Annotated in this window: 412 protein-coding genes, 4 tRNA genes, 4 pseudogenes and 1 riboswitch (1 of these 421 cut by a window edge); of the genes and pseudogenes, 192 read left to right on the forward strand and 228 right to left on the reverse strand. The window is 65.4% G+C overall.

Annotated features, from left to right (window positions below; all coding sequences use genetic code 11):
* Nucleotides 1–1,370: 1,370 nt before the first annotated feature.
* From FG93_RS01100 to FG93_RS01110, 3 genes are all read right to left on the reverse strand, one after another.
* A tRNA-His gene (locus tag FG93_RS01100) sits at nt 1,371–1,447 on the reverse strand.
* A 150-nt stretch (nt 1,448–1,597) separates the two neighbouring features.
* Complete coding sequence (locus FG93_RS30950) at nt 1,598–2,593, reverse strand: hypothetical protein (RefSeq protein WP_152579245.1); 996 nt, start codon at nt 2,591–2,593, stop codon at nt 1,598–1,600.
* Between the two features lie 100 nt (nt 2,594–2,693).
* The gene (locus FG93_RS01110; protein ID WP_052513166.1) at nt 2,694–3,089 is read right to left on the reverse strand and encodes a phasin; all 396 of its coding nucleotides are present in this window, start codon (nt 3,087–3,089) and stop codon (nt 2,694–2,696) included.
* A 216-nt stretch (nt 3,090–3,305) separates the two neighbouring features.
* Between FG93_RS01110 and FG93_RS01115 the strand changes: the two genes are divergently transcribed.
* Complete coding sequence (locus tag FG93_RS01115; RefSeq protein ID WP_052513167.1) at nt 3,306–6,224, forward strand: ATP-binding protein; 2,919 nt, start codon at nt 3,306–3,308, stop codon at nt 6,222–6,224.
* A gap of 591 nt (nt 6,225–6,815) precedes the next feature.
* The gene (locus FG93_RS01120; protein ID WP_161783753.1) at nt 6,816–8,567 is read left to right on the forward strand and encodes a M23 family metallopeptidase; all 1,752 of its coding nucleotides are present in this window, start codon (nt 6,816–6,818) and stop codon (nt 8,565–8,567) included.
* Nucleotides 8,568–8,695: 128 nt separating this feature from the next.
* Here the strand turns inward: FG93_RS01120 and mgtE are convergent, their stop codons facing one another.
* A complete protein-coding gene (gene mgtE / locus FG93_RS01125; RefSeq protein WP_043230958.1) occupies nt 8,696–10,069 on the reverse strand; it encodes a magnesium transporter in 1,374 nt (457 codons plus the stop codon).
* A gap of 323 nt (nt 10,070–10,392) precedes the next feature.
* Between mgtE and FG93_RS01130 the strand changes: the two genes are divergently transcribed.
* From FG93_RS01130 to FG93_RS01170, 9 genes are all read left to right on the forward strand, one after another.
* On the forward strand, nt 10,393–11,550 hold the full coding sequence (locus FG93_RS01130; protein ID WP_043230959.1) for an acyl-CoA dehydrogenase family protein: 1,158 nt from the start codon (nt 10,393–10,395) through the stop codon (nt 11,548–11,550).
* A 27-nt stretch (nt 11,551–11,577) separates the two neighbouring features.
* A complete protein-coding gene (locus FG93_RS01135; RefSeq protein ID WP_043230960.1) occupies nt 11,578–12,240 on the forward strand; it encodes a glutathione S-transferase family protein in 663 nt (220 codons plus the stop codon).
* 83 nt (nt 12,241–12,323) lie between these two features.
* The gene (locus tag FG93_RS01140) at nt 12,324–13,268 is read left to right on the forward strand and encodes a DMT family transporter (protein WP_081881226.1); all 945 of its coding nucleotides are present in this window, start codon (nt 12,324–12,326) and stop codon (nt 13,266–13,268) included.
* A gap of 134 nt (nt 13,269–13,402) precedes the next feature.
* A complete protein-coding gene (locus tag FG93_RS01145) occupies nt 13,403–14,392 on the forward strand; it encodes a LysR family transcriptional regulator (RefSeq protein WP_052513169.1) in 990 nt (329 codons plus the stop codon).
* Entirely contained in the window at nt 14,392–14,910 is a 519-nt protein-coding gene (locus tag FG93_RS01150) for a tripartite tricarboxylate transporter TctB family protein (RefSeq protein WP_043230963.1), read from the forward strand. Before FG93_RS01145 ends, FG93_RS01150 begins: the two co-directional genes overlap by 1 nt.
* 4 nt (nt 14,911–14,914) lie before the next feature.
* Nucleotides 14,915–16,417: a tripartite tricarboxylate transporter permease gene (locus FG93_RS01155; RefSeq protein ID WP_043230966.1), complete on the forward strand. Its 1,503-nt coding sequence runs from the start codon at nt 14,915–14,917 to the stop codon at nt 16,415–16,417.
* A gap of 61 nt (nt 16,418–16,478) precedes the next feature.
* On the forward strand, nt 16,479–17,453 hold the full coding sequence (locus FG93_RS01160) for a tripartite tricarboxylate transporter substrate-binding protein (protein ID WP_043230968.1): 975 nt from the start codon (nt 16,479–16,481) through the stop codon (nt 17,451–17,453).
* A gap of 81 nt (nt 17,454–17,534) precedes the next feature.
* Nucleotides 17,535–18,062 carry an ureidoglycolate lyase gene (locus FG93_RS01165; protein ID WP_052513170.1) on the forward strand — a complete coding sequence of 176 codons (528 nt, stop codon included), beginning with the start codon at nt 17,535–17,537 and terminating at the stop codon, nt 18,060–18,062.
* Between the two features lie 122 nt (nt 18,063–18,184).
* On the forward strand, nt 18,185–18,616 hold the full coding sequence (locus tag FG93_RS01170) for a DUF1236 domain-containing protein (protein ID WP_043230971.1): 432 nt from the start codon (nt 18,185–18,187) through the stop codon (nt 18,614–18,616).
* Nucleotides 18,617–18,840: 224 nt separating this feature from the next.
* On the opposite strand, the gene upp is transcribed toward FG93_RS01170, so the two are convergent.
* The 6 genes from upp to FG93_RS01195 form a co-directional block, all read right to left on the reverse strand.
* Nucleotides 18,841–19,476: a uracil phosphoribosyltransferase gene (gene upp, locus FG93_RS01175; RefSeq protein WP_152579285.1), complete on the reverse strand. Its 636-nt coding sequence runs from the start codon at nt 19,474–19,476 to the stop codon at nt 18,841–18,843.
* A 78-nt stretch (nt 19,477–19,554) separates the two neighbouring features.
* Nucleotides 19,555–20,772 carry a URC4/urg3 family protein gene (locus FG93_RS01180; protein WP_043230978.1) on the reverse strand — a complete coding sequence of 406 codons (1,218 nt, stop codon included), beginning with the start codon at nt 20,770–20,772 and terminating at the stop codon, nt 19,555–19,557.
* 15 nt (nt 20,773–20,787) lie between these two features.
* Complete coding sequence (locus FG93_RS01185; protein ID WP_043230981.1) at nt 20,788–22,050, reverse strand: GTP cyclohydrolase II; 1,263 nt, start codon at nt 22,048–22,050, stop codon at nt 20,788–20,790.
* 110 nt (nt 22,051–22,160) lie between these two features.
* Complete coding sequence (locus FG93_RS33195; RefSeq protein ID WP_162835438.1) at nt 22,161–22,322, reverse strand: Thivi_2564 family membrane protein; 162 nt, start codon at nt 22,320–22,322, stop codon at nt 22,161–22,163.
* A 255-nt stretch (nt 22,323–22,577) separates the two neighbouring features.
* Nucleotides 22,578–24,896: a glycine--tRNA ligase subunit beta gene (glyS, locus tag FG93_RS01190; RefSeq protein ID WP_043230983.1), complete on the reverse strand. Its 2,319-nt coding sequence runs from the start codon at nt 24,894–24,896 to the stop codon at nt 22,578–22,580.
* A complete protein-coding gene (locus FG93_RS01195; RefSeq protein WP_043230986.1) occupies nt 24,896–25,813 on the reverse strand; it encodes a glycine--tRNA ligase subunit alpha in 918 nt (305 codons plus the stop codon). Before FG93_RS01195 ends, glyS begins: the two co-directional genes overlap by 1 nt.
* A 238-nt stretch (nt 25,814–26,051) precedes the next feature.
* Here FG93_RS01195 and FG93_RS01200 point away from each other — a divergent pair, with 238 nt between their 5' ends.
* Together FG93_RS01200 and FG93_RS01205 are read left to right on the forward strand one after the other, a co-directional pair.
* Nucleotides 26,052–26,342 carry a hypothetical protein gene (locus FG93_RS01200; RefSeq protein ID WP_052513171.1) on the forward strand — a complete coding sequence of 97 codons (291 nt, stop codon included), beginning with the start codon at nt 26,052–26,054 and terminating at the stop codon, nt 26,340–26,342.
* 158 nt (nt 26,343–26,500) lie between these two features.
* On the forward strand, nt 26,501–26,803 hold the full coding sequence (locus FG93_RS01205) for a hypothetical protein (protein ID WP_043230989.1): 303 nt from the start codon (nt 26,501–26,503) through the stop codon (nt 26,801–26,803).
* Nucleotides 26,804–26,810: 7 nt separating this feature from the next.
* Here the strand turns inward: FG93_RS01205 and FG93_RS01210 are convergent, their stop codons facing one another.
* Nucleotides 26,811–27,566, reverse strand: a complete 756-nt coding sequence (locus tag FG93_RS01210; protein WP_052513174.1) for a tRNA1(Val) (adenine(37)-N6)-methyltransferase — start codon at nt 27,564–27,566, stop codon at nt 26,811–26,813.
* Complete coding sequence (locus tag FG93_RS31590; RefSeq protein ID WP_081881227.1) at nt 27,559–27,783, reverse strand: DUF2007 domain-containing protein; 225 nt, start codon at nt 27,781–27,783, stop codon at nt 27,559–27,561. The genes FG93_RS01210 and FG93_RS31590 overlap by 8 nt, the downstream gene beginning before the upstream one ends.
* A gap of 150 nt (nt 27,784–27,933) precedes the next feature.
* Between FG93_RS31590 and FG93_RS01215 the strand changes: the two genes are divergently transcribed.
* Entirely contained in the window at nt 27,934–28,950 is a 1,017-nt protein-coding gene (locus tag FG93_RS01215; RefSeq protein ID WP_043231695.1) for a polyprenyl synthetase family protein, read from the forward strand.
* A gap of 14 nt (nt 28,951–28,964) precedes the next feature.
* Here FG93_RS01215 and FG93_RS01220 read toward each other — a convergent pair whose 3' ends face one another.
* The 3 genes from FG93_RS01220 to FG93_RS01230 all read right to left on the reverse strand — a co-directional run bounded on the left by FG93_RS01220 (nt 28,965) and on the right by FG93_RS01230 (nt 33,761).
* On the reverse strand, nt 28,965–29,849 hold the full coding sequence (locus FG93_RS01220) for a 4-(cytidine 5'-diphospho)-2-C-methyl-D-erythritol kinase (RefSeq protein WP_043230992.1): 885 nt from the start codon (nt 29,847–29,849) through the stop codon (nt 28,965–28,967).
* Between the two features lie 32 nt (nt 29,850–29,881).
* Nucleotides 29,882–31,660 (reverse strand): tetratricopeptide repeat protein, encoded by a 1,779-nt coding sequence (locus FG93_RS01225; protein WP_244448462.1) that lies wholly within the window; start codon nt 31,658–31,660, stop codon nt 29,882–29,884.
* A gap of 421 nt (nt 31,661–32,081) precedes the next feature.
* Nucleotides 32,082–33,761, reverse strand: coding sequence for an electron transfer flavoprotein-ubiquinone oxidoreductase (locus FG93_RS01230; protein ID WP_043231697.1), 1,680 nt, complete (start codon nt 33,759–33,761; stop codon nt 32,082–32,084).
* A gap of 219 nt (nt 33,762–33,980) precedes the next feature.
* On the opposite strand from FG93_RS01230, the gene FG93_RS01235 reads away from it, so the two are divergent.
* The 4 genes from FG93_RS01235 to FG93_RS01250 all read left to right on the forward strand — a co-directional run bounded on the left by FG93_RS01235 (nt 33,981) and on the right by FG93_RS01250 (nt 38,474).
* On the forward strand, nt 33,981–34,793 hold the full coding sequence (locus tag FG93_RS01235) for a uracil-DNA glycosylase family protein (protein ID WP_043230994.1): 813 nt from the start codon (nt 33,981–33,983) through the stop codon (nt 34,791–34,793).
* Nucleotides 34,794–34,943: 150 nt separating this feature from the next.
* The gene (locus FG93_RS01240; RefSeq protein WP_043231700.1) at nt 34,944–36,374 is read left to right on the forward strand and encodes a cytochrome ubiquinol oxidase subunit I; all 1,431 of its coding nucleotides are present in this window, start codon (nt 34,944–34,946) and stop codon (nt 36,372–36,374) included.
* Between the two features lie 13 nt (nt 36,375–36,387).
* Entirely contained in the window at nt 36,388–37,392 is a 1,005-nt protein-coding gene (gene cydB / locus FG93_RS01245; RefSeq protein ID WP_043230997.1) for a cytochrome d ubiquinol oxidase subunit II, read from the forward strand.
* 200 nt (nt 37,393–37,592) lie between these two features.
* Nucleotides 37,593–38,474, forward strand: a complete 882-nt coding sequence (locus tag FG93_RS01250; RefSeq protein ID WP_043231000.1) for a neutral zinc metallopeptidase — start codon at nt 37,593–37,595, stop codon at nt 38,472–38,474.
* Nucleotides 38,475–38,542: 68 nt separating this feature from the next.
* On the opposite strand, the gene FG93_RS01255 is transcribed toward FG93_RS01250, so the two are convergent.
* A complete protein-coding gene (locus FG93_RS01255) occupies nt 38,543–39,031 on the reverse strand; it encodes a glycosyltransferase family A protein (RefSeq protein ID WP_043231003.1) in 489 nt (162 codons plus the stop codon).
* Nucleotides 39,032–39,158: 127 nt separating this feature from the next.
* Between FG93_RS01255 and FG93_RS01260 the strand changes: the two genes are divergently transcribed.
* The 3 genes from FG93_RS01260 to FG93_RS01270 all read left to right on the forward strand — a co-directional run bounded on the left by FG93_RS01260 (nt 39,159) and on the right by FG93_RS01270 (nt 42,388).
* Nucleotides 39,159–40,349: a PA0069 family radical SAM protein gene (locus tag FG93_RS01260; protein WP_081881228.1), complete on the forward strand. Its 1,191-nt coding sequence runs from the start codon at nt 39,159–39,161 to the stop codon at nt 40,347–40,349.
* Nucleotides 40,350–40,400: 51 nt separating this feature from the next.
* Nucleotides 40,401–41,012, forward strand: coding sequence for a ribonuclease HII (gene rnhB, locus FG93_RS01265; protein WP_052513179.1), 612 nt, complete (start codon nt 40,401–40,403; stop codon nt 41,010–41,012).
* A gap of 275 nt (nt 41,013–41,287) precedes the next feature.
* Entirely contained in the window at nt 41,288–42,388 is a 1,101-nt protein-coding gene (locus FG93_RS01270) for a site-specific DNA-methyltransferase (protein ID WP_043231006.1), read from the forward strand.
* Here FG93_RS01270 and mutY read toward each other — a convergent pair.
* On the reverse strand, nt 42,363–43,439 hold the full coding sequence (mutY, locus tag FG93_RS01275; RefSeq protein ID WP_081881274.1) for an A/G-specific adenine glycosylase: 1,077 nt from the start codon (nt 43,437–43,439) through the stop codon (nt 42,363–42,365). The two genes, FG93_RS01270 and mutY, sit on opposite strands and share 26 nt — an antisense overlap.
* Before the next feature lie 77 nt (nt 43,440–43,516).
* Here mutY and FG93_RS01280 point away from each other — a divergent pair, with 77 nt between their 5' ends.
* The 11 genes from FG93_RS01280 to FG93_RS01330 all read left to right on the forward strand — a co-directional run bounded on the left by FG93_RS01280 (nt 43,517) and on the right by FG93_RS01330 (nt 53,201).
* Nucleotides 43,517–44,113 (forward strand): demethoxyubiquinone hydroxylase family protein, encoded by a 597-nt coding sequence (locus FG93_RS01280; RefSeq protein WP_043231009.1) that lies wholly within the window; start codon nt 43,517–43,519, stop codon nt 44,111–44,113.
* A gap of 12 nt (nt 44,114–44,125) precedes the next feature.
* A complete protein-coding gene (locus tag FG93_RS01285) occupies nt 44,126–44,689 on the forward strand; it encodes a GNAT family N-acetyltransferase (protein ID WP_043231011.1) in 564 nt (187 codons plus the stop codon).
* A 48-nt stretch (nt 44,690–44,737) separates the two neighbouring features.
* Entirely contained in the window at nt 44,738–45,220 is a 483-nt protein-coding gene (locus tag FG93_RS01290) for a DUF721 domain-containing protein (RefSeq protein ID WP_043231014.1), read from the forward strand.
* Between the two features lie 107 nt (nt 45,221–45,327).
* Nucleotides 45,328–45,957, forward strand: a complete 630-nt coding sequence (locus FG93_RS01295; RefSeq protein ID WP_043231016.1) for a DsbA family protein — start codon at nt 45,328–45,330, stop codon at nt 45,955–45,957.
* A 42-nt stretch (nt 45,958–45,999) separates the two neighbouring features.
* On the forward strand, nt 46,000–49,455 hold the full coding sequence (gene smc, locus FG93_RS01300; protein ID WP_043231019.1) for a chromosome segregation protein SMC: 3,456 nt from the start codon (nt 46,000–46,002) through the stop codon (nt 49,453–49,455).
* A 219-nt stretch (nt 49,456–49,674) separates the two neighbouring features.
* Nucleotides 49,675–50,022, forward strand: a complete 348-nt coding sequence (locus FG93_RS01305; protein ID WP_052513183.1) for an AtpZ/AtpI family protein — start codon at nt 49,675–49,677, stop codon at nt 50,020–50,022.
* 44 nt (nt 50,023–50,066) lie between these two features.
* The gene (locus FG93_RS01310) at nt 50,067–50,825 is read left to right on the forward strand and encodes a F0F1 ATP synthase subunit A (RefSeq protein ID WP_043231021.1); all 759 of its coding nucleotides are present in this window, start codon (nt 50,067–50,069) and stop codon (nt 50,823–50,825) included.
* A gap of 64 nt (nt 50,826–50,889) precedes the next feature.
* Complete coding sequence (locus FG93_RS01315; protein WP_043231023.1) at nt 50,890–51,117, forward strand: F0F1 ATP synthase subunit C; 228 nt, start codon at nt 50,890–50,892, stop codon at nt 51,115–51,117.
* 80 nt (nt 51,118–51,197) lie between these two features.
* Nucleotides 51,198–51,782, forward strand: coding sequence for a hypothetical protein (locus FG93_RS01320; protein WP_081881229.1), 585 nt, complete (start codon nt 51,198–51,200; stop codon nt 51,780–51,782).
* 12 nt (nt 51,783–51,794) lie between these two features.
* Complete coding sequence (locus FG93_RS01325; protein ID WP_043231029.1) at nt 51,795–52,271, forward strand: ATP F0F1 synthase subunit B; 477 nt, start codon at nt 51,795–51,797, stop codon at nt 52,269–52,271.
* Between the two features lie 75 nt (nt 52,272–52,346).
* Nucleotides 52,347–53,201, forward strand: a complete 855-nt coding sequence (locus FG93_RS01330) for a dienelactone hydrolase family protein (protein WP_152579247.1) — start codon at nt 52,347–52,349, stop codon at nt 53,199–53,201.
* A 6-nt stretch (nt 53,202–53,207) separates the two neighbouring features.
* On the opposite strand, the gene FG93_RS01335 is transcribed toward FG93_RS01330, so the two are convergent.
* The 7 genes from FG93_RS01335 to FG93_RS01365 form a co-directional block, all read right to left on the reverse strand.
* The gene (locus FG93_RS01335) at nt 53,208–54,485 is read right to left on the reverse strand and encodes a murein L,D-transpeptidase (RefSeq protein ID WP_052513187.1); all 1,278 of its coding nucleotides are present in this window, start codon (nt 54,483–54,485) and stop codon (nt 53,208–53,210) included.
* A gap of 127 nt (nt 54,486–54,612) precedes the next feature.
* Nucleotides 54,613–56,187, reverse strand: a complete 1,575-nt coding sequence (gene gcvPB / locus FG93_RS01340; protein WP_043231032.1) for an aminomethyl-transferring glycine dehydrogenase subunit GcvPB — start codon at nt 56,185–56,187, stop codon at nt 54,613–54,615.
* On the reverse strand, nt 56,187–57,527 hold the full coding sequence (gene gcvPA / locus FG93_RS01345; RefSeq protein ID WP_043231714.1) for an aminomethyl-transferring glycine dehydrogenase subunit GcvPA: 1,341 nt from the start codon (nt 57,525–57,527) through the stop codon (nt 56,187–56,189). The genes gcvPB and gcvPA overlap by 1 nt, the downstream gene beginning before the upstream one ends.
* A gap of 82 nt (nt 57,528–57,609) precedes the next feature.
* A complete protein-coding gene (gene gcvH / locus FG93_RS01350; protein ID WP_043231035.1) occupies nt 57,610–57,984 on the reverse strand; it encodes a glycine cleavage system protein GcvH in 375 nt (124 codons plus the stop codon).
* Between the two features lie 32 nt (nt 57,985–58,016).
* A complete protein-coding gene (gcvT, locus tag FG93_RS01355) occupies nt 58,017–59,174 on the reverse strand; it encodes a glycine cleavage system aminomethyltransferase GcvT (protein ID WP_052513321.1) in 1,158 nt (385 codons plus the stop codon).
* 159 nt (nt 59,175–59,333) lie between these two features.
* Nucleotides 59,334–59,433, reverse strand: a riboswitch (glycine riboswitch).
* A 94-nt stretch (nt 59,434–59,527) separates the two neighbouring features.
* Nucleotides 59,528–60,139: a hypothetical protein gene (locus tag FG93_RS01360; protein ID WP_152579248.1), complete on the reverse strand. Its 612-nt coding sequence runs from the start codon at nt 60,137–60,139 to the stop codon at nt 59,528–59,530.
* Nucleotides 60,136–60,648, reverse strand: coding sequence for an invasion associated locus B family protein (locus FG93_RS01365; RefSeq protein WP_043231038.1), 513 nt, complete (start codon nt 60,646–60,648; stop codon nt 60,136–60,138). The genes FG93_RS01360 and FG93_RS01365 overlap by 4 nt, the downstream gene beginning before the upstream one ends.
* A gap of 545 nt (nt 60,649–61,193) precedes the next feature.
* Here FG93_RS01365 and coxB point away from each other — a divergent pair.
* From coxB to FG93_RS01425, 12 genes are all read left to right on the forward strand, one after another.
* Nucleotides 61,194–61,979 (forward strand): cytochrome c oxidase subunit II, encoded by a 786-nt coding sequence (coxB, locus tag FG93_RS01370; protein ID WP_244448476.1) that lies wholly within the window; start codon nt 61,194–61,196, stop codon nt 61,977–61,979.
* A 56-nt stretch (nt 61,980–62,035) separates the two neighbouring features.
* A complete protein-coding gene (gene ctaD / locus FG93_RS01375) occupies nt 62,036–63,670 on the forward strand; it encodes a cytochrome c oxidase subunit I (protein WP_043231045.1) in 1,635 nt (544 codons plus the stop codon).
* Between the two features lie 144 nt (nt 63,671–63,814).
* Nucleotides 63,815–64,768 carry a heme o synthase gene (locus FG93_RS01380; protein ID WP_043231048.1) on the forward strand — a complete coding sequence of 318 codons (954 nt, stop codon included), beginning with the start codon at nt 63,815–63,817 and terminating at the stop codon, nt 64,766–64,768.
* Nucleotides 64,765–64,935, forward strand: coding sequence for a hypothetical protein (locus FG93_RS32770; RefSeq protein ID WP_043231051.1), 171 nt, complete (start codon nt 64,765–64,767; stop codon nt 64,933–64,935). Before FG93_RS01380 ends, FG93_RS32770 begins: the two co-directional genes overlap by 4 nt.
* Nucleotides 64,935–65,531 carry a cytochrome c oxidase assembly protein gene (locus FG93_RS01390; protein ID WP_043231054.1) on the forward strand — a complete coding sequence of 199 codons (597 nt, stop codon included), beginning with the start codon at nt 64,935–64,937 and terminating at the stop codon, nt 65,529–65,531. The genes FG93_RS32770 and FG93_RS01390 overlap by 1 nt, the downstream gene beginning before the upstream one ends.
* Nucleotides 65,532–65,587: 56 nt before the next feature.
* The gene (locus FG93_RS01395; protein ID WP_043231057.1) at nt 65,588–66,451 is read left to right on the forward strand and encodes a cytochrome c oxidase subunit 3; all 864 of its coding nucleotides are present in this window, start codon (nt 65,588–65,590) and stop codon (nt 66,449–66,451) included.
* A gap of 63 nt (nt 66,452–66,514) precedes the next feature.
* Entirely contained in the window at nt 66,515–66,892 is a 378-nt protein-coding gene (locus tag FG93_RS01400; protein ID WP_152579250.1) for a DUF983 domain-containing protein, read from the forward strand.
* Nucleotides 66,889–67,656: an SURF1 family protein gene (locus FG93_RS01405; protein ID WP_152579251.1), complete on the forward strand. Its 768-nt coding sequence runs from the start codon at nt 66,889–66,891 to the stop codon at nt 67,654–67,656. Before FG93_RS01400 ends, FG93_RS01405 begins: the two co-directional genes overlap by 4 nt.
* A 93-nt stretch (nt 67,657–67,749) precedes the next feature.
* Nucleotides 67,750–69,165, forward strand: a complete 1,416-nt coding sequence (gene thrC / locus FG93_RS01410; protein ID WP_043231063.1) for a threonine synthase — start codon at nt 67,750–67,752, stop codon at nt 69,163–69,165.
* The gene (locus tag FG93_RS01415; protein ID WP_081881232.1) at nt 69,162–70,505 is read left to right on the forward strand and encodes a pitrilysin family protein; all 1,344 of its coding nucleotides are present in this window, start codon (nt 69,162–69,164) and stop codon (nt 70,503–70,505) included. Before thrC ends, FG93_RS01415 begins: the two co-directional genes overlap by 4 nt.
* Before the next feature lie 6 nt (nt 70,506–70,511).
* The gene (locus FG93_RS01420) at nt 70,512–71,126 is read left to right on the forward strand and encodes a GNAT family N-acetyltransferase (protein ID WP_043231065.1); all 615 of its coding nucleotides are present in this window, start codon (nt 70,512–70,514) and stop codon (nt 71,124–71,126) included.
* A gap of 101 nt (nt 71,127–71,227) precedes the next feature.
* Nucleotides 71,228–74,137 (forward strand): EAL domain-containing protein, encoded by a 2,910-nt coding sequence (locus FG93_RS01425; RefSeq protein WP_052513193.1) that lies wholly within the window; start codon nt 71,228–71,230, stop codon nt 74,135–74,137.
* Between the two features lie 34 nt (nt 74,138–74,171).
* Here the strand turns inward: FG93_RS01425 and FG93_RS01430 are convergent, their stop codons facing one another.
* A complete protein-coding gene (locus tag FG93_RS01430) occupies nt 74,172–74,783 on the reverse strand; it encodes a YqgE/AlgH family protein (RefSeq protein WP_043231068.1) in 612 nt (203 codons plus the stop codon).
* 177 nt (nt 74,784–74,960) lie between these two features.
* On the opposite strand from FG93_RS01430, the gene FG93_RS30955 reads away from it, so the two are divergent.
* The 3 genes from FG93_RS30955 (at nt 74,961) to FG93_RS01445 (ending at nt 77,044) form a co-directional block, all read left to right on the forward strand.
* Entirely contained in the window at nt 74,961–75,812 is an 852-nt protein-coding gene (locus tag FG93_RS30955) for a protein-disulfide reductase DsbD domain-containing protein (protein ID WP_152579252.1), read from the forward strand.
* Nucleotides 75,813–75,858: 46 nt separating this feature from the next.
* A complete protein-coding gene (locus FG93_RS01440) occupies nt 75,859–76,344 on the forward strand; it encodes a peroxiredoxin (protein ID WP_043231071.1) in 486 nt (161 codons plus the stop codon).
* 250 nt (nt 76,345–76,594) lie between these two features.
* Nucleotides 76,595–77,044 (forward strand): GNAT family N-acetyltransferase, encoded by a 450-nt coding sequence (locus FG93_RS01445; RefSeq protein ID WP_043231073.1) that lies wholly within the window; start codon nt 76,595–76,597, stop codon nt 77,042–77,044.
* A gap of 15 nt (nt 77,045–77,059) precedes the next feature.
* Here the strand turns inward: FG93_RS01445 and rnhA are convergent, their stop codons facing one another.
* Genes rnhA through ispH form a run of 3 tightly spaced genes read right to left on the reverse strand, consistent with a single transcriptional unit; the run spans nt 77,060 to nt 79,446 of the window.
* Nucleotides 77,060–77,506, reverse strand: a complete 447-nt coding sequence (gene rnhA, locus FG93_RS01450; RefSeq protein WP_043231076.1) for a ribonuclease HI — start codon at nt 77,504–77,506, stop codon at nt 77,060–77,062.
* The gene (locus FG93_RS01455) at nt 77,503–78,468 is read right to left on the reverse strand and encodes a homoserine kinase (RefSeq protein ID WP_043231078.1); all 966 of its coding nucleotides are present in this window, start codon (nt 78,466–78,468) and stop codon (nt 77,503–77,505) included. The genes rnhA and FG93_RS01455 overlap by 4 nt, the downstream gene beginning before the upstream one ends.
* Before the next feature lie 6 nt (nt 78,469–78,474).
* Nucleotides 78,475–79,446 (reverse strand): 4-hydroxy-3-methylbut-2-enyl diphosphate reductase, encoded by a 972-nt coding sequence (ispH, locus tag FG93_RS01460; protein WP_052513196.1) that lies wholly within the window; start codon nt 79,444–79,446, stop codon nt 78,475–78,477.
* 196 nt (nt 79,447–79,642) lie between these two features.
* Here ispH and FG93_RS01465 point away from each other — a divergent pair, with 196 nt between their 5' ends.
* The 3 genes from FG93_RS01465 to FG93_RS01475 all read left to right on the forward strand — a co-directional run bounded on the left by FG93_RS01465 (nt 79,643) and on the right by FG93_RS01475 (nt 83,940).
* A complete protein-coding gene (locus tag FG93_RS01465) occupies nt 79,643–81,502 on the forward strand; it encodes a monovalent cation:proton antiporter-2 (CPA2) family protein (protein WP_043231081.1) in 1,860 nt (619 codons plus the stop codon).
* Nucleotides 81,499–82,854 carry an MATE family efflux transporter gene (locus FG93_RS01470; protein ID WP_043231083.1) on the forward strand — a complete coding sequence of 452 codons (1,356 nt, stop codon included), beginning with the start codon at nt 81,499–81,501 and terminating at the stop codon, nt 82,852–82,854. The genes FG93_RS01465 and FG93_RS01470 overlap by 4 nt, the downstream gene beginning before the upstream one ends.
* Nucleotides 82,855–82,986: 132 nt before the next feature.
* Nucleotides 82,987–83,940 carry a DUF937 domain-containing protein gene (locus tag FG93_RS01475; protein WP_043231085.1) on the forward strand — a complete coding sequence of 318 codons (954 nt, stop codon included), beginning with the start codon at nt 82,987–82,989 and terminating at the stop codon, nt 83,938–83,940.
* A 131-nt stretch (nt 83,941–84,071) separates the two neighbouring features.
* Here the strand turns inward: FG93_RS01475 and FG93_RS30960 are convergent, their stop codons facing one another.
* Together FG93_RS30960 and FG93_RS01485 are read right to left on the reverse strand one after the other, a co-directional pair.
* Nucleotides 84,072–85,976, reverse strand: a complete 1,905-nt coding sequence (locus tag FG93_RS30960) for a methyl-accepting chemotaxis protein (RefSeq protein WP_161783754.1) — start codon at nt 85,974–85,976, stop codon at nt 84,072–84,074.
* Between the two features lie 209 nt (nt 85,977–86,185).
* Nucleotides 86,186–86,572 carry a DUF1127 domain-containing protein gene (locus tag FG93_RS01485; RefSeq protein WP_052513202.1) on the reverse strand — a complete coding sequence of 129 codons (387 nt, stop codon included), beginning with the start codon at nt 86,570–86,572 and terminating at the stop codon, nt 86,186–86,188.
* Between the two features lie 175 nt (nt 86,573–86,747).
* On the opposite strand from FG93_RS01485, the gene FG93_RS01490 reads away from it, so the two are divergent.
* A complete protein-coding gene (locus FG93_RS01490) occupies nt 86,748–87,629 on the forward strand; it encodes a LysR substrate-binding domain-containing protein (protein ID WP_043231087.1) in 882 nt (293 codons plus the stop codon).
* A 43-nt stretch (nt 87,630–87,672) separates the two neighbouring features.
* Here FG93_RS01490 and FG93_RS31595 read toward each other — a convergent pair whose 3' ends face one another.
* From FG93_RS31595 to FG93_RS01505, 4 genes are all read right to left on the reverse strand, one after another.
* Complete coding sequence (locus FG93_RS31595; protein ID WP_152579286.1) at nt 87,673–87,840, reverse strand: Flp family type IVb pilin; 168 nt, start codon at nt 87,838–87,840, stop codon at nt 87,673–87,675.
* Nucleotides 87,841–87,951: 111 nt separating this feature from the next.
* A complete protein-coding gene (locus FG93_RS01495; RefSeq protein ID WP_043231089.1) occupies nt 87,952–89,331 on the reverse strand; it encodes a glutamate--cysteine ligase in 1,380 nt (459 codons plus the stop codon).
* 192 nt (nt 89,332–89,523) lie between these two features.
* Nucleotides 89,524–90,696 (reverse strand): carboxylate-amine ligase, encoded by a 1,173-nt coding sequence (locus FG93_RS01500; RefSeq protein WP_052513204.1) that lies wholly within the window; start codon nt 90,694–90,696, stop codon nt 89,524–89,526.
* 151 nt (nt 90,697–90,847) lie between these two features.
* Nucleotides 90,848–91,594 carry a 16S rRNA (uracil(1498)-N(3))-methyltransferase gene (locus tag FG93_RS01505; RefSeq protein ID WP_152579287.1) on the reverse strand — a complete coding sequence of 249 codons (747 nt, stop codon included), beginning with the start codon at nt 91,592–91,594 and terminating at the stop codon, nt 90,848–90,850.
* Between the two features lie 207 nt (nt 91,595–91,801).
* On the opposite strand from FG93_RS01505, the gene FG93_RS01510 reads away from it, so the two are divergent.
* Nucleotides 91,802–92,278: a hypothetical protein gene (locus FG93_RS01510; RefSeq protein WP_052513206.1), complete on the forward strand. Its 477-nt coding sequence runs from the start codon at nt 91,802–91,804 to the stop codon at nt 92,276–92,278.
* 7 nt (nt 92,279–92,285) lie between these two features.
* Nucleotides 92,286–93,251, forward strand: coding sequence for a 4-hydroxybenzoate octaprenyltransferase (ubiA, locus tag FG93_RS01515; protein WP_052513208.1), 966 nt, complete (start codon nt 92,286–92,288; stop codon nt 93,249–93,251).
* 19 nt (nt 93,252–93,270) lie between these two features.
* Here the strand turns inward: ubiA and FG93_RS33120 are convergent, their stop codons facing one another.
* Nucleotides 93,271–93,792, reverse strand: a complete 522-nt coding sequence (locus tag FG93_RS33120; RefSeq protein ID WP_052513210.1) for a DUF6101 family protein — start codon at nt 93,790–93,792, stop codon at nt 93,271–93,273.
* 246 nt (nt 93,793–94,038) lie between these two features.
* Here FG93_RS33120 and FG93_RS01525 point away from each other — a divergent pair, with 246 nt between their 5' ends.
* From FG93_RS01525 to lpxK, 5 genes are all read left to right on the forward strand, one after another.
* On the forward strand, nt 94,039–94,866 hold the full coding sequence (locus FG93_RS01525) for a 3'(2'),5'-bisphosphate nucleotidase CysQ (RefSeq protein WP_043231734.1): 828 nt from the start codon (nt 94,039–94,041) through the stop codon (nt 94,864–94,866).
* Nucleotides 94,867–94,975: 109 nt separating this feature from the next.
* Nucleotides 94,976–95,218 carry a DUF4170 domain-containing protein gene (locus FG93_RS01530; protein WP_043231092.1) on the forward strand — a complete coding sequence of 81 codons (243 nt, stop codon included), beginning with the start codon at nt 94,976–94,978 and terminating at the stop codon, nt 95,216–95,218.
* A gap of 39 nt (nt 95,219–95,257) precedes the next feature.
* Nucleotides 95,258–95,989, forward strand: a complete 732-nt coding sequence (locus FG93_RS01535) for a lysophospholipid acyltransferase family protein (protein WP_043231095.1) — start codon at nt 95,258–95,260, stop codon at nt 95,987–95,989.
* Nucleotides 95,986–97,290 (forward strand): 3-deoxy-D-manno-octulosonic acid transferase, encoded by a 1,305-nt coding sequence (locus FG93_RS01540; RefSeq protein WP_043231097.1) that lies wholly within the window; start codon nt 95,986–95,988, stop codon nt 97,288–97,290. The genes FG93_RS01535 and FG93_RS01540 overlap by 4 nt, the downstream gene beginning before the upstream one ends.
* Complete coding sequence (lpxK, locus tag FG93_RS01545; protein WP_043231101.1) at nt 97,290–98,342, forward strand: tetraacyldisaccharide 4'-kinase; 1,053 nt, start codon at nt 97,290–97,292, stop codon at nt 98,340–98,342. Before FG93_RS01540 ends, lpxK begins: the two co-directional genes overlap by 1 nt.
* On the opposite strand, the gene FG93_RS31600 is transcribed toward lpxK, so the two are convergent.
* Nucleotides 98,288–98,509, reverse strand: a complete 222-nt coding sequence (locus FG93_RS31600) for a DUF2093 domain-containing protein (RefSeq protein WP_081881236.1) — start codon at nt 98,507–98,509, stop codon at nt 98,288–98,290. The genes lpxK and FG93_RS31600 overlap by 55 nt on opposite strands.
* A 99-nt stretch (nt 98,510–98,608) precedes the next feature.
* Here FG93_RS31600 and FG93_RS01550 point away from each other — a divergent pair, with 99 nt between their 5' ends.
* Entirely contained in the window at nt 98,609–99,430 is an 822-nt protein-coding gene (locus FG93_RS01550; RefSeq protein WP_043231103.1) for a dienelactone hydrolase family protein, read from the forward strand.
* 23 nt (nt 99,431–99,453) lie between these two features.
* Here FG93_RS01550 and xseA read toward each other — a convergent pair whose 3' ends face one another.
* Nucleotides 99,454–100,983, reverse strand: a complete 1,530-nt coding sequence (gene xseA / locus FG93_RS01555; protein WP_052513211.1) for an exodeoxyribonuclease VII large subunit — start codon at nt 100,981–100,983, stop codon at nt 99,454–99,456.
* A gap of 92 nt (nt 100,984–101,075) precedes the next feature.
* On the opposite strand from xseA, the gene purD reads away from it, so the two are divergent.
* The 3 genes from purD to FG93_RS01570 all read left to right on the forward strand — a co-directional run bounded on the left by purD (nt 101,076) and on the right by FG93_RS01570 (nt 104,348).
* Entirely contained in the window at nt 101,076–102,356 is a 1,281-nt protein-coding gene (gene purD, locus FG93_RS01560; protein ID WP_043231104.1) for a phosphoribosylamine--glycine ligase, read from the forward strand.
* Between the two features lie 177 nt (nt 102,357–102,533).
* Nucleotides 102,534–103,448, forward strand: coding sequence for an alpha/beta fold hydrolase (locus FG93_RS01565; RefSeq protein ID WP_043231106.1), 915 nt, complete (start codon nt 102,534–102,536; stop codon nt 103,446–103,448).
* A gap of 27 nt (nt 103,449–103,475) precedes the next feature.
* Nucleotides 103,476–104,348: a patatin-like phospholipase family protein gene (locus tag FG93_RS01570; RefSeq protein WP_052513213.1), complete on the forward strand. Its 873-nt coding sequence runs from the start codon at nt 103,476–103,478 to the stop codon at nt 104,346–104,348.
* On the opposite strand, the gene FG93_RS01575 is transcribed toward FG93_RS01570, so the two are convergent.
* Nucleotides 104,308–105,054: a helix-turn-helix transcriptional regulator gene (locus tag FG93_RS01575; RefSeq protein WP_081881237.1), complete on the reverse strand. Its 747-nt coding sequence runs from the start codon at nt 105,052–105,054 to the stop codon at nt 104,308–104,310. The genes FG93_RS01570 and FG93_RS01575 overlap by 41 nt on opposite strands.
* Nucleotides 105,055–105,160: 106 nt before the next feature.
* On the opposite strand from FG93_RS01575, the gene FG93_RS01580 reads away from it, so the two are divergent.
* A complete protein-coding gene (locus FG93_RS01580) occupies nt 105,161–105,904 on the forward strand; it encodes a sulfite exporter TauE/SafE family protein (RefSeq protein WP_043231112.1) in 744 nt (247 codons plus the stop codon).
* Nucleotides 105,905–105,959: 55 nt separating this feature from the next.
* Here the strand turns inward: FG93_RS01580 and FG93_RS01585 are convergent, their stop codons facing one another.
* On the reverse strand, nt 105,960–107,114 hold the full coding sequence (locus FG93_RS01585) for an NADH:flavin oxidoreductase (RefSeq protein WP_052513214.1): 1,155 nt from the start codon (nt 107,112–107,114) through the stop codon (nt 105,960–105,962).
* Nucleotide 107,115: 1 nt separating this feature from the next.
* Nucleotides 107,116–107,511, reverse strand: coding sequence for a RidA family protein (locus FG93_RS01590; RefSeq protein ID WP_043231115.1), 396 nt, complete (start codon nt 107,509–107,511; stop codon nt 107,116–107,118).
* Between the two features lie 189 nt (nt 107,512–107,700).
* Here FG93_RS01590 and gcvA point away from each other — a divergent pair, with 189 nt between their 5' ends.
* On the forward strand, nt 107,701–108,579 hold the full coding sequence (gcvA, locus tag FG93_RS01595; RefSeq protein WP_043231117.1) for a transcriptional regulator GcvA: 879 nt from the start codon (nt 107,701–107,703) through the stop codon (nt 108,577–108,579).
* Nucleotides 108,580–108,701: 122 nt separating this feature from the next.
* Here the strand turns inward: gcvA and FG93_RS01600 are convergent, their stop codons facing one another.
* Together FG93_RS01600 and FG93_RS01605 are read right to left on the reverse strand one after the other, a co-directional pair.
* Complete coding sequence (locus FG93_RS01600) at nt 108,702–108,929, reverse strand: DUF4287 domain-containing protein (RefSeq protein WP_043231119.1); 228 nt, start codon at nt 108,927–108,929, stop codon at nt 108,702–108,704.
* 159 nt (nt 108,930–109,088) lie between these two features.
* Nucleotides 109,089–109,517 carry a nucleoside deaminase gene (locus tag FG93_RS01605; protein WP_052513324.1) on the reverse strand — a complete coding sequence of 143 codons (429 nt, stop codon included), beginning with the start codon at nt 109,515–109,517 and terminating at the stop codon, nt 109,089–109,091.
* Between the two features lie 103 nt (nt 109,518–109,620).
* Here FG93_RS01605 and FG93_RS32225 point away from each other — a divergent pair, with 103 nt between their 5' ends.
* Complete coding sequence (locus FG93_RS32225) at nt 109,621–111,981, forward strand: pseudouridine synthase (protein WP_152579253.1); 2,361 nt, start codon at nt 109,621–109,623, stop codon at nt 111,979–111,981.
* Nucleotides 111,982–111,993: 12 nt separating this feature from the next.
* Nucleotides 111,994–112,554: an RsmD family RNA methyltransferase gene (locus tag FG93_RS01615; protein ID WP_043231740.1), complete on the forward strand. Its 561-nt coding sequence runs from the start codon at nt 111,994–111,996 to the stop codon at nt 112,552–112,554.
* 5 nt (nt 112,555–112,559) lie between these two features.
* Here FG93_RS01615 and mutL read toward each other — a convergent pair whose 3' ends face one another.
* The 9 genes from mutL to FG93_RS01660 all read right to left on the reverse strand — a co-directional run bounded on the left by mutL (nt 112,560) and on the right by FG93_RS01660 (nt 124,497).
* Nucleotides 112,560–114,362, reverse strand: a complete 1,803-nt coding sequence (gene mutL / locus FG93_RS01620) for a DNA mismatch repair endonuclease MutL (RefSeq protein ID WP_043231125.1) — start codon at nt 114,360–114,362, stop codon at nt 112,560–112,562.
* 43 nt (nt 114,363–114,405) lie between these two features.
* Nucleotides 114,406–115,728 (reverse strand): glucose-6-phosphate isomerase, encoded by a 1,323-nt coding sequence (locus tag FG93_RS01625; RefSeq protein WP_043231127.1) that lies wholly within the window; start codon nt 115,726–115,728, stop codon nt 114,406–114,408.
* A gap of 52 nt (nt 115,729–115,780) precedes the next feature.
* Nucleotides 115,781–117,076, reverse strand: a complete 1,296-nt coding sequence (locus tag FG93_RS01630) for a pitrilysin family protein (RefSeq protein WP_043231129.1) — start codon at nt 117,074–117,076, stop codon at nt 115,781–115,783.
* Nucleotides 117,077–117,134: 58 nt separating this feature from the next.
* The gene (locus FG93_RS01635) at nt 117,135–118,427 is read right to left on the reverse strand and encodes a pitrilysin family protein (protein ID WP_081881240.1); all 1,293 of its coding nucleotides are present in this window, start codon (nt 118,425–118,427) and stop codon (nt 117,135–117,137) included.
* A gap of 101 nt (nt 118,428–118,528) precedes the next feature.
* The gene (locus FG93_RS01640; RefSeq protein ID WP_043231131.1) at nt 118,529–119,191 is read right to left on the reverse strand and encodes a hypothetical protein; all 663 of its coding nucleotides are present in this window, start codon (nt 119,189–119,191) and stop codon (nt 118,529–118,531) included.
* An 86-nt stretch (nt 119,192–119,277) separates the two neighbouring features.
* On the reverse strand, nt 119,278–119,766 hold the full coding sequence (gene lspA, locus FG93_RS01645) for a signal peptidase II (RefSeq protein ID WP_043231133.1): 489 nt from the start codon (nt 119,764–119,766) through the stop codon (nt 119,278–119,280).
* Entirely contained in the window at nt 119,763–122,762 is a 3,000-nt protein-coding gene (ileS, locus tag FG93_RS01650) for an isoleucine--tRNA ligase (RefSeq protein ID WP_043231135.1), read from the reverse strand. The genes lspA and ileS overlap by 4 nt, the downstream gene beginning before the upstream one ends.
* Nucleotides 122,763–122,970: 208 nt before the next feature.
* Nucleotides 122,971–123,954, reverse strand: a complete 984-nt coding sequence (locus tag FG93_RS01655) for a bifunctional riboflavin kinase/FAD synthetase (protein ID WP_043231138.1) — start codon at nt 123,952–123,954, stop codon at nt 122,971–122,973.
* A 99-nt stretch (nt 123,955–124,053) separates the two neighbouring features.
* Nucleotides 124,054–124,497 carry a MaoC family dehydratase gene (locus FG93_RS01660; RefSeq protein WP_043231141.1) on the reverse strand — a complete coding sequence of 148 codons (444 nt, stop codon included), beginning with the start codon at nt 124,495–124,497 and terminating at the stop codon, nt 124,054–124,056.
* A 254-nt stretch (nt 124,498–124,751) separates the two neighbouring features.
* Between FG93_RS01660 and FG93_RS01665 the strand changes: the two genes are divergently transcribed.
* Nucleotides 124,752–125,135, forward strand: coding sequence for a response regulator (locus FG93_RS01665; RefSeq protein WP_043231142.1), 384 nt, complete (start codon nt 124,752–124,754; stop codon nt 125,133–125,135).
* Nucleotides 125,136–125,148: 13 nt separating this feature from the next.
* Here FG93_RS01665 and FG93_RS01670 read toward each other — a convergent pair whose 3' ends face one another.
* The 8 genes from FG93_RS01670 to FG93_RS01705 form a co-directional block, all read right to left on the reverse strand.
* Nucleotides 125,149–126,018 (reverse strand): TIGR01459 family HAD-type hydrolase, encoded by an 870-nt coding sequence (locus FG93_RS01670; RefSeq protein ID WP_043231144.1) that lies wholly within the window; start codon nt 126,016–126,018, stop codon nt 125,149–125,151.
* A gap of 100 nt (nt 126,019–126,118) precedes the next feature.
* Nucleotides 126,119–127,609, reverse strand: coding sequence for an EAL domain-containing protein (locus FG93_RS01675; protein ID WP_152579255.1), 1,491 nt, complete (start codon nt 127,607–127,609; stop codon nt 126,119–126,121).
* A 128-nt stretch (nt 127,610–127,737) separates the two neighbouring features.
* Nucleotides 127,738–129,528 (reverse strand): hypothetical protein, encoded by a 1,791-nt coding sequence (locus tag FG93_RS01680; RefSeq protein WP_043231148.1) that lies wholly within the window; start codon nt 129,526–129,528, stop codon nt 127,738–127,740.
* A gap of 918 nt (nt 129,529–130,446) precedes the next feature.
* Nucleotides 130,447–130,983: a peptide deformylase gene (locus FG93_RS01685; RefSeq protein ID WP_348270463.1), complete on the reverse strand. Its 537-nt coding sequence runs from the start codon at nt 130,981–130,983 to the stop codon at nt 130,447–130,449.
* Nucleotides 130,958–133,162: a 3-hydroxyacyl-CoA dehydrogenase NAD-binding domain-containing protein gene (locus FG93_RS01690; RefSeq protein WP_043231152.1), complete on the reverse strand. Its 2,205-nt coding sequence runs from the start codon at nt 133,160–133,162 to the stop codon at nt 130,958–130,960. The genes FG93_RS01685 and FG93_RS01690 overlap by 26 nt, the downstream gene beginning before the upstream one ends.
* Before the next feature lie 23 nt (nt 133,163–133,185).
* Nucleotides 133,186–134,394 (reverse strand): acetyl-CoA C-acetyltransferase, encoded by a 1,209-nt coding sequence (locus tag FG93_RS01695; protein WP_043231153.1) that lies wholly within the window; start codon nt 134,392–134,394, stop codon nt 133,186–133,188.
* A 141-nt stretch (nt 134,395–134,535) separates the two neighbouring features.
* Nucleotides 134,536–136,332: an acyl-CoA dehydrogenase C-terminal domain-containing protein gene (locus FG93_RS01700; RefSeq protein WP_043231154.1), complete on the reverse strand. Its 1,797-nt coding sequence runs from the start codon at nt 136,330–136,332 to the stop codon at nt 134,536–134,538.
* A 247-nt stretch (nt 136,333–136,579) separates the two neighbouring features.
* The gene (locus FG93_RS01705; RefSeq protein ID WP_244448465.1) at nt 136,580–137,047 is read right to left on the reverse strand and encodes a MerR family DNA-binding transcriptional regulator; all 468 of its coding nucleotides are present in this window, start codon (nt 137,045–137,047) and stop codon (nt 136,580–136,582) included.
* A gap of 363 nt (nt 137,048–137,410) precedes the next feature.
* Here FG93_RS01705 and FG93_RS01715 point away from each other — a divergent pair, with 363 nt between their 5' ends.
* The 3 genes from FG93_RS01715 (at nt 137,411) to FG93_RS01725 (ending at nt 142,832) form a co-directional block, all read left to right on the forward strand.
* Nucleotides 137,411–140,938, forward strand: a complete 3,528-nt coding sequence (locus FG93_RS01715; protein ID WP_043231161.1) for an SEL1-like repeat protein — start codon at nt 137,411–137,413, stop codon at nt 140,936–140,938.
* Nucleotides 140,939–141,132: 194 nt separating this feature from the next.
* Entirely contained in the window at nt 141,133–142,062 is a 930-nt protein-coding gene (locus FG93_RS01720; RefSeq protein ID WP_043231744.1) for a sulfite exporter TauE/SafE family protein, read from the forward strand.
* Complete coding sequence (locus tag FG93_RS01725) at nt 142,059–142,832, forward strand: TIGR02186 family protein (RefSeq protein WP_043231163.1); 774 nt, start codon at nt 142,059–142,061, stop codon at nt 142,830–142,832. Before FG93_RS01720 ends, FG93_RS01725 begins: the two co-directional genes overlap by 4 nt.
* Nucleotides 142,833–143,064: 232 nt before the next feature.
* On the opposite strand, the gene glp is transcribed toward FG93_RS01725, so the two are convergent.
* Nucleotides 143,065–144,321 (reverse strand): gephyrin-like molybdotransferase Glp, encoded by a 1,257-nt coding sequence (gene glp, locus FG93_RS01730; protein ID WP_043231165.1) that lies wholly within the window; start codon nt 144,319–144,321, stop codon nt 143,065–143,067.
* Nucleotides 144,322–144,328: 7 nt separating this feature from the next.
* On the reverse strand, nt 144,329–144,859 hold the full coding sequence (gene mobB, locus FG93_RS01735; RefSeq protein WP_043231168.1) for a molybdopterin-guanine dinucleotide biosynthesis protein B: 531 nt from the start codon (nt 144,857–144,859) through the stop codon (nt 144,329–144,331).
* Nucleotides 144,860–145,100: 241 nt separating this feature from the next.
* Here mobB and FG93_RS01740 point away from each other — a divergent pair, with 241 nt between their 5' ends.
* The 3 genes from FG93_RS01740 to FG93_RS01750 all read left to right on the forward strand — a co-directional run bounded on the left by FG93_RS01740 (nt 145,101) and on the right by FG93_RS01750 (nt 147,124).
* Nucleotides 145,101–145,331 carry a sulfurtransferase TusA family protein gene (locus FG93_RS01740; RefSeq protein ID WP_043231170.1) on the forward strand — a complete coding sequence of 77 codons (231 nt, stop codon included), beginning with the start codon at nt 145,101–145,103 and terminating at the stop codon, nt 145,329–145,331.
* 26 nt (nt 145,332–145,357) lie between these two features.
* On the forward strand, nt 145,358–146,491 hold the full coding sequence (locus FG93_RS01745) for an Mrp/NBP35 family ATP-binding protein (protein WP_043231173.1): 1,134 nt from the start codon (nt 145,358–145,360) through the stop codon (nt 146,489–146,491).
* A 231-nt stretch (nt 146,492–146,722) separates the two neighbouring features.
* Nucleotides 146,723–147,124 carry a polyketide cyclase gene (locus tag FG93_RS01750; protein ID WP_043231175.1) on the forward strand — a complete coding sequence of 134 codons (402 nt, stop codon included), beginning with the start codon at nt 146,723–146,725 and terminating at the stop codon, nt 147,122–147,124.
* 104 nt (nt 147,125–147,228) lie between these two features.
* On the opposite strand, the gene mobA is transcribed toward FG93_RS01750, so the two are convergent.
* Both mobA and FG93_RS01760 read right to left on the reverse strand, forming a co-directional pair.
* Nucleotides 147,229–147,855: a molybdenum cofactor guanylyltransferase MobA gene (gene mobA, locus FG93_RS01755; protein WP_043231746.1), complete on the reverse strand. Its 627-nt coding sequence runs from the start codon at nt 147,853–147,855 to the stop codon at nt 147,229–147,231.
* 70 nt (nt 147,856–147,925) lie between these two features.
* On the reverse strand, nt 147,926–148,444 hold the full coding sequence (locus FG93_RS01760; RefSeq protein ID WP_081881242.1) for a DUF2478 domain-containing protein: 519 nt from the start codon (nt 148,442–148,444) through the stop codon (nt 147,926–147,928).
* A 195-nt stretch (nt 148,445–148,639) separates the two neighbouring features.
* Here FG93_RS01760 and FG93_RS01765 point away from each other — a divergent pair, with 195 nt between their 5' ends.
* Nucleotides 148,640–149,884 carry a hypothetical protein gene (locus FG93_RS01765; protein WP_043231178.1) on the forward strand — a complete coding sequence of 415 codons (1,245 nt, stop codon included), beginning with the start codon at nt 148,640–148,642 and terminating at the stop codon, nt 149,882–149,884.
* Between the two features lie 21 nt (nt 149,885–149,905).
* Here the strand turns inward: FG93_RS01765 and FG93_RS01770 are convergent, their stop codons facing one another.
* The 6 genes from FG93_RS01770 to argE form a co-directional block, all read right to left on the reverse strand.
* Nucleotides 149,906–150,907, reverse strand: coding sequence for an ABC transporter ATP-binding protein (locus FG93_RS01770; protein ID WP_052513327.1), 1,002 nt, complete (start codon nt 150,905–150,907; stop codon nt 149,906–149,908).
* Nucleotides 150,908–150,912: 5 nt separating this feature from the next.
* The gene (locus FG93_RS01775) at nt 150,913–151,899 is read right to left on the reverse strand and encodes an ABC transporter ATP-binding protein (protein ID WP_043231180.1); all 987 of its coding nucleotides are present in this window, start codon (nt 151,897–151,899) and stop codon (nt 150,913–150,915) included.
* Nucleotides 151,900–151,903: 4 nt separating this feature from the next.
* The gene (locus FG93_RS01780) at nt 151,904–152,851 is read right to left on the reverse strand and encodes an ABC transporter permease (protein ID WP_043231753.1); all 948 of its coding nucleotides are present in this window, start codon (nt 152,849–152,851) and stop codon (nt 151,904–151,906) included.
* 26 nt (nt 152,852–152,877) lie between these two features.
* On the reverse strand, nt 152,878–153,858 hold the full coding sequence (locus FG93_RS01785; RefSeq protein ID WP_043231755.1) for an ABC transporter permease: 981 nt from the start codon (nt 153,856–153,858) through the stop codon (nt 152,878–152,880).
* A gap of 193 nt (nt 153,859–154,051) precedes the next feature.
* Nucleotides 154,052–155,593, reverse strand: coding sequence for an ABC transporter substrate-binding protein (locus tag FG93_RS01790; RefSeq protein WP_244448478.1), 1,542 nt, complete (start codon nt 155,591–155,593; stop codon nt 154,052–154,054).
* 285 nt (nt 155,594–155,878) lie between these two features.
* A complete protein-coding gene (gene argE / locus FG93_RS01795) occupies nt 155,879–157,030 on the reverse strand; it encodes an acetylornithine deacetylase (RefSeq protein ID WP_244448466.1) in 1,152 nt (383 codons plus the stop codon).
* Nucleotides 157,031–157,197: 167 nt separating this feature from the next.
* On the opposite strand from argE, the gene FG93_RS01800 reads away from it, so the two are divergent.
* The 3 genes from FG93_RS01800 (at nt 157,198) to FG93_RS01810 (ending at nt 160,126) form a co-directional block, all read left to right on the forward strand.
* Nucleotides 157,198–158,166 (forward strand): threonine/serine dehydratase, encoded by a 969-nt coding sequence (locus FG93_RS01800; protein WP_043231187.1) that lies wholly within the window; start codon nt 157,198–157,200, stop codon nt 158,164–158,166.
* Nucleotides 158,167–158,288: 122 nt separating this feature from the next.
* A complete protein-coding gene (locus tag FG93_RS01805; RefSeq protein ID WP_043231189.1) occupies nt 158,289–158,750 on the forward strand; it encodes a membrane protein in 462 nt (153 codons plus the stop codon).
* The gene (locus tag FG93_RS01810; RefSeq protein WP_043231191.1) at nt 158,747–160,126 is read left to right on the forward strand and encodes an FAD-containing oxidoreductase; all 1,380 of its coding nucleotides are present in this window, start codon (nt 158,747–158,749) and stop codon (nt 160,124–160,126) included. Before FG93_RS01805 ends, FG93_RS01810 begins: the two co-directional genes overlap by 4 nt.
* Before the next feature lie 93 nt (nt 160,127–160,219).
* Here the strand turns inward: FG93_RS01810 and FG93_RS01815 are convergent, their stop codons facing one another.
* Nucleotides 160,220–161,161 (reverse strand): phosphoribosylaminoimidazolesuccinocarboxamide synthase, encoded by a 942-nt coding sequence (locus FG93_RS01815; protein ID WP_043231758.1) that lies wholly within the window; start codon nt 161,159–161,161, stop codon nt 160,220–160,222.
* A gap of 175 nt (nt 161,162–161,336) precedes the next feature.
* Here FG93_RS01815 and FG93_RS01820 point away from each other — a divergent pair, with 175 nt between their 5' ends.
* On the forward strand, nt 161,337–161,825 hold the full coding sequence (locus FG93_RS01820; protein ID WP_043231192.1) for a GAF domain-containing protein: 489 nt from the start codon (nt 161,337–161,339) through the stop codon (nt 161,823–161,825).
* A gap of 153 nt (nt 161,826–161,978) precedes the next feature.
* Here FG93_RS01820 and FG93_RS01825 read toward each other — a convergent pair whose 3' ends face one another.
* Nucleotides 161,979–162,716, reverse strand: coding sequence for a DUF2161 domain-containing phosphodiesterase (locus tag FG93_RS01825; protein ID WP_081881243.1), 738 nt, complete (start codon nt 162,714–162,716; stop codon nt 161,979–161,981).
* A gap of 250 nt (nt 162,717–162,966) precedes the next feature.
* Nucleotides 162,967–163,665: a phosphatase PAP2 family protein gene (locus FG93_RS01830; RefSeq protein ID WP_043231193.1), complete on the reverse strand. Its 699-nt coding sequence runs from the start codon at nt 163,663–163,665 to the stop codon at nt 162,967–162,969.
* Between the two features lie 582 nt (nt 163,666–164,247).
* Between FG93_RS01830 and FG93_RS01835 the strand changes: the two genes are divergently transcribed.
* Nucleotides 164,248–165,423, forward strand: coding sequence for a M20 aminoacylase family protein (locus FG93_RS01835; protein ID WP_043231763.1), 1,176 nt, complete (start codon nt 164,248–164,250; stop codon nt 165,421–165,423).
* A gap of 13 nt (nt 165,424–165,436) precedes the next feature.
* Entirely contained in the window at nt 165,437–166,543 is a 1,107-nt protein-coding gene (locus FG93_RS01840) for an NAD(P)/FAD-dependent oxidoreductase (RefSeq protein ID WP_043231194.1), read from the forward strand.
* 241 nt (nt 166,544–166,784) lie between these two features.
* On the opposite strand, the gene eda is transcribed toward FG93_RS01840, so the two are convergent.
* The 8 genes from eda to FG93_RS01880 form a co-directional block, all read right to left on the reverse strand.
* Nucleotides 166,785–167,429, reverse strand: coding sequence for a bifunctional 4-hydroxy-2-oxoglutarate aldolase/2-dehydro-3-deoxy-phosphogluconate aldolase (eda, locus tag FG93_RS01845; RefSeq protein WP_052513220.1), 645 nt, complete (start codon nt 167,427–167,429; stop codon nt 166,785–166,787).
* 29 nt (nt 167,430–167,458) lie between these two features.
* Entirely contained in the window at nt 167,459–168,148 is a 690-nt protein-coding gene (gene pgl, locus FG93_RS01850; RefSeq protein WP_043231198.1) for a 6-phosphogluconolactonase, read from the reverse strand.
* Nucleotides 168,145–169,653: a glucose-6-phosphate dehydrogenase gene (gene zwf, locus FG93_RS01855; protein ID WP_244448467.1), complete on the reverse strand. Its 1,509-nt coding sequence runs from the start codon at nt 169,651–169,653 to the stop codon at nt 168,145–168,147. Before zwf ends, pgl begins: the two co-directional genes overlap by 4 nt.
* Nucleotides 169,654–169,764: 111 nt before the next feature.
* Entirely contained in the window at nt 169,765–170,523 is a 759-nt protein-coding gene (locus tag FG93_RS01860; protein WP_043231767.1) for an ABC transporter ATP-binding protein, read from the reverse strand.
* On the reverse strand, nt 170,520–171,395 hold the full coding sequence (locus tag FG93_RS01865; RefSeq protein ID WP_200878052.1) for an ABC transporter ATP-binding protein: 876 nt from the start codon (nt 171,393–171,395) through the stop codon (nt 170,520–170,522). Before FG93_RS01865 ends, FG93_RS01860 begins: the two co-directional genes overlap by 4 nt.
* A gap of 1 nt (nt 171,396) precedes the next feature.
* Nucleotides 171,397–172,308, reverse strand: coding sequence for a nickel transporter permease (gene nikC, locus FG93_RS01870; RefSeq protein WP_052513328.1), 912 nt, complete (start codon nt 172,306–172,308; stop codon nt 171,397–171,399).
* Nucleotides 172,309–172,312: 4 nt separating this feature from the next.
* Nucleotides 172,313–173,272 (reverse strand): ABC transporter permease, encoded by a 960-nt coding sequence (locus tag FG93_RS01875; protein ID WP_244448479.1) that lies wholly within the window; start codon nt 173,270–173,272, stop codon nt 172,313–172,315.
* A gap of 243 nt (nt 173,273–173,515) precedes the next feature.
* A complete protein-coding gene (locus tag FG93_RS01880; RefSeq protein WP_081881244.1) occupies nt 173,516–175,105 on the reverse strand; it encodes an ABC transporter substrate-binding protein in 1,590 nt (529 codons plus the stop codon).
* Nucleotides 175,106–175,356: 251 nt separating this feature from the next.
* Here FG93_RS01880 and FG93_RS01885 point away from each other — a divergent pair, with 251 nt between their 5' ends.
* The 5 genes from FG93_RS01885 to pobA all read left to right on the forward strand — a co-directional run bounded on the left by FG93_RS01885 (nt 175,357) and on the right by pobA (nt 184,082).
* Entirely contained in the window at nt 175,357–178,734 is a 3,378-nt protein-coding gene (locus FG93_RS01885) for a DUF2126 domain-containing protein (RefSeq protein ID WP_043231774.1), read from the forward strand.
* A gap of 8 nt (nt 178,735–178,742) precedes the next feature.
* On the forward strand, nt 178,743–181,262 hold the full coding sequence (locus tag FG93_RS01890) for a circularly permuted type 2 ATP-grasp protein (protein WP_043231202.1): 2,520 nt from the start codon (nt 178,743–178,745) through the stop codon (nt 181,260–181,262).
* Complete coding sequence (locus tag FG93_RS01895) at nt 181,259–182,143, forward strand: transglutaminase family protein (RefSeq protein WP_043231203.1); 885 nt, start codon at nt 181,259–181,261, stop codon at nt 182,141–182,143. Before FG93_RS01890 ends, FG93_RS01895 begins: the two co-directional genes overlap by 4 nt.
* Before the next feature lie 2 nt (nt 182,144–182,145).
* Complete coding sequence (locus FG93_RS01900) at nt 182,146–182,847, forward strand: HAD family hydrolase (protein WP_043231205.1); 702 nt, start codon at nt 182,146–182,148, stop codon at nt 182,845–182,847.
* Nucleotides 182,848–182,909: 62 nt separating this feature from the next.
* Nucleotides 182,910–184,082 carry a 4-hydroxybenzoate 3-monooxygenase gene (pobA, locus tag FG93_RS01905; protein WP_043231776.1) on the forward strand — a complete coding sequence of 391 codons (1,173 nt, stop codon included), beginning with the start codon at nt 182,910–182,912 and terminating at the stop codon, nt 184,080–184,082.
* A 3-nt stretch (nt 184,083–184,085) separates the two neighbouring features.
* Here pobA and FG93_RS01910 read toward each other — a convergent pair whose 3' ends face one another.
* Nucleotides 184,086–184,445, reverse strand: a complete 360-nt coding sequence (locus FG93_RS01910) for a helix-turn-helix domain-containing protein (protein ID WP_043231207.1) — start codon at nt 184,443–184,445, stop codon at nt 184,086–184,088.
* Between the two features lie 100 nt (nt 184,446–184,545).
* Here FG93_RS01910 and FG93_RS01915 point away from each other — a divergent pair, with 100 nt between their 5' ends.
* Complete coding sequence (locus FG93_RS01915) at nt 184,546–185,559, forward strand: zinc-binding alcohol dehydrogenase family protein (protein ID WP_043231208.1); 1,014 nt, start codon at nt 184,546–184,548, stop codon at nt 185,557–185,559.
* Nucleotides 185,560–185,617: 58 nt separating this feature from the next.
* Here the strand turns inward: FG93_RS01915 and FG93_RS01920 are convergent, their stop codons facing one another.
* Both FG93_RS01920 and FG93_RS33200 read right to left on the reverse strand, forming a co-directional pair.
* Complete coding sequence (locus tag FG93_RS01920) at nt 185,618–187,063, reverse strand: aldehyde dehydrogenase family protein (RefSeq protein ID WP_043231210.1); 1,446 nt, start codon at nt 187,061–187,063, stop codon at nt 185,618–185,620.
* A gap of 181 nt (nt 187,064–187,244) precedes the next feature.
* The gene (locus FG93_RS33200) at nt 187,245–187,397 is read right to left on the reverse strand and encodes a hypothetical protein (protein WP_162835439.1); all 153 of its coding nucleotides are present in this window, start codon (nt 187,395–187,397) and stop codon (nt 187,245–187,247) included.
* 204 nt (nt 187,398–187,601) lie between these two features.
* Between FG93_RS33200 and FG93_RS30965 the strand changes: the two genes are divergently transcribed.
* Nucleotides 187,602–188,090, forward strand: coding sequence for a pyridoxamine 5'-phosphate oxidase family protein (locus FG93_RS30965; protein WP_052513222.1), 489 nt, complete (start codon nt 187,602–187,604; stop codon nt 188,088–188,090).
* Nucleotides 188,091–188,099: 9 nt separating this feature from the next.
* Here the strand turns inward: FG93_RS30965 and FG93_RS01935 are convergent, their stop codons facing one another.
* From FG93_RS01935 to FG93_RS01950, 4 genes are all read right to left on the reverse strand, one after another.
* Entirely contained in the window at nt 188,100–188,777 is a 678-nt protein-coding gene (locus FG93_RS01935) for a phosphatase PAP2 family protein (protein WP_052513225.1), read from the reverse strand.
* Nucleotides 188,778–188,922: 145 nt separating this feature from the next.
* A complete protein-coding gene (locus tag FG93_RS01940; protein ID WP_043231215.1) occupies nt 188,923–189,834 on the reverse strand; it encodes a diacylglycerol kinase family protein in 912 nt (303 codons plus the stop codon).
* Between the two features lie 51 nt (nt 189,835–189,885).
* The gene (locus tag FG93_RS01945; protein WP_052513227.1) at nt 189,886–190,779 is read right to left on the reverse strand and encodes a transglutaminase family protein; all 894 of its coding nucleotides are present in this window, start codon (nt 190,777–190,779) and stop codon (nt 189,886–189,888) included.
* Between the two features lie 211 nt (nt 190,780–190,990).
* Nucleotides 190,991–191,362, reverse strand: a complete 372-nt coding sequence (locus FG93_RS01950) for a PRC-barrel domain-containing protein (RefSeq protein ID WP_043231217.1) — start codon at nt 191,360–191,362, stop codon at nt 190,991–190,993.
* 314 nt (nt 191,363–191,676) lie between these two features.
* Here FG93_RS01950 and FG93_RS01955 point away from each other — a divergent pair, with 314 nt between their 5' ends.
* Nucleotides 191,677–191,940 carry a glycine zipper domain-containing protein gene (locus FG93_RS01955; protein ID WP_043231219.1) on the forward strand — a complete coding sequence of 88 codons (264 nt, stop codon included), beginning with the start codon at nt 191,677–191,679 and terminating at the stop codon, nt 191,938–191,940.
* 60 nt (nt 191,941–192,000) lie between these two features.
* On the opposite strand, the gene FG93_RS01960 is transcribed toward FG93_RS01955, so the two are convergent.
* Nucleotides 192,001–192,750, reverse strand: a complete 750-nt coding sequence (locus FG93_RS01960) for a UTRA domain-containing protein (RefSeq protein WP_052513231.1) — start codon at nt 192,748–192,750, stop codon at nt 192,001–192,003.
* A gap of 17 nt (nt 192,751–192,767) precedes the next feature.
* The gene (locus FG93_RS01965) at nt 192,768–194,135 is read right to left on the reverse strand and encodes a formimidoylglutamate deiminase (RefSeq protein ID WP_244448468.1); all 1,368 of its coding nucleotides are present in this window, start codon (nt 194,133–194,135) and stop codon (nt 192,768–192,770) included.
* Between the two features lie 100 nt (nt 194,136–194,235).
* On the opposite strand from FG93_RS01965, the gene hutI reads away from it, so the two are divergent.
* From hutI to FG93_RS01990, 5 genes are all read left to right on the forward strand, one after another.
* On the forward strand, nt 194,236–195,459 hold the full coding sequence (gene hutI, locus FG93_RS01970) for an imidazolonepropionase (RefSeq protein ID WP_043231222.1): 1,224 nt from the start codon (nt 194,236–194,238) through the stop codon (nt 195,457–195,459).
* A complete protein-coding gene (gene hutH, locus FG93_RS01975; protein ID WP_043231224.1) occupies nt 195,456–196,991 on the forward strand; it encodes a histidine ammonia-lyase in 1,536 nt (511 codons plus the stop codon). Before hutI ends, hutH begins: the two co-directional genes overlap by 4 nt.
* Nucleotides 196,991–197,800: an N-formylglutamate deformylase gene (hutG, locus tag FG93_RS01980; RefSeq protein ID WP_043231226.1), complete on the forward strand. Its 810-nt coding sequence runs from the start codon at nt 196,991–196,993 to the stop codon at nt 197,798–197,800. The genes hutH and hutG overlap by 1 nt, the downstream gene beginning before the upstream one ends.
* A gap of 61 nt (nt 197,801–197,861) precedes the next feature.
* Nucleotides 197,862–199,529 (forward strand): urocanate hydratase, encoded by a 1,668-nt coding sequence (hutU, locus tag FG93_RS01985; protein ID WP_043231228.1) that lies wholly within the window; start codon nt 197,862–197,864, stop codon nt 199,527–199,529.
* A 2-nt stretch (nt 199,530–199,531) separates the two neighbouring features.
* Complete coding sequence (locus FG93_RS01990; protein ID WP_043231230.1) at nt 199,532–200,122, forward strand: HutD family protein; 591 nt, start codon at nt 199,532–199,534, stop codon at nt 200,120–200,122.
* A 20-nt stretch (nt 200,123–200,142) separates the two neighbouring features.
* On the opposite strand, the gene FG93_RS01995 is transcribed toward FG93_RS01990, so the two are convergent.
* The 5 genes from FG93_RS01995 to FG93_RS02015 all read right to left on the reverse strand — a co-directional run bounded on the left by FG93_RS01995 (nt 200,143) and on the right by FG93_RS02015 (nt 205,323).
* On the reverse strand, nt 200,143–201,330 hold the full coding sequence (locus FG93_RS01995; RefSeq protein ID WP_052513237.1) for a cyclopropane-fatty-acyl-phospholipid synthase family protein: 1,188 nt from the start codon (nt 201,328–201,330) through the stop codon (nt 200,143–200,145).
* Between the two features lie 141 nt (nt 201,331–201,471).
* Entirely contained in the window at nt 201,472–202,878 is a 1,407-nt protein-coding gene (locus tag FG93_RS02000) for a TRAP transporter large permease (RefSeq protein WP_043231232.1), read from the reverse strand.
* Nucleotides 202,879–202,881: 3 nt separating this feature from the next.
* Nucleotides 202,882–203,466, reverse strand: coding sequence for a TRAP transporter small permease (locus tag FG93_RS02005; RefSeq protein ID WP_043231234.1), 585 nt, complete (start codon nt 203,464–203,466; stop codon nt 202,882–202,884).
* Between the two features lie 69 nt (nt 203,467–203,535).
* Nucleotides 203,536–204,510 carry a sialic acid TRAP transporter substrate-binding protein SiaP gene (locus FG93_RS02010; protein ID WP_043231235.1) on the reverse strand — a complete coding sequence of 325 codons (975 nt, stop codon included), beginning with the start codon at nt 204,508–204,510 and terminating at the stop codon, nt 203,536–203,538.
* A 57-nt stretch (nt 204,511–204,567) separates the two neighbouring features.
* On the reverse strand, nt 204,568–205,323 hold the full coding sequence (locus FG93_RS02015) for a FadR/GntR family transcriptional regulator (RefSeq protein WP_043231237.1): 756 nt from the start codon (nt 205,321–205,323) through the stop codon (nt 204,568–204,570).
* Between the two features lie 343 nt (nt 205,324–205,666).
* On the opposite strand from FG93_RS02015, the gene FG93_RS02020 reads away from it, so the two are divergent.
* Complete coding sequence (locus FG93_RS02020) at nt 205,667–208,078, forward strand: multicopper oxidase family protein (protein WP_043231239.1); 2,412 nt, start codon at nt 205,667–205,669, stop codon at nt 208,076–208,078.
* 50 nt (nt 208,079–208,128) lie between these two features.
* On the opposite strand, the gene FG93_RS02025 is transcribed toward FG93_RS02020, so the two are convergent.
* Genes FG93_RS02025 through FG93_RS02040 form a run of 4 tightly spaced genes read right to left on the reverse strand, consistent with a single transcriptional unit; the run spans nt 208,129 to nt 211,152 of the window.
* Nucleotides 208,129–208,908, reverse strand: coding sequence for an ABC transporter ATP-binding protein (locus FG93_RS02025; protein ID WP_043231243.1), 780 nt, complete (start codon nt 208,906–208,908; stop codon nt 208,129–208,131).
* A complete protein-coding gene (locus FG93_RS02030; RefSeq protein ID WP_043231245.1) occupies nt 208,905–209,678 on the reverse strand; it encodes an ABC transporter permease in 774 nt (257 codons plus the stop codon). Before FG93_RS02030 ends, FG93_RS02025 begins: the two co-directional genes overlap by 4 nt.
* 2 nt (nt 209,679–209,680) lie before the next feature.
* Nucleotides 209,681–210,187, reverse strand: a complete 507-nt coding sequence (locus FG93_RS02035) for a mismatch-specific DNA-glycosylase (protein WP_043231247.1) — start codon at nt 210,185–210,187, stop codon at nt 209,681–209,683.
* Nucleotides 210,184–211,152 (reverse strand): ABC transporter substrate-binding protein, encoded by a 969-nt coding sequence (locus FG93_RS02040; RefSeq protein WP_152579256.1) that lies wholly within the window; start codon nt 211,150–211,152, stop codon nt 210,184–210,186. The genes FG93_RS02035 and FG93_RS02040 overlap by 4 nt, the downstream gene beginning before the upstream one ends.
* 239 nt (nt 211,153–211,391) lie before the next feature.
* Here FG93_RS02040 and FG93_RS02045 point away from each other — a divergent pair, with 239 nt between their 5' ends.
* Nucleotides 211,392–212,948 (forward strand): acetolactate synthase large subunit, encoded by a 1,557-nt coding sequence (locus FG93_RS02045; protein WP_043231248.1) that lies wholly within the window; start codon nt 211,392–211,394, stop codon nt 212,946–212,948.
* A 115-nt stretch (nt 212,949–213,063) separates the two neighbouring features.
* Here the strand turns inward: FG93_RS02045 and FG93_RS02050 are convergent, their stop codons facing one another.
* The 4 genes from FG93_RS02050 to FG93_RS02065 all read right to left on the reverse strand — a co-directional run bounded on the left by FG93_RS02050 (nt 213,064) and on the right by FG93_RS02065 (nt 218,411).
* On the reverse strand, nt 213,064–214,107 hold the full coding sequence (locus FG93_RS02050; RefSeq protein ID WP_043231251.1) for a histone deacetylase family protein: 1,044 nt from the start codon (nt 214,105–214,107) through the stop codon (nt 213,064–213,066).
* 91 nt (nt 214,108–214,198) lie between these two features.
* Entirely contained in the window at nt 214,199–216,535 is a 2,337-nt protein-coding gene (locus tag FG93_RS02055) for a bifunctional diguanylate cyclase/phosphodiesterase (RefSeq protein ID WP_052513240.1), read from the reverse strand.
* A gap of 68 nt (nt 216,536–216,603) precedes the next feature.
* Entirely contained in the window at nt 216,604–217,227 is a 624-nt protein-coding gene (locus FG93_RS33780) for a TetR/AcrR family transcriptional regulator (protein ID WP_052513242.1), read from the reverse strand.
* On the reverse strand, nt 217,224–218,411 hold the full coding sequence (locus tag FG93_RS02065) for an acyl-CoA dehydrogenase family protein (RefSeq protein ID WP_081881246.1): 1,188 nt from the start codon (nt 218,409–218,411) through the stop codon (nt 217,224–217,226). The genes FG93_RS33780 and FG93_RS02065 overlap by 4 nt, the downstream gene beginning before the upstream one ends.
* Before the next feature lie 105 nt (nt 218,412–218,516).
* On the opposite strand from FG93_RS02065, the gene FG93_RS02070 reads away from it, so the two are divergent.
* Together FG93_RS02070 and FG93_RS02075 are read left to right on the forward strand one after the other, a co-directional pair.
* Complete coding sequence (locus tag FG93_RS02070) at nt 218,517–220,100, forward strand: acyl-CoA carboxylase subunit beta (RefSeq protein WP_052513244.1); 1,584 nt, start codon at nt 218,517–218,519, stop codon at nt 220,098–220,100.
* An 8-nt stretch (nt 220,101–220,108) separates the two neighbouring features.
* Nucleotides 220,109–222,100 (forward strand): biotin carboxylase N-terminal domain-containing protein, encoded by a 1,992-nt coding sequence (locus tag FG93_RS02075; protein WP_043231255.1) that lies wholly within the window; start codon nt 220,109–220,111, stop codon nt 222,098–222,100.
* A 123-nt stretch (nt 222,101–222,223) separates the two neighbouring features.
* Here the strand turns inward: FG93_RS02075 and FG93_RS02080 are convergent, their stop codons facing one another.
* Complete coding sequence (locus FG93_RS02080) at nt 222,224–222,805, reverse strand: hypothetical protein (RefSeq protein ID WP_043231257.1); 582 nt, start codon at nt 222,803–222,805, stop codon at nt 222,224–222,226.
* Between the two features lie 266 nt (nt 222,806–223,071).
* Here FG93_RS02080 and FG93_RS02085 point away from each other — a divergent pair, with 266 nt between their 5' ends.
* The 7 genes from FG93_RS02085 to fabI (FG93_RS02115) are packed head-to-tail and all read left to right on the forward strand — an operon-like array spanning nt 223,072 to nt 233,379.
* Nucleotides 223,072–225,372, forward strand: coding sequence for a DUF3141 domain-containing protein (locus tag FG93_RS02085; RefSeq protein WP_081881247.1), 2,301 nt, complete (start codon nt 223,072–223,074; stop codon nt 225,370–225,372).
* Nucleotides 225,373–225,380: 8 nt separating this feature from the next.
* Nucleotides 225,381–226,355 carry a phosphate acetyltransferase gene (locus FG93_RS02090; protein ID WP_052513246.1) on the forward strand — a complete coding sequence of 325 codons (975 nt, stop codon included), beginning with the start codon at nt 225,381–225,383 and terminating at the stop codon, nt 226,353–226,355.
* Between the two features lie 3 nt (nt 226,356–226,358).
* Nucleotides 226,359–227,573 carry an acetate/propionate family kinase gene (locus tag FG93_RS02095; protein WP_043231259.1) on the forward strand — a complete coding sequence of 405 codons (1,215 nt, stop codon included), beginning with the start codon at nt 226,359–226,361 and terminating at the stop codon, nt 227,571–227,573.
* Between the two features lie 60 nt (nt 227,574–227,633).
* Nucleotides 227,634–228,680, forward strand: coding sequence for an HlyD family secretion protein (locus FG93_RS02100; RefSeq protein WP_152579257.1), 1,047 nt, complete (start codon nt 227,634–227,636; stop codon nt 228,678–228,680).
* A complete protein-coding gene (gene rbbA / locus FG93_RS02105) occupies nt 228,680–231,418 on the forward strand; it encodes a ribosome-associated ATPase/putative transporter RbbA (RefSeq protein ID WP_043231260.1) in 2,739 nt (912 codons plus the stop codon). The genes FG93_RS02100 and rbbA overlap by 1 nt, the downstream gene beginning before the upstream one ends.
* Before the next feature lies 1 nt (nt 231,419).
* On the forward strand, nt 231,420–232,598 hold the full coding sequence (locus tag FG93_RS02110) for an ABC transporter permease (protein ID WP_043231263.1): 1,179 nt from the start codon (nt 231,420–231,422) through the stop codon (nt 232,596–232,598).
* Nucleotides 232,599–232,602: 4 nt separating this feature from the next.
* Nucleotides 232,603–233,379, forward strand: a complete 777-nt coding sequence (gene fabI / locus FG93_RS02115; protein ID WP_043231266.1) for an enoyl-ACP reductase FabI — start codon at nt 232,603–232,605, stop codon at nt 233,377–233,379.
* A gap of 68 nt (nt 233,380–233,447) precedes the next feature.
* On the opposite strand, the gene FG93_RS02120 is transcribed toward fabI (FG93_RS02115), so the two are convergent.
* Nucleotides 233,448–234,686, reverse strand: a complete 1,239-nt coding sequence (locus FG93_RS02120; RefSeq protein WP_043231268.1) for an MFS transporter — start codon at nt 234,684–234,686, stop codon at nt 233,448–233,450.
* A 195-nt stretch (nt 234,687–234,881) separates the two neighbouring features.
* Complete coding sequence (locus FG93_RS32775) at nt 234,882–235,040, reverse strand: hypothetical protein (protein ID WP_161783755.1); 159 nt, start codon at nt 235,038–235,040, stop codon at nt 234,882–234,884.
* Nucleotides 235,041–235,233: 193 nt separating this feature from the next.
* On the opposite strand from FG93_RS32775, the gene FG93_RS02130 reads away from it, so the two are divergent.
* On the forward strand, nt 235,234–236,484 hold the full coding sequence (locus FG93_RS02130; protein ID WP_043231802.1) for an MgtC/SapB family protein: 1,251 nt from the start codon (nt 235,234–235,236) through the stop codon (nt 236,482–236,484).
* 804 nt (nt 236,485–237,288) lie between these two features.
* On the opposite strand, the gene FG93_RS02135 is transcribed toward FG93_RS02130, so the two are convergent.
* A complete protein-coding gene (locus FG93_RS02135; protein ID WP_152579258.1) occupies nt 237,289–237,486 on the reverse strand; it encodes a hypothetical protein in 198 nt (65 codons plus the stop codon).
* A 314-nt stretch (nt 237,487–237,800) separates the two neighbouring features.
* On the opposite strand from FG93_RS02135, the gene FG93_RS32230 reads away from it, so the two are divergent.
* The gene (locus FG93_RS32230) at nt 237,801–238,013 is read left to right on the forward strand and encodes a hypothetical protein (protein WP_152579259.1); all 213 of its coding nucleotides are present in this window, start codon (nt 237,801–237,803) and stop codon (nt 238,011–238,013) included.
* An 89-nt stretch (nt 238,014–238,102) separates the two neighbouring features.
* Here FG93_RS32230 and FG93_RS02145 read toward each other — a convergent pair whose 3' ends face one another.
* Nucleotides 238,103–238,387 carry a hypothetical protein gene (locus tag FG93_RS02145; RefSeq protein WP_043231274.1) on the reverse strand — a complete coding sequence of 95 codons (285 nt, stop codon included), beginning with the start codon at nt 238,385–238,387 and terminating at the stop codon, nt 238,103–238,105.
* 499 nt (nt 238,388–238,886) lie between these two features.
* Nucleotides 238,887–239,288 carry a hypothetical protein gene (locus tag FG93_RS02150; protein ID WP_043231275.1) on the reverse strand — a complete coding sequence of 134 codons (402 nt, stop codon included), beginning with the start codon at nt 239,286–239,288 and terminating at the stop codon, nt 238,887–238,889.
* 70 nt (nt 239,289–239,358) lie between these two features.
* On the opposite strand from FG93_RS02150, the gene FG93_RS02155 reads away from it, so the two are divergent.
* Nucleotides 239,359–240,036, forward strand: a complete 678-nt coding sequence (locus FG93_RS02155) for a response regulator transcription factor (RefSeq protein ID WP_043231276.1) — start codon at nt 239,359–239,361, stop codon at nt 240,034–240,036.
* Nucleotides 240,033–241,433 carry a HAMP domain-containing sensor histidine kinase gene (locus FG93_RS30970; RefSeq protein WP_052513248.1) on the forward strand — a complete coding sequence of 467 codons (1,401 nt, stop codon included), beginning with the start codon at nt 240,033–240,035 and terminating at the stop codon, nt 241,431–241,433. Before FG93_RS02155 ends, FG93_RS30970 begins: the two co-directional genes overlap by 4 nt.
* A 360-nt stretch (nt 241,434–241,793) precedes the next feature.
* Here FG93_RS30970 and FG93_RS02165 read toward each other — a convergent pair.
* From FG93_RS02165 to FG93_RS02180, 4 genes are all read right to left on the reverse strand, one after another.
* Nucleotides 241,794–241,869 (reverse strand) — tRNA-Thr (locus FG93_RS02165).
* 69 nt (nt 241,870–241,938) lie between these two features.
* Nucleotides 241,939–242,886, reverse strand: a complete 948-nt coding sequence (locus tag FG93_RS02170; protein WP_052513250.1) for a prephenate/arogenate dehydrogenase family protein — start codon at nt 242,884–242,886, stop codon at nt 241,939–241,941.
* Entirely contained in the window at nt 242,883–243,992 is a 1,110-nt protein-coding gene (locus FG93_RS02175; protein ID WP_043231278.1) for a histidinol-phosphate transaminase, read from the reverse strand. Before FG93_RS02175 ends, FG93_RS02170 begins: the two co-directional genes overlap by 4 nt.
* Nucleotides 243,993–244,026: 34 nt before the next feature.
* Nucleotides 244,027–244,860: a chorismate mutase gene (locus tag FG93_RS02180; protein WP_043231280.1), complete on the reverse strand. Its 834-nt coding sequence runs from the start codon at nt 244,858–244,860 to the stop codon at nt 244,027–244,029.
* A gap of 179 nt (nt 244,861–245,039) precedes the next feature.
* Between FG93_RS02180 and FG93_RS02185 the strand changes: the two genes are divergently transcribed.
* Together FG93_RS02185 and metW are read left to right on the forward strand one after the other, a co-directional pair.
* On the forward strand, nt 245,040–246,209 hold the full coding sequence (locus FG93_RS02185) for a homoserine O-acetyltransferase (RefSeq protein WP_052513252.1): 1,170 nt from the start codon (nt 245,040–245,042) through the stop codon (nt 246,207–246,209).
* Between the two features lie 4 nt (nt 246,210–246,213).
* Nucleotides 246,214–246,837 (forward strand): methionine biosynthesis protein MetW, encoded by a 624-nt coding sequence (gene metW, locus FG93_RS02190; RefSeq protein ID WP_244448469.1) that lies wholly within the window; start codon nt 246,214–246,216, stop codon nt 246,835–246,837.
* 159 nt (nt 246,838–246,996) lie between these two features.
* On the opposite strand, the gene clpB is transcribed toward metW, so the two are convergent.
* Nucleotides 246,997–249,618, reverse strand: a complete 2,622-nt coding sequence (gene clpB / locus FG93_RS02195) for an ATP-dependent chaperone ClpB (RefSeq protein WP_043231282.1) — start codon at nt 249,616–249,618, stop codon at nt 246,997–246,999.
* A gap of 173 nt (nt 249,619–249,791) precedes the next feature.
* On the opposite strand from clpB, the gene FG93_RS02200 reads away from it, so the two are divergent.
* Both FG93_RS02200 and FG93_RS02205 read left to right on the forward strand, forming a co-directional pair.
* Nucleotides 249,792–250,115: a DUF2293 domain-containing protein gene (locus FG93_RS02200; protein ID WP_043231812.1), complete on the forward strand. Its 324-nt coding sequence runs from the start codon at nt 249,792–249,794 to the stop codon at nt 250,113–250,115.
* Between the two features lie 98 nt (nt 250,116–250,213).
* Complete coding sequence (locus FG93_RS02205; protein ID WP_052513254.1) at nt 250,214–251,005, forward strand: MOSC domain-containing protein; 792 nt, start codon at nt 250,214–250,216, stop codon at nt 251,003–251,005.
* A 55-nt stretch (nt 251,006–251,060) separates the two neighbouring features.
* Here FG93_RS02205 and FG93_RS02210 read toward each other — a convergent pair whose 3' ends face one another.
* The 6 genes from FG93_RS02210 to otsA all read right to left on the reverse strand — a co-directional run bounded on the left by FG93_RS02210 (nt 251,061) and on the right by otsA (nt 258,821).
* Nucleotides 251,061–252,077: a DUF4167 domain-containing protein gene (locus FG93_RS02210; RefSeq protein ID WP_052513256.1), complete on the reverse strand. Its 1,017-nt coding sequence runs from the start codon at nt 252,075–252,077 to the stop codon at nt 251,061–251,063.
* A 402-nt stretch (nt 252,078–252,479) separates the two neighbouring features.
* Nucleotides 252,480–253,376 carry a peptide chain release factor N(5)-glutamine methyltransferase gene (prmC, locus tag FG93_RS02215; RefSeq protein ID WP_244448470.1) on the reverse strand — a complete coding sequence of 299 codons (897 nt, stop codon included), beginning with the start codon at nt 253,374–253,376 and terminating at the stop codon, nt 252,480–252,482.
* Nucleotides 253,377–253,398: 22 nt separating this feature from the next.
* A complete protein-coding gene (locus FG93_RS02220; RefSeq protein ID WP_043231284.1) occupies nt 253,399–253,647 on the reverse strand; it encodes a hypothetical protein in 249 nt (82 codons plus the stop codon).
* A 60-nt stretch (nt 253,648–253,707) separates the two neighbouring features.
* On the reverse strand, nt 253,708–254,793 hold the full coding sequence (gene prfA, locus FG93_RS02225) for a peptide chain release factor 1 (RefSeq protein ID WP_043231286.1): 1,086 nt from the start codon (nt 254,791–254,793) through the stop codon (nt 253,708–253,710).
* 51 nt (nt 254,794–254,844) lie between these two features.
* Complete coding sequence (gene ptsP / locus FG93_RS02230) at nt 254,845–257,112, reverse strand: phosphoenolpyruvate--protein phosphotransferase (RefSeq protein ID WP_043231288.1); 2,268 nt, start codon at nt 257,110–257,112, stop codon at nt 254,845–254,847.
* Nucleotides 257,113–257,261: 149 nt separating this feature from the next.
* On the reverse strand, nt 257,262–258,821 hold the full coding sequence (gene otsA, locus FG93_RS02235; RefSeq protein ID WP_081881249.1) for an alpha,alpha-trehalose-phosphate synthase (UDP-forming): 1,560 nt from the start codon (nt 258,819–258,821) through the stop codon (nt 257,262–257,264).
* A 283-nt stretch (nt 258,822–259,104) separates the two neighbouring features.
* Here otsA and otsB point away from each other — a divergent pair, with 283 nt between their 5' ends.
* Entirely contained in the window at nt 259,105–259,899 is a 795-nt protein-coding gene (otsB, locus tag FG93_RS02240) for a trehalose-phosphatase (protein ID WP_052513330.1), read from the forward strand.
* A 2-nt stretch (nt 259,900–259,901) separates the two neighbouring features.
* Nucleotides 259,902–261,743, forward strand: a complete 1,842-nt coding sequence (locus FG93_RS02245) for a glycoside hydrolase family 15 protein (RefSeq protein ID WP_043231290.1) — start codon at nt 259,902–259,904, stop codon at nt 261,741–261,743.
* A gap of 152 nt (nt 261,744–261,895) precedes the next feature.
* Here the strand turns inward: FG93_RS02245 and FG93_RS02250 are convergent, their stop codons facing one another.
* The 3 genes from FG93_RS02250 to FG93_RS02260 all read right to left on the reverse strand — a co-directional run bounded on the left by FG93_RS02250 (nt 261,896) and on the right by FG93_RS02260 (nt 265,275).
* Nucleotides 261,896–263,104, reverse strand: a complete 1,209-nt coding sequence (locus FG93_RS02250) for a M20 family metallopeptidase (RefSeq protein WP_043231292.1) — start codon at nt 263,102–263,104, stop codon at nt 261,896–261,898.
* A gap of 260 nt (nt 263,105–263,364) precedes the next feature.
* On the reverse strand, nt 263,365–264,540 hold the full coding sequence (locus tag FG93_RS02255) for an alanine--glyoxylate aminotransferase family protein (RefSeq protein ID WP_043231295.1): 1,176 nt from the start codon (nt 264,538–264,540) through the stop codon (nt 263,365–263,367).
* Nucleotides 264,541–264,642: 102 nt separating this feature from the next.
* The gene (locus tag FG93_RS02260; protein WP_043231298.1) at nt 264,643–265,275 is read right to left on the reverse strand and encodes a LysE family translocator; all 633 of its coding nucleotides are present in this window, start codon (nt 265,273–265,275) and stop codon (nt 264,643–264,645) included.
* Between the two features lie 132 nt (nt 265,276–265,407).
* Between FG93_RS02260 and FG93_RS02265 the strand changes: the two genes are divergently transcribed.
* Complete coding sequence (locus FG93_RS02265) at nt 265,408–265,926, forward strand: hypothetical protein (RefSeq protein WP_052513257.1); 519 nt, start codon at nt 265,408–265,410, stop codon at nt 265,924–265,926.
* Between the two features lie 13 nt (nt 265,927–265,939).
* Here the strand turns inward: FG93_RS02265 and FG93_RS02270 are convergent, their stop codons facing one another.
* From FG93_RS02270 to FG93_RS02280, 3 genes are all read right to left on the reverse strand, one after another.
* Nucleotides 265,940–266,446, reverse strand: a complete 507-nt coding sequence (locus FG93_RS02270) for a DinB family protein (protein WP_043231300.1) — start codon at nt 266,444–266,446, stop codon at nt 265,940–265,942.
* Between the two features lie 10 nt (nt 266,447–266,456).
* On the reverse strand, nt 266,457–267,677 hold the full coding sequence (locus FG93_RS02275; RefSeq protein WP_043231302.1) for an FAD-binding oxidoreductase: 1,221 nt from the start codon (nt 267,675–267,677) through the stop codon (nt 266,457–266,459).
* Nucleotides 267,678–267,770: 93 nt separating this feature from the next.
* Nucleotides 267,771–268,685, reverse strand: a complete 915-nt coding sequence (locus FG93_RS02280) for a LysR family transcriptional regulator (RefSeq protein ID WP_043231304.1) — start codon at nt 268,683–268,685, stop codon at nt 267,771–267,773.
* Between the two features lie 136 nt (nt 268,686–268,821).
* Here FG93_RS02280 and FG93_RS02285 point away from each other — a divergent pair, with 136 nt between their 5' ends.
* The 4 genes from FG93_RS02285 to FG93_RS02300 all read left to right on the forward strand — a co-directional run bounded on the left by FG93_RS02285 (nt 268,822) and on the right by FG93_RS02300 (nt 274,540).
* A complete protein-coding gene (locus FG93_RS02285; RefSeq protein ID WP_043231306.1) occupies nt 268,822–270,342 on the forward strand; it encodes an aldehyde dehydrogenase family protein in 1,521 nt (506 codons plus the stop codon).
* Nucleotides 270,343–270,360: 18 nt separating this feature from the next.
* Entirely contained in the window at nt 270,361–271,578 is a 1,218-nt protein-coding gene (locus FG93_RS02290) for an acyl-CoA dehydrogenase (protein ID WP_043231307.1), read from the forward strand.
* A gap of 111 nt (nt 271,579–271,689) precedes the next feature.
* Nucleotides 271,690–272,877: a CaiB/BaiF CoA-transferase family protein gene (locus FG93_RS02295; protein ID WP_043231308.1), complete on the forward strand. Its 1,188-nt coding sequence runs from the start codon at nt 271,690–271,692 to the stop codon at nt 272,875–272,877.
* Nucleotides 272,870–274,540, forward strand: a complete 1,671-nt coding sequence (locus tag FG93_RS02300) for a thiamine pyrophosphate-binding protein (protein ID WP_043231309.1) — start codon at nt 272,870–272,872, stop codon at nt 274,538–274,540. Before FG93_RS02295 ends, FG93_RS02300 begins: the two co-directional genes overlap by 8 nt.
* On the opposite strand, the gene FG93_RS02305 is transcribed toward FG93_RS02300, so the two are convergent.
* From FG93_RS02305 to FG93_RS02345, 9 genes are all read right to left on the reverse strand, one after another.
* The gene (locus FG93_RS02305) at nt 274,531–275,115 is read right to left on the reverse strand and encodes a cytochrome b (protein WP_043231311.1); all 585 of its coding nucleotides are present in this window, start codon (nt 275,113–275,115) and stop codon (nt 274,531–274,533) included. The two genes, FG93_RS02300 and FG93_RS02305, sit on opposite strands and share 10 nt — an antisense overlap.
* The gene (locus FG93_RS30975) at nt 275,112–275,672 is read right to left on the reverse strand and encodes a YceI family protein (protein ID WP_052513258.1); all 561 of its coding nucleotides are present in this window, start codon (nt 275,670–275,672) and stop codon (nt 275,112–275,114) included. Before FG93_RS30975 ends, FG93_RS02305 begins: the two co-directional genes overlap by 4 nt.
* A 184-nt stretch (nt 275,673–275,856) precedes the next feature.
* Entirely contained in the window at nt 275,857–276,468 is a 612-nt protein-coding gene (locus FG93_RS02315; RefSeq protein WP_161783756.1) for an HdeD family acid-resistance protein, read from the reverse strand.
* Between the two features lie 92 nt (nt 276,469–276,560).
* On the reverse strand, nt 276,561–277,271 hold the full coding sequence (locus FG93_RS02320) for an SDR family NAD(P)-dependent oxidoreductase (RefSeq protein WP_043231313.1): 711 nt from the start codon (nt 277,269–277,271) through the stop codon (nt 276,561–276,563).
* Entirely contained in the window at nt 277,272–277,823 is a 552-nt protein-coding gene (locus tag FG93_RS02325) for a cysteine hydrolase family protein (protein WP_244448471.1), read from the reverse strand.
* Nucleotides 277,823–278,797 carry a transaldolase gene (tal, locus tag FG93_RS02330; RefSeq protein WP_043231318.1) on the reverse strand — a complete coding sequence of 325 codons (975 nt, stop codon included), beginning with the start codon at nt 278,795–278,797 and terminating at the stop codon, nt 277,823–277,825. The genes FG93_RS02325 and tal overlap by 1 nt, the downstream gene beginning before the upstream one ends.
* Nucleotides 278,798–278,907: 110 nt before the next feature.
* Nucleotides 278,908–279,744, reverse strand: a complete 837-nt coding sequence (locus tag FG93_RS02335; protein ID WP_043231320.1) for a carbohydrate ABC transporter permease — start codon at nt 279,742–279,744, stop codon at nt 278,908–278,910.
* Nucleotides 279,744–280,616 carry a carbohydrate ABC transporter permease gene (locus FG93_RS02340; RefSeq protein ID WP_200878059.1) on the reverse strand — a complete coding sequence of 291 codons (873 nt, stop codon included), beginning with the start codon at nt 280,614–280,616 and terminating at the stop codon, nt 279,744–279,746. The genes FG93_RS02335 and FG93_RS02340 overlap by 1 nt, the downstream gene beginning before the upstream one ends.
* A gap of 114 nt (nt 280,617–280,730) precedes the next feature.
* Nucleotides 280,731–282,104: an ABC transporter substrate-binding protein gene (locus FG93_RS02345; RefSeq protein ID WP_043231833.1), complete on the reverse strand. Its 1,374-nt coding sequence runs from the start codon at nt 282,102–282,104 to the stop codon at nt 280,731–280,733.
* A 276-nt stretch (nt 282,105–282,380) separates the two neighbouring features.
* Between FG93_RS02345 and FG93_RS02350 the strand changes: the two genes are divergently transcribed.
* Both FG93_RS02350 and FG93_RS02355 read left to right on the forward strand, forming a co-directional pair.
* Nucleotides 282,381–283,367 (forward strand): ABC transporter substrate-binding protein, encoded by a 987-nt coding sequence (locus FG93_RS02350; RefSeq protein ID WP_081881253.1) that lies wholly within the window; start codon nt 282,381–282,383, stop codon nt 283,365–283,367.
* Between the two features lie 23 nt (nt 283,368–283,390).
* Entirely contained in the window at nt 283,391–285,133 is a 1,743-nt protein-coding gene (locus FG93_RS02355; protein WP_081881254.1) for an iron ABC transporter permease, read from the forward strand.
* Between the two features lie 3 nt (nt 285,134–285,136).
* On the opposite strand, the gene FG93_RS02360 is transcribed toward FG93_RS02355, so the two are convergent.
* Complete coding sequence (locus FG93_RS02360; protein WP_081881255.1) at nt 285,137–286,063, reverse strand: LysR family transcriptional regulator; 927 nt, start codon at nt 286,061–286,063, stop codon at nt 285,137–285,139.
* Nucleotides 286,064–286,187: 124 nt separating this feature from the next.
* On the opposite strand from FG93_RS02360, the gene FG93_RS02365 reads away from it, so the two are divergent.
* From FG93_RS02365 to nudC, 4 genes are all read left to right on the forward strand, one after another.
* On the forward strand, nt 286,188–287,684 hold the full coding sequence (locus tag FG93_RS02365; protein WP_043231324.1) for a CoA-acylating methylmalonate-semialdehyde dehydrogenase: 1,497 nt from the start codon (nt 286,188–286,190) through the stop codon (nt 287,682–287,684).
* 25 nt (nt 287,685–287,709) lie between these two features.
* On the forward strand, nt 287,710–288,858 hold the full coding sequence (locus FG93_RS02370) for an isobutyryl-CoA dehydrogenase (RefSeq protein ID WP_043231326.1): 1,149 nt from the start codon (nt 287,710–287,712) through the stop codon (nt 288,856–288,858).
* Between the two features lie 59 nt (nt 288,859–288,917).
* Nucleotides 288,918–289,805: a 3-hydroxyisobutyrate dehydrogenase gene (gene mmsB, locus FG93_RS02375; protein ID WP_043231328.1), complete on the forward strand. Its 888-nt coding sequence runs from the start codon at nt 288,918–288,920 to the stop codon at nt 289,803–289,805.
* Between the two features lie 189 nt (nt 289,806–289,994).
* The gene (nudC, locus tag FG93_RS02380; protein ID WP_043231330.1) at nt 289,995–290,951 is read left to right on the forward strand and encodes an NAD(+) diphosphatase; all 957 of its coding nucleotides are present in this window, start codon (nt 289,995–289,997) and stop codon (nt 290,949–290,951) included.
* Between the two features lie 52 nt (nt 290,952–291,003).
* On the opposite strand, the gene FG93_RS02385 is transcribed toward nudC, so the two are convergent.
* On the reverse strand, nt 291,004–291,858 hold the full coding sequence (locus FG93_RS02385) for a prephenate dehydratase (RefSeq protein ID WP_043231332.1): 855 nt from the start codon (nt 291,856–291,858) through the stop codon (nt 291,004–291,006).
* A 3-nt stretch (nt 291,859–291,861) separates the two neighbouring features.
* Nucleotides 291,862–292,605, reverse strand: coding sequence for a 3-deoxy-manno-octulosonate cytidylyltransferase (locus tag FG93_RS02390; RefSeq protein ID WP_043231333.1), 744 nt, complete (start codon nt 292,603–292,605; stop codon nt 291,862–291,864).
* Between the two features lie 197 nt (nt 292,606–292,802).
* Between FG93_RS02390 and FG93_RS02395 the strand changes: the two genes are divergently transcribed.
* From FG93_RS02395 to FG93_RS02425, 7 genes are all read left to right on the forward strand, one after another.
* The gene (locus FG93_RS02395) at nt 292,803–293,345 is read left to right on the forward strand and encodes a cytochrome c family protein (RefSeq protein ID WP_043231840.1); all 543 of its coding nucleotides are present in this window, start codon (nt 292,803–292,805) and stop codon (nt 293,343–293,345) included.
* A gap of 178 nt (nt 293,346–293,523) precedes the next feature.
* Nucleotides 293,524–295,392, forward strand: coding sequence for an extracellular solute-binding protein (locus FG93_RS02400; RefSeq protein WP_200878054.1), 1,869 nt, complete (start codon nt 293,524–293,526; stop codon nt 295,390–295,392).
* 2 nt (nt 295,393–295,394) lie between these two features.
* Nucleotides 295,395–295,796: a DUF4260 domain-containing protein gene (locus tag FG93_RS02405; protein WP_043231335.1), complete on the forward strand. Its 402-nt coding sequence runs from the start codon at nt 295,395–295,397 to the stop codon at nt 295,794–295,796.
* A gap of 4 nt (nt 295,797–295,800) precedes the next feature.
* Entirely contained in the window at nt 295,801–296,892 is a 1,092-nt protein-coding gene (locus tag FG93_RS02410; RefSeq protein WP_043231337.1) for a microcin C ABC transporter permease YejB, read from the forward strand.
* A 49-nt stretch (nt 296,893–296,941) separates the two neighbouring features.
* Nucleotides 296,942–298,063: an ABC transporter permease gene (locus FG93_RS02415; RefSeq protein ID WP_244448481.1), complete on the forward strand. Its 1,122-nt coding sequence runs from the start codon at nt 296,942–296,944 to the stop codon at nt 298,061–298,063.
* Entirely contained in the window at nt 298,060–299,688 is a 1,629-nt protein-coding gene (locus tag FG93_RS02420) for an ABC transporter ATP-binding protein (protein ID WP_043231341.1), read from the forward strand. Before FG93_RS02415 ends, FG93_RS02420 begins: the two co-directional genes overlap by 4 nt.
* Nucleotide 299,689: 1 nt before the next feature.
* Nucleotides 299,690–300,907: a phosphopentomutase gene (locus tag FG93_RS02425; protein ID WP_043231343.1), complete on the forward strand. Its 1,218-nt coding sequence runs from the start codon at nt 299,690–299,692 to the stop codon at nt 300,905–300,907.
* A 15-nt stretch (nt 300,908–300,922) separates the two neighbouring features.
* Here FG93_RS02425 and FG93_RS02430 read toward each other — a convergent pair whose 3' ends face one another.
* Both FG93_RS02430 and FG93_RS02435 read right to left on the reverse strand, forming a co-directional pair.
* Nucleotides 300,923–302,380 (reverse strand): methyl-accepting chemotaxis protein, encoded by a 1,458-nt coding sequence (locus FG93_RS02430; RefSeq protein WP_043231345.1) that lies wholly within the window; start codon nt 302,378–302,380, stop codon nt 300,923–300,925.
* Nucleotides 302,377–302,757: a hypothetical protein gene (locus FG93_RS02435; protein WP_152579262.1), complete on the reverse strand. Its 381-nt coding sequence runs from the start codon at nt 302,755–302,757 to the stop codon at nt 302,377–302,379. Before FG93_RS02435 ends, FG93_RS02430 begins: the two co-directional genes overlap by 4 nt.
* Nucleotides 302,758–302,944: 187 nt before the next feature.
* Between FG93_RS02435 and FG93_RS02440 the strand changes: the two genes are divergently transcribed.
* Entirely contained in the window at nt 302,945–303,373 is a 429-nt protein-coding gene (locus tag FG93_RS02440) for a TadE/TadG family type IV pilus assembly protein (RefSeq protein ID WP_043231349.1), read from the forward strand.
* Nucleotides 303,374–303,409: 36 nt separating this feature from the next.
* A complete protein-coding gene (locus tag FG93_RS02445; protein WP_043231351.1) occupies nt 303,410–305,131 on the forward strand; it encodes a pilus assembly protein TadG-related protein in 1,722 nt (573 codons plus the stop codon).
* A gap of 9 nt (nt 305,132–305,140) precedes the next feature.
* Here the strand turns inward: FG93_RS02445 and FG93_RS02450 are convergent, their stop codons facing one another.
* From FG93_RS02450 to murA (FG93_RS02470), 5 genes are read right to left on the reverse strand one after another with little or no spacing between them, the layout of a single operon-like run.
* Nucleotides 305,141–305,545 (reverse strand): ArsC family transcriptional regulator, encoded by a 405-nt coding sequence (locus FG93_RS02450; RefSeq protein WP_052513331.1) that lies wholly within the window; start codon nt 305,543–305,545, stop codon nt 305,141–305,143.
* Nucleotides 305,546–305,592: 47 nt separating this feature from the next.
* On the reverse strand, nt 305,593–306,066 hold the full coding sequence (locus FG93_RS02455; RefSeq protein WP_043231354.1) for a UPF0262 family protein: 474 nt from the start codon (nt 306,064–306,066) through the stop codon (nt 305,593–305,595).
* A gap of 29 nt (nt 306,067–306,095) precedes the next feature.
* Entirely contained in the window at nt 306,096–307,388 is a 1,293-nt protein-coding gene (hisD, locus tag FG93_RS02460; protein ID WP_043231356.1) for a histidinol dehydrogenase, read from the reverse strand.
* 27 nt (nt 307,389–307,415) lie between these two features.
* Nucleotides 307,416–307,862 carry a DUF2948 family protein gene (locus tag FG93_RS02465; RefSeq protein ID WP_043231357.1) on the reverse strand — a complete coding sequence of 149 codons (447 nt, stop codon included), beginning with the start codon at nt 307,860–307,862 and terminating at the stop codon, nt 307,416–307,418.
* Nucleotides 307,863–307,893: 31 nt separating this feature from the next.
* A complete protein-coding gene (gene murA, locus FG93_RS02470; RefSeq protein WP_043231359.1) occupies nt 307,894–309,183 on the reverse strand; it encodes a UDP-N-acetylglucosamine 1-carboxyvinyltransferase in 1,290 nt (429 codons plus the stop codon).
* 734 nt (nt 309,184–309,917) lie between these two features.
* Here murA (FG93_RS02470) and FG93_RS02475 point away from each other — a divergent pair.
* The 4 genes from FG93_RS02475 to FG93_RS02490 all read left to right on the forward strand — a co-directional run bounded on the left by FG93_RS02475 (nt 309,918) and on the right by FG93_RS02490 (nt 316,539).
* Complete coding sequence (locus tag FG93_RS02475) at nt 309,918–310,880, forward strand: enoyl-CoA hydratase-related protein (RefSeq protein WP_043231360.1); 963 nt, start codon at nt 309,918–309,920, stop codon at nt 310,878–310,880.
* A 148-nt stretch (nt 310,881–311,028) separates the two neighbouring features.
* Nucleotides 311,029–313,356, forward strand: a complete 2,328-nt coding sequence (locus tag FG93_RS02480; RefSeq protein ID WP_052513261.1) for a bifunctional diguanylate cyclase/phosphodiesterase — start codon at nt 311,029–311,031, stop codon at nt 313,354–313,356.
* A 261-nt stretch (nt 313,357–313,617) separates the two neighbouring features.
* Nucleotides 313,618–315,078: an NAD(P)/FAD-dependent oxidoreductase gene (locus FG93_RS02485; RefSeq protein ID WP_052513263.1), complete on the forward strand. Its 1,461-nt coding sequence runs from the start codon at nt 313,618–313,620 to the stop codon at nt 315,076–315,078.
* Nucleotides 315,079–315,087: 9 nt separating this feature from the next.
* Complete coding sequence (locus FG93_RS02490) at nt 315,088–316,539, forward strand: HAMP domain-containing sensor histidine kinase (protein ID WP_052513265.1); 1,452 nt, start codon at nt 315,088–315,090, stop codon at nt 316,537–316,539.
* Here the strand turns inward: FG93_RS02490 and FG93_RS02495 are convergent.
* Nucleotides 316,523–317,124 (reverse strand): annotated as a pseudogene (locus FG93_RS02495) (helix-turn-helix transcriptional regulator). The gene FG93_RS02490 and the pseudogene FG93_RS02495 sit on opposite strands and share 17 nt — an antisense overlap.
* A gap of 167 nt (nt 317,125–317,291) precedes the next feature.
* Here FG93_RS02495 and FG93_RS02500 point away from each other — a divergent pair.
* A complete protein-coding gene (locus FG93_RS02500; RefSeq protein WP_043231852.1) occupies nt 317,292–317,636 on the forward strand; it encodes a DUF952 domain-containing protein in 345 nt (114 codons plus the stop codon).
* A complete protein-coding gene (locus tag FG93_RS02505) occupies nt 317,633–318,724 on the forward strand; it encodes a quinone-dependent dihydroorotate dehydrogenase (RefSeq protein ID WP_043231362.1) in 1,092 nt (363 codons plus the stop codon). The genes FG93_RS02500 and FG93_RS02505 overlap by 4 nt, the downstream gene beginning before the upstream one ends.
* 15 nt (nt 318,725–318,739) lie before the next feature.
* Here the strand turns inward: FG93_RS02505 and FG93_RS02510 are convergent, their stop codons facing one another.
* The 4 genes from FG93_RS02510 to FG93_RS02525 form a co-directional block, all read right to left on the reverse strand.
* Nucleotides 318,740–319,264, reverse strand: a complete 525-nt coding sequence (locus tag FG93_RS02510) for a trans-aconitate 2-methyltransferase (protein ID WP_043231364.1) — start codon at nt 319,262–319,264, stop codon at nt 318,740–318,742.
* Between the two features lie 222 nt (nt 319,265–319,486).
* Nucleotides 319,487–319,756, reverse strand: a complete 270-nt coding sequence (locus FG93_RS02515) for a DUF6460 domain-containing protein (protein WP_043231366.1) — start codon at nt 319,754–319,756, stop codon at nt 319,487–319,489.
* 85 nt (nt 319,757–319,841) lie between these two features.
* Nucleotides 319,842–320,522, reverse strand: coding sequence for a response regulator transcription factor (locus tag FG93_RS02520; protein ID WP_043231368.1), 681 nt, complete (start codon nt 320,520–320,522; stop codon nt 319,842–319,844).
* Nucleotides 320,523–320,711: 189 nt separating this feature from the next.
* Nucleotides 320,712–322,346: a cisplatin damage response ATP-dependent DNA ligase gene (locus FG93_RS02525; RefSeq protein ID WP_043231370.1), complete on the reverse strand. Its 1,635-nt coding sequence runs from the start codon at nt 322,344–322,346 to the stop codon at nt 320,712–320,714.
* A 155-nt stretch (nt 322,347–322,501) separates the two neighbouring features.
* On the opposite strand from FG93_RS02525, the gene FG93_RS02530 reads away from it, so the two are divergent.
* Nucleotides 322,502–323,284, forward strand: a complete 783-nt coding sequence (locus FG93_RS02530) for an SGNH/GDSL hydrolase family protein (protein WP_052513267.1) — start codon at nt 322,502–322,504, stop codon at nt 323,282–323,284.
* Nucleotides 323,285–323,300: 16 nt separating this feature from the next.
* Here the strand turns inward: FG93_RS02530 and FG93_RS02535 are convergent, their stop codons facing one another.
* Nucleotides 323,301–324,344, reverse strand: a complete 1,044-nt coding sequence (locus tag FG93_RS02535; RefSeq protein WP_043231372.1) for a ligase-associated DNA damage response exonuclease — start codon at nt 324,342–324,344, stop codon at nt 323,301–323,303.
* 42 nt (nt 324,345–324,386) lie between these two features.
* On the opposite strand from FG93_RS02535, the gene FG93_RS02540 reads away from it, so the two are divergent.
* From FG93_RS02540 to FG93_RS02555, 4 genes are all read left to right on the forward strand, one after another.
* On the forward strand, nt 324,387–325,343 hold the full coding sequence (locus tag FG93_RS02540) for a class I SAM-dependent methyltransferase (protein WP_043231374.1): 957 nt from the start codon (nt 324,387–324,389) through the stop codon (nt 325,341–325,343).
* 81 nt (nt 325,344–325,424) lie between these two features.
* A complete protein-coding gene (locus FG93_RS02545) occupies nt 325,425–327,914 on the forward strand; it encodes a ligase-associated DNA damage response DEXH box helicase (protein ID WP_043231376.1) in 2,490 nt (829 codons plus the stop codon).
* A gap of 47 nt (nt 327,915–327,961) precedes the next feature.
* Nucleotides 327,962–328,624 carry a ligase-associated DNA damage response endonuclease PdeM gene (pdeM, locus tag FG93_RS02550; protein ID WP_052513333.1) on the forward strand — a complete coding sequence of 221 codons (663 nt, stop codon included), beginning with the start codon at nt 327,962–327,964 and terminating at the stop codon, nt 328,622–328,624.
* 264 nt (nt 328,625–328,888) lie between these two features.
* Nucleotides 328,889–328,963 (forward strand) — tRNA-Thr (locus FG93_RS02555).
* A gap of 343 nt (nt 328,964–329,306) precedes the next feature.
* Here the strand turns inward: FG93_RS02555 and FG93_RS02560 are convergent.
* The 3 genes from FG93_RS02560 to FG93_RS02570 all read right to left on the reverse strand — a co-directional run bounded on the left by FG93_RS02560 (nt 329,307) and on the right by FG93_RS02570 (nt 331,612).
* Nucleotides 329,307–330,305, reverse strand: a complete 999-nt coding sequence (locus tag FG93_RS02560) for an HAD family phosphatase (RefSeq protein WP_244448482.1) — start codon at nt 330,303–330,305, stop codon at nt 329,307–329,309.
* A 267-nt stretch (nt 330,306–330,572) separates the two neighbouring features.
* Nucleotides 330,573–330,836, reverse strand: a complete 264-nt coding sequence (locus FG93_RS02565; protein WP_043231380.1) for a hypothetical protein — start codon at nt 330,834–330,836, stop codon at nt 330,573–330,575.
* An 8-nt stretch (nt 330,837–330,844) separates the two neighbouring features.
* Entirely contained in the window at nt 330,845–331,612 is a 768-nt protein-coding gene (locus FG93_RS02570) for a DUF899 domain-containing protein (protein ID WP_043231382.1), read from the reverse strand.
* 130 nt (nt 331,613–331,742) lie between these two features.
* Between FG93_RS02570 and FG93_RS02575 the strand changes: the two genes are divergently transcribed.
* Nucleotides 331,743–332,963: a hypothetical protein gene (locus FG93_RS02575; protein WP_043231384.1), complete on the forward strand. Its 1,221-nt coding sequence runs from the start codon at nt 331,743–331,745 to the stop codon at nt 332,961–332,963.
* Nucleotides 332,964–332,971: 8 nt separating this feature from the next.
* Nucleotides 332,972–333,613, forward strand: coding sequence for a PQQ-binding-like beta-propeller repeat protein (locus FG93_RS02580; protein ID WP_043231386.1), 642 nt, complete (start codon nt 332,972–332,974; stop codon nt 333,611–333,613).
* Between the two features lie 41 nt (nt 333,614–333,654).
* On the opposite strand, the gene FG93_RS02585 is transcribed toward FG93_RS02580, so the two are convergent.
* A complete protein-coding gene (locus FG93_RS02585) occupies nt 333,655–334,200 on the reverse strand; it encodes a cysteine dioxygenase family protein (RefSeq protein ID WP_244448483.1) in 546 nt (181 codons plus the stop codon).
* A 169-nt stretch (nt 334,201–334,369) separates the two neighbouring features.
* On the opposite strand from FG93_RS02585, the gene FG93_RS02590 reads away from it, so the two are divergent.
* On the forward strand, nt 334,370–334,840 hold the full coding sequence (locus tag FG93_RS02590; RefSeq protein WP_200878060.1) for an Lrp/AsnC family transcriptional regulator: 471 nt from the start codon (nt 334,370–334,372) through the stop codon (nt 334,838–334,840).
* 120 nt (nt 334,841–334,960) lie between these two features.
* Here the strand turns inward: FG93_RS02590 and FG93_RS02595 are convergent, their stop codons facing one another.
* A complete protein-coding gene (locus FG93_RS02595; protein WP_043231858.1) occupies nt 334,961–335,377 on the reverse strand; it encodes a helix-turn-helix domain-containing protein in 417 nt (138 codons plus the stop codon).
* 103 nt (nt 335,378–335,480) lie between these two features.
* Here FG93_RS02595 and FG93_RS02600 point away from each other — a divergent pair, with 103 nt between their 5' ends.
* The 4 genes from FG93_RS02600 to FG93_RS02615 all read left to right on the forward strand — a co-directional run bounded on the left by FG93_RS02600 (nt 335,481) and on the right by FG93_RS02615 (nt 340,121).
* Entirely contained in the window at nt 335,481–337,832 is a 2,352-nt protein-coding gene (locus FG93_RS02600; protein WP_043231393.1) for a heavy metal translocating P-type ATPase, read from the forward strand.
* A 22-nt stretch (nt 337,833–337,854) separates the two neighbouring features.
* Nucleotides 337,855–338,664, forward strand: coding sequence for an isoprenylcysteine carboxylmethyltransferase family protein (locus FG93_RS30980; RefSeq protein ID WP_161783757.1), 810 nt, complete (start codon nt 337,855–337,857; stop codon nt 338,662–338,664).
* On the forward strand, nt 338,640–339,284 hold the full coding sequence (locus FG93_RS02610; protein ID WP_043231396.1) for an outer membrane protein: 645 nt from the start codon (nt 338,640–338,642) through the stop codon (nt 339,282–339,284). The genes FG93_RS30980 and FG93_RS02610 overlap by 25 nt, the downstream gene beginning before the upstream one ends.
* Nucleotides 339,285–339,437: 153 nt before the next feature.
* Nucleotides 339,438–340,121, forward strand: coding sequence for a response regulator transcription factor (locus FG93_RS02615; protein ID WP_043231861.1), 684 nt, complete (start codon nt 339,438–339,440; stop codon nt 340,119–340,121).
* Between the two features lie 145 nt (nt 340,122–340,266).
* Here the strand turns inward: FG93_RS02615 and FG93_RS02620 are convergent, their stop codons facing one another.
* Nucleotides 340,267–341,604: a cell wall metabolism sensor histidine kinase WalK gene (locus FG93_RS02620; RefSeq protein ID WP_152579265.1), complete on the reverse strand. Its 1,338-nt coding sequence runs from the start codon at nt 341,602–341,604 to the stop codon at nt 340,267–340,269.
* Nucleotides 341,605–341,823: 219 nt separating this feature from the next.
* Between FG93_RS02620 and FG93_RS02625 the strand changes: the two genes are divergently transcribed.
* Entirely contained in the window at nt 341,824–342,489 is a 666-nt protein-coding gene (locus FG93_RS02625; RefSeq protein ID WP_161783758.1) for an EipA family protein, read from the forward strand.
* Nucleotides 342,490–342,604: 115 nt separating this feature from the next.
* On the opposite strand, the gene FG93_RS02630 is transcribed toward FG93_RS02625, so the two are convergent.
* A complete protein-coding gene (locus tag FG93_RS02630; protein ID WP_052513273.1) occupies nt 342,605–343,288 on the reverse strand; it encodes a lysophospholipid acyltransferase family protein in 684 nt (227 codons plus the stop codon).
* A 170-nt stretch (nt 343,289–343,458) separates the two neighbouring features.
* Between FG93_RS02630 and FG93_RS02635 the strand changes: the two genes are divergently transcribed.
* Nucleotides 343,459–345,099 (forward strand): DCC1-like thiol-disulfide oxidoreductase family protein, encoded by a 1,641-nt coding sequence (locus tag FG93_RS02635; RefSeq protein ID WP_161783759.1) that lies wholly within the window; start codon nt 343,459–343,461, stop codon nt 345,097–345,099.
* Entirely contained in the window at nt 345,096–346,784 is a 1,689-nt protein-coding gene (locus FG93_RS02640) for an SDR family oxidoreductase (protein WP_244448472.1), read from the forward strand. Before FG93_RS02635 ends, FG93_RS02640 begins: the two co-directional genes overlap by 4 nt.
* Nucleotides 346,785–346,824: 40 nt before the next feature.
* Here FG93_RS02640 and FG93_RS02645 read toward each other — a convergent pair whose 3' ends face one another.
* The 3 genes from FG93_RS02645 to FG93_RS02655 form a co-directional block, all read right to left on the reverse strand.
* Nucleotides 346,825–350,001 (reverse strand): efflux RND transporter permease subunit, encoded by a 3,177-nt coding sequence (locus FG93_RS02645; protein ID WP_043231400.1) that lies wholly within the window; start codon nt 349,999–350,001, stop codon nt 346,825–346,827.
* Nucleotides 350,002–350,088: 87 nt separating this feature from the next.
* Nucleotides 350,089–351,234, reverse strand: a complete 1,146-nt coding sequence (locus tag FG93_RS02650) for an efflux RND transporter periplasmic adaptor subunit (RefSeq protein WP_244448485.1) — start codon at nt 351,232–351,234, stop codon at nt 350,089–350,091.
* Between the two features lie 134 nt (nt 351,235–351,368).
* On the reverse strand, nt 351,369–352,202 hold the full coding sequence (locus tag FG93_RS02655) for an alpha/beta hydrolase fold domain-containing protein (RefSeq protein WP_043231402.1): 834 nt from the start codon (nt 352,200–352,202) through the stop codon (nt 351,369–351,371).
* Nucleotides 352,203–352,333: 131 nt separating this feature from the next.
* Between FG93_RS02655 and FG93_RS02660 the strand changes: the two genes are divergently transcribed.
* Nucleotides 352,334–353,269 carry a LysR family transcriptional regulator gene (locus tag FG93_RS02660; RefSeq protein ID WP_043231404.1) on the forward strand — a complete coding sequence of 312 codons (936 nt, stop codon included), beginning with the start codon at nt 352,334–352,336 and terminating at the stop codon, nt 353,267–353,269.
* A gap of 254 nt (nt 353,270–353,523) precedes the next feature.
* Here FG93_RS02660 and FG93_RS02665 read toward each other — a convergent pair whose 3' ends face one another.
* Nucleotides 353,524–354,963, reverse strand: coding sequence for an FAD-binding oxidoreductase (locus FG93_RS02665; protein ID WP_043231406.1), 1,440 nt, complete (start codon nt 354,961–354,963; stop codon nt 353,524–353,526).
* A 235-nt stretch (nt 354,964–355,198) separates the two neighbouring features.
* A complete protein-coding gene (locus tag FG93_RS02670; protein ID WP_043231408.1) occupies nt 355,199–355,894 on the reverse strand; it encodes a CerR family C-terminal domain-containing protein in 696 nt (231 codons plus the stop codon).
* An 89-nt stretch (nt 355,895–355,983) separates the two neighbouring features.
* Between FG93_RS02670 and FG93_RS02675 the strand changes: the two genes are divergently transcribed.
* The 4 genes from FG93_RS02675 to FG93_RS02690 are packed head-to-tail and all read left to right on the forward strand — an operon-like array spanning nt 355,984 to nt 361,061.
* A complete protein-coding gene (locus FG93_RS02675; RefSeq protein WP_052513278.1) occupies nt 355,984–357,024 on the forward strand; it encodes an HlyD family efflux transporter periplasmic adaptor subunit in 1,041 nt (346 codons plus the stop codon).
* Entirely contained in the window at nt 357,021–358,793 is a 1,773-nt protein-coding gene (locus tag FG93_RS02680) for an ATP-binding cassette domain-containing protein (RefSeq protein ID WP_043231410.1), read from the forward strand. Before FG93_RS02675 ends, FG93_RS02680 begins: the two co-directional genes overlap by 4 nt.
* Entirely contained in the window at nt 358,790–359,935 is a 1,146-nt protein-coding gene (locus tag FG93_RS02685; protein WP_043231412.1) for an ABC transporter permease, read from the forward strand. The genes FG93_RS02680 and FG93_RS02685 overlap by 4 nt, the downstream gene beginning before the upstream one ends.
* 7 nt (nt 359,936–359,942) lie before the next feature.
* Nucleotides 359,943–361,061 (forward strand): ABC transporter permease, encoded by a 1,119-nt coding sequence (locus FG93_RS02690; protein ID WP_043231414.1) that lies wholly within the window; start codon nt 359,943–359,945, stop codon nt 361,059–361,061.
* Between the two features lie 20 nt (nt 361,062–361,081).
* Here FG93_RS02690 and nagA read toward each other — a convergent pair whose 3' ends face one another.
* From nagA to FG93_RS02715, 5 genes are all read right to left on the reverse strand, one after another.
* Nucleotides 361,082–362,194: an N-acetylglucosamine-6-phosphate deacetylase gene (gene nagA, locus FG93_RS02695; protein WP_043231416.1), complete on the reverse strand. Its 1,113-nt coding sequence runs from the start codon at nt 362,192–362,194 to the stop codon at nt 361,082–361,084.
* Complete coding sequence (locus FG93_RS02700) at nt 362,194–363,225, reverse strand: SIS domain-containing protein (RefSeq protein WP_348270464.1); 1,032 nt, start codon at nt 363,223–363,225, stop codon at nt 362,194–362,196. The genes nagA and FG93_RS02700 overlap by 1 nt, the downstream gene beginning before the upstream one ends.
* Nucleotides 363,222–364,055 carry a GntR family transcriptional regulator gene (locus tag FG93_RS02705; RefSeq protein ID WP_200878055.1) on the reverse strand — a complete coding sequence of 278 codons (834 nt, stop codon included), beginning with the start codon at nt 364,053–364,055 and terminating at the stop codon, nt 363,222–363,224. The genes FG93_RS02700 and FG93_RS02705 overlap by 4 nt, the downstream gene beginning before the upstream one ends.
* Nucleotides 364,052–364,978, reverse strand: coding sequence for an N-acetylmuramic acid 6-phosphate etherase (locus tag FG93_RS02710; RefSeq protein ID WP_043231420.1), 927 nt, complete (start codon nt 364,976–364,978; stop codon nt 364,052–364,054). Before FG93_RS02710 ends, FG93_RS02705 begins: the two co-directional genes overlap by 4 nt.
* 332 nt (nt 364,979–365,310) lie before the next feature.
* Entirely contained in the window at nt 365,311–366,420 is a 1,110-nt protein-coding gene (locus FG93_RS02715; protein ID WP_043231422.1) for an anhydro-N-acetylmuramic acid kinase, read from the reverse strand.
* Nucleotides 366,421–366,573: 153 nt separating this feature from the next.
* On the opposite strand from FG93_RS02715, the gene FG93_RS02720 reads away from it, so the two are divergent.
* Genes FG93_RS02720 through FG93_RS02745 form a run of 6 tightly spaced genes read left to right on the forward strand, consistent with a single transcriptional unit; the run spans nt 366,574 to nt 372,472 of the window.
* A complete protein-coding gene (locus FG93_RS02720; protein WP_244448473.1) occupies nt 366,574–368,103 on the forward strand; it encodes an ABC transporter substrate-binding protein in 1,530 nt (509 codons plus the stop codon).
* 17 nt (nt 368,104–368,120) lie between these two features.
* Nucleotides 368,121–369,071, forward strand: coding sequence for an ABC transporter permease (locus tag FG93_RS02725; RefSeq protein WP_043231426.1), 951 nt, complete (start codon nt 368,121–368,123; stop codon nt 369,069–369,071).
* Nucleotides 369,071–369,889 carry an ABC transporter permease gene (locus FG93_RS02730; protein WP_043231428.1) on the forward strand — a complete coding sequence of 273 codons (819 nt, stop codon included), beginning with the start codon at nt 369,071–369,073 and terminating at the stop codon, nt 369,887–369,889. Before FG93_RS02725 ends, FG93_RS02730 begins: the two co-directional genes overlap by 1 nt.
* Nucleotides 369,886–370,335, forward strand: coding sequence for an N-acetyltransferase (locus FG93_RS02735; RefSeq protein WP_043231430.1), 450 nt, complete (start codon nt 369,886–369,888; stop codon nt 370,333–370,335). Before FG93_RS02730 ends, FG93_RS02735 begins: the two co-directional genes overlap by 4 nt.
* Nucleotides 370,335–371,594, forward strand: coding sequence for a UDP-N-acetylglucosamine 1-carboxyvinyltransferase (murA, locus tag FG93_RS02740; protein WP_043231432.1), 1,260 nt, complete (start codon nt 370,335–370,337; stop codon nt 371,592–371,594). Before FG93_RS02735 ends, murA (FG93_RS02740) begins: the two co-directional genes overlap by 1 nt.
* Nucleotides 371,591–372,472 (forward strand): BadF/BadG/BcrA/BcrD ATPase family protein, encoded by an 882-nt coding sequence (locus tag FG93_RS02745; protein WP_043231434.1) that lies wholly within the window; start codon nt 371,591–371,593, stop codon nt 372,470–372,472. Before murA (FG93_RS02740) ends, FG93_RS02745 begins: the two co-directional genes overlap by 4 nt.
* Here FG93_RS02745 and FG93_RS02750 read toward each other — a convergent pair.
* From FG93_RS02750 to epmA, 8 genes are all read right to left on the reverse strand, one after another.
* The gene (locus FG93_RS02750; RefSeq protein ID WP_043231437.1) at nt 372,457–372,765 is read right to left on the reverse strand and encodes a DUF1330 domain-containing protein; all 309 of its coding nucleotides are present in this window, start codon (nt 372,763–372,765) and stop codon (nt 372,457–372,459) included. The genes FG93_RS02745 and FG93_RS02750 overlap by 16 nt on opposite strands.
* Before the next feature lie 4 nt (nt 372,766–372,769).
* A complete protein-coding gene (locus FG93_RS02755; RefSeq protein ID WP_043231439.1) occupies nt 372,770–373,057 on the reverse strand; it encodes a DUF1330 domain-containing protein in 288 nt (95 codons plus the stop codon).
* A gap of 41 nt (nt 373,058–373,098) precedes the next feature.
* Nucleotides 373,099–373,806, reverse strand: a complete 708-nt coding sequence (gene pyrF / locus FG93_RS02760; protein WP_043231441.1) for an orotidine-5'-phosphate decarboxylase — start codon at nt 373,804–373,806, stop codon at nt 373,099–373,101.
* Nucleotides 373,803–374,387 (reverse strand): histidine phosphatase family protein, encoded by a 585-nt coding sequence (locus tag FG93_RS02765; protein ID WP_043231443.1) that lies wholly within the window; start codon nt 374,385–374,387, stop codon nt 373,803–373,805. Before FG93_RS02765 ends, pyrF begins: the two co-directional genes overlap by 4 nt.
* A 25-nt stretch (nt 374,388–374,412) precedes the next feature.
* A complete protein-coding gene (locus FG93_RS02770) occupies nt 374,413–375,171 on the reverse strand; it encodes a hypothetical protein (protein ID WP_152579266.1) in 759 nt (252 codons plus the stop codon).
* Nucleotides 375,172–375,241: 70 nt separating this feature from the next.
* Complete coding sequence (locus FG93_RS02775; protein WP_081881259.1) at nt 375,242–375,886, reverse strand: DsbA family oxidoreductase; 645 nt, start codon at nt 375,884–375,886, stop codon at nt 375,242–375,244.
* A 32-nt stretch (nt 375,887–375,918) separates the two neighbouring features.
* Nucleotides 375,919–376,971: a lysine-2,3-aminomutase-like protein gene (locus FG93_RS02780; RefSeq protein WP_043231449.1), complete on the reverse strand. Its 1,053-nt coding sequence runs from the start codon at nt 376,969–376,971 to the stop codon at nt 375,919–375,921.
* Nucleotides 376,968–378,032 carry an EF-P lysine aminoacylase EpmA gene (gene epmA / locus FG93_RS02785; RefSeq protein ID WP_043231877.1) on the reverse strand — a complete coding sequence of 355 codons (1,065 nt, stop codon included), beginning with the start codon at nt 378,030–378,032 and terminating at the stop codon, nt 376,968–376,970. Before epmA ends, FG93_RS02780 begins: the two co-directional genes overlap by 4 nt.
* A 91-nt stretch (nt 378,033–378,123) precedes the next feature.
* On the opposite strand from epmA, the gene efp reads away from it, so the two are divergent.
* The 3 genes from efp (at nt 378,124) to FG93_RS02800 (ending at nt 379,823) form a co-directional block, all read left to right on the forward strand.
* Nucleotides 378,124–378,717 carry an elongation factor P gene (efp, locus tag FG93_RS02790; RefSeq protein WP_043231452.1) on the forward strand — a complete coding sequence of 198 codons (594 nt, stop codon included), beginning with the start codon at nt 378,124–378,126 and terminating at the stop codon, nt 378,715–378,717.
* A gap of 94 nt (nt 378,718–378,811) precedes the next feature.
* Nucleotides 378,812–379,330 carry a DUF1993 family protein gene (locus tag FG93_RS02795; protein ID WP_043231454.1) on the forward strand — a complete coding sequence of 173 codons (519 nt, stop codon included), beginning with the start codon at nt 378,812–378,814 and terminating at the stop codon, nt 379,328–379,330.
* Between the two features lie 7 nt (nt 379,331–379,337).
* Nucleotides 379,338–379,823, forward strand: a complete 486-nt coding sequence (locus FG93_RS02800; protein ID WP_200878056.1) for a GNAT family N-acetyltransferase — start codon at nt 379,338–379,340, stop codon at nt 379,821–379,823.
* Nucleotides 379,824–380,005: 182 nt separating this feature from the next.
* Here FG93_RS02800 and FG93_RS02805 read toward each other — a convergent pair whose 3' ends face one another.
* The 11 genes from FG93_RS02805 to FG93_RS02855 form a co-directional block, all read right to left on the reverse strand.
* Nucleotides 380,006–380,617, reverse strand: a complete 612-nt coding sequence (locus FG93_RS02805) for a LysE family translocator (RefSeq protein ID WP_043231456.1) — start codon at nt 380,615–380,617, stop codon at nt 380,006–380,008.
* A 112-nt stretch (nt 380,618–380,729) separates the two neighbouring features.
* The gene (locus FG93_RS02810) at nt 380,730–381,386 is read right to left on the reverse strand and encodes an MBL fold metallo-hydrolase (RefSeq protein WP_043231458.1); all 657 of its coding nucleotides are present in this window, start codon (nt 381,384–381,386) and stop codon (nt 380,730–380,732) included.
* 37 nt (nt 381,387–381,423) lie between these two features.
* Nucleotides 381,424–381,762, reverse strand: coding sequence for a hypothetical protein (locus tag FG93_RS02815; protein ID WP_043231459.1), 339 nt, complete (start codon nt 381,760–381,762; stop codon nt 381,424–381,426).
* The gene (locus FG93_RS02820) at nt 381,759–383,375 is read right to left on the reverse strand and encodes a fumarate hydratase (protein WP_043231460.1); all 1,617 of its coding nucleotides are present in this window, start codon (nt 383,373–383,375) and stop codon (nt 381,759–381,761) included. The genes FG93_RS02815 and FG93_RS02820 overlap by 4 nt, the downstream gene beginning before the upstream one ends.
* Nucleotides 383,376–383,488: 113 nt before the next feature.
* A complete protein-coding gene (ptsN, locus tag FG93_RS02825) occupies nt 383,489–383,950 on the reverse strand; it encodes a PTS IIA-like nitrogen regulatory protein PtsN (RefSeq protein WP_043231882.1) in 462 nt (153 codons plus the stop codon).
* Nucleotides 383,951–384,035: 85 nt separating this feature from the next.
* Nucleotides 384,036–384,623: a ribosome-associated translation inhibitor RaiA gene (raiA, locus tag FG93_RS02830; protein WP_043231461.1), complete on the reverse strand. Its 588-nt coding sequence runs from the start codon at nt 384,621–384,623 to the stop codon at nt 384,036–384,038.
* Nucleotides 384,624–384,790: 167 nt separating this feature from the next.
* Nucleotides 384,791–386,320, reverse strand: a complete 1,530-nt coding sequence (rpoN, locus tag FG93_RS02835; protein ID WP_043231463.1) for an RNA polymerase factor sigma-54 — start codon at nt 386,318–386,320, stop codon at nt 384,791–384,793.
* A 165-nt stretch (nt 386,321–386,485) separates the two neighbouring features.
* Nucleotides 386,486–387,298: an LPS export ABC transporter ATP-binding protein gene (gene lptB, locus FG93_RS02840; protein WP_152579289.1), complete on the reverse strand. Its 813-nt coding sequence runs from the start codon at nt 387,296–387,298 to the stop codon at nt 386,486–386,488.
* 144 nt (nt 387,299–387,442) lie between these two features.
* Entirely contained in the window at nt 387,443–388,195 is a 753-nt protein-coding gene (locus FG93_RS02845; RefSeq protein ID WP_081881279.1) for an LptA/OstA family protein, read from the reverse strand.
* Nucleotides 388,196–388,235: 40 nt separating this feature from the next.
* Nucleotides 388,236–388,952: an LPS export ABC transporter periplasmic protein LptC gene (lptC, locus tag FG93_RS02850; RefSeq protein ID WP_052513283.1), complete on the reverse strand. Its 717-nt coding sequence runs from the start codon at nt 388,950–388,952 to the stop codon at nt 388,236–388,238.
* A 208-nt stretch (nt 388,953–389,160) separates the two neighbouring features.
* On the reverse strand, nt 389,161–389,775 hold the full coding sequence (locus tag FG93_RS02855; protein WP_043231467.1) for a ribonuclease D: 615 nt from the start codon (nt 389,773–389,775) through the stop codon (nt 389,161–389,163).
* A gap of 188 nt (nt 389,776–389,963) precedes the next feature.
* Here FG93_RS02855 and FG93_RS02860 point away from each other — a divergent pair, with 188 nt between their 5' ends.
* The 3 genes from FG93_RS02860 to FG93_RS02870 all read left to right on the forward strand — a co-directional run bounded on the left by FG93_RS02860 (nt 389,964) and on the right by FG93_RS02870 (nt 392,245).
* Entirely contained in the window at nt 389,964–390,389 is a 426-nt protein-coding gene (locus FG93_RS02860) for a DUF805 domain-containing protein (protein WP_043231470.1), read from the forward strand.
* Nucleotides 390,386–391,588, forward strand: a complete 1,203-nt coding sequence (dapE, locus tag FG93_RS02865; protein WP_043231472.1) for a succinyl-diaminopimelate desuccinylase — start codon at nt 390,386–390,388, stop codon at nt 391,586–391,588. Before FG93_RS02860 ends, dapE begins: the two co-directional genes overlap by 4 nt.
* A gap of 69 nt (nt 391,589–391,657) precedes the next feature.
* Nucleotides 391,658–392,245: a hypothetical protein gene (locus FG93_RS02870; protein ID WP_043231474.1), complete on the forward strand. Its 588-nt coding sequence runs from the start codon at nt 391,658–391,660 to the stop codon at nt 392,243–392,245.
* Between the two features lie 7 nt (nt 392,246–392,252).
* On the opposite strand, the gene truA is transcribed toward FG93_RS02870, so the two are convergent.
* The 3 genes from truA to FG93_RS02885 are packed head-to-tail and all read right to left on the reverse strand — an operon-like array spanning nt 392,253 to nt 394,530.
* Nucleotides 392,253–392,990, reverse strand: coding sequence for a tRNA pseudouridine(38-40) synthase TruA (truA, locus tag FG93_RS02875; protein ID WP_043231476.1), 738 nt, complete (start codon nt 392,988–392,990; stop codon nt 392,253–392,255).
* A gap of 56 nt (nt 392,991–393,046) precedes the next feature.
* The gene (fmt, locus tag FG93_RS02880) at nt 393,047–393,976 is read right to left on the reverse strand and encodes a methionyl-tRNA formyltransferase (protein WP_043231478.1); all 930 of its coding nucleotides are present in this window, start codon (nt 393,974–393,976) and stop codon (nt 393,047–393,049) included.
* Nucleotides 393,977–394,011: 35 nt separating this feature from the next.
* Entirely contained in the window at nt 394,012–394,530 is a 519-nt protein-coding gene (locus tag FG93_RS02885) for a peptide deformylase (RefSeq protein ID WP_043231480.1), read from the reverse strand.
* A 115-nt stretch (nt 394,531–394,645) separates the two neighbouring features.
* Between FG93_RS02885 and FG93_RS02890 the strand changes: the two genes are divergently transcribed.
* The gene (locus FG93_RS02890) at nt 394,646–395,830 is read left to right on the forward strand and encodes a DNA recombination protein RmuC (RefSeq protein ID WP_043231482.1); all 1,185 of its coding nucleotides are present in this window, start codon (nt 394,646–394,648) and stop codon (nt 395,828–395,830) included.
* Here FG93_RS02890 and FG93_RS02895 read toward each other — a convergent pair whose 3' ends face one another.
* From FG93_RS02895 to FG93_RS02910, 4 genes are all read right to left on the reverse strand, one after another.
* Entirely contained in the window at nt 395,831–396,340 is a 510-nt protein-coding gene (locus tag FG93_RS02895; RefSeq protein WP_043231484.1) for an OsmC family protein, read from the reverse strand.
* Between the two features lie 97 nt (nt 396,341–396,437).
* On the reverse strand, nt 396,438–397,220 hold the full coding sequence (locus tag FG93_RS02900; RefSeq protein ID WP_043231486.1) for an ABC transporter ATP-binding protein: 783 nt from the start codon (nt 397,218–397,220) through the stop codon (nt 396,438–396,440).
* 12 nt (nt 397,221–397,232) lie between these two features.
* Nucleotides 397,233–398,060: an ABC transporter permease gene (locus FG93_RS02905; RefSeq protein WP_052513285.1), complete on the reverse strand. Its 828-nt coding sequence runs from the start codon at nt 398,058–398,060 to the stop codon at nt 397,233–397,235.
* A 29-nt stretch (nt 398,061–398,089) separates the two neighbouring features.
* On the reverse strand, nt 398,090–399,064 hold the full coding sequence (locus FG93_RS02910) for an aliphatic sulfonate ABC transporter substrate-binding protein (protein ID WP_043231891.1): 975 nt from the start codon (nt 399,062–399,064) through the stop codon (nt 398,090–398,092).
* A gap of 289 nt (nt 399,065–399,353) precedes the next feature.
* Here FG93_RS02910 and FG93_RS02915 point away from each other — a divergent pair, with 289 nt between their 5' ends.
* The 3 genes from FG93_RS02915 (at nt 399,354) to FG93_RS02925 (ending at nt 403,506) form a co-directional block, all read left to right on the forward strand.
* Nucleotides 399,354–402,173 (forward strand): [protein-PII] uridylyltransferase, encoded by a 2,820-nt coding sequence (locus FG93_RS02915; RefSeq protein WP_052513287.1) that lies wholly within the window; start codon nt 399,354–399,356, stop codon nt 402,171–402,173.
* Between the two features lie 88 nt (nt 402,174–402,261).
* Nucleotides 402,262–402,882, forward strand: a complete 621-nt coding sequence (grpE, locus tag FG93_RS02920) for a nucleotide exchange factor GrpE (protein WP_043231895.1) — start codon at nt 402,262–402,264, stop codon at nt 402,880–402,882.
* Between the two features lie 3 nt (nt 402,883–402,885).
* Nucleotides 402,886–403,506, forward strand: coding sequence for a trimeric intracellular cation channel family protein (locus FG93_RS02925; RefSeq protein ID WP_043231487.1), 621 nt, complete (start codon nt 402,886–402,888; stop codon nt 403,504–403,506).
* Here the strand turns inward: FG93_RS02925 and FG93_RS02930 are convergent, their stop codons facing one another.
* From FG93_RS02930 to FG93_RS02940, 3 genes are all read right to left on the reverse strand, one after another.
* Nucleotides 403,507–404,130 carry an alpha-ketoglutarate-dependent dioxygenase AlkB gene (locus FG93_RS02930; protein WP_043231489.1) on the reverse strand — a complete coding sequence of 208 codons (624 nt, stop codon included), beginning with the start codon at nt 404,128–404,130 and terminating at the stop codon, nt 403,507–403,509. It abuts the gene before it with no gap.
* A 10-nt stretch (nt 404,131–404,140) separates the two neighbouring features.
* A complete protein-coding gene (dapB, locus tag FG93_RS02935; protein WP_043231896.1) occupies nt 404,141–404,947 on the reverse strand; it encodes a 4-hydroxy-tetrahydrodipicolinate reductase in 807 nt (268 codons plus the stop codon).
* A 216-nt stretch (nt 404,948–405,163) separates the two neighbouring features.
* Nucleotides 405,164–406,150: a TIM44-like domain-containing protein gene (locus FG93_RS02940; protein WP_043231491.1), complete on the reverse strand. Its 987-nt coding sequence runs from the start codon at nt 406,148–406,150 to the stop codon at nt 405,164–405,166.
* A 188-nt stretch (nt 406,151–406,338) separates the two neighbouring features.
* Here FG93_RS02940 and FG93_RS02945 point away from each other — a divergent pair, with 188 nt between their 5' ends.
* A complete protein-coding gene (locus tag FG93_RS02945) occupies nt 406,339–406,647 on the forward strand; it encodes a hypothetical protein (protein ID WP_152579271.1) in 309 nt (102 codons plus the stop codon).
* Nucleotides 406,648–406,978: 331 nt separating this feature from the next.
* Here FG93_RS02945 and FG93_RS02950 read toward each other — a convergent pair whose 3' ends face one another.
* A complete protein-coding gene (locus FG93_RS02950) occupies nt 406,979–408,223 on the reverse strand; it encodes an amidase (RefSeq protein ID WP_043231494.1) in 1,245 nt (414 codons plus the stop codon).
* A 329-nt stretch (nt 408,224–408,552) separates the two neighbouring features.
* Here FG93_RS02950 and FG93_RS30985 point away from each other — a divergent pair, with 329 nt between their 5' ends.
* Nucleotides 408,553–409,680, forward strand: coding sequence for an extensin family protein (locus FG93_RS30985; protein ID WP_052513289.1), 1,128 nt, complete (start codon nt 408,553–408,555; stop codon nt 409,678–409,680).
* Nucleotides 409,681–409,688: 8 nt separating this feature from the next.
* Here the strand turns inward: FG93_RS30985 and mepA are convergent, their stop codons facing one another.
* On the reverse strand, nt 409,689–410,636 hold the full coding sequence (mepA, locus tag FG93_RS02960; RefSeq protein ID WP_043231495.1) for a penicillin-insensitive murein endopeptidase: 948 nt from the start codon (nt 410,634–410,636) through the stop codon (nt 409,689–409,691).
* Between the two features lie 160 nt (nt 410,637–410,796).
* Between mepA and FG93_RS02965 the strand changes: the two genes are divergently transcribed.
* Both FG93_RS02965 and FG93_RS31610 read left to right on the forward strand, forming a co-directional pair.
* The gene (locus tag FG93_RS02965) at nt 410,797–411,783 is read left to right on the forward strand and encodes a tripartite tricarboxylate transporter substrate binding protein (RefSeq protein WP_052513334.1); all 987 of its coding nucleotides are present in this window, start codon (nt 410,797–410,799) and stop codon (nt 411,781–411,783) included.
* Between the two features lie 170 nt (nt 411,784–411,953).
* A complete protein-coding gene (locus tag FG93_RS31610; RefSeq protein WP_081881261.1) occupies nt 411,954–412,127 on the forward strand; it encodes a DUF3309 family protein in 174 nt (57 codons plus the stop codon).
* A gap of 6 nt (nt 412,128–412,133) precedes the next feature.
* On the opposite strand, the gene FG93_RS02970 is transcribed toward FG93_RS31610, so the two are convergent.
* The 7 genes and pseudogenes from FG93_RS02970 to FG93_RS03000 all read right to left on the reverse strand — a co-directional run bounded on the left by FG93_RS02970 (nt 412,134) and on the right by FG93_RS03000 (nt 418,760).
* Nucleotides 412,134–413,084, reverse strand: coding sequence for an ornithine cyclodeaminase family protein (locus FG93_RS02970; RefSeq protein ID WP_043231499.1), 951 nt, complete (start codon nt 413,082–413,084; stop codon nt 412,134–412,136).
* Between the two features lie 13 nt (nt 413,085–413,097).
* Nucleotides 413,098–413,436: a LapA family protein gene (locus tag FG93_RS02975; protein WP_043231501.1), complete on the reverse strand. Its 339-nt coding sequence runs from the start codon at nt 413,434–413,436 to the stop codon at nt 413,098–413,100.
* Nucleotides 413,437–413,485: 49 nt separating this feature from the next.
* Nucleotides 413,486–413,770: an integration host factor subunit beta gene (ihfB, locus tag FG93_RS02980; RefSeq protein WP_043231503.1), complete on the reverse strand. Its 285-nt coding sequence runs from the start codon at nt 413,768–413,770 to the stop codon at nt 413,486–413,488.
* A 28-nt stretch (nt 413,771–413,798) separates the two neighbouring features.
* Nucleotides 413,799–414,767, reverse strand: a complete 969-nt coding sequence (gene sppA, locus FG93_RS02985; RefSeq protein WP_043231505.1) for a signal peptide peptidase SppA — start codon at nt 414,765–414,767, stop codon at nt 413,799–413,801.
* A gap of 85 nt (nt 414,768–414,852) precedes the next feature.
* Nucleotides 414,853–416,142, reverse strand: a complete 1,290-nt coding sequence (locus FG93_RS02990) for an Hsp70 family protein (protein ID WP_043231507.1) — start codon at nt 416,140–416,142, stop codon at nt 414,853–414,855.
* Between the two features lie 88 nt (nt 416,143–416,230).
* A pseudogene (rpsA, locus tag FG93_RS02995) lies at nt 416,231–417,943 on the reverse strand (30S ribosomal protein S1); the annotation flags it as partial.
* A 271-nt stretch (nt 417,944–418,214) separates the two neighbouring features.
* The gene (locus FG93_RS03000; RefSeq protein WP_043231511.1) at nt 418,215–418,760 is read right to left on the reverse strand and encodes a GNAT family N-acetyltransferase; all 546 of its coding nucleotides are present in this window, start codon (nt 418,758–418,760) and stop codon (nt 418,215–418,217) included.
* 220 nt (nt 418,761–418,980) lie between these two features.
* Here FG93_RS03000 and FG93_RS03005 point away from each other — a divergent pair.
* The 3 genes and pseudogenes from FG93_RS03005 to FG93_RS03015 form a co-directional block, all read left to right on the forward strand.
* Nucleotides 418,981–419,292: pseudogene (locus tag FG93_RS03005) on the forward strand (GFA family protein); the annotation flags it as partial.
* 91 nt (nt 419,293–419,383) lie between these two features.
* A complete protein-coding gene (locus FG93_RS03010) occupies nt 419,384–419,941 on the forward strand; it encodes a LemA family protein (protein WP_043231901.1) in 558 nt (185 codons plus the stop codon).
* Between the two features lie 30 nt (nt 419,942–419,971).
* Complete coding sequence (locus FG93_RS03015) at nt 419,972–421,024, forward strand: M48 family metallopeptidase (protein WP_052513291.1); 1,053 nt, start codon at nt 419,972–419,974, stop codon at nt 421,022–421,024.
* A 40-nt stretch (nt 421,025–421,064) separates the two neighbouring features.
* Here the strand turns inward: FG93_RS03015 and FG93_RS03020 are convergent, their stop codons facing one another.
* Nucleotides 421,065–421,673, reverse strand: a complete 609-nt coding sequence (locus tag FG93_RS03020; RefSeq protein ID WP_043231513.1) for a 2-hydroxychromene-2-carboxylate isomerase — start codon at nt 421,671–421,673, stop codon at nt 421,065–421,067.
* Between the two features lie 263 nt (nt 421,674–421,936).
* Between FG93_RS03020 and FG93_RS03025 the strand changes: the two genes are divergently transcribed.
* Entirely contained in the window at nt 421,937–423,169 is a 1,233-nt protein-coding gene (locus FG93_RS03025; protein WP_043231515.1) for an argininosuccinate synthase, read from the forward strand.
* Nucleotides 423,170–423,329: 160 nt separating this feature from the next.
* On the opposite strand, the gene FG93_RS03030 is transcribed toward FG93_RS03025, so the two are convergent.
* From FG93_RS03030 to FG93_RS03060, 7 genes and pseudogenes are all read right to left on the reverse strand, one after another.
* Entirely contained in the window at nt 423,330–423,953 is a 624-nt protein-coding gene (locus tag FG93_RS03030; protein WP_043231518.1) for a Rieske (2Fe-2S) protein, read from the reverse strand.
* Nucleotides 423,954–424,173: 220 nt separating this feature from the next.
* Nucleotides 424,174–424,380, reverse strand: a pseudogene (locus FG93_RS33470) (DUF2188 domain-containing protein); the annotation flags it as partial.
* 105 nt (nt 424,381–424,485) lie between these two features.
* Nucleotides 424,486–425,319 carry an enoyl-ACP reductase FabI gene (gene fabI, locus FG93_RS03040; RefSeq protein ID WP_043231520.1) on the reverse strand — a complete coding sequence of 278 codons (834 nt, stop codon included), beginning with the start codon at nt 425,317–425,319 and terminating at the stop codon, nt 424,486–424,488.
* Nucleotides 425,320–425,396: 77 nt separating this feature from the next.
* A complete protein-coding gene (locus tag FG93_RS03045) occupies nt 425,397–425,669 on the reverse strand; it encodes a DUF3303 domain-containing protein (protein ID WP_043231522.1) in 273 nt (90 codons plus the stop codon).
* 6 nt (nt 425,670–425,675) lie between these two features.
* On the reverse strand, nt 425,676–426,902 hold the full coding sequence (fabB, locus tag FG93_RS03050; RefSeq protein ID WP_043231907.1) for a beta-ketoacyl-ACP synthase I: 1,227 nt from the start codon (nt 426,900–426,902) through the stop codon (nt 425,676–425,678).
* A 118-nt stretch (nt 426,903–427,020) separates the two neighbouring features.
* Nucleotides 427,021–427,533 (reverse strand): 3-hydroxyacyl-[acyl-carrier-protein] dehydratase FabA, encoded by a 513-nt coding sequence (gene fabA / locus FG93_RS03055; protein WP_043231524.1) that lies wholly within the window; start codon nt 427,531–427,533, stop codon nt 427,021–427,023.
* Between the two features lie 141 nt (nt 427,534–427,674).
* Nucleotides 427,675–428,310: a LysE family translocator gene (locus FG93_RS03060; protein WP_043231910.1), complete on the reverse strand. Its 636-nt coding sequence runs from the start codon at nt 428,308–428,310 to the stop codon at nt 427,675–427,677.
* 171 nt (nt 428,311–428,481) lie between these two features.
* Here FG93_RS03060 and irrA point away from each other — a divergent pair, with 171 nt between their 5' ends.
* Both irrA and FG93_RS03070 read left to right on the forward strand, forming a co-directional pair.
* Nucleotides 428,482–428,946, forward strand: coding sequence for an iron response transcriptional regulator IrrA (gene irrA / locus FG93_RS03065; RefSeq protein WP_043231526.1), 465 nt, complete (start codon nt 428,482–428,484; stop codon nt 428,944–428,946).
* An 84-nt stretch (nt 428,947–429,030) separates the two neighbouring features.
* Nucleotides 429,031–429,807 (forward strand): YbaY family lipoprotein, encoded by a 777-nt coding sequence (locus FG93_RS03070; protein ID WP_052513293.1) that lies wholly within the window; start codon nt 429,031–429,033, stop codon nt 429,805–429,807.
* A gap of 12 nt (nt 429,808–429,819) precedes the next feature.
* Here FG93_RS03070 and FG93_RS03075 read toward each other — a convergent pair whose 3' ends face one another.
* Nucleotides 429,820–430,314, reverse strand: coding sequence for an SH3 domain-containing protein (locus FG93_RS03075; protein ID WP_141740334.1), 495 nt, complete (start codon nt 430,312–430,314; stop codon nt 429,820–429,822).
* Nucleotides 430,315–430,555: 241 nt separating this feature from the next.
* Here FG93_RS03075 and FG93_RS03080 point away from each other — a divergent pair, with 241 nt between their 5' ends.
* Nucleotides 430,556–431,551: a D-glycerate dehydrogenase gene (locus FG93_RS03080; RefSeq protein ID WP_043231528.1), complete on the forward strand. Its 996-nt coding sequence runs from the start codon at nt 430,556–430,558 to the stop codon at nt 431,549–431,551.
* A gap of 66 nt (nt 431,552–431,617) precedes the next feature.
* On the opposite strand, the gene FG93_RS03085 is transcribed toward FG93_RS03080, so the two are convergent.
* Entirely contained in the window at nt 431,618–432,004 is a 387-nt protein-coding gene (locus FG93_RS03085) for a helix-turn-helix domain-containing protein (RefSeq protein WP_043231917.1), read from the reverse strand.
* 100 nt (nt 432,005–432,104) lie between these two features.
* Between FG93_RS03085 and FG93_RS03090 the strand changes: the two genes are divergently transcribed.
* Nucleotides 432,105–433,094 carry a zinc-binding dehydrogenase gene (locus tag FG93_RS03090; RefSeq protein ID WP_043231531.1) on the forward strand — a complete coding sequence of 330 codons (990 nt, stop codon included), beginning with the start codon at nt 432,105–432,107 and terminating at the stop codon, nt 433,092–433,094.
* A 125-nt stretch (nt 433,095–433,219) separates the two neighbouring features.
* On the opposite strand, the gene FG93_RS03095 is transcribed toward FG93_RS03090, so the two are convergent.
* The gene (locus tag FG93_RS03095) at nt 433,220–434,224 is read right to left on the reverse strand and encodes a complex I NDUFA9 subunit family protein (protein ID WP_052513336.1); all 1,005 of its coding nucleotides are present in this window, start codon (nt 434,222–434,224) and stop codon (nt 433,220–433,222) included.
* A 143-nt stretch (nt 434,225–434,367) separates the two neighbouring features.
* On the opposite strand from FG93_RS03095, the gene FG93_RS03100 reads away from it, so the two are divergent.
* The 3 genes from FG93_RS03100 (at nt 434,368) to FG93_RS32780 (ending at nt 436,458) form a co-directional block, all read left to right on the forward strand.
* Nucleotides 434,368–434,454, forward strand: a tRNA-Leu gene (locus tag FG93_RS03100).
* A gap of 86 nt (nt 434,455–434,540) precedes the next feature.
* A complete protein-coding gene (locus tag FG93_RS03105; RefSeq protein ID WP_052513294.1) occupies nt 434,541–436,241 on the forward strand; it encodes a tyrosine-type recombinase/integrase in 1,701 nt (566 codons plus the stop codon).
* 49 nt (nt 436,242–436,290) lie between these two features.
* Nucleotides 436,291–436,458, forward strand: coding sequence for a hypothetical protein (locus FG93_RS32780; RefSeq protein ID WP_161783760.1), 168 nt, complete (start codon nt 436,291–436,293; stop codon nt 436,456–436,458).
* Nucleotides 436,459–436,724: 266 nt separating this feature from the next.
* Here FG93_RS32780 and FG93_RS33205 read toward each other — a convergent pair whose 3' ends face one another.
* The 6 genes from FG93_RS33205 to FG93_RS03140 all read right to left on the reverse strand — a co-directional run bounded on the left by FG93_RS33205 (nt 436,725) and on the right by FG93_RS03140 (nt 445,098).
* Complete coding sequence (locus FG93_RS33205; RefSeq protein WP_162835440.1) at nt 436,725–436,898, reverse strand: hypothetical protein; 174 nt, start codon at nt 436,896–436,898, stop codon at nt 436,725–436,727.
* Between the two features lie 368 nt (nt 436,899–437,266).
* Nucleotides 437,267–438,508, reverse strand: a complete 1,242-nt coding sequence (locus tag FG93_RS03110; protein ID WP_052513295.1) for a hypothetical protein — start codon at nt 438,506–438,508, stop codon at nt 437,267–437,269.
* Between the two features lie 164 nt (nt 438,509–438,672).
* Complete coding sequence (locus FG93_RS33475) at nt 438,673–439,416, reverse strand: hypothetical protein (RefSeq protein ID WP_244448474.1); 744 nt, start codon at nt 439,414–439,416, stop codon at nt 438,673–438,675.
* Between the two features lie 29 nt (nt 439,417–439,445).
* A complete protein-coding gene (locus tag FG93_RS03120) occupies nt 439,446–439,790 on the reverse strand; it encodes a hypothetical protein (RefSeq protein ID WP_152579272.1) in 345 nt (114 codons plus the stop codon).
* Nucleotides 439,791–440,617: 827 nt separating this feature from the next.
* Entirely contained in the window at nt 440,618–441,400 is a 783-nt protein-coding gene (locus FG93_RS03125) for a recombinase family protein (RefSeq protein WP_081881265.1), read from the reverse strand.
* Between the two features lie 3,047 nt (nt 441,401–444,447).
* On the reverse strand, nt 444,448–445,098 hold the full coding sequence (locus tag FG93_RS03140; RefSeq protein WP_043231537.1) for a hypothetical protein: 651 nt from the start codon (nt 445,096–445,098) through the stop codon (nt 444,448–444,450).
* An 809-nt stretch (nt 445,099–445,907) separates the two neighbouring features.
* On the opposite strand from FG93_RS03140, the gene FG93_RS03145 reads away from it, so the two are divergent.
* The gene (locus tag FG93_RS03145) at nt 445,908–446,876 is read left to right on the forward strand and encodes a transporter (RefSeq protein WP_043231540.1); all 969 of its coding nucleotides are present in this window, start codon (nt 445,908–445,910) and stop codon (nt 446,874–446,876) included.
* Between the two features lie 306 nt (nt 446,877–447,182).
* Here FG93_RS03145 and FG93_RS03150 read toward each other — a convergent pair whose 3' ends face one another.
* The 6 genes from FG93_RS03150 to FG93_RS03175 form a co-directional block, all read right to left on the reverse strand.
* Entirely contained in the window at nt 447,183–448,232 is a 1,050-nt protein-coding gene (locus FG93_RS03150; RefSeq protein WP_052513297.1) for a linear amide C-N hydrolase, read from the reverse strand.
* Nucleotides 448,233–448,507: 275 nt separating this feature from the next.
* On the reverse strand, nt 448,508–450,202 hold the full coding sequence (locus FG93_RS03155; protein ID WP_043231546.1) for a hypothetical protein: 1,695 nt from the start codon (nt 450,200–450,202) through the stop codon (nt 448,508–448,510).
* A gap of 59 nt (nt 450,203–450,261) precedes the next feature.
* A complete protein-coding gene (locus FG93_RS03160) occupies nt 450,262–451,368 on the reverse strand; it encodes a chemotaxis response regulator protein-glutamate methylesterase (RefSeq protein ID WP_043231548.1) in 1,107 nt (368 codons plus the stop codon).
* Nucleotides 451,365–452,237 carry a protein-glutamate O-methyltransferase CheR gene (locus FG93_RS03165; RefSeq protein ID WP_052513299.1) on the reverse strand — a complete coding sequence of 291 codons (873 nt, stop codon included), beginning with the start codon at nt 452,235–452,237 and terminating at the stop codon, nt 451,365–451,367. The genes FG93_RS03160 and FG93_RS03165 overlap by 4 nt, the downstream gene beginning before the upstream one ends.
* 13 nt (nt 452,238–452,250) lie before the next feature.
* Nucleotides 452,251–452,733, reverse strand: coding sequence for a chemotaxis protein CheW (locus tag FG93_RS03170; protein WP_043231550.1), 483 nt, complete (start codon nt 452,731–452,733; stop codon nt 452,251–452,253).
* A gap of 84 nt (nt 452,734–452,817) precedes the next feature.
* Nucleotides 452,818–454,828, reverse strand: partial view of a methyl-accepting chemotaxis protein gene (locus tag FG93_RS03175; RefSeq protein ID WP_043231552.1) — the 3' portion only. 191 nt of this gene lie beyond the right edge of the window; only the last 2,011 of its 2,202 coding nucleotides appear in the window; its start codon lies beyond the right edge, outside the window; its stop codon occupies nt 452,818–452,820.

The following is a 454,828-nucleotide window of genomic DNA, read 5'->3' on the forward strand; positions in this document are numbered from 1 at the left end:
GCAAGCTCAAGGAGTTCAAACGCATCGCCATGCGGGCGGAGAAAACCGACCAGAGCTTCAAAGCCATGATCTACCTCGCAGCAGCCGTCATCAATTCACGATGATCCCCCACAAGCCTTAGACCGCCGATCGCTCGTCAGCAGGTTTTCTCGAGTTCAGTATCCGCCAATCCTTATTCTTTCGTGGCTCAGATGAGTGCAAAAGCCGCTTGTTGTCGTGCCTGCGAGCGAGCCGGAGATGTCGCTCATTTTGGCATGTACGAGCGGCTCAACAACATTGGCCTGACCTACTTCAGTCGCACAAGCCGCATTCTGGACGAAGCGAACTTTAAGTCCGGCATCCAAGGCGGGGACATCCAATCTTGGCCTATCCCGTTTCAATCTGGAATCGAGGAAGGAACTCTGTGCCCCCCGGGCGCCGCCACGTCTCCCCTCCCATTCGATTGCCCATCTTGAGCAAAACAACGCGCCCTTCGGCCCTCCGCCGCGGCGGCGCACGAGCACGGCGTTCCCCGGTCGTCGAGCGGCAGCAAGACACTCAAGAACGCGTGGCGGCACAACGATCAGGGAAAGCTGAGATGGTCCGTGGCGGCAGAATCAAGCGCTATCGGCGAACGCCGACCCTGTTGACACCACCATTGCGATTTCCCGGACGAGGCGCCGTAACGGCACCGACCCCGACGGGCCGAGCCACGAGACGCACGCCGGGCCGCGCGACGCACCCGGCGGGATAACCGATATAGCTGCAGTAAATGACAGCATTTGCGGTTTCCGTTGTCGCAGCAAGACCAATGAAGCCGATTCCGACCGTCGCCATTGTGAAAATCGCAAGTTTAACTTTTGCCATTTCAGGCCCCCAGGACTTTGAAGATAACAAGCGCTCGGAATGGTAACATTGCATCTACTAGGGCGAAAGGGCCGATAACAGCGCCAGGCACACCGGCAGGCGAGTCAAAAGCGCCGTGCTCCGGAATGGTGCCAACGCAATCTGGTGCCAGCGGCTGCACGTCGACATGCGTTTTGCATTGCGCGAACGACGGCTCAGTTGCCAAGTCACTCGCTGGCGGTCGCGGCAATGCGGATGGCGACGAGGCGATTGGCGGCGCGCCGGTCTCGACCCGGGACCGCTGCCTAGCCCATCGCAGGAGCCGACAGCTGCGTCAGGTCGCTCCGGCGATGCAGCGGATTTCGTCGCACCATGGCAAAGACGCTGCTCTGCATCGCGGCAAGGTTGGGAGGGAACCAGGAAGCCTGTGCTTCCTCTTGTTGGAAGCCGCCTGGAGCGGAAAATCTCAACCCCAGGGGACAGGCGAGGCCAGCTCGACCGGTCTCGTTCCCGACAACGCTCTACAATTACAACGAGGGGGAGAATGGTACAGCCACCCCGGCTTGAACGGGGGACCTCTAGATCCACAATCTAGCGCTCTAACCAACTGAGCTATGGCTGCACGACACTCTCGGCGCCTTTTGGGCGCCCTGTCCGACGGCGCAAGAATGCGAACTGGCCGGCGGCGCGGAACCTAGTGCCGTCGCGGCGCGATTGCAACCGCCGAAATGCACCGCACCACACGAAATCCAGCGCGCCGTCGTCCGCCTCTTCAATCCTGCCGCAAAACGGCCTGCGCAGTGCGTGCCAGGTCCGTCACATGGGCGGAATAGGCCTCATAGCCGCGGCGCAGCGCCTTGGCGTGGATCACCACGGCGTCGGCGGGATTGTCGGTCCTGGCGAGAGTCTCCGCCTCATTCAGCGCCGCCTTCAGCTCGGCACAGGCATGGTCGAGAACCTTTGCCTGCAGCGCGCCAACCACGCGTGCGGCGGCGAGCGTCTGAGCCAGCCAGGTCGAGGCTGTCAGCGTTGCGAATTCCGGCGGTCGCGAAAGCGACGGCACTGCGGTCGCCACGGGCTGGACCGCACTGGCAAGCTTGCGAACATCCGCGGAAACGGTGGCCGTTGCCTTCCTGACAGCTTCCGTGCCGGTCTTCACGGCGGCAGCGCTGACCTCTGCGGCCGATTTAAGGATAGCGGCCGGTCCGCTGGTGGCCGCGGTCGAAACCGCCTTGGCAGCGGCAGCTGGCTTTCTGGTCGCCTGCTTTGCGACGCGAACCTTGGTCGGCGGCTTGGCCTTGGCCGCGGCCGCCGCGGGCTGGCGCACCGCCTCGGGCTTCGCAGCGGTCGCCACTGAAGCCATGGCGGGGACAGCCGGGGCCTTGGCAGGAGGCGCGGCACTGGCGGCCTGGGCCGGCGCAACCGGAGGCTTGACGGCGCCCTTGGGCGCTTCAACCGGCTTCGCCGCGACTGCAGCCGCCGTCTGGGTGATGATGGGCGCAGGTGCCGGCTTGACCGGCGCAACCGCGACGGGTTCGGCAGGCGCAGGCGCGGGATCGGCATTCCCGGACACCGGGGCAGAGGCAACGGCAGCGGAGGGAACGGCAGCGAAGGAAACGGCAGGAGGCGCGCCTACCACCGGGCCGGTCGCGGCCGGGGCTGCCGGCACGACCTTCGACTCGGTCGGCGCTTCGCCCGAGAGAGCCTTGACGGGAGCGAGACTGATCGGCGCTTTGGACCCGATCTTTGGCGGAACAGGCTTAGCCATCGTCATTCTCCTTCAGCGAGCTAACGGTTGGAGCCGAGCCCTGGCCCAGCGCCGACGGCCTCTGTGGCGCGGGGCGGCGCAATGCAGCGCCGCCGGCGGCTCACTTCATCTTGGTCGCCTTGGCTGCGGTCTCGGCAGCCTTGGCCGCAACCTCCTGGGCGGCAACGCCCAGATCCTTGAGCTGGCTCTGGAGAGCCGCAACCTGCGACTTCACGAACTCGGACTGATGCTGCAGGACCTCGGTCAGGTCCTTCGACTTGACCAGCTTCTGGGCGAGGTCGAAGGCGGCGGCGACGTTGGTCTCGGCATAGGTCATGGCCTTGCGGGTCACGTCCTGCGCGTTGACGCGTGCGGATTCGGCCGAACCATGCGCACCGTCCACGGCCTTGTGGGCTGCGTCGATGAAGCCATCGAAGGCCTTGCGGGCCTGCTCGACGCTGCGCTCGGCGAACTCGCGCATTTCGGTCGGCACTTCATAAGGCGTCTTGCCGGTCATGGGTGATCCTCCTGGCTGTGGATGGCTTGGTTTGCCACTCGATTGTGCACTGCAATATCATTATTGCAACGCGATGACAATCGCGTGACCCCGCCACGTTAACGCTGTTTCGATCAGACGCGGGAGAGCCTTGATCAGTTCCATGGATTTGCAGTCACTTGCCCGCTATTAAGGCTTTGTTAGCCATATCGGCGCAGACCGAACGAGCGGATGGGAATGAGCGAACCCGGGCAGGATTGGGCGATGCAGGGAACAGACGCAGCGAAAGACGCAGCGCTGGCGCCCTTCATTGCGGACGGCGCCTTGATGCTCTGGGACCAGAAGACCTCGCGGGTCGGCTTTGTCAACGCGGGCGCCGAGGCACTGCTCGGTCAGCATGTCGATGGCCCATCGCTGCCCGCGCCGACGCGCAGCAGGCTGGCGCTGCTCGCCGGCGGGCTCGCGCCTCGGGATCATTTGCGTCTTGAACGCCTCCGGCTGACGGCGGGCTTCACCGCCACGCTGGTGACATGCGGCTGCAAGTTGTTGACGGGAGCAGACGGTCAACAGATTCTCGCGATCGCCATCGCTCCGTCGGAGCTGCGCCGACTCGGCATTACCGTCCCCCCGGCACCGATTGCCGTGCCGCCAGCTATCCCTGCCGCAACCGTTGCTTCTCCCGCTCCGGCGCGGGCAATCGCCGCATCGAAGCGCGCGACCGTGCGTTTCGTCTGGCAAAGCGATGCCGACGGCCGCTTCACGAGTCTCTCGCCCGATATCGCCGAGATCGTCGGGGCCGATGCCGCCGCCAGCCTGATCGGCCGCAGCTGGCTGGAGCTGATCGATTGCGATCTCCTCGACCGAGAGGGCAGCCTGATCCAGCGGCTGGCCTCCGCCGCTACCTGGAGCGGACACCCGGTCCTCTGGCGGACTGCTGGCCTCGCAGAAGGGGTTCGGGTCGAGCTTTCCGGTGTGCCTGTCCTCGATGCGAAGCGTGATCTTGCGGGTTTCCGTGGTTTTGGTCTCGCCCGCATGATCGAGCGCGAACCATTCCCGCTGCCGACCAGTGCGTCGGACGGTCCCATGGCTCCCGCCTCAGCATCGGTGCCCCCTGCCCCAACCACCAACGACGTTGATTCCGCGCCCCTCATCGCAGAGTCCTCGGACAGCGCCGGCGAAGGCGAAGCCCCCGAGATCGGTGTCGACGTTCCGGCCACCGAGCCGACACCGGCGGCTCGCAGCGAAACTCCGCCTCCGAACGAGGCCGGCGCGAATGTCGTACCGCTTCGGAACGGCCATCTCACAGCGGTCAGACCGGTGCTCGAACCCTCGAAGGCGCTTCTGACATCCGCCGAGCGCAACGCTTTCCGCGAGATCGCCAAGGCGCTCGGCGCCCGCATCGCCGGAGACGACGAAGGCGAGCCACGGCTGCCACCTGCGGCCCCGTTGCGCCTGAGCGACGAAGTCAGCCGCTCCGACCGGCCGGCGCCCGAGCCGGCGAAGCCGAACGACACCACGGCAGCGGAATCCAAGCCGCCTGCAGCTGACGTTTCCTCCGTTTCCGAACCCGCACCATCGGCCGACACGCCCTCCGCACCTGCGGGGCGGCAGCGCCTGCCGAATTCGCATGCCGATGTGCTCGATCGCCTGCCCGTTGCAGTCCTGGTCAATCGCGGTGACGAACCACTCTATGCCAATCGCACGCTTCTCGACTTGCTCGACTATGCCGATCTCGCCGACCTGACGTCCGGCGGCGGTATCAGCCGCATGATCAAGGGCGCGGCCCGGGCCGATGGCGGCACCATGATCCTGGTCGACCGGACGGGCCATCTCGTCAGCGTCGATGCCCGCCTGTCGAGCGTCTCGTGGCAGGGCGAGCCGGCAACACTGATGGCCTTCCGTCACCCTGATGGCGGCGGCGAGGTCAAGGCACTGACCGAGGAAGAGGCTGAGGAAGCGGAACTCGCAGCCGAATTCGAGGCCGAGGAGGCCGAGATTGCGGCGCGCGTCGACGCGTTGCGACTCGACATCGATGCCCGTGAAGCCCGGATCAGCGAGATGATTGCGGTCCTTGATACCGCAACCGACGGCGTCGTCACCGTCGACGAGCGCGGCCGCATTCTCTCGCTCAACAAGACCGCGGAGGCCCTGTTCGGTTACGACCAGCGCGAGGTCTCAGGCGAATTGTTCACACTGCTCTTCGCTCCGGAGAGCCACGCTCCTGCCCTCGATTATCTCGAAGGACTCAAGGGCGGCGGCGTCGCCTCGGTGATGAATGACGGGCGCGAGGTCATGGCGCGCGTGCGTCAGGGCGGCCGCATTCCGCTGTTCATGACCATGGGCCAGATCGCCGATGGCGCAGAGCGACGCTTCTGCGCGGTCCTGCGCGACATCACTGCCTGGAAGAAGACCGAAGGCGAACTGGTCGAGGCCCGCAAGGCGGCCGAGAAGGCCAGCGCCCAGAAGTCGGACGTGCTTGCCAAGATCAGCCATGAGATCCGCACGCCGCTGAACGCGATCATTGGCTTCGCCGAGGTCATGGCCGAAGAGCGCTTCGGGCCGATCGCCAATGAACGCTACAAGGAATACCTGCGCGACATCCACCAGTCGGGCGGCTATGTCATCAGCCTCGTCAATGACTTGCTCGACCTCGCCAAAATCGAGGCCGGCAAGCTCGATCTCGACTTCGTCAGCGTCAATCTGAACGAAATCGCGCTGTCCGTCGTCAATCTGCTGCAGCCCGAGGCTCAACGCGGGCGCGTGGTGCTGCGCTCCGGGCTCTCGCCCAAGCTGCCGCCGGTCGTGGCCGATCAGCGTTCGATCCGCCAGATCGTGATCAACCTGCTCTCCAATGCGGTGAAGTTTACCGATGCCGGCGGGCAGGTCATCGTCTCGACGGCCCTTGGTGATCAGGGCGAGGCGATCCTGCGGGTCCGCGATACCGGCATCGGCATGGACGACAGCGAAATCGCAATGGCGCTGGAACCGTTCCGGCAGGTGCCAACGACGCGGCGTGCGGGAGGCACAGGCCTTGGCCTGCCGCTGACCAAGGCGTTGGTCGAAGCCAACCGCGCGGCGATGACCATCACCAGCGTCAAGAAGGAAGGCACCCTGGTCGAGATCACCTTCCCACCGCAGCGCGTCCTCGCGGGCTGAGGCCCGCGCGCTTTCGGCTTGCCTCTCGGGGCGCGCCGCCTTGTCGCAGCGGAAGCTGCCCGGCAGCCCTTTACTTTACTGTCGCCTTGCGCGCGCGGCCGCCGATCGCGCGCGCAATGTCGCCAAGGCCGCCGGACGCAATCGTGTCGAGGAAGACCGAGAGAGCTCCTGATCCAGGCTCATGCCGTCCCGCTTCTGGACGATGCGCACCAGATTCCCACCGAAATCGCGACAATCCTCAATCGACCTCGCAGGCGCCTGTGCTGACGGGCCGCGGGCGGAAGCGCCTGCCCGTCATAGTTTCGCCCTTTCCCACCGCACATAGGAGGCACCCCGATCTCGCAGGCAGAGTCGCGAAAAGTTCCGACCGACGGAGTCGTGTTGCGCCCGTTCTATGACGAAAACGTCGATGCGCTGATCGATCCGTTTGCGCCTCGCCCCAGACCCATGCCGCTGCGAGATCACGCCGCCTTCTCGGGACGGTGGCTTTCGGCCAGCCTGCTTCTGGGACTCGTCGGAGCCGGACTTCTCACCTCATCGCTCCTGGTTTCCGAGGCCGACAGTCCCGCCACGCGAAGCCCCGAAAGGGCCATGACGGCCTCGCCGCGTGGCGCCAACGCAAACGGCGCGGCCCGCAAGGGCGACCTGCTCGTGCAGCGCGGATTCTCGATTGGCACGACACGTCATTTCCGTGCGCCGCTCACCGAAACGGTCGGCGCGCGCGAGATCACCAAAGTCCACGCACTCGTCCACGTCGCGGCCGAGCTTTCGCCGCTGGCCATAGCTGCTCCCAACATGCCAAGCCTCGAATCGCTCGGCCCTCCGCCCGGCGCAGGCCGGGAGGCCCCTCAGCAGGCGGCAGCTGATCCCGCCGATGCCGATGTGTCGGTCGTCAGGCGCGATCTGGCCGATCACGCAGCGACGAGCACGGAGCCCGGCCTCTCGGATACCGCGGCCGCCGAGCAGGTTGCCGAGTTGCTCCGCCTCTCCGGATCGGAACCGCAACTGCCGCTGGAGTATTCGAACCAGCGCATCCTCTCGCGCACCCTTCGCCTGGCCGGGGAAGCGGAGGCGGAGCAGCCATCCCCCCTCGGCTCACCGGCCTTCGGCTCTCTGGATGTCAGAATCATCCCCGAGAACGTCACCAACATCCCTGTGCGCACGGGCTCCCAGGGGCCGTTCGAAGAGCGCGACGTCATGCTCGGCCATGGCGACACCCTGGCTTCCATCCTCCAGAACAATGGGGCCGACGATCAGCGGGTTGCGGCCATCGTCGCCGCGCTCGGAAAGCGCGCAAAGGCAGAGCTTCCGGAAGGCCAGCATCTGCGCCTCCTGATCGCCCCCGAAGGCAGCAGGCAAACCATCCAGCGCGTCACTCTCTTCAACGAAACCGGCCCGGAAGAGATCGCCGCGGCCGATGATGGCGGCCGCTTCGTCTCAGTGGCCAAGAATGTCTCAGTGGCCAAGGATGACGCGCATCACGGCCCAGCCGAAGACAGCAGCGATGACGACGACGATGACAGCGGCGAGCGCGCCACCCTCTTCCAGAGCGTCTATGCAAGTGCGGTGAAGAGCCAGGTGCCGCGTGAGCTTATCGATGAGTTCGTCGGCATCTTCGCGTCGAATCTCGACCTCAAGCAGCGAACCAATGTCGGCGATCGCCTCGAGATGATCTTCAATGACGATGAAACGGCTCCGGCCGGCCGCCGCGAGTTGCTCTTCGCCGCCCTGACGGCGGAGGGAGAGACCCACCGCGTCTATCGCTATGCCTCGCCCGAGACCGGGGATGTCGACTATCTCGACGAAGAAGGGCTTTCACTGCGAAAACTCCTGCTGCGCCGGCCGGTCCAGATCGGACGCATAAGTTCGCCCTTCGGCATGCGCCGTCACCCGATCCTGCGCTATTCACGCCTTCACAGCGGCGTCGACTGGGCCTCGCCCCGCGGCACACCGATCATGGCGGCAGGCGACGGCAAGGTGGTGGCCGCCGGCCCGCACGCCGGCTACGGCAACCGTGTCGAGATCGAGCACGCGAATGGTTACGCCACCGCTTACAACCACATGGCCAGTATCGGCTCGCAGATCAGACCGGGGGCCACTGTCCGCATGGGCGAGATCATCGGCACCGTCGGCACGACGGGCCTCTCGACCGGGCCTCATGTCCATTATGAGGTGACGATCAACAACCACTTCGTCGATCCGATGAAGGTCAAGCTGCCGAGCAACCATAGCCTGAGCGGCGCGGCGCTGACCGAGTTCAAGGATCACCAACGCCAGATCGAGAAGCTGCGGCAGCCCGGACCTGCCACCACGGTGGCGGTGCAGAACGGGCGCGCAGGCTAGATCATCGAACCGGATAGCGTATCCGGTCCGATGATCTAGCTTTTTGTGTTTGCATCGGCTTTCCCGCAAAACCGCAATCCACTTTTCAGGCCAATGCTTTAGCCGCACCCCGTTCTGCAGGGCGGAGTTCAAAGTAATGTGCCGCCCAGGATCATCGCGGCCACGCCGAAATAGATCATCAGGCCGGTTACATCGACCAATGTCGCGACAAAGGGTGCCGAAGCACTCGCCGGGTCGAAGCCCAGGCGCTTGAGGATGAAAGGCAGCATCGAGCCGGTCAGCGAGCCGAAGGCGACGATACCGAGCAGAGCGACGCCGACGGTTGCCGCAATCAGGGCCCAGTGCTCGCCATAGTCGTACAGACCGAGCTTCTGCCAGGCGATGACGCGCACGACACCGATCGCGCCGAGGATGGCGCCGAGTGTCAGGCCAGTTGGAATCTCACGCAGCGCCACCCGCCACCAGTCAGCGAGCTTGATCTCGCGCAACGCCAGCGCACGGATCAGGAGCGAGGTGGCCTGCGATCCGGAATTGCCACCCGAGCTCATGATGAGCGGGATGAACAGGGTCAGCACGATCGCCTTCTCGAGCTGGCCCTCGAAGTGCTGCATCACCGAGGCCGTCAGCATCTCGCCGACGAGCAGGATGCTGAGCCAGCCGGCGCGCTTGCGGATCATCCGGCCAAAGCTGATCTCGGTGTAGGGCTCGTCGAGCGCCTCCATGCCGCCCAGCTTCTGCACGTCTTCCGTGGTCTCCGCGATCATCGCGTCGATGACGTCGTCGACCGTGACGATGCCGATGACGCGCTCGGCCGCATCGATGACGGGAACGGCAAGGAGGTCGTATTTCGTGATCAACCGCGCGACATCCTCCCGGTCCACCTCCGGCGTCACGCTGATCGGCTTCATCTCGGGCACGACGGAGGCGACGAGAGCCCCCGGATCGCCGCTGATCAGCCGGCGCAGCGAAACGGCCCGGACCAGCTTCCCGGTCGCGGGATCGAGGACATAGATCGCGTAGATCGTCTCGCGCGTACGCTCGACATGCCGGATGTAGTCGAGCGTGCGAGCGACAGTCCAGTCGGCCGGCACGCTGACGAATTCCGTCGTCATGATCGAGCCCGCGCTTTGCTCGGGATAGGCAAGCAGCCGGTTCAGCGTCGCGCGCGTGTCGTGGTCGACGCGACCGAGCAGGCGCAGGCGCAGCGGCTCGTCGAATTCCGGGACCACGTCAGCGACGCGGTCCGCCGACATGGCGGAAAGGAACTGCGCGGCACGCACCTCCGGCATCCGACCGAGCGCTTCGGAGGCTGCCGTCAGTTCATGCTGGTCCAGGACCTCGACGGCGCGTTCGAACGGCAGGGCAAGGAGCACGGCGGCAACCGTTTCCACGTCCTGCTCGGTCAAGGCCTCGACAATATCGGCGATATGGTCCCGCGCCAGCGTCTGGGCGAGAGTGACAGCGAGAAGATCCCGCTCCGGTGCGGTGGCAACGGCGTTCATAGCTCATATCCTTTGATCGGCCGTCATGGCCGATCGCAGGCGAGCCGGATTCCCCGGTCAGGCGCGCGAAACGGCGTCAGACGGCATCGACTGTCGACTGGGACTGTCGGTTGGCATTGGGTCGGGGTTCCTGTGAAACTGCCGCCGGAAGGCTTGCAGCGAGGCCGAGATGCACCTGAAGCCTCATCGCGTCAACCCCCATCTCCGCGAGTGGACCGCATGTGCGGGAACGCCCGTCCAGCTTCGCAAGGACGAGCCGGTCACGCCGGTTGGCGGTTCGTCGCAGGCCCTCTAAGGTCGGCGAACGAAACGACGAGGGCAGCATGGAATTCGCGCTGAGCGACGAGGAAGGGCTGATCCGGGAAGCCGCGCGAAAGATCGCGTCCGACCGGCTGGCGCCGCTGGCCGAGGCTCTCGATCGCGGTGAAGGCCGCAGCGAATTCCTGGCCAATCTGAAGACCCTCGCCGAAAACGGCTTCATGGCGCTCAATGTCCGTGGCGAGTTCGGCGGCAGTGAAGCCGGCACGGTCGCCTTCGCGTTGACACTGGAGGAACTCGCGGCAGCCTGCGCCTCGACCGCGGTCACGACCTCGGTGACCAACATGGTCGGAGAGGTCATCCAGGCGGTTGGCTCGGCCGAGCACAAGACGACCTATTTGCCAAGGCTCGCGGATGGCACCTATGCCGCCGGAGCCTTCTGCCTGACAGAAGCCGGAGCCGGCTCGGACCCTGCGGGCATGCGGATGCGGGCGCGCCGCGACGGCGACGGCTATGTGCTCGACGGCCAGAAGATTTTCATCACCAGCGGAGAATATGCCGGCCTCTTCGTGGTCTGGGCCGTGACCGACCCGGACGCGCCGAAGGGCAAGGGCATCTCGGTCTTCCTGGTTCCGGCCGATACGCCCGGCGTCAGCGTCGGCAAGGCCGAGAAGAAGATGGGCCAGACCGGCTCCGCCACGAATACCATCCATTTCGAGGGCGCGCGCATCCCGGCTTCGAACCTGATGGGCCGGGAGAATGACGGCTTCCGGGTCGCGGTCGGCGAGTTGGCCGGCGGGCGCATCGGCGTCGCCGCTGTTTCGCTCGGCATCGCGCGCGCGGCCATGGAGGCCGCGAAGTCCTACGCGAAGGAGCGGCAGCAATTCGGCCAGGCGCTCAGCGACTTCCAGGGCCTGCAATGGATGATCGCCGACCGCGAGCTCGATCTGCACGCTTCGCGGCTGCTGATCCTCGACGCTGCCGCCCGCAAGGATCGCGGCGAGCCCTTCGCCCGGGAAGCTTCGATGGCCAAGCTCTTCGCCTCGGAAGCGGCGCATCGCTGCACCGACACGGCAATCCAGATCCATGGCGGCGCTGGCTATTGCCGCGACTTCCCCGTCGAACGCTACGCCCGCGATGCCCGCATCACCCGAATCTATGAGGGCACCTCCGAAATCCAGCGCCTGATCATCGCCCGCGAGACCTTGCGCCAGACCGTCTGACCACCCCCAAACCTGAAAGCCTGCCTCATGACCCTGACGATCTACGGGTGCTATCGTTCGCGCGCGACGCGCAATATCTGGCTCGCCAACGAGCTCGGCCTCGCCTTCAAGCATGAACCAGTGATCCAGGCTGGCCGAGTGCCTGATCCAAAGGCGGCGGATGCGCCGGTCCATACCCGCAGCGCCGAATTCCTGAAGGTGAACCCCAACGGGCATATTCCGTCGATCGACGACGATGGCTTCGTGCTGCACGAATCGCTCGCAATCAACCTCTATCTCGCCCGGAAGCATGGCGGCCCGCTGGCACCGAAGGACGTCCAGGAAGAGGGACTGGCAGCGATGTGGTCGCTCTGGGCCGCAACCGAATGCGAGACCAACGCGCTCAACACCCTCTATCACCGCGTCGCCAAACCGCTGGCGGAACGCGACGGCAAACTGGCCGACGCCGCGGCCGAGGCCCTGCGCGCGCCGCTGGCTGTGCTCAACGATGCCCTCGCCAAGGACGGCTATCTCGTCGGCGGTCGCTTCACCGTCGTCGACATCAATGTCTCCGAAGTCATCCGCTATGCCCAGACCGGCGCGCCCGAGCTGTTTGCCGCCGTTCCGCTTGTGAAGGCCTGGCTCGAAGCCTGTCAGGCCCGCCCTGCCTTCAAGGCGATGTGGCAGGCGCGGGACGCCGAGGCGGCCTGATCAGAAAGCGGGTGGCGGCTCGCCCGCCTTCGTCTTAGCGATCCTGCAACAGCGTTCCAGGATCGCGTCAAGGACCGAGCCCCATGGCCTCTTCCCCCGCCTCCCCGCCCACCGCGATGGGCACGCGCGAGTGGCTTCTGCTGCTCGTGCTTTCGCTGCTCTGGGGCGGCTCGTTCTTCTTCGCCAAGATCGCGGTGACGGAATGGCCGCCGCTCGCAGTGGTGCTAGCGCGGGTCGCCCTTGCCGCAGCCGTCCTCCATGTCGCCGTGCGCGCGCTTGGCCTGACGATGGCGGTGGGCGGCCGGATGTGGCTCGCCTTCTTCGGCATGGGCCTGCTCAACAATCTCATCCCCTTCGGCCTGATCTTCTGGGGGCAGACGCAGATCGGCGCAGGTCTCGCCGCGATCCTGAATGCGACCACCCCGGTCTTCGGCGTGGTGGTCGCTCATTTTTTCGGCAGCAACGAGAAGGCCACGCCACTGAAGATCACCGGCGTTCTGGCCGGTGTCGTCGGCGTCGCCATCCTGATGGGCCCGGATGTGATCAGTGGTCTGGGCAATGCGCTGCTTCCGCAGCTCGCCTGCCTGGCGGCCGCGCTCTCCTATGGCTTTGCCGGCCTCTATGGCCGCCGGTTCCGGGAGCTCCCACCCTTGGTGACGGCAACCGGCCAGCTCAGCGCCACCACGGTCATGACCGTGCCACTGGTCCTGCTCCTCGCGCCGCCATGGCTCCTGCCGTTCCCATCCAGGGCCGCGATCGGCGCCCTGGTCGGGCTCGCCCTGCTCTCGACTGCACTCGCCTATGTCATCTTCTTCCAGATCATGAGGCGCGCCGGCGGCAGCAACGCCATGCTGGTGACCTTCCTCGTGCCGGTCAGCGCCATCCTGCTCGGCGTCGGGCTGCTTGGGGAAGCGCTGCTGCCACGGCATTTCCTCGGCATGGCGGCGATCTTCCTCGGCCTCGCCCTGATCGATGGACGGCTCTTCCGGCGCCGCAAAGGCGCTCATCCTCAGGAAAGCCGCATCTAGCCCACGGCTTTGTTGCCAAAAAATTATGAATTGCTCTACGGTCGCTTTCACGGCGCTAGCCGCTAAAGGCCATAACCGCGAAGGCTGGAAGATATCGCAAAAAGCGATACGCCAGAGGGGAGCAGACGATCGTCATGGATGTTCGGCAACTGCGATGCTTCATCGCGGTGGCGGAGGAACTGCATTTCGGCCGCGCGGCTGAAAGGCTTGGCCTCGCACCACCAGCACTTTCGCGCCAGATCAGCACGTTGGAAGACGAGCTCGGCGTCAGCCTGCTCACGCGCACGACGCGTCAGGTCGCGCTGACCCGCGCCGGACTGCTCATGCTCGAGGAAGCCAAGGGCATCCTCGTCAAGATGGAACACGCGTCGCGCGCCGTGCGCGAAGCCTCGCTCGCCTCCAGCAAGGTGCTGCGGGTCGGAGCGATCGATGCCGCCTCCTCCAGCTTCGTCCCACAAGCTCTCGTCGCCTTCCGCGAGCGCCACCCCGGCATCGAGATCAAATTTGTCGAAGCGATGACCGCGGCACTGATCCAGATGCTGGAAGCCGGCAAGCTCGACATCGCGCTCGTGCGTCCGCCGCGCAAGCCGACAGACTGCGCCTTCGAGATTTTGCGTGTCGAACGGCCGATCGTGGTGCTCAACGAGACCCATCCGCTCGCCGCCCGCGAGAGCCTGACGATGAACGACCTGATCGGCGAACCGTTCGTCGTTCCGTCCAAGCGGATCCGGCCCTTCGCCTATGATCTTGTGATGGCCTATTTCGAAAGCGTTGGCTCGGTGCCGAACGTGACGATCGAGGCCACCGAAAAGCCTGCCATGATGTCCGCCGTCGCGGCCGGGCTCGGCATGGCGCTCGCCCCCGACTGGGTCTCGCGGCTGACCTTTCCCGGCGTGACAATGCGCCGCCTGCGTGGCGCGTTGCTCGATCCGCCGCCGCCTGGCGCCCTTGTCGGCGTCGCCTGGCGCCCGCATCAGAAACTCGCGGCGCGCGACGACTTTCTGAACATTCTTCGCGAAAGCGTGACGCTGATCGACGAGAAGAACGTCCTGCCATTCACCATGCCTGTCAAAAAACTGAAGCGTGCGGCCCAGATCGCCAGACCGCAGACTGGAGGAGCCTGATGAGCTTGAACAAGATCGAACGCGCGCAGGGCCTGCGTGTCCGTTCGCAACAGGATCTGGCCGCCGGGCTGTTCATGATCCTTCTCGCGATCGTGGCGCTGGTCCTCGCCAGGGATCTGCCGATGGGGTCGCTCCGACAGATCGGGCCGGGCATGTTGCCGAAGGCCTTTGCCGTCATCTGTGCCGGCCTCGGAGTGCTCCTGGCCTTGAGCTCGCTGCGCTACCACGGCGAGAAGCTCTCGGGCTGGTCCTGGCGCGGAGTGATCTTCGTGCTGGGCGGCGCCGTTGTCTTCGGCCTCACCATTCGCGGCTTCGATCTGGGGCCGATCAAGATTCCGCAGCTCGGTCTCGTCGTTGCCGGCCCCCTGGTCGTGCTGATCGCCGGCCTGGCGGCGGATGACCGCAAGATCAAGGAACTGGTGATCTTCGCGCTCGTCATGACGACCTTCTGCGCGCTGCTGTTCAAATATGCATTGGGCCTGCCGATCCCCCTGGCGCCCTGGCTGTTGGGGATCTGATTCAATGAGTGAAATGATTGCACATCTGCAGCTCGGCTTCGGCGTCGCGCTCTCGCTGCAGAATATCGCGCTCGCTTTCGCCGGCTGCCTCGTCGGCACACTGATCGGCGTACTGCCCGGCGTCGGGCCGATCGCCACCATCGCCATGCTGCTGCCGATCACCTTCGGGCTCGATCCTGTCGGCGCGCTGATCATGCTGGCCGGCATCTATTACGGGGCCCAGTACGGCGGCTCGACCACAGCGATCCTGGTCAACATCCCCGGCGAGGCGACGGCGGTCGTCACCACCCTCGACGGTCACCAGATGGCCAAGCAGGGCCGCGCCGGCGTTGCGCTCGGAACGGCAGCGCTCGGCTCCTTCTTCGCCGGCTGCGTCGCCACGTTGGTTATCGCCGCGCTCGGCGCACCGTTGACCAAGCTCGCGCTGCTGTTCGGTCCGGCCGAGTATTTCTCGCTGATGGTCATGGGTCTTTGCTTCGCGGTCGTGCTTGCGCGCGGCTCGATCCTCAAGGCCTTCTGCATGATCATGCTCGGCCTTCTGCTCTCGACGGTCGGCACCGATCTCGAGACCGGCCAGGAGCGCATGACCTTCGGCTTCCCACCTTTGTCCGACGGCATCGACTTCGCCGTGCTCGCAATGGGCGTGTTCGGTTTCGCCGAGGTGCTGCGGAACCTCGAGAACCCAGAGACCCGCGACGTCGTGCGCGCCAAGATCGGCCGCCTGCTGCCGGACTGGAACGACATCAAGCAGTCGATCGCCCCCGTCTTGCGCGGCACGGCGATCGGCGGCACGCTCGGCATCCTGCCTGGCAATGGTGCGGTACTGGGCCCCTTCGCGAGCTACACGGTCGAGAAGAAACTGGCCAAGGACCCATCCCGCTTCGGTCGCGGCGCGATCGAAGGCGTCGCCGGTCCTGAATCGGCCAACAATGCCGGCGCGCAGACCGCCTTCATCCCGCTGCTCACGCTGGGCATCCCGCCGAATGCGGTGATGGCGCTGATGGTCGGCGCGATGACGATCCACGGCATCATTCCCGGCCCACAGGTCATGACCAAGAACCCGGAGCTGTTCTGGGGCATGATCGCGTCGATGTGGATCGGCAACCTGATGCTGCTCATCATCAACCTGCCGCTGGTCGGTCTCTGGGTGAAGCTGCTGCAGGTGCCTTACCGCCTGATGTTCCCGGCGATCTTGATCTTCTGCTGCATCGGCATTTACTCGGTGAACAACCAGCCGGTCGATGTCGCGTTCACGGCGCTGTTCGGGCTGTTCGGCTACATCCTGATCAAGCTCGGCTTCGAGCCCGCTCCGATGCTGCTCGGCTTCGTGCTCGGCAAGCTGATGGAGGAGAAGCTGCGTCAGGCGCTGATCATCTCGCGCGGCTCGTTCATGACCTTCATCGAGCGGCCGATCTCCGGCGGCCTGCTGGCTGTCGCCGTGATCATCCTGGTGATCGCGCTGCTGCCCTCGATCTCGAAGAAGCGCGACGAGGTGTTCACCGAATGACGGGGTTGCTCCGCCATCAGCTTCCCCGCCACGCTGTCCCATCGATTTCAGGGAGGATTCCATGAAGAAACTTGCAATTGGCCTCGCGGCCACCTTCGCGCTGGCCCTTGCCGGCGGTGCGCAGGCGCAATCGAAATACCCGGAGAAGCCGATCACCATGATCGTGCCCTTCGCGGCCGGCGGCCCGACCGACATCATCGCCCGCATCGTCGGGGAGAACATGTCGAAGACACTCGGCCAGCAGATCGTGATCGAGAACGTGGCGGGTGCCGGCGGCACGACCGGCATCACCCGCGCTCTGACCGCAACGCCTGACGGCTACACCATCGCGATGGGTCATCTCGGCACATTCTCGGCTGCGCCGGCGACCTATCCCGGCCTGAAATACGACCCGATCAACGGCATGCAGCCGATCGGTCTCGCCGGCGGCACGCCGATCCTGATCGTCGCCCGCAAGAATTTCGAGCCGAAGGACCTGAAGGAGTTCGTCGCCTATGTGAAGGCGAACGCCGACAAGGTGAACGAGGCCCATGCCGGCGTTGGATCGGTCTCCTGGACAACCTGCACCCTTTTGAAGGGCCAGCTTGGCGTGCCGAAGCTGAACGCCGTCGCCTATCGCGGCACGGGCCCTGCCCTCAACGATCTCGTCTCCGGCCAGATCGATTTCATGTGCGACCAGATCGTCAGCGTCGCCGAGCAGGTCAAGGCCGATACGATCAAGGCCTATGCGGTTGCTTCGGCGGAGCGTTCACCTGCCCTGCCGAACGTGCCGACCACCAAGGAAGCTGGCCTGCCCGAGTATCAGATCGAGGCCTGGAACGGCATCGCCGCGCCTAAGGGCACGCCGAAGGAGGTCGTCGACCGGCTCGTCGCCGCGCTCGACAAGGCGCTGAAGGACGAAGGCGTCAAGAAGCGCCTGCTCGATCTCGGCACCGTTCTGCCGAGTGCCGAGGAGCGCACGCCAGCCGGCTTCGGCGCGTTGATCAAGCGCGATGCCGACAAGCTCAGCCCGACCCTGGCGGCGGCGCCGAAGTAAGCGCCCTCCCTCTCGGGTTCCGTGACGGCGGGCCCAGCGGCCCGCCGTTTTCTTTTGGCTCCGAACCGGTAGCATCGCGGCATGATCGAGAACATCACCCTCACCGTCGAGCCTCTCACCGCCGAGACCTTCGCGCCCTATGGCCGGCTGCTGGCGCCCGAGGGGCCCCGCGACGCCGGGCGTGAGGGATACGACATCTGGATCAAACCCTTTGGCGCCGAGAGCCAGGCCCGGCTCCAGATCGTGCGCTATCACGCCCGCCCCTTCCTCGTGCGGGTCATGGAACGGCATCTTCATGTCACTGAAACCCGGATGCCGCTGGGGGGACCAGCCGCCATCCTCGTGGTCGCTCCTCCCGAAGCAGATCGCCCGACAGGGGCCAACCTGCGTGCCTTCCGCCTCGAGCGAACCGGCATCCTCCTGCATCGCGGCACCTGGCATTCGATCGACGCCTATCCCGAGTCAGGCCCGCATGCCGATTTTCTCTTCCTCTCGGAGGAGGCGACCGTGAGCGAACTTTTCGACACGCCAGACCTTCCCCCTCAGAGGACCGAAGTCGTGAACCTCATCAAGCGCGACATTCACGCCGTGATCGACGTTAGTCGTTGATATCGCGGGCAGATCACGAGCTCTTTCGTGATCAGTCACATCTCGTTACCTCGAAGGCCCGGAACCTAACCTGCGATACATCGTTCTCCTCCCAGTTTCCCGAGTTTCGAAGGAGAACGAAAATGATCAAGAAGCTCCTTATTGCTGCGGTCCTCGCTGCAACGCCTGCCGTAGCCCTTGCCCAAACTGATACCGCACCGAAGGGAGGCGCCATCGGTGGCGCAACCAGCGGGGCGGTGAGCGGCGCCGTGGGTGGCGCGGTCGTCGGTGGACCGGTCGGCGCTGTTGTCGGCGGCGTCGGCGGCGCAGTGGTCGGTGCGATCATCGGCGACACGACGACGCCGCGCTTCCGCCAATATGTCGTCGAGCAGCAGGTCCCGTCCTACACCTATGCCGAGCCGGTCGTCGTCGGCACGGTCCTGCCGGAGCAGGGCGTCGTCTACCGTCAGGTACCGGCGGAGTACGGCGCGCCGAACTATCGCTATACGGTCATCAACAACCGCGCCGTGCTGGTCGAGCCGCAGACGCGCCGCATCGTGCAGGTGATCGAATAATCAAAGCGGCATCGCCGCGATGAAACGATCCGAAGGGCTGCCTCGTATCGAGACCCGGCCGTCCTTCGGATCGGGCCCGCTCCAGCAATGGGGCGGGCCTCGATCTCAGGGTCAGAGCATGCTGCGAAAACGTGGCAACGGTTTTTCGCATAAAGCATGCTCTAAATTATCAGACTCGATCACGTTTTCTGCGTTTGGACGATTTCGTCCAAACGCAGCGTGATCTAGCGCGTGCCGAACATCCGGTCGCCCGCATCGCCGAGACCCGGCACGATATAGCCGTGCTCGTTCAGGCGCTCGTCGATCGCGGCTGTCCAGATCCGCACATCCGGGTGAGCGGCGCGCAGGCGCGCAACGCCCTCCGGCGACGCCAGCAGGCAGACGAAGCGAAGGTCCTTGGCGCCGCGTTCCTTCAGCCGATCCATCGCCGCCACGGCCGAGTTTGCCGTGGCCAGCATCGGGTCCATGACCACGATCATGCGGTCGGCTATGTCGGAAGGGGCCTTGAAGTAATACTCGACCGCCTGGAGCGTATCGGGATCGCGATAGAGCCCGATATGGGCGACGCGCGCGGCCGGAACCAGTTCCAGCATGCCATCGAGGAAGCCGACGCCGGCCCGCAGGATCGGCGCGAAGACCAGCTTCTTGCCGGCGATGATCGGCTGCATGCTCCTGGTCAGCGGCGTCTCGATCTCGATCAGTTCAGTCGGCAGGTCGCGCGTGACCTCGTAGCAGAGCAGCATGCCGATCTCGTTCAGGAGCTGCCGGAAGCTCTTGGTCGAGCGATCCTTCTCCCGCATCAGCGTCAGCTTGTGCTGGACCAGCGGATGGTCGACCACGGTGACGCCGTCGGAATGCATGGTCATACGCTCTACCCCTCATCGTTCTCGTGAGCCTTCGCTGCGAAGGCGAAGGCTGATGCTCGTGTCAGCACGGTCTCAGAATACCGTGCCATCGCTGACGATGGTCAAGGGCGGCCCGCCATCCCCGCGTTTTTCTCGCGCGATGCGCCGCCCGGCCGCCCAGGTCCCGCCCTCGAGAACCTTGGCGAGCGGGAGTTCGTCCCGCGAGCGATCAAGCCGCTCCCGAATGAGCGCGCCCAACTCGTCGAGCAGAGCAACGGTGAGTGCCCGCCATTCGACCACGAGCGGCGACGCGACCTCGTGGCTGCGCGCCGCATCGGCCGCATGCTTGAGCGTGATGACCCCCAGATCCAGAAACAGCCCACCATTGCGATATTCGGGCAAGCCGGTGAGGTCATCGATGTCCAAGACGGTGATGCCGGCCCATTGCAGCGGTTCGATCAGCGAATAGGAGAGCCATTGCGAGAGCTTGTGGAACGGCACGAGCCCCGCCGTGGAGGCTCCCACGGCGATCAGCGGATGACGCCAGGTATCGCCCAAGGCAATTCCCGCAATCGTCAGGCGTGACGGCCAGATGCCGCCAAAAGTGCCGAGAACCTCGGCCAGGATGTGGGCGGCGCGGATTGAACCGCCCGACGCCGTTTCGATGAAGCGATCGAAGAGATCGCCCGGCCGTGTCAGGCCCTGACGTTCGAGCTCCTCGCCGAGGCGGTTCAGCAGGGCGGCCCTCCCTTCGAGCGCAAGCAGGGGATTGGCCGGGCCAACCTGGAAACCGGTGGCCAAGGCCTCGGCATCGAGCCGTTTCAGCGCCTCGGCATCGGCCCGCAACGGGTCCGTCGCGTCGCTCGAGAACAGTCCCGCAGCGAACATGTCGAGCGAGGCGAGTGCCAGCCCCTCAGATCGGCCGATCGGCTTGCCCGTCACCCGGTCGTGATAACTCCAGGCAGGCCCCGCTCCGGCGTCCAGCAGAACGCTGACGACCGCGAGGTCGTAGGCCGCGCGACCGCGCGCTCCGGCATCCGGGAAATGCGTCCCGCGCTCAAGCATGGTCCAGCGATCCATGCCGCCGACCACGAAATGGCGCCAGCGCGCGTGGAAGGGAATGTCGAGCCTCGGATAATTCGCCCGGATCGTGTCGAGGACATAGTCGGCGCAGGCCGCCAGCCGCTCGGGATGCACGGAGAAATGCAGCAGCCGGCCCTCGCGACCGAGCTGGAGCATTTCCTGCGCCCGCTCACGGATTGCAGCGGGCTTGAGGAGCCGGCGGACGGCCTCGGGGTCGCGGTCGGGCATGGGCGGCGGATGCTCTCAGAACTTGTCGAGGTCGCGACCGACGGTCGCCTTCAGCGTGTTGTCGCCCGGCGTGCCCTCCGGCGAATAGTAGCCGGCCGCCTTCTTGGCCTCGATCTCGACCGAGGCATCGGGCGGGATCAGCTCCGGCGGAATGGCAACACGCTCGCCGATCTCGATGCCCGACTGCACCATGGCGTCGAATTTCATGTTCGACATCGACATCAACCGGTCGATGCGCGTGACACCGAGCCAATGCAGCACATCCGGCATCAATTGCTGGAAGCGGGCATCCTGCACGCCGGCGACGCATTCGGTGCGCTCGAAATAGGTCGCAGCGGAATCGCCGCCCTCCTGGCGCTTGCGGGCATTGTAGACGAGGAACTTGGTGACCTCGCCAAGGGCCCTGCCCTCCTTGCGGTTGTAGACGATGAGGCCGACACCGCCGCTCTGCGCTTCCTTCACGGCCTCCTCGATGCCATGCACGAGATAGGGCCGGCAGGTACAGATATCGGAGCCGAAGACGTCAGAGCCGTTGCATTCGTCGTGGACCCGGCAGGCAACCCTGCGCTTCGGATCGGTGATCGCCGCGAGATCGCCGATGACGTAGCAGGTGATCGAGCCGATCGGCGGCAGGAAGACGTGCAGATCGGGCCGGGTGACGAGTTCGGGGTACATGCCGCCGGTCTGCTCGAACAGGGTGCGGCGCAGTTCCTGCTCCGACGTGCCGAAGCGCTCGGCAATGCCCGGCAGGTGCCAGACCGGGTCGATCGCGATCTTGGTGACGCTGATATCGCCGGATTTGTGCAGGATGCCCTCGTCGGCCGCGAGCCTGTGGCCAGCCATCGCCGCGAGAATCTCCGGCAGGTTCAGCCGTGCCCTGGTGATGGCGATGGTGGGCCGGATATCGACGCCCTCGGCGATCAGCCGCCCGAAATCCTGCGCGACCCGATGGCCGTAAGGATCGAGCGAGACGATCTTGCCGGGCTCGGCCCATTGCGGCTGCGGCAGGATGTCGGTGGTCGGCTGTGTGTTCGTCAGGTCCGGGCGCTGCGACGGGTTCATCGCGCGCGCCGAGATCGCGAGCGCACGATAGACCGAATAGGAGCCGCCATGGGCGCCTATGACGTTGCGGTCGGCCGGGTTGGTGGTCGAGGCAATGACCGGGCCGCGCTCGGTGGCGGTTTCCCCACCCCAGTGGATCGGGAAGCGCATGGCGGCGCTGCCAGGCTCGGGATGCGAAGTCAGGCGGATATGGGTGGTGCGGTTCTGCGAATTCATCGCGACGCTCTCGAATCGGAAAAGGGCCCATGACGGAGTCGTCCGGGCCCTTTTGACCGAAGGGAGAGTGGATCAGTGCTCAGCGCACGTCAATCGATCCGCGCGGGCGCTCAGAAGACCGCGAGATAGCGCAGCAGCGCGATGATGCCGATGATGATGACGATGATCTGGACGATGTTCTTGATCTGGGCATCGAGCGGCAGCATGCGCACGAGATAAAGCACCAGACCGATCACCAGAATCGTGATCAGAAGCGAAATCAGAAGTCCCATAGCCCACATCCTTTGTCGCGGCCGCTCGCCGGCCCCCCGGAGGCCGCGCGCGAGGCGTTCGCGACACGGATTCTCTGCGAGACAGAACGTCGCAGGGTGGGAATTGGTTCCGTTTCAGGGGCCGAGCGCCGGCTTTCCCCGAGTTAGAACGCCATTTCCGGCCTGGCCGGGCTTGGTCCGACCAGGCGTGTCTTCGCCTTATCCGCGTCGCAGGGTGTGGATGCTCGCCACCAGGGCGAGCCAGGATGGCGCGCGTTAGCCTGCGATCCGCGAGAAATCCGCCACGGCGCGCGTCGCCTCGCGCAGCTGGTTGAGCAGCTTGAGACGGTTGGCGCGCAGGCCCGGATCAGGGTCGTTGACCGTGACCTTGTCGAAGAAGGCGTCAACCGCCGGGCGAAGCTCGGCGAGCGCGGCCATCGCCCCCTCGAAATCCTCCTTGGCAACCGCGGCCCCGGCCTTCGGCGTCGCCTGGGCGAGCGCAACGGCGAGCCCCTTCTCCTCGATCAGGCCGGCATCGGCGATGAGCTGGAGATCGGCTGCGCCGGCAAAAGTGCCCTCGCCGTCCTTCTTCTCCTCGGCCTTGAGGATATTGGCGGCGCGGCGATATCCGGTCAGCAGGTTCGCACCGTCGACCGTATCGAGGAAGCGGCTGAGTGCATCGACGCGACGGACAATGAGGAGGAGGTCGTCGTTGTTCGACGTGCTCTCGCCGAGCACTGCGTCAACGAGATCATAGCGTGCGCCCTGGTCACGGAGCACAACCTTCAAGCGGTCGTGGAAGAAGGCGAGGAGGTCGGCAAGCAAGGGGGCTTCATCGGCCTGAGCCGCGGCTCCAAACCTCAATCTCGACCCAAGCTCCGTCGCTTCCTTACTCAGCGCCGCATAGCGTGGCCCTGTCACGGGATTTTGCTTAGCAGCAGCAGTCGAAAGGATACGCTGTTCCGCAACATTTGCGTGGACACGCGAGAAGCGGAGAGGGTGAACAAGCCTATTCAGCAGGCCCAACCTCACCCCATTCTCAACCACAAGCCGGATCACGCCCAGCGCCGCCCTTCGCAGCGCGTAAGGATCCTTGCTCCCGGTCGGCTTCTCGTCGATAGCCCAGAAGCCGACCAGCGTGTCGAGCTTGTCGGCCAGTGCGACGGCAACCGAGACGGGATCTGTCGGCACGCGATCGGACGGGCCGAGCGGCTTGTAATGCTCCTCGATCGCTGCCGCGACCGACGGATTCTCGCCCTGCAGCTCGGCATATTTCCGACCCATCAGCCCCTGCAATTCGGGGAACTCGCCAACCATCTCGGTCGGCAAATCGGCCTTGGCGAGCTTTGCCGCGCGCTCGGCAAGATCGGGGGCGGCACCGACGATCGGTGCAAGCTCACGGGCGAGCGCCGCGATGCGCTGGACGCGCTCACTCTGCGTGCCGAGCTTGGCGTGGAAGACGACGCCGAGCTTGTCGAGCTTGGCCATGCGCTGGTCGAGCGGCTTGGCGAGATCGAGGCCGAGCTTTCCGGCGCTGTCCCTGAACGTGTCGAGATCGGGCAGCGAGCCCTTGTCGGTCGCGAAGAAATAGGCTGCGTCCGAGAGGCGCGCCCGCACGACGCGGCCATTGCCGGCGACGATCGCGCTGCCGCCATCGCTGGCATTCAGGTTCGACACCAGGATGAATTTGTTGGCGAGAGCACCGGTCGCCGGGTCGCGCAGCACGAAGCATTTCTGGTTGGCGCGGATCGTGGCGCGGATCGCCTCGCCCGGGATTTCCAGGAAGCGCTCCTCGAACGCGCCCATCAGCACGACCGGCCATTCGACGAGGCCGGCGACCTCCTCGAGCAGGCCCTCGTCCTCGACGAGGTCCAGCCCCTGCGCGAAGGCGAGGTTCCGGGCGTCGGTGAGGATGATTTCCTTGCGCCGGTCGGGATCGAGCACGACCTTGGCCTTCTCGAGATGCGCGACATAATCGTCGAAGCGCCTGACCGTGATGGCCTGAGGCGCGTGGAAGCGGTGGCCATAGGTGGTGCTGCCAGAGGCAATGCCGTCGACCTCGAAGCGCACCACCTCGGGCTCCTCGGTCTCCGGCCCGAAGGTGCAGAGGATCGAGTGAAGCGGGCGCACCCAGCGCAGGCTCGCGCCGGCGGCGGAGGCCTGGCCCCAGCGCATCGATTTCGGCCACGGGAAGCTGCGAATCACCTGCGGCACGATCTCGGCAATGGCCGCGACCGTCTCCTGCCCCGGCTTCTCGATGATGGCGACGTAGGAGTCGCCCTTCTTCGGATCGCTGACGATGGTCGCCTGGTCGAGCGAGGCAAGCCCTGCCGCCTTGAGGAAGCCCTGGACGGCGGCGTCGGGCGCGCCGACGCGCGGGCCCTTGCGCTCCTCGCGGATCACGCGGCCGCGCACCGGCAGTTCAGCGATGTGCAAGGCGAGGCGGCGAGGCGTCGCAAAAGCCCTGGCGCCCTCATAGACGAGGCCGCGTTCGACCAGCGCATCGGTGACGAGCTTCTTGAGATCGTCCGCCGCCTTGCGCTGCATACGGGCGGGGATCTCTTCAGAGAAGAGTTCGAGCAGGAGATCGGGCATCAGTTCGCTCCCCCGCCGGCGGTCTTCAGCCAGGCTGCACCGCAGGCCTTGGACAGTTCGCGCACGCGCAGGATGTAGCTCTGGCGCTCGGTGACCGAGATCACGCCGCGCGCATCGAGCAGGTTGAACATGTGGCTGGCCTTGATGCACTGGTCATAGGCCGGCAGCGCCAGCGAGTGGCGCGCATCATTGGCCCCCTCTCCGGCTTCGCCGGCGGCGAGCAGCGCCCTGCACTCGGCCTCGGCGTCGTTGAAGTGGCGGAACAGCATCGCCGTGTCGGCGTGCTCGAAATTGTAGCGCGAGAATTCCTGCTCGGCCTGGAGGAAGACATCGCCGTAGCTGACGCGATCCTCGCCCTCGAGCCCGTTGAAATTCAGGTCCATGATGCGGTCGACGCCCTGCAGATAGCAGGCGAGGCGTTCGAGCCCGTAGGTCAGCTCACCGGCGACAGGAGCGCATTCGACACCGGCGACCTGCTGGAAATAGGTGAACTGGCTCACCTCCATGCCGTCGCACCAGCACTCCCAGCCGAGCCCCCAGGCGCCCAGCGTCGGGCTCTCCCAATCGTCTTCGACGAAGCGGATATCGTGGAGCCCCATGTCGACGCCGATGGCCTGGAGCGAGTCGAGATAGAGCTGCTGCAGGTCCGGCGGCGATGGCTTCAGGATGACCTGGAACTGGTAATAATGCTGCAGGCGATTGGGGTTCTCGCCATAGCGGCCGTCCTTCGGCCGGCGCGAAGGCTGGATATAGGCAGCCTTCCAGGACTTGGGTCCGAGTGCGCGCAGCGTCGTCGCCGGGTGGAAGGTACCGGCGCCGACTTCCATGTCGTAGGGCTGCAGGACGACGCAACCGCGCTCCGCCCAGAAGCGCTGCAAGGTCAGCAGCAGGCCCTGGAACGAGCGGGTCGGGTTCATCGGATCGGAGACGGGAGCACCGGCCAAGAGCTTGAGCCTTCCAGACAATCTAAGAATAGCGGCGTGCTTAGGGGCAGCCACGGCGCGCGGTCAAGCATTCAACGCATGACCAGAGAACCGATGCGGACAGCATTCGTTCATGATCAGCGGGATAATCTCCGCAGCAACCGTACAGTCCGCGGCGTTCGGGGCGAGCGCTTGAGACGGGCCGGCGGCGTCAGCCAGCAGGAGTAGCTTAATGCTGTCATCACGTTTCATTGCCGCGCTCTTCGGAGCGCTCACCCTCATGTTCGCGGCCTTCACCGTCGCCCCCGCAACGGCCGCACCGGTCAGCACCGGCACGATGCAGACGACGCAGGCCCCGACCGACCTGGTCCAGCAGGCGCAGTACTACGGCCCGCGTCGCTACTATGGCCCGCGCCGCCCCTATTACGGTCGCCCGGTCTATCGTCCGCGCTGCTACTACAGCAATCGCCGCGTCTGGAACGGCTATCGCTGGGTTGTGCGTTCGGTGCGCGTCTGCCGCTGATCGCGGCGTGAATCGTGGCTGCCATGCGGCGGCCTGATGAAGGATAGCTGAACGGCGCGGTGTCGCGCCGTTCAGTTTCGAGGGGCTAGGATTCTCCTGGAATTGGCGTTGGACCGCGCGGCAAGGGCCGCCGGCGCCGGGCAGAGAGGAAACTCGCCATGCTTCGCAAAATGCTTCTCGGAGTCGCGGCGGCTGCCACCCTCGGTGGCGCGGTTGCCGTCAGCGCGCCCGCTTCCGCCCAGTCGGTGACCTTCAGCTTCGGCTCGCCCGGCTATTACGGCTACGGCCATCGCCCGGTGCAGTATGGCTGGGGCGGCGGCTATTATGGCCGCCCCCATTACGGACCCCGCTCCGATTACGGCTATGGCCGGCCATACTACGGTCCGCGCTGCTATGTCCGCCCGATGCGCTACTGGGATGGCTGGGGCTGGGCAGTGGAACACCGGCGCATCTGCCGCTGAGCGCCGGCTAGGATAGCAGTGCTCTGCCGCGGTGAATCGCTTCGCTGACATCAGTGAAGCGACCATCCGGGCCGTTGAGGACGAAAGCCGGCAGCAGCTCTGCCGGCTTTTTGCTGTTCAACGTGGCCGTCACGATGACGCGGATCGCCGGCCGATCGGCCGAGGCGTGCACGGGGCGGATGGCGACGCCGCCGAAGCCGGTCTCCAGCCCGTTCAGGATAACCCCCAGCGCCTCGGAGCGATGAATGATCGCGACGCGCCCGCGCGGCCTGAGCAGCCGGCGCGCTGCCTTCAGCCAGGCTTCGAGCGGCTGGTCGGCGACATGCGCCGTTCGCCGATTGCCGACTGGCGATGCCCTCACCGTGTCATCGGCAAAGAAGGGCGGGTTCATCGCGACGCAGCCGAAACCTGCTGGCGCAAGGCCGGCCTCGCCGGAGCCCCCGACGTCAGCCGCAACGATCCTGACCCGAGCGCCCAAGCCGTTCAGGACAATGTTCCGCTCGGCCAGCGCCGCAAGGCCGGGATGCCGCTCGATCAGAGTGACCGTCAGCTCCGGCCGAAGCATCGCCGCTGCAAGACCGACCGTTCCGACACCAGCGCCGAAATCAGCCAGCGGGCCGACCTCATCTTCCGATAGAGCCGCGGCGAGCAGGATCGCATCTGTGCCGGCACGATGCCCCTTCTTCGGCTGGCGCAGGATCAGTCGGCCACCGAGCAGACGGTCCTCGACGATGTCGCCGAGCTCCGTCTCCGAATCACTCATCGCGCAGCTCCCCGCCGAACCCCGCCTCGATCAAAAGCGCTCGAGCTCTTCGGCGATCCGCTTCGCGCACGAGCAGGCGCCTCTGGAAGGCTCCGGTCATGCCTTCGAGCGCGCTCATATGCTGGTCGGCGATCAGACAATCGAGATCGGCGGAGGCGAGCAGCGCCTCAATGGCGCCGAGCAGGACAAGGTCATTGGTGCGGACGAGTTCGTGCATTGTGTCATGGAGACGAAGGCAGGGTCCGTGCGCAAGCCATTTTCGGCCCTGGACTCGCGGGTGCGGCGTCAAAGTGCAATTGCGGGGGCTGGCCACCCATGCAACGGTTGTGGCAATGCAACAAAGCTGAAATCGGCCGGAGTGAGCAGCGTGGGCGTCGTCGTACCCTTCGAGGACAAGGAACAGGCACAGGCCAGCATCGATGGTCTCGTCGGCCTGACACGCACCGACATGGAGCGCGTCAATGCGATGATCCTGTCGCGCACCGGCTCGGACGTCACCATGATCCCCGAAGTCGCCAACCACCTGATCTCGTCGGGTGGCAAGCGCCTGCGGCCGATGCTGACGCTCGCGACGGCTGCGCTCTGCGGCTATCGCGGCGACGGTCATGTCAAGCTCGCGGCCAGCGTCGAGTTCATGCACACCGCAACGCTGCTCCACGACGATGTCGTCGATGAGAGTGACATGCGCCGCGGCAAGCTCGCGGCCCGCATGGTCTGGGGCAATGAGGCGAGCGTGCTGGTCGGCGACTTCCTGCTCGGCCAAGCCTTCAAGATGATGGTCGAGGTCGGCTCTCTCCGCGCGCTTGATATTCTCTCCACTGCAGCCGCCGTCATCGCCGAAGGCGAGGTGATGCAGCTCGCCGCGGCCAAGAACACCGCAACGACCGAGGACGAGTACCTCGCCGTCATCCGCGGCAAGACGGCGGAGCTGTTTGCGGCGGCCTGCGAAGTCGGACCGGTGATCGCGGAATCCCCCAAGGCCGATGCTGCCGCCTGCCGCAGCTTCGGGCTCAATCTCGGCATCGCCTTCCAGCTCATCGACGACGCGCTCGATTATGGCGGCGTCGCGAACAAGCTCGGCAAGAACACCGGCGACGATTTCCGCGAGGGCAAGATCACCCTGCCGGTCGTGCTCTCCTTCCGACGCGGTGACGAGGCTGAGCGCGCCTTCTGGCGCCGCACGCTGCAGGATGGCGAGATCAAGGACGGCGATCTCGAGGAGGCGCAAGCGATCATGCGCCGCCACCGCGCCCTCGACGATACGATCGAGCGGGCTCAGCACTACGCCAAGATGGCGAAGGATGCGCTCGGCCTCTTCCCGGCCTCGCCGATGAAGCAGGCGCTGAACGAGGCGGTCGATTTCTGCGTGGCGCGGGCGCACTGAGCGTCCCGCAGACCTCACCTCAGCAAGGTCGGCTTGATCCACCAATCCGGCCGCTCAACCGCCAGCAGCTTCGCAGCGGCAGCGCTCTGGCGGCAATCGTCGAACAGGGCAAAGCAGGTCGCGCCCGAGCCTGACATTCTGGCGAGCCGGTAGCCCGGCAGCCGGGACAGCCGCTCCAGGACCTCGGTGATGACCGGTGCGACCTGGGCCGCCGGTGCTTCGAGATCGTTGCCGGTGCGCTGCAGCGCGGCAAGCAATTCCGGAGCAGCCGCAAAGCTCTCGTCCGCGCCGAAGCCCGCTTCCGCGGCGGCTGGGCAAGACTGCCCCCACGCGAGTCCGAGCGCACGGAAGACGTCTGCGGTGCCGATGGCGACATTCGGGTTGACCAGAAGGGCGAAGAGCGGCGGCAGGCAGAGCGTGGGGCCGAGACGCTCGCCAATCCCGGCCATGATGCGTGCGCGCGACTCGAGGCAGACCAGGACATCGGCGCCAACCTTGACGGCGGCGCGCTGTAGCTCGGGCGAGGCAGGCGGGAGACCGTTCAGCCTCGCCAGCAGGCGCAAGGCTGCTGCCGCGTCGGCTGAGCCTCCGCCAATACCGGAGGCGACCGGCAGACGTTTGACGAGGTGGAAATGTCCGGCTCGCAGTCCCGGAAGCTCGTCCGCCAGCGCCTGCACGGCACGGAGAACCAGATTGCCGTCATCCGCGACAAGACCGGTGCCTTGCGGACCGCTGATCGTCAGGTCGAGGGCCGAAGCCGGCTCAAGCGCCAGCGAATCACCGACGCTGGCGAAGGCGACGAGGCTTTTCAGCTCGTGATACCCGTCGGCGCGACGGCCGAGGATTTTCAGATCGAGATTGACCTTGGCGCGAGCGCGGGTCGTCAGCGCAACAGGCACGCGAGGTCCGTCACGGCGTCACAACGCATCGGTCAGCCACCATCCGCCTTCGGCTCGGCGGCATTGGCGGACGGGGGCTCCTCGAGCCCTTTCTCGATCTTGTGCTTGATCTTGGCCAGATCCTCGGGCTCCGGGCTGAGGTCACGTGCGGCGTTCCACTGGAACACCGCCTCCAGCTTGCGGCCGACGCGCCAATAGACATCGCCGAGATGATCGTTGATCACGGGGTCCGAGGGCCGCAGCTCCATGGCGCGCTCGAGTTCGCGCGCCGCCTCGGTAAAGCGGCCGAGCCGATAATAGGCCCAGCCGAGCGAATCGGTGATGTAGCCGTCACGCGGGCGCAGCTCGACAGCCCGGCGCAGCATGCCCAGCGCTTCATCGAGCTTGAGATGCTGGTCGACCAGCGAGTAGCCGAGATAATTGAGCACCAGCGCCCGCTCGCGCCCCAGCGCCTCTGGCATCAGCTCGAGGGCCTTGCGCAGATCCTCCTCTGCCTCCGCCCAACGCTTGATGCGCTCGCGGGCAATGCCACGGAAGTAATAGAGGTCCCAGTTCGAGCGGCCCGGCGAAGCGAGTTTCGCGATCGCCTTGTCATAGGTGTCGGCTGCCTCGGCGAAGCGCTTGCGAGAGCGGTAGACATTGCCGAGCGCCGAGAGCGCATCGACATCATCAGGACGCGCTGTGATCAGCGTTTCGAGATGCTTCACCGCCTCGTCCGACTTGCCAAGCGCTTCCAGCGCCAGACCGGACTGGATCTCGGCATTGGCAGCCAGCGGCGAACCCGACGGCATGCGGTTGTAGACCGTCACCGCATCGTCGAGCTGCTTGGCCCGCTCGAGGATGTCGCCGAGCGTCAGGACAGCGAGATCGTGATTGGGGTCGAGATACAGCGCCAGCCTGAGATAGAGCAGCGCCGCCGCCTCATCCCCCTGGCGATTCCCGGCACTGGCGAGACCATAGAGCACTTCGGCTGCGCCCTGCTGCGCCGTGGCGACCGTACGGGCAAGCGGCTCCTTGGCGGCAACCCGGGTCAATCCGTCACGCACGATGGGGTGATTCGGCAGAAGCCTGTCGAAGGCGCCATAGGTTGCCGCGGCTCCGTCGAAATCGCCGGAGCGGGCCTGGAAGCGAGCCCAGAGATCGACGAGGCGCAGCGTCGTCTTCTCGGCCTCATAGGCCGCCTTGAGCCGGCGCTCGGAATCAGCTTTGCGGCCGGCGATGTCGAGGATCAGGCCGGCATGATAGTCGCGGAAAAGGTTGTAGGAGGGCTCACCCTTGAGCCGCTCCAGCGTCTCGATCGCGCGGTTGGTCTGGCCGGAGCCGGCATAGGACCAGGCGGAGAGCAGTGTCGCCGTGATGTCGGCGGAACGCCCGCGCCCACCGCGCTGCAAGTGATTGCGCGCCGTCTGATACTGCTTTTGCTTGATGGCGCGAATGCCGATCGCGAGTTGCGCCAACCCGTTGCTCGGGTCGCGCTGCACCAGCTTCTCGGCGGCGCGGAACGCGTCATCCATGGAGCCATCGGCCAGGAAAGCGACGAAACCGCGCTCAAGCAGATCGTTGTTCTTCGGATCGCCCTTGATCGCCTCCCGCAGGTAGACCGAGGCCGCACCAAGGTCTCGGCCGGCACCGGCCACGATCGCAGCCAGATAATTGCCTTCAAGGCTTTCGGCAGGCTCAAGCGGCTCGGTGGTGCGGGTCGGCGCATTGGCTTGAGTGGTGGCCTGCGCAGCGGCCCCGGCATGAAGCGCGACAAACATGGCCAAGGCCAATGTCACGCCGGCCCCGCGGCCGTTCATTCGAAACGTCACGACTGCTATTCTCCCTCGGTCCGCTGCCTCGTGTGGCACAGGGGCTGGGTCCATTCAGCGCGACCGTGACCGCTTCGCATAGGCGCGCAAGATGGCCGTTTCCAGGCGCCCCGGCAAGCCGCAAAGCCGGCGGCAGATCGCCTCCGTAGCAAGGATGCAACAGGCACTGCAATCATTTCGTGCGGCGCACAAATGCAGGAATTCCACGCTGCAAATCGGCACGCCATCACCGTAGCAGCTGCATCGTTCGGATCTGTGGCGGCGTTTCGTCCAGGAGCATCCAAGAGGGAAGATCGTTCGCTCAAGTCGCCGCCGTCATCGACCGCGCCTCGCAGGGGCCAAGCGACCATTGCGGCAGGAAAGACCGCCGCCCTGGCAGGGGCGCGGCCTCCTTATTGCACCGGTCGCCGTCGCCGCCTCATCACATGTTCGAGTAACCCGGGCCACCGCCGCCCTCGGGCACGACCCAGGTGATGTTCTGGGCAGGATCCTTGATGTCGCATGTCTTGCAGTGCACGCAATTCTGCGCGTTGATGACGAAACGCGGATCGCTCTTCGCCTCGTTATCGCTGTAGACGACCTCGTAGACGCCGGCCGGGCAATAAAGCGGAGCGGGCTCGCCATAGAGCGGCAGGTTCTTCGCCACCGGAATAGACGGGTCGGTCAGCTTCAGATGGGCGGGCTGATCTTCCTCGTGATTGGTCGAGGACAGGAACACCGACGACAGCTTGTCGAAGGAGAGCTTGCCGTCCGGCTTGGGATAGGTGATCGGCGTCACGTCGCTCAGCGGCTTCAGCGTCGCGTAATCGGGTTTGCCATGCTTGAGCGTGCCGAAAGGCGACCAGCCGAAGAGCTGGTTCAGCCACATGTCGATGCCGCCGAGCAGAACACCGCCAATCGTCCCGAACTTCGACCAGAGCGGCTTGACGTTGCGGACCGGCTTGAGGTCGCGGCCAATCGGGGATGAGCGCCAGCTGGTTTCGATCTCGCTGACTTCATCATGGGCGCGTCCCGCTGCCAGCGCCGGCACGAGATGCTCGGCCGCCAGCATGCCGGACAGGATCGCGTTGTGGCTGCCCTTGATGCGCGGCACGTTGACGAAGCCGGCCGCGCAGCCGACCAAGGCCCCTCCCGGGAAGCTCAGCTTCGGCACGGACTGCCAGCCACCTTCGGTGATGGCGCGCGCGCCATAGGACAGGCGCTTGCCGCCCTCGAAGACCTCCCGGATCATCGGGTGCGTCTTGAAGCGCTGAAACTCGTCGAAAGGCGAGAGCGTCGGATTCTCGTAGTTGAGATGCACGACGAAGCCGACCGTGACGAGATTGTCGTCGAAATGATAGAGGAACGAGCCACCACCGGTCTTGCCGTCGAGCGGCCAGCCGAAGGAGTGCTGCACCCGGCCCTTGTGGAACTTCTCCGGCTTGACCTGCCAGATTTCCTTGAGGCCGATGCCGTATTTCTGAGGCTCACGATCCTTGTCGAGGCCAAAGCGCTGGATCGCGATCTTGGAAAGCGAGCCGCGCGCACCTTCGCCGAGCAGCGTGTAGCGCCCGCGCAGTTCCATGCCGCGGGTGAAGCGTTCGGAGACCGTGCCGTCCTTGGCGATCCCCATGTCACCCGTGGCGACACCGGTGACGGCGCCCTTTTCATCGAAGAGAAGCTCAGCGGCGGCGAAGCCGGGATAGATCTCGACGCCGAGCGCTTCGGCGCGGGCCGCGAGATATCGCGTCACCAGCCCGAGCGAGCCGACGAAATTGCCGTGATTGTTCATCAGCTTCGGCATGCCGAAATTCGGCAGCCGCAGCCCGTTCGGCTCGGTCAGGAAATAGAAGATATCCTCGCTGACTTCCGTGGTCAGCGGGCGAGCCTCGTCCGCGCGCCAGTCGGGCAGCAGGGTGTCGAGGCCAATCGGATCGATCACCGCGCCAGAGAGGATATGGGCGCCGACCTCGGCCCCCTTCTCGACCACGACCACCGAGATGGCCTCGTCGAGCTGCTTGAGGCGAATGGCGGCTGCAAGACCGGCGGGACCTGCGCCGACGATGACGACGTCATAGTCCATGCTCTCGCGCGGGGTGCTTTGCGCTTCCTCGAGTTCCATCCTGCCCTCCGCCAGCAACTTTCGCCTCGACAGCGATAGTTTATATATGAACGATCATGCCCTCTGGCTCAAGCCAAACCGAAACCAGATTGGAACCCCTCTATCCGAGCCCACGTTCCAATTTGCAACCGCGATCGACGGGCCGGCAAGCACGCGAGCGCCGGGACAGCAGCCCAAGAGGTGTCGCGGAGCCGCGCCGGACCGTGCTAAGACGCCGGGATGATCCCTGCTGGCCACGATCCCGTCGAACTCATTGCCTGGTACGCCGAGATGGGCGTCACCGAGATGCTCGACGAGACGCCGCATGATCATTTCGCCGAATCCGCACAGGCTGCCGAAGCAGCCGCCACGCAAACTGCAGCCCGCCGCAATCCTCTGCGTGCGGTTCCCGCCGCACGCGTCATCGCTGCCGACGGCACGGCGCCTGACGAAGCGATGCAGAGCGCGCGCCTGCTCGCCGGGCAGGCCAAGACCCTCGACGAATTGAAGGCGGCGCTGGCCAGCTTCGAGGGTTGCGCGCTCAAGGCGACGGCGAAGAATCTCGTCTTCGCCGACGGCAATCCGGAGGGGCGGGTGATGTTCGTCGGCGAGGCCCCCGGTGCGGATGAGGACCGGCTCGGCCTGCCCTTCGTCGGCCGCTCCGGCCAGTTGCTCGACCGGATGCTGGCCGCCATCGGCCTCAACCGGCAGGAACATGTCTACATCGCCAACCTTCTGCCCTGGCGTCCGCCCGGCAACCGTACGCCGACTCCGCAGGAGGTAGCGATCTGCCTGCCTTTCATTCAGCGGCAGATCGAACTCGCCAATCCCGATATCCTCGTCTGCATCGGCGGCCCCTCTGCCCAGGGCCTGCTCGGCTTCACCGGCATCCTCGCCTCGCGCGGCAAGTGGACGGAGTATGAAATGGGCGGCCGGCGCATCCGTGCGCTTGCCACGCTTCACCCCGCCTATCTGCTGCGCCAGCCCCTGCAGAAGCGCCTCGCCTGGCGCGACATGCGAGCGCTCAAGACAGCGCTCGACGCAATCAGCTAAAGTATTCGCCTGCGACAACGCGGCCCTGCCTCTGCGACACTCCGGCCCCTCGCGCAGCTTCTGATTTGACTAATTTGCGTCACAGCGACGATGCTGTGCGGGCAGAGTCGTTTCAAGCCGCTCGCGCGGCGTGCCGGCCGGAGCCTTGCGATGGAAATCGACGCCTTTCTGCTTTCGCGCATTCAGTTTGCTTTCACGGTTTCCTTCCACATCGTCTTCCCCGCCTTCACGATCGGGCTCTCAGCCTATATCGCGACATTGCTCGGCCTTTGGCTGAAGACCGGCGACGACAAGTTTCACCTGCTGGCTCGGTTCTGGACCAAGATCTTCGCGGTCTCATTCGCGATGGGCGTGGTCTCGGGCATCGTGCTGTCGTACCAGTTCGGCACGAACTGGAGCCGGTTCTCGACCGTGGTCGGCAACGTCATCGGCCCGCTGATCGGCTACGAGGTGCTGAGCGCCTTCTTCCTCGAAGCCTCCTTCCTCGGGGTCATGCTGTTCGGCTGGAAGCGCGTTCCGCCCTGGCTGCATTTCCTGTCGGCGGTGATCGTCGCCGGCGGAACGGCATTGTCGGGGTTCTGGATCCTCTCCGCCAATAGCTGGATGCAATATCCGACCGGCCACGAGATGCGCGACGGCATCGCCTACCCCGTCGACTGGCTGCAGATCATCTTCAATCCGACCTTCCCCTTGCGCTTCATGCACATGATGACGGCGGCCTATCTGACCACGGCCTTCGTGGTGCTGGCGACGGGAGCGCGCCATCTCCTGGCCGGGACGAGCATCGAGCCTGCCAGGACGATGGTGCGGATGGCGATCCTGATGATCGGGCTGACGGCTCCGGTCCAGGCCGTCATCGGCCATCAGCACGGCGAGGACACGGCAAAATACCAGCCGGCGAAGCTCGCCGCGATCGAGGCGCATTGGGATTCGTCCAAGCCCGGCGCCCTGGTTCTCTTCGCCTGGCCTGACGAGCAGGCCGGCATCAACCGTTACGAAATCGCGATTCCCGGCCTCGCCAGCCTCGTGACCCATGGCAGCATGAGCGCCCTCTTTCCCGGCCTGAATGATTTCGCGCCGCAGGACCGACCACCCGTCAAGATTCCCTTCTTCGCCTTCCGCCTGATGGTCGGCATCGGCTTCCTCATGATCGGCTTCGGCTGGCTCGGCGCCTATCTCTGGTCGCGCGGCAGAGTGTTTGCGGCACGACGCTGGCTCTGGCTGGCGCAATACACCTGGCCACTCGGATTCGTCGCCATCCTGGCGGGCTGGTTCGTGACCGAGGTCGGGCGCCAGCCCTGGCTCGCAACGGGCGTGCTACGCTCGGTCGACTCCGTCTCGCCGGTGACGACGACGCAGGTCGCAATCTCGCTCGCTCTCTTCGTCTGCGTCTATTCCGTGGTCTTTGCGGCCGGAATCTTGCTGATGAACCGGTTGATCGACAAGGGACCTGACGCCCTCCTTGCCAAGGACCCGCCAGAGCAACCCTCGAAACGGACGCTCAAGGCGACGCAGGAGGACGCCTCGATCCTGTTCGGCGACGGCCATCCCGGCGACGACAAGATCCAGCCGGCGAATTGAGGGGAGAGCTGAGATGGAATGGTATCTCCCCGTCATCTGGGCCGTCCTGATCGGCACGGCCGTGATGCTCTATGTCGTACTCGACGGTTTCGACCTCGGCATCGCGATCCTCTTCCCGACAACCAGGGACGAAGGCGAACGCGACCAGATGATGAACTCGGTCGCGCCCTTCTGGGACGGAAACGAAACCTGGCTCGTGCTCGGCGGCGGCGGCCTATGGGTCGCCTTTCCGACCGCCTACGCCATCATCATGCCGGCCTTCTACACGCCGATCATCCTGATGCTGCTCGCGCTGATCTTCCGCGGGGTCGCCTTCGAATTCCGCTGGGTCGCCAAACCGCATCACAGAAAATGGGACATCGCCTTCTGGCTCGGCTCGACCCTTGCCGCCTTCGCTCAGGGGCTCGTGCTCGGCGGGCTCATCCAGGGCATTACCGTGAACAACCGCGAATTTGCCGGCGGCCCCTTCGACTGGCTGACGCCGTTCTCGGTGATGTGCGGAGCCGGGCTGGTCGTCGGCTACGCGCTGCTCGGCGCGACCTGGCTCGTCTTCAAGACGGAAGGTGCTGTCGCGGACAGGGCGCGGCAACAGGCGAAATGGCTGCTGCTCGGGTTGATGGCCTTCGCGGCGCTCGTCTCGCTGTGGACGCCCTACGCCCATCCGCGCATCGCCGAACGCTGGTTCACGCCGTCCAACATGCTGCTGCTCTGGCCGTTCCCGGTCCTGACTGCGTTCTGCGGCTACATGGTCTGGAAGCGGCTGCAGGGGCAGCACGAATTCACGCCCTTTGTGTTCACCATCGCGATCTTCCTGCTCTGCTTCCTGGGGCTCGCGATCTCGAACTACCCCTATCTCGTGCCGCCGAGCCTAACGATCTGGGATGTGGCCGCAGCGCCATCGTCCCACATCTTCGTCCTTATCGGCGTCTGTTTCCTGCTGCCGATGATCCTGTTCTACACCGCCTTCGTCTACTGGACCTTCCGCGGCAAGGTGAGGGCCGACAGCGGCTATCATTGAGAAGACGGGAACCACCTTCGCACGCGCCGGTTGACGAACAGCTTGAGTTCCGGGCCTCTCTCCACGAGATTGCTCGGGACTAATGCATCGGCCCGAAATGTGGATTGCGGTTTTTCGGGAAAGCCGAAGCAAACACGGAAAGGTTAGATCATCGGACCGGATACGATATCCGGTCCGATGATCTAGACGGGGGCTTCGCCATGCGTTGGGACGATTATCGCCAGTCCGAGAATCTCGAGGACAGGCGCAATGGCGGCGGCGGCTTCGGCGGGCTTCCCGGCGGACGCGGCGGTATCGGCATCGGAACCATGGTCGTGCTCGGCCTTGTCGGCTGGGCGCTCGGGATCGATCCGCGCATCCTGATCGGCGGCGCCGAGATGCTCGGGGTCGGTCGCAGCGGCCCGCCCCAGGAGAGCCGTCCGGCCTCAGGTCCGCCGCAGGATGAGATGGGCCGCTTCGTTTCGGCGGTGCTGGCGCAGAACGAGGATATCTGGACCAAGCTCCTGCCGCAGCAGGCGAACCGCCGTTACGAGCCCCCGAAGCTCGTGCTGTTCTCGCGCGTCGATCGCTCGGGTTGCGGCACGGCGCAGGCAGCGATGGGGCCGTTCTATTGCCCGGAAGACAAGAAGGTCTATCTCGACCTCTCCTTCTTCCAGGAGATGCAGCGCAAGCTCGGCGGCGGCGGCGACTTCGCCTATGCCTATGTGATCGGCCATGAGATCGGCCATCACATCCAGAACCTGCTCGGCATCCTGCCCAAGGTGAATCAGCTGCGTCAGCGCATCTCGGAGCGCGAATCGAATGCGCTATCGGTGCGGGTCGAGCTGCAGGCCGACTGCTTCGCCGGCGTCTGGGCGCATAATGTCCAGGCGATGGGCCGCATCGACCAGGGCGATGTCGAGGAGGCGATGCGGACGGCGGCGGCGATCGGCGATGACCGGCTGCAGCAGGTGTCGCAAGGCGTGGCCGTACCCGACTCCTTCACCCACGGCTCGTCGGCGCAGCGCACACGCTGGTTCACGACCGGCTTCAAGTCCGGCTCGCTGCAAAGCTGCGATACCTTCCGCACCAACCAGCTTTAGATCATCGGACCTTTTTGTGTTTGCAGCGGCTTTCCCGAAAACCGCAATCCATTCCGATGCATTAGGTCTCAGGATACGGCACGCTCCCGGCGCACCGAAAGACGCCGCGGCGCGGCATTCAGCCGCCCAGCCAGAACCAGTCCCTTCGGCACCACAAGGCCGGCCCGCAGTCGGCGCGGGCCGAATGACAGCGCGGCGCGCTCCCTGAGCGACGCCGCAACCCCGCTCAGCGGCAGCAATGCCGGCCTGTCCGGAGCAAGCAGCAGATGGCGTTCGGCCGCCTGAATCCAGTTCGGCTGCAGAATGTCGCCCGCGCTCAACAGTAGCAGCCAATCGCCCCGCGCCTGTACGGCGCCGGCATGCCAGCTTTCAGGCACGGCGGCCCTGACATAGGTTGCGCCCGTCACGTCGGCGAGACGTTCCACGTCCCCCTCACCGTCCGCATCGACGACCACGGCGTGGCCGAGAAAACCGTCGGCAACGGCCGGGATCAGCACGGAAAAGGTCGCGGCGAGCGCTCTGGCCGGTCCGTCGGCCCTGATGACGGCTGTAAGCATGGCCCATTGATTATGACGCAGCGCAACACGCCGCAATCCCGCCACTTGCATAATGTTCTCTATATGTTCACATTGATGGCCACGGAAACACCGATTCTTACGGCCCTCTCAGGAACGGCTCAGCGCCATGCAGCAAGCCAGACCCAGTTCGCGACCGATCGCAGCCCAGCCCCTCAGACGTCATGACGGCGAAACGCTGTCGGCATCCGTGCGTGTCGCCCCGGTGGAGCCGCTCGCCTACGCCGGCCACCGCATCGACCCGGAACGGCGGCGCGGACGCGGCGCAACGATCAATCCGGGCGGACGCTTCGAGACCGAGCAGCGCGTCGCCGAAGATGACGGCTGGGGCTCGCTCGGCGAATTGCCCGCCTTCAAGACCGAAGTCGCGATCGAGAAGGCGCGCACGATCATTACGCGGAACGATTCGCCGGATATTTCGTTCGACCGCTCGATCAACCCCTATCGCGGCTGCGAGCATGGCTGCGTCTACTGCTTCGCGCGGCCGAGCCATGCTTATCTCGGGCTTTCACCCGGACTCGATTTCGAAAGCAAGCTGACGGCGAAACCCGACGCCGCGCTGCTGCTCGAGAAGGAATTGTCGGCACCGTCCTACCAGCCGCGCACCATCGCGATCGGCACCAATACCGACGCCTATCAGCCGATCGAGAAGAAGCTTCGGATCATGCGCTCGATCCTGGAGGTGCTGGCGCGCTTCCGCCACCCGGTCGGCATCGTCACGAAATCGGCATTGGTGCAGCGCGACATCGACATCCTGGCGCCGATGGCAGCGCAGGGGCTCGTCAAGGTCGCGATCTCCGTGACGACGCTCGATCCCAAGGTGGCGCGCGGCATGGAGCCGCGCGCCGCCGCGCCGGCGAAGCGGCTGGAGACGATCAGGCGATTGTCGGATGCCGGCATCCCGGTGACCGTGCTGGTCGCGCCAATCATCCCGGCGATCAACGAGCAGGAAATCGAGCGCATTCTCGACGCCGCCAAGGCCGCCGGCGCACGCGAGGCCGGTTACGTGCTGCTGCGCCTGCCGCTGGAGGTGAAGGATCTCGTCCAGGACTGGCTCCTGACCCACCACCCGGACAAGCTGCGCCATGTCGTTTCGCTGATCCGTTCGACACGCGGCGGCAAGGATTACGACTCGGCCTGGGGCCAGCGCCAGGTCGGTTCCGGGCCCTATGCCTGGATGATCGGGCGGCGCTTCGAAATGGCGGCGGAACGACTCGGCTTCAACGCAACGCGACTGAGACTCCGCAGCGACCTTTTCCTCAAGCCGGAAAAGGAAAAGGCACAGCTCAGCCTGTTCTAGACGATTGCCTTCCGGCATAAGCCCGGCAACGATTTCATTCCTGGACCGGGCATGGCCGCCGATTTCAGCCGCGAGGCGCACGCAATAGAGCAAGGGTTCTGGCCGCTGGCCGGCGTCGACGAGGTCGGGCGCGGGCCGCTGGCGGGACCGGTGGTGGCGGCAGCCGTCATTCTCGATCCCGACCTGATTCCGGTTGGCCTCGCCGATTCCAAGGAACTCGGCGCCGCAAAGCGCGAAGCGCTGTTCGGGCAGATCGCCAAAGCCGCGCTCGGCATCGGCATCGGCAGCGCGACGGCGCAGGAGATCGACACGATCAACATCAGGCAGGCGACGCTGCTCGCGATGAAGCGCGCGATTGCCGGTCTGCCGATAAAGCCGCGGCAAGTGCTGGTCGATGGCAACGACCCTCCCACTCTCCCCTGCCCCTGCGATGCGATCATCAAGGGCGATGGCAGCGTGGCCTCGATCGCGGCAGCATCGATCATCGCAAAGGTGACGCGCGACCGGATGATGGCGCGCCTGGCGGCGCATTATCCGGCCTATGGTTTTGCCGGGCACGCCGGCTATGCGACCGCCGAGCATCGCGCCGCGATACAGGCCCATGGTCCATGCCCGGAGCACCGTTTTACCTTCGCGCCGATCAAGGGCGTCTGGCGGCGCTGAGCGGCTGCCCGATGGCCTGCAAGACGTTAGCCGTTTCTTAACGTCCGATCCGGATTCGGCTGGTTTGCCAATGCACTAGGCAAAAACTGCAGCCCCAAAACGAGACGCATTTTTTTCAACCTGGAAACCCGGCTTTTACCCTGACTCCCCCAAGATCGCGACTGTTGAAGTTGCGTAATGGTTTCGGCGTCATGGGTACCTCGCGTACCGGGACTGCCAGCGCCGCCGTCCGGATTCAGGTTTCGCGTACCGGACGGCCTGCGCTGCAGTCTCGGATGAAGGCTTCGAGCCTTTCAGTTGATCTTCCGCTCGATCAGGTCGTCGTCGGCGACTGCATCGCCGCGCTCGACCGCCTGCCTCCGGCAAGCGTCGACCTCGTCTTCGCGGATCCCCCCTACAATCTTCAGTTGGGCGGCGATCTCCGCCGGCCTGACGACAGCCTCGTCGACGCCGTCGACGATGACTGGGACAAATTCGCTTCCTTCGCCGAGTACGACGCCTTCACCCGAGCCTGGCTGACAGCCTGCCGGCGGGTGCTGAAGCCAGACGGCGCAATGTGGGTGATCGGCTCCTATCACAACATCTTCCGCGTCGGCGCGATCCTGCAGGATCTCGGCTTCTGGATGCTGAACGACATCGTCTGGCGCAAGGCCAACCCGATGCCGAACTTCCGTGGCCGGCGCTTCACCAACGCGCATGAAACACTGATCTGGGCGGCGCGCGGCGAAAGCTCGAAATACACCTTTCATTACGAGGCATTGAAGGGCGGCAATGACGATCTGCAGATGCGCTCGGACTGGTATCTGCCGCTCTGCACCGGCGAGGAGCGCCTGAAGGACGCGTCCGGTGCCAAGGTGCACCCGACTCAAAAACCGGAGGCCCTGCTGGCCCGCGTCATGCTCTCCGCCAGCAACCCCGGCGACGTGATCCTCGATCCGTTCTTCGGCACCGGTACCACGGGTGCCGTCGCGAAGGCCCTCGGTCGGCGCTTCATCGGTCTCGAGCGCGACCCGGTCTATGCGGAAGCTGCGCGCAAGCGCATCGCTGCCGTCCAGCCATTGCCGCCCGAATCGTTCTCGACCGCCCCTTCGAAGCGCAGCGAGCCGCGCGTGCCCTTTCTCAGCCTGGTCGAGGCCGGGCTGGTCAAGGCTGGTGAGACCGTCGTCGACGAGAAACGCCGCCACAAGGCGACGATCCGGGCCGACGGCACGCTGTTGCTTGGCCCGGCCGTCGGTTCGATCCACAAGGTCGGAGCGCTCGCACAAGGATTGCCCGCCTGCAATGGCTGGACCTTCTGGCATGTCGAGCGCCCGGAAGGGCTGACGCTGCTCGATTCGCTGCGCGGCGAGATCAGGGCGCAGATGGCAGCGGCCTGAGCGCCTCGAGCCCGGTCTCGAGCGCCTTCAGGAAGACCGCCGGGAACGGCTCGTCACGGAGCCGCGCCAGCGGTGTGAAGCGGGAGCCTTGCGGTGCTGGCGTCGCCCGAGGGGCGCGCGCGACAAAGACCGTCAGTTCCAGCGGAAAATGCGTGAAGACATGGCGAACGGGCGTTGCAAGCCTGCGCCACTGCGCCGGAAGCGGAGCATCCCGCAAGGCCTCAGTGAGGCGGTATTCCGCACTCCACTGGCCGGTCGGCACCTCCGCCATGCCTCCGAGCAGCCCTTTGGCTGGACGCGTCCGCAGCAGAACCGCGCCATCCTCGCGCACCAGCACGAAGGCAGCCCCGTAGCGGGTTGCACCGGTCTTCTTCGCCGCCTTCCGCGGAAAGGTCTCCTGTGTCCCCAGCGCCCGTGAGACGCACGGCGCCTGCCAGGGACAAATACCGCAGGCTGGCGACCGCGGCGTACAGATCGTGGCGCCGAGATCCATCAGTGCCTGCGCGTAGTCGCCCGGGCGTTCCGACGGCAGCAGGGCCAGGGTGCGCGCCCTGATCAAGGGCTTGGCGCCCGGCAAAGCCTCCTCGATTGCAAAGAGCCGCGTCATCACGCGCTCGACATTGCCGTCGACCGCAACCGCCGGCCGGTTGAAGGCAATCGCTGCGACGGCGCCTGCCGTGTAAGTGCCAATGCCCGGCAGCTCGCGCAGGCCCGCCTCCGTATCGGGAAAACGACCAGCGTGCAGCGCCGAGACCGCCTTGGCACAGGCATGCAGATTGCGGGCCCGCGAATAGTAGCCGAGGCCGGCCCAGGCCTGCATGACTGCCTCGCTCGGCGCGTCGGCAAGGGCTCCAACCGTCGGGAACCGTGCCATGAAACGCTCGAAATAGGGCTTCACTGCAGCGATCGTCGTCTGCTGCAGCATGATCTCCGAGACCCAGACGCGATAGGGCTCGGCCCTCTCGCCGGGCAAGGCACGCCAAGGCAGGACACGGCGGTGGCGATCGTACCAGACCAGGAGATCGGCGGCAGTCGCAGCAGGGGCGCGCATTGCGAGGGTCATCTCCCCGGTTTAGCGTGCCGCCCTCCGGCCGCAAGATGCTAACGTCAATGAGCTCCCGCGATCACATGACCATCTCGCCGGAGAGCCCTGCGCCGCGCGACGCTCTCACGATCAAGCGGATCGTGCGCGTGAACCATGCCGGGGAATACGGAGCGATCCGCATCTACTCCGCGCAGATCGCGGTGGCGAGGCGGCTCTTGCCCGATATGGTCCCGGCTTTGCAGCAGATGCTCGCCGACGAGATCGACCATTGCGCCAAGTTCTATGCAGCCATGCCGGCACGCAATTCACGTCCCTGCCGGATCATGAAGCTGTGGAGTCTCGGTGGCTCACTGCTCGGCGTGATGACGGCATTGATGGGGCGGCGCGCGATTTGGGTTTGCACGGCAGCGGTGGAAGAGACCGTACACCGTCATCTCGATGAACAACTGCATTTCCTACAGGGCCGGGACGCCGATCTCCACGCCGTCATCAGCAGCATCCGCGAGGAAGAGCTGGCGCATCTTCATCATGCCGAAGCGCAACTCGGCGACAAAGCAAGACGCGCACTGCAGACCATGCTGCAATCCGCCATTGCGATAGTGACCGAAATTCTGATCTGGCTATCGACCTGGGGGGATTCCACCCGCATGACACGCGCGCTGCGGCAAGCGCGCTCGTAACGGCGAACGACCATGTCGACAGCATCGCAAACCATCCCCGCCCTTGATACGCGCCGCCTGCTCCTCAAGCCGCTGACGCTCGACGATGCACCGGCGATCCAGACGCTGTTCCCTCACTGGGAGATCGTGCGCTATCTCACCAGCCGGGTGCCCTGGCCCTACCCGCCCGACGGCGCGCTCACCTTTCTGCACGAGGTCGCCCTGCCAGGGATGGCGCAGGGCACTGATTGGCACTGGAGCCTGCGCCTGAAGACCGAGCCCGGCCAACTCGTCGGCCTGATCTCGCTCAGGGAAGGCGAGGACGAGAACCGCGGTTTCTGGCTTGGCCTGCCCTGGCAGGGGCAAGGGCTGATGAGCGAAGCAGCGGCCGCAGTCACCGATTTCTGGTTCGATGTCCTCGGGCGTTCGGTGCTGCGCGTGCCGAAGGCAGCCGACAACATCGCGTCCCGTCGCATCTCCGAGAGCGGCGGCATGCGCGTCATCCGGGCCGAGATGCGCGATTATGTCGGCGGCCGGCATCTTTCGGAGATCTGGGAGATCAGCGCCGAGGAGTGGCGAAGTCACCGGAACAGCTGATAGAGCTTCGGCCCTTGTCGCGCGGATGCGCCGGACCCAGAATACAGCATGGCAGCCAAACCCCTCGCCGACCTGATCGATGATTGCCTCGCGCCCGCGCTCGCCGCCCAGGGGTTTGCCGGGCGCGCCATCGTCTCGCTCTGGCCGGAGATCGTCGGCGAGCGGCTGGCGGCACGATCGCGGCCGCTCAAGATCGACTGGCCGCGCCGGCGCCCGGCGCCCGGCGAGACATCGGAACCGGCGACGCTCGTCGTGCGCGTTGAGGGCGCCTTCGCGCTCGACATGCAGCAACTCGGGCCCCTGGTCCTGGAGCGGGTCAACACCCATCTCGGCTGGCGAGCCGTCGGCAAACTCGTGCTGAAACAGGGACCGGTCGAGGCGCCCCAGCAGAAGCCGGCTCCTGCGCCGCCCGATCCGGCCGTCGTCGGGCGGATCGCGCAGCAGGTCGCCCATATCGAAGACCCGGAACTCCGGGCCGCGTTGGAACGGCTCGGCCTGGGCGTTGCGCAGAAATCCGCCACCACGAGATGATGACACGGCTTCGTGAGGAAGCCGTCATTGCCCGCGAACCGATCTTGCCACATTCGTGTTGACCACTATGGTCCCGACACCGATTTGGCCCCTTAGGATATTGCACGATGACGAACAGGCGACAGCTTCTGACCGGCGCGGCCGGGATCGCAGCCGCCGCGATGCTGGGTTCCGCTCCGGCCCGGGCGCAATCCTCGACTGCCGATCTCGCCGTCGCCGGCCCGCTGGGCGATGTCTGGCTCGGCAAGCCCGACGCCAAGGTCACCATCATCGAATACGCCTCGCTGACCTGCAGCCATTGCGCGACCTTCCATCGCGATACCTGGCCGGCGCTGAAGGCGAAATACATCGACACCGGCAAGGCGCGCTTCACGCTGCGCGAATTCCCGCTCGACCCGCTGGCGACCGCGGGCTTCATGCTGGCGCGCTGCAACGGCAACGACAAATATTATCCGATGTCGGACCTGCTGTTCGACCAGCAGCGCAACTGGGCTTTCACCGAGAAGCCGGTCGACGCGCTGGCCGCGATGGTGAAGCAGGCCGGTTTCACACAGGAATCTTTCGAAGCCTGCTTGAAACGGCAGGATATCTATGACGCCGTCACGCAAGTGAAGGATCGCGGGGCCAAGGCTGGTGTCGACTCGACGCCGACCTTCTTCATCAACGGGCAAAAGCGTGCAGGTGCGCTTTCGATCGCGGAATTCGACAAGATCCTCGAGCCGCTGCTGGCCGGCTAAGCCCACGCGCCATTCTGCCCGCTTGGACCTTGAGGCGCGTCGATGCATCTGACGCGCCTCAAGCTGACCGGCTTCAAGACCTTCGTCGAGCCGTCCGAATTCCTGATCGAGCCCGGACTGACGGGAATCGTCGGACCCAATGGCTGTGGCAAGTCGAACCTCGTCGAAGCCCTGCGCTGGGTGATGGGCGAGAGTTCGTTCAAGAACATGCGCGCGTCCGGCATGGACGACGTCATCTTCGCTGGTTCCTCCGAACGTCCCGGCCGCAACATGGCCGAAGTCGCGCTCACCCTCGACAATAGCGACCGCAAGGCTCCAGCGGCCTTCAACGATACCGATGTCCTCGAAGTGACCCGCCGGATCGAGCGCGAGGAAGGCTCGACCTATCGTGTCAATGGCAAGGAGGTGCGCGCCCGCGACGTGCAACTGCTCTTTGCCGATGCGGCGACCGGTGCCCGCTCGCCGGCACTGGTGCGGCAGGGGCAGATCAGCGAGCTGATCGCCGCCAAGCCGCAGTCCCGCCGCCGCATCCTTGAAGACGCAGCCGGTATTGCGGGCCTGTACAGCCGACGACACGAGGCCGAGCTCCGGCTCAGGGGGGCGGAGGAGAACCTGACGCGGCTCGAGGACGTCCTCGGCGAGATCGACACGCAGGTCGATGCCTTGCAGCGGCAGGCACGGCAGGCCGGGCGCTATCGCAGCCTTGCCGCCGACATCCGCCGCGCCGAGGCCACGCTGGCGCTGATCGCCCATCGCGACGCGCGCGACCATGCGGCCGCTGCCGACCGGGCCCTGGAAGCGGCCGTCCGCGGCGTTGCCGAACAGACGGGCATCCAGGCCGAGGCGGCACGCCGTCAGGCTGTGGCGGCGCATGCGCTGCCGCCGCTGCGCGAGGCCGAGGCCGCCGCCGCGGCCGCGCTGGTCAGGCTCAAGCGCGGCCTCGACGAGCTCGAGGCCGCCAACAGGCGCGCCAAACAACGCGCAGATGAACTTGGCAAGCGCCTGACCGAACTGCAGAGCGATCTCACGCGCCAGGACCGCGTCGCCGACGATGCCACGGAAAGCCTCGCACGGCTGACTGGGGAAGATGAGGCGCTTGCCAGCGAAGCCAGCGCAGCCACGACCGTGGGAGAGAGTGCAGGCGCCTCGCTGGCAGAGGCTGAAACGATCCTGCTTCAGGCAGAGGGCGAGCATTCCACGGCGCAGGCAAGATTGTCCGAATTCGCAGCCCGCCGCGATGCCATGGAGCGGACGCTCCGTGATGCTCAGGGCCGCGAGGCCAGGAGTGCCTCGGAGCGGGACAAGTTGCGGCGCGACCTCACCGCGCTCGACGCGGATGATGCCGCCGCCCAGCTCGACAGGTTGAAGGGCGCGCACGCCCTGGCCGAGCAGGCCATGCGGGAGGCCGATGCCGCCGCGGCCAGCGCAAGAACGGCTCTTGGTGCAGCCCGTGAAGACGAAACCCGGCTGCGCGCGCCGCTGGCCGAGGCCGATCGCACGGCCCAGCGCCTCGACACGGAAATCCGCACGCTGCAGAAACTACTGGCACCAGCGGCCGGCGACCGCTGGCCGGCGATCCTCGAATCGATCAGCGTCACGAAGGGATACGAGACCGCGCTTGGTGCGGCACTTGGCGATGATCTCGACGCCGCCTCCGATACAGCTGCACCGGCTCATTGGCGCGATATGGGCAAGGCTGCCGGGGACCCTGCCCTTCCCGATGGCGCCGAGGCGCTGGCCCGGCATGTGCGCGGGCCGCAGGCACTGGCGCGGCGCCTGGCTCAGGTCGGCATCGTCCCCCGCGAGGAGGGCCCGCGGCTTCGCGCCTCGCTACAGCCCGGCCAGTGCCTGGTCTCGCGCGAAGGAGACATCTGGCGCTGGGACGGCTTCACCAGCGCTGCGGAGGCCCCCTCCCCGGCGGCCCGGCGCCTCGCCGAAAAGAACCGGCTTGGCGACCTCGAACGCGAGGCGGAGGCCGCGCGCGGGGCTGCGGAGCTTGCGCGGCAGGGCCTCGATGCGGCCAGCCAGGCGGTTCGCGCCTCCTCGCAGGCTGAAACGACCGCCGTCGAATCCGTGCGGCTCGCGCGGCGCGATCTGGATCAAGCCCGAGAGCGGCTCGCAGGCGCCGAGCGCAAGGCGAGCGAGACAGCCGCACGCCGCTCGGCGCTCAATGAGGCCGTCGCCCGCCTTGGCCAGGCGATCGCGGAGGCAACGGCCCAGGCTTCTGCAGCTGAAGAGGCGCTGGCCGCGCTGGCGCCGGCTACGGAGCTCGAGAGCGCCCTCCTGAAAGCGCGCGCCGCCCTCGGGGAGCAGCGTGCAGCCGCTTCGGATGCACGGGCCCGCGTCCAGACCCTGGCGCGAGAGGCGGAGCTTCGCGAGCGTCGCCGCGCCACGATCTCCGCCGATATCCAGGCCTGGCAGGAGCGAGCCAAGACCAGTGCCCAGACCGCCGATGAGACGAAACGGCGCATCGCGACGGCGGAGACCGAACGCAAGGCGCTGCTCGAAGCGCCGGATACCTTCCTGGTCGAGCGCCGGCGCCTGGTCGGCGAGATCGAGGCGGCGGAGACGGCGCGCCGCGAGGCGGCAGACAGCCTGGCCGCCGCAGAGACCGCCCAGGCTGAAGCCGATCGGCAGGCCAGAGCGGCACTGGAAACCCTCTCCGGTGCGCGCGAGGTCCGTGCCTCGGCCGATGCGCGCCTCGAGGCCGCCCGACAGCGCCTGGCCGACGTGGAGCGGCAGATCGAGGATGGGCTCGAGACCGGGCTCGCCGGCCTCCAGGAACTGACTTTGATCAAGCCGGGCGACGCGCTGCCGAATCCCGCCGACATCGAAGGCCGCCTCGCGGGGCTGAGGGCCGAACGCGAGCGTCTCGGCGCCGTGAACCTGCGCGCCGAGGATGAGCTCGCCGAAATCCAGACCAAACGTGCAGGCCTGACAGGGGAGCGCGACGACCTGAGTGAGGCGATCCGGCGCCTGCGTCAGGCCATCGGCGCGCTGAACCGCGAAGGCCGCGAGCGGCTGCTGGCCGCGTTCGAAGTGGTGCACGGGCATTTCCAGCGCCTGTTCAGCATCCTGTTCGGCGGCGGCACGGCTGAGCTCCGGCTGGTCGATTCGGAGGATCCTCTCGAGGCCGGGCTGGAAATCTTCGCGCGCCCCCCGGGCAAAAAGCCGCAGGTGATGACCTTGCTCTCCGGCGGCGAGCAGGCCCTGACCGCGACCGCCCTGATCTTCGCCGTGTTCCTGACCAACCCCTCGCCGATCTGCGTGCTCGACGAGGTCGACGCGCCGCTCGACGACGCCAATGTCGAGCGCTACTGCGATCTGCTCGACGATATGGCGCGGAATACCGAGACACGCTTCCTTTTGATCACCCACAACCCCATCACAATGGCGCGCATGGAACGGCTGTTCGGCGTGACCATGGCCGAGCGAGGGGTCAGCCAACTGGTCTCGGTCGACCTCGCAACCGCGGAACAAATCCGCGAAGCCGTCTGAAAAAAAGCCACATTCGGGTTCGCAATGCGGCAAGAATGCCGCACACAGCGCTAATATCAAATATTTTCAATAACTTAACACCAATCCCCCTGCCTTGACAGTCGCCGGAGCGGACAATAAAGGAAACGCGCTGACAACGGCTCGGCCTGCGGGTCCGGACAGGTTCGCGGCAATTTCGGACGCGGTCGTGGCCATGACACGGTCGGTAGGGAGTTGCTGATGTCTGAATCCGACCCGAACGGCTCCGATCCGAAGTTGCGGGAAAGACTGGACTCGCTGAAGGCCGCCCTCGGGCGTGTCGAAGCCGCCGAGAAGGCGGATTCAGAGAAGGCGGGTCCCGACAAAGCGCTTGCTGGCGCAATGTCATCAGGTTTTCGCGCGGCCACGGATATGGCTGGCGGCGTTATCGCTGGTGCCCTGATCGGGTATTTCGGCGACCGGTGGTTGGGAACGTCGCCGTTCCTGCTGATCGCCTTCCTGGTGATCGGAACCATCGCCGGCCTGCGCTCCGCCTATCGGCTCGGAATGCGCCCTTCCTCACCGAAGGGCGGCGAACCGGAACGTTGAATGTGTTTGCAGTGCCCCGAACCGGGGCAATTTAGGGGTGACTTATGGCGGCTGGCGGCGGAATCGATCCGATCCACCAATTCGAGATCAAGCCGATCCTGGGCCTGCGGCCGTTCGGCCTCGATTTGTCCTTCACCAATGCTTCGCTGTTCATGGTGGTGGCCGTCGCGGTGATCTCCGCCATCATGATCTATGGCTCGAGCCAGCGGGCGACGGTTCCGGGCCGCCTGCAGTCGCTCGCCGAGATGCTCTACGAGTTCGTCGCGTCCACCATCACAGGCGTGATGGGCCGGGACGGGATGCGCTTCTTCCCTTTCGTCTTCTCGCTCTTCATGTTCGTGCTGACGGCGAACCTGCTCGGCATGGTCCCGGGCTCGTTCACCGTCACGAGCCAGGTCGTCGTCACGGCTGCCTTCGCGCTCCTCGTCATGAGCATCGTGCTGGTCTACGGCGTCATGAAACATGGCAGCCACTTCTTCGGCCTGTTCGTGCCGTCGGGCGTGCACCCGCTGATGCTGATCATCCTGGTGCCGATTGAGGTGGTCTCCTTCGTCTCGCGCCCGATCTCGCTCAGCCTGCGTCTGTTCGGCAACATGCTGGCCGGCCACATCGCGCTCAAGGTCTTCGGCGGCTTCGTCGTCGCCCTGACGGGCGCCGGCGTCTACGCCACCCTGGCGCCACTGCCGCTGTTCCTGGCAGTCGCGCTGACCGCGCTTGAGTTCCTCGTCGCCGCTCTGCAGGCCTATATCTTCGCGATATTGACCTGCGTCTATCTCAACGACGCTCTTCATCCCGGACACTGACCGGGCGAGCTCGCGAGACTTCACCCTTCCACCACTCTCAACTGTTTTACATCGGAGAAAGACTATGGATCCCGTCGCAGCTAAGTATATCGGCGCTGGTCTCGCCAGCCTCGGCATGGGCCTCGCCGCTATCGGCGTCGGCACCATCTTCGGCAACTTCCTGTCCGGCGCCCTGCGCAACCCGTCGGCTGCCGACGGCCAGTTCCCGCGCGCCTTCATCGGCGCGGCGCTCGCGGAAGGTCTCGGCATCTTCGCGTTCGTCGTCGCGCTCGTTCTGCTCTTCGTCGTCTGACGAGCATTCACTGCGGCTCCGCAGGCGTTATCATGCGCCGCGGAGCCGTCATTCGTTGACGCAACCTTCAGAGGCGTTCCATGCAGGTTCGCGCTTCCCGCGCACAGCGCATCGGGGTCGTATCAGCCGCCGCCAGCGTTATGGCGGTTTCGGCCGACACGGCGTTCGCGAAGGGCGCTTTTCCACCCTTCGACCCGACCTTCTTCGCCAGTCAGATCTTCTGGCTCGCGATCAGCTTCGGGGCGCTCTACTGGCTCATGTCGCGGGTCGCCCTGCCGCGTGTCGGCGAGGTTCTTGCCGAGCGCAGCACGACGATCGCTCGCGATCTCGACCAGGCAACCGAGATCCACGCCAAGGTCGAGGCCGTCGCCAAGGACCATGAGCAGGCGCTCGCCGAAAGCCGTCGCAACGCCCAGGCCATCGCTCAGGAGGCTCGCACTGCCAGCGCTCGCGAGACCGATGCCAAGCGTCACGCGACCGAAGCGGAGCTCGGCGCCAAGCTCGCAGCCGCCGAGAAGACAATCGCGGATCGCAAGACCGCCGCGATGAAGCATGTCGAGACGATCGCTGCCGGCGCTGCCGCCGAGATCGTTGGCAAGCTGACGGGTCAGAGCCCGACCGACGCCGAGACCGCTGCCGCGGTCAAGTCCGTCCTGAGCGCCTGAGGAGACCGAACCATGGATACCGTCTGGGTTGCGGTTGCCCTCGTCATCTTCCTCGGCATTCTGGGGTATTTTGGCGTCCACAAGTCGCTTCTGAGCGCGCTCGACTCGCGTGGCGAGAAGATTGCCCGCGAGCTTTCCGAAGCCCGCCGGCTGCGTCAGGAGGCTGCCAAGCTGCTCGCCGAATATGAGGCGAAGCGCAAGGCCGCCGAGGGCGAAGCCGAGGCGATCGTCGCCGCAGCCAAGGACGAGGCGATCCGCCTTGCCACCGAGGCTGAGGAGAAGCTCGCCGATTTCGTCACCCGCCGGACCAAGTCCGCCGAAGACAAGATCGCGCAGGCCGAGATGGAGGCTACCGCGGAAGTCCGCGCTGCCGCTGCCGAGGCCGCTACGCTGGCCGCCGAAGGCATCCTGCGCAGCCAGATGGGTGGCAAGGCCGGCGAAAGCCTGTTCGCCACCGGTCTGAAGGAAATCAAATCCAAGCTGAACTGAGCGATCAGTGCCGCAAGGGAATACGACGCCGCGAACCTTCGGGTTTGCGGCGTTGTCGTTTTCACACCCCGCGCCGTGTCGAGCTCTGGCACGCAAGTCGAACCCTGCCGAGATGGAGCCACCATCCTGATCGCTCGCCTGGCACTGGCCACGATCGCAATGCTCGCCTGCGCCATGCCGGCCCGCGCGATGGAGCAGATCACATTCCCGTCACGCGACGGCACTGCCCTGACCGGCTGGGTCGTCAAACCCGCTGGACCAGGCCCCTTCCCCGCCGTGGTCGCCCTGCATGGCTGCAGCGGCCTCTGGCGGGCCTCTGGAGGGCTCAGCGCACGCGAGAGCGACTGGAGCGCCAGGCTGGTCGCAGCCGGCTTCGTCGTGCTCCTGCCCGACAGTTTTCGACCACGCGGGATCGTCGCGCTCTGCAATGATCGCGAACGTGCGCTGCGACCGGCGGATCGCGCCAGCGATGCATTCGGCGCGGCCGACTGGTTCGCCAGTCAACCCTTCACCAAACCCGCCGGGATCCATCTGATCGGCTGGTCGAATGGCGGCTCGACGGCGCTCCACGTCGCCGGCAATCGCGCGGCCGCGGGCCCCAGGGGATTTCGGGCCGTCATCGCCTTCTATCCTGGCTGCAGGGTCATGCTGAAGCGCGACTGGCACACTCGGGTGCCGACAACGATCCTTCAGGGACTGGCGGATGACTGGACGCCAGCGGCGCCCTGCGAGGCGCTGGCGCAGCAAGGCGGCGCACGCTTCGTGGGCTTCGCTGGCGCCTATCATGATTTCGACCATCCAGATCTGCGGCTTCGGGAGCGCAACGCGGCCTATTCGCAGCGCCCAGACGGCAAGGTGACGATCGGGACGGATGCCGCGGCGCGCTCCCGAGCCATCAGCGAAGTGATGGCGATCCTGCGGGCGCCCTGATGTCTCTCAGTTGACGGCGGTGACCGCCTTCACCGTCGCGGCCCTGGCCGGCGCCACAAGCGGGCTCGGAGCAGCCGGCGCCGGACGAGCCTCGAGCTTGGCAGGCTGCACCTTCGGCTTGGGCTTGCGCGCCTGGATCGTCGATGTGACGATGCCCTGCGGGGTGTCGAGCCCATAGATGTCCTCGCGGAACTGGACCAGCCCGTCGGCGCCCTGCCAGCCGGTCAGATAGACCCAGGCCACGGGTACCGCCTTCTTCAGCCGGATGTCCTTGCGCTCGCCTTTGGCGATCTCGGCCTCGATCGCCGGCTCGGTCCATTCGGTCCCTTCAAGCAGCCAGGCCGCGAGGTCGCGCACACCCTCGATGCGGGCGCAGCCGGAAGAGTTGAAACGGACATCCGAACGGAACAGCGTCTTCTTCGGCGTGTCGTGCATGTAGACCGCTTCGGTATTCGGCATGTCGATCTTGAGCTGACCAAGCGCGTTGAGCGGACCGAAATCCTGCCGAACGGTGAAATAAGGCGAGGTCAGGCTCGCCCAATTCACAGTCGCCGGATCGATCTCACGATTTTCTGCTCCGAGAAGGCGCATGTTCGACTTCACGATGAAGTCGGGCTCCTTGCGCATCTTGGGGATGATGTCGGCCTTCACGATCGAGGTCGGCACGGTCCAGTAGGGGTTGAGGTTCACCGAGGTAATGTTGGCCTGGAGCACCGGCGAAGGCCGATCAGGACGACCGACGACCGCGAGATGCTTGCGCTGAACCACGCCGTTCTCGACCGCCTCGACGCTGGCGCCGGGAATGTTCACGACGACATAGCGCTCTGCAAAGACGAAGCCGTTGCTCTTCAGCCGCTCCAGGGTCGCAGTGAGCTGGTTCAGGCGGACTTCAACGGGAACGTTCAGCGCCTTGAGCGTCAGGCGGCCGACCGTTCCGAGATCGGACAGGCCGTGACGGACCTGGAAGCGCTTCACGGCTGCGATCGTCGCAGCGTCATAGATATCGCCCGGCAAGGCCGTCGGCGGCAGATCTCCGCTCAACATCAGGCGCTGCTTCAGCGCAACGACGTCGGGCCCCTGCGAATCCGGCTTCAAGGCGGAGACACTGCCGACGAGCCTGGGCCAGCCGCCGCGCGACGCGATCTCCTCATGGGTGACCAGCGCCTCAAGGGTGCGGTCATAGGTGTTGGGGCCGTAGCTCGGCTCTTGCGCACGCGCGACGCCGACCGTCAAAATGAGAGCGGCAACGGCAACTGCGGAGCTCCGGACAAAAGAGCAATACATCGACTGTTCCCAAGGCGCGAAAACACGCACCAAGGGAATCATCCTCGCACATGGTCAAAGAATGCTTAAGACCGAGGGAAGGTGACGATAGGGCAGCATTCCATGGCTGCCCCATCGATTGAGAATCCTACTCCGCCGCAGCTGCAATCGGTTCCGGCTTCACCCATTTCAGGATCGGCTGGCGGGCAGCGCGCGTCTCGTCGAGACGGCGGATCGGGGCGTGGTGCGGCGCCGCGGTGAAGCGAGCCTTGTCATTGCCCTTCGCGGCCATGGCCAGGTCGCGCAGCGTCGCGATGAAGAGGTCGAGCGAGGCCTTTGACTCCGACTCGGTCGGCTCGATCAGCATCGCGCCATGGACGACCAGCGGGAAATACACCGTCATCGGGTGATAGCCCTCGTCGATCATCGCCTTGGCAAAGTCGAGCGTGGTGACTCCGGTGCCCTTCAGCCACTCATCGTCGAACAGCGCCTCGTGCATCGAGGGGTGGTCGGGGAAGGGCAGAGACATCAGGTCGGACAGGCCGGCGCGGATGTAATTGGCACTCAGCACCGCATCCTCCGAGGCCTGCTTCATGCCGTCGGCACCATGGCTCAGCATATAGGCGAGCGCGCGCACATACATGCCCATCTGGCCGTGGAAGGCGGTCATGCGACCGAAGGGATCATTGCCCGCCGGCGCGTCGCTGGCGTGCTCCACAAGCCGCGCCGCACCGCCCTCGACATGGATGAACGGCACGGGCGCATAGGGAGCGAGCCTGCTCGACAGCACGACCGGACCGGCGCCCGGACCGCCGCCGCCATGCGGTGTCGAGAAGGTCTTGTGCAGGTTGATATGCATGGCATCGACGCCGAGATCGCCCGGCTTCGCCTTGCCGACGATGGCGTTGAAATTCGCGCCGTCGCAATAGAAATATGCGCCGGCCGCATGCAGCGCAGCGGCGATTTCGACGATCTGCGGCTCGAAGATGCCGCAGGTATTGGGGTTGGTCAGCATGATCGCGGCAATGTCCGGCCCGAGCAGGGCCTTGACGTCCTCGACTGCTACTGTGCCATCCGGGCGTGCCGGGACGGACCTGACCTCGAAGCCGATCAGCGCCGCGGTCGCCGGATTGGTGCCGTGCGCCGATTCCGGCACGAGCACGACCTTGCGTGTCTCGCCCTCGCCCTTGGCGGCAATGGCGGCCTTGATCGCCATCATGCCGCAGGCCTCGCCATGGGCACCGGCCTTGGGCGACAGTGCCACGGCCGGCATGCCGGTCAGCGTCATCAGGTAGCGCGCGAGCTCCAGCATCAGCTCGAGCGCGCCCGGCACGGTCGAGACCGGCTGGAGCGGATGAACATCCGAGAAGCCCGGCAGCCGCGCCATCTTCTCGTTGAGGCGGGCATTGTGCTTCATCGTGCAGGAGCCGAGCGGGAAGAGCCCGGTGTCGATGCCGTAGTTCTTCTGGCTGAGACGCACGTAGTGGCGCATCGTCTCCGGCTCGGAGAGACCTGGCAGGCCGATGCCGTCCTTGCGCGCATGCTTGCCGAGGCGGCTCTTGAACGGCACCGGCTTCTCGATGTCGACACCTGTCGTCTCATGATGGCCGATCTCGAAGATCAGCGGCTCGATCTGCTGCAGCGCGCGATTGCCGGTGAAGGTCTCGCGGCCGTGATCCACGGAGGAAGCAGCCTGGGTGGGACGTCCCTGACGGTTCAGCATCACAGCACCTCCGCGAGCGTCGCCACGAAGGCCGCCCGATCCTCATCCGTGTTGATCTCGGTATTGGCGACGATCAGCAGATCGTCGAGCCCGGCCCCCGGCAGCAGGCGCGAGGCCGGCACGCCGCCAAGCACGCCCTTCTCGGCCAGTGCCTCGACGACCTCGGCCGCTGGCTTCGACAGCTTCAGCGTGAACTCGTTGAAGAAACTCTCAGTGAGCAGCTTCACCCCCGTCACGCCGGCCAGCATGTCGGCAAGCTTCACGGCATTGGCGTGATTGAGCTCGGCCAGACGCGAGAGCCCGGCCTCGCCGAGCAGGGTCATATGAATGGTGAAGGCCAACACGCAGAGGCCGGAATTGGTGCAGATGTTCGACGTCGCCTTGTCGCGCCGGATATGCTGCTCGCGGGTGGAGAGCGTCAGCACGAAGCCACGATGTCCGTCGGCATCGATCGTTTCGCCGCAGAGCCTGCCCGGCATCTGGCGCAAGTATTTCGACTTGGCAGCGAAGAGGCCGACATAGGGGCCACCGAAGTTCAGCGCATTGCCGATCGACTGGCCTTCCCCGACGACGATATCGGCGTCCATCGCCCCCGGAGGCGTGACCGCGCCCAGCGACACGACTTCGGTGAAGACGGCAATCAGAAGCGCACCATGGGCATGAGCCTTGTCGGCGATCGGCTTCAGGTCGCGGAGATTGCCGAAGACGTCCGGAGACTGGACGACGACGCAGGATGTTTGATCGTCGATCTGCGCGAGGATGTCCTCCTTGGCGGCGACATCGGGTGCGAGCGCCACGACCTCGTCGCTCGCCATGCCGGAAAGGGTCTTCACCACGTCGGTGTAGTGAGGATGCAGACCACCCGACAGCACCGCCTTGCGGCGCTTGGTGACGCGGTGAGCCATCAACACGGCTTCGCCGGTCGCGGTCGAGCCGTCATACATCGAGGCGTTGGCGACCTCCATGCCGGTCAGCGCGGCGATCTGGGTCTGGAATTCGAAGAGGTATTGCAGCGTGCCCTGCGCGATCTCGGGCTGATAGGGCGTGTAGCTGGTCAGGAATTCCGAGCGCTGGATCAGGTGATCGACGGTCGCCGGAACATGGTGCTTGTAGGCGCCCGCGCCAACGAAGAACGGAGCCGCGGAAGCTGCGACATTCCTGGCGGCCATCCGGCCCATGATGCGCTCGACTTCGAGTTCACCCTTGGCGCGCGGCAGGTCGACGGGTGCCTTCAGCAGCTTGCCGGCTGGCACGTCGCTGAACAGGGTGTCGATATCGGGAACGCCGATGCGCGCGAGCATATCCTCGCGGTCGGTGTCGGTGAGGGGCAAATAGCGCATCGGGCTTTCCTTGATCATTCCAGGACCGGGCGCAGCGCACGCCCGGCACCGGACATTCAGGTCACAGGCAATGAAGCGCTGCTCACAGCGTCTTCACGTAGTCCTGATATTCGGCCTCGCTGAGCAGGCTCTCGAGTTCAGCAGGGTTGGTCAGCTTCAGCTTGACGAACCAGCCCTTGCCGGCCGGATCCTCGTTGACCGCGCCAGGCGCGGCCTCGAGTTCGCTGTTGACCGCGACGACCTCGCCCGAGACCGGGGCATAGACCTCGGACGCGGCCTTGACGCTCTCGACCACAGCAGCCTCGCCGCCCTTGACGACCGCCTTGCCGACAGAAGGCAGCTCGACGAAGACGACATCGCCAAGCTGGCCCTGGGCATAGTCGGTAATGCCGATGGTGCCGGTGTCACCCTCGATGCGGATATATTCGTGGTCCTTGGTGTAACGGGTCTCGGCCATGATGGTCCTCCTGATCGGGATAAGGTCGGGAATCAGCGCTTGTAACGGTTGGGCACGAAGGGCATCGGCGCGACGGTCGCCGCCAACGGCTTGCCGCGCACGATCAGATCAAGGCGTGTACCGGGAGCCGAGTGGGCCTTTGCGACATAGCCCATCGCACAGGGCGCGTTGAGCGTCGGGCCGAAACCGCCGGATGTGACCTTGCCGACGATCTCGCCTTCCGGCGTCGCGATATCGGCTCCCTCGCGGGCAGGAGCGCGGCCCTCGGGCAGGAGCCCGATCCGGACGCGCGAAACACCTTCGGCGAATTCGCGCTGGATGCGGACAGCGCCCGGGAAGCCGCCTTCCTCGCGTCGGCGCTTCTGGATCGACCAGTTCAGCCCGGCCTCCACCGGCGAGGTCGTGGTGTCGATGTCGTGCCCATAGAGGCAAAGCCCGGCCTCGAGTCGCAACGAATCGCGGGCACCAAGTCCGATCGGCTTGACGCGCGGATCGAGCAGGAGCGCGTCCCAGATCTCGCCGATCCTGTTTGCCGCAGCGGAAATCTCGTAGCCATCCTCACCGGTATAGCCGGAGCGGCTGAGATTGGCCTTGACGCCTGCAACCTTCATGCTGCGCGCGCTCATGAAGCCCATCTCGGCAGCCTCGGGCGCCAGCGCGGCGAGAGCCTCGGCGGCGGCAGGCCCCTGCAGCGCGATCAACCCGCGATGTTCCGCGCGGACGAGCTTCACATTGGCCGGCAGGCGCGCCTCGATATGGGCATAGTCGGCCGTCTTGCAGGCGGCATTGACGATGAGAAGGAGAGCGCCATCCTCGTCGGGTTCGATCGAGCGCGTCACCATCAGATCGTCGAGGATGCCGCCATTCTCATCGAGGAGCTGCGAATAACGCTGCTTGCCGGGGGCGAGATTGACGATGTCGGCGGGGACCAAAGCCTCCAGCGCGCGCGCCGTGGTTTCGTGATCGGGCCCGAGCAGAAAGGCCTGGCCCATATGCGAGACGTCGAAGAGCCCAGCTTTCTCGCGCGTCCAGTTATGCTCGGTGAGAATACCCATCGGGTACTGCACTGGCATGTCATAACCGGCGAAGGGCACCATGCGGGCGCCGAGCGTGACGTGACGGGAATGAAGCGGGGTCTTGAGCAGCGCCTCGGCGCCTGCGGCATCAGCTTCAACGGCTTCGGCAGCCATGGCGGCCCCTTCCAGAATCGAGCGCAAGCCCCGGACGGAATGTCCGGAGCGCGCCCCCTCTGTCTTGGGACCTGAGAGATTTCCCCGAACCGGCTCGATCAGCCGGACAGGTTACACCCGTCGGTGGGCGGACTTGCATCCGCCGCTTTCCAGAGCGCCAATTCCCACGCGGTCCGTTTGCCTGAGCGTTTCCGGGGCGGTTGCGCCTTCGGCGCCGGGCCTGGACAAGTCCGGGCCCGGTCTCTCCCGCGGGGATGATGCGGCGTCAGCACAGATACAAGACGCCGCCTTCGAGTCAATCGGCGCCTTGCCTCAGTTCACGGCAAACACCGGTGCCGATCGCGGCAACGGGACTACCGGCGCCGCGCGCGAGCCGGCGCCGCAGCCCCAGCGGTGTTGAGGCCGACGATGATCTCGACGTCGCCCTTGCCCGGCGGGACGACGATGCCGTCCTCGATATGGCTGAAGTCGGTACCCGCCTGGCCGGACGAGATCGTGCCGCCGACGCGCGCCGCACGGCGCGCAACGACGGTCGTCCCGCGCAGGACCTGCGTGCTCATCGACGCATAATAGCTGCCTGGGCCACCCGCCGGACCGGCCAGCACACGGCCTTCGGCACCGACCTTCAGCCTGAAGCCACCACCGCCCGTCGGCGTGCACTCGCGCGCCACGTTCAGGATCGAGATCTGGTGCCGGAGGCTGCCGCTATCGGTCCCGGACTGGGCGCGAATGGCAGCCCCCCCATCGGCGATGGTCACGGCCGGACAGACGAAGTCCTGCTCCTCATCGGCCTTCGAACGCTCCACGGGCGGAGGCGGCTTGGTCGACTGGAACATCACGATATTGCTCAGGGTCTGCATGCCGCTCTGTTCGCCCGAAGACGAACGCGACCCGCAACCGGCGAGGCCAAGGCACAGCATCGAGGCAGCCAGCATAGTCAGCCGGCGAGGCATCACATCATTCACGGCAGGGTCTCCACGCCAGGCCCGAATCCGGAAAGCGAGACGGGGATACCCACGCCCTCCTCCGGTGTCTGAAATACGATGAATGTGGCGCTTTTTCCGGCCTTGAGCTGGCCGAGCAGCGTATCGTCCATCACCACCTCGGCTACGCAGCCCGTGGTCAGGCAACGAACGAAGCCGGCGCGGCCGATATCCTTGTCGTCGATCTTGAGGCCGAGCCCCGACGGCAGCAGCACTCCGAGCGGCGCCACGACCCGCAACAGCCGGCTCTTCTGGTCAGCCGTCTTCAGCACGATGACCAGCAACGTCAGATTCGGCCGGTCCTCGGCCGCGACATTCTGCACGAGAGCGCATTGCTCGGCCTTGGCGCCTGGCGGCACCTCGCAGCGCAATTGCCAATCGCCATGCGTCGACTTCACGGCGCCCTGGGCGAAAGCCACGCCGCTCGAACCCAGACATACGCCCACGGCCGCCAGCGCGGCCGCGAAGACAGGTCCGATGAACTTGCCCATCCCCGTCATTCCCTTCAAACCGGCACGAATAGCCGGACATCGCCCCCTGGAGCCGGATCGCCCTTGCAGGAATCGTTCGTCCGATTCCAACAAAACCGCCATCCGTCTCTAATCATATTCGAGAGGGCGATCCATGTTTTGAGGGATACCAAAAGGGCTTCCACACAAAACAATCACGCTCCGAATGTGCCTGCGTTGGGACCATGCAGCCCCCGCCCTGTCAAGGACAGAGCCGCAATCGAACCACTTCTTGGGGCCAAGACCTCGCGCGATTATGCCGCACGGGCTGCGTGGAAGGCCTGCATTGCCCCTCTGGCGCAAGCGTGATCTTTGATTTATCGCAATGCCGAAGAACGAGGCGGGCCGATCAGCCGGCCTCGTTGCGCGTGGGCCGCATAGACAAGGACAGCGGGCCGCGACGGGATCACAGGAGCTATGTCGGACCGATGCGATTTCTGAGCAGGACCATTGCAACAGTGGCCGCAGCGGCCCTCGCCGCGGGCGCGACGACGCTTCTTCCTGAAAGTGCGCTGGCCGGCACCGGCATGCCTTCGCCCTGGCAGTTGAATCTGCAGGGCGCCGCCACCGAAGTCGCGGAATACATCCACTGGTTCCATGACTGGCTCAACGTGATCATCTTCGCGATCTCGATTTTCGTGCTGGCGCTGCTGATCTACGTCGCGTGGCGCTTCAACGAGAAGAAGAACCCCGTCCCCTCCAAGACGACGCATAATCCGCTGCTGGAAGTAGCCTGGACGGTCATCCCGGTCCTGATTCTCGTCGTCATCGCCATCCCCTCCTTCCGCCTTCTCAAACTCCAGCTCGAGATTCCGCAGTCGGACCTGACCGTTAAGGTCACCGGCAAGCAGTGGTACTGGTCCTACGAGTACCCGCAGGACGGCGGCGCCTTCGGCTTCGATTCGCTGATGCTCGACGAGAAGCAGCGCGCCGAAGCAATCGCCGGCAACAAGATCGCCGAAGCCGAGGCTCCGCGCCTGCTCGCAGTCGACAACGAGGCGGTCGTGCCCGTCGGCAAGATCGTGCGCGTCCAGGTGACCGCCGCCGACGTCATCCACAAGTTCACCGTGCCGTCCTTCGGCATCAAGATCGACGCCATCCCCGGCCGCCTCAACGAGACCTGGTTCCGCGCCGATCGCGAAGGCATCTATTATGGCCAGTGCTCGTTCATCTGCGGGCAGAACCACGCCTATATGCCGATCGCGTTCCGTGTCGTGAGCGCCGAGCGCTATGCGGCCTGGCTTGCCGAATCGAAGAAGAAATTCGCCAGCGCCGGCGACGCCGCCGGCAAGGTCGCCGCCGCGGCCGAGTGAACGAACCAGATCTGACAGAACTCACGCGAACAGATTTCGCACGAGGAGACGAATCCATGGCAACTGCGGCTCCGGGCGCCCACGCCCACGCACACGGACATGATGACGCCCACGCCCACCCGACCGGGTGGCGGCGCTGGCTGCTCTCGACCAATCACAAGGACATCGGGACGCTCTATCTGATCTTCTCGATCATGGCTGGTCTGGTCGGCGGCTTCCTCTCGATCATGATGCGCATCGAGCTGCAGCAGCCCGGCCTGCAGTTCTTCGCCAACGGCCAGAGCTACAACGTCTTTGTCACTGGACACGGTCTGATCATGATCTTCTTCATGGTCATGCCCGCCGTGATCGGCGGCTTCGGCAACTGGTTCGTGCCGCTGATGATCGGCGCGCCGGACATGGCCTTCCCGCGCATGAACAACATCTCGTTCTGGCTGACCGTCGCCGGCTTCGTGCTGCTCGTCATCTCGATGTTCGTCGAAGGCGCGCCTGGCGCCCATGGCGTCGGCACGGGCTGGACGATCTACCCGCCCTTCTCGTCGTCGGGCCACCCCGGTCCCTCGGTCGATTTCGGTATTCTCGCTCTCCATCTCGCGGGCGCCGCCTCGATCCTCGGCGCGATCAACTTCATCACCACCATCCTGAACATGCGCGCGCCTGGCATGACCATGCACAAGATGCCGCTGTTCGCCTGGGGCGTTCTGGTCACCGCCTTCCTGCTGCTGCTGTCGCTGCCCGTGCTGGCCGGCGCCATCACCATGCTGCTGACGGACCGCAATTTCGGCACCACCTTCTACGACCCGGCCGGTGGCGGCGACCCGGTGCTCTACCAGCACCTGTTCTGGTTCTTCGGTCACCCCGAAGTGTACATCATGATCCTGCCGGCCTTCGGCATCGTCAGCCACATCATCTCGACCTTCTCGAAGAAGCCGATCTTCGGCTATCTCGGCATGGCTTATGCGATGGTGGCGATCGGCGTCGTCGGCTTCATCGTGTGGGCGCACCACATGTACACCGCCGGTCTCTCGCTCAACACGCAGCGCTACTTCGTCTTCGCCACGATGGTGATCGCGGTGCCGACCGGCATCAAGATCTTCTCCTGGATCGCGACGATGTGGGGCGGCAGCCTGCGCTTCACCGCGCCGATGCTCTGGGCGATCGGCTTCATCTTCCTGTTCACCGTCGGCGGCGTGACCGGCGTGGTGCTGGCCAATGCCGGCGTCGACCGCTCGCTGCATGCGACCTATTACGTCGTGGCCCATTTCCACTACGTGCTGTCGCTCGGCGCCGTGTTCGGCATCTTCGCCGGCTTCTACTACTGGTTCCCGAAGATGTCGGGCTATGTGATCCCGGACTGGATCGGCAGGCTGCACTTCTGGGTCGCCTTCTTCGGCGCCAACCTGCTGTTCTTCCCGCAGCACTTCCTCGGCCTTGCCGGCATGCCGCGTCATTATGCGGACTATCCGGATGCCTTCGCCGGCTGGCATTTCTGGTCCTCGATCGGCTCCTATATCTTCGCTGCCGGCCTGCTGATCTTCTTCTACGGCGTCATCGTCGCCTTCACGAAGAAGCAGCTCGCCGGAGACAATCCGTGGGGCGAAGGTGCAACGACGCTGGAATGGACCCTGTCCTCGCCTCCGCCGTTCCACCAGTTCGAGACCCTGCCGCGCATCGTCGGCTCGGACCACTGATCCATCAGGCGGCGGGCTCTCCGGCCCGCCGCCGCCCCTCCCCCGAGCGCCACCTGCGGCGTTCCGGAGATGGGCGGCAAAACCGCCCCCTCTCATTCCCCACGGCCGCTGGCGGCCGTCGCAAAGAGTGAATCGACAAGACCGATGTCTGCTGCGTTCGACAGATTCGTTTCCCGCACCGATGGCGCGATAAGCTCCACCGGTGAGGCGCGCGATTTCTTCGCACTCCTGAAGCCACGGGTGATGTTCCTTGTCGTCGTCACGGCGCTTGGCGGCATGGCGACGGCCCCCGGCACGATTCACCCCGTGATCGGCCTCGCCTCGCTGCTTGCGATCGCGGTCGGCGCCGGCGCCTCCGGCTGCCTGAACATGTGGTACGACGCCGATATCGACGCGCTGATGGTACGGACCGCCAAGCGTCCGATTCCCGCCGGGCGGATCCTGCCCTCGGAGGCGCTCGCCTTCGGGCTGACATTGTCGGTCGGCTCGGTGATCGTGCTCGGCCTTGTCGCCAATCTGCTCTCGGCGGCGATGCTGGCCTTCACCATCTTCTTCTACGCCGTCGTCTATTCGATGTGGCTGAAGCGCTCGACGCCGCAGAACATCGTCATCGGCGGAGCGGCCGGGGCCTTCCCGCCGATGATCGGCGAGGCGGTCGTGACCGGCGATTTCGGCCTGCATTCGATCGTGCTCTTCGCGATCATCTTCCTCTGGACGCCGCCCCATTTCTGGGCGCTGGCGCTGGTCAAGTCGGGCGATTATGCCCGCGCCGGCATCCCGATGCTGCCGAATGTCGCCGGCCCTGCCGCGACGCGCCGGCAGATCGTGGCCTACTCGCTGGTCATGGCCCCGGTCGCGGTGCTGCCTGCCCTGATGGGATTCGGCGGATTGGCCTATCTCATCGTCTCGGTGGTGACCGGACTTGCGATGATCGCGTTGTCCTTCCGCGTGTTGCGCGTGACTGAGGGCGAAGCCGCCCACAAGGCCGCCTATGCGCTGTTCGGCTTCTCGATCCTCTACCTCTTCCTGCTCTTCGCTGTGCTGCTGGCCGAGAACAGCCTCGGCTTGATGTGGGCCCTGCCCAAGGTGCTGGGATGAGCGAAGCTCCGAAACGCGATATTCCGCCGGCCTTTTCTCCGGAGGACATGGCACGCCGCAGGCGCCGCTCGGTCGCGCTGGCGCTGGTCCTCGCAGGCCTGGTCATTTTCTTCTTCGTGGTGACGCTGGTGAAGACCGGGCCGGCCATCATGAACAGGCCGCTGTAATGACCGCGACGCCATCGAACCGTCAGAATGCGAGAATGCGCCGGACGGCTCTGATCTGCGCCGGCGTCGCTGTCGGCATGACCGGTCTCGCCTTCGCAGCCGTGCCGCTCTACGACCTGTTCTGCAAGGTCACAGGCTTCGGCGGCACGCCGATGGTCGGGACCGCAGCCGCCGGGCGTATCCTGGACCGCAAGATGTCGGTGCGTTTCGACGCCAATGTCGCGCCGGCCCTGGGCTGGCGCTTCGAGCCGGAGAGCTCCGAGATCACCTTCCGCATCGGCGAGACGCAGACGGTGTTCTACAAGATCACCAACACGACGGACCGGGTCTCCACCGGCATCGCGACCTTCAACGTCACGCCGACGCAGGGGGCCGCTTATTTCGTCAAGCTGCAATGCTTCTGCTTCACCGAGCATACGCTGCAGCCGGGCGAGACGCTGGAAGCGCCGGTTGTGTTCTATGTCGACCCCGAGATCGAGCAGAACCGCGATCTCAACGGGGTCAAATCATTGACGCTGTCCTACACCTATTTCCCGTCCAAGGCCGGCCAGCCGGTCGCGGATGGCAAGGGTGACGCGGGCAAGTCGAAACTATAAGGACTGCGACAGCACCAAGCGCTGCGCAGCAGAGTCGGACGCGGAGACAAAGTAAGATGGCCGGGGCCCATACCAAGAACCACGATTACCATCTCGTCGACCCGAGCCCGTGGCCGCTCGTCGGCGCGAGCAGCGCGACGATCATGGCCATCGGCGCGGTCATGTGGATGAAGGCGATGGCCGTCGCCGGCATGCATCTCGGCCCGCTGGTCTTTGGCGTCGGCCTGCTCGGCGTCCTCTACACCATGCTCGCCTGGTGGATGGACGTGGTGCGCGAGGCAGAGCACGAGGGGCATCACACCCGCGTCGTCCAGCTTCACCATCGCTACGGCATGCTGATGTTCATCGCCTCCGAGGTGATGTTCTTCGTCGCCTGGTTCTGGGCGTTCTTCGACGCCAGCCTCTTCAGCAGCGAGGCCATCCAGTACGCCCGCCACGACTTCACCGGCGGCGTCTGGCCTCCGAAGGGCATCCAGACCTTCGATCCCTGGCACCTGCCGCTGCTGAACACGCTGATCCTGCTGACCTCGGGCACCACCGTGACCTGGGCGCATTACGCGCTGCTGCACGACGACCGCAAGGGCCTGAAGCAGGCGCTCTGGCTCACCGTGCTGCTCGGCTGCCTGTTCTCGATCGTCCAAGGCTACGAGTACGCGCATGCCACCTTCGCCTTCAGCGGCCATATCTATGGCGCGACCTTCTTCATGGCGACCGGCTTCCACGGCTTCCATGTGATCATCGGCACGATCTTCCTGGCGATCTGCCTGTACCGGGTCTATCTCGGTCACTTCAAACCGGCTCAGCATCTCGGCTTCGAGTTCGCGGCCTGGTACTGGCACTTCGTCGACGTGGTGTGGCTGTTCCTGTTCGCCGCGATCTATGTCTGGGCGTCCGGCGCCGGATCGGCCGCGGCGCACTGAGCGGCCGCCTCAAGACAATCCCGAAGGCGGCCGCGAGGCCGCCTTTGTTTTTTACGGGAAACCATGATGGCAGAGTACGAGCATATCAGCCCCTCGCCCTATGCGACCGGCCTTTCCGGCCGTTGCCCGCGCTGCGGCGAAGGCAAGCTCTTCGACGGGTTTTTGAAGCTGCGCCCACGCTGCGCCGCGTGCGGGCTTGATTTCGCCTTCGCCGACTCGGCCGACGGTCCTGCCGTGTTCATCATGCTGATCGCGGGCTTCGCGGTTCTTGGCGCCGCACTTTCTGTCGAGATCGCCTATGAGCCGCCGATCTGGGTGCATCTCTCGATCTGGCTGCCGTTGGCCATCATCGTCTGCCTCGCGCTTCTGCGACCGATGAAGGGGCTCGCGGTCGCGCTGCAATACACCCACAAGGCCGAGGAAGGCCGGCGAGAGAAGTGAGCGCGGAGACTATGCCCGACAGCACAAGGCACCCGAGCCTCCTCCTGCCCGCGATCCTGACGATCTGCGGAACACTGGTGCTCTGCACGCTGGGGAGCTGGCAGCTCCTGCGGATGAGCGAGAAGCACAGCTTCATCGAACGCCTGCAAGCGCAGGCGGCGAGCCCGCCGGCGTCCCTGCCGTCCGAGCTGCAATGGAGCTCGCTCGATCCTGCGAAACTCGACCTGACGCGGGTCGCGGCATCCGGACGTTACGTCGACGGTCCCTTCGCCGGCGTGCGCACCACGATTGCCTCGGGCGCACCAGGAACGCGCCAGCTCTCCGGCTTCGGCCGCTGGATCTTTCAGGGGTTCCGGCTCGATGCCGGCGGCGTCATCCTGATCAATCGCGGCTTCGTGCCGGAAGCGCGCCTGGGCGAGATCAGGCCCGCCTCCGGACCGGCAACCGTGACCGGCTTCCTGCGCGCGCCCGAAGCGCGCAACAGCTTTACTCCAGCCGACCTCCCGGCCAATCGCGAGTTCTTCACACGTGATCCGGCCGCCATTGCATCCTCCCTCGGCCTGGCGGCCGCGCCATTCTATCTTGAGCTCGAGCGTCAGGGAGACGGGCTGACGCCGCCGGCCGGTGTTGATGTGAAGGAGTTGATCGGACGGATTCCCGACAACCACCTGCAATACGCGCTGACCTGGTTTGGACTGGCCCTGACCCTGATCGGTGTCTTCATAGCCTTCGCCTGGCAGGCCCGGCGACAGAAGCGCAACTGAACTTGCCCGCCGCGACCAGACCGCGGGCGCGCAACCTTTGCCCTCGCTGCGCTCCCGGCCTATAGCAGCAGCACGACCACAGAGAGCGACACCGTGCTGCATGTCTCCACCCGGGGGGAAGCGCCCTCCCTCGCCTTTTCCGACGCCCTGCTCGCCGGGCTCGCCCGCGACGGCGGCCTCTATGTCCCGAAGGCCTGGCCCAGAATTGAAGCCCAGGAAATCGCGGGCTTCGCCGGCAAACCCTATACCGAAGTTGCCGAGCGCATCATCGGCGCGCTGGCCGACGGAGATATCGAGACGGCGGCGCTGCGCGTCATGATCCGCGAGGCCTATGCCACATTCCGGCATCCGGCCACCTGTCCGCTGACGCAGCTCGGCGACAATCTCTTCGTGCTCGAGCTGTTCCACGGCCCGACGCTGGCATTCAAGGATGTGGCGATGCAGCTGCTTGGGCGGCTGATGGACCATGTGCTGGTGCAACGCGGCGAGCGCGCCACCATTGTCGGCGCAACCTCCGGCGACACGGGCGGTGCTGCCATCGACGCCTTCAAGGGGCTCGAGCGGGTCGACATGTTCATCCTCTATCCGCAGGGGCGCGTCTCGGACGTGCAGCGGCGGCAGATGACCACGGTGGACTCGCCCAATGTCCATGCCATCGCGGTCGAGGGCACATTCGACGATTGCCAGAACCTCGCCAAGGCGATGTTCAATCACCATACGTTCCGCGACGAGCTGCGCCTCTCCGGCGTGAATTCGATCAACTGGGCCCGCATCGCGGCGCAGGTGGTCTACTACTTCACCTCGGCTGTCGCCCTCGGCTCGCCTGGGCGCAAGGTCTCCTTCGCCGTGCCGACGGGCAATTTCGGCGACGTGCTCGCCGGCTGGGTCGCCAAGCGCATGGGTCTGCCGATCGAGCGCCTGATGATCGGGACGAACAGCAACGACATCCTGCCGCGCACGCTCGAGAGCGGCGCCTATGAGATGCGCGGCGTCGCGGCCACCACCTCCCCTTCGATGGACATCCAGATTTCCTCGAATTTCGAACGCCTGCTGTTCGAGGCCCATGACCGCGACGGGGCCGCCGTGCGCCGATTGATGCAGTCGTTGCAGCAATCCGGCCGGTTCGAGATCGCGCCAGGGCCGCTCGCCCGCATCCGCTCCGAGTTCGACGCCGGCACGGTCGACGAGGCGGAGGTCGCCGGCGAGATCGGCCGCACCTGGCGCGAAGCCGGTTATCTGCTCGATCCCCATAGCGCAATCGGCGTCGCAGCCGCGCGCCGTGGCCTGAGGGCGGATTCCGCGACGCCGATGATCGTGCTCGGCACGGCGCATCCCGCCAAGTTCCCGGCGGCCGTTGCGGCGGCGAGCGGTGTCACGCCCGTCCTGCCACCCCATCTCGGCGATCTGATGGAGCGCAAGGAGCGCTTCACCGTGCTGCCGAACGACCAGGGACGCATCGAGGCTTTCATTCGGCAGAACGCCCGGACGGTAAGGGGAGCGGCGGCATGATCGCGACGGGGCCGGCCGAGATCGCCGAATTGGCCACGCCTGCACCGCGCTCGCCGGGTGCACATGACCCAGAGGTCGACCTGACGATCCTGCCCTCCGGCCTGCGCATCGTCTCGCAGCGCATGGACCATGCTTCTACCGTTTCGCTCGGCATCTGGATCGGTGCCGGCGCGCGCGACGAGCTTCCGGACGAGCACGGCCTGGCGCATCTGCTCGAGCACATGGCCTTCAAGGGCACGGCGCGGCGCAGCGCCCGAGAGATCGCCGAGGAGATCGAAAGCGTCGGCGGGGATCTCAACGCCGCGACCAGCGTCGAATACACCTGCTACACAGCTCGGGTTCTGGGATCCGACCTTGCGCTCGCCGTCGACATCCTGGCCGATATCCTGACATCGCCTGCCCTGGCGCCCGAGGAACTCGCTCGCGAGAAGGGGGTCATCCTGCAGGAGATCGGCGCGGTTCAGGATACGCCGGACGATCTCGTCTATGACCGCTTCCTGCAAGCCGCCTTTCCGGATCAGCCTCTCGGCCGCCCGATCCTGGGAACGGCGAAGACGGTCAATAGCTTCACGCCCGACGCCATCCGGGCCTATCTGGCGCGGCACTATCATGCCGGCAACATGGTGCTGGCTGCTTCGGGCGCCGTCGATCACGATGAGCTCGTCGCCTTGGCGCGCGACAGGCTCGCCAGCCTTCCAGGCAAGCCTGTTGCGGCCTTCCCGCGCGAGGACGGTCACTACCGGGGCGGCGAAGCGCGCATCGAGGGCGACGAGGAGCAGGTCCATCTGGTGCTCGGCTTTCCCGGCCAGCCTTTCCGGGACGGCGCGCACTACCCGCTCCAGGTGTTCTCCTCCGTGCTCGGCGGAGGGTTGTCCTCTCGGCTGTTCCAGGAGGTGCGCGAACAGCGCGGCCTCGCCTATTCGATCGACGCCTTCCACTGGCCCTTCTCCGATTGCGGCGTGTTCGGAATCAGCGCCGGCACGGCACCGGAAGATGCCGGCGAGCTGATCGACGTTGCCCTCGGTTGCCTGCGGCAGGCTGCCGAAGATGTGACAGAGGTCGAGGTTGCGCGCGCCCGGGCCCAGATGAAGGTCGGGCTGCTCGCTTCGCTTGAAAGCCCCGGCGGCAAGCTGGAACAGATGGCCCGTCAGGTGCTCGTCTTCGGACGTGCGATTCCGCGTGAGGAATTGGCGCACCGGCTCGATGCCGTAACGCTCGAGGATGTTCGCGCTGCCGGACGATCCCTGCTCGGCCACCAGCCAACGATCGCCGCCGTCGGTCCACTTGCCGGCCTCCCGCCGGCAGATCGACTGCGGCAGGCCGCACGCTCCAGGGATTGAGCAGCCATGGCTCTCTTCCGCTTCTCGACCGACCCGCCGGCCCGTCCGCTCGTTCGCACGCCGAACCTGTTCCTGCGGGCGCCACTGGCGAACGACTATGCGGCTTGGGCAGTGCTACGGATGGAGAGCCGGGAATTCCTGACCCCCTGGGAACCGGTCTGGAATGAGGAGGACCTGACGCGGAACTCGTTCCGCCTGCGCATCAAGCGTGCCGCGCGCGAGATCGCGGCTGACGAAGCCTACCCTCTCTTCATCTTCGACGCCGGCAGCGAAACGCTGTTGGGGGGATTGACGCTCGGGCTGATTCGTCGTGGCGTCGCCCAGGCCTGCACGCTTGGCTACTGGATGGGGCAACGCCACGCCGGCAAGGGACATATGACCGAGGCCGTGCGCGGCGCGGTGCGCTTCGCCTTTTCCGACCTTGGCCTGCATCGCGTCGAGGCCGCCTGCCTGCCGGGCAATGAGCCGTCTCGCCGGCTGCTGGAGCGCGTCGGCTTCCGCTGCGAAGGCGAGGCGCGGGCCTATCTGCGCATCAACGGAAACTGGGCGGACCATCTGCTCTATGCCATGCTTTCCACGGACCGGCTGCTCGACCCCGCGGAGACGGGCGGCGCGCGATGATCCACAGGGCTGCGCCTCTGCCTTGCCCTCGCCACGACCGGTCGGTACGACTCGGTCTCCCGCCCCGCTTGAGCGCGGCCCACACTGTTACCGAGTCGCGCTTGTCCCCTCCTGACCGACTTCTCCGGTTCGGCCTTGCCTTTGTCGGCCTCGCACTCCTGTTCGTGCTGTCCCTGGCCGCGCCGGCACAGGCCGTCGAGGCCGTCCGCGTCCCTGTCGACGCACCCGTAATCGACCTGACCCATGTGGTCGAGCGCAACAAATCCGATGGCGACGTCATCCAGATCTCCACCGCGCCGGGGCCCGACGGCATCGTGCGCCGCATCGCGGTCCGGGCGCGCGAGTCAGGCGCACGGCCGGACTGGATCGTCTTCGCGCTGACCAATGATTCCGACGAGCAGATCGACCGGCTGCTGGTCGCGCCGTTCCATCGCCTGATTGGCTCCGGCGTGATCTGGCCCGATCTCGGCGACACGCGGATCGAGGCCGTGACGGCGAGCCAAGGGCTTCGACCCGAGCGCGAGGATAGTCCGGACGCCGACGTCTTCATGATCACGCTCGATCCGGGCACGACGGTGACCTTCGTCGCCGAGCTGAAATCTCCGAACCTGCCGCAGCTCTATCTGTTCGAGCAGGAGGCCTATCGCCAGAAGACCAACGGGTTGACGCTCTACAAGGGCATCATCATCGGCATTGCCGGCCTGCTCGCGCTCTTCCTGACCATCATCTTCGTGGTCAAGGGAGCGGTGATCTTCCCGGCAGCCGCCGCCCTGGCCTGGGCCGTTCTCGCCTATGCAGGGCTCGATTTCGGCTTCTTCCAGCGTATCTTCCCGCTGACACCGGCGATCGAGCGCATCTACCGCGCCGGAGCCGAGGTCGTGCTGGCAGCGACGCTGCTCGTCTTCCTCTTCGCCTATCTCAACCTGTCGCGCTGGCATGTCCGCTACAGCCACGTAACGATTATCTGGATCCTCGGCCTGTTCGGCCTCGTCGGTCTCGCTGTCTTCGATGCCCCGATGGCGTCGGGCATCGCGCGGATCTCGATCGCAGCCGTCGCGGCCGTCGGCTTCGTGCTGATCCTGCATCTGGCGACACATGGCTACGAGCGTGCGGTCATGCTGATCCCGACCTGGTTCCTGCTCGCTGTCTGGGTGACGGCGGCCGGGTTCACGGTCACCGGCCAGTTCCAGCGCGACCTCGTCGCGCCCGCCCTGATCGGCGGGTTGGTGCTGATCGTGCTGCTGATCGGCTTCACAGTCATTCAGCACGCCTTCGCCGGCGGCGCGCTGGCCCAGGGACTCGTCTCCGACACCGAGCGGCGGGCGCTTGCGCTGTCGGGCTCCGGCGATCTCGTCTTCGACTGGGATGTCAGCGCCGACAAGATCTTCGTCTCGCCGCAGACCGAGACCCTGCTTGGCCTGTCGCGCGGAGCGCTCGAAGGTTCGGCGGCGCGCTGGCTTGAATACATGCATGTTGCCGATCGCGACCGTTATCGCGTCACGCTCGATGCCGTGCTGGAACAGCGGCGCGGCAAGCTGCAGCTCGATTTCCGCCTGCGGGCCGCCAACGGCGCCTATCACTGGTTCAACCTCAAGGCCCGGCCGGTCATCGGCTCGAATGGTGAGGTCATCCGCGTGATCGGCACGCTCGCCGATGTCACCGAGCAGAGGACAGCGCAGGAGCGGCTGCTGCACGACGCGGTGCATGACAACTTGACCGGCCTGCCCAACCGCAAGCTGTTCCAGGACCGCCTAGGCGCCGTCTTCGGCTTCTGCCGCGCCGACGACAACATCCGCCCGACGGTGATCGTCATCGACATCGACCGCTTCAAGCAGGTCAACGAGTCGGTTGGGTTCTCCGCAGGCGATTCGATCCTGCTGACGCTTGCCCGCAGGCTCGGCCGCCTGCTGCGAGCGCAGGACACGCTTGCCCGCATCGGCGGCGACACCTTCGCCATGATCCTCGTCTCCGAGCGGGATCCCGAGCGCATCCTGGCGCTGGCGGAACTCGTGCGCCGCGCCGTCTCGACGCCCGTGACCTTCGCGGAACGCGAAATCTTTCTGACGCCTTCGATCGGGCTTGCGTTGTTCGACTCCTCGCCGGCGGCCCGCAAGGACGATGCTCTGAAGAACGCCGAGCTGGCGATGGCTCATGCCAAGCGCCAGGGCGGCAACAAGATCGAGGTCTTCGTTCCCGCGATGCGGACCGATCGCAACGATCGCCTTGCCCTGGAGAGCGACCTGCGCCGTGCCATCGAGCGCGGCGAGATCCAGGTGATGTACCAGCCGATCGTCAGGCTGGAGGACCGGACCATCGCGGGCTTCGAAGCGTTGGTGCGCTGGGACCACCCGCGCGAGGGCCGGCTGCTGCCGCAGGACTTCCTGGCCATCGCCGAGGAGACCGGGTTGATTGTCGATCTCGGCGTCTATGTGATGGATCGCACCGCCCGCGAGCTCGCCGCCTGGCAGGCCGCTCTCGAGGTCGACCCACCGATCTTCGCCAGCGTCAACGTCTCCAGCCGCCAGTTGCTGCGCCACGACCTGCTGCATGACGTCAAGACGGTGCTGGCGCGTCGGCGCGTATTGCCGGGCACCCTCAAGCTTGAGATCACCGAAAGCCTGGTGATGGAGAATCCGGAATATGCCGCGCAGATGCTCTCTCGCATCCGCGAACTCGGCGCTGGGCTCTCGCTCGACGATTTCGGCACCGGCTATTCCTCGCTGTCCTACCTGCAGCGCTTCCCGTTCGACACGATCAAGGTCGATCAGAGCTTCGTGCGCCAGATGGGCAACGGAAAACCGCCGGTGATCCTGCGCTCGATCGTCCAGCTCGCCGCCGACCTGCGCATGGATGTCGTTGCCGAGGGAGCGGAGACGGAGTCGGATGCGATCGAGCTCTACCAGCTCGGCTGCCAATATGCGCAGGGCTACATCTTCGGTCAGCCAATGAGCGCAGCCGAAGCCCGCAGACTGGTGGGCGCGAGCGCCGCGTCCTCTTCGGAAGCAGCTTAAGCCCTTCCCTGCTTCAGGAGGGAAGCCGGAGCGGTCAAGCGTGTCCGGCCGTGCTCGACAGGAACGCGGGATCGATGCCGATCTTGTGCAGCGCGCGATGGTATTTGGTTTCGGTGCTGTCGTCGAAGAGCAGCGCGGGGTCCGCGGCGCAGTGCAGCCAGCCATTCGACTGAATCTCGGATTCAAGCTGGCCCGCTCCCCAGCCTGCGTAACCAAGAGCGAGCACCGCGTTCTCCGGACCGCTGCCGATGGCAATGGCCCGCAGGATATCCAGGGTCGCCGTCAGACAGATGCCATTGTCGATCGGCAAGGTCGCCGATTCCAGGAAGAAGTCTGAGGAGTGCAGCACGAAGCCTCGCTTCGTCTCGACCGGTCCGCCGCGCAGCACCTGCATCCGTTCGGCCTGGCTCGGCAGCCGAATCAACTCCTCCGAAGGAATGACGTCGAGCTGGACCAGAAGATCGGGAAACCGCGTGTCCGGCGCCGGCTTGTTGAGGATGATGCCCATGGCGCCATCCTCGGAATGCGCACAGATATAGACCACGCTGCGGCTGAACCGCGTGTCGGACATGCCAGGCATGGCGATCAGGCACTGCCCGTCGAGGTAGCTGCGGCCGCTGACGCGTTGGCTGGATCCGATCTTCATGCCACCATGCTAAATCCAATCGGCTCGGCTGGAAACCGGTGTCCTCGAAAATGCCGGCACCGCGATTGCGCCCCAATCATGCGGCATAGGATGAACGGGCTGCATGACACATGATTGCCAGCAGATGTGAGAGAGATTGTTTCGCTTTTTGCAGACGCATTCCCTAAGACGGTCATCGTGAAGTCGGCATTGCTCTCACTCGCGCTCGCCGCGCTGGCGTTCAGCGCCCCTGCTCAGGCGCAGGAGGCGGCAGTGTCGTCATGGTCCCACGGCACGCATTCCTCGATCCGCCTGATCGCCGGCGCGACTGCCCCCTCGGGCAAGCAACGCATCGGCGTCGAGATCACCATGGCGCCCGGCTACAAGACCTATTGGCGCAACCCGGGCGATTCCGGCGTTCCTCCCTCCTTCGACTGGAGCGGCTCGACCAATGTCGGCGGCCTCGACGTGCGCTGGCCCGCGCCAGAACGCTTCGAGGACGGCACCGGCTTTTCGATCGGCTATGTCGGCGAGGTTGTGGTGCCGGTGTCGGTGCAGCCGGTCGACCCCAGCAAGCCGGTCATGGTTGTGCTCAAGCTCGATTATGCCGTCTGCGAGAAGATGTGCATTCCCGCCAAGGGCGAGGCTCAGCTCTGGCTCGAGCCCGGCGTGACCGCGGTGACCTCGCCGCGGCTCGAGAGCTTCGAGGCGCGGGTGCCGATTCCCGTCAAGCTCGGCCCCCACAAGGAGAAGATCTCGGTCATCGAGGTGCTGCCGGGCGAAGCCGGCCCTGAACCCAAGGTCAAACTCGTGCTGCAGGCTCCGCCGGACGGCGCGATCGAGGATGTCTTCGTCGAGGGGCCGGGCGCATGGTCCTTCAGCAAGCCGATCCTGAAGCCCCAGACAGATGGCACGGTGCTCGCCCATGTCCGGATTACCGACCGTCCCAAGGGCGCCGCGGGGCCGGTGCCCTTCATCGTGACGGTGCGCGGCAAGCCGGCCGCGGTCGAGACGCGGCTTGAACTCGACATCCCGATCGCCAAGCCCTAATCCCTGACCGAGCGGCGAAGGCCGCATGGCTCACGGAGAACAGGCGATGACGATCAAGGTGGGTGACACTCTTCCGCAGGCGACATTCCGCGTGATGACGGCGGACGGCCCGGCAGCCAAGACGACCGAGGACCTGTTCAAGGACAAGAAGGTGGTGCTGTTCGCGGTGCCCGGCGCGTTTACGCCGACCTGCCACAAGAATCACCTCCCTGGCTATCTCGGCAAGGCTGCCGAGATCAAGGGCAAGGGCGTCGACGCCATCATGGTGACCGGCGTCAACGACGTCTTCGTCATGGATGCCTGGTCGAAGGCGACCGGCGCAGTCGGCGTCATCGAGTTCCTCTCGGACGGCAATGCCGATTTTGCCAAGGAGATCGGGCTTTCACTCGACGGCTCGGGCTTCGGCCTCGGCACCCGCTCGCAGCGCTATTCGATGATCGTCGAGAACGGCGTGGTCGCGGCCCTCAATGTCGAGGACGCTCCCGGCAAGGCCGACGTCTCCGGCGCCGAGGAAATGCTGAAGCAGCTCTGAGCGCCCCGCGTATGAGGAGGCCCGCCCGGCACCCCGCCGCGCGGGCTTTTTCCTGCCTGCGCAGCGATGCTGATCGAACGCATGGCGCTTTGTCATGAGACAGATGCAGCGGCCGCGGGCTAGATCATCGAACCGGATATCGTATCCGGCCCGATGATCTAACCTTCTGTGTTTGCATCGTCTTTCCCGAAAACCGCAATCCACTTTTCGGGCCGATGCTTTAGCCTGAAGCCGCTACTGGGAGAGCTGCATGTCCGAGATCACCATCCGCCCGCTCGTCGCGAGCGACCGCATCGCCTGGGGGCCGCTCTGGCAGGGCTATCTGACCTTCTACAAGTCGAGTCTGCCCGAAGATATCCATGACCTGACGTTCGCCCGCCTGACCGGCGGCAAGGAGCCGATGGGCGGGTTCATCGCCGAGCGCGACGGCAAGGCAGTCGGCATCGTGCACTGGGTCACGCACCGCACCACCTGGAGCGCCAAAGATATCTGCTATCTGCAGGATCTGTTCGTCAGCCCGGATATTCGCGGCGGCGGCGGCGGCCGCAAGCTGATCGAGGCGGTGCGGCAGATGGCCGAGGCCAAGGACTGTTTCCGCGTCTACTGGCAGACGCATGAGACGAATCTTCAGGCGCGCGAGCTCTACGACAAGGTTGCCGACCTCTCGGGCTTCCTGGTCTACCGTCAGCCGCTCGGCTGACGCGTCGACCGGACTCTATCGCCCGGGCTTGAACGGCGCCATGCCGGCGCGGGCGAGCGCGTCGGCGCGCTCGTTCATCTCGTCGCCGGCATGGCCCCTGACCCATTTCCACTCGATCTTGTGGCGGCCGAGTGCAGCATCGAGGCGCTTCCAGAGCTCCTCGTTCTTCACCGGCTTCCGGTCGGCCGTCTTCCAGCCATTCTTCTTCCAACCATGGATCCAGCCGGTGATGCCCTGGCGCAGGTACTGGCTGTCGGTATGCAGCGCCACCGTGCAGGGCCGCGTCAGCGTCTCGAGCGCCGAAATCGCGGCCATCAGCTCCATGCGGTTATTGGTGGTCATTTGCTCGCCGCCCGAGAGCTCGCGCGCCTTGCCTTTGTAGCTGAGGATCGCACCCCAGCCCCCGGGGCCGGGATTGCCCGAACAAGCCCCGTCGGTCCAGACCTCGACTGTATCGCTCATCGTTTCAGACCGTATTCGCGGGCGTCGCCGACGCGCTGGTGGAAGGCAAGCTTGCGGTCGTATTCGAGCGGATCGAGCGGCTTGACCAGGGCCCCCGGCGGAACATTCAGCCAGTCCACCAGCCGGGTCAGCAGGAAGCGCAGGGCCGAGCCGCGACAGAGCGCCGGAAGCGCCTCAACCTCTGCGGAGGTCAGGGGACGCACGCTCTCATAGCCCGCGAGGATCGCCTGCCCCTTGGTGAGATTGAACGAAGCATCGGCCTCGAAGCACCAGGCATTCAGGCAGATGGCGAGATCATAGGCGAAGGCGTCGGTGCAGGCGAAATAGAAGTCGATCAGCCCCGACAGCCGGTCCTTGATGAAGAAGACATTATTGGGAAAGAGGTCGGCATGGATGACGCCGCGCGGCAGGCTCTGCGGCCAGTTGGCCTCGTGGAACGCGATTTCCGTCATGACGCGCTTCGCCAGTCCAGGCGAGACCGTCTCGGCCCCGGAACCGGCCTGTTCCGCCAGCGGCCGCCAGCCGCCGACTGACAGATCATTGGACCTGGTCATGCCGAAGCCCTCGCCCGCCTTGTGCAGGAGCGCCAGCCCACGCCCGACCTCGCCGCAATGAGCAGCCGTCGGGCGGCGCACGGAGAGACCGTCGAGGAAGGTCACGATCGCCGCCGGCCGGCCCGCCAGCCGGCTTACCGCCAGACCGTCCTGCGCCTTGACCGGCAGCGGGCAGATCAGCCCGCGCTCGGCCAAATGCTCCATCAGCCCGAGGAAGAACGGCAGATCGGCCGCGCTCACCCGCTCTTCGTAGAGCGTCAGGATGAAGAAGCCCTGCGTGGTGTGCAGCAGGAAATTGGAGTTCGAGACCCCCTCGGCAATGCCCTTGACCGCCAGCAGGTCGCCAATGCCGTAGCGCGCCACGAAGGCAGCCATCTCATCGTCGGGCACTTCAGTATAGACGGCCAAATTCGCTCACTCGGCCGCATTCGGCGCAGGCTCGCCGCGCAGTTCGCGCGGCAGGGGGAAGAAGACGCTTTCGTCGGCGGTCGAGACGGTCTCGACGCGGACTTCATAGCGCTCGGCAAAGGCATCGATGATCTCTTCGACCAGCACCTCGGGAGCGCTGGCGCCGGCCGTGATACCCAGCCGCTTGATCGCACCGAAGATCGACCAGTCGATTTCGTCGGCGCGCAGCACCAGCCGTGCGGAGGGGCAGCCGGCCCGCTCGGCGACTTCGCGCAGGCGCTGCGAATTGGAGGAGTTGGGCGAGCCGACGACGAGAAGCCCGTCGACCAGCGGGGCAACCCGCTTCACCGCCTCCTGGCGGTTCGTGGTGGCGTAGCAGATATCTTCCTTGTGCGGCGCGATCAGCTCAGGAAAACGCGCCTGCAGCGCCTGGACGATGCCCCGCGTGTCATCGACCGAAAGCGTGGTCTGGGTGACATAGGCGAGCGGCTGTCCGGCAGGGGGAGCGAGCTCAGCCACATCGTCCAGCGTCTCGATCAGTGTGATCGCCCCCGGAGGCAATTGACCCATCGTACCGATGACTTCGGGGTGGCCGGCATGGCCGACGAGCAGGATATGGCGGCCGCGCTTGTGATGAACCTCCGCCTCGCGATGCACCTTGGTGACCAGCGGGCAGGTCGCGTCGATGGCGAAGAGCGTCCGCGATGCTGCCTCCGCAGGAACGGATTTCGGCACGCCATGGGCCGAAAATATCACCGGACGGGTGGTGTCCGGCACCTCCGACAACTCCGCGACGAAGATCGCGCCTTTGCGCTTGAGCGATTCGACGACGTATTTGTTGTGCACGATCTCGTGGCGCACATAGACCGGCGCACCATGCAGCGCGAGCGCCTTCTCGACCGCGTCGATGGCGCGCACGACCCCAGCGCAAAAGCCGCGCGGGGCACAAAGCAGGATGTCGAGCGGCGGCTTGGTCACGCGGTTTCGAGGCCTTGGGAACAGTCAGCGCCTTCTTTCGGCGTGCGCCCTGCGATGTCAAGGAAGAGCAGCGCCGCAGGATGTGACGCGCGGTTGCGCAACTCGCCCCTCGCAGCGCAACGAGGAAGAGCCTAGATAGACAGCATGGTCGGCTGTGGCGCTTGCGCGAGCCTGCTTTCCACAACGAAGAGTTACCATGGCCGACGCCAGTCACACGAGTTACCTGCCCCCGATCCTGATTTTTTGCGCCGGCGCAGTCATTGCTGTGCCGCTGTTCCGTCGGCTCGGTCAGTCCGCCGTACTCGGTTACCTTGCGGCCGGCATCGCGATCGGTCCCTCGGTGCTCGCGCTGGTCAATGACCCGGACGCGATCCGGGGCACTGCCGAGATCGGAGTCGTATTGTTGCTCTTCCTGGTTGGGCTGGAGCTTCAACCGTCGCGCCTCTACTCGATGCGCAAGGACATCCTCGGCGCCGGCCTCGCGCAAATGGCGCTCAGCGCGACGGCAATCGGGCTCGTTGGCTGGAAGCTCGGTCTCTCGGTCGGCGGCGCGATCACTGTGGGACTTGCCCTCGCCCTGTCCGCGACATCGATAGCCCTGCAGGTCCTGGAGGAGCGCGGCGACGGCAGCGAAACCTATGGCCGGCGCACCTTCTCGATCCTGCTGTTCCAGGATATCTCGATCGCTCCGGCGCTGGCGTTGCTCCCCTTGCTGGCAACCACCGGGACGCAGAACCATGACAGCGCTCCGGCCCTGGCGGGACTGGGCCTCGCCCTGCTCGCCGTGGCGCTGCTCGTGCTCGTCGGTCGCTACCTGCTCAACCCGTTCTTCCGGATTCTCGCCAGCACCGGCGCGAAGGACGTGATGACCGCGGCCGCACTGCTGATCGTGCTCGGCGCCGCGATGCTGATGGAGCGGGTCGGCCTCTCCATGGCCATGGGCGCCTTCCTCGCCGGAGTGCTGCTGGCGGACTCGCATTTCCGGCACGAGCTCGAGGCGGACATCGAGCCGTTCCGTGGCGTGCTGCTCGGCCTGTTCTTCATGGCGGTCGGCATGTCTCTCGACCTCCAGCTCGTTTTCGACAACGCATTGCTGCTGGCGCTCGCGGCGCCGCTGCTTGTCGCCTTCAAGATCGTGGTCGCGGCAACGATCCTGCGCGTCTCCTGCTCGTCGAGGACCGAAGCCATACGCGCCGGCGCCCTGCTCTCGCCGGCGGGCGAGTTCGCCTTCGTACTGCTGCCGCTCGGCGCTGCACTTGGGCTGCTGAACGTCCAACAGGCGGCCATCGCCACGTCGCTCGCCGCGCTGTCGATGCTGATCGGGCCGGTTGCCGCCAAGCTGATCGATCTCTGGCTGACCAGGCGCGCGGCCCCGGCGGAAACGATGGAAGAGGATTTCGAAGGCGCCGGCGGCTCCGTCATGGTCATCGGGTTCGGCCGGTTCGGGCAGGTGGTGACCCAGGCGCTGCTGCTTCAGCATATCCCGGTGACGATCATCGACTCCAATGTCGAGCGCATCCGGTCGGCGGCCAAGTTCGGCTTCCGCATCTATTACGGCGACGGCACGAGGCTCGACGTGCTGCGCGCCGCGGGCGCCGGTAAGGCCAAGATCATCTGCATCTGCATCGACAATCGCGAAGCGGCCTTGCGCATCGTCGAAATGGCCAGGGCCGAGTTCCCGTCGGCACGGCTGCATGTGCGGGCCTATGACCGTGTCCACGCGATCGACCTGATGAAGGCCGACGTCGACTTCCAGATGCGCGAGACCTTCGAGTCGGCGCTGGGCTTCGGGCGGGTGACGCTCGAAAGCCTCGGCCTCAGCTATGACGAAGCCAGCCTGGTCATCGACAATGTCCGGGACCGCGACGCCCAGCGCATGGAGATCCAGTACCACGAGGGCATCGCCGCGGGCATCCAGAAGGTGCCGCGCGTCTCGCCGGAACCGCTGGTTCAGCCGAAGGCCAAGTCCAGGGCGCTCACCGAGGAGACGCGCGAGGTCATCGAGGATGGCGGAGCTGAAGTCGCGGTCGGCGGCGTCGGAGAACCGGAGCGGTGAACGCACCCGTCAGCCCCAACCAGGCCGTCTTCGTCAGCGGCTCGACCTTTCGCCATGTCGCGGTGATGACCGCAACCGGAGCGGTCGGGCTGATGGCGATTTTCGTCGTCGACCTGCTTTCGCTGCTCTACGTCTCCTGGCTCGGCCGGCCGGCAGCCACCGCAGGTGTCGGCTTCGCGACGATCGTGCTGTTCCTGACGGTCTCGATCAATATCGGTTTCATGATCGCGGTTTCGGCGCTGACCTCCCGCACGCTCGGCGCCGGAGACCGCAAGGGCGCGCGGCGGATCGCAGGCTCCGCCATGACCCTGATGGGGCTTGCCGCGATCGTGCTCACGCTGCTGGCATTGCCTTGCCTGCCCTGGTTCCTGAGGCATCTTGGTGCGCATGGCGAAGCCTATGACGTCGCCCTCTCGTTCCTTTGGATCGCCCTGCCCTCCAATCTTCTGATGGCGCTCGGCATCGGCTTTTCAGGTGTGCTGCGCGCCATCGGCGATGCCCGGCGTGCCATGTTCGTGACCCTCGGGGGCGGGCTCGCAACCGCGGTGCTCGATCCGCTCTTCATTTTTGGCTTCGCGCTCGGCACAGACGGCGCCGCCTGGGCGACAGTGCTCTCACGCGTCATCTTTGCCTTTGTCGGCTTCCGCGGTGCGGTGAAGATCCACGACATGGTCGGCATGCCGAGCCGGCAAGCGCTGCGCGCCGACACACCCCGCGCACTCGCCATCGCCGGCCCGGCGATCCTGACCAATCTCTCGACACCAATCGCGAATGCGGTCTTCGCCAGCATCTTCGCGCGCTTCGGCGATGGCGCGATCGCGGCCATGGCGATCATGGACCGGTTGGTGCCGGTGGCCTTCGGCGTGATCTTCGCCCTGTCCGGCGCAGTCGGGCCGATCCTCGGCCAGAATTGGGGAGCCGGCCGTTTCGACCGCATGCGCCGCGCGCTCAGTGATTCCGTGATCTTCGCCGTGGCCTGCGTCTGCATCGCCTGGCTCGCGCTCCTGCTGCTGCGCGGCCCGATCGTCACTGTCTTCAATGCCAGCGGCCTGACGGCCGAGCTGGTGATGTTCTTCTGTCTGATCTCCGGGCCGATGTGGATCTTCGTTGCCGTGCTCTTCGTCGCCAATGCCGCGTTCAACAATCTCGGCATGCCGATCCTGTCGACCCTCTTCAGCTGGGGGCGCGCAACGCTCGGGACGATGCCGATGGCCTGGGTCGGCGCCCATTATGCCGGGCCGAAGGGCGCGATGGTCGGCACAGCGCTCGGGGCGGTCGTCTTCGGCCTGGTTGCGCTGGTCTTTGCCTATCGCGGCATCACGCGCCTGGAGCGCCAGCCCAAGGGCGCGTGAGCATCCAAGGGCGCTTGAGCATCCAAGGGCGCGAGTATCCAGGGGCGCGTGAGCCTCGCTTGCCTGCCGGCCCCGCCCTGCTATCGTCCGGAGTGCAGGCGGCGGCAGACCGCGACCAGACGGAGAGGCGCCATGATGAACCTGTTCGAGATGATGCAATCGGCCCAGAACGGGCAGGCCATGCAGAATCTGGCTCGGCAATACGGGCTCAGCCAACAGCAGATGCAGAGCGCGCTCGACGCCTTGCTGCCGGCCTTCACAATGGGACTGCAGCGCCAGACGCAGGACCCGCGCGCCTTCGGCAATCTCGCCCAGATGATGACGGCCTCGCCCTTCGGCTCGCTCTATGACGCCGATGGCGACGGCATTCCCGACAACGCCGCGCTGATGGGCAACAACGTCCTCAACCAGCTCTTCGGCTCGAAGGAGGTCAGCAACGCGCTGGCGGCCCAGGCTGCGGCGACCAGCGGTGTCGGTCAGGCGGTTCTGAAGCAGATGCTGCCCGTCATCGCCTCCATGATCATGGGCGGGTTGTTCAAGTCGACCAGCAACCAGGGGCTCGGCGGCATCTTCGGGCAGTTCGCCGAGATGATGCAGGGCAAGATGCCGGGCCAGCAGCCAACGCCGCAGGCGCAACCGCAAACTCCGGGGAGCTCGCTCGACGCGATTCTCGGGAGCCTGTTCGGGCAGGCGGCCGGTGCTCCCCCGACACAGGGCGGCGGCCCCTTTGGCGGCGGCCCCTTTGGCGGTGGTCCCTTGGGCGGGGCAAGGCCCGGCGGACCGGCCGAGGCCGACCCGATGGGTGGGCTTCTCGGCCAGATCCTGACCGGGATGCTCGGCGGCGCAGCGACGCAGCCCCAGGCAGCACCGCCCCCATCGCAGCCGCGTAGTCAGGCCACCCGGCCCGCAGCACAGCATGAGCCTGAGCCGGACCAGCCTGCGCCCTCGGGCGAAGCCGGCCCGGGCTCGATCGGCCTCGATGCGCTGAACCAGATGTTCGAGCATGGTCGGCAGGTGCAGGACGACCATCAGAATGCGCTGAAGTCGATTCTGGACGCGATGCTCGGCGGCGGGCAGCGCCGCTAGATCACGCTGCGTTTGGACGAAATCGTCCAAACGCAGCGTGATCGACTCTCATCGTTTAGAGCATGCTTGATGCAAAAAGCCGTTGCCACTTTTTCGCAGCATGCTCTAGGCGCCCCGTCGACCCGCCCAGCTCAGGCGCTGCGCCGCCGCAACCATTCGATCTCGGCACTCTGGCCTTCGGACATTGCGGCGGCGATCGCCCGGAGATCGGCGACGCTGTCGCGCGTGCGGAAGCTTGAGACGAGATCGTTGAGGCGCCGGATCTGATCGCCGAGTGCACCGGCAGAAGCCGCGCTCTGCTCGGCGAGCGCGAAGTTCTGCTGGGTCATCTCGTCCATATGCGCAACCGCCTGGCTCATCTCGTCGATTCCGTTGGCCTGCTCGGCCGAAGCGGCGGAGATTTCGGAGACCGTCGCTGAGACTTTTCGCGAAGCCGCGACAATTTGATCGAGCGCTTCGCCGGCAGAGCGGACAAGCCCGACGCCCTGCGCCACCTCCGCTCCCGATTCCGAGATCAGTGCGCTGATTCCCTTGGCGGCCTCGCCCGAGCGCTGCGCCAGCGTGCGGACCTCCGAGGCGACCACGGCAAAGCCCCTGCCGGCATCGCCTGCGCGCGCCGCTTCGACCGCCGCATTCAACGCGAGCAGATTGGTCTGAAAGGCGATCTCGTCGATGACCGAGGTAATGTCCGAGATCTTTCGTGAGGCCGTCTCGATGCGCGCCATCGCAGCAACGGCATCATGGACGATCGCGCCGCCCCTTTGCGCCACGCTCATCGCCTCATCGGCCAGCGAGACGGCCTGCCTCGATGCATGCGCGGAAGCCTTGACCGAGGCAGCAAGCTCTTCCGTGGTGGCTGCCGTCTCCTCCAGCGAGGACGCCTGCTCCTCGGTGCGTTTTGACAGATCATCAGCGCCCATATTGATCTCGCGTGCTGCGTTGCCGACATCGGCTGCAGTCGCCTGGATGGTCGTGATTGTCGCCGAGAGATGACTGACCGCCGTATTGAAATCGTCGCGCAGCTTCTCGTAGGCAGTGGCAACCTCGGCATCGATGCGGTGGCTGAGATCGCTCTTCGAAAGCAGATCGAGGCCCTCTGCGAGCAGGCCCATGACCTGTGCCTGCTCCCCAACCAGTTGCTCCTGCTGCCTTGCCTGTTCAGCGCGCTCGCTCTCGATCAGCCGGCGCTGCTGTTCGGAGAGATCTCGTCCCTCGGCGCTCTCCGCTTCAAGACGCTGCACGGCAAGGCCGTTTTCCTTGAAGACCTGGACCGCACGCGCCATCGCGCCGATCTCGTCCTTGCGCCCCTGCCCCTGGACCTCGACCGCGTAATCGCCCCTGGCCAGATCATCCATGCGCGACTTCAATGCTTCCAGCGGCCGGGTAATCGAAATCCGGGTGAGCAAGGCAGCACCACCCAGGCCGAGCAGGATGCCCAGAGCCGAGAGTGCCAGGATCACAATGCTCAGTTCCCTGGCCTCGGCATCGAGCGTTTCCGAGGTCGCCTGGGTTTCCGTCTTGATGGCTTCGTTGAGCTTGCCTGCAGCGGTGACGATCTCGCCAATGGTACGATCGAGCTGGGACATGACCGACAGCGCCGCCAGATCCTCGTCCTTCGCGGCCTGGGCGACGATATCGTCGATCTGCGGTTTGAGCGCAGAAAGTGCCCGGCCCATGGCGTCGAACTCTGCAGCCTTCTGCGGGAAACTGATCTTGGCCTCGATCAGTTGGAACTGCGCGCGATCATAAGCCTTGCGCACATCCTCGATGCTGGTCGCGTTCTGCTTCATGAATTCGGGATAGGCGATCGCCTTGTAGAGATCGCGCACGATATCCGTCATGGCGCGGGTGGTGCGGCCCGAATCGAGGATCGCCGTCGCGCTGTTCGATATCAGATCGGAATATGCCTTCTGGATCCGCGCGTATTCACGACCGGCATAGATGGCAGTTGCGACGCTGATCAATCCGAGCACGATCAGCGGGATCGCGATCTTGGTCCTGAGCCGCAGATCCTGAAAACGCAGAGAAATCCGCATATCGATACCCACCCCCGAGAAGCATCGAGCCGGGCATTGCCTCGGCATGCCGGGGAGGTTCCATGGGAACACTGAAAAATGGGTTACGAACGCTGGCTTTAGGCCCCATTTCAGGCAGAATCAGCCCTAAATCGTTCGGGAGAGCCCGAAAAGAAAAACGGACGGAAGCATGAAGCTCCCGCCCGCAAGAAACGCGCAGCGCCAAGGGGTCAGGCGCTGCACGCAACCGTAGAATTCGAACCGGCCGCGGCCGGGCGCGGCGCGAGAGGCTTAGCGACAGCAGTCTTCACCAGAGCCTGTCGAACTCCCTCCTCGCGCCGGACAGAGGCGACGCCCGCCCGCGCGCTGGAGCGGGCAGCGAGAGCCGCCGAAGGGTCCTTCAGCCAGGACACGGTCAGCGCGCCGTCGATATCGGAGCGGACGAGACCGATATCCTTGAGGCCGCGCTCGTCGAGCTCGGAGAGCCTCAGCACCTCACGGCGGTGAATCAAAGCGCGCGTCAGAGCCTTCACGCCAACATAACCGCCGGTGACAACACGCGTGACGCCGGTGGCGACGAACGAGAGCGACTTCGGAACGAATGTCAGGATCAGCATGGCGACCTCCTTCAGGGGTCTGGCGGCAAAACGAGCATCTTCCGGCCCGGTTGGAGCGCACCGACGACACGGACTGGAGAATGTCTGAAGGATAGCTTTGCGCTGGCCATCAGCCAAACGAATGGTTATGATGCTTCACAGCACGGATATTGATGATCCATCGTGGGGGTGCTCCATGGCGCATGTTCTCGACGCCGACCAGCTCAAGACCTTTGTCGCCATCGCCGATACGGGCTCGTTCACCCGCGCCGCCGAGATCGTCTACAAGACGCAATCCGCTGTCTCGATGCAGATGAAGCGCCTGGAGGAGCGTGTCGGTCGCCCGCTCTTCGGCCGGGACGGGCGCCATGCCAAGCTGACGGAAGATGGTGAGCGCCTGCTGGATTACGCGCGCCGCATCGTGCGTCTCAATCTCGAATGCGTGGCGAGCTTTGCCGATGCCGACCTCAAGGGGCGCATCCGCCTCGGCGTGCCGGACGATTATGCCGACCGCTATCTTCCCGAGATCCTGGCTCGCTTTGCCCATTCCAATCCGCGCGCCGAGGTGACGGTCGTCTGCGAGCCGACACCGATGTTGGCCGAACGCATCGGCACTGGTGATATCGACCTTGCGATTATCACCCATGTCGAAGGCCGCGGTCAGGGCGAGATCATCCGGATCGAGCCGCTGCTCTGGGTCACCTCTGCGCGCCATACGGTCCATGAGGAGGACCCGCTCCCGCTCGCACTCGGCCGCCCGACCTGCAACTGGCGGCAGGCTGCGGTCGAAGCGCTGGAGAAGAAGGGGCGGCGCTTCCGCGTGCTCTATGCGAGCTGGAATTCGACGGCGGTCGGTGCAGCGGTGGTTGCCGGCCTTGCCGTCTCGGTGTTGCCGGAAAGCGCGATCAGGCCCGGCATGCGCATTCTCGGTCCCACCGAGGGCTATGCAACCCTGCCGTCCTGCAAGATCGGGCTGTTGCGCACGCGCTTCGACCCCTCGGTGCTCTCCAATGCCCTGGCCGAGCACATCATCCAGAGCCTCGACAACCTCGCAAGCTTCAAGACGGCGGCGGAGTAGGATCGTCCAGATCTGCTCGGGGCCCGCCCCCGAGCCGCGGCCTTCAGGGATTGAGCCCGGCCTGTACCGCTTCGAATACGCCGCGTATGAACCGGCCGATCTCCTGCCCGCCGATGATCACGGACATCGAAACTCCGGCGGCGATCAGCCCATATTCGATGGCCGTCGCGCCGCGGTTGTCGCGCGCAAAGCCGAGAAGAAGGGTGAGCAGTCGATCCATAGCCGGATGCTCGCTCCGAAGCCTCGGAGAAAGCGTTAACGCCCGATGGCAAATGCCGGGAAACGCCGGGCTTGCCTGGGGATTCCGTGGCTGATCGGCCGTTTAGATGAGCAAATCCTTAAAGACCGGCTCGATACGCGCGTTCCACTCCCCGCGATAGCGATCAGCAAGATCCTGAGCCAGGCTGCGGCCGCTCTCGGCAATCGCGAGAACAGGATCGAGGAAACGCGTCTCGTCCTGGCCCTCGGCGTTCAGGCGGGCCCGGCGGGCGAGACCAGCGCGCGACAATTCCAGAACCTGCTGTGCAATCTCGCGCGCGCTGCGGCCGGCGACCGTCGCGGCGAGACCCGCCGCAGGCACGGCGTCACGCAGGCCTTGACGGTCCTCGTTGCTCCAGCCCTTGACCAGGTCCCAGGCGGAGTCGAGTGCAGCCTGGTCATAGAGCAGTCCGACCCAGAAGGCGGGCAGCGCGTTCAGTAAGGCGGGCGGGCCGGCATCCGCACCCCGCATTTCCAGAAAGCGCTTCAGCCGAACCTCGGGGAACAATGTCGACAGGTGGTTGGCCCAATCGGACATGGTGGCATGCTCGCCCGGAAGCTGCGGCAGCCGGCCCGCGAGCAGATCGCGGAAGGATGCACCGGTCACGTCGTGGTAGACCGGCCCGCGCTTGACGAAATACATCGGCACGTCGAGCGCCCAGTCGACATACCCCTCATAGGACATGCCCTCATCGAACACGAACGGCAGCATGCCGGAGCGGGCATTGTCGGTATCGCGCCAGATTTCGGATCGCACCGACTGGAAGCCGTTGAGCTTGCCTTCGGTGAAGGGCGAGGAGGCGAAGAGCGCCGTTGCAACCGGCTGCAGGGCAATCGAGACCCTGAGCTTCTTCACCATGTCCGCCTCGTCGGCGAAATCGAGGTTCACCTGCACGGTGCAGGTACGGAACATCATGTCGAGGCCGCGCGTGCCGACCTTCGGCATGTAGTTGGCCATGATGCGGTAGCGGCCCTTCGGCATGACCGGGGTCTGCTCCCGTGTCCAGAGCGGCGAGTGGCCGAGCGCCAGGAAGCCAATGCCATGAGGCTCGGCGACCGCCTTCACATCGGCAAGATGCGCTGCAAGCTCCGCAGCCGTTTCATGCAGCGTCTCGACCGGTGCGCCGGAGAGTTCGAACTGGCCACCGGGCTCAAGCGAGATTGCCCCGCCACCTTCGGGCCCAGCCAGGCCGATGATATGGCCATCGTCAATGATAGGCTCCCAGCCGAGCCTCTGCTGCATGCCTTCAAGCAGGTGCCGGATGCCGCCCGCCGCGCCGCGCCCCTCGTAAGGCACTGCGCCGATATCGGCACGGTAGAACGGGAACTTCTCGTGCTCGGTGCCGATCCGGAAGGCGGAACGAGGCTTTTCGCCTGCCGCAATCCAGCCGATCAGTTCGGACTTCGACGCGATCGGGGTAGAATCGGACACATCGCGAGCCATGGGCGCTCCGGCAGGACGATAGGACGGCCGACATCTCGCGCGCACCAGACGGTACGGGCGAGGCCGGCCCAGGAAGCGTCAGACATATGCGACCACCGAACAGAGGACAACGACCTCCGTCCCGCGTTCGTGGAAGGAGTTTGCTTGCGCAAATGCACAACGCACATGCCCGCATCCCGCACGCGCTTGCGTTCAGGCCACCCCACGCAGGAGTTGGTTTGTGTCCTGCGGCCGGCTTGCGCCATCGCTTCGTGTCTCCGACGCCAGCCAGTCGATGACCGAGACCAGCCCTCCGCCGTCACCGCCGGTGCGCGCGCGGGCTTCCTCGAAGATGGCGAGCTGCCGATCCGCACTCGTGCCCTGGGTCGCGATCGTACGGCAGTCGCCAAGCTCAGTGGTGCAGCCGAGTGCCGCCGCATCATCCGAGAGCTGTTCGATCAGTTCGTCGACCAGGCTCGGAACCGAGCGCATTCCCCTGCTCTCAGGGCAAATCAGCCCTCCATGGATCCCATAACGCTGGGCCCGCCAGACATTCTCCACTGCGATGGCGCGTGCAGCCGCAGTCGGATCGGCGTTGAGCCGAGGCTTCCTGCAGAGGTGCCGAACAAGGCAACGATAGAGGGCCGCGATGGCCAACGTGTCGTCCAGGCGCGTGCAGCTGTCGGCGATGCGCATTTCCAGCGTCGGATGCTTCGCGGATGGGCGAATCGCCCACCAGATATAACTGGCATCCTTGATCGCTCCGGCCGCGACCAAGGTATCGACATAGGCGTGGTAGTCGGCAGGTTCGAGGAAAAGTTCCGGCAAGCCCGTGCGTGGTAATTCGGCGTAGGCCGATAACCTGTAGCCCAACAGGCCGGTGCGCCGCCCCTGCCAGAAGGGCGAAGAGGTGGACAGCGCGAGAATCACCGGAAGGAAAGGCATGATCCGCCCCATCAGGCGGATGCGCTGATCTTCGTCCGGCACCTCGACATGGACGTGGAGCCCACAGAGCTGATTGCGACTGCCGAGCATCTGGAGCTCGCGCATCAGCTTGTCATAGCGTGCCGCCTCGGTGGCACGCTGCCGCGACCAGACCGCGCTCGGATGCGTGCCGCAGGCGAGCAGGAGCAGGTCATACGCCAGAGCTATGCGCGCAAGGCCGGTCCGCAGCGTGGCAAGCGACCGCCTCGCCTCTTCCATCGTCTCGCAGACTGGCGTCGCCACCTCGATCTGGGACTGCAGCATCTCCCGCTGGACTTCGCTGGGAAACGCTTGGTGCACGGCATCGAGAAATGCCGGCGAGATCTTCCGGACGATGCCGCGGGTCGTGACATCGGACAGGAAATACTCTTCTTCGATACCGAAGCGGCAGGCTTGGCTCATCTCATGGTCCTCGCGGGGTCGTGGATCCACGGGGGGAGGCCCTCGCGCGCAAAACCGGCCCTTAACGAGCCGGTTCGATGATACCGCGACGAATGTGGACCTTCCTCCCCGACCATCCAACGCGGAAATCGGCCCGCCGTTCCCTACATGCTCAGCCCGGCGTCGAGACCCAGTCGCCTAAAGTCGCCTGGACCAGGGCAAGCGCCGCGACCGCGGCCGTATCGGCGCGCAGGATGCGCGGTCCAAGGGAAATACGCATCGTATTAGGGCGAGACAGCACTCTTTGACGCTCCTCATCGTCAAAGCCGCCTTCGGGACCAATCAACAGGGCGAGCGGAGCCGGCGGACATTCCGCCAGCGCGCTCACGGGACTCGCCGCAGCCATGTCCTCGTCGCAGAAGATCAGCAGGCGCTCGGGCTCGAGAGCGGCCAGCGCCGCATCGAGCGCCTGCTCGGAACGAATGTCCGGCAGGGCCAGGATGCCGCATTGCTCGGCAGCCTCGATGGCATTGGCCCTGAGGCGTTCGATGTTCAACCGCGAAACCTGCGTGCGCCGGGTGAGCACCGGCTGCAGCACGCCGGCCCCCATCTCCACGGCCTTCTGAGCCATGTAATCGAGCCGGGCATGTTTCAGCGGTGCGAAGAGATAATGCAGGTTGGGCACGAGGGTCTGGCGCCGTACCTGCCGCCGCGGGCGCAGGCTCGCCTGCTTTCTCCCTTCCGGGACGATCTCGGCAAGCCATTCGCCGTCGCGCCCGTTGAAGACAAGAACGCCGTCGCCATCGCGCAGGCGCAGGACGTTGAGAAGATAATTGGCCTGCTCCCGCTCGAGAGGAACGGGCGCATCCTGGACCAACGCGGAATCGAGATAGAGCCGATGTTTCGGCAGGTCTGGCATCGGCATAGGCGCAAACAGTCTCCCTCTTGCGACAGCAGCCGATCTTGCGATGCCATTGCGGCGGGAAAGTCGCCACATTCTTCGTTTATTCGCAAGAGTCGGTGACAGAATTTGGTTCGATGTTGCCTGACGCTTGGCGAGACCGCCCCTCTGCTGATATGGAGTGCGCGGTTCCAGGAACCCTCACCGATTGGGAGCAGGACTATTATGCGGCGATACGTGGCCTCGGGGTTGTTTGCGACGCTCGGCTTGGCAGCGGCGACATTCCTCCACGTCAGCCCCGCGAGCGCTCAAGCCTCGGGCTGCGAACAGCTTCAAAAGCTGCTGCAGGAGCGGCAGTCGATTGTCGCGCGGTTGAACAGCGCCTCCAAGGCGAAGCGCAAGCTGACGCCGGCTGAAGCCTGCGGCACGCTCGGCAGCCTCGTCAACAACGGCAACGCCACCCTCAAATTCGCAACCGCCAATCAGGACTGGTGCCAGATTCCGCCGACCTTCATGGACGGCATGAAGGCCGACAACGAGAAGGCGGCAGGGTTCCGCAATCAGGCCTGCAATGCGGTCAAGCAGCAGGCGGCCATGCAGCGCAAGGCGCAGCAGCAGGCCCAGCAGCAGGGTAACAATCCGTTCGGTGGCGGCGATGCGGTGACCGGCGGCCCGATGCGGGTGCCGCAGGGCGCCCTCTGATCTCGCCATGGCCCTGGCCTCGAAGCCGGCCGGCACGCCCTTGACTGATGCGCCCCTACCCGACGCCCTGAAAGGCCATTGGGTCGATACCCGGGCGCCGGGCTGGCTGCGCCCTTATCTCAAGCTTGCCCGTATCGAGCGCCCGATCGGCTGGTGGCTGCTGCTCCTACCCTGCTGGTGGGCCGCGGGGCTTGCAGCCATCGAAAGCGGCAGCGCGTTTCCCAATCCCTGGCACTGCCTGCTTTTCCTGATTGGCGCCGTCGTGATGCGGGCCGCCGGCTCGACCTTCAACGATATCGTCGACCGCAAGCTCGATGCGCAGGTGGCGCGAACGCGCGGACGCCCGTTGCCCTCCGGGCAGATCACAACCAGGGCAGCCGCGCTCTTCATGGTCGCGCTGTCATTGGTCGGGCTGCTGATCCTCGTCCAGTTCAATCGCTTCACGATCCTGCTCGGCATCGCCTCGCTGGCGATCGTCGCGATCTATCCCTTCATGAAGCGCATCACCAACATGCCGCAGTTCGTGCTGGGGCTCGCCTTCTCATGGGGCGGACTCATGGGCTGGAGTGCGGTGTTCGGGCGGCTCGACCCGCCTGCCTACCTGATCTACGCAGCCGCGATCGTCTGGACGATCGGCTACGACACCATCTACGCGATGCAGGACATCGAGGATGATGTCATCGCCGGCATCAAATCGAGCGCCCGCTATTTCGGGACCTGGACGCGCGAAGCGGTCGGCCTCTGTTTCACGCTCTCTGTTGCACTCGCCGGCTTGGCAACCTGGAGCGCGGGCGGCGGCGCCATGGCCTGGATTGGCCTTGCGGCCTTCGCCATGCATCTCGCCTGGCAGGTTTCCCGGATCCAGGGCGCGACCTCTCCGGTCGCGCTGGGACTGTTCCGCTCAAACCGCAATGCCGGTCTGCTGCTGGCCGGCGGCTATGCGCTCGATGCGTTGAGCCGCTCGTTCTTTTGAAATAGAGCCGTGTCGCGGCTCAATCCGTCAACCGCTCGCCGGAGACGATGACCGGCCGCGCCGGGAGCTGCGCGGTCTTGCGCCGCGTCAGGAAGCGCGGGCGGCGGCCATTGAGAAAGGCGTGCCGACGGCGGATGCGGATCGGCCCCAGTGCCAGCCGTCCGAGTTGCGGAAAGGGCTCGGTGATCACACCATCGACGGATTCGAGCAACAGCGGCAAACCGCTGCTGCGACCACAATCGCGCCAGTGCGCCACTGCATCTTCAGCATCGAAGACCGCGACGCTGATCGCACGGCCGTCGCCGGCCGTCAGTGCAAGCTCGAGGCGTTCATCTTCGCCGGACGGATTGGCCAGCCGCAGCGCAATGCCGCGCCAGCCAGGGTTTCCGCGCAAGATCCTCACCGAGGCGATGCGCTCGATACGGGGCGCCTCGACCTGCGCCGGCATCGGATTGCGCGCGACTATGCTGCTGTGGTTCGGGCAGCCGGGAAGGTTCGGCGCAAAGCCGACCTCCCCGGCAGCCGGCGTGACGCTGGCCATCGGTTTTACGCCTCTCATGTCCCTGCTGCGCGGAGCCCTCTGTGAAGTCCGGGGCTCTCGTGCTTGCAGGGTGGAGAGTGGACCGCAGCCCTATCCGAGCGCTTAAGAGCTTCGGTTAAAGGAATGTGTTGCGCTCGTTTTGGGGCCCATACAGGCCGCTATCCGACGTGATGCTTGATGGAATCTTTCGCAATTGCGCTGCTTTTTCATCTTGAAACCGCAACAGCGAGGCTCGATAGGGAGCGCATGACTTCGCAAACGCTGCCTGTCGCCCCCGATCTGCTGCCTCAAGTTCGGGAAAGCTGCATCGAGGCGGGTGCGCTGGCGCTCGAACTTTTCCGCCCAGGCGCCAAGACCGCGGCGCGGACATGGTCGAAGAGCGGCGGCTCGCCTGTCACCGAAGCCGACATCGCCGTCGATACCTTCCTGCGGATCAGGCTCTCGGAATTGCTGCCGGAGGCCGCATGGCTGTCGGAGGAGACGGTCGACGACGCGCAACGCTTGTCCCGCCGCCTCGTCTGGGTCGTCGACCCCATCGATGGAACGCGCGCCTTCATGGCGGGCTCGCCCGACTGGGCGGTTTGCGTTGCCCTCCTCGCTGATGGCGTTCCCGTCACCGGCGTCGTCCATGCGCCCGCCTGCGACGCGACCTATACGGCGCGACGGCACGGCGGCGCGCACCGCAACGGCCAGCCGATCGCGACGACCCGCCTCACCGAGCTCGGCGGCGCTCGCATTGCAGGGCCAAAGCCGATGCTCGACGCTCTGGCACGGATCGACACCTTCGAAGCTGCCGAGAAGATCCCTTCGCTCGCACTCAGGCTGACACGGATCGCGGATGGCACGATCGATGCCGGGCTGGTCTCCCCCGATGCGCGGGACTGGGACCTCGCTGCAGCCCATCTCGTGCTGGACGAAGCCGGAGGGCGGCTCAGCGACGGGATCGGCAACCCTGTCGTCTATAACCGCGAGGCACCGATCCACGGCATGCTTGTCGCCAGTGGCGAAGGGCTCGCGGAGCCGTTGCTTGCTGCCATGCAGCGTCTGCGCGAGACCCCGCCGCAAGGCTCATGAACGCACGCCGCCTCGGACAATTTCAACCCGGCTCAATCGGCACTCGCACCGCCCGCGCGGATAGCTTATCTGGTGCCGCGGCAGAGCCTCATTCCCGCTGGAGAGACCCATGAACGCGGACACCGACCAGAAGCAGCTTCTTCATCTCGTCTTCGGCGGCGAGCTGAGTTCCCTTGAAGGCATCACCTTCAAGGACCTGTCGAAGCTCGACATCGTCGGCATCTATCCGAACTATGCGACCGCCCATGCGGCCTGGAAGGCCAAGGCGCAGGCAACCGTCGACCAGGCTCAGATGCGCTACTTCGTCGTGCACCTGCATCGCCTGCTCGATCCCGAGACCGCGAAGTCCTGAGCCGCGCGGCAGGCATCCAGCGGTTCGGAAGCGGAGTTCATGGGCTTTTCCATCCTCAAGACGCGCGTGGCGCAAGAGACGCTCGGCCGGTTGCTGGCCGGCTATCTCAAACTCGTCCGCCGCACAAATCGAACCGTTGTCGAACCGGCCGACATCTATGACCATGTCCGGCCGGAGTTGCCGCTGATCATCGCGATGTGGCACGGCCAGCACATCATGATCCCCTTCGCGCGGCCAGATTGGATGCCGGCCTGCTCCCTGGTTTCTCGCCACGGAGATGGCGGCTTCAACGCGGTGGCGCTGCGCGAACTCGGCATCGGCGCCATCCGCGGCTCCGGAGCACTGGGCCGCAAGGTCCGCGAGAAGGGTGGCGCGAGCGCATTTCTCGCCATGGTTCGGCGCCTGGCCGCCGGCGACACCATGGTGCTCACCGCCGACATTCCCAAGCGCGCCCGCATCGCGGGCCCTGGCATCATCGCGCTCGCCAAGGCATCGGGGCGCCCGATCCATCCGGTTGCCGTGGTGACGAGCCGGCGCATCGACTTCAACAGCTGGGACCGCGCCTCGATCGGCCTGCCCTTCGGCCGCTGCGCGATCGTGGTCGGCGATCCGATCCGGATCGCGCGCGATGCCGACGAGGCCGCGAGCGAAGCTGCCCGTCTCGCGCTCCAGGCAGGGCTCGATGCGGTCCATGCCCGCGCCTATGAGCTGGTCGGTTCCCGCGATCCCGGTGCGGGACTCCGCGCTGCAACAGGAGCCAAGGCGGCATGAGCGGCAAGGGCCCCTTCCTCAGAGCCTACCGCATGGCGACCGCGCTGTTCGAGCCGGCCGCCGCGGGCCTGCTGGTCTGGCGCCGTCGTCGCGGCAAGGAAGACCCGACGCGCTTTGCCGAGCGCCGCGGCTATCCCGGCGTCCAAAGGCCCGACCAGACGCTGGTCTGGCTGCATGGCGCCAGCGTCGGCGAGACGGTGACGCTGCTGCCCTTGATCGAGCGCCTGCAGCGGCGCGGACTGGCCGTTCTCGTGACCTCCGGCACCGTGACCTCTGCGCGGCTGCTCGCGGCACGCCTGCCGGCCGGCGCCGTCCATCAGTACCTGCCGCTCGACGTGCCGCGCTACATGCGCCGCTTCCTGGACTATTGGCGGCCGGCAATGGGTCTGATCTGCGAATCCGAGATCTGGCCCAATATGGTGATCGAGGCGCGCAAGCGGGATATTCCGCTCGTCCTGGTCAATGCCCGGATGTCGGAACGCTCCTTCAAGCGCTGGTACAGGGCGCCCAGAACCTCGCGCTTCCTGCTCTCCAGCTTCGAATCCTGCCTTGCCCAGTCGCAGGGCGACGGCGAGCGCCTTGCCCAGCTCGGCGCGCCCCGTGTCAGCATCGCCGGCAATCTGAAATTCGATGTCGCGGCACCTCCGGCCGACCCGAACACGCTCGCGATCCTCGACGGGCTGACGGCCGGCCGGCCGATCTGGATTGCCGCCAGCACGCATCCCGGCGAAGAAGAACAGATCCTGTCGGCCCATCTTGGCATCAAGCCGCATGTACCGAAGCTGCTCACGATCATCGCTCCCCGGCACCCGCAGCGCGGCCAGGAGATCGAGGACCTCGCCCGGGCCAACGGTGTCGCCGTCGCGCGGCGCGCGGCTGGAGAGATGCCGGACCCCGATATCGAGCTCTATATCGCCGATACGGTCAACGAGCTCGGCCTCTTCTATCGCCTCTCGCAGGTGGCCTTCCTTGGCGGTTCGCTCGTGCCGATGATCGGCGGACATAATCCAATCGAACCCGCCAAACTCGGCTGCGCCCTGCTGCACGGGCCATATGTCCACAACAACGCAGAGATCTTCTCCGCCTTCGATCAAGGCGGCGGCGCGCGCGAAGTCCCCGACGTGCAGGCGCTCGCGGGCGCGGTGCACCGTTGGCTCAGCGACCCGGCGGCCGCACGGCAGGCAGCGCGCGCGGCGGGGCAAACCAGCAAACTACTCGGCGGCGCACTGAGCCGCACGGAACAGGCCATCGAACCGCTCTTGATGCGCGTCGCTCTTGGCCAGCGCGAGATCGACAGCTGATGCGCGCGCCGGCGTTCTGGTGGCAGCCTCGGCCGAGCCTTCTTGCCCGGCTGCTGCAACCGATCGGCTCTCTCTACGGCGCGCTCACCGCGCGCCGGATGCGCCAGACCGGTACCGATGCTGGCGTCCCGGTGATCTGTGTCGGGAATTTCATCGCAGGCGGCGCCGGCAAGACGCCGACGGCAATCGCCCTCGCTGCGCTCGCGACCGCCCGCGGAGAAACCCCCTTCGTCTTGATGCGGGGCTATGGTGGACGGCTCGCCGGGCCAGTCGAAGTGGACAGGCGTCACCACGATGCAAGCGGCGTCGGGGACGAGGCCCTGCTGATGGCGTCTGCCGCCCGCACCGTGGTCGCCCGCGACCGGCCGGCCGGAGCCGCCTTCGCCAAGGCGTTCGGCGCAAGCCTGATCATCATGGATGACGGGTTGCAGAACCCCTCGCTCACCAAACAACTGCGATTGGCCGTCGTCGATGGCGCGAGCGGGACCGGCAACGGATTGTGCCTGCCGGCTGGCCCATTGCGGGCGCCGCTGGCCGAGCAGTTGTCGATGATCGATGCGATCCTGCTGATCGGCGCGGGCGAGGCGGGTGAGACGGTCGCCGCCGCTGCCCACGAGTCCGGCAAGCCGGTCCTGCGCGCACGCCTTGCGCTGACGGCAGAAATCGCAAGCCGACTTCATGGTCAGGCCGTTCTGGCGGTCTCAGGGATCGGTCGACCGGAGAAATTCAGCGCGACCCTGCGCGAGGCCGGCGCCGAGATTCGCGCCGAACTCATTTTCGGCGATCACCACGCCTACACCGCCGACAACGTTGCCAGGATCATCCGTGAGGCGGCGGCGCAGGATTGCCTGGTGGCAACCACTGAAAAGGACATGACAAAACTCGCAGCACTCTGGCCGCTTGCGGAGCAACACCGCTTGCTGGCGATCCCCGTTTCGCTCACCTTCGACGAACCGAGCGAGATCACCCGCCTGCTCGATGGCGTGAAGGCGGGCTCTCAGCCACGCCCGGCGCGGCGCAGCCGCAATAGCACGGCCTCCGGAGAAACATAGGCTTCCTGCCACTCGACCGACCAGTACCGCAGGTCATCGAGCTTGATCGGAGCGCCTGTCACGGCGCAGCGCACGAAGGCGCCGGGGCGCACGACACGAAATTCGCCGTGACCATAGTCGACGGCAGCTTCGGGTCCCGGCACGGGAGGACGCTCGCTGATGTTCATCTGTAAGATCGAAAACCGTTGCTCAGGGAATGAATTATCCGATAACTCGGAGCTGTGATAGCGTTCCTGCCGATGATGTCCAGTCTCGTCCGACACGTCATGGCCCTTACAGGCCTCGCGCTGCTTTGGTGCGCGCCCGCGTCTGCGGGCGGCTATGAGCGCGTTCGCATCCCGGTCGAGGAAGGACAGCTGGACGGCGTGCTGTACCGCCCAAACGGTCCAGGGCCATTCCCGGCCGTGGTTGCCCTGCATGGTTGCGGCGGCCTGTGGCGAGACAATGGCAAATTATCCGCCCGGCATTCGGACTGGGGCGAACGGCTGGCTGCAGCCGGCTTCGTCGTGCTGATGCCGGACAGCTACGGCTCGCGCAAGCTCGGCTCGCAATGCGGTGTCAAGGAACTGACGGTTCGGGCGAGCCGTGAGCGCGTGGCGGATGCGACAGCGTCACGGCAATGGCTGCAGGCCCGCGACGATGTGCGCAACAAGGAGATCGCCCTGCTCGGCTGGTCCGGAGGCGGCTCCACCGTGCTGACCGCGATCCGCAAGGACCGGCGCCCGGCTGACGGCCAACCCGATTTCGCGCGCGCGGTCGCCTTCTATCCGGGCTGCCGCTTCCAATCGGAATCCGCCAGTTTCTCGGCCAGGCTGCCGACCCTCATCCTGATGGGCGACGCGGACGACTGGACGCCACCCGCGCCCTGCGACCATCTCGCCAGGGCGGCACGGGCGCGCGGCGAAGCCATCGAACTCGTCCTCTATCCCGGCGCGCTGCATGATTTCGATCACCCTCGCCTTGAGGTGAAGGAGCGCAGCGACGTGGCCTATTCCGCGACCGGGACCGGCAAGGTCACGGTGGGGACGCATCCTGAAGCCCGCGATGATGCGATCAAGCGCGTCAAGAGCTTCCTGATGGGGCGTTGAGCGACCCCGTGCCGTCCCGGCAGCTAGAAGAGATCGCCTTGTCCGCTGCGCGGGATCTCCCGGCGCGGCGCGCGAGCCGGCCGCAGCAACGGCCCCTCCCCGCCCGCGGCGACCGTGACATCGAAGCTTCCGTCGCTGACCTGAACGCTGAGCCCCAGGCCGGGCTTGGCTTGCTCCACGCCGCGAATGAGCGCCCCCGATCCATCGCGCACCAGCGCATAACCGCGCGCCAGGACGGCTTGGGGCCCGAGCGAGCGGACCAGGCTCCAGGCCGATTCAAGTCTGTCGCGACGGCGCCCCAGGCCTTGGGCAAGAGCGCGCCTCGCCCTTAGCGACAGCTCGTCGGTGCGCTCATGGGCCCGCTGGAGGCGCAGCCGTTCCGCCCTCAACAAGGCGTCACGCCCGGCCCGCAGGCGGCTTGAGAGGCCATCAAGCCTTGCCACATAGGTCGCGAGCCGGACCGATGGAGATTGTCGCATGAGCCTTTGCGACAGAGCCGCGAGCCGTTGCTCGTAAGCCCGCGCGTTGCGCGCCAATGCCGGCGCAAGGCGCGCCGCGGCCAGATCGAGCCGCTGCCGCGGGCCGGAGAGCACCGCCTCCGGTCCCGGCAAGGCCCGGGCAAGCGCGCGCAGATCGCTGCGGCGGCGATCGGAGAGGCGGCGCATCGCCCCCGCCTGACGACGGGAGAGATCGGCGATCAGCGCCATCAGATCGGCGCGAACCGGCACGACCTTTTCGGCGGCCCCGGTGGGGGTCGGCGCGCGCAGGTCGGCGGCGTGGTCGATCAGGGTCCAGTCGGTTTCGTGACCGACTGCAGAGACGAGCGGGATCCGCGAGGCGGCAGCGGCGCGCACCACGATCTCCTCGTTGAAGCCCATCAGGTCCTCGAGCGAACCGCCGCCGCGCGCGACGATGATCACGTCAGGGCGCGGGATTCGCCCGCCTTCCGGCAATGCGTTGAAACCGGCAATCGCGGCCGCCACTTCGGCCGCACTCGTCTCACCCTGAACGCGCACCGGCCAGACCAGGACGTGGCGGGGAAAGCGATCCTCCAATCGGTGCAGGATGTCGCGGATGACCGCGCCGGTCGGCGAGGTCACCACACCGACGACGCGCGGCAGATAGGGGACAAGCTGCTTGCGTCCTTCATCGAACAGGCCTTCGGCAGCGAGCATCTTGCGACGCTCCTCCAGCAACGCCATCAACGCGCCGACACCGGCCGGCTCCAGCGAATCGACGACGATCTGGTAGCTCGACTTGCCGGCGAAGGTCGTGATCTTGCCGGTGGCGATGACCTCAAGCCCCTCCTGAGGCCGTGTCTTCAGCCGCCCGAAGACGCCCTTCCAGATCACGGCGTCGATCTTGGCGTTCTGGTCCTTCAGCGAGAAATAGACATGCCCCGAGGCGACCGGGCCGCGATAGCCTGAAATCTCGCCACGCACCCTGACAAAGCCGAAAGCGTCCTCCAGCGTGCGCTTGAGCGCACCCGACAGGTCGGAAACCGACCATTCCGGCGCATTGGAGGGCTGGGTGTCGGGCGATTCGATATCCATTGCGCGACCATAGCGGTCGCAGCGGCCGAGCAGAAGCGTTGCCCCGCGCGGCTGCGAAGGCTATTGCGCGCGGAGCAAGCGGAGACGGCGCGATGAATATCCTTCTGATCGGTTCCGGCGGACGCGAACATGCGCTCGCCTGGGCGATATCCGGCTCGCCGCTCTGCGACCGGCTCCTTGTCGCGCCCGGCAATCCCGGCACCGCGCAATGCGGCGCGAATGTTGCCCTCGATATCGCCGACCACGCCGCGGTCGTCGCCTTCTGCAAGCAGGAGAAGGTCGACCTCGTCGTGATCGGACCGGAAGGACCGCTCGTCGCCGGCATCGCCGATGATCTCGTCGCAGCCGGCATCAAGACCTTCGGCCCCTCGAAGGCGGCCGCCCAGCTCGAAGGCTCGAAGGGCTTCACCAAGGAACTCTGTGCCGAGTTCGACATCCCGACCGCGGCCTTCGGACGCTTCAGTGATGCGGCATCCGCAAAAGCCTATGTCAGGGCCCAGGGCGCGCCGATCGTGATCAAGGCCGACGGACTCGCCGCCGGCAAGGGCGTGGTGATGGCGCAGACCCTGGACGAGGCCGATGCCGCTATCGAGATGATGTTCTCGGGCGGCTTCGGCGCGGCCGGCGCCGAAGTGGTGATCGAGGAATGGATGATCGGCGAGGAGGCGAGCTTCTTCTCACTCTGCGACGGCAGCCATGCACTGCCGCTCGCCTCGGCTCAGGACCATAAGCGCGTCGGCGACGGCGACACCGGTCCGAACACCGGCGGCATGGGCGCGTATTCGCCCGCCCCAGTCATGACCAGAGCCCTGGAAGACCGGGTCATGGCCGAGATCATCGCACCGACGCTCGCGGGAATGCAGAAGCGCGGTGCGCCGTTCAAGGGCGTGCTTTACGCCGGGCTGATGATCACGGCGCAGGGGCCGAAGCTGATCGAGTACAATGTCCGCTTCGGCGACCCGGAATGCGAGGTGCTGATGCCGCGCCTGAAGAGCGACATCGTGCCGGCCTTTCTCGCCGCCTGCGACGGTGTGCTCGATTCCTTCGATCTGCGCTGGCTGGACGAAGCCGCGCTGACCGTTGTGCTGGCAGCGCGGGGCTATCCCGAGACGCCCGAGAAGGGCAGCATCATTCGGGGTATCGAGAAGGCCGAGGCTGACGACGACGTCCTCGTCTTCCATGCCGGAACGAAGCAGTCCGGGACCGACATTATTGCCGATGGCGGGCGCGTGCTCAACGTCGTTGGCCTCGGCAAGAACGTCAGCGAGGCCCAGCAACGCGCCTATGCCGCGGTCGACGCAATCGACTGGCCGGAAGGTTTCTGCCGCCGCGACATCGGATGGCAGGCGGTCAAACGGGAGCAGGAAGGCTGAACATCCCCGCTCTTCGAGGGTGAGGATTTCAGCCGGACTGATATCATGCCAGCGGTTTGGCCAGATCATCGAACCGGATATCGTATCCGGCCCGATGATCTAACCTTTCCGTGTTTGCATCGTCTTTCCCGAGAACCGCAACCCGCTTTTCGGGCCGATGCTTTAGGAGCGCCCTCCATGAGCAATCTCGATTCGCTCTTTCCCGGTTTCACGGCGCATTGGGTCGACGGACCTGTCGGCAAGATCTTTGCGCGCTCCGGCGGCGAAGGGCCGCCGCTCGTGCTCATCCACGGTTTCCCGCAAACCCATGCCGAATGGCACAAGATCGCGCCCGATCTGGCGAAGACCCACCGCGTCGTCTGCCTCGATTTGCGCGGCTATGGCTGGTCGTCGGCTCCGCATGGCGATGGCGGCAAGGAGACCTACACCAAGCGCGCCATGGGCGAGGACGTCGTCGCTGTCATGGCAGCGCTCGGCCATATCCGCTTCGCCGTGATCGGCCATGACCGCGGCGCGCGTGTCGCCTATCGCCTCGCCCTCGATCATCCCGGCAGGGTCGAGCGGCTCGCTGTGCTCGACATCCTGCCGACGCTCTCGATGTGGGACGGCATGGACGCCGCCCGCGCGATGCAGGTCTATCACTGGACCTTCCTGGCCCAACCCGAACCCGTGCCGGAAAACCTGATCAAGGCCAATCCCCAGGGCTGGCTCGATCACACGATCGCGAGCTGGACGCGGGCCAAGGCACTCGACGTGTTTGACCCGCTCGCGCTGCGATCCTATGGGGAATCCTTCGACGATCCGCATCGCATCCATGCGGCCTGCGAGGATTATCGCGCCGGCGCCACCACCGACCTCGCCCATGACAGGGCCGATCTTGCGGCGGGCAAAACCATCCTCTGCCCGGTACTGGCGCTCTGGGGCGAAGCCGGAATCCCGGCCAAGGGGGCAAGCCCGCTCGAGATCTGGCGCTCGACCTTCGCACCCAAGGCGGAGGGGCAAGCGATCGTCAGCGGCCATTTCCTGCCGGAGGAAAACCCCGCCGCAACGCTGGCGGCCCTGAAGCCCTTCCTAGCTGGCGCGGTTGCCTGAGGCGAACTCAGGCCGCAGCATCGCACCATGACAAGCTCCCCGAGGCCTGCCCCGCGACGATCCGACAGCGCCGAGCCCAGGCTCGCACTCGTGCTCGGGGCCGGTGGGGCCCGAGGCCTGAGCCATATCGCGGTGCTGGAGGCCCTGGACGAACTCGGCGTGAGGCCCGGCCTCATCGTCGGCTGCTCGATCGGGGCGATCATCGGTGCCGCCTATGCGGCAGGCCTCTCGGGCACCGACCTGCGCGAGCATGTGGCACTGACATTCCGTGACCGGGCCAGGGTGATCGCGCGGCTGCTTGACGCGCGCGTCGGCAAATTCACCGATCTCATGCGAGGGCTCGGCAATCCCGTGCTGATCGATGGCGAGCGGCTGCTCGACCTGTTCTGGCCGCAAGCCGTGCCCGACCGGTTCGAGGAACTCCAATCTCCCTTCGCCGCGATCGCGACCGACTACCATCTCCATGCCGAGGTCTCACTGACGAGCGGACCGCTGACGCCGGCCGTCGCCGCCTCGCTGGCCATTCCGGGGCTTGTGCGCCCGGTGGTGCTCGGCGGCCGCGTTCTGATCGATGGCGGCGCGATCAACCCACTGCCCTATGACAGGCTGCTGGCGCCCGGCCGCATCGTCATGGCGGTCGACACCAGCGCGCCGGCAACGATCAGCGACACCCGAGTGCCCGAGCCGCTCGAAGCGATGGTCGGCGTCTCGCAGATCCTGACGCGCACCATCGTGCAGCGCATGATCGAGCGCCACCCGCCCGATATCCTGATCCGGGCCGGCATCGACGGCTATGGCGGGCTCGACTTCTTCCGGGCGCGGGCCATCCTCGACGCCTCCGAGCCGCTCAAGGACGAGGTCAAGCGAAGGCTGTCTCAGGCGCTCGAACGACAGGGCTGAGCGCCTCCGGCTCGTCGCAGCGAAACCCCGGCAGGGCCGACGTCAAGGCGCCACGCCCCTCATCGGTCAGGATCACGGCACGGCTGTCCTTCTTGCGCAGGGCCCAACCCGTCTCAAAGCAGCGACATGCAAGGGCCGCGGCAAGACTTCCGGCCAGATGTGGCCGGCGCTCGCTCCAGTCGAGGCATGGGCGCAAGGACGCGCGCCGGCTCTTGCCCGCCTGAGCGATCTCGATGCCAAGCGCTGCGAAGACGCCCTCCCCCGACGCCGTCAGACCGTAGCCGCCATCGGCGACCGTCAGGTGTCCGCCCGCGACCAGTGCGTCATGCAGGCCGATGCCGAGGCGCCCGGCGAAATGATCGTAGCAGGTGCGCGCCCGGCTGAGGTCAGCGCCGACGCGGGACGGCAGGCGACGGCTGGAGGGCTGGCTTCCAGCGAGAACCATCAGCCCTTCCAGCGCCGTCGCGACCTCCGGCCCGGCAAGCCTGTAATAGCGATGGCGCCCCTGGATTGCGACCGCGAGCAGGCCGCCCTGCATCAGGCGGGCGAGATGGCCACTCGCCGTCTGCGGCGCGACGCCGGCGATATAGGCAAGTTCCTTGGCGGTCAGTGCGCGCCCGTCCATCAGGGCCTGCAGCATGTTGGCGCGGGCTGGATCTCCCATCAGATGGGCGATCTCGGCGAGATAGGGACCATGCGTGCTCATGCTGCCATCTTGCTCCCTTGCTCAGCCGGGGCAACCCTGAACAGTACGGCCACCACCGTAGCGTTCAGGCGCGACAGCCCGCGTCGGCACTGCCACAAGCAGCCTCATGGAAAACGCACATCTCATCCTCTTCATCGCCGCAACCTTCCTTCTGGCTGGCTTCGTCAAGGGCGTCATCGGGCTCGGCTTGCCGACCATCGCAGTCGGCATCCTCGGCGTGGTGATGGCGCCGGCGCAGGCTGCGGCGTTGCTCGTCGTGCCCAATATCGTCACCAACAGCTGGCAGGTCGCGACCGGCCCGGGGCTGAAGGCGATCATGATCAGGCTCTGGCCGATGCTTGCCGGCATCTGCGCGGGGACATGGGCGGGTGCCGGGCTGCTGCACCAGAGCAAGGGCGGTTCGGCCACCTTCTGGCTCGGCTGCGCACTCGTGCTTTATGCGCTGGTCGGGCTCAAGGCGGCGAAGCTGCGGGTCCCGGCCAGTACTGAGGGTTGGCTCGGACCCGTCATCGGCATCACGACGGGCGTTGCCACCGCTGCGACGGGCGTCTTCGTGCTGCCGGCAGTGCCCTATTTGCAGGCGCTCGGCCTGGACAAGGACGAGTTGGTGCAGGCGCTGGGCGTCTCCTTCATCATGTCGACGCTGGCCTTGTCGGTCGGCCTGATCGGAGCGGGCGCGCTGGATGTCGGCGTGGCGCAATCCTCGCTGCTGGCGCTGCTGCCCGCGCTTGCCGGCATGTCGGTCGGCCAGGCGATCCGCACACGCATCTCCGCTGCCACCTTCAAGCTCTGCTTCTTCGCGGGGCTGCTGCTGCTGGGTTGCTATCTCGTGATCAGGACGCTCGCGTGAGCGTCCTGATCACGAGTACCTTCGGGGCATCGCTCCAGTTTGCTTGGCCGCACTCTCAGCTTGCAATGTCGAGCAGCGCTGAACGGCTCCGATCGGCATTCGCCAGATCCGCGATTGGCGACAGGATGCGCTTGTCGAACGGCTCCAGTGCCAGGCCCTCGCGGGCACGCTTCGGCCAGTCGGCATGGGTCAGCGCGCCACGCCCGAGCGACACGAAATCAGCCTCGTCGCCTTCGATCATCGCCGCAGCGCGTTGGGGATCGTGCAGCGACCCATTCGCCAGAACCGGCAGCCGGGCATGCGTCCGCGCCAATGCCGCCAGACTTGGCCCGTCATCGCCAAAGGCCGGGCGCCAGGCCTCGAATTCGGTCGTATGGATGTAGTCGAGTGGAAGCGTGCCCAATGCGCCGAACATCGCCTCGGCTTCGCGGCCACCTCCGATCCGCTTGTGCAGGAAGTCGTTGACCTTGGCCTGCGAGATCCGCAAGCCGACGACGTGATCCGCTCCAACGGCCGAGCGAACGGCTTCGGAAACCTCGACGAGGAGCTGCAGGCGGCCCGCAATGCTCCCTCCATAGCGATCCTGGCGCAGGTTGATGCCTTCGGTCAGGAACTGGTCGAGGAGGTAGCCATTGGCTCCGTGGATCTCGACACCGTCGAAGCCAGCCTCTCCTGCGAGCGCCGCCGCGCTGGCAAAGCCTGCCACCGCTTCGCCGATATCCGCCTCCGACATCGCACGAGGAATGCGGTAAGGCCCATTGCCGCGGTAGAACGCCATCTGCTCGCCCTTGGGACGCAGGGCGGAAGGGCCGATGGTATGGTCCCGATGGATGTTGCCTTGCGCCAAACCCCCCGCGTGCATCAGTTGCGCAACAATCCGCCCGCCTGCATCATGAACAGTGCTGACGACCTGTCGCCACGCCTCGACCTGTTCGGCATCAGCGAGACCGGGCTGGTATTGATAGCCCTGCGAGAAAACCTTGTCGGTGTAGATGCCCTCCGTCACGATCAGGCCAAAGCCGCCTTCCGCGAATGAACGATAATAGGAGGCCATGCCCTCGGTGGCGCGCCCATCGACTGTCGCGCTCACGCGCGTCATGGGAGCAACGACAAGCCGGTTGGAAAGAGCGAGCTTGCCGATCCGGACAGGGGAGAAGAGTCTCTCCACCGCCCTCTGGCGAGGCTCGGCGGGAGGGGGATTGCCAGTCATCTTACCGGCCCTCCCCCGGCACTGCCGCGATCGCCTCGATCTCGATCATCACGCGCGGATCGTAGAGGCCCTTGACCTCGGCGATCGTGTCGGCGGGATAAGGCGCGCTCCAGAACTTGCGGCGAAGCTCGACCACGTCCTTGAACTGAGCCTGCATGTCGGTGACGAAGATCGTCACCTTGACGACGTCCTTCAGGCTGGCGCCACCCGCTTCGAGGGCGCGCTGCAAATTGGAGAAGGCCTGCTCGCCCTGGGCAAGGAATCCGCCCTCCACGACCTTGCCCTCGTCATCATAACCGGCCTGGCCCGATACGAAGAGAAGGCTGCCGACCTTGATGGCCTGCGACAACAGATACGGCTCATAGGGATCGGGCCGCGTGACAACTTGCTCGAACATCTTTTGTCTCATCCATGATTGGGACAGGCGGAGGATGAATTCTGTTCATCATCCGGGCCCGGCCGTGTGGTGACGAAATGAATGTGGTTATAAAAAACCGAGGCAACAAACGCGAAATCATCACTCGATAACTGAGTTCAACTCATCCATAATTTGACCGGATGTCAGTTCAAACATTGGGCCATCTTGATGCGACGCCTGCCGCCCCTGTCCTCGCTACGTGCGTTCGAAGCTGCGGCGCGCCATGGCAGCTTCAAGCGGGCCGCCTCCGAGTTGCTGGTCACGGCCACGGCCGTCAGCCACCAGATCCGGACGCTCGAAGAGCACCTTGATGAGCGCCTGTTCGACCGCCAGACGCGGCGGGTCATTCTGACCGAGCAAGGCCGGGCGCTCTATCTGGTGCTGCGCGATGGCTTCGACGCCTTTGCTGCAGCGATCGAGCGGATACGGTCAGAGCGGAAACGGCCTGTCGTCACGATCTCGGCGACCGTTGCCTTCTCTGCGAAATGGCTGGTGCCGCGGGCCGCCGGCTTCCAGAAGGCTCACCCCGGCATCGATCTGCGACTGCACGCATCCGACGATGTGGTCGATCTGCATTCGGGCCAGGTCGACCTGGCGATCCGATATGGCCATGGCAACTATCCCAATTTCGACGCTCACCGGCTCATCGCGGATCGGTTCGCCCCGGTGGTGAATCCGGTGCTGGACGTGCGCCAGCCCGCCGATCTCGCGCAGGTGCCGCTCATCCATTTCGAATGGCGCAGCGCAGATCCAGATCATCCGACCTGGCCGATCTGGTTCGAGCGGGCTGACATGGGGTTCAATGCAAGATCGGCCTTGCGCTTCACCGATGAAAGCCAGGCGATCCAGGCTGCAGTCGCCGGCCAGGGAGCGGCGCTGCTCAGCCTGGCGCTCGTCCGCGAGGAGCTCGATGCGGGCCGGCTCATCCAGCCATTCGGCCCAACGCTAGCGGGACTTGCCTATTCAGTGGTGACGCTGCCGAGCCGCGCCAATGAGCCGCTTGTACGAGCCGTTCGCGATTGGCTGATTGCGGAAACAGCGCGTTAGATCATCGGACCGGATATCGCAGCAGGTCCGATCATCTCACCTTCTGTATTTGCATCGGCTGTCCCGAAAACCGCAATCCACTTTTCGGGCCTATGCTCTGGCTCTGGCTCTGGCGCGGGCGATCAATCACCGGGCTTCTTCTTGCCTGTGAGCAGGGCATAGATCGCCATGGCGTGGCCATGGCCGAGATCGAAATCCGATTTCAGCCAGTCCACGATCTGCCCTGCCTTGACGCCTGGCTTGAGCCTGCCCGCTTCCGAGAAACCCTTCGCGTCGGCAAGAACCTGCAGTTCTTCAGGCCCCTTGCCGGTCTTCTGCTTGATCGTGTCGAGATAGGCCTGAAAGGACATTGCGCCTCGCGATGTTCGTTTGTCTGGACCAGAACCGTAGCGACGCCGGATCCATCCGCAGTCCCCGCGAGGGAGCATCGCGCCCAGGGGCATCGCGACGGTCGCGACCACCTGGCGCCATTGCCCTCCCCGAGGCGGGGCGGGCGCATAATCCGGCCCTTAACGCCGCGCCTTGAAGAACCCGCGCAACAGCTCCGCGGCCTCGCTTTCAGCGATGCCGCCATAGACATCCGGTGCATGGTGGCATGTCGGGCTGGAATAGAGCCGGACACCATTCTCGACTGCGCCTCCCTTGGGATCGGGCGCGCCGAAATAGAGCCGCCTGATGCGGGCGAAGGAGATCGCGGCGGCGCACATCGGGCAGGGTTCGAGCGTGACGTAGAGATCGCAGCCGATCAGCCGTTCGCTGCCGATTTCTTCGCAGGCGCGCCGCAAGACCAGCATCTCCGCATGCGCGGTCGGGTCCTTCAGCTCGAGCGTGCGATTGCCGGCGCTGGCCAGGATGGTTCCGTCCCTGACGACGACGGCACCCACCGGCACCTCGCCCCGCGCGCCTGCCGCCCGGGCCTCCGCGAGGGCGAGATCCATCCCCTCCAGCTCGGCACGCTTCGATTGCAGCATGAAACCTCTGCTTTGGCGCTCGCGAGGCATGATACGCTCTGCTACAAGCGCCGGCTGTGCAGGAGCGATGATGAGCGACGACAACAACCAGAAAAGCCGTGGTCCACGCAAGGGCGGTGGAGCTGGCGGCAAAGGCGGCGGGTTTGGCGGAGGCGACGGCAAAGGCCGTGGCCCGTCACGCGGTCGCCCACCTTCGGGCGGAGATCGCCCGCCATTCCGTGGCCGTTCCGGCGATGACAGGCCGCGCCGCGATGCCGGGAACGAGGGCGAACGCCCTGCCCGTCGCTTCGACAGGCCCGCAGGCCAGCGTGACGGCGCACCGCGTCCGCCGCGCGAGGGCGGCGAAAGGCCGTTCCGTTCCAGGACCGAGGGCGAACGCGCTCCATTTCGTGGTCGCTCGGGAGATGATCGCCCTTCGCACAGGACGTCCGAAGGCGGCGAACGCCCTGCCCGGCGCTTCGACAAGCCGGCCGGCCGGCGCGACGATGCCCCCCGCCCGCCGCGCGAGGGCGGCGAAAGGCCGTTCCGTTCCAGGACCGAGGGCGAACGCGCCCCATTTCGTGGTCGCTCGGGAGATGATCGCCCTTCGCACAGGACATCCGAAGGCGGCGAACGCCCCGCCCGGCGCTTCGACAAGCCGGCCGGCCGGCGCGACGATGCGCCGCGTCCGCCGCGCGAGGGTGGCGAAAGGCCGTTCCGTGCCCGCTCCGAGGGCGAGCGCAGCGCGAGCCGTCCGCCCCGCGAAGGCGCAGCCCCCCGCAGGAGCTTCGGCGCTCGGGATACTGGCGCACAACGCTTCGACAGGCCCCGCTCGGACCGGCACGACCGTCCCCGCGGCGAGGAACGGGCTCATCGTCCGCACCGCGAGGATGCCGAAGCCCAGGCGCCCGGCGCAGTCCTCCTGCCCTCGATCGAGCCGGAGCGCATCGCCAAGGTGATGGCGCGCGCCGGCGTCGCCTCGCGCCGCGATTGCGAGGCGATGATCGCCGAAGGCCGCGTCAGCGTGAACGGCAAGGTGATCGAAAGCCCGGCACTCGATGTCGGGCCGAGCGATGTGATCCTCGTCGATGGCGAGCCCTTGCCGGCGCGTGAGCGCACACGGCTCTGGCTCTATCACAAGCCCCGCGGGCTGGTGACGACGAACCATGATCCCGAAGGTCGTCCGACCGTATTCGAGGCGTTACCGGAGGATCTGCCGCGCGTTCTCTCGATCGGCCGCCTCGACATCAACACCGAGGGGTTGCTGCTGCTGACCAATGACGGCGGACTTGCACGCGTGCTCGAGCTGCCGGAAACCGGCTGGCTCCGGCGCTATCGCGTGCGCGCCTTCGGCAGCATCACGCAGGACAAACTCGACACGCTGCGCGACGGCGTCACCATCGACGGCATCAGCTACGGGCCCGTCCTGGCGCGCTTCGAACGCGAGCAGGGCTCGAACACCTGGCTCGTGGTCGATTTGCGCGAGGGCAAGAACCGCGAGGTCAAGACCGTCCTCGAGCATCTCGGCCTTGCCGTGAACCGGCTGATCCGGGTCTCCTTCGGGCCGTTCCAGCTCGGCGACCTGCCGGAGGGCGAAGTCGACGAGATCCGCTCCCGCGTGATCAAGGACCAGCTCGGTGAAGAGCTGATGGCCAAGGCCGGCGTCGATTTCGAGGCGCCGCGCCGCGATGAGCTGCCGGTGGCGCCTCGGCGCGCGCCTGCGGGCGAGGATCGCCCGCGTCGCCGCGAGGGCGGCGAGGAGCGCGGCGGGCGCAGCGGTGGACGTCCGGTTTCCCAGGACACCCGCAGCGAGAAGCCCTGGAAGCGCACGGTCTGGCGCGATGAGGAGGCCGAGCCGCAACGTGAGCGCCGCTCCGCCCCAAGACGTGGCGCAGATCCGAAGGAGGCGCGGCAGGCCCGCGAGGCGACCGGCCAGGTCGAGCGCAAGCGCGACAAGGCGATTGCCGATCCGAAGGGGCGGCGCGTGCTGGTCGAGCGTGTCAGCGCGCCGGCACGAGAGGAAGCTCCCGCCCGCCCGGCACGTGCCGAGCGTCCCGGGCCGGGTTCCCGCGGTCCGCGCTCGCAGGAACGCAGCAGTTCAGCCCGCAGCCTCGGCGAAAGGCCGCAGCGCCGTCCACGCGACGAGGGTGCCGGCGGGCATGATCGCGGCGACGAGCGTCCCTGGCAGGAGCGCGCGGCACACGGCGAGCGCCCCGAGCGCGCGCCCCGGGAGGGACGCGAACGGCCAGCTCGCCCCTTTGCCGAGCGTCAGGGCGACGACCGTCCGCGCGGCCGCAGCTTCGGCGACAGGCCTGGCGGCGGCAGACCGTCCGGCGACCGTCCGCATGGACGTGGCGCTGGCGGCAAGTCCGGCGGCGGACGCCCCTTCGGCGGCAAGCCCGGCGGCAAGGGACCTCGTCCCGGTGGCGGTGGGCGCGGCAAGCGTGACTGAGAGTAGCGCCTGATGAGAATCGTCGGCGGCCGCTTCGGCGGCCGGCCCTTGGCCGGCCCCAAGCCGGGTATCGGCACGATCCGCCCGACCTCCGACCGGTTGCGTGAATCGCTCTTCAACGTGCTCGCCCACGCCTATGACGATGTGGTCGAGGGCGCGCGCGTGCTCGATCTCTTCGCCGGGACCGGCGCGATGGCGTTCGAGGCGCTCTCGCGCGGCGCCGGCTTTGCGCTGCTGGTCGATGACGGCACCGAGGCGCGCGGCCTGATCCGCGAGAACCAGATGGCGTTTGGGCTCGCCGGCCTGAGCCGCATCTTCCGCCGCGACGCGACCAAACTCGGCCCGATCGGGCCGATGGCGCCTTTCCAGCTCGTCTTTTGCGATCCGCCCTATCGCAAGAACCTGGGTGAGAAGGCACTCATCTCGGCACGCGATGGCGGCTGGCTCTCAGCTGGTGCGCTGATCGTGCTTGAGGAAGCGGCAGGGGTCGAGATCGCGCTGCCCGGCGAGTTCGAGGAGCTGGAGCGACGCGACTATGGCGAGACCCAGGTCTTGATCCTCCGGACCCCTTGAGCGCCTCACCGCCGCCCGAACAGCTTCTCGATATCGTTCAGCTTGAGCTCGACATAGGTCGGCCGGCCATGGTTGCATTGGCCGGAATTGGGCGTGACTTCCATCTCGCGCAGGAGCGCGTCCATCTCCTCAGGCCGCAGGCGCCGACCGGCGCGCACCGAGTTGTGGCAGGCCATCGTCGCCAGCACATGGTCGAGGCGCCGTTCGAGCGAGCCTGAATCGCCATGCTCGGCGAGTGTATCGGCGACATCACGGACCAGCTTCTGCAGATTGCCGCCGGCCAGCGCGCTCGGCGCTTCGCGCACCAGCACGGCGCCGGCTCCGAAGGATTCGATGGTCAGGCCGAGCGATGCCAGATCACTGGCGACAGCGATCAGGCGATCGGCATCAACCGGATCGAGCTCGACCACTTCCGGCAGCAGCAGGGCCTGGCGGGCGATACCGGTCCTGGCCCTCTCGGCCTTCAGCCGTTCATAGACCAGCCGCTCATGCGCCGCGTGCTGGTCGATAATGACCATGCCGTCGCGGGTCTGGGCGAGGATATAGGTCTCATGGACCTGCGCCCGCGCCGCACCGAGCGGTCGGTCGAGAGCGTCCTGCGCTGGCTCGGCGACATGGGCTCTCGCATCGGCCGATGGCGTCGCGAAACCGGTGAAATCGGCCTGTCGCGCCTCGCCGAAGCCGACCGATGACGGTGTCCAGGCAGGGGCGGACGGCAGGACCGGACGTTGCACCGACGGCTGCCCAGCGCCAGCGAAGACCGCGCGGAAGGCTTCCAGCGTCCGGGCGCCACCCGTCGTCGTGGCGCGGTGCCCGGCTTCGGCCAAAGCCGCCTTCAGGCCGGAGACCACGAGGCCGCGAACCAGGGCGGGATCGCGGAAGCGGACTTCGCTCTTGGCCGGATGGACATTCACGTCGACGAAGCGCGGATCGCAGATCACATCGAGAAACAACATCGGGTGCCTGTCGGAGGGCACGACATCGGCATAGGCGCCGCGCACCGCCGAGAGCAGCAGCTTGTCCCGCACCGGCCGGCCATTGACCGCCAGATGCACGCCGGCCGAGGTACCGCGATGGAAGGTCGGCAGCCCGGCGAAACCGGTGACCCGAATACCTTCGCGCACCACGTCGAGCCGCAGCGCGTTCTCGGGAAAGTCACGGCCAAGCGCACGCGACAGCCGGCGCAGCAGCCCTTCCTCACCGATCGCCTCGGCCGGCCAGTCGAAGCCGGTGACATGGTCCCCTTCGAGCGAGAAGCGGATGGTCGGATGAGCGATGGCGTGCCGCCGCAGCATCTCGGAGACGGCTTGCGCCTCCGCCCGATCGCTCTTCAGGAATTTGAGGCGGGCCGGGGTGAAGATGAAGAGGTCGCAGACCTCGATGCGCGTGCCGGGCGCTGCAGCAGCCGGACGCACCACGCCTTTCTCGCCGGCCTCGACGACGAGGCCGTGGCCCTGCGACGCCTCGCGCTGGCGCGTGGTGATGGCAAGCCGCGCCACCGAGCCGATCGACGGCAGCGCCTCGCCGCGGAAGCCGAGGGACTGGATCGCGAAGAGATCGCCATCCGGCAGCTTCGAGGTGGCATGGCGCTCGACCGAGAGCGCCAGATCCTCGGGCGACATGCCGGAGCCGTCATCGACGACGCGGATCAACTCGCGTCCGCCGGCTGCAATGGTCACGGCGATCGCGCGCGCGCCGGCATCGATGGCGTTCTCGACCAGTTCCTTCACGGCGGCAGCCGGCCGCTCGATCACCTCGCCGGCGGCGATGCGATCGACCAGAATAGGATCGAGACGACGAACGGTCATGCTGGGCCCGGCAAACAGGGAGCGGGGGCGGAGACCCGAATCGTCAACCGCGCCCTTCGGCAAGATAACGCTTGGCGAGGAGTTTCGCCTCTTCCACTGCCGGCTGATCGAACGGATCGACGCCCATGGCGTAGCCCGCCAGGATCGTCTCCAGCATGAAGTGCATCAGGATCTCGCCATGCACCGTCTCGTCGACCTGGTCGACATGGAGGCTGCGCACTGGGCGGCCGTTCTTGGCAAAGGTGTCGACCATGGCGACGCCTTGCGCCGCGACGAGATCGCCGATCGTCTTGCCGGCGAAACCGTCCTCGCCAATTGTCTTGGCCAGAGCGGAGTCGATCCCCGGACCCTTGCCCTTGGTGCTGACGGTCAGAACGGTGAAGAACTTGTCCTTCGGCCCGGCGAGATAAAGCTGCTGCTGCGAATGCTGGTCGACGGGCCCAAGCGCGGCGACCGGCTGGGTGCCTTGTCCGTCCTTGCCGAGGCTCTCGGCCCAGAGCTGGACCCACCAGCGCGTCAACAGGGCAAGCTTGTCGGCATAGGGCATCAGCACCGCGATGCCCTTGCCGGAGCGCATGGCGGCGAGGTGCAGAGCGGCGCCCAGCGCAGCCGGGACCTCGCGGACGCCCTTACCCGCCAGCAGGGGCGCAAGCGCCTTGGCCGCCCCCTTGCGCAAGGCTTCGATATCGAGGCCGAGGATAGCGGCCGGCAGCAGACCGCAATTGGTCAGGACCGAGTAGCGCCCACCCACGCCGGTATGATGGTCGAGGAAGGGCGTACCGAACGGCTCCAGCAGGGCGCGCAGCGGGTGCAGCTTGCCGGGCTTGGCCGGCTCGGAGAGGCCCTGGAAATGCGCGCCGATGTCGCTGTCGGAGATACCGGCTGCACGCAGCGCGGTGATCGCCGCGATGCACTGCAGCAAGGTTTCTCCGGTGCCCCCTGATTTGGAGATGGCCACGAATCTGGTCGACTTGAGCGGCAGTTTCGTCAGCAGGGAGGCGAACGTCTCAGGGTCGAGATTGTCGATGAAATGCACGCGCGGCGCGGGCGCGAAGCCCGACAGGCCGGCGATGCCGTAGCCCGCGAGTTGCGCCAGCGTCTGGCCGCCGAGGCTGGAGCCGCCCGTGCCGAGGATCAGAATATCGGTCGCGCCTTCATGCAGGCGCTTCGCGGCAGCATGGACCGGCGCCAGATCAGCCGTATCGGCCGGTAATCCCAGCAGGGGCAGCGACTTCGCGTCCGCTTCGCCCTTCAGCCGCGCCAGCGCAGGCGCGAGAGCGGCCAGCGCCTTCTCGAAGGCAGCATCGGGGATGCCGCCGGCGCCGACACCGGATTCGAGCGCGAGGTCGAAGCTTTGCTGCAGCATGGCCTGGTATCCATATTGGGTCGGTGGAAAAGCGGGTGGCGGTGCCGTGCCGTCAAACGAGGCCGACCGGCCGACCAACGGCCTGCACAAGCAGGCGCGGGTCGCCGAAGAGCCGCTGCGCAACGCGCTTGACGTCGTCGAGCGTCACGTCGGCGAAGAGTTGGTTGCGGTCGGCGAGGAACTCCGGCCCGAAGCCGTTCACCGCCAGGCCCAGCAGCTCGGCCGCGATCTTCGGCGAGGTATCGAAACGCAAGGGGTATGAGCCGATGATATAGCGCTTGGCCTCTTCGACCTCGTGCTCGCTCGGTCCCTCGGAGGCGAGCTTCATCATCTCCTCGCGAATGACGGCGAGCGACTCGGCCGCACGGTCATTGCGCGTCGCGGTGCCGCCAACCAGCAAGGCGCTCTCGCGCAGCGGCAGCAGGCTCGACGACACGCCATAGGCAAGGCCGCGCTTCTCGCGCACTTCAAGGAACAGGCGCGAGGTGAAGGCGGAGCCGCCCAGGATATGGTTCAACACGCTTGCGGTGATGAAATCCGGGTCACGGCGCATCAGGCCCGGGCCGACGAAGCGCAGCACGGTCTGCGGCACATCGAGATCGATGACATGCGTTTCACCAAGCCCCTGCACGGCAATGGGTTCGGCCGGGATCGATCGAGCGGAGCCGGTGGGGAGGGCAGCAAAGAGCTGATCGAGCCGCTGTGCCAATTCCTCCGCCGTGATGTCACCGACCACGACGATCTTGAGGCCGGCGCGGGTCAGCAACGCGCGCGAGAGTGTCTTTAATCCGGCCGGCTCCGTGCGCGAGACGCTGTCGATATCGCCCTTCTCCGGACGGCCATAGGCGTGGCCCGGATAGGCCGCCGCATAGAGTGCATTGCGGCAGAGTGTTTCAGGATTCTGCGCCTGACGCTGCAGGCCAGCGACGACCTGCGACTTCACGCGTTCCACGGCATCAGCGTCGAAGCGCGGCGCGTTCAGCGCCAGGGCCAACAGCGAGAACGCCTCGTCGCGATGACGCGACAGGGTCTGCAAATGGCCGTGGAAATCGTCGCGGCGGGCGTCGAAGCCGAGGCTGATGGCATGATCGGCAAGGCGGCCATGGAACGCTTCTGCGTCGAGATCGCCAGCCCCCTCATCGAGCAGACCCGAGACGAGATAGGCGCTACCGGCGGCATTGTCGGGATCGCGTGTCGCACCACCATCGAAAGCGAAATCGATCGCGATCAGCGGCAGGCTGTGTTCCTCGACCAGCCAGGCTTCGACTCCGGCGGTCGAGCGGACCTGCTGGACCGCCACAGAGGGGCCGGCAAGCGTGGAACCCGGGGTGGGGATGGGCGCGTTCATGTCGCTTCCTGACGGTGGGATGGTGTCACCCCACCCGCATGAGAAAGGGGGCGCGGGCTCAAGCTGCCGGCAAGAGCAGCCCGGTGACCGAACGGTCGGGCCGCAGATAGCGGCGCGCTGCCTCGATCACGGCCTCGCGGGTGACGGCTTCGATCCGATCCGGCCAGGCCAGGACGTCCTCGACGGTTTCGCCGACGGCCAGCGAGGCGCCGAAGATACGAGCGAGCGAAGACTGGCTGTCTCGGGCGAAGATCGTCTCCGCCACCAGCCGCGTGCGAGCGCGGCTCAACTCGACATCGCTCGGCCCATCGGCCAGGAAAGCTGCCAGCGCTGCATCGAGGCCAGCCTCCAGCGCGGCCATGTCGATGCCCGGGCGTGGGCTCGTCGACATCTGAAAGGCGGCGCGATCGACCATCGAGCCCATGAAATAGGCGCTGGCACCGGCCGCGAGTTCCTGCTCGACGCAAAGCTGGCGATAGAGCCGCGAGGTGGTGCCGCCACCGAGGATATCGGCCACCAGTTCGAGCGCGAACGCCTCGCTTCGATCGCCGCTGAGATAGGTCGGCGTCAACCAGCCGCGCCGCAGCGACGGCTGGCGCACACGCGGATCGCTCAGTGAGACCCGGCGGGCCGCGCGCGGGGTGGGCTCGGCCGGGCGCTTGCGCACCGGCGCCTGTCCGCCCGCCGCGATCTGGCCATAGGTGGCCTCGGCAAGCGTGCGCACCTCGTCGAGATCGGTATCGCCGGCGACGACCAGGATCGCGTTCTCCGGCGTGTAGAAGCGCTGGTAGTAGGTGAAGGCGTCGTCGCGCGTCAGGCCTTCGATCTCGTGCTCCCAGCCGATGATCGGCGTGCCATAGGGATGATGCACGAAGAGCGCGGAGGAGAACTCCTCGCCCAACTGTGCCGCCGGGTCCGCGTCGACGCGCATGCGCCGCTCCTCGAGCACGACATCGCGCTCGGGCCCGACCACGCTCTCGTCGAAGGCGAGGCCGGTCATCCGGTCGGCCTCGTAGTCCATCATGGCGCGCAGATGCTCCTTCGGCACGCGCTGGAAATAGGCGGTGTAGTCGAAGGAGGTGAAGGCGTTCTCCTGGCCGCCATAGCCCGCGACGATCTTGGAGAACTCGCCGGCGGGCCAGCGCGCCGTGCCCTTGAACATCAGGTGCTCGAGGAAATGCGCGATGCCGGACTTGCCGGCCGGATCATCCGCCGAGCCGTTGCGGTACCAGACCATATGCGTGACGACCGGCGCGCGCCTGTCGGGCACGACCACAACGTCAAGCCCGTTGGCGAGCCGGAAGGCTTCGACTGGAACCGACAAGCGTGCAGTCGGAGTATGAACCGTCATTGCAGGGTGGCACCTTCGCGGCAGGAGTGACCTTCGATATAGGCGCGATTACGCTCCGCGCCAGCGCGCGGCGCTCGCCATCACGGTGTCGCAGCGAAGGGTCAGGGTGTGCTCGGCGACGGCAGACCCTGCACGAATTCCTTCTGGCCCGTGCTGTTGGTGTCTTCACGCGGCCCCGACCGACCGGGCCCAAGCGGCGCCGTACCAGCCGGCTTGCGGTAGCCGGTCGGCGGATCGGTCAGCAATCGCCGCTGCGGCTCCTGACCGTGAACCAGGTTCGAGGTGTCGGTCGCAGCCTGGCGCGCCGCCATTTCACGGCCGGCGCGGATCGGGCCGATATTTTCCTCGAAGGTCTTGCTCTGGGTCACGGGTGGCGTCTGAGCCTGTCCGCCACCGCTCACGCGGCCGCGACGCAGTTCCTGCTGGCTGAGCAGCGGGGTCTGGTTCAGCTTGTATCTCTCGCGCTCCGTCGCCGGAACCAGCGCGTCCTTGGCCTCCGCACGGCGGGCTGCAACATCGGGATCATTCGGCCATGCAGCGGTACGCTGCGAGGCCGGATCCTGCGGGCGCGGCAAGGCGGAAGACGGCGGCACGACCAGCGGCGGGCGCTGGCGATACTCGATATCGGGCCCCTCCCCCGGCATCAGTCCAAAGGTCCGCATGGCGTTCTGGAAAAACATGCCTTCCTGAGCCGAGGCGGGAAGCGCGACCGCGATCATGCTCCCAGCGAGCAGGATGCGGATTGCGCGAGCGCGATGGGCCATCTCAAAACCTCCGTGAAGGAACCTGCGTTCCTGTCCGTGTTTCGCCGTGTTGCGCCAAGGGAAGGGCAAAAGCATGGCGACGCGCCTCAAGCCTGTGCAGACTTTGAGGCGTCAGGGCGGAAGGACTCATACAGGAGACCGAGCACACCGACAACGATAGCCGCATCGGCAATGTTGAAGATGTACCAGCTGAAGCTGCCATAATGCAGGTGAACGAAGTCGACGACGGCGCCGTACACAGCCCGATCGACGCCGTTACCAAGCGCGCCGCCGACGATGAGCGCGAGACTTGCGACCGTCAGCCGGTCTGTCGCCCGCCACATCCAGCGGCTGAGCCAGATGGCGGCGACGACCGACAGCAGCACCAGAAGCCAGGGCCCGAGATTGCCCTCCTGCTGGAACAGCCCATAGGAGATGCCGCGGTTCCAGGCCAGCACGATGGTCATGAAGGGCGTCAGCTCGTAGGGGCCGGTTTCGCCGAGCTGCAAGCCAAACACCAGCCAGAGCTTCAGCGCCTGGTCCAGTACGAAGACCAGCGCGACGATCCAGATCCCGAAGCGGCGCAGCGACGTCATCGCCCGGCCGCCTTGCCGAGCTCCCGCAAGGCCCTGGCGTCACGTGGAGTGACGTCGGGATGATCGTGCTCGGCGGTCGCGGGATCGAAATACTTCCAGGAACGGGCGCATTTCACGCCGCTGGCCCGGACCGGGACGACAGCGACGCCGGGCACCTCCGGAAGCCGGAATCCATCCTCTGGCCCTTCGCCGGCAACAACCTTGAGATCGGACGTGATGCAGATCTCGGCGAGATCGACACCCGACAGCGCCGCCAGCAGATCGGGATCGGCGATGTGAACCTCGGGCGCGGCCTCGAGCGAAGAGCCGATGCGCTTGGCCGCACGTTCCAGCTCGAGCGCGCCGGTGACGACACGCCGGACGCGGCGGATCTTGCTCCAGCGCTCGGCCAGCTCCGGATCGAGCCAGCTCTCCGGTGCCGCGGCAAAGGCTTCGAGATGCACGGAACCGCCCAGCGCCTTCTGCTCCGGATAGCGCTCGAGCCAGGCTTCCTCGGTGGTGAAGACAAGGATCGGCGCCAACCAGGTTGCGAGGCAGCGCAGGAGATGGTCGACCACCGTCAGCGCACTCTTGCGGACATGGCTCGACAGCGGATCGCAATAGAGCGCGTCCTTGCGAACGTCGAAATAGAAGGCGGAGAGCTCGGTGTTCATGAACTGCGAGAGCAGCGTCACCACCCGCTTGTAGTCATAGGTCCGATAGGCCTCCTCGACTTGCGGCCCGAGCTCCGCAAGGCGGTGCAGCATCAAGCGCTCGAGCTCCGGCATCGAGGCCGGCGAGGCGACGCGGATGTCCTCGCTGAAATGCGCGAGCGTGCCGAGCATCCAGCGCATGGTGTTGCGCAGCTTGCGGTAGGTCTCGACGAAGGTCTTGAGGATTTCCTTGCCGATGCGCAGATCGTCGGAATAGTCCGCCGCCGCGACCCAGAGGCGCAGGATGTCGGCGCCGGACTCCTTGATCACGTCCTGCGGCGCAGTGACATTGCCTTTCGACTTCGACATCTTCTCGCCCTTCTCGTCGAGACAGAAGCCGTGGGTCAGCACGATGTCGTAGGGCGCCCGGCCACGCGTGCCGCAGCTTTCGAGCAGGCTCGAATGGAACCAGCCGCGGTGCTGGTCCGACCCTTCCAGATACATCACCCGGTCATTGCCACCGTCGCCGCGCCGGCGAGCGCGCAGGTCGGGCCGCTTCTCCAGCGTGAAGGCGTGGGTCGAGCCTGAATCGAACCAGACATCGAGCACGTCGGTGACGCGCTCATACATCTGCGGATCGTAACCGAAGGGCTTCAGGAAGCGCGCGCCGTCGACATCGGTGAACCAGGCATCGGCTCCCTCGATCTCGAAGGCATCGGCGATTGCAGCGTTGACCCTTGGATCGACGAGGATCGTGCCGCTGTCCTTCTCGACGAAGACGGTGATCGGCACGCCCCAGGCGCGCTGGCGCGAGACAACCCAGTCGGGGCGGTTGGCGATCATGCCGGTGATACGGTTCTCACCGGCCGCGGGAACCCATTCGGTTTCCTTGATGGCCTTGAGCGCGCGGTTGCGCAGCGTATCGACGTTGCCGCCCGGCGTGGCTGGAACATCGGGGCCGCCCAACGCTTCGCCGAGCGGCTTGTCCATGGCGATGAACCATTGCGGCGTGTTGCGGAAGATGACCGGCTTCTTCGAACGCCAGCTATGGGGATACTGATGCTTCAACCGGCCGCGCGCGATGATGTTGCCGCTCGCCGCCAGCGCCTTGATGACGGCATCGTTGGCGTCGCCCTTCTCGCCCTTGTCGGTGATGACCTGTCGGCCCTCGAAGCCCGGCGCATCCCTGGTGAAGCGACCATCGGCATCCACGGTGTAGGGGATATGCGTATCGATCCCGCGTTCGGCGAGCTTGCGGCCGCTCGCCATCCAGATGTCGAAATCCTCCCGACCATGGCCGGGCGCGGTGTGGACGAAGCCCGTACCGGCATCGTCGGTGACATGGTCTCCGTCGAGCAGCGGCACATCGAAGTCGTAGCCGTGGCCGCGCAGCGGATGGGCGCAGGTCAGACCATCCAGCTCGGACGCAGCGACATCGCGAACCAGTTCGAAGGCGTCGACCTTCGCAGCCTTGAACACGCTCTCGGCCAGGGCCTTCGCCAGCACATAGGTCGCGCCGACCTTCGCCCAGTTGCCGTCGGCCGCCGCGGTCACCCGATAGAGCCCATAGGCGATCTTGTGGTGGAAGGAGATCGCCCTGTTGCCGGGGATCGTCCAGGGGGTGGTCGTCCAGATCACGACAGACGCGCCAGCCAGGCCATCCGCTCCCGACGCGACGGGAAAGGCCACGAACACCGTATCGCTCGTGTGCTCCTCGTACTCGACCTCAGCCTCGGCGAGCGCGGTCTTCTCGACCACCGACCACATCACCGGCTTGGACCCGCGATAGAGCTGGCCGGTCTCGGCGAACTTCATGATCTCGCGGGCGATCTGCGCCTCGGCCGGGAACGCCATGGTCAGGTAGGGATCGGCCCAGTCGCCCTCGACGCCGAGGCGCTTGAATTCCTCGCGTTGAACATTGACCCAGTGCTCGGCGAAGGCACGGCACTCCTTGCGGAACTCGACGACCGGCACATCGTCCTTGTTCAGGCCCTTGGCCCGGTACTGCTCCTCGATCTTCCACTCGATCGGCAGGCCATGACAATCCCACCCCGGCACATAGTTGGCGTCGTGGCCGAGCATCTGCTGAGAGCGGACGACGAGGTCCTTCAGCACTTTGTTGAGCGCATGACCGATATGGAGATGGCCGTTCGCATAGGGCGGACCATCATGCAGGATGAAGCGGTCGCGGCCCTTCGCGCTCTCGCGCAGCTTGCGATAGAGTTCGATCTTCTGCCAGCGGGCGAGCAGTTCCGGCTCGCGTTGCGGCAAGCCGGCGCGCATCGGGAATTCGGTCTGGGGCAGGAACAGCGTCTGCGAATAATCAACGCTTTTCGACGGGGCGGAATTGGACTGGTCGTTCATGATCCGGCTCGGGCAGCTTGGACTGGCGGGCCATACGTGGCTGGCGCGTCACCGGTCCTTGAGGACAAGGGAAAGCGGCGGTCATCCCGGCTTGCGCGGACGCCTGCGTCTCAGCGCAGGGCAGCGTCAGCCGGGCCCGTAATTCGCCGGAGCAACTCTATGATCTGGGCGCAATGAGCGAGCATGAACGGCTTCTAACAGGGGCACGTTAAGGAAGGAAGGGCGGTGTTTGCGCCAGAATGGCGCGGGCCCTGGCACTGTCCTTGTCCATTTGCACGATCAGGGCCTCGAGCGAGTCGAATTTCTCCTCGCCCCGCAGCCAGGCGACCAGGGCAACGTCGACGACCTTGCCATAGAGGTCGCCCGCGAAATCGAAGAGGAAGGTCTCGAGCCGCGGCGCGCCGTCATCGAAGGTCGGACGGCTGCCGAAACTCGCCACCCCGTCGCGCCAGACGCCATCGACCTTCATCCTGACGGCATAAATGCCAAATTTCAGGCGGCAATCACGGGCGAGATGCATATTGGCGGTGGGGTAACCGAGATCGCGTCCGCGCTTGTCACCATGTGCGATCTCGCCGCGCACGAACCAGGGCCGCCCGAGGAACTCTGCTGCGCGGCCGACATCTCCGGCTTCCAGCGCGGTGCGGATCAGGGTCGAGGAGACCGGCTCCCCTGCCCAGGAAAAAGGCGGCACCACCGAGACCGGGACACCGCGCGCGCCTGCCCTCGCCTGCAGCATCTCGGGCGAGCCGGCGCGGCCCTTGCCGAAATGGAAGTCGTAGCCGCAGACGAGCCCCCCGACACCAAGTCGTTCGAGCAGCAGGTCGTCGACGAACCTCTCGGCGCTCACGGTCGCAATGGCGCGATCGAAGGGCAGCACAAAGCTCCGCTTCAGCCCGGCCTGGGCCAGAAGCTCCTCCTTGATGTCAGGTGGCGTCAGCCGGAAGACGGGGTGCTCGGGGCTGAAGACCGATCGGGGATGCGGCTCGAAGGTGAAGGCGGCCGCCTCGCAGCCCCGCTTGGCCGCCATGGCGACGGCGACACGGGCCAGTGCGACATGGCCGCGATGGACACCGTCGAAATTGCCCAGCGCCAGCACTGCCCCGCGCAAGCTGTCCGGAACCGGGCGGTCGCCATCGAGGACGAAAACATGAGGCCGGCCGGAAGAAGGCGCGGCGGCAGGACGGGTCATGGCACGAAGGGTTCCGCCTCGGCGGGGCATGCCCGCGCGCGGCAGTCAATGGCGGTTCAGGCCAGCAGCGTCAAGGAGACCGGACGCAAGCACCCTGTTTCAGGCCTTTGGCTTTGCCGGGGGCAAAGCGACCCAGGCCTCTCCCTCGAGCACGGCCTTGCCGTCGACGACACAGTCACAGAACAGGCGCGCGCGCCGACGCTCGGGAACGAGTTCGACGACCTCGACACGCGCGGTGACGACATCGCCGATCCTGACCGGAGCAAGAAAGGTGAGTGTCTGCGACAGGTAGACGGCACCCGGCCCCGGCAGTTTCGTGCCGAGCAGCGCGGACACGAGGCTCGCGGTCAACATCCCGTGCGCAATGCGCTGACCGAATTTCGTGCTCGCTGCGTAACGGTCGCAAAGATGGATCGGATTGGCATCACCCGACAGATCGGCGAAGAGCGAGACATCCCGCTCCATCACCGTGCGCATCAGACTTTCGCTTTGACCAATCGCGAGGTCTTCGAAAGCGTGAACCTGATAGGAGACTGCGTTCATTGGTCCGGCTGCCGATGCAATTTCGATGTGCCGCCCTTATTGCGACGCAACATAGAATGTCACAGCCCGGGCGCCCCGGCCATGCGACTTTGGTGCCGCGGCCGAAGCGACGCTTCCCCAACGTCAGTTTTCTTCCGAATTAACCGCTTCGAAACACCGGTGCCCTATCACTCCCGGCATGGTCGCCACTCACTGAAGGCGGTCCGAGCGCGGGTATTGCCCCGCGCTGCAGTCGTTACGCTTGGAGCACCAGAATGGCTCTCGATCCGTCCATGCCCATCCTCGTGGTCGACGACTACCAGACGATGGTCCGGATCATTCGGAACCTGCTCAAGCAGCTCGGATTCGAGAATGTCGACGATGCGTCGGACGGTTCAACCGCCATCGCCAAGATGCGCGACAAGAAATACGGCCTCGTCATCTCCGATTGGAACATGGAGCCGATGACCGGCTTCGAGCTTCTCCAGCGCGTGCGCGAGGAAGATGCGCTCGCGACAACGCCCTTCATCATGGTCACGGCCGAATCGAAGACCGAGAACGTCATCGCCGCCAAGAAGGCCGGCGTGAACAACTATATCGTCAAGCCGTTCAACGCCCAGACCCTGAAGGTCAAGATGGAAGCGGTTTGTCACGCCTGAGCGTGGCCGAACGTCACCAGACGAGTTGCGGGATCGCGTAATCCGGGCGGTGATGCTGCCCTGCGAACCAGCCGTGGCGCTCTTCCCACGATTTTTCGACAAGATCCTGGGCGTGGATCCCCGCCAGCACCATGACGCTTGCCGCGCCAAAGGCGTTCGCCCCGGCGATGTCGGTCCGAATCGCATCGCCGATCGCGCAAATCCGATCTGGCGGAACCGGTTTGCCGCGTCGCGCTTCGGCGATATGCAGCGCCATTTCATAGATCGGTCGATGCGGCTTGCCGGCATAGATCACCGTGCCGCCGATCTGCTCGTAAGCCAGCGCGAGCGAACCGGCGCAGGGCACGATCTTGCCACCGCGATCCACCACCAGATCGGGATTCGCGCAGATCATCACGAGATCGCGCGCAACCAGATCGGCAAAGAGGCCGGCATAGGTCTCGGCCGTCTCCGTCTCGTCGTCGAACAATCCGGTGCAGAGCACGTAGCGCGCCTCCGCGGACGAGACGCGCGGCGCATCCAGACCGGCGATCAGGGGCAGGTCGCGATCGGGGCCGAGCATGAAGACCGGCTCGCCGGACCTTTCCTCGATCAGGGCCCGACAGACATCGCCGGAGGTCACGATCGCGTCGTAGGCCGCCTCGGGCACGGCAAGGCGCGCGAGTTGGACCTCGATTTCACGGCGGGGACGGGGGGCGTTGGTCACCAGCACCACGGAAACACCTCGCTCCCGCATCGCAACCAGCGCATCGCAGGCGTCCTGATGCGCTGCCACACCGTTATGGACGACCCCCCAGATATCGCACAGGCAGATATCGAACTGATCGGTGATTTCGGAGAATCCGGTCAATGCGACGGTCGGCGCGGTCTTGGCAGGCTGCAAAGCGGTCCACTCCACGGAAAACCAATTGGACTGCACCGCCCAACGGCAGCGCAGCACGATGCCGGTTTAGGCTGTCGGAACGGGCAGCGATAGGTTTTTGTCAGGCGCTGGCGCGACGCAGCACGGCGCGGAACGGCAGGCGCTCCGGTGCCGGGCCCTTCTGCGCAGGCCCGGTCGGCGGCGCTGGCGGCGCAGCCGCGGGCGATGTGCCGGCGGCGGGATAGCCCAGGATATCGGCCGAGATGCGCGCGGCGGGCCGCACAGGCTCGGGCGCCAACGCGACGGGTTTCGCCGGCTCCGGATCGGCAAAGACCTCTGGCTTGACCGGTCGCGGCGGCGAAATCACCAGCCCCTGAGCATAGGCCACGCCAAGCTCGATCATGTCGGCGACCGTCGGATCATCTTCGATCTTCTCGGCGACGAGGGTGATCGAGGCCCGCGCGAGCTGAGCTGCGAGATCGGCAGCGGCAATGTCGATCGAAGAGCGCTCGGCTTCAGCCTGCAGCAAGGCCGCCGGCACCTTCACGAAGCGAATGCCACGATCATGCAACGAAGCCGGGTCGAACCGAAGATCGCCAACATGGTCGAGCGCGAAGCGCACACCATTGGCAGACATCGCCCCGAGCAGGCCGAGGCTGGTCGGCTCCAGGGCCCGGAACACCCGCTGCGGCATCTCGATCACCAGATTGCCCGCGTGCTCGCGATATCTGTCGAGGATACGGGAGAGGGTCACCAGAGCTTGCGACGAACCCCAGGTCGCGGCGCTGAAGTTGCAGGCCACGAACAGGCCGCCCTCTTTGGATCCCAGATGGCGCGCGATCGCCAGTGTGCGTGTCAGGACCAGCGCGTCGAGCGTCGGGCCGAACCCCCGCTCTTCGACGATCGCCAGGAATTCGGCGGGGAGCAGCAATGTGCTCTCGTCGAGACGCAGACGGACCAGCGCCTCGTAGCCACGCGTCCGGCGCTGCGGCAACTGCACGATCGGCTGGAGATGGACCTCCACCTTGCCCTCGGCCAACGCCGTGCTGATGATCGCGGCCCGCTCATCGGCCGCGCGCAACTGCTCGGCCTGAATGGCCTCCGCACGCGCTGCAGCGAGCGCCTCGCGATGCGCAATGCGGGCAAGCTCGGGAGCAGGCGCCGGCAGCGGCGGAGCAGTTTCGGCGTTGCGCCGGGCCTGCGCCGCCGAAAGCTGCGCGTCGTGATCTGCCAGCGTCGTCGCGACTTGCTGCAGCAGGTCGCCGAGCAAACCGACCTCGGCCGTCAGTTCGTTGATCGCGGCGCGTGCCGGTGCGGCATCGGCTTCGCTCATCGGAAGCTGCTCGACACGCTGCGCCAAATTGTCAAGCCTGATGGCGTTGGTTGCCAGGCGAACCTTGACCTCGCCGATCGCCGCGAAAATCTGCTCCCGCTGCGCCAGGACACGTCGCTCGTAGAAGATGGCGGATGCCGCCAACCCCGCCCCCGCCAACAGAAGGCCAGCGGCATTGGCCAGCGCTCCCGGCAAGACGAGAACCGCGATTGCACCGGTCGCCACGCCGGTCATGGCACTGGCGAGGGGATGCAAGGCGGTAAGGCGGACAGGGGCCAAGGCGACGACCGCGCGAGAGAGGTTGATGGGGAATGAAAGCGACGAATCACTCTGTTCCCCGACATTAACCGTCTGTTCACGCGCATGCGAGGGCCACAGATGAAAAGCGGCACCTTCGGGACATTCACTCAGTGAACGCCGCTGGCTTCGAGCCGGCGCGGTCCGAGATCGGCCATGATCCGATCGATGACGGCCTCGCTGAACCCCATCCGCGACAGGTAGAGCCTAGCGTCGAGCGCAAAGAGCGGAGCGGCCCGCGTCAGCCGTCGCAGGGCCGCCGAAACGCCCGGTTCGTCATGCTTTCCGGCCAGGTGGAGGGCCCGGCCGAGCAGGCTGAGCGGGCTGTCATCGGCGACGAAAATCGCGGCATGCGCATCCGCACGCTTGTCATTACCCAGCAGATGCTCTGCCAGGAAGGCGTAGAAATCGTACCAGGCAGGACGGCCGCTGCTGGATGCCACAGCCCGCTGCAACAGCGGCAGGCCTTCTGTGGGCCGACCAATCTGAACATAGCGTGCGCCGAAATCGGCCATGATATCGGGATCGTAGGGATTGCGGACAAGCGCGGCCCGGCCTGCCCTGAAGGCATCTTCATGGGCGCCACGAGCGAAGTAGACGTCCATCATGGCCTGCTGGGCGCGCGCGCTGGACGGGGCCAGCCTGACCGCCGTCAACGCGGCACTCAACGCACGATCGAGCGGCGATCCGGGCAGCGGATTGAGCCCGGCAGTGTATTCGTCGACTGTCAGCAGGGCGAGCTGCGACCAGGCCGGATGGAAGGCGGGGTCACGCTCCAGAACCCCCTCCAGGCAGTTGCGGGCGGCGAGATGATCTTCCGCTCGCATGGTGCGGCGGATATTCAGCGCCTGGAAGACACAGCGCATCGGCGAAGCCGTCGTCGCCTGGCGATAGTCGGCGTGGATGATGCCGAAGGGCTCCCCAAGCCTGACCGCCAACCGCCGGGCGATCTCGCGCAGTTCCGGAGCATCCTCGCCCTTCGGCAGCGTCTGGACGGCGGACGTCGTCCAGACCACGCGACCGTCCTTGACGGAGCGCAGCCGGCCGAAGCCTTCCGTCGCCCCGCCCTGCCGCGTCGCATTCATCTCGAAGACGTAGTCGGCACCGCTATAGAGATCCGCACCGGCGGCCGGCGTTCGGACGGTGACGAGATCGTCAAACCGAGCCAGCGCATCGACCAGAAGCCGGGTGAAGGCCTGCACCAACCCGGCCAGCTCCGGGTCGTCGGCCGCGCCACTGAGCGAGACGACGACCATCGGCAAATGAGCCGACGCGCTCGATCCCGCGCGACGAGCCGCCTCCTCGATCAACTGAGCCTGACGAATCAGCGGGTCGGGCTGCGGCGCCGTCTCCCGCCGCGGGAGGTAGTGCCAGGTGGCGAGAGGCACGATCACGAGGGCCAGCCCGAGCACGGCGAGCCAGTGCCCGAGCCTGAAACCGTGCCTGCTCGGCCGTTCGGGGATCGGCGGCTGGAGCGCTCCGGCATCGCCGGACACCGCGCGCTCCGGCGCCGGCTCGACGACAGCCCCGTCAGCTCCAAGATGCTCGAAGACAGGGACGTAGGCTCCGACGGGCATGGAGATGCGGATCGGGTCGTCGGCGCCATCCCCCTGATAATACTGGCCTAGCGCCTTGCGCAGACGACCGGCCTCGACCCTGACGATGGGGTCGGACTGCGGGTCAAAATCAGCCGGCCGGCCGAAGGCCTCAACCGCAATGGTGTAACCCTTGAGTTCCGCGCTGCGCCCTTCGATGCGGCGCTCCACGATGAAGTTCAGAAACGCAGAGAGCTGCGGTGCACTGCGAAACGCATCCGATGCCAGGATTCGTTCAAGGGCCTCACGGACAGCGACAGCCTCCGGGTCTGCGAGCCGGTCGGTATCCTGACTGCTCTCGACCATTGGGGTTTGGTCCAGCTTGTTCCCCCCTCCATCCAAACTACGCCAAAACCGACGTTACGTCACTCGCAACATCGAAGCGGCCGAGCGCCCGCGGCGCGCAGTGGTGCCCCGCCTCGCCCGCAATTTACAGTCCGCTTTCTGCTGTTAGGTTGAGAGAAGCTTAATTGTACAGGATGCGGCCGAGCGGAAATCCCTGCGATCTCGAAGCCTTCCGCACGCCATTCACCGTGAATCGGCCCCTCAAGCAGAACCCGATCACGGTCTCGCGCGCCGAGGCATGTTTTACTGGGGGCCGGTAGGTAAGCCGGTGATGGATCGTGCGGCCGGGTGGTGATGCTGCAATGCGGACCGTGCAGGCGTGCCGATCAGCCGAGCGGTCCCGCCCCCTGCCGACCCGCCAGTCTACGCTTCTTCCGTTCCGTTCAGTCGCCTCAAGGTCTTTGCGGCAGAGCCGGGTTCGCCGCGCTGGCCCTGGGAAATCTCATCCACGTCTTCCTCGCAGGCCAGGCTTCCGAAGCGGTAGACACGGTGCCGAAGAGCATGGAGGCCGGCCGGGACGTCTCCAGCGAGAGGCTGAGGCGCGCCTGAGCGGCCGCGAGCACGGTTATCACGGCGTCAGATCTGGCGGAATTTCGGCCGGCGGCATCGTCCGCAACCACCAATTTTTCGGTGGATTGCTCTCAGGCTCCGACGACCGCCCTCACAGCTTCGATCGCGGGAAGCAGGCCGTCACGAAGGGCGAATCGGAATACGGCGCGCGTTTCGCGAGCTTGAGCGCATCGTCACGCTTCGGTCGCCGTGATCGTTTCCGCGCCATTGGTGGGTCGGGCGACACGCCACCGCCCCGGAGGCTACCTCATGCGCCTGCGAGAGGCTCCGCCAAGCTCGCGTCCTGCCCGGTACCGGCAAGCGGCACACTCATCCACGCCGCAGCTTGTTGTAGCGGACGACTAACCTGTCGCGCTTCAGGCGTGAGAGGCGATCGACCCAGAAAATGCCGTTGAGCTGGTCGATCTCGTGCTGGTGGCAAACGGCCAGCAGGCCGTCTGCCTCTTCGAACCGTTCCGCACCGTCCAGATCCCGATAGGTGACATGAACGCGGGCGTGGCGCTCGACCTCGTCTGCGACCCCCGCCATCGAGACGCTGCCCTCATGATGGCGGATCACTTCAGGTGAAGCCCAGGCGATCATCGGGTTCACATAGGTCCGAACCTCGCCTGGCGACAGCTCGAGCACGACCAGCCGCTGGAGAATGCCGATATGCGGCGCCGTTATGCCGATGCCGGGAGCCGCCCGCATCGTGTCGAGCAAATCGGCCGCGAGCGAGCGAAGCACCGCATCGAAACGCGCCACCGGCTCGGCAGCCATGCGCAGCCGAGGGTCGGGGAAGGCTATGATCGGCTGAATCGCCACGCCTTGGCCTCGGGGGTCATGCGGCAGTCTTCTTCTCCGCATTGCCGTAATAGCTCTCGCCCGTCTTCGCCATACGCTTGAGCTGCCGGTTCGGCTTGAAGCGCTCACCATGCGTCCTGGCGAGCTTCTCGCAGAGCTTCACGAAGACGGCCGCGCCCATATTGTCGATGTAGGAGAGCGTCCCGCCCGAATAGGGTGCGAAGCCGAAGCCGATGATCGAGCCGACATCCGCCTCGCGAGGATCGGTGACGACACCTTCCTCATAGGTGCGGGCAGCTTCCAGAGCCTGCGTGACGAGCAGGCGTTCCTTGAGCTCCTGCATGTCGATCAGCTCCGGATCGAGCCGGCTCTTCGTCAGCTCGGCGAGCCCCGGCCAGAGCCGTTTCGGGCCGGCTTCCGGATAGTCGTAGAAGCCCTTCCCGTTCTTGCGGCCAAGGCGGCCGTGCTTCTCGACCATCTCGGCGAGCAGCTTTTCCTGCGCGGGGTCGACCGCATTTTCGCCGAGCTGCGCCTTGGTTGCCTTCAGCACCTTGTAGGCGAGGTCGACTGCGACCTCATCATTGAGCGAAAGCGGACCGACCGGCATGCCGGCCTGCTTGCCGGCGGCTTCGATCATCGCTGGGGGCACGCCCTCCATCAGCATCAGATGACCTTCGCGGATGTAGTTGCCGACGCAGCGGTTGGCGTAGAAACCGCGCGTGTCGTTGACGACGATCGGCGTTTTCTTGATGGCGCGGACGAAGTCGAGCGCCATGGCGAGCGCCTTCTTGCCGGTCTTCTTGGCCATGATGATCTCGACCAGCAGCATTTTCTCGACCGGCGAGAAGAAATGCACGCCGATGAAATTCTTCGGGCGCTGCGCGTGCCCGGCGAGCCCGGTGATCGGAAGCGTCGATGTATTGGAGCCGAAGATCGCCCTTGGTCCGACCACGGCCTCGACCTTGGCTATGACCTCGGCCTTGACCGTCGGGTCTTCGAACACGGCCTCGATGACGAGGTCGCAGCCCTTGAGATCGGCATAGTCGGCCGAGGCGATGATCCGGCCGAGCAGCGCGTCGCGGTCGGCCGTCTTGGCGCGCCCTTTCATGATCTGGTCGGAGACCAGCTTGTGCGAATAGGCCTTGCCCTTCTCGGCCGCCTCGATGTCGCGGTCGATCAGGATGACGTCCAGGCCTGCCTGGGCGGTGACGTAGGCGATGCCGGCGCCCATGAAGCCGGCACCGACAACGCCGACCTTCTTCAGCCTGCTCGCCGGGACATCGGCCGGGCGGCGAGCTCCCTTGTTCAGTTCCTGCATCGAGACGAAGAGCGAGCGGATCATCGAGGCCGCCTCCTTCGTCCGCAGGATCTTCGCGAAATAGCGGCTCTCGACCTTGAGGCCGAGATCGATCGGCAGTTGCAAGCCTTCATAGACGGCGCTCAGGATGGCACGGGCGGCCGGGTAGTTGTCGTTGGTCTCGCGGCGATAGATCGCGTTGGCCGGCGGCCAGATCTGCATGCCGGCCGGCGAATAGACCTTGTTGGAGGGCAGCTTGAACTTGGGATCGTCCCAGGGCGCCTTGGCCTGCGGATTGGCTTTCAGCCACTCCCGGGCGTTCTGGACCAGCTGGTCACGCGGCACGGCGGCATGGACGAGGCCGCTGTTGCGGGCCGGCAGCGCCTTGATCTGCTCGCCCTTGAACATCATCTGCAGCGCGTCGCCGGTCTGCATCAGGCGCGAGACGCGCTGCGTGCCGCCGGCGCCGGGAAAAAGCCCGACCTTGATCTCGGGCAGGCCGACGCGGGTCGAGGCATCATCCGAGACGACACGGTACTGACAGGCGAGCGCAAGTTCGAAGGCGCCGCCGAGGCAGACGCCATGGATGGCGGCTGCGAATGGCTTCCCGCAGGTTTCGAGCTTGCGATAGAGCAGCGAGAGCTTGCGGCTCTCGTCGAAGAAGGTCCGCATCGCAGCCGCTTCGCCCTTCTCCCTGGCAAGCCCGACATAGAGGTCGCGCAGCCCCTGGAGCATGGTCAGGTCGGCACCGCCCGAGAAGGCTTCCTTGCCGGAGGTGACGACGCAGCCCTTGATCGCCTCGCTCGAGGCGACATGGTCGATGACCTCGTTCAACTCGGCCATCACCTCGGGGGTGATGACGTTCATCGAACGGCCGGGCATGTCCCATGTCAGGGTCGCAATGCCGTCGGCGTCGGTCTCGAAGCGAAAATCGGTGAGGTTCATCGGTTCTCTCCCCTTCGTGCCGATCAGACGCGTTCGATGATGGTCGCGACGCCCATGCCGGCGGCGACGCAAAGCGTGACGAGTGCGGTCTGCTTGTTCGTGCGCTCGAGTTCGTCGAGCACCGTGCCAAGGATCATCGCGCCGGTAGCGCCGAGCGGATGGCCCATCGCAATGGCACCGCCATTGACGTTGAGGACAGCGTCATCGATGTCGAAGGCCTGCTGATAGCGCAGCACCACCGAGGAGAAGGCCTCGTTCAGCTCGAACAGGTCGATATCCCTGGTGGTCATGCCTGCCTTCTTCAGCACCAACTCCGTGACGTCGACCGGCCCGGTCAGCATCAGCGCCAGATCGGAACCGACGGTGGCGAAGGCCCGGATACGGGCGCGCGGCGTCAGGCCGGCCGCCTTGCCGCCCTTCTTCGAGCCGACGAGCACGGCAGCCGCACCGTCGACGATGCCGGAAGAATTGCCGGCGTGATGCACGTGATTGACGAATTCGACATCGGGGTGAGCCGCCGTCGCGACGGCATCAAAGCCACCCATCTCGCCCATTTGGACGAAGGACGCCTTGAGCGCTGCCAGGGCCTGCATATCGGTATTGGGACGAATGGTCTCGTCGCGGTCGAGAATGATCAGGCCGTTGACGTCGGTGACCGGGATGACCGAACTCTTGAAGCGGCCTTCGGCCCAGGCGGCGGCAGCCCTCTTGTGCGAACGCACAGCAAAGGCGTCGACATCGTCGCGCGAAAAGCCGTATTTGGTGGCGATCAGATCGGCAGAGACGCCTTGCGGCATGAAATAGGTATCGATCGCGACGGACGGATCGACCGCGATACCGAAGCCCGACGCGCCCATGCCGACGCGGCTCATGCTCTCGACGCCGCCACCGATCGCCATCTCCTTCTGACCGGACATGACCTGCGCCGCGGCGAGATTCACCGCATCGAGGCCCGAGGCGCAGAAACGGTTGATCTGCACGCCCGGCACTTCCTTGCCGTACCCCGCCTTGAGCGCGACGGTCCGCGCGATATCCGCGCCAGCCTCGCCGACCGGATCGACGCAACCAAAGACGACATCCTCGACCAGCTTGGGGTTGAGCTTGTTGCGGTCCTTGATCGCACGCAGCACCTGCGTGCCGAGGTCGATTGCCGTGACCTCGTGCAGAGAGCCGTCAGCCTTGCCCTTGCCGCGCGGCGTCCGAACGTGATCGTAGATGAATGCGTCAGCCATCAAGGCCTCCCGGGGCTCGCCGCAATGGCGGCTCGTTGTTGGGACTTCGCCATCATGGCCGGGGCATGTCCCGGCCGTCTGGAAACGAAGGCAATCTGCAAGCGATGCCCGGGTCAAGCCCGGGCATGACCTATGGTCGGCTCAGAACTGCTCCGCCGTGAGCGCCATGGTGGAATCGGCGCCGGCCGTGATCCGCGCCAGATGCGCGGCGGTCTCGGGCAGGGTGCGCTCCATGAAGAAGCGCGCGGTGACGAGCTTGGTGTTCATCCGTTCAGTCGCGCCATTGGCGCCAGCCTTGAGCTTGTCCTGCGCGGCCTTGGCCATCTTCACCCACATATAGCCGAGCGAGACGAGGCCGAGCAGGTGCATGTAGTCGGTCGCGCCCGCGCCGGCATTGTCAGGCTTGGCGAGGGCGTTGTTCATGAACCACATCGTCGCCTGCTGGAGGTGGCCGAGCGAAGCCTGCAAGGGAGCGAGCAGCGGCTTCAGCCCCTCATCCTCGCCATGTTCCTTGATGAAGCCGCCGACCTCGTTGAAGAACGCCATGATGGCGCGTCCGCCGTCGCGGCCGAGCTTGCGGCCGATCAGGTCCATCGCCTGCACGCCATTGGCGCCCTCGTAGATCATGGCGATGCGCGCATCGCGCACGAACTGCTCCATGCCCCATTCAGCGATGTAGCCATGGCCGCCATACATCTGCTGTGCCTTCACCGCGTTGTCGAAACCGACATCGGTCAGGACGCCCTTGAGCACGGGGGTCATCAGCCCGAGCTGATCGTCGGCGGCCTGGCGCTCGGCGGCATCGGCCGAGCGATGGGCGACATCGGACTTCAGCGCGTTCCACAGCACGAAGGCGCGCGCGGCCTCGTTGAAGGCCTTGATCGACATCAGCGTGCGTCGGACATCGGGGTGGACGATGATCGGGTCGGCCGCCTTGTCCGGGTTCTTGGCGCCGGTCAACGCCCGCCCCTGGATGCGGTCCTTGGCGTAGGCGACGGCGTTCTGATAGGCGACCTCGGACTGGGCCAGCCCCTGGATCGCGACGCCGAGGCGGGCCTCGTTCATCATCACGAACATGGCGTTGAGGCCCTTATTCTCGGTGCCGATGAGCCAGCCCCTGGCGCCGTCATAGTTCATGACGCAGGTCGAATTGCCGTGGATGCCCATCTTGTGCTCGATCGAGCCGCAGGAGACGCCGTTGCGCTCACCGACCGAGCCATCGGCGCCGACCACGTTGCGCGGCACCACGAAGAGCGAGATGCCCTTGACGCCCGCCGGGGCACCCTCGATGCGGGCGAGCACGAGGTGGATGATGTTCTCGGTGATGTCCTGCTCGCCGGCCGAGATGAAGATCTTGGTGCCGGAGATCGCATAGGAACCGTCGCCATTCGGCACGGCCTTGGTCTTGATCAGGCCGAGATCGGTTCCGCAATGCGGTTCGGTCAGATTCATCGTGCCCGACCAGACACCCTCGACCATTTTCGGGATGTAGGTGCGCTTCTGGTCCTCGGTGCCGTGCACGTAGAGCGCAGCGATCGCGCCCATGGTCAGCCCGGGATACATCGAGAACGCCATGTTCGCTGCCGAGGCATATTCGTTCATCACGGCGCCCAGCGTATAAGGCAGGCCCTGGCCGCCATATTCGGGATCCATGGCAAGGCCGATCCAGCCGCCGTCGGCATAGGCCTTGTGCGCCTCCTTGAAGCCCTTTGGCGTCGTCACGGAGCCGTCGGGGGTGCGCTTGCAGCCCTCCTGGTCGCCGGAATGGTTCAACGGCTGGAGCACCTCCTCGCAGAGCTTGGCGCCCTCGCCCAGCACGGCCTCGACCACATCCGGCGTCGCGTCGGCGAAACCCGGCAGGTTGTTGTAGCGTTCGATGTTGAAGACGTCGTTGAGCAGGAACAGGGTGTCTTCGACGGGCGCCTTGTAGACCGGCATGGTGTCCTCCCTCTCGTGCAGCGCGACCGCCTTCCGAACGCGATCCGGGGCAGCCGCTCATCAGATAGTTTATATATAAACAATCTATATGCAGCTTGTGAAGAGGGCGGGGCCATTTTGTTGCCGCAGCCTGTCGCATTTCCCAGGCACGGCGCATGACAGAACGGCGCATGACAAAACGGCCCCAGACACACGTCCGGGGCCGTCAATCCTGATCAAATGACCAGCCATCCATGCTGTGAGGCGCTCAGGCCTTGTCGAGGCCCGCAAGCGTCGCTTCGAGCTCGGCGATCGCGCCCTCGATCTCGACCTGCTGCGACCGCAGCAATTCGAGCTGCTCGGCAATCTGGCCCCGGGTTAGCTGCAGCCCTCCGACCGAGGCCGACTTCTCTGCACCAGCCTCGCCCTTCTTTTCCTCATTGGCGAGCATGGCGCGGATTTCGACCAACGTGAAACCGAGCTGCTTGCCCTTGAGGATCAGCGCAAGCCGCGAGCGATCGCGGCCGGAATAGATACGCGTCATGCCCGAACGGGCCGGAGCGAGGAGACCGCGTGATTCATAGAAGCGAAGGGTGCGCAGGGTCACCCCGAAATCGCGGGCAAGGTCGCTGATGGTGAAACCACCAGCCGAGTCGGCTTCACTGGAAGTAGGCGTCGACGATGTGCGGCCGGTATCTGAAGAGCCGGCCGCCATAGCAATGCTGTGGCGCGACATGGAGTTCCTTAAAAGTTTGGACGCAGGGAACCGCCGGCATCGATGGCGACGAAGTTCCGTTGGGTAGGGGGAATAGCTCGCCCCATATCCTAGCGTCAGGTAATATCGGCCAATTGGGGGTAAATTACGGTTACGAGCCCGCCATTCGCCCCGTCCACGCCCCCTGGCGTTTGCAAAAAATTAACGGCCAGCCGCCGGATATTAACCGTCCGTTTACCGTGACGGCCAAAAGTCGGGTCTGCGAGCCAGGCCGTCGTCAGCGGCAACTGAATCTTCACGATCGCCTGTTTCGCGCGGGGAAGCTGCGGCGCCAGGGGGCTGCGCATCCCGACTGAAGACCGGTCCCCTTAGGCGAGCGAGATCATGGCCAATAGCTTGCCCTGGAGCGTCAAGGGCGTTGATCCGCGCACCCGCGATGCCGCAAAGGCGGCTGCGCGCCGCGCCGGTATGACCCTGGGTGAATGGCTGGACCACAAGATTCGAGTCGAGGCCGAGGAGAGCGGGCCGACAGCCGCTCCGCTGGAGCAGCTCGACATCGCGGCGTTGTCCGAGCGCCTCGCCAAGCTCTCTCAGGGGCAAATGGAAACCTCCTCGCAGGCTGCAGCAAGCGCTGCGGCGCCGCAGTTCGCTCCCGAGATGTCGCGGAGCCAGATCGAGGCCGCGCTTTCGCAGGCAGCCCTGGCCGAGCGCATGACCCGGGAATCGAGCGTCAAGACGGCCGGCGCCCTGGATTCGATCGCGCGCTGGATCGAGAAGACCGAGAACCGTCTTGCAAGCGGCGAGCGCAGCATTGCCGAGCGCCAGGAGCGTGCCACCACCGTCATCGCCGATGCGATCAAGACGATGGGCGAACGCATCGCCGAGATCGAGCGCAAGGCACTCGATGCCCAGAGCAAGGCTGCCGCCGCCCGCCCGGCATTGAACCGCGACGGCCTGGCCGCAGCGGTGACGGATATCCGCTCGCGCCAGCGCATGCTGGATACCGACTCCGAAGCCGCCCCCTCGGGCCGGACAGGGCTGAGCGAGAGCCGAGTCGCGGCCTTGCGGCAGGATCTCCGTTCCTTGAGCGAGAGGGTGGGTGCCGCGAGCGACCATCCATCTCACATGTCCGAGCGCCCTTCCCCGGCTGCGGCACCACGCCATGTCGAGACGCCGGCTCTGGAAAAGCTGATCGCCGATCTCGGCTCGAAGCTGGAGCGGCTGGACCGGAACGACCGTATCGAACCGATCCTGAGGCCGCTGGCACGGATCGAAACCGAAGTGGCCCGCCTCGCCCGCGAAAACTCCGGTGAGAGCTATGCCCGTTTCGAGTTGGAGATCGCGCACCTCGCCGCCAAGGTCGATGCTCTCGCAGCGCGCGGCAGCGACCGCGCTGCACTGGCCCCGGTGCTTCGCGACATCGCGGAATTGCGCGAACTGCTCGCCACGACCAGCGATGACAACCGCCTCGGCGATCTTTCGGATCAGGTTTCGGCTCTGGCGGGCGAAGTCGCCCGGCTGCGCGACGGCCAGCCTGATGCGCTCTCGATGCGCGGCCTGTCCCAGGCGATCGAGGACGTGCGCGACGCGCTGCTGACCGACCGCTTCGGCGATCCCGCCCCGCTGCTTTCGCTGTCGCGGCAAGTCGAGGCGTTGGCCGACAAGGTCGGTTCGCTGCCCGTGATGCGCCCCGAAGTGATCACGTCTCAGACCGAGCAACTCTTCGCGCGGCTCAACGAAATCGGCGCCTCCGGCTCTCCGGCATCGAACGAGCTGTCGCGCCGGATTGAAGCCCTCATCATCAAGCTCGAGGATGTCTCCGATCGGCAGCCGAACCAGCTCGCGGACCGGATCGACAGCCTGCAGCACCAGATCGAGACGCTGGCGGATCATGGCCCGGCAGCGGTCACGAGGCAGATTGAAGGGTTGGCCGCCCGGATCGAGAGTCTCGCAGCCTCCAGCAACCTGACCCAGATGGTCCATGACGGCGGCAACGTCCAGGTCGCGCGCGTCGACATGCGCCCGGTTGAGGATATGCTGCGCAGCCTCGCCGAGAAGATCGACGAGGCGGGACGCCCAGGCGCCGAATCCGATTCCTTCGATGCGCTCGAACAGCAGATCGCCGGCCTCGCCAGCCGACTCGACGAGGCCGTCGCGACGCGTTCGGCCGAGACCGGGATCGAGCGCACGCTGCAGGACCTTGTGCGTCACCTCCAGACCGTGCGCGAAGACACCGCGGCCGCGGCCGAGCGCGCCGCACGCACCGCCATGGCCGATATGGCGAGCAAGGCCCCCGCCCAGGCGGGAGGCTTTGCAGAGCTGAGCACCCTGGTATCCGGATTGCGCGAGAGCAACGCCGCCTCCGGCCGAGAGACGCAGGACGCAATCGGCGCCGTCCACCAGACCCTCGAGACGATTATCTCGCGCCTCGCCAGCCTCGAAGCCGAGCTCGGCCTCGAGCGGAAGGAGGTCGCGCTCACTCCGGCCCCGGCACGTCCCTCGACCACGCCGCCGGCGCGCGGCCTGGCGCTTCCAGCCAGCATGAGCGCCGCAATTGAGGATCGCTTTGGCGCCCGGCTGGAGACACGACCGACCGAACGCGCAGCAGAAGCACCTGCCGCCAGATCACATGACCTGCCCCTCGAACCGGGCTCGGGCCGGCCACGCCCAGACGCTCCGACCGCTCCGGCTGCGACGGCCCAGGATCCGCAATCGGTCCGCCAGAACCTGATTGCCGCGGCACGGCGTTCGGCAAAGGCTGCCTCTGAAGCCGCCGCATCTGCTCCTGCGGCGGAAGCCGAGCGCGGCGGAACCAGTACCTCCAAGGGCGGCAAGCTCAAGGAGATCATGGAGAAGCGTCGCCGTCCGCTCCTGCTCGGGCTGGCCGCCGTCGTTCTTGCCATGGGCACCGCCCATGTCGTCACCGGCGCGTTGCAAGGCCCGAAGACGAAGGCGGCCGGCAACGAAACCGTTCAGTCTCCTGCCTCCGCTCCCGCCCTCGCTGCCCCGGAACCCGCCCTTCCCGAAGCTCCAGCCAAGCCCGCGAAAGACCAGAACTCGGTGCTTTCGCCGGTCGAGCTCGGCCCGGCCACCGCCTTCGCCGGACCGGCAGCCCCGAGCCTGGGTTCCCCCGAAACCACCAGTTCGACCACCCAACCGGCGGCGACTGCCGCACTTCCGCCAGCGGCCGCACCCGATCCGGTTCAGGCCGTCACCGGGCTCGGCGACCTGCCTGCCGGATTTGGGACGCCGGGCCTCCGTAAAGCCGCCCTGGCAGGCGACGCCCGTGCCGTCTATGAGCTGGCCAACCGCGCTGCCGATGGCAGCAACGCGACACGCGATCCGAAGCTGGCCTTACGCCTGTTCGAACGCGCCGCGGTCGCTGGGCTGGCGCCGGCGCAGTTCCGACTGGCCAACATGTTCGAGAAGGGCGTGGGCACCCAGCGCGACATCGCGCTCGCGCGGGTCTGGTACTCCCGTGCCGCCGAGCGCGGCAATTCCAAGGCCATGCACAATCTCGCCGTGCTCTATGCCGAGGGCGTCGACGGCAAGGCGGACTATGCGACGGCGACGGAATGGTTCCGCCGCGCCGCGGACGCAGGCGTGCGCGACAGCCAGTACAATCTCGCCGTTCTGCTCGGCCGCGGCCTCGGCGTGTCGGCCGACCTCGGTCAGTCCTATCTCTGGTTCGCCATCGCCGCCAAGCAGGGCGACGACGATGCGGCCCGCAAGCGTGACGAGGTCGCCGGGCGCCTCAACGCCAACGACCTGGCAGCGGCGAAGCTCGCTGTCGACTCCTGGAAGGCAAAGGTGCTTGAGCCTAGTGCCAACGAAGTTGCGGCACCGACGCAGGGTTGGGAGGACAACACAAGCGCAGCCGTCAGAAAGCCAGCAAAGCCGGCTCGCAGCTGATGCCTGAAAGACAGGCCCTCTGCCTGCCTGTCATGGTTTCGACGCGTTACGCATCCATCAGGGGTTGATCGCGACTACAGCCGATCCGGCCGCAACCCTTTCTTCGTCACGATAAGGATTTGCCTAACCGGATTGGTGCAATCTGGGACGAGCCGGCGCCGAATCTCAAGCCGCGCCGGCACACGAGGGCAAAGGTGCAGATTTATCTTCCGATCGCGGAACTGCCGATCAGCATCCTGATGGTGCTGGGCCTGAGCGGTGCCGTCGGCTTCATCTCCGGCCTGTTCGGGGTCGGCGGCGGCTTCCTGCTGACCCCTCTCCTGATCTTCCTCGACATCCCTCCGGCGGTTGCCGTGGCCACCGTGGCCGCCCAGGTCGCCGGCTCGTCGATGACCGGTGTCCTGACCTATTGGCGTCGCAAGGCGCTCGACCTCAAGCTCGGCGGCGTCCTGGTCGGTGGCGGTATCATCGGAACCATTTTCGGCGTTCTGTTCTTCAACTCGATGCGCCGGCTCGGCCAGCTCGATCTGGTCATCACGCTATCTTATGTGACGCTGTTCACCATCATCGGCGGATTGATGCTCTATGACGCGTTGCGCTCGGCGCTGCGGGCCAAGGCGGGCAAGCCGGCACGCCTGCGCCGTCAGGCCGGCACCCATCCGCAATGGATGAAGCTGCCCTGGCGCATGCGCTTCCACAACTCGCAGCTCTACGCCAGCGTCATCCCGATTGCCGCGCTTGCGGTCTCGATCGGCTTCATCGGCGCCGTGCTCGGCGTGGGCGGTGGCTTCATCCTGGTGCCGGCGCTGATCTATTTCTTCCGTATCCCGCCGGCGGTCGTCGTCGGCACTTCGCTGTTCCAGATCCTGGTCACGATGACGGGCGCAACCATGCTGCACGCCCTCACAAACCAGTCGGTCGACCTGATCCTGGCGGCCCTGCTCCTGGTCGGCGGCGTGATCGGGGCCCAGTTCGGCGGCCGGGCGGCGCGCAACCTGAATGTCGACTCCTTCCGTCTGCTGCTCGCACTGCTGATCCTGTCGGTGGGCCTGCGCTTCGCAATCGAGCTGTTCATCCCGCCAAGCGACCCCTTCTCTGTCGTCCTGCCGGAGAGCGCGCGATGAAGGGCCTCAGATCCCTGGCCGGCGCTCTGCTGCTGACCGCCATCGCGGCAACGGCAGCGCGTGCGGAAACGCTGATCGCATCCGTGTCGAGCCATCAGATCCAGATCTCCTCGAACTATACCGGCGATCAGCTGACGGTCTTCGGCCTGGTCGAGCGCGGCGGGCGGACCGTGGCGCGCGGCGATCCATACGACATCGTGGTGACGGTGCGCGGGCCGCAGCGCATGCTGATCGTCCGCGAGAAGGAGCGGCTCGGCCCGATCTGGATCAACCGGACGCAGCGGCGCTTCGTCGATCGCCCGATATTCCTGATGGTGTCGAGCAACCGGCCCCTGAACGAGATCGTCAACGACGATGCGGCGCGGCGCGAGAGGATCGGGCTCGCCAATACACAGCGCAGCTCGCCGCCGGAGCTCTATTATGAGGAGAGCAGCGTCCGCTTTCGCCAGGCACTGATCCGCATCCTTGAAGACAAAGGCCTCTATGCCCAGGACGAGCGCGGCGTCACCTTCCTGTCGGAAACGCTGTTCAGCGCCCCGATCGAGGTGCCCGCCACGGCCCCCACCGGCTCCTACGAGATCGAGATCGCGCTCTATTCAGGCGGTGCCATGCTGGCGCGCCAGACCACCAATTTCGAGGTGATCAAGACCGGCATCGAGCAGCGGCTGGCGACCGGCGCACATGACCGTCCCTTCCTCTACGGGCTGGCCACGGCGGCCATGGCACTGCTCCTCGGCTGGCTCTCCAGCGTCATATTCCGGCGCGACTGAGCGCTTCGCTCGACCATCGGACCGGATATCGTATCCGGTCCGAAATCTAGCCTTCTGTCTTCGCATCGGCTTTCCCGAAAACCGCAATCCACTTTTCGGGCCGATGCAATAGCCTTCTGCGCTCGCATCGGCTTTCCCGAAAACCGCAATCCACTTTTCGGGCCGATGCAATAGCCTTCTGCGTTCGCATCGGCTTTCCCGAAAACCGCAATCCACTTTTCGGGCCGATGCTTCAGGCGATCAGGAGATCATAGGCGAGGAACGGCACGAGGGTTCCGGACTCGATGCGTGTCAGCTCCTCCGCGAGTTCCACCAGCCCGTCCGTGCGTGTCAGCGAGGTCATGACGCCGGCTCCGTCCCGGGGATGCTTCGATGCAATCTTGACACCATCTGCTCCCGAAGCGAGCGAAACACCGACATATTCGCGCCGTCCCGGCTTCTTCCGATAGGAGAAGCCGAGCCTGACGAGCAACGGCACCGGAGCAGCGTAGGCCGAGCCCGCGAGCCGCGCCACGACCGGGCGTGCGACAAAGGCGAAGGTAACGAACACGGCAACCGGATTTCCCGGCAAGCCAATGAACGGTACGCCTTCGATGAGGCCCATGGCCACCGGCCGGCCGGGCTTGATGCCGATGCGCCAGAAGACCAGCGCGCCGGCCTGTTCGACCGCCGCCTTGACATGGTCCTCCTCGCCGGTCGAAACGCCGCCGGAGGTCAGGATCAGGTCGCAACTCCGGGCCGCCTCGCGCAAGCGTCCAGCCAGGCTGTCCGGCTCGTCACGCAGAATGCCGAGGTCGACCACATCCGCACCCGCCCGCGCCACCATGGCCCGCAACGCAGCCCGGTTCGCGTCGTAGATCGCGGCCGGTGGCAAGGGCGCCCCGGGCTCCACCAGCTCGTCGCCCGTCGAGAAGATCGCGACACGCGGCCGGCGGCGAACCTCGACCGAGACGCAGCCGAGCGCGGCCAGCAGCGCGAGATCCTGCGGCCGCAGGCGCCGACCTGCCGACAGGGCGGTCTCTCCGCGCGCGATATCCTCGCCGGCCGGCCGGGCATTGGCACCTTGCGCGAGGCCTGCCGGGAGAAGAACGAAGCCTTCCTCCGCCGTCACATCCTCCTGCATGAAGACGGTATCGGCCCCCTCCGGTATCGGCGCGCCCGTGAAGACCCGCACGGCCACGCCTGCAGTCGCGACGCCGGCCGCATCGGCTCCGGCGGCGAGACGGCCTGAGAGCGCGAGTCGGGTCTCACCTGCTGACGCCAGATCGACGAAGCGCACCGCATAGCCATCCACGGCGGAATTGGCGAAGGGCGGGAGATCGAGGCCGGCCACGACATCGCTGGCGAGAACGCGACCATCGGCATCGGCCAAGGCAATCTGCTCGGTGCCGTCCACCGGCTGAATCCGCTGGCCCGCAAGTTCAGCCGCCTGCTCGATGCTCATCAGGGGGGCCCCGAAGGCGAACGAATCCTCGCTGAGCTGCGCCATCCTGCCCTCAATCCTGTTGCTTCGCGCGAGCCAGAATGGCTGCCAGCGGCTCTGCGCTCGCAAGCACAATCTCTGCGATTGCGGCGATGTCGTCGAGATCGACAACAGGGCGGCCCGCCTCGGGAAATGCGCAGTCGCAGGCGATCGCGACGATCGTCGGGTCACCTGGATGCAACGGCGGCTTGCCGTTGGCTGCGCGATGCACCTCGATCTTGAGATGCGGCTCGCGCTTGAATCCCTCGACGATCACCAGTTCGACCGGGGATAGTCGCCGGAGCAGATCCGGCAGGCGCGCCTCCGGCTCGCCGCGAAGTTCATGCATCAGCGCCCAGCGGCGCTCGGACGAGATCAGCACCTCGGATGCGCCAGCCCGGCGGTGTTCGTAGGAGTCCTTGCCGGGCGTATCGAGGTCAAAGGCGTGATGTGCGTGCTTGACCGTGGAGACCGAGACTCCGCGGCGTGCAAGTTCGGGGATCAGCCGCGTCAGCAAGGTCGTCTTGCCGGCACCGCTCCACCCTGCCAGGCCGAACACACGCATCGAAGCAGAATCCCCCAAAACAAGACCGGGCACAAAGGGCACCCGGTTGTCATCTGGCACGCCCCCTTCCCGGTCAAGCCGGACAGATCGGACCGCACTGCTCATGCCCGCGATCATCTCGCTTCGAGCCGCCCTGGCAGGGCAGCAAAGTTGCCTGCACTCCGTTGCGGCGAAGGGCCAATGGTTGCTCCTTCGCAGGAAGCCATCATATGAAGCACTGCATATTCGACAGGCTCGGCCCATGACCTCGATCGACCTCAATCTGCGCGGCTTGAAATGCCCCTTGCCGGCGCTGCGTGTGCGCAAGGCGCTGAAGGGCGCTGACGCGGGAGCCTTGTTCGTGGTCGAATGCACCGATCCCATGGCGGCGATCGACATTCCCAACCTGATGCGCGAGACGGGCGACGCGATCGAGCTCAGCCGTTCGGAGGGCGAACTCCTCGTCTTCCATATTCGCAAAGCTGCGGCCTGACGCCGCGCCAGCCGGAGTACGCCTTCGTGGCCTTGACCGAATCCGACATCCTGCGCGCGCTCGAGCTGGTGAAGCTGCCAGCGAGCGGCCAATCGCTGCGGGCTTCCGGCCGCATCGCCAATATCCTGATCGACGGCGGCAAGGTGATCTTCGCGATCGGCATCGACCCGACCGAGGTTGAGGCGATGGAGCCCGTGCGAAGGGCTGCAGAAAGCGCGGTCGGCGGTGTTCCGGGCGTGACCCAGGTCCTGGTCGGGCTCACGGCCGACAAGGCGCCCTCGCGACCAGCCCCATCTGCTGCCGCGCAGGCACGCCAGCAGGCGCATGGCCAGCCAGGTCCCGGCGGAGCGTTGCCAAAGGCCGCGGGCGTACCCGGCGTGAAGCAGATCATCGCGGTGGCCAGCGGCAAGGGCGGTGTCGGCAAGTCGACGACCACCGCCAACCTCGCAGTCGCGCTCGCGATGCTCGGCCTCAAGGTCGGCGTGCTCGATGCCGATATCTACGGTCCCTCCGTGCCCAAGATCTTCGGCATCACCGGCAAGCCGCGACTGGTCTCGGGCCGGACACTGGCACCGATGGAAGCCTATGGACTGAAGATCATGTCGATCGGCTTCCTGATCGACGAGGAGACGCCGATGATCTGGCGTGGGCCGATGGTGATCTCGGCCATCACCCAGATGTTGCGCGAGGTCGCCTGGGGCGAACTCGACGTGCTCGTCGTCGATATGCCGCCCGGCACGGGTGATGCGCAGCTCACCATGGCGCAGCAGACTCCGCTCGCCGGCGCGGTGATCGTCTCGACCCCTCAGGATCTCGCACTGCTCGATGCCCGTCGCGGCGTCGCGATGTTCAGGCGCGTCGAGGTGCCGATCCTCGGCATCGTCGAGAACATGAGTTATTTCATCTGCCCGGAATGCGGCCACCGATCGGACATCTTCGCCCATGGCGGCGCGCGGCACGAGGCAGAGCGGCTCGGTGTACCCTTCCTTGGCGAGATCCCGCTCGCCATGCCGATCCGCGAAACCTCGGATTCCGGCCGGCCGATCGTGGCGAGCGACCCCGACAGCGCCCACGCCAAGGCTTATCTGGCCATCGCGCGCCAGGTTCAGGCGGGGCTGAGCGGCAAGACCCGGGCCGCACCGCGCATCGTCATCGAATAGACGCCGCCCTCGGCCCGCCCCCATCCCGCGCTCCCGACGACGAGCCCGTCGCCACCTATCTGGCTTCACCGAGGTGCGGGCCCTGATCGCATGCCCACCCCGGCTGGCGTGATGAACCTGCCTTCCGCACCAGTACGGGGCGTCCTGTCTGGCATACCGGATGCCGGAGCCGTTCCAGGCATTTGCCAATGTTCTTATTTTGTTCTAGATTGACCGGAGAGAGGTCAGTCCATGCCCGTTCAGCCCGCGCGCCATATCAGCATCTCGATCGGCAGGCCGATCGAGCAGGTCTATGGCTTTCTGGCAGAGCCCAGGAACTTCCCGAAATGGGCCGAAGGGCTGGGCCATGGTTTCAGGCATATCGAAGGCATGACCTGGGCGGCCGAGACCCCGATGGGCCTGATGCGCATCCTGTTCAGCGAACCCAATCCTTACGGCGTGCTCGACCATGCGGTGATCCCCGACCACGGGGAGCCGATGCACAACCCCATGCGCGCCATCGCCAATGGCAATGGCAGCGAGGTGATCTTCACCCTCTACAAGCGACCTGAGATGAGCGACGATGATTTCGTCCGCGATGCCGACTGGGTCGCGAGCGATCTGAGGCGGCTCAAGGCATTGCTGGAAGGCTGAGGATAGCGACTGGCCAATGGGCTTGCGTCGGAAAGTCGGCCCCGTTTGCCTACGCGCCTCCACGCGCGAAGGAAGGACATCCCGCGGAAGATCGCTCCAGCCCCTCACGCATCGTTCAGCCGCGCATGAAGCTGCTCGGCCTCGACCAGGTCGTCAGGGCGATTGGCATTGAAGAAGGGGTCGACCGGCTCGACCGGCCACTCGACCGTCGCAACGCCATGGCGCGCAGTCCAGCGGCCGATCTTGCGCTCATCCTCGACCGTGAGTGCGTGCCGCAAATCGTCCCGCAACGCGACCGACCACAGCCCGATCACCGGATGGGCCCAGCCGCCCGATGCAGCACAGGCCAGGGGAACATTCGCGGCTGCGCGGGCCGCATGCAGCCGTTGCACGAGATCACGCGGGATGAAGGGCGTGTCCGCCGCGACGCTGACCATCCAGACATGGCCGGGGCGGTTCGCAGCCATCCAGTCGAGCCCGGCCAGGATGCCCGCGAGCGGGCCGGCGAAACCGGGCACACTGTCGCCGACCACCGGCAAGCCGAAGGCAGCGAAGCGCGCCAGGTCGCCGTTGGCGTTGATCAGAAGCCCGTCGCATTGCGGCCCGAGGCGATCGACGACATGGGCAAGGATACTGCGGCCGGCGATCAGCCGAAGCGGCTTGTCGCCACCGCCCATGCGGCGGGCGAGACCGCCGGCAAGCAGGAGACCAAGCGTTGGGGGGTAATTCATACCGTGGCCTGCAAACGCCGCATCCCGCAGCATCTGCGGGAGCGAGCCGAACGGCCGGCGGCGCGCTGCCTCACGCCGGAACAGCGAGCCGAGCCGCAGCCCAACTCTCCACGGCTCGGATCTCTGCCGGCAATCGTGTCCAGTCATCGCCGGCAAATTCGCGCCAGGCCGAAACGAAATCCTCGCGAACGGCAATCAACACCGGCAGGCCGGACAGCGCCGCGGCCGCGATCTCCTGGCGCAAGCCCCGACCAAGGTGCTCCTGCCGCCCGAACTTATTGACGATCACGAGATCGATGTTGTCCGTCAGAGCGGCCGCCACCGCTCCTCCCGCTGCCGCAAGGCCGGCGACGTCGAGCCGGCAACCCGACGCGCCTGCGCCGCGGTCCTCGCTGATCGGAAAGCGCCTGCCGTTCGTAAGGTCCTCCAACGCCATGGAGTGACAGCCATCCCCGCAATCGTCGCCATTGTGCTGGACGACACCACCGAGCTTCCGCCCCTGCTGCTTCATCTGGCCGGCAAGGCCCGCCATGAACGCATCGATCTGGAAACCGGAGGAGTAGACGATTGCGGCAAGCGTATTCATCATCCCTCCATCCCACGAAACATCATCCGCAGCCAGAACCCTGATCGCAAGGTGCTATGATGCCGCCATGGCCCTGCGTCAGATGCCGGCTCAGTGTTGCACCGCACCTACAGTCGCGCGGGCTGCCACAAGCTAGGGTGCTGTGGGGCTGACGTCCGGCGTGTTCTCCGGTCAAAGCCGTTTGTTCGGTTGCCGTCCATGATCCGCCACAACGCCAATGCCCCGATTGACCCTGCCGCAGACGCAGCGTTGCTGCTGCGCCGCATCGGCTTCGCCACGCTTGCGCTGGCACTGCCGATAGCATCGCTGGTCTCGCGTCGCGCGGCCGTCGTGCTCGCGCCGATCGGGGTCGCGTTGCTCATCATTGCCTCGCTGATCGAGGAACGGGGCCAGTTCGGCAGGAACCTGAAGGATTCTCTGCTCAGCCGGCCGGGCATGATCCTGATGGGGCTCGTGGCATGGGCCGTGCTCTCGCTGGTCTGGAGTCCCTACACCCTCTCTGCGACCGAGAAGGCCACCAATCTGGTTCTTGCCGTCGCGCTCGGCTTTTGCGGTGCCGCGGCGCTGCCGGAGCGGATGCGCGCCTCGAACCTCAACCTCGTTCCGCTCGGCACCGGCGTCGCCGCGCTGTTTGCGCTCGCGCTGCTGGTCGCCGGGAACATGAGCGCCGCGGGCGTATCTCCGGGCGTCGAGCGCGGCGTCAGCGTGGTGCTGATCATGTCGTGGCCCGCCTTCGCCTGGCTCCTCTCGCGGGCGCGCGGCCTGAGCGCGCTGGGCCTCGCACTCGCCGTTGGCCTCCTTGCCATGACCCGCTTCGAGGATGGCGAGGCGGTGGCGATGATCTGCGGCACGGTCGCCTTCGGAGCGATCAGCGCCAATCGCGTCGTGGCCGCCCGCGCCATCGCCATCATCGTGGCCGGGCTGATGTTGCTGGCGCCGCTCCTGCCCTTCCTGCTGATGCCGATCGCCTCCCGCTTGCCGGACGATCTCGCGCTCACTCTCGGCATCTGGGCCGACATCGTCAGCCGCGAGCCGGTTCAGCTGATCACCGGGCACGGCCTCGATACCGTGCTACGCGGCCGCCTGACGGACAGCTTGCCTCGGGACACGCCAATGACCATTCTGTTCGAGTTCTGGTATGAGCTCGGCCTCGTCGGAGCAGCCTCGGCCGCGATCTGCCTGTTCTTCGCGATCAGGGCCGCGGGCCAGATGGCGGGAGCGCTCGCCGCCGGCGTCACTGCCGCCTATGTCACGGCCTTCGCGCTTGCCGTTCTGGGCTTTGCCACCTTCCAGACCTGGTGGCTGATGACGCTCGCCTCGGTCGCCCTGATGTTCACCGCGATCGCCCGCGGGCAATATCGGACCGAACGGCCGCTCGCGCCGTTGATGCCGCGGCCTGCGGTCAATAGCAGGCCGAAGGCCGGCGGGCCGGCTTCCTCCTGATCGACCCCGGAGCGGCGCGGCTCAGGCCGCCGCCGCCCGGTCGCCATTCACCGCATGACAGGCGACACCGTCGATCACCGGCGGGTTCTCGATCTTGCAGCGGTCGAACGCCAGCGGACAGCGTGGATGGAAGGTGCAGCCGGAAGGCGGGTTGATCGGGTTCGGAATCTCCCCCTTCACGCCCTCACGCGCCTTGCCGACCATGGCGAGATCCGGAACCGCATCGAGCAACATGCGGGTATAGGGATGGCGCGGGGCCGAGAAGAGCTGCTTGCCCTCGGACACCTCCACAAGCCGGCCGAGATACATCACGCCGATGCGTGTCGCCATATGCCGGACCACGGCGAGATTGTGCGAGATGAAGAGATAGGTCAGCCCGAATTTCTGCTGCAGATCGCGCATCAGGTTGAGGATCTGCGCCTGCACGGAGACGTCGAGTGCCGATGTCGGCTCGTCACAGACGATGAACTCGGCATTCGAGGCAAGCGCGCGCGCAATTGCGATGCGCTGGCGCTGGCCGCCGGAGAACTCGTGCGGGAATTTCTTGGCGTCATCAGGATGCAGGCCGACCAGCGTCAGCAATTCGCCGACGCGCGCATTGATGTCGGCCTCGCCCTCGATGATGTCGAAGGCGCGGATCGGCTCGGCGATGATCCGGCCGACCCGCCAGCGCGGGTTCAGGCTGGCATAGGGATCCTGGAAGATCATCTGGATGCGCCGGCGCATCCGCTGGCGCTCCTGCGCGACCGCGACGTCGTTCATCGAGATGCCGGCGATGCTGACTGTTCCACCCGAGGGCGGCAGCAGCCCGACCACCATGCGCGCGACGGTGGACTTGCCCGAGCCTGATTCACCGACGAGCGCGAAGGTCTCGCCCTTGCGGATATCGAAGGAGACGCCGTCGACGGCCTTGAGATATTGCTTCGGCGCGTGTTCGAGCACGCGGTTGAGCCAGGGTTTCGACACGTCGAAGACGCGCTTCAGGTCGCGGACCTGGACGAAGGGGGCCTCGGGCGGAGGGATCTGGCTCACGCTGCGATCTCCGCATTGGGCTGGTCGTAGAGATGGCAGGCGACCTGCCGGTCGCCGACCTTGGTCAGCTCGGGCCGCTCGACATGGCAGCGGGCGAAGGCGTGAGCGCAACGCGGATTGAAGGCGCACCCCCGCGGAATGGCCGAGAGCCGCGGCATCGAACCGGGAATCTGCACGAGGCGGTCCGCATCACCCTCGATCGAGGGGATCGCGCCCATCAACCCCTTCGCATAGGGGTGGAGCGGGTCCTTGACCACGTCGCGGACCGGGCCGATCTCGGCGACCCGCCCGGCATACATCACCGCGACCCGGTCGGCCGTTTCGGCGATGACGCCCATATCGTGGGTCACCAACATCACCGAAGTGCCGCGCTCGCTGCAGAGGCGTTTGATCAGCGCGATGATCTGGGCCTGGACCGAGACATCGAGCGCAGTCGTCGGCTCATCGGCAATGATGAACTCCGGCTCGGCACAGAGCGCGAGCGCGATGACCACGCGCTGGCGCATGCCGCCGGAGAATTCGTGCGGATAGCCGTCGATGCGTCGCTCCGCCGCCGGGATGCCGACCTCGTCGAGCAAGGCGATGGCGCGCTTGCGGGCATCCGCTGCATTGAGGCTGGTATGGGTCTGGATCGTCTCGATCAACTGCTCGCCGACCCGGTAGAGCGGGTTCAGGCTGGTCAGCGGATCCTGGAAGATCATGCCGATGCGCTTGCCGCGGATCCGGCGCATCGCCTCGGGCGGCAGGTTGTCGACACGCTCGCCGGACAGCACGACCTCGCCGCCGGCGATGCGGCCCGGCGGATCGATCAGGCCGATGATGGCGGAACCGGTGACCGACTTGCCGGCGCCGGATTCGCCGACAACACCAAGCACCTCGCCGCGTGCGATATCGAAGGAGATCTTGTCGAGCGCGCGCAAGGTGCCGCGCCGCGTCACGAACTCGACGGTCAGGTCACGGACTGAGAGAACGGGGACAGCCATCGGCTCACCTCAACCGCGGATTGAGCGCATCGCGCAGCCAGTCGCCGAGCAGGTTCACCGCCAGCACCAGGATCGCCAGGGTCACGCCGGGAAAGGCGACGATCCACCAGTCGCCGGAGAACAGATAGCGGTTGCCGATGCTGATCAGCGTGCCGAGCGAGGGTTGCGTCGGCGGCAGGCCGACGCCCAGGAAGGAGAGCGTCGCCTCGGTGATGACGGCGAGCGCCAGATTGATCGTCAGGATGACGAGAACCGGGCCGATCACGTTGGGCAGGACGTGGCGCAGCATGATCAACGGCGCCGGCAGGCCGACGAGACGCGCCGCCTGGACATAGTCCTTGTTGCGCTCGACCAGCGTCGAGCCACGGACGGTGCGGGCATATTGCACCCAGAAGGACAGGCCGATCGAAATGACCAGAACATAGATCGCCGTGTCCTCGCGCGAGGCGCTCTTGAAGATGCCACGGACGACACCGTCGATCAGGAGCGCGATCAGGATCGCCGGAAAGGTGAGCTGGACATCGGCGATGCGCATGATCAGCGAGTCGACGCGTCCGCCGAGATAGCCGGCGAGCAGGCCGAGCGTGATACCGATCGAGGCGGCAAGGATCACGCCGAGGCCGCCGACCACCAGCGAGACGCGCAGGCCATAGAGAATGGCCGAATAGAGGTCCCGGCCCTGGTCGTCGGTGCCGAAGATGAAGCGTGCTTCCCCGCCCTGCTGCCAGGCCGGCGGAATATTGGCGTCGGCGAGGAAGACGGAAGCCGGATCGAAGGGATTGGTCGGTGCGATCCAGGGCGAGAAGGCCGCGCCGATGAACAGCAGCAGCACGACGAAGGCGGCGACCATCGTCACCTTGGAGCGCAGGAAGCTGGCGAGAATGTCGCTGTCGAGAAAGCGCTCCCAGCGGGTCGGGATCTTCCCGGGCGAAGCGGGCGGCTGAGTCGTCATGCTCATGGTTTCAATTCTCCGCCGGCTCAGTGTGCGCCGATCGTCGCGCGCAGGCGCGGATCAACGGCGGCATAAAGCAAGTCGACGATCAGGTTGATACTGACGAACAGGAACGAGATCAGCATCAGATAAGCGGCCATGATCGGGATATCGACGTTCTGAACGGCGCGCAGGAAGAGCAGGCCCATGCCCGGCCACTGGAACACCGTCTCGGTGATGATGGCGAAGGCGATGATCGAGCCGAGCTGCAGGCCGGCGATGGTGATAACCGGGACCAGCGTGTTCTTGAGCGCATGGCCGAAATTGACCGTCCGGGTGCGCAACCCGCGCGCCCGGGCAAACTTGATGTAGTCGGCACGCAGCACTTCGAGCATCTCGGCCCGCACGAGGCGCATGATCAGCGTCATCTGGAACAGGCCAAGCGTGATCGAGGGCAGGATCAGCGCCTTGAGGCCGGACACGGTCAGCAGGCCGGTCGTCCACCAGTTGCCGATCTTCACGACCTCGCCGCGCCCGAAGGAAGGCAGCAGGCCGAGCGTGACCGAGAACAGGTAGATCAGGAGGATGCCGATCAGGAAGGTCGGCAGGCTGATACCGATCAGCGACACGGCCTGGAAGATCTTGGCGAGCCAGCTGTCGCGCTTCAGCGCGGTGTAGACGCCCATCGGAATGCCGACGAGGAGCGAGAACAGGGCCGACATGAAGGCGAGTTCGAGCGTCGCCGGCGCGCGGTCCCCCAGCAGCGAAATCACCGGAAGCCGGAACTGGTAGGACACGCCGAATTCGAGCCGGGCGGCGTTGTAGATATAGCGGAAGAACTGGACGACTACGGGATCGTCGAGGCCGAGCGAGCGCCGGATCTGCTCGACCTGCGCCTGCGGCGTGTCGAGGCTGACGAGCTGGTTCACCGGATCGCCGACGAAACGGAACATCGCGAAGGCGATCAGCGCCACGCTCAGCATGACGAGAAGCGACTGAAACAGCCGACGCAGAATGAAAGCTAACATGGCCGCCTTGAATCCCCGGTTTGCCGAGGTCGGAAAACGCGCGGCCATCCCGGGCCGGAGGACGCGGAAATCCAGAATCCAGCAGGAGCGCCATGCGCTGCAACGGATCCTGGTTCAGCGCTGCTGCACCAACTGTCCGGGATGACGATGAGGATGAAGGAAGGCGCGCGGATCGCTCCGCGCGCCTCTCTCGTCACTCCTTGGTAGCGTAGTAGAGCAGGACCGAGTTGTCGGCGCGCTGGGTCAGCTTGACCTTCTTCGAGACACCCCAGGCGAGAGCCTGCTGGTGCAGAGGGATATAGGCGAACTCGTCCACCGTGATCTTGAAGGCTTCCTTGATCATGGCGTCGCGCTTGGCGGTATCGGGCTCGACCAGGATCTTGTCGGTCAGCGCGTCGACCTTCTTGTTGCAGTAGCCGCCGAGATTCGACTCCCCGCGCGACGAGCCGGCGACATCGCGGCAACCCAGGATGTCGTTCAGCACATTGTGGCTGTCGAAGGTCCCGGGGGTCCAGCCGAGCAGGTAGAACGAGGTCTTGTAGCCGCCCGACTTCAGGACCTTGGCGAAGTACTGGCCCTTCGGCTGGGCGTTCAGGTTCACCTTGATGCCAGCGCGAGCCAGCATGCCGACCACGGCCTGGCAGATCTGGCCGTCATTGACGTAGCGGTCGTTCGGGCAGTCCATGCCGACCTCGAAGCCGTTGGGATAGCCGGCCTCGGCCAGGAGCTTCTTGGCGGCCTCGGTATCGAACTTGGCGCGCGCGAAGCCGGCATGCGGGAAGAGTTCCGGCGCGATCATCAACGGCGACGGGGTCGACAGACCGCGCATGACGCGGCTCTTGATCGTCTCGATGTCGATCGCCTGGTAGAAAGCCTGACGGACCTTCGGATCCTTGAAGGGGTTCTTGCCCTTGACGTTGGATTCGAGCAGTTCGTCGCGGGTCTGGTCCATGCCGAGGAAGATCGTGCGCAATTCCGGCCCGGTCATGACCTGTACATTGCCGGCGCTGTTGACGCGCTGGATATCCTGGATCGGAACCGGCTCGATCACGTCGACTTCGCCCGAGAGCAGGGCCGCGACCCGGGTCGCGTCCGAGGCGATCGGCGTGAAAACGATCTCCTTGAGGTTGTGCTCGACCTTCTTGTTCCACCAGTTCTCGTTGACCTTGAACACGGTCTTCACGCCGGGCTGATGGCTCTCGATCTTGAACGGGCCGGTGCCGTTGGCATTGAGCGAGGCATGGCTCGGTGTGGTCGCCGCCGCCGGGGTCGGAGCGACGGCATTATTCGCCTCCGCCCACTTCTTCGACATGATGTACCAGGTGTCCCATTGGGCATTCAGGATCGGGTTCGGCGAGCTCAGCGTCACGTCGATGGTGTAATCATCGACCTTGGTGAACTTGGCGTCGGTCGGAATGCGCGTGGTGAAGTTTGAGCCGGGGGCGCGGACGCGTTCGGCCGAGAAGATCACGTCGTCGGCGGTGAAATCCTCGCCATTGTGGAACTTCACGCCCTTGCGCAGGAAGAAGCGCCATTTCAGGCCGTCATCGGAGACTTCCCACTTCTCGGCGAGGGCTGGCTCGATCTTGAGGTCCTTGCCGCGCGCCGTCAGGCCCTCGTAGGGGTGGCCGAGATGGGCGTTGGTGGTGGTCTCGTTGACGGTATAGGGATCGAGCGACTTGAGCTCGCCTTGGTTGGCATAGCGCAGCGTCTGTGCCTGCGCAGCGCCGCACATCAGCGCCAGAGCCGCAACCGCGGCAAGGCAGTTCGTCTTGAATGACATAATTCGATCGCTCCCAATCGCTTTTGCTACCCACTCCTCCCGGGAGCGGTTCCCGCCCGACGCCTCCCAAGCGCCCGGCGAAAAGAAGGTGGCAGATTAATGACGCTTCTCGAGTGGCGTCCAGTACAGCTGATGAGAAACGCTCCAGATTGCATTTTCTTGCGCCCCGAGCGCAACGCTCGCACGCAATCCGCAAAACCGGCACCACGAACCGAAGTTCGTGGCGCCAGATATTTCTCAGCGCGCCAATTCGGCGATCACGCCGCGGATGAACCGAGCACCGGCATCGAGCTGCGCAACCGTGATGAACTCGTCGGGCTGGTGAGCCTGAGCGATATCGCCAGGGCCGCAGACCACCGTCGACCAGCCGGCCGCCTGGAAGAGCCCGCCCTCGGTGCCGTAGGCGACGACATGGCTGCCATTGTCGCCGGTCAGCCGGCGTGACAGGGCCTCCGCCTCGCCGTGCTGCTCCGGTCCGAGCGCGGGCGTGAAGGAGGTGATTTCCATCTCGATGCCCGTTTCGGGCGCGATCGCCTTCATCCCGGCCTCGAGTTCGGCGATGCGGGCGCGGTAGCGCTCGACATAATTGTTGTCGCGCTCGCCGGGAATGACGCGCACCTCATGGGTGAAGCTGCAATGTTCGGCAGTGATGTTGACGGCCGTTCCACCCTGGACCACGCCGACATGCAGCGTCGTGTAGGGCGGTTCGAAACCGTTATCATTCGGGGTCCGGGCCTTGTTTTCCGTCATGACCTCGTCGTGCCACGCGATCAGCTTGCCGGCGATCATGACGGCCGGCACGCCGATGTCGACGCGGCTCGAATGCACCGCGTGACCGCGCACCGTCGTCTTCATCCGCGTACCGCCCTTGTGGCCGGTGACGACCTGCATCATCGACGGCTCGCCGACGATCACGGCCGATGGCGTGAGACCTGCGGCGGCCATGGCGTCAATCATGATCCGAGCGCCGAGGCAGCCGACCTCCTCGTCATAGGAAAGCGCGATATGGATCGGCCGCTTCAACCCGGCCTCGATCATCTCGGGCACGAGCGCCAGCGCGGTCGCGTCGAAGCCCTTCATATCGCAGGTTCCGCGGCCGTAGAGCTTGCCGTCGCGCTCGGTCAGCGTCCAGGGATCGGAGGTCCAGTCCTGCCCCGCGACGGGAACGACGTCGGTATGCCCCGAGAGCACGACACCACCAGCGACCGCCGGCCCGACCGTGGCATAGAGATTCGCCTTCTGGCCGTCAGGGCTCGGAACGATGGTGCTCTCGACGCCGAGGCCGGCGAGGTAATCACGGCAGAAATGGATGAGCTCGAGGTTGCTGCGCTGCGATTCCGTATTGAATGAAACCAGCTTCGCCAGCATTTCCTTGGGGGTGTATTTCACAGGGTCGGATCTCCGAAGGCAGACGGGAAGGCAGGTTTCGTGGCGACACGCTAGGCTGCCTGACAGCCAGGTCAATCATCAGCTGTGGCTTGACCGGCCTGCGCCGGACGCGTTGATGTGCGCACCGAGATGCCGGCGCCGCCGGGCCATGAGAGAAGTCCAGTCCCATGAATTTCGACGTCACGCTCGCCGATATCCAGGCTGCCGCCACCCGCATTTCCGGCAAGGTGCGGCGCACCCCGACCTTTCATAGCGCCGGGCTCTCGGCGCGGCTCGGCGTCGAGACCGTGGTGAAGGTCGAGAGCCTGCAGCTCGGCGGCTCGTTCAAGGTGCGCGGCTGCTTCAACAAGCTGATGTCGCTCAGCGAGGATGAGCTCAAGCGCGGCATCGTCACCGTTTCAGGCGGCAACCACGCGATCGCGGTTTCGATGGTTGCCAAGTCGATGGGCGCACGCGCGCTCGTGCTGATGGCGAAGAATGTCGCGCCGTTCAATGTCGAGCTCACCCGGCAGGCCGGCGGCGAGGTCGAACTTTGCGAGGACGCGATCGAGGCCTTCGCCAAGGCCGACGAGTATGCGGCGAAGGGCATGACCAACGTCCATTCCTATGACGATCCGGCGATCATCGCCGGCCATGGCTCGCTCGGCCTCGAACTGGCGAATGACGCCAGCGGGCGCCTCGACCACGTCTTCATCTCGATCGGTGGCGGCGGCTTCGCGGCCGGCGTCGGCACCGCGCTGAAGGGACTCGACCCGGCGGTGCGCATTCACGGCGTCGAGACCGAGGGCGCAACGACGATGACCCAGGCGCTGGAAGCCGGCAAGCCGGTGCCGATCCGGCCAACCTCGATCGCCCGCGCGCTCGGCGCCCCCTTCGCGACCGAGCGCACCATGGCGGCAGCGCGCCAGTATCTGGAGGAGATCGTCACGGTGCCGGATGCCGAGGCCGTGCGCGAAATGGTCTGGGTGCTGCAGAACGGGAGGGTGCTGCTGGAGCCGGCAGCTGGCTGCGTGGTTGCCGCGGCGGTCGCGCGCAAGGAGATGTTCAAACCCGGTGAACGCGTCGGCCTGATCCTCTGCGGCTCCAACGTCTCGCTCGACGATTTCGCGGCGTGGCGCAAGGAATATGGGGTGTAGCGCGGCCTTTTCGCGAAACCAGAACCTTACGCGAGGGAGCGGACCCGGTTGGCGACGAGTTGACCTGCGCGATGCACTAGCGTTGTCTTGGTAGGCGGCGCCCTGCCGTCCGAGGGAAGGCCATGGCAGTCTTGCTCGCAGCACTCATCGGGGTTGTGGCCGGACTGCGCACCATGATGGCGCCCGCCGCCGTCAGCTGGGCCGCTTATCTCGGCTGGATCAACCTCGGCGCCGGCCCGCTGGCCTTCCTCGGCTATGCTTGGACACCCTGGATTCTGACCGCGCTGGCCATCGGCGAACTGATCACCGACAAGTTGCCGTCGACACCCAGCCGCAAGGTCCCAACGCAATTCAGCGGCCGCATCGTGACAGGCGCCCTGTCCGGCGCGGCCATCGGCGCCGCTGCCGGAGTGCTTGCGCTTGGCGCGATCGCGGGCGCGGCTGGCGCCGTCGCCGGCACGCTTGGCGGGGCCGTGGTTCGGGCCAGGCTCGCGGAGGCATTCGGTCGCGACAGGCCCGCCGCGCTCATCGAAGACGTGGTGGCGATCGTCGCTGCCTGGCTGATCGTGGTGGCCGCGCGATGAACAGCACCTTCGATGCCATCATCATCGGGGCCGGCCAGGCCGGGCCCTCACTGGCAGGCCGGATGACCAATGCCGGCATGACTGTGGCGATCGTCGAGCGCCATCTCTTTGGCGGCACCTGCGTCAACACCGGCTGCATGCCGACCAAGACGCTGGTCGCTAGCGCCTATGCCGCGCATCTGGCGCGCCGTGGTGCCGAATATGGCGTCATCCTGGACACGCCGCCCCGCATCGATATGCCGAAGGTCAAGGAGCGAGCCGCTCTCATCTCCGCCAATTCGCGCCGCAATGTCGAAAGCTGGCTGCGCGGGATGAAGGGCTGCACGGTCTTCACCGGACATGCCCGCTTCGAGAGCGCCGACCGGATGCGGGTTGGCGACGACGTGATCAGCGCGCCGCGCATTTTCCTGAATGTCGGCGGGCGCGCCGTCGTGCCGGACATGCCCGGGATCGGCGACATCTCCTACCTGACCAACACCTCGATCCTCGGGCTCGACACGGTCCCAGAGCATCTCGTCGTCATCGGCGGCAGCTATATCGGCCTCGAATTCGCGCAGATGCATCGCCGCTTCGGCGCGGCTGTCACGGTTGTCGAGAAGGGATCGCATCTCGTGTCCCGCGAGGACCAGGAGGTCTCGGGGGCGATCCGCGATATCCTTGTGGCGGAAGGGATCGAGATCCGGACAGATGCGGAATGCATTCGCTTCGCCCCCCACCCCGAGGGTATCGCGGTCGGTGTGGACTGCACCGCTGGTGCCCCGGAGATCATCGGGTCGCATGTCCTGCTTGCCGTCGGGCGCCGCCCGAACACGGACGATCTCGGACTCGACAAGGCCGGGGTCGTGACGGATCCGCGAGGCTATATCGAGGTCGACGACAGCCTGGCGACCAATGTTCCCGGCATCTGGGCGATCGGCGACTGCAATGGCCGCGGCGCCTTCACGCACACCGCCTATAATGATTTCGAGATCGTCGCCGCCAATCTGCTCGATGGAGAGGCGCGCAAGGTCAGCGACCGCATCCCCGCCTATGCGCTCTTCATCGACCCTCCGCTCGGCCGTGTCGGCATGACGCTTGCCCAGGCACGCGCCAGCGGCCGGCCCTTGCTGGTTGGCCGCCGGCCGATGACGCGCGTCGGCCGCGCCATCGAGAAGGGCGAGACGCTTGGTTTCATGAGCGTCGTTGCCGATGCCGAGACGCGCCGCATCCTCGGCGCCGCGATCCTCGGCACGAGCGGCGACGAGGCGATCCATGGGGTCCTCGACATGATGAACGCAGACGCGCCCTACGACACGCTCCTGCGCGCGGTGCCGATCCATCCGACCGTATCGGAGCTCATACCGACGATGGTCGGAGAGATGCGCGCGCCAAGCTGACGGCGGCGCGGCACAATGGCTCCGCTGCCGGCGTGAACCGGAACGCCACACATCCCTGCGAGCGGCGCCTGCGCGGCGAAGGCCGGGCCTCCCTCAGAAATAGCGCGCCAGATTCCTGCGGATCCTGTCTATCGGGGGCTCCTGGCCGGCAGGGGCCTCGAACGCCTGGCCCGTGATCGTCTCAAAGGCGCGGATATAGACCTGCGAGGTCTGCGCGATGAGCTCGTCCGGTATCTCGGGGATCGGCTCCTTGTAGGGATCGCAGCGTGCGGCGACCCAGTTGCGCACGAAATCCTTGTCAAAGCTCTCCGGCCGCTCTCCCGCCGCGAAACGCGCCGGGTAGCTCGCGCCGAACCAGTAGCGGCTGCTGTCGGGGGTGTGGATCTCATCGGCCAGCATGATCCGGCCCTGCCGATCGGTACCGAACTCGTACTTGGTATCGGCAAGGATGAGCCCGCGTCCGCGTGCGATGTCCTGACCTCGGGCGAACAGCGCCAGTGCGTAGCCGGACACCGTATCCCACTGTTCCTTCGTCAGGAGCTTGGTGCCGACGATCTCATCCGGCGAAAGCGGCTCGTCATGGCCGCCGTCGAAGGCCTTGCTGGTCGGCGTGATGACCGCCTGTGGAAGCGCCTCGTTGTCGCGCAGGCCATCCGGGAAGCAGATACCGTAGAGATCCCGCTTGCCCTGCTTGTACATGGTCAGGACCGATGTGCTGGTCGTGCCCGCGAGATAGCCGCGCACCACGATCTCGACGGGAAGGATATCGAGTTTCTGCCCGATGACGACATTGGGGTCGGGATATTCCAGCACATGGTTCGGGCAGATATCCGTGGTCTTCTCGAACCAGAACCGGGCTGTCTGGGTCAGCACCTGCCCCTTGAACGGAATGCAGGCGATGGCACGATCGAAGGCGCTGAGCCGATCCGTGGCGATGAGAATGCGGCGCCCGTCCGGCAGGTCGTAATTCTCGCGGACCTTGCCCCGATAATAGTTCGGCAGCTCCGGGATGACCGCTTCGCGAATGGGCTGGATCTGGGACATGGTGGACATCACTTCATCAAGGCGAGGAATCATGCAGGGAGAGAAACCCCGGCGCTGTGTTCCTTGTAGCCAAGTGGATCGATACGCACCATTGCGCTCTCGCTGTCGCCCTTTTGCGATGCTAGGGAGCGCCATGATGAGGGGCGAGCGCCGGAGGTGAACAGGCATGTTTCAGGCACAAGCAATCGCGAGCAGCGACAAGGCCGGGTTCTATCGCGAGCTGACCTCGCAGCTTGAGGGCCTGCTGGCAGGAGAAAGCGACCCGATCGCCAACGCCGCCAATACCTCGGCACTGCTGTACCAGATGATGCCGGACCTGAACTGGGCCGGATTCTACATCATGCGGGACGGCGAACTCGTTCTCGGGCCCTTTCAGGGCAAGCCGGCCTGTGTCCGCATTCCCGTCGGGCGCGGCGTCTGCGGAGCGGCGGTCGCCGGCCGGCAATCCATGCTGGTGGAAGATGTTCACGCGTTTCCCGGCCATATCGCCTGCGATGCGGCCTCGCGCTCGGAGTTGGTCGTGCCGCTGATCCGCGACGGTGAGGTGATCGGCGTGATCGACCTCGACAGCCCCCACCCTGCCCGCTTCGACGCCGCCGATCAGGCCGGAGTCGAACGGCTCGCCGAGATCTATCTGGCTGCGAGCGCCCGCTAAAGCATCGGCCCGAAAAGTGGATTGAGGTTTTCGGGAAAGCCGATGCAAACACAAAAAGGCGAGATCATCGGGCCGGATACGAGATCCGGTCTGATGATCTGGACCGCGCCACCCTCCCGCTGTGTGCGGATTGCCAGATGCGAGATCAGTCGATCAGCAGGCAGCCGGCGAGAATATCTCCTTTGGTTCCGCCGGTTGATGCACGGCGCCGTGCTGCCCAGGCGCGAGTGGGTCCGGGGCCGGCGTCGCCCCCCATCTCGCCAGGGCCGTGCGGCCGGCGTCGGTCAAGGCATAGACTCCGCGTCCGGCTCGTTCGAACCAGCCATAGACGTTGCGGTGCAGGATCTTCTGTGCGTCCGGGCATGATTGCTTGAGATCGCGCGGCCGCTGCGGGCCTGCCGTCATGGCTGCAGCGCAGGCGAGCGCCTGCTGCCGATAAGCCGTCATGATCGGCGCGCGCGAACCGCCACCTGCAACGGGGTCCCCCTGACGCCGCTTATGCTCCTCCACGAGCTTCGAACGCCGTTTGGCATCCTTGCGCGGCGTCGGCGCGGCCGGGGAAACGAGGATATCGACGCGACCGGAGGAAGCGACCCCAAGAAGTCCGAAACCGAGATGCCGGCACAGGTTGCGGTAGCGGGAATCGCTCTCGCGTCCCTTCCCCCGCACCGACAACCGGGCTGCAAGCCAGATCTCGTCACCGAGCTTCATCCGGTCCACCCCCTGCAGGATAAGCTCGAGATTGAAGCTCAGCTTCAATTCTCCGACCACGACGACTGCCGGATCATCGCCTTTGAGACCAACAAGGTCGCAGCGCTCGATCTCACCCTTCACGCAATAGCCCAGGCCTTCGAGGAAGCGTTTGACCGGCAGATAGAGGGATGTTTCCACGCGAAATCTCCGGTGCATTCCAATGCCGGACCGTTCCAGAAAGTCCGGAGCGCTGACCGCTGCACCAAGGTGCAGCCGCGGTCGTTTCGGAATGACAAACAGCAGGCGAGCCGAACGAAATCGGCAGGGCAGGGGTTCTGCCCTCGGCCACCTCCGAGGGCAATAGCAACCCCTTTCGAGGCGAGCCGCCCCTCGGCATTGCGTCACCCCGTCGATCCCGCAACGGAACCGACCTGCCATGACAGCTGGATCAACGCGCCAGTCGCAAGGCGCCGCGGATTTCGGCTTTCGCTCCTTCGAGATCCCTCTGGAAATCGGGATTTCTGTAGGCAAGAACCGCAATCATGGCGGCCATCTCCCGGCCCGCCTGGATGTCGCTTGGGTAGTGCACTCCCCCGATCACCCGGTTCTCGCCGAATTCGACGCCGCGCGCGAAGATCGCCTCGCCCTTCTCCGGCACGATATCGGCCAGCACGATCGCGGTGAGATACGAGAAGGCGGCGTGTCCGCTGGGATAGGAGCCGCTGTTCGAATATTTGGCGACCGGCCTGAGACGCGCATCAACCACCGGTGGCCGCTGGCGCTCCCATTTTTCCTTGCCCTGTTTGTTGAAGGCGCTCTCCGTCTTGTAGATCTTCGTGAAAAATGCCGCCGCTTTCGGCAGCTTCTCGGCCGTGAATTCGGGTCCCATCACATCGGCAAAGCGAAAGACGCTCTGCTCGAGATCCGCGACCGACCTCTCGGCCTGTTCGGCCGTTCGCTTCTCCTGCAGGCTCAGCATGATCTCGAGCTCCCGCCGGGTCGTCTCCGCGGATGGCGGCGGCGCCATGAACCGGGTCGTGTCGAGTTGCTCCGGCGACACGTAGTATTTGCTGCCCTGGACATCCGCGCCGGCATAGCCAATCGCAAGAAGCGTAAGTCCGAGAGTCAGGCCCGCGAGTCTTTTCATCTTGTTGTCTCCCGATAAGCGTTTCTTCCCTGCTGCGGGAGGCAAGTCCGCGCAGCGCTGGGGGCTGATCAAGAAACGCGCCAGCAGCGCCCGCACCGCATGACGGCAATGGAATCAGGGGGTTGTCACAGGTTCGGCACCGAGCGGCGCGTGCGGCGTCAGCGAAAGATGAGTAAAGCCCGTAACATCGGCCGCGATCATGGGTCATCGAGGATACCTGGTTGCGGCGCGCCCGCCGATGCAACCGACAGTATGAGGCGCCGGCTCCCCGGGCAGGAGGCCGAACACTGCCGGCGCGCTGAGCAGCGCGCAGAACGTGAAGGCTGAAAGCCACTCCACCATCTGGAAGCCTGCAGCACGGAAACATGCAGCCATCCCGACCGCGAGACCCATCTGCCGCCGACACGCAGCCATCGATCCAGAATGATGCGAGGATTGCAACGGCATGCACTCGCGACGCCATTCCTCTGCTTCCGCCCCCTCATGACGCAATCGGCTTGGACAGACCCGGGCGGACCGCGCTAGCTTGCACGCCTTGGCAACCCGATTTCTGCCAACCTTCCCTCTCTGCCCGAGGACATGATGCCGAAGTCCGAACTCATTGCGGCGCTGACGCCCGAGCTCACCGCGATCCGTCGCGATTTTCACCGCCACCCCGAACTGCTCTTCGACGTGCATCGCACCGCGGGCATCGTCGCCGACAAGCTCAGGGCCTGGGGCGTCGACGAGGTGGTGACCGGCATTGGCCAGACCGGCGTCGTCGGCGTGATCAAGGGCAAGCGCCAGGACTCCGGCAAGGTCATCGGCCTGCGTGCCGACATGGATGCCTTGCCGATCCACGAGGAAACCAATCTCGAGCATCGCTCGACCGTGCCGGGCAAGATGCATGCCTGCGGTCATGACGGCCACACCACCATGCTGCTCGGCGCCGCGAAATATCTCGCCGAGACCCGCGATTTCGACGGCACCGCGATCGTGATCTTCCAGCCGGCCGAAGAAGGCGGCGGCGGTGCCAAGGTGATGTGCGATGAAGGCCTGATGGAGCGCTTCGGCGTGCAGGAGGTCTATGGGCTGCACAACAAGCCTGGCATGGCGATCGGTCAGTTCTGCATCCGCAAGGGCCCGCTGATGGCCGCAGCCGATCGCTTCCTGATCAAGATCGAGGGCAAGGGTGGCCATGCGGCCGCGCCGCACGACACCAAGGATCCGGTGGTTGCCGCCTGTCAGCTGGTCACCGCGCTGCAGACCGTCGCCTCGCGCAATGCCGACCCGCTCGACTCGGTCGTCGTCTCGGCGACAGCGATCAATGCCGGCGAAGCGTTCAACGTCATTCCCCAGACGGTCGAGATCAAGGGCTCAGTCCGGACGCTGACGCCCGCCATGCGCGACCTCGCCCAGAAGCGCATCCTCGAGATCGCCGACGGGCTGGCGAAAGCGTTCGATCTCAAATGCGACGTCGACTACGACCGCGGCTACCCGGTGACCTTCAACCACGCCGGGCAGACGGATTTCGTGACCAGCGCCACCCGGAACGTCTTCGGCAAGGATGCGATCGATACCGAGATCCCCCCTGTCATGGGATCTGAGGATTTCTCCTTCATGCTGGAGGAGCGTCCCGGCGCCTATATCTTCATGGGCAATGGTGACTCGGCTGGCCTGCACCACCCGGCCTATGAGTTCAACGATGCGGCGATTCCAGTCGGCGTGACCTATTGGGCGAGCCTCGTCGAGATCGCCATGCCGCAACGCGCAGCCTGATCGCAGGATCACGATGGCCGATATCGATTGCCTCGTCATTGGGGCCGGCGTTGTCGGCCTCGCAACGGCGCGCGCGCTTGCGCTCGCCGGACGCGAGGTCGTGATCGCCGAAGCCGCCGACGGCATCGGCACTCAGACCTCCGCGCGCAATAGCGAGGTCATCCATGCCGGGATCTACTACCCACCCGGCTCGCTCAAGGCGCAGGTCTGCGTCGAGGGCCGCAAGCAGCTCTATCGCTATCTCGGCGAGCGCGGCCTGCCGCACAAAGCCTGCGGCAAGCTGATCGTCGCGACATCGGCGAGCCAGCGCCCGGCGCTGGAAACGATCGCGGCGCGCGCGAAAGCCTCAGGCGTGGACTCGCTGCGCTATCTCGACACCGCAGAGGCGCGGGCACACGAGCCCGAGGTCGCCTGCGAGATCGCGCTGTTCTCGCCCGAGACCGGCGTGGTCGACAGCCACGCCTTCATGCTCTCGCTGCTCGGAGAATGCGAAGCTGCCGGCGGCTCGCTGGCCCTGAATACGCCCATCACCGGCTGGCGCCGCGAGGGCGAGGCGTTCAGCGTCGATTTCGGCGGCGACGATCCCGCAACCTATTCGGTCCGCAGCATCGTCAATTCGGCGGGCCATGGCGCGCCGCGCCTGCTCGGCAGGCTCGACGGCTTTCCTGCCGCACACGTGCCAAAGCAGTCTTTCGCCAAGGGCAACTACTTCGCGCTGCTGGGGAAGCAGCCCTTCTCACATCTGGTCTATCCGATCCCGGAAGCAGCCGGGCTCGGCATCCATGCCACGATCGACATGGCCGGGCGGGTCAAGTTCGGCCCGGATGTCGAATGGGTGGATGACGACCAGGATCTGGTCGTCGACCCGGCCCGGGCCGAGACATTCTACGCGGCGATCCGAACCTACTGGCCCGGTCTGCCGGATGGTGCGCTGGTCGCGGATTATGCCGGCATCCGGCCGAAGCTGCATGGACCGACGGAGCCGATGCCGGATTTCCGCATCGACGGACCGGCCGTCCATGGCATGCCGGGGCTGGTCAACCTGCTCGGGATCGAGAGCCCCGGGCTGACCTCCTCGCTCGCGATCGCGGAGCTGGTGGCGGAAAGGCTGCCGGCATGACGGAGTGCGCTTCGCTCCGTCGGCCAGATCATGGCAGTCGGCAGAACTCGGAGACCGGCATAGCCCGGTCAGCTCCGCGGCGTTTCATATCGGAAAGCCCGGTCCAGAGGCAGCGAGAACCGCCGCCTCAAGGATGACGCCTAGATCATCGGACCGGAAATCGTATCCGGCCCGATCATCTAGCCCTTTGTGCTTGCATCGGCTTTCCCGAAAACCGCAATCCACTTTTCGGGCCGATGCTTTAGCCGCGGATCGCCTTCACGGCGTCCCGCGCTTCCCTCGCAAGCTGGGTCACGCGCGCCCAGTCGCGTTTCGCAACAGCATCCGCCGGCACGAGCCAGGATCCCCCGACACAGATCACCTGCGGCAAAGCAAGGTAGTCGGCGAGATTGGCGAGGCTGACGCCGCCGGTCGGGCAGAATTTCAGCTGCGGGAACGGCCCGGATAACGCCTTCAGCACCGGCGTGCCGCCCGCCTGCTCGGCCGGGAAGAACTTGCAGGTGACCCGGCCGGCCGAGACGGCGCGCATGCAGTCCGAGGCCGTCGCCACACCCGGCAACCAGGGCAGGCCGGCCGCGCGCATCGCCTCGTCCACCGCCTCGCTGAACCCCGGGCTGACCACGGCCTGCGCGCCCACCCGCTTGACCTCTGCAACCTGCAAGGGCGTCACGACTGTGCCGGCAACGGAAAGGATTTCCGGCACCTCGCGGGCGATCCTCTCAAGCGCGGCCAGCGCGGCAGGGCGACGCAGCGTGACTTCGATCACATCGATGCCCCCCGCAAGCAGAGCGCGGGCCAGTGGGACCGCGACCTCGGCCTCGTCGATCACGACGACCGGGACAACGCCACAGGCTTTGAGGCGTGCAATTTCGGGTTCGCCTGACATCGGCTCGATCTCCTCGCTGAGCGTCTCGCTTAAGCTCTGGCCCAGTAAACGTCGAGCCCCTGCGGTCGTCGCAGCAGGATGCCGACCGGATAGGCCGCCGGAAGTTCTTGCGCCGTCGCCAGGGTCGTTTCCTTCTCCTTGCCGGCAATGAGCAGGGTTGCCCAGCCTGCCTTCGCGATTCGCGCCGCCGACAGGGAGATGCGAGGCGGCAGGCCGGGCGGACGAGCCGCGACGGCGTGGACAGCGTCATCGCTCCGCGCGGCAGCATCATCGCCGGGAAAGAGCGAGGCGATGTGCCCATCGGCGCCCATGCCACTGACCAGGATATCGATCGCAGACAGGCGCGAGAGCACGGCATCGAGGCTGCGCGCTGCTGCCGCGAGATCGTCTCCGGCATTGTGGAAGGAAACGAAGCTGGCCTTCTCGTCACGCAAGGGGGAGAAGGCGTCCCGGATCATGCGCTCGTTCGAGGCGGCATCGTCGGGCGCCACGAAGCGCTCGTCGGTCGGCATCACGGTAACCCTGTCCCAGGCGAGGTCGTGCGCGCCGAGCGCCGCGAGAAAGCGCGCCGGCGTGGTGCCGCCGGGGACGGCGAGCACCGCTTCTCCCCGGGCGTCTATGGCGGCACGCAGCCGAACTGCGACGGCTTCGGCCAGCGCCTCGGAGGCGCCGGCCAGCGCCTCGAAACGATGCCAGGCAAGCGGCCCCGCCGCGCTCATTCCATCAGCTCCGGGTCGGCCCAGGAGCGCCCCTCGCGCTCGATCAGACCGATCGCCTGAGACGGCCCCCAGGAGCCGGCGGCATAGCGATGCGGCTGCGGATAGTACTCCTGCCACCCGGCAATGATCGGATCGATCCAGGCCCAGGCCTGCTCGACCTCGTCACGGCGCATGAACAGGGTCTGGTCGCCGCGGATCACATCGGTCAGCAGCCGCTCATAGGCGTCGGGAGAGCGCACGCCGAAGGCGGTGTCGTAGCGCAGATCGAGCTGGCGCGGGACGATCTTGAGCTTGCCGGAGCCCGGCACCTTCATCATCAGCTGCATCTGCACGCCGTCATTGGGCTGCAGCCGGATGATCAGGCGATTGGCGTCGAGGCGCCCGCAATCGGCGGCGCTTCCGAAGATCGAGTGCGGCACCGGCTTGAAGGTGACGGCGATCTCGGAATAGCGCTGCGCCATGCGCTTGCCGGTGCGCAGATAGATCGGGACGCCGGCCCAGCGCCAGGTTTCGAGCTCGCAGCGGATCGCGACGAAGGTTTCGGTGTTGCTGGCATGGCCGAGTTCCTCGGCATAGCCATGGACGCGTGTGCCGCCGCTGACGCCCTGACCATATTGCCCGCGCACGGTCGCCCGCAACACATCGGGACCGACGATCGGCTTGAGGGCCTTCAACACCCGCATCTTTTCGTCGCGGACAGCATCGGCTTCCAGCAGGTTCGGCGGCTCGATCGCGAAGAGGCAGAGCAATTGCAGCACGTGGTTCTGCACCATGTCACGCAGGTGCCCGGCCTTGTCATAATAGCCGGCGCGCGACTCGAGACCGACCGTCTCGGCAACCGTGATCTGGACATTGTCGATGTCGCGGCTCGACCAGGAGCGCTCGAACAGGGTGTTGGCGAAGCGCAGCACCAGCAGGTTCTGGACCGTCTCCTTGCCGAGATAATGATCGATCCGGTAGGTGCGGCTTTCCGGAAGGATCCTCGCCACCGCATCGTTGATCTCGCGGGCGGAGGCGAGATCCCGCCCCAGCGGTTTTTCAAGAATGACGCGCGAAGTCGGCGTCAGGATGCCGGCGCCGGCGAGGTTCTCGCAGATCGGGATGAAAAGGTCGGGCGGTGTCGAGAGATAGAAGGAGCGCACGCGCTCCGAATCGCCGAGTTCCTGCCGCAGGCCGGCATAGGTCTCCGGCTTCAGCGCATCGACCTGCACCACGGTAAGCCTGCGCAGGAATGTCTCGATCCTGGCCGGGGAAAGCCCCTCTTCGGCAAGCTTCCGGCTGATCTCGCCGGGCAGCCCGGCAACATCCTCACTTTTGCGCACCATCGCCAGGATGCGACTTTCCTCCGGCAGCACGCCTTCCTGATTGCGCTGGGCCAGCGCCGGAAAGAGCTTGCGCAGGGCAAGGTCGCCACTGGCACCGAAGATCACGAGATCGAACGGGGGAACCGGCGTGCGCTCCGGCGCAGCTTCGAGCTTCATGAGATGATCGGCGACGGCATCCATGGGCGTACACACTCCGCAACAGCGAATACAGCCAAGCTAGCCGATCGCTGCGACGAGAGTTAGACGGTTTTGGCGCGCCGCCCAAGCAGGCAGGACGCGCAACCCTGCCGCTCAGGCGGTCTGCCGCCGGAAACCTTCGCTCGCGGTCAGCAATTGCTGGGCATAGGCCGTCTGCGGCGACCGTGCGGCCAAGGTGTCTGCCGTCATCTCCTCGACGCCACGGCCGAACTGCATGACCAGCAACCGCTCGCACATATGGGCGACGACCGCGAGATCGTGGCTGACCAGGATATAGGTCAGCTTGCGCTCCTTGCGCAGCGCCTGGAGCAGGTTCAGCACTTCGGCCTGGATCGAGACGTCGAGCGCCGAAGTCGGCTCGTCGAGCAGCAGGATCGTCGGCTCGAGCACCAGCGCCCGCGCGATCGCCACGCGCTGGCGCTGACCGCCGGAGAGCTGATGCGGGAAGCGGAAGCGGAACGAGTTCGGCAGCCCGACATCCTTCATGGCGCGTTCGATCCGTGCCTCGGCGTCGCCGATGCCATGGATGGCCAGCGGCTCGGCCAGGGTATCGTCGACCGTCTTCTTCGGGTGAAGGCTGCCATAAGGGTCCTGGAAGACCATCTGCACGGCGCGATAGAAGGCTTTGTCGCGGATCTTGGACTGCTTGCTGCCCAGGATCGTGACGTCGCCGCTCCACTCGCGGTTGAGGCCGGCGAGGACGCGCAGCACGGTCGACTTGCCCGAGCCGGATTCGCCGACGATGCCGTAGCTCTCGCCGGATGCGACCGAGAAGGAGAGGTCCTTCACGACATGGGAGTCGCCGAAGGAAACGTTCAGCTTCTCGACAACGATGGCGGGGTTCGTGTTCATGCCAGCCATGCCGGGTCACGTTTCAGGGTGGCGAGCTTGTCCTTGGGATGATCGAGATCCGGCAGGCAGTCGAGCAGGCCGAGCGTATAGGGGTGGCGATGAGCGCGTGCGCTCTCGTCGGCGAGCTCGGCGGCCGGCAGCGTCTCCATCGCCTTGCCGCCATACATGACGATGACGCGGTCGCAGAAGGACTGCACGAGATGCAGGTCGTGGCTGATGAAGATCAGCCCCATGCCGCGGCTGGTGACGAGATCGTCGAGGATCTTCAGCACCTGCAGTTGCACGGTGACATCGAGGGCCGAAGTGGGTTCGTCGGCGATCAGGATGTCGGGCTCGGCGATCAGCATCATCGCGATCATTACGCGCTGCCCCATGCCGCCCGAGACTTCGTGCGGGTAGAGATCGTAGACGCGCGCCGGCTCGCGGATCTGTACCGCTTCCAGCATGGTGAGGCTGCGCTCTTTGGCCTCACGCGAACTCGCCTTGTGATGGACGCGATAGGCTTCCGCGATCTGCTCGCCCACCGTCTTCACCGGATTGAGCGAGAATTTCGGATCCTGCATCACCATCGAGATATGGCGGCCCCGCAGCTTGCGGCGCGAGCCTTTGTCCATCGTCAGCAGGTTCTGCCCGCGATAGACGAGCTTGTCGGCCTGAACCTCGCCGGGATGGGGAATAAGGTCGAGAATGGCGCGCCCGGTCATCGACTTGCCGGAGCCGGACTCGCCGACGATGCCGAGCCGTTCGCGACCGAGCGTGAAGGAGAGCCCGCGCACGGCGCGGACAATGCCGGTCGCGGTGTGGAAATTGACCCGCAGGTTGTCGAGTTCGAGCAGCGGCTGTTCGATGGGGCTATCTGGTGCGCGCATCATCTCACCTCGCATCCATGACGTCGCGCAGGCCGTCGCCCAGCAGGTTGAAGCCGAGCGCGACAACGCAGATGGCAAGGCCGGGGAAGGTCGCGACCCACCACTGGTCGAAGATCTGCTCGCGGCCGGCGGAGATCATCGCGCCCCATTCCGGGATCGGCGGCTGCGCGCCGAGGCCAAGGAAGCCGAGACCGGCGGCCGTCAGGATGATGCCGGCCATGTCGAGGGTGGTCCGCACGATCAGCGAAGGCAGGCACATCGGCACGACATGCCTGAGCACGATCCGCCATTGCGAAGCCCCCTGCAGCCGAACCGCGGAAATGTAGTCCTGGTTGCGGATGATCAGCGTCTCGGCGCGGGCGACGCGCGCATAAGGCGGCCAGGCCGTGAACGCGATGGCGATGACCGCGTTTTCAAGGCCGGGACCAAGTGCCGCGACGAAAGCGAGCGCGAGCACCAGGCGCGGGAAGGCCAGGAAGACGTCGGTGATGCGCATCAGGACACGATCGACCCAGCCGCCGAGATAGCCCGAGGCAGCACCGATCAGGAGGCCGATCGGCCCCACGGTGATGACGACGAGCAGCACGATGACGAGTGTGACGCGCGAGCCGTAGACAACCCGGCTGAAGATGTCCCGGCCGAGTGAATCCGTGCCGAACCAGTTCGTTGCCGACGGCGGCAGCAGGCGCTTGTCGAGGGCCTGCGCCAGCGGATCATAGGGCGCGAGCAGGGGCGCGAAGGCAGCGGCAAGCAGCAGCAGCACGACGATCGTCAGTCCGATGACGGCTGCGGGGTTGCGCCGGAAGGCGAGCCATTGCCGATAATACTGGCCGAGCCGCGCCTGACGGCGCGACGCGGGGGAATCGGTGATGAGCCAGGCGGTCCAGCCGGACGAGGTGTGTTCGGTCAAGGCCATGTCCTCAGCGCGCCCGCGGATCGGCCAGCCGGCCAATGATGTCAGAGAACAGATTGACCCCGATGAAGACCGCGCCAACCACCAGCGTGCCGCCGAGCACGGCGTTCATGTCGGCATTGAGCAGTGAATTGGTGATGTAGCGGCCGAGGCCCGGCCAGGCGAAGATCGTCTCGGTCAGCACCGAGCCTTCGAGCAGATGCATGTAGGAGAGCGCGATCACCGTCACGAGCGGCACGACGGCGTTGCGCAGGGCGTGGCCCCAGATAACCTGCCACTCCGACACGCCCTTGACCCTGGCGGCGATGACATATTGCTGCTGGAGTTCGTTGATCATGAAGCTGCGCGTCATGCGGCTGATATAGGCGACGCTGAGCAGGCCCAGCACGGAGGCCGGCAGGATAAGATGGGAGAAGGCGTCCCAGAACGCATCCCACTCACCTTGCATGGCGGCATCGAGCATGATCACGCCGGTGATCGGCGTCACGAAATCCTGATACGCCACCGAAATGCGCCCGGGCCCGCCAACCCATCCGAGCTTGGCGTAGAACAGCAGCAGGCCCATGAGTCCGAGCCAGAAGACCGGGATCGAATAGCCGATCAGCCCGATGACGCGGGCGATCTGGTCGGGCCAGCGGCCCTGGTGGACGGCGGCGACGATGCCGAGCGGCACGCCCAGCATGATGCCGATCAGCGTGCCCAGCGTCGCCAGCTCAAGCGTCGCCGGGAAGACGGTCTTGATGTCGTCGGCCACCGTGTTCGACGTCAGCACGGAACGTCCGAGATCGCCGGTGAAGACCTTGCCGATATAAATGGCGAATTGCTGCCAGAGCGGCTTGTCGAGGCCGAGGTCGAGCCGCGCCTTCTCGTAGACATCGGCAGGAGCGCGGTCACCGACCACGGCGAGCACCGGGTCGATCGGCATCACGCGTGCGATCAGGAAGGTGACGAGCAGAAGCCCGAACATCGTGATGGCGACGGTGCTGAGCTCTCGCCCGGCAATCTTGCCCCAGCGGCCCGATTTGCCCGCCCATGTCTCTCGCGATGACGCCATGCAACCAACCACTGTACAAAAGCCCGAAGAAGGGCGCTTCCGGAAGCCATGGCGCGCGGGAATGCAATCCCCTCGCCCGCGGTATTCAACAGAAAAGAATAGAAATAAGCCCGCCGCAGCCCTTTGGCCGCGGCGGGTTCCGTCAGAAGACGAGTCTCAGTTCTTGGCGATCGGCCAGTAGAAATTGGTGTCGGAGCTCGGCCCGATCACCCAACCCTTGACGTTCTTGCGCTCGGCTGTGACCTCGACCTGCTGGAACATGATCACGAAGGGCGAAACCTTCTGGTGCTCGCGCTGCAGGCTTTCATAGGTTGTCTTGCGCTTGGCCGCATCGGTCTCGAGCACGGCAGCCTGGGCCACCTTGGTCATGTCCGGGATATCCCAGGCATTGCGCCAGGCGAGCGTCTTCGACTTCGCATCTTCGCCATTGTTCTCGTTGATGGCGAAGGTTTCGGCATTGGTGTGCGGATCGAGATAATCCGGCCCCCACTGGCCGATATAGATGTCGTGGGTGCGGGCGCGATACTTGGTCAGCGTCTGCTTGCCGTCGCCCGGGATCAGCTCGAGCTTGATGCCGGCCTGGCCCCAGCTCGACTGGATCGCCTGCGCGATATCGGTGATCGGAGAGACCGAGCGGACGTCCATGGTGACGGTGAAGCCATTCGGCAGGCCGGCCTTGGCGAGCAGCTCCTTGGCCTTGGCGGGGTCGAACTTGTACGGCTTGTCGTCGATGGCCCCCAGGAAGCCCTTCGGCAGGAAGGACTCGTGGTGCTTGTAGGTGCCCTCGACGATGTTGCGCTCGATCGACTGGTAGTCGACCAGCCACTTCAGCGCTTCGCGCACCTCAGGCTTGTTCAGGTTGGCGTTCTTCTGGTTCAGGCCGAGATAGAGAATGTAGCCCTTGTCGCCCTGGACGATCTGGATGTCGGACTTCTCCTTCACCGCGGCGAGCTGGTCCTTGGAGAGGTTGCGGGCCATGTCGATGTCGCCCTTCTCCAGCAGCAGGCGCTGCGAGGCCGGCTCGGCGACGTGGCGTACGATCACGCGCTTGTTCTTCGGCGCGCCCTTGTACCAGGTCTCGTTGGCATCGAGCGCGTACTGCTCATTGGGACGATAGGCGCGGACTTTGTAGGCACCGGAACCGGCCGAGTTCAGCTTGAGCCAGGCATTGCCGAAATCGCCGTCCTTCTCGTTCGCCTTGACCAGCTTGGAATCGACGATCGAGGCAACGCCGGAGGTCAGGCAGTTCAGGAAGAAGGTCGGAGCGAAGGGCTTGGAGACCGTGACGACGACGGTGTTGTCATCGGTGGCCTTCACCTTCTCGAGGACATTCTCCTTGGTGAAGCCGAACTGGGTGAGGATGAAGCCCGGCGACTTGTTGAGCGTGACCGCGCGCTGGAAGGAATAGACCACGTCGGCTGCGGTCAGCGCGTTGCCCGAATGGAACTTCACGCCCGGGCGGAGTTTGAAGGTGTAGGTGAGATTGTCCTCACTGACAGTCCATTTCTCGGCAAGCTCGCCGACGAGGTCGTTATTCTTGGCGAGATCGACGCCGATCAGCTTGTCATAGACATTGGCACCGACTTCGACGCCCGAGAACTCGAAGGCTTCGGCCGGATCGAGCGTAATGATGTCGTCGATCTGCTTGGCCATGACCACCGTATCCTTCGGTGTCTGGGCCATGGCTGTCGTCGCCATCAACGCCGTAAAGGCGGAAGCGACCATCAATTTCGCAACGTGACGCATGGAATATCCCCATTGGTTCATAGGGCGGCCGTTTCGCCGCCGCTTGGGCGCTATGTGTGGCCAGATCGGGCCCGATGTCCAGCGGCTCGAAAGTTGCGCTGCGCGCTGCGCACAGGGCTGCACTCTTCTTGCGCAACGGATTGATAGACCGACGCATTCTTGCGCAGCGACAGCTTTGCGAGCAATCGAAGCTGAGGCTATCCTGAGGCAGAGCCGTGCCGCAGGCACGCCCGACCGAGCAGGTGTCGCCCTTGGCCATCATCGCCGCGCTGAACCACGTCACCCATTATCGCTATGACCGCCCTGTCGTGCTCGGCCCGCAGATCATCAGGCTGAGGCCCGCTCCGCATTGTCGCGCAGCGATCAAGAGCTACGCGCTCAAGGTCTCGCCAGCACAGCATTTCGTGAACTGGCAGCAGGACCCGAGCGGCAACTGGCTCGCCCGTTATGTCTTTCCCGAACCGGTGAGCGAATTCCGCATCGAAGTCGATCTCGTCACCGAGCTTTCGGTGATCAATCCCTTCGATTTCTTCGTCGAGACCAATGCGGAGATCTTTCCCTTCGTCTATCCCGAGGAGCTCCAGGCCGAGCTCGCTCCCTATCTCGTCACGGAGCCGGCCGGACCGCTGCTGATCGATCTCCTCGCCGGGATTCCGCGCGAGCCGGTCAACACCGTGAACTTCGTCGTCGATCTCAATGCCCGGCTGCAGGGCATGATCGCCTATGGCATCCGCATGGAGCCCGGCGTGCAGGAGCCGGAGCACACGCTCCAGATCAAGTCGGGCTCGTGCCGCGACACGAGCTGGCTGCTCGTCCAGATCCTGCGCCAGCGCGGGCTCGCCGCCCGCTTCGTCTCCGGCTACCTGATCCAGATGAAGGCGGATATCGATCCGCTCGAAGGGCCGCGCGGCACCGACAAGGATTTTACCGATCTCCACGCCTGGGCCGAGGTCTATATTCCCGGCGCGGGCTGGATCGGGCTCGATCCGACATCGGGACTGCTGACCGGCGAAGGCCACCTGCCCCTCGCGGCGACACCGCATTTTCGCTCGGCCGCGCCAGTGAGCGGCATTGCGAGCTATGCCGAGACGACCTTCGACTTCGCGATGAGCGTCGAGCGCGTGCATGAAGTGCCGCGGATCACCCTGCCCTTCTCCGACGAGTCGTGGCAGCGCCTCGATGCCCTGGGTGAAAAGGTCGATGGCGATCTCGCGGCGCAGGATGTCCGCCTGACCATGGGCGGCGAGCCGACCTTCGTCGCGACCGATGATCAGGAGGGCGCGGAGTGGAATACCGCCGCTGTCGGCCCGACCAAGCGCCGGCGCGCCGACGAACTGATCCGCCGGCTGCGCAACCGCTTCGCGCCGGGCGGCATGCTGCATTACGGCCAAGGCAAGTGGTATCCGGGGGAGAGCCTGCCGCGCTGGGCCTTCGCGCTTTACTGGCGCGAGGACGGCGAGCCGATCTGGCGCAATGCGGCACTGATCGCGCGCGAGCCCGGCGCCGCGACCGGCGGCGACCGTGAACGGGAAGCGGAGACCTCGACCCACGATGCCGAAACGCTCGCATCGGGACTTGCCGAGAAACTGGGCATCGGGGCCGACCATGTGCTGCCCGCCTATGAAGATACCGGCCACTGGCTGCTTAAGGAGGCGCAGCTTCCTGACAATGTCGATCCGCTCGACCCGCGCCTCGCCGACCCGGAGGAACGGGCGCGCATGGCCCGCGTCTTCCAGCTCGGCCTCGGCAATCCGCGCGGCTATGTCATTCCGGTGCAACGCTGGCAGAGCCAGGCGGGCGACCGGCGCTGGCGCTCCGAAAAATGGACGCTGAGACGGGGCAAGCTCTTCCTGATGCCGGGTGATTCACCTGTCGGCTATCGCCTGCCGCTCGGCTCGCTGCCAGCCGTGCCCGAAGCGGAGTACCCGCATATCCATCCACAGGATCCGATGGAGGCGCGCGGCCCCCTGCCCTCGTCCGGCAGCGCGACCGCGGCGCCCGCGGCGGAGCCTGCGCCGGCGGCGGATGGACATGCCCAATTCTCGATCCCGGGCGAGGCCCCCGCTGGTGCCGCGGCCCAGGACCGCGTCGAACAGGAGATCGGACGCGAGCATGTGCGCACCGCGCTTAGTCTCGAGGTCAGGGACAATGTGCTCTGCGTCTTTCTGCCTCCCGTCGAGCGACTGGAGGATTATCTCGACCTTATCGCCAGCGTCGAGGCCGTGGCCGAGCAGACCGGAGTCGCTGTTCATATCGAGGGTTATGCTCCGCCCTCCGACCCGCGCCTCAACGTCATCAAGGTGACGCCCGACCCCGGCGTGATCGAGGTCAACATTCATCCCGCAAAGAGCTGGCGCGACGCTGTCTCGATCACGCGCGGCGTCTATGAGGAGGCTCGTCAGGCCAGGCTCTGCGCCGAGAAGTTCATGGTCGACGGCCGCCATACCGGGACGGGCGGCGGCAACCATGTCGTTCTTGGCGGCGTCACGCCGCCCGACAGCCCCTTCCTGCGCCGCCCTGATCTGCTGAAGAGCATTATCCTCTACTGGCAGCGCCACCCTTCCCTGTCCTTCCTGTTCTCCGGCCTGTTCATCGGGCCGACCAGCCAGGCACCACGCATCGACGAAGCGCGGCACGACCAGCTCTACGAGCTCGAAATCGCCCTCGCGGCGGTGCCGAAGCAGGGAGAGAAACCGATTCCGCTCTGGCTCGTCGACCGGCTCTTCCGCAACCTGCTGGTCGATGTTTCCGGGAACACCCACCGCACCGAGATCTGCATCGACAAGCTCTATTCTCCCGACGGACCGACCGGCCGTCTGGGCCTGATCGAGTTCCGCTCCTTCGAGATGCCACCGGATGCGCGCATGTCCCTGGCGCAGCAGCTTCTGGTCCGCGCGCTGATCGCCTGGTTCTGGCGCGAGCCGCAGCAGGGCAAGCTGGTGCGCTGGGGCACGAGCCTGCATGACCGCTTCATGCTGCCGGAGATGATCTGGCAGGATTTCCGCGAGGTGCTCGCCGATCTCGCGCATGCCGGCTATCCGTTCGATCCGGTCTGGTTCGAGGCGCAGCAGGAATTCCGCTTCCCGTTCTACGGCAAGGTCAACCATGGCGGGGTCGAGCTCGAACTGCGCCAGGCCCTCGAACCCTGGCACGTCATGGGTGAGCAGGGAGCGATCGGCGGCACAGTGCGCTATGTCGATTCCTCGGTGGAGCGGCTGCAGGTCAAGGCAAGCGGGCTCGTTCCCGGCCGCCACATCATCACCTGCAACGGACGGCGCCTGCCGATGAGCCCGGTCGCGGGCTCCAGCGAGGCGATCGCGGGCCTGCGCTTCAAGGCCTGGCAGCCGGCCTCGGGGCTGCACCCGACGATTCCCGTGCATGCGCCGTTGACCTTCGACATCGTCGACAGTTGGGTCGGCCGGTCGCTCGGCGGTTGCGTCTACCATGTCGCTCATCCCGGCGGGCGCAATTATGAGACACCCCCGGTGAATTCCTACGAGGCCGAGGCCCGCCGTCTCGCCCGTTTCGAATCGATCGGTCATAGTCCCGGCGCGCTGGTGATTCCGGAAGAAGAGCGCAGCCCGGAATTCCCGATGACCCTCGATCTGCGCCGTCCAGCGGGACTCTAACCAAGGCCATGGCTTTGCAGGGCCGATCGCCGTCGACACGTCTCAGAGCGGAGCGGCGCAATGCGCTGCTGGCCGATTATCGCCCATTGCCCGGAGCCCATGACGAGCTCATGGCGCCGGATGGCAGCATACGCCCGCATTGGGAACCGTTCCTCGCCGAGTGGAGCGGGCTCTCCCAGGATGAGCTCGGCCATCGCTTCGGGCTGGCTGATCGGCATGTCCGAGACACAGGCGTGTCCTATCGCGTGCATGGCGATCTCGACGCGAGTGACCCGCTGGCCGGGGAGCGCTCCTGGCCGCTGAATCATGTGCCGCTGATCATCCCGGGCGCGGAATGGCAGACCATTGCTGCCGGCGTGGCGCAGCGCGCGACGCTGCTGTCCTCCCTGCTTGGCGACATCTATGGACCCGGCGAGATGATCGCCAAAGGCCTGCTGCCCGCGGCGGTCGTGACCGGCAGCCCGGATTACCTCCGCCCTCTGCAGGGAACGGCCAATGGCGGCACGCTCCAGCTCTATGCCGCCGATCTCGGACGAGGGCCGGATGGGCGCTGGTGGGTGCTCGGTGATCGCACGCAGGCGCCCTCCGGAGCGGGCTATGCGCTGGAGAACCGGCTCGCCCTTGGCCGCGCCTTCCCGGACCTGTTCCGGGCCATGAATGTCGAGCGGCTGGCCTCGTTCTTTCAAGGTTTCCGGGCTGGCCTCGCTGCAAGCTCGCGCCGGGTCGAGCCGCGGATCTGTCTGCTGACACCGGGCGCGCTCAACGAAAGCTATTTCGAGCACGCCTATCTCGCACGCTATCTCGGCTTTCTGCTGGTCGAAGGCGGCGACCTCCTGATGCGCGACGGACGCGTGCATGTCCGCACCATCGCGGGCCTGAAGCGCGCCGACGTGATCTGGCGGCGGATCGACGGCGATTTCTCCGACCCGCTCGAACTCAACTCAGCCTCGGCTCTCGGCGTCGCCGGTCTCGTCCAGGCCGTGCGGCAAGGCAATGTCCAGATCGCCAACGGGCTCGGCTCGGGCGTTGTCGAAGCACGCGCGCTCATGGGGTTCCTCCCGGCCCTCGCTGAGCACGTCCTCGGCGACGAGCTGATCCTGCCGCATATCGCGACATGGTGGTGCGGGCAGCAGCGCGCGCGGTCCGAGGTGATCGACCGGCTCGACGAGATGAGCATCTCGTCCGCCTTCCGCGCCTCGGTCGACGGCCTCAATGGCAACACGATCCTGCCCGGCGATCTTTCGCCTGATGCCCGCTCGGCGTTGCGGGCGCGGATCGAGGCGCGCGGGCTCGACTATGTCGGGCAGGAGATCGTGCGCCTCTCGACCATGCCGGTCTTCCAGGGTGGCCGGCTGCAGCCGCACCCGATGACGCTGCGCGTCTTCGCGGCTGCGACTCCCGATGGCTGGAAGGTGATGCCGGGCGGCTTCTGCCGCATCTCCGAGGATGTGGACGCGCGCGCCGTCACGCTCGGCAGTGGCGTGCGCTCCAGCGATGTCTGGATCACCTCCGACAAGCCCGTCGAGCAGGTGACCTTGCTGCCAAGCGCCGACCGCATCAGCATCCGCCGTGTCATTGGCACCATGCCGAGCCGCGCGGCCGACAACCTGTTCTGGCTCGGACGCTATCTCGAACGGACCGAAGCGACCTTGCGCCTGGTGCGCGCACTGCTCGGCCGGCTGATCGATGCCGACGACGCCACGCCCGAGCGGGCGGAGACCCTGCGCCGCCTCGCCAACCTGCTGATCGCCTGGGGCGCCGCCCCGGCGGGCAAGGACCATTCCACGGCCTCCAAGGCCTCCGCTGCCCTGCACAGCGTTGACCAGTACGGCTCCGCGCTTTCGTCCGTCCGCGAAGCGCGGCGCACCGCATCGGTCATTCGCGAACGCCTGTCGATCGACGCCTGGCGCCTCTTCGGCGACCTGCAGCGACAGCTGACGCTCAGCGGCGACGAGCCGAGCGAGGGCGATGCCTATGAAACGGCCGACACGGCCCTGAAGACGCTCGCCGCCTTCTCGGGCCTGAGCCAGGAGAACATGGTGCGGGGCGCGGGCTGGCGCTTCCTCGATATCGGGCGGCGGCTGGAGCGCGGCATCGCGACCTGCCGTTTTGCCCGCCATTTTGCCGACTCGTCCGCGCCGGGCGACTGCCTCGACGCCCTGCTCGACCTGACCGATTCCCAGATCACGTACCGCTCCCGCTATCTGCTCGGCCCGGCGCTCGCCCCCGTCCTCGATCTCGTGATGCTCGACCCGTATAACCCGCGCTCCGTCGCCTTCCAGATCGACCGCCTCGATGTCGAGATCGCCGCGCTGCCGACGCTGAGCGAAGACGGCATGCTGGAGGCGCCGCGCCGGCTCGCGCTCAAGCTCGCGGCCGAATGCCGGACCGCCGAGGCAAGCCGCCTCGATCGCACCAGCATCCTGCTGTTCGAGCAGTTGCTGATGGGGTTGGCCAGCGCCGTGGCGGACCGCTATTTCCTGCAGAACAGCGAACCGGAAGGTTCGCGGATGACAGGCATCGCGTGATCTACGACGTCCGTCACGTCACGACCTATGCCTATGGTCGACCTGTGCCCTTCGCACGCTGCATCCTGCGGCTGCTGCCGCGCGACGGCGTCGGCCAGAGCGTGCGCAAGAGCAGCCTGAGCGTGACGCCGCGCACCAGCGAGCGCAATGACGGGATCTGCTTCTTCGGCAACCACATGACGACCTTGACCATCACCAAGCCGCATCGCGAGCTGAAACTCGACATGCGGGCTCGGGTCGAGGTCAACCGGCCGGCGGCGCCCTTTCCCGGGTTGACGCGCTGTTGGGAAGAGGTCGGCGCGCTGGCTCTCGCTTCCAGCAGCCTTGCCCCCAATTCCCCGGCGCACCAGCTCTATCCAAGTCGGCTGGTGCCACCGGTCGCCGAGGTGGTCGACTATGCGCGCGACAGTTTTGCGCCGCAGCGCCCCGTGCTGGAGGCTGCGAGCGAGCTGATGCGCCGCATCCGCACCGATTTCGCCTATGATCCTGAGGCCACCGAGGTCTCGACCCCACTCGCGGAGGCCTTCCGCCAGCGCCATGGCGTCTGCCAGGATTTCGCGCATATCATGATCGCCGGCCTGCGCGGGCTCGGCCTGCCTGCGGCCTATGTCAGCGGCTATATCCGCACCATTCCGCCCCCGGGGGAGAAGCGTCTAGAAGGGGCCGATGCCAGCCATGCCTGGGTGCATCTCTGGTGCGGGCCCGAGACGGGCTGGATCGGTCTCGACCCGACAAACGACCTCATTGTCGCAGACGATCATATCGTTACCGCGATCGGCCGCGATTATGCCGACGTCTCGCCGCTCGATGGCGTGATCGTCGGCCCTGGCACGCAAAAGGTCGGCGTCGCGGTCGATGTCATCCCGATCCAGGAAGCCTGACCATGCTGCCGCTGCGTGGACTGCTCTTCGACAAGGACGGGACTCTGCTCGACTATGCCGCGAGCTGGCCGCCGATCAACCGCGAGGCCGGGCTTCTCGCGGCCGATGGCGACGCGGTGCTGGCCGCCGACCTGCTGCGACGCGCGGGGGCCAATCCGCAGACCGGCCAGGCGCTGGCCGACAGCCTGATTGCGGCCGGGAATACCGAGGAATTGGCGCGAGCGTGGCATGAAGCCGGAAGCCCGCTCGGGATTGCCGCGCTGGTCGAGCGTCTGGACGCTCTCTTTCAGGCCGCAGTCGTGCGGATGGTCCCGGTCTGCGAGCTGTCTGCGCTGTTCGATCGCCTGCGCGCCCGCGATCTCGCGCTCGGGATCGCCTCCAGCGACAGCGCCGCAGCGGTATCGGCCACGGCCACGCATTTCGGCATCGCGCCGCATCTCTCCTTCATCGCCGGCTATGATTCCGGCCATGGCGCCAAACCGGGCCCCGGCATGGTGCAGGCCTTTTGCGCCGCTTGCGGGATTGCGGCGGGCGAAGTCGCGGTGATCGGCGACAACGCCCATGACATGGAGATGGGCCGTGCGGCCGCGGCCGGCCTGCGCATCGGCGTGCTGACGGGAACCGGAACGCGCGCGACGCTGGAGCCGATCAGCGATCTCTGCCTCGGCAGCATCGCGGAGCTGGAGATCACGCTTTTCCCGTGATCGTTGCTATGGCAACTTAATCGCGGCTCGCCGGCTGAGAGCGAGGGTTGCAGGGAACGCTCGTGCGCACGCAGGTCGCCATCATCGGCTCGGGGCCGGCCGGACTTCTGCTCGGCCAGTTGCTGCACAAGGCCGGCATCGACACCGTCATCATCGAGCGCAAGAGCCGCGATTATGTGCTTTCACGCATTCGCGCCGGCGTGCTGGAGCAAGGCATGGTGCGGTTGCTCGAGCAGGTCGGTGCCGCGGGCCGGCTGCATGCCGAGGGGCTCAGGCATGACGGCTTCGACCTGCTCTTCGGTGGGATGCGCCACCATGTCGACCTCGCCCGACTGACCGGCGGGCAGCACGTCACCATCTATGGCCAGACTGAAGTCACACGCGACCTGATGGACTTGCGCGAGGCGTCCGGTGCCGCGACCGTCTTCGAGGCTGAAGATGTCGCGCCGCATGATTTCGACCGCGACAGACCCTCTGTCACCTTCGTCAGGGATGGTCAGGCACAGCGCCTCGATTGCGACGTCATCGCCGGTTGCGACGGATATCACGGCATTTCGCGCGCCAGTATTCCCGAGGCTGCACTCCAGAGCTTCGAGCGGGTCTATCCCTTCGGCTGGCTGGGCGTCCTCGCCGAGGTGCCACCCGTCTCGCATGAGCTAATCTATGCCGGCGATGAGCGCGGCTTCGCGCTCTGCTCGATGCGCTCGTCCCACCGCAGCCGCTACTACGTGCAGTGCTCGCTCGACGACCATGCCGAGAACTGGTCGGATCAGCGCTTCTGGGGCGAATTGCGCCAACGCCTTGACCCAGCGACGGCCGAGGCGCTCGTCACCGGCCCGTCAATCGAGAAAGCGATCGCGCCGCTGCGCTCCTTCGTCGCCGAGCCGATGCGGTTCGGGCGCCTCTTCCTCGCCGGCGATGCCGCCCATATCGTGCCGCCGACCGGCGCGAAGGGACTCAATCTCGCAGCCAGCGACGTGCATTACCTGTCGCAGGCGCTGATCGAGCATTTCACGGAGCGCTCATCGGCCGGGATCGACGCCTATTCGGCCAAGGCCCTGGCGCGTGTCTGGAAGGCCGAGCGCTTCTCCTGGTGGATGACCTCGCTGCTGCACCATTTCCCGGAGAACGGTGCCTTCGCACGGCGGATGCAGCGGGCGGAGCTGGATTATCTCGTCTCGTCGGACCACGCCATGGCGGCGCTGGCCGAGAACTATGTCGGACTGCCCTATTGAGGCTCAGGCAGCCTCTTCGACCAGCGGCGCATTCTGCAGATTGGCTTCGCCCCAGGCCTTGAGCGCCTGGATGATCGGCTCGAGGCTCCGCCCACGCGCCGAGAGACTGTATTCCACCCGAGGCGGTACTTCGGGGTAGACGACGCGAATGATCAGGCCGTCGGCCTCCAGCTCGCGCAGCTGATTGGTAAGCATGCGCTGCGTCACCTGCGGCATGCGCTTGCGGATGCCGTTGAAGCGCATCGTCCCGTCCATCAGGAAATAGAGGATGATGCCCTTCCACTTGCCATCGATCAGGGCGAGCGTGCTCTCGACCGGACAGCCCGGCAAGCAGTTCAGGGTCTTGTGACGCGCCCGGCGCATGACGGTATCCTTTTCGACACTATAGGCGAAAATTGTGCGTTCTTGCGGCGAGCGAGTGTATCTCTCATCTCAGGGTTCCCCGCAATCAAGGAGCCTCGCCATGCGCGCCATCGGCTATCGCAAATCCCTCGCCATTCGATCGGACGAGGCCTTGCTCGACCTCGATCTGCCCGAACCCATCGCAAGCGGGCGAGACCTGCTCGTCGCGGTGAAAGCCGTCTCGGTGAATCCGGTCGACACCAAGGTGCGCATGCGCAGCGAGCCGAAGCCTGGCGATACCAAGGTGCTCGGCTGGGACGCAGCCGGGATCGTCAAGGCGGTGGGGCCCGAGGTGACGGGCTTCAAACCGGGCGATGCAGTGTTCTATGCCGGCGCGATCGATCGCCCTGGCAGCAATGCCGAGTTCCATCTCGTCGATGAGCGCATCGTCGGGCCGAAGCCCGCTACGCTCGGCTTCGCCGAGGCCGCCGCGCTGCCGCTGACCGCGATCACCGCCTGGGAGACGCTGTTCGACCGGCTCAAGGTCAAGGACCCGGTGCCCGGCGCGGCCAAGGCGATCCTGATCATCGGCGGTGCTGGCGGTGTCGGATCGATTGCGATCCAGCTCGCGCGTCAACTGACCGATCTGACCGTGATCGCCACCGCCTCGCGGCCCGAGACGCAGGCCTGGGCGCTGGCACTGGGGGCCCATCACGTCGTCGATCATATGCAACCGCTCGCCGTGCAGGTCGCGGCCTTGGGGATCGGTGCGCCAGGGTTCGTGTTCTCGACGACCCATACCGACACGCATATGCCGGCGATCCTCGAACTGATCGCGCCGCAGGGGCGGATCGCACTGATCGACGATCCAAAGACGCTCGATGCCATGCCGCTGAAGAGCAAGAGCCTGTCGCTGCACTGGGAGATGATGTTCGCCCGCTCGCTGTTCCAGACGGCGGACATGCAGGCACAGGGCGATCTGCTGGCGGAGGTCGCGCGGCTTGTCGATGCCGGCAAGGTCCGAACCACGCTGAGCGAGAGTTTCGGGACGATCAACGCCGCCAATCTGAAGCGGGCGCATGCGCTGATCGAGAGCCATCGCGCCAAGGGCAAGATCGTGCTGGAAGGCTTCTGAACGAGTGAAGGGCCGCGCCTTGCCGGCGCGGCCCTTCACTCAGACAGCTAAGCCGGGATCAGGCCAGCGTGTAGGCCGTCTTTACCGTGGTGTAGAATTCCCGGGCATAGGCACCCTGCTCGCGCGGGCCATAGCTCGAGCCCTTACGCCCGCCGAACGGCACGTGATAGTCGACACCGGCGGTCGGCAGGTTGACCATCACCATGCCGGCCTCGCTGTTGCGCTTGAAATGCGTCGCGTGCTTCAGCGAGGTCGTGCAGATGCCGGCGGCAAGGCCGAACTCGGTGTCATTGGCGATCGCCAGCGCCTCTTCATAGTTCTTGGCGCGGATCACGCTCGCAACCGGACCAAAGACCTCTTCGCGCGAGATGCGCATGGCATTGGTGGCCTCGGTGAAGAGAGCAGGCTGCATGTAGAAACCGGGGCTCTCGCGACTGAGCACTTCGCCACCCCAGGCGAGCTTGGCACCCTCGTCCTTGGCAATGGCGAGGTATTTCAGGTCCTGGTCCAACTGGCTCTGATCGACGACCGGGCCGATATGAGTGCCGGCCTTCAGCGCATCGTCGACGACGAGGCCCTTCATGCGCTCGACCGCAGCCTCGACGAAGCGATCATGGATGCCGTCGGTGACGATCAGGCGCGAGGAGGCGGTGCAGCGCTGGCCGGTCGAGAAGAAGGCGCCGTTGACCGCGGTCTCGACCGCGAGCTTGAGATCGGCATCGTCCAGCACGACGAGCGGGTTCTTGCCGCCCATCTCGAGCTGAACCTTCTTCATCGGGTTGGAGGCGATGCATGCGGCTGCAACCTTGCGACCGGTCGAGACCGAGCCGGTGAAGCTGATCGCATGCACGTCCTTGTGCTCGAGCAGCGCCTGGCCGACCACCGAACCGCGCCCCATGACGAGGTTCAGCACACCCTTGGGCAGGCCCGCGCGCTGGATGATGTCGACCAGCGCCCAGGCCGAGCCTGGCACGAGATCGGCCGGCTTGATCACGACGCAGTTTCCGTAGGCGAGCGCAGGGGCGATCTTCCAGCCGGGGATCGCGATCGGGAAGTTCCAGGGCGTGATCATGCCGATGATGCCGACCGGCTCGCGCGTGACCTCGACGCCGACGCCCGGGCGAATGGAAGGGATCGCCTCACCGGCGAGGCGCAGGCACTCGCCGGCGAAGAAGGCGAAGATCTGGCCGGCGCGTGTCGCCTCGCCAATGCCTTCCGGCAGCGTCTTGCCCTCTTCTCGCGAAAGCAGGCGGCCAAGCTCTTCCTTGCGGGCGAGGATCTCGTCCGAGGCCTTCTTCAGGATCTCGTAGCGCTCCTGCGGAGTCGTACGGCTCCACGCCGGAAACGCAGCCTTCGCAGCCGCGACGGCGTTGTTCAGGTCCTCGACCGAACCCTGCGCATATTCGCCCACAACGTCATTGGTGTTGGAGGGGTTGATGTTGCGCGAGGCGTTCGAGCCGCCCACCCGTTCACCGGCGATCAGGTTCTTGAAAATCTCAGTCATCGCAGCCTCTCGACCAGTCGGGGAAATTCTTGATGCCGGTGTTAACGCCTTTGTCAGGCGAAGGCCATTCGTCTCGATCATGGCTCACCGGCGCCTCAATCCGCATACAGTATGCAGAGAGTTTTTGTCGAGGCGATCGACGCATAGGCCGGGCGGCGGCTCGGTTGCGTGGGGAGACGGCTCACTTCCCCTTGATCGACAGCCCATTCTTTCCGACCGAGATCTCGATACCATCCGGCTTCTTCTTCTCCTCGTAGAGGGCGTAGCCGGTCACGGCGGGGCCGATGACCAGAATGGCGGCGAGCAGCAGAAGCGTGTTTCGGGAAGCAAGCATCAGCGATCCTGTGGTCCAGACACCGCGCTTGGGGGCGGGCATCTGGTCAACGCTTCGCGAGTGCATACATCATTCCGTGACCGGCATTGCCTTGCAGCGGAAAGGCGTGAAGAGTTCGCGTTGCCTCGTCATTGGGGAACGCGCATCCCCCAGGCGCGTTCCCCAATGACGAGGTCAGCGGCATGCATGGAAGGAGAAGCGACAATGGTCGAGACACCGTTCCAGCAGCGAATATGGACCGCCCTCACCGATCACACGATCTGCATGGTTTCGACCATCGTCAGCGGCCGGATCAGGACGCGCCCGATGTCGGGTCATGTCGATCGAGAAGAGCACCGCATCCTGTTCGTCACGCACAGCCATACGGGCCCGGTCGAGGAGCTCGATGCGACGCAAACCGCCTCGATCGCCCTAAGCGATGAGAACCACAATTTCTATGCGACGATCGAATGCCATGCCGAGCGGCTTGATGACCATCAGTTGATCAAGAGTATCTGGAGCCCGCTGGTCGGAGCCTGGTTTCCGAATGGCCCTGACGATCCGGATGTGACCTTGCTGGCGCTGTCGCCGGTCTCAGCCGAGATCTGGGACGGCCCATCGAGTGCCGTCGTCATCGCCTTCAAGCTGGCCACGGCCAAGATCCTCGGGCGCACACCCGACCTCGGTGTCAACACCACGATCGATATGCGCTGAAGCGACGGATCAGCCGGCGAATGGTGCGCCCGCACCGGCTCGCTCGCCTCTCTCAATGCTCCGCCCGACAAGGGCGACCGACAGGCTCGACCACGCAATGCCGAGGCACCAGCCGGCCAGAACATCGCTTGGCCAATGGACGCCCAGATAGATCCGGCTCACACCAATCAGCAGCATCAGAACCCACGCCACTCCGATGCTGAGCCTCGTGATATCCCGATGTCGCGACGCCAGCCCGGTGAAACCGGCGATGCTGAGCAGGACCACCGCCGATAGAAAGGCATGACCGCTCGGAAAGCTCGCGGTGAAGACGATCGCGGTCGGCTCGACGACATCGGGGCGCGCCCGGCCGATTCCGATCTTCAACCCCGTGCTGACCAGCGTTGCCAGCATGACGTTGACTGCGAGGGCTATGGCGAGGCGCCGATAGCCGGCAAGCCAGAGGGCGAGCGTCGCCGCGAGGCTCATGACGCCGAGCCCGACGAAACTGCCGAGCCCGCTGATGTCACGCATCATCTCGGGCAGCCAATGCGGCCCGATCGGCGTAGCCGGGTCCCCCTCCTGCCGGAACAGCAGGATGAGGCCGGTATCGAAGGCGAAGGTCCGGCCGGACAGGATGAACAGCGTCAGGCCGAGAAAGGCGAAGGCTGCGGCCAGCGGGACAAGAATGCGGGGATGAAGCAACATCGAATTCCTGAATGATGGCTACCGACCGGATGGGGACGCGCCTCTAGATCATCGGACCGGATATCGTATCCGGTCCGATGATCTAACCTTTTTGTGTTTGCGTCGGCTTTCCCGAAAACCGCAATCCACTTTTCGGGCCCATGCTTTAGCCGTGCGCCTGACCAGAGGGCACGCGGCCAGCGATGATGCGCACCGCCTTCGGAAGAAGGCGATAGCAGAGCTCACCGGCCTTGCGCTCGACCTCGCCGTCAAAGGTGATGTGGCCGCGCTTCTTGTCGCGACGCGTCAGCGTGACTTCGTCACCGGTATAGGAGGTCAGGTTCTGGGACGAGCGCCAGCGCCCGGATGCGACCGACAGCGCTGCCTTGGTGCGCGAAAGGAGGCCACCCGCATTGAGGATATGGACCTCGAAGACGCCGCCATCGAGCTTGCTGCGGCGCCATTCGGGCCCATCGAAACTGTTGATCGTGACGAGCACGGCATCCGCCTCGACCTGATGGTGCTCCTGGCCGATCCGGATGTCGACGGTGATGGCTCGGGTGAACAGGATGGAGCGTGTCGCAGCGACCGCAAAGCCGACCGCGCGGCTGAATGGAAAGCGCCTGCGCGCATATTCACGTTCGCGGGCCATCAGGCTGAAGAAGCCCATTCCCGAGATCGAGTGGAACAGCCGGCCGTTGACGCGGCCGATGTCCATCGCCACCGGCGCGCCCGCGCAAAGCGCTTCGATCTGCCCTTCCAGTGTCCCGATGAGGCCGAGATCCCGCGCAAGGATATTCACCGTCCCGAGCGGGAGTATCCCAACGGGCCGTCCGGCCTGGAGCAGGATCGGCAGCACGCCGTTGATCGTGCCGTCGCCGCCAGCGATCACGGGTGTTGCCGCATCATCCGTGATCGCCATCGAAAGGGCGCGATGCAACTCGCGCGGCGGCACAAGCCTGACGTCCGCCTTGCAATCATGTGCATGGAACGCGGCTTGGATCCTGGCTGCGAAGGCCTCAGGCCCTGCGGCCAGCACGGTTCCCGCCCGCGCATTGACGATCACGATATGGCGCATGACGCCCTGATATCATCCCATCCATGCCGGAGTTCCGGGCGACTCGGCATTTTACAATGCAGCAGCCCGCTCCGCGCGCCATCCAACACGGTCTTTCGTCACAATCATGGCAGCGTTCGCCTCCTCGACCTCTTCAGTCGTGACTTCGAAATGCTGGAGCGAATGGCCGCCGAAGGAATTGAGCATCGCCACGTCGGTCGCGTCACGGCCCCGTGCGATCACGATCCGGCCGATCCGGCGTGCGTTGTGGCGTGCGTCGAATGTGTACCAGCGGCCGCTGAGAAAGACCTCCATCCAGGCATTGAAATCCATCGGAGCCGGATCCTTCGGCACGCGGATATCGCCGAGATAGCCGTTGCAGTAGCGCGCCGGGATATTGAGGCAGCGGCAGAGGGTCACGGCAAGGTGGGCGAAGTCGCGGCAGACGCCGATCCGCTCCTCGAAGGCTTCCGCCGCAGTGCGCGTGTTGCGCGCATAGGCATAGCCGAAGGTCAGGTGATTATGGACGAAATCGACGACGGCCTGGACACGCTGCCAGCCCGGAGGGATCGGGCCGAAGAGCTCCCAGGCGCGGTCCCCGAGCTTGTCGGTTTCGCAATAGCGACTGCCAAGCAAATAGATCAGCGCCTCGTCGGGCAATTCCGACGGTCGCACTTCCTGCGCGGACGGATTGAATGGATCCGGCTCCCCCGAATCATGGAGAAGCCCTGCTGAGCTCAACCGAATCCCGCCCGCCGGAGCGACAAGCCGGCGACAGATGTTGCCGAACTGGTCGCGATATCGCTCGACCGGCACAGGAAATCGCGGATCGGCCAGGGAGACCGCCATCATGTCGTCTTGACGGATCACATCGTGATGACGGGAAGGATGCACATCGAGCATCGTCAGCAGCGGCAATTCCTGCTGAGAGACGAGTTCGATGCGATAGCCGTAGCGAATCTGCATGATGGGCTCCAGGCAGGAATTGAACCTTCACGACAAGCCGGCAGGCGATCCCCGATCGGGCCGGCGATGGTGGAAATATGCTGTCTGGATGACGCGCAATGAGCGGAATGGTTCCCCGAAAGGGAAGATGCGGGCCTTTCGGCCCGCATCCCGCCGTCACGACGGTTCGGCTGGGGGGATAGCAACCGCCGCGACCAGCAGACGGCGGTGCCTACATCATCCAGTATGGCATCGTGCCGTAGTAATCATGCACGCGCTTGCCGTAATTCTTGTCGTTCCAGTCGGGCTCGCCTTCGCTGTCGTACATCGGCGCCGCCTCGAGCTTCTCCTTGGTGAGGGGCACGACATAGCCACCGCGATTGGTGTCGTAGTCGAGCACGCTCCAGGGAATGGGGTGGTATTTCTCGCCTAGGCCGAGAAAGCCGCCGAAGGACATGATGGCGTAGGCGACCTTGCCGGTCTGCTTGTCGAGCATCACGTCGTAGATCTCACCCAGATGGTCGCCGGACGCGTTATAGACACTGGTCCCAGCGACACGAGCTCCGGCAATGAGCGGATTCCCGATGGTAGCGGTTGCGGTCATTGGAGCCTCCATTGAAGGACTACGCGGTGGCTCGCACCGCAGTCTGCCTGATCAACGCCGGGGCCTCCGGAAGGTTCCGGGCAAAGGCCGATCCGAGGGCCGCTCCATGCTCGAGACAACCCAGGGCGGCTCCGCGCCACGTTGCCGAGCCTTAAATGGAACATTAATCCTTTGTCATGGTTGCTATGTCGCGCGATGTTGTTGCGTCGCCCGTTACGGATCGTGTCTCGATCCTTCCGGGCGCGTTTCCGTATCGAATGGAGCGGTTCGGACTGTGCATTAGGCCTGTCGATTGCATCCTGGGAGTCAAGACAATGAAGAAGCTTCTCATCCTCGTCGCGGTCGCGGCCTCACTCGGCGCCTGCACGCAGCGCGAGCAGAATACCGGAACCGGCGCCCTGATCGGCGCGGGTACGGGTGCGCTGATTGGCGGCCTGGCCACTGGCCGCGCTGGTGGCGCGCTCGCGGGTGCTGCAATCGGCGGCGCTGGCGGGGCCATCATCGGCTCGGCCACGACACCCGATCGTATCTGCTATGGTCGCGACGAATGGGGCCGCCGCGTTCGCTACGCCTGCTGAACGGTTCAGCAGCCCAAAAATGGGAAAGGCCCGCATTCGCGGGCCTTTTTCATGCATAGCTCAGACCGCGCCATAGGGGCCGAAACGGCCAATGAAGCGGTGACGCCCGCCCGGATAGAGCAGGCGAACAGCCGTCACCGGCTGGTTCTGATTCCAAGTGCGGCGCTCGACGAGCAAGCACGGCTCGCCTTGCTCGATCTCCAGCAACCCCGACTCTCGCTCGCCCGCCGCCACCGCACTGATCGCGTGCTCGGCCTGTGACCAGAGACTGTGCTGCAGCAGCCAGTCGCCGGGTGGCGTCGTCTCGAACCGCTCGGCGGCAGTGGCCGGTACGGTCGCGAGGTGGATCACTCGCTCCTCCAGTACATGCGGCTGCCCACCGCTGCGATGCAGGGTCACGAGATGGGCCACCTGTTCCGAGCGCTTCAGTTCGAAACTCGCAGCGACTTCAGGCGAAGGCCGCCCGTCCCGCCGCGACAGAATCTCGAAGGAATAATCCTGGCCGAGCTGTCGCACCTCGTCGGGGATCGAGAGGATGTCGAGCATGGCGTGGCTTGCCGGCGGGTTCGCCACGATGGTGCCGGACCGCCGGCGCCGCGTAATCAACCCCTCGCGCGCCAGTTGCACCAAGGCGCGATGCACCGTCATGCGCGAGGCGCCGAGCCGCTCCATCAGAGCGTGCTCCGGCGGCACCGCCGTTCCCGGCGGCCAGGCCCCGTTCAGGACGAGATCCCGGATAGCGCGGCGGATCTGGTCATAGACCGGCCCCGTGCCATCCAGCTTTACGGCCTCGATCCCGTTATCCGACATGACGATCCTTCAAGGACTCAGGCAAGCAGTCGACGCATCGTCGCGGCGAATCGGCTCGCCACGGCTGCGCCAGCAACATGGCGACCTTCGCTGACAACCTGCCGGCCGCCAACCAGGACATCGCGCAACGGTAAGGCGTTGGCAGCGAAGATCGCGCTGTCGAGCGCCGCCTCGCCACGTTTTCCGACCAAGGCGGGATGATCGAAATCGAGCGAGAGGAGATCGGCGCGCTGCCCGACCGCAAGGCTTCCAATGGCACGGCCGCAGGCCTGCGCTCCGCCGACACAGGCCTTCGCCCAGAGGGCATGCCCGGTGGAAGCGTCAGTGTCCGCCAGCAAGGCGCGCCCGCGATCTCGCAGGCGCTGGGAGTATTCGAGTTGGCGCAGCTCGGCGCCGGCATCGATCTGGATGTTGGAATCGCTGCCGACACCGAAGGCCCCGCCAGCGGCGTGGTAGCGCACGCCATCGAAGATGCCGTCGCCGAGGCTCGACTCGGTGATCGGGCATAGTCCCGCGACAGCGCCGCTGCGCGCGATGGTGTCGCGCTCCGCATCGGTCAGATGGGTTGCGTGGATCAGGCACCAGCGCCGGTCCAACGCGATGCTATCGGTCAGGAATTCGACCGGGCGACGGCCGGTGATCTTCAGGCTGTCCTCGATCTCGCGCATCTGTTCGGCGACATGGATGTGGATCGGTCCATCGGGTCTCAGGCCAGTCAGCCACGCCAGATCCTCAGGCGAGACGGCGCGCAGCGAATGCGGCGCGACACCGAGCCGCGAATCCGGCAGAACACCGATCGCCACTGCGCTCGCCTCCATGAGCCGGGAAAAGCTGTCGCGATCATTGATGAAACGCCGCTGGCCGTGGCTCGGTGCCGCGCTCCCGAAATTGCCGAACCGATAGAGCACCGGCAGCAGGGTCAAGCCGATGCCGGTTTCCTCGGCCGCCGCCGCAACGGCCTGCGCCATCGCCGCGATATCGGCATGGGGCCGGCCATCCCTGTCGTGGTGGAGATAGTGGAACTCCGCGAGCGCGGTGAATCCGCCTTCCAGCATTTCGACCATCGCCTGCGCCGCGATCGCCTGGACGTCGTCGGGATCAAGCCGGTCGAGGAAGCGATACATCACCTCGCGCCAGGTCCAGAACGAATCCGTTGTAGCGCCACGCCGCTCAGACAGGCCTGCCATGCCACGCTGGAACAGATGGCTGTGGAGGTTCGGCATGCCAGGCAGCGTCAGCCCGGCCAGGTGCAGGGCACCCGCCGGTGCAGCTTTCCCCACGCTCACGGAGGCGATTGTTCCCTCCGCGATCGTGAGCGTCACGTTGTCGGCAAAGCCCTCCGGCAAGAGTGCCTGGGCGAGATGCAGGGTCGGGTTCGGTGTCACGCTGGCTCCTCGCTCGATTTGCATATGCAAATGAAATTTGCTAATTGCATATGCAATTGTCTAGCATAGTCGGATCGCAAACGAAGTCGAGAGGATGCGCATGGCGGCGGAACCTTCCAACTGCGACAGGGTCTGGGTGAATGCCCGCCTCGCAACCATGGCGCCCGGCGCCGGCGAGCCCTATGGCGCAATCGAGGACGGGGTCATTGCGGCCCGCGACGGCTGCATCGTCTTTGCCGGCCCGCGCAGCGAGGCATCAACCCTGAACGCGTGCGAAACGTTCGATTGCGGCGGACGCTGGATCACACCGGGCCTGATCGATTGCCATACCCATCTCGTCTATGGCGGAGACCGGGCGCATGAGTTCGAGCTCAGGCTGCAAGGCGCAAGCTATGAGGAGATCGCGCGCGCCGGCGGCGGTATCCTCTCCACCGTGAAGGCGACGCGCGCTGCCAGCGAGGCCGAGCTCTTCGCCAGCGCCGACCGGCGCCTGAGCGCCCTGATTGCGGAAGGCGTCACGACCGTCGAGATCAAGTCGGGCTACGGGCTCGAACAGCAGAGCGAGCTGAAGCAGCTTGCGGTCGCACGGCAGCTCGGTCGCGAGCGGCCGGTCACCGTCCGTACCACCTTCCTTGCCGCCCATGCCGTACCGCCGGAATTCACCGGCCGCTCCGGCGACTATGTCGACCAGGTCACCGGGCCGATGCTCGACGCCGTGGCCGCGCAGGACCTTGCCGACGCAGTCGACGTGTTCTGTGAGGGCATTGCCTTCTCGCCCAACGAGACGGCGCGGGTCTTTGCCGCAGCCAAGGCCAAGGGGCTGCCGGTCAAGATCCATGCCGAACAGCTTTCCAATCTCGGCGGCGCGGCACTCGCGGCCGAGCATGGCGCCCTTTCGGCCGACCATCTCGAATATCTCGACGAGGCTGGCGTGATCGCCATGGCCCAATCCGGGACGGTCGCCGTCATCCTGCCGGGCGCCTTCTACTTTCTGCGCGAAACACAGAAGCCGCCGATCGACCTGCTGCGCAAGCATGGCGTTGCGATCGCGCTCGCCACTGACGCCAATCCCGGCTCCTCGCCGCTGACCTCGCCGCTGCTGGTCCTCAACATGGCCTGCACGCTCTTCCGGCTGACACCGGAAGAGGCGCTGGCGGGGCTGACGCGCCATGCTGCAACGGCGCTCGGCCTGCAGAATGAGATCGGCACACTTGAGGCGGGCAAGCGCTGCGATCTCGCCATCTGGGAGATCGAGCGCCCTGCCGAACTCGCCTATCGCATCGGCTTCAACCCGCTTCACTCCCGCATCTGGAACGGCCAATGACCGCAACATTCTCCCTGAGGCCGGGCGACGCCGCCCTGAAGCAATGGCGCGCCGTGATTGATGGCGCCGCGGCCAAGCTGGATGGCGCGAGCGCCGCATCGATCGCCGCGGCGCAAGCGATCGTCGACGACATCGTCGCCGCCGGAACCGTGACCTATGGCGTCAATACCGGCTTCGGCAAGCTTGCCAGCGTGCGCATTGCCGATGCCGACCTGGCAACCTTGCAGCGCAACCTGATCCTCTCCCACGCCGTCGGCACCGGCCCTGCCCTGCCGGACCGGATCGTGCGCCTGATCCTCGCCATGAAAGCCGCGAGCCTGGCGCGCGGGGCCTCCGGTGTACGCCCCGTCGTGGTTGAGGCCCTGGTCGGTGCGCTCGCAGCCGAGGCGCTCCCGGTCGTTCCCGCCAAGGGCTCGGTCGGTGCTTCCGGCGATCTTGCACCGCTTGCCCATCTCACCGCGGCACTGATGGGCGTCGGCGAGATCAGCTTGCGGGGCGAGACGCTTCCCGCTGGAGATGCCCTGGCCCGGATCGGCCAGAAGCCGCTCGAACTCGGTGCCAAGGAGGGTCTCGCGCTGATCAACGGCACGCAGGTCTCGACCGCGATCGCGCTGACGGCGCTCAGCGATATCGCCCGCGTGTTCGATGCCGCACTGGTCACCGGTGCATTGTCCGTCGATGCGCTGAAAGGTTCCGACACGCCATTCGACCCGCGCATCCAGGCGCTGCGCGGCCAGCCCGGCCAGATCAGGGTCGCGCAAACATTGCTCGCGCTGATCGCGAAGAGCGAAATCCGCGACAGCCATCGCTTCGGCGATTCCAAGGTCCAGGACCCCTACTCCCTGCGCTGCCAGCCGCAGGTGATGGGAGCCGTGCGCGATCTCCTCGCCAATGCCGCCGCGACGCTTGCGATCGAGGCCAACGCCGTCACCGACAACCCGCTGGTGCTCGGGCCGGGTGAAATCGTCTCGGGGGGCAACTTCCATGCCGAGCCCGTCGCCTTCGCCGCCGACATCCTCGCCATGGGGCTGTGCGAGATCGGCAACCTGTCCGAGCGGCGCATGGCGCTGCTGGTCGACCCGGTGATGAGCGGCCTGCCCCCCTTCCTGGCACGCGATGCCGGTCTGAACTCCGGCTTCATGATCGCACAGGTCACGGCAGCCGCGCTGGCCTCGGAGAACAAGCAGAAGGCCTACCCCGCCTCGGTCGACACGATCCCGACCTCTGCCAACCAGGAAGACCATGTCTCGATGGCGACGCATGGCGCCTATCGCCTGCTCGATATGGCCAGGAACGCAGCCAGCATCATCGGCGTCGAGCTGATGGCCGCGGCGGAAGCGATCGAGCATCATCGCCCGATGAAGACGAGCCCGCGGCTGGAGCCGGTGCTGGCCCTGGTCCGGGAGCGTATCGCGCCGCTTGATGCAGACCGCTACCTTGCCCCCGACCTTGCGGCCGCGACCGAGCTGGTGCTCAGCGGCGCGATCAGCGATGCCGCCGGGCTCGACAGCTTCGCGGAGTTCTCCTCGTGATGAGCGTGAACCCTTCCGAGATCGTCAGCGTCACGCAGGGCGCCGGTCCGCTGGTCCTGTCGATGCCGCATCCAGGCACCGGGTTGCCGGACGAGGTGAAGGCGGCACTGAACGAGACAGGTCGCTCGGTGCCCGACACCGACTGGCATATGCACCAGCTCTATGCGTTTGCCGAGCGCTTCGCACCGACGATCGTCGAGGCCGGGCTCTCGCGCTATGTCATCGACCTCAACCGCGACCCCTCAGGCGTGTCGCTCTACCCTGGACAGGCGACGACGGAACTCGTGCCGACCACGACCTTCGATGGTCAGCCGATCTGGACAAGGGCGCCCGACGAGACCGAGGTCGCGCGCCGTCGCACCGCCTATTTCCAGCCCTATCATGACGCCCTCGCGGCCGAGATCGAGCGGGTCAAGGCCGCGCATGGTTTCTGCCTGCTCTGGGACTGCCATTCCATCAAGTCGGTCATTCCGCGCCTGTTCTCGGGCACGCTGCCTACGCTCAATCTCGGCACCAATTCCGGCGCGAGCTGCGCACCGGCAGTCCAACAGGCGGCCGTTGCTGCACTGGCCGGCTCGGGCTTCAGCCATGTCAGCAATGGCCGCTTCAAGGGCGGCTGGATCACCCGGCATTACGGCCAGCCGGAGCGGAATGTGCACGCAATCCAGATGGAAATCTCGTTGAGCGGCTATCTCACCGTGGAGACGCCGCCATGGAGTTTCGACACGCCCAAGGCTGCCAGACTGCAAACCGCCCTCTCCGCCATCATCGAAGCCGCGCTCGATGCGGCCAAAAAGCTGAAACCCTGACCGCAATCGGACGGAAAACCGCATTCCACTTTTCCCGATCACGGTTTGAACGGAGCCATTCATGACCCGCATCGACAATAGCCGCGTCATCCGCAGCCCCAGGGGCAGCGAGCTCTCCGCCAAGAGCTGGCTGACCGAAGCGCCGCTGCGCATGCTGATGAACAATCTCGACCCCGATGTCGCCGAGAAGCCGGGCGAGCTCGTGGTCTATGGCGGCATCGGCCGCGCTGCCCGGACCTGGGAGGATTTCGACCGGATCGTCGGCGCGCTGCGCTCGCTTGAAGCCGACGAAACGCTGCTGGTGCAGTCCGGCAAGCCGGTCGGCGTTTTCCGCACCCATGCGGATGCGCCGCGTGTGCTGATCGCCAATTCGAACCTCGTGCCGGCCTACGCGAACTGGGAGCATTTCCACGAGCTCGATAAGGCCGGACTGATGATGTACGGCCAGATGACCGCCGGATCCTGGATCTATATCGGCACGCAGGGCATCGTTCAGGGCACTTACGAGACCTTCGTCGAGGTCGGCCGCCAGCATTATGGCGGCAGCCTCAAGGGCAAGTGGATCCTGACGGGCGGGCTCGGCGGCATGGGCGGGGCTCAGCCGCTCGCCGCGACGATGGCCGGAGCCTCGATGATCGCCGTCGAGTGCAAGCCCTCCAGCATCGAGTTCCGGCTCCGCACCGGCTATCTCGACGAGAAGGCCGACAGCGTCGACGAGGCGCTGGAAATCATCAAGCGCGCTCATGCGGCAGGCAAGGCCGTCTCGGTCGGTGTGCTCGGCAATGCGGCGGAAGTCTTCCCCGACATGGTCAGGCGCGGCATCCGCCCGGATGTCGTCACCGACCAGACTTCGGCCCATGACCCGCTGAACGGCTATCTGCCGGCCGGCTGGACGCTCGAGCAGTGGGAAGAGCGCAAGGAACGCGATCCCGCCGGTACGATCGAGGCCGCCAAGAAATCGATGGCCGTGCATGTCCGTGCCATGCTGGACTTCCAGCAGATGGGCGTGCCGACGCTCGATTACGGCAATAATATCCGCCAGATGGCGAAGGATATGGGCGTCGACAACGCCTTCGATTTTCCCGGCTTCGTGCCGGCCTATATCCGCCCGCTGTTCTGCCGCGGCGTGGGCCCGTTCCGCTGGGCTGCGCTCTCGGGCGATCCGGAGGACATCTATCGCACCGACCAGCGCGTGAAGGAGCTGATGCCGGACGATCATCACCTGCATAACTGGCTCGACATGGCCCGCGAACGCATCAAGTTCCAGGGCCTGCCGGCACGGATCTGCTGGGTCGGCCTCGGCGACCGGCACCGGCTCGGCCTAGCCTTCAACGAGATGGTGGCCAAGGGCGAGTTGAAGGCACCCGTGGTGATCGGCCGCGACCATCTCGATTCCGGTTCGGTCGCTTCGCCGAACCGCGAGACGGAAGCGATGAAGGACGGTTCGGACGCCGTCTCCGACTGGCCGCTGCTGAACGCGCTGCTCAACACCGCCGGCGGCGCGACCTGGGTCTCGCTCCACCACGGTGGCGGCGTCGGCATGGGCTATTCCCAGCATTCGGGCGTCGTCATCGTCGCCGACGGCACTCCGGAGGCGGCCAAGCGGCTGGAGCGCGTGTTGTGGAACGACCCGGCGACCGGCGTGATGCGCCATGCCGATGCCGGCTACGAGATCGCGATCGATTGCGCCAAGGCGAAGGGCCTGAAGCTGCCGGGCATTCTCGGCTGATCATGCGCATCATCCGCGCCAGCGCGTGCCGCACCATGCCGTGGAAGAACGGCGGCGGCACCACGACGGAGATCGCAGCGCATCCGCCCGGCGCCTCGCTGGACGGCTTCGACTGGCGCATCTCCATGGCCCATGTCGGGGTGGACGGTCCCTTCTCCGTCTTTCCCGGCATCGACAGGACCTTGTCGGTGCTGACAGGCAGGGGAATCGTCCTTGCCTTCGGCGACGGCGAGAGCATCCTGCTCGAACCGTCCGCCGAACCCTATCCGTTCGCAGCCGACAGGCCCGTCGAGGGGCGGCTGGTGGACGGGCCGATCGACGACCTCAACGTGATGACCCGGCGCGGCCGCTGGTTGCACAAGGTGACGCGCTTGAGCGGCACCGAGCTGCCCATCCAGTTCGAGATGACCGGAACGGTCGTGGTTCTCGTCGCCCGCTCCGATGGCTGGATGATAGCGCGGCAGGAGCGCCGCGAAACGCTCGCCACCGGTGACAGTGCCCTGCTGGAATCAGTCGAGGGTGTCGTCCTGACGAATGCTCGCGAAGGCGGCGAGATCTTCGTGATCGAGCTGTCGGCCGCCCCGCACGCCTGACGCGTGCGGCCGACAACCGGTCATGTCACCATGTAGCTGCGCGTCATCGGCAAGGTGTCGAGCCGCTTGGCGAGCTGGAGCTGGAAGACGACAAGACCATCGTGGCGGAAACTCGCTTCTGAAGCGGCCAGATAGAACTCCCACATCCGCGCAAAGCGTTCGTCATACATGGCCACCGCCTCCTTGCGCCGGGCGAGGAAGCGCTCGCGCCAGGCCTTCAGCGTCTCGGCATAATGCAGGCGCAGCACCTCGACATCGGTGATGATCAGGCCCTCGCGCTCGACCGCCGCCGTGACCTCCGACAAGGCCGGGGTATAGCCGCCGGGGAATATGTATTTGGCGATGAAGGGGTTCGTCGCTCCCGGCGGCGTGGTGCGGCCGATGGTATGGATGAGTGCGACACCGTTCTCCGAGAGAAGTTCCGCAATCTTGCGAAAATAAGCGCGGTAGTAGCCCACGCCGACATGCTCGAACATGCCGACCGAGACGATGCGGTCGAAGGGTTCCGTGAGCGTGCGATAATCCTGGAACTGAAAGTCGACCGACAGTCCCTCGGCAGCGGCGCGCTCCTGCGCGACAGCGAGCTGCTCCCGCGAGAGAGTGATGCCCTTCACCGAGGCGCCCGTCTCGCGTGCGATGCTCAGGCCCAGGCCGCCCCAACCCGACCCGATATCGAGGACGCGCTGGCCCGGCTCGATCGCAAGCTTGGCGATGATGCGATGTTTCTTGGCCGCCTGCGCGTCCGCGAGCGAGATATCGGGGCTCGGAAAGAAAGCGCAGGAATACTGCAGGTCCTCGTCAAGGAAGAGCCGGAAAAACTCTGTCCTGAGGTCGTAGTGATGGGCGACGTTGCGTCTCGCCCAGGCCTGATTGTTGTTCTGGGTGAAGCGCCTGATCGCCGTGCGGAAGCGTGTGAGTGGTCGCGTCCAGGCGGTCAGCTCTTGCCGGGATGCCCCGGCAATCAGAATGTCGAGAAGCTCGTAGAGGCTACCACGCTCGACGACGACACGCCCGTCCATCACCGCCTCGCCAAGGGCAAGCTCGGGATTGAGCGCCAGCTTCAACTCGGTCGGCCGGTCGAGAATCCGCATCGTCAGCCCGGGATCACTTCCGGCGCCAACAGAGCGCTGGGATCCATCGGCGAAGACGATATCGAGCCGGGATTTCCCCACCAGCCTGGACAGCATCGATTCAATGAGCGCGCGCAAGGGCGTCACTCCCCGTCAGCGAATCCCCTTCGCTCAAAAAATGGCAATGCAGCCCCTTCAGTGCAACACCCTCAACCGGGGAGTGCAACAGGGGAGTGACTTTGACGCATGGCGGCAGAGGGCTGGCTTCGCCGCCAAATGTTACCGCAACATCCCCATCGTCCGCGGCAGCCATAGCGTCAGCTCAGGAATGAAGGTGATGGCAAAGAGCGCCAGGAAGAGCGGCACCAGCCACGGCAGGATCGCCATGGTGGTCTGCTCGACCGAGAGCTTCGCCACCCGCGAGAGCACGAAGAGCACCATGCCGAGCGGCGGATGCAGCAAGCCGATCATCAGGTTCAGCGTCATGATCAGCCCGAAATGGATCGGGTCGACGCCGAGCTTGAGGGCGATCGGCAGCAGGATCGGCACCACGATGGTGATCGCCGCGATGGTGTCGAGGAAGCAGCCGATGAAGAGCAGCAGCAGGTTCACCAGGATCAAGAAGACCCACTTGTTCTGGGTCAGCCCGAGAATCAGGTCGGACAGGATCTGCGCCGTGTTCGAGACCGTCAGCAGCCAGGCGAAGATCGAGGCGGCCGTGACGATGAAGAGGACGGAAGCGGTCGTCTCGATCGTGTCGAAGGTCGCCTTGGTCAGCGTGCGCAGCGTCATCGAGCGGTAGCGGACGAGGCCGAGGAAGAGCGACCAGATCACCGCCGCAGCCGCAGCCTCCGTCGGCGTGAACCAGCCCAATGTCATGCCGCCGATCAAGATGACCGGCGTCATCAATGCCATCACCGCCGAGAAGTCGAAATAATAGTCGAGCGCCAGCAGGACGACGAGCGCGAGCCCGATCGCGGCATTCGCCGACAGGCCTGCCCAGACGAGCAGATAAGCCAGGACCGGGAAGCCAAATACGACCAGAACCTCGATCCCCGCCGAGCCGATCTGGCGCAGCGAGAACTTGGCGTCGGAGCCCCAGCCGCGCAGGCGGGCAAAGACGGCGACCGTGCCCATCATGAACAACGTCATCACCACGCCGGGAATGACACCGCCAAGGAAGAGCGCGCCGATCGAGGTGTTCGACATCATGCCGTAGATGACGAAGGGCAGCGAAGGCGGAATGATCGGCCCAAGCGTCGCCGAGGCGGCCGTCACGCCAACGGCAACATCGGTCGGATAGCCGTGGTCCTTCATCGCCTTGATCTCGATCGTGCCGATGCCGGCGGCATCCGCGATCGCCGTGCCCGACATGCCGGAGAAGATCACCGAGCCGATGATGTTGACCTGGGCGAGGCCGCCGCGCATCCAGCCGACGAGCGCAACCGCGAAGGCATAGATGCGGCCGGTAACGCCGGCGATGTTCATCAGATTGCCGGCCAGGATGAAGAACGGCACCGCGAGCAGCGGAAAGCTCTCGACGCCGGCAATCATCCGCTGCGCCATGATAACGTCGGGGACGGTGCCGGAAATGACGATGAAGGCAAGCGAGGCGACGGCCATCGAGATGGCCACCGGCACGCCGAGGATCATCAGGCCGAGGAAGGTTCCAAGCAGGATGAGCATGCCTCAGGCCTCCGAGCCGTCGAAGGCCGAAGGGCGTTCCAGCACGGAATAGCCGCGTCGCGCGTTCTGCCAGGCGACCTGGATCGAGCGCAGCGTCATCAGTGCGAAGGCAATCACCACAGCGTTGAAGACGATCGACTTCGGGAACTGGATCGTCGTCATCATCTCATCGGGGATGAGCGACGCGTATTTGTACATCAGCCAGGTGCCGTAGCCGAAGAAGGCGATCCGCAGCAGGTCGACGCCCGTCGAGACGATCCGCCCTGCGCCAGGCGGCAGGTAGCGGTAGATGAAATCGACCTGGATATGGCGCGAGGCCCGCACGCACATCGAGGCGCCGAGGAAGACCACGACGACGAGCGCATAGATCGCGATCTCTTCCGTCCAGGCGTAGGAATCGTTCAGCACGTAGCGCGTGAAGAACTGCAGCACGACGCAACCGACCATCAGCCAGAACGCAGCGAGGGTCACCCAGTCCTCGACGCCATAGCCGCTCAGATCGGCCGGCGGCGGTGCCTCGTCGAAGACATGCGCGATTTCCTCGCTGGTGACGGGGGTGTGGATCTCCTGCGGGGTATCGCTCGACATCGACGGCCTCGGCTCGGCGTGAGGACAAAATCGGGCCGGTCAAAGACCGGCCCGATACGACGGATCAGATCACTTGATCGCCTGGATGCGCTCCCAATCGGCCTTGCGGTAGCCGAACTGCTCAAAGCTGACATTCTTCTGCACGGCGGCGAGGAAGTCGGCCTTGTCGATCTCGGTGACCGACAGGCCCTTGTCCTTAAAGACCTGCACGAGCTTGACCTCGTCGGACTGGATCTTCTTGGTCGCACGCTCGGCAGCCTCCTGCGCGACATCGGTGAAGATCTTGCGGTCTTCAGGCGAGAGCTTGTCCCAGAGCTGCTTGGAGACGACCGTGTTGAGGTGGTCGACAATGTGCCCGGTCAGGACGATATGCTTCTGCACCTCGTAGAACTTCTTGGCCTCGATGGTGTTGAGCGGATTCTCCTGCGCCTCGACCGTGCCGTTCTGGAGGGCGAGATAGACCTCGGCGAAGGCGATCGGCGTCGTGTTGGCGCCGCAGGCGCGCGGCATGGCGAGATAGGCGGGCACGTCGGGTACGCGGATCTTCAGCCCCTTCATGTCGGCGCAGGTCTTGATCGGCTTGTTCGAGGTGGTGTGGCGCGTGCCGTAATAGGTGACGGCCAGAATCTGGTGCCCGCTCTTCTCCTGATAGCCCTTCGCCATCTCCTTGAAGACGTCGCTCTTCACATAGGCGAGGAGGTGGTCCGGGCCGCGGAAGATGAAGGGATAATAGGTCACGCCGATCGGCGGAAAGGCACGGGCAGCGAAGCTCGAGCCCGAGATGATCATGTCGACCGTGCCGAGTGTCAGGCCCTGGTTGATGTCGGTTTCCTTGCCGAGCTGCGAGGCCGGGTAGACCGTGATCTCGTATTTGCCGTTGGTGCGCTTCTTGATCTCGTCGGCAGCCCAGACCGACTCGGTGTGGAACGGCTCGGAGGTCTCGTAGACATGCGCCCATTTCAGCTTGGTCTGGGCCTGGGCCGGCGCGCCGGCAAGAACGAGGCCGGCGGCAAAGGCCGCCGCCAGTGTCAGATAGCTCTTCATCAGATGTCCTCCCATGGACTCGAAGATCGTTGCTTGGCGTCAGTTCTTGGCTTGGCGTCAGTTCTTGCTGGCCAGGCAGGAGTTGACGCTCTCCTGCCCGCTTGAAACCCCTTCACCAAAACTCTGCGAAAAGCGCTCCTGCGAGCAGCGCAGATGCCGGCGCATCGCCGTGTTGGCGGCCTCTCCCGATCCGGCCGCCAGCGCATCACGGATGACACGATGCTCGGCAACGGCGGCGCGCCAGGACGTCTCGTTCTCGAAATAGCTCGCGAGCTGCTGGAAATACGGATTGATGCGCTGGTCGAACAACGTGCCGACGAAGCGCTCCAGAACGGAGTTCCCTAGGATTCCGGCGATGGCGACATGAAAGGCCCGGTCGAGCGCGACGAGTTCGTCGCTGGGCAATCCGGGAGCCTCCATGCCCCCCAGGATTTTATCGAGGCGCGCGAGATCCTCGCCCGTCGCCTGACCTCCCGCCTCGGCGCAGATGGCGCTCTCCACCAGCTCGCGGGCCTTCAGGACCTCGAAAGGCCCATCTGGTGCATCATCGGAGACAAGAATGGTGCTGGGAACCGGACGTGGCGGATCGATGACATAGACACCCGAGCCCATGCGGATGCGCACCCGCCCCTCGACCTCGAGGGCGATCAGCGCCTCGCGCACCGAAGGGCGGGATACGCCAAGCTTTTCCGCGAGTTCCCGTTCCGGCGGAAGACGTGCGCCGACAGGAAACTCCTGCCGGTCAATGAGATGACGCAGCTGGTCGGCGATCTGACGATAAAGGCGCGGCGACTCGACGGCTTCGAGCGGCACGTGTCACTCCCCGGTCCCATCCCCTGCCCTCGGCAGTGCCGAGGGCAATTTGGCCATGTGGTCAGGCCAATTATGGGAGACCGAACCACCATACGGACGGGCTTGTCAATACGCAGTCGCTCGCAGATGCCTTCCGCAGGCGATGGTCTGACCTCGCCGCCGGCAACGCGGTCTTGAAGGACGTCTGAACCCGATGGCTCGACATGGCTGAGTGCGACCAAGGTCGCGGACTTTGGTTTGCCGAGTTGCCCGACCTTCATCTCTCCACGGAGTCTGGTCTCATCGGTATAATCGCAATGGAGCGATCTCCGCCGATCGACCTTTCGTATGCGGGGAGGCAGGCATGTATCTTCCGCGCGAGACCACTGGCATCCGGTTGAAGGAAGCCGAGCGCGCTCTGGAAAACCGGCTCGAGATCGTCAAGGCCCTCTCCGTGGGGCAAATCACCAAGCGCGATCTGCTGCGCTGGGGCTATTTCACCGCGAGCGGGCTGCTGGTCGCGAAGAACGGGCTCAGTCCGTTCGCCATGAGCGCCTATGCCCAGGTGCCGACCGGGGCGCCGCGAAGCCCGACATTTGGAACGGTCAAGTTTCAGACGCCGTTGCAGCGGCCCGACCTGCAGAGGCCAATCCCGCTGCTACGCCTGCCGAACGGCGATGCCGCCTGGCAAACCGGTTCGGGCGGCGCGGAACTGCCCGCCAAGAATTTCTCGTACCACACCGACTTCAGCAATTCCGGCGGCGCGGCTTTCCGCAACCCGGTGACCGGGGCCGGGCCATTCGAGGGACGCCCGCCCGGCGAGTTCTTCGCGCATCAGCGCTGGGAGGAACTCTTTCCGAAGCAGGGCTTTCTGCTGTCGCTCGGGCAGATCCGGCCGGACACCGGACCCGGCCAGGGACTGCCGCAGCAGAACGCGAATTCCGTGTGGAGATTTGGGGCCCGGCAGCCCGGGCAGCCGGGCAGTGTCACGGGACTGCGCACGGCTTCGGGGAGCCCTGTTCTGTTCAAGCTGCGCTATGGCGAACCCGTCGTGACGCGAATCTACAACGACCTGCCGGTCGACCGGGCCATCAACGGCGGCTTTGGACGGAACGAGAGCTCGGTCCACCTCCACAACGCCCATAACGGCGCCGAGAGCGACGGTGCCTGCAACGCGTTTAATTTCCCTGGAACCTTCTATGACTACCACTGGGGGATGGCCCTGGCCCGGCGCGACCTGCCGAGCGTCTGGCCGACGGGCGACCGCGACTTTGCGCGCAAAGCCTCCGGTCCCGACGACGGCAACGGCCTGGTTCAGGTCCCGGGCGATTTCCGCGAGATCCAGGGCAGCCTCTGGATCCACGACCACCGCTTCTTCTTCACCGCGCCGAACATCTACAAAGGCATGTTTGGGGTCTGCAACCTCTACAGCGGCCCCGACAGGGGGCGCGAGGATCTCGATGACGGCATCAATCTGCGCCTCCCGAGCGGCTCACAGCTCGGCTGGGGCAATCTCGATTTCGACGTCAATCTGGTCGTCTCGAACCCAGCCTTTGACGCAGCCGGGCAGCTCCGGTTCGACATCTTCGAAACCGATGGCTTCCTCGGCGATATTCTATTGGTCAACAGCACCTTTTACCCGCATTTCGAAGTGTTGCCGCGGCGCTATCGTTTCCGCATCCTGAACGTCGCCGTGGCGCGCTTCCTCAAGCTCGCCCTCGGCGTCAACAGAAGCCCCAGGTTTTCGCAAGGCACCAAGGTGCCTTTCCACTTCATCGCCAATGACGGCAACCTGGTCGTCAACCCGATCGCCCTGACCGAGCTCGACGAGCAGGGCACCGCCGAGCGCTACGATATCGTCGTCGATTTCTCCGCCTTCGCCCCGGGCGACAGCATCTTCCTGGTCAACCTGTTGGAACAGGACGACGGGCGCAGGCCCAGGGGCGCCGTCTCCATGGCGCAGGCCTTGCGGGGATCGGACAGAGACCCGACCGTCGGCCCGATCCTCGAATTCCGCGTCGTGAACTCGCTGCAAAGCGTCGACAATCCCGGCAAGGTGTACAGCGCCAACAATCCGCTCGACCGGGATCGCAGCGCCAATTTCAACGATCCGGAATGGCGCTCCGGCACCAAGACCCTGACCACCCAGATCCCGATCGTCGCGCCAGTGCGCGAGCGCACCCTCAGGTTCGGCCGCTCCGGAGAGGGGGATGCCCGTGATGCGGCGAACGGACAGTGCATTCCCGACTGCGGCCCTTTCGAGTCGTTCCCCTGGACCATCGAGGTCGATGGTGGCAGGGCGCATTCGCTCAATGCCAACCGCATCGCCCTCCTGGTCCCGAAACCCGGGGAGGTCGAACATTGGACCCTCGTCAATGGCGGTGGCGGCTGGGACCATCCGGTTCACCTCCATTTCGAGGAAGGCGTCACCATCGACCGGGGCGGTGCAGCCATTCCCGCTACGGAGCGGCTGGTGCGCAAGGATGTCTGGCGGCTGCGGCGCGACGGGAGAGTAAAATTCCAGGTCCGGTTCGGGGAGTTCGGTGGCGCCTATGTGACCCACTGCCACAATGCGACGCATGAGGACTTCGCGATGCTGATGCGCATCCAGCTTCTCACGCCTCCGCCGGGCGATCCAGGCTTCAAGGGCCAGCCGCAATATGTGGTGACACAGACGCCGATGCCGACACCGAACGGCGTCGCCTTCAAGCAACCCGAAATCCTGCCGGAAGGCGATCCACGGACGCTCAGAGTTGCTGGTTCTACACGCTCCTGACCATGCCAAGGCGGCCCATCATACAGCTTTGCTGTCTCGCGAGGCGCGACCTAGGCTGCGCTCGCCATCACCTCCGCCCGGATCTCTTCGACCAGTCGCTCCTTGAGCGCGACGAATTCCGGGCTCGTCTTGATCGTGTAGGGCCGCGGATGCGGGAGGTCGACCGGGATATCGGCCTTGACCCGCCCCGGGCGGGCGCTGATCACCACGACGCGCGAGGCCATGAAGATCGCCTCCTCGACGTCATGGGTGACGAAGAGCACGGTCTTCTGCTCGCGCTCCCAGATGCCGAGCAGCATCTCCTGCATCAGGGCGCGAGTCTGGTTGTCGAGCGCGCCGAAGGGCTCATCCAGCAAAAGGATCTTTGGATCATTGGCAAGCGCGCGTGCGATCGCAGTGCGCTGCTGCATGCCGCCCGAGAGCTGTTTCGGGAAATGGTTCTCGAAGCCCTTCAGACCGATGCGCCCGGCCCAGTCGGCCGCGATCCGCAGCCGCTCGGCCTCCGGCACGCCCTTCTCGCGCAGGCCGAAGGCGATATTTTGCGCCACAGTCAGCCAGGGGAAGAGCGTATAGCTCTGAAAGACGAAGCCGCGGTCCGCGCCCGGTCCGGTGACCCTCTCCCCATCGAGCAGGATGCGCCCTTCCGTCGGCGTCTCGAGCCCGCCGATCATGCGCAGCAAGGTCGACTTGCCGCAGCCGGAGGGGCCGAGAATGGTGATGAAGTCGTTATCGGAGACGCTGAGGGAGGTCGGCATCAGCGCCCTTGTCGCTTGCCCGCCATGACGCGCAGCGAAGGATTTTCCGACATTGTCGATGACGAGCTTGCTCATTTCGCGGCCCAGGGGAACAGGCGCTGATTGACCGCCTTGAACAGGAAATCCGAGATAAGCCCGATCAGGCCGATGACGATGATGCCGAAGATGATCTGCCCGGTGTTCAGCAGCGCCTGGCTGTCGGTAATCATGTGGCCGATGCCGGAGGACGAGCCGATCAGTTCGGCGACGATGACATAGGTCCAGGCCCAGCCCAGCACCATGCGCAGGATCTCGGCGATCTCGGGCGCAGCATTGGGCAGCAGCACCCGCATCACCACCGAACGATCGCTGGCGCCGAGCGTGTAGGCGGCGTCAACGAGATCGCGCCGAATCGAGCCCACCGCAACCGCGATCATCAGAATGATCTGGAAAACCGAGCCGATGAAGATGACCAGCAGCTTCTGCGTCTCGCCAATGCCGGCCCAGAGGATCAGCAACGGGATGAAGGCCGAGGCGGGCAGATAGCGTGCGAAGGAGACGAAGGGCTCGAAGAAGGCCTCGATCGGCTTGTAGGCGCCCATCAGGATGCCAAGTGGCAGCGCGACGACGACCGCGAGGATGAAGCCGCCGACGACGCGCCAGATCGTCATGCCGATATCGAACGCGAAGCCATATTCGACGAGCAGCTTGTAGCCTTCGCCGACCATGGTCAGCGGATCGGCCAGGAAGAGGCGTTGCACATAGCCGCCGAAGGTCGCGACCGACCAGACCACGACGAAAAGAACGAAGAAGCCGAGCCCAAGCGCGACGCGAGACGGGATGGAAACGGGCTGAAGCGGCTTCATCGTCAAGCCTCCTGCGCGCGCCAGGCCGCGGCCAGTTCCTGCCACGGCTCGACCGACCAGAAGCCCGAGGCCGCGCCGGAGGTCGACGGCAGCACGAAGGTCGCGCAACCCGCGACATCAACCGGCTGGCGGCCATAGCCGATTACGGCACTTGCCTGACCAAGCACGGCTTCGGCCGCACGCTTGCCATTGAAGGCGATGAAGGCCGGAGCCATCGCACGCATCTTCATCAGGAACCCTTCAACATCGAAATGAGCACGCACGAGCGCGGCATCCGGCCCGGAGGTCGCTTTCGCGACGTCGGTGAGGCCAAGCCCATGGTCGAGCAATTGAGAAAACTCCTCGGGCCTGAATTGCCGGGGGACAAGTCCGGTGGCGTGAAGCACCCGCCAGAACTTGTTTCCCGGTCCGGCATAATAGGCGCGCCGCAAGGCTGAAGCGCGCCCGGCCTGAGTGCCGCAGAAGACGATTCCCAGACGTGGCGCAAGCACGTCCGGCAGGATCGTCACATCGCACCGCCCGAGACGAAGCGCGTATCAATCAGCGTGGTGATATCGGGCTTCGACTTGATCAGGCCAATCTCGAGCAGCAGATCGGCCGCCTTGGTGGTGAAGGCCTGCCACTCCCCGGAGAAGAACTTCTTGTTGCCCTCGGCATCTGACCAGCGCAGGAAGCCGGCGGATTTGCCGAACTGCTCGCCGGACTGCTTCACGTCCGCGCCCATGATGCCATAGGCCTTGGCCTGATCAGCCTTGATCAGCTCGAGCGCCTCGAAATAGCTCTTGGTCAGCCCCTTCACGGCAGCCTCGTTGCCCGCGATGAAGGCCGGCGTGCATCCGAAGGTGTCCATCACCATCGGATAATCGAGCGTGGTGGCGATGATCTTGCCGGCATCCGGCTTGTCGCGCACGGCAGAGAGATAGGGCTCATAGGTCATGGCCGCATCGTTCTGTCCGGCGATGAAGGCCTGGGCCGCCGGGCCGGGCTCCATATTGACCACGGTCACGTCCTTTACCGACATGCCGTTCTCCTTGAGGAACCAGGCAAGCGCGAAATAGGGCGAGGTGCCGGGCGCAGAGGCCGCAACCGTCTTGCCCTTCAAGTCCTTGATCGAGCCGGTCGCGCTGCGCACCGCCATGCCGTCTGCGCCATAGCTCTTGTCGAGCTGGAAGAGCTGCTTGGTCTTGATCCCGGCAGCGTCCCAGACGATCCAGGTCTCGACGGTCGTGGCAGCGCACTGGATGTCGCCCGAGGCGATAGCGAGGTGACGATCCTTCTGCGGGATCTTCTTGATCGTCACGTCGAGGCCATTCTTGGCGAAGATGCCGGCTTCCTTGGCCAGCACCAGCGGCGCGAAACCGGTCCAGCCGGAAATGCCGATCGAAACCTTGGTCTGCGCCTGCGCGCCGGTGGCGGCCAGCAGCGCCGCGAAGCCAAGTCCGGCCGCGGCTCCGATACGCTTCAAACCTGTCATGACGAAACCCTTCCCCTGTTTGCTGTCGTTCGCGCCCGCGGGGCCCAAGCCCCATCGCCTCATCCGACGCGGGATGCAACCTTCATTCCAAGTCAGGTTAAATGCATATGCAAATCCGTCAAGGCGGCGATCAGTTTCCTGAACGAAGCTGATAAATTTCTCTTGTTTGACACCGGGCGAGGGTTCCGTTCCCTTCGCACGGCCCTGCGCGCCGCGCATCTCCCATGAGGTCTTCCAGAATGAACGGCGCCGACCGCCTTTGCGATACCCTCCTCGTCAATGACGTGGATGTCTGCTTCGCCAATCCCGGCACGTCCGAAATGCATTTCGTCGCGGCGCTCGACCGCAAGCCGGAGATGCGCTGCGTACTCGGCCTGTTCGAGGGCGTGGTGACAGGCGCGGCCGACGGCTATGCGCGCATGGCCGACAAGCCGGCGGCGACGCTGCTGCATTGCGGCCCCGGCATGGCGAACGCTCTTGCCAACATGCACAATGCAAGGCGGGCCTGGACGCCGATGATCAACGTGGTCGGTGATCACGCGACCTATCACCTCGTCCATGACGCGCCGCTGACCAGCGATATCGAAAGCCTGGCTCAGCCGATGTCGCATTTCGTCCGTCGGATCACGACGCCCGAGGATGTCGGCCCGGCGATCGGCGAATCCTTTGCCGCCGCCATGTCGCTGCCGGGCGTAACCACCGTGATCCTTCCGGCCGATTGCGCCTGGGGCAGCGTCGAGCCGGCCAAGCTTGCCCCGGTCGCCGTGCCGAAGCTGAAATCGGTCGACATGACGGCTGTGAAGGAGGCCGCAGCTGCCCTTCGCAAGCACGGCAAGCGCGCCGCCCTTATGATGACCAACATGGCTTTGCGCGAAGGCCCGATGGCGATGGCGGCGCGAATCTGCGCCGTCACCGGCGCGCGCGTTTTCGGCCAGATGTCGAATGGCCGCATCGAGCGCGGCGTCGGCCGTGTCGCCCTGCCGAAAGTGCCCTACCCGGTCGATATCGCGCTCGAAGCGCTCAAGGATATCGACTTGCTGATTCTGGTCGGGGCCAAGGTGCCGGTCGGCTTCTTTGCCTATCCCGGCAAGCCCGGCCGCCTGATCCAGGACAGTTGCGCGGTGGTGACGCTGGCCGAGATCGGCGACGATCTGCCGCTCGCGATCGAGGCGCTGGCCGATGAGCTCGGCGCGCGCCAGAGCCAACCAGTCTATGTCGCGGAGCCTCGCAAGGAGGTCGCCGCCCTGCCGACAGGCGCACTCGACGCCGACAAGGTCTGCACGATCGTGGCGACGCTGCTGCCCGAGAACAGCATCATCTGCGACGAGTCGGTCTCATCCGGCCGCGTCTTCTACCAGCAATGCCACAACGCCCCGCAGCACGACTACATCCAGCTCACCGGCGGCGCGATTGGCGAGGGCATTCCGCTCGCGATCGGCGCAGCGGTGGCCTGCCCGGACCGCAAAGTCATCGGCATGCAGGCCGATGGCTCTGGCATGTATACGGTCCAGGGCCTGTGGACGCAGGCGCGCGAGAATCTCGACGTCGTCACGGTGGTCTTTGCCAACCGGACCTACCAGATCCTGCATGGCGAGATGCGCGCCGTCGGTGTCAATGATTTTGGCCGCAACGCCAAGCTGATGCTGAACCTCGACCAGCCGACGCTCGACTGGGTTTCGATGGCGCGCGGCATGGGCGTCGAAGCGGGCCGCGCGACCACCGCCGAGGAATTTACTAAGCTGTTCCAGGGCGCGTTGTCCCGGAAGGGGCCATTCCTGATCGAAGCCGTGATCTGAGACTTGCCTGTCGCGGAGGTCGGGCTTGCCCCGGCCATCCGCGACCTCGCTGGCCAATAGTCACGGCAAGACGTGATGCCCGGTACAGGGCCGGACATCACGAGAGACGCCGTCTTCAGGCGCCAAAGCCGGTCAGGAAGCCGTCGAGGCAGCCGCCGATCGCCTCGATCGCGTAGCCCCCTTCCTGGACCACCAGGGTCGGAAGCCCCATTGCCCTCACCTGCCGGCCGATCGTGCCGAAATCGGACGCCTCGAGCTTGAGTACCCCGATCGGGTCGTCCTTGTGCGCGTCATAGCCGAGCGCGATGACCAGTGCTTCGGCGCCAAAGTCACGGATGGCCTTGCCGGCACGATCGACGGCAGCTGCCATCTCCGCGCCGCCCGCGCCATGGGCCAGCGGCAGGTTGAGGTTGAAGCCCTCGCCCGGGCCGTTGCCGCGCTCGTCCGCGTAGCCGGTGAAGAAGGGATAGTAGTTCACCGGGTCGGCATGGACCGAGATGGTCAGCACGTCCGAGCGACGGTAGAAAATCTGCTGTGTGCCGTCGCCATGATGCGCGTCGACATCGAGGATCGCGACCTTGCCGAACTTCGAGCGCAGGCGCTGGGCCGCAACCGCCGTATTGTTGATATAGCAGAAGCCGGTGGCGCGGTCGGCGCGGGCATGGTGGCCAGACGGGCGGCAGAGCGCATAGACCGCGCGCTCGCCAGCCAGGATCGCTTCGGCGCCTGATACCGCTGTCTCGGCCGAGCGCAGCGTCGAGGTCCAGCAATGCTCGCCGACCGGCACGGACAGATCGCCGAGGAACCAGCCAAGCTGGCCCATCAGGCCCGTCGGCCGGCAAGGCGGACGCATGTCCTCGTCGACCCTGCCGCTCCAGTAGGGGAAGGTGTTGGGCCATGCCTCGGGACCACGCTCGGGCAGCTGGACCCAACGCTCCCAAAGGGTCTCAAGGAAGCGGACGAACTCCGCGCTGTGCACGGCCAGGATCGGAGCGACGCCATGAACGCCGGGACGTTCGGGTGTGATGCCATGGCGGGCGAGCGCGCCCAGCAATTGCTCCGTGCGTTCCGGCAGATCCTTCGGCGCGACAACGCGGCCGAAGCGCATGTATTGCTGCGGATCGTGGAGCGACTGGTCCGGGTGATAGAAGGCGCGCATGCGGAATCGGTCCTCGGCTTGTTGATCTGCACCATTCCCTCGACGGTGCGCGAACGTGCAAGGACATGCTTAGCAAGCGCCGGGCGCGCGGTCAGGCCGCAGCGACGCCGCCCCGCTCTGCATCCATGGCGGGTTCAACCGGCTGCAGGCCAGGCTGTTGGCTCAGCCAAGGCACCCGGTTCGCCGGGACCGGTCGGGAATAGCGATAGCCCTGCGCGAAGCTGCAGCCGCACTGACGCAGGAAGGCCTCCTGCGTCCGCGTCTCGACACCTTCGGCGATGAGATCGAGCTTCAGATCGGCGGCAAGGTTGATGATCGCCCGTACGATGGCAGCATCCTCCCCGCCCTCGTCGAGATGGCGGACAAAGCCGCGGTCGATCTTGATCACGTCGACGGGGAAGCGCCTGAGATGGGTGAGCGACGCGTAGCCGGTGCCGAAATCGTCCAGCGCAACGCGGACGCCCTTCTCGCGAAGCGTCTTCAGCGCTCGCTCGGCATCCCCGGCCGTGCGGGCAAGCAGCACCGTCTCGGTGACCTCGACGCCAAAGCAGGATGTCGGCACCCCCGCTGCCGCCAGCTGGGCAAGCAGCTTCTGCGAAAACTGCGGATCACGGAACACCGCCGGCGCGAGATTGACCCAGACCCGCGGGACTGTGATTCTCGTTGCGAGCCAGTTGCCCAGATCGGCAATCGCCTTGCGCAGGATGACATCGCCGATCGCAGAAGCGGTTTCCGGATCGTCCAAACCATGTACGAACGCGGCGGCCGGTACGATGCCGCGCTCGGGATGGCGCCAACGTGCCAGTGCCTCAAAGCCGTCGATGGCACCTGTCACCAGCGAAATCTGTGGCTGATAGAAGGGCAGGATGCGGTCCTGAGCCAGCGCCTCGGCCAATTCGCGGCAAATGGCGACGCGTGCGTTCATCACCTCGCGCATGCCGCTGTCATAGACGACGGCCATGTTCCGGCCCAATGCCTTGGCGCGATAGAGCGCGAGATCCGCATCCTTCATCAGCTCGATCGGAGCAAGATCATGCTGTGGCGCCAGCGCGATGCCGAGGCTGGCGCGCGACGATATAGCGTGCCCGAGATGACTGAGCGGGCCGCGCAGCGCCACCAGCAGCAGGTCCGCCTTGGCCTGCGCCGCAGCCACGGTCATCGTCTGCGTCGAGAGCACCACAAACTCATCACCGCCCAGCCGGGCGACGAGATCTCCAGGCGCTGTGTGGCGCAGGAGGCGTGCGGCCGCCTCGTTCAGCAGGGCATCTCCGGCATCATGGCCAAGCGTGTCGTTGACCGACTTGAAATCGTCGAGATCGACCAGGAACAGGCTCACGGTCGCGCCATCGCTAAGCCCGGCCAGCGCCTCCTGCAGGCGCTCCTGGAAGAGCAAGCGGTTCGGCAGGCCCGTCAGGGCGTCATGCGTTGCCTGCCAGCGGACATGCGCTTCGGCAGCCTTGCGCTCGGTGATGTCGACAATGCCCGCGACGATCGTCGAGGACTGGCCCATCGACAATGAGGTCGCTGTGATCAGTGCGTCGCGGCTCGTGCCGGCTCCGTCCCGGATCACGGCCTCGAACTCGCCGACATGCTCGCCGCGGAGCAATTGCCGGGTGAGACTGCGCCGGCTTTCAGCATCGACGAAGAGATCCGGCACAGCCACCTCGCGCAGATCGCTTCCAGCTCCCTTGCCGAAGAAGCGCAGCGCCGCATCATTGGCCCGTACGAAGCGCCCATCGGCCACCGATGTGACGACGAGCGGGATCGGCACGGCCATGAAGAGGCGCTCGATCATCGCGCGGCTCTCGTCGAGCTCCTCCTTTGCAGCACGCTCGGATTGGGTCGCAGTCCATTCCAGCCGCCTCAGGCGGTTGGCGTGGATTACGACCAGGCCGAGCGCGAAGTTCAGCATTGCCAGCACGAGCACCAGCCCGACGAAGGTGCTCGGATAGGGGCCCGCCCCGAGATAGCCGACCAGCATCAGCACGCTGGTGCCGAAGCCGAGAATGAAGGTCCAGCGGAAGGATATCGGCGCCACCAGATAGAAGATGGAGGGCAGCAGCAGCACCACGAACAGCGCCAGATCGCTGCGCGAGCTGACCAGGAAGGCAACCGCCACAGCGCAGCCGACCTCCCACAGGACCGTCACGGCCTCGGCCTGCTTGAAGCGGGTGGCCCTGCGGATCAGGATCGCGCAGAGAACCGACACCGCCACGACGGAGAGACGCGCGGACACCGCGACGAGGAAATGCGGCGTTCCAAAAAAGCGCCAGTCGCTGACGAGGAAGAACGTGTTGAGCAGCGCCGAGATCAGGAAGATCAGCCGGCACTGCCGGAGGGTCTCCGGCAACCGGGCCGCCTGGAAGATCTCCTCCCGGCCGGTATCGCGGAATTCTCCACCAAATCGGAACAAATTGTCGCGTTGCATGCCGCATCGTTACGATGCGAAGGTCAAAACCGCGTTAAAGCAACCGGAACTTGTCACAGCGCAATGCGTCAATCGGGCTTGGCAAGCCCGGCCCGCGGCGCGATCAGGGCGGCAAATTCGCTCGCCAGTTCGGCGATGTCGAAGCGCCCGGGGCGGTACCAGTCGGTCGAGCCATTGAGGGCGCCAAGCAGGAAGAGGCGCAGCGCCTCTGGTGAGCGCTCTGCCGCGATCACATCAGCTGCCTGAAGTTCGGCGATCAGGAGGCGCCAGACGTCCTCATAGGCGCGGCGAACCCTGCGCACGCTGTCCGGCACCGGCATCGCGCCGAAGGCAAAGGCCTTGATGCTCGCCGAGGTGTAGTCGCCATGGCCATGCAGCGCCGTCAGATGCGCGAGAACCGCTGTTTCCAGTCGAGCACGCGGCTCAGCCCCCTCGGATTGCTGCAACGCGGCAACCACGGCATCCTGAACGAAGCGAACGCCATCATTGACGACAGACTCGACGATCTCCTCCTTCGAAGCGAAGTGATAATAGAGGCTGGCCTTCCGGATTCCGACCGCCTCGGCGATCTCGCGCAAGCTGGTCTGATGATAACCACCCTGGCGCAGCAGGCGCGCAGCCGTGTCGAGGATCAGCCGGCGCGAACCGCCTTCGACGGCATCGCGCTCCGCCTTGGTCGTCTGAATACTCACAACCGCTTCGCCACCTCTTCGAGCATCACTTCGGTGGCACCGCCGCCAATCGACTGGACCCGTGCGTCCCGCGTCAGGCGTTCAATGGCACTTTCGCGCATGAACCCCATGCCGCCATGGAACTGCAGGCAGGCATACATCACCTCGTTGACCAGTTCGCCGCAATAGGCCTTGACCATCGAGACCTCGCGTGTGGCCTCAGTGCCCCGGGCGTCGAGCCAGGCGGCGTGATAGACGAGCTGGCGTCCGGCTGCGACCTTGGCCGAGAGCATGGCGAGCTTCTGGCGGATGGCCTGCTTCTCCCAGAGCGGCGCCCCGAAGGCTTTTCGGGTGCGGACATAATCCAGCGTGAGATCGAGCGCCGCCTGCGCCTCGCCCATCGCCATCGCGCCGATGACCGTGCGCTCATTCTGGAAATTGCGCATGATCGCGTAGAAGCCGCGCCCCTCCTGGCCGAGCAGGTTCGCGGCCGGAATGCGGCAGTCCTCAAAGACGAGTTCGGCGGTGTCGGAAGAGCGCCAGCCGTGCTTGTCGAGTGCGCGCGAGACCCGGAAACCGGGTGTTCCCTTCTCGACCAGGAAGATCGAAACCGACTGCGAGGGCCTGCCCGAGAGATCGGTCTTGGCGGCGACGCAGTAGAGATCGGCATGGACGCCATTGGTGATGAACGTCTTGGCGCCGTTCAGAACGTAGGTTTCGCCCTCGCGCCGCGCCGTCGTACGGATACTCTTCACGTCAGAGCCGGCATCAGGTTCGGTCACCGCCACCGCGCAGATCGCCTTCCCGGCGATGATGTCCGGCATATAGCGGTCATGCTGGGCCTTGTTGCCGGCATTGAAGACATGGACAGAGGCCATGTCGGTATGGACGAGCGCGGTGATGGCGACGCCGGAGAAGGTCGAGCGGCCAAGTTCCTCGGCAAGGATGACTGTAGCCAGCGTATCCATCTCCGCACCGCCGTACTCGGCCGGGTAACGGATGCCGAAGAAGCCGAGCTCGCCCATGCGGCGCAGCACCTCCCGCGGCACGAATCCGGCCTCCTCCCAGGCCAGCGCATGCGGCTTGATCTCGGCTTCGACGAAGCGGCGCAGCTGATCGCGCAGCGCCTCGTGCTCTTCGCTGAAATAGGGCGAGTGGCGCGGCTCTTCGCTGGCCCCGGCCCTCAGTCTGTCCACCGCCGTCATCGCACTCTCCCGCTGCTTGACCTCTCGGCGCAAATTCGCCTACCTAACGGACGGTAGGTGACTTGATCAACGAGATCAAGGGCGTGTGCCGAGGCGGGAGGAATCATGTCTGCAGGCCCCACGAGCGAAACGCGCACAATCGTGCCCCCGCCTCTCACCGAGATGCTCGCAACCCTGCGCGCGCGCCATGCCCTCGTCGCCAATGGCGGCGGCGCAGGGATGCGCGAGCGGCACGAAACGCGCGGCAAGATCATGGTGCGCGAACGCATCGACCTGCTGCTCGACGCACAGACGCCCTTCCTCGAACTCTCGCCGCTGGCGGCCTGGGGGCTCTACGGCAATGAGGTGCCCGGCGCCGGCATCGTCACCGGCATCGGCGTCGTCTCCGGCCGCGCCTGCATGCTGATCGCCAATGACGCGACGGTGAAGGGCGGCTCGTTCTTCGCCGAGACAGTGCGCAAGCATCTCAGGGCGCAGGAGATCGCCGAGGAGCATCGCCTGCCCTGCCTCTATCTGGTCGATTGCGGCGGAGCCTTCCTTCCGGAACAGGACCGCGTCTTTCCCGACCGCGACCATTTCGGCGGCTCCTTCTACAACCAGTGCCGGATGTCGGCGGCCGGCATTCCCCAGATTTCGCTCGTCTTCGGCGGCTGCACCGCCGGCGGCGCCTATATTCCGGCGCTGTCCGACGAAGTGATCATGGTCAAGGGCACCGGGCGCATCCATCTCGGCGCCCCCCCGATCGTGAAGGCTGCAATCCACGAGATCGTCGATGGCGAGACGCTGGGCGGGGCCGAGATGCACACCCAGGTCTCGGGCGTCAGCGACCATCTCGTCGAGACGGAAATGGAAGGCCTCGCCAAGCTCCGCGAGATCGTCGGTTCGCTCGGCGAAATCGGCAGGCTTGGCCCATCACCCTACCCGTCCGTGCCACCGAGGCTCGATGCAGCCGAACTCGAGCAGATCGTCCCGACCGATCTGCGCCGGCCCTACGATGTGCGCGAGGTGATCGCCCGCATCGTCGACGACTGCAGCTTCAACGCCTTCAAGCCCGACTATGGCGCAACGCTGGTCACCGGCTTTGCGCGCATCCACGGCTACGCCGTCGGGATCATCGCCAACAATGGCGTGCTCTTCTCGGAATCGGCGCTGAAGGGCGCCCATTTCATCGAGCTCTGCGACCAGCGCCAGATCCCCCTGATCTTCCTGCAGAACATCACCGGCTTCATGGTCGGCACAGCGGCCGAGCGCGGTGGCATCGCCAAACATTCGGCCAAGCTGGTCTATGCCGTCTCGAATGCGCGCGTTCCCAAATACACCGTGCTGATCGGCGGCTCCTATGGCGCCGGCAATTACGGCATGTGCGGCCGCGGCTTCCGGCCGCGCTTCCTGTTCTCCTGGCCGAATGCCCGTATCGCCACGATGAGCCCCGAGGTTGCGGCCAATGTCGTCACGGAACTGCGCCGCCAGAGCCTGAAAGGCGCTGCCGATAAGGCAGCGATCGCCGATCTCGACCGCAGGACGCGGGCCCAGTTCGAGGAACAGAGCGACCCGTATTATGCGACTGCGCGGCTCTGGGATGACGGGATCATCGAACCGGCGCAGACGCGCGACGTGCTCGGCCTGTGTCTCTCGCTTGCCGCGGGCGAAGCGCGCGACACCTCCCCTCGCCCCGTCTACCGGATGTAACCGCCGCCATGTTCGAGAGCATCCTCATTGCCAATCGCGGCGAGATCGCCTGCCGCATCATCAAGACCTGCCGCCGGCTCGGCATCCGCACCATCGCAGTCCATTCGGAAGCGGACCGCGACGCCCTGCATATGCGCCTCGCCGACGAAGCCATCGCCATCGGCCCGGCCCCGGCACGCGACAGCTATCTGCGGGCCGACCGGATCATCGAGGCGGCACTGGCGACGGGCGCGCAGGCGATCCATCCCGGCTATGGCTTTCTCTCGGAACGGCTCGATCTGATCGCAGCCTGCGAGAAGGCAGGCATCACCTTCATCGGCCCCTCGGCCACCGCCATCGATGCCATGGGCGACAAGATCCGCTCCAAGCAGATCGCGCGCGAGGCCGGCGTGCCGGGCGTGCCCGGGTATGACGGGGCCGACCAGTCGCGCGACATGCTGAAGCGGGAAGCGCTGCGCGTCGGCCTGCCGGTCATGGTCAAGGCCTCTGCCGGCGGCGGCGGTAAAGGCATCCGCAAGGTCGAACAGGAGGCGGATCTCGATGCCGCCATTTCCGCGGCGGGCAGCGAGGCGCAAGCCGCGTTCGGAGACGGACGCCTGCTCATCGAGAAATTCGTGACGCGCCCGCGCCATGTCGAGGTCCAGGTCGCGGGCGACAGGTATGGCGGCATCGTCCATCTCTTCGAGCGCGATTGCTCGGTGCAGCGCTCCAACCAGAAACTGATCGAGGAGGCGCCAGCTCCAAACCTGCGGGATGAGACGCGCACCGCTTTGTATGACTACGCCTTGAGGCTCTCGCGCGCGATTTCCTACGACAACCTCGGCACCGTCGAATTCCTCGTCGATGCCGTGACGCAGGAGGTGTTCTTCCTCGAGATGAACACGCGCCTGCAGGTCGAGCACCCGGTCACCGAGGCGATCACCGGGCTCGATCTGGTGGAATGGCAGATCCGCATCGCCGCAGGCGAGCCCCTGCCGCTCACCCAGGACGAGATCCGCTGCTCAGGCCACGCCATCGAAGCCAGGCTGACAGCCGAGCGAGCGGACCAGGGCTTCCGGCCCGATACCGGTGTGATCAGGCTGTGGCGTGAACCGGAGGGGGTGCGCGTCGACAGCGGCATCACGACCGGAAGCGAGATCACGCCGCATTACGATTCCCTGCTCGCCAAGGTCATCGCTCATGCGCCCGACCGTACCAGCGCGGTCCAGCGCCTTGCTGGCGGGCTGAATGGGATGGCGGTACTCGGGCCGGCGACGACGCGCGCGTTCCTGGCGGACGCCCTGAGGACACCGAGCTTTGCGAAGGGCGAAGCCACGACGCTGTTCCTGAGTGAGAATTTTCCGGGAGGCTGGAAGCCGCCGGCCGTTCCGCAAGACCTGCTCAACGCCATCGCTGCGGCTCTCTGGCTCACGGCACGTAGGACCGCGCCCGCCAGCACGCCGTGGCATGCGCTCAAAGGATTCCGCCTGCTCGCGCCCGCCGGAAGGCCGGCCACGACGCATCTTGCCATCGGAGCCGGAGCAGATGCGGCGCGGCTCGCGGTGGAAACCCATGAAGGCTTCCTGCGCATCGCAGCAGCAGGCGACCGGCATGATATCGCGCTCCGTCGCGGCAGGTCTGAAGCCGAGTGGGTGGTGACCATGAGCGGGGCGAGCCAGATGGCGCACGCCATATGCGACGCTGGCGGTCTCCTTCTGCGCCTTGGTGGCTTCGAAGGCCGGCTCGAGATTGCGCTTGCGATCGAGGCGGCAGCCGCGCGCCGCGACGCTGGGGCCGATTCCAGCAACACCCTGCGCGCACCGATGCCGGGAACAGTTGCGGCCCTGCATGTCGGCGTGGGCGACACCGTCGAGGCCGGACAGGTCGTCGCCGTACTGGAGTCGATGAAGCTCTTCATGGAGTTGAAGAGCCCCGCCGGCGGAATGGTTCAACGGATCGGTCCGCAGGCTGGATCGACGGTTGCAGCCGGCGACATTCTGGTCGCGATCGAGCCAGACTGAGCGCGGGCTCGGTGTCGATCGCCTAAAGCATCGGCCCGAAAAGTGGATTGCGGTTTTCGGAGAAGCCGATGCAAACACAGAAGGCTAGATTATCGGACCGGATACGATATCCGGTCCGATAATCTAGCTGCCCGCCGCCGTCATCGGCGCGGGCGCCTTCCTCACCGTGACCCGTGCCGAGGCGAGGCGCCGATAGAGTGTCCTGCGCCGAAGCATCGGCAACCAGTCGTAGAGGAACATCTCGGCCGGCCTCCAGATGACGACCCAGCCGATGATCACGAAGCTCTCTTGAACCACGCGCGCGAACGGCCCTTCAATCCGCTCCGATAGCCACCAGGCGATGAAGAGACAGGCGCTCAGAACGATGAGGCCGATCAGGAGGGCCAAGCGACCGTCCCGGAACAGCTGCCGCATCGCCGTTGTCTCAGATCGCGCGCGTCCGTCGAACCAGTTGCCGATGGCCGCGGCGAAATCGGGCGCCGCGCCGCCGGCTTCGCCATCTGCCTGGATATCGATGACGATTTCGATGGCGCGATCCTTGGGCAGTTCCTCGGCCCATTCGACGATGTACTGCTCGGCATCCGCCGACAGGTCGCGCTGGCGGAAAGGGAACGGATCGAGCGTGTTGAACAGCTGCGCGCCGTCAGTCAGGCTCAGCTCGATCGTGCTCGCGTTTCGTAAGCCCGGAATGGCATTGTCAGGCATCCATCACCGCCATTCCCCATGATCGCGCCAGCCGATCCACCGAACAGCACGTCGAAGTTCCGGCCAAGGATATCGCATTGAGCCCTGAATATCCTGCCGGCGAGCCGGCTTGATGGAGGTCAATGCCCCATACTGCTGAACGGCGCATTCTGATGAGCAGCTCTTGCATAGGTTGCGCGGGGCGTCTCAGTCTGGTGATATTGCAGTGCAAAAGACCATCGTGATGTTTCTGACGTATCGGCCGCGGGCCCTATGAGGACAACGATATGGTGAGCGCATCTTCGGCGACGTCGCCCGGTTCTGCTGCCGCGACGACCTATTCCGGCTCCGATCTTGCCGCGTATCTTGTCGACGCCGCCCAGCGCAACGTGCTGATGCTGGATGTGCTGCGGCAGAGGGGCGACAACTATCTTGAGCACATGGCCATGGCGGCTCCGAACGTCCTCGGCTTCGCCTTCGAGATCGTCATGGACGGTCGCCATCTGCCGCGGCCGGTGAATTACGGCCTTGTTCGCATCATCGCTCCCGAGGGTGTCATCACGGACGAGGCCTCGCGCCCCTTCATCATCGTCGACCCGCGCGCCGGCCATGGACCGGGCATCGGCGGCATGAAGCCGGACAGCGAGATCGGCGCAGCGCTCGCCGCCGGGCATCCCTGCTATTTCGTCGGCTTCCTGCCGGTTCCGGTCAAAGGCCAGACGATCGAGGATGTCGGCTGCGCCGAGGCCGCCTTCATCGAGGCCGTGACCAGGCGCCACCCCGGCTATTCCGGCAAGCCGTGCGTCATCGGCAACTGCCAGGCAGGCTGGGCTGTGCTCGGGCTCGCCGCTGCCCGGCCCGAGCTGATGGGGCCGATCATGGCGGCAGGCGCGCCGCTGGCCTATTGGAACGGCAAGGACGGACTCAACCCGATGCGCTATTCCGGCGGCATGTTGGGCGGGTCCTGGCTTGCATCCCTGACCGGCGATCTCGGAGCCGGGATCTTTGACGGCGCCTATCTCGTTCAGAACTTCGAGAACCTGAACCCGGCCAATACCTGGTGGACCAAGCTCTACAATGTCTGGTCGAAGGTCGACACCGAGGCCGAGCGCTTTCTCCCCTTCGAGAAATGGTGGGGCGGCCATGTGCTGCTCGACCGCGAAGAGATCGAGTTCATCGTGGAACAGCTCTTCGTGGGAAACAAGCTGACCAAGGGCGAAGTGAAGCTTTCGTCGGGAAAGACGCTCGATCTGCGCGAGGTCACCTCGCCCATCGTCGTGTTCTGCTCCTGGGGCGACAACATCACGCCACCGCAGCAGGCGCTGGGCTGGATCACCGATCTCTACGCCAGCGACCTCGCGTTGATGGCTGCCGAGCAGACCATCGTCTACACGATCCATCCTCAGACCGGGCATCTCGGCGTCTTCGTTTCGAGCTCCGTGGCGAAGAAGGAGCACACCGAGCTCGCGGAGAACATGGACCTGATCGACATCCTGCCACCCGGTCTGTGGGAGGCGGTGATCACGCCGCGCGATCCCGGGCAGGACTATGCCGACCTTGCGACCGGCAACTATGTGCTGCGCTTCGAGGCACGCAGCCTCGACGACATCCGCGCGCTCGGCCTGAATACGGCGGAGGATGACCGCCGGTTCGCAACAGTCGCCAAGATCTCCGAGATCAATGCCGATCTCTACAAGACCTGGCTGCGCCCGGTCGTCCGCGCCTTCGCCAGCGAACCCGCAGCGGAACTGGAGCGCCGGCTCAACCCGTTGCGCTCGCAGTTCGAGATCTTCTCGCACAACAATCCCTTCATGCGCGGCGTCGCGGGCTGGGCGGGGCAGATCCGGAAAAACCGCCGCCCGGCGGCGCCGGACAATCCGTTCCTGGCCTGGCAGGAGCTCGTCTCGCAGAACATCGTCGCCTCGCTCGACCTGTTCCGCGACATCCGGGATTCCGCCACCGAGCTCGTCTTCAAACAGGTCTACGGCGCGCCTGCCTTGCAGGCGCTGCTTGGCGTCACCGACGAGACGGCGCGCCCTTGGCCAGCCGATCGCGAGCGCGGCGTCGCGGCACTCGAGGCGGGCCGCTCCGATCTCGGCCAACGGGTCGGCGGGATCAGCGCCAAGATCGCGATCCTGAGGGCGGTGATGTACGTCCTGGCGGCGCGCGGCGGCATTGACGAGCGAATCTTTGCCGTCCTCCGCCGCCTGCACGGCAAGCATCACAAGCTGGACGGCATGACCCTCCAACAGTTCAAGCTCAACGTCCGCGAACAGTTCTTCATGCTGCGCTTCGACCGTGAAGCGGCGGTCGCAGCGATCGCCACGGCGTTGCGAGCTGAAGCTCCCCATATTTCACACGAGGAATTTCACGACATTCTGACTGCCGCAGGGCCGCTCGAAGGCGAGACGCTCGCCCGTTTCGAGCGGATCAGCGGGATGTTTCCCGATCGGACGCCGGCTCGTGAGAAGCGCGAGACCGTCAGCAATCTACACCGCCTGCCGAGCCGACCGGCTGCGCCGAAAGAAACAGCCCCCGACACGCCGTCGAAGGCAACGCCCCGCCGCAGCTCATCGCCCAGAAAGTGAAGCGCAGAATGGCTCAGCCTTCCCCGACCGCGGCCCCCTCCAAAACAGGTGATGCGCGCGGCAAATACGAGCGCCTGATTGCAACGGCCCGCGCGCTTCCGCCGGTCGCGACCGCGGTCGCCCATCCCTGCGACGAGTCTTCCCTGAAGGGCGCCCTCGATGCGTCGGCACTGGGCCTGATCAATCCCATCCTGGTCGGCCCCACCGCGCGGATCATCGCGACCGCAAAGCAGCACGGGCTCGACATCGCGGGTTTCGAGATCGTCGATACGCCGCACAGCCACGCTTCCGCCGCCAAGGCGGTCGAACTCGTGCATGCCGGAAAAGCCGCCCTGCTGATGAAGGGCAGCCTGCACAGCGACGAATTGCTGGCCGAAGTCACGAACAAGGAGACCGGCCTGCGCACCGGCCGGCGCGTCAGCCATGTCTTCATCATGGACGTGCCGACCTATTCCGAACCGCTTTTCATCACCGACGCTGCGGTGAACATCTTTCCCGATCTCGAATCCAAGCGCGACATCATCCAGAACGCCATCGACCTGCATGTCGGGCTCGGCCTGGGAGCTCCGCGGGTCGCGATCCTCTCCGCCGTGGAGACGGTGACCACCAAGATTCCGAGCACGATCGAAGCAGCGGCGCTCTGCAAGATGGCCGATCGCGGCCAGATCACCGGAGGCCTGCTCGATGGCCCGCTGGCGCTGGACAATGCGATCAGTCCGGAGGCTGCCAGCATCAAGGGGATCGTTTCGCCGGTTGCAGGCAGAGCCCAGATCCTGGTGGTTCCCGACCTCGAAGCCGGCAACATGTTGGCGAAGAACCTGACATTCCTGTCCGGGGCCGATGCCGCGGGCATCGTGCTCGGCGCGCGCGTGCCGATCATCCTGACCAGCCGCGCCGACAATCTCCGGACCCGCCTCGCCTCCTGCGCCGTTGCGGGGCTTTATGCCCATGCATTGGCCCAAGCCAAGCCAATCGGAGCCTAGCCGGTGAACGAGGTCCTGTTCGTCGTCAATGCCGGCAGTTCAAGCATCAAGTTCAAGCTCTACCACGTCACCGGCGATGATATCGAGCTGATGTTCGGCGGCGCGGTGGACGGGATCGGAACCCGCCCGCGCCTCAAGGCCAAGAGTCGTGACGACACATCGCTGATCGAGCGCAGCTTCGCGGTCGCAGAGGTTTCGAACTCGTCGCAGGCGCAGCAGGTCGTTGCCGATTGGGTGGTCGGCGAGATCCGGGACATGGTCATCATCGGTATCGGCCACCGCGTCGTCCATGGTGGCCCGGTCTATTCGGCGCCGGTGCTGGTCGACGACGCTGTGATGAAAACGCTCGAGACCTTCATCCCGCTGGCGCCACTGCACCAGCTCAGTAATCTCGACCCGATCCGCGTGCTGCGCCAGCGCCGGCCTGACCTGCCACAGGTCGCCTGCTTCGACACCGCCTTCCATCGCGGCCATCCCGAACTCTCTGACCGCTTCGCCCTGCCGCGTGCGCTCCATGACGAAGGCGTACGGCGCTACGGCTTCCATGGCCTGTCGTATGAGTATGTCTCGCAGGCGCTCTACGGCATCGCGCCCGAGATTGCGGACAAACGGGTGATCATCGCCCATCTCGGCTCCGGGGCCTCCGTCTGCGCCTTGCAGGGCGGCCGCAGCATCGAGACGACGATGGGTTTTACCGCACTGGACGGGCTACCGATGGGAACGCGCTCGGGCTCGCTCGATCCCGGCGTCGTGCTGCATCTGATCGAGCAGAAGGGCATGAGCCCGGCCGCAGTCGGCCACATGCTCTATCACGAAAGCGGCCTGCTCGGCCTGTCCGGCATCAGCAACGACGTCCGCGAACTGCTCGAGAGCGAGAGGCCCGAGGCCGCGATGGCGATCGACTTCTTCAGCCTGCGTGTCGCGCAGGCCATCGCCAGCCTGTCCGTCACGCTCGGTGGGCTCGACGGTATCGTCTTCACGGCCGGCGTCGGCGAGAACGCCTGGCAGGTCAGGCAGAATGTGGTGGATCGCCTGCATTGGGCTGGGCTGTCGCTCAAGGCGCAGGCCAACCGGCGCAATGACAGGCGCATCGATGCCGAAGGCAGCCGGACGCCAATTTTCGTCATCGCGACAGACGAGGAACGCATGATCGCGCAACACACGCTGCGGCTGCTCCGGACCTCCGGGGTGCCTGCACAGGGGCCAGCCCGGTCGTAACGCAGGATCAGGAAGCAGTCGGTTCTCGCGCAAGCCAGCCGCCGAGCTCGGAGTATGATGATGAGATTGGTCCGTTTACCCGTAGCGACGGCCCTGGCGGTGGCGTTCTTGACCTTCGGCAGCGTGCTGGCCCCGGTCTCGCGCGACGTCTCGATCACGGCGCCGGCCCAGGCCCAGTCGAAGATCCAGGCATTCCTCCAGCGCTTGCGCAGCGGATCGATGCCCAGCGGCATTGCCAAATCGAACGGCCGGATCGAGGCGACGCAGATCGACATCTCCGCGAAATATGCCGGCCGCCTGTCGCAGGTGCTCGTCAATGAGGGCGACGACGTCACCGCCGGGCAGGTGGTCGCGCGCATCTCGTCGCCGGAATATGAGGCCCAGCTTCGCGGCGCCCAGTCGCAGGTTCTCAAGGCCAAGCAGGGGTTGGCGGAAGCCAATGCGCTGATCGTCCAGCGCAAGAGCGAAATCACCCTCACCCAGGCCGAGCTGGAGCGCGGACAGCAGCTTGTCGACAAGGGTTATCTGACCAGGCAGACCTTCGACCAGCGCGTCGCCAGGGCGGATACCGCCAAGGCCGCGCTCGTTGCGGCCGAGGCCCAGCGCGACCAGGCGCAGTTCGCGATCAAGAGCGCCGAAGCCGAAGTCGACCGGATCGAGGCCGTTCTCGTCGACATGACGCTCGTCGCGCCCCGCAGCGGCCGCGTTCAGTACCAGCTCGCACGCGCGGGCGAGGTCGTCGGCGCAGGTGCCCGCATCCTGACGCTGCTCGATCTCAGCGATGTCTACATGACGATCTATCTCCCGGCCGCCCAGGCCGGGCTGCTCGCCCTTGGCGACGAGGCCCGGATCACCGTCGATCCCCTGCCCCACTATGTCATCCCGGCCAATGTCAGCTTCGTCGCGGCGGACGCCCAGTTCACGCCGAAGAGCGTCGAGACGGCCGACGAGCGCGAGAAGCTGATGTTCCGCGTCAAGCTGCAGATCGATCCGCGCGTCCTGAAGAAATATCACCGCCAGGCGAAGACGGGGGTGCGCGGCATGGGCTTCGTCCGCACCAGCCCGTCGATCCAGTGGCCCGAAGACCTCACCGTGAAGCTCCCCTGATGAGCGACGGAGTCATTGCCAGGGTCGAGCATGTCTCGCACCGTTACGGCAAAACGGTTGCGCTCGACGATGTCTCGATCGATTTCCCTGCCCGCCGCATGGTGGGGGTGATCGGCCCGGACGGCGTCGGGAAATCCGCGCTGCTCGCCCTGATTGCGGGCGTCAGGGAAATCCAGACCGGGCACGTCACGGTCTTCGGCGGCGACATGGCCGACAAGGCCCATCGCGAGAAGCATGGCGCCCGCATCGCCTATATGCCGCAGGGCCTCGGTCGCAATCTCTACCCGACGCTGAGCGTCTTCGAGAATATCGACTTCCACGGCCGGCTCTTCGGTCAGGGCGAGGCCGAGCGCAGGCGGCGGATCGACGAATTGCTGAAGGCCACGGGCCTCGATCCATTCGAAGACCGCCCGGCCGGCAAGCTATCGGGCGGCATGAAGCAGAAGCTCAGCCTGTGCTGCGCCCTGATCCATGACCCGGACCTCCTCATCCTCGACGAGCCGACGACCGGCGTCGACCCCCTGTCGCGCGGCCAGTTCTGGGACCTGATCAACACGATCCGCGGCCGGCGGCCGCAAATGAGCGTGATCGTCGCCACCGCCTATATGGACGAGGCCGAGCGCTTCGATTGGCTGGCCGCCATGGATGACGGCAAGGTGATCGCCTCCGGGCCGATTTCCGAGATTCTTGGAAAGACGGGCCAGACATCGCTCGAAGCCGCCTTCATCGCGCTGCTGCCGGAGGCGAAGCGGGCGCAGCACCAGGAGGTGATCGTGCGCCCGCGCCCGGCCAGCGACAGCGCCGTGCCGGCGATCGAGGCCGAGGGATTGACCCGGCGCTTCGGCGATTTCACGGCCGTCGACCATGTCAGCTTCCGGATCGAGCGCGGCGAGATCTTCGGCTTCCTCGGCTCGAATGGCTGCGGCAAGTCGACGACGATGAAGATGCTCACCGGCCTGCTGCCGGCGACCGAGGGCTGGGCCAAGCTGTTCGGCAAGCCGATGGGCTCGAACGACATGGAGACGCGCCGGAATGTCGGCTACATGTCGCAGGCCTTCTCGCTCTATACCGAGCTCACGGTCCGGCAGAACCTCGAACTCCACGCAAAACTCTATCATCTGCCGAGCGACGAGATCGAGGGTCGCATCGCGGAGCTGCTCGAGCGCTTCGACCTCCGGGATGTGGTGGACTCGCGCCCCGACAGCCTGCCTCTCGGCATCAAGCAGCGCCTGCAACTTGCCGTCGCCGTGCTCCACCGGCCGGCCATGCTCATCCTCGACGAGCCGACCTCGGGCGTCGACCCGATCGCGCGCGATGCCTTCTGGCGCACGCTGATCGATCTCTCGCGCGATGACGGCGTGACGATCTTCCTCTCGACGCATTTCATGAACGAGGCGGAGCGTTGCGACCGCATCTCCCTGATGCATGCCGGCAAGGTGCTCGCAGTCGGCACACCGGAAGAACTGGTCAGGGAACGCGGAAGCTCCTCGCTGGAGGACACCTTCGTCGACTATCTCGCCGAGGCGGCCGGGATCGACCGCGAGGCGAAGCCGGAGGCGCCGGACCCGAACGCCGCAATGCCGGCGCCCGAGCCTATCCGGCCGCCGCGTCGCTTCGACCCGAAGCGGCTCTGGGCCTATTCGCGACGCGAGACGATGGAACTGCTGCGCGATCCGATCCGGCTCGCCTTCGCCTTCCTCGGCCCCCTCGTCCTGATGATCGCGTTCGGTTTCGGCATCTCCTTCGATGTCGAGAACCTGCGCTTCTCGGCGCTCGACCAGGACAATACCCCCGAAAGCCGCCAGTTGATCGAGGCTTTTTCCGGCTCGCGCTATTTCGACGAGCGCGCGCCGATCAGGACGGCCGAAGAGCTCGACCAGCGGCTGGGGAGCGGCGAGTTGCAGCTCGCCATCGAGATCCCACCCGGCTTCGGGCGCGACCTGCAGTCCGGCAGGAAGCCGGAGGTCGCGGTCTGGCTCGACGGCGCCATGCCGTTCCGCGCCGAGACGACCAAGGGCTATGTCACCGGGCTCGCCGCGCAATACGCCAAGGAGTGGCTCGCCCAGAACAGCACCGGCACGAGCGCGGCCAGCCTCGTCAATGTCGAGACCCGTTTCCGCTACAACCAGGCCTTCAAGAGCGTCAACGCGATGGTGCCGAGCGTGATCATGCTGATGCTGATCCTGATCCCGGCCATCATGTCCGCAATTGCCGTGGTGAGGGAGAAGGAGACCGGCTCGATCGCCAATTTCCAGTCGACGCCGATCACCAAGTTCGAGTTCCTGTTCGGCAAGCAGCTGCCCTATATCGCGATCGCGATGATCAGCTTCGTGCTGCTTGTGCTGCTTGCGATCATCCTCTTCGGCGTGCCGATCAAGGGCTCGATCGCGATGCTGGTCCTGGGCACCCTGCTCTATGTGATCGCGACGACGGGCTTCGGCCAGTTGATCTCGACCTTCACCAGGACGCAGGTCTCCGCCGTCTTCGCTACCGCGATCCTGTCGATCATACCGGCCGTGAATTTCTCGGGCCTGCTCGTTCCGGTCGCCTCGCTGTCCGGCGGGGCGCGGATGATCGGGCTCGGCTTCCCGACAGCCTGGTATCAACCGGTCAGCGTCGGCGCCTTCACCAAGGGGCTCGGTTTCGACGACCTCTCGTTCAACCTCGTCATGCTCGCGGGCTTCGCAGTCCTCTTCCTTCTCGTCTCGCGGCTTCTCCTGCGCAAACAGGAGCTCTGAGATGTCGCCGGAGAGAACCAGCACGGAACCAGCGCGGCAAGGACCGACGGGCCTTCGGCTGCATCTCGCCAATATCTACCAGCTCGTCATCAAGGAGCTGCGCAGCATCCGGGCCGACCCGGTGATGCTCATCCTCGTGGTCTATGCCTTCAGCATCGCCGTCTACACGGTGGCGACCGGCGCCTCGACCGAGGCCAAGAACCTGACCGTCGGCATCGTCGACGAGGACCGCTCCGATCTCTCCCGCCAGATCCGGAACGCACTGAACCCGCCGCTGTTCAAGAGTGCCGTGACGATCAGTGCCCGGGACATTGACGAGGAGATGGATCACGGCCGGCTGGTCTTCGTGCTGGAGATCCCGCCCTCCTTCCAGGCCGACCTTCTCTCCGGCCGGCGGGCATCCGTGCAGCTCAATGTCGATGCCACCGCGATGACCCAGGCCGGAAACGGCTCGGTCTACATCCAGTCGATCATCGCGCAGGAGGTGACGAATTTCCTGGCCGGCCGGGAAACCGTGACCAGCGCTCCCATCAATGTCGTCATCCGCTCCAAGTTCAATCCGAACCTGAACTCGGCCTGGTTCACCTCGGTGATGCAGGTGATCAACAATGTCACGCTGCTGACGGTGATCCTGACCGGCGCGGCGCTGATCCGCGAGCGCGAGCAGGGCACGGTCGAGCATCTGCTGGTGATGCCGGTCGTGCCGGCCGAGATCATGCTGGCGAAGATCATCGCCAACGGCCTCGTCATCCTGGTCGCAGCCGGGCTGTCGCTCGCAGTCGTCGTGCAATGGTGGCTTCAGGTACCGATCGCCGGCTCGCTGACGCTCTTCCTGGCGGGCGCTGCGCTCTATGCCTTCACGGTCGCGGCGCTCGGCATCATGCTCGGCACGCTCGCCACCTCGATGGGCCAGTTCGGGCTGCTCGCCATTCCGATCCTGGTGATCATGCAGCTCCTCTCGGGTTCGAGCACGCCAATGGAGAGCATGCCCGTCTGGCTGCAATACGTGATGCAGATCATCAGTCCGACCCCGCATTTCGTGGCGTTCTCGCAGGCCGTGCTCTATCGCGGCGCTGGCCTCTCCGTGGTCTGGCTGCAGCTCGTCGCGCTCGTCGTCATCGGCAGCGTGTATTTCACCTATGCGCTCAGCCGCTTCCGCCGCGTGATCTTCGGAGACTGAGTTGATGGGCCCGATCGCCGACATCGTCCGAGGCAAGAAGGGGCTGATCGTCGGCATCGCCAACGAGGACAGCATCGCCTTCGGCTGCGGCCGCGTCCTGCACCGGCTCGGCGCGGAACTGGCCGTGACCTATCTGAATGCCAAGGCCGAGAAATGGGTGCGCCCGCTCGCGGAGGAGCTCAGCAGCCCGATCATCATGCCGCTCGATGTCGAAATGCCAGGGCAGCTCGACGCCGTGTTCGAGGAAATCACCCAGCGCTGGGGCAAGCTCGATTTCGTCATCCACTCGATCGCGTTTGCGCCGCGCGACGACCTGCATGGCCGGGTTGTCGATGTGACGCGGGACGGCTTCGAGCAGGCGATGCGGGTCTCCTGCTATTCGCTGATCGAGATGGCCCGCAAGGCCGAGCCGCTGATGAGCGCCGGCGGCACGATCCTGACCATGAGCTATTACGGCGCCGAGAAGGTGCTGGACAATTACAACATCATGGGACCTGTGAAGGCCGCGCTCGAGAGCACGACGCGCTATCTCGCCCATGAACTCGGCCAGAAGGGCATCCGCCTGCACGCGCTCTCGCCCGGCCCGCTGAAGACGCGTGCCGCCGGCGGCATCGCCAGTTTCGACGAACTTCTGTCGCAAGCCGCCGCACGGGCGCCACAAGGGCGCGTCGTCACCATCGACGAGGTCGGGCAGGTCGCCGCCTTCCTGATCAGCGATGCCGCGACCGGCATGACCGGCAACACGATCTATGTCGATGCCGGCTATCACATCATGGGTTAGGCCGTCGGCTTTCCCGAAAACCGCAATCCGCTTTTCGGGCCGATGCTTTGGCCAGCCTTCCGTTCGCCTCAGGCGGGGACTGCGCGCGGCGTTCCGTCCGGATCCGTCGCCTCCGGCTCCTGCGAGATCGGTGCCGTCAACGGGTCGATGATCTCGAAAGGACGTTCGACATGGACAGGCGGCGCCTTGACGAGCACGCGCAGGCCGGAGACCGCGGCGAGCAGAATAGTCGCGGCCGCCATGAAGTAGAGCAGCCCGCCAATATCGAAGCGCGACATGACGGCGGCACCGAGCATCGGCCCCAGCGCCGAGCCGAAGCCGCTGACGAGGATCAGCCTGCCACTGACCGCAACGACGCGGTCGGCGGGCATGCGGTCGAGCGCATGGGCGACGCAGACCGGATAGAGCGTCGACATGAAGCCGCCGAGCACCGCCGCCACGGGCAGCACCGCTGCAAGGTTCGCGGGCAACATGACGAGCAGCAGGGCCGCCGCCGCGAAGCCAAGCGCAAGACCGGCCAGAACCAGCCGGCGGTCGCCCCGATCCGACAGCCGCCCAACCGGCACCTGAAGCGCAAGCCCACCCAGCACCGCGACCAGCATGAAGAGCGCAATCGTCTGCTGCGGCACGCCATTGCTCAGCATCCAGGCGGGTACGAGCGCGTAGAAGGCGCTGCTGATCATGCCACTGACGACGCAGCCGACGACGGCCACCGGCGCCTGTCGGGTCAGTTCGCCATAGCGCAGCGTCGCCTCCGGCGCGATCCCGGGCGCCTCGGCGCGCGTCGTGCTGACCATGACCAGGGCAAGCGCGAAGAGCGCGATGATGATGTTGAAGGGCGTGGTGGAGTGAATCGCGAGTTTGCCGATCAGCAACTGGCCGAGAGCAAGCGCCAGGAACGTGCCGACCATGTAGATCGAGAACACCCGCCCGCGCTGATCGGCCTGCGCCTTGGCATTCAGCCAGCTTTCCGTGGTGATGAACAGGCCGACGCAGCCCATGCCGATGGCTGCACGGCAGGCGATCCAGGCCAATGGCGAGACAAGGAGCGGCATCGCGGCGGTCGCGACCACCACCATGCCTGCGAACGCAGCATAGGCACGGATATGGCCGATGCGCTGGATCACCTGCCCGGACCCGACCGCACCGATGGTGAAGCCGATGAAATAGGCGCTGAGCACGACGCCGGTCAGGGTGGAGCCGAAATCCTCGAGCGTCAGCCGCAGGGACAGGAAGGTATTGAAGAAGCCGTTCGCGAGCTGAACCAGGCTCGTCGCGGCGATGAGAGTTCCGATCTGCACGAGCATCGGCCAGACCCTTTCGCGAGCGGCCGAGAGATGCCGGCCAGAGTGTCGCGCGCCCGCAGGGATCGCGACAACCGCCCCGGAGATTCTTTAGGCGGTCCGGGGTGGCTAGCGTGAGAATGTGGGCTGAGTGCGTCGCAACACGGGTCGGCGTCTGTCGGTTCACGAAGGGCGGGCAGCAGAACCACCCGCCTGGTGTCAGTCGTCCTGCTTCAGCTCCCATGCCAGCATGGCGTCATGGATCGCGTCGAGTTCCTCTTCCTTCGCGCGGCAATCCGGCCGGGTACGCAGCTCCTCGAGACGCTCGCAGGCGCAGGCGTAATCCTCTTCCGAGTAGATAATGACCAGCCGTTTCATGACCAACTCACCAAGCATAAGACGGGCCAGTCCGCCCGCGATGACGACACGGGCTGGTCTAAAGACCGCCTGCATGACCTGCAGATGACAGCCGCCGGCTCCGTCCGGGATGCATCCTGGGCGCTATCCGAACCGGCCGCTTCCGATATGCTCGTCAAACGATCGCCACGCCCGCGACAAGCCGCAGACCGACATGGACGAACACGCCCTTCTGAGCCGCCTCGCCGTTTCCCTCGCCATCGGGCTCCTGGTCGGTCTCGAGCGCGGCTGGCGCACGCGCGACGAGGATGACCACCAGCGTGCCGCGGGCCTGCGCACCTTCGCACTGTCCGGACTGCTCGGCGGCGTGACCGGGGCCATCGGCCAGCAGCTCGGCGGCATCGCGATCGGCCTGGTCTTTCTCGGATACAGTGCTGCCTTTGGCGCCTTCCACTGGCTGCAAGCCCGCGCCGAGCAGAATGTCAGCGCGACCTCGGTCGTCGCCGGGATGTTGACCTTCATGTTGGGCGCGCTCGCCGTGATCGGCGATCTCAATGCGGCGATTGCAGGCGCCGTCGCGATGACCGTGCTGCTGGCGCTGCGCGAACAATTGCACAGTTGGGTCGCCTCGCTGAGCTGGCAGGAAATCCGCTCGGTCCTGACCCTGCTCGCGATGTCGTTCCTGCTGCTGCCGGTCTTGCCGAACCGGCCGATCGACCCATGGGGATCGATCAATCCCTATTCGATCTGGCTGCTCGCCATCCTGATCGCCGCCGTGTCCTTCGGAGGCTATGTCGCGGTTCGGGTCTTCGGAGACCGGCTCGGCGTGATCATGGCAGCGATCGCTGGCGGCCTCGCCTCCTCCACCGCAACGACGCTCACCCTGGCCGGGCTCGCGCGCCAGCATTCGGACTCCGGCCGTCTGTTCAGCGCCGGCATTCTGATCGCCGGCGTCGTGATGGTCCTGCGCGTCGCCGTCGTCGCCATGGCGCTGAACCCGGTCCTGATCCCGTTCCTCGCGCTGCCGCTCGCCTGCGCCGGCGGCGCCCTTGCGGCAGGGGCCGGCCTGATGCTGATCAACGCTGGCGGCTCCTCCGAGCGCCCGGAACTGAAGATCTCGAATCCGCTGGAACTCGGCTCCGCACTGAAGATGGCGGCGTTCATCGCCGTGGTGATGCTTGCCGCGCGCCTGCTGCAGCAGCATTTCGGCGATGCCGGCGTACTCGCCACGGCCGCTCTGTCCGGCATCGCGGACGTCGATGCCGTCGTCATCTCGATGTCGCGCATGGCACTCGGTGTCATTGACCCGCCACTCGCGGCCCGTGCGATCCTGCTCGCGACAGGCGTCAACACGCTGGTCAAGGCCGGCCTCGCCGCATCGACGGGCGGCATGGCGCTTGGCCTGCGCGTCGGCGGCGTGAGCGGCCTCGCCGTCGCAGCAGGGCTTCTGGCGGCGCTGCGATAGGTCGCGCCTTCCAACGGGCGCAGCGCGCAAAACCATCACCCTGGCGCAGTGAGCCCGGGCTCCCGTTGGGCTCAACGGCCTCCGTTCGGCAGCGTCATGGGACGACATGGCCTCGCGCACGCTTGCCATTGGACAATCGGCATGAGCACCCGGACCTGACAGGTGCCGCGCTCTTCAGCACGCAGATGCGTGTCGACGTCTGGCAGCGCCGGCCGGTTGCTCTGGCCACGCGGCGATCGACGAAGCCATATCCGGCACCCATGCCGGTGTTGCCCCGCGGCTGCGCGCCTCCATAACCGATTGGTGGTCCTGCGCCCGGGATCCCGCCGCCACTCGAGCGCAATCGGATATCCGGCACGCTGTCGCTGAGTGAGGGCGGCCCAAGACCTTGTCTGGGGCCACCGGGAGTGAGCGGCGCGTTCCCTGGTGTGCCGATCTGGGCCCCGGCCGGCACTGCGAGAACAAGCGAGAGCATGAGGGACAAAGCTGCGGTGAACCTGCGCGTCATCATGAGGCCTCCCGGAACAACCAGCATTTGCACGGCTTGGAAGGCCTGCTTCGTCGCAGCCCCCGGCGCTCTTGCCGAGATCACACCTGTTGCTAGCCCGTGTCGAGTCGTTCGTTCAGCGCCTCCGGTGGCCGCCGCTCATCATTGACTGAGGCTGTGCTCGACCGGTGAGTGCGGCGGAGAAGTGGGCTGATGTTGCATGACCTCGCGAAGGAGTTCAGGCGATATCCGCCAACATCAGGGATCGGGATTGAATCAGGAGTAGACAGTACGGCTCCCCCAGATCGGGCCGGGAGCTATCGGGATCGGGCTCCGGGAGCCTGTCCGTGCTGGCTGCCGAGGTGAACGACAATCAGATCCAACCTGCCATCGGGGAAAACGCGGATCACGCTGCCATCCTCGTTCAGGATATAGGCTGACAGGCCTGCCCTGCGCGCGCGCTCGATCTCCCGGCGCCGGAACTGCTCAAGCTTCTCGTCATATGTAGGGCTCATGGCGCGCTCCGACATGTGTCAATGCGTCGAAGGCTACGCGCTCCGGCTGGTCGAATATGTGAGGCACCTCACTTAGCGTGACGCAGGGATACCCGAGCGGGAATGCTGGTTCCGGAGCTGCATCCCCACGCGATGCGCTGCCGTCCTCGGCCATGGTTCTCGCCATGCCGAATTGCGAAGCCGATCTTCATCGCCGGGCTGGCAGCGGACAGTCTGCCGAGCCCATGCCGCTGGCAGCAGCGTCGGGCATTTTCGTCGAGGGGGCGCCTTGCCGTATAGCTCTCCGCATCGAATCGCCATTGACGGAAGAGATCATGCCCAAACTCTGCAAGTTCACTTCGCCCTCCGATGGAAAGCCCGTCTACGTCAATCCTGCGCAGGTCAGCGTGGTCTACACGTTCAAGGGCAGCCCGCCGGACACCATCATCGGCTTCCGCAAGGACTTCATGCTCGGTGTGAAGGAAAGCCTCGAAGAGGTGGTCGAGATTCTCGACAAGGCGACGGCCGACGAGGCGGCTGGAAGTTAGATTTGCGAAGCATGAGAGCGGCCGGGTCGCTCGGCCGTCCCGGCGCGAGCGGAAGCATCTCGGCCCTGCCCCGATTGACCTGATCCTGGTCAGGACAGCCGCCTGTCGCGGATGTCGACAATGCGCTCGCATATCCCGAGATGTTCGGCGAGAAGCGTCTGCAGAGGGGTCAAAGGCCGGAAGGCCCGCATGTCCTGCTCGAAATCGACCTCCTCGGCCCAGGCCGCGATCGCCTCATCGGCGGCGAGCAATAGCTCCTCGGTCGGGACATCGACAGGTCGCTGGCCCCTCTCCTCCGCGAGCCTCAGCGCGATCGTCCGCCGCAGTTCCTGCTCCAGCCGAATGAGCGGCTCGAGTTCGTCGACATAGGACATCACGTTTCCTCCTGCAGGTGCGGCGAGCTCCAGCCGCTGATGGGCTCGTGCGCGAGCCATTCAGGAGGCTCGCCTAGGCCTTTCGGGGACGACAGCCAAGTATCACCGGGGAGCGACGCGCATTTCGCTGGAAGCGGCCCCAGGCCGGGCGGTGATTTTTTGCCGCGCGCGTACTGAATTTGAAATCGCGAGTGCTTGAAAAGCGTGCGAAGCGGCGGTGCCGCAAGAGGGCGACACATAGTTTTCGGATGTATCTGATATCAAAGCTCTAATTCTATCGCGTGATCGGGTGCTGCCATGTGTCCGGCCTCTAATGCGGCACAATCACGGCCGCGAGCCCGTATGGGAGTGCGGGAATCAGGTCCACATCGCTGGAACGCGCTCGAGGCGCTCCCCGTAGGTCGGGGCGCTGCCGGGTGGGTCATTCTCCTGGGCGGGACGCGCCTGGCTGACAGGCTGCGCCGGAGGACACCCGGCGACGGGGCAGCGCCCGGGCCGGCTAAGAGAAAAACAGCCAAGAGAGCGATCCGAAGAGGATTATTTTCGCGCAAGCAGCCAGAATGAATATTACCGCCAGCCACAATTCGTGGCGGCGAGCGCCGGAGGTCCATTGGAACTCCGCTATGTCCTTCCGAGCTGCGTCACGCACGGCTTTGCCTCCTCTATGAGCGATGTCGACCAGCCAACGCCCGGACAAGAGATATGCGGCTGACGAGACCATAGTCGGCGGATTGCCGGCAGGGGCCAGGAATGCGTCAATTCTCGATTGCTTCGGAACGATATCGGGCTTCCTGCGGAAAACCATGATCGTCCCAAGTTCCGGAAAACGCGGGTCCGGCTCCAGACCAGCGCCGTAGGCATGGCGTGTGAACGGAAGGTGATTGAGTGCAGCAGCGAGCATGGTACTTAGATCTCGTCCGAGGACTGGCTGGACTGAAGTCTAGGAAAGCTCCCTGACGAGAACCTGATGAATGAAGCTTCTGCTGATCGAAGACGTTTCCGCACTGGCAAGTCTGACCCGGAAGGCCCTCGAGGATGAAGGGTTCCGAGTGGATGTCGCAGGATCGGCGCGAGAGGCGGAGGACGCGCTGGCGGTCGAGCAGCCCGACGTCATCGTGCTCGACCTCGGCCTCCCCGATGAGGACGGGCTCGTGCTGCTGTCGAGGTTGCGCAAACTCGGCCGTACGACACCCATCCTCGTCGTGACGGCGCGCGCCGGCCTCAATCAGCGCATCGATGGCCTCGATCGCGGGGCCGATGATTATCTCGGCAAACCGGCGGCGCCAGCTGAGATCGCCGCGCGCTGTCGCGCTTTGCTGCGGCGACCGGGTGGCCTTCTCGGAGGGCGGCTATCGCTCGCTAATGTCGAACTTGACACGGCAGGTCGGACGGTCGCTGTCGCCGATCGCTATCTGCCCGTCGCTCGCCGCGAGGTCGACGTCCTTGAGGCTTTACTGCGGCGCGCGGGAACCGTCGTTCCGCGGCAGGTGATCGAAGCCGCCATCTACACGATGGACGAAACGCCAGGACCCAATGCACTTGAGGCTTCCATTTCACGCCTGAGGAAACTGCTCGCCGAGAGCGATGCCGCAGTCGTCATTCACGTCGTGCGGGGCGTGGGCTACATGGTTGCAGCGAAACCACGATGAAGCATACCTCGCTCGTCACGGCCCTGACCCGCCGCCTTGTTGTCGTTGGGGCATTGTTGACGCTGCTCAACGTAGCCTTCGTTACGGCCTACTACAGCTGGGATATGGATGATCTGCGCCGCCAAAATGTCTTCCGTCAGATCGACCGGCTTGCCGGCGCCCTCTCGCGCGACACCGTCGGTGCGTTACGGTTCGGCCCGTCCGGCAGACTTATAGACGATTATCGCATCTATCCCGAGGCCTATGCCTACCGCATCCTCGATCACAACGGCGTCGTGGTCAGCGAATCCAATGCCGATTTGGTGCCCACTGTTTCCTGGGCCACGGCCGAAGGGCCGGACACTTGGTCGTCGACGATCGAGCATCGGGGGCGAACGGTTCTCTTGGGATCGCGTCATCTCGATATTGGTGGGCTACCGGTGCGGATCGCCTTCGCGTCAGCCAGCGACCCATCGAGCCTTGTGCTGTTCGTTTTCTTTGACGAACTTTTCGTCCATGTGGTTGTGGCGTTGCTGCCCTTCGCCCTGTGCCTGGTGATCGTGAATGTAGTCACGGTCCGTCAATCGATGCGCCCATTGGTTCAGGCGGCGGAAGCGGCAAGGCATACGGGACATGCGGCGACAATCACGCGGCTGCCCACGGCCGATCTGCCGCGCGAGGTTCTTGATCTGGTCGACGCCATTAATGATGCGCTGGGCCGGCTGGAAACAGCGCTGGAAGCGGAGCGGGCATTCACGGCCGAGGCAGCTCACGCGTTGCGCACGCCGCTTTCCATACTGGCCGCACGGGTCGATGAGCACCTGCCCTCACCGGTAGCGCAGGCCGTTCGAGACGACGTGAGCTCTCTGAAACGGCTGGTGGAGCAGATGCTTTCGGCGGCGCAGGCGGACACGCTCGTGCTCAATCCTGACCAGCGCTGCGATCTTGCGAACGTCGCGCGGTCGGTGGTTGGCGACATGGCGCCTATCGCTATCGGACTGCAGCGGCAGCTCGCTTACGAAGGGCCGGCCACGATTTTGGTCAATGGCGACACCGATGCAGTCGCGCATGCGTTGCGTAATCTCATCGACAACGGATTGCGATTTACGCCGCCCGGGACCGAGGTCATCGTGCGAGTCACGGGCGACGGCACACTTGCCGTGCATGATTTCGGGCCGGGCTTTCCCGCGGAGGATCGCAAGATGGCGTTCAAGCGCTTTTGGCGAGGCTCGCCCTCAGAACGCGGCGGTACCGGGCTAGGGTTGTCAATCGTCAAGCGGATTGCGGACGCACATGGGGCCGCGGTTCATATCGAGGACGCCGCGAACGGCGGGACCAAGGTCACCATAAGCTTTAAAATCGCGGATGGGCTCCATGACAACAACCAGCTCGGCTCAGGACCTATCAATTTGAGTTGAGGAAGGACGCGCCCAAGGGCCACGGCTCCCACAAGACGCGTCACAGAACCGCTTCATCCGCTGGAGCCGGCGCGGAACCCACGACCGTCCTTCGGGCTCGCGGAAGGTCGCCGGGGCCTTGCCCATTAGCAGGCGTTCCGAAGGTCGCGGAAGCGCGCGACCGCTGGCATACATGCGCCAACTCCGGTCGCCAGTCCCCGATCTTCAAACGTCTCTTCATCCCTATGGCAACTCAGACGGAAATATTGCCCGTAAAGGGTATCAACGAATTCACCTGAGTAGCGGCGCGCACTCAAAGAAGATCGAAAGGCCCAATATCTGAGCCTTTTCAATTAGATATGACAATGTATGGAGAGGAACTGGTGCCGCAAGAGGGATTCGAACCCCCGACCCCCTCATTACGAATGAGGTGCTCTACCAGCTGAGCTATTGCGGCGACGGGTGGGGCTCTACCAGCCCGGCCCAATCTTGGCAAGACGAACGGAGCAGAACATGCTCCGTCTTCTCACGATTTGCGCAGCTTTTCCGTTTCCGGCTTTTCCTGGCCGAGCGCGACGATGCCACGGCGAATGGCGCGGGTGCGGGTGAAATGCTTGTGCAGGGTCTCGCCGTCGCCGAAGCGAATGGCGCGGGTCAGAACCGAAAGATCCTCGCTGAAGCGCCCCAGCATCTCCAGAACCGCTTCCTTGTTGTGCAGGAAGACGTCGCGCCACATCGTCGGGTCGGATGCCGCGATGCGGGTGAAATCGCGAAAACCGCCGGCCGAGAACTTGATCACCTCGGACTGGGTCACCGCCTCGAGGTCCTCGGCTGTGCCGACGATGTTATAGGCGATCAGATGCGGCAGATGGCTGGTGACGGCGAGCACGAGGTCATGATGCTGCGCGCTCATCTCCTCGACCAGGGCGCCCATGCCCTCCCAGAAATGGCGGGTGCGCGAAACCGCGCCTTCATCGCTGCCGTCCGGCGGGGTGAGGATGCACCACCGATTCAGGAAGAGGCTGGCAAAGCCGGCGTCCGGGCCGGAATTCTCGGTGCCGGCAACCGGATGGGCCGGGACGAAATGCACGCCCGCCGGAAGATGCGGCGCGACAGCCTCGACGACCGCGTTCTTGACCGAGCCGACATCCGAGACGATCGCACCCGGCTTCAAGGCGGAAGCGATCTCGCCAGCGACGGCACCGCAAGCGCCAACGGGCACGCAGAGAATGACCATATCGGCGCCGGCCACGGCGGCCTGCACGGTCTCCGCCACCTCATGGCCGAGATCGAGCTCGCGGGCGCGGGCGCGCACGCCCTCGTCCCGGTCGCTCAGGACGATGCGGCCGGCGAGATTGAGATCCTTGGCAGCATGGGCGATCGAAGAGCCGATCAGCCCGATGCCGATGATCGCGAGGCGGCGGAAGATCGGTTCCTCGCGCCGCGGGGCGAAGCTCTCGGTCGGCGCCGTCATCGCTTGCCAGCCAGGAAGTCGCCAAGCGCCGCAACGACAAGGCGGTTCGCCTCCTCGGAGCCGATCGTCATGCGCAGCGCGTCGGGCAGGCCGTAGGCGGCGACGCTGCGCAGGATCAGTCCGCGCTGGCTCAGGAAGGCGTCAGCCTCCTTCGCCGTCTTGCCCGAGGTCTTGGGGAAATGGATCAGGATGAAGTTGCCGACCGACGGCGTGACGGTCAGGCCGAGCTTTTCGACCTCGGCCGTCGTCCAGGCGAGCCAGGTCTCGTTGTGCTGGAGCGCGGCCGCGACATGGGCTTCGTCGGCAATCGCAGCGGTGCCGGCCTCGATCGCCGCGCCATTGACGTTGAACGGGCCACGGACGCGGTTGAGCGCATCGATGACATGGGCGGGCCCGTAGAGCCAGCCAAGCCGCAGATTGGCGAGGCCGTAGATCTTCGAGAAGGTGCGCGCCATCACGACATTCTCGTTGGTCGCCACCAGTTCGAGCCCCGACGCATAGTCGTTGCGACGGACATATTCGGCATAGGCGGCATCGAGCACCAGCAGCACATCGGACGGCAGGCCGGCATGCAGGCGCTTGACCTCCTCGAAGGGCAGATAGGTGCCGGTCGGGTTGTTGGGATTGGCGAGGAAGACGATCTTCGTCCTCGGCGTCACCGCCTTCAGGATCGCGTCGACATCGGCGGTGAGATTGGTCTCGGGCACGACCACGGGCTTGCCGCCGGCCGCCAGGATGGCGATGCGGTAGACGAGGAAACCATGCTCGGTGAAGATGCCCTCATCGTCGTCGCCGAGATAGGTCTTGGTGACGAGCTGCAGCAACTCGTCGGACCCCGAGCCGCACACCAGGCGCGCGGGGTCGAGGCCGTAGCGCGCCGCGATCGCCTCGCGCAGCTTGGTGGCCGAGCCGTCCGGATAGAGCTCGAGCTTGCCCTTGAGGCTGTCAAAAGCGGCGATGGCCTTCGGGCTCGGGCCGAGCGGCGTCTCGTTCGAGGAGAGCTTATGCAGCTTCACCCCCGCCGGAGCCGTGGACTTGCCGGGCACATAGGCCTCGATATCGAGGACGCCGGGGCGCGGAACAGGGCGGGAAGCAGGCGTGGCCATGGCTTGTGGACCTTGTCAGGGGATGGGGTGGAGATCAGCGGGCTGGCTTGACGGCAAAACGGGCGGCGTGGCTGCCGATTTCGGCGAACTCGCTCAGGCCGGCGGGTTCGAGTGCGGCACGGATCGCGCTCTGCTCGACTTCTCCGGACGCCGCGACCAGCAGCGAAAGATGCGAGCCGTCGGCGGCGCTGGCGGAGACCTCGGCGAGATGCTGGGCGAGGCCGGCCCGCAGCGCCTCCGACCAGCGCTCCACCCTGGCGGCATAGAGCACGATCTCGCGCACGGCCGCATCCGCAAGCGGCTTGGCGATGCAGTAGACCGGTGTGCCGGCGGGATGGTCGGGCCGCTCGATGAAGGGCAGGCGCGCGATGATCTTCGGCCGCTCCGGGCCGATGAGGTCGCGCCACCAGACACCGGCGCTGGCACCGAGATCCATGCGGAAGATGCCGAGATCGCCGGCGGATTCGGCGACGGCGGCGATCACCGCACGCGCATGCTCATGGGTGACGAAGGGCACGGTGAAGCCGAAATGGAACCGCGCGGAATCGCGCATCGCCGCGTCGCCACCCGAGACATCGGCATGGACGGCGTAATTCGCCTGAACATAGGTGAAGGTCGCGATGATGATGCGCCAGATGCCCTCGACTGTGTCGAGCGGCAGCAAACCCTTGTGACGCAGCGCCAGCCGTTTCATCATATCGGCCTCGCGGCCGGGGCGGAACGCCGAACCCGACACCTGCGTCTTCTTCACGGCGATCAGCGTCTCGATGATCTGCGAGCGCTCCATCAAGAGCGCATGCATCTCGCTGTCGATGCGATCGATCTCACCGCGCAGATCGGCAAGGGTGGTCGGAGCGGTTTCGGTCATGGCGTGATCTTGGCGCGTGAGGCGACGGACGCGCGTCTCTTAGACCTCAAGACCGCGCTTAGCAAAGCCAGCTTCGCGCAGGCCCGCGTTGACAGCGCGCCTGCGGCACGCCATCGGTAAGTTCGATCTTTCGAACGAGCCGACCGGCAAGACAAATCAGCCTGTCAAAGCGGACGACGATGCGCGACGAAATCCTGAGCCTTGCAGACCCGCTGAAGGAAGCGAACGAGCCCTCGAGTCCGGTCGTCAGGTTCGACGCGGCCACGCCGCTGGTGATGGATTGCGGCGTGGTGCTCGACAGCTGGCAGATCGCCTACCAGACCTATGGCGAGCTCGATGCGGGCAAGTCGAATGCCGTCCTCGTCTGCCACGCCTTGACCGGCGACCAGCATGTCGCCAGCCGCAACCCGATCACCGGCAAGGGCGGCTGGTGGACGGCGATGATCGGCCCCGGCAAGCCGATCGATACCGACCGCTTCTTCGTGATCTGCGCCAATGTCGTCGGCGGCTGCACCGGCACGACCGGCCCGGCCTCGACCAACCCGGAAACCGGCAAGCCCTGGGGCCTCGGCTTCCCGATGGTGACGATCCGCGACATGGTGCGGGCGCAGGCGCATCTGCTCGATGCGCTCGGCATCGAGTCGCTGTTCTGCGTCGCCGGCGGCTCGATGGGCGGCATGCAGGTGCTGGAATGGGCCGCGAGCTATCCCGGGCGCGTCTTCTCGGCGCTGCCGCTTGCGACCTCCGCCAAGCACTCGGCCCAGAACATCGCCTTCCACGAAGTCGGCCGCCAGGCGGTAATGGCCGATCCGGACTGGCGCGGGGGGCGTTACCTCGAAGAGGGCACGCGCCCATCCAAGGGCCTCTCGGTGGCGCGCATGGGTGCGCATATCACCTACCTGTCCGAGCCCGCGCTGCACCGGAAATTCGGCCGCAAGCTGCAGGATCGCGAGGCGCCGACCTTCTCCTTCGATGCCGATTTCCAGGTCGAAAGCTACCTGCGGCACCAGGGCGTGAGCTTCGTCGAACGCTTCGACGCCAATTCCTATCTCTATGTGACGCGCGCGATGGATTATTTCGACATCGCCGCCGATCATGACGGCGTGCTCGCCAAGGCTTTCACGGGCACGAAGACGCGCTTCTGCGTCGCCTCCTTCACCTCGGACTGGCTGTTCCCGACCGCGGATTCGCGCGCCGTCGTCCACGCGCTCAATGCTGCCGGCGCCTCGGTCTCCTTTGTCGAGCTCGAGAGCGACAAGGGCCACGATGCCTTCCTGCTGGAGGAGCCGAACCTGTTCGCGACGACACGCGGCTTCATCAATGCGGCAGCGCGGGCAAGAGGGTTGTGAGGCCATGGCGCTGAGCGAGACCTACACCAATCGCATCGATCTCAAGCTCGTCGCCGAGATGGTGACGCCGGGCACGCGCGTGCTCGATGTCGGCTGCGGCGACGGCGCGTTGCTGGCGTTGCTGGCCGAGACACGGCAGGTCGACGCACGCGGCATCGAACTGTCCCGCGAAGGCGTCGCGGGCTGCGTCGCGCGAGGGCTGTCGGTGATCCAGGGCGACGCCGATACCGACCTCGCCGACTATCCCGATGATTCCTTCGACTACGTCATCCTCTCCCAGACGATCCAGGCGACCCGCAATCCGCGCCTGGTTCTGGAGCACATGCTGCGCATCGGCCGCCGCGCCATCATCTCCTTCCCGAATTTCGGGCATTGGCGCATGCGCAGCCAGATCTTCTTCCGCGGCCAGATGCCGGTGACCGATGCCCTGCCCTATTCCTGGTGGGACACCCCGAACATCCATTTCTGTACGATCCGCGACTTCGTTACGCTGTGCGAGGCGGTCGGTGCGCAAAAGGAGCGCGCGGTCGCGCTCGATGCTGCCGGTGGCAAGGTCGGCGTCAGCGCGCCGTGGTGGTTCTGGAACCTGTTCGGCGCGCAAGCGGTGTTCCTGCTGAAGCGGGGCTGAACCTGTCCTCCTTGCGTGCGGGTGGCGACGCGAAGCGCCGGCGGATCGGCGTAACGCAGCCCTGAAACGGGAAAAGGGCCGCTTGCGCGACCCTTTCCTGCTCTGCCTTACAGCGATTCACACCTTCTCCCCGGAGGGGAGAAGGAAGGCATTCCGGCCTTAGTTCAGTGGCACGCCCTCGGGGCGCCTTTCGCGGGTGACGCTGACATCGCCCAGCATCAGCCCGGTGGGTCCGACGGTAACCTTCACCGTCTCGCCATCGGTGATCTTGCCGGCGAGCAGCAGTTCGGCCAGCGGGTCCTGCACCGATTTCTGGATCACGCGCTTCAGCGGACGTGCGCCATAGGCGGGGTCGTAGCCCTTGTCGGCCAGCCAGTTGCGGGCGTCCTCGGACAGATCGAGCACGATCTTGCGGTCGGTGAGCAGCCTGGCGAGGCGTGCCAGCTGGATATCGACGATCGCCCCCATATCCGCCCGCTTCAGGCGATGGAACAGGATGATGTCGTCGATGCGGTTCAGGAATTCAGGCCGGAAGGCCTGCCTGACCACGCCCATGACATCGTCACGCACGGCGTCGCTATCCTGCCCTTCGGGCTGGTTCACCAGGAACTCCGAACCGAGATTCGAGGTCATGATGATCAGCACGTTGCGGAAATCGACCGTGCGGCCCTGGCCGTCAGTCAGGCGGCCATCGTCGAGCACCTGCAGAAGCACGTTGAAGACGTCCGGATGCGCCTTCTCGACCTCGTCGAAAAGCACGACCTGATAGGGCCGGCGCCGCACGGCCTCCGTCAGCGCTCCGCCTTCCTCATATCCGACATAGCCGGGAGGCGCGCCGATGAGACGCGAAACCGAATGCTTCTCCATGTATTCCGACATGTCGAGGCGCACCATCGCCGTGTCGTCGTCGAACAGGAACGACGCCAGCGCCTTGGTGAGCTCGGTCTTGCCGACACCCGTGGGTCCGAGGAACATGAAGGAGCCGATCGGCCGGTTCGGGTCCTGCAGGCCGGCACGGGCACGCCGCACGGCCGTCGAGACCGCCTCCACCGCCTCGCGCTGGCCGACCACACGCGCCGCCAGCACCTGCTCCATGCGGAGCAGCTTGTCCTTCTCGCCTTCGAGCATGCGATCGACCGGCACACCGGTCCAGCGGCTGACGACCTGGGCAACATGGTCGGGCGTCACCGCCTCTTCCACCATGCCGGAGGTATCGCCAATCGCCTCGACCTCGGCGAGCCGCTTCTCCAATTGCGGGATCTCGCCATAGGCGAGCTCGCCCGCACGCTGATATTCGCCCTTGCGCTGCGCCTGGGCCAGTTCGTTGCGCGCATTGTCGAGCTTGGTCTTGATCTCCGCCGCCTGGCCGAGCTTGTCCTTCTCGGCCTTCCAGCGGGCCGTGATCGTGGCCGAACGCGTTTCAAGGTCGGCGAGCTCGGATTCCAGCCGCTTCAGCCGCTCCTTCGAGCCGCTGTCGCTCTCCTTCTTGAGGGCCTCCTGCTCGATGCGCAGGCGCACGATCTCGCGGTCGATCGAATCCAGCTCCTCGGGCTTGGAATCGACCTGCATGCGCAGGCGCGCCGACGCCTCGTCGACAAGGTCGATCGCCTTATCGGGCAGAAAGCGGTCGGTGATGTAGCGATTCGACAGGGTCGCGGCCGAGACCAGCGCCGAGTCCGTGATGCGGACACGGTGATGCTGCTCGTATTTCTCCTTGAGGCCGCGCAGGATCGAGACCGTATCCTCGACCGTCGGCTCGTCGACAAAGACGGGCTGAAAGCGGCGAGCGAGCGCAGCGTCCTTCTCGACATATTTGCGGTACTCGTCGAGCGTGGTCGCGCCAATGCAGTGCAGTTCGCCGCGCGCGAGCGCCGGCTTCAGCAGGTTCGAGGCATCCATGGCGCCGTCCGTCTTGCCGGCGCCGACCAGCGTGTGCATCTCGTCGATGAACAGGATGACGCCGCCATCGGAGCTCGAGACCTCGTTGAGCACCGCCTTCAGGCGCTCCTCGAACTCGCCACGATATTTCGCACCGGCAATGAGCGAGCCCATGTCGAGCGCCAGCAGTTCCTTGTCCTTCAGGCTCTCCGGCACGTCGCCATTGACGATGCGCAGCGCGAGGCCCTCGGCGATGGCGGTCTTGCCGACGCCGGGCTCGCCGATCAGGACGGGATTGTTCTTGGTGCGGCGGCTGAGCACCTGGATGGTACGGCGAATCTCCTCGTCGCGGCCAATGACCGGGTCGAGCTTGCCCTCGCGGGCAGCAGCGGTGAGATCCCGCGCATATTTCTTCAACGCGTCATAAGCCTGTTCGGCCGAAGCCGAGTCGGCGGTGCGGCCCTTGCGGATCGCCTCGATCGCGGCGTTCAGCGCCTGCGGCGTTACACCGGCCTTGGCCAGCACCTTGCCTGCCTCGGACTCCTTCTCCACGGCAAGCGCGAGAAGGAGGCGCTCGACCGTGACGAAGGAATCGCCGGCCTTGTCCGCAGCCTTCTCCGCCGTGTCGAAGACACGGGCGAGGCCCGGCGTCAGATGCAGGCCACTGGCGCCACCGCCGCTGACCTTGGGCAGCTTCGCAAGCGCCGCATCGGTCAGCTGCAAGGCGAGTTTCGACTGACCGCCCGATCGATCGATCAGGCCGGCTGCCATGCCCTCGCTGTCATCAAGCAGCGCTTTCAAAAGATGTTCGGGCGTAAACTGCTGGTGCCCCTCGCGCAGCGCAATTGTCTGCGCCGCCTGCAGGAAACCCTTGGCCCTGTCGGTGTATTTCTCGATGTTCATATCGTCGCTCCGCCCGCCGGCGCGCCCCGTGGCGACGCATCCGGCTGCCTTTCATCAGGATAGGGCTCCCGAGGGACACCCTTCGCAACCAAAGATAGTGTGACATCCGCGCAACGGAAGGGGCGCCCTCGCGAATGATTGACGGCGCCCTTCCGACAGGCTCAGCCTTGGCCATGGCGGGAACAAGGCGACAGCAGGCGATTCGCAAAGCGTTGAGGGCGCTGGCCCCCGGCATTCCGCTCGCCGACGCCGAAGCGGTCCTGGCGCTCGCCGAGCGCCGCCACATGAAGGACCTGCCGCCTTCGACGGCGCTTTGGCTCGCTCTCGGCAGCCATGTCCGCCACGTCCATACCGATTATGAGCGGCTGCTGGCGGAGGGGTACGATCGCGATGCGGCGCGCTTCTTCGTCGTCGAGGACACCGATGCCGTGCTCTCCGCCTGGGGCTGCCAGCGCTCGGTGGATGAGAACGAAGAGGCCGAGGCCGAGGAGGCCTGAGCCAGCATGATCGAACCGATGCAAGGATTTGATCGGTCCCGCGTCTCGAAACCCGCTATATCACCCCTGCCCGATCAGCCTGCGGACTGAAAACCTCCATGCGCGTCGCCTCGCTCTATCGCTACCCCGTCAAGGGCCTCTCTCCCGAACCCGTGCAGTCGGCTTCGCTAAGCACCGGCGGCTATTTCCCTGGAGACCGGCTTTTTGCCATCGAGAACGGCCCTTCCGGCTTCGACCCGGTTGCGCCCGTGCATCAGCCGAAGATCAAGTATCTGATGCTGATGCGCAATGAATCGCTGGCGCGGCTGCAGACGCGCTATGACGACGAGAGCCGGGCGCTGGTCATCAAACAGGGTGGGCGCGAGACCTTGCGCGCCGACACGACGACGCAGGACGGCCGCGCAGCCCTTGCCGCCTTCTTTGAGGGCTTCATGCCGGACGAGCTGCGCGGCAAGCCGCAGTTGCTCACGGCCCCGCAAAGCTATCGCTTCACCGATTCGCGCTTCGGCTTCATGTCGATCATCAACCTCGCCAGCGTCGCTGATCTCGGCAAGCACCTTGGCACGACGCTCGATCCGCTGCGCTTCCGCGGCAATGTCATGGTCGAGGGGCTGGCCGCCTGGGCCGAGAACGATCTGGTCGGGCAGGAACTGTCCACGGCGTCGGGGCTGCGCCTGCGTGTGATCAAGCGAATCGAACGCTGCGCGGCGACCAATGTCGACCCGCAGACCGGAGCCCGCGATCTCCAGATTCCGAAGGCGCTGATGACGACGTACGGCCATGTCGACTGCGGAATCTACTGCGAGATTCTGACGGGCGGCACACTGACCGCTGGTGTGCACGTCGAAATCCAGCCCCCGCAGACCACACTCGGCCTCGGCGTGGCCTGAACAAAAAAACAGGGGCCCGCTGGGCCCCTGTCATATCCGGTCAAACCGGAGCGTCTTACTCGGCAGCGCTATCGGTTTCCGAACCCAGCGCGTCCATCACTTCACGTGGCGAGCGGCGACGGCGCGTGCGCTTCGGAGCGGCCGTCTCTTCGGCAGCCGGAGCTTCGGCGGCCGGCGCTTCGGCAGGAGCAGCCTCGACCGGCGCAGCAACACGCTCCTCGGCGACCGCGATCGGAACCCTGACCGGATTGGTCAGGAAGGACGGAAGCGCGGCGGCGACATCGTTCGCCTCGCTTTCAGGCTCGACCTCCCGGCGCGGACGACGCTCGCTGCGCTCGGGACGCGGCCCGCGCTCCGGCCGGTCGCCGCGCTCGAAGCGGCGCTCGGGCTGGCTCTGCGCAGGGGCATTGTCGCCCTGCTCCGCGGTAGCCGGTTGCTCGGAACGCGGCACGAAGCCGCCGGGCTGGCCGTTCTGCCCGCCTTCGGGACGGTCGAAACGGCGCTCACCACGATCCGGGCCACGATCTTGGCGATCATTGCGATCGAAACGGCGGTTGTTGCGATCGTTGAAGCGATCGTTGCGACCCTGGCGGTCGAAGCGCTGGCCGTTGTTCTGCTGGCCATCCTGCCCCTCGCCGTCCTGGCGGGGAGCAGCATTCTGGCCATAGCCGTTCACGCCGCCCTGAGCCTGATGCCGCAGCTCAGGCTGAGGCGATCCCTGCGGGAAGGCAGCGTTCTCTTCGCCCTCACCCTCATCCTCGCCATCATCGCCGTCCTCGCCGAAGGCACGGTTCGGCGGGAAGCTATGGCCGAATTGCTGGGCCATCTGCTCCTGCGCCGCGAGAAGGATGCGGTAATAGTGCTCCGCGTGCTGGAAATAGTTCTCCGCAGCAACGGGATCACCTGACGACTGAGCATCGCGCGCCAGTTGCAAGTACTTCTCCGCGACATGCTGAGCGGTACCACGAACTTTGACGTCCGGCCCGTTCGACTCGTAGCTGCGTTGCAACGGGTTGGGCGACTTTCGATTGCCGTTGTTGCTATTGTTATTGTTGTTGTTACGGCCGCGCATACGCCGGTTCTGACCTGGTCTCATTCGCGTCTATCTCGCGCTCTGTCTGTTCAAAGCAACCGGGTCACTGTCATGCGCGTACCGGCACGCGGCGGGTTGCGGCGCCGTGCCGGAGGGAGTCGACCTGAAGGAGCAATGCGCCGTTCTTGGTCTTCACGCGCTCGTTTCCAAAAGGGGCGGTAACTCGCCCCATGAGCCGAATGGCACATCCATGCCATCGGAATTCCGATCTTGCTTTGTCAGTTCCGTCAAACTTCGGACGTGTCCGGAGGCAAACCCTCGTCAATCAGGAGGAGGCTGCCCTAGGCTCGGCGCTGACGACACCAGCTTCGGCTGATACCTCCATAGCGGCTTTTGCGTCCGGTTCCAAGCAAATTCGCACAATCTCTGTGCGTATCCCATTCAGCGGGAGAAGATCAGCGCGCGCTCGTGTCCGCCAAGATCCTTGCGCGCTCCATGATAATGGAACCCTTCGGACCGCATCAAGGCCGAGACATCCGGCTCCTGCCCGGCTCCGATCTCGAAGACGACGATGCCGCCCGGCGCCAGGAATTGCGGCAGGTCGCGCGCGAAGCGTCGATAGGGATCGAGCCCGTCGACCCCGCCATCCAGCGCCAGGAGCGGGTCATAGTCGCGCACCCCGACGTCCAGCCCGGGAATCTCAGCGCCCGGAATATAGGGAGGATTGGAGACGATCAGATCGAAGCGGCCATCGAGGCCCTTCACCCAGTCGCCCTCCCGAAACGCCGCGCGATCACCGACGCCATTTGCAAGAGCATTCGCGGCTGCGACCTCGCAGGCCTCTCCCGACAGATCGATGCCAAGGCCCTTCGCCTGCCTGAGCTCACTCAGGATCGCGATGAGGAGGCAGCCCGTACCAGTCCCCAGGTCCAGTATCGACAACGCCTCCCCGCGCCTTTCGCGAAGGGAATCGAGCGCGGCCTCGACCAGCGTCTCGGTATCGGGGCGCGGCTCGAGCGTCGCGGGCGAGAGCTTGAAGGTCAGCCCCCAGAACTCCCGCTCGCCAAGGATCCGCCAAACGGGCTCTCCTGCAAGCCGCCGCGCGGCGAAACTGTCCAGATCCGCGGCGGCCTGATCACCGATCAGGGCGTCATCCTCCGTGCGCCCGCCCTCGATCACCGCTTCAACGAGAAGGCGGGCATCAAGAACCGGCGTATCGCAGCCCGCAGCGCGCAGACGCTCCGCGAGCTGCCGCCGCGCTTCCCGAATCGTCAGCGCGCCGGCAGCTCGCGGCGACGGCGTTGCAGCGTCGCCACCGCTTTGCAGTGGCGACGTCACGGCGCTGATGCCCGTATCGAAATCAATTATTACCCTGCATCTTATGGTCCATGCAGATCTTCATCTTCTGATTGATGGAAGATTTGCTCTCGCGCGCCCCGCGCATTTCCATTGAACACGCCCTGCGCGCCTGCGATTGCGTCATTGCGTTTTGCAAAGGCGCAGGCTGTCCTTGGACGATGCGGCCGAAGGTCTTCTCCTGCGCTTCGGCTGCACCTGCCGTAGCCAGAGCCATCAGACCGCTCATTGCAATCACAGATGCAAGCTTCATGGCTTCCTCCAGCCTGTTTTCACATTGATCCGAGAACAACGCCGTTTCAGGAAAAAGGTTTCACGCCCCGCTTTGTGCTGCGAGCAATGTCGCCTGGTGCTCCGCCGTAAGGGCATCGATGATCTCGTCGAGCGCCAGTCCCTGCATCATCTCGTCGAGCTTGTAGAGCGTCAGGTTGATGCGGTGGTCCGTCACACGGCCTTGCGGGAAATTATAGGTACGGATCCGCTCGGACCGGTCGCCGGAGCCGATCTGCGAGCGTCGGTCCGCCGCGCGCTCGGCGTCGGCCTTCATCCGCTCCATGTCGTAGAGCCGGGCGCGCATCAACTCGAAGGCACGGGCCTTGTTCTTGTGCTGGGAACGCTCATCCTGGACCACGACCACGATCCCGCTCGGGATATGGGTCAGCCGGACGGCCGATTCGGTCTTGTTGACGTGCTGGCCGCCGGCGCCCCCGGCACGCATCGTGTCGATGCGCAGATCGTTGTCGTTGAGCGCGACGTCGACCTCGCTCGCCAAAGGCAGCATCGCCACCGTTGCGGCGGAGGTGTGAATGCGGCCGCTCGCCTCGGTATCCGGCACACGCTGGACGCGGTGAGCTCCGGATTCAAATTTCAGCTTGGCATAGACGCCACGGCCTGAAATCTCGGCGATGACCTCCTTGTAGCCACCAACCGTGCCTTCGCTCTCCGAGATGATGTCGACGCTCCACCCCTTCTGCGAGGCGTAGCGCTGATACATCCGCAGCAGATCCCCGGCGAAGAGCGAGGCCTCGTCACCGCCGGTGCCTGCCCGGATTTCCAGGATGACACCGCGTTCGTCGGCCGCGTCCTTGGGCAGGAGGGCGATCAGGATTTCGCGGGCGCGCGCGTCGATCTCGGTTCGAGCAGTGTCGCGCTCCTCATAGGCCAGATCACGGAATTCGCTGTCGGTCGTCGGATCGTCGATCAGCCCCTGCGCCTCATCAAGGGACGCCTGGGCATTGCGCCAGGAGGTTATCGCAGCAACGACAGGTTCGAGCTCCGCCAACTCCTTGGCGAGTTCGACCGTACGCACGGCATCGGTCGAGCGGTTGATCTCGTCGGTCGCAACGGCGTGGCGTGCGACGATGCTGTCGAGACGATCTTGAGGAAGCTGAAGGGACATCAGGAACTCTGGAACACTGTTTGGGGACCGGTGAAGCGCGCTTCAGCGTCGCTAGACCGGCACTTTCAATTCGGTCGCCAATGCCGAAAGCTGCGAACGCAGGCTCGATGCACCATCGGACGAGGCGAGCATCCAATCCATACGCTCGCGCAGCTTCCTGACGTCAAGCGCGCGCAGCATCGCCTTGACCGGCCCGAATGACGCAGCCGACATCGAGAAGGAGCGGTAGCCCAGGCCGATCAGCGCCATCGTCTCCAGCGGCTTGCCACCCATCTCACCGCAGACCGAGACGGGGCAACCTGCCTCGCCCGCAGCCTCGACGATGGTGCGCAGCGCACGGAGCGCAGCAACGCAAAGCGGGTCGAAGCGTTCGGACACCCGGCGATTCTCACGATCGGCTGCGAACAGGAACTGCATCAGATCATTGGTGCCGATCGACAGGAAGTCGGCCTCGCGCGAGATCTCCGCCAGCTCGAACAGCAGCGACGGCACCTCGACCATGACGCCGAGCTCGAGATTGGTCGGTGCCGGACGCTCCTGCTTCTCCATCATGGCGAGTTCGCGGCGCACGATGAAGCGTGCACGCAGGAACTCGTCCACGGTCGCGACCATCGGCAGCATGATGCGCATGTCCTGGCCGGCTCCAGCCCGCAGCATCGCCCTGATCTGGCCGCGCAGCAGGCGCGGCTTGTCGAGGCCGATCCGGATCGCGCGCCAACCGAGCGCCGGATTCTCCTCCTCGACGCGCTCCATGTAGGGCAGCACCTTGTCGCCGCCGATATCGAGCGTCCGGAAGACCACCGGCCTGCCTTGCGCCGCCTTGAGCACGGCCCCGTAGAGCGACTGCTGCTCGGTCGTCGTCGGCATGTGCTGAGCGACCATGAACTGGAGTTCGGTGCGGAACAGTCCGATCCCCGCGGCGGCCGTCTCGTCGAGACTGTGCATGTCGACCAGAAGGCCGGCATTGATCTGGAGGTTGATCTCGAGACCGTCCTTGGTGACGGCAGGCAGATCCTTGAGCTTGCGGTATTGCTCCTGCTTGCGAGCGCGCAGGCGGGCCTTGTCCTTGTAGGCGTTCTCGACGTCCGGCTGCGGACGGATCTGAACCTCGCCAGCCTGGCCATCGACGATGACGGCGTCGCCCGATTGGATCAGCGCCGTCGCGTTGACGACCTCGCCGACGGCCGGAATGCCAAGCGCTCGCGCCACGATGGCGATGTGGCTGGTCGGCCCGCCTTCCTCGAGGATGAGCCCACGCAGACGGGCCCGGTCATAATCGAGCAGTGCCGCCGGCCCCATCGAGCGGGCGATCAGGATGGCGTTCTCGGGCAATTTCTCATGGGCGACGCCATTCGCCTTGCCCATCAGGGTTCGCAGCAGCCGATTCGCCAGATCATCGAGATCGTGCAGCCGCTCCCTGAGATAGGGGTCGGTCTGGCGCAGCATCTTGGCGCGGGTGTCAGACTGCACGCGCTCAACCGCCGCCTCGGCGGTGAGGCCGGTCATCACCACCTCGCGCATCCGCCTGAGCCAGCCCTGGTCATGGGCGAACATGCGGAAGGTTTCGAGGACGTCGCGATGCTCGCCGGTATGAGCCACGTCGCCGCGCTCGATCAGTTCATCGATCGCAGTGCGCATCTCGGCGATGGCGGCTTCGAGCCGCTTCACCTCGCGGGCCGGATTCTCGGCGATCAGATTGGTGATCGCGACCCGCGGTTCGTGCAGAACGGCGTAGCCGAGCCCGACACCATCCGCCAGCTTGACACCGACACCGTGAATCGGCCGGTCGAGACCAATCATGCTGCCGGGCGGCGCCAGCGACTTCAACCCGCCGGCCGCGATCATCTCCGCCATGATCATGGCGGTGGTTTGCAGCGTCTCGACCTCTTCCTCGTTGTAGAGCCGCGACGCGCGGTTCTGGATGACGAGGACGCCCATGACCGCGCCGCCCCGCAGGATCGGGACGCCGAGGAAGGAATGGTAAATCTCTTCGCCCGTCTCCGGACGGTAGGAGAAGGCCGGATGCGACTGCGCGTCGGAAAGGGCGACTGGCTCGGCCTCGCTCGCGATCAAACCGACCAGACCTTCGCCGGCGCGCATCCTGGTGAGGTGCACGGCCTCGCGATTCAGGCCCTCGGTCGCGTAGAGTTCGAGCGAACCGTCCTCGAGCAGGACATAGACGGAACACACTTCGGCGACCAGATTGCCGGCGATCAGGACGACAAGCCGATCCAGCCGCTCCTGCGGGCTGACGGGCGCTGCCATGACCTCGCGGAGACGGCGCAGCAGAACGCCCGGTCCTCCGAGAGCGCCTCGCATCAATTCGGCCCTCCGCCCGCCTCCCCTGACACCTGCTCGCGATGAGTCGGCAGCATGCCCCGGTTCTTGTCGCCTTCTAGCGAGCGAAAGGAGTGTTCGGCAAGGCCGCCGTTGCAACCCCGAGGTGAAATCGGCGGCAGCGCTCGTCACTAATGTGGCAAACGCCCGTTTCCAGCCGTGATTTGTGACAGATCCGACAATGCCGGAACGGCAGTTGCGACGCCGGTTGCGGATTTGGCCGGAGCACGCGAAGCGGCCGGTCGCTGCTTGACCCCGGCTGCCGGCTTGGCGCGAACCGCTCTCTTGGCAGCAGGGCGTGTCACGGGAAATCCGGCCTCGCCCTCGGAGAGCACAGCAAGGTAGGCTTCGGTCCACCAGCCGATATCGGTTGCAGCGATGGTGGCATAGAGCTTCTCGAAACGCCGGATTCGTTCCGGCTTCGGCATGACCAGCGCCTGCTGGATCGCCTCCGACATCTCCGAGAGATCGTAGGGATTGACGATCAACGCATCCTTCATCTGGCGCGCGGCGCCGGCAAAGCGCGAGAGAACCAGCACGCCGGGATCGGCGGGGTCCTGTGCCGCTATGTACTCCTTGGCGACCAGGTTCATGCCGTCGCGCATCGGGGTCACGAGCCCGACTTCGGCACGTCGATAGAAGCCGGCCAGGACATTGCGGGAATAGGCCTTCTTGACCACGCGGATCGGCGTCCAGTCGAATTCGCCCAGCGCTGCGTTGATGCGGCCGGCCGTCTCGTCCGACTGGCGATCGAGCTCGGCATATTCGGGAACATCGGAGCGGGAGGGTGGCGCGATCTGCAGCATGCCGACACGGCCGCGCTGCTCGGGATTTTCGAGCAGGAAGCGCTCGAAGGCCTCCAGCCGCTGGACGATTCCCTTGGAATAGTCGAGGCGATCAACGCCGATGACCAGCTTGCGGTCGCCAAAGGCCTCTGTCGCCCGCCGGATCGACACCGAGGTCGTGCGCGCGGCGCTCGTCGCAAGCTTGCGAAAGCCCTCGACATCGATGCCGATCGGGAACGATTTGACCTGGATCGAACGCCGACCCAGGCGAACCCCATCGCCGTCGGCCCTTGCGCCGCACAGATTGACCAGACCGCTCACCACATTGCGCGCATCGATCTCGGTCTGGAGCCCAACGAGGTCATAGGCGCCGACCGTCTTCATCAGGGTGATGCTCGACGGCAGAGCGCCGAATACCTCGGAGGGCGGCCAGGGGATGTGGTGGAAATAGCCGATCCGGTTCTTCACCCCGAGCCGCCGGAGTTCCGCGGCGAAGGGGATCAGATGATAATCGTGAACCCAGATCAGGTCGTCCGGCCGCAACATCGCAGCAAGCGCCTTGGCAAACCGGCGATTGACCGCCAGATAGCCGGCGTAATCGGCACGCGAAAACTCGGTCAGACCGAGGCGGTAATGCATGTTCGGCCAAAGGGCCCGATTCGAGAAGCCGAGATAGTAGGTCTGCCGCTCGTCCTCGCTCAGATCGGTCACCGCATAGGTAACCTTGCCACGCTGGAGCGTCCGCACCGCGCGGGTCTTCTCCTCGCTGACATGCCCGCTCCAGCCGAACCAGAGGCCGCCATGTTTTTCCAACGCCTCACGCAACGCCACTGCAAGGCCGCCGGCGGCGACCTTTTCGCTGCGATCGGGAATGGTGACGCGATTGGAAACGATGACGAGACGCATGTCCGGGAATACTCCGATCAGCCGGCTGCCCGAATTTCGACACCGGAAGCGGGAACAGAACGCGCCGGCGCACGTAATGTTTCCGAGGGGCTTCGGATGTCAGATGGCGAAGCCGCGTCAGGCTCGCGTTGAAATCATGATGGCTGTGGCAAACTGAAAGCAGAATGTGGCAAGTTCACTAACATCCGCCCATCGTGCGGATGATGCAAGAACCCTCGCTCAGGCTTCTGACAACTCACCTGTCCTTCTTTCGCCCGTTTCGTCACGCAAACAGAACGAGATGATGGAACTGATCGACTCGGAATCTACCAACGAATCCCGCGACTTCACCAAATCGGCGAAGCAGGTCGCTCTGTTTCTCGACTTTGACGGAACGCTGGTCGAAATTGCGCCAGCGCCTGACGACGTCAAACTCGACAGGCAGGTCGCTCCGGCGCTTGAGGCCCTGCGTGCGACGCTCGGCGGCGCATTGGCGCTCGTCTCCGGACGCCCTATCCCCGATCTCGATGGGTTTCTCGCCCCCTATCATTTCGACGCTGCCGGGCTCCACGGCGCACAGATCCGCATCGACGGAGCCATCCGCAGCCAGGCGGACGCTCCCGAGACACTTCGCGAGGCGCTTCGGGAACTCGTTCGTTTCGCCAACAGCCATGTCGGTATCCTCGTCGAGGACAAGCGAATCTCGGCCGCCCTGCATTGGCGCATGGCGCCGCTACTCGAGGATGAGGCGCTCTCGCTGGTCCGGAGCCTCGCTGCCAGGATGGGCCCTTCCGTCCGCCTGCAGGAAGGCAAGTCGGTCGCCGAACTGGTGCCGGCCGGTGCCAGCAAGGGCAGCGCCATTTCCTGGCTGATGCGGGAAGTACCCTATAGCGGCCGGACACCGGTCTTCATCGGCGACGACATAACCGACGAGGCGGGCTTTGCTACGGTGAACGCGTTGGGGGGGCTGTCGATCCGCATCGGTGCGGGCGAGACCTGTGCCGGCCGGCGCCTTGCCTCCCCGACAGCACTCCGCACCATCCTGCTCGCCGCCGCGGAAAGCGGCAGCCTGACGACTGACGCTTTCTGCCAAGGTTGATCATGACAGTAGAAACCACCACCACGGCGCGGCATTCCGCCTCGCTTGATCTCGGCGTGATCGGCAACTGCTCGATCGCCGCACTCATCGACCGGCGTGCCCATATCGTCTGGGGCTGCTTTCCCCGCTTCGACCGCGACCCGGTTTTCTGTTCGCTGATCGACAACAAGCCCGATGACGGCGGGACCATGCCCGAGAAGGGTGTTTTCGCGATCGAGCTCGTCGGCATGACCCGGTGCGAGCAGAGCTATCTCGACAACACCGCGATCCTCTCCTCGGTGCTCTCCGACGACCAGGGCAACGCCATCGAGATTCTCGATTTCGCGCCTCGTTTCGTGCGCTACGAGCGCTCCTTCCGGCCGCCACTGCTGGTGCGACGCGTGCGCCGACTTTCAGGCCGGCCGCGCATCCGGGTCGTGCTGAAGCCATGTCTCGGGCTCGGCGAGCTGCCGGACGAGATCACGCGCGGCTCCAACCATGTCCGCTATGTCGGCGCCGACCAGACGATCCGCCTGACGACGGATGCGCCGATCTCCTATGTGATGGACAGCGTCCCTTTCGCGGTCGACCGGACCTTCTCCTTCTTCATCGGCTCGGACGAGGCGCTACGCGCCGAGATCGAGACGACCGCGCGCGAGTTCCTGGACAAGACGACGGATTACTGGCGCGACTGGGTGCGCTCGCTCTCGATCCCCTTCGAGTGGCAGCAGGAGGTCATTCGCGCGTCGATCACGCTGAAGCTCTGCAGTTTCGAGGAGAGCGGCGCCATCGTCGCCGCGCTGACCACCTCGATTCCGGAAGCACCCGGCACCCAGCGCAACTGGGACTACCGCTTTTGCTGGCTGCGCGACGCCTATTTCGTCGTGCATGCGCTCAATCGGCTGGGCACGACGCGGACGATGGAGGATTATCTCGGCTTCATCACCAATATCGTCGACACCTTCTCGGAAAGCGGTGCGGAGCACCTGCCGCCGCTCTACCCGATCACGCGCGGTGGCGTGCTGACCGAATTCGAGGTGCCAAACCTGTCAGGCTATCGCGGCCACCAGCCGATCCGCGTCGGCAATGGCGCAGCGAGCCAAATCCAGAATGACGGCTACGGCGCCGTGGTGCTCGCGGCGACACATTCCTTCTTCGACCGCCGCCTGATCCAGCCCGGCAAGGACGCACTCTTCGGGCAGCTCGAACGCATGGGCGAGCTTGCCATCGCGGTCTTCGACAAGCCCGATGCCGGGCCGTGGGAGCTGCGCGAGAAGCAGGTGGTGCATTCCTTCTCAAGCGTGATGTGCTGGGCTGCCTGCGACCGGCTCGCCCGTATCGCCGGCACGCTCGGCCGGGCGGACCGCAAGGACTATTGGCGCGGCGAGGCCAAGCGCCTCAAGGGCGTCATCACGGACAAGATCTGGAACCAGGAGAAGGGCACATTCGTCTCGACCTTTGGCGGCAGCGAACTCGATGCGACGCTGCTGCTGATCGCGGAGCTCGGCTTCGTCAAGGCGGAGGATCCGCGCTACATCGCAACCGTCGAGGCCATCGGCCGCGAACTCGGCCGCGGAGACCTCCTGCTGCGTTACGGCACGGAGGACGATTTCGGCTTCATGCATACCGGGTTCCTGATTTGCGCCTTCTGGTATGTCGACGCGCTGCATGCGATCGGCCGGCGCGACGAAGCCAAGGACCTGTTCTGCCGCATCCTGAAACGGCGCAACAGTTTTGGCCTGCTCTCTGAGGATGCTGACTTCGAAACCGGCGAGCTCTGGGGCAATTTTCCGCAGACCTATTCCATGGTCGGACTCATCAACTCGGCAATGCGGCTCAGCCGGAATTGGGAAGAAGCGTTCTGAAGGCGCGCTGAAACCGCGGCCCATACCCGGCATCGATGCTCGCCCCAGGAGCGAGCATCGATCGCGTTATGTGCTCGCCCCGTCAGCGGCGGTGCCATACGTGGATAGTCGGCCCGCGGCCGAGCATCCGCGTTGGGCAATGCGCGCAAACGTCATTCCATGCGGGCGGCTGTGCGCATCACGGCAAGCGCCAGCACCTGTGCAGCCGGCACGATGCTCTCGACTTCGAGGAATTCGTCGGGAGTATGCGCCATTCCGCCGATCGGGCCGACGGAGCACAGCGTCGGGCACCCCTGTGCCGCAGTGAACCCGGAATCCGCACAACCGCCGGTGAACTCGGCGCTGACGCTGATCCCGAAACTCGCGGCCGCGTCACGATAGGTATGGTAGAGTGCAGCGGCTTCGGGGGTTTGCTCCAGCGGCACGAACTCGCCCTTGATGGTCAGTTTGGCACTCGAGCCTTCGACGATGGGCGTCTCGATGATGCCGCGGATCGCGCCGACCAGTTCATCGCGTTGCGCAGTGGTGACATAGCGCAGGTCGATTTCGCACCAGGCATGGGGCGCAACGGTATTGACGGTCTGGCCGCCGCCGATCAGCCCGACATTGACGGTGACGCCGCGCTCGAGATCGGTCAGCCCCTGCAGCTTCGGGATCTTGTGGCCGAGGTCGACAATGGCTGAGACGCCCTTCTCGTAATTCGCACCGGAATGCGCGGCCTTGCCGACGAATTCGGCGCGCATGAAGACGCCGCCCTTGCGACCGCTGGTGATCGACTGCTTGTGATCGCGCAGGAATTCGGTGCCGGGCGGCAGCCGGCTCGGCTCGGCATTGAAGACACAACGTGATTCACGCGCCGCCGCCTCGATGATCGGGCGTGAAGAGGGCGAAGCGATTTCCTCGTCGCTCGTCGTCAGCATGGTGAGCGGGGCGGAAAGGCCACCGCATTCGGCAAAGGCGGCGGCGACGAAGGCCTCGATGACGAGACCTGCCTTCATGTCCGCGACACCCGGACCATAGGCTCGGCCCGCCTTGATGGTGAAGGGTCGGCGCGTCGGCTCGCCCTCCGGGAAGACGGTGTCGCGATGTCCCAGCAACAGCACCGGGCGCTGGTCGTTGGCGGCCGGGTTCGGCAGCCGCGCCTTGACGGCATCGCCATAGCGGGCATCCGGGATGATCTCGACGTTGAGCCCGTTCGCTTGGTGGAACCGGGCGAGCACCTGGCCCGCCCTGTCGACGCCCGCCTTGTCATAGGAGCCGGAGTCGGTGTCGACCATCTCGCGCAGGAGCGCGACCATGGCGTCCTTGCGGCTGGCAAGCCACGCCGTCACCTTGGTTTCGTCCGGGGTCAACTCACTCATGGCCTGCGCTCGCTTGGTTCCGAATGGGACCGTGAAGCTAGATCAGGACGGCAAAGCCTGGGAACGGGCATTTGCGCCGGACTGCCCTGCTTTTGCCGAGCAGACCTCTCCACGGAAAAGGTCCGCCGCAGAGCGGCAAGCCTCAGCCGCCAGATCATCTGACCGGATAATCTCCGGTCAGATGATCTGGCCTTCTGTGTTTGCATCGGCTTTCCCGAAAACCGCAATCCACTTTTCGGGCCGATGCCCAAACTGCCCGCTTACGCGCCCTGGGCGAGATGCGTGATGGCTGCGGCAACGCCGCCGGCTCCATGCGGTATATTCTGCGCCTGCAAGGCCATTTCGACGGCGCTCAGGCTGCCAAGCACCATCGGCGCATTGACATGGCCCATATGGGCAATGCGAAAGGCCTTGCCGGCGAGATCCCCGATAGCGAGCCCGAGCGTTACGCCACAGACCGATCGCGCATAGTCGGTGATCGAACTCGAATCGCCCTGAACCAGGATGGTCGTGACCGAGGCCGCCCGCTGCGATGGTTCCTCGACATTGCAGGTCAAGACCTGGCCTTCGGCCCATCTGGACATCGCGGCGTGAGTTGCCCCGGCAAGCAGGGCATGGCGGCGCCAGACAGCCTCCAGCCCCTCCTCGAGGATCATGTCGACGGCGGCGCGCAGGCCGAACATCAGGTGCTCGGGCGGAGTGCCGAAATGCTTCATGTAGAGGAGCGGGCTCAGCCTGGAGGTCCAGTCCCAATAGGGCGTCCGCATCATCGCCTGCGGGTGCGCATGCAGCGCCTTCCCGTTCGCCGCGACGAAGGCCAGCCCGGGCGGCGTCATCAGCCCCTTCTGCGAGGCCGACATGGCGATGTCGACCCCCCATTCGTCCATCTCGAACCGCATACAGCCGAGCGAGGCGACGCCATCGATCATGTACAAGGCCGGATGGCCCGCGGCATCGATTGCCTTGCGCACGGCCTGCACATCGTTGACGACGCCGGATGCCGTATCGATCTGCACCATGAGAACGGCCTTGATCTCATGGCTCGTATCGCGCCGCAGACGCTCCTCGACGGCCACCGGATCGACCGCCGCGCGCCATGACCCGGCCAGGATCTCGACATCTGCTCCCAGGAAACGGGCCATCTCGCCCCAGCCGATGGCGAAGCGCCCGCTCGCGAGCACGAGAATCTTGTCGCCGCGGGAGAGCACATTGGTCAGCGCCGCCTCCCAGCCTCCATGCCCGTTGGCGGCATAGATGAAGGTCTCGCCCTTGGTGCGGAAGACCTTCCGCAGATCGCTCAGCAGCGTCTCGGTCAGATCGAGGATCGGCTTGGAGCTGAGTTCCTCGGCAGGCCGCATCATCGCCTGCAACACGCGATCGGGAATATTGGTCGGGCCGGGGATTGCGAGCAAAGCCCGGCCGTTGGCGACACTCATGAAAAACTCCTGCTGGCCTTGCTGCGCTGCATCTCCACGCCCGGCTGGCGGCCCGGAGTGCAAGGCGTGATCTCTGGCACGATGTGCGGGATGGGATGCGCGCTAGCGCTGCGCTTCCGTCGCCATTTTGACCGCAAGGCCGGCGAGCATGGTGCCCATCAGCCAGCGCTGTACCACCGACCAGAACGGCCGCGTGCGAAGGAAGAGCGCAATGCTGCCGGCGGTGAAGATGATCAGCGCATTGACGCTGCCACTGATCACGATCTGGATCGCGCCGAGCACCAGCGACTGCGTCAGGACATTCCCCGCCGCGGGATCGATGAATTGCGGCAGCAGCGCGAGATAGAACATCGCGATTTTGGGATTGAGCAAGCTGGTCAGGAAGCCCATGGCGAAGAGCTTGCGCGGCCCGTCGGGCACCAGTTCACGAACCTGGAACGGCGAGCGCCCGCCCGGCCTCAGCGCCTGCCAAGCGAGATACAGAAGATAGGCCGCGCCGCCGAAGCGCAGCGCATCATAGGCATAGGGCACGGCGAAGAGCAGCGCCGTGATGCCGAAGGTGGCGCAGAGCATGTAGATGACGAAACCGAGCACGACGCCGATGAGCGAGATCAGCCCGGCAGCGTGTCCCTGCGAGATCGAGCGCGAAATCAAATAGACCATGTTCGGTCCGGGCGTCAGCACCATGCCGAACGCGATCAAGGCGAAGGCAAGCAGGCTCGAGAGCTCAGGCATGGCGGGTCTCCGAAACGGCGCCGGCAACCTGCATCGAACCGGGACAATCGACAAGCCGCGTGGAACAGCGGGCCGCCATGCCCGTTTCTCACGCCAACCGCCCGAATTTCTTCGGACAGACAGCGCCGCCCCATGTTGCTCTTCAGCCGCATCCTCTACAGCGCCATTGCAGGCTCCCTGCTCGCCGCCTCGGTGGTGCTGATGGTGGTTGCGGTGTGGCGCACCTTCACCGGCTTCCGGACCGGCGACGGCGCACTTGAGACCATGCTCGACGGGATCGGCCTCGTGATCATTGCGGTCGCGGTCGCGGATGTCGGCAAATTCCTGTTCGAGGAAGAGGTGGTCAGCGATCGCGAATTGCGGCGCCCGGCCGAGGCGCGCGGTTCGCTGACCAAGTTCATGACGATCATCATCATTGCGCTCAGCCTGGAATCGCTGGTGCTGATCACCAAGGCGTCGCGGACCACGATGAGCGATGTGGTCTATCCCGGCTTGCTGGTCCTGCTCGCAGTGCTGGCGATGGTCGGACTCGGACTGTTCCAGAAGCTGAGCCAGAACACGACGGTTACCATCCCGGAAACCAGGGAGGACGGCGACAAGCCTGACCCGACGAAGACGCCGCCTCGAACGAAGCGGACCGAGCAGGCCTGAACTGGGGGGCCGTTCAGCGTGGCTCGTCGACGAGAAGAAGGTCGGTATCTTCCGGCCTGGCTCCGGCCGCCGTCAGCATGGCGTGGAGCTGCCCGCGATGATGCGTCTGGTGGTTGAACATGTGCATGACCGCAAAAGCGCGCGGCTTGCCGAGTTCGCGGCCCGCCGCCCCCGAATACCAGATCAGCGTCCCGCGCAGCCAGTTGGCATCGACCGTGGCGGCCCAGGCCAGGATCGCCTCGTCGCGCTCGGCGCGCCGGCGGCGAAATTCGGCCCAGTCTTCGACATAGGTCGGCGCATCGCGGCCGCTGATCGGCGGTTTTGGTGTTCCGATCAGCCGGTGCAGCCAGGTTTCATCAGCCCAGAGGACATGGTTCAGCGTGCCATGGATCGACCGGAAGAAGGCGCCGCGATCCCGACGGCGACCTTCCTCGTCAAGCGTATCGGCTGCATCGCACAGGCTCCGGTTTTGCCAGGCGTTGTAGCGCGCCATGGTCTGAACATAAGCCGGATCGACCATGCGGGCCTCCTCAGATGATATTGGCCTCCGTCAGCGGCCGCCCCGCGACGATGCGCTCATGGCCGAGATCGGCAAGATCGAGCGTGCGATAGCCGCCATGCACGATCTGCTCGGCAAGGCCCCGTCCCACAGCCGGGGACTGCTGCAGGCCATGCCCCGAGAAACCGTTGGCAAGATAGAGGTTCGCCACGCCGACGGCCGGGCCGAGGATGGCGTTGCCGTCGAGTTCGTTCATGTCATAGGGACCGGCCCAGGCGCGACCGGGCTTGATCGCCTCGAAGGCGGGCACACGATGGGCGAGCGGCGCCCAGACATGTTCCTCAAAGAAGGACCAGTCGACATCCTCGACATCGGCATCGGTCTCGATCCATTCGCGATCGAGTTCAGCCGGCGGGGAGGCGCCGCAAATGAACATCTGTCCCTCGCTGCCGCGCTTGCCCTCAGGCCGGCAATAGGCGCCGGAGGTGTCGATCAGAAGCGGGCAATTGTCGACCTCGCCCTTGCAGGTGAAGCTGAAAACGTAGCGCTTCATCGATCTGACGGGGATCGCGATGCCGGCCGTTGCCGCCAGCCGCGCGCCATGCGTACCCGAGGCGTTGACGACGGCGCCGCAGCCGATGCGGCTACCATCGCCAAGCTCGACACCGACGATGCGTCCGCCTTCCACGATATAGCGCGCCGCCTCGCCCTGCCGGTACTCGACGCCGAGCGCGCGGGCCTTCCTGCGAAAGGCCTGGAGCAGGGCCCAGCCGTCGAACCAGCCCTCCCCGCTGACCCCAAAGGTGCCGCAGGCGAGATCCTCGACATTGAGCCAGCTGAATTTGCTGCGCAATATATCTGCAGCATAAAGCGCAATATCGGCGCCTTCTTCCTGCTGCAGTTTCTGGTTCGAAGCGAGGACCGGGGCTCCCTCGCCGCTCGCGACATAGAGGTAGCCGCCCTCATGCAGATCGATGGCCGGAACCTCGCCATCGACGGCAAGATGCGTCCCGATATTGCGCAAGAATTCGATACCATGGAGCGAGATGCGGATGTTCACCGAACTCGAGAACTGCTGCCGGATCGAAGCCGCCGAGAGCGCCGAGGCGGAGTAGCGGTAGGTGGGATCCTTCTCCAGAACCACCACCTTGCCCTTGAAGCCAAGGTCGGAAGCGAGATGATAGGCGACGGAAGAACCGATGGCGGCGCCTCCACAGATCACGACATCGGCGGTCTCGGAAAAGGACGGCATGTCAGCCCTGCGCAGTTCAGGCCGCGACGCTCTGCGGCCGGGGTTGGTGAATTTCACGCATGAATGACGCGACTGCGCCGGCTTGTCGAGTGCTCAGGCGCTGAGCCCGCATTCGCCGAGCAGCCAGTCGCGAAAGGCGATCACCGCGGGCAGCGCCGCCCGGGTCTCGGGATAGACCAGGTAGTAGCCCTCCGTGCCGCTGACCGGCCGGTCGACCGGGACGACGAGCGCTCCGGACCGCAACTCCTCCTCGATCAGGAAGCGCGGCACGATCGCAAGGCCCAACCCGGCCACGGCCGCCTGCGAGACCATGGCAAACTGCTCGAAGCGTGGCCCCATCAGCGCCCGCTCTGGTGGCAGCCCCTGTTTTTCCAGCCAGTTCGCCCAGGCGCGGGGCCGCGTCGCCTGCTGCAGCAACGGCGCGCGCAGCATGTCCGCCGGCTCCTTCAAGCCCAGACGTTCGACCAGCGAGGGCGCCGCCACAGGAACGACCTCCTCTCCCATCAAGCGATGCAGCACTGCGCCAGGCCAGACCGGATCGCCGAAATGAACCGCGGCATCGATCGGCTCGCGCCCGAAATCGAAGGGCACCAGCTTGGTCGTGAAGTTGATGGTGACGCCGGGATGAGCCTCGATGAAGCGCGGCAGGCGCGGGATCAGCCAGCGAGTCCCGAAGGTCGGCAGAATCCCGAGATGCAGCACGCCGGCCGCGCCACGAAAGGCCATGGCCGAGACGGTTGCGGCAGCAAGGCGCGAGAGCCCATCGCGGATTTCGGTCGCATAGGCACTGCCGGCCGGCGTCAGGCTGACGCGCTTCTTGACGCGCTGGAACAGGCTGACGCCGAGCACCTGCTCGAGATGCGCGACCTGGCGGCTGACCGCCCCCTGGGTCAGGTTCAGTTCCTCGGCCGCGCGCGTGAAACTGCCATGGCGCGCAGCCGCCTCGAAGGCAGCGAGCGCCGACAGGGAGGGCACCGAAAGGCGACCGGGAACGAGATCAAAGGTCATGATCTATTCTCATCAACTCGTGAGAACATATCGGTTGCCGAGCGTGGCTGGAAGAGGGCATTCTGCGCCCTTCCGGCGCGGCGGCTCTTTCCCGCGCCATTTGACATACTAGCAATCGACAGGTCGGAACCAGGACATGGCTTCATCTTTGCCGAAGGATGCGCTCGCGCTGCTCAAGCGTCTCGGCGTGCCGGACACCGCCTTCGCTTCCGCGGGTATTGCCGCGCGCTCCCCCATTACGGGTGAGACGGTGGCGACGCTGCGTGAGACGAACGTTGCCGAAACCGAGGCGGCGATCGGCCGCGCGCAGTCCGCCTTCCTGGCCTGGCGCAAGGTCCCGGCCCCGCGCCGGGGTGAGTTCGTCCGCCTGCTCGGCGAGGAGCTGCGCAGCGCCAAGGCCGATCTCGGCCTTCTGGTGACGCTGGAAGCCGGCAAGGTCACTTCCGAGGGGCTGGGCGAAGTCCAGGAGATGATCGACATCTGCGATTTCGCGGTCGGTCTTTCGCGCCAGCTCTACGGCCTGACCATAGCCACCGAGCGCCCGAGCCACCGCATGATGGAGACCTGGCATCCGCTCGGCGTCTGCGGCGTGATCTCGGCCTTCAACTTCCCGGTCGCCGTCTGGTCCTGGAATGCGGCGCTTGCCTTCGTCTGCGGCGACAGCGTCGTCTGGAAGCCCTCCGAGAAAACCCCGCTGACGGCGCTCGCCGTCCAGGCCATCGTCGAGCGCACCATGAAGCGTTTCGGTCCCGAGGCTCCGGTCGGCCTGTCGGAAGTCCTGATCGGCGGCCGCGAGATCGGCGATGCGCTGGTGCAGGATCACCGCGTGCCGGTTCTCTCCGCCACGGGCTCGACCCGGATGGGCAAGGAAGTCGGCCAGAAGCTCGCCGCCCGCTTCGCCCGCGCCATTCTCGAGCTCGGCGGCAACAATGCCGCGATCGTCGCGCCTTCGGCTGATCTCGATATCGCGCTGCGCGGCATCGCCTTTGCTGCAATGGGCACGGCCGGCCAGCGCTGCACCACGCTGCGCCGCCTGATCGTCCACGAGAGCGTCTACGACGCGCTGATCCCGCGCCTGATCAAGGTCTATGGCTCGGTGAAGATCGGCGATCCCCGCGAGGCCGGCGTGCTGGTCGGCCCGCTGATCGACGAGGCTGCCTATGAGGGCATGCAGAAGGCGCTTGGCGAGGCCAAGGCCGCCGGCGGCAAGGTTCAGGGCGGAGAGAAGGTCGATGTCGGCACTGGCGGCTTCTATGTCCGCCCGGCGCTGGTCGAGATGCCCGAGCAGACCGGCCCGGTCGGGCGCGAGACCTTTGCGCCGATTCTCTATGTCATGAAGTACAAGACGCTGGACCAGGCGATCGCGCTGCAGAACGCGGTTGGCGCTGGCCTCTCCTCCTCGATCTTCACCCTCGACATGCGCGAGGCCGAGACCTTTGTTTCCGGCGAAGGTTCGGATTGCGGCATCGCCAACGTCAATATCGGCCCCTCGGGCGCCGAGATCGGCGGAGCCTTCGGTGGCGAGAAGGAGACCGGCGGCGGCCGCGAGGCCGGTTCGGACGCCTGGAAGGCTTATATGCGCCGCGCCACCAATACGCTGAACTACGGCACGACATTACCGCTGGCGCAGGGCGTCAGCTTCGACGTCGACGCCTGAGCGAAGGGGAGAGAAACCATGGCCGAAGCCGCACGCAGCCACTCCGCCAGCCACAAGCTCGCGGAATTCCAGTGGGACGATGCCTTCCTGCTCGACGACCAGCTCAGCGAGGACGAGCGCCTGATTCGCGACACCGCCCGCCAATACGCGCAGGAGAAGCTGCTCCCGCGCGTCTCGGAGGCCTATCTCGAGGAGAAGACCGACCGCTCCATCTTCAACGAGATGGGCGAGCTCGGCCTGCTCGGCGTGACGGTGCCGGAGGAGTATGGCTGCGCCGGCGCCAACTACGTCTCCTACGGGCTGGTGGCCCGCGAGGTCGAGCGCGTCGACTCCGGCTATCGCTCGATGATGAGTGTTCAGTCCTCGCTCGTGATGTATCCGATCTACGCCTATGGCGACGAGAACCAGCGCAAGAAGTACCTGCCCAAGCTCGGCTCCGGCGAGTGGATCGGCTGCTTCGGCCTGACCGAGCCCGACGCCGGCTCCGACCCGGCCGGCATGAAGACCCGCGCCGAGAAGGTGGCCGACGGCTACAAGCTGACCGGCTCGAAGATGTGGATCTCGAACTCGCCGATCGCGGATGTGTTCGTGATCTGGGCGAAGTCGGCTGCGCATGACAACCAGATCCGCGGCTTCATCCTCGAGAAGGGCATGAAGGGCCTGAGCGCGCCGAAGATCGGCGGCAAGCTCAGCCTGCGCGCCTCGATCACCGGCGAGGTCGTCATGGACGGCGTCATCGTGCCGGAAGAGAACCTGCTGCCGAACGTCTCCGGACTGAAGGGGCCGTTCGGCTGCCTCAACCGCGCCCGCTACGGCATCTCCTGGGGCGTGATGGGCGCCGCCGAGGACTGCTTCCACCGCGCCCGCCAATACGGGCTCGACCGCAAGCAGTTCAACAAGCCGCTGGCCCAGACCCAGCTCTACCAGAAGAAGCTCGCCGACATGCTGACCGAGATCACGCTCGGCCTGCAGGGCTCGCTTCGCGTCGGCCGCCTGCTCGACGACGGCAGGATGGCGCCCGAGATGATCTCGCTGGTGAAGCGCAACAATTGCGGCAAGGCGCTCGACATCGCCCGCCAGGCCCGCGACATGCATGGCGGCAACGGCATCTCGATCGAGTTCCATGTCATGCGCCACTCCGCCAACCTGGAGACGGTCAACACCTATGAGGGCACGCATGACGTTCATGCGCTGATCCTCGGGCGCGCCGTCACCGGGCTGCAGGCGTTCTTCTGATCGCGACCTCATGCCTGGGGCTTGCCCCGGGCATGTCCTTACCGCGCATCCTTCCAGAGATGGCCAGGTCACGCCCGGCCATGACGGCAGCCTCGAAGCCGGAATGACCTGATGACGACTCCTCCCCTCGCCGGCCTGCGCGTCCTCGAACTCGCGCGCATCCTTGCCGGCCCCTGGATCGGCCAGTTGCTGGCCGATCTCGGCGCCGATGTCGTCAAGGTCGAAAGCCCCGAGGGCGACGACACCCGCAACTGGGGTCCTCCCTTCGTCGAGAGTGTTGATGGCGGCACGCTCTCGGCGGCCTATTTCCACAGCGCCAACCGCGGCAAACGCTCGATCACAGCCGATTTCCGCACCGAGGAAGGCCGCGCCCTGGTGCGCAAGCTCGCCGGTCATGCCGATGTGGTGATCGAGAACTTCAAGGTCGGCGGGCTCGCCAAATACGGGCTCGACGCCGCCTCGCTGCGCAAGCTTCATCCGAACCTGATCTATTGCTCGATCACCGGCTTCGGACAGGACGGCCCCTATGCCGAGCGCGCCGGCTACGACTTCCTGATCCAGGGCATGGCCGGCTCGATGTCGATCACCGGCCAGCCCGACGGCCAGCCGACCAAGGCCGGCTATGCCAAGACCGACATCTTCACCGGGCTCTATGCGACTGTCGGCATCCTGGCGGCGCTGCGGCGACGCGATGCCACCGGCGAGGGCGCGACGCTCGACCTTGCCTTGATGGACACGCAGGTCGCCGTGCTCGGCAACCAGGCGCTGAACTATCTGGTTTCAGGAAAAGCCCCAGCCCGGCTCGGCAACGCCCATCCCAATATCGTGCCCTACGAAGTCTTCCCGGTCGCTGACGGGCACATCATCATCGCGACCGGCAATGACGGGCAGTACCGCAGGCTCTGCGACGTGCTCGGCCGATCCGATCTCGGCAGCCATGGCGACTATGCCGACAACAAGGGCCGCGTTGCCAACCGCGCGATCCTGATCCCGATGCTGGCCTCGCTGACCGCCCGCCGCCACAAGGCCGAGCTTCTGGCTGCGCTGGAAGAGGCTGGGGTTCCAGCCGGTCCGATCAACATGATCGACGAGGTCTTTGCCGATCCGCAGGTGATGGCACGCGGCATCAAGGTCGACCTGCCTTCCGAGGCCGCGGCCAAGGGCGCGATCCCGACCGTCGCCTCGCCCATCGTCATCGACGGCGAACGGCAGGTCGCGTCGCGGCCAAGCCCTCGGCTCGGCGAACATCAAGACGACATCCTCAACGACCCCGCCTGGGGAGGACATACACATGGCTGAACGGACTGGCGGGCAGATCCTCGTCGACCAACTGCTGATTCATGGCGCGACCGACGCCTTCTGCGTGCCCGGCGAGAGCTATCTTGCCGTACTCGACGCGCTGCATGATGCAAAGCTGAAGGTCACCATCTGCCGCGCCGAAGGCGGCGCCGCGATGATGGCCGAGGCTGCCGGCAAGCTCACCGGCAAGCCCGGCATCTGCTTCGTCACCCGCGGCCCCGGCGCGACCAATGCCTCGCCGGGCATTCATATCGCCGACCAGGACTCGACCCCGATGATCCTGTTCGTCGGCCAGATCGAGCGCGGCATGCGCGAGCGCGAGGCGTTCCAGGAACTCGACTACCGCGCCGTCTTCGGCACCATGACGAAGTGGGCGACGGAGATCGACGACGCCGCCCGCATTCCCGAGATCATCAGCCGCGCGTTCCATGTCGCGACCGCCGGCCGTCCCGGCCCGGTCGTGATCGCGCTGCCCGAGGACGTGCTGACCGACCTCGCCGATGTGGCGGATGCGGAACCCTATCAGGTCACCGAGACGCATCCCTCGCTGCTGCAGACGATCGACCTGCAGAAGCGGCTCTGGGCCGCGAAATCGCCAATCGCAATCCTCGGCGGCTCGCGCTGGAACCCGCAGGCGATCGAGCGCTTCCAGCGCTTTGCCGAGCGTTTCGACCTGCCGGTCGCGGTCTCCTTCCGCCGGCAGATGCTGTTTCCGGCCGACCATCCGAATTTTGCCGGCGATCTCGGCATCGGCCCCAATCCGAAGCTTTTGAAGCGCATCCAGGACAGCGATCTCGTGCTGCTGGTCGGCGGGCGCCTGTCCGAGATGCCGAGCCAGTCCTACACGCTGTTCGGCATCCCCAATCCGGGCCGGCCGCTGGTGCATGTCCATCCCGACCCGGAAGAACTCGGCCGCGTCTACCGGCCGACGCTCGCGATCAATGCCTCGCCGACCGCCTTCTGCGCAGCCCTGGAGACGGTTCATCCGCCGCAGACGATTAACTGGGCGGGCGCCGCCGCGGAGGCCCATGATGCCTATCTCGGCTGGAGCGAGCAGCCAGCACCGGTCCCCGGCGCCTTCCATCCGGGCGAGGCCGTCACCTGGCTGCGTCGCTACCTGCCCGACGACGCGATCCTCTGCAATGGCGCCGGCAACTACGCCACCTGGGTGCATCGCTTCCACCGCTTCACCAAATTTGCGACGCAGCTCGCGCCGACCTCCGGCTCGATGGGTTATGGCGTGCCGGCGGCAATCGGCGCCAAGCGGCTGTTTCCCGAGCGAACGGTGGTTGCCTTTGCTGGCGATGGTTGTTTCCTGATGAACGGCCAGGATTTCGCAACGGCGGTCCAGTATGAGCTGCCGGTGATCGTCGTCGTGGTCGACAACGGCATGTACGGCACGATCCGCATGCACCAGGAGAAGCACTATCCAGGCCGCGTCTCGGCAACGACGCTGAAGAACCCGGATTTTGCGGCTTACGCCAAGGCTTTCGGCGGCCATGGCGAGCGCGTCGAGACGACGGCCGAGTTTGCACCGGCCTTCGAGCGTGCGGTCGCCAGCGGCAAGCCCGCGATCATCCACTGCCTGCTCGATCCGGAAGCGATCACGCCGGCAAAGTCGCTCTCCACGATCCGCGAGGAAGCCTTCGCCGCTCAGGGCTGATCGCCGCGAAGCTCAACCCATCTGCGCCCGAACGACATGCGGCGCAGCAGGCCGTCGCGCCAGACCAGGGCATGAACCAGCGCCGCCGCGACATGGATCGCGGCGAGCGCAAGGAGCAGGTTGCCCAGCCAATAGTGCAGGCCGCGCATCAGCTCATAGGTCGCCTTGTCCGGACCGATGGGGTGCGGCACAGCGAACCAGCCGAAATACAGCGTCGGGATCTGCAGCGGCGCCGAAGAGACCATCAGGAACCCGGTCACCGGCAAGACGATCAGGCAGAGATATAGGCCCGCATGGACCGTGTCGCTCGCAACCCGCAGCCATCGCCCCGGATTTGCGGGCGGCGGAGCGGCGACAGTCAGGCGCAGGACAAGCCGCAGGACGATCAGGCCCGCGACCGTCAATCCCACCGATTTATGCAGCTGGTAATACTCGAAACGCTCAACAAGATTGCGCGTCTCGTCGCGCATCGGCGAGGCGACAACGAACTGGGTCACGACCAGCAGCAGCGTCAGCCAATGCAGGGTGACGAGGGCCGGGTGCCACCGTATCGGCCGGCCCGCCGCTTCGCTCATCGAGACAATTGCCCCTTGATCGCCAATTCCACCAGATCGTCGACCACATTCACCTCGCGCCCAAGCTCGAAGTCAGGACGCATGAAGGTGCCGCTGGCATGAAAGGCCAGTTTTGCCCCACGGCGCGCCCGCTCGACGTCGCCATCCACGACTGCCCTAACCGTGAACGGGCGGGTGATGGAGCGGATGGTGAGCTGCCCCCGAATCTCGAGGCTGCGTTCGCCGGTGCGCGTCACGGCAGCGGAGGTAAAGCTCGCGGTCGGGTACCGCCCGGTATCCAGCATGCTCTCGCCCTTGATAAACCCGTCCATCGTGGCAGAGCCGGCCTGGAGCGAAGCCGTCTCGATCGTGACCTTGATGCGGCTCTTCTCGGGCTGGTCGAAATCGAGCGCGAGTGTCCCGTCATAACGCCCGAAACGACCGGTCGCGACCACTGCACCGAAGCGGCGGGTGACGAAGCTGATATCGGCGGCTCCGCGCTCGATGCGCCAGGTCGTTTGCGCCGCAGCAGGCTCGGCGACCAGGACGGTGATCACGAGGGCGACAAAACGGAGCATTCCGCAATTTGTCGCGCCCATGATGGCCGGGCCGTGGCATGTGGCCCCGCACACGCAAAGGTGATGGCGGCCTTAGAGCATGCTGCGAAAACGTGGCAACGGTTTTTCGCATCAAGCATGCTCTAAACGATGAGACGCGATCACGTTTTCTGCGTTTGGACGATTTCGTCCAAACGCAGCGTGATTAGCCCGTCTGCACCGTAGCTCTCCTGGCGGCGGCACCATCGAAGGTCGAACGGATCGCCTTGGCCAATGCGATGCAGGCCCAGCCCTGAAATATCAGCTCGATCGCGAGGAAGGTGCCGAGGACCCAGAAGCTCGAGGCCGGCCATTGCGCCAGGATCATCACCCCAAGCGCAAGTGAAAGCAGCCCGGAGACCAGAACCCAGATCCAGACCGGCGTCGGCCGCGTCTGGAAGGCAACGATGATGCGGAAGATGCCGGCCGCGACCAGGGCGCACCCTGCCAGAAGCGTCAGCGACGCCGTCGCCACAACCGGATTGATGAAGGTCATGATGCCGACGCCGAGATAGAGCAGGCCGATCAGCACATGCATCAGCAGGCTTTTCCAGCCGCTGTGCCGGAAGGCGTCGATCAGCATGACCATACCGCCGGCGAACATCATCGCCCCGAACCAGATGGCGCTGGCAACGCTGAGCAAGGCGGAAGCGCCAAGCCCGAGCACGCCGAGAATGACCAGGGCAATCCCGGCTGCGAGAAGCCAGCCCCAGTTACGTCGCAAAGGCAGAAGATGCGTACCGAGAGAAGGTGGTTGATGCTCCGGTGCGTCCGACATGGCCATGCCCCCCGTGGAACTTCGCGAAGGCTCCCACCACCAGGGCGCGCAGTCAACTCCGGGCACTCCCCAAGGGCGAACCGCGGCTGTTCTCAATAGGTTGCCCGGCCACCCGAAAGGTCGAAAACCGCACCGGTGGAGAAACTGCAACGTTCGCTCGCCAGCCAGGCGACGAGTTCGGCCAGCTCATCGACCGTGCCCAGTCGCCCGAGCGGGCTCTTGGCGATCATCGTCGCAACGGTCTGCTCGCTCATCTGCTGCAGCAGGTCCGTCTCGATCGCAGCCGGCGCGACCGCGTTGACCAGCACGCCCGTACCGGCCAGCTCCTTGCCGTGTGCCTTGGTCAGCGCGATGACGCCCGCCTTCGCAGCGCTATAGGCGGCAAGCGTCGGCGTGCCCTCCTTGCCGGCCAGCGAAGCGATGTTGACGATGCGGCCAAAGCCGCGCGGCAGCATCGCCGCGGCAACGATGCGCGAGCATAGGAAGGTGCCGGTGAGATTGACCGTCTGAACCTTCTGCCATTGCTCAAGCGGCGTCTCCGCAACGCTCGTCGAGGGACCGGTGAGGCCCGCATTGTTGACGAGCACCGCGATCGGACCGTGCCTGGCCTCCGTTTCAGCCGTTGCGGCGGCGACATCGGCTTCATTCGCGACATCGCAGGGGATGTACGGGCGGGTGCCCGGTTCCGGCCTGGCGAGGTCCCAGACGACCGGGCTCAGTCCGTCCCGCTCCAGCCTGTCGGCGACGGCCCGGCCGATACCCTTGGCACCTCCGGTGACGACAGCGATGCGCCGGGTCGCCATTCAGGCGAACGCGACCTGAGCCAACGGCTTGACACGGATCGTCGCGGAACCGGCGTCGAAACCATCGAGCAGGGCGTTGTGATGCGCCACGATCTGCTCGACCTGCAGCATGTCGCTGTCGGCGGTCGTGTGCGCATCGGCGACGAGCGTGACATCGAAGCCCAGGCTGACAGCGCGTCGGCAGGTGGTGTCGACGCAATACTGCGTCATCAGCCCGCCGATCACGAGATGGCCGATCCTCCGTTCCGCGAGCACGGCCTGCAGGGCCGTGTCGTGAAAGGAATCGCAGGCCGTCTTGTGAACGACGATGTCGCCCGGCCGTCGCGGCAGGTCGGGATGAAGGTCCCAGCCTGGTGTCCCCGTTTCGAGACGGTGCCCGGCCGGGCCATCATGCTGGATGAAGATCACCGGGCGGCTGGCGGCATGCGCGCGCCCGATCAGTTCTGCCAGGCGCTCGCGCACCCTGGCAAAGCGCTCGCCGACGACCGCGCGCGCTGCTCCAGGCACGGCCAGGATGTCGCGCTGGACGTCGATGATGACAAGTGCCGACATCAGGCAGCCTTGGCGCCTTCGAGACGGGCATCGACCAGCTTGCGCAGGCTGCGCAGATCCTTGACGAAGCCGCGAATGCCTTCGGCGAGCTTCTCCGTCGCCATGGCATCCTCGTTCAGCGCGAAGCGGAACGCCTTCTCATCGAGCAGCAGCTTCGCGGGTGCCTTCCCGGAATTGTCCGGCGACAGCCTGCGCGGCAGATCGCCCTGCGCTGCAGCGAGTTCGTCGAGCAGGCCGGGGCCAATGGTCAGCCGGTCGCAGCCCGCCAACGCCTCGATCTCGCCCGTGTTGCGGAAGGAGGCGCCCATCACCACCGTGTCGATGCCGTAGGCCTTGTAATAGGCGTAGATGGTGCGCACCGAGACCACGCCGGGATCCGTTTCCGCCGTGTAGGGGCCGCCGCCCGCCTTGACGTGCCAATCGAGGATTCGACCGACGAAGGGGGAAATCAGGAAGGCCTTCGCGTCGGCGCAGGCAATGGCCTGCGGCAGCGAGAAGAGCAGGGTCAGGTTGCAGTCGATGCCCTCCCCCTGCAGCACCTTGGCCGCCTGGATCCCCTCCCAGGTCGAGGCGACCTTGATCAGGATGCGCTCCCGTCCGATGCCGCGCTCCTTGTAGGCGGCGATGATGGCGCGGGCCTTGTCGATGCTCGCCTGCGTGTCGAACGAGAGATCGGCATCGACCTCGGTCGAGACCCGTCCGGGGACGATCCCGGCGAGTTCTGCACCGAAGGTCACGGCAAGCCGGTCGCAAACCGCGTGCACGCGGGCTTCGCTGGAACCAGCCGCCTTCCGGCCCCAGGCAATCGCCTCATCGACGAGATGAGCATAAGCCGGAGTTTCGACGGCCTTGAGCAGCAAGGTCGGATTCGTCGTGCAATCGACGGGCTTCAGACGACGCACCGCTTCGATATCACCGGTATCGGCGACGACGGTGGTCATCTTGCGGAGCTGGTCGAGCTTGGAAGCGGTCATGGCGATCCTGCCGAAATCTGTGTCTTGAACAATGGTCAAACCTGCGGCGCTCTTCCGGCGCGGTCAAGCGAGCGAGCCGGAAGGGCGGCTGCGCGCGCGGCGCAGATGGGTCAGCTCTTGACCGCCCCCGATGTCAGGCCCGCGACCATGTTCTTGCGGAAGCCATAATAGATCACGGCGGGCGGGATGGCGTAGAGCAGGCCGGCAGCCATCAGCAGGTTCCAGGGTGCATCATCCGCCGAGAGGAAGAGCCCAAGGCCGACAGCGAGAGGCACCGCCCTTTCGCTCGAGAGCAACAGGAAGGCGTAGAGATACTCATTCCAGGCGAGCAGCAGCGCGTAGATGCCGATGACCACCATCGAAGGCTTCATCAGCGGCAGATAGACCATGCGGAAGAGTTGCAGCGAGGTCGCGCCATCCATGATCGCCGCCTCGTCGAGCTCTTTCGGCAGCTTGTCGGAGGCCTGTTTCAGGACCCAGATCGCATAGGGCGAAGCCAGCGCGACCATGGCCAGGATCAGCGCAGTCTGCGTGTTGAGCAAGCCATAGGAGCCCATCGCCTTGTACATCGGGATGGCAAGGAAGGCGGCCGGGATGAGGTAGGTCGCCAATGCCAGGTTCATGATGGTGCGCCCGCCCTTGACCTGCAGCCGGGCGATGGCGAAGGCGGCGCAGGTCGCAACGAAGAGCGTCAGCAGCCCCGTCGCCACAGCGATGAAGAAGCTGTTGAACATCTGCAGCCAGAAATTGGTCAGATAATAATGCTGCTGCTTGAAGACGATCTGGAAGTTCTGGAGCGTCGGCTGGTCGGGCCAGAGCTTGCCGGCCAGCATCGACTCCTGGTTGGAGATCGACAGCACGAAGAGATGGTAGATCGGCAGCAGGGTCCAGAGCAGGACCGGAATGGCGATCAGGATCAGCTTGCCCTCGTCGAGAACCTTTTTCATCACTCGGCTCCCTTGGACAGACGCTTCACCATCACGAAGACCATCGGCAGGATCAGCGGCATCGCGACGATGATGGAGGCGATGCCGAGATCCAGGTTGTTGTTGCGCATGTAGCGGATGCCGAGCGTCGCCAGCACATGGTTCAAGTCGCCCGGCCCACCGCCGGTGAGCAGGTAGACGCTGTTGAAATCACCCAGCGTCCAGATCATCGAGAGCATGGTCGAGGTGACATAGAGTGTCGCCAGGGACGGCCAGGTGATGAAACGGAACTGCTGCCACCTGTTGGCTCCGTCGACGCTCGCCGCTTCATAGAGATCCTGCGAGATCGCCAAGCGCCCGGTGACCAGGATCAGCGTCCAGAACGGCAGCGACTTCCAGATGTGAACCATGATCGAGCTCGCGAAGGCGAGTGTCGGGTCGGTAAGCCAGCCCGGCCCCTCGACGATGCCGAACCAGTGGAAGAGTTGCTGGTTGAGCATGCCGTTCTCCGGGTTCAGCATTACCCGGAAGGACAGGATGGTAGGGATCGAGGGCACTGCCCAGGGCAGGATGAACAGCACCAGCACGATGCGCACCCAGGCGCGCTGCTGCACGAAGAAGCCCGAGAGCCAGAGCGCGAGCAGGAACTTGAGGTTCACCGCCACGAACAGGAAAATGATGGTGTTGACCACCGTGCGCAGGAAGATCGGATCCGCGAACAGCGCGCGATAGGACTGCCAGTTGAGCCCCAGCCAGAGACCGTAACCAACCGGGTAGACCACCATCACGGCGAAGACGAGGATATAGGGCATCAGCATCAGCGCGCCCCAGAGCGCCCTGTCTCGCGTGTGGCCCGAGGTCATTTCGGCCGATACCGTTGCCGGCGCTGACATGGTGGTGGCGGTCATCAGTCGTCCTCCGAGGCCCCGCATTGATTCGACGGGTCGGCATCCCGCGGCGCGTTCGGCCGCAGGATGCCGTTTTCGTTGTCGTTCAGGTCGTCGGGATCAGCCGGCGATCTGCTTGATGCGGGCGATCATCTCATCCACGGCCTGTTCAGGCGAGATCTTGTCCTGGACGACCCGGTTCACCGCCTTGGCCCAGACGTTCTCGGCATTCACGGTCGTGAAATTGTAGTTGTAGACGAACTGGAACGGAACCGTGCCGTCCTTGTACTGCTTGTAGACAACCGCGCGGTGCGGGTCCTTGCCATCGGACCAGAACGGGGCTTCGATGCCCTTCAGCGTCGTCGACACCCAACGCCCGGCCGAGCCCTCGACGAAGGGACGCAGGTTCTCGTCCTTCATCAGGAAGGCCATGAACTCCTTGCCGCGCTTCTTGTTCTTGCCATCGGCGAAGACCACGGCCGTCTTGACCGCCGCCAGGTTCGTCATCGAGCTGCCGTCGGGCTTCTTCGGGAACTCCGCCGTACGGATATTGTCCTCGTAATTCTTCTTGGCCGTGGCTCGCTGCTCGGCGGTCAGCGCCGGATTGTTCATGTCGTCCATGTGCTTGCCGGCGATCGAGATCGTGGCGTTATGCGTCGCGACGGTCGTGCGGTTGTGGAACGCGACGTTATTGTCGGGGTCGAGCCAGTTCACGGACGAAGGCGGCGTGCAGCCGCGCTGGAAGATGTTCGAATAGGCCTTGATCGCCTCGATCATCCCGGCCCGGTTCTTGGGCTGGTCGAGAACGATCTTGCCATTCTCGTCCACGACCTGCGCGTTGAAGGCGTTGGCGAAGGTCAGAAAGCTGTAGAAGGTGTCGGAGGCAGCGACGCCCATCGGATGGCCGACGCCGTAGATGCGCTTGCCCTTGGCACGCAGCGCGCCCTGGACCTTGTCGCACCAGAAATCCCAATAGCCGTTCCAGCCGGTGGGAATGTCCGATTCCTTGAAGCCGGCCTCCTCCAGCATGTCCTTCCAGTAGGTGACATGCATCATCTGCTGTTCAACCGGAAAGGCGTAGTAGGATTTCTTGCCGGCCTTGTTGTTCATCAGGAAGGTCGTCGCCAGCGCCTGCGGCTGGAACTCGGCCTTCATCGGCTCGATCACGTCGGTGACGTCCTCGAGCTTGCCGTCGAAGGCCCATTTGCCGGTCGTGCGGAAATCGTATGTGGTGCAGAAGCCGACATCGGGAGGCGTTCCGGCCTCGACAGCGCCGACCGACTTGGTCACGCAATCCTCAGTCGCATAGAGCGAGAGGTCGACCTTGACGCCCGTCGCCTTCTGGAACTTGTCGACGACCGCGAGCAGGGCATCGTCCTCGCCCTTGTAGAAGCCCTTGGTGAACCAGACCGTCACCGTTTCCTGCGCAACGGCGGCGCCGGACCAGCCGGCGGCGATCGCGGCGAAGGCAGCGCCGGTCACGAGATAACGCATGGATTTCATTGAGAACCTCCCATTTCAAACGTTTAAATCCGACGTTTTCGTACGCCTTCGTCGAGGAGACTAGTCGAAAACCCATTCGACAAACAAGCCGGGCAGATGCGGGAAATTCGGGCAGATCGGGCAGCCAGAGCGCCGGCGCACCAGCACCTTGTGGAGCAGTTGCGTTGCCATGTGCGGCCCCGATGATGACAGGTCACGGATGTGTCATATACGCGGTCTACCGCGAGTGCCTGAGGCCGGCCGGCCGACGGACAGGAGAGAAAGACAATGCATTCGAAGGCGATGATCGCTCTGGTTGCGACGGGCCTTGCCCTTTGCCTGGCCCCTCTCCCTGTCCAGGCCGCCGAGGGCAAGCTGGTCCTCTACACCAGCCAGCCCAATACGGACGCACAGCAGACCATCGATGCCTTCAAGGCGAAGTACCCCAAGGTCGAGATCAGCTTCGTGCGCGACGGCACGCCGCGCATCATGGCCAAGCTCAGGGCCGAGATCGAAGCCGGCGCGCCTCAGGCCGACATTCTTCTGATCGCCGATTCGGTGACGGTGGAGGGGCTGAAGCAGGAAAACCGGCTGCTGGCGCATGAAGCCGCCGCGACATCGGCCTATCCCGCCGGCATTCACGACCCGCAGAAGATGTGGTTCGCGACCAAGCTGATCACCACCGGCATCGTCTACAATACCAAGGCGGGACTGAAGCCGACCAGCTGGCTCGACCTCGGCAAGCCGGAGGTCAAGAACCTGCTGGCGATGCCGAGCCCGCTGAACTCCGGGGCAGCTCTGATCCACACCATGACGCTCGCGGGCAGCTTGCCCGGCGGCTGGGGTTATTATGAAGCCCTCAGGAACAACGGAGCGCTGGCGGCAGGCGGCAATGGTGACATTCTGAGGCAGGTCGCCACCGGCGAGAAGCTCTACGGCATGATCGTCGACTTCATGCCGATCCGCGAGAAGGCCAAGGGCGCGCCGGTCGAGTTCGTGTTCCCGAGCGAGGGCGTCTCGGCCGTCAGCGAACCGGTCGCGATCCTGAAGAGCACCAGGAATTCGGAAGCCGCCAAGGCGTTCGTCGATTTCCTGATCTCTAGGGATGGCCAGGAACTGGCCCTGAAGCAGGGCTATGTCGCGGCCCACCCGGACGTCGCGCTGCCGGCGGGCTATCCTGAGCGTGCCGCAATCAAGCTGATGCCGTTTGATGCGGCCAAGGCGCTGGCCGACGAGACCGCGGCGCGCAAGCGCTTCAGCGCGATCTTCGAGTAAGCGCAAGCAAGGCCGGACGTAGCATGACCCTCGTCGCCCGCTCCGACCGGCCGCACCTCGGGCAGCCTCGGCTCCTCTCGGGGTTGCACCTGCCTGCAGGGATCGGGCTGCCCGTGCTGGTGGCGCTTTGCGTCCTGATCTTCGGTGGCCTTCCGTTCCTGCGTCTCCTGCTCGCCGCTTTCGCACCCGGCGGTCGGTTCATGCCGGACGCAGCCTTCGCCGAAATCGGCAGCCGGGCCGCTCTCACCGCGACGCTGCATAGCATCGAGACCGCTGGGCTCTCTGCGCTCGGCGCTTTCGCCATTGGCGGCACTGTTGCGATCCTGCTCGCGGTGACGGATATGCGCGGCAAGCGCCCGCTCGCCTTCGCCTTCGTCTTCTCAATGATGATCGCGCCGCAAGTGGCGGCGCTCGCGTTCCTCAGCCTGACCGCACCCCACTCTCCCATTCTTGGCGCGCTGGGACTGACACCGGCGCCGGGGACGCCCAATCCCCTGCTGGGCCGCGCCGGGATCATCCTGGTGATGGCGCTGCATCACGCGCCGCTGGTCGCGATCACACTCTGGAGCGGGCTGCGCAGCGTTCCACATTCGCTGGTCGAGGCGGCGCAGCTCGAAGGTGCGGCCCCTCCGACGATCATCACGCGCATCCTGCTGCCGGTCCTGCGCCCGCAGATCGTCGCAGCCGGGTTAATCGCCTTTGTCGCCGGCATCGGCAATTTCGGCATTCCTGCGCTGCTCGGACTGCCGGTGAACTATCTCACCCTGCCAACCCTCATCTACCGGCGGCTATCGAGCTTTGGACCGGCGGGGCTGCCGGATGCCGCCGCCCTGTCGCTGCTCGTCGCGCTCGTTGCCGGCCTCGGCATCCTCGCAAGCATCTTCGCGACGCGCCGCGGCGGCAAGGTCGAGATCGAGCGCCCCTTGCAGCCCTTCTGGTCTCTCGGCAGCGCCCGCCCCTTCGTCACGGCCGGCCTTTGGCTCCTGATCGCCCTCAAGCTCGGCCTGCCCTTCCTTGCCTTGCTCAGCGAGGCGCTGACACCGGCGCTCGGCGTCGCGCTGTCCTGGCAGAGCCTGACCTTCGACAAGTTTACCGAGGTGCTGCTGCGCCAGGACGTCACAGCCCGCGCCTTCCGCAACTCCTTCCTGTTCGCCGGCACCGCAGCGGTGATCCTTGCGCTGACATCGATCGCTTTCGCCTATGCGCTGGAGCGCCGGATGGGCAAGGCAAGGCGTGTCGTCGAGCTCGTCATCGAGCTGCCCTATGCGCTGCCTGGCGTGGTGCTCGCCATCGCCTGCATCCTGATGTTCCTGAAGCCGCTGCCGCTGGTCGGCGTCAGCATCTATGCGACACCGTTCATCATCCTCTTCGCCTATCTGGCGCGCTTCCTGCCGCTGGCGCTGAAAGCCCCGATCGCGGCGATGGCGCAGATCGAGGCGCATCACGAGGAGGCGGCGAAACTCGACGGTGTCACGCTCTGGCAGATGCTGCGCTTCATCGTTGCGCCCATCCTCGCCCCGGCTGCGACGGTCAGCGCGCTGATGGTGTTTCTCGTGGCCTTCAACGAGCTCACCGTCTCGGCGCTGCTCTGGTCCTCGGGAACCGAGACGCTCGGCGTCGTGCTGTTCAGCCTGAAGGAAGCCGGGCTCGCCGGCGAAGCGGCCGCGGTGGCGATCAGCGCCTCGGCCGTGATCCTCTGCGTGATGCTGTTGCTCGACCTTTGCGCCAAACGCCTGCCGGAGAATGTCCTGCCCTGGCGGATCTGAGCGTCACTCCGCTGCCTGCGTCTCGATCCTGGGCTCGCCCATCAGCAGCGAGCGCGCCGCCTTTGCCTCGCGAACTATGAAATCGACGATGGCGCGCACGCGGGCGACATCCTTGAGATCGGCATGGACCAGCAGCCAGAAGGAACGCGTGATCGACACCGTATGCGGCAGGACGGGCACCAGGCGCGGCTCTGCCGCCGCCATGAAATGATGGATCACGCCGATGCCGGCTCCGGCAACGACCGCATTCATCTGGGCCAGCACATTCGAGCTCTGCACCTGCGCCCGCAAGCCCTTGGCGACCTCGTCGAGATAGTCGAGCTCCGGCGTGAAGATCAGATCGTCGATATAGCCGACGATCCGATGCTCGAAGAGGTCATCCGGCTTCGCCACCGCCGGCATGCTGTCGAGATACTCGCGCGTCGCATAGAGGCCGAGCCGGTAATCGCAGAGCTTGCGCGCGACGACCTTGCCCTCCTTGGGCGGCGCCAGCGTGATCGCGACATCGGCCTCCCGCTTGGAGAGTGACAGCAGCCTCGGCATGGCGATCAGCTGCAGCTCGAGCCCGGGATAGGCCTTGGCAAGGCCGGCCAGGCGCGGCGCCAGGAAACAGGTGCCAAAACCGTCCGGCGCGCCGATCCGCACAGTGCCGGCCAGCGCCATGTCGGCACCGCCGATATCGCTCTGGATCGCGAGCGCCTCGGTCTCCATGCTCTCGGCCTTGGCGAGCAACCGCTCGCCATGGGCTGTGAGGGTGTAGCCCTGCGGCCGGCGCTCGAAGAGCTTGGCCTTGAGCGATTCCTCCAGCGAGGTGACACGTCGCGAGACCGTGGCATGATCGGCGCCCAAACGCCGGGCCGCGGCCGTCAGCCGGCCGGAGCGGGCAACGGCGAGAAAGAAGCGCAGATCATCCCAGTCGAACCTCTCCAAGACGCTCTCCCCGATATTTGCTTTTGCGCACGACGTTCACTTGATAGTTGCTATAGCCGTGCGCAAACGAGAATGGTAGGGGTGAAGCCAATCAAGACACCACACCATTCGTAGGGAGGGCGCGATGCGTCAGGTCGGTCATTTCATCGGTGGCAAGCACGTCGCCGGAACCTCGGGTCGCGCGGCCGACATCTACCAGCCGATGGACGGAACCGTGATCGGCAAGGTCGCGCTCGCCTCTCCCGCCGAGATGCGCGCCGCTGTCGAAAACGCACTGGCGGCGCAGCCGAAATGGGCGGCGGTCAACCCGCAGCGCCGCGCCCGCGTGCTGATGAAGTTCCTCGACCTCATCGCGCAGAACAATGACGAGCTGGCCGAGCTGCTCGCCCGCGAACACGGCAAGACCATCGCCGATGCCAAGGGCGACATTCAGCGCGGCGTCGAGGTCGTCGAATTCTCGCTCGGTATCCCGAACCTGATGAAGGGTGAGTTCACCGACGGCGCCGGCCCCGGCATCGACATCTATTCGATGCGCCAGCCTCTCGGCGTCTGCGCCGGCATCACGCCGTTCAACTTCCCCGCAATGATCCCGCTCTGGAAGCTCGGCCCCGCCATCGCCTGCGGCAATGCCTTCATCCTGAAGCCGTCCGAGCGCGACCCCGGCGTGCCGATGCGTCTCGCCGAGCTGTTCATCGAAGCCGGCGGCCCTCCCGGCATCCTCAATGTTGTCAATGGCGACAAGGAAGCGGTCGACGCCATCCTCGACGATCACGACATCAAGGCCGTCGGCTTCGTCGGCTCGACCCCGATCGCCGAGTACATCTATGCCCGGGGCTGCGCCAACGGGAAGCGCGTGCAGTGCTTCGGCGGGGCGAAGAACCACATGATCATCATGCCGGACGCCGACATGGACCAGGCCGTCGACGCGCTGATCGGCGCCGGCTACGGCTCGGCAGGCGAGCGCTGCATGGCGATCTCGGTCGCGGTTCCGGTCGGCAAGGCCACCGCCGATGAACTGGTGAAGCGCCTCATCCCCCGCGTCGAGAGCCTGAAGATCGGCCCCTCCACCGACTCCTCCGCCGATTACGGCCCGGTCGTCACCAGACAGGCGCTCGACAAGATCAAGGGTTACGTCGAAACCGGCATCGATGAGGGCGCCAAGCTCGTCGTCGATGGCCGCGGCTTCAAGATGCAGGGCTACGAGAACGGCTTCTACATGGGCGGCTGCCTGTTCGACCATGTGACGCCCGACATGCGCATCTACAAGGAAGAGATCTTTGGCCCGGTGCTCTCGGTCGTGCGCGCCAAGGACTATGAGGAAGGGCTCAAGCTCGCCAACGACCATGAATACGGCAACGGTGTCGCGATCTACACCCGCGACGGCGATGCGGCGCGCGACTTCGCCTCACGCGTCCAGGTCGGCATGGTCGGCGTCAACGTGCCGATCCCGGTGCCGCTGGCCTATTACACCTTCGGTGGCTGGAAGCGCTCGTCCTTCGGCGATCTCAACCAGCACGGCCCGGACTCGATCCGTTTCTACACTAAGACCAAGACGGTGACCTCGCGTTGGCCGTCCGGCGTCAAGGATGGAGCAAGCTTCGTCATCCCGACGATGGGCTGAGGTCCCGGACGACAAGGATCGCGACATGTTCTCCCTCACCGAAGACCAGATCGCGATCCGCGACATGGCGCAGGGTTTCGCCGCGGAAACCCTCGCCCCTCATGCCCTGCGCTGGGATGAAGAGAAGCACTTCCCGGTCGAGGAGATGCGCCAGGCCGCCGCGCTCGGCATGGGCGGCATCTATATCGGCGAGGATGTCGGCGGCTCCGGACTCTCACGGCTTGACGCGGCGCTGATCTTCGAAGCGCTGGCGACCGGCTGCCCGACGGTCGCAGCCTATATCTCGATCCACAACATGTGCGCCTGGATGATCGACCGCTACGGCTCGGGGGATCAGCGCCATGCCTGGCTGCCGAAGCTCTGTACGATGGAGCATCTGGCGAGCTACTGCCTGACGGAGCCGGGCGCGGGGTCGGACGCTGCCGCCCTGAAGACCAGGGCGGTGCGCGACGGCGATCATTACGTGCTCGACGGCCAGAAGCAGTTCATCTCCGGCGCCGGCGTCTCCGACATCTATGTCGTGATGGTGCGCACCGGCGAGGCCGGTCCCTCCGGCATCTCGACGCTCGTCGTCGAGACCGGCACGCCCGGCCTCTCCTTTGGGGCCAACGAGAAGAAGATGGGCTGGAACGCGCAGCCGACGCGCGCAGTGATCTTCGAGAACTGCCGCGTCCCCGTGGCGAACCGCCTCGGCCCCGAGGGTATCGGCTTCAAGATCGCCATGGCAGGGCTCGATGGCGGCCGGCTCAATATCGGAGCCTGCTCGCTCGGCGGAGCGCAAGGCGCGCTCGACAAGGCGCTGACCTACGCACAGGAGCGCAAGGCCTTTGGCGCACGCATCGCCGATTTCCAGGCATTGCAGTTCAAGCTTGCCGACATGGCGACCGAGCTGGAAGCGGCCCGGACGTTCCTGTGGCGGGCAGCCTCGGCACTCGACGAGAAGACCCCTGACGCGACCAAGCTCTGCGCCATGGCCAAGCGGGTTGCGACCGATACCGGCTTCGCGGTCGCGAATGAAGCGCTGCAGATCCATGGCGGCTACGGCTATCTCGCCGATTACGGCATCGAGAAGATCGTGCGGGACCTGCGTGTGCATCAGATCCTGGAAGGCACGAACGAGGTCATGCGCATGATCGTGGCGCGCTCGCTGGTGGGGCGGGCGAAGGGGAACTAACCTCAGAGCCGAGATATCCCTGTTCCACGGAAAAGCTTCTCAAACGACGAGGTTAGACCATGACCAGCATCGCCTTCATCGGGCTCGGCAATATGGGCGGGCCGATGGCCGCCAATCTCGTCAAGGCCGGACATGAGGTCAGCGCCTTCGACCTGGTGCAGGCCTCGAAGGAGGCTGCGGCAGAACTCGGCGTACATATTGCCGGCTCGGCCAGGGAGGCCGTCGCCAATGCCGAGATCATCGTCACCATGCTGCCGGCGGGCAAGCATGTGCTCACGGTCTGGGCCGACATCCTGCCCGCGGTGAAGCCAGGCGCTCTGATCATCGATTCCTCGACGATCGATGTCGAAAGCGCCCGCAAGGCGCATGCGCTGGCGACCGAACGCGGCTGCCTCTCACTCGATGCGCCGGTTTCCGGCGGTGTCGGCGGAGCAAAGGGCGCGACGCTGACCTTCATGGTCGGCGGCCCGAAGGAGGCTTTCGAGAAGGGCGACCCGATCCTCTCCGCCATGGGCCGGCGCGTCGTCCATTGCGGACCGGCCGGCAACGGCCAGGCGGCCAAGATCTGCAACAACATGATCCTGGGCATCTCGATGATCGGCGTCTCCGAGGCCTTCGTACTGGCCGAGAAGCTCGGCTTGTCGCATCAGGCCCTGTTCGATGTCGCATCGACCTCGTCCGGCCAGTGCTGGTCGCTGACCACCTACTGCCCCGTTCCCGGCCCGGTGCCGACATCGCCGGCCAATAACGACTACAAGCCGGGCTTCGCTTCCGCGCTGATGTTGAAGGATCTGAAGCTCGCGCAGGAGGCGGCCCAGGCGGCCGGCGCTTCGACGCCGCTCGGCGCGGCCGCCGCCCAGCTTTTCGGCCTGCACAATGCCTGGGGCGAAGGTGGTTCCGATTTCTCCGCGATCATCCATCTGCTGCGCGGACGCGGCGAGCGCTAACGTCGATGCTTGCATCGGCTTTCCCGAAAACCGCAGTCCACTTTTCGGGCCGATGCTTCAAGGCACGACCAAACCGCCGGGAGCAGACCCGCCTCGCGCCTTCCGCCTCTGGCGCAGGCGGCACTTTGCCGCTAGCACATCCGCCTACGCGGCGGCTGCTTTCGAGCCGCCTGCCAGACGGGTGTGCGCATGAACGATGTCTCCTTTCGACGCGAACGCTCGGCCCTGACCGGCTTTGCCACGAACCCGCTCGATCGCCGCGGCGACCTGCGCGACCGCCCCGACGCGGTCGAAGGCTTTCGCGCTTCGCCGGGTACGCGCCACGCGGTCGTCTCCGGCGAGACGCCGATCCTGAAGCGCATCGACGCCGAGACCCTGACGATCTGGTTCGCCGAGAGCGAGGCCGACGCTATCGGCAAGGCGCATGAGGAGGTTTTCCTCGGGCTCGATCCACAAGGGACCGCCTGTTTCGGCCGACTGGTCGACAGGGAACTCGCCGAGCCGCTGCGCGAGCGCGACGATCTCATGGTCAGCGACCTGCGCTCGATCGCCCTGAATCGGCTCGTCCCGGCCGAAGAGGTCGGGCCCCTGGGCGAAGCCAAGGCGCTGCTCGACTGGCATGCGCGGCATCGCTTCTGCGCCCGCTGCGGCGGGCTCTCGCCGACAGTAAGCGGCGGCTGGCGGCGCGAATGCTCGCAATGCGGCGCGCTGCACTTCCCACGCACCGATCCGGTCGTGATCATGCTCGCGGTGCGCGGCGAGAAGTGCTTCCTGGCGCGTCAGGCCCGGTTCGCGCCGGGCATGTATTCCTGCATTGCCGGCTTTCTCGAGCCCGGCGAAACTTTTGAGGACGCAGTGCGCCGCGAAACCCTCGAGGAAGCGGGGCTGCACACCGGCGCCGTACGTTATGTCGCCTCGCAGCCCTGGCCCTTCCCCTCTTCCCTGATGATCGGTTGCATCAGCGAGGCGCTGAACGACGACATCACGCTGGACGGGAACGAACTCGAGGCGGGGCGCTGGTTCTCGCGCGAGGAGGCGCTGCAGATGCTGGATGGCAGGCATCCGGATGGTCTGTCCTGCCCGCCGCATATGGCGATCGCGAACACAATCCTGAAGGCGTGGGCCGAGGACGGCGTCACGCCCTAGCACGACGGGGCGTTTGCAGCCGACGCGGTTACCGGTCGGCTGCTATCGGCCCCTATTCGCCCGGCTCGGCGAGACTCGCGCGGAACTCGTGCGCCGGGTAGACGCCGAGAATCTTCATCTCCTTGGAGAAATATTCGAGCTCCGTCAGGGCCCGCTTCAGATCCGGATCGTCCGGATGCCCTTCGACATCGCAATAGAACATCGTCGCGGAGAAATGGCCGTCGACCATGTAGCTCTCGAGCTTGGTCATATTGATGCCGTTGGTGGCAAAGCCGCCCAGCGCCTTGTACAGCGCCGCCGGAATGTTTCGCACGCGGAACATCAGCGTCGTCACAGTCTGCTTCGTGCCCTGGCGGGCAAATTCCGGATACTTCGAAAGCACGACGAAGCGCGTGGTATTGTGCTTCTCGTCCTCGATGTCCTCCATCAGAATGTTCAACCCGTAGACCTCGGCCGCAATATGCGGCGCGATCGCTGCGCGGGTGACGTCGCCGGCTTCCGCAACCTGCCGGGCAGAGCCCGCGGTATCGGCCGCGACCTCGGCCTTCAATCCCAGCTTCTTGATGATCTTGCGGCACTGGCCGAGCGCGTGGATATGGCTCTGCACGGTCTTCAGGGTGGCAAGCGTCGCGCCTTCGACCGCCATCAGGTGAAAGCGGATCGGCAGGAAATGCTCGCCGATGACGTGCAGGCCGGAGCGCGGCAGCAGATGGTGGATATCGGCAACGCGGCCGGCGATCGAATTGTCGATCGGGATCATGCCATAGCGGGCCGCTCCGTCGCTGACCGCGGAAAGGGCATCCTCGAAGGTTGCGCAAGGCAGCAATTCGCAATCCGGAAAGACCTGTAGGGCGGCCTGTGAGGAGAAGGCTCCGGGCTCGCCCTGGTAGGACACGACGACAGACATGATTCAGGCTCCGGGGCGGGATTTCAGGAGCGCGCGGGCGCGATCCAGGTCAGGAGGAGTGTCGACGCCGCGCGGGACGTGATCGATGATCATCGCGTCGATCCGCATGCCGTCTTCCAGCGCACGGAGCTGCTCAAGCTTCTCGCGAAGCTCGAGCAGCGATTGCGGCAGGCTGACGAAGCGGTCGAGCGCGCGGCGGCGATACGCGTAGAGGCCGACATGGTGATAGAGCGGCCCCTCACCGCTCGGCGCGGTGGCGCGGGTAAAGTACAGCGCGCGCATCCGGCCAGGGCTGATCTCGCTGCCGATCAGCTTGACGACGCTGGGCGCGGTCTTCTCGTCCTCATCGGTGATGACGCCGGCCAGGGTCGCGATGTCGACGGCAGCGTCCTCAAGCGGCTTCACCGCGGCAGCGATCGCGCTCGGATCGAGCGTGGGAAAGTCGCCCTGGACGTTGACGATGATGTCGTGGCGCCCCTGCGGGTCGACGATATCGGCCGCTTCCTTGATTCGATCCGAACCGGTCTGATGGTGGATGCTGGTCATCACCGCCCTGCCCCCGGCCTTCTCGACCGCCGCGACGATGCGCGGCTCGTCAGTGGCGACGACCACGGCGCCAACCCCCGATTCCATCGCGCGGCGCCAGACATGCACGATCATCGGCTCCCCGAGGATGTCTGCGAGAGGCTTGTCGGGCAGGCGGGTCGCCTGCATGCGGGCGGGAATCAGGATTAGTGGGTCCGACATCGGCAACAGCTCTGGGGGAATGTCGCGAGACTGCGACGGGAGGCGTCAAAAGGTCTCAAAGAGGTGCGTGCTTATACGAGTTGCAATGAAGCGCGCAAAGCGGTTAAGCAACGCCCGTGTGTCGGCGCTCCCAGGCTCCGGCCGGAGCGCTGCTATGCCTTGCCTGTCCTGTGGCGAGGCCCAAGGGTTTCGATGCGATGAATATCGAGCTGAACAAGATTGCCGGCGCGGGCCTGTCCACGCTGCTCGTGGTGATGGCCCTGAACATGGCCGCCGGCATTGTCTTCGCGCCGCACAAGCCGGCCGTACCCGGCTTCGATCTGCCGAGCCCGGAGCCGAGTGCCGCCGCTGGCGCAAGCGCTGCCGCTCCGGTGGCGGACACGCCGATCGTGGAACGTCTCGCCAAGGCCGATCCGGCCCGTGGCGAGAAGGCCGTCGGCGCGTGCAAGGCCTGCCACACCTTCGAGAAGGGCGGCGCCAACAAGGTCGGCCCGCATCTCTTCGACGTCTATGGTCGCAACAAGGCTTCGATCGACGGCTTCGGCTATTCGGCCGCCATGAAGGGCAAGTCCTCCGAGAAGTGGGAGGCCGAGCAGCTCGACGGCTTCCTGAAGGGCCCGAAGGCCTATATGCCGGGGACGACAATGGCTTTCGCCGGCCTGACCAAGCCCGACGCCCGTGCCGACGTGATCGCCTATCTCAACACGCTCGCGGATGCGCCCAAGCCGCTGCCGAAATGAGCCTTGCGTCGATTCGGCGCGCCTGAATGACTGCAAGCCGGGCCCTCGAGCCCGGCTTTTGCTTGCTCCCGCCATGCTCTTGCCCTCACCATGGCGAGGAATCTCCTCTCCGCGCTGGTATCGACCTCACGGGTCGACATAATCGGCCAGCGAATCAGTTGCAGGAGGACGAGGCACCATGGCGATGCGCATCACACGCCGCAGGCTGCTCGAAGCCGCGGGAGCAGCGCTGGCGAGTGCGGGCCTGCCTGCCCTGCCCGGCCGGGCCCTGGCCGAGACCGGCGAGGTTCATGGCCTCTCGACCTTCGGTGAGCTGGCACTGCCCGCTGATTTTCCACATTTCGCCTATGTGAACCCGAAGGCACCGAAGGGCGGCACGATCACGCTGCAGATCAAGCGGGCCGGCGGCAACCAGAACTTCGACACGTTCAACACGCTGAACACCTTCGTCCTCCAGGGCGATGGCGCCGCAGGCATGGATGCCTGCTTCGACAGCTTGATGTCCGGCTCCGGCGACGAGCCCGGTGCGCTCTACGGCTTGCTGGCGAAGAGCGTCGCGATCTCCGCGGACAGGCTGACCTACCGTTTTCGGCTCAGGCCGGAGGCGCGCTTCCATGATGGAAGCCGGGTGACAGCTTCCGATGTCGCCTTCTCCATGGATATCCTGAAGAGCAAGGGACACCCTTCCTACCGACTGATCCTCAACGAGCTCGTCTCGTCGGTCGCGGAAGGCGACGATATCGTCGTCGTCACGCTTTCGCCGAAGCGCGGCCGCGACCTGCACCTCGTCGTCGCAGGCCTGCCGGTGTTCTCCGCGAAATACTGGTCGACGCGGAATTTCGAAGCCTCGACGCTGGAACCACCGCTCGGCTCCGGCCCCTACAAGGTCGGGCGGCTCGAGCAAGGCCGCTTCATCGAGTTCGAGCGGGTTCCCGACTACTGGGGCAAGGACCTGCCGGTGAATGTCGGCGTCAACAATTTCGACCGCACGCGTTGGGAGTATTTCCGCGATCGGCAGGTCGCCTTCGAGGCCTTCAAGAGCGGCGTCGTCACCTTCCAGGAGGAATTCACCTCCCGGATCTGGGCGACCGGCTATGACTTCCCGGCGATCAAGGAGGGCAAGGTCAAGAAGGAATCCCTGCCCAATACCGAGCCGACCGGCTCACAGGGCTGGTATTTCAACCTGCGCCGCGATGCCTTCAAGGATCCGCGCATCCGCGAGGCGATCGGGCTCTGCTTCGATTTCGAGTGGACCAACAAGAACATCATGTTCGGCTCCTTTGCCCGCATGACTTCGTTCTTCGAGAACTCGGATTCCAAGGCCGTCGGCACACCCTCGCCCGAAGAACTCGCTCTGCTCGAACCCTTCCGTGGCAAGGTGCCGGACGAAGTCTTCGGCGAGGTCTATCTCCCGCCGGTCAGCGACGGCTCCGGCAGCGATCGCGCCCTGCTGCGCAAGGCGGACGAAATGTTCCGCGCTGCCGGCTGCAAGCGGGATGGCAACGTGCTGAAGCTGCCGGACGGCAAGCCGTTCGAGATCGAGTTCCTCGATTTCCAGGCGGCCCTGCAGCCGCACACCCAGCCGTTCCAGGCCAATCTCAAGCGCCTTGGCATCAATGCGACCTCGCGCATCGTCGATGCCGCACAATATCAGCGCCGGCTCGACGAATTCGATTTCGACGTGGTCAGCCGCGCGCTGACGGGCAGCGCGATTCCCAGCGATTCCATGCGCATCGTCTACGGTTCCGAGGCGGCGAAGACGCGCGGCTCGCGCAACCTTGCCGGCATCGGCGATCCCGCCATCGATGCGATGATCGAGCGGATCGGCCAGGCCGGCAGCTACAAGGAGGTCGTGGTTGCAGCAAAGGCTCTGGACCGGCTGCTGCGCGCCGGCCGCTATTGGGTGCCGATGTGGTGGAACCCGAATGAATGGCTGGCCTATTGGGACATGTTCGACCGGCCTGCAACCAAGCCGAAATACTCGTCCGGCGCTCCGGGGATCTGGTGGTTCGATGCCGAGAAAGCCAAGCGGATCGGGAAGGGATGAGGATGGTGGCGGCAGCCCGAGGTCAGGTCAGCGGAACTCCCAGGGTCATCCTGCGCCTCGAAGGATTCATGCTCGGCGCGCTGTGCATCTGGCTCTTCGCCGGCACCGGCGCCTCGTGGTGGCTCTTTGCTGCACTGATCCTGGCCCCGGATCTTGGCATGCTCCTCTATCTCGCCAATCCGAGACTGGGCGCCACCCTTTATAACGCTACTCACTCGCTGATCGGCCCGGCCTTGCTGGCAATCGCTAACCTTTCGCTGGCTTTGCCGATGGCCCTTGCGATTGCGCTGATCTGGGCCGGACATATCGCGTTCGACCGTGGGCTGGGCTATGGCCTGAAATATCCCTCGCTTTTTGCCGACACCCATCTCGGTGTGCTTGGTCCTCCCCGAAAGGCCGGGTGAACGGATGCTCTCCTATATTGCCCGACGCCTCGCGCTGATGGTGCCGACCTTGTTCGGCATCCTGCTGATCTCCTTCGTCATCGTGCAGTTCGCACCGGGCGGCCCGGTGGAGCGCGTGATCGCACAATTGCAGGGCCAGGGCGGCAACGCCTCCGACCGCGTCGGCGGCAGCGCCGGCGGCGATGCCGGTGCGCAGCACGGCGATGCGAGCTCATCCTACCGTGGCGCGCAGGGGCTCGATCCGGCCTTCATCAAGGAACTGGAGAAGCAATTCGGCTTCGACAAGCCGGCGCATGAGCGCTTCGGCAAGATGCTCTGGGACTATATCCGCTTCGATTTCGGCCGGTCCTATTTTCGCGATGCTCCGGTGCTGCAACTGATCAAGGAGAAGCTGCCGGTCTCGATCTCGCTCGGCCTGTGGATGACGCTGCTCTCCTACGCGATCTCGATCCCGCTTGGCATCCGCAAGGCGGTGAAGGACGGCTCGCGCTTCGACACCTGGACCAGCGCCGTGGTCATCGTCGGCTACGCCATTCCCGGCTTCCTGTTCGCGATCCTGTTGATCGTGCTCTTCGCTGGTGGCTCGTTCTGGCAGATCTTCCCGCTGCGAGGACTCCATTCCGAGAACTGGGAAGAACTCGGCCTGATCGGCAAGGCCACCGACTATCTCTGGCACATTGCCCTGCCGGTCACGGCGATGGCGCTGGGCGCCTTCGCGACCTCGACGCTGCTGACCAAGAATTCGTTCCTCGACGAGATCCGCAAGCAATATGTCCTGACCGCAAGGATGAAGGGTCTCAGCGAGCGCGGCGTGCTCTACGGCCACGTCTTCCGCAACGCCATGCTGATCGTGATCGCCGGTTTTCCCGGCGCATTCGTGCATGCGCTCTTCGCCGGATCGCTGCTGATCGAGACGATCTTCTCACTCGACGGCCTCGGGCTTCTCTCCTTCGAGGCCATCGTCAACCGCGACTATCCGGTCGTCTTCGCCAATCTCTACATCTTCTCGCTGATCGGCCTTTTCGTGCATCTCATCACCGACCTGACCTACACCTGGGTCGACCCCCGGATCGATTTCGAAACGCGGGAGGCCTGAGGTGAGCGAAACGCTGATCGACCTGCCGCCAAGCACCCGCAGCGCGGCCATTGCACCGCCCGAGGCGGGCCAGGGCTGGCTCAAGCTCTCGCCGATCAACCGGCGCCGGCTCAACAACTTCAAGGCGAACCGGCGGGGCTGGTGGTCGCTCTGGATCTTCCTCGCGCTGTTCGTGCTCTCCCTGTTCGCGGAGTTCATCGCCAACGACCGCCCACTCATCGTGCGCTACAAAGGCGAGTTCCTCTTCCCGATCGTGGTGAACTATCCCGAGGAGAAATTTGGCGGCTTCCTCGCCACCACCGACTATCGCGATCCAGTCATCGCCAAGGAGATCGATGCCAATGGCTACGCCATCTGGCCGCCGATCCGCTATTCCTACCGCACACATAACCTCGACCTGCCGGTTCCCGCTCCTGCCCCACCGACCTGGATGCTGAAGGACGAGGAGTGCCGGCCGATCGCCGAGCGGACTGGCGGCATGACCTGCCGCGAACTCGAATGGAACTGGCTCGGCACGGACGACCAGGGCCGCGACGTGGTGGCGCGCCTGGTCTACGGGTTCCGCATCTCGATCCTGTTCGGCCTGATTCTCTCCACGATCTCGTCGCTGATCGGCATCGCCGCAGGCGCCGTGCAGGGGTATTTCGGCGGTTGGACCGATCTGATTTTCCAGCGCGTCATCGAGATCTGGACCTCGATCCCGGCGCTCTATCTCCTGATCATCGTTGCGGCAGTGATCACGCCAGGCTTCTTCGTGCTGCTCGGCATCCTGCTGCTGTTCTCATGGGTTGCGCTGGTCGGCGTGGTCCGGGCCGAATTCCTGCGCGCCCGCAATTTCGAGTATGTCCGGGCGGCGCGTGCGCTCGGCCTTTCCAACGGCAAGATCATGGTGAAGCATCTGCTGCCGAACGCCATGGTCGCGACGCTGACCTTCCTGCCCTTCATCCTGAACGGCTCGATCACGACGCTCACCTCGCTCGACTTCCTCGGCTTCGGCCTGCCGCCCGGCTCGCCCTCGCTCGGTGAGTTGCTGGCGCAGGGCAAGGCCAATCTGCAGGCGCCCTGGCTCGGGCTCTCCGGCTTCTTCGTCATCGCCCTGATGCTGTCGCTGCTGATCTTCATCGGCGAAGCGGTGCGCGACGCCTTCGATCCAAGGAAAACCTTCGCGTGAGCGCTTCCCTTCTCTCCGTCGAGGATCTGTCAGTCGCCTTCCGCCAGGGCGGCAGGGAGACGCTCGCCGTCGACCGCATCTCCTTCCATGTCGCGAAGGGCGAGACACTGGCGATCGTCGGCGAATCCGGCTCGGGCAAATCCGTCTCCGCGCTCGCGATCCTGAAGCTGCTGAACTATCCGGCAGCGCATCACCCTTCCGGCAAGGTGCTGTTCAACGGGCAGGACCTGATCGCGGCCGACGAGGATGCGATGCGCAAGGTGCGCGGCAACGACATCACCATGGTGTTCCAGGAGCCGATGACCTCGCTGAACCCACTGCACACCATTGCGCGGCAGATCGGCGAGATCCTCGAGCTGCACAAGGGCTTGCGCGGTGTGGCGGCTCGCGCCCGCACATTGGAGCTGCTGGCCCTGGTCGGTATCCGCGATGCCGAGAGCCGGCTTGAGGCCTATCCTCATCAGCTTTCCGGCGGACAGCGCCAGCGCGTGATGATCGCCATGGCGCTCGCCAACGAGCCTGACCTGCTGATTGCCGACGAGCCGACGACTGCCCTCGACGTCACCGTGCAGGCGCAGATCCTGTCCTTGCTCAAGGATCTGCAGAACCGCCTCGGCATGGCGATCCTGTTCATCACCCATGATCTTGGCATCGTGCGGCGGCTCGCTGACCGGGTCTGCGTGATGCTCAAGGGTCGAATCGTCGAGCAGGGACCGGTCGCCGAGATCTTCGACAAGCCGCAGCACAACTATACCCAACGCCTGCTCGCAGCCGAGCCCAAGGGGCGTCCCGCCCCGGTCGCCGCGGGCGCGGCGACGCTGCTCGAGGCCGGGCCGATGAAGATCTGGTTTCCAATCAAGTCCGGCTTCCTGCGGCGGACCACCGGCCATGTGAAGGCCGTCGATGGCATCTCGATCAAGGTGCGGGAAGGAGAAACGCTCGGCGTCGTTGGTGAGTCCGGCTCCGGCAAGACGACGCTCGGCCTCGCCATCCTGCGGCTGATCGCGTCGGAGGGGCCTGTCGTATTCCTCGGTGACCGCATCGACGGGCTGACCAGCGCCGCCGTCCGCCCGAAGCGCAAGGATCTTCAGGTCGTCTTCCAGGATCCCTATGGCTCGCTGTCACCGCGCCTCTCGGTCGCCGGCATTGTCGAGGAAGGGCTGACGGTCCAGGACAAGGGGCTGAGCTATGAGGCCCGCCGCGAGATCGTCGCCAGGGCGCTCAGCGATGTCGGCCTCGATCCTGCGGCGATGGATCGCTACCCGCATGAGTTCTCCGGCGGACAACGCCAGCGTATCGCGATCGCGCGCGCCATGGCGCTCGACCCGAAATTCGTGGTGCTGGACGAGCCGACCTCGGCGCTCGACATGTCGGTGCAGGCGCAGATCGTCGAGCTCCTGCGCGAACTGCAGAGCCGCCGCAAGCTCGGCTATCTCTTCATCAGCCATGACCTCAAAGTGGTACGGGCGCTGTCGCACCGGGTCGTGGTGATGCAGAACGGCAAGGTCGTCGAGGAAGGGCCTGCCGAGGAGATTTTCGCACATCCCCGCGAGGCTTATACCCAGGCACTGCTCGCTGCCGCGCTCAATCTCGAACCCGTCGGCAACGCCGCGGTGAAGGACTGAGATGACGCGCGCCATCCTCATCGTTCTCGACTCCGTCGGCTGCGGCGGTGCAGGGGACGCGCATCTCTATGGCGATGCCGGCGCCGACACGCTGGGCCATATCGCGGAGAGCTGCGCGGCTGGCAAGGGCGACCGCGAGGGTCTGCGGCGCGGCGCATTGCAGGTGCCGAACCTCGCCCGGCTGGGCCTGGCCCATGCCTGCGAGGCTTCGACGGGGACGCCGCTCGCGGGCCTCAGCAAGCCGATCGCGCCACAAGGTCAGTACGGCTATGGCGTCGAGACAAGCCAGGGCAAGGACACTCCCTCCGGCCATTGGGAGATCGCTGGCTGTCCCGTTCCGTTCAAATGGGGCTATTTCACCGAGCTGGAAAACTCCTTCCCACCGGATCTGGTCGCGGCGATCATTCGCGACGGCAGGCTGCCGGGCATTCTCGGCAACAAGCACGCCTCCGGGACCGTCATCATCGACGAGCTCGCCGAGGAGCATATCCGGACGGGCAAGCCGATCTGCTACACCTCGGTCGACTCCGTCCTGCAGATTGCGGCGCATGAAGAGCATTTCGGGCTGGAGCGGCTCTATGAGCTCTGCCGCCAGGTGCGCGTCCTGGTCGATCCGCTCAGGATCGGGCGCGTCATCGCGCGCCCCTTCGTCGGAACAGCGGCAACCGGCTTCACCCGGACGGCGAACCGGAAGGACTTCGCCATTCCACCGCCCCGCGACACGATCCTCGATCGGCTCGCGGTACTGGGCCGGAGCGTCATCACCGTCGGCAAGATCAGCGATATCTTTGCCCATCGCGCCACCGGAGAGGAGATAAAGCCATTCGGCAATGCGGCCATGTTCGAGGCCGCCCTCACCGCGCTCGACCGGCTGCCGGATGGCGGCTTCTGCTTCGTCAACCTCGTCGATTTCGATACCGAGTACGGCCATCGCCGCGATGTGCCGGGCTACGCGGCTGCGTTGGAAGCCTTCGATGCGATGCTGCCACGGCTCGAGGCGAAGCTGGGCCCGGACGACCTTGCCATCATCACGGCGGACCATGGCAACGACCCCACCTGGAAGGGCACCGACCACACGCGCGAGCATGTGCCGATCCTCGCCTTCGGGCCAGGTGTCGCGGCACGAGCGATCGGGCGGCGTCGGAGTTTTTCGGATGTTGCCGCGACACTCGGCAAATGGCTCGATCTCGGAGCGGTCGGACCCGGCCGCGCCTGGTAACGGAGCCTCGCCCGATCAGGCCGCCGCGACGCGGCCGCAGAACGCCGCGACCTCCTGACGGATGCTGTGCGCCTGCTTCGCCAACGCGTCGGCAGCATCCTGCAATTGCTCAGCGGCATCGTGTGTGCGAACGGTCATCGCCTCGAAATTGCCGACCGCACCGGCGCTGCGCCTTGCCCCCTCGAAGGAAAGCTGGACCTGCCGGGCGATCTCCATGGTCGCTCGATCCTGCTCGTGGACGGAGACGGCAATCGCCGCCGCCACGCCTTCGACCTCGGACATGGCCGTCACGATATCGCGGATCGCCCTCAGCGAGCGCTGCGAAGCGACCTGCATCGCGTTGATCTGACCGGAGACCTCGTCAGTTGCTCGCGCGGTCTGGGCTGAGAGTGTCTTCACCTCGCTCGCAACGACGGCGAAGCCACGCCCCATCTCGCCAGCGCGAGCGGCCTCGATGGTGGCGTTGAGCGCCAGCATGCTGGTCTGCGCCGCGATGCCGCGAATGATTTCGACAACAGCACCAACATTCTCGCTGCTGCGGGCGAGATCCTCGATTTCCGCGCTGGCGCGCCGGGCGAGTTCAGCAGCGCTCTTGGAGCCATCGGCAGAGTGCGACACGTTCTGGCCGATCTCGCCGATCGAAGCCGCGAGTTGCCCACTGGCAACCGCAAGCTGGTCGATACTGCGCGTCGTCGCCTCGGCAGCCTCGGAGACATGCCCCATCTGGTGACGCGCTTGGTCGGAGGTGCCGGTCAAGGCCCGCGACTCGCCCTGCATGGCCTCGGCCGAACGGTCGAGCACCGCCATCGCCTGCTCCATCTGCTGGCGAAAACTCAGGACGGTTTCGCGCAGCGTCTCGCTGCGGCGGCCGAGTTCATCGGCCAAACGCTTCTCCCGCTCTCCGGCCGCGCGCTCGCGCTCAGCGATCTCATTGGCACGGCGCAGGCTGTCCTGGTTCATGGCGAACATCCGCCCGAGAATCATGGCGAGCGCCGCCAGGAACGCAGTCTCGATCACCACGATCACGGCATGCAGCAGCACGCGCCAGATATTGCCGCCCTGGTAGAACACGGCCGAGGGGAGCAGGTACTGCAGCGCCAGATGGTGCAGCGCGGTCAACGCAGCCCCCATCATGATCGGGCGCCAGTCGCAAAACCCCGCCAACAGAGCGAGGACAGCGAAGTAATACATGTGCGTGTCAGGCTGCCAGGGATGGCCGGCGAAGCTGTAGACGAGCATCGAAACCTGGCCGATCAGCACAATCGCAATCACCAGTTGCGTGACGATGGCGACGCCGAAACGGGCATAGAGCAGCAGGGCTCCAGCGGCGAGAACGAAGGCGAAGGAAGCAGCGATCAGCACCTCGCCACCGTGAAACCAGACGCTCAGCGCCAGCAGCGGAATATGAAGGAAGGCGAGCCCGAGCAGGAAGCGGGCCACACCGATGCGAATGCCGGTCAGGGTCCAGATCATGAGGACGCCTCCGCCGGCGCAGGGGCGTCGAGACACCCGGCCAGACCCGAGAGCGCCAGCATCAGCAGGGCACCCTGCGGCTTCACCTGTTTGATGCCCGGATCCACGGACGGCGCCGTAATGACGATGAAGCGTGAGATCCCACTGCGCAGGACGCGATGCCCGGCCGCCAGGGTCATCGCAAGCGCGTCCTGTTCAGAGGTCCATGGCGAAAAGACAATCGCGCGCGATGGCGCGGCGAAATCCGCGCCCCGGGGCAGGCTGAGCGCTGCTGCAAGGCTGACTGCCACGAGCGCAATGGCGACGATGAGTGCGTCCCGCAGCATCGCGCCCCGGCCCTGAGCGGCCGGAATCTCGTTCGGGCATCCGGACGTCATAAAACTCGGTCTCTCCGCGCCATCCGGCAGGCCATATCGGGCCGAACGAACTCGCTCACCACCCGTAAAGTTTCACTTAAGAGCGGATGTCGCGCCTTTGGGGTCGTGTGTGTGAGATTCCGTTTAAACTTTTTTAAAAGATGCATATTACAAGTATAAGTAGCATTCACCTGCCCAAAGGCTAGATATGCTACAGGTGTGGACCCGCTTTTCACGAAGCCCCGACGCCACAAGCGCAATAGAATTTGCGCTGGTCGCTCCGGTCCTCCTGCTGCTGCTCTTCGGCATCATCGGCTATGGTTACGTTCTCGGTGTCTATCACGGCGTCCAGCAGATCGCCGCGGAAGCTGCGCGTGCTTCGGTCTCTGGCTTGAACGATACCGAACGTGAGCGGATCGCCAGGGATTTCGTGATCGCCAATGTCGAGAGCTATGCCTTTCTCGACCCCGCCAAGATCAGCGTGTCGACGACCGCAAGCGGCGCCCCGACGCCGACCTTCCAGGTCGCGATTCGATACGACTTCTCCGATTCCATCTTTCACAGGCTGGGCAGCATGATCGCGCTGCCCGACCCGGTCGTGGAGCGCCGCGCCGTCGTTCAGCGTGGTGGTTACTGATACGCGTTGCCTTCCCCGCATTGACGAGGCCATGTGATGTTCAGGCGTTTCGACTCCTTCGTCCGCGACCAGCGTGGTGGGACCGCACTCCTGTTCGCCGCGGGCATATTCATGCTGCTCGGCTTCGGCGCGATGGCCATCGATGTCGGGAGTTTCTTCTACCAGAAACGACGCCAGCAGACGGCGAATGACCTGGCAGCCCTAGCCGCCGCAGCCGACCTGCCCAAGGCACGCGCCGCCGCGCAGGCGAGTGCCGGGAGCAACGGTTTCGCCGCGAGCAATGTCCAGGCGGTGGTGTTCGGTGTCTACACGCCCGATCCGGCCCTGGCGCCGGTCGACCGCTTCAAGGTCGGACCAGTTGCAAGCGCCAATGCCGTCAAGGTCGATATGGCTGCGGTCACTCCGATGTTTCTCGGTCGCATCTTCGCAGCCTCGGCCACCTCAAGGCAACCTGAGGGCGCGTCCAGCTCGAGCACGAGCGAGAGTGGCGGAGATGTGCCGATCGGAACGAGTGCGATTGGCGTCCAGGACGTCCAGGCTTCATTCGCGGTGGGTTCGCGGCTCCTGAAACTGGATGGCGGCGTCCTCAATGGACTGCTCAGCGGCCTGCTCGGAAGCAGCGTTTCGCTGTCGATCATGGATTATGAGGCCCTGGCGACGGCCCGGATCGATCTCTTCGACTTCTCAAGGCGACTGGCCACTCGGATGCGCCTGTCGGCCGTGAGTTTCAACGATGTGCTGAACGCCAATGTAAAGCTCCCAGATGTATTGGCAGCGGCAGCAGACGCCGCTCGCGACCACAGCACCAGCAATGGATCAGCCAATAGCGCCCTGTCGCGGATCGCTGCGGCGTCTTCCGGTTCGACGAACCCCGTCCCTCTGAAATCGCTCGTCTCCTTCGGGACACTTGGCGACAAGCCGCTCTCCGGCGCCAACCCGATCGCGGTCTCCCTGTCTGCCCTCGACATGGTCTCGGCCCTGGCCCAGATCTCGAACGGAGCCCGCCAGATCGACATCGGCCTTGCGCTCAATATCCCCGGCCTTGCGGCCGTGACCCTGAAGCTCGGGATCGGCGAGCGCCCGATCGGGACCAGCATGGTCAGCGTCGGGCGGAGCGGTTCGAGCGTCCACACGGCACAAACACGCCTGCTGCTGACGGTCGATCTCGTGGGCTCGGGACAGGCCTCCCTGGTGCGTCTGCCGCTCTATCTCGAACTCGCCTCGGCGACAGCCAAACTGACGAATGTCCAGTGCAGTCCGGGCGATGTCACCACGTCGCGGGTGACGCTCGGCGTCCAGCCGGCCCTGATCGACGCCTGGATCGGCCAGGTCTCCAATGCCGAGTTCAACAATTTCACCAGCAAACCCAACCCACCGGCGGCGCCGCTCCTGAATGTCGTAGGACTGGCGAAAGTCACCGGGCGCGCCCATGCAACCATGACCAATCTCACGGACACGCCGGTGAACTTCTCCTATGCAGACATCCTGCGTTCGCAAAAGCGCACGACCTCGACGCAGAATTTCGTTGCCACGCTGCTTTCGCGGCTGGTCGGCGATCTCGACCTCAAGGTCGAGGCATTGGGGCTGGGGTTGCCGCTACCGGGTCTCGGCGACCTGGTCAGTGGCGTCATCTCCGGTGCGGCAACACCGATCGACCAGTTGCTGAACTCCGTCCTCGGCACGCTCGGCATCGGCTTGGGTCAGGCAGACAGTTGGGTCAGCGGCGTGCGCTGCGGCGGATCCGTTCTGGTGAACTGAGCAGGGCGCTCAGGCCCGCAGGCGTTGCTTGATCCGCCGCATCAGGCCGTCCCGTACATCGCGATAGGCGTCGAGCACCTGCTCGCGCGAGCCCTGGACGATGGTCGGATCCGGCGTCGGCCAGTACTCGACATCGGCAGCGAGCGTTCTGGTCAGTTCAAGGGCCTTGTGGTGCGCTTCCGGCGAGAGGGAGATGATGAGGTCGAAGTTCAACCCTTCCCACTCCTCCAGTTCCTCAATCGATTTTGGCTTGTGGCGATGAGCGTCGATGCCGATCTCGTCGAGCACGGCAAGCGCGAACTTATCGACTTCGCCCCTCCTGGCTCCGGCCGACTGGACATAGATCGACTTGCCGAAGAAGTGTTTCGCCATGGCTTCCGCCATCGGGGAACGCACGGCATTATATGCGCACATGAAGAGCACGCTGTGGATCTTGCGCGGCGGCGCTCCCTCCACCGAGCCTAGCCCTTCCAATGCAGGGCATAGATCAGCGTGAAAAGGCGACGCGCTGTGTCGTGGTCGATCTCGACCTTGCTCGCCAGGCGCTCGACCAGCATGTGGGCCGCCTCGTCATGCAGGCCGCGCCGACCCATGTCTATCGCCTCGATCTGCGCAGGCGTCGCCGCCCGGATGGCGGCGTAATAGCTTTCGCAGACCAGCCCATAATCCTTGATGATGCGCCGCAGCGGCGTCAGCGAGAGGTGATGCGTAACGACAGGCGCTCCGTCGGCACCCTTGATCTCGAATACGAGGCGGCGCTCGACCAGCGCGAGATGGGCCAGATAGGGACCGCCATCATGCCCGGGTAACGCGAAATGGTTGCGCTCGACGAGGTCATAGACCGCAACCGCGCGCTCATGTTCCTGATCCGGATTGCCACGCCCCAGCGACGCTTCGTCAAAAGTCACACCAACCAGGCTTTGGCTTTCCGACATGCAGCCTCCGGACTCAGGGCGCGCGGGACTCAGAGATTGAGCCTGATCGTCACGGACCGGCCATGGGCCTGCAAGCCCTCGGCTTCGGCCAGTTGCGTCGCGGCCGGCGCCAAGGCGCGAAGCCCGTCGACGCCGCATTTCAGCAACGAGGTTCGTTTCATGAAATCGGCGACGCCGAGCCCCGAGGAGAAACGGGCAGAGCGGGCGGTCGGCAGAACATGGTTGGGGCCGCCGACATAGTCGCCGATCGCCTCCGGAGTGTGGCCGCCAAGGAAGATCGCGCCGGCATTGCGAACCTTGCGCGCCAGGCTGTCGGGATCGGCGGTGACGATCTCGAGATGCTCTGGCGCCAACCGGTCGACCAGCGGGAGTGCGCGTTCCAGGTCCTCGACCAGCAGGATGGCGCCGAAATCCTGCCAGCTCTTGCCGGCGATCGCGGCGCGCGGGAGCACTGCCAGTTGGGCGATCAGCGCCTTCTCAACCCCGGATGCGAGCGCTGCATCATTGGTGAGCAGGATCGACTGGGCGGATTCGTCATGCTCTGCCTGCGCCAGAAGATCGGCCGCGACCCAATCCGGGTTCGCACTCGAATCCGCGATCACCAGAACCTCGGAAGGACCGGCGATCATGTCGATACCGACCTGTCCGAAGACCCGGCGCTTGGCGGCTGCCACATAGGCATTGCCCGGCCCGACGATCTTGGCCACCGGCGCGATCGACGCCGTTCCATAGGCCAATGCCGCCACCGCCTGGGCACCGCCAATCCGATAGACCTCGTGGACGCCGGCGAGGCGCGCTGCCGCCAGGACCAGCGGGTTGGTCTCCCCGCGCGGGGTCGGCGCCACCATGACGATGCGTTCGACGCCGGCAACCCTGGCCGGCACCGCGTTCATCAGCACGGAAGAGGGATAGCTCGCGGTCCCACCGGGAACATAGAGCCCGACCGTCTCGATCGCGCTCCAGCGCCAACCGCTCTCGACACCAAGCGCATCGCGCGCCCAGGAATCCTGCGGCTTCAAACGGAGATGAAAGGCCTCGATGCGCCCGCGTGCCGTTTCCAGCGCAGCCAGCAGATCGGCGGAGCAGGCCGCGACGGCCGCATCGATCTCGGCTTCGCTGACCCGAAGGGTCGAGGGGGTCAGATCGAGCTTGTCGAAGCGGGAGGTGCAGGCGATGACAGCCTCGTCCCCCCTGGCGCGAACATCTGCGATGATGTCGGCGGCTACGCGGTCAACGTCCTCGGACACCTCACGCTTGGTCGTCAGCAGCGCGGCAAAGGCCTGCTCGAAGCCTGCGTCTCGTTGATCGAGCCTGATCGGCATCGCGAATCCTGAAGCTGAAAGAAGAGGTCAGGCGCCGTTCGGGTGGTCAGGCTTGGCGACCGCCTCCCAGACCGGGCCGAGGTCCTTCATCTGGGCCTCGATGCACTCGACGCCCAGGCGGATCGCGGCACCATCGGAGAAATGCAGCGTGACCTCTCCCGCCGGCGCCGCGGACTCGGTGAAGGTGATGGCAAGGAGGTTGAGAACGGCCCCTGTCGCCGTCGGATCAACCTTCGTGCTCTTCGCGTGCACGACGCGTTCGAAATGCAGGGCGGCGAGGCGCCGGCGCTTCTGGCCGTGCGGCACGCCTTCCCAGTCGAAGCGTCGCGCAGCCAGCGCGAAGCGCTTCTGCGCAGGAAGATAGGCGACATCGCCGACGCGCAGGACGGCATCCTGCAAATGTGCGGAGATGATCGCGAGATCCTCCGCGTCGAGCGCGATCAGCTTCAGTGGGTCTGCGGTATCGTCCGACATGGGCCTGTTCTGGCGAGCGGACGGTTCGGCGTCAACCGCTGATCCGCTCGACCTGGGCGCCACACCGCGTCAGCTTGGCTTCCAGCGCCTCGAAACCGCGATCGAGATGGTAGACCCGGTTGATCATCGTGTCGCCCTCGGCCGCGAGACCACCAATGACGAGCGATACCGATGCACGCAGATCGGTGGCCATGACCGGCGCTCCGGTGAGCTTGCTCACACCCTCGACATAGGCGACGTCACCATCCAGCCGGATCTTCGCGCCGAGGCGGACGAGTTCCTGGACGTGCATGAAGCGGTTCTCGAAGATCGTCTCGCGAATGCGCGACGTGCCCTTGGCCCGTGTCATCAGCGCCATGAACTGCGCCTGCAGATCGGTCGGGAAACCCGGGAACGGATCAGTGTCCACATCGACGGCCTCCAGTGCCGCGCCGTTGCGGCGCACGCGGATGCCTTCATTGGTCTCGCTGATATCGACGCCGGCCTTGACGAGGATATCGAGCGCCGATTGCAGCAGATCGGCTCGCGCTCCTTCGAGCAGCACGTCGCCGCCGGTCATCGCGACAGCCATTGCATAGGTGCCGGCCTCAATCCGGTCCGGCAAGACCGCATGGTGCGCGCCACCGAGCCGCGAGACCCCCTTGACCACGATGCGAGAGGTGCCGGCGCCTTCGATCTTGGCCCCCATCTTGATGAGGCAGGCGGCAAGGTCCGTGACTTCGGGCTCACGCGCCGCGTTCTCGATCATTGTCGTACCGTCAGCGAGAACCGCGGCCATCAGGGCCGTATGGGTGCCGCCAACCGTTACCTTCGGGAAGACGATCTCGGCGCCCTTCAGGCCCTTCGGCGCGCGCGCCAGCGCATAGCCGTTCTCGATGGTGATCTCTGCGCCGAGCCGCTCCAGCGCCATCAGCAGGAGGTCGACCGGCCGCGTACCGATCGCGCAGCCACCAGGCAGGGAGACCTTCGCCTCGCCCATCCGGGCCAGGATCGGAGCAATGACCCAGAAGCTCGCGCGCATGGTCGAGACGAGCTCGTAAGGTGCGCAGGTATCGACGATCTGGCGCGCGGTAAGCGCGATGGTCTGGCCCGTCTCAGCGGACTGACCGATACGCTTGCCGGCGATGGAACGATCGACGCCGTGGTTCGAGAGGATGCGCGACAGCGCCGTCACGTCCGACAGTCGCGGAACATTGACCAGAGTCAGCGTCTCATCCGTGAGGAGGCTCGCGATCATCAGCGGCAACGCGGCATTCTTCGCGCCCGAGATCGGGATCGTGCCATTGAGGCGCTGGCCACCGGTAATGCGGATACGGTCCATCTGGATGTCCTGCTGGAGATCGCGGCTATCGGCCGCGCGGCGCGATTGAGGGCGGAATCAGGACCGGGGAGTTTCGGCCTGGGCAGGCGGCGCTTCGTCTTCCCGCTCCGCGTCATCCGCCCGACGAGCGCGCGCCTGCGCCTTGCGGCGCTTGAGGTTCTCGCGCAGGGCGGCTGCGAGGCGCGCCCTCTTCTCGTCGTCTGCGGTTGGTTGGCGACTCAATGGATCAAACTCGGCTTACGCGGTTCAACGCTGGGATCGCGGCGAAATCGCGGCGCATGGTTAGCTCTGCAGCGCGCTTTGGACAAGTTTCTCCCGCTGCCGAACATCAATCGACGACGCCCCCGCGCTCCAGGCTGAGACGAAACTGTGCCGCGGCGAGGCGTTGTCCCTTCGACCTTCGCCCTCGCATCTCGCTCTTCGAGATTCCAGCCGCTGCACCCGCGCGCTCCTGTGCTGAAACTGCCTGCATTTTCCGTCTCTTGCCGTGTGTTGACGTTCGCAAGTGCTGCATGGTCCGGCGTCTTCCGTAACGGCACAGCCTTTGCTCTGCCGGCTCGTCGCGCCGCCACAAAAGCCCACATCGTTGCATTGCGCCAGGCTTTCCAGCAGCACAACTTAGGCAACAAAGCTTAATGAAATTAACCATTTCCGCCGGTTATCGTTTACAGTTCATTAACTTCTTCTACCCTGCGGAGGCTTTCCAAATTGTCTGACCTGACGGGATTTGCGGCATGTTCCAGGCCTTCGCTTCACACACCCAATCGGTGCCCGCCGTCGCTCTGGAATGTTGCGAGGTCATCGACGCATTGCGGCACAAGGCGGGCTTCCTGCCCGAGGTGCAGCTGGCCTACGAAGCCGAAATCAAGACGCTGTGGGTGACGATCAAGCCGGAGCTGAAGCCGGTCTTCACGCTTCAGCTGCTTGACAGCCTCGGCAAGATCCAGAAGGCGATCTATGCTCTTTGGGGAGCGCCGGATCAGTATCACGGCGCGCCGGTACGCTTCCTCGCCTTCCGCGGGACCGGCCCATTCTTCACCCTCGGCGGCGATCTCGATTTCTATCTCGATTGTCTCGCCAAGAATGACCGCGCCGCGTTGGCGGAATATGCACGCCTTTCGATCGAGGGCGCCGTCTGGAACGCCAGCGGTCTCAACGGCCTGGTGATCACGCTCTCGACCATTCACGCCAAGGCGATCGGCGGCGGCATCGATGCACCGCGCTCCTGCAATGTCATGATCGCCGAGGAGCAGGCCTCCTTCGTCTACCCCGAGATCAAGTTCAACCACTTCCCGATCACGGCGGTGGCGGTGTTGTCACGCCGCATGGGCTCGCGTGCAGCAGAGCGCCTGCTGCTCTCCGGGGAGGAGATGAGTGCCGCCGATTTCCTGGCGGCCGGCGCACTCGAAGCGGTGGTGCCGACCGGCACCGGCGAAGACTGGATCCGCAAATATGCCAGCGACTCCCTGCCGGTGCACGCGGCCAAGACCGCACTGTTCTCTGCGTTCAACCGCCGGGCCGGCGACCTGCGCGAGGAACTGGAGCATCTTGGCGAGATCTGGACGGATTGCATGCTCCGCCTCAACCCAAGCGCCATCTCGAAGCTGCAGCGCATCGCCCAGACCCAGGACCGCATGCTGACCCGCGTCTACCAGCGGCCAGCGAGCCCGATCCTGGCCAGCGCGGCGGCACTCTGATCCTGCGAGAACGCCTTCGCGGAGACGCAAGGCGGTTGCAGCCCCCCTCACGAAACATTTACCTGTTCCGCCTAAAGGGTTTATCTGGCGCGAACTCGGGCTAGTGAAAAGCTCGTCGCGCGCCAGAGGCCTTGCAAGGCGGGACTGGATGGCGGGTGTTTTCAAAGGGCTTCCCAGCGACAGATCGGGCGATGTCCGCGAGGATTTCGACCTGCCGGACTATCGTCTGCTGGTCAGCTCGCTGTTTTCCTCGCCCGGCTCGATCATTCCGGGTGGCATTGCTGGTATCCTGACCCCCTATCTGTGCTGGCTCTCGACGGGTGCCAGCATTTTCATGACCCTGACCGCGCTGGTAACTCTGGTCGTCGCGCTCCGGATCATGACCGTCATCCGCTATCGCAGGCGCGATCATTCGGATGACAGTGTTGCCGAGACACGGCGCTGGGACCGGGAATACTTCCTCGGTGCAACGGTTTTCAGCGCGGTCCTTGGCTACAGCTGCTACATCGCACTGACGCAGACCGAAGACGCAGCCGCCCATATCACCTCGGTCGCCTCAACCATCGCGCTGGCCTCCGGCTATGTCTCGCGAAACGCCGGCCGGCCGAAATTCGTCGCCGTACAGCTCCTGACCTTTTGCGTGCCTATGGCCGTCGGCCTCGTCCAGGCCTCCAACGATTACTATCACTATATCGGCTATTTCGCGTTCCTGTACGTGGCGGCCAACATCGCCATCACCAATTCGCTGCACCGGAATCTCCTCGCGCTCAGCGAGGCGACCAAGCAGTCACGAGGGTTGGCATCGGCGCTGCACTCGCAGAACCTGACGCTCGATGCCGCCCTCAACACGATGATCCATGGCCTCGCCATGTATGATCGCAGCCTGAAGCTGGCGATCTGCAACGCACCGCACCGCACGCTCTTCGGGATACCCGAGACACTTGCCCTCCCCGGCACGCCTCTGACGGCGATCGCCCGCTTTCTGATCGAGCGTCAGGTCATCAGCGCCGACCAGGTTCGCGACATCAGAAGCGCGCTTGGCGAGGTCCAGCAGTCGCAACAGGCGGTCACTCGCGAATTGCAGACCCGCGGCGGGCGGCTGCTGGTCGTCACCATCGCACCTGCAGCCGAGGGCGGCGTGCTGATGCTGACCGAGGATGCGACCGAAAGGAAGGCGACGGAAGCACGCATCGAGCGGATGGCTCGCTTCGACGAGCTGACCGGCCTCGCCAACCGCTTCGAATTCAACAACCAGCTGTCCGAGTCCTTCCGCAAGCTGGAGCGGACCGGCGAAGCCTTCGCGCTGCTCTATGTCGATCTCGACGGCTTCAAGCAGGTCAATGACAGCCTTGGCCACGACATCGGTGATCGCGTCCTCTCCGAAACGGCGACGCGCCTTCGCGGCGTCATTCGCGGTGGCGACCTGCTGGCCCGCTTCGGTGGTGACGAGTTCGTTCTGATCTTGCCCTCGGCCAATCTCGCCATCGTCACCACGATCGCCCAGCGCATGATCGACGCGATGGCCAAGGCCTTCCTGCTCGAAACCAAGACCGTCTATGTGACCGCCAGCGTCGGTATCGCGATGGCGCCGCTCGACGCTGCGACACCGGCCGATCTGCTTCGCCACGCTGACACCGCCCTTTACAAAGCCAAGGCGGCAGGCCGCAACACGCTGACCTTCTTCAATCCGGCAATGGCCGAGGAGATGCTCGATCGGCACGAGATCGAGGTGGATCTGCGCAGGGCCTGCGAGAACAAGACGCTTGAGCTGTACTATCAGGCCATCATCGATCTGAAGACACAGGATGTCGTCAACCGCGAGGCGTTGATGCGCTGGCGGCACCCGACCCGCGGAATGATCCCGCCCGGAATCTTCATCCCGATCGCCGAAAGCTCCGGCCTGATCGCCGCCATGGGCGACTGGGCCATCAGGCAGGCCTGCAAAGACGCGGCAGCCTGGCCGAAGGAGATCGGCGTTTCCGTCAACATCTCCCCGCTGCAGTTCCGCGAACCCCGCCGGATCGTAGAGACCGTCAAGGAGGCGCTCATCGCTTCCGGGCTCAGCTCCCATCGCCTGACGCTCGAGGTGACTGAATCCCTGCTGATCGAGGATAACAAGGGCACGCTCGCCGCCATTCACGAGTTGCGCGCGCTTGGCGTCAAGTTCGCACTCGATGATTTCGGCACCGGCTATTCGTCGCTTGCCTATCTCTCGACCTACCCCTTTGCCCAGGTGAAGATCGACCAGAGCTTCAGCCGCGACGTGCATGCCAATGAGGCGTCGAAAGCCATCATCGAGGCCGTTTGCCAGCTCGCCCGACGCCTTTCGATGAATGTCGTCGTGGAGGGCATCGAGACCGAGCAGCAGCGTATCGCGGTGCAACTGCTCGGCGCTCACCGGGCGCAGGGCTATCTCTTCGGCAGGCCGGAGCCGGTATCCGCCTTCTCGTCTGACAGGGGACGCCACGTCGCCTAGATCGCCGTGCGTCCATTCGGACGCAGGAGCAGCGATCCAACTCTTTGTTTGAGCATCGGATTTTTCCGAAAACCGATTCCACTTTCGGTCCGATGCTTTAAGTGATGTCCCTGCAACGCCGCGCTCATGCGGGAGCGATTTCAACGCAATAGTGGGTGTCCAACCGCACGCTGTTCCAGTGCTTCCGACTTGCATGGCCTTGATTCCGGCATCCTGACAACGCATCAGCAGGTATCGGAAGCCAGATCAGGGAGAGGCGATGTGACCGGCAGTCCGGCAACGGCATTCAATACGACGCCGCTGACCCCCGACATCTGCGTTATCGGAGGCGGCGCGGCCGGACTTTCTCTGGCAACAGCGGCGGCGCTGTTTGGCGGATCGGTCGTGCTGGCAGAGCGCGACCGCCTCGGAGGCGGCAAGGACGCCGTCATCTCAAGGGCCCTGATCGCCGCCAGTGCACGGGCGAGATTGCTCCAGCATGCTGGCCTTTTCGGCATCGCAGCCGGTGAACCCGAGGTGGATTTCGCCAAGGTGCAGGCGCACATCGCCGGTGTCGTCGCGGCGCTGGCTCCCAACGAAACGGTCGAGCGCCTGGCGGCATTGGGCGTCAACGTGATCAAGGGCGAGGCACGGTTTCGCGACCGCAACACCGTGCAGGTCGGCGATCGGGAGATCAAGGCAAGGCGTTTCGTCATCGCAACAGGCTCGCGCCCGGCAACTCCGCCCATTCCTGGAATGGACAAGGCCCCTTTCCTGACCAGCGAAACGCTCCTCACGCTGAACCGCCGCCCCGAGCGTCTGATCGTGCTCGGGTGCGGCTCGGAAGGGGTTGAACTCGCGCAGGCCATGCGCCGCCTCGGCAGCAGCGTCACGATCGTTGGAGCCGAGGACCTGCTTCCCGACGAGGACCCGGAGGCTGCGCTGCTGATCCGCCGCGCTCTGTTGCGCGACGGGATCGCGCTGCATGAACGAGCCAAAATCCTGCGTGTCGAAACCCCACGAAATCGCGTGCGCTTCGTTCTGGCGGGGACAAAGGGCGAAGCCGAGCTGGCCCTGGATGGCACGCACCTGCTGGTCACGGGCGAGCGGCAGCCAAAGATCGCGGCGCTCGATCTCGAGCTTGCGGGCATCGCCAGCGATGCCAAGGGCATTATCGTCGACAAGGGCCTACGGACGGCCAACCGGCGTGTCTTCGCCATCGGCGGCTGCGCCAGCGAAGTCCCGCACAGCTCTCACCTTGGTCATGCAGCCAACCACCAGGCCAGCCTGGTTCTACGCAATATCCTGTTCCGCCTGCCTGTGAACGCGAACGCGGCGGCGCTGCCAAGAGTGACCTCTTGCGATCCTGAGCTTGCCAGCATCGGCCTGTCAGAGGAACAGGCCCGCAAGGCAGCACGGGACATCCGAATCCTGCGCTGGCCCTACGCCGAAAGCGACAAGGCGCAGGCCGAACGGCAGACGGAAGGCTTCGTCAAACTCATCACCGACGGCAAGGGCCGCGTTCTTGGCACCACCATCATCGGAACCAAGGCCGCCGAGCTGATCGCGCCCTGGTGCCTGGCGATCGAGAAGGGGCTGAACGTCAAGGATATCGCCGGGCTGGTCCTCCCCTCCTCAAGCCTGTCGGAAATCTCGAAACGGGCTGCCCTCTCCGTCTACTCTCCACTCGCGTCCCGGCCGGGCATTCGCCGGCTTGTCGGCTTCCTGCGCCGCTTCGGATAAGCTCACCGCATGCAGTCGCCACGCCTCGACAAGCAGTCGCTTTCCGTCAGCGTACCGCGCAGCCTGACGCGGCTTGGCCTTTCGGCAAAGCTGCTGCTGCTGACGGTCCTGTTCGTGATGCTGGCGGAAGTGCTGATCTACTTGCCCTCCGTCGCGAATTTCCGACGCAACTGGCTGAATGACCGCCTCGCAGCGGCACAGATCGCCGTGCTGGTTCTCGAAGGCGCACCGCCGGAGGGCCTGCCGGAAGGCAGCGAGAGCCGCCTTCTGATGGGCGTCGGCGCACGCGCCATCGCCGCCCGCGTCGGCGGTGCGCGACGCCTGCTCAGCCTCGACTCCATGCCGCCCGAGGTCGCGCGGACCGTTGATCTGCGGCAAATGGGCTGGCTCACCTCCATCACCGAGTCTCTCGACACGCTGATTTCGCCCGCCCATGACACGCCGATCCGGGTCATCGGAGAGGCGGTGGGCGGTGCCGACTTCGTCGAACTGATCATCGACGAGGCGCCGCTGCGCCGTGCGATGCTGGTGTTCTCGGGCAATATCCTGCTGCTGTCGCTGCTGATCTCGGGGCTGACGGCGGGGTTGGTCTATCTTGCCCTGAACTGGCTCATCGTCGGCCCGATCCGCCAGGTCGCGGCCAATGTCATGGAGTTCGAGGCCGACCCGGAGAACCCGCACCGGATCATCACGCCGAGCCAGCGCGCGGACGAGATCGGCGAGGCCGAACGGGCGCTCGCACGCATGCAGATGACGCTGGCGGATGAGCTGCGCACCAAGAAGCACCTCGCCGAACTCGGCCTGGCGGTCAGCAAGGTCAACCACGACCTGCGCAACATGCTGGCCGCGGCCCAGTTGATGTCGGACCGGCTGACAGAGACGCGTGACCCGAAGATCCGGCGCTTCGCGCCGCGCCTGATCGCAACGCTCGACCGCGCCATCGCCTTCTGCCAGGCGACACTGGCCTATGGCCGCGCGGCCGAAGCGACGCCTACGCTCCGCGAGGTCGCGCTTCGGCAGCTTGTGACCGATGCGGGCGAACTGCTCGGCCTCGCGGAAAGCCCCAGCGTGAGCTTCGCCAACGAGGTTCCGGCGGAACTCATCCTGCCTTGCGACCCCGACCAGATGGCGCGCGTGCTGCTCAATCTCATGCGCAATGCCGTCGAGGCGCTGACCCGTGCGGGTGCCGAACCCGGCCGCCAGCCGACACTGACGATCAGTGCGGCGCGCGAGCATCATGAGGTCGTTCTGCGCGTCGGCGACAATGGCCCCGGTGTCCCGGAACGGGCGAAGGCAAATCTGTTCCAGGCCTTTCGCGGCTCGGTCAATCCCGGCGGCACGGGACTGGGTCTGGCCATCGCGGCGGAACTCGTCCGCCTCCATGGCGGCTCGATCGCGCTCGAACCCTCGAGGGTCGGGGCCGTCTTCAGGGTGGCGCTGCCGATCAGAGGGGGGAATTGATGGCGCTACTGGCTCGCCAGATCTCCCGCGCCATGAAGGTGATCTCGGATAATGCGAGCACCCGGTCGGGATGCCCGGGATTGAGCGAGGCGAGTTCGACGGTCTTGGCGGTCTCGCGCTTGAGCTGCTTCGCCAGCACCTCGCCTTCAGTCGTCATGACCACGACCCGGTCGCCACGCCTCACAGCGGCCGCGGGAGCAACGATGATGATGTCGCCATCACGGTAGAGCGACAGCATCGAGTCGCCTGCAATCTCAAGCGCATAGGCCTTCTCGTCGGACAGGCCGGGGAGGCAACCTCCTCCCAGCCGGAGCCCGCGGGCAGGCCGCTGCCTTCGAAGAATCCGCCCAACCCTGCCTGCGCGAAGCCGAGCAGCGGGATGGTGCGCGCCGGCGCGGCGCCGCGGTGCATCACCACGCTCATGAACTCGTCGAGCGAAGCGCCAGTAGCCCCCAGGATGGCGATCGACTCGGTCGAGGGCCAGCGCTCTCGTCCATCCGGGCCGATGCGCTTGGACCGGTTGAAGGTCGTGGCGTCGAGCCCGGCGCTGCGCGCAAGTCCCGACGGCGTGAAGCCGTAGCGCATCGGGCAGCCTTCGGATCCTGATGTGCCAGGCGAACAGGGTGAGGATAGGAAATATGCCCTACATGCTGAGACCTCAATCTGATTTCCATGACAGGGCCCGAGATCATTTGCCCGGAGCCGGCTGCACCAGCTATGGCGTGTACAACGCCGAACCAACGAGACGTCCCGTGCCTCTCATCTACAAGATCTGCCCCGAACAGCTGTGGTGTGACGCTGAGCTCGCCGGGTCATTCAACGGTGCTGCCATCGATCTCGCCGACGGCTACATCCATTTCTCCACCGGCGGGCAGCTTCGCGAGACGGCAGCGAAGCATTTCGCCGGTCAGAGCGGCCTCGTGCTGATCGCGGTGGATGATACGATACTCGGGTCGGCACTGCGCTACGAACCCTCACGCGGCGGCGCGCTCTTCCCGCATCTCTACTCGGCCCTCGACCCCAAAACCGTGCGCTGGATTGCGCCGCTCACCACCGGGACGAACGGCAGCCACGTCATTCCGGAGGATATTTCGTGATCGGTAGCCTCTTCTCTCTCGCCCGCCCCCTGATCCACAGGTTGGATGCCGAGATGGCACATCGCCTGACGGTCGCCGCACTGGCCGCCGCACCGGCGTTGAAGCCGGCTGCCGACGATCCGATCCTGGCGACCGAGGCCTTCGGGCTCGCCTTTCCGAACCCGGTCGGTCTGGCGGCCGGGTTCGACAAACATGCGGAAGCGGTCGATGGCGCCCTGGGCCTCGGCTTTGGCTTTGTCGAGGTCGGAGGCGTGACGCCGCTGCCGCAGCCCGGCAATCCGCGCCCGCGCGTTTTCCGGTTGCCCGAAGACGAAGCCGTCATCAACCGATACGGGCTGAACAGCGAGGGCATGGACGCTGTCGCGGCCCGGCTCGCGGCGCGCCGAAAGCGCGGCGGCATCGTTGGCGTCAATCTCGGTGCCAACAAGGACTCCTCCGACCGCGCCGCCGACTACGCCATCCTGGCCAGGCGGCTCGCGCCACTTGCCGATTTCCTGACCGTCAACGTCTCCTCGCCCAACACCCCGGGTCTGCGGGATCTGCAGGCGGAATCGGCGCTGGATGATCTGATCGCGCGGGCGCTCGCCGCCCGCGACGAGGCCGGACAGGCCACCGGACACCGCACGCCCGTTCTGCTCAAGATCGCACCCGACCTGACCCTGGCCGAGCTCGATGGCATGGTGGCGGTTGCCCGCAAGCGCGCCATCGACGGCATGGTTGTCTCCAACACCACTGTGGCACGGCCGGATAGCCTGCGGGGAGCCTCTCGCAGGGAAAGCGGCGGCCTCTCGGGCCGGCCGCTGTTTGCGTCCTCGACCCGAATCCTGGCCGAGACCTATCGGCGCGTCGAGGCACAGTTCCCGCTGGTCGGCGTCGGCGGCGTCGACTCCGCCTCGGCCGCCTTTGCCAAGATCAGGGCCGGCGCCAGCCTGGTGCAGTTCTATTCGGCGATGGTCTTCAAGGGCCCCGCCCTCGTGAGCGAGGTCAAGACAGGGCTCGTGCGGGAAGCCCGCCGTGCCGGCGCGAGCCGGATTGCGGACCTTGTCGGCCGCGATGCCGAGGCGCTCGCGCGGGGAGAGGGATTCTGAGGCGCGGCCAGCGCCTCAGCCGGCGGCGCGGGCGCTGAGGTGCAATAGCGGCCTGGATGCCAGCTCACCCCGGTCCACCTGGGTCACGGCAAAGCCGCCTTGCTCGAACTGGCGCCGAACACCTGCTTCGACCCGTGCCGTGCTGGCGCCGATCGGCAGTTCAAAGAAGAGGGAGACGATACCGTCTTGCGCCAGGGCACTGGCCAGGCGGGGTAGCTCTCGCGAGGCATCGATCCAGAACAGGTTCACATTGATCGCGAAGGCTCGCTGAAAATGCCGGGCCGGCAACGCGAGCTCGGCCAGTTCGCCGGTCATCAGTCTGACTTTTCCCGTTGCGACGCCGACTCCATGCCTCGCTCGCGCGGCAGCGATCATGCCCGGCGAGCGGTCGATCGCAGTCAGCGCACCGGTGGTCAGCAGGGCCTCAACGAGGCCAATCGAGTGCCCGCGACCGCAGCCAATCTCAAGCACCTGTGCGCTCGGCGCAATCCGCATCAGGCTCAAAGCCCAATTCAGGCGCGCAGGTACGATGTCGGCCATCAAACGCTCCTGAGACCAATGTCGCCGGAGCCTGGACCATGCCGCCGGTGACTAAAGCATCGGCCCGAAAAGTGGATTGCGGTTTTCGGGAAAGCCGATGCAAACACAAAGGGTTAGATCACACTGCGTTTGGACGAAATCGTCCAAACGCAGTGTGATCTACTCTCATAGTTTAGAGCATGCTTGATGCGAAAAACCGGTGCCACTTTTTCGCAGCATGCTCTAGCGCCGCGAGGCGAACAGGCGGGACAGCAGCCAGATCGGGATCACGACCAGCGCTCCTGCGAGCACCCATTGGCCGACTTCGCGCACGGCGCCAAAGCCGAGATCGCCAAGCGAACGCAGGAAGCGCGCCACGGCGTCGAAAAGTCCGCGCGGCGTCAGGCCAAGAAAGGCCATGGCAGCGCCGACCAGCAGTGAAATGAAGATCAGCCGGACCAGAACGCTGAGAAGCGACCCGCCCAGGAAGCGATCGAGATTGCCGTTGGCCATTGCCAAAATTCCTATCGATAGACGAGACGGGCCACAAATCGGTTGAACCGCGCCTGAATGGCGAACAATCGCATCGCCTGAACCTTCAGATCGTCGCCGAAGCCCCCGCCGTCGCCCATGCCGTTCCTGCGATCTTCGAGGCGGCTATCACGGCCTGTGTGCGGCTGTCGACATTGAGCTTGGTCAGGATCGCCGAAACATGGGCCTTCACCGTCGCCTCGGAAACGCCGAGTTCATAGGCGATCTGCTTGTTCAAGAGCCCCTCCGACAGCATCATCAGGACACGGACCTGCTGCGGCGTCAGCGTCGACAACCGGCGCACCATGTCGGCGATCTCGGCATCGACCGGCGCCGAAAGATCGACGCCCGGCGGTGTCCAGACGCTGCCATCGAGCACCGCACGAATGGCCTCGCCCATCTGCTCGACCTCGGCCGTCTTCGGCAGGAAGCCAAGCGCTCCGAACTCGATGCAGCGGCGGATCACGGCCGGGTCGTCATTGGCCGAGACGACAATGACCGGAATCTCCGGATGGTCGGCCCGCAGGAACAGGAGGCCGGAAAAACCCTGGACGCCCGGCATGGTCAGATCGAGCATGACGAGATCGGCATCTCCATCCTCGGCCAGCGCCTTCGTCAATGCCTCGAGCGAGCCAACCTCGCTCACTTCCGCCCCTTCCAGCGCATGCGACACGGCCTGACGCAGGGCGCCGCGAAAGAGCGGGTGGTCATCTGCGATGACGATATGCGTCGGTGTTTGCCGGTTCATGCTGTCATCCCCTCCACAGCCCTGACCATTCTGCCCCATAGGCGGGCGCAGGCTCAAGCATTTCAAGCCGATAAGACGGTATGAGCACTGCAAACCGGCACGACAGCCTGTGAACCAGAACGGCGTCTGCGGCAACGCAACGGCATATTCGCCTTTGGGCTCCGGACCGACAGACTTCGGACCGACGTATCAGCCCTGCGCGGGCAAGAGCTTCTCGAGCGCCTCGATATGGTCCGCCTCACGCGGCGGCTTGTCCCAGCGAATGCGGCTGATCCGGGGAAAGCGCATGGCGAGGCCGGATTTGTGCCGGGTCGAACGCTGCAGCCCCTCGAAGGCGACCTCCAGTACGAGCCCCTTGTCAGCCTCATGCGTGACCTCTCGGACCGGGCCGAAGCGGTTCAGCGTGTTGCGGCGTACGAAGCGGTCGAGTTCCAGCAACTCCTCGTCGGTAAAGCCGAAATAGGCCTTGCCGACCGGCACCAGCTCCTCGCCTTCATCCGTCGTCCGCCAGACACCGAAGGTGAAATCCGAATAGAAGGACGAGCGCTTGCCGTGACCACGCTGGGCATACATCAGCACGCAGTCGGCGAGCCGCGCCTCCCGCTTCCATTTGTACCAATACCCCTTCGGCCGGCCGGGCAAATAAGGCGAATCGAGACGCTTGATCATGCAGCCCTCGACCGCCTCGGCATCGACCCCGGCTCCAAAGGTCTCAGGATCGGCGCGGGCGGCCGCCAATTGCTCCCAATCGTTGAAGGCGATCGGCGGTGACAGATCCACCACGGAAGAGGCCAGCCGCGCGACGAAAGCCACCAGCCGCTTGCGACGTTCGGCGAGCGGCAAGTTGCGAATGTCCTCCTCGCCATCGACGAGAAGATCGTAGGCCCGGATATGAGCCGGATACTCCGCCAGCCTCTTTTCGGTGATGCTCTTGCGGTTCAGCCGCTGCTGGAGCGTGTTGAAGCTCTGGACGGCATTCTCGCGGCGTACCAGCAATTCCCCGTCGAGCGCACCATCGAGAACGAGCGCCTCCGTGATATCCGGGAAGGAGGCGCCGATATCCTCCCCCGTGCGCGAATAGAGCCGGGTGATGCGAGAACCATCAGTACGCGTTCCGCTGACGGCCTGGACGCGGATTCCGTCCCATTTCCACTCGGCCTGGAATTCCGCGGGGACGAGCTTGTCGAAATCGCCGTCCTCGATCGGGTGCGAGAGCATCACGGGGCGGAAGGGTGCGGGGTCCGTCGCGGCCGGCCGGGGCCCCCTGCCTTCCAGCCAGGCGAAGAGTGGCTCATAGGGCGGCTCCAGCCCATGCCAGACCTGCTCGATATCGTCGGGTTCGACATCGCCGAGGCTCGCCGCTGCCGTCTTGGCGAGCCGGGCCGAGACGCCGATGCGCAGCGCGCCGGTGATGAGCTTGAGCAGGGCCCAGCGCCCCGTCTCATCAAGCGCATCGAGCCATGACGCAATGAGGCGGGGCAGCTCCGTCTTGCCGGAATTGCGCAGGCCCGAGACCACATCGGGCAGGTGCGGCGCCGCATTCGCACCGCGGTTGGCCGGCCACATCAAGGCGACGGTCTCCGAGAGATCGCCGACATAGTCGTAGGACAGCGCGAACAGCACCGGGTCCGTGCGCTCGGCGATCAGCGCCCGGATCAGGCCTGGCTTGGCGTTCTGGAACACCAATCCGCCGGTCATCGCGGCCAGCGCCAGCCCCCGGTCAGGATCCGGTGTGGTGCGCAGGTAATCCGCAATCAGCGCGAGCTTCGCATTGCGGCGCGGTTCATAGGCAAGCCTGTCGAGCAACCAGGCGAAGCGGTTCATCCTGCCCTCCCCCGCAGCAGTTTCAGGCAAGCGCCCATGGCAGTATCGGGGCCCTGCCCGTCCCGGCATTCCCTCATCAGACAATCCACAGGCGTTCAGTCTCCATTCATGAACGAAACCTTACCAGCCATGGAAGCAGTCATGAGGATGTCGGGATGCACGCCGCGATGCGGTTCTTTGCCGTGAATCTCATTGTGGCCTCGGCATTCGCAACGTTGCAGATCGGCAGCGCTGAGGCCGCGTCCTTCGAATGCCTGGAAACGCCGATGATGCAGGCGGCGATACCGCTCCCTGCCGTCGCAGCCAAGATCAGCCGCGAGCACAATCTCGACATCCTGGCCATCGGCTCGTCCTCCACTGAAGGGATCGGCGCGTCCTCGAAGGACAAGAGTTACCCCGCCCGCCTGCAGAAGCTGCTTGGTCAAAGCTGGCCCAATGCCGCAATCAACGTCACCAATGCCGGAATCGGAGGCGAGACTGCTCCGCAGACGATCGCGCGCTTGAAGAAGGCCCTGAGCGAGCGGCGCTATGATCTGGTCATCTGGCAGGTCGGCACCAATGATGCGGTGCAAGGTGGTGATCTCGCCGCCTTCCAGGCCATGGTCTCCGATGGTATCGCGGCAGTCCGCCAAGCCGGCTCCGGCCTCGTGATCCTCGACCCGCAATACTTCCCGACGGTGAAAGATCCCGCACGGTATCGCAGCTTTGTCGAGGCCATCGCCGAAACCGCGCGCAGCCGCTCGATCCCCGTCCTCTCCCGCTACAAGACGATGCTCGACTGGCACCGGCGCGACGCCAAAGCGTTTGCCGCAGTGCTCTCCAGTGACGGCTTCCACATGAGCGACACAGGTTACGATTGCCTGGCGCGGGACATGGCCGTCTCGCTGCTCGGCATGACGCTGCCCGGCCGCTCGCACACCGCACAGGCCGCGCAGTAAGGGCTGCCCCCCGTTGCTAGAGCTGCGCGGCATCGACCGTTTCACTCGTGGTTTCCACATCGCTCTCGTCACCATAGCCGACAAGATGCAGCGGCTTGGCGTTCAGGCCGATTGTCCCGCACCAATGCACCAACGCGTCGGCCTCGCCATGGGTGACCCAGATTTCGCCGGCGCCGGTTTCCCTGATCGTCGCCTGGAGATCGCTCCAGTCGGCATGATCTGAAACGATCAGCGGCAGTTCGACGCCCCTCTGCCGGGCTCTCGCCCGGATCCGCATCCAGCCGGACGCGAAGGCGGTCACGGGGTCCGGGAATTTGCGCGCCCACAGATCCTGGATTGAACTCGGCGGGCAGATGACGATCTCTCCGGCCAGCGCCTTCCGATCGCTTGCCGAAACCAGGCGCGTCTCGCCGACGGGGGCGCCTTGCGAAGCGTAGAACGCGGTCAGGGTCTCGAGTGCGCCATGGATATGGATGGGCCGCTCGTAGCCGGCCTCGCGGATCAGGGCCATGACGCGCTGCGCTTTGCCGAGCGAGTAGGCGCCGACGATATGCGTCCGCTCCGGAAAGAGCCTGACCGATTCCAGAAGCTTGGCCACCTCGGCATCGGCCGGCGGATGGTGAAACACCGGCAGGCCGAAGGTCGCCTCGGTGATGAAGACATCGCAGGACACCGGCTCGAAACCGGCGCAGGTCGGGTCGCGCTCGCGCTTGTAATCGCCGGACACGACGATGCGCAGCCCCTTGCTCTCGACCACGATCTGGGAGGAGCCGAGGACGTGGCCGGCCGGGACGAAGCGGAAATCGACCGGGCCGATCGACGTCATCGCGCCTGGCACCGCCTCCTGCCGGCTCTGCGTAAATCCCTCGCCATAGCGCAAGGCCATGATTGCCAGCGTCTCGCGCGTCGCCAGAACGGCGCCGTGGCCCGCCCTCGCATGGTCGGAATGGCCATGGGTGATCAGCGCCCGCGCCACGGGCCGCACCGGATCGATATGAATGTCGGCCAGCGGGCAATAGAGGCCGGCCGGCGTCGGGATCAACAGTTCCGAAGGGCGCATTGTCTGGTCTGGTGCATGGGCGTGAGATAAAGTCGATCGCTCATGGAAAAAATCCAGTCTCCTTTCTCGACGTCGTCCGGCGATCCCCGACTCGACCGCCGCTATGAATGGGCGGCCGCCGCGCTCTCCGAGGGAGACGCCGCAACAGCCGTCGATCTCCTCGATCAAACGCTCGGCGAAGCGCCGGGTTTCGTCGCTGCCTGGCATCTCTACGGCAAGGCCAAGGCCAAACTTGGCAGCAAGGAGGAAGCCGCGGAAGCATGGCGGCAATGCCTGGCGCTCGACGATGCAGATCATCTCGGCGCCAGGCTCGATCTCGCGCGCATCGGCGCGATTCCGGCGGAATCAGCTGCCTCCGACGCCTTTTCCGGCCGTCTTTTCGACGAATACGCCGAACGTTTCGATAGTCATCTCGTCGAATCCCTATCCTATCATGGTCCAGCCTTGCTGAAGGACGCGCTTGCGCGGGCCTGTGCAGCGCAGAGCCGTGCCATGTCCTTCGCCATGACACTCGATCTCGGATGCGGCACCGGGTTGATGGGCGAAGCGATCAGAGCTGAAACCGAGTTTCTCGCCGGCTGCGATCTCTCCACCCGCATGATCGAGAAGGCGCGTGCCAAGACACGCGATGACGGAGGCCCGCTCTATGACAAGCTCGCCGTAGCCGGCCTCGCGGAATTCCTCACGAGCCGCCGCGACGCGTCGGCCGATCTGGTCATCGCGGCCGATGTCTTCGTCTATCTCGGCGAGCTTGCGCCGGCCTTCGCCCAAAGTGCCCGGGTTCTGACTCCCACGGGCCTCCTCGCCTTCACGGTGCAGAGTCATGACGGCGATGACGTGATCGTCGGCGAGGATCGCCGTTTCGCGCATGGCGAGCACTGGCTCCGGCGGCAGCTTTCCGAGGCCCGTTTGACGCCGCTCCTGCTGGAAGCGGCCAGCACGCGGAAGGACCGCGGGAAGCCGGTGCCTGGGCTGGTCGTGGTGGCGGGACGCGTTTAGGAGAAGGCCCCGCTTGGGGATGCCACTGCGATAACGGGGCGGGATTTCACTCTCACCCCGCACCGCCTATCTCTATCCGGCATGGATGCCCCCGCCGCCTCCCTCCCGCCGAGATTCGCCGACTGGTTCGCTTATCGCGGCTGGACCGCACGCTCGCATCAGCTTGCGTTGCTGGAAGAGGCCCGGGCCGGGCGCTCGACCCTGCTCGTTGCGCCGACCGGCGCCGGCAAGACGCTTGCGGGCTTCCTGCCCTCGCTGGTCGAGCTCAGCGAGGCCAATGGCCACCATGACGGCCTGCACACCCTCTACATCTCGCCACTCAAGGCTCTCGCGGTCGACATCGCCCGCAATCTCGAAACGCCGATCCGCGAGATGGCACTGCCGGTCACGGTCGAGACCCGTACGGGCGACACCTCCGCCGCCAAGCGCATCCGGCAGATCGCGCGGCCGCCGGACATCCTGCTGACCACGCCGGAACAGCTCGCCCTCCTGGTCTCGCACCGGGATGCGAAACCGTTCTTCGCCAGTCTCAAGCGCGTCGTGCTCGACGAGTTGCACGCGCTCGTAACCTCGAAGCGCGGCGACCTGCTTTCGCTGGGCCTGGCGCGATTGCGTAAGCTCGCGCCCCAACTCTCAGCCGTGGGCCTCTCGGCGACCGTGCGTGAGCCGGCCGACCTGCAGTGCTATCTCGGTGGTGTCGGGGCATCGGCCGGGCTGGTCACCGTCAAGGGCGGAGCAAGCGCGCGGATCGGCATCCTGCGATCCGCCAACCGCCTGCCGATGGCCGGGCACACCACCGGCCATGCCATTCGCGACGTCTACAAGGCGATCAGCGATCACCGCCTGACTCTGGTCTTCGTCAATACGCGCATGCAGGCCGAATTCATGTTCCAGGGCCTGTGGAACATCAATGACGACAATCTGCCGATCGCGCTGCATCACGGCTCGCTCGACGCCCAGCAACGCCGCAAGGTCGAGGCGGCGATGGCCGCAGGCAGGCTGAAAGCCGTCGTCTGCACTTCGACGCTCGATCTCGGCATCGACTGGGGCGATGTCGACCTGGTGATCAATATCGGCGCGCCAAAGGGGGCGAGCCGGCTGATGCAGCGCATCGGCCGCTCGAACCATCGCATGGATGAGCCGTCGCAGGCCCTGCTCGTACCGTCCAATCGCTTCGAGCTGCTGGAATGCCGCGCTGCACTCGACGCTGTCGCTGAAGCGGCCCAGGACACGCCTGAACCCCGCATCGGCGCGCTCGATGTGCTGGCTCAGCACGTGCTTGGCGTCGCCTGCTCCGACGGTTTTGCTCCGGACGCGCTCTACGAGGAGGTATGCACCGCCTCGCCCTATGCCGGTCTTGCACGCGCCGATTTCGACGCCGTGGTGAACTTCGTCGCGACAGGCGGCTATGCTCTGCGCAGCTATGAGCGCTTCGCCAAGCTCCGGCGGGGCAAGGACGGGCTCTTCCGCGCCAGCAACCCGCGCGTGATCCAGCAATATCGCATGAATGTCGGCACCATCGTCGAGTCGACCATGCTCAAGGTCCGGCTGGGCCGGTTGCGCAGCGCGAGGCCCGGCCAGCCCGGCATGCTGAGCCGCGGCGGCCGTATCCTTGGCGAGATCGAGGAGTATTTCGCCGAGACGATGACGAGCGGCGACACCTTTGTCTTTGCCGGCGAGGTGCTGCGCTTCGAGGGCATCACCGAGAACGAGGTCGTCTGCTCGCGCACCAATCCGGGTACCGATCCGAAAATCCCGTCCTACGCCGGCGGCAAGTTCCCCCTCTCGACCTTCCTTGCGGCACGCGTGCGCGCCATGCTCGCCTCGCCGAAGGAATGGAACAGGTTGCCGGACGAGGTTTCCTCCTGGCTGCATGCGCAAAGGCTGAAATCGCGCCTGCCCCAACCCGGCGAATTGCTGGTCGAGACCTTTCCCCGCGGTGGGCGGTTTTATCTTGTCGCCTACCCGTTCGAAGGCCGCCTCGCCCATCAGACGCTCGGCATGCTGCTGACGCGGCGACTGGAACGGGCCCGCATGAGACCGCTCGGCTTCGTCTGCAACGACTACGGTATCGCGGTCTGGACGCTGGGCGACATGTCGGCGGCGGTCGCCCGTGCGGCGCTCTTGCTCGACGAACTGTTCGCCCGGGACATGCTCGGCGACGATCTCGAGGAATGGCTCGCCGAATCGGCCCTGATGAAGCGAACCTTTCGCGCTTGCGCCATCATCGGCGGGCTGATCGAACGGCGCTTCCCCGGCCAGGAGAAGAGCGGCCGGCAGGTCACGATGTCGAGCGACCTCGTCTATGATGTGCTGCGCCAGCACGAGCCCGACCACGTGCTGCTGAAAGCCGCATGGGCCGATGCGGCAACAGGCTTGCTCGATATCCAGCGGCTCGCTCAAATGCTGACACGAATCAGCGGCCGGATCGTGCATCAGCCGCTGGACCATGTTTCGCCGCTCAGTGTTTCGGTGATGCTCGAGATCGGGCGCGAGGCGGTTCATGGCGAGGCGGCCGACGAGATCCTGGCGGAGGCGGAAGCGATGATGCTCGAAGAGGCGATGGCGTGACGCTGCCGGCAGCGAACGAACGTCCAGCGCGTGAAGCCGGAGCCCTCATGCTCGGGCGGCTCGCGATTGTCCCCGATCTCTCGGGCGCGCTCTGGCTGCCCGAGGAACGCACGCTCGTCATTGCCGACCTGCATCTGGAGAAGGGCTCAGCCTATGCGGCACGCGGCATCTTCCTGCCGCCCTATGATTCCGCGACAACGCTGGCGACGCTGACGGCGGCGATCCTCCGCCACGCTCCGGCCCGGGTCATCGCTCTCGGCGACAGCTTTCATGACCGCGGTGCGGAGGGGCGGATCAGCAGCGACGATCTGCGCTCCCTGCACCTGCTGCAGAAGGGCCGCGACTGGCTCTGGGTGACCGGCAACCATGACCCCGCGATCAGCCGGGCGATGGGTGGCGAGACCGCAACATACCTTAATATCGCCGGCGTCGTGCTGCGCCACGAACCCGACGCGGCTGAGGCCGGCTTCGAGATCGCCGGCCATTTCCACCCGGCGGCCAAGATCAGGATGCGTGGGCGGGCCTTGCGTCGTCGCAGCTTCGCGTTCTCCGCGCGGCGCTGCATCCTCCCGGCCATGGGCGCCTATGCCGGCGGACTAAACCTTCGCGATCCAGCCTTCCGTCCGCTTTTCCGTGAGGAACTGACGGCGCATATGCTCGGCGACGGCAGGCTCTTCCGGATCGATCGACAGCTGCTGCTCGCTGACTGACGCGCGATCAAGTCTCGCACAGCGCGCCAATGCGCTCGGCGCTCAGCTGATGCGACCTCTCCATTACCAATGGAGTGCTCTATCACCGAGCTACTGGCAACGGGATCGCCGAGAAGGACCGGCTCCGACTTTTTCACATGCTGTTCGCCCGCTATGGGTTGCGTCCAGCGGGGGCTTGTGGCATCAGGACGCCGCTTCGGAACGACGCCGCGCCCGCCATCGCCGATTTCGCGATCGAACAGGCGCTTCAAGGCTTACGATCCTGCTGCGGTAGCTCAGTGGTAGAGCACTCCATTGGTAATGGAGAGGTCGAGAGTTCAATCCTCTCTCGCAGCACCAGCACTTTCAATCACTTGAACCAACCGGCCCGGTGCGCGCTTGCCTGAACGCTCCCCGGAGCAGCACGATCGTCCATTGCGTGCCTCTTGAGGCTGCAGCGACCGCATCTGCGAGACACCCAAGCGACTGCACAAGCAAGGATGCGCCCAGGCCCGCGGGCGATGACGCGCCGCGCGGATTAGATCATCGGACCGGATATCGTATCCGGTCCGATGATCTAATCTTCTGTGTTTGCATCGGCTTTCCCGAAAACCGCAATCCACTTTTCGGGCCGATGCTTTAGCGTTGTCGCAGCACGCCCCAGTCCCGGTCATGCGATGGCAACGTGCCCTGAGCTCCGCCTTCATTCCTGGAACGGAAAGACCTTCTTCCAATCCCGCTTCATGTCGACCACGGTCCATTTGTTCACGGCGGCGGCGTCGAGCGCCTTGTCGAGTTTTCCGAAATGGGATTGGCGGTCATAGGCGTATTCGCGTTCGGCGTCGGTGTGGTGAACGATCAAACCGAAGCGCGGGCCGCCCGACATCGTCGTCCATTGCAGCATTTCGAGGTCCCCGTCCGAGTTCCCGAACGCCGCAATCGGCCGGCGGCCGATCTGCTGATTGATGCCCACGGGCTTGCCGGCCTTGTCGTCGATGAAGTTGATCTGAGGCAGGCGGAAGATGACCGGTCTGCCATCGCGCATCTCGAACCGTGTCTTGATGGAGGAGCCCAGGACCTGCTCGGGCGGAATCCCGTAGACCCTCTCGGTCCAGGGTCGCATGAACTCCACACCACCTCCGGACACGATATAGGTCTTGAAGCCATTGGCCCGGAGATGTGCGAGCAGTTCCAGCATCGGCTGGTAGACGAGCTCGGTATAGGGGCGCTTGAAGCGCGGGTCGCGCGCCGTCGCCAGCCATTCCGTGGTGACCTTCGCGAATTCCTCCGAGGTCATGCCGGCATGGGTGGCCGCGATGAGTTGAATCAGCCCCTGCTCACCGGATGCCGCCAGGGCCCGCATGTCGCCGCCGAGGACCGCCTTGAACGGCTGTTTGGTCTTCCAGCCAGGGTTCTGCGGCGCGAGCGCCTTGACGCGATCAAGCACGAAGGCGAGCTGGACATACATCGGCTGCTCGACCCACAACGTGCCGTCATTGTCGAACACCGCGGTGCGATCGGCCGGGGCCACAAAGTCCGGCCCCCCCTGCGTCGTGACCCGCGTGACGAAATCGGTGATCGATGCCTTGGTTGGCCCCTCGTTCCAGGACGGCAACGCATCCGTCTGGGCGGAGGCCGACGAGATCGCGAAACTCAACGGAATGGTAAGAGCGGGCAGAGCCGCGAGGCTGTTCAGCAACATGCGTCGGCTAAGATCGCCGGAAGACCTGATCGACTTCATCCCAACCTCCCTTCAATGCTGGCGAGAAACAGCTCTCAGTACATGAATGGTCCTGGTCCACCCCAGGGTCCGAAGTCGAAGACGTCCTGATTCATAGCTGCCGTCATCTGGCGTTCGTTGGCAAGTTTGGCGAACCCAGCCGCTACGGCGCAGTGTCCGCCCCGATCCTCCCGGCGCGTTAGCGCCAAGCTTTCAAGGGCCACCCTGTTCTCTCCGGCGAATGCCGGATCAGGGCCGGCAGGCGCCACGTCTCCGGCCGGCGATCAGCTTCAGCCAGGGCGCGCTGTGGAAAGCACTCATCAGCATGTACATCGGCACCATTCCGCTCAGCGGTGATGCGCCTTGTGTGGCCGCGCAGAGGATATCCTGCTGGCCGCCACCCATCACGCCGGTGAGCAGCGCCATGATCGCGAAGGTCGGCGCTGCTGCGAGGCACAGCCAGTCGGCGGCGGCGAGAGCCGCCGCGCTGCCGCTTTCGAGACGGATCGCCATGACCTCACTCACCGCTGCTCGTATTCATCGTGGCGGCGCCACCAGGGGCCACCGGCTTCGTTGCGCCCCTTGGGCGCGCGGTCGAGCCAAGGATACATGCCCCAGATGCCATCCACCCCGCGCGCATAGGTGGAATAGGTGTGGTAGACGACGCCATTGTCGCGCACGAAGGCGCTCATGCCCGGCCTGTCGCGCGTGTATGTCGGTACGTCGGTTCCGGACATGGCCGCGAAATCGGCGACAGGCCCCGTGACCGGCAGCGCGTCCATCACGAAACCGCCGCGCCGATAGTTGTAGTCTATCGTCCCTGCGCGCTGCGCCTCCTCGGTGAACGAGACGTTGAAGTCGTAATTGAAGTCACCGCCGGCCGAGGACGCCCAGGGGAAAGTCCAGCCCATCCGCGCCTTGTAGGCCTGCAGCTTGGCGAGCGGCGCCCGCGACACCGCCGTAAGCGTGACGTCGTGGTTCGCCAGGTGCAGGTAGAAGCCGTTGAACCCGTCTGCGATTGCAGAGCAGGACGGGCAACCCGCCTTGTAGTCGGGTCCGAACATGAAGTGATAGACGAGGAGCTGGGAGCGTCCTCGGAAGAGGTCCGCCAACGCAGCGCTGCCCTCATCGGTCTCGAAGCGGTATTCCTTGTCGACCTGCACCCAGGGCAACTCCTGCCGCCGCCGCGCCAGCTCGTCACTGCGCCGTGTCAGCTCCTTCTCGTCCTCGAGCAGCCCGAGCCGGGCCACCAGCCACTCTTCACGCGTCGTCGTGATGTGTATCGTCATAGTCGTCGCTCCTGTCGTCGGGTGACCTTCGCCGCTCGCTCCGTTTGCGAAGCGGGGGATGGTCGGCGGTGATGAGATTGATAGGGACAGGATATCGAGGGGTGGGAGTGACAAGTGTGGCGGGATTCCGATGGACTCTCTGATCACGGCCGCGGCGCGCGCGCTCGCCGCGGGTGATCCCCTCGGCGCCTTGAACCGAGTCGCCCTGCGCGACGATGCGCCCGCGCTCGCACTGCGCGGGATCGCGATGGCGCAGCTCGGCGATCTGGTTCGGGGGAAGGACCTCCTGCGGCGAGCGACGCGCGCCTTCGGCCCGAAGGAGGCCGTGGCGCGGGCACGGTGCATTGTCGCCGAGGCCGAGATCGCACTTGCCTCACGCGACCTCGGCTGGCCTGAAAAGGCGCTCGACGCAGCGCGCGTGACACTCGAAGAGCATGGCGACCGGCTGAACGGCGCCCATGCGCGACATCTCGCAATCCGGCGCCTCCTGCTGATCGGGCGCCTGGACGAGGCCGAGAGGAAGCTCGCCGAACTCGACCCCGCGCCTCTCCCGCCCGCATCGCGGACCGTCCACGAACTGGTGGTGGCGGGAATCGCGATGCGGCGCCTCCGGACGAAGGCAGCGCGCGGTGCACTTGCACAAGCCGAGCAGGCTGCGCGCCATGCCGGCATCGCAGCACTGACAGCAGAGGTCGAAAGCGCCTCCCTCCTGCTGAGCACGACGGCGGCACGACTGATCGCGCGTGGCGAGGAGCGCCTGCTCCTGCTCGAAGACGTCGAGGCGCTGCAGTCGTCGGATGCTCTCGTGGTGGATGCGTGCCGGCATGTGGTGCGCGACCCGCATAGGGTCGTCTCGCTCGCCACGCGCCCGGTCCTGTTCGCATTGGCACGGACGCTGGCCGAGGCGTGGCCCGGGGACGTGTCGCGCGACACGCTCGTCGCGCGGGCCTTCGGGGCGAAGCAAGCCGACGAATCGCACCGCGCCCGGCTGCGGGTCGAAATCGGGCGGCTACGCAGATTGCTGCGGGGCCTGGCCGGGCTGAACGCAACGAAACAAGGCTTTGCGCTCGCGCCGCACCACGCTGGCGACGTCGCTGTCCTGGCACGCCCCGTCGAGGAGCGGCATGCGGGTGTGCTGGCCTTCGTCGCCGACGGCGAGGCGTGGTCGAGCTCGGCGCTCGCGCTTGCGCTTGGCGCCAGCCAGCGCACCGTGCAGCGGGCACTGGACGCGCTTGCGGCAACCGGAAAGGTGCAATCCTTCGGTCACGGACGGGCGCGTCGCTGGATCACCCCGCCGATGCCGGGTTTCACGACAACCTTGTTACTCCCCGCTCCGCTGCCGAGCGACTAGGATGAGGCATGGAAAAATCAGCCGCCGAAATTCTTCGTGAATATGGCCCCTTTCCGGGTGTCGACCAGGTGCACGGCCTCACCTTCGATGGTCAGCACGTCTGGTTTGCGTCCGGCGACAAGCTGAACGCGCTCGACCCCGCCAGCGGGAAGACGGTTCGCTCGATCGCGGTGGCAGCACATGCTGGAACGGCCTTCGACGGCCAATACCTGTTTCAGCTCGCAGAGAACCGCATCCAGAAGATCGATCCGAAGACCGGCCATGTTCTCACGACGATCCCCGCTCCAGGTGGCGGCGGCGACTCGGGGCTCGCCTGGGCCGAAGGGACGCTCTGGGTGGGGCAGTATCGCGACCGGAAGATCCATCAGATCGATCCTGAGACAGGGACGATTCTTCGCACCATCGAATCCAACCGCTTCGTCACCGGGGTCACCTGGAGCGACCAAGAACTCTGGCACGGCACCTGGGACGGTGACGAGAGCGACTTGAGAAGAGTCGATCCTCGAACGGGAGAGGTCCTGGAGACGCTCGAACTGCCGCCCGGCATGGGCGTGTCGGGGCTCGAGGCCGATGGCGGCGATCAGTTCTTCTGCGGAGGCGGAAACAGCGGCAAAGTGAGAGCCGTCCGCCGACCGAGACGCCTTGCTTAAGTTCCGATCACCTGCCGGGCGCCCCCCGCCTGCGGCGCAGCTCAGTTCGTCAGGACGGTGAACTCAGTCTCAATCGACGAGGCCTGCCGTTGATGGTCGAAGCCGTAGATATGGATCGAGATCGCGTCCGTGCTTCCGAGGTTCTGCATGCGGTGGATGTTGGGACCTGAGGGCAGCATGCAGCCCACGAAACCCGGCATGCGCGCATGCTCGTGGGTGGGGACGGCCCGGTTCTCGTCAACCGCGCGATACCAGGTTTCCGTGACCGTTCCGCTGACCACCCCGAAGCAGCAGGAGCAATGGTGATCGTGGATCGACGTGGCTGCGCCGGGACTCCAGACCATGGCCCAGACGCTGACCCCATCGTCGCCCGCAAGAAGGTTCCGGGCATAGCTGCCAGGCTTGCGCTCCAAGGGCAGGCGGAGAATGGCTTGCGGATTCGCGACGATCTCTTCGAGCACCGCGCGGGCCGCCTTGAGGTAATCCCGGGAGAGCGTGCCGCTATCCGTCCGCAATACCTGCAGCACGTCTGCGCGCCTGCCCTCGCTCAGAAATCCCTGCATGACGCGAACTCCCCTCTCCATCACTTCCTGCAAGGATAGCTCGGGAGACGGGAAACGAGTTTGCGATCTCGGGCATAAATCTCACGTTTTGAGAAATTGACACCAATCTATTCTCCATAATTGAAAACTGCTACTCATTCTATGGCCAGATGCACAATCGGATCGCGCAATAGCATGAGGGACCATGGCCAAGCTGGATGAGTTCGATCTCAGGATTCTCTCCTGCCTGCAGAGGGACGCCAGCATGCCGCTGGCGGAGCTCGCCGCAGAGGTCGGCCTGTCGGCCACTCCATGCTGGCGCCGCGTGCAGAAGCTGGAAGGCAGTGGCCTCATTCGAAAGCGCGTGGCCCTGCTCGACCGCACAAGGCTGGGAGCCGGCGTAACCGTCTTCATCGCGGTCAAGACGAGCCGCCACTCCATGGAGTGGCTCGAGCGTTTCCATGCCGCCGTCGCCGATTTGCCGGAGATCGTCGATTTCTATCGAATGAGCGGCGAGATCGATTACCTGCTCAAGGCCTTCGTGCCCGATATCGCGGCGTATGACGCCCTCTACAAGAAGCTGATCTCACGAGTGGACCTCAATGACGTGACCTCCATGTTCGCAATGGAGGAGCTGAAATCGACAACTGCGATCCCGCTGGCGTTTGCCAAGGATGGTACGTGAGCCCGGAGCAAGCTCCCGCGGCTGCGGGGCCCCAAGTCCAGCGGTCGCGCAATGCTCGGGCCGCTGCGCGATAACCTTAAGTCATCACGGAAGATTCGCGGCGGGCACAGCCCAGGCCTGTCAGTGCCCGTGATGACATTGTCCGTGATCGGCCAGGGCTTCGATGATCGCACAGTCGCAGGCCTTGACGCCCCCCGAGCAGGTCACGGCGATGCGAGCGAGTTCGGTCTCCAGCGAGCGCAACTTCGCGATCTTGTCGCGGACCTCGTCAAGATGGCTGACCGCGATCGCATGGGCTTCATCGCAAGCCATCGCCGGGTTGTCGGAGAGGCGGAGCAAGGTCCGGATGCCTTCGACCGGGAATCCGAGATCGCGCGCGTGCTTGATGAAGGCGAGCCGCTCGATATGGCGGCGTCCGTAGCGGCGCTGATTGCCCTCCGAACGCTCGGGTGGCGGCAGCAGCCCGACCTGCTCATAATAGCGAATGGTCTCGACCTTGACGCCGGTCCGATCGGAAAGTCCGCCGATCGGAACCACCCGTTCGAGTTTTTTTGCCTCCAGCATGATTTCCCTCTTGAACCTCTAGTCACTCCAGATTGTACATGGGGTGTCTCACAAGCCCGTCAAGCGGAGACAAGTCATGTCCAGCACTGCCCAAGCCAAGCCACAGCTCCTGAGCTGGAAGGTTGGCGGCATGGACTGCGCAAGCTGCGCGGCGACCATTCGCGGCGCGGTGGAGCGCCTGCCCGGCGTCAGCGACGTCAAGCTTTCCGTCATGGCCGAGACGCTGTCGCTGGCCCTCGATGAAAGCCGCACCAAGCCGGCAGCGATCGAGAAGCGCGTCGCAAGCCTTGGCTACACCACGACCTCGATCCAGATGAAGACAGCGGCCGTCGCTGAGCCCAGCGGATGCGGCCACGATCATGGATCCCACGCCCACGACCATCACAGCCATGCTGCACCCAAGCCGGCGCATGTTCACGGCCCTGGCTGCTCCCATGACGATCATGATCACGGCCACTCGCATGCCCATTCACATGCGGGCGAAGCGAAAGCTGCGGCCCGAACGGCCGACCATGGACACGGCCTGCCCGGCCATATCCACGAAGCGACGCCGAAGGGAGTCTCCTGGTATCAGACCAACAAGGGCAGGCTCGTTCTCGGCACCGGCGCCCTGCTCGGCGGCGCCTGGGCCGCAGGCCTGATCTGGCCGGTCGCTGCCCATTGGGCCTTCATTCTGGCCTGTGTGATCGGCGTCACCCCCGTGGCGCGACGCGCTTTCGCCGCCGCCCGCGCCGGCATGCCTTTCACCATCGAAATGCTGATGACGATCGCCGCCGTCGGCGCGCTCTTCATTGGCGCGGCGGAAGAAGCGGCTCTCGTCGTCTTCCTCTTCGCGGTCGGCGAAGTGCTCGAAGGCGTCGCCGCCGATCGGGCGCGTGCCTCGATCCGCGCGCTTGGCGACCTCGTACCCAAGACCGCCCTCGTCGAGGAGAACGGCGCGACCCGCCAGGTCGATGCGGCCCGGCTCGCGATCGGACAGACCGTTCTCGTCCGGCCTGGTGACCGCATTCCTGCCGATGGCGACATTACCGACGGTATCTCCGGCATCGACGAGAGCCCCGTCACCGGCGAATCCGTGCCGAGGACGAAGGGCGTCGGCGAACCTGTCTTCGCGGGCTCGGTCAATCGCGAAGCCGCTTTGCGCGTGCGCGTGACCAAGGCAGCGCAGGACAACACCATCGCCCGCATCATCCGGCTGGTCGAAGAAGCGCAGGAAGCACGCGCACCGACCGAGCGCTTCATCGACCGTTTCTCGCGCGTCTATATGCCGGCGATCGTCGGTCTCGCGCTCGCTGTCGCACTCGTTCCACCGCTGTTCTTCGGGGGCGAATGGGCTGTCTGGATCTATCGGGCCCTGGCGCTGCTGCTGATCGGCTGCCCCTGCGCACTCGTCATCTCGGTTCCCGCAGCGATCGCCGCCTCGCTCTCCTCCGGTGCCCGACAGGGCCTGCTGATGAAGGGCGGTGTCGTCATCGAGACCGCCGCCAAGACCGGGATCGTCGCCTTCGACAAGACCGGCACGCTGACCGAGGGGCGCCCGCGCGTCACTGAGGTCATCAGCCTCGGCAAGCCCGAAACCGATGTGATCGCCCTAGCCGCCGCAGTCGAGACTGGTTCAAGCCATCCGCTGGCGGAGGCGGTCCTGGCACGTGCGAAGCAGGATGGCATCGCGGTCCGCCCGGCAGCCGAGGCGGCCGCCATCTCCGGCCAGGGCGTCACTGGCACGCTCGATGGCATCTCGATCTTCGTCGGCGCGCCGCGTCACGCGACCAGGCGCGCCGAATTCGACGCCAAGGCGCGCGCTGCCGTCGAACAGCTCGAATTGGCCGGCAACACGGTGGCGGCCGTGATCGCGAACGGTGCCCTCGCCGGCCTGATCGCGCTGCGCGACGAGCCGAGAGGCGATGCGGCGACGGCAGTCGCAGAGCTGAAGGATCTCGGCGTCCGCTCCGTCATGCTGACCGGCGACAATGCCCGCACCGGCGCAGCCATCGCCCGCGCGCTCGGCCTCGACCACAAGGCCGAGCTGATGCCCGACGACAAGGTCACGGCGATCAAGTCGCTCGGCGCCGATGCACCCGTGATGATGGTCGGAGACGGCATCAACGATGCACCGGCGCTTGCGGCAGCGTCGGTTGGCGTCGCCATGGGTTCCGGCACCGATGTCGCGCTGGAAACAGCCGATGGCGCGGTGCTGAAGAGCCGTGTGCGCGATATCGCTGCGATGATCCGGCTGGCGCGAGCGACGATGGGCAATATCCGCACCAATATCGCGATCGCGCTCGGGCTGAAGGCGGTCTTCCTGGTCACCAGCGTGCTCGGCTATACCGGGCTCTGGGTCGCGATCCTGGCCGATACCGGCGCGACCGTGATCGTCACGGCCAATGCACTGCGCCTTCTGCGTTTCGACGCGGGCAAGGCCGGCTGATCAAGGGAACGGAAGCCTCACCATGCGTCCGATGGAGATCGCGAGCTATCTGATGGTCGTGGTCTACGTCATCAGCTTCCTCGCGATGTCGGCCATCCTGGCCAAGGAGGCCGGGCGGCCGATCTGGCTGTTCGGCAAGGGCTCGGAGCGGCAAGCCGTGCCGGCCCTGCTCTTCCGGGTCGCCTTCAGCGTGCTCTGGCCTCTCGGCCTGGCGATCTTCGGCAACCCGATCAAAGCCGACCCGCTGGCGATCTGGCTCGACGGCCCCTGGTTCGACGTGTTCGGCCATCTTCTCGTTGTCGTCGGCGCCTGCATCGCCATCGTCTCGCAGCGCTTCATGGGCGCCTCCTGGCGCATCGGCGCGGCCGAGGGCGAGTTGGGGCCCATCGTCGATGGCGGTCCCTTCGCGATCTCGCGCAATCCGGTCTTCGTCGGACAGTCCGTCCTGTTCACCGGCCTCTTCATCGTGCTGCCCAATCTGATCCAGATAGCCCTGACGCTTGCGCTCTTCGCGGCAATCGCGCTTCAGGTCAGGATCGAGGAGCGCGTGCTCGCAGCCTCGCTCGGCGAGCCTTATCGCGACTATCAGCGCCGCGTCCGGCGCTGGATCGGGACCAGGCGCCCGCGCAGGGCATCTGCGCGGCAAGCTCTCGTTCAGCATCTTTTCGCTTCCGACGCTGCACGCATGGCGGGCAACGTTGCCGTAATCTTCACCCGCAATTTGCGCGGTGTTCGACTGATCCGATCCACGGATTCGGGAGCAAGGAGACGCGGCGACGCCCGCCGGGCTGCCGCGAGGAGTTATCGATGCATCGTTCAATCCCGATCATGAGCCTCTGCCTGCTGGCAGTGCTTGCGGTCCCAGCGGCTGCGGCGGATCGCCCGGTGCCGCGCGCCCAGCAGTGGCCGGCCCATACCCAGCCGCTTCGCTACAATTGGAACGGCGTCTATGCCGGTATTCACGCCGGTGGCGCATTCGACCGGTTCACAGGAGTGACCAGGAAGAGCCGCAACGAGGCGCTGCTCGGCGGCCAGATCGGCTACAATGTCCAGACCGGCAGCATGGTCTACGGCCTCGAGGGCGATATCTCGATGAACGGCTTCGGCAAGGGTTCGTCGCGCAGCGCCGTCGGCACCAGCGCCGACACGCGCTATGTCGGAACCGCCAAGGCCCGCGCCGGCGTCGCCTTCGACCGCGTTCTCGTCTATGCCACCGGCGGTCTTGCCTACGGCAACATCAAGGCGACGAATGACGGCCTCTCGAAGACGAAGAGCAAGATCGGCTATGTCGTCGGCGGCGGCGTCGAGTACGGCATCACCGAGAACCTGTCGGCGAAGGTCGAGTACAACTACGTCTCGCTCGGCAAGCAGAACTTCCAGTTCGGCTCGGCCCGCACCAAGGTCGGCGTCAACGAGCATCTGGTCAAAGCCGGTGTGAACTACCGGTTCTGACCCGCTAAAATATCCGGGGCCCGGCCGCTCCGGGCCCGAATAACCTACGGCCTAGAGGGCCGTTCACGAGCATGGATGGGACGCGATGCGCTTGAAGAGCTGCCCCGAGCTTTTCTGCAGCGCGTTCCAGCCATGGCCTACGGCAGGAACGACATGCGCGCTCTGATTGTCGAAGACGAACCGGAGCTGATGTCGTTCCTGTCGTCCCTCCTGCTTGGTGCAGGTTTCATTGTCGACCGCACCAGCAGTGTCGAAGCGGCGCTGGCCGCCCTCAAAACGGCGCCCTTCGACATCGCCGTCGTCGACCGGCGTCTGCCGGACGGCGACGGCCTGTCGATCGTCAAGGCGATGAAGACGGCAGAACCCCGTCCGGCCTTCCTGATCCTGACCGCGCGAGATGCGAAATCCGACGTGATCGACGGTCTCAACGGCGGCGCGGATGATTACCTGGTCAAGCCCTTCGAGCCGGGCGAGTTGATCGCCCGCATCCGGGTCATTGCGCGGCGCCGCTATCCCGGCCGCTCGCTGGTGATCTCGGCAGGCAATCTCTCGATCGACATCGAGGGTCGCAACGCCTCGGTCTCGGCCGTTCCCCTCGACCTGCGACGGCGCGAGGCGCTGATCCTGGAAGCGCTGGTCCAGCGCGCCGGGCGTGTCGTCACCCGCAACGTCCTGATCGAAGCGGTCTACGGCTTCGATGACCTGATCGAGTCCAACACGCTCGAAGCCCAGATCTCGCGACTGCGCCGCAAGCTCAAGGACGCTGCCGCGAATGTCGAGATCTCGTCGCTGCGCGGCATCGGCTATATCCTGAGGAAGTCCGAACAGCCCGCGTGAGGCTACCGGCTTCGCTGCCGGCCATCGATCGACCCAGATCATCAGGCCGGATCTCGTATCCGGTCCGATGATCTGACCTTTTTGTGTTTGCATCGGCTTTGCCCCGAAAACCGCGATCCACATTTCGGGCCGATGCTTTAGCCAGTCATTCGCCTTCAGAGAAGAGCAGGCGGACGGTCGTGCCACCGCCGCGCGTCGCAAGGACGGTCAATGTCCCACGATGTGCGGTCATGATGTCGCGCACGATGGTGAGGCCCAGCCCCGCTCCGGTCGAGCGCGGCGACATGCGGTTGAACGCTTCCGTCACCTCCGAGCGCTGGGTCGCAGCGATGCCGATCCCGTCATCCGCCACCTCCAATACAACGCCATCGATGACCCGTACGATGATGCTGGACTTCGCCTGGGCGTGACGAAGCGCGTTGTCGATCAGATTGGCCACCGCGGCGCGAACCGTGGCTTCGTTGGCCATGATCGTTCGCGCGTCGTCGCCCTCCTCCTCGAGCGCGACGTCGATCGCGTTCTGCAGGATCAGCGGCGCGAGATCGACGAGCACGTCACGGGCCACACTGTTGAGCTGAACCGGCTCGAACGGCAGCTCGGTGCTGTGCAGCCGGGCGAGCTGCAGCATCGACGAGACGATTGTCGTCAGCCGGTTCACGTCGGTCGCCAGTGCGGTGCGTACAATCTCATCGGAAACAGTGTCGATCTTGGTCCGCATGACGGCGAGCGGCGTACGCAATTCATGGGCGACGTTGTTCATGAAGCGCCGTTGCACATCCATGTTGCTGGCGATCTGGTCGAGCGCGGAGTTCAGCGCCGTCGTCAGCGGCATCAGCTCGACCGGCGTTTCCTGCGTCGGCAGCAGGCCTCGCGGCGCCCTGGGATCGATACTGGCCGCAGCTTCAGCCGCACGCCGCAGGCGCGCGGCGATATAGGAGACCGACATGGCGATCGCCGAGGCGATGATGACCCCGAAGATGAGAGAGATGACGAGGGCGGGAATCGCAATGGCCCGCAGGAAATAGGCAAGAATCAGGTCCCAGCCTGGGGTTCCGCCGCCCGTTGCGACGATGACGCGGCTGCCTTCCATCTCGACGATGTCGAAGGCCAGGCCATTGTCGCCGCCACCGCCGACCCGCATCTGCGCAGCAATCGTCGGTCCGTCGAGCCTGACATCGATCGGGAGGCTCGGCCGCAACTCTGGGGCATACTCGACGACGGAGCGTCCATCCGAAACCAGATACCAGAGTCTGGGGCTGGCGCTCTCGATCTTTGCCAAGGTCGGCGTCTTCTCCATCCGAAACCCGTCAGCCGCAGTCTGACGCACGCCTTGCCGAATGATCTCGGAGGTCACATCGTTGCGTAGCGCTCCAGGGTCCTCGGTGATGAAGGTGAAGGCCAGCACGGCGGCGATGACCGCCGCGAAGAGGGCGAAGCCGAGAAGCGTCAGCCGGATCGTCAAGGCACGCGAGAGCGAGGTCACCGGCAGCCTCCGGAGCGAAGATTTGCCGCGCACGCACCGGACAGCACCCGATTGCGCTGGAGCGTCGGGCGCTTCACTGTCGTGGTGCTCGTCGAGCTATGAATCGTCACGGAGCCTCTGTGCGGTTATGGCTTGCGAATCCGGGGGCCGCGCCCGCAGCCCATGTCCATGGACTGCATCCCCATCTTCGTTCAACCCTCCCTCGAGTCTGCTTGTCCCATGAGTGCGCACAGAGCCAGATCGGGAGAGCTGTGCCTGCGCTGCACCTTGGCTGCCGTGCTCGCGCTGTTGCTTGGCCTGTTGCAGGCGGCCCGGGCTGACGAGACCATCAAGCCGGGACAACTGCCGACCGCTCCGGGGCGCGACATTCTGGGGCTCGTCGAACAGGTCTTCGACACGGCCTCGAAGACCGTCAGCATCCCGGTCGAGCGCTCCCTTTCGCTCTTCGGAGAGCCAAACGCCTATATAGTCGGCGGAGAGGTCAGCGGCTCCTTCGTCGTTGGCGGCCGACATGGCGTCGGTGAGCTTCGCTTCGCCGATGGCACGCCCTCCCCGGTGACATGGTCGGCGCTCTCCGTTGGGATCGGGCTCGGGGCCGATTACGGGCGGGTCATCATGCTGGTCTATGGCCTTGACCGCCATGAGGATGTCTTCGGGGTCTATGCCAGCCTCGGCGGCGGCGCGCATTTCGTCGCCGGCGCCAACGCAATGGTCCTTGCCTCCGAAAAGGCCCGAATCGTCCTGATTTCTTCCGGCCTCGGCCTGCGATTGTCGGGGGAACTCAGCCGTATCCGCATCGAACCTGCGAATGATCGCGGCGTCCTGCGCCCTCCTGCGAACATCTGCGCCAACCCGGCCGATTGCCCGCCACCAGGCCGACGCTAGAGCATGCTCTAAACTATGAGAATCGATCACGTTTTTTGCGCTTGGACAATTTCGTCCAAACGCAGCGTGATCTAAGCGGAAGACGAGCACGGTCGGTCCGAACGCCTCGCGCGCGTCAGGCGCGGTGCCCGAGATGCTGATGCGCCATGGCATGCAACTCGTCGAGCCGGGCGGTGATTTCCAACGCAGTCAGGCTGATCTCGCGCTCATCGGCGCATTCCCGGACATAGAGCGGCTCGGACCAGACCACGCAACCGCGCCCGAACGGCAAGGCGATGCTCGCCTTGTCCCAATTGTCGAGATCGAACCGTGCCGTCGTCACTGCGGCGAAGAGATAGATCGGCCGGCCCGACGCCCGCGCCAGCTGAATGGCGCCCTTGCCGGCAACCCGCGAAACCTTCGGCACATCGGCCGTCAGCAGCACACTGGTGTCGCCGCGCAACGCGTCGCGCATCTCGATGAAGGCGGGAACACCGCGTTTGGCCTGGATTTTTCGCCGACTTTGCGTGCCGGAACCTCGAATCACGCGGTAGCCGGCGCGCTCCATCGCGGAGGCAACGACGGAGCCGTCAAAATGGAGCGAGGCCAGCACGGCTGTCTTCGGCGCCCCGTCGAGGGCGACGAGACTCAGCATCTGCTGCCCATGCCAGGTCATGGCGATGAACGGTTCGCGGCTCCGCTCCCAAGGCCGCGCTCCCGGAATCACCGGCTTGAACCGCGTGGTTTGCGCCACGAGGTTCAGATACGCATGCAACGCGCGGCCGGCGAGGGCCGCGGATCGTTCTTCCCTGAGATGCATCGCCCCAATCTCCACGGTGAATCACCTGGAGTGGTCGGCGCGTTGGCTTGCTGGAACATTGCACGGACAGGTTGCGGCCCGCGAATGGCGTATGGGCCGGCATGCCCAGTTGCCGCGAGCGCCCACCCTGCCTATCGTGCCAAGGGTCAGTTCCCTCCAAGTCGGGTTTCATGCCAGCCAAGGATATCGCGGTAGCGGGATGCGGCCCGGCAGGGCTGGCAGCCGCACTGATGCTGCATCGAGACGGACATCGGGTCAGGCTGTTCGAGCGCTTTGAGACGCCGCGTGCGGTCGGGTCCGGGCTGATGATCCAGCCGACCGGTCTCGCCGTCCTTCAGGAACTGAATCTCGCCGATGCCACCCTCGCGGCGGGGGCCAGGATCGACCGGCTCTTCGGGCGCGCCGAGCCGTCGCAGCGCATCGTGCTCGACGTGCGCTATGCGGCGCTCGGGCAAGATGCCGGCCATGGCGTCGGCATTCATCGCGCCGCGCTGTTCGACATCCTGCACGACACCGCACGAGGGGCCGGCATTGCGGTCGAGGGAGGCCGCAGTGTGATCTCGAGTGAACTCGTCGGGGCGAACAGGCGCGCGCTCCTCTTTGCCGACGGTACGCGGACCGAGCCTTTCGACCTGGTCGTGGATGCGCTTGGCACCATGAGCCCGCTCGCGCGCCATGAGGGCCGGCCGCTGGCCTATGGCGCGCTCTGGGCCAGTCTCGATTGGCCCGAGGGCGCGGGTTTCGACATGGCAACGCTGGAACAACGCTATATCCGCGCCAATACGATGGTCGGGGTGCTGCCCATCGGCCGGCTGGCCCAAGGACCGACCGCAAAGGCAGCCTTCTTTTGGTCGCTGCGCTGCGACCGTCTCTCGGACTGGCAACGTTCCGGACTTGCCGCGTGGAAGGCGGACGTCCTCAAGCTATGGCCGGCAACTGCGCCCCTGCTCGAGCAGATCGAATCGCCGGACCAACTGACCTTCGCGCGCTATGCCCATAGGACCGCTCCCATCCCGACGGAGCCTGGCCTGATCCATATTGGCGATTCCTGGCATTCGACGAGCCCCCAACTCGGTCAGGGAGCCAATATGGCGCTGCTCGACGCCTTCGCGCTCGCAAAGGCGCTGCGCGACCGGAACGAGACGACGACCGCGCCAGCCAGCGCTATCGCGGCGCGTCGCCGACATGTCTGGCTCTATCAGACCATGAGCGCGATGTTCACGCCGGTCTATCAGTCCGACAGCCGGATCCTGCCCCTGCTGCGCGATCGGATCGTCGGACCGCTCGCCCGGATCTGGCCGGCGCCTGCCATCCTGGCAGCGATGGTCAGTGGCTTGATCGGCGCTCCCCTCAAGCGGCTCGGCCTGCGCGCTCCGGCGGTCACCGGCCTGGGCGACGCAATCGAGGCGCTTACCCGGGGCAAGCGCGTCATCGTCTTTGACGGTGACTGCGTGATGTGCTCGCAACAGGCGCAATTCGTCATGCGCCATGACCATGAACGCCGCTTCACGCTCACCACTGCGCAAGGGCCCCTTGGCCAGGCGCTCTATCACCGCCTCGGCCTTCCCACGCCGAATTTCGAAACGATGCTGCTGATCGAGGGGGGGCGAATCCTGGGTCGGTCGGACGCCGTCATCACTATCGCGGCAGGGCTGGGCTGGCCCTGGCGCATCGCACTGGCGGCACGCGTCATTCCACGTCCGCTGCGCGACCGGCTCTATCGCTTGGTTGCCCGCAATCGCTACCGCTGGTTCGGGCGGCGCGAAACCTGCTGGCGCCCCACCCCTGATATGGCGGACCGCATCCTGTGAAGGTTCTGCTGCTCGGCGGCTATGGCGGCTTCGGTGCCCGCATCGCCCGGCGTCTGGCCGATGCGGGACATGAGGTCCTGGTCGCCGGACGCAGCCGGGAGAAGGCTGAGAAATTCTGCGCTGGTCGGCCACGCCTCACACCGCTTCGCCTGGACCGGGACCGCGATATCGTGCTGGTGCTTGCCGAGCACCGCCCTGCTGTCCTGATCGACGCTGCAGGTCCCTTTCAGGGCCTGGGCTATGCGGTCGCTCGCGCCTGTATCGCCGCCAGGTGCCACTATCTAGACATCGCCGATGCGCGCGATTTCGTCGCCGGCATCGGGACACTCGCTGAAGCGGCACGGGCTGCCGGGGTGGTCGTCGTCTCGGGCGCCTCCAGCGTACCCGCCTTGTCGGGCGCCGCGGCGCACGCCCTCGCCGACGGCATGGACCATGTCAGAGCGGTCGAGATTGCGATCAGCGCCTCGAACCGTGCGACGGCCGGCGCTTCGGTCACGAAGGCGATCTTCTCCTATATCGGCAAGCCGATCCCGCTCTGGCGCGCAGGGCGCTGGACGAGCGGCTTCGGCTGGCAGGACATCAGGCACGAGGCCTTCACGATCGCCGACGAGCCGCCTCTAGCAGGCCGCCTCGTGGGCCTTGCTGATGTGCCGGACCTGGCTCTCCTGCCCGATCGCCTTCCAGGCAAACCCTCCGTCAGTTTTCGCGCCGGCACCGAACTCCGGTGGCAGAACCGTGCACTTTGGCTGGCGAGCTGGCCTGTTCGCTGGGGTTGGATCTCGAATCTGGTCCGTTTCGCACCGCTGGTCCTTCAAGCGCAACGGCTGACCTCGGCATGGGGCAGCGATCGCTCCGGCATGATGGTTCGATTGTTCGGGCACGCTGGCGGCCGGGCCGTCGAACGGCGATGGACATTGATCGCAAGCGAGGGCGATGGTCCTGAAATTCCAGGCCTGGCGGCCGCAATCCTCGTCGACAGGCTCGCCAGGGGTGACGTTCCAGCCGGTGCCTGCGATGCCGGCGAGATCCTGTCGCTGTCGGCGTTCGAGCCGGCCTTCACGCAACTGGCGATCCGGCACGAGATGGCAGAGCTGCCGCAGCCGCCCCCGCTCTATGCCCGGGTCCTCGGCGACGCCTTCGCGACCCTGCCTGCGGCCCTCCGCGCGATCCACACCGTCCTTCGCGACGGTGGCGCGCATGGACGGGCCATGGTGACGCGCGGGTGCAACCCGATTGCACGGGCAATCGCGGCCCTTTTCGGCTTTCCGCCTGAAGGGGAGCATGGGCTGCACGTCGCCTTTGCCGAGAGCGGCGGCGTCGAAACCTGGATTCGTGACTTCTCAGGTCACCGCTTCAGCAGCCAGCTATCGCAGCAGGGGCAACAGCTGGTGGAGCGCTTTGGCCCGCTGCGTTTCGGCTTCAATCTCGTCGCTGACGACAAGGGGCTCGCGATGCAGCTGAAGCGTTGGTGGCTGGGACCCATCCCCTTGCCGCTCACCTTGGCCCCCCGTTCCCTCGCGCGCGAATGGGAGGAGGATGGCCGCTTCCATTTCGATGTCCCGATCGCATTGCCGCTGATCGGCCTGGTCGTGCACTACCGCGGCTGGCTCGAGCCGGCGGGTGACAGTGCACGGTCCTTACAGCAGAACGCGCCGGACAGGGCCCGGCGCGTTCTATCTGGTTGAAGCCGTCAAGCTACGCCCCGCAGGGGCAGCCTGTGCCCGGTCAGGCGGCTTTCGCCAGTCCCTGCTCCGCCTCGACATGCTTCAGCGGCTTGTTCCCGGTCAGGGCCCGCATCAGCACATAGAAGACCGGCGTCAGGAAGATGCCGAAGGCGGTGACGCCGATCATGCCGGCGAAGACCGCAATGCCCATCGCCTGCCGCATCTCGGCGCCGGCTCCGGTCGAGATCACCAGCGGGACCACGCCCATGATGAAGGCGAGCGAGGTCATCAGGATCGGACGCAGGCGCAGTCGGCTGGCCTCGATCGCGGCCTCGACCGGCGTCTTGCCCTCGAACTCCAGCTCGCGGGCGAACTCGACGATCAGGATCGCGTTCTTCGCGGATAGACCGACCAGCACGACGAGACCGATCTGGGTGAAGACGTTGTTGTCGCCGCCGCTCCACCAGACACCGGCCATGGCGGCGAGCAGGCCCATGGGGATGATCAGGATGATCGCGATCGGCAGCGTCAGGCTCTCATATTGGGCGGCGAGCACCAGGAAGACGAGCAGGATCGCGATCGGGAAGACGATCAGCGAAGAATTGCCTGCCAGGATCTCCTGATAGGTCAGGTCCGTCCATTCGAAGGCAAAGCCCTTCGGCAGCGTCTCGTTGGCGATGCGCTCCGCCGCCGCCTGGGCCTGCCCCGACGAGAAGCCGGGCGCCGGACCGGCATTGATGTCGGAGGCGAGGAAGCCGTTATAGCGCATCGCCCGTTCCGGCCCGGCATCGGCGCGCACGTTCAACACGGCGCTGAGCGGCACCATCTCGCCCGAGGTCGAACGGACCCGGAGCTTGCCGATATCCTCCTGAAAGGCCCGGAAGGGCGCGTCAGCCTGGACACGGACGGTGTAGGTGCGGCCGAACTTGTTGAAATCGTTGACATAGGACGAGCCGAGATAGATCTGCAGCGTTTCGAAGACATCGGTCACCGGCACGCCGAGCTGGCGGGCCTTGGTGCGGTCGATATCGGCATAGAGCTGCGGAACATTCACCTGGAAGCTCGAGAACATGCCGGCGAGCTCGGGCGCCGTCGCGGCCTTGGCCATGAAGGCCTTGGTCGCTTCATCGAGTGCCTTGTAGCCAAGGCCGGCACGGTCCTCGATCTGCAGCTTGAAGCCGCCGATCGTGCCGAGCCCCTGCACCGGCGGCGGCGGGAACATCGCGATGAACGCCTCCTTGATGCCGGCGAACTCCTTGTTGAGCTGCATGGCGATCGCGGCCCCGTTGAGCGACGGGTCCTTGCGCTGCTCGAAGGGCTTCAGCGTCACGAAGACGATGCCGGCATTCGACGAGTTGGTGAAGCCGTTGATCGAGAGGCCGGGAAAGGACACCGCGCTCTGGACACCGGGATGCTTCAGGGCAATCTCGCCCATCTTGCGGATAACGTCCTCGGTGCGGTCGAGCGTGGCGGCGTCGGGCAGTTGCGCGAAGCCGACGAGATACTGCTTGTCCTGGCCCGGCACGAAGCCTCCCGGGACGGTGCGGAACAGCACGACCGTCAGGCCGACGAGCACGAGATAGACCGCCATCATCGCCGTCTTGCGGGTCAGGATGCGGCGCACGCCGCCGCCATAGGCCTGCGAGCTGCGGTTGAAGAAGCGGTTGAAGCCACGGAAGAACCAGCCGAACAGCTTGTCCATGACGCGGGTCAGCGCGTCCTTCGGTGCGTGGTGCGAGCGCAGCAGCAGGGCGGCCAGCGCCGGCGACAGAGTCAGCGAGTTGATCGCCGAGATCACCGTCGAGATCGCGATGGTCAGCGCGAACTGGCGATAGAACTGGCCGGTCAAGCCACTGATGAAGGCGAGCGGCACGAAAACGGCGACCAGCACCAGCGCAATTGCGATGATCGGGCCGGAGACCTCGCGCATCGCCTTGTAGGTCGCCTGGCGCGGCTCCAGCCCCTGCTCGATATTGCGCTCGACATTCTCGACCACGACGATAGCGTCGTCGACGACGATGCCGATGGCGAGCACGAGGCCGAACAGGCTGAGCGCGTTGATCGAGAAGCCGAAGAGATACATCACGGCAAAGGTGCCGATGACCGAGACCGGCACGGCGACCAGCGGGATGATCGAGGCCCGCCAGGTCTGCAGGAAGACGATGACGACGAGCACGACCAACGCGATGGCCTCGAGCAGCGTGGTGATGACGGCCTTGATCGAGGCGCGCACGAACTGGGTCGTGTCGTAGACGATCGCGTAGTCCACGCCTTCCGGCATGTTCTGCTTGATCTCGCGCATCACCGCCTGGACATTGTCGGCAATGGCAATGGCATTCGAGCCCGGCGCCTGGAAGACCGGCACCGCGACCGCCGACTTGTTGTCGAGCAGCGAACGCAGAGCATAGTCGGCAGCGCCGAGTTCGATGCGCGCGACATCCTTCAGCCGTGTCACAGCCCCGGTCGGGCTGGTGCGGATGATGATCTCGCCGAACTCCTCCTCATTCTGAAGGCGGCCCTGGGCATTGACCGAGAGCTGGAGATCGAGCCCGGGGGCATTCGGCGAGGCGCCGATGACGCCGGCGGCGGCCTGGACGTTCTGCGCCCGGATCTCGCGCACGACGTCACTGGGCGAGAGCCCGTGCTCGGAGACCCTCTGCGGGTCGAGCCAGACGCGCAGCGAATAGTCGCCCGATCCGAAGAGCTGGACCTGGCCGACACCATCGATGCGCGCCAGCCTGTCCTTGACGTTCAGGACTGCGTAATTGCGCAGATAGGTCATGTCGTAGCGGTCGTTCGGCGAGGTGATGTGCACCACCATCGTCAGGTCCGGCGAGCTCTTGATGGTGGTGACGCCGAGACGCCGCACCTCCTCGGGCAAGCGGGGTTCAGCCTGCGAGACGCGGTTCTGCACGAGCTGCTGTGCCTTGTCGGGATCGGTGCCGAGCTTGAAGGTGACGTTCAGCGTCATCACGCCGTCGGTCGTCGCCTGGCTGGACATGTAGAGCATGCCCTCGACGCCGTTGATCTGTTCCTCGATCGGTGTGGCCACGGTTTCGGCGATGACGCGAGGATTGGCGCCCGGATATTGCGCGCGCACCACCACGGTCGGCGGCACGACTTCCGGATATTCCGAGATCGGCAGCACACGCAGCGAAAGCAGGCCGGCGACCAGGATGAGAACCGAAAGCACGCCCGCGAAGATCGGGCGATCGATGAAGAATTTTGAGAGATTCATGACATGCCCCCTTCGGGCGCCTCGGGCCTGGCGTCGAGCGTCATACCGCTACGTCACCAGCACCCGAGTTCTAATAGGCGGCCCAGTTCAGCGCTGGGCGATTTCCGTGGGTCCCGCGCCGGCTACCCGGCGCAGCTCTGACTTCTCGGCCATCGGCACCTGTTCGGGAGCGACAGCCGCGCCCGGGCGAATGCGCTGCAGGCCGTTGACGACGATCCTTTCGCCCGGCTTGAGCCCGGCGGTGACGATGCGCAGCCCCTCATTGGCCGAGCCGAGCGTCACTTCGCGCCAGTTCGCCTTGAGATCCTCTCCGACGACGAAGACGAACTTCTTGTTCTGGTCGGTGCCGATCGCGCGCTCATTGATCACCAGCGCAGGCTCGGTCCGGGCCTGGCCCATGCGCAGGCGCACGAACTGGCCCGGCATCAGCGTGCCATCGGGATTGTCGAAGATCGCCCGCACCCGAACGGTGCCGCTACCGACATCGACAGCGTTGTCGACGAATTGCAGCCGGCCGGTGATCGGAGTGCCGTCCTGAGTCGCCGTGCCCATCTGGACCGGGATGCGCTCCAACGCACGCGGGCCATCGGAGACCGGCAGCGAGCCGAGGGCTCTCAGCACCGTGTTCTCGTCCGCATTGAAGCTGGCATAGATCGGATCGACCGAGACCAGCGTCGTCATCAGCGAAGCACCGGCCCCGGCTGCGACGAGATTGCCGATGGTCACCTCGAGCCGCCCGATCCGGCCGCTGATCGGCGCCCTGATCTGGGTGTAGTCGAGGTTCAGCCGCGCGGTCTGCAGGGCTGCCTGGGCGGCGCGGTGATTGGCCTGCGCTTCACGAAGCGCATTCAGGCGGGCATCGAGATCACGCTGCGACACGTTCTGCGTCGTCATCAGCCTCTGGCCGCGCTCATGCTCATTGGCGGCCAGCGCCACCCGGGCTTCGGCTGCCAGGACCTGGGCCTGGGCGCGCTCGAACTCGGCGACATAGGGCGCCTGGTCGATGCTGATCAGCAGGTCGCCCTGCTTGACGAGATTGCCCTGCTTGAAATGCACGGCTTCGACGACGCCAGCGACACGCGAGCGCACGTCGACGCGCTCGATCGCCTCCAGGCGGCCGGAGAACTCAGCCCAGTTGGTCAGTTCGCGCTGCTCGACAAGCGCGACAGAAACCGGGGTCGCCGGGGCAGCCGCCGGAGCGGTGTCGCTCTGGGCCTTGTCGGAGCCGTTCATCACAAGCAGGACGGCGGCGAGGGAGATGGTGGCGGCCAGGCTTCCGCCCAGCAGGCCATGACGGATCGTTCCCTGAATCATGGGTTCATTCCTTGCGAGAGAAGAGAGGATCGAGTTGGTCGCGCTGGCCTGGATCAGGACGGCGCGGTGGATTTGAAGAACTCGGTTACATGGTCACATGCCAGACAGAGGCAGGAGCCTTCCTTGGGAGCCTCGGCATAGGCTCCTGGCCAATGGCTTGGTGCAGCCTGCACGTAGCGCCTGACTGCGACACCCGCTTCCTGCAGCCGGCAGGCATAGCTTGCGCATTCGTCACGCAGCGGATCGTCCTCCGCCGTGATCAGCAGGGCGGGAGCCAGCCCGGCGAGCCGGGAGGCGTTGAGCGGCGCCGCATAGGGATGAGCCGCCTTGTCCGGCGAGCCCAGATAGTCGTGCCAGCCATCGGCCCAGCGACATCCGACGGGGCCGGCATCGGCCTCGCGCAGCGAATAGGTCCCAAGGCAGGAATCCAGCATCGGCGAGAGCAGGATCTGCCCGGCGAGCGGCGGTCCCTGCCGGTCGCGCACCATCATGGCGAGAGCCGCGGCCAGATTGCCACCAGCCTCTTCGCCAGCGACATAGAATGGGGCGTTCTTCGAAACCCAGCGGCTGCGCGCCTTGTAGAGCGCCAGCAAGCCACCAAATACGGCCTCCAGCACATCGGGGAAGCGGTGCATTGGCGCGAGCGGATAATCGACCGAGACGACAGCGGCACCGGCGCGCGCCAGGATCGTCGCGACGGCCTCCCCGCTTGCCAGCGAGCCCTCGTTGAAGGTGCCGCCATGCAGGTGCATGACCAGCGCAGTGCTGCGGTTGAGCTCTGCCGGGACGAAGACACGCGCCGCCAGCGAGACTGGCTTGGCAGCGATCACCTCATCCCGCCATGTCACGGCGATCGGGCGGTCGAGGGTGGCGGTCTGAGCGGACATGGTGTGTCCCGGCGGCTTCTGTTGCAATGCAACCTGATTTAGACCACCGTGTTTTTGCAATAAATATCCACTTTGCTCATTCATTATTTCCATACGGAAACAATCGAAAGAGCAGCCCTTGAGAGAAAGCCATGGACCAGCTCAGCGCCATGCGCGCCTTTGTCCGCGTCGTCGAAGCCGGCACCTTCACCCGTGCAGCCGATCTGCTCGACATGCCCAAGCCGACGGTGACCAAGCAGATCCAGCAGCTTGAGTCGCATCTCCACGCCAAGCTCCTCAACCGCACCACGCGGCGCGTGACGGTGACGATGGACGGGGCGGCCTATTACGAGCGCGCGCTCAGGGTCCTGAACGAAATCGACGAACTCGACGGCAGCATGGCCTCGTCACAGGCCAGGCCGAGCGGACGTCTGCGCGTCGACGTCAGCGCACCGCTGGCCATGCGGGTCATCATCCCCAACCTGCCCGGGTTCCATGCGCGCTATCCCGACATCCAGATCGACCTCGGCCTCAGCGACCGACCGGCCGATCTGCTGGCGGAGAATCTCGATTGCGCCGTCCGGGCCGGCGAGATCGCCGACCAGAGTCTGATCGCCCGGCGCATCGGCGAGATGTATCTCGTGACCTGCGCCTCCCCCTCCTATGTCCAGCGCCATGGCGAACCACAGCATCCGACCGACCTCGAGGGCGATCATTTCATCGTCGGCTATCGCTATGCCGGAACCAGTCGCACGGCCCCCTTTACCTATGCCGACGGCAAGGAAAGCCACGAGATCAGGGGACGCTTCGTCGTGTCGCTGAACGAAGGCACCGGTTACGTCGCCGCCGCGCTGGCGGGGCTTGGCATCGTTCAGGCGCCAACCTTCATGGTGCAGGAGGATATTGCCGCCGGCCGGCTCGTGCCGCTGCTGACGAACTGGTGCTCGACCCCCAAGCCGCTGCACATCGTCTACCCGCCGAATCGTCACCTCAGCAACAAGGTGCGCGTCTTCGTCGACTGGCTGGCCGAGCTCTTCGCCAAGGACGACCTGATCCAGCGACGCTCCAGCCTGCCGCATTGCGCCTAGATCATCGGACCGGAAATCGTATCCGGCCCGATGATCTAACCCTTTGTGTTTGCATCGGCTTTCCCGAAAATCGCAATCCACTTTTCGGGCCGATGCTTTAGGACGCAAGGCACCGCTCCCGAGTATCGCCCAGCGCCGGCGGAGAACGTCATTCCGCCCATGGAGACGCACCAGGCCGCACGGACACGATACGCGTCGATCCCTGCGGCCTGGGCCAAGCCTCCACCTCGCCCGAACTGTTCAGGCGGCCGGGCTCATGCGGCCTGCGAACTCGCCGTCGGCTTCACATTCTGGTTCATGCGAAACAGGTTCATCGGGTCGTAGCGCCGCTTCAACTCGGCAAGGCGATGGTAACTTCCCCCGTAAGCCGCCTGGACGCGGTCCATCTCGTCTGCCGGCATGAAGTTGATATAGGCCGTTCCGGCTGAATACGGCCTGGCGGCGTCAAAGAGCGCGCGCGCCCAGGCGATGCAGGCCTGGTCCATGCCCTGTTCACGCCAGCGCGCATGAACATTCATGACAAAATGGGAGCTGCGTTGCGGAAAGGCGGTCGCATCTGCCGCAACGCGGCCAGCCGCTCCACCGACATGGCCGATGAAGATCTCGCATTCCGGGCCGGGAAGGCGACGCACCGCGCCAATCAGGATTCTGATCGTCGCATCGGAGAGCTCGGTGAAGTCGTGGCTCTTCCAGTAATTGCGGGCACCGGCCGTGAGCAACGGATCGAAGGCCTGTTGCCATGCCGCGAAAGGCGCAGGCCCAACCACATCGGCGATCGGCTTTCCGATGGCGCGCAGCCTGGCGGTCGCCTTTTCGCCTTCGGCGATGTCGCCGCAATAGCACATCGCGAGAACCAGCACGCCCCTGCCATGCCACTCGGCCGGCAGGAACGGCAGCGGCGGCGCCTGTCGCATCACGACCCAACAGGTCAGCTCGTCGGGCGCCACGTCCAGGGCCTGACGATATTGCTTCAGGACGGCCTCGGCATCATCGAAGGGATGCACGACGAGGCCTGCCAAGACCTGGGGCCCCACCTTGTGAAGCCGAAATTCGAACGCGGTGACGACCCCGAAATTTCCACCGCCGCCGCGCAGGGCCCAGAACAGGTCGGGATCTTCCGATTGGCTTGCGCGCCTGAGCTCGCCATCGGCCGTGACCACCTCGACAGACAGAAGGTTGTCCAGGGTCAAACCGAACTTCCTCGTGATCCAGCCAAAGCCCCCGCCCAGCGTCAGTCCGGCAATGCCCGTGGTCGAATTGATGCCCGTCGGCACCGCCAAGCCGAAGGCCTGCGTTTCCTTGTCGACATCGGCAAGGGTTGCGCCCGGCTCGACCCAGGCGAGCTGCGATGTTGCGTCGACACGGACCGATTTCATCGGTGACAGGTCGATCATCAGGCCGCCGTCACAGACGGCGTTTCCGGCAATGCCGTGCCCGCCGCCACGCACCGAGACCAACAGTCCGTTGTCACGCGCGAATCGTACGGCACTGACGACATCTGCAGCTACCGCACAACGTATGATCAGGCCGGGCTTGCGATCGACCATTCCATTCCAGATCGCGCGCGCACCATCATAGGCTGCATCAGTCTCGTCGAGCACGCTGCCATGAAGCTGCGCGGCGAACGCCTCGATGGCTGAGGCGCTGATGGTCTTCCTTCCGGCTGCCAATGTGGTGAGGCTGTGGGCTCGCATGATCGCTTCTCCCGAATGGGTGATGAACGCTCAGCCCCCGCCAATAGAATTCTGCGCCGACGCCAGGCAGCGCTCAGTGATCCAGATCACAGAGGCCCGGGATTCGACATTTCAGCGCGATGGAAGTTTGGGCCGGGAGTTTGACGCGACGACCGTGCCCAGCCGCGGGCAATCGCGCAGGGCTCAATGATCGGAGATCGGATGTTGTACTGACTTGATCGGGAGCAAGCCCCCCTCAAGCGGAACGCGCTTCCTTCAATGCATCAAGTTCCGCCGCCACGGCAGCGATGCCGCCAAAGGCAAAGCGCTGGAAATGGGCGACCATCTCGTCAACGGCGCCGGGGTCTGACGACAGGCCGGGAAAGACCTGCGCGAGGACCTGGCGATTGCCGACGAGCATCACCACGAAGGGGGCGATGATATTGAGACAGCAGCGGGCAACGACGGGATGATCAGGCGGCACTCCGAGGATCTCGCCAACGATCCCGGTGACGATACGCTTCTTCGGGAGAATCTCGCGATCCCGCAGCACCGCGAAGGCGGGTGACGGCGCCAGCACCTCGCGGCTCAGGACCCGCAAGGACCAGCTCGAGGAGGCGGGCCCCATGATCGTGCGGACGATGAGGCCAATGAGGGTACGAAGCTTGTCCTCCGGGGCCCTCGGCGCCTCTGCCAGCTTGAGCAGCCGATCATAGGTCAGCAGGCGACGATGCGCCTCGACCAGCACTTCGGCATAGAGCCCTTCGATTCCTCCGTAATAGTAGTTGACGGCCGCGGAGTTGCTGCCCGCGCGCTCGGCGATCTCCTTGCCCGTGGCGCGGTCGAAGCCCTTTTCTGCAAACACCTCTCCGGCCGCATCGAGAATCTGTGCCTTGGTTGCAGCGCCATCCTCGCGGCGGCCGGGCAATTTTCGAGGAATCGTTCGTTTCATGATCCGAGCTTAGCGCCGGGCAAGCATATTTGAAAGATAAAATTCAAATACGGATTTGACATACTGCACAAGGCTCCTATCTTGAAGGCATGAGCAAGGCACCCCGCATACTGGCTGTCATCGCCCTTCTCGGCGCGGCCGCCGCCGGCGCCTGGTGGTATGGCCACCGCCCGGCCGAGCCGGCTGAGCTGATCCTCTATGGCAATGTCGACCTCAGGCAGGCTTCGCTGGCCTTCAATGGCAGCGAACGCATTGCCGCGATCCTTGTCGAGGAGGGCAATGTCGTTCGCAGCGGGCAGGTCCTTGCGAAACTGGATACGAGCCGGCTGCAACCGCAGATCGACCAGATGGAAGCGACAGTCGGGGCTCAGAAGGCCGCGCTCGATCGATTGCGCAACGGTACCCGCCCCGAGGAGATCGCCCAGGCCCGGTCCAACCTGGAATCGGCCAGGGCGGATTCGGTCAACGCCGCCGCGCAATATGAGCGGCGGCGCGCCTTGTCCGCGAATGCCGTCAGCCAGCAGGATCTCGATGCCGCCAAGGCGCTTGCCGAGGTCACCAAGGCGAAGCTCGATGTCGCGCGGAGCGCGCTCGACCTTGCCCTCGCCGGCCCGCGCTCCGAGGACATCGCGCAGGCAGAGGCGCAGCTTCGTGGCAGCCAGGCGCAGCTTGCGCTCGTCCGGCGCCAATTGGTCGACGCGGAGCTGATTGCGCCCTTCGATGCCGTTATTCGCTCGCGGCTGATGGAACCCGGCGAGATGGCCTCGCCCAGCCGGCCTGTGCTTTCGCTTGCGATGACCGGCACGAAATGGGTGCGGACCTATGTGGCTGAACCGAAGCTCGGACAGGTCCGCTCCGGCATGCGGATGCAGGTCACCACGGACAGCTTTCCGAACCAGCCGCTCGAAGGCTGGATCGGTTTCATCTCGCCCGTCGCCGAATTCACGCCGAAGACCGTGCAGACCGAGGATCTGCGTACGAGCCTCGTCTACGAGATGCGTGTCTTCGTCGAGGACCCGCAGGACAGGCTGCGCCTCGGCATGCCGGCCACGGTCAGGCTCCTGCCGGGAGCCGAGGCTGCTATCGCAGACCGTGCTGCCGTGCCCGCGAGCGGGAAGGCCGAGCCATGACCCCCGCCGCGCCCCCTTCACCCGTCACGGCGCGGACCCTCCACAAGACGTTCCGCCGTGCCACCGGTGAAACCGTCAAGGCACTCGACGATGTCTCCTTCGAGGCCAGGGGCGGCACGCTGACCGCCCTCGTCGGCCCCGACGGTGCGGGAAAGACGACATTACTGCGGCTGATCGCCGGGTTGATGAAACCTGATGAAGGCATGCTTCACGTCCTCGGCATTGCCGTCGCGGACGCCCCCCAGGCCGTCCAGGACCGCATCGGCTACATGCCGCAGAAGTTCGGGCTCTATGAGGATCTGAGCGTCCAGGAGAACCTCGATCTCTATGCCGATCTTCACGGCGTCGGCGCGGGCCAGCGCGAGCAAATCTATCCTCGCCTCTTCGAGATGACCCAGCTCCGGCCCTTCCGCGAGCGACTGGCCGGGAAGCTGTCCGGCGGAATGAAGCAGAAATTGGGGCTCGCCTGCACCCTCGTCCGTGCTCCCGAACTGCTGCTGCTGGACGAGCCGACGGTCGGCGTCGACCCGCTGTCGCGACGTGAACTCTGGGCAATCGTGCTCAAGCTGGTGCGCGAGGACGGGCTCACCGTGATCGTCAGCACCTCCTATCTCGACGAAGCCGAACTCTGCGACCATGCAGTCGTCATGCATGCCGGCAAGGTTCTGGCGCAAGGCACGCCGAGCGAGATCACGGCCAAAGCTCAGGGGCGCACCTTCATCATCGAGACGCCCGAGGGAATGCCGGCGCGTTCTCTGCAGGCACGATTGTTTCAGCGGGATGGCGTCATCGATGCCGTGCCCGAAGCCGGGCAGGTACGCGTCGTGCTTGCCGCAGCGAGCGAAACCGGCGCCCTCCCCCTCGGCGGCGGCACGCTTCAGCATCGCCTCGCACCGCCGCGTTTCGAGGACGGTTTCATGGTGCTGTTCGCCGCCGTCGCCGAGCGCACACGGACCAGTGCCGTGACGCTCGACCAGCCCACCTCCCCGGGCTCCGACGCAATTGCGGTCGAGGTCCACGACCTCGTTCGCACCTTCGGCGATTTCACCGCTGTCGATCATGTCAGCTTCCAGGTCCGGAGCGGCGAAATCTACGGGCTTCTCGGCCCCAACGGCGCCGGCAAGAGCACCACGTTCCGGATGCTCTGCGGGCTGCTGCCGGCCTCACATGGCACGCTGCGTGTCGCCGGCGCGGATCTGCGGACATCGCGCGCCGAGGCGCGGCGCAGGCTTGGCTATGTCGCCCAGAAATTCTCGCTCTACGGCCAGTTGAGCGTCGACGAGAATCTCGACTTCTTCGCCAGCGCCTATGGGCTGCGTGGCCGGCGCAAGGCGGACCGGATCGCCTGGGCGAAGCAGCAGTTCGAGCTCGACACCTTCTCCCGGCTGCCGAGCGGGCAATTGCCCGGCGGCTTCAAGCAGCGCCTCGCGATGGGGACAGCCCTGCTGCACGAGCCGGACATCCTCTTCCTCGATGAGGCGACGAGTGGCGCCGACCCGATCGCGCGACGCGAATTCTGGGGCCGGATCACGGCGCTCTCCGAGCAGGGCGTCACCGTGATCGTGACCACGCATTTCATGGAGGAAGCAGAGTATTGCGACCGGATCATCATCCTCGATGCCGGACGAAACCTGGCGGAGGGCACACCGGCCGAGATCAGGGCCCATGCAACAGCCCAGGACGGACGCCAGCCAACGATGGAGGACGCCTTCATCGCTATCGTCGAGGCCTCGCGTGACGCGCCTGCCGAGCGGAGGCCGGCAGCATGACCGCCGTGACCTCACAGACCGGTGGGACGGCAAGGCTGCGCCGCATCATGGCGCTGATCCGGAAGGAAGGTTGGCAGGTCATGCGCGACCCGAGCAGCGTCGCGATCGGCATCGTCATGCCGATGCTGCTGCTCGTGCTCTTCGGCTACGGGCTCTCCTTCGACGTCAAGAACGTTCCGGTCGCGATCGTGATGGAGGACATCTCGGCCGAGGCGCGCGGCGCGGCGTCGAGCTTCGAACTCTCCGACTATTTCAACGCGATGCAGGTCAAGACCATGGCCGAAGCCGAGCGGATGATGCTCGACAGGCACGTCAACGCCATCGTCCGCATCCCGCCCGATTTCGCGCGCCGGATGGAGCAGGGCACGGCCGAGATCCAGGTGCTGGTCCATGGCACCGACGCCAATACCGCCCGCATCTCGCTCGGCTACGCTCAGGGTGCGGTTGCGACCTGGATGGCGCGCGAGGTCGCAATGGGTCGCATCATCGCCAGTCCGTCCGTCTCGATCGAGAGCCGGCTTTGGTTCAACGATGCCAATAACAGCAGCTACTTCCTGGTTCCCGGCCTGATCGTGCTCGTGATGACGCTGATCGGCGCATTGCTGACCGCGCTTGTCGTCGCGCGGGAATGGGAGCGCGGAACGTTCGAGGCGCTGTTCGTCACGCCTGTGCGCCCCGGCGAGATCCTGCTCGGCAAGACAGTGCCCTATTTCATCCTCGGCATGATCGGGCTCACCCTGTCGATCCTCGGCGCCAAGCTGCTCTTCGGCGTGCCGATCAGGGGCTCGCTCGGGCTGCTGGTTGCCGTGTCGATGCTCTATCTGATTGTCGCGCTCGGCATCGGCCTGCTGATCTCGTCACTGACCAGGAGCCAGTTCGTCGCGAGCCAGATCACGATCATCGCCACCTTTCTCCCGGCGATGATGCTGTCCGGCTTCATGTTCGACATCCGCAGCATGCCGGCAGCGATCCAGGTGATCACGCATATCTTCCCGGCGCGTTACTTCGTGAGCGTGCTGCAGACCCTGTTCCTCGCCGGAGATATCTGGCCGGTGATCCTGCCGAATGCGGCAGTGCTGGCCGTCATGGCCGTGGCGCTGATCGCGCTTGCGATCCGCGCGACGCGCAAGACCATCGGGTGAGGTGGCCATGCTCGACATTCTGCAGCGCATCCTAGCCCTGATCCGCAAGGAACTCCTCGCGATCCTGAAGGATCCGAAGAGCCGCGTCTCCCTGATCGCCCCGCCGGTTCTGCAGTGCCTGATCTTCGGCTATGCCGCGACCTATGACCTCAACAACGTGTCCTATGCGTTGCTCGACCACGACCGCAGCGCGGTCTCACGGGCGCTGATCGCGCGCCTGGACGGCTCCGGCACATTCACACGCGTTGCCACGCTCGACGTCGAGCAACAGATCGCCGATATGATCAACGACCAGCGCGCCTTGCTGGTGATCACAATTCCCTACGATTTCGAGCGCGGTCTGCAGGCCGGGACCGCGCCCGCCGTGCAAGTCATCGCCGACGGGCGCAACTCCAATACCGCAGGCACCGCGCAAAGCTATGTCGGCCAGATCGTGACCGGTTTCGCGGCCGAGTGGCAGATTTCGCGCGGCCGGCCTGGCCCGCCCGTGCGAATGACCACGCGGGCCTGGTACAACCCCACCCTCGAAACGCGCTGGTACATGGTTCCGGCCCTGATCGGCACCATCACCATGATGATGACAATGATGCTGACTGCGATGTCGGTGGCGCGCGAGCGCGAGGAAGGCACGTTCGATCAGTTGCTGGTGACCCCGTTCCGTCCCTCGGAAATCATGGTGGGCAAGGCGGTCCCCGCCATGATGATCGGACTGACCCAGTCGACGCTGATCCTGCTGGTGGCGCAGCTCTGGTTCCAGATCCCGTTTTCCGGCAGTTTTGCGATGCTCTATCTCGGCCTCTTCCTGTTCCTCGCGGCATCGGTCGGGATCGGCCTCTTCATCTCATCCATCGCGGGCAACATGCAGCAGGCAATGATCGGCTCCTTCGTGCTGCTGATGCCTTTCATGCTGCTTTCGGGCCTGACCGCGCCGATCGGCAACATGCCCGAGATCCTGCAGTACTTCACCCTGATCAACCCGCTGCGCTACGCCATCAGCATCACGCATCAGATCTATCTGGAGGGTGCCGGAATCAGGCAGCTCTTGCCGGAGATGCTGGCGCTCGTCGCCATTGCCGCCGCGACCTTGCCCTTCGCCGCCTGGATGTTCAGGAACCGGCTGGTCTGAGCCGATCGCGCCTCGAGGATCTAGCCGCCGGTGCGCAGCACGGAGAATTCCGCCCGCCGCCCCGGCGCGATCCGGCCATGGCGGGTGGAAAGGCCGAGAAAAGCCGCCGGCGTTGCGCTCGCCATCGCCAGGGCCTGCTCAAGCGTCGCGCCGCCGTGCCGATATGCGTTGAGAATCGCGGCATTCATGTCGAGATGAGCGCCTGCGAGCCGGCCCTCGGCATTGACGAGGCGGCCACCGCTGACATGGATCGTCTCGCCGAAGAGTTCGAAGGCATCCCGGTCCGCGCCGATCGTCGCCATCGCGTCGGTGACCAGCATCATCCTTTCCGGGCCGATCGCGCGGAACGCCGCCTGGAAGGACGGCCAGGCGACATGATGCCCGTCCGCGATGATGCCGGCGGTGAGCCCCATGCCCGCCATCGCCGAACCGACCACGCCCGGCTCGCGCGAGCCGAGCTGCGACATGGCGTTGAACAAATGCGTGACACCGCTCAGGCCCTCGGCATGGGCCGCCGCCACCTGCGCCGCGCTCGCGTTGGAATGGCCGGCGCAGACCTTGACGCCACGCGCGACCAGGGCACGGATGAAGCCGGAAGGCACGCATTCGGGCGCAAGCGTCACCAGTGTCACGCCAGAGGAGCCAAGAGACGCCAGCAGGTCGACATCCTCCGGCTCCGGCCTCAGCAGATTGGCGACCAGATGCGCACCATGGCGCTCGGGGTTGATGAAGGGGCCTTCGATGTGCAGGCCGAGAACGCCCGGCACAGCTCGCTCGATCGCTTCGCGTGCGGCGTCGATGGCCTTTGCAATATCTGCTCTGCTGGCGCTGATGAGGGTTGGTAGCAGGAAGCGCGTGCCGAAGCGGGCATGGGCGGCGCTGATCGCAGCCATGCCGTCGGCGCTCAACGTATCGTTCAGCATGACGCCGCCGCCGCCATTGACCTGAACATCGATGAAGCCCGGCGCGAGCACGGCGTCGTCCGGCAGTTCGTCGATAACACAGTGCGGCTGCGCGCTCGACGGCAGCATCTCAGTGACGATCCCGTCTTCGGCGATGACGAGGCGATCCAGCCAGATCTGCTCGCCATCGAACAGGCGCGGCGCGCGCCAGCCCTGCCGCCGCGGTGCCATCACAATGTCTCCGTGACCTTGACCAGCCCCGGCGGGCGGTCGACATCGCGGCCAAGGCGCACCGCCTCGGCTTCAAGCGCGCGATAGACCGGAACCAGCAGCGCGATCGCGTCGAGCACTGGGTCGCCCGCTGCCAGTCCCGGAAGAGTCGGCCGCGGCCCGCTCCCCGAGAAGATCGACGCACCTTCGCGAGCGAGCGTCGCCAGCGCCTCCTCGATGCTGTCCGAAACCTCGCCGCCGGCATTGAGGCCGAGGATCGGATGCTCGCTCCGGATCGCAGCCTTGGGACCGTGCAGGACCTCTGCGGAACTGAACGCCAGCACGGGCACGCCCAGGACTTCGGCTGCCTTGAGCGCGGCCTCGCGCGCCGGGCCCAGCGTCAAACCGCGCCCGATGACGAAACCCGCCGGTGCGTCGGAGAGCCGGCGCGCCCAGGCAGACCAGTCAAGCGCGAGCGCCTGGGCAAGACGTTCGGGAGCCGCCTGCGCTGACGACACGAGCGCTGCGTCCCCGCTCAGCCGCGCGACCAGCAGCATGCCGGCCAGCATCGTGTTCACAACCGTCTTGGTTGCGGCCACTGCGAGTTCGGGACCTGCCGTGATCGGGATGACATGGCGGCAGGCACGAGCGGCAGGGGAATTCGGGTCATTGACGATGGCGACCGTTTGCGCCCCGGCAGCTGTCGCCTGCTCGGCCGCCGCCACGAGATCGGGACTGCGGCCGGACTGCGAGATCAGGATATACAGCGCCTCCTTGAGACGCGGACTCGCGCCATAGCGCGTCACCACCGACGGGGCGGCCGCGGCAGAGCTCAAGCCCAGGCGGGTCTCGATCAGATAGCGCAGATGCGTGCCTGCATGGCCGGAACTGCCACGGCCGCTGACGACGACATGACTGACGCGCGGCATCTGCAACGCCTCGACGACACGCGCAATCTCGCCTGTGCCCTCCTGCAGCAGCCGCGCCGCCGCCTGGGGGATCTCAGCGATCTCGCCCGACATGCGGGAGGCCTTCTGATCCTGTAATGTCACGATTGCGGCCCCATCGCTTCGCCCTTCAAGGTCGCGACAAAATCATAGCGATCGCCGCGATAGGCGGAGAGCGTGAACTCGACCGGCTTGCCATTGCCGAGAAACGCACGGCGCTCGATCCTGAGCAGCGCGCTGCCTGCCGGAATGCCGAGATGCTTCGCCTCATCGGCCGTCGCGAGGCCGGCATGGATGCGCTGCACGCCATGGGCCGGCGCTGCGCCCCTCTGAGCGAGCGCGGCATAGAGCGAGGTCTCGATCAGATCCGGCGACGGCAGGATGGTGGCTGGCACGACGGCGCATTCAATCGCCAGCGGCTCGCCATCCGCCGTTCTGACCCGGATCAAGCGGACGACCACGTCGCTCGGCCCGAGGCCCAGCGCCATCGATTCCTGCGGCTTCGGCCGCGCCAGTTCCTTCGACAGCCAGATCGAACCCGGCCGGCCGCCGCGGTTCTCGATATCGGTCGAGAAACTTGCCAGGACCGAGAGCGGCTGTTCCATGCGCGACGCGACAAAGGTGCCCGAGCCGTGCCGTCGCGACAACGCGCCGCTGCGAATGAGCTCGTCGATGGCATTGCGCACGGTGACCCGGGCGTAGCCGGTCAGCTGGGCGAGATCGCGCTCGGAGGGAACGGCGTCGCCCGGAAGGAAGACCTCGGTCTCGATCAGCCGGGACAGCGCGCCTGCGAGCCTGAGATAGCGTGGCGTCGGGTCGTCTCCGGCGAGCGCCTGAAGGATTGCCTGCTGCTTGGCCGGCATCGCCTCGGGGGCGGCGTCGGACGCGCCCTCGCGCGGACGTCGCGGACCGCGCCCGGGTGAGGTTTCGCTCACGGGGCCGCCCTGGGAGGCGCCTTGATCGGGTCGTTCGTCCCGACACCGAGATCGAACAGGGCCAGGCGCAGGTTGCCGTGATGGCGCGCGAGCAAGGTCTCGGCCAAGGCAGCCTCGGCGCCGCTTGCAAGCAGCACCGCGCGCTTCACATCGCCGCCGGCGCGGTCGAGGTGCCGGGCGGCGGCTTCCATGCCGCACCCGGTGATCATCTCGACCATTTGCGCGGCCCGCAGCCTGAGCTTGGCATTGGTCGCGCGCATATGAACCATCAAGCCGCGATAGACCCGGCCGAGGCGAATCATCAGCAGCGTCGAGAACAGGTTGAGCACGATCTTCTGGGCGGTGCCTGCCTTCATCCGGGTCGAGCCGGCGACGACCTCTTCCCCGGTTTCCGTCAGGATACCGAGATCCGCGGTGCGCAGCAGCGCCGAGCCGCGGTTGTTGGCGACGCCGATGGTCAGCGCGCCACGGGCCTTGGCCTCTCCGATGGCGGCGAGCGTGTAAGGCGTACGACCGCTGGCAGCGAGACCGATCACGACGTCGTTCGGCCCGACATCGGTGCGGCGCATCGCGCCGGCGCCGTCATCGACAGAATCCTCGGCATTCTCGACGGCGTGGAGGATCGCCTCATCGCCACCAGCGATGGCAAAGCCCAACCGCTCTTCCGGCCAGTCGAAGGTTGGGGTCAGCTCGGCGCCGTCCTGCACGCCGATGCGGCCCGAGGTGCCGGCGCCCGCATAGATCAGACGGCCGCCGGCCTCGAGGCGCGGTACAGCCGCGGCAACGGCTTCCGCGATCGCCGGCAAGGACGAGGCGATGGTGGCGACAGCCGCAAGCTGGCCTTCGTAAAGCGCCTTGAGGATGTCGAGGTCGCCCCAGGCATCAAGTTCTCGAAAGCGCGCGCTGACGTCTTCAGTCGCCATGGATAGCCCCTCGTGACCAGACCAAATTAAGTCCACTTTAGCCCAGTAGCAAGCGAGGAACCGAAGGGGAAGAGATGTTTCGGCCGGCAGCCACACCAGCGCCCCTCGTCTCTCTCCGTTGGCGAACCGGTCATGCCGGCCTGGTTCCCACGTCACGAAGGCGAGGCAAGCCAGCCGATCGCGCCGCAACGGGCCGTTTCATCTGGGGCGACGCGGATCAATCGCCGCCTCTCCGACGGTGGAGACGACACACCCTGCCGTTCTGCGGAAGGCCTGATTGCGGGGGGCTTGCGCACTGGCTCGCCGCCCGACTCGCGCCGTTTGCTCGAAGACTAGCTCGGCAGGTTCAGCCGCCCGCCAGTCAGCGGCTCGGGCACGCCGGTCGTGCCGGGCAGGCTGAGCGGCAGACCCTTGACCGAGCGGATCGCGAGGTAACCGAAGGTCTGCGCCTCGATGACGTCGCCGGCCCAGCCAGCGGCCTCGACGGGCTCGACTGGCACGCCGAGACGCTCGTGCAGCCTCGCCATGAAATGGCTGTTCAGGCGGCCGCCGCCCGTGACCAGCCAGCGCTTCGGTGCCTTCGGCACATGGCGCAGAGCGGAGACCACGCTTTCCACCGTGAAGGCGGCGAGCGTCGCGGCGCCATCGGCGTCCGAGAGCGCTTCCACGACCTTGGCACGGCGATGAAAATCATTGCGATCCAGAGATTTCGGCGCCGGGCGTTCGAAGAACGGATTCGTCATGAAGTCCGCCACGAGATCCTCGCGCACCTGCCCGCTCGCCGCCAGCGCCCCTCCGGCATCGTATGCGCGGCCCAACCGCCGCAAGACGAAGTCGTCAAGGATCGCGCTGGCAGGACCGGTATCGAAAGCGATCACGTCGTCGCCGTCGATATAGGTGACATTGCCGACGCCACCGAGGTTCAGCACCATCACGGGCTGCCCCAGCCCCTGCGCCAGCGCCAGCGCACGATGATAGAGCGGCGCGAAGGGAGCCCCCTCGCCGCCCGCCGCAACATCAGCGTAGCGGAAGCGGTCGACGGTCGGGATGCCGAGAGCTGTTGCGACGGCCGGCCCGTCGATGAGCTGGCGGGTGAAGCGGATTTCCGGCCGGTGATAGACCGTCTGGCCATGCAACCCGACGAGATCGATGCTCTGCGGATCAAGCGCCTGTTCGGTCATGAAGCGCCTGACCGCATCGAGATGCGCTGCTGTCACCGCCGCCTCGAGCTCGCGCAGCGGCTCTTTAACCGCGCGTTCGGCCTCGGCAATCAGAGCCTGAAGTTCACGCCGCGTCTCCGCCGGATAGGGGTAGGACGCGCCGGCTCCGAAGCGGAGCGTCTCGCGGCCATCGCTCTCGACGATCGAGACGTCGATCGCGTCCATCGACGTGCCACTGATCACGCCGATCGCGGTCAGTGTCTGCTTCGCCAGATCGCGCATCTTCCGTTCCCTAATGCCCATGGCAAGCTTCAAGGCTTGCACTGGCTCTAGGCGATCGGCTAAGCGTTGTCCAGATTGGTCCCTAAGTGGTCCATATGCGAAACTGATCGCACGAGCGCCCAAAAAGGCGCCGTCTGCCAGGAGGGGTGGGCCATGTATCGCGCCATGAAGCAGGGTTCGGGACTACGCCGCGCATTGTGCAGCAGCATCACTGCCGCGACCTTCACGCTGATCGCCGGAGCAGCGTCCGCCCAGGTGCTCGACATCGCCGTCGAGGCTTCGCCCGCAGGGCTCGACCCCCATATCGTCACGGCCTTCGCCTCTTCGCAGCTCGTGCTCGGCCCGATCTATGAAGGTCTGACCGCGCTCGACAAGGACCTCAATATCATTCCCGGCCTGGCCCAGTCCTGGACCGCCTCCGCCGACGGCAGGACCGTGACCTTCAAGCTTCGCCCCGGCGTGACCTTCCATGACGGCAAGCCGATGGAAGCGGAAGACGCCGCCTCATCGCTGCGGCGGGTGCTCTCCAAGGATGTCGGCTCGCCGCTCGCCAGCCGCCTCGGAGCGCTGGAAAGCGCAACCGCAGTCGACGCGACCACGCTCGAGCTCAAGCTCAAGGAGCCGTCGGCCCCGCTGCTCGCGTCATTGACCGGCATCGCGATCGTTCCACGCGGGCTCGAGGGCAACAAGGACGCGCTGCAGCGCGCGCCGATGGGCACCGGCCCGTTCAGGTTCGAGGAATGGCAGCCGAACGGCTTCATCCGCCTCGCCAAGCATGCCGGCTACTGGAATGCGGCAGACGTCAAGCTTGCAGGCGTCAAGTTCAACTTCGTTCCTGAGGCGGCCACGCGCCAGGTCGGAATCGGCAACGGCCAGTTCGCGCTGCTGCCGCATATCGATGCGGCCACCGCCCTCCAGCTCAAGGGCAAGCCCAATGTGGCGATCCGCGAGACGATGGAACTCGCCTACACGCTGATCGGCATGAATGTCTCCAAGCCGCCCTTCGACAATCCGAAGGTGCGCGAGGCGTTGAACTACGCCCTGAACCGCAAGGAGATCATCGACGCTGCGCTGTTCGGCAGCGGCACACCGGCCGCCCCGCTGCCGCCCGTGCTGAAGGACTGGGCCGTCGATGTGAGGGACCTGCCCTGCTACACCCATGATCCGGCCAAGGCCCAGGCCCTGCTCAAGGAAGCCGGCGTCGCCACGCCGATCTCGGTCAGCATGACGATCCTGCCGCGTCAGGACATCCGCGACATCGCCCAGGTGGTGCAGCAGCAGCTCGGCAAGGCCGGCTTCAAGGTTGAGCTGAAGAACCCCGAGCTGGGCCAGTTCGTGCAGGATTGGCGCAACTCGAATTTCGACCTCTTCGCCTCGACCAATGCCGGCAGCATCGAGCCCGACGATTATTTCTACCGGGCGTTCCGCACGGGCGGATCGACCAACGTCTTCAAATACAGCAACCCCGAACTCGATGGACTGCTCGACAAGGGCCGCGCGACGCTCGACAAGCCAGCGCGGCAGGCGGCGTATCGCGACGCGCAAAAGATCCTCGGTTGTTCGGGCCCGGCGGCACATATCGCCTATCCCACCCTGTTCAGCGCCGTGCGCGGCAACCTGCAGGGCTATGACATCTACGCCAACCGCTCGCTGGTCTCGCTCGGCCGCGCCAGCCTGCGCTGATCCGGCACGGTCGAGGCATGCTCCGCCATCTGCTCCAGCGCGGCCTCGACCTCGCGATCGTGCTCTTCGGGATCTCCGTGATCGTCTTCATGATGATCCGGCTGATCCCGGGCGATGCGGTCGCGATCATGCTCGGCGCCAATACCGAGGTGACGCCGGAACGCGTTGCGGCGATGCGCAGCGAACTCGGGCTCGACCGGCCGCTGCTCGAGCAATATCTGAGCTGGCTCGGGCGAGCGCTCCACGGTGACTTCGGCACCTCGATCTGGACCGGCCGGCCGGTGCTCCAGGAAATCACGGCCCAGATCTGGCCGACCCTCCAGCTCACCGTGCTGGCTCTCGTCATCGGCGCCGGCCTCGCCGTGCCCGTCGGTTGCCTGATGGCGCATTGGCGCGGCGGACGGGCCGATCTCGTCCTGCGCATCGGCGCGATCGCGGGGCTCACGATCCCGTCCTTCTGGCTCGGCATCGTCATGCTGATCACGGTGGCAAGCCTGGCCCCGAACTTCGCCTCACTCGGCTATGTGCCGTTCAGCGAGGACCCGCTGGGCAACCTGCAGCGGCTGCTGCTGCCGGCAATCGCGCTCGCCTTGCCGATCCTTGCCAACCTGTCGCGCCTTGTCCGCACGGCGATGCTCGACGCGCTCAGCCAGGACTATATCCGCACCGCCCGTGCCAAGGGGCTTTCGGAAAGCGCCGTGCTCTACCGACATGCCCTGCGCAACGCGCTCATTCCATTCGTCACCAGCGTGGGCATCATGACGGGCTATCTGCTCGGCGGTGCCATCGTGGTCGAGCAGGTCTTCTCGATTCCAGGACTCGGGCGGCTGATCCTCGGCGCCATCGCCGAGCGGAACTATCCGCTGGTCCAGGCCACCATCCTCATCGTCACCGTCGGCTTCGTGCTGGTGAACGCCCTGGTCGATCTCGCCTATGCCCTTATCGACCCAAGGCTGAGGACTGGGTGATGAGCCAGAGCCGCCGTATCGCCATTGCTGCAGGCATCGTCGTCACGCTGCAGATCGTGCTGGCACTCGCCGCCCCGCTGGTTGCGCCCTATGATCCGCTCGCACAGGACATCGTCGCCCGCCTGAAGGGACCGAGCCTCGGGCATTGGCTTGGCACCGATCATCTCGGCCGCGATATCCTGGCGCGCATCCTCTACGGCTATCGCACGGCTCTGATCGCCTGCGGCATCGCTGTCGGCCTCGCGCTGCTCGTCGGGGGTAGCCTCGGCCTGCTCGCCGCCTTCTATCGCGGCTGGTGCGAGCGCATCGTGATGCGGCTGATGGACATCCTCTTCGCCTTTCCCGTGATGCTGCTCGCCATCGGCATCATCGCCATGCTCGGGCCGCGAACGGAAAGCGCCGCCATCGCGATCGCGGTCGTCTATGTGCCGATCTTCGCCCGGCTGATCCGTGGTCCGGCGCTCGTTCTGGTCGAAAGCGACTTCGTCGCCGGCATCCGCGCGATCGGCGCCTCGGATCTGCGCATCATGCTGCGCCATATCCTGCCCAATCTGGCCTCGGTGATCCTGGTGCAGACGTCGTTGCTGCTTTCGGCCGCGATCCTGGTCGAGGCCTCACTCTCCTTCCTCGGCCTCGGAACCCAACCGCCGACCCCCTCGCTCGGGCTGATGCTGGCGGAAGGGCGCAATTTCGTGCTGCTCTCGCCCTGGAACGCGATCTTCGCCGGGCTCGGCATCCTCTTCCTCTCGCTCGGCTTCAACCTGCTCGGTGACGCGCTCCGCGACGAACTCGATCCCCGCCTGCGGGGCCGGTCGTGATCATCCGCAAGGCAGAGCCGGCCGATATCGCTCCGGCCGCGGCCATTCCTGCGCAAGCCTATCAGACCGACTTCCGCCCCATCATCGGCGATGGGGCGTCGGCTTATGATGTGGCGCATTTCGAGACCCGATTCGAGCGGGACCTGGAACATCTCACAGTGCTGGACGATGGCGGCGTCAAAGGCGTTCTACTGCTGCTCGACGGTCATATCGCCATGCTTTTCGTAGCCGAGACCGGCCACCGCCACGGTGCAGCCCTGCTCGCCCATGCCGAGGTGCATGGCGCCCGCTCGCTCGAGGTGTTTGCAGCCAATGCGGGCGCGCGACGCTTCTATGAGCGGGCCGGCTGGCACATCGCCAGAGAATATAGCCGCAACTTCGCCGGCGCAGAGCACCGCTTCCTGCGCTATGAGAAGTCACCCGAATTCACGCAAGAGGGCGCCTGATGGACAAGCTCCTGATCCGCGGTGGCCAGCGGCTGTCCGGAACCGTCGATATCCGCGGAGCCAAGAACGCCGCCCTGCCTGCCTTCGCGGCCGCGCTCCTCTCCGACAGGCCGCTGACACTGCGCAACCTGCCGGACGTGGTCGATATCAGGACGATGCAGGCCCTGCTGGAAGCATATGGCGTCACATTCTCCGGCCGCGCGGCCGATGCGCTGACGATCAACGCCAGCGAAGCCGCGCCGCGGGAGGCGAGCTATGACATCGTCCGCAAGATGCGCGCGACCATTCTGGTGCTGGGGCCGCTCATCGCCCGCTTCGGGCATGCCCGCGTCTCCCTGCCCGGCGGTTGCGCGATCGGTGCACGCCCGGTCGACCTTCACCTGAAAGCGCTCGAAGCCCTCGGCGCCGAGATCAGCGTCGCTGGCGGCTATATCGAGGCCAGTGCTCCCGCTGGCCTCCGCGGCGCGCGTATCGTCTTTCCCTTCTCCTCGGTCGGAGCCACCGAAACCGCCTTGCTGGCGGCGAGCCTTGCCAGCGGCGAAACCGAGATCGTCAACGCGGCGAAGGAACCGGAGGTCCTCGACCTCGCCCGCTGCCTCGTCGCGATGGGCGTGAGGATCGAGGGCATCGGCAGCCATCGCCTGCAGGTCCAGGGTGCCCAGAGCTTCAGGCCGGCGACCTATGAGATCGTTGCCGATCGCATCGAGGCGGGCACCTACGCGGTTGCGGCCGCGATCACCGGCGGAGAACTCGAACTGGTCGGTGCGCGGCTCGAACATCTCGCGGCTGTCGGCGAAGCGCTCGAAGCCGCCGGCGTCAGACTCTGGCCGACCGATCGCGGGCTGATGGTGTCGCGGCCAGGCCGGCTCACCGGCATCGACATCATGACCCAGGCCTATCCCGGATTCTCGACTGATCTGCAGGCGCAGTTCATGGCGCTGATGAGCGTGGCGGACGGCACCTCGCTGATCCGCGAGACCGTGTTCGAGAACCGCTTCATGCATATTCCGGAGTTGGTCCGGCTCGGCGCCGACATCACGCTGAAGGGGACCAGTGCCATGGTGCGCGGCGTCGAAACGCTCAAGGCGGCACCGGTCATGGCGACCGACTTGCGCGCCTCGGTCAGCCTCGTGCTCGCCGGACTGGTTGCGCAGGGCGAGACCGTGGTCAGCCGCATTTATCATCTCGACCGCGGCTATGAGGCGCTCGACCGCAAGCTCAGGCGCTGCGGCGCCGATATCGAACGGGTCGGCGCATGAGCGCCGCGGCCGATCTGTATCTCGGTGTCGATGGCGGCGGCACCGGCTGCCGCTGCCGGCTGGAGACCGCCCGGGGCGAGGTGCTCGGCTCGGGCATCGCGGGGCCGGCCTCGCTCCGTCTCGGCCTGGAGACCGCGCTGGCCGCGGTGATGCAGGCAGCGCGGGGCGCGATGACCGAGGCGGGCCTCGGCGAGGATCAGTTCAATCGGGTCCAGGCCGGAATCTGCCTCGCCGGCATCGGCCGCAAGGGCATGCAGGAGGAACTTGCAGGCTGGGCAAGCCCCTTCGCCGTGACGGTCTTCGAGAGTGACGGGCTCGGCGCCTGCCTGGGCGCCCATGCCGGTGAGGACGGCGGCATCGTCATCATTGGCACCGGCTCGATCGGCCTTGCTCGCGTCGACGGACGCGAGATCCGCATTGGCGGCTACGGCTTCCCGGTTGGCGATGAGGGCAGCGGCGCCGATCTCGGCCTTGCCGCCATTCGCGTCTCGCTGCGCGCCCATGACGGCCGGGAGCCGCAAACGCGCTTCACGAAGGACGTCCTGGCCAGGTTTCAGGGGGACCCGTTCGAGGTCATCGCCTGGATGGACAAGGCGCACGCCACGGACTACGCGACGCTCGCGCCTCTCGTGCTGCGCCATGCCGATCTCGGCGACTCGCATGCCCGCGCCATCATGCAGAATGGTGCGGCCCTGATCGACGCCATGGTGCGCACTCTGTTCGAACGCGAGGTGCCACGCGTGGCGCTGATCGGCGGCCTGTCCTCCGCGATGGAGGCCTGGCTTGCGCCCGATGTCAGGCGCAGGCTCTCTGCCGTCAGAGGCGACGCGATCGCGGGGGCGCTATCGCTGGTGCGGAGGCATCACGCGCCGGGCTGAGGCCCGTCATAGCCACCGATGATGACAAGATCGGACTTCCCGGCCTGCGCCAGATGCCTGGTGGCTTCCTGGTATTCAGGCGACTCGTAGCAGGCGCGCGCCGTTGCCTCGTCCTTGAACTCGATGACGACGTTGTGCTTGCGCCCCTCGCCGCGTGCGAGCTTGTACTCGCCGCCACGCACCAGGAACTTCGCGCCGAATTTGGCGAAGGCGATGGCATTCAGGGTGCGATACCTGGCGTATGCCTCCTGATCTTCGACATCGACTCGGGCAACCCAGTATCCCTTCGCCATGACTTTAGAGCCCTTCCACGACAACGAGATCGATCTCGCCGGCGCCTTCACGCTCCTTGCGGGCAGCGGCATATTCCGGCGAATTCGCATAGGCCTTGGCCATCTCGAAATCCTTGAACTCGATGATGACGTTGCGGGCCCGGCCCTCGCCTTCGGCCACAGTCATCTGGCCGCCGCGCACGATCGGCGTGCCGCCATACTGCTTGATCACCTCGGAGGCCTTGGCGGCATAGACCGCCCAGAGCGTCGCGTTGGAGACCTTGGCGCGACCGATGACATATCCCTTGGGCATTTCCAGCTTCCGTTCTTGGGGTGAAACCTGTTCCGGCCAGACTACGAAGCCGCGGCGATCTCGTCCATGATCGCGGCAGCCGCCGCACGCGGATCAGCTGCGCGGATAATGGGGCGGCCGATGACGAGATGGTCGGCGCCGACGCGGATCGCCTCGCCGGGCGTCAGGGTCCGCTTCTGGTCGCCAGCGGCGCTTCCCGCGGGGCGAATGCCAGGCGTCACGATGACCATGTCCGGGCCAATGATGTCGCGGACGATTTCGGTCTCGGCGGCGGAGCAGACGATGCCGTCGATGCCCGCGCTGCGGGCCTGCTGGGCACGCAGGCGCACGAGATCGCGCACGGCGAGACCGTAGCCGGCATCGCGCAGATCGCCATCATCGTAGGAGGTAAGCGCGGTGACGGCGAGCAGCTTCAGATCGGAGTCGGCCCGGCCCTCGACCGCGCCGCGCATGGTCTGTGGATAGGCATGCACGGTGAGGAAGGTGACGCCGAGCTTGGTCAGGGAATCGACGCCCTCGGTGACGGTGTTGCCGATGTCGTGCAGCTTGAGGTCGAGAAAGACCTTCTTGCCCTCCGAAATCAGCTGACGCGAGAGGTCGAGCCCGCCGGCAAAGGCGAGGCGGTAGCCGATCTTGTAGAAGGTCGCCCCATCGCCCAGTTCGGACACGATGCGGTAGGCGTCCCAGATCGTCGGCACGTCGAGCGCCACGATCATGCGGTCACGAAGATCGTTGATCTTGGCGGTCATGACGCTGCGAACTCCTCAATCGATTGCCAGCCGTGCTGCACGATTCGCGTCGTTACGTCGAATGCGAAGAGATTGCCACCGCCTGCGGGCTGATCGCGCAGGCGTGTGATGGGCGCGCCCGACACAGCGCAGAGCAGCAAGGTGCCGACCCCGCCATGGCCGACGAGCAGAATGTCGCCATCTCCCGCCGCGCTTAGCACGGCCTCAGTTTCGCGAATGATCCGCGACTGCGCATCGACCGCCCGTTCCCAACCGCGAACGCTCAGCTCCGGATTGGCGAAGAATTCGTCCGCCACCTTCTCGAACTCCGGCGGCGGCAGGAAGCCTGTCGCCGAGCGATCGTTCTCGTGCATGGCCTCACGGATCTCGACGGAGAGGCCGAGTTGCTTCGCGACGCATTCCGCCGTCTCGATCGCCTTGCGCTCGGCCGACGAGACAATGAGTCGGGTTCTGGCGAGCCCCGGCGCAACCCCGAGCGCCAAGGCCCGTTCCCGCCCAATGTCCGACAGCCCCCAATCGGGCACGGGCACGGCTGGATCAATCTTGACCTGGGGATGGCTGAGATAGCGGACGACACCCATCACATCGGACCTTCGCACATGAACATCACTTCAGCGCCAGCACGAACATGATGGCGATCAGCGCAATCAGCAGATTCATCATCCAGCGATTGAGCACGGTCAGCTGGCGCAGCTTGCGGAACTCGATGCCGTCCTCCGGGTCTGCATCCGGAGCCTCAGTGGGATGGGCTGCCGGCACCGGATGCGGCTCTTCCTGCCTGCGCCCCCGCTGAGACCAGCTCAGGCTCTGTACCAGTCCCTTGGCACTCCCGCTCGTGCGACCGTCGGCCTCGATGCCGAGATACCAGGTCAGGGGGCTGCCGGCCGGCGGATCGCAATCGGCATCGCTGATCCAGAGATTGGTCGCCGCCGAGATCGAGATGGCATCGACCAGTCCCGCCTGCAGATCGCGCTTCAATTCGGCATAGACCGGTGCGGAGACGAAAAGATCGGCCGAAAAAGCACCGGCATGGGGAGCATCCGCTTCGTCGTCAAACCCCAGCCTGAGCAGCATCTTGCCTTCGCCGGTTTCGGGAAGAGCGCGGATGCTCAGCGCGACATGCTGAGCACGGTCCGCAAAGCCGGCACGCGCGAGCCAATCGCGCCCGAGAGAGCCAAAGCCGCGAAGGCTGGCAACGGAACCGAGGGAACCGTTCTGGCTGGAATAACCTGAGACCACATCGAGCGGCCCAGTTTCAAGCAGGAGGTGCCGGGCCGGACTCTGTACGAACGCATTGCGCTCGCCCTCGATCGTCAATCGGCCGTCCGCAGTCGTAACGGCTCGTGTCGTCGCGTCCGGTCTCATCTCAACTCTGCCCCCCGCCGGCCCCTTCTAGACCAGCGCGGAGGCAAACGAAATCCGGAGTTCGTCTCGCTCACGCCGTCTCGCGCGCGAGCTGGGCGAAAACCTTGGTCCAGACATCCGGCGTCTGCGCGCCCGAAACCGCGAGCTTGCCTTCGACGATGAAGAAGGGCACGCCGGTAACCCCGACCTTCTGGGCGTGAGCCTCGAGGCCGATGATCGTCTCACGCAATTCATCATTGGTGAGTTCGTCGCGGGCCGCATTTTCCTCGAAACCGAGTTCGGTCGCGATCGCCACCAGCGTCTCGAGATCGCCGATATCACGCCCGTCCTGGAAATAGGCCTTGAACAGCGCCGCCTTCATCTCGGTGCCGCGCTGCACGGTGGAAGCGGCCGCGATCAGCATATGGGCCATGCGGGTATTGGGCGTGCGTGTAACCTTCGACCAGTTGAAGGTCACACCGCTTTCGAGCGCCGCTTCCGAGAGCCTGATCTCGATTTCCTTGCGCTTGCCGGACCCGAACTTGGCATCGAGATAGCTCGTCCGGTCCGCACCGTCCGCAGGCATGTCTGGGTTGAGCTCATAGGGCAGCCAGGTGATGGCGACGCGGTTGGTCAGACCGTGATTCGCCAGCGCCGTCTCGAGCCGCGCCTTGCCGATGAAGCACCAAGGACAGACCACATCCGACACGATGGCGATGGGCATTTTCTCTTGCATGACCGCTCCTTGGCGATGCGCCGCGCTGGTACTCAAACTGGCGGGTAGGAATGCTGCGTACCGAAACGGTCTTCAGCCCGCGCCTCGGCGCCCGGCGTCTCGCAGCCTGAAAGGAAGGACGGACCGACGGGTATCTTGCCGGCCCCTCCGGGGATGTCGAGGATATAGGTCGGCTGGCACAGGCCCGAAAGATGGCCTCGCAGGCTTTTGACGAGGGCTTGCCCCTCCGCCAGCGACAGCCGGAAATGCGAGGTGCCCGGTGCGAGATCCGGATGGTGCAGGTAATAGGGCTTCACCCGGTTCTCGACGAAGGCACGCATGAGCGCCGATAGGGTCTCGACATCGGCATTGACGCCCTTGAGCAGCACGCTCTGGCTGAGCAGGACATGGCCGGCATCGGCAAGGCGCGCAATCGCGGCACGGGCCGCCGGCGTGAACTCGCGCGGATGGTTGGCGTGAATGGCGATGTAGCTCGCCTTGCCGGGCACGCGCAGGGCGCGAGCGTAATCGGCCGTGACCCGCTCGGGATCGACCACTGGCACTCGCGTGTGCCAGCGCGTCACCTTGATATGCGGGATCGCCGCCAGCCGCTTCGCGACATCGCGCACACGGCGCCCGGAAAGGATGAACGGATCGCCACCCGTCATGATGACCTCCCAGATCTCCGGCCGGGAGGCGAGATAGGCAAGCGCCGCGTCGAGCTTTTCGCCAGCAAGCGAGGCGCCGCCCGGTCCGACCATCTCGCGCCGGAAGCAGAAGCGGCAATAGACCGGGCAGGCATGGACGAGCTTCAGCAGGGCGCGGTCGGGATAGCGATGGACCACCCCCTCGACCGGCGAATGCGCCTCGTCCCCGATCGGGTCCGCCATTTCCTGCGGCAAGGTCAGCAGTTCCGCCGCATCGGGGATGAACTGGCGCGCGATCGGATCGGCCGCATCGGATGGGTCGATCAATGCCGCGATCGCGGGAGTGACGGAGACGGCGTAGCGCCCGGCAACCGCATCCAGCGCCGCGCGCCGCGCCGGCACAACAAGCCCCTGCGCCACAAGCGCGTCGATGCTGCGAAGAGGGGTGTGGGCGGTCATCGGCCTGTCCTGCCCGGTTCGGCCACCGGCGTCCAGAGCACATCCTCGATCCGGCGCGCACCGGTGCAGAGCATCACCAGCCGGTCGAAGCCGAGCGCGATGCCGGAGGCCGGCGGCATCGCATCCAGGGCCGCGAGGAAATCCTCGTCGAGCGGATAGCGTTCGCCATAGATGCGCTGCTTCTCGTCCATGTCCGCCTCGAACCGCCGACGCTGCTCGGCCGGGTTCGTCAGTTCCCCAAAGGCATTCGCAAGCTCGACGCCGCAGGCATAGAGCTCGAAACGCTCGGCCACGCGCGGATCGCCCGGCTTCGGCCGCGCCAGGGCCGCTTCCGAGATCGGGTATTCGCAAAGGATGGTGGCGCAACCGCGACCAAGATGCGGCTCGATCTTCTCCGAGAGAACTCGGCTGAAAATGTCCGACCAGCTGTCATCCTCGGCAAGCCGGATGCCGGCGGCACGTGCAGCTGCGGCGAGGGCCTTGCGATCGGTCTCCCCATGATCCGCGATGGTCGCGAGCAGGTCGACGCCAGCATGCCGAACAAAGGCATCATGCAGGGTCAGGCGCTCGGGTTCCGCGAAGGGATCGGCAGTCAAGCCCCGCCAGTGCAGCAGGCTCGCGCCGGCGGTGCGCGCCGCTTCGGCCAGCAGGGCCGCGGCATCGGCCATCAGTGCATCGTAATCCTCGCCGGCGCGGTACCATTCCAGCATGGTGAATTCGGGATGGTGCAGCGCCGTGCGCTCCCGATTGCGGAACACCCGGGCGAAATCGAAGATGCGGCTTTCGCCGGCCGCCAGCAGCTTCTTGGCCGCGAATTCCGGGGAGGTGTGCAGGTAATAGGGATGCACGCCCTCGGCATCGTCGATCAGCGCGGTCGCGAAGCCATGCAGATGCGTCTCATTGCCCGGCGAGACCTGCAGGATCGCCGCCTCGACCTCGATGAAGTCGCGCGCCTCGAACCAGCGTCTCAGCGCTGCCTTGATGCGTCCGCGCGCCAGCAACGCAGGCCGCCGATCGGCATGAATATCCGGCCGCCACCAGGGCGGATGTCCCTCGGCCATCGAACCTCGGTTAAGAATCTCTGCAAGCTTCCGTTTCGCCCGCGAATGCGGTAGTTCCGCGGCGACGAAATCCGCATAGCGCGCGCGCTCGATGCGCACCAGCAAGGAAACTCACGTGGTCAAGGTCATCGCCAGCTCCGTTCGCAAGGGCAACGTTCTCGAACTCGACGGGCATCTCTGCTCGGTCATCTCGGCGGAGAGCTTCTTTCCCGGCAAGGGCACCCCGACGACGCAGATCGATATGCGCCGCATCTCCGATGGCGTGAAGATGACACAGCGCTACAAGACAACCGAGCAGGTCGAGCGCGCCTATGTCGAAGACCGGGATTTCACCTATCTCTACCAGGACGGCGAGCAGTACGTCTTCATGAACCCCGAGACCTTCGACCAGATCCATGTCGACAACGCGGTCGTCGGCGACATGGCGCCTTATCTGCAGGAAGGCATGAAGGTCTCGCTCTCGGTCTTCGAGGACAAGGCTGTCGCGATCGAGTTGCCGCAGCGCGTCACGGTCGAGGTTGCCGAGACCGAGCCGGTGACCAAAGGTCAGACAGCCTCGTCCTCCTACAAGCCAGCGATCCTGACCAACGGCGTGCGCACCGCGGTGCCGCCGCATATCGGACCAGGCACTCGCATTGTCGTGATGACGGCCGACGGCTCCTATGTCGAGCGCGCCAAGGACTGATGCAGCCCGCCCCCTGTCATCGGCAGGCGAGCGGTATTATCGATGGTGCAACGGGCCCTTCCGGGCCCGTTTCGCTTTTGAGGGATCCCGCATCATGCCGTTATCCGTTCACGCCGCCGCCTTCGCGGGCATTATCCAGACCCTGAAGGCGCTGAGCGCCATTCTCGACAAGGCTGTGGCGCAGGCGGAAGCCCGCAAGATCCAGCCCGACGTCCTGCTCAACAGCCGCCTGGCGCCGGACATGCTGCCCTTTACCCGGCAGATCCAGCTCGCCTGCGACTTCGCCAAGAACGCTGCAGCGCGAGTGAGCGCCGGCGAGAACCCGAAATTCCCGGACGAGGAGAAGACCTTCCCGGAACTGAAGGAGCGGATCGCCAAGACGCTCGCCTTTGTGCAGAGCATCGACGATGCGGCACTCGAAAGCGGCATCGGCAAGGACGTCACCTTCCCGCGCGGTCAGCAGCAGACGGTGACGATGACGGCCGAGGCCTATCTGACCCGCTTTGCCGTGCCCAACTTCTATTTCCACGCCACCACAGCCTACGCGATCCTGCGCGAAAACGGCTTTGACATCGGCAAGCGCGACTTCCTCGCCGACGTCTTCGAGGCGTGACGACTGCATGGCCGCGGCTGTCTCGATGAAATCGGGCGACCAGGTCACGATCGCGCGCGCGGCGGCGTCGGACGCCGCCGCCATCGCCGGTCTCTACCTCGCCGCGCGGGCCGATGCACTGCCCTGGCTGCGGCGGGTCCATAGCGATGAGGCGGTGCGCGACTGGATCATCCATGATCGCCTCACGCGCGGCGAGAACTGGGTTGCCCGGCTGGGCAACGAGGTCGTCGGCTTCATGGCGCTCGACGGCGACGATCTCGACCAGCTCTATCTGAAGCCCGGTCATTATCGGCAGGGCTTCGGCTCAAGACTACTCGCCAAGGCCAAGGAACGCAGTCCGCAGCGGCTTCACCTCTTCTGCTTTCAACACAACGCACGCGCCCGCGCCTTTTACGAGAAGCACGGCTTCAAGATCGTCGACATGAACGATGGCAGCCGAAACGTCGAAGGAGAACCGGACATTCTCTACGAATGGCGGCCGAGCGCTCCTTAAGCCCTTGCAAACGGCAGCCCCCATCCCCACTTGAGGTTCACGGCGATGTCGAGGGCGTTCCACTGTCCTCCATCTCCGTTGAAGACGGCCATGAGCCGAACGTGTGACGCCGGATGTACGCGCGCCCGTTCTGGACATGGCCGTTGGCGTTTCCGGGGCCCGATGGCCCCGGGACGCAAGTTTCAGCGATCCGCCACAGCAAGCTTCGCGCCGAGCGCGACGAAGGCGCCCGCAAAGATGCGCCGCATCCAGGTCATCACCTGCGGGCGCGAGATCACGTGATTGCGGACAGACGCGGCGAACAACCCATAGATCACGAAGACCACGAAGGTGAGCAGCATGAAGACGCCGCTCAGCGCGAGCATTTGCGGCATGGGATTGATCGTATCCGTGCTGACGAACTGCGGCAGGAACGCGAAGAAGAAGATCGAGAGCTTCGGGTTGAGGAGGTTGACCAGCACGGCATCGATCGTCACGCGCAGGGCAGAGCGGGTGTCGACCTTCTGCTCGACCTGGAGCGCCCCGCGCTCCTGGAGCGTATTCCAGGCCATGTAGAGCAGGTAGGCCACGCCGAGATATTTGAAGATCTGGAAGGCGAGTGCGCTCGTGTGCAAGAGCGCCGCCAGTCCCATGATCGCCGCGAGCATGTGGGGCACGATGCCGAGCGTGCACCCGAAGGCCGCGACGACACTCACGCGCGCCCCTCGCGAGAGGCCGGCGGCCACGGTGTAGATCATGCCCGTGCCCGGCGAAGCGACGATGATGAGGGAGGTGATCAGGAATTCGAGGCTCATGGCGGCGCTCCGTGATGTGCCGCCAAGGTAGTGAGCTACGCCCTTACGTCAATCGCCGTCGGGTGCGCCTTCCACAACCTGCACGAGCATGAAACGCGGAGCGTCCTTGCCCTCAATCCTGCAGGAATGGATTGTTCCGGCGTTCCTCACCGAGCGTGCTCGCCGGCCCGTGCCCCGGCAGGAACTGGACGTCGTCGCCCAGCGGCAGGAGCTTGGCCTTGATGCCTGCAATCAGCGTCTCATGGCTGCCATAGGGAAAATCGGTGCGCCCCACCGAGCCTGCGAACACGGTATCGCCCGCGAGCAGGAAATGCGCATCCTTCTGGAAGAAGGTGACATGGCCGGGCGTGTGGCCGGGCACATGCTGCACCGTGAAGGCGACATCGCCGATCGACACCGTATCGCCCTCGGCCAGCCAGCGCGTCGGCGTGACCGGGCGGATGCCGCGCATCTCGAAGCGCAGCCCGGAAGCGGGCAGGTCGTCGAGCAGGAACTTGTCGGCCTCGTGCGGACCAATGACCGGTGTCGCGAGCGCATCGGCAAGGTCGGCCGCGCCTCCGGCATGGTCGATATGGCCGTGCGTCAGCCAGATCGCGACCGGCTTGACGCCGAGCTCCTTCACCGCACCCTGAATGCGCTCGACATCACCACCGGGATCAATCACCGCCGCTTCCTTGGTGCGGGTGCACCAGATGATCGAGCAATTCTGCTGGAACGGCGTCACCGGCACGACGGCGACATTCAGGGGGGCGACAGCCTGCTCGGTCATGCGATCTTTGCCTTTCCGTAAAGGGGACGGCGCCTGCTCAGCGCGCCTTGCAGCGATTGGCGAGAAGCACCCGATATTCGGAGATGGAGCTGTCCATCTGCGCGACGTTCTCCTCGCGCTGCCGTCCAGCCTGGCACGTCGCGAAGACGGAGCGCGCGCCCTGCAGGAAGGTGACGTGCTCGCGCCAGACGCGGCATTGCGTGGCCTGGTCCGTCGTACCGGCGGATTGCAGGCGGGTGAGTTCACGGCGCATGCCGGCCTCGTTCTGGAAGAGATCCCGCTGGCAGTCTGCCGGAGCGCCGGCCCTCCCCTGCGCCAGGACAGGAGCCGCCGCGAGAGCAACGATCAGAGCAAGGCCAGCCGAAAGCCGTATCATCCGAGGTTCAGTTCCTTGAAGAAGTCGTTGCCCTTGTCGTCGATGACGATGAAGGCGGGGAAATCCTCGACCTCGATGCGCCAGACCGCCTCCATGCCGAGCTCCGGATACTCCAGGACCTCGACCTTGCGGATGCAGTCCTGAGCGAGGCGCGCCGCCGGACCGCCGATCGAGCCGAGATAGAAGCCGCCATGGCGGGCGCAGGCCTCGCGCACCGCCGAGGAGCGGTTGCCCTTTGCGAGCATGACCATCGATCCGCCGAAGGACTGGAACTGATCGACGAAAGAATCCATGCGCCCAGCCGTCGTCGGGCCGAAGGAGCCCGAGGCGAAGCCCTCGGGCGTCTTGGCCGGACCGGCGTAATAGACCGGGTGGTTCTTGAAATAATCGGGCATGCCCTGCCCGTTCTCAAGCCGCTCGCGAATCTTGGCATGGGCCGAATCGCGGGCGACGACAATCGTGCCGGTCAGCGAAAGCCGGGTCTTGACCGGGTATTTGCCGAGCGTCGCGAGGACCTCGCTCATCGGCCGGTTGAGGTCGATCTTGACGACGTCGCCACCGAGCGAGGCATCCTCGACCTCAGGCAGGTACTTGGCCGGGTTGGTCTCGAGGGCCTCGAGGAAGATCCCGTCCCGGGTGATCTTGCCCTTGGCCTGGCGATCGGCGGAACAGGACACGCCAAGCCCGATCGGCAGCGAGGCGCCATGACGCGGCAGGCGGATGACGCGTACGTCGTGGCAGAAATACTTCCCGCCGAACTGGGCACCGACGCCGAGCGACTGCGTCAGCCTGTGGATCTCCTCCTCCATCTCGAGATCGCGGAACGCGTGACCGGAGGGTGAGCCCGTGGTCGGCAGTTCGTCGAGATATTTGGTCGAGGCGAGTTTGACCGTCTTGAGATTCTGCTCGGCCGAGGTGCCGCCAATGACGATGGCGAGATGGTAGGGCGGGCAGGCAGCGGTGCCCAGCGTCAGGATCTTCTCCTTCAGGAACGCGATCATGCGGTCCTTGGTCAGGAGCGAGGGTGTCGCCTGGAACAGGAAGGTCTTGTTGGCCGAGCCGCCACCCTTGGCCACGAAGAGGAATTTGTAGGCATCCTCTCCCTCGGCATAGATATCGATCTGCGCCGGCAGGTTGGTCGCCGTGTTCTTCTCCTCGAACATCGAGAGGGGTGCGACCTGCGAGTAGCGCAGATTGCGCTTGTAATAGGCATCGGCCACGCCCTCGCCCAGCGCCGACTCGTCATCGCCATCGGTCCAGACCTTGCGGCCGCGCTTGCCCATGATGATCGCGGTGCCAGTGTCCTGGCACATCGGCAGCACGCCGCCAGCCGCGATATTGGCGTTCTTCAACAGGTCGTAGGCGACGAACTTGTCATTCGAGGTCGCCTCGGGATCGTCGAGGATCTTGGCGAGCTGGGCGAGATGGCCCGGGCGCAGCAGATGGTTGATGTCGATGAAGGCCTGTTCGCTCAGCTGGCGGATCGCCTCGCGCGATACGCTCAGGACCTCGCGGTCACCGATCTTCTCGACAGTGACGCCTGCATCGCCGAGCTTGCGATAAGGGGTCTTGTCCTCGCCGAGAGGAAAGAGATCGACATGCGTGTAGGCCATGAGGAACTGGCTCCGAAACAGGATGCGCCGCGGCTACAGCATGCGGCGCCGGTCATGCCGGCGTCATAGCGGCTTGCGCCCTACAGTCCAAGCCCAGGCTTGAACGGTTCCAGTCAGGCAGCCTTCGCGGCGGTCTCCGCCAGGATCGCATAGATGGCAGCGGGGTCATGGGCGCGGCGCACCTGCTCCAGCACGGTCTGGTTGCGCAGGACGCGCGCGACACGGGCAAGCGCCTTCAGATGATCCGCTCCCGCCCCTTCCGGCGCGATCAGCACGAAGATGATATCGACGGGCTGACCGTCCAGCGCCTCGAAATCGATCGGCTTCTCGGCGCGGGCGAACAGCCCGACGAGCCGGTCGATCCCCGGCATGCGCCCATGGGGGATCGCGATGCCGTCGCCAATCCCGGTCGAGCCAAGGCGTTCTCGCTGCAGCAGGGCCTCGAAAAGCTCGCGCTCAGGCAGTCCTGTGAGCACGGAAGCGTGCTGGGACAGTTCCTGCAGCGCCTGCTTCTTGCCATTGGCCCGCAGCGGGGAGACCACGGCTGCGGGCGACAAAAGATCAGTGAGGGTCATGCGCCAGTCCATGCATGTCCCGTGCCGGGTTCTCACCCAGCGCCACGGGTCAGGAGTGATAACCGGGGCTACCGCCTGCCGGGGCTCAAGACAGCGAGGCCGGCGGGTCAATCCAGCCGATGTTGCCATCGCGGCGGCGGTATACGACGTTCATCCGCCCATTGCCAGCATGGCGGAAGATCACGACGGGCGCACCTGTGAGGTCAAGCTCGGCAACCGCGTCACTGACGGTCAATTCGTGGAAGGATTTGGTCGATTCCGCCACGATAACCGGGTTATCGCCGCTAGAACCGACCTCAGCCTCCTCGATTTCATCGTCCGGGGCCGCAATCACATAGCTGGGGATTTCTACCCCGGAGGCACGACCATTCATGGCGGATGAGCGATCTTTCAACCGTCGCTTGTAGCGACGCAACCGCTTCTCGATGCGCTCGGCCATCTTGTCGAGACTCGCATACGGATCATGCGCCGTAGCGGAAGCTTCGAGCGTGATACCGGAGGAGAGATGCAAGACCCCGTCCGTCCGGAAGGCGGTTCCGTCCTTGTCGACGGTGACATGGCCCTGGTACCCGCCCTCGTAATATTTGCTGAGGGCGGCGGCCACGCGCTCCTCGGCCTGGCCACGCAGGGCCTCGCCGACATCGAGATTCTTGCCGGAGATTCGCAAGCTCATGGAGTGCTTCCCCTTCTTGTCGCCATGATCAGTGGTCGATCATCTCACTGAGGTAAGGACGGGGAGTCGCCATTGTCAATGAGCGCCGCCGAATAGTCGCCGCCAGCCGATGGCAGCGAAAGGCATCCTTCTCCGGATCCGGCGGGCGGTGAAAAAGCCGAGCGGGTTCAGCGCCCTCCCAGCGCCATCGCCACCTTCTCGCGCCGACGCTCCATGGAGGACGGAATGCGCAGGGACTCGCGGTATTTCGCCACGGTGCGCCGGGCAATATCGATGCCGCCCTGCTTCAGCCGGGCAACAATCGCATCGTCGGACAGGACCTCGGAGGGGGCTTCGTCGTCGATCATCTGCTTGATGCGGAAGCGAACGGCCTCGGCGGAATGCGCCTCGCCATAACCGGTCGCGGCGATCGCTGCCGAGAAGAAGTATTTCATCTCGAACACGCCGCGCGAACAGATCAGATATTTGTTCGAGGTGACGCGCGAGACGGTCGATTCGTGCATGCCGATGGCATCCGCGACCGTCTTCAGGTTCAGCGGCCGCAGATGTTCAACGCCATGCGCGAAGAAGCCATCCTGCTGGCGCACGATCTCGCTTGCGACCTTGAGGATGGTGCGGGCGCGTTGTTCGAGGCTGCGGGTCAGCCAGTTCGCTGTTTGCAGGCATTCGGCGATGAAGGCCTTGTCCACGTCGTTTCGCGCCGCCCTGGAGACGCGGGCGTGATAGGTCTGGTTGATCAGCACACGCGGCAGGGTGTCCGGATTGAGATCGACCAGCCAGGAACCGTCCGGCGCCGACCTGATGAAGACATCCGGAACGACCGTCTCGGCCGCCGAGCCGCCAAAACCCCGCCCCGGTTTGGGGTCAAGCCTGCGGATTTCGGCGACCATGTCGGCGATATCCTCATCGTCAACGCCGCAGATGCGCTTGAGCGCCGAGAAATCGCGTTTGGCGACAAGATGGAGATTGGCGACGAGAGCCTGCATGGCGGGGTCGAAGCGGTCACGCTCCTGCAGCTGGATCGACAGGCATTCGCGGACATCGCGCGCACCGACACCGGAGGGGTCGAAGCCCTGGATGACAGCAAGCACGCCCTCGACCTTGTCCGCCGTCACACCGAGCCGCTCTGCGATCTCCGGCACCGGCTCGCCGAGATAGCCCGAGTCGTCGACGGCATCGATGAGATGGCTGCCGATCAGCCGCTCCGCAGGATCGGTCATCGCGAGATCGAGCTGCGCGCTCAGGTGATCGCGCAGGGACAATTCCGATGTCAGGCTGGACTCGAATCCTTCCAACCCGTCCTCGAACGAGCCACCGGAGCCGCCATAGGCGCCACCGGTGATCGGCAGGCTGTCGGCCCCCTTCGTGTCGAGGCGCGCGATTGTGGGCTGTTCACCCTGGAAGACATTGTCGAGCCCGGTGCCGAGCCGGCCTTCCATGCCGTCCTGGGTGTTCAGGCTTTCGGCACGCGCAAAACTCTCGGGATCAGCCGACAGGGGGCTGTCGGCGCCATTGAGCTGTATTGCAGTCTCAGGCGCGTCGTCGCGCTCCAGCAGCGGATTCCGCTCCAGCTCTCCCTCGACAAAGTTCTGAAGTTCGAGATGCGAGAGTTGCAGGAGCTTGATCGCCTGCAGCAGCTGCGGCGTCATCACCAGGGACTGGCCCTGGCGCAGCTCCATGCGCGGCATCATCGCCATTGCGCTCTTGACCTCTCATCCGCTCCGGCATGTTTCTTGCCTTATGAACGGAGCCTAGCCGCGCAACGCGGGCGCGTCAAAGCCTCTGCGCGCGCTTTGTGCAGAGAATTTAATGCAGTGCAGCATTCTGCCGCGTTTATGGCGGCGGCATCGCAGCCGGCTGGATCAGAGCTTGAAATCCTCGCCGAGATAGACGCGGCGGACATCCGGATTGGCAATGATCTCGGCCGGCGAGCCCTCGGTGAGCACGCGCCCGGAATGGATGATATAGGCGCGATCGACGAGGCCGAGTGTCTCACGGACATTGTGGTCGGTGATCAGTACGCCGATGCCGCGATCGGTCAGCTGACGCACCAGCGCCTGAATGTCTCCGACGGCGATCGGATCGATGCCGGCGAATGGTTCATCGAGCAGGATGAAGGACGGTCGCCCGGCCAGTGCGCGGGCGATCTCGCAACGCCGGCGCTCGCCACCCGACAGCGCGATGGAGGGAGCCTTGCGCAGGCGAGAGATCGTGAACTCTTCCAGAAGCGTATCGAGTTGACGCTCGCGGCTCTTGCGGTTCGGCTCGACGACTTCGAGTACGGCACGGATGTTGTCCTCGACAGTGAGGCCGCGAAAGATCGACGCCTCCTGCGGCAGGTAACCAATTCCGAGCCGGGCGCGCTGATACATCGGCAAGCCGGTGATATCGTTGCCTTCCAGCGAAATGACCCCGAGATCAGCCGGCACCAGACCAGTGACCATGTAGAAGATCGTGGTCTTGCCGGCGCCGTTTGGACCGAGCAGACCAACCGCCTCGCCCTGCCGGACGTAAAGGCTCGCCTCGCTTACCACCGTGCGGCCGCCATAGCTCTTGCGCAGGCCGCTGACAGCGAGAATGCCCGGTCCCCCAATCGATGCGGCAGACGATGTTTCGGGCTCGGCCTCGCTGTCCCGCGCCTTTGCGCCGAACAATCCGCGCAAGCGCCCGAACATGCCGGGGCTTTGCTCGCTCCGGGGTGCCGCAGCCTGAGCGGGCAGGGTCGAACTGTCGGATTGCGGCATGGAATGGACTGTCACTGAGAGCGAGGCTCGCTGATGCGAAAGGCGACCGGCTCGGCATGTGCCGGGCTGGAGCGGCTAGTTGGTCGGAGGGCTCGCCGGGCGAGCAGGTGCTGCGGCACCGGGCTTGGGTGGAGTAGGCTTGCCCGCATCCTTGCCCGCCTCTCCGGAATTCGGAACGAAGAAGCCCTGCACGCGCCCCTTGTTGTTCTCGATATTGGCGACGCCGGTCTCCGTATCATAAACCAGCCGCTCGCCGCGGGTGATGTTCGGGCCGTCGTTCAGGGCGACATTCCCGGTCATGATGACCTTGTTGTTGGCACGGTCGAACACCGCCTTGTCCGAGGTCGCAGCCTGCGTCTTCGAGACCACGGTCACCGGACCATCGCATTCGATGCGCTTGATGCTGCTGTCATTGGACTGCGGCGCGCCCCCCGAAGCGGCGGGAGCCGGCGCTGCAGGGCGCGATGCTCCTGGCACGGCCCCGGTGCCCCGCCCCTCGTAGAACACGCTCATGACCGAGCAACGCACCGTGGTCTCGCCCTGAACGGCCACGACATTGCCGGTGAAGACCGCGCGATTTTCCTTGTCGAGCACATCGAGCTTGTCAGCATCGATCTTGATCGGCTCCTTGCTGTCGCCACCAAGGCCGCCCAGAGGTGAGTTCGCGCCGCCGCGGGCCGGCTTGGCCTTTCCCGCTGCAGGCGGCGTCGCCTGTGCAAGCTTGGAGGCATCGGAGCGTGGCTGCGGGGTCTGGGCGACCGCCTCGGCGACGCATGAAAGGCTCAGCGCGGCCGCAAGCAGCCATACGGGCTGCCAGCCCTTCGACATCGCAGGATTCTCTGACGCAGGTTCGAATGCGGACCGCATATCACTGTCTCGTCCCAGTTGCAGGGGCATTGCCCGGAGAACCACCGTCGACCGCTGCCGGCTCCCGGTTCGGCGCGACAGGCGCCTTGACCGGTCCTAGCAGTTCCGGAGCCGGCGTGCTGCCTTCTCGTTCTGGCCCGGCCAGGGCGCGAGCCGGCGCATTCTCTATCACGACTTTGACACGACCGTCGAAGACGATCAGCGCGCCATTATCCTTCACGTCCAGCGTATCGCCTTCGACGGTGGTCGAACCGAGCAGAACCTTGACCGGCTCCCGCGATACGACGGTCCCCGCCTTGAAATCGATATCGGCGCTGCGCATCCGCATATCGTAGCCGGACTCGGTACGGACCTTCACATCATCGACCAGCTTCAGCTTCTCCTTCTGGGAGTTGAACAGGCCGGTGCGGGCGTTGACCGTGACCCAGCCCTCCTGCTGCATCTGAATCCTGGCCGTCATTGTCGACAGCTCGATCTCGGTCGGATTGCGAATGTCCTGCAGCGCTTCGAGCGCCGTCACCTCATAGGGCCGGTTGTCCTTGCGATAGCCCGAAAGGCGCGGCGACTCCATCTTGACCTTGCCGCCCGAAATGCCGACGGAACCGATGGACACGCCAGCGACACCAGACAGCGGATGCAGGAACGGCGTCACGATCAGGCCGAGCACGGCCACGACCGCACCGATGGGAATCGCGCCGCGGAGGAAGCGGACGAGCATGGTATGCCGCTTCGCCGCCCTGAATGCAGCGCGGCGTCGACTCGCACGTTTCGATTCGGGGGCGGTCCAATCGCCCGTTGTCATCGCCACAGTCATGCCCCGCGCAATGGCAGTCGCTAACGGCTTTTTCGTGTCAGCCGGCGAACGACCTGCGGGCCCCTACGCGCTTCGTTCGCGTGGAGACTGACGCAAGAAGACTTAAAATTTGTCAAGCGTGAGCGAAGATGTCGTTCTCGGCCCAGCCGGCGAGATCGAGCTCCGCGCGGAAGGGAAGGAAATTGAAACAGGCCTCGGCGAGATGCGAGCGGCCCTCGCGCGCCAGCATGGCCTCGAGCTTTTCGCGCAGGGCGTGGAGATGCAGTACGTCTGAAGCCGCATAGGCCAGTTGTGCCTCCGACAGCGTATCGGCTCCCCAATCCGAGGATTGCTGCTGCTTCGACAAGTCGACGCCGAGCAGTTCCCTGACCAGGTCCTTCAGGCCGTGCCGGTCGGTGTAAGTCCGCACCAGCTTCGAGGCGATCTTCGTGCAGTAGATCGGGCCAGTGGTGACGCCGAAGGCGTTCTTCAGAACGGCAACATCGAACCGTGCGAAATGGAACAGCTTCAGCACGGAAGGGTCCGACAGCAATCGGACCAGGTTCGCAGGCACAGGACCGTCCCGGAGGATCTGGACCACGTCGGCAGAGCCATCGCCACGCGAGAGCTGGACGACGCAAAGCCGGTCCCGATGCGGGTTGAGGCCAAGCGTCTCGGTGTCGATCGCAATGACGGGGCCTGGCAGAAAATCATCCGGCAGATCACCGCGATGCAGACGGATGGTCATGACAATAACCTCACTGGGCCAAAACACGCGGGACAAGGCCCCTGCCGCAGCTAGCGGGCGCCGAGCCCGCGTTCAAGCCTTTTCTGCGAACCCGGATTGCTGCTGGACCGGACCGTTAACTCATTCTTCACCCTGTGCTTCAAGGTCGACGGCCGGCGTGAGACAATCTCCGAAATGGAATCGCCGCCTTGCCGCTTCTCACGCTCCTGACCGGCTTCGAGGGCCGCATCGGACGCGCCGCCTTCTGGTCGGGGACGGCACTGGTGGCTCTCGCGCTCGGCCTGGCCGACATCGGCAGTGCTCGCCTTGGCGGGCTGCATGCGGCCCAGATCACCGCCTTTGCCGGAACCTTCGCCCTGTTTCCCTGGTCGGCGCTCGCGGCCAAGCGCAGCCGGGACCGCGGCCGGCCATGGTACTACGGGCCGACGCTGGTCATCGGGATCGTCCTGTCCGGGCTTGGCCCCGGCCATCTCGATGCGGCAGCCGCCAAGGCATTCGGCGCACTCTCCCTGCTGCTCTGGCTCGTTGCGCTGATCGATCTCGGTCTGCTGCCGGGCTGCATTGCGCCTGCGTCCGTTGCAGAGACGGAGGCCGGTGCTAAACCGGCAGAATGAAGCCGCTTCCTCCTCCGCTCCCCTTCGACCCGCTCGATCCCGTCGCCCTGACGCAGGCGCTGGTGCGATGCCCATCCGTGACACCGGCCGAGGGGGGAGCACTTGCTCTGCTCGACAGCGTTTTCAGCGCGGCGGGGTACTCGGTCGATCGGCCCGTATTCAGCGAGCCTGGTACGCCCGATGTCGAAAATCTCTATGCCCGGATCGGCGCTGAAGGTCCTGTTCTGGTCATAGCCGGCCACACCGATGTCGTGCCCCCGGGCGATTTCGCGCAGTGGTCGCGCGACCCGTTCTCCGGCGTGGTCGAAGATGGTGTCCTGCATGGGCGCGGCGCCTGCGACATGAAGGGCGGTCTCGCTGCGATGGTCTCGGCTGCGTTGCGTTTTCGCCGCGATTATCCGGATGCGCCGGGCTCGATCGCCTTTCTCGTTACGGGAGATGAGGAGGCCGTTGCCGTCAACGGCACCGTCAAGCTGCTGGAATGGGCAAAGGCGCGTGGCGAACGCTTCGACCATTGCCTGCTCGGCGAGCCGACCAACCCGGCGACAATGAGCGACATGATCAAGATCGGCCGCCGCGGCTCGCTGACCGGCCGGCTGATCGTCCACGGCAAGCAGGGCCATGTCGGCTATCCGCATCTCGCCGACAATCCGATCCGCGGCATGGTGCGCCTGCTGGCAGCGCTCGATGCGACACCGTTCGACAGCGGTACGGCCTATTTCGATCCGAGCAATCTCGAAGTGACGACGCTGGACGTCGGCAATCCCGCAACGAATATCGTGCCGGCGCAGGCAAAGGCTGTCTTCAACATCCGGTTCAACGATATCTGGACGCCCGAGAGCCTCGCCGCCGAACTCGACCGGCGGCTGCGGGACGCTGCGGGCAACCAGGTGCGCTACGAGCTTGAAGTTCAGCCGACAAATGCCGTCGCCTTCCTGACCGAGCCCGGGCCCTTCGTCGCCATGGTCGCCGATGCTGTCGAAACCGAGACCGGCAAGCGCCCGGCTCTCTCGACAACGGGCGGCACCTCCGATGCCCGCTTCATCAAGAGCTATTGCCCGGTCGTCGAATTCGGCGTGGTCGGCCAGACCATGCATCAGATCGACGAACGCGTTGCGGTCTCGGATCTGCTCAGCCTGGAACGGATCACGCATCGCCTGCTCGAAAGCTATTTTGTTGCAACGCAACAAGAGGCTTGACCCCGAGCCTGATACGCCGTTTACTCCATTAGACGAAAGTCTAATGCCACGTATCCGGAGTATCCGGCCATGGCTCTCGCTGCCGATGACGTGCTGCGCTCGCTGCGCGGTTCATGGCGCCTGATGACAGAGGGCGCCGAGGCGCTGAAGGAACTCGATCTCAGCCGCGACGGGTTCTGGCGCTCCTTTGCCGCGCTCGTGCTCACCGTGCCTGCGCTGATCGCGATCCTGGCTGCCGAACGGCAGATTGCCGGGCTGTCGAACGCCGGGAACATGTTCGATTCACCGGTCCTCATTGCCCGCGTGCTCGGGGCCGAGTGCCTGGCGATCATCGCGGTGCCGGCGCTGCTGGTCGGGCTCGCCCCGAACCTGACCCATTCGCCGCGGCTGACGAGCTTCGTCATCGCCTGGAACTGGGCCGGCATCGTCTCGGCCAGCCTGATGGCGGTCCCCGCCACGATCTTCGCAATCGGCTGGTCGCCCCCCGGCGTCGCGACGCTGCAGGCGATCGCCTTCGCGGTGATCGTGCTGCGGCTCCGCTATTGCGTGGCGCGTGCCACTTTCGGTGCGCAAAGCAGTATCGCGCCGTCCATCCTGCTGGCGAGTGTGATTGCCGATTATTCGGTCATTCGCATGTTCGGCCTGGCGGGATTCTGAACCCCACTCAATAGTCCACGCCGGCGAGATAGAGCCCGCAGGACGGGGCCAGCGCGGCGCATTGCGAGCGGTCACGCGCAGCCAGCACCTTGCCGACCTTGTTCTCGGGCCACCGCCCTGCCCCGACCATCTTCAGGCAACCGACCATCGAGCGGACCTGATGATGCAGGAAGGAGCGGGCATGGGCGTAGATCACGATCTCCGAGCCCTCGCGCGTGACGTCGAGCCGGTCAAGTGTCCGAACAGGTCCGTTCGCCTGGCATTCCGCGGCCCGAAAGGTCGTGAAATCATGGTGGCCGACGAGCGCCTTGGCAGCGCGGTCCATCGCTTCATGATCGAGCCTGAAGGGGACATGCCAGAGCCGGTCCCGATCGAGCGCGGGCGGCGCGCGGCGGTCGAGCATGCGGTAGATGTAATAGCGCCGCCTGGCCGAGATGCGGGCATCGAACGCGTCGGACACCGCCTCGGCGCTCAGCACCGCGACCGGCAGATGCTTCAGGCGGGCATTGCTCGCGTCGCGCACGACATCGGTGCGCCACTCCTTCTCAAGGTCGACATGGACGACCTGATGCGTCGCATGAACGCCGGCATCGGTGCGCCCGGCACAGTGCAGGCGGACGGCATGACCGCAAAAGGCCTCGACCGCTTCCTCGACGCTCTGCTGAACGGACGGGCCGTTGAGCTGGCGCTGCCAGCCCGAGAACGGCGTTCCATCATACTCGATGACGAGCTTGTAGCGGGGCATCAGAGCAAGATGCCGGAGAATGGCAACCGGTCCTTGGGCGACATCATGCGAGCGCCCTAGATTCGATGGCCGGGATCGAGGCGCGCGCCGCGCAGGAATTCGCTCCCCCTCATCGGTGCACGGCCTGCGCGCTGAACCTGAAGCAGCCTCACTGCGCCCTCGGCACAGGCGATCGTGCCCTCCCCGTCGAGCAGCGTGCCGGGCTCGGCAACGCCGCCAGCCAGGGCCGTGCGCAGGATCTTGAGCCTCTCTGGCCCTTTGCCGAGATCAACCTCGGCAAAGGCACCTGGAAAGGGCGAGAGCCCGCGCACGAGGTCATGGACCTGCTGCGCTGGCCGCGCCCAGTCGAGCCTGGCCTCGGCATTGCCGATCTTGGCCGCGTAGGTCACCCCTTCGACGGGTTGCGGCGTGAACTGCAGCCCGCCACGCCCAAGCGCAGCCAGCGCGCGCACCATCAGGTCCGCGCCGAGCGAAGCCAGCCGATCGTGCAGTTCGCCGGCCGTCATATCGGGACCGATCGCAAGCTTCTCGACCATGCCGACCGGGCCGGTATCCAGCCCCGCCTCCATCTTCATGACGCAGATGCCACTCTCGGCATCGCCCGCCATGATCGCACGCTGGATCGGGGCAGCGCCGCGCCAGCGCGGAAGAAGCGACGCATGCAGGTTGAGGCAGCCGAGTTCCGGCAGATCAAGGATCGCCTGCGGCAGGATCATGCCATAGGCGACGACGACCGCGACATCCGCCTGATGGGAGGCGATCACCTCGGCAGCTTCGTCGGTCTTCAACGTCTTCGGCGTGAACACCGGAATGCCGAAGCGCTCGGCGGCGCGATGAACCGGGGACGGCTTCAGATCGAGACCACGACCGGCCTGCGCCGGAGCGCGGGTGTAGCAGCTCACAACCTCGTGGCCCTGGCCGATGATCTCGGTCAGGGTCGGCACGGCGAAATCCGGCGTACCCATGAAGATGACGCGCAAACTCATGCGAACAGCGCCGCTTTCTGACCGATACGGATCATTCAGGCCGCGCTGTCGCGACGTGCCGCCTTGGCGAAGCGCTTGGTGACACGCTCGCGCTTCAGCCGCGACAGGTGATCGATGAAGAGCACGCCATTGAGATGGTCAATCTCGTGCTGCAGGCAGGTGGCGAGCAGGCCGTCCGCCTCGATTTCCTGCACCTTGCTGTCGAGATCGAGATAGCGAACCTTCACCCGCGCCGGACGTTCGACCTCCTCGTAATATTCGGGGATCGACAGGCAGCCTTCCTCATGGGCGTTCAGCTCCTTCGAAGACCAGGTGATCTCCGGATTGATGAAGGTCATCGGCGCCTTCTCCTCCTCCGGCTTGGCGAGGTCGATCGTCAGCAGGCGCAGCGGCACGCCGATCTGGATCGCGGCCAGGCCGATGCCGGGAGCGTCATACATGGTCTCGAGCATGTCGGCGGCGAGCGCCTTGATCTCGGGCGTGACGGCCTCGACAGGTTTCGAGACCTGGCGCAGGACAGAATCGGGCAGGATGACGAGAGGGCGAATGGCCATAGGGCGCTCGAACCGGTTTTCTTGCTGACGCCGCGGACATAAGCACTTGTTGGCGGGTGGTCAAACCGTTCCGCTTTCGTTCGGCATGCGCGCGCGAATCGGCTAATCTGCCGTCATGAACGGGATTGCCTTCACGCTGCTCGAGCGGCCGGTCGCCTGGAGCGAGGCCGCGCTTGCCTTCGCCGGCACCAGCCTGTTCCTACTCGTCCTCGTCGCGCTGTCGCTCTGGCGCGGCTCGCACGGGCGGGCGATCGAGGCCGTCATCGCCGCCGAACGCGCCCGCGAGATGGACGACAAGGTCGCCGAGATGAACCGCATGCAAGCCGAGCTGACCGGCCGAATGCAGACAATGGCCGAGATTCTCTCGACGCGGCAGGGCGACCTCGCCCGTCTCGTCGCCGAACGGATGGACGGCCTGCGCCAGCAGGTCGGCTCCGGGCTCGAGCAGAACGTCAAGCAGACCGCGGAGAGCCTCGGCAAGCTGCAGGAACGGCTTGCCGTCATCGACGCGGCCCAGAAGAACCTGACCGACCTGACCAGCGAGGTGGTGACGCTCAAGGACGTGCTCTCCAACAAACAGGCCCGCGGCGCCTATGGCCAGGGCCGGATGGAGGCGATCATCCGCGACGGGTTGCCCGCCGCCTTCTTCTCGTTCCAGCCGACCCTTTCGAACCGCAACCGGCCGGACTGCCTCGTCACCCTGCCAGGCGACGGACGCGGCCTCGTCATCGACGCCAAATTCCCGCTGGAAAGCTTCACCATGCTGCGCGAAGCGCGTGGCGAGGAGGCGAAGAAGGCAGCCGGCGTGCGCGTGCGCAGCGATGTCGGCCAACACGTCAAGGATATCGCCGAGCGCTATTTCCTGCCCGGCGAGACGCAGGATATGGCCCTGCTCTTCGTGCCGTCGGAATCGATCTATGCCGATCTGCACGAGCATTTCGACGACGTGATCCAGAAGGCCCACCGGGCCCGCATCATGGTCGTGTCGCCCTCCTTGCTCGCCCTGGCGATCCAGCTCATGCAGTCGCTCATTCGCGATGCGCGCATGCGCGAGGAGGCTCGCGTCATCCAGACCGAGGTCGGCAAGCTGCTGACCGATGTCCGCCGGCTCGGCGAGCGGGCGGAGAAGCTCGATCAGCATTTCCGCCAGGCGCAGGAGGATGTTGCCGGCATCCGCACCTCAGCCGGCAAGATCACCAGCCGCGGCGACAAGATCGGCGCGCTCGAATTCGATGAACCGGCGAAGAGCGAACCGTCGCTGCCCTTCGCCAAGGGCCTGGAGCTGAAGGCGGCCGAGTGATCAGCCGCGGTTGAGCACGGCCGATAGCTCCGGCTTGACGTTCAGGGTCTGGAAGACGACGCAGTAGCGCTCGGTCAGCTTGAGCAGCGTGTCGAGCTGTTCCTGCGGGGCATCGCTCTCGACATCGAAGGAGAGGCGGATCGCCTTGAAGCCGACAGGCGCATCCTTGACGACGCCGAGCGTGCCGCGGAAATCGAGATCGCCCTCGGCCCTGACCGTTCCTTTCTTCAGTTCGATTTCAAGCGCGGTCGCGACCGCTTTCAGCGTCACGCCGGCACAGGCGACCAGCGCTTCCAGCAGCATGTCGCCGGAGCAGAGCTCGGCGCCAGTGCCGCCCGTCGCCGGGTGCAGTCCGGCCAGGGCGATCGCGCGGCCGGTCTCGACCTTGCAGGCGATATGCTGGTCGTCGAGTTCCCCACGAGCCTTCAGCGTGATCACCGCGGCGTCGGGTGCCTCCCGGTACTTGTCCTTGAGCGGAGCCTGGAGGGCGCGAAGCGCGGTGACGTCCATGGTTCTCAACCTTCTTCAGACGGGCAGCGATGTGCTGCCGTGATAAGCCTGTCGCAGGCGCCGTACCAGCCCAAACCCGGCAGGGCTTCCTCGCACCTCACCACCACATGCCCGCGGTCTCGGCGGCCTTGTGTTGATGCGGCTCGCCGTTCGCGAGGGAGCGGTCCAGAGTGCGCAGGACCTCGCGCTTGCTCGCCTCGAAGGCCGGCGAGAGTCTGTCCCGCGGCCGGGCGAGAGGATTGTCGAATTCATCGAAGATGCGGCCAGGCTTCGGCTGCATGACGATGATGCGATCGGCCAGCGTCACCGCCTCCTCGACATCATGGGTGACCATGACGACGGTCGGCCGACTCTCCTCCCAGAGCGCCAGCAAATGGCCGTGCAGGCTTGCCCGCGTCGTGGCGTCGAGCGCCGAGAAGGGCTCGTCCATCAGCAGCAGCCTTGGCCGTGTCACCAGGGCGCGGGCGATGGCGACGCGCTGCTGCTGCCCACCCGACAGTTCACGCGGCCAACGCTTCTCGTAGCCGGCGAGCCCGACACGCACGAGCGCATTCGCGACCAGCCCCTCGCGCGCGAAGGGCGTCAGATGCGAAAGGCCGAAGGAGACATTCTCGGCGACGCTGAGCCAGGGGAAGAGGCGCGGTTCCTGAAAGATCACGCCAACATCGGCACGCGGCGCCAGGATCGCCTGACCGTCGAGGCTGGCGCGGCCGGCGCTTGGCTGGTCCAGCCCGGCGACGAGGCGCAGCAAGGTGGTCTTGCCGCAGCCGGAGCCGCCGACAAGGGCGAGAATCTCGCCGGCAGCCACTGTGGTGGTGACAGCAGATAACGCCTGCGTGCCGTCGGCATAGGTTTTGGAGAGGCTGTCGAAGCTCAGCATCGAGGATGCCCTTCAGAGCTTGTCGCGACCCAGATCCTGCCAGGCGAGGAAGGGCCGCGTGATGGCGAGAAGCAGGCCATCCGCCAGTTTGCCGAGCACGGCGAAGGCGATGATGGCCGCGATGATGGTGTCGGGACGGCCAAGCTGCTGGCCGTCCACGAGAAGATAGCCAAGGCCCTCGCTCGCGCCCATGATCTCGGCCGCGACCACGAACATGAAACCAAGGCCGAGGCCCGAGCGTAGCGCGGTGAACCAGGCCGGCAGGATCGCCGGCAGCAGGACACGCCGCACCATGGCGATGCGACCAAGCCGGAAGACGCGCCCAACCTCAATGATCTTGCGGTCGATCGCGAGGATCGCCGCCGCCACGCCGAGATAGACGGGGAAGAACACGCCAACGGCGATCAGTGCGATTTTCGACGCTTCGAAGATGCCGAACCAGAGGATGAAGAGCGGCACCCAGGCGATCGAGGGGATCGCCCGCAGAGCCTGCAAGGTCGGATCGAGTACGCTGCGCGCCAGAGGCAGCGCCCCCGTCAACGCGCCGAGCAACGTACCGGCAGCCGCTCCCAGCCCGAAGCCGGCGGCAACACGCCAGAGCGTCGCCGACGCATGGGTCAGGAGCTCGCCCGAAACGGCCAGTTGCCAGAGTGTCTTGCCGACCACGCTGGGCGGCGGCATCAGACGGCCATTGGCCAGGCCGGCACCAACCAGGAACTCCCAGAGAGCAGCCAGAAGAAGTGGCAGCAGGAAGCTCGCCAAACCGAGGCTGCGGGGCCTCCGGAGAAAGTCCGGACGCCCCTTGCCCTCGGCAACCGTATCAAGTCCCAGCGTGCTCATCGTTCCGGCTTGCGCCTGCTCGTCCGGGCTCAGTTGCTGGCGGCGGCGAAGCGACGGTCGAGCAGGCCGTCGACCGCCGCCGTGACGTCGGTCGTTGCCGGCAGGACGCCTGCCTCCTTGAGTGCCAGGCCAGCGGCCAGGATGGTGTCGGCCTGGGCCTGTCCGATCGCGGAATGGGTCAGTTCGGTGCGGGCGAGCTGGCGCTCGATGACCGCGTCGGAGAGCTTGGTATAGTCGACGAGCACCTTCTTCAGCTCGGCCGGATTGGTGAGCGCATAGGCACGGGCCTCCTCGTAGGCGGCCAGCACCTTGCGGACCAGCGCCGGGTGCTCATTGGCGAAGGTCTCGCGGACGTTCAGGATGCCCCAGGTGTTGTCCTCGGCCTTGCGGTGAAACAGCCTTGCGCCGCTCTCGACCTCGGCGGCAGCCATCAGGGGGTCGAGCCCGGCCCAGGCGTCGACATCGCCACGCTCAAGCGCGAGGCGGCCATCGGCATGCTGAAGCAGCACGAGCTTGACGTCCTTCTCGGTCAGCTTGGCCTCAGTGAGCGCGCGCACCAGGAAGATATGCGGATCGGTGCCGCGCGTGACAGCGACGCGCTTGCCCCTGAGATCGGCAACCTTAGCGATCTCGCTCTTGGCCCCAGTGACCAGCGCCGTCCATTCAGGCCGCGAATAGACGTAGATCGACTTGATCGGATTGCCGTTGATCTTGCCGATCAAAGCGGCCGCACCGGCCGTCGAACCGAAATCGATCGAGCCGGCGTTGAGGAATTCGAGCGCCTTGTTCGATCCGGCTGATTGCACCCAGCGCACCGTGATGCCCTCGGGGGCGAGTGCTTTCTCGAGCGTGCCACGCTCCTTCAACACCAGGCTGACGGGGTTGTAAGTGGCGTAATCGATGCGGATTTCCTTCGGCGCCTGGGCATTGGCGCTGACAGTGCCGAGGCCTGCACTGGCCACGGCGAACCCGGCGAGCACAAGACGGCGGCTGAGTGATTTGATGAAGCTCATTGTCGATCCCCATTTCCGTGACGCGAAGGGATCGGGAGAGGTCGAGCCTGTCCTATACCCCACGCTTTAGCTGCACTTGTTTCGCGCCCGCAAGCTGGTGGCTCAAATCGGCGCGTATCCTCTTTTTAGGTCCGATCGTTCTTTTTGTCAAACAAACTCAAATCATCTGTTAAATGATATATTACACATATTTTTACGTATAATTTCTGGTTTCTGAGAATCCCATCACCATGTTACGAGCGGCTTGGTTCGAAGCCGTCCTGCGCGATATCCGAAGGTCATGCCGTCCGTGTCGATCAGCGCCGATGCCCCTTACTTCGCCCTTGCCGACGTGCTGGAGAACCCTGCCGCCGCCGTTGCCCGGCTGGCCGGAAAGATGCGCAAGGCATCGGCCGGCGATCTCCGGCAGGAACTGGTCGCGTGCCTGCGCCATACGCTCGAGGAGGGCCACGCGTCAGCCAAGGAGATCCTGACCGAGGAGCGCAATGGCCTCGCCTGCGCACAGCGCCTTTCCGCGATGATGGACGGCATCGTCGGCTGCCTGCATGTGGCGGCGAGCGAGCACTTCTACCCCGCCGTGAACCCGTCCTCCTCCGAGCGGATCGCAGTCGTCGCCGTCGGCGGCTACGGTCGCGGCACGCTGGCTCCCGGATCGGATGTCGACCTGCTCTTCCTGTTCCCGCACAAGCAGACGGCCTGGGGCGAGAGCGTGGTCGAGGCGATGCTGTACCCTCTCTGGGACCTGAAGCTGAAGGTCGGCCACTCCGTGCGCTCGGTCGACGACTGCATCCGCGAAGCGCGCGCCGACATGACGATCCGCACCGCCTTGCTGGAAGCCCGCTTCCTCACGGGCGACCGGGCGCTCTTCGACGAGATGGTGCAGCGCTTCGACGCCGAGGTCGTCGAAGGTTCGGCGCCCGCCTTCACCGAGGCCAAGCTTGCCGAGCGCGAAGCACGCGTGCGCCGCGCGGGATCATCGCGCTATCTCGTCGAGCCCAACGTCAAGGACGGCAAGGGCGGCTTGCGCGACCTCAACACATTGTTCTGGATCGCCAAATACGCCTACCGCGTCCACGACGCCGATGAACTGGTCACGGCCGGGCTGTTCGACCGCAAGGAACTGCAGATGTTCCAGCGTTCGGAGGAGTTCCTCTGGCGGGTGCGCTGCTGGATGCATTTCATCACCGGCAGGGCCGAGGAGCGGCTCTCTTTCGACCTGCAGCGGCAGGTGGCGACGGCGATCAGCTATGCCGGCCGCAGCGGCCAGGCCCCGGTCGAGCGCTTCATGAAGGCCTATTTCCTGGTGGCGAAGGATGTCGGCGACCTGACCGCGATCGTCTGCGCCGCGCTCGAGGCGCGCCAGCAAAAGCCGCGCGCGAGCCTGTCGAGCCTGCTCGGCACCTTCACCAAGCGGCGGCAGGTGCGCGCCCTCGGCCACCCCGACTTCACGCTGAAGAGCCAGCGGCTCAACGTCGTCGACGGCGACGCCTTCAAGCGCGACCCGATCAACCTGCTCAGGCTCTATGAAATCGCCAGCCGGAACGATGTTGCCATTCATCCGGATGCAAGCCGGCTGGTGACGCAATCGCTCAAGCTGGTCACGCCGCACCTGCGCAACGACCGCGAGGCGAACCGGATCTTTCTCGATATCCTGACTTCGCGACGCTCGCCTGAGGCCGTGCTGCGCCGCATGAACGAGTCCGGGCTGCTCGGCCGCTTCGTGCCCGAATTCGGGCGCGTCGTCGCGATGATGCAGTTCAACATGTATCACCACTACACGGTCGATGAGCATCTGATCCGGTCGATCGGCGTTCTCTCCGAAATCGAGGCCGGCGCGCTCGAGGCCGAACATCCGCTCTCGAACTCGATCTTCCCGACAATCACCAATCGCCGGGCGCTCTACGTCGCGCTGTTCCTGCACGATATCGCCAAGGGCAAGCCGGAAGATCACTCGGAAGCCGGCGGCCGGATCGCGCGCAAGCTTTGCCCGCGCTTTGGGCTGAGCGAGGCGCAGACCGAGACCGTCGCCTGGCTGGTCCAGCACCATCTCGATATGTCGACCGTCGCCCAGAGCCGCGATCTCGGCGACCCCAAGACGATCGAGAGCTTTGCTGCCGCTGTACAGACCCTGGAAAGGCTGAAACTCCTCCTCATCCTGACAGTCGCCGACATCAAGGCGGTCGGCCCCGGCGTCTGGAATGGCTGGAAGGGCCAACTCCTGCGCACGCTCTATTACGAGACCGAGATCGTGCTGGCCGGCGGCCATTCCGGCATCGAGCGCCGGGCGCGCGTCGAACAGAAGCAGGACGCGCTCAGGGAGGCGCTGACCGACTGGGGCGAGGAGGAACGCGAGGCCTATCTCGCGCGTCATTACCCGGCCTACTGGATCAAGGTGGACCTGCCGCGCCAGGAAAAGCAGGCGCGCTTTCTGCGCGACGCCGAGGCGGAAGGGCGCACCACGGCCACGCTGGTCGAGACCGACCAGTTCCGCGGCATCACGGAGTTGACCATCCTGGCGCCGGACCATCCGCGTCTGCTCGCCATCGTCACCGGCGCCTGCGCCGCGGCCGGCGGCAATATCGTCGATGCACAGATCTTCACCACGTCCGACGGCCTCGTGCTCGACACGATCTTCATCTCGCGCGCCTTCGAGCGCGACGATGACGAGCTACGCCGGGCCGGCCGCATCGCCGCCGCGATCGAACGAGCGCTCAAGGGCGAGATCAAGATCGCCGATCTGGTGGCGCAGCGCCGCGCACCGCCACCGCGCGGCGCCACCTTCCAGGTCGCGCCGGAGGTGATCATCGACAACGTGCTGTCGACCCGGCACACCGTCCTGGAGGTTTCCGGCCTCGACCGCCCGGGCCTGCTCTACGATCTCACCACCGCGATCGGGAAGCTCAACCTCAATATCGCCTCGGCCCATATCGCCACGTTCGGCGAGAAGGCCGTCGACGTTTTCTACGTGACCGACCTGACCAACGCCAAGATCACCGGCACGGCGCGGCAGCTCAGCATCCGCAAGGCGCTGCTCGAGGTTTTCGCTTTTGACCACGAGAAGGCGCAAGGCGGGAAGACGCGCATGCCCACTCGCGCTTGATTTCACGGACCACAAGGCCGATATCGGCCTCGAACGCTGTCGCGCTCCCGAGTGACGACCAGCCCCATGATTTGAATTGGATGAGGCGATGACGCGGAACCCTGCGACCGACGAACCGAACCCGGACATGGCCGCCCAGATGGGCGCCCAGGAGGCGAACGAGCCGGCCCCGCTCGAGTCCGGGCTCGAAGCCCAGCTCGGGCAGATCGAAGCCGAGCGCAATGACCTCAAGGACAAGCTGCTGCGCACGCTGGCCGACATGGAGAATCTGCGCCGGCGCACCGAGCGCGAGATTGCGGACGCCAAGGCCTATGCCGTGACGAGCTTTGCGCGAGACCTGCTGGGGTCGACAGACAATCTGCGCCGCGCGCTCGAGAGCCTGCCGGAGACGGCCCGCACCGAGGGCGAAGCGGCTCTGAAGGCGCTTGTCGAAGGCGTCGAACTTACCGAGCGCGAACTGCTGAAGACACTGGAACGCCATGGCGTGCGTCGCATCGACCCCCATGGCGAGAAGTTCGACCCGCATCTGCACCAGGCGATGTTCGAGGCGCCCGACGCCAGCATCGCCAAGGGCCTTGTCTCGAAGGTCGTGCAGACCGGCTACAAGATCGGCGAGCGCGTGCTGCGGCCGGCCTTGGTCGGCGTCTCTGCCGGCGCACCGAAGGCGCCTTCGGCCGAGGCCGAAGGCGACACCGGCACGGGCAACTGAACCGTGCTGGAGGCCGCCGGCGTTGCGGTCTTCGCATTGACGGGAGCGCTGGTCGCCGTCCGCAAAGGGATGGATCCGTTCGGGTTCATCCTGCTTGCGACCGTTACCGGCGTCGGCGGCGGCACCTTGCGCGATCTCGTGCTCGATCGCGGCGTCGGCTGGGTGCAGGCGCCGTCAGACGTGATCATCTGCACCATCGTCGCACTTGCTGCCTGGGCAACGGCCTATTTTCGCCCTGGCATGCTTGATGGCTGGATGGGCAAGCGCATGCTGGTCTGGGCCGATGCCGCCGGGCTTGCCCTTTTCGCGGTCGTCGGCACACAGAAGGCGCTCATGGCCGGCGTGCCGGTTCTCTCGGCGGTGGCGCTGGGAGCTGTGACCGCTTCCTTCGGCGGCATCCTGCGCGACATCCTTGCCGGCGACAGGCCGATGGTGCTGTGGAGCCGGGATTTCTACGTTACGGCCGCGGCTACCGGTGCAGCCATGACGGCATTCCTGTCCGGCCTCGGCATCAGCCCGCCCTTGGTGATGCTCGGGGGCATAGCAGCCGGATTTGGCTTGCGCGCCGGGTCGATCCTGCTCGGCTGGTCGTTCCCGAATCTTCCCGGCTCGGGCTCTGCCTGATCAGCCTCGGGGCTTCGTCACACGCCGCAAGGTCAGATTGATCCGCCCCCCCTGGGGCAGCAGGGCTGACGAGCCCGCCAGGATCCTGTCGATGCCGTGATAGGCGAGGCGCGCCTCGCCACCAAAGAGCAATGCATCGCCCGAGGCTAGTTTCAGCGAGTGCGTCTTGCCGCCGCGTTCCGTGCTGCCGATCCTGAAGACGGCCGTGTCCCCAAGCGACAGCGACAGCACCGGCGCATCGAACTCCAGCTCGTCGCGATCCTGGTGCAGGCCCATCTTCGCGCTCGCCTCGTAAAAATTGACCAGGCAGGCCTCGGGTGGGTGCGGGTAGCCGGCGAGCGCGCGCCAGGCGTCCTGCAGAACGGCCGGCATCGGCGGCCAGGGCGCGCCGGTCTCCGGATGCTGGGGCTGGTAACGATATCCGGCCAGGTCCGACACCCAGCCGAGCGAGCCGCAATTGGTCATTCGCACGGAGAACGGCTTGCCGGTCTTTGGCATGCGCGGCGAGAAGAATGGTGCCTGCCGGGCAACCTCGCGCAGTTCAGCCAGCAGCGCCGCCTGCGCCTCGGGCGATAGATAGCCCGGCCAATGAAAGACGCCGGGAGCGACGGCAAGTCTGGTCACGCGCGCGCCGTCACAGTGTATCGAGGCCGAGGACGTCGGCCATCGAGTAGAGGCCAGGCTTGCGCCCCCTGCCCCAAAGCGCAGCCTTGACTGCGCCTTGCGCGAACAGGGCGCGGTCCTCGGCGACATGCGCCAGTTCCAGCCGTTCGCCAGCACCCGCGAAGATGACCTTGTGGTCGCCAACTACGGTACCGCCGCGAAGGGCCGCAAAACCGATCGCACCCGGCGGACGGACGCCGGTATGGCCGTCGCGCGAGGCGACCCGGGCCTCCGTGAGCGAGACATCCCGTCCCTGTGCTGCGGCCTCGCCAAGCAGCACCGCCGTGCCCGATGGCGCATCAACCTTCATCCGGTGATGCATCTCGACGATCTCGATATCCCAGTCAGTGCCCAGCGTGGCAGAAACCTTGCGAACCAGGGCTGCCAGCAGGTTCACGCCGAGGCTCATATTGCCGGAGCGAATGATCGCAGCATGGCGCGCAGCCGCTTCGAGCTTCGCGAGATGGGCCGGCTCCATGCCCGTGGTCCCGACGACATGGGCGATACGGGCCTGAGCGGCGAGGGCCGCGAAAGCGACGGTGGCGTCAGGCGCGGTGAAATCCAGCACCCCCTCGGCTTCGACGAAGGCCGGCAGCGCGTCATCGCTCACCGGCACGCCAAGTGCCGGCAACCCCGCCAGAATGCCGGCATCCTGCCCCAGCGCGGCGGAGCCGGGACGCTCGATCGCCGCCGAAACGGTACAGCCCTCGGCCTCGGTGATCGCCTTGATCAGCATTCGCCCCATGCGCCCGGCGGCGCCGACAACGACGAGACGCATGTCGCTCATGAGGGGAAGCTCCTGATCAGTCGGGACGGTGACGCAGCGGCTATAGAGCATCGCCGCATCCCGCGAAACCACTCTGCCTTCGTCCCGCGGCTGAGGCGCCCGCTGCGGGAGGATATCCGAACAAGGCGACACGGCCGGCCGCGCACAGCAGCGAAATGAAAAACGGCCGGGGAAGCTCCCCGGCCGTCGTCAATGATGCCTGTCGCCTCAGGCGGCCTGCTGGATACCCGAGAGCTTCCAGTCACCGCCGCGCGAGCGCACGAAGGTCCAGTGTTCCGTGACCTCCTGCGGGACGGTCGCGTTGCCCTCGACGATGCGCCCGGTGGCGCGCTCGGTCAGCGCATTGATCAGGCTGAAGCGCATCGCAACGGTTGCGTACTCGAAATCGTCCTCGCGCCAGGCTTCCGACAGATCGCCCTGCAGCAGCTTGACGTCGGAGACCCGGTCGACCAGCCCCTTGGCCGCGTTCTCGGCAATGTCATCAGCGAAATAGCCGGCCATTTCGGGCGTCAGCTTCTCGCGGAGGACCTGCTGGTTCTCATTCGAATAGGCCGTGTTCACTTCGCCGAGCAGCCGCTCGAAGCTGCTGAAATCCTCGCCCGCGAGCGTGATCTCGACCGGCTTGGAAGCCGTGCGCGGCGCGCCGCCACCGAGACCGCCCATCGCCGACATGCGCGGATTCTGCTGAGGCTGAGAGGCCTCACGCGACATCGGTCCGCCAGCGGTGGCGAGTTGCGGTTCGGACCGGCGACGGAAGAAGCGCATCGCGAGGAAGATCAAGCCGCCGATCAGCGCGATCTGCAGCAAGAAGCCGAAGATGCCGGCGAGCGAAGCCAGGCCGCTGAAGAAGCCCGAGCCCGAAAGCAGGCCGAACAGGCCAGCGCCGAGCAGGCCAGCGCCGACGCCCATCATCAGGTTGCGCGCCAGTGACGGACGCGCCGCTTGGGCGGCAGCACCCGCCGCGGCCGGACCGGCCATCGACGGAGACGGCGTCGGAGCTGCACTGCGCTGGAAAGGCTGCGCGCCGGTCGGCGCCGTATTCGTCGGGGCCGGAGCCGAATCGGTACGCGTGCCGCGGCTGCCGAATCCCTTGCCGCCACCAGGACGAGCCTCAGCCAGCACAGGAACGAGCAAAAGCGCACCAGCGACCACGGCGACGACCCGGCCACGCCGAGCAAGTGAAATCAGTGACATGGTTCCTCCCGGAGCCCCCTCTGGGCTCGCTGCAGGGAAATATGGCCCGCCCCCTGTCCTTGCGCAAGGCCGAGGCGGCCAAGCTCATGAGCCAAAGCAATAATCAATATTTCATGCGGGGCCGTGAGCCGTGCTAAGTTGGCTCATTCGCCAAATCGCCCGTGCGCGGGCCGGCGAAGGAGTGTGCCATGATCCGGATGTCACGGAGGCCGCGCCAGACAGCATCGCACGCGCTGCGCTGCGTCACCCTTGCCACGATCCTGACGCTTGCCCCGTTCACCGCACCGAGAGCGGGGGAACCGGCTGTCGCTCTTGATCCGCCGCGCCTGGCCCAGGCGCCGGAGCCGCTCTGCTTCTGCTGGAGCGATGGCCGGAAGATTGCGGAAGGGCTGACCGCCTGCATCAAGACGACGCAAGGCCGGCGGCTGGCCGAATGCGGCCGGGTCATCAACATGATGTCCTGGCGGGTCACGGAAAATCCCTGCCCCGAAAGTTGAACGGCCTTTTCCGGCACAAGAAAAACGCCGCCGAACCCGTGTTCGGCGGCGTCATTTTCAAACGCTCTTATGGTCCATTCGACTTAAGACTGACGGCAGTCAGAACGCCCCCAACACGATGGCAATCATGAACACGAAGGCCGCGCCCATCGCCACCCGGTCGAGACTTAGCGTGAGGCTCATCGCATCCTCCTTTGTCATTGACCTGTCATCAAGGCTAGCAGAACTGACGATGGCCGCAAGGGGGCTGGCTCATGACGACGGCGTGGCAGAGCCTATTGTATCCCTAACACATCATTAAATCATTGATTTGATTTGTGGATAACGAAGATCATCTGCTTGAAGCGACAAGTCTTTCCAAGGCCTTCGCCACAGCAATGACGCGATCATCCGCCCCGAAACGACCAATGATCTGAACCCCCACCGGCAATCCGCGACGCCCCCTCGTCACTGGAATCGTCAGGCATGGCGTACCGAGCAAAGTCCACAATCGGTTGAAGCGGGAATCGCCAGTCGAGCCCAGCGTATCCGGTGCTTCGCCTGGTGCGGCATAGCTCACGACGACGTCGACCTCAGCGAAGACGTCACGGCAGGCATCACGCCCGCGGCGCGATCGCGCGCGCGCTTCGTCATACCGCACCGGCGCCACGGTTCCCGCCGCATCGAGATAGGCCGAGAGCTTGGGTGGAAGCGCTCCGCGATGGTTGCGATACTCCCAGGCGAGTGCCTGCGTCGCCTCGAAATCCTGCAGTGGGCCATGGGCATGGAAGGCTTCGGCCAACGCCTGCGGCGTCGCGATCTCGACCACGGTCGCTCCCGCCTTCGCGACTAGCGCGAGAGCCACGGCCAGCGCGGATTCGGAACCCGCCTCCGGCTCCCCGGCAAAGGGCTGGCGCGTCACGCCGATCCGCAAACCCTCCAACCTCGCCGCGTCAGCGTCCAGTTCAGGCCGGCCCGTCAGGGCGGCGAGTGCAAAGCCCAGATCGTCGGCGCTCGCTGCCATCAACCCAGCGGTGTCGAGCGACCAGGAGAAGGGCTTGATGCCGACGGTCGGCAGCAACGCATAGGAGGGCTTGATGCCCGCGACACCGCAATAGGACGACGGACGAATGACCGAGCCACCGGTCTGCGTGCCGATCGCCAAAGGGATCATGCCGGCTGCGACCGCCGCCGCCGAACCTGCCGACGACCCTCCCGGGCTCGCGGTGAGATCATGCGGATTGCGCGTCGGCGCCGGGTCGAGGAAGGCGAAAGCGGTGGTGTGGGTCTTGCCTGCCACCGTCGCTCCGGCGGCCTTGAGCGCCATGACGATCGGGGCGTCGGCACGCGGCTGCCAGCCATCATAGATCGGGGAACCCATGCCGGTCGGCAGATCGGCGGTGTCGATGATGTCCTTGACACCGCATGCAATGCCCGCGAGCGGGCCGGAGCCGGGCTCCAGCCGTTCGGACCGGCTTGCGAAGGCGCGAATGTCCGGCTCCCTGGCGGCGATGCGCGTGACGCAATCGGCCAGCGCGTCAGCCGCGCTCACAGCGCCGCTGGAAACCTGATGGGCAATGGCGCGAACGGACAGCATGCAAGATCCCTGGAAGGCCGGCTTTGGATCATCGGACCGATGATCCAAGCATCTGTGTTTGCATCGGCTTTCCCGAAAACCGCAATCCACTTTTCGGGCCGATGCTTAGGGTCGATGCTTAGGGCCGATGCTGGCATGATTTCAGCGCGCCGCGATACTGCCGGAGGTCACCCTTGGCGCATGGCGCCGATGCGCTGGATGGCCTTAGGTCAGGCAGGATTTAGCCGCTAACCACTCGTTAACCGCCGCGCCAAAGTTAATCCGCCTGTGGCGTACGGGGCTCACCGGGTTGAGAAACCGTTCACCAAACGGGTCGCATTTGAACGGTCATGCGACGCGTTCATCTCGCCCTCTTCGCGCTCGGCGTCATCGGCGCCACTGGTCTTGCCGGCTGCGGCAAGTTCCAGAAAGCACAGCGTGCCGCCTGGCGCGACCAGGCGGAAGCCGCCTGCATGGCATCCCGCCAGGTTCCGCTCTCATCCTATGTCAGTCTGCGCGAGAAGCCGATCGACGGGCCGGGCACCTGCGGCATGACCAGGCCACTCCGTGTCTCCGCCTTCTCGGGCGGCTCGATTCACCTCACCAGCAACGCCACGCTGGGTTGCCCCATCGTCGCCACCACCGACAAGTGGCTGGCCGAAGTGGTGCAACCAGCGGCGCAGAACGTCCTCGGCGCCCAGGTGATCGAGCTCAGGGCCGGCTCCTATTCCTGCCGGGCGATGAACAACGGCACCGGCACCAGCCGCACATCGGAGCATGCCTTCGGCAATGCCGTCGACGTGTTCTCCTTCCGGCTGAATGACGGACGCAACATCACCGTCAAGGACGGCTGGCACGGCTCGCCTGAAGAGCAGGCCTTCCTGCGGGAGGTTTTCGTCGGCGCCTGCCAGCACTTTTCGACCGTGCTCGGGCCGGGTGCGGACATGTTCCACTACGATCACTTCCACATCGATCTGGCACGCCACGCCAAGGGCCGGCAGATCTGCAAGCCGGTGATCAAATACACCCCGAACTACAACCTGCCGCCGCCGGACCCGGCACGCACCTACACGACCGCGCAGAGGCCCGTGCGCGACAACCTTCCGCCCATGGTGGCAGGCGCCTCAGGCAGCATGTTGCGGCAGCCCAGCGACGGCTTGCGCCCCCCCGGCGCGGTCCATGGCGGCTACCCCGTCGCAAACCATCAGGGCGGCCGGAGCCTCGATGCGCAGCGGCGCTATCTCGACGAGCAACCGCTCAACCCGCCACGCTACCGAGCGGAGACGCCACCGAGCGCAGCGCAAGGCCCGCTGATGCTGCCGGGCTCGGTCCCCCCGACCGAAGAGTTGATCGTCGGCGATGACGAGGGCAACGGTGTGATGGACATGCAGGGCGAGGAGCAGGCACGGCCGCAGATCTCGCCACGCAACGATCCCTTTGCCTATGGCCGGCAAGCGGGCGGCAGCCAGCGCTACTGAGAGCAGCGTCAGCGCGCGACCAGCACCTGCCGGCATTCAGCCGGCAGTGCGTCGAGGGACATCGGCGGCTTCGGTTTGGGCTTTGGCCCCGGGCGCGGCTTGGGCGGATTGAAGATCGCGTTATATTGCCGCTCGACCCAGCCGGTCAGTTCGGCGCCGCAGCCGTCGCCGAAATTCGGCGGTTCCTGGCCGGAGCAACCCTCCATTCCCGCCGGACAGCTCAGCCGGATATGGAAATGGTAGTTATGGCCCCACATCGGCCTCACCTTCTCGAGCCAGGAGCGATCCGCACCGGCCTCGCGGCACAATGCGACCTTGAGCGCGGGATTGACGAAGATGCGCTCGACGCGCGGCTCGGCGGCGACGGACTTGATCAGCTTGGTATGGGCCGGCGTCCAGTTCTTCGGGTCGACATCGCGCCAGTCTGCCCGCGCCATGTTCACGGCCGACATGTTCTCGCGTGCGTCGCCGTCGAGGCGCTGCTTCGGCATCGGCGTGAGCCAGACATCGGCATCGAGGCCGATCTGATGAGAAGCATGGCCGGTCAACATCGGCCCGCCGCGCGGCTGGGAGATGTCGCCAACCAGCAGGCCTGGCCAGCCGTTGATCCTGGGCACATTCCCCGCGAGCGTCTCCAGATAGGAAATCAGCGCGGGGTGACCCCAATTGCGGTTCCGGGCCAGCCGCATCACCTGCCAGCTCTCACCGTCGATCGGCAGGGCCGTCGCACCGGCGAGGCACCCCCTGGCGTAGGAGCCGATGGCACGCGCCTGCATGCTGGCCGGCGTCGTCTTCTGCCCGAACAGGGCGCGCGCCGCCTCCGGAAAGGCCGCGATATTGGCCGTCCGGCGCTTGGCCTCCTCCTCCGCAGTCGACTGCGCGTGCACCGCCGGCGCAGTCAGCGCGGCCAGGAGCAAGGCGGACAAGGCCAGGAGCGGACGATTCGGACGATGCATTGCCCGAGAACGCCGGGTTTTCGGGATCAGGTCAAGCACGAGAAAGGTCACAAGAGCCAAGTATGGACAACGACTACGCGAGGTTGCAGCCTTGGCCACGCAGCGATCGGGCCCCTCCGCCCAGAAGAAGATCGCGCGCCCAGGTGAGGAGATGACGCTGATGACGGACGCCACGATCGACCGCCGCGCGCTGCTTGGGGGGCTTGGCGCGAGCCTGGCTCTGCCGGGTAGCGCGAGCCTCGCGCAGGGCTCCTGGCCGCAGGGCCGGACGCTGAAGCTCGTGGTGCCCTTCCCGCCAGCGGGGGCAACGGATGTGCTTGGGCGCCTCGTCGCCGACAAGCTCGGCCAGACATGGGGCACGAACATCGTCGTCGAGAACCGGCCCGGTGCCGGCGGCAATATCGGCACCGATGTCGTCGCCAAGGCGGAGCCGAACGGCGACACCTTCCTGATCGTCTCGGTCGGCATGGCAACGAACCAGTATCTCTACGCCAAGCTGAACTACGACCCGGCCAAGGATCTCGCACCGATCACCATGGTTGCGCTGGTGCCCAATTTGCTGGTCGTCAACAAGGATCTCCCGGTCAAGGACACCGCCGAACTCGTTGCCTACGCCAAGGCCAATCCCGGCAAGCTGACCTATGCCTCATCCGGCGTCGGGACTTCCGTGCATCTCTCCGGCGAATTGTTCCAGAAGCTCACCGGCACCAAGATGGTTCATGTGCCCTATCGCGGAACCGCGCAGGCAACACAGGACCTGATTGGCGGGCGGATCGACCTGATCTTCGACAATATCACCCAGGCGCTGCCACATGTCCGCTCGGGCTCGATCCGCGGCCTCGGCATCACCACGGCCAAGCGCTCGGCGGCTGCTCCGGAATTCGCGCCGATCGCGGACGTCGTTCCGGGCTTCGATGTCTCGTCCTGGTTCGCGCTCTTTGCCCCGGCAAAGACGCCGCAAGCCGTCATCGACAAGATCCATGCCGACACCAAAGCCGGCCTCGCCGATCCGGCGCTTCGGGCCAAGATGGACCTTCTGGCAGCCGAACCCGTCGGCAACACGCCGGCAGAGCTCGGCGCCTTCCTTCAGGTCGAAATGAGGAAATGGGGCGACCTGATCCGAGAAGTCGGCGTCAAGGTCGAATAAGCCCTTCATACGCCAGAGCATGCTGCGAAAAAGTGGCAACGGTTTTTCGCATAAGGCATGCTCTAAACTATGAGGGTCGATCGCCGCTTCGGAACCCTCGGCACGGCAGCGACGTTCTCCTTTCACGTTCAGCGCGCCCGGCGCGCTTCACACGAGAAAGGGAGCGCGTCATGTCCACGCTCGTCATCGTTCTGCTGGTGATCCTGCTGCTCGGCGGCGGCGGCTATTATGGCCATCGCAGCTACGGCAATGCCGGCCTCGGCGGTGTCGTCGGCCTCGTACTGATGGTCGTGCTGGTGCTTTGGCTCCTTGGCGCGATCGGAGGCGCGCCGGTCCGTGTCTGACGGGCGTCAGCCGAGATTTGCGAGGTGCCAGACCAGCATGGCCGCGGCCAGATCCTCGATCGCGGTGCCGACCGACTTGAACAGGGTGATCTCGCCATCCTCGTTGGCACCGATGACTTCGGCGCGGCACAGCTGAGCCAGCGTGCCGGCGACCTTGTCCGCCTCATACGCTCCGGCCTTGATCGCGACCGCGACGTCCCCGCCCTCCTTCAGGGCGGCTTCAGTATCGACGAAGACGCGGGCGCGGTGCAGGGCCTCGTCATCAGCCTCGCGCATCGACAGATTGAAGGCGCCGACGAGGTCGAGATGGGCGTCGCGCTTCAGCCAGCGGCCCATGACAATGGGCTCGCGTGAAAGCGTCGCGCAGGAAATCAGGTCCGCCTGTCGCGCGTCGCCCTCGAGGTCGTCGCTGACGCGCACTGCAATACCTTCCGCCGCCAGGGCTTCCACCACCGCCTCGCTCCCCTCGCGGCGGCGCCCCCAGATGGCGATATCCTCGAAATCGCGCACAGCACTGTGCGCCTTGATCAGGAATGGCGCCAGGGCGCCCGACCCGACCATCAGCATGCGCTTGCCATGAGGGTGCCCGAGCTTGCGCGCGGCAAGTGCGGAGGCAGCGGCCGTCCGCCAGGCGGTAAGGCGCGCGCCATCGAGCGCCGCAAGCGGGGCGCCCGTCGATCCGTTCATGAGCAGGTATGTGCCCATCACGCTCGGCAGGCTCAGCGAGCCGTTCGATGGATAGACCGTGACGACCTTGGTGCCGAGGAAAGCTTCCGGCGCGGCGGGCCCGGTCCAGGCCGGCATCAGCAGAAGCGTGGCGTGATCGGCCGGCCGTTCGATCTCGTGGTGATGACGCACGGGCGTGACGATATCGCCGCGAAAGGCTCCGTCCAGCGCATCGATCAGGGCAGGGAACGTGAGAAGGCGGTCGATCTCCGCCGCAGGGATAACGCGCATCTGTCTGTGTCAATCAGCTGTTGCGGCTGGTCAAGGCCGGCAGGGCGGAATCGGGCACGGCGGCCCGCAACGACTGCGCCTCGCTGCGCAGAACCTCGGCCTCGCGGCGGTTACGGCGCGCCGCCTTGCGATACTTGCCCTGCGCAATCCATGAAGCGAGGCCGCCGATCAGAACCCCGGCAGCAATCGCGGCCAGGACCACGGCGAAGAGCGGAAGATCGAAAGCCAGCGTCGGCGCATCGCGACTGAACGGATCGAGCGAGACACGCACGGGGCCCCGGTTCGCAATCGAGAAGAGGACGATCGCCAAGGCGACCGGCACGAGGATCAGCGCCTTGAAGAAAGATTTCATGGGTTTTTCCTCGCGTGCCGCACGACCGACCCTGACATCCGACCGGATGTCAGTGCTTGCCGTTCAGCCTCTGGCGAAGCTCCTTGCCGGTCTTGAAGACGGGCACGAACTTCTCTTCGACCTCGACCGCATCACCGGTGCGAGGGTTGCGGCCGACCCTTGCGGCGCGGGCCTTGCGGGAGAATGCACCAAAGCCGCGCAGTTCGACACGATCCCCACGCCCCAGCGCCTTGACGACCTCGTCGAGGATCGCCGTGACGATGTTCTCGATATCGCGCTGGTAGAGGTGAGTGTTGCGCTCGGCGATGCGTTGAACGAGTTCAGATTTTATCATGTGTCCAATATAACCGATTGTATCAACATCACTTTTCGGCGACAGGCTGCCAGAGCGCCAAGGGCGCGTCAAGCCGCAGGCCAACCGGCTGATCGGCGGCCCGCGCAAGGATCACCGCCAGCGATTCAAGACCGGCTGCGCGCGCCATCGCCTCGCCGGCGCTCCACAGGCCGAACGAGGACGACTCGTTGCGGCGGCGCCAGTCACGCACCGGCAAATCCTTGGCGACATTCTTCTCGCGCTCGAGCCAGGCGATCGCCTCCGGTTCGCCGCCGATCTCGTCGATCAGCCTGAGGCCGACGGCCTGCCGGCCGGAATAGACACGGCCATCCGACACGACCGCAATCTCAGTCTCGCCGAGCTTGCGCCGATCGCCGACGAGGCGCTTGAACCAATCGTAATTATCCTCGACCACGCGTTGCAGCGCGGCGCGCGCCTCCGGCGAAGTCGGCTCAAGGCCGTTCGGCGCAGCCTTCAGCGGGCTCGATTTGACTTCCTCGACCTTGACCCCGACCGTGTCGAGCAGCCGCCCGACATTGGGGATCTGGAAGAGCACGCCGATCGAGCCGATGAGCGAGGTCTGGCGCCCGACGATGCGGTCCGCCCCCATGGCCGCGATATAGCCGCCCGAGGCAGCCAGCCCGTCAACAACCGCGACCATCGGCTTCTTGGCCGCCAAGCTGCGCAGCGCCGTGTGCAATGCCTCGGAGCCGCTGGTGGTGCCACCGGGGCTGTCGATCCGAACCACCACGGCAGAAGCCCGGCTGTCCTCAAGCGACTTGATGAGATCGAGCGTGCGCCTGTCGCCGGAGATGAAACCCGAAATGGTGACCCGGGCAATGTGTGCGCGCGAAGTCGAACCGGGCGCTTTGCCGCTCCAGGCCAGCCCCGCGACGATAGCCGCCGCGATGACGCCAAGAACGGCGAGCAGGCGCCAGAGCGTCAGTTTGCGCCGCAGATTGCGGCGGTCGGCGAGCAGGTCTGCATCGGACGACATGGGGTAAACGCTCCTGTGGTCACGGACGCTGGCTGGGCCCGTGATGTAGCCCTGCGGCAGCGGCGGGGCAAGGCGGCGCTCGGCCTCAGGCGTCGAGCGTCGCTCTTTGCCGGTCGAGCGCCAGCAGCGCAAGGCCGCTTGCGACAGACCGGAAGGCGTCACCAATATGAACGCGTTCCGAGCCGAAGCGGCGGTCGAACAGGGCGCGCACGGCCGGCACATGCGATGTTCCGCCGGTCATGAAGACGGCCTCGATCGCACTGGATTCGACCTTGGCCTCAGTGAGGGCGCGGTCGAGCGCCGCCTCGATGGACGCGACGTCCTCGGCAATCCAGCTTTCGAAATCCGCCCGGCGGATCGTCCTCTCGATGCTGACATCCATCTGGCGGAAATCCAGCACGGTCTCGTCCTGCGACGACAGCGCAACCTTCGCCGCCGAGACGGCGCGATAGAGTTCATAACCAAGATCGTATTCGATCACGGTCAGCAGATCCTCGAGCTTGCCGGGCTCGACCGCATCGCGGATCAGCGCCTTGAGTTCGGCCATGGTCTCGCGGCTCTTCATCAGCGAGAGCCGGTGCCACTGCGCGAAGGCCGCGTGGTAATGGGCGGGGATCGGCAGCAGCTTCTCGAAGGAGCGATACTGCGTGCCCTTGCCGAGCCGTGGCGAGACGGCATGCTCGATGATGCGGTAGTCAAAGGTATCACCGGCGACGCCGACACCGGCATGAGAGAGCGGGATCGCCTCCAGCCGCCCTGTCCCACCAGGCTCGAAGCGCATCACCGAGAAATCGCTCGTGCCGCCCCCGAAATCGGCGACCAGCATGGTCTGCGGCGTCTTCAGGTCGCGCGCATACCAGTAGGCCGCGCCGAGCGGCTCATAGGCGAAATCGACCTTGGGCATGCCAGCCTTCGCATAGGAGGCCGAGAGGCGCTTCACGGCCAGTTCCTCGTCCGGACGCTCGCCGGCGAAGACAACGGGGCGACCCGAGATCAGCGGAGTCTCGGAGAGATCGTCGAGCCCGGCACTCAGGTCGGCGAGGAAGACGCCGATCAGGTCCTCGAGCCGATACAGCTTCCCGAACAGGCGCGTCTCCTGGAAGGCACGACTGGACAGATGTGTCTTCAGCGACTGCAGAAAGCGATGCTCGGTCGTCATGCCGAGCGCCATGTCGAGAGCGTCAGGTCCGCTGACATGAACGACGCGGGCCTGCGGCGGCCGCCCCTCGCGCCAGAACATCAGCGCCGAGCGATAGGCGTCGACGGCGCCCTGCTTCGTCGCGAAGCTGCGGGTCGAGACAGAACCATCCGGCCGTGCCAGGGCGACCACGCTGTTGGTGGTGCCGAAATCGATGCCGATCGCGATGTCGTTCATCCCGCTTCCTTTCGCCGAAACAAAAGCCCGCGCGGATTTCTCCGCGCGGGCTGATGGATTTGTCAGGCCGCGAGACGCGGCCCGAAGATCACTTCTTCTCGGTGCTGGCCTTCTTGAGGGCCGCGCCAAGGATGTCGCCGAGCGAGGCGCCGGAGTCGGACGAACCGAACTGAGCGATCGCCTCCTTCTCTTCGGCCATTTCCAGCGCCTTGATCGACACCTGGATCTTGCGAGCCTTCTTGTCGAACAGGATGACGCGGGCATCGACCTTCTCGCCGGCCGCGAAGCGCTCGGGGCGCTGCTCGGAGCGCTCGCGTGCGATCTCGGCGCGCTTGATGAAGGTGGTCATGTCGGTGCCGGTGATCTTGACGTCGAGACCGGCTTCCTTGACCTCGATCACCTCACAGGTGACGACCTGGCCCTTCTTGAACTCGCCGGCATCCACGAAGGGATCGCCGCCAAGCTGCTTCAGGCCGAGCGAGATACGCTCCTTCTCGACGTCCACATCGAGAACGACAGCCTGAAGCATGTCGCCCTTCTTGTATTCCTCGATGACCTGCTCGCCCGGACGGTTCCAGTCGAGATCGGAGAGATGGATCATGCCGTCGATGTCGCCTTCGAGACCCAGGAAGAGACCGAATTCGGTCTTGTTCTTGACCTCGCCCTCGACCACCGAACCCGACGGGTGGGTCTCGGCGAAGACCTCCCACGGATTGCGCAGGGTCTGCTTGAGACCGAGCGAGATGCGGCGCTTGACCTGATCGACCTCGAGGATCGCGACGTCGACTTCCTGCGAGGTCGAGACGATCTTGCCGGGGTGGACGTTCTTCTTGGTCCAGGACATCTCGGAGACGTGGATGAGGCCTTCGATGCCCGGCTCCACTTCGACGAACGCGCCGTAGTCCGTGATGTTGGTGACGCGGCCCTTGAGGCGCGCACCGACCGGATAACGGGCGGCGATGCCATCCCACGGATCGGCCAGCAGCTGCTTGATGCCAAGCGAGATGCGGTGCGTCTCCTGGTTGATCTTGATGATCTTGACCTTGACCGTCTGGCCGATGGTCACAACCTCGGACGGATGGTTGACGCGGCGCCAGGCCATGTCGGTCACGTGCAGCAAGCCGTCGATGCCGCCGAGGTCAACGAACGCACCGTATTCGGTGATGTTCTTGACGACGCCGTCGATGACCTGACCCTCTTCGAGGCTGGCGACCAGCTCGGAGCGGGCCTCGGCGCGGGTCTCTTCGAGAACCGTGCGGCGCGAGACGACGATGTTGCCGCGACGACGATCCATCTTGAGGATCTCGAACGGCTGCGGCTGGCCCATCAGCGGGCCGACGTCGCGGATCGGACGGATGTCGACCTGCGAACGCGGCAGGAAGGCGACGGCGCCGTCGAGGTCGACGGTGTAGCCGCCCTTGACCGTGTTGAAGATCATGCCGGTGACCTTCTCGCGAGCCTCGTAGGCCTTCTCGAGCTTGACCCAGCTTTCTTCGCGGCGAGCCTTGTCGCGCGAGATCACGGCTTCGCCGAGAGCGTTCTCGACCCGGTCGAGATAGACCTCGACCTCGTCGCCGACCTTGATCTCCTGATCACGGCCGGGGCCGGTGAATTCCTTGAGGGCAACGCGGCCTTCGGTCTTCAGGCCGACATCGATGATCGCCATATCCTTCTCGATGGCGACGACGATGCCCTTGATAACGGAACCTTCAAGCGCGTCGTTACGAGCGAAGGATTCCTCGAGCAGGGCGGCGAAATCCTCGCGACCCGCGTGATAGCTTTCTACAGCTGACATGCATTCTCCTGACGCCGGTCGCGTATCCCGCGATAACCGGCAAGCGCCGTTTGGGTTGGTGCTGCGGTCCGGACCGTCTCCGACGGCGCCTCATGGAGGCTGCCTCGCAAGGAGGCTGGCGGCGCTAAGCCGTCGAACATGATCCGTATCCGACGAGCTCGTTTCCAACACCAAACGGGAGCCAGCCTCGAAGGCCGCCCCCGGCTGTGATCGATCACGGCCCTTCGGACGAGGCGGATGTAGTCGATCAGGCGACGCTCGGCAAGAGTTATGCCCTTCAGTTGCTCGCAATCAGGTCGAGGCGCATGGCGCAGCGGCGCGCGATGGGCAGCCCGTGCATCGCTTCGCGCTCCAGAACCACGCGGAGCCTTCCGTCTATCGTGCGCTCATCGAGCGTCAGAAAGCCGAACCGGGCATAGAAGCGCTCGTTCCAGGCGAGCGCGCGGAAGGTGGTGAGCGTCAGGGCCCGCAGCCCGCTTGCCTTGGCATGGCCGATGGCCGCGCCGACCAGATGAGCGCCGCTGCCCCGGCCCTGGCGTTCTGCACGGACTGCCAGTTCCCAGACATGCAATTCGTCGTCGATCCGCTCGGCACTGAGGAAGCCGACGACCTCGCCTGTCATGTCAGAGGCAACCCAGCTCGTGCCGGCGACTATGCTCGCGAGATGGGCCTCGGCCGACATTACGGCATCGTCCGCGATCCAGGCCAGGTCCGGCACCGTTCGGAAGACCTGGCCGGCAGAACGCTCGATCTCCGGAAGGTCGCCGGCATCCTCCGGCAAGGCGAGGCGGATGGTGATTTCGGCCCTATCACATGCAGTCATTCATCGCTCCGCCCGGCTCGGCAATCCGTTTGACATGGGGGTTCCAGTCCGCTCGGCGACGGGATAGGGCAAACCAGTGCTGAGCACACAGCCCGGGTTGGGGGTTGAAACATGACGATGGGGCGAATGGCCAGGCCGAAGCTAATCCGGCGGATGCCTTTGCGGCTCGGTCCGCTTCGAGGCCAAGGGCCCGGCCGAGAAGCCGCATACATGCTCCTGCACCATGTGCCAGCGCCATACGGGGGCATTGACGGTCGCCTGGGTCGAGTTCCCCAAGGGCGCGATCACCTGGACTGGCCCCGGCGGGGCGCCGTCGCTCTTCCGTTCGTCGGACCACTCGAGCCGAGCCTTCTGCCCGGCCTGCGGCAGCTGCATCGGCGCGGTCGATGACGATCCCATCGTTGCGCTGCTCCTCGGCAGCTTCGACAAGCCGCTGTCGGCTGCGCTGATGCCGACCTCTCATAGCTATCGCGGCGGGCGGCCCAGATGGTGGCATGTGGAGGAAACGAAACAGGACGTCGGCGCTCCCTAACTCCGACGAATCGGCGCTGAGCCCCCGCTTCCCCGGCGTCGCGCTTCATGCCACCTTGCGCGCCGCGCTGTCCGGCGCTGGGGAGGAATTCATGGGCTGGATCGTTCTCGGGCTCCTTGCAGCCGCCGCCATCTATCTCGTCATGACCTATAACGGGCTCGTCGCGATGCGGCAGCGGGTCAACCAGGCCTTCGCCGATATCGACGTCCAGCTGAAGCAGCGCCACGATCTGATCCCGAACCTCGTCGAAACGGTGAAGGGCTATGCCTCCCATGAGCGCGAGACCTTCGACGCTGTCGTCAAGGCCCGCAACGAGGCCCTGTCGGCCCACGGCCCGCAAGCACAGGCAGCAGCAGAGCAGCAACTCTCCGGCGCGTTGGGCCGCCTGCTCGCTCTTTCCGAGGCCTATCCCGACCTCAAGGCAAGCGCCAATTTCCAGCAGCTCCAGAGCGAGCTCAGCAATGTCGAGGACAAGCTCGCGGCGGCGCGGCGCTTCTTCAACAATGCCGTCGGCGAGTTCAACGCTGCGATCCAGGCTTTCCCGGCGGTGTTCTTCGCGCCGCAAATGGGTTTCAGCCCGCGGGAATTCTTCGATGTCGGCGAGCAGGCACGCACGCAGCTCGATGTCGCCCCGAACGTGAAGTTCTGACCGCCTCAAGAGCGGCAACGGAGCGGCGCCATGCCGGGTCAGGCCTTCGGGCTCTATACCCATATGCGCAACAACCGGATCAGGTCGGGTTTCCTGATCGCCGGGCTGTTCCTGCTGGTCTATCTGACAAGCTACGGCCTGATCCTGATCGCGTATGGCTATGGTGGGGTCGCGCGCGGACAGAGCGTCTATTCGGAGACGATCCGCCTGTTCTGGTCCTGGTTTCCGTTCATCACGCTCGCCGCCGCAGCCTGGGTCTTCATCGGGTTCAAAGTCAATGTCGGGCTGATCGGTGCGGTCACCGGCGCCAGCGGCGTAACGCGGGAACAGAATCCCAAGCTCTATCGGATGCTGGAAAACCTCTGCATTTCGCGGGGGCTCACCGTGCCCAAGCTCTCGATCGTTGAAAGCGAAGCCCTCAACGCCTTCGCCAGCGGCGTCAACGACAAGCAGTTCACCGTCACGGTCACGACCGGTCTGATCCAGACGCTCACAGACGACGAGATCGAGGCCGTTCTCGCGCATGAGCTGACTCATATCCGCAATGGCGACGTCCGGATGATGATCATCGCCGTGGTGATCGCAGGCGTGATCTCGTTGATCGGCGAGATCATCTTCCGCAGCATCGGTCGCGTGCGGGTCTCGTCCGACGATGCGAAGAAGGGGAGCGGCGTCGCCATCCTCCTCGGTGTCGCAATCATTGCAATCTCCTCGCTGCTCGCCGTGCTGATCCGCCTCTCTCTGTCGCGTTCGCGCGAGTATCTGGCCGATGCCGGGGCGGTCGAGCTGACCAAGAACCCGGATGCGATGATCTCCGCGCTGCTCAAGATTGCCGGGCGCGCCGATATCGACGGGGTGCCGTCGGGCGTCATGGACATGTGCTTCGAGAACGACCCCGACGATTTCGCCGATCTGTTCTCGACACATCCCTCGATCACCAAACGCGTGCAGGCGCTCGTCGAGACGGCAGGAGGTCGGATGCCGGCGATGCCTCCGCATCCGCCCAGAATGGCAGAGCGTCAGGATCTGCCGACCATGGTCGAGACGGCGCGCGGTCCGTGGGGCGCCAGGCCGCAGGACTGACCTGCGGCTGCCTCGCGCTTAATGCATCGACCCGAAAGATTTAGCGCCCATCCCGGGCCCAGCGGAGCGCCTCTCCCAGCCGATCATCTCCCCAGAACAATTCGCCATCGCCAGTAATGAAGGCCGGCGCCCCGAAGATCCCGAGCGACTTCGCGAGTTCGGTCTCGGCCTTCAGCCTGCCCTTGACCTCCTCGCTGCGCGACGTCGAGATCGCGGAGCCGGGATCCGCGCCAGCCTCCTTCAGTGCCGCGACCAGCACGGCCTCCTCGGCAATGTTACGCCCCTCGCAGAACGCGGCCCTGAACAGCGCCTTCGAGAAGGCGGGCATCCATCCTGCCTCGCGCCCGGCGAGCGCGACGCGCGCCGCGACATGCGAATTCTGCGGGAACGGATTGGGCCGGACAAGCTTGATGCCGGCGCGGGCAGCCTGGCGCTCGAGGTCGCGCCACATATAGCGGCCCTTGTTCGGGAACAGGTTGAACGGCGACGTCGTCCAGCCCTGGCCGGCAAAGATCGGCCCCAGCAGAAAGGGCCGCCAGCGCAGGGCCACATCCGCCTCGTCTGCCACGGCTTCAACCCGCAACGCGCTCAGGAAGGAATACGGAGAGGCGAACTCGTACCAGAAGTCGAGGACGGGACGATTCGGCATTCAGCCTCCAGGTCGGTCATCGGTTTGAGTCGCGCTCGGGAAGCTTCGACCTGTCGCGGCGCGACTGCAAGCACGCAGGACGCGTGTTGCACAATCGGCATCGCTGATGCCGACCCATCACGGGATGACGTTTGATCGATCAGAAGGTTCCGATTGCGTCGTCCCGAGGGCTGCGATAGTGCGCCATTGAGCCGAAAACAGGGCCATCCACAGTCGAAGCGTCCCCGGCATGGAAACATGCCGTCAGAGCAGGAAGATCATCGATGTCCGACAAGCGCGTGAAGAAGGTCGTACTCGCCTATTCCGGCGGCCTTGACACCTCGATCATCCTGAAATGGCTGCAAACCACCTATCAATGCGAGGTCGTGACCTTCACCGCCGATCTCGGCCAGGGCGAGGAGCTGGAGCCCGCCCGCCAGAAGGCGCTGCTGCTCGGCATCAAGCCCGAGAACATCCATATCGAGGACCTGCGCGAGGAATTCGTCCGCGACTACGTCTTCCCGATGTTCCGGGCCAATGCGGCCTATGAGGGCGTCTACCTGCTCGGCACCTCGATCGCTCGCCCGCTGATCGGCAAAAAGCTGATCGAGATCGCCGAGAGAGTCGGCGCCGACGCCATCTCCCATGGCGCAACCGGCAAGGGCAACGACCAGGTCCGCTTCGAGCTCACCGCCTATGCGCTGAAGCCCGATGTCGTGGTGATCGCACCCTGGCGCGAATGGGATCTGCGCTCGCGCGAGCAGCTCATCGCCTTCGCCGAACAGCACCAGATCCCGATCGCCAAGGACAAGCGCGGCGAAGCGCCCTTCTCGGTCGACGCCAACCTGCTGCACGCCTCCTCGGAAGGAAAGGTGCTGGAGGACCCGGCGCAGGAAGTGCCGGATTACGTCTATTCGCGCACGATCTCGCCCGAGGATGCGCCGGACAAGCCGACCTATATCACCATCGACTTCGCCAAGGGCGATGCGGTCGCCATCGACGGCGTCCCGCTCTCGCCCGCCACGCTTCTGGCGAAATTGAACGAGCTCGGCCGCGACAACGGCATCGGCCGCCTCGACCTCGTCGAGAACCGCTTCGTCGGCATGAAGTCGCGCGGCATGTACGAGACGCCCGGCGGCACGATCCTGCACGCGGCGCATCGGGCCATCGAGTCGATCACGCTCGACCGCGGCGCGGCCCATCTCAAGGACGAGATCATGCCGAAATATGCCGAGCTGATCTATAACGGCTTCTGGTTCTCGCCCGAGCGCGAGATGCTGCAGGCGCTGATCGACAAGAGCCAGGAATACGTCGCCGGCCAGGTTCGCCTGAAGCTGTACAAGGGCGGCGTCCATGTCGTCGGCCGCTCCAGCCCCTATTCGCTCTACGACCAGGACCTGGTGACCTTCGAGGAAGGTGCCGTCGCCTATGACCACCGCGATGCGGCCGGCTTCATCCGCCTGAACGCGCTGCGCCTGCGTACGCTCGGCCAGCGCAAGAAGAAGCTCGGGCTCTGATCAGACTTGCGCCTCGCGCGCTGCGGGATTCACCGCTGCAGCGCGGATGGGGACCGACGACGAGAAAGAGCTGCTCGGTCAAGCGCGATGCCGATCATCGGGATCGGTCAGCGGTCTGGCCGAGCTTCCCGGGTACTGAGCAACCGGCTTTGCAGTGGCCTCAGGTTCGCCAGCGCAAACGCTCCGGTGCCAGCGTGTTCTCGAACGCCACGCCCGTGCGCCGGGCCGCGGCATAGTCGCGCTTCAGGCGGAAATACCATTGCGCCAGCCGGTCGGCCTGGCCCATCAGCAGCATCGTCGGCTTGCGCTCGAGGCCCTGCTGGGCGAGCTCCAGGATATCCTGGTCCTGGCGCAGGAAGGCCCGGGCCGCCCAGCGGAGCGGCAGCGCGAGAAGCGCCAGTTGCGGCAGGTCGGAGAGCAGCACATTCGTCAGCAGCGTCCGCTTCGCATCGATCGGTGTCGCAAAGGTCGCGTTGACGATGGTGCGCCTGCCTACGGTGATGCGCTCGATGCGCTGGCCCGGCAGCAGGCCATCGAACGGCCCTTGCGATAGCGGCGCGCCCCGATGCGGGCAGCGATCACGCAAGGCAAAGACCTCACCGCTGTGCTTGCGACCAATCACGATCTGCTCGCCAAGGATCGTCACGCTCTCGCGGGCGCCGGGAGCGAGCCGTCCCCTGCTCTTGGCGCAATACCAGGCTTCGCGCGGCGGCTCGCGAAACTCACTGGCCGCCGGCACCGCCTGCGCGACAGCATCGATCGGCGGGATCACTGAAACGGTCATTCGGAACCTTGAGCATCCCTGCACCGCGCTGAAGGCCGGCGGCTCGGGCTCAAGGTCGCCGTGCGCATTGCCGGTGCATTGCAGCCGGCATCGAAACGCGATCCCGCGCTCGGGGCCGCTTTGATCCGGACGCTTTCAGGGGGATCGCGGGGGCAGCGACGCGGCGCTGATGGAATGGCAGACCTGCGTCACGGCTTGTCGACGATCCAGGTATGGGGCTGCCCTGAGCGAGTTCCTCGTGCCAGTCACCCCGGGCGTCCTGGTAGACGATACCGTCGGTGACGCCAGGCCGCTTCTGGCGGGCAGCGGCCTTGTTGGCCGCCTTGAGTGCGGCATCATGCGACCGAAAGGTCTCGGACAGTGCACCGCCGACCTTGTAGGCCCAGCCGCCATCGTGCTGGACGATCTCGTACTTCACCATGACCATGGTCGTCCTCCGAGGATCACAAGCGGAACCGCCGGACGCCCCTCGGGTTCCGCCGCTCGAAGATAATCCGAGCCGGGCCGATGATGAAGGCCAAATCCGCTTGAGCTACTCGCCGTTACCGCCATCAGCCGCGCGCAGGCCTTCGAGCACCGGCATCGAGGTGACGTGATAGCCGGCATCGACATGATGAACGTCACCGGTCACGCCGCCGGACAGATCCGAGAGGTAGTACAACGCCGAGCCACCGATCTCCTCGAGCGTCACCGACTTGCGCAAAGGCGAATTGGCCCGCTGCCATGAATACATGGCGCGCGCATCCGAGATGCCGGCGCCGGCGAGCGTGCGCACTGGCCCGGGCGAAAGCGCGTTGACGCGGATGCCGCGCGGACCGAAATCCGCGGCGAGATAGCGCATGCTCGCCTCGAGCGCCGCCTTGGCGACACCCATGACATTGTAGTTCGGCATCACGCGCGTCGATCCACCATAGGTCAGCGTGATCATGCTGCCGCCTCTGGGCATGCGCTCGGCGGCGCGCTTGGCAGCCTCCGTGAAGGAAAAGCAGGAGATCACCATGGTGCGCGAGAAATTCTCGCGGCTGGTGTCGGCATAGAGGCCCTTGAGCTCGCTCTTGTCGGAAAAACCGATGGCGTGAACGATGAAATCCAGTGTGTTGCGCTCGGGATCGCCGCCCCAGGCCTCATCGATCGCAGCAAAGGCTCCATCGACGCTTGCGATATCCTCGACATCGCAGGGCAGGACCAGCTTCGATCCGATGCTCTCCGCCAGCGGCTTCACGCGCTTGCCGAGCGCTTCGCCCTGATAGGTGAAGGCCATCTCGGCGCCATGGGCGTGGAGGGTACGTGCAATGCCCCAGGCGATGGAATTCTGGTTGGCGACGCCCATGACGAGGCCGCGCTTGTTATGCATCAAGGGGAGCATGGGATGACTCTATTCGGGTCTTGGAAGGGTACTTAAGCAGGGTAGGGACTGGATCAGGCGGGTCGGATTGGCTCTTGCTACAGATGTTTGGCGATGGCCGCGGCCGTCGCCTTGGACGATGCCAGCGGCACGATCTCGAAGCGCGCGAGATCGCTCCATTCCAGCACCCACTCCTGCAGCACCGCGACATCGTCGCATTCCATGACCTGGAAGCAACGAGCCAGATCTGCCTGGATCCAGCTGTCCACATAGCACAGGCCATCGGGCATCATGCGGCCACGCTCGTGGAAGCGACGATAGATGTCCTTCACCCGCGCCTGGTCGAAATGCTCGATGACCATGAACAGCATGCAGGCTCAGACCTCCAGCCGCTTCATCACGATGGTCGCATTCGTTCCGCCGAAGCCGAAGGAATTCGAGAGCACGCAACCAAGGCCGGCATTGTCGATGCGCTTGCGCACGATCGGCATGTCGGCAAAGGCGGGATCGAGTTCCTCGATATGGGCGCTCTCGCAAATGAAATCGTTATTGAGCATCAGGAGCGAGTAGATCGCCTCCTGAACGCCGGTCGCACCCAGCGAATGGCCGGTCAGCGACTTTGTCGCCGAGATCGGCGGGCTCTTCTCGCCGGCGCCAAAGACCTCGCGGATCGCCTCGATCTCCTTGGCATCGCCAACGGGGGTCGAGGTGCCATGGGGGTTGATGTAGTCGACCTTGGCTTTCACGCCCTGCAGGGCCATCCTCATGCAGCGGACCGCGCCCTCGCCGGAGGGGGCGACCATGTCGTAACCGTCCGAGGTCGCGCCATAGCCGACGATCTCGCCATAGATGCGCGCACCGCGCGCCTTGGCGTGTTCCAGTTCCTCGAGCACGACGACGCCGGCACCGCCGGCGATGACGAAGCCATCGCGCCTGACGTCATAGGCGCGCGACGCCCGTGACGGCGTTTCGTTGAAATCGGTCGACATGGCGCCCATGCCGTCGAACAGGACGGAGAGCGTCCAGTCCAGTTCCTCGCAGCCACCCGCGAAGATCACATCCTGCTTGCCCCACTGGATCAGCTCATAGGCATTGCCGATGCAGTGGTTCGACGTCGCACAGGCCGAGGAGATCGAATAGTTCACGCCCTTGATCTTGAACCAGGTCGCAAGCGTCGCCGACGCGGTCGAGGACATGCCCTTGGGCACAGCAAACGGGCCGACCTTCTTGGACGATCCGCTTTCGCGGGCCTTGTCGTAGGCGTCGATCAGGGCGCGGGTCGAGGGGCCGCCCGAGCCCATGACGATGCCGGTCCGCTCATGGCTGATCTCGCCGGCTTCGAGGCCCGCATCCGCGATCGCCTGTTCCATGGCGACATGGTTCCAGGCCGAGCCGCCGCCATGGAAGCGCATCGCGCGACGGTCGACCACGCTGGCGGCGTCGAGCGTCGGCGCGCCGCCGACACGGCTGCGGAAGCCATGCTCAGCAAATTCGGGCATGAAGGCGATGCCGGATTTGGCCTCGTGCAGCGAGGACAGCACTTCCTGCGTATTGTTGCCGATGGACGAGACAATGCCCATCCCGGTGACCACAACGCGTCTCATGCTCGTTTCTCCGGCTTTCTCGTCACGGACCGGGCCTCGCGGAGGTTCGGTCAATCTTCTCAGTCACGCGCAGATGGACCGCTCAGACGGCGAGCGCAAGGCCGGCGCGCTGTTTTACTCAGGCGCCCTCAGGCTTGAACAGGCCAACGCGCATATCCGAGACCGTATAGATTCGCTTGCCATCGGCCTCCAGCCAGCCATCGGCAATGCCGAGCACCAGCTTGGACTTGAAGACGCGCTTGAATTCGACACCATAGACGACCTGCTTGACGCTGGGCAGGACCTGGTCGGCGAACTTCACCTCACCGACGCCGAGCGCCCTGCCCCGGCCCGGCAGTCCGAGCCAGCCGAGGAAGAAGCCGGTGAGCTGCCAGAGCGCATCGAGCCCGAGGCAGCCCGGCATCACGGGATCGCCCTTGAAATGGCAATCGAAGAACCAGAGGTCCGGCCTGACATCGAATTCGGCGCGCACGAAGCCCTTGCCATGAGGACCACCGTTCTCGGCGATCTCGGTGATGCGGTCGAACATCAGCATCGGCGGCAGCGGCAGCTGCGCGTTACCAGGTCCGAAAAGTTCCCCGCGACCGCAGCTGAGGATCTCCTCGTAGCTGAAAGACGACTGACGCTCCATACTGCCCCGCTCCGTATCGACCGTTCGGCCAAGCCTTACCCGGCATTGGCGCTGGTGATGTGCTCTCGGAGCCGTGCGTAACACGGGCTTACGCCGAAACGGAAGGGCGCAAGCCCGGTCTTCCGTCCCAAAGATCGGCAATCACAGGCCGCGCCAGCCTTGCCAGGCCGTCATGGCGGCCACCAGAACCAGCAGCGCACCGACCACACGACCAACGAGCATGCTTGCCTGGGAATTGCCTGCAAGCGCCGTGCGGCTGCCTGCCGCAGCCAGCGCGAGCGAGCCATAGACCGCAAACTGCGTCCCGGCGATGATCAGGCTCAGGATCGAAGCATGGAGCCAGATCTCACCCGCCTCCGGCCTCAGGAACTGCGGAAAGACCGCCAGCATGAAGAGATAGGCTCTTGGATTCAGCAGGTTGGTCAGGGCTCCCTGCCGGAACGCCATCCAGCCATTGCGACGCCGCGTCTCCAGGACTGGCGCGAAGGATGCGCCGCTGCGCAGCAACGCAGAGCCGATCCAGGCGACATAAGCCGAGCCCAGCAGCAGCATGACGTCGAAGGCCATCGGCACGAGTCGAAGCACGGCACTGACGCCAAGCACACCCACCACGACATGACAGATGCCGGCTGCGATCACTCCCGCCGTCGCATAGAGACCGGAGCGGCGCCCGCCAGCAAGCGCGTTCGCCAGAACGAATGTCATATCCATGCCCGGCACGATGACGATACCGAAAACCAGACAAAAGAAGAGCCAGAGATGCGCGGTCTCGGACATGGCAGCCTCCGAACCATCAACCGCGATCATGCGTGGCGAGGCACCCGAATCCTGTCAGGAGGCTGGCGGAAGCTTGCGAGCGCGAAAGCAAAGCCTTACATCTCATCTAAACTAGGCGCCGCATCAGCGCGGCACAGCGATCATTGCGAACCAGAAGGACCGAGCCTGCGCATGAGCGATCTGATCTCCCAGAACCAGGGCTACGGATCGAGCGAGCGGCAGGGCTGTCCGTTCCATGACGTGCGCCAGCGGCTGCGCCGCGTCGGGCTTCGCCCGACACGCCAGCGGGTGTCGCTCGGTTGGCTGCTCTTCGCCAAGGGCGACCGGCATGTCAGCGCCGAGATGCTCTATGAGGAAGCGATGAAGGCGCGCGTGCCGGTCTCGCTTGCGACGGTCTACAATACGCTGCACCAGTTCACCGAGGCTGGCCTGCTGCGCGAACTCGCGATCGACGGCGCCAAGACCTTTTTCGATACAGATAATAGCGACCACCATCATTTCGTGGTCGATGGCGAGAATACGGTGATCGATATTCCGGCTTCGGCAGTCGATGTCGCTGCGCTGCCGGAGCCTCCGACAGGTTACGAAATCGCTCGCGTCGATGTCGTCGTGCGCCTGCGCAAGATCGCCGGCTGACGCAAGGCGTCCAACCTTCACTCACAGCACCGCCATGACCCGCGCCCTCCGCGCGGGCGCCGTCGCGTCGAGAGGAGTTCACGCGTGACCATTAAGCCGATCAAAGCCCTGATCTCCCGCCGCAGCCTGACCGGCCTCATGGCCCTGGCGCTGGTCACGCCTGCCGGAGGCGCGCTGGCGGCCCCCATGACACTGCGCGGAACAGTCTTATTCCGCGAGCGCATCGCGCTTCCACGGACTGCAACCGTCGAGGTCCGCCTGCTGGATGTCTCGCTGGCCGACGCGCCCGCCAAGACGATTGCCGAGACACGCCTTCCGGCCCGCCGCAATCCGATCCGTTATGCGCTGCGTTTCGACCGCGCGCAGATCGAGCCGCGCCGGACCTACGCGCTGCAAGCGCGTATCACCGATGGTGAGCGCCTGCTGTTCATCAACACGACCCGCCACACCGTCTTCGCCGGCGGGCGCAACAGCACGACAATCCGTGTCGAACATGTCGCCCGCGAGCAGGCGGAAGCGCCACGACCGGCCACGCCTGTCGGGCGCTGGCTTGCCGAGGACATTCGCGGCGGCGGCGTGATAGATCGGCTGCAATCGGTGCTGGAGCTCGCCGCCGACGGCAAGGTCAGCGGGACGGGAGGCTGCAACCGCATGAGCGGAAGCGCGAAGCTCAGCGGACCTCAAATCTCCTTCGGCCCGCTTGCGTCCACGCGGATGGCCTGCACGCTGGCGGCGATGAACCAGGAAAGCAAATTCTTCGCAGCGCTGGAATCCGCTCGCAGCTGGCGCATCGACCGGCAGGACAAGCTTGTCCTGCTGGATGCGGGCGGCACGCCGATCATGCGTCTCGCCAGGATGTAACGCTAAACCGGGTCAGTCGACCTTCTCGTTCGGGTAGACCCCCCAGAGCCGTTCCTGCTTGATATAGCCGTTCATCTTGGCGACGCCGACCCGGCACCAGGAATTGGCACAGTTCACCACATTGACGATCACGCCCGGCTGCAGGCGGGCGGTGACGGCCGATCCGGCATCGGCGCTCGCGTGGAGCGTGAAGACCTCGTCCTTGACCTTCGACCAGGGGGCGACAAGGGCCGTACGCCGGCCCGAGAGCAGGCTGTGCAGTACCCAGCCCTCCGAACCGTCGGCATCGCGCACGCGGCGCCAGGTCTCGAATTCGGCGGTGATCTCGACGGGCAGGCCAGCACGCTGGAACACCCAGCTCGTGCGATGCTCCTTGGAGGGTCCTTCGCGCAGATTGACCCGGTCCGACTTCAGGCTGACATAGCGCGGGATCGGCAGCCCGGTCACGGAACCGGCCGTCATGTCCTGGGCGAGAACGGCCGAGCCTGAGCCGAGATTTGCGAGCATTGCCGCCGCCAAAACCAGGCTCCGCATCATCAGACCGCTCATCCGCACCATCTCCTCGTCATAGTCCTGCTTCGCCATGGTCCGGGCAACCGGCGAAGGGTCATGTTGTCATCCGACGCGCCGCCTTCTAGACACGAACCAGCGCGTGAACACGTCGCCCTCATTCCTGATACGCCTTGGTTAATGGCGGGTTGAGGCGGAACGGCGGCGTTGTCGCAGGGCTGCGGGAGAGGAGTCGTCAATGACGAAGAAGAAGCCGTTGGTCGTGGTTACCCGCAAGCTGCCGGCCGTCGTCGAAACGCGCATGCGCGAATTGTTCGACGCCCGTCTCAATATCGACGACACCCCGCTGAGCCAGGCTGCTCTGGTCGAGGCGGTCAAGACCGCCGATGTGCTGGTTCCGACCGTGACCGACCGGATCGATGCCGGGATTATCGCCCAGGCTGGCGATCAGCTGCGCCTGATCGCCAATTTCGGCAACGGCGTCGACAATATCGATGTCGCCAGCGCCGTGCAGCGCGGCATCACCGTGACCAACACGCCGGGCGTGCTGACGAACGACACGGCCGACATGACGATCGCCCTCATCCTGGCCGTCGCGCGACGAATCGCGGAGGGCGCCCGCATCATCTCGGACGACGAATGGGGCGGCTGGTCGCCGACCTGGATGCTCGGCCGGCGCATCACCGGCAAGCGTCTCGGCATTGTCGGCATGGGCCGGATCGGCCAGGCGGTCGCGAAGCGGGCCGCGGCTTTCGGCCTCTCGATCCATTATCACAACCGCCGCCGCGTCGACGCGCGCATCGAGGAGGCGCTCGACGCGACCTACTGGGATTCGCTCGACCAGATGCTGGCGCGAATGGATATCGTCTCGATCAACTGCCCGCATACACCGGCGACCTATCACCTGCTCTCGGCCCGCCGCCTGAAGCTGATGAAGCCCGATGCCATCCTTGTGAACACGGCGCGCGGCGAGATCGTCGACGAGACGGCGCTCGCGCGCATGCTGGAAGCAGGCGAACTTGCCGGTGCCGGCCTCGACGTGTTCGAGCACGAGCCCGCCGTGAATCCGCGCCTGCTCAAACTGGCCCGCAGTCACAAGATCGTCGTGCTGCCCCATATGGGTTCGGCGACGCATGAAGGCCGCGCCGATATGGGTGAGAAGGTCATCGTCAACATCAAGACCTTCATGGACGGTCACAAGCCGCCGGACCGTGTCCTGCCGAGCATGCTGTAAGCGACGGCCTCTCGGGCAGGGACGGCTCGCCTGCACCGCCTGGGACCGCCGCAAGGGAAGGCGAAGTCAGGCGGCAGCAGCTCGTTCGGCCGGAGGAAGCCGGCATTCCGACAGGCTGGCGAGATCGTCCAGATCGGCCGCGTGCTTGCGCCCCCAGTCGCATAGGGACCGAATGATCGGCTCCAGGCTGCGCCCGAGCGCGGTCACGGAATAATCGACGCGCAGCGGCACCTGGCGAAAAATCTCGCGATGGACGAGCCCGTGCTCCTCCATCTCGCGCAGTTGCTGGATCAGGACCTTCTGGCTGATGCGCGGCACCAGGCCCTTCAACTCCGTGAGGCGCCTGGGCTGATCGAAGAGCTGGTAGAGGATGATCGCCTTCCAGCGTCCCGCAATCACCTTCAGCGCGCGCTCGACCGGCTGCACAGGCAGGCGCTTCATCGGATCGGTCATGGTTACCTTCCGGTCTGCAAGAGACAAATCGGTGTGTCGTCGTTCGCCCGCATCATAGCCCAGAACGCCCGGCAGGATCATTCACTGTCGTGAGGCATTCATGAAAGCCATCCAGATCAACCGCTTTGGCGGCCCCGATGTGCTCGTACCCACCGAAGTCGCAAAGCCCATCCCCCGCCCCGGCGAGGTCCTGATTCGCGTCCGCGCAGCCGGGGTCAATTTCTTCGAGACGCTGCAGAGACAGGATCGCTATGGCGCAACGCCCGTTCTACCCATGATCCCCGGCGTCGAGATCGCCGGCACGATTGCGGCGCTCGGCGAAGGCGCTCCGGACCTTCAGCTTGGCGATCGAGTCGCCGTCCCGCTCTTCGCGGCCGGCATCTTCTCAGGCGGTTATGCCGAGTATGTCGCAGTTGATGCGGCTCACGTCGTTGCGCTCCCCCCGGCCCTTCCGTTTGAGACGGCCGCGGCCCTGATGGTGCAGGGCCTGACAGCGCAACACCTCGTTCGCCAGGCACAGCCTGCAGGCAAGACCGTGCTGATCACTGCCGCAGCAGGCGGCGTCGGCAGCCTGCTCGTGCAGACGGCCAAACATGCAGGAGCAAAACGTATCATCGCCACCGCAAGCTCTCAGGACAAGCTCGCCCTGGCCCGGGACCTCGGAGCCGACGAGAGCGTCAACTACACGCAACCGCATTGGGGCGCCCAGGTCCAGGCCGCAACAGGCGGCGCAGGGCCCGACATCGTCTACGAATCGGCGGGCGGAGACGTCACCGCGACAAGTCTGAAGCTGCTTGCTCCGCTTGGGCGCATCATCCTCTTCGGAGCGCTGAACACCCGGGACCCTGGACTGAGCATGGCCCAGTTGCAGAACCTGATCTTCAACAATCAATCGCTTGCCGGCTTCAGCTTGCTGCCGCTGTTGACTCCTGTGGGCGTCAAAGCCGACCTCGCCACACTATTTGGCCTGGCCGAGCGCGGCGAACTCACCGTGCTTTCGGGCGGCCGCTTCCCCCTGGAGCAGGCAGCCGCCGCGCATGAAGCGCTCGAAAGCCGGCGCTCGACCGGCAAGATCGTGCTGGTGCCCTGAGCGAAACTTGGCCAAGAGCATGCTGCGAAAACGTGGCAACGGTTTTTCGCATCAAGCATGCTCTAAACTATGAGAGTCGATCACGTTTTCTGCGTTTGGACGATTTCGTCCAAGCGCAGCGTGATCTAGCCGACGCGGGCTGTGTCGAACTGGCCCGTCTTGCGGAAACGCCAGAGATAGGAAGGCACCACGGCCTCGACCGAGGTCGGGGTGATTCCGATGCCCTCGAAGCAACGCCCCTCCGCTTTTGCCTGCTTCGAGACGACATTATCGGTCTCGAGCAGGGTGACCTGGTCGCGCGTCATCATCAGTTCGTCCGGCAACAGGCCGAGCGACAGGGTATTGACGATTTCCAGAATGCGCGCCTGGAGCCGCGCCAGCGGGAACGGCAGCGGTGCCAACACACGCCTGCGGCCTGTCACCTCGCAAACATAGGTCAGCAATTCCTTGAAGCTCTTCACCTCGGGCCCGCCAAGCTCGTAGATTCGGCCTCCGGCGATCGTCCCGTCGATGGCGCGCGCCGCAGCCTCGGCGACATCGCCGACGAAGACAGGCTGGAACTTGGTCTCGCCACCGCCGACCAGGGGCAGGACAGGCAGCATCCGGGCCAGCGAAGCGAAGCGGTTGAAGAAGGAATCCTCCGGCCCGAAGACGATCGAGGGGCGCAGGACGATGGCCGAGGGAACCAGCGACAGAACCGCAGCCTCGCCCTCAGCCTTGCTGCGGCCATAGGCGGAACGTGATTCACGCGCGGCGCCAATTGCGGAGACCTGCACCAGGCGGGTGATGCCCTGGGCAGCGCAGGCCTGCGCGATGGCACGAGCACCATTGGCTTGAACAGCCGAGAAGCTCTGCCGGCCGCCTTGCTGCAGGATGCCGACAAGGTTGACTACCGCGTCAGCACCACGAACCGCAGCTGCAAGCGAATCGGGATAGCGCAGATTCGCCTGCACCGGCATGATCTGCCCGACGGTGCCGAGCGGCTGCAGGAAACCGGCGAGATCGGGCCGGCGCACTGCGACGCGCACGCGGTATCCGCGCTTGACCAATGCACGCACGACATGGCGGCCAATGAAGCCGGAGCCGCCGAAAACCGTGATCAGCTGCGAGGACGGGGTCTGGGTGGCCATATTGCTCAAGCTCCGCCGAGGACTTGCCGCTGTCCTAGTGGATCGGACCTGCGCTGTGAAGGCGAACATTCCACAGATAGGAACATGCCGGCTCGATATCCCCGTTGACAGCCTCCATCCGCCCCCGTAAACGAACCGCCGTTGCCCAGGTGGCGGAATTGGTAGACGCACCAGCTTCAGGTGCTGGCGCTCGCAAGGGCGTGGAGGTTCGAGTCCTCTCCTGGGCACCACTCTTCCTTGAGGACTACCAACCTCAAGGACTTAGGCCTTCGCAGAGTGGTGCGTTTGTGCGACCGTGTAACAACGGTGTGCAACAATGCTCTACAGGCTCGTTCGCTCAGTGAAGCGCCGCGATTCCTCCCACAGTCAATTCACCCAGCGCATTCCCGCCGATGTGCTGCCTCGTGCCGCTGGCCGCAAGCTCTCCATTCCGCTCGGCAACGGGGAGTTTCATCACCTCACTGTTTCGCCCGCAATGAAAGCCATCCGGTTTTCTCTCCGGACCCGCGACCCGAGCGAGGCCAAGGTGCGCAACGGCCGGGTGGCTGCCCATCTTGAGGAAGTCTGGCAGGGCCTTCGCGCCGCCAAGCCCATAGCCCTCACCAACAGGCAGGCCCATGCGCTGGCCGGGGAGCTTTACCGGGCGTGGGCCTCAGAGGGGCCGAGGGAACGACCCATGGCAGCCACCCTCAAACCCGGCCGCAAGGGCAAGGACCGGGAGGACTGGGTGGTGGAGCATGGGGCCTCACCCGGGGAGGAGGCAGGAGGCTTCCACTCCATCGCGGAGAAGCTCACCGCTATGCACGCCAAGCCGGAGCCCGGCGAGATGGAGCCCGTAGTGGGTGCCATCGTGAACCGCCTCTTGCTGGCTCGCGGTATCGCGGCGGTGGAGCCCCACTCGCGGGTCCTGCTGCTTACCGCCTTCGTGCAGGCCTTGCGGGACGCCTTTGAGAACCGCGCCAGGAATGCCGAGGGCGACTATTCGCCGGACCCGAAGTCGCAGCGCTTTCCCGAATGGGTGCCGCCCGAGGAGCATCCAAAGCCGCCCCCTGCGCCCACCGCCGTGGCCTCGCTCAAGGGGCTGGTGGAGGACTGGTGGAAGGAGGCACAGGCGACGGGCCGCAAGCCGAGCACCTATGAGAGCTACCGGAATACGGTGGCGGCGCTGGTGGCCTACCTTGGGCACGATGACGCGGCCCGGCTGACGCCGGAAAGTATCATTGGTTTCAAAGACCACCGCCTCTCCAGCATCAACCCTCGCACCAGCAAACCCATCTCAGCCAAGACCGTGAAGGATAGCGACTTGGCCGGTCTCAAGACGGTCTTTGGGTGGGCTGTCAGCAACCGTCGCATGGCGTCCAATCCCGCAGCCGGCATCACCATCAAGCTCGGCAAGCCCAAGAAGCTCCGCTCCAAGGGTTTCACCGACGATGAGGCAGCCGCCCTCCTCCGCGCTGCCCGCAACTACCGGAACTCCGACGAGACCCCAAAGACTGCTGCCGCCAAGCGGTGGGCGCCGTGGCTCTGCGCCTACACGGGGGGCCGCGTTGGGGAGATGGCGCAGCTACGCAAGCAGGACCTCCGCCAAGAGGCAGGGCACTGGATCATCCACATCACGCCTGAGGCCGGCACAGTTAAGACCGACGAAGCGCGAGACGTGGTGCTCCATCCGCATCTCGTGGATGAGGGCTTCGTGCAATTCGTGAAGGATGCGCCGGCCGGGCACCTGTTCCTCCGGGTTGGCAAGGAGGGCGAGGTCCGGGGGCCGCTCCGGGGTCTCAAGAACCGCCTTGCCGAATTTGCCCGCGTGCAGGTGCCCGATGTGCGCGTCATGCCCAACCACGGCTGGCGGCACCGCTTCAAGACGGTCGCGAGGTCTGCCGGGATAGACAGCCGCGTGGTGGATGCCATCCAAGGGCACGCCGCGAGGACGGCCGGGGATGACTACGGCGATGTGACGGTAGGGGCGATGGCGCTGGCCATGACGAAGTTCCCCCGCGTGAAGCTAGAGGGCTGACCCGATTGAAAGCCTTCTTAACTTCGTCGCCTCGCTGGTCGTCCTGCCGATGCTCGGGGGCACTGCGCTGATCCTCGTGGGAGCGGCCTCTCAGGTTGCATTGGCCTCCACCACGCCCGGCTGGCAGAAGTACCTCTGGTTCCTCGGGGCCGGCTACGTGCTGTTGAACCTGGAGCAATTCCTCGGAGCCTTGGCCAGCGGCTCGGGGCAGTGGTGACACATTTGACCGGGGCTGCCTCCCCGTAACCTGACCGCAGGCGGGCAAGAAAAAGCTGTGCGGTGCGGGGGTGACGCTCTCGCGCGACCTTCATGCTCGACATCGAGATTCGAGCGGAGGGCTGGCTTATGGGCCGCGCAATTGGATTGTTAGACCTGCTGACTATCACGCCACACATCAACTCGCCGTGGGCATTCGCAGCGCTGGCCATGGTGGCGGGTGCGTGGTGCTTTGATCGGTGGAGGAGGGCGCGGCGATGAGACCCCTCAAAACACAAGGTCCCGCTCCGGCTCGACGGGTTTCTCAGTGGTCTGCCCGACGATCACGCGGATCGTTCCGTCCTTGGCTATCTCGATGGTGCCTGACGCCCCGCACTGCAAGACGGCGCGGACGGCTCGGGCGATATCCGCCTGCGTGGCACGGGCTGGGGTCCTGCTCATAGGGTTTCCTTACGAGGGCGCGACATGGCGACAGTCAAAGCAGAATCTCCCGATTACGGCTAGGGTCGATGCGGTGAGGCCGAGACGCGGGCCAGACCCCCAGGACCAAGCAGCGAAAAGGGGTAAAGCCCGCGAAGGCTCCACCGCGATGTTCTCAACTCGGCAGCGCCTTGGGAGCGCTTGGTCTTGATGGCGTCATGCAGCGCGAAGAGGTCCCAAAGCTGGTTCTCAGGCAATGGTGGAGATGGTTGGTCACTCCTCCGCCTCATCGCCGCCCTTGATCCTTCGAGGGGCACCACGCGGCAGCTACCTCAAGCCCCCCCTAATGCCCTATAGGGGAGGCGTAAGGCATCAACCAATTGTAATTGCTAGACTTTATCGATGCGCAGCTTCGCGCAGGACCTGGCGTAGGTAGCGTGCGACGCCTGCATTGCCTCCCGTGCGGCCTCCTCATTCGACTGAGCCACGAGCACGCTGTCATGAAGCGGCAGCGCCGTGACCCCTGAGGCAAAGAGCCGGAGCAGCGCGTCTATCAGGATGGCGCTCTCGATTGCCATGAGCGAGAACCCGATGCCGGTGCCGAAGAGATGCGCGATGGGAGCATGATGGTGGCGAATGTCGGCAAGTACGGCCTGGAGCTTCGTCCCTTTCGGAAAGCAAGATGATGTATCCTGCGGCCACCGCGTGAGCGGACCCCGCGCGAAGAGCAGGGCATTGAGCAGCCGCTTGAAGCCGTCGCGGTGGGAGCCGTCACCCCAGATGGCGTAGAGGTCGCCTTCGGGTGTCAGCAGATCGCATTGGCGGTAGGCCAGCGACGCGAAGAGCTGCCCGAAGTCCACATTGGCGATTGGCTCACCTTCGGGGCATCCAGCCGTCCCGATGCGCAGCCGCTCGAAGCGTTCCTGTCGGGGCATTATCTCCCAGAACCCGTCAAACAGCCGGCCGCCTTCGGTCCACAAGCCGTTGTTGAAGATGCGCCTCACCGTGCGGCGGGTCGGATCGGCAGGAAGCGTTTCCGAGGGCGTGGGGCTTGAAGCGGGTAATAGAAAGAGAGGCGCGGCGGTGAGGTAGCGATTGATGGTCTGCACCTGCTTGCGCAGCTTTCGCGTCGTCGCCGTATCTTTGTAGTCGAGCACGTTAGACTGTCCCGTCTTGCGGTCCTTTGGCCCGCGCAGGATCAGCACTTCGGGGTCCTCCTGCCGTTCGAAGGCGCCCCAGTCGATGGTGACAAAGTCAATGGCGTCGAGGAGGGCCTGCGTTGGCCGGATCGTGGTCTGCCGCCTGCGGCCATCCTCCAGCCGAAAGCCACGTGTGATGATCTTCGCCAATCCGACCTCGGGATGTGTCATCAGGTCCAGGGCGTCGAGGAAGTGCTGCCCGTAGACCTCGGGGCGGTAGCGCGTGGCAGACCACATCACGCCGCTGCGGCGGGGGACGGCCAAGGGGAGCGGGGAGCGCGTCAGAGCCAGGGCCGCAAGGTTGCAGGCAAAGGCCTCGATGGCGATATGGAACTTCGCGCGGTCGTCGGGTTTCCGGCTACGCTGCCTGAGGCCAAGCCGAGCTTCGGTGGTCTCCAGGTGGACGGCAAGGCCCTTGAGGGTGCGCAACAAGTCACGGCTCGCGGCCCGGCGCTGAGGATCGAACTGGACGGCAACCAACCGGGGAGGAGCTGAGCGCCCGCCCCTCCCGTCCGCCTGAGGTTGCACTGCGCCGCGCCTCTCAACATGTGCTGACCGGGGCTGGCACATCGGGTCGCTCGGTTGTTTGGTGGCGCTCACTTCTCCAGCCCAAGCCGAACCCGTGTATGGCGCGGGAGCCAGTCAGGCCGCTGCGAGGGATGCGGGCCGAACATCTCCACCCGCAAGCGCCGAACCGTATCCAGCGCATCTTGCATCACGCCTCGGCAGATTTCGTCCAGCTCCCGCCCCATTACCCGAAGCACCTGCCCGGAAGATCGCGGGTAATTGTGGATGGCGAGGGGTGCGGTCGTGCCGTTCGGCAGGGCAACCTCCCACCTGCTGTGAGTGCCCGACGCTAACCGATGGACTGCCTTGGCGGTCTGCACCAATCGGAACTCCGGCACATTGTGGCTGTCGCGGTCGTCCTCGATCAGGGCCGCAACTGCCATATGGATTGCCAGAAGCCGCTCCGGCTTGACGCCAGCCTCCCGCAGCCGTGCGAAGGCAACCCTGGCCCGCTTGGCGGCAGGTAGGCGCTTGATGTCTTGCGCTCTCTCGACCTGCCCTGCGCCGTCCATGAGGCCTTGCAAGCCAATGAGCGGGTAGGTCACGGCGATGTCGTTGCGGTGCTCGGCTATCCAGCGGTGGGCGGCCTTGAGGTATGGCTTGAGGTCGGTGGCTTTAAGCGGGGCGGCCCAATGGGAGCCGTACCGAGCCCGGCGCTGGACGTGATACTGACAGTGGCAATCCGCGAGGCCAGTCCCCGCCGCTGCCATTGTCGGTCGACCGCAACCGGGGATAGCGCAGGTGGCACGATGCGGCACGGAGCGAATGCGCATCGCGAGACTCTCGTGTTGCTTTGAAGCCATCAGGAGTCGCCCTCTTCGCCGCTGGCCTTGAGAGGGGGAAACACTCCCTTCGGCTGCTTTCTGGGACCGTGAGAGTTCTTGATCGCCTCCACGCTACCCATTTCAGCAAGTTTCGCTGCCGCTGCCGAAGACACTTTCACGGCCAAGCTTCGCATTATGGCGTCGTCCTTGGCGGCTGGAAGGGGATTGATCGTTATTCTTTTTTCTTTGATCAGCATCATCAACGGCTGCCAGAGTTCTGGATTTTCGTATAGCTTTCCGCTCGTGCGAATGAAGCCGCATTTTATTCCTAGTATGAGCGCTTCATCTTTTAGATACAGCGTGACGTAACTATTCAGGTTCACGCACTCAACAACTCCTTTGACTGCCATAATGCCGGCGGGCCAGGGGTTCCTATCTGCCTTTGCGCTCACCTTTACGATAGTTTCCGCAGTTTCAGCCGGTTGGTCGCCTAAGTGCCACGTCCAGCCACTAGCCGACGGGCCGGTTCTTCCGCTGGAAACTGGTCGTGCCGCTCCATAGGCCCACGCGATAATCGGCTGCGGATTGCCTGTCTCATTTGAATTCATTGGATGCCTGAAAGTCCGAAGGCTCGATGGCCCGTTAAGACTGAGGAGGCAGATGAGCGGACTGCACGGTTCCGGATCAAACCCAGCGTCGCGCCGTGCTCGGTGGCGGATTGCGGCTGAGGATGTCGGCCCCAATCTCAACAGCTCACCGTACTCTACGGCGGCAACGGTCGAAGTTTGGGAGGTGCGCTTGCCCGGAATGGACTGGATCGCGTGCGCTATGTCGGTGACCCGCTTCAAACATGCGCTACCCTTCGTCAGTTTTCAAGGGGCTGCAAATTCGGTCTGTCTCCACGCGTTCTGGAGTGGCAGCGTGCGGCGAGATACGCTGTAATGATAACGCTCAGGCGGCGCAGACGGCCGCCCGCATGCACGGCGAGGGCCTGATGACCGTCCAGCAATGGCTTGCAGGCGTTATTTTAGCCGGGATCGCGACAGGATTGGCCCTCCACACCGTCGCCGACCGCTTACCGGGTCGATATCAGGTTGCCGTAGAAGCGACGGGAGCTTGGCGGCTTGATACGCTCACCGGCAAACTGTCCTACTGCGTTAACACTGGGATAGAGACCGCCCCGATGTGCGGGCCGTGGGGCGCCCAGTCGCTAGAGCAGTTCAGAGTGAGTGAGGCAACTCGTTAGGCGGCGAGCCGTTATTCGCCTACCAGACCCATTCAGCCTCCGTCCTGCCTCCAGCCGCTCAAGCACCCGCGCGACCTGCACCGGAGCCCACTGCGCCTTACCGCGGGCGGTGGGAATGCCTCGGCTGGTCAGGGCCTCGGCAAGCCCAGCTAACGAGGTGATGCCGGCCGTGCGCAGCTCCTCAATGACCGGCGCGAGGTCGTGGTTGCGAGCGGTGGCCCTAGCCGTCTGTGCGGCCCTGCCTGCCTCCTGTGCTGCCTGTGTTAGCTTGACGCCTCGGTTGCCTCCAAGCGGGGGAAGCTCCTTCTTCTTGCGCCGCTCCTTGGCGGCAGCGAGGGCGGCCTTGGTGCGCGTTGATATGAGACCGGCTTCTAATTCTGCCACCGCCGCCATCTGCTGGAGGAGGAAGCGGCCCGTCGCCCCTTCGATCTTGGGAATATCGCAGAAGCGAACGTCGACGCCGCTTTCCAGGAGGCGCTCCAAGAACCCTTTGGACCGAGTGAGGCGGTCCACCTTGGCTACGATGAGCGGGACGCGGTGAAGCCGGGCTTTGTGCAACGCCTTGTGAAGCTCGGGGCGCTCTGACTTGCGGCCACTCTCGACTTCCGTGAACTCCCCGAGGATGCGCCAAGCCCCACCATTTAGGTAGGCTTCGACGGCTGCATGCTGTGCCTCAAGCCCGAGACCGGAAGCTCCCTGCCGCGCAGTTGAGACCCGGTAGTATGCCACGTAGTCGCCGTCTGCCACGCTCGCCTCCTATTACATCTCAGTCTACGGTCGTTGACACGGATGTAAATCACAAGGTGGTCGCGGTCAAGCAAGCCTGCACCGGCGCACGGTGGCGCAGCGCGAGGTGAACGGCCTAGGGGGAAGGCGCTGCGCGGTTAGACCACTGGCCCACGCGAGGCCCCCACCGGGGGGAAAGCTCGCCGCTCCCACGTTGGGCATGCCACTTACATGGCGGACCCCTTGGGTACTTCGGGGCGTCTAGAGGTCGCAGAGTGCTCACACGAGGAGGATGAGCATCGGGCGGAGGCCTACTTCATAGCCAGAAGGCGACGATGATGCCGAGGGCTTCGAGCATGGTGAGGTCGATGGTGCTCCTCCTGGTGGATGGGGTCTTTGCTGTCGGAGCGCTCGTGGTCGCGGTGCCCGTGATGATGCGGCTTGGGGTCGAGGTGCATGAGGTGGTGGGGTTCGGCTATCCCTCCCTCCTCCCCACAGCTCTCCTCATGGTCGGGGCTTGCAGGTCGGATGCTGCGGGCACAGACCAATGCAGCAAGATGGTGATTGAGGGAGTAGGAACCATCCTTATGGAAGCCCGACTTGAGCAGGGCGGGGTCTAGAAGGCCCTCGTGGGGATGCTGGAGGCTCTCCCAGCGCTATTCGGGCCTTGAGCGTTCTCTCACGCAGCAAAACGCCCCGTGCCGGTTGGGGCACGAGGCGCTTCTCACGGCGTCAGGCGGCGGCAACCACGGCAAAAAGACCTTCCCGACAGCCGGTGCTTTCTCCCGCGACATGCATTGCGAGTACCCTGCCGCCGGAACGCCGTGATGTTCAGCGATGCAGGGTGGGCCGTCCAATGACAAAAATGAACCGATCAAGGCCGAACGATTCACGCGATGAATCAATGCGCTAGGAGACGCTAGGAGACTCGTGAGCCGCTTCTGGCCCTTCCGGCTACAGCCCTAGTGGGGCGGCTCCGCGCGGGCTTCTGTGTGCCTTCCTGAGGCCTCCAGGCTCACGCCCCGACTGCCCGGCCGGCAGGAAACGGAGGTGTAGGTCGAGCCGACACAGCGCCAACAGCGGGCAGGCTCCAGGTTCCTCACGGCATCGGTTGAGAAGGGTGCCAGTCGCGGACGCTCTAGGAATGTCGACCCCACATGGGGGAAACTCACATCCGTCGCCTCGTGGGTGGTCTCTCGCGTGAGTCACCCCAGAAGAGGTCTCAAGCTAACGCAAAGTTCCGCCACAATCAGCCTGTTAGCTGCGCACTGAGGCCGAGCCACATACTGCTCGCCAAAGGTCTCTCATGGGTTATGCCCGTCTCCAAGGTGCGCTGGTTCGCGCTTTGGCTGACGCCGAGCATTCTCATGGACGTTCGCCGCCCGCCCCCTTGGAGCCATCCAAGGAGGTGTCGGAATGGGAAGCGTCGAACTTTACTTCAACAACAAGCTGCTTGGCCGGTTTCCATCGCCTTATGCGGCGGCGCGATGGGTCCTAGATCACGATCCGGCGTGCGTCGCGAGCGATGGAGGAGAGTGGCCCCTCCGCATTCTCAGAGGATGGGAATCTAAGGGAAGCCGTAGCTTCATCCGCGATTGCCCTCCCGCTGCCGGCTTAGCGCCTACCGCACTGCACGCGGAGGCGGAGCACATCCGCATGGTTGGTTGGTCCGGCTGAACAGAAGACGGCGACCTCTGCCCCGGCGAAGGCGTGGAGGCGCTAAACGCGTGGCAGGCCCAAAGCCGCGCCCGAGGGCTCGCCATACATACCCCCGCACCATCGCCTTTTCGCGGACGGGAGACCCCCGCTCGGGGGACTTTCAGCCGGCCGTTGTGCTCGGGCGTTATGGCGAACTGCCGGGAGGCCTTGAGGCATTCATGGCGGAGGCGTCGGGCCAATGAGCGTCGCTCGCAAAGAGGAGGCTGCGCAGGGTGGTGGGCTTTAGGTCTCAGACGCGGAGATTGACGGCCGTGCTCCAGGAGGCCAGCGGCGATCCTCGGGAGGCCATCCGCATGCTGATCCAGGAACTTGGCCACGATGGCGCTCGATGCGGACGCTGCGGCGTCTCGGGGCTTCCTGCGGGGGCGGTTCTCAGAGGGGGCCACAGACGGCGACCCGAAGAGAGCGAGGGGGTCTAGCCGTGGTGCAGCGCTCAAAGCGGAGCCTTGGGCCGGTCCTCGCGAAGTGAGAAAACTCTGATCCGTCGTCCCGTGGGTGGCCTCTCGCGTGTGTGACCCCTATCTTATGCTGATGGCTCGGCGAAGCGCTTCAATAACTCTGAGCTACGAAAAGATCGAAACCGCACCGTCACTGAATCGGAGCCGGTGAGATGCGGGTCCTGACCTTGCCCTAGCCGAGGACTAGTAAAGTCACTCTCATACACTTGACAGATTATGATCACGGCTCTGTGCCAATTCATCTGGCTTACAAGTCCTTTCAGGCGATACGCAGCGCGTTCCAATCTGTCTGGTCGGCTCCCTCTAAGCCGTGAGTACTTGACCTCGAACAGATGCGGCGAGCCGTTAATCATCGCAAAGCCGTCAACAAGAACGTTTGCTATCGATATCTGACGTGTGATGGCCGCTCCATACTCAAGCTGGAGAGCACGAAGCGCCAAGTCCTCCATAAGCAAGGCTCGCTCCGCAACGCCTGTTGGAGATTGCCGCAGGGACGAGGCAGGCTCAGGCTCTGGCGGCATCTCTACCCGCTCGGCCCCTGGTTGCTGCGGAGCCTCTAGCGCAGACTGCTCTGAGGCCGCTACCGCAACCTCGTTTTGGACAGCTTGTCGCTGAGCTTCTTCAGTCTGCGGCTTCAGTTCGTCCAAGGAGACTGGGCCGATCTTCAACCCGCCCCCGGAGTCAATGCGCTTTTGCAGAGAAGTAAGTAGCCGCTCAATGTGCCCGTGGTACTTCCAGCCAATTACGCCGATAAGCCCAACCCACAGAATAGTTTGAATAACGGGCGCCCAATGCTCCATTCGGAATGCCTTACGATGACTATGAGATTAGGCCAAGAGCTTGCCTCGACGTCACTCTAAATTTTAACCCAGCGGAAAAGCGATGCCCCGCTCAAAGCTTAAAGCCGAAGAAACTAGCCACCGCGTTGAGAGCTAGCCCCACGCCCTTCTTCAAGACCTCTTCGGATGCCTTTGAGGCTGCCCAACGCAGGGGCGCCAGAAGGAGACGCTCGGCCAAGCCCCTATCGATCTGCTCAGCGTCTAGCAGCTTTCGGCCGGCTTCAAGTTCCGCGACACGCTGCGATGCCTCACGGGGAGTATCGGCGCTCAAGGAATTGCTACCGCGGAGTTCGGCAATCACTCGCCCCATCTCTGCATCAAGGGCTTTGAAAGCGTCGGCGGAACGGTCGAGCTGAATAACGGCCGGGGGCGCGGGATTGGTCGCCTGCTGGGCCTGCTCAATCTCCTCATGAATTTCATCGTAGTGCAGTTCCGCCGCATACTCCTCGGCCGCCCTTAGCCCCCTCCCGGTGATCGTGACGGAGGTTCCATCGCCAAGCAGCGCGTTGATCCGTAGAAGTCCTTCGTCAGCCAGCTCCTTCGCGGCCTCTAGGGGCCAACTCCGCGAGTAGATACCCGGTACTAGTCTAGCTACAGTTGCGGCAGTGGCGAAGCGCGTTGTGTCTCCCTCCGTGCTAATTGCGAGTTGCACTAGAAGGTGCTTCGCAAACTCGGAGTACGATAGCTTTTCCTGCTGCGGCATTAGTCTTCCACCCTCCACGTGCCAATAGTGACGTGGATGCAATCTCGGCACAATGGGGCCTCCGGCCGTGAGCCCCAACCGTGTAACAAACCCACTTGACCGCGCCGAATTTCCCTTTAGTTTCAACAAAATCTGGTTGCAAAAGCGCAATCCTCTCCTGGGCACCACTCTTTAGCGCTTCGGCGTCGAAGAGGTAGGTTTTGTAAAGACTTACGGCTTACCGCCTTTCTTATGGCGGTTCCGAGAAAGTCGATTGCAAGGCACATCCCCTCACTACCAAGAGGGGTATGACGACATGATGATCCGGGCGCCCGCCGACCTTTGCAAGGTCGCGCGCGGCTGCACCGTGACGCCATCTTCAGCAACACATCCGCGACCACCAGGATTACGGCCGGCGTCCAGCTGCAACTGCGGACCAGACGAGCCTCGAGCGACATTCGTCTACGCCACCTGTCCGCGCCGACGCGCTTGTCACAAGACGAGAGACCGCCGCGCGCTCGGATACGCCTTCCCCACGCCCGATTACCCCTCGCGGTTGGACGCCATTCAGGCTTCGCATGCATGCCAAGCCATGATGGGCGCGGCTGTCATCGTCACGGACACATCCACACCGGCTCATGCGGCACCTTCATCTCAGCACGGTGCCTTAAGGAGAGCAAAACCCGTCATGAGGTCGTGCCCTGCATATCAATCGCGCCGGGAAACCCCTTAACGTCGCGTCATTGATTCGGCTGGCGAAGCGGCATTGCCGCTCTTAGAGGGGCGACGGGACTATGCTTCGAGGCGGGGCCAGGCGCACAGCGCTTGGGTTGAGGACGGCGCGCGCCCTTGTCGCGGTCGGTGCAGCAGCCTGCTGGGGCCTGGCGCCCCATGCGGCGCAGGCAGCAGAGAACGGCACGGGTTTCTATCTCCTCGGCGGTCGCGGGCCGATGGCGGGATATCTGCCTCCGCCCGGGTTCTATTTCGAAAGCGACACCTATTCCTACGACGCGAAGCTCGATGCCCGGAGATCGCTTCCGGCGGGCGGCAGGGTCATCGCCAATGTGCGCAGCCAGGCGCGTGCCGACTTCCTGAATGGAACCTGGGTGACGCCCTGGGAGGCTCTTGGCGGCAATCTCGCGCTGGGTGCCGTCCTGCCCGTCGGGCGTGTCGCGGTCTCGGCTGGCGTCGAGCTCGATTCGCCGCGCACGAACACGATCATCGGACGCTCGCTCCGCGACAAGGCGACCATCGTCGGCGATCCCGTCCTCTCCGCCACATTGGGATGGCATTCCGGCAAGTTCCACTGGAGCACGACGGCCCTCGTCAATGTCCCTGTCGGCGACTATCGCAACGGGCAGCTCGCCAACCTCGCCTTTCATCGCTGGGCGAGCGATCTCTCCGGCGCCCTGACCTGGTTCGATCCGGAAACGGGCATTGACCTCTCCACGGCGGTCGGCGTGACCCTCAACGGCACCAATCACGCGACGGACTACCGGACGGGAACCGAGTTTCACGTCGAATGGGCCGCGTCGAAGGCTATCACCAGCGCGCTCTCGGCCGGCATCATCGGCTACCACTACCAGCAGGTCACGGGTGACAGCGGCGCCGGCGCCCAGCTCGGCGCCTACAAGGGACGGACCACGGCACTCGGCGGAACGATCGCGTATAATTTCGAGATCGGCAAAACGCCGATCTCGGCGCGCATCAAGGTGCTGCGTGAGTTCAGCGTCGAGAACCGGGCGCGCGGGACAGTGGGCCTGCTCACGGTGTCCCTCCCCCTCACCGTGTCCCGATAGCCAACAGACGAACGGTCGCGCCAGTCTTGCCGGCGCGGCCGTTCAGAGTTTCAGCTTGCAGGGTCGCCTCCCCTTTGGACCACCAGCTTATGCAGCAGGCGGCCCGATGGTCCGGTCTTTCCTGACTGCACTTGCCTGACTGCACTTGCCTGCCTGCTACTTGCCTGGCTGCTACTTGCCTGGCTGCTACTTGCCTGGCTGCTACTTGCCTGGCTGCTACTTGCCTGCCTGCTACTTGCCTGCCTGCTACTTGCCTGGCTGCTACTTGCCTGCCTGCTACTTGCCTGCCTGCTACTTGCCTGCCTGCTACTTGGCGAATTCGAGCGCCGGTGGCGTCAGGTTGATCCTGAACGGCGCGACACGCAGTGCCTTCGCATCCAGATCGAAGCTGTTCAGATCAACCGCCCGCAGGACCTGATCCTTGTAGCCCTTGATGTAGTACTTCCTGGCCCGCAAGTCGGCGACCGAGGTCCACTGGGTGTATTCGAGCTCACCGCCCTTCGCAGCCGAGTCGATGAAGCCGATCGGGATATCGAAATTGTTCATGATGTGCTCGACAAGGCGCACGGTCTGCGGGCCATCGGGAAGCTGCTTGGCCGACGCGGCATAGCCGAGCGCGCGAATGAAGCGCGAGGGCGGGGTCGGATCGCCCGGGATGCCCAGCAACCCGGACCCCTGACCGAACGGCGCAAACGTCTTCCCACCGATCTTCAACGGATCGGCCGCGACCGGCGACATCTTCACGTAGTTGCGGATATTGTTGAGGTGCCAGTCGAAGGGCGGCGAGTTGGTCAGGACGCCCATCGGGTTGTCATAGACCTTCAGCTTCCCGCCGATCGGCTCGATGACGATCGAGGCGCCGGTCGCATCATGGATCGGGAAATGGAAGGGCAAGGTGAAGTTCACGATCGGCGCAGGCAGATCGATGATCGCCGCCTTGTCGAGCGCCGCCTTCACCTCGGCAACGGTCGAGAAATTCGACAGCACCCAGCTCAGGAACTCCCACGGCGCCAGCGCGGTGCGTCCATCGGCCTTCTCAGGCGGCGTATAGCTGGCGAAATCGGGGAAATAGAGCGCGCCACCGGCAAGCCCCTTCTCGTTCATGCCGTCCGAGACGAAGGGCTGGCCGAAGCTCATGACGCCGACGAAGGCGTAACGCGACGTCCATTTGACACCAGGCGCATTTCTCGGGCGCGTTCCGACGAACTCGAAGTTGCGCGGCACGACGACGACATCGGACTGGGTCTCGATCGCGTATTCCAGCGTGCGGCCGTAGACCGGCGTTCCATCCGCCGCCATCAGAAGGATATTGGTGCAGGCCTGAACCGGCATCACTCCGGCTATCAGGCCAGCCATCACGGCCGCGATGCCCCGTTTAACAAATCCCCAACCGCCAAGACGCATGCCACGTTTCTCCAAGGTAAAGCGGCTGTCTTGTTAGTGGGCCGGGAACCCAACAATCGTGAATGGCCCGGATCAGCGCTCAACTTTTGAGCGAAATGGAGAAAGTCAGTAAACCTGTGCTTAATGCCCGTGTCCCCGCCCGAGTGGCGCGAAGGGCCGTCGGATCGCCACGCATGTCTGGGCCGCTGGAGCGCGGTCCGGCATCAACCCTTGATGCCGATCCGGCCTCAGAACAGGAATGCATCGACGTCCGCTTCCACAGCCACGGCAACCGGCGCACGCGCCCCGGTCGCCAACCCGCACGCCTCGAGCACGGTGGTATGGATCTGGCGTTCCGCCGCCATGGTGTAGTTCGGCCAGATTTCCTGCTCGATGAATTTCCCGACCCGCGCGAGCAGATGCGTCTCCGGCAGTTGTGCACCGGCTGCGCGCAGCAGTTCATGCGCCGCCCCCGTGATGAGATCACGCATGGCCCCGGTGCTCGAGAAGGACAGCCCGGCCCGCTCGATCACGGCGCCGAACCGCTCTCCTTCCCGCAGCAGCTCGTCCAGGCTCGCACCGAGCCGATCGCCGCTATGGCGCATGGTTGCGAGCGAGCTGCGCATCGTGAGGTCGCGCGAGGCGAAATAGGCAGCGTCGAGCCGCCCTTCGCATGTGAGCACCGATGAGGCGGTCTGCATCTGCGCGAAGGCCGGGGTCAGCTTGCGTGAATCGGTCGCCACCTGATCGGCCGCGAATTTCAGCTCCTGAGCGATCACCACGAGACTGCGCCCACCCGTGCCGATACGAGCCGCACGCAGCCCTGCATTCATGCCGATCAGGACGATGTTCGCGGCGGTCGCAGCAAGCGCCTCGACCGTGCCCTGGCAGGTGTCGAGGACACCCGCCACAGCTTCGGTGACGCGGTCGACGCCCGCACGGGCGATGTCGCATCGGCCGAGCAGCACCGAGGCCTCGGCCAGATCAGCCTCCAGTTCCACCAGGAAGGAAGCAGCCTCGCCATTGCCGCTGCGATAGAGCGACTTGACGAGATCGATCAGTTGCGTGGTCTCGCGGTCGAGCTGGATCAACGCGCTGTTGATCTCTTCGACATCGGGACCGAGAGCGCCTGCCGCGGCTTCAAGCTGCGCCGACTGCAGCCGGAACAGCACATTGACGCAGGCAGCGCGTGTCTTGCCGTCCAGATCGCCAGCCGCTCCAGGTGCCTCACCCAGGCGCAGCCCGGAAATGGCATGCTCGAGCCTCTGGCGCATGCTGTCGCCGGACTGGAGAGCGATGATCGCGCCCCCGGTCGCCAATGTGATCCGGCTCGAGATCGCGGCCGCCTCTTCGGTCAGCGCGACGCTGCGGCGCTGGCGCTCGATGACCTCCGCCAGCGTCTGGCCGAGCTTGCCTGCCAGCGCCGCCAGGGACCTGCCATACCGTCCTTCGAATTCGCGCTGTGCCGTCAGGGCGGAATCGAGGAGGCTGCAGAGCTGTGCCTGATCGCGCGCGCAACGCTCGATCGTGCGCTGGGCCTGCGTGGTCAGCGTGCCGATCTCGCCGGCGAAGTCACCAAAATCGCTCCCGACCATCGGAATCGATATCGCCTCGATCCGCGCACTGCGTGCGAGGATGGTGATGAGCCGCATATGCTCGAGCAGCCGTTCCAGGGCCTGCGAGGCGTTGTGGCTGTGGATCGACAGGTCCTGAAGCGCGCTGGTTTCGGCGGAGAGGTCGTCGTTCAGCGCACGCAGCTCGCCGGCGAGACGATGCAGCGCCGTACGGGCCTGTTCGATCTCGCTGCCCGCGAGTTCGCTCGACAAGGCCCCGAGTTGCTCGTTCAACGCCTGAAACAGTGTCAGGCCCTCGCCAAGCTGCTGCCCGGCCGTGGCGAAGGTCACATCGATCGCGCGCGCATTCGCATCGAGCGACTGGATCAACCTCGGTAGTCCTTCGTTATCCCGGAACATTCTGCCCCCAACGCAATGCGATTCAGCCCTCAGGCGCTTTGGGCGATCTCGCCTGCCGCGCCGCGCCCAAGATGCGGCCACGCCATGATTTCCTGCGGCACCCGCCCAAGGCCGATCACGCGCTGGGCCGCGCCAAGCTCGATCGCCTCCTTCGGCATGCCGAAGACGACGCAACTCTCCTCGTCCTGCGCGAGCGTGTGTGCGCCAGCCTTGCGCATTTCGAGCAGCCCGCGGGCGCCGTCATCGCCCATGCCGGTCATGATCAGGCCGAGAGCGTTGGCGCCGGCATACTGGGCCGCCGAGCGGAACAGCACATCGACGGACGGGCGGTGACGCGAGACATGCGGGCCGTCCTTGATGGCGACGCGATACTGCGTGCCCGAGCGCTGCAGGAGCATGTGACGATTTCCCGGCGCGATCAGGACGCGGCCGGCCCGAAGCTCGTCGCCATCCTCGGCTTCCTTGACCTCGACCGCGCAAATGCCGTTCAGCCGTCGGGCAAAGGCGGCCGTGAACTTCTCGGGCATGTGCTGCACCACCGCAATGCCAGGGCATGTGACCGGCAGCGCAGTGAGAACCTCCCGCAGGGTCTCGGTACCGCCGGTCGAGATCCCGATGCAGACGATGCGATCCGTCTCGCTGCGGACGCGTCCCGGGACCGGCGGCGGCATGATGACATCGGCGGTCAGTTTCTCCTCGACCGGTGGGCGCGCGTGCCGGGGGCGCAGCCGCGCCTGCGCTGCCGCCCTGACGGAGTGCCTGAGCCGGTCGGCCGTCTCGATCAGGGCGTTGCGCGTGTCGATACGGGGCTTTGGCAGCACGTCGACCGCACCGGCCTCGAGGGCATCGAAGAGCGCCCGTGACCCGGTCTCGGTCAAGGTCGAGCAGATGATCACCGGTATCGGTCGCTGCGCCATGATCTTGCGCAGGAAGGTGAGCCCGTCCATGCCCGGCATCTCGATATCGAGGATCATGACGTCGGGCAGTTCGTTCTGCAGGCGTCGCACGGCTGCGAAGGCATCGGCCGCCGTTCCCATGACCTCGATGCCGTTGTCCTCGCTCAGAATCGAGGAAAGCACCTGACGCACCGAGGCCGAATCGTCGACGATCAGGACGCGGATGGGTTTGCGGGTCATGCTGCCGATTTCCTCTCGCCGGCGTGGCCGGCCTGGTAGATCGTCGGTGCGACCGAGCGCAGCCCCGCGATACCGCTGCCGGCCATCGATTCTGAATGGCCCAGCATCAGGTAACCACCCGGGCGCAAATGGGACGCGAGCCGGGAAATGACCGCTTGCTGTGTTGGCTTGTCGAAATAAATCAGCACGTTGCGACAGAGGATCACATCGACATCGCGGTCGAAGGGATAGCTCTCGTCGGTCAGGTTCAGACGCCCGAACTGCACGCATCGGCGCAGTTCCGGCGTCACGCGGACGAGATCCTGGCGCGGATCGCGCGAGCGCATCAGGTAGCGCTGCTGCATGGCCGCGGGGACCGGCGCGACAAAGGCGCGCGGATAGATTGCGGCCCGCGCTTCACGCAGAACCTCCGTCGAGATGTCCGTCCCCAGGATGGAATAGCGCAGCGGTGCGCCTGCGTTCGCGAGATCCTGCAGCACCATGGCCGTGGTATAGGCCTCGGCACCGGTCGAGCTGGCGGCACTCCAGATCTTCAGGCTGGCCGGGCGCGACGCATGCCTGTCGAGCAGATGCGGCACCGCGACATTGCGCAGGTAGTCGAAATGGCTCGGCTCGCGGAAGAAATCTGTCTTGTTGGTCGTGACGCAGTCAATCAGATGCACAAGCTCGTCTGCCAGACCATCCTTCTCGAAGAGCAGCGCGCCATAGGCGCCAAGCCCCTTGAGGCCGAGCGCCCGGACACGCTTGCGCAGCCGGCCTTCCACCATGGTGCGCTTGGTGCCCGGAAGCTTGATCCCGACCCGCGACTCGATCAACGACGCGATGGCGCCGAAATGCCTGTCCGACAGGTGGTCGTGAACGTCCTGCATGAGTGTCCCCGGCTCAGGCTGCGAGATCGCCGGCGGGAGGGGCGAGTGAGGATAGGTCGTCATTCGCCATCAGCCGTTCCAGGTCGAAGACGACGATGAAGGCTTCTCCCTTGCGGCCGATGCCGGCAATGTAATTCGACTGCCAGCGCCCGCCGACATCCGGAGCCGCTTCGGTCTGCCCCTTGTCGAGCCCAGTGACCTCGAAGACCCGATCAGCGACGAAGCCGACGCCGGTGGTGCGGCCCTTGACCGGCACATCGAGGATGATGATGCGGGTAGCCTCCGTCGCATCGACACGCGGCAGTCCGAGCTTTGTGCGCAGATCGACGATCGGAAAGCCGGCGCCGCGCACATCGATCATGCCCATCAGAAAGTCCGGCGCATGCGGCAGCTTCGAGATCGGCCGCAGGTCGAGGATCTCGCGGACGTAGCGGATGTCGATGCCGAAGATTTCCTGATCGATGCCGAGCGTCAGGTATTGGGCGTTCTCAGCCATGATGCCTCTCGATGATTGCGCGCTGTAACGGTCGCTGGCTCGCGGTGCTCCGGCCCCGTGTGAAACGGGGCCGGAGCTTGCGGCTCATGAGCGCTGGAACGCTGCGTCGTGCTGGTCTTCGCCGCTCTCGATGTCGAAGGCGAAGCCGCCATTGGCAACCTTCCTGGCGGGCCGGGACATCTGGGTCGCCGGTCTCGCAGGCTGCATCACGGCGGCCATCGAGGACGCTTTGCCGCGAAGCTGCTTCACCGCGTGATCAAGAACCGGCGCGGCTGCCACCTGGCGGGCGGAACCCTGATCCAGGCGGAAGAATGCGATGGTGCTTTGCAGCTGCTCTGCCTGGGTGGCGAGTTCCTCGGAGGTCGCCGAGACCTGCTCGGAGGCAGCGGCATTCTGCTGCGTGACCTTGTCGAGCTGCTGGATGGCCTGGTTGATCTGGGTCGAGCCGACATCCTGCTCGCGGCAGGCTGCGGTGATCTCCTCGACCAGTTCCGCGGTCTTCTTGATGTCCGGCACCAGCCTGGCGAGCATCGAGCCGGCTTCCTGCGCCACCTTGACCGTGTCGACCGAGAGCGTGCCGATCTCGGCCGCTGCCGCCTGGCTGCGCTCGGCAAGCTTGCGCACCTCGGAGGCGACAACCGCGAAGCCCTTGCCGTGCTCGCCGGCACGCGCCGCCTCGACTGCCGCGTTGAGGGCAAGCAGGTCTGTCTGGCGGGCAATCTCCTGCACGATGGTGATCTTGGCGGCGATGGTCTGCATCGCGTCGACGGCGCGCCCGACTGCGACTCCGCTCGCTTCGGCGTCCTTCGCCGATTGGGCCGCGATCTTCTCGGTCTGGCTCGCGTTCTCGGCGTTCTGCTTCACATTGGCCGCCATCTCCTCCATCGAGGACGAGGCTTCCTCAGTCGACGACGCCTGTTCGGTCGAGCCCTGGGACAGTTGCTCGGCGCTCGCGGAGAGTTCCTGGCTGCCGGCGGAGACGTTCTCGGCCGCCCTTGTGGCCTGAGAGACGATGCTGCGCAGCTTCTCGATCATGTTCTCCAGCGCGATGCCGAGCGTGTCACGCTCCGACAGGCGCTTGGCCTCGACCGTCAGGTCGCCATTCGAGATGGCGTTGGCGACTGCGGCCGTCGCGTTGAGATTCGCGGTCATCGCGTTGAGCGAGGTGACAAGATCGCCGATCTCGTCCTTGCTCCGGACCGCGATGGTCTGGCTGAGGTCACCGATGGCGACGGCATTGGCGAGAGAAACAGCGCTGGACAGGCCACGGCTGATGTTGAGCGCGATCCAGGCTGCGGCGGCGATCGCGACCAGCAGCGAACCTAGCGCGATGGCAATCAGGAGCGCCTTGGCGAAGGCCGCTTCCTCGGCCGCCGTTTTGCTCAGGGACTGCATGCGCTCGGTGGCATGCTTCATGTAGGTCTCGTAGCCCTCCATTGTCGCTTGGCCGGCCGCATTGGCCTCGGTCGCCGAAATCTCCGCCGCCTTGATGTTACCGGCCTCTCCGGCGATGCGCGCCACCTGGACGACCGAGGCAATGCCCTTGTCGAAGGCGGCCATCATGGCGTTCGTCGCGACGCCGAACTCACCGAACCGGGCATAGCTCCTGGCCAGCGCGACCTTGACTGCCTGTGCCTGTTCCTCGACGGATTTCTGCATCTTTTCGGCATCGACCACCGAGGATGCGCCGAGCATCAGGGCGGTCGAGCGTGTCAGGCGCAACCACTCCAGGCGCGCGTCATAGAACTTCAGAGCAGCCTGAACCAGTTCCGGCGAGGCGGACGCTTTCGAGACGTCGGCCAGCACTGCGTTCGTGGCCGCGGTGATGTCGCGGATGAGGGCCTGGGTTTCGTTGTTCCAGACTTCGGCTGCGCGGTTGTTGGAGTTCAGGCGCGCATTGGAAAAGACCTTGGCCTGTGCCGCGGAGAACTGCTTGCTCTTGGCCGCGGCCTGATCCAGCAGCGCCTTGCCTTCGGGAGAGGTCTGCGAATGCAGGTCGGCATGCAGCTTTTCCGTTTCGGCCTTCACCCGCTCGTTGTCGGCGATGTAGCGCTCGATGGTTCTGGTGTCGGACGCGATGATGGCGCTCTTTTCA

It is taken from the genome of Allobosea sp. LC85, assembly GCF_000735605.1.
GTDB lineage: Bacteria > Pseudomonadota > Alphaproteobacteria > Rhizobiales > Beijerinckiaceae > Allobosea.

Coding starts and splice junctions, on each gene's coding strand:
- rnhB (WP_052513179.1), top strand. CDS start 40,401: ATGGCCGCCGATTTCAGCCGCGAGGCGCACGCAATAGAGCAAGGGTTC.
- FG93_RS02820 (WP_043231460.1), bottom strand. CDS start 383,375: ATGGCCTACACGCATGTCGATCTCTTTCCTCTCGGCGAGGACAAGACC.
- FG93_RS01640 (WP_043231131.1), bottom strand. CDS start 119,191: ATGGCCCATCGCGCTCGCGCAATCCGCATCCTGCTCGCTGGGAGCATG.
- FG93_RS02030 (WP_043231245.1), bottom strand. CDS start 209,678: ATGAAGCCGCTTCAGCCCGTTTCCATCCCGTCTCGCGTCGCGCTTGGG.
- FG93_RS01775 (WP_043231180.1), bottom strand. CDS start 151,899: ATGGCTGTCCCCGTTCTCTCAGTCCGTGACCTGACCGTCGAGTTCGTG.
- FG93_RS03105 (WP_052513294.1), top strand. CDS start 434,541: ATGCTCTACAGGCTCGTTCGCTCAGTGAAGCGCCGCGATTCCTCCCAC.
- gcvT (WP_052513321.1), bottom strand. CDS start 59,174: ATGGCTGCCGAAGCCGTTGAAGCTGATGCCGCAGGCGCCGAGGCGCTG.
- dapE (WP_043231472.1), top strand. CDS start 390,386: ATGAAGCCGCTTCCTCCTCCGCTCCCCTTCGACCCGCTCGATCCCGTC.
- FG93_RS02475 (WP_043231360.1), top strand. CDS start 309,918: ATGTTCCAGGCCTTCGCTTCACACACCCAATCGGTGCCCGCCGTCGCT.
- murA (WP_043231359.1), bottom strand. CDS start 309,183: ATGGACCGTATCCGCATTACCGGTGGCCAGCGCCTCAATGGCACGATC.
- FG93_RS01830 (WP_043231193.1), bottom strand. CDS start 163,665: ATGAAAAGACTCGCGGGCCTGACTCTCGGACTTACGCTTCTTGCGATT.
- FG93_RS01475 (WP_043231085.1), top strand. CDS start 82,987: ATGATGAACCTGTTCGAGATGATGCAATCGGCCCAGAACGGGCAGGCC.
- FG93_RS01400 (WP_152579250.1), top strand. CDS start 66,515: ATGATGGCAGAGTACGAGCATATCAGCCCCTCGCCCTATGCGACCGGC.
- FG93_RS01530 (WP_043231092.1), top strand. CDS start 94,976: ATGAACGCGGACACCGACCAGAAGCAGCTTCTTCATCTCGTCTTCGGC.
- FG93_RS02575 (WP_043231384.1), top strand. CDS start 331,743: ATGGACTCTCTGATCACGGCCGCGGCGCGCGCGCTCGCCGCGGGTGAT.
- FG93_RS02045 (WP_043231248.1), top strand. CDS start 211,392: ATGAACGGCGCCGACCGCCTTTGCGATACCCTCCTCGTCAATGACGTG.
- FG93_RS03140 (WP_043231537.1), bottom strand. CDS start 445,098: ATGCCGCAGCAGGAAAAGCTATCGTACTCCGAGTTTGCGAAGCACCTT.
- mmsB (WP_043231328.1), top strand. CDS start 288,918: ATGACCAGCATCGCCTTCATCGGGCTCGGCAATATGGGCGGGCCGATG.
- FG93_RS03010 (WP_043231901.1), top strand. CDS start 419,384: ATGGGCTGGATCGTTCTCGGGCTCCTTGCAGCCGCCGCCATCTATCTC.
- FG93_RS03080 (WP_043231528.1), top strand. CDS start 430,556: ATGACGAAGAAGAAGCCGTTGGTCGTGGTTACCCGCAAGCTGCCGGCC.
- FG93_RS03020 (WP_043231513.1), bottom strand. CDS start 421,673: ATGCCGAATCGTCCCGTCCTCGACTTCTGGTACGAGTTCGCCTCTCCG.
- FG93_RS01335 (WP_052513187.1), bottom strand. CDS start 54,485: ATGTATTGCTCTTTTGTCCGGAGCTCCGCAGTTGCCGTTGCCGCTCTC.
- FG93_RS01605 (WP_052513324.1), bottom strand. CDS start 109,517: ATGGATCTCGCCCTCGCGGAGGCCCGGGCGGCAGGCGCGCGGGGCGAG.
- FG93_RS01180 (WP_043230978.1), bottom strand. CDS start 20,772: ATGCCCGACCGCGACCCCGAGGCCGTCCGCCGGCTCCTCAAGCCCGCT.
- FG93_RS02145 (WP_043231274.1), bottom strand. CDS start 238,387: ATGTCCTATGTCGACGAACTCGAGCCGCTCATTCGGCTGGAGCAGGAA.
- glp (WP_043231165.1), bottom strand. CDS start 144,321: ATGGCGCAGCTCAGCGAGGATTCGTTCGCCTTCGGGGCCCCCCTGATG.
- FG93_RS01565 (WP_043231106.1), top strand. CDS start 102,534: ATGAGCAATCTCGATTCGCTCTTTCCCGGTTTCACGGCGCATTGGGTC.
- ptsP (WP_043231288.1), bottom strand. CDS start 257,112: ATGCGAGGCGCTCTCGGAGGACCGGGCGTTCTGCTGCGCCGTCTCCGC.
- mutY (WP_081881274.1), bottom strand. CDS start 43,439: ATGCGCGCCCCTGCTGCGACTGCCGCCGATCTCCTGGTCTGGTACGAT.
- FG93_RS02400 (WP_200878054.1), top strand. CDS start 293,524: ATGGCGATGCGCATCACACGCCGCAGGCTGCTCGAAGCCGCGGGAGCA.
- FG93_RS02455 (WP_043231354.1), bottom strand. CDS start 306,066: ATGTCGGAAAGCCAAAGCCTGGTTGGTGTGACTTTTGACGAAGCGTCG.
- FG93_RS03165 (WP_052513299.1), bottom strand. CDS start 452,237: ATGCAGGACGTTCACGACCACCTGTCGGACAGGCATTTCGGCGCCATC.
- FG93_RS02350 (WP_081881253.1), top strand. CDS start 282,381: ATGCATTCGAAGGCGATGATCGCTCTGGTTGCGACGGGCCTTGCCCTT.
- FG93_RS01315 (WP_043231023.1), top strand. CDS start 50,890: ATGGATCCCGTCGCAGCTAAGTATATCGGCGCTGGTCTCGCCAGCCTC.
- FG93_RS01920 (WP_043231210.1), bottom strand. CDS start 187,063: ATGACTGAGATTTTCAAGAACCTGATCGCCGGTGAACGGGTGGGCGGC.
- FG93_RS02010 (WP_043231235.1), bottom strand. CDS start 204,510: ATGAAGAGCTATCTGACACTGGCGGCGGCCTTTGCCGCCGGCCTCGTT.
- FG93_RS02905 (WP_052513285.1), bottom strand. CDS start 398,060: ATGAGCACGCTGGGACTTGATACGGTTGCCGAGGGCAAGGGGCGTCCG.
- dapB (WP_043231896.1), bottom strand. CDS start 404,947: ATGCGTCTCGTCGTTGTCGGCGCCGCCGGGCGCATGGGGCGAATGCTG.
- ubiA (WP_052513208.1), top strand. CDS start 92,286: ATGGCCCTGGCCTCGAAGCCGGCCGGCACGCCCTTGACTGATGCGCCC.
- FG93_RS02265 (WP_052513257.1), top strand. CDS start 265,408: ATGTTGCTCTTCAGCCGCATCCTCTACAGCGCCATTGCAGGCTCCCTG.
- FG93_RS31610 (WP_081881261.1), top strand. CDS start 411,954: ATGTCCACGCTCGTCATCGTTCTGCTGGTGATCCTGCTGCTCGGCGGC.
- FG93_RS02005 (WP_043231234.1), bottom strand. CDS start 203,466: ATGTCGAGCGATACCCCGCAGGAGATCCACACCCCCGTCACCAGCGAG.
- FG93_RS30970 (WP_052513248.1), top strand. CDS start 240,033: ATGAAGCATACCTCGCTCGTCACGGCCCTGACCCGCCGCCTTGTTGTC.
- xseA (WP_052513211.1), bottom strand. CDS start 100,983: ATGGATATCGAATCGCCCGACACCCAGCCCTCCAATGCGCCGGAATGG.
- FG93_RS01320 (WP_081881229.1), top strand. CDS start 51,198: ATGCAGGTTCGCGCTTCCCGCGCACAGCGCATCGGGGTCGTATCAGCC.
- FG93_RS01820 (WP_043231192.1), top strand. CDS start 161,337: ATGTTTCAGGCACAAGCAATCGCGAGCAGCGACAAGGCCGGGTTCTAT.
- FG93_RS02040 (WP_152579256.1), bottom strand. CDS start 211,152: ATGACAGGTTTGAAGCGTATCGGAGCCGCGGCCGGACTTGGCTTCGCG.
- FG93_RS01810 (WP_043231191.1), top strand. CDS start 158,747: ATGAACAGCACCTTCGATGCCATCATCATCGGGGCCGGCCAGGCCGGG.
- FG93_RS02365 (WP_043231324.1), top strand. CDS start 286,188: ATGCGTCAGGTCGGTCATTTCATCGGTGGCAAGCACGTCGCCGGAACC.
- FG93_RS02315 (WP_161783756.1), bottom strand. CDS start 276,468: ATGTCGGACGCACCGGAGCATCAACCACCTTCTCTCGGTACGCATCTT.
- FG93_RS02275 (WP_043231302.1), bottom strand. CDS start 267,677: ATGCCGTCCTTTTCCGAGACCGCCGATGTCGTGATCTGTGGAGGCGCC.
- FG93_RS02175 (WP_043231278.1), bottom strand. CDS start 243,992: ATGGCCACGCCTGCTTCCCGCCCTGTTCCGCGCCCCGGCGTCCTCGAT.
- FG93_RS01685 (WP_348270463.1), bottom strand. CDS start 130,983: ATGCGGAGAAGAAGACTGCCGCATGACCCCCGAGGCCAAGGCGTGGCG.
- FG93_RS02155 (WP_043231276.1), top strand. CDS start 239,359: ATGAAGCTTCTGCTGATCGAAGACGTTTCCGCACTGGCAAGTCTGACC.
- FG93_RS31590 (WP_081881227.1), bottom strand. CDS start 27,783: ATGCACGAACTCGTCCGCACCAATGACCTTGTCCTGCTCGGCGCCATT.
- FG93_RS01205 (WP_043230989.1), top strand. CDS start 26,501: ATGCTTCGCAAAATGCTTCTCGGAGTCGCGGCGGCTGCCACCCTCGGT.
- FG93_RS02065 (WP_081881246.1), bottom strand. CDS start 218,411: ATGACGGCGGTGGACAGACTGAGGGCCGGGGCCAGCGAAGAGCCGCGC.
- rnhA (WP_043231076.1), bottom strand. CDS start 77,506: ATGAGCGATACAGTCGAGGTCTGGACCGACGGGGCTTGTTCGGGCAAT.
- FG93_RS30985 (WP_052513289.1), top strand. CDS start 408,553: ATGCGACGCGTTCATCTCGCCCTCTTCGCGCTCGGCGTCATCGGCGCC.
- FG93_RS01570 (WP_052513213.1), top strand. CDS start 103,476: ATGACAAGCTCCCCGAGGCCTGCCCCGCGACGATCCGACAGCGCCGAG.
- cydB (WP_043230997.1), top strand. CDS start 36,388: ATGGAATGGTATCTCCCCGTCATCTGGGCCGTCCTGATCGGCACGGCC.
- grpE (WP_043231895.1), top strand. CDS start 402,262: ATGACGCGGAACCCTGCGACCGACGAACCGAACCCGGACATGGCCGCC.
- FG93_RS01160 (WP_043230968.1), top strand. CDS start 16,479: ATGAAGAAACTTGCAATTGGCCTCGCGGCCACCTTCGCGCTGGCCCTT.
- FG93_RS01255 (WP_043231003.1), bottom strand. CDS start 39,031: ATGCTTACAGCCGTCATCAGGGCCGACGGACCGGCCAGAGCGCTCGCC.
- FG93_RS01115 (WP_052513167.1), top strand. CDS start 3,306: ATGAGCGAACCCGGGCAGGATTGGGCGATGCAGGGAACAGACGCAGCG.
- FG93_RS02325 (WP_244448471.1), bottom strand. CDS start 277,823: ATGTCGGCACTTGTCATCATCGACGTCCAGCGCGACATCCTGGCCGTG.
- FG93_RS01510 (WP_052513206.1), top strand. CDS start 91,802: ATGCGGCGATACGTGGCCTCGGGGTTGTTTGCGACGCTCGGCTTGGCA.
- FG93_RS01915 (WP_043231208.1), top strand. CDS start 184,546: ATGCGCGCCATCGGCTATCGCAAATCCCTCGCCATTCGATCGGACGAG.
- FG93_RS02805 (WP_043231456.1), bottom strand. CDS start 380,617: ATGAGCCTCGAATTCCTGATCACCTCCCTCATCATCGTCGCTTCGCCG.
- FG93_RS03160 (WP_043231548.1), bottom strand. CDS start 451,368: ATGACCCGCAAACCCATCCGCGTCCTGATCGTCGACGATTCGGCCTCG.
- truA (WP_043231476.1), bottom strand. CDS start 392,990: ATGCCCCGCTACAAGCTCGTCATCGAGTATGATGGAACGCCGTTCTCG.
- FG93_RS02965 (WP_052513334.1), top strand. CDS start 410,797: ATGACGGACGCCACGATCGACCGCCGCGCGCTGCTTGGGGGGCTTGGC.
- ctaD (WP_043231045.1), top strand. CDS start 62,036: ATGGCAACTGCGGCTCCGGGCGCCCACGCCCACGCACACGGACATGAT.
- FG93_RS02430 (WP_043231345.1), bottom strand. CDS start 302,380: ATGATCTGGACCCTGACCGGCATTCGCATCGGTGTGGCCCGCTTCCTG.
- FG93_RS02900 (WP_043231486.1), bottom strand. CDS start 397,220: ATGCTGAGCTTCGACAGCCTCTCCAAAACCTATGCCGACGGCACGCAG.
- FG93_RS02260 (WP_043231298.1), bottom strand. CDS start 265,275: ATGCCTGAGCTCTCGAGCCTGCTTGCCTTCGCCTTGATCGCGTTCGGC.
- FG93_RS01170 (WP_043230971.1), top strand. CDS start 18,185: ATGATCAAGAAGCTCCTTATTGCTGCGGTCCTCGCTGCAACGCCTGCC.
- FG93_RS02810 (WP_043231458.1), bottom strand. CDS start 381,386: ATGACCGAGCAGGCTGTCGCCCCCCTGAATGTCGCCGTCGTGCCGGTG.
- FG93_RS01145 (WP_052513169.1), top strand. CDS start 13,403: ATGGATGTTCGGCAACTGCGATGCTTCATCGCGGTGGCGGAGGAACTG.
- FG93_RS02100 (WP_152579257.1), top strand. CDS start 227,634: ATGAGATTGGTCCGTTTACCCGTAGCGACGGCCCTGGCGGTGGCGTTC.
- fabA (WP_043231524.1), bottom strand. CDS start 427,533: ATGGAGCGTCAGTCGTCTTTCAGCTACGAGGAGATCCTCAGCTGCGGT.
- FG93_RS01130 (WP_043230959.1), top strand. CDS start 10,393: ATGGAATTCGCGCTGAGCGACGAGGAAGGGCTGATCCGGGAAGCCGCG.
- fabI (WP_043231266.1), top strand. CDS start 232,603: ATGGGCCCGATCGCCGACATCGTCCGAGGCAAGAAGGGGCTGATCGTC.
- FG93_RS30965 (WP_052513222.1), top strand. CDS start 187,602: ATGGTCGAGACACCGTTCCAGCAGCGAATATGGACCGCCCTCACCGAT.
- FG93_RS02200 (WP_043231812.1), top strand. CDS start 249,792: ATGGCGGGAACAAGGCGACAGCAGGCGATTCGCAAAGCGTTGAGGGCG.
- FG93_RS02245 (WP_043231290.1), top strand. CDS start 259,902: ATGACAGTAGAAACCACCACCACGGCGCGGCATTCCGCCTCGCTTGAT.
- FG93_RS33200 (WP_162835439.1), bottom strand. CDS start 187,397: ATGCTTGCTTCCCGAAACACGCTTCTGCTGCTCGCCGCCATTCTGGTC.
- raiA (WP_043231461.1), bottom strand. CDS start 384,623: ATGAGCTTGCGAATCTCCGGCAAGAATCTCGATGTCGGCGAGGCCCTG.
- FG93_RS02870 (WP_043231474.1), top strand. CDS start 391,658: ATGGCTCTCGCTGCCGATGACGTGCTGCGCTCGCTGCGCGGTTCATGG.
- FG93_RS02975 (WP_043231501.1), bottom strand. CDS start 413,436: ATGAAATCTTTCTTCAAGGCGCTGATCCTCGTGCCGGTCGCCTTGGCG.
- lspA (WP_043231133.1), bottom strand. CDS start 119,766: ATGACGTCGCTGCGCCGCTTCGGGATCTGGATCGTCGCGCTGGTCTTC.
- FG93_RS02600 (WP_043231393.1), top strand. CDS start 335,481: ATGTCCAGCACTGCCCAAGCCAAGCCACAGCTCCTGAGCTGGAAGGTT.
- FG93_RS01490 (WP_043231087.1), top strand. CDS start 86,748: ATGGCGCATGTTCTCGACGCCGACCAGCTCAAGACCTTTGTCGCCATC.
- FG93_RS02710 (WP_043231420.1), bottom strand. CDS start 364,978: ATGGCGACTGAAGACGTCAGCGCGCGCTTTCGAGAACTTGATGCCTGG.
- FG93_RS32775 (WP_161783755.1), bottom strand. CDS start 235,040: ATGAAACGGCTGGTCATTATCTACTCGGAAGAGGATTACGCCTGCGCC.
- FG93_RS01445 (WP_043231073.1), top strand. CDS start 76,595: ATGTCCGAGATCACCATCCGCCCGCTCGTCGCGAGCGACCGCATCGCC.
- FG93_RS02320 (WP_043231313.1), bottom strand. CDS start 277,271: ATGGCGACCCGGCGCATCGCTGTCGTCACCGGAGGTGCCAAGGGTATC.
- FG93_RS02815 (WP_043231459.1), bottom strand. CDS start 381,762: ATGATACGGCTTTCGGCTGGCCTTGCTCTGATCGTTGCTCTCGCGGCG.
- FG93_RS01805 (WP_043231189.1), top strand. CDS start 158,289: ATGGCAGTCTTGCTCGCAGCACTCATCGGGGTTGTGGCCGGACTGCGC.
- FG93_RS03000 (WP_043231511.1), bottom strand. CDS start 418,760: ATGACTGCATGTGATAGGGCCGAAATCACCATCCGCCTCGCCTTGCCG.
- FG93_RS01440 (WP_043231071.1), top strand. CDS start 75,859: ATGACGATCAAGGTGGGTGACACTCTTCCGCAGGCGACATTCCGCGTG.
- FG93_RS02675 (WP_052513278.1), top strand. CDS start 355,984: ATGAGCAAGGCACCCCGCATACTGGCTGTCATCGCCCTTCTCGGCGCG.
- FG93_RS01150 (WP_043230963.1), top strand. CDS start 14,392: ATGAGCTTGAACAAGATCGAACGCGCGCAGGGCCTGCGTGTCCGTTCG.
- pyrF (WP_043231441.1), bottom strand. CDS start 373,806: ATGACCGCCAAGATCAACGATCTTCGTGACCGCATGATCGTGGCGCTC.
- FG93_RS01540 (WP_043231097.1), top strand. CDS start 95,986: ATGAGCGGCAAGGGCCCCTTCCTCAGAGCCTACCGCATGGCGACCGCG.
- FG93_RS02560 (WP_244448482.1), bottom strand. CDS start 330,305: ATGTTGCTGAACAGCCTCGCGGCTCTGCCCGCTCTTACCATTCCGTTG.
- FG93_RS01500 (WP_052513204.1), bottom strand. CDS start 90,696: ATGAGCCAAGCCTGCCGCTTCGGTATCGAAGAAGAGTATTTCCTGTCC.
- FG93_RS03030 (WP_043231518.1), bottom strand. CDS start 423,953: ATGACCGTTTCAGTGATCCCGCCGATCGATGCTGTCGCGCAGGCGGTG.
- hisD (WP_043231356.1), bottom strand. CDS start 307,388: ATGCCGATCAGGCTCGATCAACGAGACGCAGGCTTCGAGCAGGCCTTT.
- FG93_RS02385 (WP_043231332.1), bottom strand. CDS start 291,858: ATGTCTGTCGTCGTGTCCTACCAGGGCGAGCCCGGAGCCTTCTCCTCA.
- FG93_RS30960 (WP_161783754.1), bottom strand. CDS start 85,976: ATGCGGATTTCTCTGCGTTTTCAGGATCTGCGGCTCAGGACCAAGATC.
- FG93_RS02210 (WP_052513256.1), bottom strand. CDS start 252,077: ATGCGCGGCCGTAACAACAACAATAACAATAGCAACAACGGCAATCGA.
- gcvPB (WP_043231032.1), bottom strand. CDS start 56,187: ATGCTGAACCGTCAGGGACGTCCCACCCAGGCTGCTTCCTCCGTGGAT.
- FG93_RS02765 (WP_043231443.1), bottom strand. CDS start 374,387: ATGGGTGTCGTCCGCTATCTCAGCCATCCCCAGGTCAAGATTGATCCA.
- fabI (WP_043231520.1), bottom strand. CDS start 425,319: ATGCTCCCCTTGATGCATAACAAGCGCGGCCTCGTCATGGGCGTCGCC.
- FG93_RS02660 (WP_043231404.1), top strand. CDS start 352,334: ATGGACCAGCTCAGCGCCATGCGCGCCTTTGTCCGCGTCGTCGAAGCC.
- FG93_RS02780 (WP_043231449.1), bottom strand. CDS start 376,971: ATGACCGCCCACACCCCTCTTCGCAGCATCGACGCGCTTGTGGCGCAG.
- FG93_RS01960 (WP_052513231.1), bottom strand. CDS start 192,750: ATGTCGGATAACGGGATCGAGGCCGTAAAGCTGGATGGCACGGGGCCG.
- FG93_RS01365 (WP_043231038.1), bottom strand. CDS start 60,648: ATGGGCAAGTTCATCGGACCTGTCTTCGCGGCCGCGCTGGCGGCCGTG.
- FG93_RS01505 (WP_152579287.1), bottom strand. CDS start 91,594: ATGCCAGACCTGCCGAAACATCGGCTCTATCTCGATTCCGCGTTGGTC.
- FG93_RS01945 (WP_052513227.1), bottom strand. CDS start 190,779: ATGCAGATTCGCTACGGCTATCGCATCGAACTCGTCTCTCAGCAGGAA.
- FG93_RS02435 (WP_152579262.1), bottom strand. CDS start 302,757: ATGACGTCCGGATGCCCGAACGAGATTCCGGCCGCTCAGGGCCGGGGC.
- FG93_RS01695 (WP_043231153.1), bottom strand. CDS start 134,394: ATGGCTGACGCATTCATCTACGATCACGTTCGGACGCCGCGCGGCAAG.
- FG93_RS02770 (WP_152579266.1), bottom strand. CDS start 375,171: ATGAGACCGGACGCGACGACACGAGCCGTTACGACTGCGGACGGCCGA.
- FG93_RS02795 (WP_043231454.1), top strand. CDS start 378,812: ATGCCGTTATCCGTTCACGCCGCCGCCTTCGCGGGCATTATCCAGACC.
- FG93_RS01580 (WP_043231112.1), top strand. CDS start 105,161: ATGGAAAACGCACATCTCATCCTCTTCATCGCCGCAACCTTCCTTCTG.
- FG93_RS02610 (WP_043231396.1), top strand. CDS start 338,640: ATGCATCGTTCAATCCCGATCATGAGCCTCTGCCTGCTGGCAGTGCTT.
- nikC (WP_052513328.1), bottom strand. CDS start 172,308: ATGGCCTTGACCGAACACACCTCGTCCGGCTGGACCGCCTGGCTCATC.
- FG93_RS01780 (WP_043231753.1), bottom strand. CDS start 152,851: ATGACGACTCAGCCGCCCGCTTCGCCCGGGAAGATCCCGACCCGCTGG.
- sppA (WP_043231505.1), bottom strand. CDS start 414,767: ATGTCGTCCGATGCAGACCTGCTCGCCGACCGCCGCAATCTGCGGCGC.
- FG93_RS30980 (WP_161783757.1), top strand. CDS start 337,855: ATGCGTCCGATGGAGATCGCGAGCTATCTGATGGTCGTGGTCTACGTC.
- FG93_RS02305 (WP_043231311.1), bottom strand. CDS start 275,115: ATGAGCGAAGCGGCGGGCCGGCCGATACGGTGGCACCCGGCCCTCGTC.
- FG93_RS03015 (WP_052513291.1), top strand. CDS start 419,972: ATGCCGGGTCAGGCCTTCGGGCTCTATACCCATATGCGCAACAACCGG.
- FG93_RS02025 (WP_043231243.1), bottom strand. CDS start 208,908: ATGAGCAAGCTCGTCATCGACAATGTCGGAAAATCCTTCGCTGCGCGT.
- FG93_RS01230 (WP_043231697.1), bottom strand. CDS start 33,761: ATGGAACTCGAGGAAGCGCAAAGCACCCCGCGCGAGAGCATGGACTAT.
- tal (WP_043231318.1), bottom strand. CDS start 278,797: ATGACCGCTTCCAAGCTCGACCAGCTCCGCAAGATGACCACCGTCGTC.
- FG93_RS02295 (WP_043231308.1), top strand. CDS start 271,690: ATGACGACTCCTCCCCTCGCCGGCCTGCGCGTCCTCGAACTCGCGCGC.
- FG93_RS02720 (WP_244448473.1), top strand. CDS start 366,574: ATGTATCGCGCCATGAAGCAGGGTTCGGGACTACGCCGCGCATTGTGC.
- rpoN (WP_043231463.1), bottom strand. CDS start 386,320: ATGGCGATGATGCCGCGCATGGAGCTGCGCCAGGGCCAGTCCCTGGTG.
- FG93_RS02180 (WP_043231280.1), bottom strand. CDS start 244,860: ATGACCGAAACCGCTCCGACCACCCTTGCCGATCTGCGCGGTGAGATC.
- FG93_RS02950 (WP_043231494.1), bottom strand. CDS start 408,223: ATGCTGTCCGTTCGCGCCATTGCCCATCAGGTTTCCAGCGGCGCTGTG.
- FG93_RS01875 (WP_244448479.1), bottom strand. CDS start 173,272: ATGTTCGGGCTTCTGCTCGTCACCTTCCTGATCGCACGCGTGATGCCG.
- FG93_RS02800 (WP_200878056.1), top strand. CDS start 379,338: ATGGCCGCGGCTGTCTCGATGAAATCGGGCGACCAGGTCACGATCGCG.
- FG93_RS02130 (WP_043231802.1), top strand. CDS start 235,234: ATGGACGAACACGCCCTTCTGAGCCGCCTCGCCGTTTCCCTCGCCATC.
- FG93_RS02915 (WP_052513287.1), top strand. CDS start 399,354: ATGCCGTCCGTGTCGATCAGCGCCGATGCCCCTTACTTCGCCCTTGCC.
- zwf (WP_244448467.1), bottom strand. CDS start 169,653: ATGGATGCCGTCGCCGATCATCTCATGAAGCTCGAAGCTGCGCCGGAG.
- FG93_RS02945 (WP_152579271.1), top strand. CDS start 406,339: ATGATCCGGATGTCACGGAGGCCGCGCCAGACAGCATCGCACGCGCTG.
- FG93_RS02070 (WP_052513244.1), top strand. CDS start 218,517: ATGTCTGCAGGCCCCACGAGCGAAACGCGCACAATCGTGCCCCCGCCT.
- FG93_RS01890 (WP_043231202.1), top strand. CDS start 178,743: ATGGCTTTGCAGGGCCGATCGCCGTCGACACGTCTCAGAGCGGAGCGG.
- FG93_RS02150 (WP_043231275.1), bottom strand. CDS start 239,288: ATGCTCGCTGCTGCACTCAATCACCTTCCGTTCACACGCCATGCCTAC.
- FG93_RS02410 (WP_043231337.1), top strand. CDS start 295,801: ATGCTCTCCTATATTGCCCGACGCCTCGCGCTGATGGTGCCGACCTTG.
- FG93_RS01525 (WP_043231734.1), top strand. CDS start 94,039: ATGACTTCGCAAACGCTGCCTGTCGCCCCCGATCTGCTGCCTCAAGTT.
- FG93_RS02510 (WP_043231364.1), bottom strand. CDS start 319,264: ATGGCCGACATCGTACCTGCGCGCCTGAATTGGGCTTTGAGCCTGATG.
- FG93_RS02630 (WP_052513273.1), bottom strand. CDS start 343,288: ATGCATCTCAGGGAAGAACGATCCGCGGCCCTCGCCGGCCGCGCGTTG.
- FG93_RS02075 (WP_043231255.1), top strand. CDS start 220,109: ATGTTCGAGAGCATCCTCATTGCCAATCGCGGCGAGATCGCCTGCCGC.
- smc (WP_043231019.1), top strand. CDS start 46,000: ATGCATCTGACGCGCCTCAAGCTGACCGGCTTCAAGACCTTCGTCGAG.
- ihfB (WP_043231503.1), bottom strand. CDS start 413,770: ATGATAAAATCTGAACTCGTTCAACGCATCGCCGAGCGCAACACTCAC.
- metW (WP_244448469.1), top strand. CDS start 246,214: ATGGCGCTGAGCGAGACCTACACCAATCGCATCGATCTCAAGCTCGTC.
- FG93_RS02690 (WP_043231414.1), top strand. CDS start 359,943: ATGCTCGACATTCTGCAGCGCATCCTAGCCCTGATCCGCAAGGAACTC.
- nagA (WP_043231416.1), bottom strand. CDS start 362,194: ATGGCACCGCGGCGGCAGGGCTGGCGCGCGCCGCGCCTGTTCGATGGC.
- FG93_RS01785 (WP_043231755.1), bottom strand. CDS start 153,858: ATGTTAGCTTTCATTCTGCGTCGGCTGTTTCAGTCGCTTCTCGTCATG.
- FG93_RS02635 (WP_161783759.1), top strand. CDS start 343,459: ATGCCAGCCAAGGATATCGCGGTAGCGGGATGCGGCCCGGCAGGGCTG.
- otsB (WP_052513330.1), top strand. CDS start 259,105: ATGGAACTGATCGACTCGGAATCTACCAACGAATCCCGCGACTTCACC.
- FG93_RS01295 (WP_043231016.1), top strand. CDS start 45,328: ATGACGAACAGGCGACAGCTTCTGACCGGCGCGGCCGGGATCGCAGCC.
- FG93_RS01765 (WP_043231178.1), top strand. CDS start 148,640: ATGATCCGCCACAACGCCAATGCCCCGATTGACCCTGCCGCAGACGCA.
- FG93_RS01600 (WP_043231119.1), bottom strand. CDS start 108,929: ATGTCCTTTCAGGCCTATCTCGACACGATCAAGCAGAAGACCGGCAAG.
- rbbA (WP_043231260.1), top strand. CDS start 228,680: ATGAGCGACGGAGTCATTGCCAGGGTCGAGCATGTCTCGCACCGTTAC.
- lptC (WP_052513283.1), bottom strand. CDS start 388,952: ATGCTCGTCCGCTTCCTCCGCGGCGCGATTCCCATCGGTGCGGTCGTG.
- FG93_RS01660 (WP_043231141.1), bottom strand. CDS start 124,497: ATGAACGCAGTCTCCTATCAGGTTCACGCTTTCGAAGACCTCGCGATT.
- FG93_RS03075 (WP_141740334.1), bottom strand. CDS start 430,314: ATGCTCGCAAATCTCGGCTCAGGCTCGGCCGTTCTCGCCCAGGACATG.
- FG93_RS02625 (WP_161783758.1), top strand. CDS start 341,824: ATGAGTGCGCACAGAGCCAGATCGGGAGAGCTGTGCCTGCGCTGCACC.
- pgl (WP_043231198.1), bottom strand. CDS start 168,148: ATGAGCGCGGCGGGGCCGCTTGCCTGGCATCGTTTCGAGGCGCTGGCC.
- FG93_RS02450 (WP_052513331.1), bottom strand. CDS start 305,545: ATGTGCGCATATAATGCCGTGCGTTCCCCGATGGCGGAAGCCATGGCG.
- FG93_RS02855 (WP_043231467.1), bottom strand. CDS start 389,775: ATGACCATCCGTCTGCATCGCGGTGATCTGCCGGATGATTTTCTGCCA.
- FG93_RS01880 (WP_081881244.1), bottom strand. CDS start 175,105: ATGCGTCACGTTGCGAAATTGATGGTCGCTTCCGCCTTTACGGCGTTG.
- FG93_RS01210 (WP_052513174.1), bottom strand. CDS start 27,566: ATGAGTGATTCGGAGACGGAGCTCGGCGACATCGTCGAGGACCGTCTG.
- FG93_RS01325 (WP_043231029.1), top strand. CDS start 51,795: ATGGATACCGTCTGGGTTGCGGTTGCCCTCGTCATCTTCCTCGGCATT.
- FG93_RS01280 (WP_043231009.1), top strand. CDS start 43,517: ATGACCATCTCGCCGGAGAGCCCTGCGCCGCGCGACGCTCTCACGATC.
- FG93_RS02270 (WP_043231300.1), bottom strand. CDS start 266,446: ATGGTCGATCCGGCTTATGTTCAGACCATGGCGCGCTACAACGCCTGG.
- FG93_RS02335 (WP_043231320.1), bottom strand. CDS start 279,744: ATGAAAAAGGTTCTCGACGAGGGCAAGCTGATCCTGATCGCCATTCCG.
- FG93_RS02685 (WP_043231412.1), top strand. CDS start 358,790: ATGACCGCCGTGACCTCACAGACCGGTGGGACGGCAAGGCTGCGCCGC.
- FG93_RS02020 (WP_043231239.1), top strand. CDS start 205,667: ATGTATCTTCCGCGCGAGACCACTGGCATCCGGTTGAAGGAAGCCGAG.
- FG93_RS02345 (WP_043231833.1), bottom strand. CDS start 282,104: ATGCGTTATCTCGTGACCGGCGCTGCCTTCGCCGCGATCGCCGCCGGC.
- FG93_RS01465 (WP_043231081.1), top strand. CDS start 79,643: ATGGCCGACGCCAGTCACACGAGTTACCTGCCCCCGATCCTGATTTTT.
- FG93_RS01725 (WP_043231163.1), top strand. CDS start 142,059: ATGAAGGGCCTCAGATCCCTGGCCGGCGCTCTGCTGCTGACCGCCATC.
- FG93_RS02540 (WP_043231374.1), top strand. CDS start 324,387: ATGGAAAAAATCCAGTCTCCTTTCTCGACGTCGTCCGGCGATCCCCGA.
- FG93_RS02680 (WP_043231410.1), top strand. CDS start 357,021: ATGACCCCCGCCGCGCCCCCTTCACCCGTCACGGCGCGGACCCTCCAC.
- FG93_RS31600 (WP_081881236.1), bottom strand. CDS start 98,509: ATGAACATCAGCGAGCGTCCTCCCGTGCCGGGACCCGAAGCTGCCGTC.
- FG93_RS01665 (WP_043231142.1), top strand. CDS start 124,752: ATGGCTCTCGATCCGTCCATGCCCATCCTCGTGGTCGACGACTACCAG.
- FG93_RS02520 (WP_043231368.1), bottom strand. CDS start 320,522: ATGAACCGGCAAACACCGACGCATATCGTCATCGCAGATGACCACCCG.
- FG93_RS02370 (WP_043231326.1), top strand. CDS start 287,710: ATGTTCTCCCTCACCGAAGACCAGATCGCGATCCGCGACATGGCGCAG.
- FG93_RS02755 (WP_043231439.1), bottom strand. CDS start 373,057: ATGCCCAAGGGATATGTCATCGGTCGCGCCAAGGTCTCCAACGCGACG.
- epmA (WP_043231877.1), bottom strand. CDS start 378,032: ATGGCCGAGGGACATCCGCCCTGGTGGCGGCCGGATATTCATGCCGAT.
- FG93_RS02425 (WP_043231343.1), top strand. CDS start 299,690: ATGACGCGCGCCATCCTCATCGTTCTCGACTCCGTCGGCTGCGGCGGT.
- purD (WP_043231104.1), top strand. CDS start 101,076: ATGAATATCCTTCTGATCGGTTCCGGCGGACGCGAACATGCGCTCGCC.
- FG93_RS01740 (WP_043231170.1), top strand. CDS start 145,101: ATGACCTCGATCGACCTCAATCTGCGCGGCTTGAAATGCCCCTTGCCG.
- mobA (WP_043231746.1), bottom strand. CDS start 147,855: ATGAATTACCCCCCAACGCTTGGTCTCCTGCTTGCCGGCGGTCTCGCC.
- hutG (WP_043231226.1), top strand. CDS start 196,991: ATGAGCGTGAACCCTTCCGAGATCGTCAGCGTCACGCAGGGCGCCGGT.
- FG93_RS01865 (WP_200878052.1), bottom strand. CDS start 171,395: ATGATGCGCGCACCAGATAGCCCCATCGAACAGCCGCTGCTCGAACTC.
- FG93_RS01790 (WP_244448478.1), bottom strand. CDS start 155,593: ATGTGCGGCGCTGCGCAGGCACAGACGCTGCGCTATGCCAACCAAGGC.
- nudC (WP_043231330.1), top strand. CDS start 289,995: ATGAACGATGTCTCCTTTCGACGCGAACGCTCGGCCCTGACCGGCTTT.
- FG93_RS01840 (WP_043231194.1), top strand. CDS start 165,437: ATGGCCGATATCGATTGCCTCGTCATTGGGGCCGGCGTTGTCGGCCTC.
- FG93_RS01655 (WP_043231138.1), bottom strand. CDS start 123,954: ATGACCCGTCCTGCCGCCGCGCCTTCTTCCGGCCGGCCTCATGTTTTC.
- irrA (WP_043231526.1), top strand. CDS start 428,482: ATGAGCGATCTGATCTCCCAGAACCAGGGCTACGGATCGAGCGAGCGG.
- FG93_RS01615 (WP_043231740.1), top strand. CDS start 111,994: ATGAGAATCGTCGGCGGCCGCTTCGGCGGCCGGCCCTTGGCCGGCCCC.
- FG93_RS01550 (WP_043231103.1), top strand. CDS start 98,609: ATGGCCCTTACAGGCCTCGCGCTGCTTTGGTGCGCGCCCGCGTCTGCG.
- FG93_RS02725 (WP_043231426.1), top strand. CDS start 368,121: ATGCTCCGCCATCTGCTCCAGCGCGGCCTCGACCTCGCGATCGTGCTC.
- FG93_RS02730 (WP_043231428.1), top strand. CDS start 369,071: ATGAGCCAGAGCCGCCGTATCGCCATTGCTGCAGGCATCGTCGTCACG.
- FG93_RS02715 (WP_043231422.1), bottom strand. CDS start 366,420: ATGCGCGATCTGGCGAAGCAGACACTGACCGCGATCGGCGTGATCAGT.
- clpB (WP_043231282.1), bottom strand. CDS start 249,618: ATGAACATCGAGAAATACACCGACAGGGCCAAGGGTTTCCTGCAGGCG.
- FG93_RS01195 (WP_043230986.1), bottom strand. CDS start 25,813: ATGAACCCGACCCGCTCGTTCCAGGGCCTGCTGCTGACCTTGCAGCGC.
- lptB (WP_152579289.1), bottom strand. CDS start 387,298: ATGTTCGGGCGCTTGCGCGGATTGTTCGGCGCAAAGGCGCGGGACAGC.
- FG93_RS02775 (WP_081881259.1), bottom strand. CDS start 375,886: ATGCAAGAGAAAATGCCCATCGCCATCGTGTCGGATGTGGTCTGTCCT.
- FG93_RS02895 (WP_043231484.1), bottom strand. CDS start 396,340: ATGGACGTCACCGCGCTTCGCGCCCTCCAGGCTCCGCTCAAGGACAAG.
- FG93_RS30950 (WP_152579245.1), bottom strand. CDS start 2,593: ATGGCTAAGCCTGTTCCGCCAAAGATCGGGTCCAAAGCGCCGATCAGT.
- FG93_RS33205 (WP_162835440.1), bottom strand. CDS start 436,898: ATGAGCAGGACCCCAGCCCGTGCCACGCAGGCGGATATCGCCCGAGCC.
- FG93_RS02290 (WP_043231307.1), top strand. CDS start 270,361: ATGGCCGAAGCCGCACGCAGCCACTCCGCCAGCCACAAGCTCGCGGAA.
- FG93_RS02285 (WP_043231306.1), top strand. CDS start 268,822: ATGGCTTCATCTTTGCCGAAGGATGCGCTCGCGCTGCTCAAGCGTCTC.
- FG93_RS03060 (WP_043231910.1), bottom strand. CDS start 428,310: ATGTCCGAGACCGCGCATCTCTGGCTCTTCTTTTGTCTGGTTTTCGGT.
- fmt (WP_043231478.1), bottom strand. CDS start 393,976: ATGAGTTTGCGCGTCATCTTCATGGGTACGCCGGATTTCGCCGTGCCG.
- FG93_RS30975 (WP_052513258.1), bottom strand. CDS start 275,672: ATGCTCCGTTTTGTCGCCCTCGTGATCACCGTCCTGGTCGCCGAGCCT.
- FG93_RS33120 (WP_052513210.1), bottom strand. CDS start 93,792: ATGGCCAGCGTCACGCCGGCTGCCGGGGAGGTCGGCTTTGCGCCGAAC.
- FG93_RS02445 (WP_043231351.1), top strand. CDS start 303,410: ATGTTCAGGCGTTTCGACTCCTTCGTCCGCGACCAGCGTGGTGGGACC.
- FG93_RS02535 (WP_043231372.1), bottom strand. CDS start 324,344: ATGCGCCCTTCGGAACTGTTGATCCCGACGCCGGCCGGCCTCTATTGC.
- FG93_RS01485 (WP_052513202.1), bottom strand. CDS start 86,572: ATGCTGATCCTGACATTCGTTCCGAAGTCGCTCTCGTTCGTCGCCACC.
- FG93_RS02655 (WP_043231402.1), bottom strand. CDS start 352,202: ATGTCCGCTCAGACCGCCACCCTCGACCGCCCGATCGCCGTGACATGG.
- FG93_RS01270 (WP_043231006.1), top strand. CDS start 41,288: ATGAAGGCTTCGAGCCTTTCAGTTGATCTTCCGCTCGATCAGGTCGTC.
- FG93_RS01155 (WP_043230966.1), top strand. CDS start 14,915: ATGAGTGAAATGATTGCACATCTGCAGCTCGGCTTCGGCGTCGCGCTC.
- FG93_RS02120 (WP_043231268.1), bottom strand. CDS start 234,686: ATGCTCGTGCAGATCGGAACTCTCATCGCCGCGACGAGCCTGGTTCAG.
- FG93_RS01910 (WP_043231207.1), bottom strand. CDS start 184,445: ATGCGCCGGGCGCGTCACAAGACCCTGAACTGCTTGCCGGGCTGTCCG.
- FG93_RS02615 (WP_043231861.1), top strand. CDS start 339,438: ATGCGCGCTCTGATTGTCGAAGACGAACCGGAGCTGATGTCGTTCCTG.
- FG93_RS33475 (WP_244448474.1), bottom strand. CDS start 439,416: ATGCGCATTCGCTCCGTGCCGCATCGTGCCACCTGCGCTATCCCCGGT.
- gcvPA (WP_043231714.1), bottom strand. CDS start 57,527: ATGCGCTATTTGCCCCTCACCGACACCGACCGCGAGGATATGCTCGCG.
- FG93_RS02090 (WP_052513246.1), top strand. CDS start 225,381: ATGGCTCAGCCTTCCCCGACCGCGGCCCCCTCCAAAACAGGTGATGCG.
- FG93_RS02080 (WP_043231257.1), bottom strand. CDS start 222,805: ATGCCTGACAATGCCATTCCGGGCTTACGAAACGCGAGCACGATCGAG.
- FG93_RS02890 (WP_043231482.1), top strand. CDS start 394,646: ATGAACGGGATTGCCTTCACGCTGCTCGAGCGGCCGGTCGCCTGGAGC.
- FG93_RS01715 (WP_043231161.1), top strand. CDS start 137,411: ATGGCCAATAGCTTGCCCTGGAGCGTCAAGGGCGTTGATCCGCGCACC.
- FG93_RS02580 (WP_043231386.1), top strand. CDS start 332,972: ATGGAAAAATCAGCCGCCGAAATTCTTCGTGAATATGGCCCCTTTCCG.
- FG93_RS02670 (WP_043231408.1), bottom strand. CDS start 355,894: ATGAAACGAACGATTCCTCGAAAATTGCCCGGCCGCCGCGAGGATGGC.
- FG93_RS32225 (WP_152579253.1), top strand. CDS start 109,621: ATGAGCGACGACAACAACCAGAAAAGCCGTGGTCCACGCAAGGGCGGT.
- FG93_RS32230 (WP_152579259.1), top strand. CDS start 237,801: ATGCCCAAACTCTGCAAGTTCACTTCGCCCTCCGATGGAAAGCCCGTC.
- gcvA (WP_043231117.1), top strand. CDS start 107,701: ATGCGACGCCTGCCGCCCCTGTCCTCGCTACGTGCGTTCGAAGCTGCG.
- FG93_RS02050 (WP_043231251.1), bottom strand. CDS start 214,107: ATGCGCGCCTTCTATCACCCGGACCAGTCGCTCCACGATCCGCAGCAA.
- hutI (WP_043231222.1), top strand. CDS start 194,236: ATGGCGGCGGAACCTTCCAACTGCGACAGGGTCTGGGTGAATGCCCGC.
- FG93_RS01625 (WP_043231127.1), bottom strand. CDS start 115,728: ATGCTGCAGCAAAGCTTCGACCTCGCGCTCGAATCCGGTGTCGGCGCC.
- FG93_RS01990 (WP_043231230.1), top strand. CDS start 199,532: ATGCGCATCATCCGCGCCAGCGCGTGCCGCACCATGCCGTGGAAGAAC.
- FG93_RS01240 (WP_043231700.1), top strand. CDS start 34,944: ATGGAAATCGACGCCTTTCTGCTTTCGCGCATTCAGTTTGCTTTCACG.
- FG93_RS01635 (WP_081881240.1), bottom strand. CDS start 118,427: ATGACGGTTCATACTCCGACTGCACGCTTGTCGGTTCCAGTCGAAGCC.
- FG93_RS02940 (WP_043231491.1), bottom strand. CDS start 406,150: ATGTCACTGATTTCACTTGCTCGGCGTGGCCGGGTCGTCGCCGTGGTC.
- FG93_RS02885 (WP_043231480.1), bottom strand. CDS start 394,530: ATGGCCATTCGCCCTCTCGTCATCCTGCCCGATTCTGTCCTGCGCCAG.
- gcvH (WP_043231035.1), bottom strand. CDS start 57,984: ATGGCCGAGACCCGTTACACCAAGGACCACGAATATATCCGCATCGAG.
- FG93_RS01260 (WP_081881228.1), top strand. CDS start 39,159: ATGCAGCAAGCCAGACCCAGTTCGCGACCGATCGCAGCCCAGCCCCTC.
- FG93_RS03150 (WP_052513297.1), bottom strand. CDS start 448,232: ATGGCTGGCCTGATAGCCGGAGTGATGCCGGTTCAGGCCTGCACCAAT.
- FG93_RS01395 (WP_043231057.1), top strand. CDS start 65,588: ATGGCCGGGGCCCATACCAAGAACCACGATTACCATCTCGTCGACCCG.
- hutU (WP_043231228.1), top strand. CDS start 197,862: ATGACCCGCATCGACAATAGCCGCGTCATCCGCAGCCCCAGGGGCAGC.
- FG93_RS01900 (WP_043231205.1), top strand. CDS start 182,146: ATGCTGCCGCTGCGTGGACTGCTCTTCGACAAGGACGGGACTCTGCTC.
- FG93_RS02745 (WP_043231434.1), top strand. CDS start 371,591: ATGAGCGCCGCGGCCGATCTGTATCTCGGTGTCGATGGCGGCGGCACC.
- FG93_RS02205 (WP_052513254.1), top strand. CDS start 250,214: ATGCGCGTCGCCTCGCTCTATCGCTACCCCGTCAAGGGCCTCTCTCCC.
- FG93_RS01750 (WP_043231175.1), top strand. CDS start 146,723: ATGCCCGTTCAGCCCGCGCGCCATATCAGCATCTCGATCGGCAGGCCG.
- FG93_RS01835 (WP_043231763.1), top strand. CDS start 164,248: ATGCCGAAGTCCGAACTCATTGCGGCGCTGACGCCCGAGCTCACCGCG.
- FG93_RS01575 (WP_081881237.1), bottom strand. CDS start 105,054: ATGAGCACGCATGGTCCCTATCTCGCCGAGATCGCCCATCTGATGGGA.
- FG93_RS01690 (WP_043231152.1), bottom strand. CDS start 133,162: ATGAACCTCACCGATTTTCGCTTCGAGACCGACGCCGACGGCATTGCG.
- FG93_RS01110 (WP_052513166.1), bottom strand. CDS start 3,089: ATGACCGGCAAGACGCCTTATGAAGTGCCGACCGAAATGCGCGAGTTC.
- FG93_RS01860 (WP_043231767.1), bottom strand. CDS start 170,523: ATGAACACGAACCCCGCCATCGTTGTCGAGAAGCTGAACGTTTCCTTC.
- FG93_RS02170 (WP_052513250.1), bottom strand. CDS start 242,886: ATGACGGCGCCGACCGAGAGCTTCGCCCCGCGGCGCGAGGAACCGATC.
- FG93_RS02750 (WP_043231437.1), bottom strand. CDS start 372,765: ATGGCGAAGGGATACTGGGTTGCCCGAGTCGATGTCGAAGATCAGGAG.
- FG93_RS02525 (WP_043231370.1), bottom strand. CDS start 322,346: ATGAACCGCTTCGCCTGGTTGCTCGACAGGCTTGCCTATGAACCGCGC.
- FG93_RS02250 (WP_043231292.1), bottom strand. CDS start 263,104: ATGAGTGAGTTGACCCCGGACGAAACCAAGGTGACGGCGTGGCTTGCC.
- FG93_RS01420 (WP_043231065.1), top strand. CDS start 70,512: ATGGCTCTCTTCCGCTTCTCGACCGACCCGCCGGCCCGTCCGCTCGTT.
- FG93_RS01940 (WP_043231215.1), bottom strand. CDS start 189,834: ATGCGCCATATCGTGATCGTCAATGCGCGGGCGGGAACCGTGCTGGCC.
- eda (WP_052513220.1), bottom strand. CDS start 167,429: ATGTCAGGCGAACCCGAAATTGCACGCCTCAAAGCCTGTGGCGTTGTC.
- FG93_RS02665 (WP_043231406.1), bottom strand. CDS start 354,963: ATGCGAGCCCACAGCCTCACCACATTGGCAGCCGGAAGGAAGACCATC.
- FG93_RS01585 (WP_052513214.1), bottom strand. CDS start 107,114: ATGACTGGCAATCCCCCTCCCGCCGAGCCTCGCCAGAGGGCGGTGGAG.
- murA (WP_043231432.1), top strand. CDS start 370,335: ATGGACAAGCTCCTGATCCGCGGTGGCCAGCGGCTGTCCGGAACCGTC.
- FG93_RS01415 (WP_081881232.1), top strand. CDS start 69,162: ATGATCGCGACGGGGCCGGCCGAGATCGCCGAATTGGCCACGCCTGCA.
- FG93_RS03095 (WP_052513336.1), bottom strand. CDS start 434,224: ATGGCCACCCAGACCCCGTCCTCGCAGCTGATCACGGTTTTCGGCGGC.
- mutL (WP_043231125.1), bottom strand. CDS start 114,362: ATGACCGTTCGTCGTCTCGATCCTATTCTGGTCGATCGCATCGCCGCC.
- FG93_RS02405 (WP_043231335.1), top strand. CDS start 295,395: ATGGTGGCGGCAGCCCGAGGTCAGGTCAGCGGAACTCCCAGGGTCATC.
- FG93_RS02390 (WP_043231333.1), bottom strand. CDS start 292,605: ATGTCGGACCCACTAATCCTGATTCCCGCCCGCATGCAGGCGACCCGC.
- FG93_RS01680 (WP_043231148.1), bottom strand. CDS start 129,528: ATGGTCGAGAGCAGTCAGGATACCGACCGGCTCGCAGACCCGGAGGCT.
- FG93_RS01700 (WP_043231154.1), bottom strand. CDS start 136,332: ATGCCGGTCTACAAGGCGCCCGTCGAAGACACCCTGTTCCTGCTCAAC.
- mgtE (WP_043230958.1), bottom strand. CDS start 10,069: ATGAACGCCGTTGCCACCGCACCGGAGCGGGATCTTCTCGCTGTCACT.
- FG93_RS01760 (WP_081881242.1), bottom strand. CDS start 148,444: ATGATGAATACGCTTGCCGCAATCGTCTACTCCTCCGGTTTCCAGATC.
- FG93_RS01235 (WP_043230994.1), top strand. CDS start 33,981: ATGATCCCTGCTGGCCACGATCCCGTCGAACTCATTGCCTGGTACGCC.
- FG93_RS03045 (WP_043231522.1), bottom strand. CDS start 425,669: ATGCTGTTCATGGTCATCGAGCATTTCGACCAGGCGCGGGTGAAGGAC.
- FG93_RS01285 (WP_043231011.1), top strand. CDS start 44,126: ATGTCGACAGCATCGCAAACCATCCCCGCCCTTGATACGCGCCGCCTG.
- FG93_RS01185 (WP_043230981.1), bottom strand. CDS start 22,050: ATGAATTCGCAGAACCGCACCACCCATATCCGCCTGACTTCGCATCCC.
- FG93_RS02570 (WP_043231382.1), bottom strand. CDS start 331,612: ATGACGATACACATCACGACGACGCGTGAAGAGTGGCTGGTGGCCCGG.
- FG93_RS02545 (WP_043231376.1), top strand. CDS start 325,425: ATGGATGCCCCCGCCGCCTCCCTCCCGCCGAGATTCGCCGACTGGTTC.
- FG93_RS02255 (WP_043231295.1), bottom strand. CDS start 264,540: ATGAGTGTCGCCAACGGCCGGGCTTTGCTCGCAATCCCCGGCCCGACC.
- FG93_RS02480 (WP_052513261.1), top strand. CDS start 311,029: ATGGCGGGTGTTTTCAAAGGGCTTCCCAGCGACAGATCGGGCGATGTC.
- ptsN (WP_043231882.1), bottom strand. CDS start 383,950: ATGACCCTCACTGATCTTTTGTCGCCCGCAGCCGTGGTCTCCCCGCTG.
- FG93_RS02490 (WP_052513265.1), top strand. CDS start 315,088: ATGCAGTCGCCACGCCTCGACAAGCAGTCGCTTTCCGTCAGCGTACCG.
- FG93_RS01705 (WP_244448465.1), bottom strand. CDS start 137,047: ATGTCGCGCCACAGCATTGCTATGGCGGCCGGCTCTTCAGATACCGGC.
- FG93_RS01390 (WP_043231054.1), top strand. CDS start 64,935: ATGACCGCGACGCCATCGAACCGTCAGAATGCGAGAATGCGCCGGACG.
- FG93_RS02465 (WP_043231357.1), bottom strand. CDS start 307,862: ATGTCGGACGATACCGCAGACCCACTGAAGCTGATCGCGCTCGACGCG.
- FG93_RS01305 (WP_052513183.1), top strand. CDS start 49,675: ATGTCTGAATCCGACCCGAACGGCTCCGATCCGAAGTTGCGGGAAAGA.
- FG93_RS02300 (WP_043231309.1), top strand. CDS start 272,870: ATGGCTGAACGGACTGGCGGGCAGATCCTCGTCGACCAACTGCTGATT.
- ileS (WP_043231135.1), bottom strand. CDS start 122,762: ATGAACGACCAGTCCAATTCCGCCCCGTCGAAAAGCGTTGATTATTCG.
- mepA (WP_043231495.1), bottom strand. CDS start 410,636: ATGCATCGTCCGAATCGTCCGCTCCTGGCCTTGTCCGCCTTGCTCCTG.
- FG93_RS01165 (WP_052513170.1), top strand. CDS start 17,535: ATGATCGAGAACATCACCCTCACCGTCGAGCCTCTCACCGCCGAGACC.
- FG93_RS33195 (WP_162835438.1), bottom strand. CDS start 22,322: ATGGGACTTCTGATTTCGCTTCTGATCACGATTCTGGTGATCGGTCTG.
- mobB (WP_043231168.1), bottom strand. CDS start 144,859: ATGCGTGTGTTCGGCCTGGCAGGGTGGAGCGGTGCCGGCAAGACGACC.
- FG93_RS01140 (WP_081881226.1), top strand. CDS start 12,324: ATGGCCTCTTCCCCCGCCTCCCCGCCCACCGCGATGGGCACGCGCGAG.
- FG93_RS02280 (WP_043231304.1), bottom strand. CDS start 268,685: ATGACCTTTGATCTCGTTCCCGGTCGCCTTTCGGTGCCCTCCCTGTCG.
- FG93_RS01935 (WP_052513225.1), bottom strand. CDS start 188,777: ATGTTGCTTCATCCCCGCATTCTTGTCCCGCTGGCCGCAGCCTTCGCC.
- otsA (WP_081881249.1), bottom strand. CDS start 258,821: ATGCGTCTCGTCATCGTTTCCAATCGCGTCACCATTCCCGATCGCAGC.
- FG93_RS03170 (WP_043231550.1), bottom strand. CDS start 452,733: ATGGCTGAGAACGCCCAATACCTGACGCTCGGCATCGATCAGGAAATC.
- FG93_RS02970 (WP_043231499.1), bottom strand. CDS start 413,084: ATGCGCGTTATCCCTGCGGCGGAGATCGACCGCCTTCTCACGTTCCCT.
- FG93_RS02515 (WP_043231366.1), bottom strand. CDS start 319,756: ATGGCCAACGGCAATCTCGATCGCTTCCTGGGCGGGTCGCTTCTCAGC.
- FG93_RS03090 (WP_043231531.1), top strand. CDS start 432,105: ATGAAAGCCATCCAGATCAACCGCTTTGGCGGCCCCGATGTGCTCGTA.
- hutH (WP_043231224.1), top strand. CDS start 195,456: ATGACCGCAACATTCTCCCTGAGGCCGGGCGACGCCGCCCTGAAGCAA.
- FG93_RS02440 (WP_043231349.1), top strand. CDS start 302,945: ATGCTACAGGTGTGGACCCGCTTTTCACGAAGCCCCGACGCCACAAGC.
- FG93_RS01955 (WP_043231219.1), top strand. CDS start 191,677: ATGAAGAAGCTTCTCATCCTCGTCGCGGTCGCGGCCTCACTCGGCGCC.
- FG93_RS02220 (WP_043231284.1), bottom strand. CDS start 253,647: ATGAAGCTTGCATCTGTGATTGCAATGAGCGGTCTGATGGCTCTGGCT.
- lpxK (WP_043231101.1), top strand. CDS start 97,290: ATGCGCGCGCCGGCGTTCTGGTGGCAGCCTCGGCCGAGCCTTCTTGCC.
- FG93_RS01800 (WP_043231187.1), top strand. CDS start 157,198: ATGAATTTCGACGTCACGCTCGCCGATATCCAGGCTGCCGCCACCCGC.
- FG93_RS32770 (WP_043231051.1), top strand. CDS start 64,765: ATGAGCGAAGCTCCGAAACGCGATATTCCGCCGGCCTTTTCTCCGGAG.
- FG93_RS02990 (WP_043231507.1), bottom strand. CDS start 416,142: ATGAACGACATCGCGATCGGCATCGATTTCGGCACCACCAACAGCGTG.
- efp (WP_043231452.1), top strand. CDS start 378,124: ATGCGCACCAGCAAGGAAACTCACGTGGTCAAGGTCATCGCCAGCTCC.
- FG93_RS02185 (WP_052513252.1), top strand. CDS start 245,040: ATGCGCGACGAAATCCTGAGCCTTGCAGACCCGCTGAAGGAAGCGAAC.
- FG93_RS01135 (WP_043230960.1), top strand. CDS start 11,578: ATGACCCTGACGATCTACGGGTGCTATCGTTCGCGCGCGACGCGCAAT.
- fabB (WP_043231907.1), bottom strand. CDS start 426,902: ATGAGACGCGTTGTGGTCACCGGGATGGGCATTGTCTCGTCCATCGGC.
- FG93_RS02530 (WP_052513267.1), top strand. CDS start 322,502: ATGCACGCCGCGATGCGGTTCTTTGCCGTGAATCTCATTGTGGCCTCG.
- FG93_RS32780 (WP_161783760.1), top strand. CDS start 436,291: ATGCTCGGGGGCACTGCGCTGATCCTCGTGGGAGCGGCCTCTCAGGTT.
- FG93_RS03085 (WP_043231917.1), bottom strand. CDS start 432,004: ATGACCGATCCGATGAAGCGCCTGCCTGTGCAGCCGGTCGAGCGCGCG.
- glyS (WP_043230983.1), bottom strand. CDS start 24,896: ATGCCCGATCTCCTGCTCGAACTCTTCTCTGAAGAGATCCCCGCCCGT.
- FG93_RS01200 (WP_052513171.1), top strand. CDS start 26,052: ATGCTGTCATCACGTTTCATTGCCGCGCTCTTCGGAGCGCTCACCCTC.
- FG93_RS02055 (WP_052513240.1), bottom strand. CDS start 216,535: ATGCAACGCGACAATTTGTTCCGATTTGGTGGAGAATTCCGCGATACC.
- FG93_RS01380 (WP_043231048.1), top strand. CDS start 63,815: ATGTCTGCTGCGTTCGACAGATTCGTTTCCCGCACCGATGGCGCGATA.
- FG93_RS02845 (WP_081881279.1), bottom strand. CDS start 388,195: ATGTCGAAGGGCTGGCAGCCCGTATGGCTGCTTGCGGCCGCGCTGAGC.
- FG93_RS01630 (WP_043231129.1), bottom strand. CDS start 117,076: ATGAACGCGCCCATCCCCACCCCGGGTTCCACGCTTGCCGGCCCCTCT.
- FG93_RS02135 (WP_152579258.1), bottom strand. CDS start 237,486: ATGAGCCCTACATATGACGAGAAGCTTGAGCAGTTCCGGCGCCGGGAG.
- FG93_RS02085 (WP_081881247.1), top strand. CDS start 223,072: ATGGTGAGCGCATCTTCGGCGACGTCGCCCGGTTCTGCTGCCGCGACG.
- FG93_RS01430 (WP_043231068.1), bottom strand. CDS start 74,783: ATGAAGATCGGATCCAGCCAACGCGTCAGCGGCCGCAGCTACCTCGAC.
- FG93_RS01495 (WP_043231089.1), bottom strand. CDS start 89,331: ATGGCTCGCGATGTGTCCGATTCTACCCCGATCGCGTCGAAGTCCGAA.
- FG93_RS01290 (WP_043231014.1), top strand. CDS start 44,738: ATGGCAGCCAAACCCCTCGCCGACCTGATCGATGATTGCCTCGCGCCC.
- FG93_RS03025 (WP_043231515.1), top strand. CDS start 421,937: ATGTCCGACAAGCGCGTGAAGAAGGTCGTACTCGCCTATTCCGGCGGC.
- FG93_RS02110 (WP_043231263.1), top strand. CDS start 231,420: ATGTCGCCGGAGAGAACCAGCACGGAACCAGCGCGGCAAGGACCGACG.
- FG93_RS02000 (WP_043231232.1), bottom strand. CDS start 202,878: ATGCTCATCCTGCTTGGAACCTTCCTCGGCCTGATGATCCTCGGCGTG.
- FG93_RS02565 (WP_043231380.1), bottom strand. CDS start 330,836: ATGGCGATCCGTCTCGAAAGCGGCAGCGCGGCGGCTCTCGCCGCCGCC.
- prfA (WP_043231286.1), bottom strand. CDS start 254,793: ATGTCCCTTCAGCTTCCTCAAGATCGTCTCGACAGCATCGTCGCACGC.
- FG93_RS01310 (WP_043231021.1), top strand. CDS start 50,067: ATGGCGGCTGGCGGCGGAATCGATCCGATCCACCAATTCGAGATCAAG.
- FG93_RS02650 (WP_244448485.1), bottom strand. CDS start 351,234: ATGAACGGCTCCGACAAGGCCCAGAGCGACACCGCTCCGGCGGCTGCC.
- FG93_RS01120 (WP_161783753.1), top strand. CDS start 6,816: ATGACGGCCTCGCCGCGTGGCGCCAACGCAAACGGCGCGGCCCGCAAG.
- FG93_RS02355 (WP_081881254.1), top strand. CDS start 283,391: ATGACCCTCGTCGCCCGCTCCGACCGGCCGCACCTCGGGCAGCCTCGG.
- FG93_RS02645 (WP_043231400.1), bottom strand. CDS start 350,001: ATGAATCTCTCAAAATTCTTCATCGATCGCCCGATCTTCGCGGGCGTG.
- FG93_RS02340 (WP_200878059.1), bottom strand. CDS start 280,616: ATGTCAGCGCCGGCAACGGTATCGGCCGAAATGACCTCGGGCCACACG.
- coxB (WP_244448476.1), top strand. CDS start 61,194: ATGCCTTCGCCCTGGCAGTTGAATCTGCAGGGCGCCGCCACCGAAGTC.
- FG93_RS02395 (WP_043231840.1), top strand. CDS start 292,803: ATGAATATCGAGCTGAACAAGATTGCCGGCGCGGGCCTGTCCACGCTG.
- FG93_RS01590 (WP_043231115.1), bottom strand. CDS start 107,511: ATGTTCGAGCAAGTTGTCACGCGGCCCGATCCCTATGAGCCGTATCTG.
- FG93_RS01535 (WP_043231095.1), top strand. CDS start 95,258: ATGGGCTTTTCCATCCTCAAGACGCGCGTGGCGCAAGAGACGCTCGGC.
- upp (WP_152579285.1), bottom strand. CDS start 19,476: ATGCATTCCGACGGCGTCACCGTGGTCGACCATCCGCTGGTCCAGCAC.
- pdeM (WP_052513333.1), top strand. CDS start 327,962: ATGCTCGGGCGGCTCGCGATTGTCCCCGATCTCTCGGGCGCGCTCTGG.
- FG93_RS01950 (WP_043231217.1), bottom strand. CDS start 191,362: ATGACCGCAACCGCTACCATCGGGAATCCGCTCATTGCCGGAGCTCGT.
- FG93_RS01250 (WP_043231000.1), top strand. CDS start 37,593: ATGCGTTGGGACGATTATCGCCAGTCCGAGAATCTCGAGGACAGGCGC.